At 48.9% G+C, this 461,373-nt stretch carries 408 protein-coding genes, 15 tRNA genes, 3 rRNA genes, 1 other RNA gene and 11 pseudogenes (2 of these 438 cut by a window edge); 159 read left to right on the top strand and 279 right to left on the bottom strand.

The window, feature by feature from the left end:
- Positions 1–459, bottom strand: partial view of a hypothetical protein gene (locus MPB2EB_RS03180; protein WP_185182411.1) — the beginning only. Its footprint begins 1,584 nt before the window's first position; 459 of the gene's 2,043 nt are visible here — the first part of the coding sequence; it begins with the start codon at positions 457–459; the stop codon falls past the left edge of the window.
- An 819-nt stretch (positions 460–1,278) separates the two neighbouring features.
- Here MPB2EB_RS03180 and MPB2EB_RS03175 point away from each other — a divergent pair.
- On the top strand, positions 1,279–1,638 hold the full coding sequence (locus tag MPB2EB_RS03175) for a DUF3800 domain-containing protein (RefSeq protein WP_185182410.1): 360 nt from the start codon (positions 1,279–1,281) through the stop codon (positions 1,636–1,638).
- Between the two features lie 129 nt (positions 1,639–1,767).
- Here MPB2EB_RS03175 and ssrA read toward each other — a convergent pair.
- Positions 1,768–2,125, bottom strand: a transfer-messenger RNA (tmRNA) gene (gene ssrA / locus MPB2EB_RS03170).
- Between the two features lie 151 nt (positions 2,126–2,276).
- On the opposite strand from ssrA, the gene map reads away from it, so the two are divergent.
- Both map and MPB2EB_RS03160 read left to right on the top strand, forming a co-directional pair.
- A complete protein-coding gene (map, locus tag MPB2EB_RS03165) occupies positions 2,277–3,092 on the top strand; it encodes a type I methionyl aminopeptidase (RefSeq protein WP_370576624.1) in 816 nt (271 codons plus the stop codon).
- Positions 3,093–3,148: 56 nt separating this feature from the next.
- Complete coding sequence (locus MPB2EB_RS03160; RefSeq protein WP_185182408.1) at positions 3,149–5,776, top strand: [protein-PII] uridylyltransferase; 2,628 nt, start codon at positions 3,149–3,151, stop codon at positions 5,774–5,776.
- Between the two features lie 18 nt (positions 5,777–5,794).
- Here MPB2EB_RS03160 and ligA read toward each other — a convergent pair whose 3' ends face one another.
- The gene (ligA, locus tag MPB2EB_RS03155; protein ID WP_185182407.1) at positions 5,795–7,852 is read right to left on the bottom strand and encodes an NAD-dependent DNA ligase LigA; all 2,058 of its coding nucleotides are present in this window, start codon (positions 7,850–7,852) and stop codon (positions 5,795–5,797) included.
- Between the two features lie 249 nt (positions 7,853–8,101).
- Between ligA and MPB2EB_RS03150 the strand changes: the two genes are divergently transcribed.
- On the top strand, positions 8,102–10,225 hold the full coding sequence (locus MPB2EB_RS03150; protein WP_185182406.1) for a hypothetical protein: 2,124 nt from the start codon (positions 8,102–8,104) through the stop codon (positions 10,223–10,225).
- 144 nt (positions 10,226–10,369) lie between these two features.
- On the opposite strand, the gene MPB2EB_RS03145 is transcribed toward MPB2EB_RS03150, so the two are convergent.
- On the bottom strand, positions 10,370–11,047 hold the full coding sequence (locus MPB2EB_RS03145) for a response regulator transcription factor (protein ID WP_185182405.1): 678 nt from the start codon (positions 11,045–11,047) through the stop codon (positions 10,370–10,372).
- Between the two features lie 495 nt (positions 11,048–11,542).
- Here MPB2EB_RS03145 and MPB2EB_RS03140 point away from each other — a divergent pair, with 495 nt between their 5' ends.
- A complete protein-coding gene (locus tag MPB2EB_RS03140; protein ID WP_185182404.1) occupies positions 11,543–12,703 on the top strand; it encodes a leucine-rich repeat domain-containing protein in 1,161 nt (386 codons plus the stop codon).
- Between the two features lie 92 nt (positions 12,704–12,795).
- On the opposite strand, the gene MPB2EB_RS03135 is transcribed toward MPB2EB_RS03140, so the two are convergent.
- The 9 genes from MPB2EB_RS03135 to MPB2EB_RS03095 all read right to left on the bottom strand — a co-directional run bounded on the left by MPB2EB_RS03135 (position 12,796) and on the right by MPB2EB_RS03095 (position 26,083).
- Positions 12,796–14,145, bottom strand: coding sequence for a YcaO-like family protein (locus MPB2EB_RS03135; RefSeq protein ID WP_185182403.1), 1,350 nt, complete (start codon positions 14,143–14,145; stop codon positions 12,796–12,798).
- 19 nt (positions 14,146–14,164) lie between these two features.
- Entirely contained in the window at positions 14,165–15,100 is a 936-nt protein-coding gene (locus MPB2EB_RS03130; RefSeq protein ID WP_185182402.1) for a TOMM precursor leader peptide-binding protein, read from the bottom strand.
- Positions 15,101–15,159: 59 nt separating this feature from the next.
- Positions 15,160–15,618: a hypothetical protein gene (locus MPB2EB_RS03125; protein ID WP_185182401.1), complete on the bottom strand. Its 459-nt coding sequence runs from the start codon at positions 15,616–15,618 to the stop codon at positions 15,160–15,162.
- Positions 15,619–15,698: 80 nt separating this feature from the next.
- Complete coding sequence (gene sctC / locus MPB2EB_RS03120) at positions 15,699–17,459, bottom strand: type III secretion system outer membrane ring subunit SctC (protein WP_185182634.1); 1,761 nt, start codon at positions 17,457–17,459, stop codon at positions 15,699–15,701.
- 448 nt (positions 17,460–17,907) lie between these two features.
- A complete protein-coding gene (locus MPB2EB_RS03115; protein WP_370576623.1) occupies positions 17,908–18,831 on the bottom strand; it encodes a Tim44 domain-containing protein in 924 nt (307 codons plus the stop codon).
- A 142-nt stretch (positions 18,832–18,973) separates the two neighbouring features.
- Complete coding sequence (ubiE, locus tag MPB2EB_RS03110) at positions 18,974–19,714, bottom strand: bifunctional demethylmenaquinone methyltransferase/2-methoxy-6-polyprenyl-1,4-benzoquinol methylase UbiE (protein ID WP_185182399.1); 741 nt, start codon at positions 19,712–19,714, stop codon at positions 18,974–18,976.
- 22 nt (positions 19,715–19,736) lie between these two features.
- Positions 19,737–20,183 carry an HIT family protein gene (locus MPB2EB_RS03105; protein WP_185182398.1) on the bottom strand — a complete coding sequence of 149 codons (447 nt, stop codon included), beginning with the start codon at positions 20,181–20,183 and terminating at the stop codon, positions 19,737–19,739.
- Positions 20,180–24,160 carry an FAD/FMN-binding oxidoreductase gene (locus tag MPB2EB_RS03100; protein ID WP_185182397.1) on the bottom strand — a complete coding sequence of 1,327 codons (3,981 nt, stop codon included), beginning with the start codon at positions 24,158–24,160 and terminating at the stop codon, positions 20,180–20,182. The genes MPB2EB_RS03105 and MPB2EB_RS03100 overlap by 4 nt, the downstream gene beginning before the upstream one ends.
- A 138-nt stretch (positions 24,161–24,298) precedes the next feature.
- Positions 24,299–26,083, bottom strand: a complete 1,785-nt coding sequence (locus tag MPB2EB_RS03095; protein ID WP_185182396.1) for a hypothetical protein — start codon at positions 26,081–26,083, stop codon at positions 24,299–24,301.
- A 657-nt stretch (positions 26,084–26,740) separates the two neighbouring features.
- Between MPB2EB_RS03095 and ilvA the strand changes: the two genes are divergently transcribed.
- The 13 genes from ilvA (at position 26,741) to MPB2EB_RS03030 (ending at position 38,586) form a co-directional block, all read left to right on the top strand.
- On the top strand, positions 26,741–28,264 hold the full coding sequence (ilvA, locus tag MPB2EB_RS03090) for a threonine ammonia-lyase, biosynthetic (protein ID WP_185182395.1): 1,524 nt from the start codon (positions 26,741–26,743) through the stop codon (positions 28,262–28,264).
- Between the two features lie 6 nt (positions 28,265–28,270).
- The gene (gene queF, locus MPB2EB_RS03085; protein ID WP_185182394.1) at positions 28,271–29,095 is read left to right on the top strand and encodes an NADPH-dependent 7-cyano-7-deazaguanine reductase QueF; all 825 of its coding nucleotides are present in this window, start codon (positions 28,271–28,273) and stop codon (positions 29,093–29,095) included.
- Positions 29,096–29,266: 171 nt separating this feature from the next.
- On the top strand, positions 29,267–30,337 hold the full coding sequence (gene sctU, locus MPB2EB_RS03080) for a type III secretion system export apparatus subunit SctU (RefSeq protein ID WP_185182393.1): 1,071 nt from the start codon (positions 29,267–29,269) through the stop codon (positions 30,335–30,337).
- Positions 30,338–30,339: 2 nt separating this feature from the next.
- A complete protein-coding gene (gene sctV, locus MPB2EB_RS03075; RefSeq protein WP_185182633.1) occupies positions 30,340–32,397 on the top strand; it encodes a type III secretion system export apparatus subunit SctV in 2,058 nt (685 codons plus the stop codon).
- A 9-nt stretch (positions 32,398–32,406) separates the two neighbouring features.
- The gene (sctP, locus tag MPB2EB_RS03070; RefSeq protein WP_185182392.1) at positions 32,407–33,036 is read left to right on the top strand and encodes a type III secretion system protein SctP; all 630 of its coding nucleotides are present in this window, start codon (positions 32,407–32,409) and stop codon (positions 33,034–33,036) included.
- Positions 33,037–33,100: 64 nt separating this feature from the next.
- Positions 33,101–34,252, top strand: coding sequence for a type III secretion system cytoplasmic ring protein SctQ (gene sctQ / locus MPB2EB_RS03065; protein ID WP_185182391.1), 1,152 nt, complete (start codon positions 33,101–33,103; stop codon positions 34,250–34,252).
- On the top strand, positions 34,236–34,886 hold the full coding sequence (gene sctR, locus MPB2EB_RS03060; protein ID WP_185182390.1) for a type III secretion system export apparatus subunit SctR: 651 nt from the start codon (positions 34,236–34,238) through the stop codon (positions 34,884–34,886). The genes sctQ and sctR overlap by 17 nt, the downstream gene beginning before the upstream one ends.
- Before the next feature lie 11 nt (positions 34,887–34,897).
- Entirely contained in the window at positions 34,898–35,161 is a 264-nt protein-coding gene (gene sctS, locus MPB2EB_RS03055) for a type III secretion system export apparatus subunit SctS (protein ID WP_185182389.1), read from the top strand.
- Complete coding sequence (locus MPB2EB_RS03050) at positions 35,158–35,931, top strand: hypothetical protein (RefSeq protein WP_185182388.1); 774 nt, start codon at positions 35,158–35,160, stop codon at positions 35,929–35,931. Before sctS ends, MPB2EB_RS03050 begins: the two co-directional genes overlap by 4 nt.
- 285 nt (positions 35,932–36,216) lie before the next feature.
- On the top strand, positions 36,217–37,401 hold the full coding sequence (locus MPB2EB_RS03045; RefSeq protein WP_185182387.1) for a hypothetical protein: 1,185 nt from the start codon (positions 36,217–36,219) through the stop codon (positions 37,399–37,401).
- Between the two features lie 14 nt (positions 37,402–37,415).
- Complete coding sequence (locus tag MPB2EB_RS03040) at positions 37,416–37,685, top strand: hypothetical protein (RefSeq protein WP_185182386.1); 270 nt, start codon at positions 37,416–37,418, stop codon at positions 37,683–37,685.
- A 90-nt stretch (positions 37,686–37,775) separates the two neighbouring features.
- The gene (locus tag MPB2EB_RS03035; RefSeq protein ID WP_185182385.1) at positions 37,776–37,988 is read left to right on the top strand and encodes a hypothetical protein; all 213 of its coding nucleotides are present in this window, start codon (positions 37,776–37,778) and stop codon (positions 37,986–37,988) included.
- Between the two features lie 142 nt (positions 37,989–38,130).
- Entirely contained in the window at positions 38,131–38,586 is a 456-nt protein-coding gene (locus MPB2EB_RS03030; RefSeq protein WP_185182384.1) for a CesT family type III secretion system chaperone, read from the top strand.
- Between the two features lie 37 nt (positions 38,587–38,623).
- Here the strand turns inward: MPB2EB_RS03030 and MPB2EB_RS03025 are convergent, their stop codons facing one another.
- Positions 38,624–39,244: a hypothetical protein gene (locus MPB2EB_RS03025; protein WP_185182383.1), complete on the bottom strand. Its 621-nt coding sequence runs from the start codon at positions 39,242–39,244 to the stop codon at positions 38,624–38,626.
- A gap of 118 nt (positions 39,245–39,362) precedes the next feature.
- The gene (locus tag MPB2EB_RS03020) at positions 39,363–40,229 is read right to left on the bottom strand and encodes a hypothetical protein (RefSeq protein WP_185182382.1); all 867 of its coding nucleotides are present in this window, start codon (positions 40,227–40,229) and stop codon (positions 39,363–39,365) included.
- A 320-nt stretch (positions 40,230–40,549) separates the two neighbouring features.
- Between MPB2EB_RS03020 and MPB2EB_RS03010 the strand changes: the two genes are divergently transcribed.
- The 5 genes from MPB2EB_RS03010 to MPB2EB_RS02990 all read left to right on the top strand — a co-directional run bounded on the left by MPB2EB_RS03010 (position 40,550) and on the right by MPB2EB_RS02990 (position 46,250).
- A complete protein-coding gene (locus MPB2EB_RS03010; protein WP_232534477.1) occupies positions 40,550–41,302 on the top strand; it encodes a GNAT family N-acetyltransferase in 753 nt (250 codons plus the stop codon).
- A 127-nt stretch (positions 41,303–41,429) separates the two neighbouring features.
- Positions 41,430–42,161 carry a response regulator transcription factor gene (locus MPB2EB_RS03005; RefSeq protein WP_185182379.1) on the top strand — a complete coding sequence of 244 codons (732 nt, stop codon included), beginning with the start codon at positions 41,430–41,432 and terminating at the stop codon, positions 42,159–42,161.
- 193 nt (positions 42,162–42,354) lie between these two features.
- Positions 42,355–43,209, top strand: a complete 855-nt coding sequence (locus MPB2EB_RS03000) for a hypothetical protein (protein WP_185182378.1) — start codon at positions 42,355–42,357, stop codon at positions 43,207–43,209.
- Positions 43,210–43,823: 614 nt separating this feature from the next.
- Positions 43,824–44,531, top strand: coding sequence for a hypothetical protein (locus MPB2EB_RS02995; protein ID WP_232534476.1), 708 nt, complete (start codon positions 43,824–43,826; stop codon positions 44,529–44,531).
- Between the two features lie 261 nt (positions 44,532–44,792).
- Entirely contained in the window at positions 44,793–46,250 is a 1,458-nt protein-coding gene (locus MPB2EB_RS02990; RefSeq protein ID WP_185182376.1) for an AraC family transcriptional regulator, read from the top strand.
- Between the two features lie 195 nt (positions 46,251–46,445).
- Here MPB2EB_RS02990 and MPB2EB_RS02985 read toward each other — a convergent pair whose 3' ends face one another.
- The 5 genes from MPB2EB_RS02985 to MPB2EB_RS02960 form a co-directional block, all read right to left on the bottom strand.
- Positions 46,446–47,189: a hypothetical protein gene (locus MPB2EB_RS02985; protein WP_185182375.1), complete on the bottom strand. Its 744-nt coding sequence runs from the start codon at positions 47,187–47,189 to the stop codon at positions 46,446–46,448.
- A 248-nt stretch (positions 47,190–47,437) separates the two neighbouring features.
- Entirely contained in the window at positions 47,438–49,444 is a 2,007-nt protein-coding gene (locus MPB2EB_RS02980; RefSeq protein WP_185182632.1) for an ATP-dependent DNA helicase, read from the bottom strand.
- Positions 49,445–49,454: 10 nt separating this feature from the next.
- A complete protein-coding gene (locus MPB2EB_RS02975) occupies positions 49,455–49,967 on the bottom strand; it encodes a hypothetical protein (RefSeq protein ID WP_185182374.1) in 513 nt (170 codons plus the stop codon).
- 423 nt (positions 49,968–50,390) lie between these two features.
- Complete coding sequence (locus tag MPB2EB_RS02965) at positions 50,391–52,865, bottom strand: pentapeptide repeat-containing protein (RefSeq protein WP_185182372.1); 2,475 nt, start codon at positions 52,863–52,865, stop codon at positions 50,391–50,393.
- A 267-nt stretch (positions 52,866–53,132) separates the two neighbouring features.
- A complete protein-coding gene (locus MPB2EB_RS02960) occupies positions 53,133–53,750 on the bottom strand; it encodes a hypothetical protein (protein ID WP_185182371.1) in 618 nt (205 codons plus the stop codon).
- A 118-nt stretch (positions 53,751–53,868) separates the two neighbouring features.
- Between MPB2EB_RS02960 and MPB2EB_RS02955 the strand changes: the two genes are divergently transcribed.
- Both MPB2EB_RS02955 and MPB2EB_RS02950 read left to right on the top strand, forming a co-directional pair.
- Positions 53,869–54,156, top strand: coding sequence for a hypothetical protein (locus MPB2EB_RS02955; protein ID WP_185182370.1), 288 nt, complete (start codon positions 53,869–53,871; stop codon positions 54,154–54,156).
- A 3-nt stretch (positions 54,157–54,159) separates the two neighbouring features.
- Positions 54,160–56,463 carry a Tex family protein gene (locus MPB2EB_RS02950; RefSeq protein WP_185182369.1) on the top strand — a complete coding sequence of 768 codons (2,304 nt, stop codon included), beginning with the start codon at positions 54,160–54,162 and terminating at the stop codon, positions 56,461–56,463.
- Between the two features lie 31 nt (positions 56,464–56,494).
- Here MPB2EB_RS02950 and MPB2EB_RS02945 read toward each other — a convergent pair whose 3' ends face one another.
- The 15 genes from MPB2EB_RS02945 to ndk form a co-directional block, all read right to left on the bottom strand.
- Complete coding sequence (locus tag MPB2EB_RS02945) at positions 56,495–58,348, bottom strand: potassium transporter Kup (RefSeq protein WP_232534503.1); 1,854 nt, start codon at positions 58,346–58,348, stop codon at positions 56,495–56,497.
- A 124-nt stretch (positions 58,349–58,472) separates the two neighbouring features.
- Entirely contained in the window at positions 58,473–59,816 is a 1,344-nt protein-coding gene (locus MPB2EB_RS02940) for an adenylosuccinate synthase (RefSeq protein WP_185182367.1), read from the bottom strand.
- Between the two features lie 33 nt (positions 59,817–59,849).
- Complete coding sequence (locus MPB2EB_RS02935; RefSeq protein WP_185182366.1) at positions 59,850–61,001, bottom strand: ATP phosphoribosyltransferase regulatory subunit; 1,152 nt, start codon at positions 60,999–61,001, stop codon at positions 59,850–59,852.
- 17 nt (positions 61,002–61,018) lie between these two features.
- Positions 61,019–61,945, bottom strand: coding sequence for a protease modulator HflC (gene hflC / locus MPB2EB_RS02930; protein ID WP_232534475.1), 927 nt, complete (start codon positions 61,943–61,945; stop codon positions 61,019–61,021).
- Positions 61,929–63,230 carry an FtsH protease activity modulator HflK gene (hflK, locus tag MPB2EB_RS02925; protein ID WP_185182364.1) on the bottom strand — a complete coding sequence of 434 codons (1,302 nt, stop codon included), beginning with the start codon at positions 63,228–63,230 and terminating at the stop codon, positions 61,929–61,931. The genes hflC and hflK overlap by 17 nt, the downstream gene beginning before the upstream one ends.
- Before the next feature lie 58 nt (positions 63,231–63,288).
- Positions 63,289–63,525: an RNA chaperone Hfq gene (gene hfq, locus MPB2EB_RS02920; protein ID WP_185182363.1), complete on the bottom strand. Its 237-nt coding sequence runs from the start codon at positions 63,523–63,525 to the stop codon at positions 63,289–63,291.
- A 154-nt stretch (positions 63,526–63,679) separates the two neighbouring features.
- Entirely contained in the window at positions 63,680–65,017 is a 1,338-nt protein-coding gene (gene der, locus MPB2EB_RS02915; RefSeq protein ID WP_185182362.1) for a ribosome biogenesis GTPase Der, read from the bottom strand.
- Positions 65,014–66,162, bottom strand: a complete 1,149-nt coding sequence (gene bamB / locus MPB2EB_RS02910; protein WP_185182361.1) for an outer membrane protein assembly factor BamB — start codon at positions 66,160–66,162, stop codon at positions 65,014–65,016. The genes der and bamB overlap by 4 nt, the downstream gene beginning before the upstream one ends.
- Before the next feature lie 6 nt (positions 66,163–66,168).
- Entirely contained in the window at positions 66,169–66,831 is a 663-nt protein-coding gene (locus MPB2EB_RS02905; RefSeq protein ID WP_185182360.1) for a tetratricopeptide repeat protein, read from the bottom strand.
- 34 nt (positions 66,832–66,865) lie between these two features.
- Entirely contained in the window at positions 66,866–68,188 is a 1,323-nt protein-coding gene (gene hisS / locus MPB2EB_RS02900; RefSeq protein WP_185182359.1) for a histidine--tRNA ligase, read from the bottom strand.
- 32 nt (positions 68,189–68,220) lie between these two features.
- Entirely contained in the window at positions 68,221–69,507 is a 1,287-nt protein-coding gene (gene ispG / locus MPB2EB_RS02895) for a flavodoxin-dependent (E)-4-hydroxy-3-methylbut-2-enyl-diphosphate synthase (RefSeq protein WP_232534474.1), read from the bottom strand.
- Between the two features lie 29 nt (positions 69,508–69,536).
- Positions 69,537–70,484: a helix-turn-helix domain-containing protein gene (locus tag MPB2EB_RS02890; protein ID WP_185182357.1), complete on the bottom strand. Its 948-nt coding sequence runs from the start codon at positions 70,482–70,484 to the stop codon at positions 69,537–69,539.
- Positions 70,450–70,842, bottom strand: a complete 393-nt coding sequence (locus tag MPB2EB_RS02885) for a hypothetical protein (protein WP_185182356.1) — start codon at positions 70,840–70,842, stop codon at positions 70,450–70,452. Before MPB2EB_RS02885 ends, MPB2EB_RS02890 begins: the two co-directional genes overlap by 35 nt.
- Complete coding sequence (gene rlmN, locus MPB2EB_RS02880; RefSeq protein ID WP_185182355.1) at positions 70,842–72,026, bottom strand: 23S rRNA (adenine(2503)-C(2))-methyltransferase RlmN; 1,185 nt, start codon at positions 72,024–72,026, stop codon at positions 70,842–70,844. The genes MPB2EB_RS02885 and rlmN overlap by 1 nt, the downstream gene beginning before the upstream one ends.
- 19 nt (positions 72,027–72,045) lie before the next feature.
- Positions 72,046–72,471, bottom strand: a complete 426-nt coding sequence (ndk, locus tag MPB2EB_RS02875) for a nucleoside-diphosphate kinase (RefSeq protein WP_185182354.1) — start codon at positions 72,469–72,471, stop codon at positions 72,046–72,048.
- A gap of 559 nt (positions 72,472–73,030) precedes the next feature.
- On the opposite strand from ndk, the gene MPB2EB_RS02870 reads away from it, so the two are divergent.
- The gene (locus MPB2EB_RS02870) at positions 73,031–73,735 is read left to right on the top strand and encodes a Bax inhibitor-1/YccA family protein (RefSeq protein ID WP_185182353.1); all 705 of its coding nucleotides are present in this window, start codon (positions 73,031–73,033) and stop codon (positions 73,733–73,735) included.
- A gap of 133 nt (positions 73,736–73,868) precedes the next feature.
- Positions 73,869–75,014: a porin gene (locus MPB2EB_RS02865; protein WP_185182352.1), complete on the top strand. Its 1,146-nt coding sequence runs from the start codon at positions 73,869–73,871 to the stop codon at positions 75,012–75,014.
- A gap of 295 nt (positions 75,015–75,309) precedes the next feature.
- Here the strand turns inward: MPB2EB_RS02865 and pth are convergent, their stop codons facing one another.
- The 7 genes from pth to MPB2EB_RS02830 form a co-directional block, all read right to left on the bottom strand.
- Positions 75,310–75,903, bottom strand: a complete 594-nt coding sequence (gene pth, locus MPB2EB_RS02860; protein ID WP_185182351.1) for an aminoacyl-tRNA hydrolase — start codon at positions 75,901–75,903, stop codon at positions 75,310–75,312.
- A 12-nt stretch (positions 75,904–75,915) separates the two neighbouring features.
- Complete coding sequence (locus tag MPB2EB_RS02855) at positions 75,916–76,539, bottom strand: 50S ribosomal protein L25/general stress protein Ctc (RefSeq protein WP_185182350.1); 624 nt, start codon at positions 76,537–76,539, stop codon at positions 75,916–75,918.
- A 164-nt stretch (positions 76,540–76,703) separates the two neighbouring features.
- Positions 76,704–77,657, bottom strand: a complete 954-nt coding sequence (locus tag MPB2EB_RS02850; RefSeq protein ID WP_185182349.1) for a ribose-phosphate pyrophosphokinase — start codon at positions 77,655–77,657, stop codon at positions 76,704–76,706.
- 35 nt (positions 77,658–77,692) lie between these two features.
- A tRNA-Gln gene (locus MPB2EB_RS02845) sits at positions 77,693–77,769 on the bottom strand.
- Positions 77,770–77,814: 45 nt separating this feature from the next.
- Positions 77,815–78,678, bottom strand: a complete 864-nt coding sequence (ispE, locus tag MPB2EB_RS02840; RefSeq protein WP_185182348.1) for a 4-(cytidine 5'-diphospho)-2-C-methyl-D-erythritol kinase — start codon at positions 78,676–78,678, stop codon at positions 77,815–77,817.
- Between the two features lie 88 nt (positions 78,679–78,766).
- On the bottom strand, positions 78,767–79,390 hold the full coding sequence (locus tag MPB2EB_RS02835) for an outer membrane lipoprotein LolB (RefSeq protein ID WP_185182347.1): 624 nt from the start codon (positions 79,388–79,390) through the stop codon (positions 78,767–78,769).
- Between the two features lie 37 nt (positions 79,391–79,427).
- Positions 79,428–81,254 carry a tetratricopeptide repeat protein gene (locus tag MPB2EB_RS02830; RefSeq protein ID WP_185182346.1) on the bottom strand — a complete coding sequence of 609 codons (1,827 nt, stop codon included), beginning with the start codon at positions 81,252–81,254 and terminating at the stop codon, positions 79,428–79,430.
- Positions 81,255–81,346: 92 nt separating this feature from the next.
- On the opposite strand from MPB2EB_RS02830, the gene mutM reads away from it, so the two are divergent.
- Positions 81,347–82,189 carry a bifunctional DNA-formamidopyrimidine glycosylase/DNA-(apurinic or apyrimidinic site) lyase gene (gene mutM, locus MPB2EB_RS02825; protein ID WP_185182345.1) on the top strand — a complete coding sequence of 281 codons (843 nt, stop codon included), beginning with the start codon at positions 81,347–81,349 and terminating at the stop codon, positions 82,187–82,189.
- A 79-nt stretch (positions 82,190–82,268) separates the two neighbouring features.
- On the top strand, positions 82,269–83,348 hold the full coding sequence (gene mutY, locus MPB2EB_RS02820; protein ID WP_185182344.1) for an A/G-specific adenine glycosylase: 1,080 nt from the start codon (positions 82,269–82,271) through the stop codon (positions 83,346–83,348).
- A gap of 51 nt (positions 83,349–83,399) precedes the next feature.
- Here mutY and MPB2EB_RS02815 read toward each other — a convergent pair whose 3' ends face one another.
- The 4 genes from MPB2EB_RS02815 to htpG are packed head-to-tail and all read right to left on the bottom strand — an operon-like array spanning position 83,400 to position 87,175.
- The gene (locus tag MPB2EB_RS02815) at positions 83,400–84,194 is read right to left on the bottom strand and encodes a spermidine synthase (protein ID WP_185182343.1); all 795 of its coding nucleotides are present in this window, start codon (positions 84,192–84,194) and stop codon (positions 83,400–83,402) included.
- Positions 84,178–84,663: a DNA-deoxyinosine glycosylase gene (locus tag MPB2EB_RS02810; protein ID WP_185182342.1), complete on the bottom strand. Its 486-nt coding sequence runs from the start codon at positions 84,661–84,663 to the stop codon at positions 84,178–84,180. The genes MPB2EB_RS02815 and MPB2EB_RS02810 overlap by 17 nt, the downstream gene beginning before the upstream one ends.
- A gap of 9 nt (positions 84,664–84,672) precedes the next feature.
- Positions 84,673–85,269 carry a chorismate lyase gene (locus MPB2EB_RS02805; RefSeq protein WP_185182341.1) on the bottom strand — a complete coding sequence of 199 codons (597 nt, stop codon included), beginning with the start codon at positions 85,267–85,269 and terminating at the stop codon, positions 84,673–84,675.
- A 16-nt stretch (positions 85,270–85,285) separates the two neighbouring features.
- Positions 85,286–87,175 (bottom strand): molecular chaperone HtpG, encoded by a 1,890-nt coding sequence (gene htpG / locus MPB2EB_RS02800; protein WP_185182340.1) that lies wholly within the window; start codon positions 87,173–87,175, stop codon positions 85,286–85,288.
- A gap of 295 nt (positions 87,176–87,470) precedes the next feature.
- Here htpG and MPB2EB_RS02795 point away from each other — a divergent pair, with 295 nt between their 5' ends.
- Positions 87,471–88,385 carry a DMT family transporter gene (locus MPB2EB_RS02795; RefSeq protein ID WP_185182339.1) on the top strand — a complete coding sequence of 305 codons (915 nt, stop codon included), beginning with the start codon at positions 87,471–87,473 and terminating at the stop codon, positions 88,383–88,385.
- An 8-nt stretch (positions 88,386–88,393) separates the two neighbouring features.
- Complete coding sequence (locus MPB2EB_RS02790) at positions 88,394–88,849, top strand: RidA family protein (RefSeq protein WP_370576615.1); 456 nt, start codon at positions 88,394–88,396, stop codon at positions 88,847–88,849.
- Between the two features lie 25 nt (positions 88,850–88,874).
- On the opposite strand, the gene MPB2EB_RS02785 is transcribed toward MPB2EB_RS02790, so the two are convergent.
- Positions 88,875–91,973 (bottom strand): hypothetical protein, encoded by a 3,099-nt coding sequence (locus MPB2EB_RS02785; protein ID WP_185182338.1) that lies wholly within the window; start codon positions 91,971–91,973, stop codon positions 88,875–88,877.
- A gap of 359 nt (positions 91,974–92,332) precedes the next feature.
- Between MPB2EB_RS02785 and MPB2EB_RS02780 the strand changes: the two genes are divergently transcribed.
- The 5 genes from MPB2EB_RS02780 to MPB2EB_RS02760 all read left to right on the top strand — a co-directional run bounded on the left by MPB2EB_RS02780 (position 92,333) and on the right by MPB2EB_RS02760 (position 98,694).
- Positions 92,333–93,058, top strand: a complete 726-nt coding sequence (locus MPB2EB_RS02780; RefSeq protein WP_232534473.1) for a hypothetical protein — start codon at positions 92,333–92,335, stop codon at positions 93,056–93,058.
- Positions 93,045–93,773 (top strand): iron-containing redox enzyme family protein, encoded by a 729-nt coding sequence (locus MPB2EB_RS02775; protein WP_185182336.1) that lies wholly within the window; start codon positions 93,045–93,047, stop codon positions 93,771–93,773. Before MPB2EB_RS02780 ends, MPB2EB_RS02775 begins: the two co-directional genes overlap by 14 nt.
- 868 nt (positions 93,774–94,641) lie before the next feature.
- Complete coding sequence (locus MPB2EB_RS02770; protein WP_185182335.1) at positions 94,642–95,757, top strand: ABC transporter ATP-binding protein; 1,116 nt, start codon at positions 94,642–94,644, stop codon at positions 95,755–95,757.
- A complete protein-coding gene (locus tag MPB2EB_RS02765) occupies positions 95,754–97,616 on the top strand; it encodes an ABC transporter permease subunit (RefSeq protein WP_185182334.1) in 1,863 nt (620 codons plus the stop codon). Before MPB2EB_RS02770 ends, MPB2EB_RS02765 begins: the two co-directional genes overlap by 4 nt.
- 67 nt (positions 97,617–97,683) lie before the next feature.
- The gene (locus MPB2EB_RS02760) at positions 97,684–98,694 is read left to right on the top strand and encodes a class 1 fructose-bisphosphatase (protein WP_185182333.1); all 1,011 of its coding nucleotides are present in this window, start codon (positions 97,684–97,686) and stop codon (positions 98,692–98,694) included.
- Between the two features lies 1 nt (position 98,695).
- Here MPB2EB_RS02760 and sodC read toward each other — a convergent pair whose 3' ends face one another.
- The gene (sodC, locus tag MPB2EB_RS02755; RefSeq protein ID WP_185182332.1) at positions 98,696–99,244 is read right to left on the bottom strand and encodes a superoxide dismutase family protein; all 549 of its coding nucleotides are present in this window, start codon (positions 99,242–99,244) and stop codon (positions 98,696–98,698) included.
- Between the two features lie 855 nt (positions 99,245–100,099).
- On the opposite strand from sodC, the gene MPB2EB_RS02750 reads away from it, so the two are divergent.
- From MPB2EB_RS02750 to MPB2EB_RS02740, 3 genes are all read left to right on the top strand, one after another.
- A complete protein-coding gene (locus MPB2EB_RS02750; protein WP_185182331.1) occupies positions 100,100–101,065 on the top strand; it encodes a LysR family transcriptional regulator in 966 nt (321 codons plus the stop codon).
- Positions 101,058–102,152, top strand: a complete 1,095-nt coding sequence (locus MPB2EB_RS02745; protein WP_185182330.1) for an ABC transporter substrate-binding protein — start codon at positions 101,058–101,060, stop codon at positions 102,150–102,152. The genes MPB2EB_RS02750 and MPB2EB_RS02745 overlap by 8 nt, the downstream gene beginning before the upstream one ends.
- Before the next feature lie 341 nt (positions 102,153–102,493).
- Positions 102,494–104,296: a pentapeptide repeat-containing protein gene (locus MPB2EB_RS02740; protein WP_232534472.1), complete on the top strand. Its 1,803-nt coding sequence runs from the start codon at positions 102,494–102,496 to the stop codon at positions 104,294–104,296.
- 204 nt (positions 104,297–104,500) lie between these two features.
- Here MPB2EB_RS02740 and MPB2EB_RS02735 read toward each other — a convergent pair.
- Positions 104,501–104,591: transfer RNA gene (locus tag MPB2EB_RS02735), tRNA-Ser, on the bottom strand.
- Positions 104,592–104,783: 192 nt separating this feature from the next.
- Between MPB2EB_RS02735 and MPB2EB_RS02730 the strand changes: the two genes are divergently transcribed.
- The 8 genes from MPB2EB_RS02730 (at position 104,784) to MPB2EB_RS02695 (ending at position 109,432) form a co-directional block, all read left to right on the top strand.
- Positions 104,784–105,359, top strand: coding sequence for a TIGR00645 family protein (locus MPB2EB_RS02730; protein WP_185182328.1), 576 nt, complete (start codon positions 104,784–104,786; stop codon positions 105,357–105,359).
- Between the two features lie 12 nt (positions 105,360–105,371).
- On the top strand, positions 105,372–105,860 hold the full coding sequence (bfr, locus tag MPB2EB_RS02725) for a bacterioferritin (protein ID WP_185182327.1): 489 nt from the start codon (positions 105,372–105,374) through the stop codon (positions 105,858–105,860).
- A gap of 76 nt (positions 105,861–105,936) precedes the next feature.
- Positions 105,937–106,773 (top strand): glutamate racemase, encoded by an 837-nt coding sequence (murI, locus tag MPB2EB_RS02720; protein ID WP_185182326.1) that lies wholly within the window; start codon positions 105,937–105,939, stop codon positions 106,771–106,773.
- 146 nt (positions 106,774–106,919) lie between these two features.
- Positions 106,920–107,168: a bacterioferritin-associated ferredoxin gene (locus tag MPB2EB_RS02715; protein WP_370576614.1), complete on the top strand. Its 249-nt coding sequence runs from the start codon at positions 106,920–106,922 to the stop codon at positions 107,166–107,168.
- 255 nt (positions 107,169–107,423) lie between these two features.
- Positions 107,424–107,858 (top strand): energy transducer TonB, encoded by a 435-nt coding sequence (locus MPB2EB_RS02710; RefSeq protein ID WP_185182324.1) that lies wholly within the window; start codon positions 107,424–107,426, stop codon positions 107,856–107,858.
- 68 nt (positions 107,859–107,926) lie between these two features.
- On the top strand, positions 107,927–108,637 hold the full coding sequence (locus tag MPB2EB_RS02705) for a MotA/TolQ/ExbB proton channel family protein (RefSeq protein ID WP_185182630.1): 711 nt from the start codon (positions 107,927–107,929) through the stop codon (positions 108,635–108,637).
- Between the two features lie 80 nt (positions 108,638–108,717).
- Positions 108,718–109,140, top strand: a complete 423-nt coding sequence (locus tag MPB2EB_RS02700; protein WP_185182323.1) for a biopolymer transporter ExbD — start codon at positions 108,718–108,720, stop codon at positions 109,138–109,140.
- Between the two features lie 37 nt (positions 109,141–109,177).
- Entirely contained in the window at positions 109,178–109,432 is a 255-nt protein-coding gene (locus MPB2EB_RS02695; protein WP_185182322.1) for a helix-turn-helix transcriptional regulator, read from the top strand.
- Between the two features lie 65 nt (positions 109,433–109,497).
- On the opposite strand, the gene MPB2EB_RS02690 is transcribed toward MPB2EB_RS02695, so the two are convergent.
- Positions 109,498–109,582, bottom strand: a tRNA-Leu gene (locus MPB2EB_RS02690).
- Between the two features lie 275 nt (positions 109,583–109,857).
- Between MPB2EB_RS02690 and minC the strand changes: the two genes are divergently transcribed.
- The 3 genes from minC to minE all read left to right on the top strand — a co-directional run bounded on the left by minC (position 109,858) and on the right by minE (position 111,751).
- Entirely contained in the window at positions 109,858–110,589 is a 732-nt protein-coding gene (minC, locus tag MPB2EB_RS02685) for a septum site-determining protein MinC (RefSeq protein ID WP_185182321.1), read from the top strand.
- An 85-nt stretch (positions 110,590–110,674) separates the two neighbouring features.
- Positions 110,675–111,490 (top strand): septum site-determining protein MinD, encoded by an 816-nt coding sequence (gene minD / locus MPB2EB_RS02680; RefSeq protein WP_185182320.1) that lies wholly within the window; start codon positions 110,675–110,677, stop codon positions 111,488–111,490.
- A gap of 9 nt (positions 111,491–111,499) precedes the next feature.
- Entirely contained in the window at positions 111,500–111,751 is a 252-nt protein-coding gene (minE, locus tag MPB2EB_RS02675; protein ID WP_185182319.1) for a cell division topological specificity factor MinE, read from the top strand.
- Positions 111,752–111,772: 21 nt separating this feature from the next.
- Here minE and MPB2EB_RS02670 read toward each other — a convergent pair whose 3' ends face one another.
- The 10 genes from MPB2EB_RS02670 to uvrC all read right to left on the bottom strand — a co-directional run bounded on the left by MPB2EB_RS02670 (position 111,773) and on the right by uvrC (position 120,993).
- Complete coding sequence (locus MPB2EB_RS02670; protein ID WP_185182318.1) at positions 111,773–112,783, bottom strand: inorganic phosphate transporter; 1,011 nt, start codon at positions 112,781–112,783, stop codon at positions 111,773–111,775.
- Between the two features lie 30 nt (positions 112,784–112,813).
- On the bottom strand, positions 112,814–113,440 hold the full coding sequence (locus MPB2EB_RS02665) for a DUF47 domain-containing protein (RefSeq protein ID WP_185182317.1): 627 nt from the start codon (positions 113,438–113,440) through the stop codon (positions 112,814–112,816).
- 146 nt (positions 113,441–113,586) lie between these two features.
- Positions 113,587–114,969 carry a replicative DNA helicase gene (locus MPB2EB_RS02660; RefSeq protein WP_185182316.1) on the bottom strand — a complete coding sequence of 461 codons (1,383 nt, stop codon included), beginning with the start codon at positions 114,967–114,969 and terminating at the stop codon, positions 113,587–113,589.
- A 148-nt stretch (positions 114,970–115,117) separates the two neighbouring features.
- A complete protein-coding gene (gene rplI / locus MPB2EB_RS02655) occupies positions 115,118–115,570 on the bottom strand; it encodes a 50S ribosomal protein L9 (protein WP_185182629.1) in 453 nt (150 codons plus the stop codon).
- Between the two features lie 39 nt (positions 115,571–115,609).
- Positions 115,610–115,885 (bottom strand): 30S ribosomal protein S18, encoded by a 276-nt coding sequence (rpsR, locus tag MPB2EB_RS02650; RefSeq protein WP_185182315.1) that lies wholly within the window; start codon positions 115,883–115,885, stop codon positions 115,610–115,612.
- Between the two features lies 1 nt (position 115,886).
- On the bottom strand, positions 115,887–116,186 hold the full coding sequence (gene priB / locus MPB2EB_RS02645) for a primosomal replication protein N (RefSeq protein WP_185182628.1): 300 nt from the start codon (positions 116,184–116,186) through the stop codon (positions 115,887–115,889).
- Between the two features lie 32 nt (positions 116,187–116,218).
- The gene (rpsF, locus tag MPB2EB_RS02640) at positions 116,219–116,614 is read right to left on the bottom strand and encodes a 30S ribosomal protein S6 (RefSeq protein ID WP_185182314.1); all 396 of its coding nucleotides are present in this window, start codon (positions 116,612–116,614) and stop codon (positions 116,219–116,221) included.
- 134 nt (positions 116,615–116,748) lie between these two features.
- Positions 116,749–118,338, bottom strand: coding sequence for an ABC-F family ATPase (locus tag MPB2EB_RS02635; RefSeq protein ID WP_185182313.1), 1,590 nt, complete (start codon positions 118,336–118,338; stop codon positions 116,749–116,751).
- A gap of 64 nt (positions 118,339–118,402) precedes the next feature.
- Entirely contained in the window at positions 118,403–119,017 is a 615-nt protein-coding gene (gene pgsA, locus MPB2EB_RS02630; RefSeq protein WP_185182312.1) for a CDP-diacylglycerol--glycerol-3-phosphate 3-phosphatidyltransferase, read from the bottom strand.
- Between the two features lie 74 nt (positions 119,018–119,091).
- Positions 119,092–120,993 carry an excinuclease ABC subunit UvrC gene (gene uvrC, locus MPB2EB_RS02625; RefSeq protein WP_185182311.1) on the bottom strand — a complete coding sequence of 634 codons (1,902 nt, stop codon included), beginning with the start codon at positions 120,991–120,993 and terminating at the stop codon, positions 119,092–119,094.
- A gap of 271 nt (positions 120,994–121,264) precedes the next feature.
- Here uvrC and MPB2EB_RS02620 point away from each other — a divergent pair, with 271 nt between their 5' ends.
- Both MPB2EB_RS02620 and earP (MPB2EB_RS02615) read left to right on the top strand, forming a co-directional pair.
- Complete coding sequence (locus tag MPB2EB_RS02620; protein WP_185182310.1) at positions 121,265–122,212, top strand: hypothetical protein; 948 nt, start codon at positions 121,265–121,267, stop codon at positions 122,210–122,212.
- A gap of 52 nt (positions 122,213–122,264) precedes the next feature.
- A complete protein-coding gene (gene earP, locus MPB2EB_RS02615) occupies positions 122,265–122,480 on the top strand; it encodes an elongation factor P maturation arginine rhamnosyltransferase EarP (RefSeq protein WP_185182309.1) in 216 nt (71 codons plus the stop codon).
- Positions 122,481–122,550: 70 nt separating this feature from the next.
- Here earP (MPB2EB_RS02615) and MPB2EB_RS02610 read toward each other — a convergent pair.
- Positions 122,551–122,931: pseudogene (locus MPB2EB_RS02610) on the bottom strand (GIY-YIG nuclease family protein); the annotation flags it as partial.
- 268 nt (positions 122,932–123,199) lie between these two features.
- Here MPB2EB_RS02610 and MPB2EB_RS02605 point away from each other — a divergent pair.
- From MPB2EB_RS02605 to efp, 3 genes are all read left to right on the top strand, one after another.
- On the top strand, positions 123,200–124,534 hold the full coding sequence (locus tag MPB2EB_RS02605; RefSeq protein WP_185182308.1) for a hypothetical protein: 1,335 nt from the start codon (positions 123,200–123,202) through the stop codon (positions 124,532–124,534).
- Positions 124,535–124,616: 82 nt separating this feature from the next.
- A complete protein-coding gene (gene earP / locus MPB2EB_RS02600; RefSeq protein ID WP_185182307.1) occupies positions 124,617–125,780 on the top strand; it encodes an elongation factor P maturation arginine rhamnosyltransferase EarP in 1,164 nt (387 codons plus the stop codon).
- Positions 125,781–125,881: 101 nt separating this feature from the next.
- Positions 125,882–126,439 (top strand): elongation factor P, encoded by a 558-nt coding sequence (efp, locus tag MPB2EB_RS02595; protein ID WP_185182306.1) that lies wholly within the window; start codon positions 125,882–125,884, stop codon positions 126,437–126,439.
- Positions 126,440–126,484: 45 nt separating this feature from the next.
- Here efp and nagZ read toward each other — a convergent pair whose 3' ends face one another.
- The 19 genes and pseudogenes from nagZ to MPB2EB_RS02500 all read right to left on the bottom strand — a co-directional run bounded on the left by nagZ (position 126,485) and on the right by MPB2EB_RS02500 (position 143,660).
- Complete coding sequence (gene nagZ, locus MPB2EB_RS02590) at positions 126,485–127,522, bottom strand: beta-N-acetylhexosaminidase (RefSeq protein WP_232534471.1); 1,038 nt, start codon at positions 127,520–127,522, stop codon at positions 126,485–126,487.
- Positions 127,515–127,919: a holo-ACP synthase gene (gene acpS / locus MPB2EB_RS02585; RefSeq protein ID WP_185182305.1), complete on the bottom strand. Its 405-nt coding sequence runs from the start codon at positions 127,917–127,919 to the stop codon at positions 127,515–127,517. Before acpS ends, nagZ begins: the two co-directional genes overlap by 8 nt.
- A complete protein-coding gene (gene pdxJ / locus MPB2EB_RS02580) occupies positions 127,920–128,699 on the bottom strand; it encodes a pyridoxine 5'-phosphate synthase (protein ID WP_185182304.1) in 780 nt (259 codons plus the stop codon). It lies immediately after the preceding gene.
- Complete coding sequence (recO, locus tag MPB2EB_RS02575; RefSeq protein WP_232534470.1) at positions 128,696–129,502, bottom strand: DNA repair protein RecO; 807 nt, start codon at positions 129,500–129,502, stop codon at positions 128,696–128,698. The genes pdxJ and recO overlap by 4 nt, the downstream gene beginning before the upstream one ends.
- Positions 129,495–130,388: a GTPase Era gene (gene era / locus MPB2EB_RS02570; protein WP_185182302.1), complete on the bottom strand. Its 894-nt coding sequence runs from the start codon at positions 130,386–130,388 to the stop codon at positions 129,495–129,497. The genes recO and era overlap by 8 nt, the downstream gene beginning before the upstream one ends.
- A 55-nt stretch (positions 130,389–130,443) precedes the next feature.
- Positions 130,444–131,166, bottom strand: a pseudogene (rnc, locus tag MPB2EB_RS02565) (ribonuclease III); the annotation flags it as partial.
- Between the two features lie 122 nt (positions 131,167–131,288).
- Positions 131,289–132,176 (bottom strand): signal peptidase I, encoded by an 888-nt coding sequence (gene lepB / locus MPB2EB_RS02560; RefSeq protein ID WP_185182300.1) that lies wholly within the window; start codon positions 132,174–132,176, stop codon positions 131,289–131,291.
- A gap of 23 nt (positions 132,177–132,199) precedes the next feature.
- Positions 132,200–133,993: a translation elongation factor 4 gene (gene lepA, locus MPB2EB_RS02555; protein WP_185182299.1), complete on the bottom strand. Its 1,794-nt coding sequence runs from the start codon at positions 133,991–133,993 to the stop codon at positions 132,200–132,202.
- A 331-nt stretch (positions 133,994–134,324) separates the two neighbouring features.
- Complete coding sequence (locus MPB2EB_RS02550) at positions 134,325–135,833, bottom strand: DegQ family serine endoprotease (RefSeq protein ID WP_185182626.1); 1,509 nt, start codon at positions 135,831–135,833, stop codon at positions 134,325–134,327.
- 71 nt (positions 135,834–135,904) lie between these two features.
- Entirely contained in the window at positions 135,905–136,498 is a 594-nt protein-coding gene (gene rpoE / locus MPB2EB_RS02545; protein ID WP_185182298.1) for an RNA polymerase sigma factor RpoE, read from the bottom strand.
- A 121-nt stretch (positions 136,499–136,619) separates the two neighbouring features.
- On the bottom strand, positions 136,620–137,063 hold the full coding sequence (locus tag MPB2EB_RS02540; RefSeq protein ID WP_185182297.1) for a protein YgfX: 444 nt from the start codon (positions 137,061–137,063) through the stop codon (positions 136,620–136,622).
- A 32-nt stretch (positions 137,064–137,095) separates the two neighbouring features.
- Positions 137,096–138,334, bottom strand: coding sequence for a beta-ketoacyl-ACP synthase II (gene fabF, locus MPB2EB_RS02535; RefSeq protein WP_185182296.1), 1,239 nt, complete (start codon positions 138,332–138,334; stop codon positions 137,096–137,098).
- A 95-nt stretch (positions 138,335–138,429) separates the two neighbouring features.
- A complete protein-coding gene (acpP, locus tag MPB2EB_RS02530) occupies positions 138,430–138,669 on the bottom strand; it encodes an acyl carrier protein (RefSeq protein WP_185182295.1) in 240 nt (79 codons plus the stop codon).
- A 133-nt stretch (positions 138,670–138,802) separates the two neighbouring features.
- Positions 138,803–139,549, bottom strand: a complete 747-nt coding sequence (fabG, locus tag MPB2EB_RS02525; RefSeq protein ID WP_185182294.1) for a 3-oxoacyl-ACP reductase FabG — start codon at positions 139,547–139,549, stop codon at positions 138,803–138,805.
- Between the two features lie 31 nt (positions 139,550–139,580).
- Positions 139,581–140,510 carry an ACP S-malonyltransferase gene (fabD, locus tag MPB2EB_RS02520; RefSeq protein WP_185182293.1) on the bottom strand — a complete coding sequence of 310 codons (930 nt, stop codon included), beginning with the start codon at positions 140,508–140,510 and terminating at the stop codon, positions 139,581–139,583.
- A gap of 21 nt (positions 140,511–140,531) precedes the next feature.
- Positions 140,532–141,521, bottom strand: coding sequence for a beta-ketoacyl-ACP synthase III (locus MPB2EB_RS02515; RefSeq protein ID WP_185182292.1), 990 nt, complete (start codon positions 141,519–141,521; stop codon positions 140,532–140,534).
- 169 nt (positions 141,522–141,690) lie between these two features.
- Positions 141,691–142,695: pseudogene (gene plsX / locus MPB2EB_RS02510) on the bottom strand (phosphate acyltransferase PlsX); the annotation flags it as partial.
- A 149-nt stretch (positions 142,696–142,844) separates the two neighbouring features.
- The gene (rpmF, locus tag MPB2EB_RS02505) at positions 142,845–143,024 is read right to left on the bottom strand and encodes a 50S ribosomal protein L32 (RefSeq protein ID WP_185182290.1); all 180 of its coding nucleotides are present in this window, start codon (positions 143,022–143,024) and stop codon (positions 142,845–142,847) included.
- A 105-nt stretch (positions 143,025–143,129) separates the two neighbouring features.
- Positions 143,130–143,660 (bottom strand): DUF177 domain-containing protein, encoded by a 531-nt coding sequence (locus MPB2EB_RS02500; protein ID WP_185182289.1) that lies wholly within the window; start codon positions 143,658–143,660, stop codon positions 143,130–143,132.
- Positions 143,661–143,807: 147 nt separating this feature from the next.
- On the opposite strand from MPB2EB_RS02500, the gene MPB2EB_RS02495 reads away from it, so the two are divergent.
- Together MPB2EB_RS02495 and MPB2EB_RS02490 are read left to right on the top strand one after the other, a co-directional pair.
- Positions 143,808–144,416 carry a Maf-like protein gene (locus MPB2EB_RS02495; protein ID WP_185182288.1) on the top strand — a complete coding sequence of 203 codons (609 nt, stop codon included), beginning with the start codon at positions 143,808–143,810 and terminating at the stop codon, positions 144,414–144,416.
- Positions 144,413–145,135, top strand: a complete 723-nt coding sequence (locus MPB2EB_RS02490; protein ID WP_185182287.1) for an SAM-dependent methyltransferase — start codon at positions 144,413–144,415, stop codon at positions 145,133–145,135. The genes MPB2EB_RS02495 and MPB2EB_RS02490 overlap by 4 nt, the downstream gene beginning before the upstream one ends.
- Positions 145,136–145,140: 5 nt before the next feature.
- On the opposite strand, the gene MPB2EB_RS02485 is transcribed toward MPB2EB_RS02490, so the two are convergent.
- From MPB2EB_RS02485 to MPB2EB_RS02460, 6 genes and pseudogenes are all read right to left on the bottom strand, one after another.
- Positions 145,141–146,133, bottom strand: coding sequence for a S49 family peptidase (locus MPB2EB_RS02485; protein WP_185182286.1), 993 nt, complete (start codon positions 146,131–146,133; stop codon positions 145,141–145,143).
- Positions 146,134–146,417: 284 nt separating this feature from the next.
- Positions 146,418–146,987, bottom strand: coding sequence for a recombinase family protein (locus MPB2EB_RS02480; RefSeq protein ID WP_185182285.1), 570 nt, complete (start codon positions 146,985–146,987; stop codon positions 146,418–146,420).
- Between the two features lie 145 nt (positions 146,988–147,132).
- Positions 147,133–148,212 (bottom strand): YhcG family protein, encoded by a 1,080-nt coding sequence (locus MPB2EB_RS02475; RefSeq protein ID WP_198422344.1) that lies wholly within the window; start codon positions 148,210–148,212, stop codon positions 147,133–147,135.
- An 11-nt stretch (positions 148,213–148,223) separates the two neighbouring features.
- A pseudogene (locus tag MPB2EB_RS02470) lies at positions 148,224–148,751 on the bottom strand (Tn3 family transposase); the annotation flags it as partial.
- Positions 148,736–149,122, bottom strand: a complete 387-nt coding sequence (locus tag MPB2EB_RS02465; protein ID WP_185182283.1) for a DUF4158 domain-containing protein — start codon at positions 149,120–149,122, stop codon at positions 148,736–148,738. The gene MPB2EB_RS02465 and the pseudogene MPB2EB_RS02470, both read right to left, overlap by 16 nt.
- 185 nt (positions 149,123–149,307) lie before the next feature.
- The gene (locus MPB2EB_RS02460; protein ID WP_185182282.1) at positions 149,308–150,318 is read right to left on the bottom strand and encodes an RluA family pseudouridine synthase; all 1,011 of its coding nucleotides are present in this window, start codon (positions 150,316–150,318) and stop codon (positions 149,308–149,310) included.
- A 497-nt stretch (positions 150,319–150,815) separates the two neighbouring features.
- Here MPB2EB_RS02460 and MPB2EB_RS02455 point away from each other — a divergent pair, with 497 nt between their 5' ends.
- The 3 genes from MPB2EB_RS02455 (at position 150,816) to MPB2EB_RS02445 (ending at position 155,924) form a co-directional block, all read left to right on the top strand.
- Positions 150,816–153,512 carry an Rne/Rng family ribonuclease gene (locus tag MPB2EB_RS02455; RefSeq protein WP_185182281.1) on the top strand — a complete coding sequence of 899 codons (2,697 nt, stop codon included), beginning with the start codon at positions 150,816–150,818 and terminating at the stop codon, positions 153,510–153,512.
- A gap of 136 nt (positions 153,513–153,648) precedes the next feature.
- A complete protein-coding gene (locus MPB2EB_RS02450; RefSeq protein WP_185182624.1) occupies positions 153,649–154,860 on the top strand; it encodes a DUF2863 family protein in 1,212 nt (403 codons plus the stop codon).
- 191 nt (positions 154,861–155,051) lie between these two features.
- Positions 155,052–155,924, top strand: coding sequence for a response regulator transcription factor (locus MPB2EB_RS02445; RefSeq protein WP_185182280.1), 873 nt, complete (start codon positions 155,052–155,054; stop codon positions 155,922–155,924).
- Between the two features lie 29 nt (positions 155,925–155,953).
- On the opposite strand, the gene MPB2EB_RS02440 is transcribed toward MPB2EB_RS02445, so the two are convergent.
- On the bottom strand, positions 155,954–157,771 hold the full coding sequence (locus MPB2EB_RS02440) for an aminopeptidase P family protein (RefSeq protein ID WP_185182279.1): 1,818 nt from the start codon (positions 157,769–157,771) through the stop codon (positions 155,954–155,956).
- 128 nt (positions 157,772–157,899) lie between these two features.
- Between MPB2EB_RS02440 and hemA the strand changes: the two genes are divergently transcribed.
- Positions 157,900–159,213 carry a glutamyl-tRNA reductase gene (gene hemA / locus MPB2EB_RS02435; RefSeq protein WP_185182278.1) on the top strand — a complete coding sequence of 438 codons (1,314 nt, stop codon included), beginning with the start codon at positions 157,900–157,902 and terminating at the stop codon, positions 159,211–159,213.
- Between the two features lie 61 nt (positions 159,214–159,274).
- On the opposite strand, the gene MPB2EB_RS02430 is transcribed toward hemA, so the two are convergent.
- On the bottom strand, positions 159,275–159,628 hold the full coding sequence (locus MPB2EB_RS02430; protein ID WP_185182277.1) for a cytochrome c: 354 nt from the start codon (positions 159,626–159,628) through the stop codon (positions 159,275–159,277).
- Positions 159,629–159,662: 34 nt separating this feature from the next.
- Positions 159,663–160,019, bottom strand: coding sequence for a cytochrome c (locus MPB2EB_RS02425; RefSeq protein WP_185182276.1), 357 nt, complete (start codon positions 160,017–160,019; stop codon positions 159,663–159,665).
- Positions 160,020–160,186: 167 nt separating this feature from the next.
- Here MPB2EB_RS02425 and MPB2EB_RS08490 point away from each other — a divergent pair.
- Together MPB2EB_RS08490 and MPB2EB_RS02420 are read left to right on the top strand one after the other, a co-directional pair.
- Positions 160,187–160,308 (top strand): annotated as a pseudogene (locus MPB2EB_RS08490) (transposase family protein); the annotation flags it as partial.
- Positions 160,309–160,650: 342 nt separating this feature from the next.
- Positions 160,651–161,937 carry a CyaA/EF/ExoY family adenylyl cyclase toxin gene (locus MPB2EB_RS02420; protein WP_232534469.1) on the top strand — a complete coding sequence of 429 codons (1,287 nt, stop codon included), beginning with the start codon at positions 160,651–160,653 and terminating at the stop codon, positions 161,935–161,937.
- A 1-nt stretch (position 161,938) separates the two neighbouring features.
- Here MPB2EB_RS02420 and rapZ read toward each other — a convergent pair whose 3' ends face one another.
- From rapZ to MPB2EB_RS02370, 10 genes are all read right to left on the bottom strand, one after another.
- On the bottom strand, positions 161,939–162,811 hold the full coding sequence (gene rapZ / locus MPB2EB_RS02415; protein ID WP_185182275.1) for an RNase adapter RapZ: 873 nt from the start codon (positions 162,809–162,811) through the stop codon (positions 161,939–161,941).
- 182 nt (positions 162,812–162,993) lie between these two features.
- A complete protein-coding gene (gene hprK / locus MPB2EB_RS02410) occupies positions 162,994–163,962 on the bottom strand; it encodes an HPr(Ser) kinase/phosphatase (protein WP_185182274.1) in 969 nt (322 codons plus the stop codon).
- On the bottom strand, positions 163,959–164,435 hold the full coding sequence (locus MPB2EB_RS02405) for a PTS sugar transporter subunit IIA (protein ID WP_185182273.1): 477 nt from the start codon (positions 164,433–164,435) through the stop codon (positions 163,959–163,961). Before MPB2EB_RS02405 ends, hprK begins: the two co-directional genes overlap by 4 nt.
- Positions 164,432–164,764 carry a ribosome hibernation-promoting factor, HPF/YfiA family gene (gene hpf / locus MPB2EB_RS02400; protein ID WP_185182272.1) on the bottom strand — a complete coding sequence of 111 codons (333 nt, stop codon included), beginning with the start codon at positions 164,762–164,764 and terminating at the stop codon, positions 164,432–164,434. The genes MPB2EB_RS02405 and hpf overlap by 4 nt, the downstream gene beginning before the upstream one ends.
- 154 nt (positions 164,765–164,918) lie before the next feature.
- On the bottom strand, positions 164,919–165,701 hold the full coding sequence (gene lptB / locus MPB2EB_RS02395) for an LPS export ABC transporter ATP-binding protein (RefSeq protein WP_370576613.1): 783 nt from the start codon (positions 165,699–165,701) through the stop codon (positions 164,919–164,921).
- On the bottom strand, positions 165,698–166,363 hold the full coding sequence (gene lptA, locus MPB2EB_RS02390; RefSeq protein ID WP_185182271.1) for a lipopolysaccharide transport periplasmic protein LptA: 666 nt from the start codon (positions 166,361–166,363) through the stop codon (positions 165,698–165,700). Before lptA ends, lptB begins: the two co-directional genes overlap by 4 nt.
- An 8-nt stretch (positions 166,364–166,371) precedes the next feature.
- Positions 166,372–166,980 (bottom strand): LPS export ABC transporter periplasmic protein LptC, encoded by a 609-nt coding sequence (gene lptC / locus MPB2EB_RS02385; protein ID WP_185182270.1) that lies wholly within the window; start codon positions 166,978–166,980, stop codon positions 166,372–166,374.
- Entirely contained in the window at positions 166,980–167,528 is a 549-nt protein-coding gene (locus MPB2EB_RS02380) for an HAD family hydrolase (RefSeq protein ID WP_185182269.1), read from the bottom strand. The genes lptC and MPB2EB_RS02380 overlap by 1 nt, the downstream gene beginning before the upstream one ends.
- A complete protein-coding gene (locus tag MPB2EB_RS02375; protein WP_185182268.1) occupies positions 167,528–168,511 on the bottom strand; it encodes an SIS domain-containing protein in 984 nt (327 codons plus the stop codon). The genes MPB2EB_RS02380 and MPB2EB_RS02375 overlap by 1 nt, the downstream gene beginning before the upstream one ends.
- 197 nt (positions 168,512–168,708) lie before the next feature.
- The gene (locus tag MPB2EB_RS02370) at positions 168,709–172,413 is read right to left on the bottom strand and encodes an NACHT domain-containing NTPase (RefSeq protein WP_185182267.1); all 3,705 of its coding nucleotides are present in this window, start codon (positions 172,411–172,413) and stop codon (positions 168,709–168,711) included.
- A gap of 248 nt (positions 172,414–172,661) precedes the next feature.
- Here MPB2EB_RS02370 and MPB2EB_RS02365 point away from each other — a divergent pair, with 248 nt between their 5' ends.
- The 4 genes from MPB2EB_RS02365 to MPB2EB_RS02350 all read left to right on the top strand — a co-directional run bounded on the left by MPB2EB_RS02365 (position 172,662) and on the right by MPB2EB_RS02350 (position 177,827).
- Positions 172,662–174,353 (top strand): glutamine--tRNA ligase/YqeY domain fusion protein, encoded by a 1,692-nt coding sequence (locus tag MPB2EB_RS02365; RefSeq protein ID WP_185182266.1) that lies wholly within the window; start codon positions 172,662–172,664, stop codon positions 174,351–174,353.
- Positions 174,354–174,385: 32 nt separating this feature from the next.
- A complete protein-coding gene (gene pdxH, locus MPB2EB_RS02360) occupies positions 174,386–175,030 on the top strand; it encodes a pyridoxamine 5'-phosphate oxidase (protein ID WP_185182265.1) in 645 nt (214 codons plus the stop codon).
- Positions 175,031–175,502: 472 nt separating this feature from the next.
- Positions 175,503–176,306: an F-box protein gene (locus MPB2EB_RS02355; RefSeq protein ID WP_185182264.1), complete on the top strand. Its 804-nt coding sequence runs from the start codon at positions 175,503–175,505 to the stop codon at positions 176,304–176,306.
- A 285-nt stretch (positions 176,307–176,591) separates the two neighbouring features.
- Positions 176,592–177,827 (top strand): cyclopropane-fatty-acyl-phospholipid synthase family protein, encoded by a 1,236-nt coding sequence (locus MPB2EB_RS02350; protein WP_185182263.1) that lies wholly within the window; start codon positions 176,592–176,594, stop codon positions 177,825–177,827.
- Positions 177,828–177,829: 2 nt separating this feature from the next.
- Here MPB2EB_RS02350 and msrA read toward each other — a convergent pair whose 3' ends face one another.
- Both msrA and MPB2EB_RS02340 read right to left on the bottom strand, forming a co-directional pair.
- On the bottom strand, positions 177,830–178,375 hold the full coding sequence (gene msrA, locus MPB2EB_RS02345; RefSeq protein WP_185182262.1) for a peptide-methionine (S)-S-oxide reductase MsrA: 546 nt from the start codon (positions 178,373–178,375) through the stop codon (positions 177,830–177,832).
- A gap of 9 nt (positions 178,376–178,384) precedes the next feature.
- Positions 178,385–180,154: an ABC transporter ATP-binding protein gene (locus MPB2EB_RS02340; protein WP_185182261.1), complete on the bottom strand. Its 1,770-nt coding sequence runs from the start codon at positions 180,152–180,154 to the stop codon at positions 178,385–178,387.
- A gap of 113 nt (positions 180,155–180,267) precedes the next feature.
- Between MPB2EB_RS02340 and MPB2EB_RS02335 the strand changes: the two genes are divergently transcribed.
- The 3 genes from MPB2EB_RS02335 to MPB2EB_RS02325 are packed head-to-tail and all read left to right on the top strand — an operon-like array spanning position 180,268 to position 181,299.
- Positions 180,268–180,570: a YqjD family protein gene (locus MPB2EB_RS02335; protein ID WP_185182260.1), complete on the top strand. Its 303-nt coding sequence runs from the start codon at positions 180,268–180,270 to the stop codon at positions 180,568–180,570.
- A 17-nt stretch (positions 180,571–180,587) separates the two neighbouring features.
- Positions 180,588–180,965 carry a phage holin family protein gene (locus MPB2EB_RS02330; RefSeq protein WP_185182259.1) on the top strand — a complete coding sequence of 126 codons (378 nt, stop codon included), beginning with the start codon at positions 180,588–180,590 and terminating at the stop codon, positions 180,963–180,965.
- Positions 180,966–180,972: 7 nt separating this feature from the next.
- The gene (locus MPB2EB_RS02325; protein WP_185182258.1) at positions 180,973–181,299 is read left to right on the top strand and encodes a hypothetical protein; all 327 of its coding nucleotides are present in this window, start codon (positions 180,973–180,975) and stop codon (positions 181,297–181,299) included.
- A 35-nt stretch (positions 181,300–181,334) separates the two neighbouring features.
- On the opposite strand, the gene MPB2EB_RS02320 is transcribed toward MPB2EB_RS02325, so the two are convergent.
- The 6 genes from MPB2EB_RS02320 to MPB2EB_RS08565 form a co-directional block, all read right to left on the bottom strand.
- On the bottom strand, positions 181,335–181,814 hold the full coding sequence (locus tag MPB2EB_RS02320) for a type IV pilin protein (protein ID WP_232534468.1): 480 nt from the start codon (positions 181,812–181,814) through the stop codon (positions 181,335–181,337).
- Positions 181,815–181,898: 84 nt separating this feature from the next.
- On the bottom strand, positions 181,899–182,423 hold the full coding sequence (locus MPB2EB_RS02315) for a PilX N-terminal domain-containing pilus assembly protein (protein WP_185182257.1): 525 nt from the start codon (positions 182,421–182,423) through the stop codon (positions 181,899–181,901).
- On the bottom strand, positions 182,417–183,289 hold the full coding sequence (locus tag MPB2EB_RS02310) for a PilW family protein (protein ID WP_232534467.1): 873 nt from the start codon (positions 183,287–183,289) through the stop codon (positions 182,417–182,419). The genes MPB2EB_RS02315 and MPB2EB_RS02310 overlap by 7 nt, the downstream gene beginning before the upstream one ends.
- Positions 183,262–183,666, bottom strand: a complete 405-nt coding sequence (locus MPB2EB_RS02305; RefSeq protein WP_185182255.1) for a hypothetical protein — start codon at positions 183,664–183,666, stop codon at positions 183,262–183,264. Before MPB2EB_RS02305 ends, MPB2EB_RS02310 begins: the two co-directional genes overlap by 28 nt.
- Before the next feature lie 32 nt (positions 183,667–183,698).
- A complete protein-coding gene (locus MPB2EB_RS02300; RefSeq protein WP_185182254.1) occupies positions 183,699–184,277 on the bottom strand; it encodes a GspH/FimT family protein in 579 nt (192 codons plus the stop codon).
- Positions 184,278–184,400 (bottom strand): hypothetical protein, encoded by a 123-nt coding sequence (locus MPB2EB_RS08565; protein WP_255491207.1) that lies wholly within the window; start codon positions 184,398–184,400, stop codon positions 184,278–184,280.
- Here MPB2EB_RS08565 and MPB2EB_RS02295 point away from each other — a divergent pair.
- The 5 genes from MPB2EB_RS02295 to MPB2EB_RS02275 all read left to right on the top strand — a co-directional run bounded on the left by MPB2EB_RS02295 (position 184,399) and on the right by MPB2EB_RS02275 (position 188,903).
- Positions 184,399–185,418 carry a metal ABC transporter solute-binding protein, Zn/Mn family gene (locus tag MPB2EB_RS02295; RefSeq protein ID WP_370576612.1) on the top strand — a complete coding sequence of 340 codons (1,020 nt, stop codon included), beginning with the start codon at positions 184,399–184,401 and terminating at the stop codon, positions 185,416–185,418. The two genes, MPB2EB_RS08565 and MPB2EB_RS02295, sit on opposite strands and share 2 nt — an antisense overlap.
- Complete coding sequence (locus MPB2EB_RS02290; RefSeq protein WP_185182253.1) at positions 185,415–186,242, top strand: metal ABC transporter ATP-binding protein; 828 nt, start codon at positions 185,415–185,417, stop codon at positions 186,240–186,242. The genes MPB2EB_RS02295 and MPB2EB_RS02290 overlap by 4 nt, the downstream gene beginning before the upstream one ends.
- Positions 186,235–187,023, top strand: coding sequence for a metal ABC transporter permease (locus MPB2EB_RS02285; protein WP_185182619.1), 789 nt, complete (start codon positions 186,235–186,237; stop codon positions 187,021–187,023). Before MPB2EB_RS02290 ends, MPB2EB_RS02285 begins: the two co-directional genes overlap by 8 nt.
- 363 nt (positions 187,024–187,386) lie before the next feature.
- Positions 187,387–187,686 (top strand): helix-turn-helix domain-containing protein, encoded by a 300-nt coding sequence (locus MPB2EB_RS02280; RefSeq protein ID WP_198422342.1) that lies wholly within the window; start codon positions 187,387–187,389, stop codon positions 187,684–187,686.
- Positions 187,683–188,903 carry a type II toxin-antitoxin system HipA family toxin gene (locus MPB2EB_RS02275; RefSeq protein WP_185182252.1) on the top strand — a complete coding sequence of 407 codons (1,221 nt, stop codon included), beginning with the start codon at positions 187,683–187,685 and terminating at the stop codon, positions 188,901–188,903. Before MPB2EB_RS02280 ends, MPB2EB_RS02275 begins: the two co-directional genes overlap by 4 nt.
- Positions 188,904–188,998: 95 nt before the next feature.
- Here MPB2EB_RS02275 and MPB2EB_RS02270 read toward each other — a convergent pair whose 3' ends face one another.
- From MPB2EB_RS02270 to MPB2EB_RS02235, 8 genes are all read right to left on the bottom strand, one after another.
- Positions 188,999–190,453, bottom strand: a complete 1,455-nt coding sequence (locus MPB2EB_RS02270; RefSeq protein ID WP_185182251.1) for an efflux transporter outer membrane subunit — start codon at positions 190,451–190,453, stop codon at positions 188,999–189,001.
- Between the two features lie 17 nt (positions 190,454–190,470).
- Complete coding sequence (locus MPB2EB_RS02265) at positions 190,471–193,668, bottom strand: efflux RND transporter permease subunit (protein ID WP_185182250.1); 3,198 nt, start codon at positions 193,666–193,668, stop codon at positions 190,471–190,473.
- A 29-nt stretch (positions 193,669–193,697) separates the two neighbouring features.
- Positions 193,698–194,903, bottom strand: coding sequence for an efflux RND transporter periplasmic adaptor subunit (locus MPB2EB_RS02260; protein WP_185182249.1), 1,206 nt, complete (start codon positions 194,901–194,903; stop codon positions 193,698–193,700).
- Between the two features lie 97 nt (positions 194,904–195,000).
- Positions 195,001–196,398, bottom strand: coding sequence for a 4Fe-4S binding protein (locus tag MPB2EB_RS02255; RefSeq protein WP_185182248.1), 1,398 nt, complete (start codon positions 196,396–196,398; stop codon positions 195,001–195,003).
- A 7-nt stretch (positions 196,399–196,405) separates the two neighbouring features.
- Positions 196,406–197,245: an FTR1 family protein gene (locus MPB2EB_RS02250; RefSeq protein ID WP_185182247.1), complete on the bottom strand. Its 840-nt coding sequence runs from the start codon at positions 197,243–197,245 to the stop codon at positions 196,406–196,408.
- A 69-nt stretch (positions 197,246–197,314) separates the two neighbouring features.
- Positions 197,315–197,680, bottom strand: coding sequence for a cupredoxin domain-containing protein (locus tag MPB2EB_RS02245; RefSeq protein WP_185182246.1), 366 nt, complete (start codon positions 197,678–197,680; stop codon positions 197,315–197,317).
- A 68-nt stretch (positions 197,681–197,748) separates the two neighbouring features.
- Positions 197,749–198,297 carry an iron transporter gene (locus MPB2EB_RS02240; RefSeq protein ID WP_185182245.1) on the bottom strand — a complete coding sequence of 183 codons (549 nt, stop codon included), beginning with the start codon at positions 198,295–198,297 and terminating at the stop codon, positions 197,749–197,751.
- A 183-nt stretch (positions 198,298–198,480) separates the two neighbouring features.
- Positions 198,481–199,545: a glycosyltransferase family 4 protein gene (locus MPB2EB_RS02235; protein WP_185182244.1), complete on the bottom strand. Its 1,065-nt coding sequence runs from the start codon at positions 199,543–199,545 to the stop codon at positions 198,481–198,483.
- A gap of 324 nt (positions 199,546–199,869) precedes the next feature.
- Here MPB2EB_RS02235 and MPB2EB_RS02230 point away from each other — a divergent pair, with 324 nt between their 5' ends.
- The 3 genes from MPB2EB_RS02230 (at position 199,870) to MPB2EB_RS02220 (ending at position 203,250) form a co-directional block, all read left to right on the top strand.
- The gene (locus MPB2EB_RS02230) at positions 199,870–201,759 is read left to right on the top strand and encodes an ABC transporter ATP-binding protein (RefSeq protein WP_185182243.1); all 1,890 of its coding nucleotides are present in this window, start codon (positions 199,870–199,872) and stop codon (positions 201,757–201,759) included.
- Between the two features lie 404 nt (positions 201,760–202,163).
- The gene (locus MPB2EB_RS02225; RefSeq protein ID WP_185182242.1) at positions 202,164–202,784 is read left to right on the top strand and encodes an SCO family protein; all 621 of its coding nucleotides are present in this window, start codon (positions 202,164–202,166) and stop codon (positions 202,782–202,784) included.
- A gap of 16 nt (positions 202,785–202,800) precedes the next feature.
- Positions 202,801–203,250, top strand: a complete 450-nt coding sequence (locus MPB2EB_RS02220; RefSeq protein ID WP_370576611.1) for a copper chaperone PCu(A)C — start codon at positions 202,801–202,803, stop codon at positions 203,248–203,250.
- A 4-nt stretch (positions 203,251–203,254) separates the two neighbouring features.
- On the opposite strand, the gene rfbD is transcribed toward MPB2EB_RS02220, so the two are convergent.
- The 4 genes from rfbD to rfbB form a co-directional block, all read right to left on the bottom strand.
- Positions 203,255–204,130, bottom strand: a complete 876-nt coding sequence (gene rfbD / locus MPB2EB_RS02215) for a dTDP-4-dehydrorhamnose reductase (RefSeq protein ID WP_232534466.1) — start codon at positions 204,128–204,130, stop codon at positions 203,255–203,257.
- Positions 204,131–204,191: 61 nt separating this feature from the next.
- Positions 204,192–204,743 carry a dTDP-4-dehydrorhamnose 3,5-epimerase gene (gene rfbC / locus MPB2EB_RS02210; protein WP_185182240.1) on the bottom strand — a complete coding sequence of 184 codons (552 nt, stop codon included), beginning with the start codon at positions 204,741–204,743 and terminating at the stop codon, positions 204,192–204,194.
- Entirely contained in the window at positions 204,728–205,618 is an 891-nt protein-coding gene (rfbA, locus tag MPB2EB_RS02205) for a glucose-1-phosphate thymidylyltransferase RfbA (RefSeq protein WP_232534465.1), read from the bottom strand. The genes rfbC and rfbA overlap by 16 nt, the downstream gene beginning before the upstream one ends.
- A 13-nt stretch (positions 205,619–205,631) precedes the next feature.
- The gene (gene rfbB, locus MPB2EB_RS02200) at positions 205,632–206,693 is read right to left on the bottom strand and encodes a dTDP-glucose 4,6-dehydratase (RefSeq protein ID WP_185182238.1); all 1,062 of its coding nucleotides are present in this window, start codon (positions 206,691–206,693) and stop codon (positions 205,632–205,634) included.
- Positions 206,694–206,907: 214 nt separating this feature from the next.
- Between rfbB and MPB2EB_RS02195 the strand changes: the two genes are divergently transcribed.
- Positions 206,908–207,804 carry a symmetrical bis(5'-nucleosyl)-tetraphosphatase gene (locus tag MPB2EB_RS02195; RefSeq protein ID WP_185182616.1) on the top strand — a complete coding sequence of 299 codons (897 nt, stop codon included), beginning with the start codon at positions 206,908–206,910 and terminating at the stop codon, positions 207,802–207,804.
- Positions 207,805–207,812: 8 nt separating this feature from the next.
- Here the strand turns inward: MPB2EB_RS02195 and MPB2EB_RS02190 are convergent, their stop codons facing one another.
- The 14 genes from MPB2EB_RS02190 to surE all read right to left on the bottom strand — a co-directional run bounded on the left by MPB2EB_RS02190 (position 207,813) and on the right by surE (position 219,700).
- Positions 207,813–208,610, bottom strand: coding sequence for a 1-acyl-sn-glycerol-3-phosphate acyltransferase (locus MPB2EB_RS02190; protein ID WP_185182237.1), 798 nt, complete (start codon positions 208,608–208,610; stop codon positions 207,813–207,815).
- A 63-nt stretch (positions 208,611–208,673) separates the two neighbouring features.
- Entirely contained in the window at positions 208,674–209,957 is a 1,284-nt protein-coding gene (locus tag MPB2EB_RS02185) for a dihydroorotase (RefSeq protein ID WP_185182236.1), read from the bottom strand.
- 119 nt (positions 209,958–210,076) lie between these two features.
- Positions 210,077–211,075 carry an aspartate carbamoyltransferase catalytic subunit gene (locus MPB2EB_RS02180; RefSeq protein WP_185182235.1) on the bottom strand — a complete coding sequence of 333 codons (999 nt, stop codon included), beginning with the start codon at positions 211,073–211,075 and terminating at the stop codon, positions 210,077–210,079.
- Between the two features lie 79 nt (positions 211,076–211,154).
- Positions 211,155–211,682, bottom strand: a complete 528-nt coding sequence (gene pyrR / locus MPB2EB_RS02175; RefSeq protein ID WP_185182234.1) for a bifunctional pyr operon transcriptional regulator/uracil phosphoribosyltransferase PyrR — start codon at positions 211,680–211,682, stop codon at positions 211,155–211,157.
- The gene (gene ruvX, locus MPB2EB_RS02170; protein ID WP_185182233.1) at positions 211,669–212,073 is read right to left on the bottom strand and encodes a Holliday junction resolvase RuvX; all 405 of its coding nucleotides are present in this window, start codon (positions 212,071–212,073) and stop codon (positions 211,669–211,671) included. Before ruvX ends, pyrR begins: the two co-directional genes overlap by 14 nt.
- A gap of 80 nt (positions 212,074–212,153) precedes the next feature.
- Complete coding sequence (locus MPB2EB_RS02165) at positions 212,154–212,729, bottom strand: YqgE/AlgH family protein (RefSeq protein WP_185182232.1); 576 nt, start codon at positions 212,727–212,729, stop codon at positions 212,154–212,156.
- 90 nt (positions 212,730–212,819) lie between these two features.
- Positions 212,820–212,990: a rubredoxin gene (locus MPB2EB_RS02160; RefSeq protein ID WP_026921060.1), complete on the bottom strand. Its 171-nt coding sequence runs from the start codon at positions 212,988–212,990 to the stop codon at positions 212,820–212,822.
- A gap of 214 nt (positions 212,991–213,204) precedes the next feature.
- Positions 213,205–214,854 (bottom strand): chaperonin GroEL, encoded by a 1,650-nt coding sequence (groL, locus tag MPB2EB_RS02155; RefSeq protein ID WP_185182231.1) that lies wholly within the window; start codon positions 214,852–214,854, stop codon positions 213,205–213,207.
- Between the two features lie 47 nt (positions 214,855–214,901).
- Positions 214,902–215,195 carry a co-chaperone GroES gene (locus MPB2EB_RS02150; RefSeq protein WP_034956440.1) on the bottom strand — a complete coding sequence of 98 codons (294 nt, stop codon included), beginning with the start codon at positions 215,193–215,195 and terminating at the stop codon, positions 214,902–214,904.
- A 229-nt stretch (positions 215,196–215,424) separates the two neighbouring features.
- Entirely contained in the window at positions 215,425–216,201 is a 777-nt protein-coding gene (locus MPB2EB_RS02145) for a 3'-5' exonuclease (RefSeq protein ID WP_185182230.1), read from the bottom strand.
- Positions 216,198–217,274, bottom strand: coding sequence for an RNA polymerase sigma factor RpoS (gene rpoS / locus MPB2EB_RS02140; RefSeq protein ID WP_185182229.1), 1,077 nt, complete (start codon positions 217,272–217,274; stop codon positions 216,198–216,200). Before rpoS ends, MPB2EB_RS02145 begins: the two co-directional genes overlap by 4 nt.
- A 22-nt stretch (positions 217,275–217,296) precedes the next feature.
- Positions 217,297–218,136: a peptidoglycan DD-metalloendopeptidase family protein gene (locus tag MPB2EB_RS02135; RefSeq protein WP_185182228.1), complete on the bottom strand. Its 840-nt coding sequence runs from the start codon at positions 218,134–218,136 to the stop codon at positions 217,297–217,299.
- A gap of 5 nt (positions 218,137–218,141) precedes the next feature.
- Entirely contained in the window at positions 218,142–218,984 is an 843-nt protein-coding gene (locus MPB2EB_RS02130; protein ID WP_370576610.1) for a protein-L-isoaspartate(D-aspartate) O-methyltransferase, read from the bottom strand.
- Entirely contained in the window at positions 218,942–219,700 is a 759-nt protein-coding gene (gene surE / locus MPB2EB_RS02125) for a 5'/3'-nucleotidase SurE (RefSeq protein ID WP_185182226.1), read from the bottom strand. The genes MPB2EB_RS02130 and surE overlap by 43 nt, the downstream gene beginning before the upstream one ends.
- A gap of 32 nt (positions 219,701–219,732) precedes the next feature.
- Here surE and MPB2EB_RS02120 point away from each other — a divergent pair, with 32 nt between their 5' ends.
- From MPB2EB_RS02120 to MPB2EB_RS02100, 6 genes are all read left to right on the top strand, one after another.
- Positions 219,733–220,590, top strand: a complete 858-nt coding sequence (locus MPB2EB_RS02120; RefSeq protein ID WP_185182225.1) for a 23S rRNA (adenine(2030)-N(6))-methyltransferase RlmJ — start codon at positions 219,733–219,735, stop codon at positions 220,588–220,590.
- Positions 220,587–221,543, top strand: a complete 957-nt coding sequence (gene tal, locus MPB2EB_RS02115) for a transaldolase (RefSeq protein WP_185182224.1) — start codon at positions 220,587–220,589, stop codon at positions 221,541–221,543. Before MPB2EB_RS02120 ends, tal begins: the two co-directional genes overlap by 4 nt.
- A 489-nt stretch (positions 221,544–222,032) precedes the next feature.
- Positions 222,033–222,680, top strand: a complete 648-nt coding sequence (locus MPB2EB_RS02110) for a hypothetical protein (RefSeq protein WP_232534464.1) — start codon at positions 222,033–222,035, stop codon at positions 222,678–222,680.
- 209 nt (positions 222,681–222,889) lie between these two features.
- Positions 222,890–223,318 carry a hypothetical protein gene (locus tag MPB2EB_RS08485; RefSeq protein WP_232534463.1) on the top strand — a complete coding sequence of 143 codons (429 nt, stop codon included), beginning with the start codon at positions 222,890–222,892 and terminating at the stop codon, positions 223,316–223,318.
- Between the two features lie 16 nt (positions 223,319–223,334).
- On the top strand, positions 223,335–224,291 hold the full coding sequence (locus tag MPB2EB_RS02105) for a LysR family transcriptional regulator (protein WP_185182222.1): 957 nt from the start codon (positions 223,335–223,337) through the stop codon (positions 224,289–224,291).
- 39 nt (positions 224,292–224,330) lie between these two features.
- Positions 224,331–225,410 (top strand): ABC transporter substrate-binding protein, encoded by a 1,080-nt coding sequence (locus MPB2EB_RS02100; RefSeq protein ID WP_232534462.1) that lies wholly within the window; start codon positions 224,331–224,333, stop codon positions 225,408–225,410.
- Between the two features lie 166 nt (positions 225,411–225,576).
- On the opposite strand, the gene MPB2EB_RS02095 is transcribed toward MPB2EB_RS02100, so the two are convergent.
- The 4 genes from MPB2EB_RS02095 to rph form a co-directional block, all read right to left on the bottom strand.
- Positions 225,577–225,666 (bottom strand) — tRNA-Ser (locus MPB2EB_RS02095).
- Positions 225,667–225,740: 74 nt separating this feature from the next.
- Complete coding sequence (hemW, locus tag MPB2EB_RS02090) at positions 225,741–226,970, bottom strand: radical SAM family heme chaperone HemW (RefSeq protein ID WP_185182220.1); 1,230 nt, start codon at positions 226,968–226,970, stop codon at positions 225,741–225,743.
- A gap of 1 nt (position 226,971) precedes the next feature.
- Complete coding sequence (rdgB, locus tag MPB2EB_RS02085) at positions 226,972–227,595, bottom strand: RdgB/HAM1 family non-canonical purine NTP pyrophosphatase (RefSeq protein WP_232534461.1); 624 nt, start codon at positions 227,593–227,595, stop codon at positions 226,972–226,974.
- 66 nt (positions 227,596–227,661) lie between these two features.
- Positions 227,662–228,402 (bottom strand): ribonuclease PH, encoded by a 741-nt coding sequence (rph, locus tag MPB2EB_RS02080; protein WP_185182218.1) that lies wholly within the window; start codon positions 228,400–228,402, stop codon positions 227,662–227,664.
- 156 nt (positions 228,403–228,558) lie between these two features.
- Between rph and MPB2EB_RS02075 the strand changes: the two genes are divergently transcribed.
- The 4 genes from MPB2EB_RS02075 (at position 228,559) to MPB2EB_RS02060 (ending at position 233,015) form a co-directional block, all read left to right on the top strand.
- A complete protein-coding gene (locus tag MPB2EB_RS02075) occupies positions 228,559–229,497 on the top strand; it encodes a YicC/YloC family endoribonuclease (protein WP_185182217.1) in 939 nt (312 codons plus the stop codon).
- Between the two features lie 201 nt (positions 229,498–229,698).
- Positions 229,699–230,310, top strand: coding sequence for a guanylate kinase (gene gmk / locus MPB2EB_RS02070; RefSeq protein WP_232534500.1), 612 nt, complete (start codon positions 229,699–229,701; stop codon positions 230,308–230,310).
- A gap of 78 nt (positions 230,311–230,388) precedes the next feature.
- Entirely contained in the window at positions 230,389–230,601 is a 213-nt protein-coding gene (gene rpoZ, locus MPB2EB_RS02065; RefSeq protein ID WP_185182215.1) for a DNA-directed RNA polymerase subunit omega, read from the top strand.
- A 44-nt stretch (positions 230,602–230,645) separates the two neighbouring features.
- The gene (locus MPB2EB_RS02060) at positions 230,646–233,015 is read left to right on the top strand and encodes a bifunctional (p)ppGpp synthetase/guanosine-3',5'-bis(diphosphate) 3'-pyrophosphohydrolase (RefSeq protein WP_185182214.1); all 2,370 of its coding nucleotides are present in this window, start codon (positions 230,646–230,648) and stop codon (positions 233,013–233,015) included.
- Positions 233,016–233,081: 66 nt separating this feature from the next.
- Here the strand turns inward: MPB2EB_RS02060 and greB are convergent, their stop codons facing one another.
- Entirely contained in the window at positions 233,082–233,642 is a 561-nt protein-coding gene (greB, locus tag MPB2EB_RS02055; protein WP_185182213.1) for a transcription elongation factor GreB, read from the bottom strand.
- Positions 233,643–233,824: 182 nt separating this feature from the next.
- On the opposite strand from greB, the gene MPB2EB_RS02050 reads away from it, so the two are divergent.
- Positions 233,825–233,900: transfer RNA gene (locus tag MPB2EB_RS02050), tRNA-Gly, on the top strand.
- A 95-nt stretch (positions 233,901–233,995) separates the two neighbouring features.
- Positions 233,996–234,069 (top strand) — tRNA-Cys (locus MPB2EB_RS02045).
- Positions 234,070–234,182: 113 nt separating this feature from the next.
- On the opposite strand, the gene MPB2EB_RS02040 is transcribed toward MPB2EB_RS02045, so the two are convergent.
- Positions 234,183–235,562, bottom strand: coding sequence for a 2-hydroxycarboxylate transporter family protein (locus MPB2EB_RS02040; RefSeq protein ID WP_185182212.1), 1,380 nt, complete (start codon positions 235,560–235,562; stop codon positions 234,183–234,185).
- 658 nt (positions 235,563–236,220) lie between these two features.
- Between MPB2EB_RS02040 and MPB2EB_RS02035 the strand changes: the two genes are divergently transcribed.
- The 5 genes from MPB2EB_RS02035 (at position 236,221) to MPB2EB_RS02015 (ending at position 241,620) form a co-directional block, all read left to right on the top strand.
- The gene (locus MPB2EB_RS02035; RefSeq protein WP_185182211.1) at positions 236,221–237,156 is read left to right on the top strand and encodes a LysR family transcriptional regulator; all 936 of its coding nucleotides are present in this window, start codon (positions 236,221–236,223) and stop codon (positions 237,154–237,156) included.
- Entirely contained in the window at positions 237,153–238,247 is a 1,095-nt protein-coding gene (locus tag MPB2EB_RS02030; protein WP_185182210.1) for an ABC transporter substrate-binding protein, read from the top strand. The genes MPB2EB_RS02035 and MPB2EB_RS02030 overlap by 4 nt, the downstream gene beginning before the upstream one ends.
- Before the next feature lie 122 nt (positions 238,248–238,369).
- Positions 238,370–239,296: a LysR family transcriptional regulator gene (locus MPB2EB_RS02025; protein ID WP_185182209.1), complete on the top strand. Its 927-nt coding sequence runs from the start codon at positions 238,370–238,372 to the stop codon at positions 239,294–239,296.
- A gap of 32 nt (positions 239,297–239,328) precedes the next feature.
- Positions 239,329–240,342, top strand: coding sequence for an ABC transporter substrate-binding protein (locus MPB2EB_RS02020; RefSeq protein ID WP_185182208.1), 1,014 nt, complete (start codon positions 239,329–239,331; stop codon positions 240,340–240,342).
- A gap of 150 nt (positions 240,343–240,492) precedes the next feature.
- Complete coding sequence (locus tag MPB2EB_RS02015; protein WP_185182207.1) at positions 240,493–241,620, top strand: ABC transporter substrate-binding protein; 1,128 nt, start codon at positions 240,493–240,495, stop codon at positions 241,618–241,620.
- Between the two features lie 133 nt (positions 241,621–241,753).
- Here MPB2EB_RS02015 and MPB2EB_RS02010 read toward each other — a convergent pair.
- Positions 241,754–241,830 (bottom strand) — tRNA-Arg (locus MPB2EB_RS02010).
- Between the two features lie 64 nt (positions 241,831–241,894).
- Positions 241,895–243,982, bottom strand: a complete 2,088-nt coding sequence (gene uvrB, locus MPB2EB_RS02005; protein WP_185182206.1) for an excinuclease ABC subunit UvrB — start codon at positions 243,980–243,982, stop codon at positions 241,895–241,897.
- Positions 243,983–244,097: 115 nt separating this feature from the next.
- Between uvrB and MPB2EB_RS02000 the strand changes: the two genes are divergently transcribed.
- A complete protein-coding gene (locus MPB2EB_RS02000; RefSeq protein ID WP_185182205.1) occupies positions 244,098–245,312 on the top strand; it encodes an amino acid aminotransferase in 1,215 nt (404 codons plus the stop codon).
- A gap of 12 nt (positions 245,313–245,324) precedes the next feature.
- On the opposite strand, the gene parC is transcribed toward MPB2EB_RS02000, so the two are convergent.
- The 6 genes from parC to MPB2EB_RS01970 all read right to left on the bottom strand — a co-directional run bounded on the left by parC (position 245,325) and on the right by MPB2EB_RS01970 (position 255,280).
- Positions 245,325–247,634 (bottom strand): DNA topoisomerase IV subunit A, encoded by a 2,310-nt coding sequence (parC, locus tag MPB2EB_RS01995; protein ID WP_185182204.1) that lies wholly within the window; start codon positions 247,632–247,634, stop codon positions 245,325–245,327.
- Positions 247,635–247,725: 91 nt separating this feature from the next.
- The gene (locus MPB2EB_RS01990) at positions 247,726–249,711 is read right to left on the bottom strand and encodes a DNA topoisomerase IV subunit B (RefSeq protein ID WP_185182203.1); all 1,986 of its coding nucleotides are present in this window, start codon (positions 249,709–249,711) and stop codon (positions 247,726–247,728) included.
- Positions 249,712–249,838: 127 nt separating this feature from the next.
- A complete protein-coding gene (locus tag MPB2EB_RS01985) occupies positions 249,839–251,743 on the bottom strand; it encodes an ATP-binding cassette domain-containing protein (RefSeq protein WP_185182202.1) in 1,905 nt (634 codons plus the stop codon).
- Positions 251,744–251,806: 63 nt separating this feature from the next.
- Positions 251,807–253,111, bottom strand: a complete 1,305-nt coding sequence (locus MPB2EB_RS01980) for an MFS transporter (RefSeq protein WP_185182201.1) — start codon at positions 253,109–253,111, stop codon at positions 251,807–251,809.
- 194 nt (positions 253,112–253,305) lie between these two features.
- Positions 253,306–254,235: a LysR substrate-binding domain-containing protein gene (locus MPB2EB_RS01975; RefSeq protein ID WP_185182200.1), complete on the bottom strand. Its 930-nt coding sequence runs from the start codon at positions 254,233–254,235 to the stop codon at positions 253,306–253,308.
- Positions 254,236–254,329: 94 nt separating this feature from the next.
- Positions 254,330–255,280, bottom strand: coding sequence for a LysR family transcriptional regulator (locus tag MPB2EB_RS01970; protein ID WP_185182199.1), 951 nt, complete (start codon positions 255,278–255,280; stop codon positions 254,330–254,332).
- Between the two features lie 167 nt (positions 255,281–255,447).
- On the opposite strand from MPB2EB_RS01970, the gene MPB2EB_RS01965 reads away from it, so the two are divergent.
- The gene (locus tag MPB2EB_RS01965) at positions 255,448–256,785 is read left to right on the top strand and encodes a 2-hydroxycarboxylate transporter family protein (RefSeq protein ID WP_185182198.1); all 1,338 of its coding nucleotides are present in this window, start codon (positions 255,448–255,450) and stop codon (positions 256,783–256,785) included.
- Positions 256,786–257,024: 239 nt separating this feature from the next.
- The gene (gene pyrF / locus MPB2EB_RS01960) at positions 257,025–257,855 is read left to right on the top strand and encodes an orotidine-5'-phosphate decarboxylase (RefSeq protein WP_185182197.1); all 831 of its coding nucleotides are present in this window, start codon (positions 257,025–257,027) and stop codon (positions 257,853–257,855) included.
- Between the two features lie 19 nt (positions 257,856–257,874).
- Here pyrF and MPB2EB_RS01955 read toward each other — a convergent pair whose 3' ends face one another.
- On the bottom strand, positions 257,875–259,116 hold the full coding sequence (locus MPB2EB_RS01955; protein WP_185182196.1) for a pyridoxal phosphate-dependent aminotransferase: 1,242 nt from the start codon (positions 259,114–259,116) through the stop codon (positions 257,875–257,877).
- Positions 259,117–259,191: 75 nt separating this feature from the next.
- Between MPB2EB_RS01955 and MPB2EB_RS01950 the strand changes: the two genes are divergently transcribed.
- From MPB2EB_RS01950 to MPB2EB_RS01875, 16 genes are all read left to right on the top strand, one after another.
- On the top strand, positions 259,192–259,602 hold the full coding sequence (locus tag MPB2EB_RS01950; protein WP_185182195.1) for an Mth938-like domain-containing protein: 411 nt from the start codon (positions 259,192–259,194) through the stop codon (positions 259,600–259,602).
- A 42-nt stretch (positions 259,603–259,644) separates the two neighbouring features.
- A complete protein-coding gene (locus MPB2EB_RS01945) occupies positions 259,645–261,327 on the top strand; it encodes a glycosyltransferase family 39 protein (protein ID WP_185182194.1) in 1,683 nt (560 codons plus the stop codon).
- Positions 261,328–261,469: 142 nt separating this feature from the next.
- Positions 261,470–262,243 carry a hypothetical protein gene (locus tag MPB2EB_RS01940; RefSeq protein ID WP_185182193.1) on the top strand — a complete coding sequence of 258 codons (774 nt, stop codon included), beginning with the start codon at positions 261,470–261,472 and terminating at the stop codon, positions 262,241–262,243.
- Positions 262,244–262,421: 178 nt separating this feature from the next.
- Complete coding sequence (locus MPB2EB_RS01935; RefSeq protein ID WP_185182192.1) at positions 262,422–263,714, top strand: hypothetical protein; 1,293 nt, start codon at positions 262,422–262,424, stop codon at positions 263,712–263,714.
- A 64-nt stretch (positions 263,715–263,778) separates the two neighbouring features.
- A complete protein-coding gene (locus MPB2EB_RS01930; protein ID WP_185182191.1) occupies positions 263,779–264,150 on the top strand; it encodes an SMR family transporter in 372 nt (123 codons plus the stop codon).
- A 63-nt stretch (positions 264,151–264,213) separates the two neighbouring features.
- Entirely contained in the window at positions 264,214–265,362 is a 1,149-nt protein-coding gene (locus tag MPB2EB_RS01925; RefSeq protein ID WP_185182190.1) for a DegT/DnrJ/EryC1/StrS aminotransferase family protein, read from the top strand.
- 4 nt (positions 265,363–265,366) lie between these two features.
- The gene (locus MPB2EB_RS01920; RefSeq protein WP_185182189.1) at positions 265,367–266,332 is read left to right on the top strand and encodes a glycosyltransferase; all 966 of its coding nucleotides are present in this window, start codon (positions 265,367–265,369) and stop codon (positions 266,330–266,332) included.
- Positions 266,329–267,243 carry a formyltransferase gene (locus MPB2EB_RS01915; RefSeq protein WP_185182188.1) on the top strand — a complete coding sequence of 305 codons (915 nt, stop codon included), beginning with the start codon at positions 266,329–266,331 and terminating at the stop codon, positions 267,241–267,243. The genes MPB2EB_RS01920 and MPB2EB_RS01915 overlap by 4 nt, the downstream gene beginning before the upstream one ends.
- 47 nt (positions 267,244–267,290) lie before the next feature.
- Positions 267,291–268,334 (top strand): bifunctional UDP-4-keto-pentose/UDP-xylose synthase, encoded by a 1,044-nt coding sequence (locus tag MPB2EB_RS01910; RefSeq protein ID WP_185182187.1) that lies wholly within the window; start codon positions 267,291–267,293, stop codon positions 268,332–268,334.
- A 14-nt stretch (positions 268,335–268,348) separates the two neighbouring features.
- Complete coding sequence (locus MPB2EB_RS01905) at positions 268,349–269,254, top strand: polysaccharide deacetylase family protein (RefSeq protein ID WP_185182186.1); 906 nt, start codon at positions 268,349–268,351, stop codon at positions 269,252–269,254.
- Positions 269,255–269,298: 44 nt separating this feature from the next.
- Positions 269,299–269,790, top strand: a complete 492-nt coding sequence (locus tag MPB2EB_RS01900; protein ID WP_185182185.1) for a peroxiredoxin — start codon at positions 269,299–269,301, stop codon at positions 269,788–269,790.
- A 30-nt stretch (positions 269,791–269,820) separates the two neighbouring features.
- Positions 269,821–271,443 (top strand): PhoH family protein, encoded by a 1,623-nt coding sequence (locus tag MPB2EB_RS01895; RefSeq protein WP_185182184.1) that lies wholly within the window; start codon positions 269,821–269,823, stop codon positions 271,441–271,443.
- 70 nt (positions 271,444–271,513) lie between these two features.
- Positions 271,514–272,596: a peptide chain release factor 1 gene (gene prfA / locus MPB2EB_RS01890; RefSeq protein ID WP_185182183.1), complete on the top strand. Its 1,083-nt coding sequence runs from the start codon at positions 271,514–271,516 to the stop codon at positions 272,594–272,596.
- Positions 272,574–273,449 (top strand): peptide chain release factor N(5)-glutamine methyltransferase, encoded by an 876-nt coding sequence (prmC, locus tag MPB2EB_RS01885; RefSeq protein ID WP_370576622.1) that lies wholly within the window; start codon positions 272,574–272,576, stop codon positions 273,447–273,449. The genes prfA and prmC overlap by 23 nt, the downstream gene beginning before the upstream one ends.
- A 47-nt stretch (positions 273,450–273,496) precedes the next feature.
- Positions 273,497–274,417, top strand: a complete 921-nt coding sequence (locus MPB2EB_RS01880) for a cation diffusion facilitator family transporter (protein WP_185182182.1) — start codon at positions 273,497–273,499, stop codon at positions 274,415–274,417.
- Between the two features lie 31 nt (positions 274,418–274,448).
- Positions 274,449–274,724: a DUF3566 domain-containing protein gene (locus MPB2EB_RS01875; RefSeq protein ID WP_185182181.1), complete on the top strand. Its 276-nt coding sequence runs from the start codon at positions 274,449–274,451 to the stop codon at positions 274,722–274,724.
- A 43-nt stretch (positions 274,725–274,767) separates the two neighbouring features.
- Here MPB2EB_RS01875 and MPB2EB_RS01870 read toward each other — a convergent pair whose 3' ends face one another.
- From MPB2EB_RS01870 to MPB2EB_RS08480, 4 genes and pseudogenes are all read right to left on the bottom strand, one after another.
- Positions 274,768–276,225, bottom strand: coding sequence for a DNA recombination protein RmuC (locus MPB2EB_RS01870; RefSeq protein WP_232534457.1), 1,458 nt, complete (start codon positions 276,223–276,225; stop codon positions 274,768–274,770).
- Positions 276,226–276,263: 38 nt separating this feature from the next.
- Positions 276,264–277,622, bottom strand: a complete 1,359-nt coding sequence (locus tag MPB2EB_RS01865) for a sodium:proton antiporter (protein WP_185182180.1) — start codon at positions 277,620–277,622, stop codon at positions 276,264–276,266.
- A gap of 21 nt (positions 277,623–277,643) precedes the next feature.
- A pseudogene (locus MPB2EB_RS01860) lies at positions 277,644–277,754 on the bottom strand (IS5/IS1182 family transposase); the annotation flags it as partial.
- A complete protein-coding gene (locus tag MPB2EB_RS08480; RefSeq protein WP_370576609.1) occupies positions 277,744–281,847 on the bottom strand; it encodes an NACHT domain-containing protein in 4,104 nt (1,367 codons plus the stop codon). The pseudogene MPB2EB_RS01860 and the gene MPB2EB_RS08480, both read right to left, overlap by 11 nt.
- 652 nt (positions 281,848–282,499) lie before the next feature.
- On the opposite strand from MPB2EB_RS08480, the gene fdxA reads away from it, so the two are divergent.
- The gene (fdxA, locus tag MPB2EB_RS01820) at positions 282,500–282,823 is read left to right on the top strand and encodes a ferredoxin FdxA (RefSeq protein WP_185182179.1); all 324 of its coding nucleotides are present in this window, start codon (positions 282,500–282,502) and stop codon (positions 282,821–282,823) included.
- A gap of 107 nt (positions 282,824–282,930) precedes the next feature.
- Positions 282,931–283,006: transfer RNA gene (locus MPB2EB_RS01815), tRNA-Asn, on the top strand.
- A gap of 159 nt (positions 283,007–283,165) precedes the next feature.
- Here the strand turns inward: MPB2EB_RS01815 and MPB2EB_RS01810 are convergent.
- A complete protein-coding gene (locus tag MPB2EB_RS01810) occupies positions 283,166–284,674 on the bottom strand; it encodes a hypothetical protein (RefSeq protein ID WP_185182178.1) in 1,509 nt (502 codons plus the stop codon).
- Positions 284,675–285,368: 694 nt separating this feature from the next.
- Between MPB2EB_RS01810 and MPB2EB_RS01805 the strand changes: the two genes are divergently transcribed.
- The 8 genes from MPB2EB_RS01805 to MPB2EB_RS01775 all read left to right on the top strand — a co-directional run bounded on the left by MPB2EB_RS01805 (position 285,369) and on the right by MPB2EB_RS01775 (position 295,341).
- Positions 285,369–286,310, top strand: coding sequence for an NAD(P)-dependent oxidoreductase (locus MPB2EB_RS01805; RefSeq protein WP_185182177.1), 942 nt, complete (start codon positions 285,369–285,371; stop codon positions 286,308–286,310).
- Positions 286,307–287,608, top strand: coding sequence for a glycosyltransferase (locus MPB2EB_RS08465; protein ID WP_198422341.1), 1,302 nt, complete (start codon positions 286,307–286,309; stop codon positions 287,606–287,608). Before MPB2EB_RS01805 ends, MPB2EB_RS08465 begins: the two co-directional genes overlap by 4 nt.
- Before the next feature lie 48 nt (positions 287,609–287,656).
- Positions 287,657–288,748: a radical SAM protein gene (locus MPB2EB_RS08460; protein WP_198422340.1), complete on the top strand. Its 1,092-nt coding sequence runs from the start codon at positions 287,657–287,659 to the stop codon at positions 288,746–288,748.
- Positions 288,745–290,418, top strand: a complete 1,674-nt coding sequence (locus tag MPB2EB_RS01795; protein ID WP_185182176.1) for a WG repeat-containing protein — start codon at positions 288,745–288,747, stop codon at positions 290,416–290,418. Before MPB2EB_RS08460 ends, MPB2EB_RS01795 begins: the two co-directional genes overlap by 4 nt.
- A gap of 8 nt (positions 290,419–290,426) precedes the next feature.
- Complete coding sequence (locus tag MPB2EB_RS01790) at positions 290,427–291,452, top strand: phytanoyl-CoA dioxygenase family protein (RefSeq protein ID WP_185182175.1); 1,026 nt, start codon at positions 290,427–290,429, stop codon at positions 291,450–291,452.
- Positions 291,453–291,495: 43 nt separating this feature from the next.
- Entirely contained in the window at positions 291,496–292,488 is a 993-nt protein-coding gene (locus tag MPB2EB_RS01785) for a low specificity L-threonine aldolase (protein ID WP_232534456.1), read from the top strand.
- A 43-nt stretch (positions 292,489–292,531) separates the two neighbouring features.
- Positions 292,532–293,599, top strand: a complete 1,068-nt coding sequence (locus tag MPB2EB_RS01780; RefSeq protein WP_185182173.1) for a low specificity L-threonine aldolase — start codon at positions 292,532–292,534, stop codon at positions 293,597–293,599.
- Positions 293,600–293,700: 101 nt separating this feature from the next.
- Positions 293,701–295,341: an ABC transporter ATP-binding protein gene (locus tag MPB2EB_RS01775; protein WP_185182172.1), complete on the top strand. Its 1,641-nt coding sequence runs from the start codon at positions 293,701–293,703 to the stop codon at positions 295,339–295,341.
- A 103-nt stretch (positions 295,342–295,444) separates the two neighbouring features.
- Here MPB2EB_RS01775 and MPB2EB_RS01770 read toward each other — a convergent pair whose 3' ends face one another.
- The gene (locus MPB2EB_RS01770) at positions 295,445–301,282 is read right to left on the bottom strand and encodes a pentapeptide repeat-containing protein (protein ID WP_185182171.1); all 5,838 of its coding nucleotides are present in this window, start codon (positions 301,280–301,282) and stop codon (positions 295,445–295,447) included.
- Between the two features lie 432 nt (positions 301,283–301,714).
- Positions 301,715–301,918: a hypothetical protein gene (locus MPB2EB_RS01765; protein ID WP_232534455.1), complete on the bottom strand. Its 204-nt coding sequence runs from the start codon at positions 301,916–301,918 to the stop codon at positions 301,715–301,717.
- A gap of 715 nt (positions 301,919–302,633) precedes the next feature.
- Between MPB2EB_RS01765 and MPB2EB_RS01760 the strand changes: the two genes are divergently transcribed.
- Positions 302,634–304,145, top strand: coding sequence for an amino acid permease (locus tag MPB2EB_RS01760; protein WP_185182169.1), 1,512 nt, complete (start codon positions 302,634–302,636; stop codon positions 304,143–304,145).
- Positions 304,146–304,253: 108 nt separating this feature from the next.
- On the opposite strand, the gene MPB2EB_RS01755 is transcribed toward MPB2EB_RS01760, so the two are convergent.
- Genes MPB2EB_RS01755 through MPB2EB_RS01745 form a run of 3 tightly spaced genes read right to left on the bottom strand, consistent with a single transcriptional unit; the run spans position 304,254 to position 306,206 of the window.
- Positions 304,254–304,865, bottom strand: a complete 612-nt coding sequence (locus tag MPB2EB_RS01755; protein ID WP_185182168.1) for a UbiX family flavin prenyltransferase — start codon at positions 304,863–304,865, stop codon at positions 304,254–304,256.
- Positions 304,866–304,911: 46 nt separating this feature from the next.
- A complete protein-coding gene (gene grxD / locus MPB2EB_RS01750; protein WP_185182167.1) occupies positions 304,912–305,223 on the bottom strand; it encodes a Grx4 family monothiol glutaredoxin in 312 nt (103 codons plus the stop codon).
- Positions 305,224–305,282: 59 nt separating this feature from the next.
- Complete coding sequence (locus tag MPB2EB_RS01745; protein ID WP_185182166.1) at positions 305,283–306,206, bottom strand: NAD-dependent epimerase/dehydratase family protein; 924 nt, start codon at positions 306,204–306,206, stop codon at positions 305,283–305,285.
- Positions 306,207–306,262: 56 nt separating this feature from the next.
- Here MPB2EB_RS01745 and MPB2EB_RS01740 point away from each other — a divergent pair, with 56 nt between their 5' ends.
- Together MPB2EB_RS01740 and MPB2EB_RS01735 are read left to right on the top strand one after the other, a co-directional pair.
- On the top strand, positions 306,263–307,297 hold the full coding sequence (locus MPB2EB_RS01740) for a CDP-6-deoxy-delta-3,4-glucoseen reductase (RefSeq protein ID WP_185182165.1): 1,035 nt from the start codon (positions 306,263–306,265) through the stop codon (positions 307,295–307,297).
- A 24-nt stretch (positions 307,298–307,321) separates the two neighbouring features.
- Entirely contained in the window at positions 307,322–308,509 is a 1,188-nt protein-coding gene (locus MPB2EB_RS01735; protein WP_185182164.1) for an acetylornithine transaminase, read from the top strand.
- 132 nt (positions 308,510–308,641) lie between these two features.
- Here the strand turns inward: MPB2EB_RS01735 and MPB2EB_RS01730 are convergent, their stop codons facing one another.
- The 5 genes from MPB2EB_RS01730 to MPB2EB_RS01710 form a co-directional block, all read right to left on the bottom strand.
- Positions 308,642–309,367, bottom strand: a complete 726-nt coding sequence (locus tag MPB2EB_RS01730) for an amino acid ABC transporter ATP-binding protein (protein WP_185182163.1) — start codon at positions 309,365–309,367, stop codon at positions 308,642–308,644.
- Positions 309,364–310,041, bottom strand: coding sequence for a glutamate/aspartate ABC transporter permease GltK (gene gltK, locus MPB2EB_RS01725; protein WP_185182162.1), 678 nt, complete (start codon positions 310,039–310,041; stop codon positions 309,364–309,366). The genes MPB2EB_RS01730 and gltK overlap by 4 nt, the downstream gene beginning before the upstream one ends.
- Complete coding sequence (locus MPB2EB_RS01720; RefSeq protein WP_185182161.1) at positions 310,041–310,781, bottom strand: amino acid ABC transporter permease; 741 nt, start codon at positions 310,779–310,781, stop codon at positions 310,041–310,043. Before MPB2EB_RS01720 ends, gltK begins: the two co-directional genes overlap by 1 nt.
- A 176-nt stretch (positions 310,782–310,957) precedes the next feature.
- Complete coding sequence (locus tag MPB2EB_RS01715; RefSeq protein ID WP_185182160.1) at positions 310,958–311,863, bottom strand: glutamate/aspartate ABC transporter substrate-binding protein; 906 nt, start codon at positions 311,861–311,863, stop codon at positions 310,958–310,960.
- 73 nt (positions 311,864–311,936) lie between these two features.
- Entirely contained in the window at positions 311,937–313,220 is a 1,284-nt protein-coding gene (locus MPB2EB_RS01710) for a Glu/Leu/Phe/Val dehydrogenase (protein ID WP_185182159.1), read from the bottom strand.
- Between the two features lie 186 nt (positions 313,221–313,406).
- Here MPB2EB_RS01710 and MPB2EB_RS01705 point away from each other — a divergent pair, with 186 nt between their 5' ends.
- Positions 313,407–313,805, top strand: a complete 399-nt coding sequence (locus MPB2EB_RS01705; RefSeq protein ID WP_185182158.1) for an acyl-CoA thioesterase — start codon at positions 313,407–313,409, stop codon at positions 313,803–313,805.
- A 38-nt stretch (positions 313,806–313,843) separates the two neighbouring features.
- Here MPB2EB_RS01705 and MPB2EB_RS01700 read toward each other — a convergent pair whose 3' ends face one another.
- The gene (locus MPB2EB_RS01700) at positions 313,844–315,043 is read right to left on the bottom strand and encodes an acetyl-CoA C-acyltransferase (RefSeq protein ID WP_185182157.1); all 1,200 of its coding nucleotides are present in this window, start codon (positions 315,041–315,043) and stop codon (positions 313,844–313,846) included.
- A gap of 14 nt (positions 315,044–315,057) precedes the next feature.
- Positions 315,058–317,478, bottom strand: a complete 2,421-nt coding sequence (locus MPB2EB_RS01695; protein WP_185182156.1) for a 3-hydroxyacyl-CoA dehydrogenase/enoyl-CoA hydratase family protein — start codon at positions 317,476–317,478, stop codon at positions 315,058–315,060.
- A 384-nt stretch (positions 317,479–317,862) separates the two neighbouring features.
- On the opposite strand from MPB2EB_RS01695, the gene MPB2EB_RS01690 reads away from it, so the two are divergent.
- Positions 317,863–318,831: a hypothetical protein gene (locus MPB2EB_RS01690; protein ID WP_185182155.1), complete on the top strand. Its 969-nt coding sequence runs from the start codon at positions 317,863–317,865 to the stop codon at positions 318,829–318,831.
- 120 nt (positions 318,832–318,951) lie between these two features.
- Here MPB2EB_RS01690 and MPB2EB_RS01685 read toward each other — a convergent pair whose 3' ends face one another.
- The 15 genes from MPB2EB_RS01685 to apaG all read right to left on the bottom strand — a co-directional run bounded on the left by MPB2EB_RS01685 (position 318,952) and on the right by apaG (position 335,945).
- Complete coding sequence (locus tag MPB2EB_RS01685; RefSeq protein WP_185182154.1) at positions 318,952–320,736, bottom strand: acyl-CoA dehydrogenase C-terminal domain-containing protein; 1,785 nt, start codon at positions 320,734–320,736, stop codon at positions 318,952–318,954.
- Between the two features lie 37 nt (positions 320,737–320,773).
- Positions 320,774–321,250 carry a dihydroneopterin triphosphate diphosphatase gene (nudB, locus tag MPB2EB_RS01680; RefSeq protein WP_185182153.1) on the bottom strand — a complete coding sequence of 159 codons (477 nt, stop codon included), beginning with the start codon at positions 321,248–321,250 and terminating at the stop codon, positions 320,774–320,776.
- A gap of 22 nt (positions 321,251–321,272) precedes the next feature.
- A complete protein-coding gene (gene aspS / locus MPB2EB_RS01675) occupies positions 321,273–323,075 on the bottom strand; it encodes an aspartate--tRNA ligase (protein WP_185182152.1) in 1,803 nt (600 codons plus the stop codon).
- 130 nt (positions 323,076–323,205) lie between these two features.
- Positions 323,206–323,841, bottom strand: coding sequence for a DUF502 domain-containing protein (locus MPB2EB_RS01670; RefSeq protein WP_185182151.1), 636 nt, complete (start codon positions 323,839–323,841; stop codon positions 323,206–323,208).
- A complete protein-coding gene (locus MPB2EB_RS01665) occupies positions 323,838–324,176 on the bottom strand; it encodes an FmdB family zinc ribbon protein (protein WP_185182150.1) in 339 nt (112 codons plus the stop codon). Before MPB2EB_RS01665 ends, MPB2EB_RS01670 begins: the two co-directional genes overlap by 4 nt.
- A 28-nt stretch (positions 324,177–324,204) precedes the next feature.
- Positions 324,205–325,755 carry a ubiquinone biosynthesis regulatory protein kinase UbiB gene (gene ubiB / locus MPB2EB_RS01660; protein WP_185182149.1) on the bottom strand — a complete coding sequence of 517 codons (1,551 nt, stop codon included), beginning with the start codon at positions 325,753–325,755 and terminating at the stop codon, positions 324,205–324,207.
- The gene (locus MPB2EB_RS01655) at positions 325,755–326,405 is read right to left on the bottom strand and encodes an SCP2 domain-containing protein (protein ID WP_185182148.1); all 651 of its coding nucleotides are present in this window, start codon (positions 326,403–326,405) and stop codon (positions 325,755–325,757) included. The genes ubiB and MPB2EB_RS01655 overlap by 1 nt, the downstream gene beginning before the upstream one ends.
- 288 nt (positions 326,406–326,693) lie before the next feature.
- Positions 326,694–328,811 carry a hypothetical protein gene (locus MPB2EB_RS01650; protein ID WP_185182147.1) on the bottom strand — a complete coding sequence of 706 codons (2,118 nt, stop codon included), beginning with the start codon at positions 328,809–328,811 and terminating at the stop codon, positions 326,694–326,696.
- A gap of 221 nt (positions 328,812–329,032) precedes the next feature.
- A 5S ribosomal RNA gene (rrf, locus tag MPB2EB_RS01645) occupies positions 329,033–329,145 on the bottom strand.
- Positions 329,146–329,232: 87 nt separating this feature from the next.
- Positions 329,233–332,112: ribosomal RNA gene (locus tag MPB2EB_RS01640) — 23S ribosomal RNA — on the bottom strand.
- Between the two features lie 219 nt (positions 332,113–332,331).
- Positions 332,332–332,407, bottom strand: a tRNA-Ala gene (locus MPB2EB_RS01635).
- Positions 332,408–332,437: 30 nt separating this feature from the next.
- Positions 332,438–332,514, bottom strand: a tRNA-Ile gene (locus MPB2EB_RS01630).
- 46 nt (positions 332,515–332,560) lie between these two features.
- Positions 332,561–334,091, bottom strand: a 16S ribosomal RNA gene (locus MPB2EB_RS01625).
- Together the 16S, 23S and 5S rRNA genes with 2 tRNA genes alongside form the textbook arrangement of a ribosomal RNA operon.
- A 298-nt stretch (positions 334,092–334,389) precedes the next feature.
- Positions 334,390–335,526: a murein transglycosylase A gene (locus MPB2EB_RS01620; protein ID WP_185182146.1), complete on the bottom strand. Its 1,137-nt coding sequence runs from the start codon at positions 335,524–335,526 to the stop codon at positions 334,390–334,392.
- Positions 335,527–335,570: 44 nt separating this feature from the next.
- Positions 335,571–335,945 carry a Co2+/Mg2+ efflux protein ApaG gene (gene apaG, locus MPB2EB_RS01615; RefSeq protein WP_185182145.1) on the bottom strand — a complete coding sequence of 125 codons (375 nt, stop codon included), beginning with the start codon at positions 335,943–335,945 and terminating at the stop codon, positions 335,571–335,573.
- Between the two features lie 222 nt (positions 335,946–336,167).
- Between apaG and rpe the strand changes: the two genes are divergently transcribed.
- The 6 genes from rpe to MPB2EB_RS01585 are packed head-to-tail and all read left to right on the top strand — an operon-like array spanning position 336,168 to position 341,518.
- Complete coding sequence (gene rpe / locus MPB2EB_RS01610; protein ID WP_185182144.1) at positions 336,168–336,842, top strand: ribulose-phosphate 3-epimerase; 675 nt, start codon at positions 336,168–336,170, stop codon at positions 336,840–336,842.
- Entirely contained in the window at positions 336,839–338,332 is a 1,494-nt protein-coding gene (gene trpE / locus MPB2EB_RS01605; protein ID WP_185182143.1) for an anthranilate synthase component I, read from the top strand. The genes rpe and trpE overlap by 4 nt, the downstream gene beginning before the upstream one ends.
- 1 nt (position 338,333) lies before the next feature.
- Entirely contained in the window at positions 338,334–338,909 is a 576-nt protein-coding gene (locus tag MPB2EB_RS01600; RefSeq protein ID WP_185182142.1) for an aminodeoxychorismate/anthranilate synthase component II, read from the top strand.
- Positions 338,910–338,915: 6 nt separating this feature from the next.
- Positions 338,916–339,947, top strand: coding sequence for an anthranilate phosphoribosyltransferase (gene trpD / locus MPB2EB_RS01595; RefSeq protein ID WP_185182141.1), 1,032 nt, complete (start codon positions 338,916–338,918; stop codon positions 339,945–339,947).
- A gap of 5 nt (positions 339,948–339,952) precedes the next feature.
- Positions 339,953–340,741: an indole-3-glycerol phosphate synthase TrpC gene (trpC, locus tag MPB2EB_RS01590; RefSeq protein ID WP_185182140.1), complete on the top strand. Its 789-nt coding sequence runs from the start codon at positions 339,953–339,955 to the stop codon at positions 340,739–340,741.
- Positions 340,742–340,768: 27 nt separating this feature from the next.
- Positions 340,769–341,518 (top strand): uracil-DNA glycosylase, encoded by a 750-nt coding sequence (locus MPB2EB_RS01585; RefSeq protein WP_185182139.1) that lies wholly within the window; start codon positions 340,769–340,771, stop codon positions 341,516–341,518.
- A 188-nt stretch (positions 341,519–341,706) separates the two neighbouring features.
- Here the strand turns inward: MPB2EB_RS01585 and MPB2EB_RS01580 are convergent, their stop codons facing one another.
- Together MPB2EB_RS01580 and MPB2EB_RS01575 are read right to left on the bottom strand one after the other, a co-directional pair.
- Complete coding sequence (locus MPB2EB_RS01580) at positions 341,707–343,497, bottom strand: M61 family metallopeptidase (protein WP_185182138.1); 1,791 nt, start codon at positions 343,495–343,497, stop codon at positions 341,707–341,709.
- On the bottom strand, positions 343,494–344,657 hold the full coding sequence (locus MPB2EB_RS01575; protein ID WP_185182137.1) for a UbiH/UbiF family hydroxylase: 1,164 nt from the start codon (positions 344,655–344,657) through the stop codon (positions 343,494–343,496). The genes MPB2EB_RS01580 and MPB2EB_RS01575 overlap by 4 nt, the downstream gene beginning before the upstream one ends.
- A gap of 76 nt (positions 344,658–344,733) precedes the next feature.
- Here MPB2EB_RS01575 and ychF point away from each other — a divergent pair, with 76 nt between their 5' ends.
- Positions 344,734–345,828, top strand: a complete 1,095-nt coding sequence (gene ychF / locus MPB2EB_RS01570) for a redox-regulated ATPase YchF (protein ID WP_185182136.1) — start codon at positions 344,734–344,736, stop codon at positions 345,826–345,828.
- 106 nt (positions 345,829–345,934) lie between these two features.
- On the opposite strand, the gene MPB2EB_RS01565 is transcribed toward ychF, so the two are convergent.
- The 11 genes and pseudogenes from MPB2EB_RS01565 to MPB2EB_RS01520 all read right to left on the bottom strand — a co-directional run bounded on the left by MPB2EB_RS01565 (position 345,935) and on the right by MPB2EB_RS01520 (position 370,224).
- Entirely contained in the window at positions 345,935–347,458 is a 1,524-nt protein-coding gene (locus tag MPB2EB_RS01565) for a hypothetical protein (protein ID WP_185182135.1), read from the bottom strand.
- 362 nt (positions 347,459–347,820) lie between these two features.
- Complete coding sequence (locus MPB2EB_RS01560) at positions 347,821–349,743, bottom strand: type I polyketide synthase (protein ID WP_185182134.1); 1,923 nt, start codon at positions 349,741–349,743, stop codon at positions 347,821–347,823.
- Between the two features lies 1 nt (position 349,744).
- Positions 349,745–364,360: an SDR family NAD(P)-dependent oxidoreductase gene (locus MPB2EB_RS01555; RefSeq protein ID WP_185182133.1), complete on the bottom strand. Its 14,616-nt coding sequence runs from the start codon at positions 364,358–364,360 to the stop codon at positions 349,745–349,747.
- 169 nt (positions 364,361–364,529) lie between these two features.
- Positions 364,530–364,639: pseudogene (locus MPB2EB_RS08605) on the bottom strand (transposase); the annotation flags it as partial.
- Between the two features lie 288 nt (positions 364,640–364,927).
- A tRNA-Thr gene (locus MPB2EB_RS01550) sits at positions 364,928–365,003 on the bottom strand.
- 162 nt (positions 365,004–365,165) lie between these two features.
- Complete coding sequence (locus MPB2EB_RS01545; protein WP_185182132.1) at positions 365,166–365,642, bottom strand: ClpXP protease specificity-enhancing factor; 477 nt, start codon at positions 365,640–365,642, stop codon at positions 365,166–365,168.
- Positions 365,643–365,721: 79 nt separating this feature from the next.
- Positions 365,722–366,333: a glutathione S-transferase N-terminal domain-containing protein gene (locus MPB2EB_RS01540; protein ID WP_185182131.1), complete on the bottom strand. Its 612-nt coding sequence runs from the start codon at positions 366,331–366,333 to the stop codon at positions 365,722–365,724.
- Between the two features lie 153 nt (positions 366,334–366,486).
- On the bottom strand, positions 366,487–367,224 hold the full coding sequence (locus MPB2EB_RS01535) for a cytochrome c1 (RefSeq protein WP_185182130.1): 738 nt from the start codon (positions 367,222–367,224) through the stop codon (positions 366,487–366,489).
- Positions 367,225–367,250: 26 nt separating this feature from the next.
- Complete coding sequence (locus tag MPB2EB_RS01530; RefSeq protein WP_185182129.1) at positions 367,251–368,669, bottom strand: cytochrome bc complex cytochrome b subunit; 1,419 nt, start codon at positions 368,667–368,669, stop codon at positions 367,251–367,253.
- Positions 368,670–369,290: a ubiquinol-cytochrome c reductase iron-sulfur subunit gene (petA, locus tag MPB2EB_RS01525; RefSeq protein WP_185182128.1), complete on the bottom strand. Its 621-nt coding sequence runs from the start codon at positions 369,288–369,290 to the stop codon at positions 368,670–368,672.
- A gap of 187 nt (positions 369,291–369,477) precedes the next feature.
- Positions 369,478–370,224 carry a Nif3-like dinuclear metal center hexameric protein gene (locus MPB2EB_RS01520; RefSeq protein ID WP_185182127.1) on the bottom strand — a complete coding sequence of 249 codons (747 nt, stop codon included), beginning with the start codon at positions 370,222–370,224 and terminating at the stop codon, positions 369,478–369,480.
- A 20-nt stretch (positions 370,225–370,244) separates the two neighbouring features.
- On the opposite strand from MPB2EB_RS01520, the gene MPB2EB_RS01515 reads away from it, so the two are divergent.
- Complete coding sequence (locus tag MPB2EB_RS01515) at positions 370,245–371,444, top strand: Do family serine endopeptidase (RefSeq protein WP_185182126.1); 1,200 nt, start codon at positions 370,245–370,247, stop codon at positions 371,442–371,444.
- A gap of 9 nt (positions 371,445–371,453) precedes the next feature.
- Here MPB2EB_RS01515 and tatC read toward each other — a convergent pair whose 3' ends face one another.
- From tatC to MPB2EB_RS01400, 23 genes are all read right to left on the bottom strand, one after another.
- Positions 371,454–372,203, bottom strand: a complete 750-nt coding sequence (tatC, locus tag MPB2EB_RS01510) for a twin-arginine translocase subunit TatC (protein ID WP_185182125.1) — start codon at positions 372,201–372,203, stop codon at positions 371,454–371,456.
- 26 nt (positions 372,204–372,229) lie between these two features.
- On the bottom strand, positions 372,230–372,661 hold the full coding sequence (gene tatB, locus MPB2EB_RS01505) for a Sec-independent protein translocase protein TatB (RefSeq protein WP_185182124.1): 432 nt from the start codon (positions 372,659–372,661) through the stop codon (positions 372,230–372,232).
- A gap of 23 nt (positions 372,662–372,684) precedes the next feature.
- Entirely contained in the window at positions 372,685–372,930 is a 246-nt protein-coding gene (tatA, locus tag MPB2EB_RS01500) for a Sec-independent protein translocase subunit TatA (protein ID WP_185182123.1), read from the bottom strand.
- 45 nt (positions 372,931–372,975) lie between these two features.
- Positions 372,976–373,338 carry a histidine triad nucleotide-binding protein gene (locus MPB2EB_RS01495; protein ID WP_185182122.1) on the bottom strand — a complete coding sequence of 121 codons (363 nt, stop codon included), beginning with the start codon at positions 373,336–373,338 and terminating at the stop codon, positions 372,976–372,978.
- A 59-nt stretch (positions 373,339–373,397) separates the two neighbouring features.
- On the bottom strand, positions 373,398–373,772 hold the full coding sequence (locus MPB2EB_RS01490) for a hypothetical protein (protein ID WP_185182121.1): 375 nt from the start codon (positions 373,770–373,772) through the stop codon (positions 373,398–373,400).
- 78 nt (positions 373,773–373,850) lie between these two features.
- Positions 373,851–374,228, bottom strand: coding sequence for a phosphoribosyl-ATP diphosphatase (locus MPB2EB_RS01485; RefSeq protein WP_185182120.1), 378 nt, complete (start codon positions 374,226–374,228; stop codon positions 373,851–373,853).
- Complete coding sequence (gene hisI, locus MPB2EB_RS01480) at positions 374,221–374,622, bottom strand: phosphoribosyl-AMP cyclohydrolase (RefSeq protein WP_185182119.1); 402 nt, start codon at positions 374,620–374,622, stop codon at positions 374,221–374,223. The genes MPB2EB_RS01485 and hisI overlap by 8 nt, the downstream gene beginning before the upstream one ends.
- A gap of 74 nt (positions 374,623–374,696) precedes the next feature.
- Positions 374,697–375,470, bottom strand: a complete 774-nt coding sequence (gene hisF / locus MPB2EB_RS01475; RefSeq protein WP_185182118.1) for an imidazole glycerol phosphate synthase subunit HisF — start codon at positions 375,468–375,470, stop codon at positions 374,697–374,699.
- A 10-nt stretch (positions 375,471–375,480) separates the two neighbouring features.
- On the bottom strand, positions 375,481–376,221 hold the full coding sequence (hisA, locus tag MPB2EB_RS01470) for a 1-(5-phosphoribosyl)-5-[(5-phosphoribosylamino)methylideneamino]imidazole-4-carboxamide isomerase (RefSeq protein ID WP_185182117.1): 741 nt from the start codon (positions 376,219–376,221) through the stop codon (positions 375,481–375,483).
- A gap of 21 nt (positions 376,222–376,242) precedes the next feature.
- Complete coding sequence (gene hisH / locus MPB2EB_RS01465; RefSeq protein ID WP_185182116.1) at positions 376,243–376,884, bottom strand: imidazole glycerol phosphate synthase subunit HisH; 642 nt, start codon at positions 376,882–376,884, stop codon at positions 376,243–376,245.
- 31 nt (positions 376,885–376,915) lie between these two features.
- A complete protein-coding gene (hisB, locus tag MPB2EB_RS01460; RefSeq protein WP_185182115.1) occupies positions 376,916–377,524 on the bottom strand; it encodes an imidazoleglycerol-phosphate dehydratase HisB in 609 nt (202 codons plus the stop codon).
- A gap of 65 nt (positions 377,525–377,589) precedes the next feature.
- On the bottom strand, positions 377,590–378,666 hold the full coding sequence (gene hisC / locus MPB2EB_RS01455; protein ID WP_185182114.1) for a histidinol-phosphate transaminase: 1,077 nt from the start codon (positions 378,664–378,666) through the stop codon (positions 377,590–377,592).
- A gap of 75 nt (positions 378,667–378,741) precedes the next feature.
- Positions 378,742–380,055 carry a histidinol dehydrogenase gene (hisD, locus tag MPB2EB_RS01450; RefSeq protein WP_185182113.1) on the bottom strand — a complete coding sequence of 438 codons (1,314 nt, stop codon included), beginning with the start codon at positions 380,053–380,055 and terminating at the stop codon, positions 378,742–378,744.
- A gap of 23 nt (positions 380,056–380,078) precedes the next feature.
- Positions 380,079–380,723 carry an ATP phosphoribosyltransferase gene (gene hisG, locus MPB2EB_RS01445; RefSeq protein WP_185182613.1) on the bottom strand — a complete coding sequence of 215 codons (645 nt, stop codon included), beginning with the start codon at positions 380,721–380,723 and terminating at the stop codon, positions 380,079–380,081.
- 35 nt (positions 380,724–380,758) lie between these two features.
- Positions 380,759–382,045 (bottom strand): UDP-N-acetylglucosamine 1-carboxyvinyltransferase, encoded by a 1,287-nt coding sequence (gene murA, locus MPB2EB_RS01440; RefSeq protein WP_185182112.1) that lies wholly within the window; start codon positions 382,043–382,045, stop codon positions 380,759–380,761.
- Positions 382,046–382,063: 18 nt separating this feature from the next.
- Positions 382,064–382,819 carry an ABC transporter permease gene (locus tag MPB2EB_RS01435; protein WP_185182612.1) on the bottom strand — a complete coding sequence of 252 codons (756 nt, stop codon included), beginning with the start codon at positions 382,817–382,819 and terminating at the stop codon, positions 382,064–382,066.
- Positions 382,819–383,751 (bottom strand): ABC transporter ATP-binding protein, encoded by a 933-nt coding sequence (locus MPB2EB_RS01430; RefSeq protein ID WP_185182111.1) that lies wholly within the window; start codon positions 383,749–383,751, stop codon positions 382,819–382,821. Before MPB2EB_RS01430 ends, MPB2EB_RS01435 begins: the two co-directional genes overlap by 1 nt.
- 169 nt (positions 383,752–383,920) lie before the next feature.
- Entirely contained in the window at positions 383,921–384,193 is a 273-nt protein-coding gene (locus tag MPB2EB_RS01425; protein ID WP_185182110.1) for a lipid asymmetry maintenance protein MlaB, read from the bottom strand.
- Positions 384,194–384,835, bottom strand: a complete 642-nt coding sequence (locus MPB2EB_RS01420) for a phospholipid-binding protein MlaC (RefSeq protein ID WP_185182109.1) — start codon at positions 384,833–384,835, stop codon at positions 384,194–384,196.
- A 95-nt stretch (positions 384,836–384,930) separates the two neighbouring features.
- The gene (locus MPB2EB_RS01415) at positions 384,931–385,785 is read right to left on the bottom strand and encodes a VacJ family lipoprotein (protein WP_185182108.1); all 855 of its coding nucleotides are present in this window, start codon (positions 385,783–385,785) and stop codon (positions 384,931–384,933) included.
- Positions 385,786–385,808: 23 nt separating this feature from the next.
- Positions 385,809–386,318 carry an outer membrane lipid asymmetry maintenance protein MlaD gene (mlaD, locus tag MPB2EB_RS01410; protein WP_185182611.1) on the bottom strand — a complete coding sequence of 170 codons (510 nt, stop codon included), beginning with the start codon at positions 386,316–386,318 and terminating at the stop codon, positions 385,809–385,811.
- Between the two features lie 13 nt (positions 386,319–386,331).
- Positions 386,332–387,102 (bottom strand): lipid asymmetry maintenance ABC transporter permease subunit MlaE, encoded by a 771-nt coding sequence (gene mlaE / locus MPB2EB_RS01405; protein WP_185182107.1) that lies wholly within the window; start codon positions 387,100–387,102, stop codon positions 386,332–386,334.
- Positions 387,099–387,923, bottom strand: coding sequence for an ABC transporter ATP-binding protein (locus MPB2EB_RS01400; RefSeq protein WP_232534497.1), 825 nt, complete (start codon positions 387,921–387,923; stop codon positions 387,099–387,101). The genes mlaE and MPB2EB_RS01400 overlap by 4 nt, the downstream gene beginning before the upstream one ends.
- 397 nt (positions 387,924–388,320) lie before the next feature.
- On the opposite strand from MPB2EB_RS01400, the gene MPB2EB_RS01395 reads away from it, so the two are divergent.
- Complete coding sequence (locus MPB2EB_RS01395) at positions 388,321–388,908, top strand: hypothetical protein (protein WP_185182105.1); 588 nt, start codon at positions 388,321–388,323, stop codon at positions 388,906–388,908.
- A gap of 190 nt (positions 388,909–389,098) precedes the next feature.
- Entirely contained in the window at positions 389,099–389,812 is a 714-nt protein-coding gene (locus MPB2EB_RS01390) for an OmpW family protein (RefSeq protein ID WP_185182104.1), read from the top strand.
- Positions 389,813–389,924: 112 nt separating this feature from the next.
- Here the strand turns inward: MPB2EB_RS01390 and MPB2EB_RS01385 are convergent.
- The 6 genes and pseudogenes from MPB2EB_RS01385 to pilM all read right to left on the bottom strand — a co-directional run.
- Positions 389,925–391,052: pseudogene (locus MPB2EB_RS01385) on the bottom strand (deoxyguanosinetriphosphate triphosphohydrolase); the annotation flags it as partial.
- A gap of 90 nt (positions 391,053–391,142) precedes the next feature.
- Positions 391,143–392,249: a 3-dehydroquinate synthase gene (gene aroB, locus MPB2EB_RS01380; protein WP_185182102.1), complete on the bottom strand. Its 1,107-nt coding sequence runs from the start codon at positions 392,247–392,249 to the stop codon at positions 391,143–391,145.
- Positions 392,250–392,268: 19 nt separating this feature from the next.
- The gene (locus MPB2EB_RS01375) at positions 392,269–392,802 is read right to left on the bottom strand and encodes a shikimate kinase (protein ID WP_185182101.1); all 534 of its coding nucleotides are present in this window, start codon (positions 392,800–392,802) and stop codon (positions 392,269–392,271) included.
- A gap of 13 nt (positions 392,803–392,815) precedes the next feature.
- On the bottom strand, positions 392,816–394,162 hold the full coding sequence (locus MPB2EB_RS01370) for a type IV pilus secretin PilQ (RefSeq protein ID WP_185182100.1): 1,347 nt from the start codon (positions 394,160–394,162) through the stop codon (positions 392,816–392,818).
- Positions 394,162–394,701 carry a hypothetical protein gene (locus tag MPB2EB_RS01365; RefSeq protein WP_185182099.1) on the bottom strand — a complete coding sequence of 180 codons (540 nt, stop codon included), beginning with the start codon at positions 394,699–394,701 and terminating at the stop codon, positions 394,162–394,164. Before MPB2EB_RS01365 ends, MPB2EB_RS01370 begins: the two co-directional genes overlap by 1 nt.
- Complete coding sequence (gene pilM, locus MPB2EB_RS01360; protein WP_185182098.1) at positions 394,698–395,717, bottom strand: pilus assembly protein PilM; 1,020 nt, start codon at positions 395,715–395,717, stop codon at positions 394,698–394,700. The genes MPB2EB_RS01365 and pilM overlap by 4 nt, the downstream gene beginning before the upstream one ends.
- A 3-nt stretch (positions 395,718–395,720) precedes the next feature.
- Between pilM and MPB2EB_RS01355 the strand changes: the two genes are divergently transcribed.
- Positions 395,721–395,903 (top strand): hypothetical protein, encoded by a 183-nt coding sequence (locus tag MPB2EB_RS01355; RefSeq protein ID WP_185182097.1) that lies wholly within the window; start codon positions 395,721–395,723, stop codon positions 395,901–395,903.
- A gap of 79 nt (positions 395,904–395,982) precedes the next feature.
- Complete coding sequence (locus MPB2EB_RS01350; protein ID WP_185182096.1) at positions 395,983–398,379, top strand: penicillin-binding protein 1A; 2,397 nt, start codon at positions 395,983–395,985, stop codon at positions 398,377–398,379.
- A gap of 39 nt (positions 398,380–398,418) precedes the next feature.
- Here the strand turns inward: MPB2EB_RS01350 and cyaY are convergent, their stop codons facing one another.
- Positions 398,419–398,745 carry an iron donor protein CyaY gene (cyaY, locus tag MPB2EB_RS01345; protein WP_185182095.1) on the bottom strand — a complete coding sequence of 109 codons (327 nt, stop codon included), beginning with the start codon at positions 398,743–398,745 and terminating at the stop codon, positions 398,419–398,421.
- Between the two features lie 36 nt (positions 398,746–398,781).
- Between cyaY and MPB2EB_RS01340 the strand changes: the two genes are divergently transcribed.
- The 3 genes from MPB2EB_RS01340 (at position 398,782) to MPB2EB_RS08600 (ending at position 401,046) form a co-directional block, all read left to right on the top strand.
- Entirely contained in the window at positions 398,782–398,979 is a 198-nt protein-coding gene (locus MPB2EB_RS01340) for a lipoprotein (protein WP_185182094.1), read from the top strand.
- Positions 398,980–400,248, top strand: coding sequence for a diaminopimelate decarboxylase (gene lysA, locus MPB2EB_RS01335; RefSeq protein ID WP_185182093.1), 1,269 nt, complete (start codon positions 398,980–398,982; stop codon positions 400,246–400,248). It abuts the gene before it with no gap.
- A 159-nt stretch (positions 400,249–400,407) separates the two neighbouring features.
- Positions 400,408–401,046 carry an ankyrin repeat domain-containing protein gene (locus MPB2EB_RS08600; RefSeq protein WP_370576608.1) on the top strand — a complete coding sequence of 213 codons (639 nt, stop codon included), beginning with the start codon at positions 400,408–400,410 and terminating at the stop codon, positions 401,044–401,046.
- 111 nt (positions 401,047–401,157) lie between these two features.
- Here MPB2EB_RS08600 and ccsB read toward each other — a convergent pair.
- Positions 401,158–402,264: pseudogene (gene ccsB / locus MPB2EB_RS01325) on the bottom strand (c-type cytochrome biogenesis protein CcsB); the annotation flags it as partial.
- A gap of 93 nt (positions 402,265–402,357) precedes the next feature.
- Positions 402,358–404,496, bottom strand: coding sequence for a cytochrome c biogenesis protein ResB (locus MPB2EB_RS01320; RefSeq protein WP_370576607.1), 2,139 nt, complete (start codon positions 404,494–404,496; stop codon positions 402,358–402,360).
- 285 nt (positions 404,497–404,781) lie between these two features.
- On the opposite strand from MPB2EB_RS01320, the gene MPB2EB_RS01315 reads away from it, so the two are divergent.
- Positions 404,782–406,311, top strand: coding sequence for a Fic family protein (locus tag MPB2EB_RS01315; protein WP_185182090.1), 1,530 nt, complete (start codon positions 404,782–404,784; stop codon positions 406,309–406,311).
- Here the strand turns inward: MPB2EB_RS01315 and MPB2EB_RS01310 are convergent.
- A complete protein-coding gene (locus MPB2EB_RS01310) occupies positions 406,308–406,952 on the bottom strand; it encodes a cytochrome c (RefSeq protein ID WP_185182089.1) in 645 nt (214 codons plus the stop codon). The genes MPB2EB_RS01315 and MPB2EB_RS01310 overlap by 4 nt on opposite strands.
- Positions 406,953–407,141: 189 nt before the next feature.
- Between MPB2EB_RS01310 and yihA the strand changes: the two genes are divergently transcribed.
- From yihA to hemB, 3 genes are all read left to right on the top strand, one after another.
- The gene (gene yihA / locus MPB2EB_RS01305) at positions 407,142–407,780 is read left to right on the top strand and encodes a ribosome biogenesis GTP-binding protein YihA/YsxC (protein ID WP_185182088.1); all 639 of its coding nucleotides are present in this window, start codon (positions 407,142–407,144) and stop codon (positions 407,778–407,780) included.
- A gap of 126 nt (positions 407,781–407,906) precedes the next feature.
- Positions 407,907–408,248, top strand: coding sequence for a hypothetical protein (locus MPB2EB_RS01300; protein WP_185182087.1), 342 nt, complete (start codon positions 407,907–407,909; stop codon positions 408,246–408,248).
- Between the two features lie 199 nt (positions 408,249–408,447).
- A complete protein-coding gene (hemB, locus tag MPB2EB_RS01295; RefSeq protein WP_185182086.1) occupies positions 408,448–409,446 on the top strand; it encodes a porphobilinogen synthase in 999 nt (332 codons plus the stop codon).
- 18 nt (positions 409,447–409,464) lie between these two features.
- On the opposite strand, the gene dsbD is transcribed toward hemB, so the two are convergent.
- From dsbD to recQ, 34 genes are all read right to left on the bottom strand, one after another.
- Complete coding sequence (gene dsbD / locus MPB2EB_RS01290) at positions 409,465–411,195, bottom strand: protein-disulfide reductase DsbD (protein WP_185182085.1); 1,731 nt, start codon at positions 411,193–411,195, stop codon at positions 409,465–409,467.
- Between the two features lie 97 nt (positions 411,196–411,292).
- The gene (gene rplQ / locus MPB2EB_RS01285) at positions 411,293–411,706 is read right to left on the bottom strand and encodes a 50S ribosomal protein L17 (protein ID WP_185182084.1); all 414 of its coding nucleotides are present in this window, start codon (positions 411,704–411,706) and stop codon (positions 411,293–411,295) included.
- Between the two features lie 146 nt (positions 411,707–411,852).
- Positions 411,853–412,830, bottom strand: a complete 978-nt coding sequence (rpoA, locus tag MPB2EB_RS01280) for a DNA-directed RNA polymerase subunit alpha (protein ID WP_185182083.1) — start codon at positions 412,828–412,830, stop codon at positions 411,853–411,855.
- Between the two features lie 111 nt (positions 412,831–412,941).
- The gene (rpsD, locus tag MPB2EB_RS01275) at positions 412,942–413,571 is read right to left on the bottom strand and encodes a 30S ribosomal protein S4 (RefSeq protein WP_185182082.1); all 630 of its coding nucleotides are present in this window, start codon (positions 413,569–413,571) and stop codon (positions 412,942–412,944) included.
- 99 nt (positions 413,572–413,670) lie between these two features.
- A complete protein-coding gene (rpsK, locus tag MPB2EB_RS01270) occupies positions 413,671–414,075 on the bottom strand; it encodes a 30S ribosomal protein S11 (RefSeq protein WP_185182081.1) in 405 nt (134 codons plus the stop codon).
- A 28-nt stretch (positions 414,076–414,103) separates the two neighbouring features.
- A complete protein-coding gene (rpsM, locus tag MPB2EB_RS01265; protein WP_185182080.1) occupies positions 414,104–414,469 on the bottom strand; it encodes a 30S ribosomal protein S13 in 366 nt (121 codons plus the stop codon).
- Positions 414,470–414,481: 12 nt separating this feature from the next.
- Positions 414,482–414,598, bottom strand: coding sequence for a 50S ribosomal protein L36 (gene rpmJ, locus MPB2EB_RS01260; protein WP_185182079.1), 117 nt, complete (start codon positions 414,596–414,598; stop codon positions 414,482–414,484).
- Positions 414,599–414,613: 15 nt separating this feature from the next.
- Complete coding sequence (infA, locus tag MPB2EB_RS01255; protein WP_185182078.1) at positions 414,614–414,832, bottom strand: translation initiation factor IF-1; 219 nt, start codon at positions 414,830–414,832, stop codon at positions 414,614–414,616.
- Between the two features lie 37 nt (positions 414,833–414,869).
- The gene (secY, locus tag MPB2EB_RS01250; RefSeq protein WP_185182077.1) at positions 414,870–416,210 is read right to left on the bottom strand and encodes a preprotein translocase subunit SecY; all 1,341 of its coding nucleotides are present in this window, start codon (positions 416,208–416,210) and stop codon (positions 414,870–414,872) included.
- 45 nt (positions 416,211–416,255) lie between these two features.
- Positions 416,256–416,687, bottom strand: a complete 432-nt coding sequence (gene rplO, locus MPB2EB_RS01245) for a 50S ribosomal protein L15 (protein ID WP_185182076.1) — start codon at positions 416,685–416,687, stop codon at positions 416,256–416,258.
- 21 nt (positions 416,688–416,708) lie between these two features.
- A complete protein-coding gene (gene rpmD / locus MPB2EB_RS01240) occupies positions 416,709–416,891 on the bottom strand; it encodes a 50S ribosomal protein L30 (RefSeq protein WP_185182075.1) in 183 nt (60 codons plus the stop codon).
- A gap of 24 nt (positions 416,892–416,915) precedes the next feature.
- Positions 416,916–417,434 (bottom strand): 30S ribosomal protein S5, encoded by a 519-nt coding sequence (gene rpsE, locus MPB2EB_RS01235; RefSeq protein WP_185182074.1) that lies wholly within the window; start codon positions 417,432–417,434, stop codon positions 416,916–416,918.
- Positions 417,435–417,448: 14 nt separating this feature from the next.
- The gene (rplR, locus tag MPB2EB_RS01230; protein ID WP_185182073.1) at positions 417,449–417,814 is read right to left on the bottom strand and encodes a 50S ribosomal protein L18; all 366 of its coding nucleotides are present in this window, start codon (positions 417,812–417,814) and stop codon (positions 417,449–417,451) included.
- 11 nt (positions 417,815–417,825) lie between these two features.
- Positions 417,826–418,359 (bottom strand): 50S ribosomal protein L6, encoded by a 534-nt coding sequence (gene rplF / locus MPB2EB_RS01225; RefSeq protein ID WP_185182072.1) that lies wholly within the window; start codon positions 418,357–418,359, stop codon positions 417,826–417,828.
- A gap of 31 nt (positions 418,360–418,390) precedes the next feature.
- On the bottom strand, positions 418,391–418,786 hold the full coding sequence (gene rpsH / locus MPB2EB_RS01220; protein ID WP_185182071.1) for a 30S ribosomal protein S8: 396 nt from the start codon (positions 418,784–418,786) through the stop codon (positions 418,391–418,393).
- 12 nt (positions 418,787–418,798) lie between these two features.
- The gene (gene rpsN, locus MPB2EB_RS01215) at positions 418,799–419,104 is read right to left on the bottom strand and encodes a 30S ribosomal protein S14 (RefSeq protein ID WP_185182070.1); all 306 of its coding nucleotides are present in this window, start codon (positions 419,102–419,104) and stop codon (positions 418,799–418,801) included.
- 7 nt (positions 419,105–419,111) lie between these two features.
- Entirely contained in the window at positions 419,112–419,651 is a 540-nt protein-coding gene (gene rplE / locus MPB2EB_RS01210) for a 50S ribosomal protein L5 (RefSeq protein ID WP_185182069.1), read from the bottom strand.
- Positions 419,652–419,667: 16 nt separating this feature from the next.
- Positions 419,668–419,976 (bottom strand): 50S ribosomal protein L24, encoded by a 309-nt coding sequence (gene rplX / locus MPB2EB_RS01205; protein ID WP_185182068.1) that lies wholly within the window; start codon positions 419,974–419,976, stop codon positions 419,668–419,670.
- Between the two features lie 12 nt (positions 419,977–419,988).
- Complete coding sequence (gene rplN, locus MPB2EB_RS01200; protein ID WP_185182067.1) at positions 419,989–420,354, bottom strand: 50S ribosomal protein L14; 366 nt, start codon at positions 420,352–420,354, stop codon at positions 419,989–419,991.
- Positions 420,355–420,555: 201 nt separating this feature from the next.
- Positions 420,556–420,825, bottom strand: coding sequence for a 30S ribosomal protein S17 (gene rpsQ / locus MPB2EB_RS01195; protein WP_185182066.1), 270 nt, complete (start codon positions 420,823–420,825; stop codon positions 420,556–420,558).
- Entirely contained in the window at positions 420,822–421,016 is a 195-nt protein-coding gene (gene rpmC, locus MPB2EB_RS01190; protein ID WP_185182065.1) for a 50S ribosomal protein L29, read from the bottom strand. The genes rpsQ and rpmC overlap by 4 nt, the downstream gene beginning before the upstream one ends.
- Positions 421,017–421,027: 11 nt before the next feature.
- On the bottom strand, positions 421,028–421,444 hold the full coding sequence (rplP, locus tag MPB2EB_RS01185; protein ID WP_185182064.1) for a 50S ribosomal protein L16: 417 nt from the start codon (positions 421,442–421,444) through the stop codon (positions 421,028–421,030).
- A 2-nt stretch (positions 421,445–421,446) separates the two neighbouring features.
- Positions 421,447–422,253, bottom strand: a complete 807-nt coding sequence (gene rpsC / locus MPB2EB_RS01180; RefSeq protein WP_185182063.1) for a 30S ribosomal protein S3 — start codon at positions 422,251–422,253, stop codon at positions 421,447–421,449.
- 13 nt (positions 422,254–422,266) lie between these two features.
- Positions 422,267–422,599 (bottom strand): 50S ribosomal protein L22, encoded by a 333-nt coding sequence (gene rplV / locus MPB2EB_RS01175; protein WP_185182062.1) that lies wholly within the window; start codon positions 422,597–422,599, stop codon positions 422,267–422,269.
- A gap of 11 nt (positions 422,600–422,610) precedes the next feature.
- Complete coding sequence (gene rpsS / locus MPB2EB_RS01170; RefSeq protein ID WP_185182061.1) at positions 422,611–422,886, bottom strand: 30S ribosomal protein S19; 276 nt, start codon at positions 422,884–422,886, stop codon at positions 422,611–422,613.
- 14 nt (positions 422,887–422,900) lie between these two features.
- Positions 422,901–423,728: a 50S ribosomal protein L2 gene (gene rplB, locus MPB2EB_RS01165; protein ID WP_185182060.1), complete on the bottom strand. Its 828-nt coding sequence runs from the start codon at positions 423,726–423,728 to the stop codon at positions 422,901–422,903.
- Between the two features lie 2 nt (positions 423,729–423,730).
- Positions 423,731–424,045 (bottom strand): 50S ribosomal protein L23, encoded by a 315-nt coding sequence (gene rplW, locus MPB2EB_RS01160; protein ID WP_185182059.1) that lies wholly within the window; start codon positions 424,043–424,045, stop codon positions 423,731–423,733.
- Complete coding sequence (rplD, locus tag MPB2EB_RS01155) at positions 424,042–424,662, bottom strand: 50S ribosomal protein L4 (protein WP_185182058.1); 621 nt, start codon at positions 424,660–424,662, stop codon at positions 424,042–424,044. Before rplD ends, rplW begins: the two co-directional genes overlap by 4 nt.
- Complete coding sequence (gene rplC, locus MPB2EB_RS01150) at positions 424,662–425,321, bottom strand: 50S ribosomal protein L3 (protein ID WP_185182057.1); 660 nt, start codon at positions 425,319–425,321, stop codon at positions 424,662–424,664. Before rplC ends, rplD begins: the two co-directional genes overlap by 1 nt.
- 171 nt (positions 425,322–425,492) lie before the next feature.
- Positions 425,493–425,804, bottom strand: a complete 312-nt coding sequence (rpsJ, locus tag MPB2EB_RS01145) for a 30S ribosomal protein S10 (RefSeq protein ID WP_185182056.1) — start codon at positions 425,802–425,804, stop codon at positions 425,493–425,495.
- A gap of 45 nt (positions 425,805–425,849) precedes the next feature.
- On the bottom strand, positions 425,850–427,952 hold the full coding sequence (gene fusA, locus MPB2EB_RS01140; protein ID WP_185182055.1) for an elongation factor G: 2,103 nt from the start codon (positions 427,950–427,952) through the stop codon (positions 425,850–425,852).
- 91 nt (positions 427,953–428,043) lie between these two features.
- On the bottom strand, positions 428,044–428,514 hold the full coding sequence (rpsG, locus tag MPB2EB_RS01135) for a 30S ribosomal protein S7 (protein WP_185182054.1): 471 nt from the start codon (positions 428,512–428,514) through the stop codon (positions 428,044–428,046).
- A gap of 175 nt (positions 428,515–428,689) precedes the next feature.
- Entirely contained in the window at positions 428,690–429,067 is a 378-nt protein-coding gene (gene rpsL / locus MPB2EB_RS01130) for a 30S ribosomal protein S12 (RefSeq protein WP_185182053.1), read from the bottom strand.
- 231 nt (positions 429,068–429,298) lie between these two features.
- Complete coding sequence (gene recQ / locus MPB2EB_RS01125; RefSeq protein ID WP_185182052.1) at positions 429,299–431,164, bottom strand: DNA helicase RecQ; 1,866 nt, start codon at positions 431,162–431,164, stop codon at positions 429,299–429,301.
- A 238-nt stretch (positions 431,165–431,402) separates the two neighbouring features.
- Here recQ and MPB2EB_RS01120 point away from each other — a divergent pair, with 238 nt between their 5' ends.
- A complete protein-coding gene (locus MPB2EB_RS01120) occupies positions 431,403–431,798 on the top strand; it encodes a hypothetical protein (protein WP_232534453.1) in 396 nt (131 codons plus the stop codon).
- A 174-nt stretch (positions 431,799–431,972) separates the two neighbouring features.
- Here the strand turns inward: MPB2EB_RS01120 and MPB2EB_RS01115 are convergent, their stop codons facing one another.
- The 14 genes from MPB2EB_RS01115 to MPB2EB_RS01050 all read right to left on the bottom strand — a co-directional run bounded on the left by MPB2EB_RS01115 (position 431,973) and on the right by MPB2EB_RS01050 (position 447,567).
- Positions 431,973–433,055, bottom strand: a complete 1,083-nt coding sequence (locus MPB2EB_RS01115; protein ID WP_185182051.1) for a group II intron maturase-specific domain-containing protein — start codon at positions 433,053–433,055, stop codon at positions 431,973–431,975.
- A gap of 466 nt (positions 433,056–433,521) precedes the next feature.
- Complete coding sequence (gene rpoC, locus MPB2EB_RS01110) at positions 433,522–437,736, bottom strand: DNA-directed RNA polymerase subunit beta' (protein ID WP_185182050.1); 4,215 nt, start codon at positions 437,734–437,736, stop codon at positions 433,522–433,524.
- 21 nt (positions 437,737–437,757) lie between these two features.
- Positions 437,758–441,966 carry a DNA-directed RNA polymerase subunit beta gene (gene rpoB / locus MPB2EB_RS01105; RefSeq protein ID WP_185182049.1) on the bottom strand — a complete coding sequence of 1,403 codons (4,209 nt, stop codon included), beginning with the start codon at positions 441,964–441,966 and terminating at the stop codon, positions 437,758–437,760.
- A gap of 295 nt (positions 441,967–442,261) precedes the next feature.
- A complete protein-coding gene (gene rplL, locus MPB2EB_RS01100) occupies positions 442,262–442,633 on the bottom strand; it encodes a 50S ribosomal protein L7/L12 (RefSeq protein ID WP_185182048.1) in 372 nt (123 codons plus the stop codon).
- A 51-nt stretch (positions 442,634–442,684) separates the two neighbouring features.
- Positions 442,685–443,194, bottom strand: coding sequence for a 50S ribosomal protein L10 (rplJ, locus tag MPB2EB_RS01095; RefSeq protein ID WP_185182608.1), 510 nt, complete (start codon positions 443,192–443,194; stop codon positions 442,685–442,687).
- Between the two features lie 302 nt (positions 443,195–443,496).
- Positions 443,497–444,192 (bottom strand): 50S ribosomal protein L1, encoded by a 696-nt coding sequence (rplA, locus tag MPB2EB_RS01090; RefSeq protein WP_185182047.1) that lies wholly within the window; start codon positions 444,190–444,192, stop codon positions 443,497–443,499.
- Positions 444,193–444,624 carry a 50S ribosomal protein L11 gene (gene rplK, locus MPB2EB_RS01085; RefSeq protein ID WP_026922081.1) on the bottom strand — a complete coding sequence of 144 codons (432 nt, stop codon included), beginning with the start codon at positions 444,622–444,624 and terminating at the stop codon, positions 444,193–444,195. It lies immediately after the preceding gene.
- Between the two features lie 199 nt (positions 444,625–444,823).
- Entirely contained in the window at positions 444,824–445,384 is a 561-nt protein-coding gene (gene nusG, locus MPB2EB_RS01080; RefSeq protein ID WP_185182046.1) for a transcription termination/antitermination protein NusG, read from the bottom strand.
- Between the two features lie 3 nt (positions 445,385–445,387).
- Positions 445,388–445,768: a preprotein translocase subunit SecE gene (gene secE, locus MPB2EB_RS01075; protein ID WP_185182045.1), complete on the bottom strand. Its 381-nt coding sequence runs from the start codon at positions 445,766–445,768 to the stop codon at positions 445,388–445,390.
- 89 nt (positions 445,769–445,857) lie between these two features.
- Positions 445,858–445,933 (bottom strand) — tRNA-Trp (locus MPB2EB_RS01070).
- Positions 445,934–446,018: 85 nt separating this feature from the next.
- Positions 446,019–447,209, bottom strand: a complete 1,191-nt coding sequence (gene tuf, locus MPB2EB_RS01065; RefSeq protein WP_185182044.1) for an elongation factor Tu — start codon at positions 447,207–447,209, stop codon at positions 446,019–446,021.
- 77 nt (positions 447,210–447,286) lie between these two features.
- Positions 447,287–447,361, bottom strand: a tRNA-Thr gene (locus MPB2EB_RS01060).
- A gap of 19 nt (positions 447,362–447,380) precedes the next feature.
- Positions 447,381–447,454: transfer RNA gene (locus MPB2EB_RS01055), tRNA-Gly, on the bottom strand.
- 27 nt (positions 447,455–447,481) lie between these two features.
- Positions 447,482–447,567 (bottom strand) — tRNA-Tyr (locus MPB2EB_RS01050).
- Positions 447,568–447,668: 101 nt separating this feature from the next.
- On the opposite strand from MPB2EB_RS01050, the gene MPB2EB_RS01045 reads away from it, so the two are divergent.
- The 9 genes from MPB2EB_RS01045 (at position 447,669) to MPB2EB_RS01005 (ending at position 456,633) form a co-directional block, all read left to right on the top strand.
- Positions 447,669–448,478: a cytochrome c oxidase assembly protein gene (locus tag MPB2EB_RS01045; RefSeq protein ID WP_198422338.1), complete on the top strand. Its 810-nt coding sequence runs from the start codon at positions 447,669–447,671 to the stop codon at positions 448,476–448,478.
- Between the two features lie 72 nt (positions 448,479–448,550).
- Positions 448,551–449,540 (top strand): polyprenyl synthetase family protein, encoded by a 990-nt coding sequence (locus MPB2EB_RS01040; protein ID WP_370576621.1) that lies wholly within the window; start codon positions 448,551–448,553, stop codon positions 449,538–449,540.
- A gap of 110 nt (positions 449,541–449,650) precedes the next feature.
- Positions 449,651–450,943 carry an HlyC/CorC family transporter gene (locus MPB2EB_RS01035; protein ID WP_185182043.1) on the top strand — a complete coding sequence of 431 codons (1,293 nt, stop codon included), beginning with the start codon at positions 449,651–449,653 and terminating at the stop codon, positions 450,941–450,943.
- A gap of 194 nt (positions 450,944–451,137) precedes the next feature.
- Complete coding sequence (locus MPB2EB_RS01030) at positions 451,138–452,433, top strand: GspE/PulE family protein (protein WP_185182042.1); 1,296 nt, start codon at positions 451,138–451,140, stop codon at positions 452,431–452,433.
- A gap of 10 nt (positions 452,434–452,443) precedes the next feature.
- Positions 452,444–453,670: a type II secretion system F family protein gene (locus tag MPB2EB_RS01025; protein WP_185182041.1), complete on the top strand. Its 1,227-nt coding sequence runs from the start codon at positions 452,444–452,446 to the stop codon at positions 453,668–453,670.
- Positions 453,671–453,744: 74 nt separating this feature from the next.
- On the top strand, positions 453,745–454,662 hold the full coding sequence (locus MPB2EB_RS01020; protein ID WP_185182040.1) for an A24 family peptidase: 918 nt from the start codon (positions 453,745–453,747) through the stop codon (positions 454,660–454,662).
- A gap of 187 nt (positions 454,663–454,849) precedes the next feature.
- Positions 454,850–455,473, top strand: coding sequence for a dephospho-CoA kinase (gene coaE / locus MPB2EB_RS01015; protein WP_185182039.1), 624 nt, complete (start codon positions 454,850–454,852; stop codon positions 455,471–455,473).
- Between the two features lie 176 nt (positions 455,474–455,649).
- Positions 455,650–456,408 (top strand): cell division protein ZapD, encoded by a 759-nt coding sequence (gene zapD / locus MPB2EB_RS01010; RefSeq protein WP_185182038.1) that lies wholly within the window; start codon positions 455,650–455,652, stop codon positions 456,406–456,408.
- 36 nt (positions 456,409–456,444) lie between these two features.
- Positions 456,445–456,633 carry a DNA gyrase inhibitor YacG gene (locus tag MPB2EB_RS01005; RefSeq protein ID WP_185182037.1) on the top strand — a complete coding sequence of 63 codons (189 nt, stop codon included), beginning with the start codon at positions 456,445–456,447 and terminating at the stop codon, positions 456,631–456,633.
- 19 nt (positions 456,634–456,652) lie between these two features.
- Here MPB2EB_RS01005 and MPB2EB_RS01000 read toward each other — a convergent pair whose 3' ends face one another.
- The 5 genes and pseudogenes from MPB2EB_RS01000 to secA all read right to left on the bottom strand — a co-directional run.
- Entirely contained in the window at positions 456,653–457,105 is a 453-nt protein-coding gene (locus MPB2EB_RS01000) for an NUDIX domain-containing protein (protein ID WP_185182036.1), read from the bottom strand.
- A gap of 10 nt (positions 457,106–457,115) precedes the next feature.
- Positions 457,116–457,994: an ATP-binding protein gene (locus tag MPB2EB_RS00995; protein ID WP_185182035.1), complete on the bottom strand. Its 879-nt coding sequence runs from the start codon at positions 457,992–457,994 to the stop codon at positions 457,116–457,118.
- A gap of 41 nt (positions 457,995–458,035) precedes the next feature.
- Positions 458,036–459,277 (bottom strand): bifunctional glutamate N-acetyltransferase/amino-acid acetyltransferase ArgJ, encoded by a 1,242-nt coding sequence (gene argJ / locus MPB2EB_RS00990; RefSeq protein WP_185182034.1) that lies wholly within the window; start codon positions 459,275–459,277, stop codon positions 458,036–458,038.
- Positions 459,278–459,331: 54 nt separating this feature from the next.
- Positions 459,332–459,412, bottom strand: a pseudogene (locus MPB2EB_RS08595) (SEC-C metal-binding domain-containing protein); the annotation flags it as partial.
- A gap of 116 nt (positions 459,413–459,528) precedes the next feature.
- A pseudogene (gene secA / locus MPB2EB_RS00985) lies at positions 459,529–461,373 on the bottom strand (preprotein translocase subunit SecA); its annotated part runs 730 nt beyond the window's last position; the annotation flags it as partial.

The following is a 461,373-nucleotide window of genomic DNA, read 5'->3' as shown; positions in this document are numbered from 1 at the left end:
AGCGACTGGCATCGCTTTCTTCAACCTCTCTATTTTTTCTTGGAACTCTAATAAATCAATATTTACATCGCCCTTAACTAACTTAAGATACTCCAAGCCCAAATTCAAATCACCTAATAAACCCACCTCTGAAATACATGCTTTCAAAGTAATTAGATTAGCTTTATCTAATATACCCCTTATTAATTCTTTAATCATTCTAGATTCTGAATTAGGGACACTCTGCACAACCTCTGCGCCACCGTCATCTAATTCGCATATACCGTCTTTAGCGCTGAGTATACTGGGGCTATGCAGACCTTCATTAGCATTATGATTACCTTGAGTAAGCTCTTGAACAGGCTTAGGAAAGCTCTCCTCTAGGTTATTGACAGCCTCTATTCCAGCTCTATCACCCCCACCACAACCTATAGCCGTGCAAAGTAATATAAATATAGTTAGAAAAATAAATTTCATCATTATTTCTTGTTCCAAGGCAAGACAATACGATTACTTCAGACGAACTTTTCGTCTTATTTGGAGATTGCAGTACCATATTAGCCGCCCAGATTCTATAGCCATGGCACTATATTGCTTTGTATAGAAAAATTTTTTACCGGTATTTACAAGTATATTTATACTATACCATTACAGACAATTTAGAATATTTGATTTTCTCGGCCCCAAAAAAGTTCCTTGATAAAATGAGCTGCCCACCGGGAATAAAAACCCACCACTATCAAGTAGTTTACCGTCTTTTTCAGCGAGTTTCGCGGTTTTTCATTTAGAGTCTATTTGTAGACAGCAAGTACCACCCTCTCAAAAGGCCTATAGAGATATCTAGCACTTGGGATCGATGTGCTATTTTGAATTGGGCTTGGGGGAGAAATCCAGGTAAAAATCTTATTTTAAAAGGCTTTTTTGTTTATTTTAAGAGGACTGTATTAAAGATAATTTAGATAACAGGTGGAGCCAGAGGAAATTAAATTCATGTCCGACTCTGTATGCATAAGGCTTTAAGAAGAAATGCTGGCAAAAAGCTGGAATTTCTAAAAATTTCGCTGCTGGGTTTTGAGTCTTCTGCTATATTTCAAGGATGGCATACACAACAAAAATGACATCTTTTCTGACTACTCTCTACAGCAAGCTGTCATCTCACGCAACAAAACACTCTCTCATCAAAATTAATACTCAATGGCCCATATTTTTGTTGTGTATGGTCGTGGTTGAAAGAGAAGCTTATGTAAAGCACATCATTCCGGAAATAGCTGCTTTCAAGTTACGTTACTTTGCGCATAAATGCGCTATGAAGATAAAGCGTGTAATCCATATGATGTAGCACTGGAATATAGTTTTGAACGTGTTTTACATTTCCTGGAAACGCATAATGAAACCGCACTGCCCGTTATCGCTGAGGCAAGAGGAAAGCAAGAAGACGATGCATTGCGTGCAAGCTTTTATAACTTGATGACCAAAGGCACGTATTACCACCGCGCAGCACATTTTCGTTTACTAAATTGCCCAATCAGCTTTCGCCCAAAAAATGACAATATCGCAGGCATTCAGTTAGCAGATTTATGCGCTTATCCAATAGCTCGACACGTCCTACGGCCCAATGAAGTGAATCGCGCTTTTGAGGTAGGGCTCCCCCATTTCTAATCTGGGGCCGAAACAGCCCCAAAAAATGGGCTACGGCTGCACACCTATTCAAGCTAGGCATAGATGAAACCCCTAGCATCCAAAACGGGAAATTTTATATTTTTAACCCGTTGATTTTAAACAATTTTATGGTGGAGCCGGCGGGAATCGAACCCGCGTCCGCAAGCACTCTACAAGCAGTTCTACATACTTAGTCAATCATTTAATTTAACTACAGCAACGCGGACGAACACGCTTTACTACAGCGATTCACTAGATTTGATAGTAGACGCCGTGACATCATCTACTACGATCTGACGTAAATGACCTCGCGCGGTCTTGCGACCCTAACCCGTCAGAGAGCGAGTGCGAGGCGAGCCGGGATTAAGCGGCTACAGCGAACGTTTTGTCGTTTGCAGTTACTTTTTTTCCCATTGATTAACGAGGTAACGGGTCCTCGGTATGCCCTGCATTGCTTTGCTACCCACGTCGAAACCAGGTCGGCCCCGTGGTGTCTCGATTATTCCACAAATCAGCGATGAAAGAAATGTTTTTTAATCTCCCCAATCTTCACGCTAGATGCAACTTCGCCGCTCTGTGCTTGCACTTCATACTCTCATGAAGTCATAATACAAACTAAGCGCAGCTTAGCGAATTGGATAAAAAATATGACTATTACGATTAAAAATGAAAATGACATTGCGCAAATGCGCGTTGCCTGCCGGCTAGCGAGTGAAGTTCTGGATTACATCACCCCGTTTATCGCCGCCGGCATCACGACCGGCGAACTGGATCGCTTATGCCACCAATATATGCTGGATGAGCAGAAAACCATTCCAGCCCCATTAAATTATCAACCTCCAGGTTATACCCCGTACCCTAAAGCCACCTGTATTTCAGTGAATGATGTGATTTGCCACGGCATTCCGGGCGATAAGACCCTCAAGAATGGGGATATTTTAAATATTGATATTACGGTGATTAAAAACGGCTACTTTGGAGACACCAGCCGCATGTTCATCGTAGGAGAAGGGTCAATTCTCGCCAAGCGGCTCGTGCAAACAACCTATGAATGCATGTGGCGCGGCATCGATCAAGTACGCCCTGGCGCGCAACTGGGCGATGTTGGCTATGCGATTCAGCTGCATGCGCACGCACAAGGCTATAGTATTGTGCGTGAATACTGTGGGCATGGGATTGGGCAAACTTTTCATGAAGAGCCGCAAGTACTTCACTATGGTCAGCCAGGCACTGGGCTTAAGCTTACACCTGGCATGATTTTTACGATTGAACCCATGATTAACGCGGGACGCCGCGAGATTCGCACCATGCCAGATGGTTGGACCATCAAAACGCGAGATCGCAGCCTCTCCGCTCAGTGGGAACATACCATCCTCGTCACAGAAACCGGGCATGAGGTGCTGACCTTATCCGCTGGGTCCCCGGCGCGCCCTGCAAAAAGCGCTGCCGCGTAAGCCTTGGGCTTGATTTTTGACCATTTTACGCTGGGCTTAAATTGACCAGAAAAACCATGCAAAACCAGCGTTTAGCGAACGTAAATATAACGCAAGAAGCCAGCTTTAAAGCCGTCAAAGCTGCACTGATTGAGAAATTTAAGGTTATCGGTAAAGCTGACCCATTCATGCGCGCCCTGGCGCGCGCTGCCGATCATGCGCTTTTAAACGCCTGGCATCTATGCCAACTCCCCCCCTCTTTTGTGCTAGCGGCAGTGGGGGGGTTTGGCCGAGGCGAGCTCGCGCCTCATTCTGACCTTGATATTCTGATTTTGCTGCCGGCCGAACCTGATGCCAGCCTAACCGCTAAACTTGAATCGTTTATTGGTATGGCATGGGATTTTGGGCTTGAAATTAGCAGTAGCGTACGCACCATCGCACAATGTATAGAAGCGGCAAGCCAAGATATTACGGTGCAAACGGCTTTACTCGAAGCACGTCGTATCGGCGGGGATGCAGCGCTTTTTAAGCAATTTACCAACTGTTTTAATGCAGCACTGGACATCCATGCCTTTTTTCAGGCGAAGCAGCTTGAAATGCAGCAGCGTCATGCAAAATTTCAAGAGTCTCCTTATAGTCTTGAGCCGAACTGTAAAGAAAGTCCGGGCGGCTTACGCGATTTGCAGCTGATTTTATGGCTGACCCGCACCGCTGGCTTTGGCCATACTTGGCAAGAGCTTGAAATGCGCAGCCAGCTCACGGCCAGAGAAGCGCGTGAATTGCGCCGCAACGAACTATTTTTAAAAACCTTGCGGGCCCGGCTCCATATCTTGGCCGGCCGGCGGCAAGATGTGCTGGCTTTTGATTTTCAGACACAACTGGCTGAAAGCTTTGGCTATCGCGCAACCCCCGCTAAACGGGCCAGCGAGCAAATGATGCGCCGCTATTATTGGGCGGCTAAAGCGGTCACTCAGCTCACCGCTATCTTATTGCAAAATATCGAAGCACACCTTTTTCCAAAGACCAGCGGCATTACGCATAGACTGTCTGAGCGCTTCGCAGAAAAGCAGGGCTTAATCGAAATCACACAGGATGATCTTTATCAACGTGAACCCGATGCGATTCTTGAAACCTTTTTGCTGTGCGAGCGCACGCCCGGCGTAACGGGCTTAGCGACGCGTACTTTACGTGCCTTATATAACGCGCGCAATGTGATGAACCAAGAGTGGCGCCGCGCACCACAAAACCGCCAACGCTTTCTTGAGATTTTGCAACTCTCGCAAAACTCGATAGAGCATGCAAGCACCGCCCACGCCTTAGCACTGATGAACCAAACCAGTGTGCTGGGACGTTATTTATTGAGTTTTTGGCGGATCGTTGGGCAAATGCAGCATGATCTTTATCATGTCTATACAGTTGACCAACATATTTTAATGGTCTTACGCAATTTGCACCGCTTTGGCGTAGCAGAACATGCGCATGAATATCCATCTTGCAGCCAATTGATGATGAATTTTGAGCGGCCTTGGGTCCTTATGATTGCCGCGCTTTTTCATGATATAGCTAAAGGACGCGGAGGGGATCACTCAATCCTTGGCATGGCCGAAGCGCAGCGCTTTTGCCGTGAGCACAAGCTAGCAGCGGAAGATGCTAAGCTGATTATTTGGCTGGTCGAGCACCATTTGACCATGAGCCGTGTGGCCCAAAAACAAGATACCAGTGATCCACAAATCGTCCAGCGGTTTGCAGATCAAGTGCAAACTGAGCGCCAGCTTACAGCACTCTATCTACTCACGGTAGCCGATATTCGCGGCACCAGCCCTAAGGTCTGGAATGCCTGGAAAGGCAAGCTCCTTGAAGATTTATACCGCATCACCTTAAACACGCTTGGCGGCGTGCAACCCAATACGCATTCGGCGCTGGCGCTACGCAAAGAGCAAGCGCTCACGCTCTTGCAACAACACCTGATCCCAGAGAATGCCTTCCAAGCGTTTTGGGAGCAGCTAGACATTGCTTATTTCTTACGCCACGATGCCCCTGATATTGCTTGGCAAACACACGCTCTTTACTTATATCTTGAAACCCCTCAGCCGATTGTTCGAGCGCGCCGTTCACCGCTTGGAGAAGGCGTCCAAGTTCTTGTCTACATAAAAGATCAAACTGATTTATTTGCCGGCATTTGTAGTTATTTCGATAGTCATGCTCTTTCCGTGCTAGATGCACGCATCCATACTACCCGCCATGGCTACGCGCTGGATAGTTTTTTTGTAACGCACGCGTATACTGAGTTAGACGACAATACGCACCACGCAACCCAGGGTGAGCTTTATGATTATGATCAAATCACCGCACGCATTGAACAACAACTCACCCGTCATCTGGCGAGCGCCAAACCCCTTCCGCTCCCCTCGCCAGGCCGACTTGCTAGACAATCGCGCACCTTTCCAAGCACTCCGCGGATTCATTTACGCGCCGATGAAAACGGGCAATATTACATTCTGTCGCTCTCAACCAATGACCGGCCAGGATTACTCTACGCCATTGCTCATATCTTAGCCTCTCACCAAATCAATCTGCACGCGGCGCGTATCAATACGTTAGGAGAACGCGTTGAAGACATTTTTTTGCTCGCCAGCGCAAAGCTCGCTGACAGCCGGCAACAGATTCAGCTTGAAACCGAATTACTCCGCGCCATTGCAGTTTGAGCGTGTTACCCACCGGCACTATTGCTCTGGCGACAGCTCTACACTTGCCAACAACTGACGCAAACCGTCTTCATCCAACACTTCAATACCCAGCGCCTCGGCTTTCGCAAGTTTGCCACCCGCCTCTGCCCCAGCAATCACATAATGGGTTTTACTGGAAACTGAAGCCGCTACTTTTGCACCTGCGGCTTCCAGTTGCGCCTTGACTTGCTCACGCGTGAAATTCAGTAGACTTCCCGTCAGGACTACCGTCTTACCGGCCAAGGGCCCAGCGCTAGGCCGCGCAGCAGGCGGCCCCTCAAGCCAGGTCACACCTGCTGCACGCAATGCTTCAATCACCTCAAGATTATGCGCTTGAGCAAAGAATTGAAGGATGGATTCCGCCACCACCGGCCCCACGTCATTGACTTCTAGCAGCACTTCACGCGGTGCCTGTATCAGAGGTTCAAGCGCGCCAAAATAACGAGCTAAATCAAGCGCGGTTGATTCGCCCACGTGACGGATGCCAAGCGCATAGATAAAGCGCGCCAATGTAGTCTGTTTAGCCTGGTGTAATGCAGCCAGTAGATTTTGCGCAGATTTATCAGCAAAACGCTCAAGTTTAACCAGCGTTGCAAAGCTTAGCTTAAACAAATCAGCAGGCGTATGCACCAGGTTTTGCACGACGAGCTGATCAATAATTTTTTCTCCCAAACCATCAATCTCTAGCGCGCGCCGCTGAGCAAAGTGCCAAAGCGCTTGCTTACGCTGTGCCGCACACGCTAAGGCGCCGGTACAACGAGCAATCGCCTCGCCGGGTAAGCGCTCAATCGCAGATCCACATACTGGGCATTCGGTTGGCATTTCAAAACCGTGTGCTGTGGCGGGCCGCCGCTCGGTTAAAACGCTTACCACTTCCGGAATCACATCGCCCGCGCGCCGCACAATAACCGTATCGCCAATCAAAATATCCTTGCGCCGCACCTCATCTTCATTGTGCAAGGTGGCATTGGTCACCATGGCCCCTCCCACAAACACCGGCTCAAGCCGCGCGATTGGGGTGATAGCACCAGTGCGGCCCACATTGACCTCGATTGCAATCAGCTTGGTCAAAGCTTCTTGCGCAGGAAATTTATGGGCTAACGCAAAGCGCGGTGCGCGTGAAACAAAACCAAGCTGCTGTTGCTCTTCCAACCGATTCAATTTATAGACGACGCCATCAATCTCATAAGGCAATGTATTGCGTTGCTCGCTCATCGCTTTAAAAAAGCCGAGTAATTCCGCTGCGCCCTGTACGACCGCACGCTTCTCACAAACCGGAACGCCTAGCTCCAAATACCAATCAAGCAAAGCTTGATGCGTTGGCGGCATGGCCACCCCGGCAAGCTCACCGATCCCATAGGCAAAAAACGACAACGACCGGCTCGCGGTAACTTTGGGATTGAGCTGGCGCAAGCTGCCTGCCGCCGCATTCCGTGGATTAGCAAACTCTTTCTGACCCGCTACCCGCTGGCGTTGATTTAATTTTTCAAAAGCGTTTTTCAGCATAAACACCTCCCCCCTCACCTCAAGCAAGGCAGGGATAGAGATGCCTTTCAAACGTAGTGGAATCGAGTGCACAGTCCGAATATTGGCGGTAATCTCTTCTCCTCGCACCCCATCGCCCCGGGTTGCCGCTTGCACGAGTACGCCATCGACATAACGCAATGCCACCGCAAGACCATCAAACTTAAGTTCACAAGCATACTCTAAGCCTGTTACTGGTTCGGTCTTATACAGCCCTTGAGCGCAACGTTTATCAAATGCTTCAATTTCTTCATCATTAAAACCATTATTTAATGACAACATTGGCACGGTATGCACGACTGGCTGAAAGCCTTCGGCGACCTGGCCGTTTACGCGTTGCGTAGGAGAATCGGGCGTCAGCAAATAAGGGTTCTCTGTTTCAATGGCCGCTAACTCGGCAAACAATCGGTCGTATTCGGCATCAGAGATTTCCGGAGCGTCCTGTACGTAATAAGCGTAATTGTGTTGCTCGATTTGCGCGCGCAACCTGGCCGCGCGCTCAGATTTTTCATTGTCTACAGGGTTATGCATGTCATTGAGTTGGATGGGAAGAAAGTGATGATGCTCATAGGATACCGGTAAATACCGCGGGTGACCATTGTGCCAGAAGGTGAAATATTGTTTTGCAGAGCGCAATCTAGTTTTAGGTTATTGACTTGACCCGTTGATTCGGTGATGCACGCTAATTTTCGCTTTTTTATTTAACCAATTCATTGCAGTCCATAAACTATTAAAAATCCATATTTATTACCTGTGTAATTTAAAAATTCGGATAAATTAATGACATCTATATTTAAATTTAGTCGAAAATCTACATCCTCTAGCTCTAGCGACACATCTGAAAAATCTGCTAAATTAGAACTGGTAGACTCTATAAATAGCGCTCGTAATAATGCCAAACAAAGTCTAACCAATGCTTTATTGTCGGCAAAGCATTCAATTGAAAAATCCGGAAAATCAATCAAGAAATTAATACCGATAGAAATTCATTATCATTACCATGCCAGTATCAAAAAAGATAAAGAACTTAAAGGGCAAGTTGCATCAGAGAGAAAAGATGGGGAATCTCTCCGAGAATTTTTTAAGCGTAAGAAAAATGATAAAATAAAATCACTTGATCAAGCTCAAGAAACTCAAAAAAGACTCACATCGATATCTGATCGAGCATATCAAGCTAGCTTAACAAATTTATCTAAAAAATCTATCTCTTTGCAGGGAGATCAATCTAGCTTAGTGAATGGGTCTCAAATAGAATTTGAACCTGGCTCTGTAGAGGAAGAAAAACAGTTGGATCAGCTTGAAGAAAAGAAAAGGTTTGCACATTTTATCATTCAAAGCTGTGTTGAATGGACCAGTGCTACTTCTTTAGACGATCAAACTCAATCTCGAATCCAAGCAGTAGAAAGAATTATCCAACATTATTGGAGCGATTCTAATATCGTTGATCTAGCTGGACTCGGTATAAATCAATTCCCAAACTCCATTTTTTTGCTACCAGGAAAAGATAAAAAGGAAGTAAATTTACAAAATAATAAAATTACCGTTTTGCCAAAACGTTTAATTGAATGCAAAATATTTAAATCCATCAATTTCAAAGAAAACGATTTAAGATTAAGTAGCGATATGCGAGATATTTTGAATCGACGAGATGAATATCAATATACCCTCGAGATTAATGATTCAATTCAAAAAGAAGTTAATGATGAAAACTTTGAAAGTGATTTTCGCTTATTCACTTTGTCCCACTTTAAAACTGCTGCAGAAGCAATCCTACAGACTGAAATTAAAGGTGAATCACGCCCCTCTCAAGAATCAAAATTCCAGTCACTTCCTGCCGCAGCGCACAAGCTTTTAGTATCAAACTCTGATAGAAACGAAATCCCTATAAAAGAAAGAATCCAACAGGCTTATCACGATCGGAGTGTAACTTTATCCCTCAGAAATGAAGGCCTCGAACGATTCCATAATGTTTTATTACACCTAAACCATTTAGAAAAATTAGATTTAAGTAGCAACCCAATTAGCCTATTGCCTCCGTCCGTATTAAAATTTAAAAACCTAAAATCTATTGATATGACTCATACAAAAATAGATCCAAATAACTATAAAGCATTAGAAACCATTAAAAAACTTCGTGCTAAAGGAACCGAGATTCTAGTTGATCCAGAGATCGATCAAGCCATCAATACTCTAGATATCATCAGCAATTTGCTTGCTGCAGCCCCCCATCAACTCGAAATGATCCGAGGAGAGGGCAAACCGATTACAACATCAGCTATGATGAGCGAGTTTCTTGATCAAGACCTTGAAATTAGGGAAACAGCAGCACGTCTTAAGAGTGGCCATCTAATCATAAATGCCATGCAACGACTTGAGCAAAACGATAAATTTAAGGTAGAGACAAGGCTTCTCATAGGAAGACTGCAACCTAACTATCCATCCTTCAGCCCCCAATTAAATGAAAAAATTCAAGATTTAGCTAAACTCATTATCACTGTAAACAGAACCCGTGAGCTTTTTGATCAGGAGTCAAGAGCTAAAGATCACGTCCTCTTACATTTAATGCTCAAGCTTCATACTATCGTTGGCGATACAGCATCAAAATTAGATCTATCTCATACATTGACAGATACAATCAGTTCTGAGCTCGATAAAAAATATGGGGTCAAAGTTAATCTTGAAAGCTCAAACCTAGATAGGCCGCGCGTATTGATGGATATGATCGTCGAATTTTTCGATAAAGAATATGGGGTAAAAATTGACCTACAATTAGATGGAGAAAAATTAAAATTGGAAATTATCGCCAAACTACTTGGCATAAACAAACAACTTGCGATGAACCATAAAATTACGGTTGATTCAAAACTATATAAGTTCATCAATAACTGGGGGAAATTAAATTGATTTGAATCTCAAAATATTATTAATTTTAATACTTCGGCAGTACCTCACCATCATACAGAACCAAGCACCTGAATTTAGCTAGCAAACCTTTACCTACCCATAAATATCCTAGACCACCATTTTTCCAAATAGGCTAGCTTCAATTTATTCTTGCTTTAAAAATGGGGCTATTTTGAAGAGTTGGTAATCGTTCTGAATACCGAGCTTACGATAAGCAGCTCGCTTTTGAGCGCTAATCGTTTTAATACTCCGTGAAAATTTCTCCGTGATTTGCGTCAAAGTCAAGCCATCAAGACAGCAACGTAAAACTTCACGCTCACGAGGAGACAGATTGTCGTAATCTGTTTTTAACTCGTGCCCCGTTCCTGACGCAGCCACTTCACCCAGCATAAAAGGGGGAACGGATAGCTGCTCGGCTAGCTGAGCGCCTAAATAAGCTTGCCCAGAAGCAACCGTGCGAATCGCATGCGGTAGCTCAACTAAATTTTGGCGTTTACTGAAAAAGCCGCGCGCGCCCGCGCGCATCACTAACATCATAGTCGCCGGATCATGATGTGCTGAGGCTACGAGAATCTTAATCTCGTTATAACGCACACTCAAATAGCGGACCAAATTCACGCCATCGAGATCATGTTCACCCAATGAATAGTCAATCAGCAAAACATCACAAGTACGGTTTCTGAGTGCGGCTAGCAGCGCACGGCTGGTCATAAAAGTACCAACGATCTGAATATCCCGTGCTGCATGTAATTGTGTCTTAAATCCATCCAGGACGACTGGATGGTCGTCAAGCAACATAACGGTTAAAGCGGGAATAGCCATAGCATCTAGCTAAAATAATCGGTATAACCTAAATTAAAGTAGCCAATAAAAGAAAGAAAAAGTAGCACGATTATATACTGACTCGCAGCAGCAACCTAAACTGCTGCTGCGTTAAGTTTGCATACAGTGTGTTACAGATTGACAGCGGCTCCGGTTGCCGATCAAAACCATCTGCCAAAATTGATCAAGAAGTGCTCAGCTCGCACTTGATAGACTCGACTGTTCGGTAAGTTCTATGCTGCACCGCTCACCTGCACAGTTAGGCTGATTCCGTATTGAACATAATTTTTCACCCTCCATCAATAAAAACCCTCAAGCCAAAATTCCGCCGTTTACCACAGATTACATATAAAAAGCTATGGCAGATAGTCGCAAACATAATTCTCTTTTTTATACAAGTCTTCGCTTATTAATTTAAATATAAAACTCTACCTCGTATTATACATATTGACTAATCGCCATTAACAATCAAATTTCTTTGCAAGAGGTTATAGTATGACTTCTACCTTTTTCCCTAAGGTTAACAAAACTCAAGCCTCATGCGATAATTATAAAGATGAAAAATATACCTCCACAAATTATTTTCATAAAATCAGAAAATCATTTAACGAATTATCTGAAAAACTAACAGGATCAAAAACAAGAAAAAACACCAATTCCTCTATCAAAGAAGATTACAAAAACTCAACTATCCATCCTCGAAAGTCCAGAACATCGAATAGATTTTTCGCAATTATTGCACCGAGAAATACAAATGACTATAAAAATGAAATCATCATCAAAAAATCTCAAGAAATCTCCGCTGCAATACCGACGCCCCTAGCAAGCAGCTATTCTTACGAACTGGAATCTCGCAAGGAAAAATTGATTCAGATCGTGAATCAAATTAATGATCTTAAAGGAAGATACAATTCCATGACAAGTTTGCAAAATTTAAATCTGCTAGATTCTAGGATAGGAAAATTAGAGTATTATAAAGAACAAGTTATGCAAGAAATCAAATTCTACGCCACCCAAATGCCAGAATATAACCCTCATTATCGAAAAGTGGAATATATAGATGCTATAGATTTTATAGCTTACTCCAAGTTAGCACCTTTAGAAAAAGAATTAGAAACCATTAGAAATACGTTGATTGGGCGCGGAGAAAATACGGAACACATCAAAGAGAAATTAAATAGAATAAATAATATAAATACGATGAACGAATTTGAGAGTGAAATTTCATTATTTATTAAATCTTACCTATCTGACAAAAACGATGGAAGTGAAAAAGCATCTGATGATGCAAAATTAGAAACGATTAACTCCATCAAATTCGCGCATCACTACAAAACCTCAGAACTATCACTTTCAGATAAGGGGTTAAGCGCGTTTCCAAAAGTACTGCTAAAGCTAAAAAACCTTGAACATCTGGATTTGAGCAACAATCCGATCCAATCTATACCAGCTCAATTACTGCAAATGGATAGGCTTCGATCAATTAATCTAACTCGTACTCATCTAATTTCCCAAAACTCGAGGATTAGTCCCAATCAAGAGACATTAAATCTCATCAGTCAACTGCGTGCGAAGGGTATCCAAATTATTGTCGATCCAGAGATGGAGGTAAGAATCCAGAACTCGCAAAAACAGACCCAAACTCATCTTCTCTAATATCGATTACGCTGCGTTACTTCACTTTAAAATTCGAGCGTATAGGCATTGTCTAGAACGCTATAGACGAATCGGACTCACACGCTCCTATGCTACGGAAATGGATGAGGTGCTTCATTCAAACGCTCTGGCACTTCAACGCCAAGATAAGCACAAACCCGCTGTAAGCGCCGTTTATCGTCGACTCGATGTACCCCGCTAAAAATCGGATGCAAACCCGGCACCACCGCCTTTACTACCTGATAACCTTCCGCCAAGCACTCTTCACTGTTCAAGTTAAACAATAAAATGGGATACCCTGCGCGTTCAATTTTTGTTTTAAGTTCGGATAATTGAGCGGCAACGCCAATTGGACTAGATAACTCATTTAGTACGTGTACAGAATCTGTCGAATCCAGCAAAAAGGCAATATTGTCGTAGTTCTTAGGATCAAAATAAAATGCGGCATGGTCGAAAAAAGATCTAATATCAGCCGCTCTTTTCGGTGGCTGAAACGTCAAACTGGGTTCATGCCAATACGACCAAACATGGGCCGCTTCAGTTACCGCTTTGCGCACAGCTGTTGCCAGATCAAGCCGACAGCTGGCGCCAAAGCAGGCAAAACGTTGGCCACGCGGTCTAATCGCGGCCAACACAACGGGGATACCTAGATCGGTTGGCAGAAGCCGAATTAAAACCTCCAGCTCTCGATTCGCTAATAAGGCTCGCAGGGAGGCAGGTTGAGCCTCAATCCAAGCCTGGGTCGGTTGTAAAGCGATGGGAGGGGTTCTCGTTAACCAGTAGCATATGAAAGCATCGCGCTCAACCAGCTCACATAGTGCAGAAAGCGTGGCCTGGGCAAAATCCAATCCGGCACCTTGTCCATTGCTGTTCGTATGTAACAACGTTTCGTGCTTATGCATAACCTCGTAGCCCATTAAAACTAATTGCGCCGGCACATACGCCGTTTGGTCTAACGTCCAGTTATACCCTTCCAGCCAACGCCGAGGTTGCTTGTCATCGTAAGGCTTGAAAGGAAAGCCTATTTGTTCGTAGCTTGGCCCAGAAAATAAAATCATGCGCTCTATAAGCTCAGAGGCTCCAGCGAGTTCGCATCCCGCTGCAAGCAGCAAATCCTGCTCACGGTATAACGCTGCGCAATAACGCTCAACCGCCTCTCCGAGGCAGCAATGTAGTGCATCCACCAAATTCGTGTCAAAACCCATGCCTCGAAAATCTGTCCCCAGGTACATACGCTGCTCGTATGCCTGCGGACTATTTCGCAGTCGCAGCTGAATCGGGTCAGAGAGCAGAGCGTGAATATGGTAAAAAGCAGGGAAATTAGCCGACATAGGCAACAACTTAAGTTGCCTCAGCACGCCCCAACGCGGATGAACCAAGCGCTCTAACAATCCATTCAAATCATCCGGCAAAGCCGCATATAGCGTTTTATCGATTTGCATACAATCCTTCTTAGATTGCTTACTCAAGCCGTAAACCAGCCCGCAAGGAGGTTAACGAACGCACCGCACGCAGATCGCTACAGAGGGTGCAAGCCGGTGATTTAAGAACCTGCCCGCGACTCAATTGCAGCGTCAGAAAATCAAACTCAATGACTTCGCCGACTAACGCAGGATCCTTGCGCCGCTGCGCAAACCTAGCGACCTGTAAGGCCGCTAAGTGCGCCGCAGTAGGCACGTTCAGCTGACTTGAGCGGGGCACAGTAGGCCAAATAGGAGCAGATGAATGTAATAAGCGCATTTCTTCAGGATGGCTTGCATGCGCAATATAACGGTCTTCCAGGCAGCCATAACATGCGCTTTTTACAGGTATTGTCAACGGGCCAACGCGAAGTAAAGACTGGTCAAGCATGACAAAAGTATGCGGCAATTTTGCCTGGATCGCTAAGCGATTCATCTTTAAGAAAAAGTCCGCCGCGGGGTAATCACTGCAGGTCAATGCAATACAATGCTTATTGCACAACGACTCATTCAAATGATCTGGGTTGGCCCGCGTAGCACGCAAGCCCAATTGATGCAGTGCTTCAACCGCGTGCTCCGCGATCTCGCCAGCGCCATATACATAAACTTCAAATAACCTAGTATCTTGCTCAAACTCAGTGGATGCATCCAAACAGTCGTACAGCAAATCATGACGCTCTAAATCTGCAGTATCGGCATCTAATAAAAAATTTTCTGCTTGCAAACGAGAGAGGGCTTTTTCAATCCGAAATTGCTCCGCTTCAGAAAAATCCTGAAAAATGACATGCCATTCCTGCTGACCATCACACCGATGAATAAATCGGGCAATTTCACCTAAATTGTCCTCCAGTTTAATCGTGCGAGTTGGCCCTCGGACAAGTAGATTACCGCTCTCATCTCGGTAAATTCGCAACGCGGGGTGGATTTTAGGCCGCATAAGAAATCATCTCAAAGAATCTGATTGGGCTAACACACACTCTTTCTCTTTTGGACAATTTAATATGGCGAGTACCCACTCCCAACGCCATGACTTGTCTCTGGACACAATGCATCCGGCGTCTGTGCATACCACTGCTGTCCATCCCAATAGGGTTGATTACGGCATTGAGTATTTTGCTGCCGTTCAGCAGCGCGCTTTCCATTAGAGCGCTGCTCTGCATCACGTTGAGTTTGCTGTCTCCTCTCATCGTAGCGACGCTCAGCGCGCCGTCGCTCATAAAGCTGTTGATCATAAAGTCGTTGTTCATAGCGCCGTTGGTCAGCACGCTGCTGTTCATAGCGGCGATCATCCGCCCTTGAATCCCAGCTAATCATCATCGCTTGGGCCGCATCACTGGGTGACGCGACCGCATCCCAACCCCTTCCTGGCACTACCGCACCGGCCTTATAGCTCAGTAAAGCGAGTCCAACCAAGGCTATATTTATTACGCTTCGGCGGGCAAGAAAACCTTTCATTTTAGAGCTCCCAATTTTACTTGCTTATAAAGAGAGGGCCGCAAAATCGCCACGGCCCTTTTATAATGCGTGGCTATCTTTTATAGTTCAATGATACGGGGGGTAAGTAAGAACAACTGCTCACGCCGCGCATTACTTGTATCTCGATACCGGAATAGACCACCGATCAGCGGAATCTTTGATAACAGCGGAATACCTGAGATATTATCCCCAGACTGTTGGTTCCGATAACCCGCAATCAACAAGCTCTGGCCATGCCCGATAAAGGCTTGTGTGTTGATCCTGGTGGTCGCCACCAGCGGAATCGAATCCACGGTTTCGGTACGAGAAAACTGCCCATCTTCAATGCTAACTTCAAGCTTGATCTGCGTTTTATCGCCGTTTTCTACTACCATTGGCAATACGCGCAACGAGACGCCCGTTGAGATGCTATACAGTTGACCAGACGTATAACCCTGCACTCGCACATGGATTTGTTGCTGACTATCCATCACAGCCTCCACATTATCCAATGTCGTCACTTTAGGGCTGGCTTCGATCTTCGCTTGATTGTTCTGCTCAAGCGCATTAATACGCGCCAGCAGGAAGCGGCCCGAATCGCCTAATAACGTCGTCATCGATAAACCCGCGGGAGAAGCGTTAATAGAGTTTTGCCCATTGCCAATTGCAGTCGTACCAAAATTTGGATTAAGCGCATTATTAAAGGTTGTTTGCTCGTTTTTCCCATTACCGGTTTGAATATCAACGCGACCGCTATGGACGCGCCAATCAATCCCTAATTGTTCCAAGGCATTATCGTCAACCTCAATAATATTGGCCTGGATTTCAATTAATTTGGGTTTCACATCAAGTTTCTCAATCAATTCTGCGTATTGCTCCATCCGCCCCGGTAAATCACGCACAAGCACCGAGTTGGTGCGGGCATCTGCCCGTATAATCGGCAAGCCGGAATTGGTCTCTCCATCCGCACCAATGGTTTGTCCTTTAGATGCATTCGGATTATTTTGCGAGCCTGCGTTTTGGACGCCCAAGAAAGCACTCATTTGTGCTCCAAGTGAACTGGCTTCACCTAAGCCTCCTCCTTTAAAGCCAGGTGGCAAGGGAGGCATCAAAGGCCCCCCCGTAGCGCCGCTCACGTCTGCCATCGGAGCGATTTTAAGAAGATTTTGAGTAATGTTTGTTTGCGAACCTGAGCTGTCTTGATTGTTATTAAACAAACTATTCAGCACATTCGCCACGCCTGTCACAGTAACCTTCTGACCACTGATTTGCACGTCATGGTCAGAGGCCCAAGCATGGCGTAATTTAAAAATCCGAATCTGCGTGCCAATGAGCCGACTCGCATTCACTTCTAAGCCACGCGCCACGTTTGACACCAATTGCAAATAATGTGGCGGCCCGCTGACAATCGCTGTATGTTGCATATCGTCATAGACAATCGGAAAGCGTTTATCAGAAAGCGCCAGTCGATCTAACGTCATGCGCAGATCATCCATGCTTGAATATTTAAAGGAAAGAATGGTGCTTTGCACATCACTGGCCGGTGCAACTTCCAGCAATGAGCCATCGTAGTACCAAACAAAACCAAAGGTTAAAGCAAGCGTCTCTAAAAACGCCTGAGGCGACATACTGAATTTGCCGCTCACTGACCCTTCAACTCCTGGCGCAATCGAGGCCGCAATGCCTTGACTCGCAGTAAAATCACGCAAAACTTCTTTTAAGGGTTTACCTTCAACCGCATATTGGATACGGGGAGTTTTCCAATGGACTTGTGCCGCTTTAGCCGGCAGCCCAGCCGTAGCAAGTACGGCAGCTATTAATATTGTGCCAAAAAATTTCATTTCAAAGCCACCGTAAAAGAAAGCTGCTGTGCGTCCCCTACACAGCACCGCCAAAATACCTGTTACACAGCCAAGAACTGGTACTTGCCCAGCATTGTGCTGCATAAAAATGGGGCTGGCATTTGATTTACTGCTCGTACTGATTAGAGCTTAGGTAAAGCTTTTTTTGGGATTCTCATCAACTTTTTAGCAAGCTTCAAAAATACTCACAAGTACGGATGAATTTGAATAAAGTAGCGCCCCTCTAGAGCGCAGCAAAACGATTTTAGGCAATGAGTAGGCTATTGGGTGAAAGCAGCAGATATGGGGTGCGCTGTAAATTATTGATTGGTGAGTAAGGGGTAAAGTCGCGGAGCAAAGAACGGCTGAAAGCGCATACCGAATGGAGCGCAAAATAAAGGGCGCCTATTATAGGCGCCCAAAAAACGTTTTTAGTTAATCAAACGCACTAAGAAAGTAATGGCGCGCCGCTCAATGCAGTGTCTTGCTCAATGCCCGCTAACAACCAACCTTCGTGACCTTGCATACGTTTAGTGAGATTCCATTTTTCAGAAAACGGCTGAGCACGGGTCCCCTGCTCTTCCCGAATCAGTCCAGAGAATTGCACGCTCGCTACAGTCTCATTTGCTTGTTCTTCAACGCCAATCAGCACGGCTTCAAGCTGCACAACTTCTGTTTGATTCAGCATCGTACCGCGCTCAGCTAGATCAAGTTTGATCTCAGCAAACATGGCCGGCGTGGTGAACTCACGAATATCGGCTGCATCGCCGGCATCCCAAGCGGCCTGTAGGCGGACGAAAAGAACTTTAGCGTTACGCAAGAAAAGCGTCGTATCAAAATGCGCTGGCACAGCGTTTACCGGCTGCACTGCTGTATGAGCAGAAGCCATACCGCCGCTAAATTGCGCTGCCATGCTTCTGGGCTCTTGCGCAAAACCCGCACGCATATCGAAATTCGACCCTGTGTTTGCAGCCATGGCCGACTCATGCGCGCCACGCATAAACGCCGGCGCAGCCGCCACGCCATGACGTACTCGGCGCGCGGCAAACCAACGCACCAACCCGTAGCCCAATAATGCAATTCCGCCAATGATGATGAGATTAGAAAGCATGGCGCCGAATGCTCCGCCTAAACCTAGGTGGGACAAAAGAGCGCCAATCCCGAGTCCAGCCGCAATGCCCGCCAATGGACCCAGCCAGCGATTACGCGTTGGCTGAGCCGCCGCATTGGATTGGCTTGGACGCGGACTAGGAGCAGCTTGCTGACGCTGCTTGAACATCTGCGCTTGGCGGCCACTGCTACGACCGCCGCCCAGACGCTTAGCTTCAGCCTCTTGCAACGTCAGTCCCACCGCCAGCGCACCGGCTAGCATGAGCACAACCCCGCGCTTTAAAGTCAACCTACCGATTAGCAACGCCAGGATATTCCGGCCAGCGCGAGCCAATGAACTTAGAGAAAAATCAGCAAACTGTATAGCTGATAAAGAAAACATCGGAGAGACCTCACTTAGAAAATTAATATTTTATGCCAATATGCAGGGCTACTGCCCCTGCCGCCAAATTATGATAATTGACTTGATCAAAACCCGCTTGTTCCATCATTGCCTGCAAAGCATTTTGATCCGGATGCACGCGAATTGATTCAGCTAGATAGCGGTAACTCTGCGCATCATGCGCAACCTTATGGCCAAGCCATGGTAATACTTTAAATGAATAAAAATCATACAGCTTAGCCAAGGGTGCCCAGATCTTTGAGAATTCAAGCACTAATAATTTTCCGCCCGGTTTAAGCACACGCCGCATTTCGGCAAGAGCCACCTCTTTATGCGTCATATTACGCAAACCAAAAGCCACCGTCACCACATCAAAATAGCGCGCAGGAAACGGAATACGCTCCGCATCACATAATAGTGTAGGCATGATCAAGCCTTGATCGAGCAAGCGGTCGCGGCCCACGCGCAACATGGATTCATTAATATCAGTGAGCCAGACCTCGCCACCTTGATGCAGGTCGCCCACTTGTTTGGCGAAAATTTTAGCCAAATCTCCCGTGCCGCTAGCCAAGTCAAGCACTTTAAATCCTGGCCGTACGCCAGCTTGCGCAACCGTGAATGCTTTCCATGCCCGATGCAGGCCAACCGACATTAAATCATTCATTAAATCGTATTTTGCGGCAACTGAATCGAATACGTTTGCCACTTTGCGCGCCTTCTCGTTTTCAGCAACGGTCTGAAAGCCAAAATGCGTTTTACTCATTAGATCGACCTTTTATAATAAATTATCCGTGAGACGCAACCACCGGCTTATTTGCAAGACCGCTCAGGATGGTTTCTCGCAATCCCAGCGCGCGGCTGCGGCGTAGCTCTAAAACCGCGGCGGCAGTGGCGCGCACGCGCGGCCCCCAGATCGGCGCTGGGAAATGGGCATCATCAGCATAGCGCGGAATCAGGTGCCAATGCAAATGCGGCACCTGATTGCCAAGGCTCGCCAGGTTCATTTTTACGGGCTGCATCACCTGCCGGATAATCCGCTCAACTTGAGCGACAACCTCGATTAAATATTCTCGTGACCCAGCTTCAAGCTCCGAAAATTCAGTTATATGAGCATTCCAGATGACCCGGCAAAAACCTGGATAATCTGCTTCATCGATAGCCACGACTCGTACTTTATCGTCACGCCAAAGTAACTCGCCTCCGGTCGTTTCGCAGAGCGCACAGTGTGTCATACTAGCACCCGCTCAATCCCTCCGGCATTGGCCTGCTTCACATAATCAGGCAACCAATTTTCACCTAGCAAGTGACGCGCCATTTCAACCACAATATAATCTGCCTCGAGGTCAGCATCGTCATGATAGCGTGCTAAGCCTTGCAAGCAAGATGGGCAGCTGGTTAAGACTTTTACTGCGCCAGTAAAACCATCTGCGCGTACGCGCATGGCACCTTTTTTGAGTTCTTCCTCTTTACGAAAACGCACTTGCGTCGATATATCCGGGCGCGTAATCGCAAAGGTACCCGCCTCACCGCAACAACGGTCGCTTTTTTCGATTTGACGTGGACCCGCCTCGGTACCCATTAACTGGTTTACCAGCTGCGTCGGGTTCATGGTTTTAATCGGCGTATGGCACGGATCATGGTACATATAGCGCACTCCCGTTACACCTTCCAGTTTCACCCCTTTCTCGAGCAGAAATTCATGAATATCAATTAACCGGCAACCTGGGAAAATTTTGTCGAAGGCATAGCCAGCGAGTTGGTCGTAGCAGGTTCCACACGAGACCACCACCGTCTTAATATCCAAGTAATTCAGGGTATTCGCCACGCGGTGAAATAGCACGCGGTTATCCGTGACGATTTTTCCCGCTTTGTCTTCTTGCCCGGCACCGCGTTGCGGATAGCCACAGCACAAATAACCCGGGGGCAGTACGGTTTGCACACCCACATGCCATAACATCGCTTGGGTCGCCAGCCCTACTTGCGAGAAAAGCCGCTCCGAGCCACAACCGGGAAAATAAAACACGGCATCTGAATCGACCGTGGTGGTGTGCGGATTACGAATGATCGGCACAATTTTAGGGTCTTCAATATCAAGCAACGCCCGCGCAGTTTTTTTCGGCAGATTACCCGGCATTTTCTTGTTAACAAAGTGAATCACCTGCTCCACAACCTTAGCCCTACCCACGCTTGTAGGGGGCCGCGCGGTTTGCTTTTTAGCGATTTTTTTCAACACGGCGTGACCTAACCGTTGCATTTTATAGCCCCAGCCAATCATGACCTGACGCGCGAGACGAATCGTGCTTGGGGCAGTCGCATTCAGAAAAAATAAACTGGCTGCCGTTCCTACATTAAATTTTTTCTTACCCATTTTGCGCAATAAATTGCGCATATTCATTGAGACATCGCCAAAATCAATCTTGACTGGACAGGGCGACAAACATTTATGGCACACTGTGCAATGGTCAGCCACATCGTTAAACTCATCCCAATGTTTTAGCGATATGCCACGGCGCGTCTGCTCTTCATATAAGAAAGCCTCAACCAATAGCGAAGTCGCCAGAATTTTATTACGCGGGCTATATAATAGATTCGCCCGTGGCACATGGGTAGCGCACACTGGCTTGCATTTACCACAGCGCAAACAGTCTTTAATACTATCGGCAATCGCGCCAATATCAGATTGCTGCATTAAAAGCGATTCATAGCCCATCAGCCCAAAACTAGGCGTATACGCATGGCGCAAATCTGCATTCTCAAGCAATTTGCCTTGATTAAAATGCCCATTAGGGTCAATCCGTCGCTTATACGCCCGAAAGTCAGCCAGCTCCGACTCGCTTAAGAACTCCAGTTTAGTGATGCCAATGCCGTGCTCGCCAGAAATGACGCCATCAAGCGAACGGGCAAGCTGCATAATGCGCGCCACCGCCTGATGCGCGTCTTGCAACATCTCATAATTGTCTGAATTGACCGGAATATTGGTATGTACATTACCATCGCCTGCATGCATATGCAGCGCAATAAAAAGCCGCCCACGCAGTACGCGCTGGTGAATCGCCTGCACCTCATCGAGAATCGGCTTAAATTCGCCGCCCTTCAAGATTTGTTGCAATGGCTTAAGAATTTCATTTTTCCATGAAATTCGGATCGTATGATCTTGCACTATATCGAACAAGCTTGCCTGCGGCTGAGCACTCAGGCATTGCTCAAAAGCAGATTCAAGTGGCGCATAGCCCAGTTGCAGCAGCTGATGATAGAGATTCGCCAATGGCGTAGCAAGTTCTGCGCGCACATATTCCCAGCGCGCGCGTACCTTGGCGAGCACATCAAGAACCTGCTTTAGCTGGCCGTCAAGCCATTCAGCATTTGGAATGTCATTGGCTTCGTCGCGCTCGCCGAGTGGCAGGGCCTGACGCTTAAAAAAAGTGTCCAGTGCAGTAACTAGCTGCAGCTTATTTTTGAGGGACAGCTCGATATTAAGCCGCTCGATATGATCGGTATATTCACCCATGCGATGAAGTGGAATCACGACATCTTCATTGATTTTAAACGCATTGGTGTGCTTCGCAATGGCGGCTGTGCGCGAGCGATCCAACCAAAAACGCTTACGCGCTTCAGCACTCACGGCCACAAAGCCTTCGCCATTTTTGCTATTCGCGATGCGCACCACCTCAGAAGCCGCCGTAGCCACTGCGTCTGCATCGTCGCCAACAATATCGCCAATCAGCACCATTTTAGGCAAGCTCGCATGCGCTCCCTGCTGTTTCGATTTCGCCGCATACCCCACAGCACGTAGATAGCGTTGATCCAAATGCTCAAGACCGGCCAAGGTCGCACGGCCTGCTTGCGAGGCTTCAAATAAATATTGCTTAATCTCAACAATGCCTGGAATCGCATCGCGCGCCGGCCCGAAAAATTCCAGGCAAACGGTGCGGATATGTGCGGGCATTTTATGTAAAAGCCAACGTGCACTTGTAATCAGCCCATCACACCCTTCTTTTTGCACCCCCGGCAAGCCGGCTAGAAATTTATCCGTGACATCTTTACCCAGCCCTGCTTTACGAAAACGCCGGCCTTCTATCGCGAGGGTCTCGGTGCGCAGCAACGCTTCGCCTGGCGCGCGTTTACCATCGAACCATTTCAATTCAAAGCGTGCCAGCGGCACCTCGTGAATTTTACCCAAATGATGCTCAAGGCGCGTCACTTCAAGCCAATTGCCATCTGGATCAACCATCCGCCACCAGATCAGATTATCCAGCGCAGTCCCCCACAAAACCGCTTTTTTGCCCCCGGCATTCATGGCAATATTGCCACCAATGCAAGATGCATCGAGCGAAGTAGGATCAACCGCGAAGACATAACCTGCTTGCTCAGCCGCCTCAGTCACACGCCGCGTCACCACCCCGGCTCCGGTTGTAATCGCAGCGGCCTGACACACTCTTGTATGGCCTGGCAACTCAATCAATTCAACCGCGCCAAGTTGCTCTAACTTTTCTGTATTCAGAACCGCCGACCAGGGCGTTAACGGCACAGCGCCACCCGTATAGCCAGTACCGCCACCACGCGGAATCACCGTCAACCCAAGTTCTATGCAGCCTTTAACTAAACCAGCCGTTTCAGCTTCATGATCTGGGGTAAGCACAACAAACGGAAATTCAATCCGCCAATCGGTTGCGTCAGTCACATGTGAGACCCGCGAGAGGCCATCGAATTTCACATTATCTTTTTGCGTATAACGGCTAAGCACTTTCAGCGTGCGCTGGCGCAGCGCACGAATGCGCTCAAATTCAGCGCTAAATGCAGCCACTGCCCCATGAGCGGCGACCAGTAATTGCTGCACTCGAGCCGTACGTGCCCGGCTCACCTCATCAGCGCCCGCATCTAAATCTAGGCGGCGGCGCTTTTCGATTTCAGCTAAGCGGTGGTTAAGTGCTTTGATCAGTAGGGTCCGGCGCTTTGGATTATCTAGCAAATCGTCTTGTAAATAAGGGTTGCGCCGGACCGCCCAAATGTCACCCAACACTTCATACAGCATTCGCGCGGAGCGACCTGTACGGCGTTGCCCGCGTAATTCGTCAAGCGCCTGCCAGGCTTCTTCGCCCAGCAAGCGGATCACGATTTCTCGATCCGCCAGGGAAGTATAGTTATAAGGGATTTCGCGCAAGCGCGGATCGGAAAGGTTTGCTTCAAAAGCCTGAGTGGGTACGTTCATGTTTGCTCGTAGCGAGCCGGCCGGGCCTAGCCGGCGACATATTGGCGCGAATATTGGATTGTACCGTATCACTCGCCCTGCTTAAAAGAAGGATACATTCCTTTACTGCGCGCCTAATAACTTTTTCTTGCGCTCTGATTACTCATCAAGATTACCGGACTCCGCGCTTTCCTCTTGTATTTGCGTCAAACAAGATCTCTCTCCCTCTGCCCGCGCGGCCTCAAATTCATCCGCAGTAAAGGAAACGAAGCGCGTACCCTGCCCAAGCCAATAATCAAAATGATCAATGTCTATTTTTTTCCATGAGAATTGATTACCGGTCAATACATACTTATACCATGCATTATCTTCAAAACGACGGAATAATATCGGAAAATCAAAATCATAATCTTTTCTTTGCCAAGTATTTCTAACGCCGTCGAATTGACTTTCAAAATCAAAATTAGTCATTACCAAAACCAATCTAGCCGCGCTGGTTTCAGCTCTTGGGAAGTTACTGAGATTAAATTCCGAAAAACCCTTATCAATAAAATTCCACTTATATAAACTTTTAAGATACACGCCTAACTTTACTTGTTGGCTAGGATTGTGAATTGAGAAAAAATAATAATCAAAAAATATGTGGTTATAATCTCTATCTCCTAACTGACTACTATTAATTTCTAGTGCATCAGCGCCCTGATTAAAATAATAAGAAAATTTAGGCAACTCTGCCAAATTTGTAGGCTCCAAATACTGAGCTATACAAGGTCTAAATTCAGAAGTCGGTGAGATCGGGGATGCTTCTGCTAATCTCCTGGATGCAGTAGGAGAAGAAGAATGAACCGTAATCAAGTCTGTCTGTTGCTCTGCACTATTAGTCACAATAGACCATGGTCTCACCCCCCCCTTCGTCCAAAGCGGGGTCATATCGGACCCGGAACTAGAGGAATCAGTAGGTGATCCTATTAATTTTTTGGTCAAGTCTGACGGCCATACGCCAGAGTTCCTCTTTGTCGAAGCAGACACAGCGCTAGGTGATTCTAATGGCGATGCTGCGGAATTCGTCCTCCCCAAAAATGGGGTCCGATCAGATACAGGGCTCACTGAGTCAGAAGGCATTCCTATTAATTTTTTGGTCAAGTCTGATGGCCATGCTCCCGAATACCTCTTCGTCGGAGTAAGCCCAGGGCTAGCTGGAGCAAATCCATTCACAGGGATAGTAAGCGCAGAAGGATGTCTGGCCGCAGGATTTGACGAGCTCTGGGGAGATCCATTCAAATCCTCTATTTTCAGAGGTTGACCTATAGAAATACCAAGCCCGGGCGTGGCTGAGCCACTAGAAAGGTCTGCTCGAGGATTAGGGTTCTCGTCACTCAGCTTTGAGAAATCCCGGTACTTCTCAGCCAGCCTCTCAAGCCCCTCTTCGGAACGCTCACTCTGATTTGGCCGGGGTGTGACAGGAGAGATTGCTGACTCACTGGGAAAGAGTTCAAGATCTGGCGTTGCAGGCGATCCAACAAAATCCGCACGCGCTGCAGATTGATCCCCCAAAGCGCCTGGATTAGGCGAGAGAGGAGGTGTATAAAAACCCACATTCTCAGCAACAGGCTTTAATAAGCTTCGGCGATTTTCATCTGGCATTACAGGTGACCCTACAAAATCCGCACTCGCTGCAGATTGATCCCCCAAAACGCCTGGATTAGGCGAGAGAGGAGGTGTATAAAAACCCACATTCTCAGCAACAGGCTTTAATAAGCTTCGGCGATTTTCATCTGGCATTGCAGGTGACCCTACAAAATCCGCACTCGCTGCAGATTGATCCCCCAAAACGCCTGGATTAGGCGAGAGAGGAGGTGTATAAAAACCCACATTCTCAGCAACAGGCTTTAATAAGCTTCGGCGATTTTCATCTGGCATTGCAGGTGACCCTACAAAATCCATACTCGCTGCAGATTGCCCCCCCAAAGCGCCTGGATTAGGCGAGAGAGGAGGTGTATAAAAACCCACATTCTCAGCAACAGGACTTAATAAGCTCGAGTGGTTTCCATTCAACCCCGCGGAATGCTCAATCGCTGGCGCTAAATCCACAACAATTCTCAGCGGATGCAAGCCAGGAGGTGAATCGCTGGCTCTTTTATCGGAAGAACCGATAAAAGAAGGATTATTCTTGGCAGCAGATGCCAATAAGCTCTTTTCGGCGAAATTCTTGCGCACTAGCGGCGGATCTACAAATATATCCGGCAGCGGCAAGGCTGAAGATATGCTAGCATCCCGCTTAGCTGGGACTGGAACAGACGCGGACTCATCCCCTCCTCCACAAGCAACCGCACTTAAGCATAGAATGATCGCAACCCTAGATGATTTCATCTAATTCCCCCCTCGTTTTTTTGACTACATTTAATAATTATTTAACTCACCTAAGTCTATCAAATCGATAAGGATCAAATTGATAAGGATCAAATTGATAGGCTTACCCCTTAATTTTTTTAGTTCAATTGAACAACTGACTTCGGCCGATTTTACTATAAAGATGGGCTAAGCCAACACTTAAGCAGTTTAGCGCTATGATTGAGGGTTTTCATCAGCCCTCAAACTGATATGTCTGCTCCTGATTACCTAAAAAAGATCCTCACCGCCCGCGTTTATGATGTAGCCCGTGAAAGCGAGCTCGAGTATGCAAGAAACTTATCCGCGCGGCTCGCTCATCGAATTTACCTTAAGCGCGAAGATAAGCAATCCGTGTTTTCCTTCAAGCTGCGCGGTGCTTATAACAAGATGGTGCATTTGTCAGCTCAGGAACGCGCGCGCGGTGTGCTTGCCGCCTCAGCCGGTAATCATGCGCAAGGCGTGGCGCTAGCAGCGGCCCAACTCGGCTGCCCTGCCGTGATTGTGATGCCCGTCACCACTCCCGAGGTCAAAATCAATGCGGTGCGCACTCACGGCGGCTCAGCCGTCGAGGTTATTCTCACCGGAGATTCGTTTAGCGATGCCTACCAATATGCGTTAAGCATTCAAAATGAACGCGGTTTAACCTTGGTCCATCCGTTTGACGATCCCGACGTGATTGCTGGGCAAGGCACCGTGGCAATGGAGATTTTGCGCCAACACCAAGGTCCTCTCGATGCAATTTTTGTGCCAATTGGCGGCGGTGGCTTAATTGCCGGGGTTGCGGCTTACGTCAAGGCATTGCGGCCAGAAATCAAGGTGATTGGTGTGCAAACCGATGATTCACCCGCCATGGCGCAATCCTTAGCTCAAGGCAAGCGAGTTATCCTGAGCGAAGTGGGTTTATTTTCGGAGGGCACCGCAGTCAAACAGGTGGGAACAGAAACTTTTCGCTTATGCCAAGCCTATGTCGATGAAGTGATATTGGTCAATACAGATGCACTATGCGCCGCCATCAAAGATATATTTGAAGACACGCGTAGCTTACTTGAGCCTGCCGGCGCGCTGGCGCTCGCTGGGCTTAAAATGTACGCTCAGCGCACAGGCTGCAAAGACGCAACGTTTGTCGCAATTACTTCAGGCGCCAATATGAATTTCAATCGGATGCGTTTTGTCGCGGAGCGCGCAACCGTAGGGGAAGTGCGCGAAGCGGTTTTTGCGGTGACCATTCCTGAAAAACAAGGCAGTTTTAAGCGTTTTTGTTCCGTCATCGGCCAACGTAGCGTAACTGAATTCAATTATCGCATTGCCGACGCACGTTCTGCGCACATTTTTGTCGGCGTGCAAATCAGTCAGCGCGAGGAACGGGAATCCATTAGCACAGCTTTGGCTCAGCAAGGCTTTACAAGCCTCGATTTAACCGGTGATGAACTATCTAAACAACATATTCGTTATATGGTCGGCGGCCATTCACCGCTCGCTGGCAATGAACGCTTATACCGTTTCGAGTTTCCCGAACGGCCCGGCACGTTAATGAAATTTTTATCTTCAATGGCCCCCAACTGGAACATCAGTCTTTTTCATTATCGTAATCAAGGCGGGACTTACAGTAGTATTTTGGTCGGTTTGCAAATACCCGACTCTGAATCTGACGCATTCCAACAGTTTTTAGTTATGCTTGGGCTACCGCACTGGGATGAAAGCGCAAACCCCGCCTATCAGCTATTTTTAAGTTAAACACGCATGAATCCGCACCAATCCCCACTTGGCCAAGCCACCGAATATAGTACACAGTACGATCCTAAACTGCTGTTTCCGATTGCGCGCCAGCCGATGCGCGAGCAAATGGGCCTCTCCGCAACCTTGCCTTTTGTGGGAGCCGATATTTGGAATGCTTATGAGCTATCATGGTTAAATCAAGGCGGCAAACCTCAGATTGCTCTTGCGCGCATGATCATTCCAGCCGAGTCACCGAATCTCGTCGAATCCAAATCACTTAAGCTATATTTGGGCTCATTTGCCCAAACAAAATTTGCCTCAGCAGATCAGGTTTGCGCTCTGATGGGCGAGGATCTATCCGCGTTATGCGGTATGCCCGTGTCGGTTGCTCTGACCCAACCCGCGGCTTTCGCTACCGTGCCACGGCAAGAATTGGATGGCATATTGCTCGATCGGCTTGAGCTTGAAATTGAACACTATCAAATCGCGCCTGAATTGTTATCCGCGCACTTTAACCAAGCTGCGATAGAAGAAACGCTCGTCTCTAACTTGCTGAGATCAAACTGCCCCGTCACCGGCCAACCTGACTGGGCTAGCATTCAGATTCGCTATGTGGGCCCCCCCATTGAGCATGCCGGATTATTGCGCTATCTAGTGTCTTATCGACAGCATACGGGCTTTCACGAACAATGCGTTGAACGCATTTTTATAGACCTGCTGCAGATTTGCCGCCCAACGCAACTTGCCGTCTATGCACGCTATACACGCCGTGGTGGGCTTGATATTAACCCTTTCAGAGCAAATTTTAGTCTACCCTTGCCAGATAATATGCGCACCGCGCGCCAATAACGCGGCCGCTCTTTAGGCTCCAGCAAGCCTAGCTCCTTCTTTAATTTATGCACGTTTTCGCATCCTTTTCCGGGGGGCGACGCGTGACGGCTATGCTGCTCGCAATACATCAAGACTTTTCGAGGTTGCCACTTTTAGTCCGCGATCTCGAAAATACTCGGCGAGTCAGGTATGAGCGAAGAAAAAAACCAAGAACCGACAGATAAGCGACTGCGTGATGCGCGCGAGCGCGGCGATGTGTATAAAAGTACCGACTTGACCGGCGCCGTCACGATGTGTGTCACCCTCCTTTTATTAATGTCCATGCAGCCGCTACTGAGTAAAGGGGTGCAAGGCATGATCATGGTGGCACTCGATTTTATCGATAGCGATCACAATCTGGTTAATTTGCTCATTGCAGTACAAAAAATTGGCATTTTCTCACTTTACGGGATTCTGCCTTTTTTGTTGTTCCCGCTCCTCACCGCTGTTTTAACCCTATTGCCACAAGTCGGTTTCGGGCTTTCTTTCGAACCCGTCACACCCAATTTTGATGCGCTTAATCCAGGCAATGGATTGCAACGCATGTTTTCTCTTAAAACCTTACTTGAGCTCGTCCGCTCTTTGCTCAAAGCGGTTTTAATTGTTTTTGTGATGTGGAAAGCCACCCTCATGGTGCTGCCTTTGATTGCAGCCTCAATCGGGCAACCTTTAATCACCATCTTGCAAGTGTCATGGCAAGTCCTGCTCAAAGTCTGTGCGATTGCAGCAGGGCTCTTTTTAATCATTGGCTTAGTTGACCTTAAGTTACAAATCTGGCTTTTCATGCGTAAACACCGGATGAGTGAAACCGAAATCAAAAATGAATACAAAGAAATGGAGGGAGATCCACATATAAAAGCGGAACGCAAAGCCATCGCGCGTGAAATTGCTTTCTCCCCAAGCCTTAAGAAAGCGATTAAGTCGTCCAACGCGGTGCTGGTTAATCCAACTCACTATGCGGTGGCCATCTACTATGACCGCAAGGAACACGGATTACCGATCGTGGTCGCTAAAGGGATGGATGCATCAGCTGCGCTGATACGCAAGCTCGCCCGCGATGAAGGTGTACCGATCATCAGTAACCCACCGCTCGCCCGCGCGCTGTATAAAATCCAACTGCAAGGTGCTGTGCCAGAAGAATTATTTGAAGTCGTGGCGGCTATTTTGCGTTGGGTTGAAGGTGTTGCGGCACAGCGTAACGTAACGCCCTCAATTCATTGAAGATTATGTTTAAATCTCTAAAACTCCCAGCATTTGGTGAAGTCGGCATTGCACTCCTCATTATTGCGATTATTTCATTGATGATCCTGCCGCTGCCGCCAATGCTGATTGATGGCCTACTGGCAATTAATATCTCCATCAGCGTCACGCTCTTGATGGTGACCATGTATATCCCCAATATCGTTTCTTTATCCTCGTTTCCCTCTCTCTTATTATTCACCACACTGTATCGACTCGCCCTGAATATTGCCTCAACCAAATCCATTTTGCTGCACGCAGATGCAGGACACATTATTGAAAGCTTCGGCCAACTCGTAGTAGGTGGCAATTTAATGGTGGGCATGGTGGTGTTCATTATTATTACAACCGTACAGTTTATTGTGATTGCCAAAGGTTCTGAACGAGTGGCTGAAGTCAGCGCGCGTTTCACATTAGATGCAATGCCCGGTAAACAGATGAGCATTGATGCCGATTTACGCGCCAATGCAATTGATGCGGATGAGGCACGCAAACGGCGCGCTGCCCTGGCCATGGAAAGTAAACTCCACGGGGGGATGGACGGCGCCATGAAGTTTGTCAAAGGCGATGCCGTAGCCGGCCTGGTCATTACGCTGATCAATATCATCGCAGGCATCATTGTTGGGGTCACCTACCATGAGATGGCGGCTGGCGAAGCAGCCAATCGTTTCTCAGTTTTATCGATTGGCGATGCCATGGTCTCGCAAATCCCCTCTCTGCTCATCTCAGTGGCTGCGGGAGTGATTATTACGCGCGTTGCCGATGATCTGAAACCAGAAGCTGAGTCGCTCGGCGATGAAATCGGCCGGCAATTATCCAGTAGCTCACGCGCCTTATATCTTGCCAGCCTTTTACTATTAGGCTTCGCCCTGGTGCCGGGTTTTCCAGCCGCACTCTTTGTATTAATTGCCATCATCCTCTCGCTCACCGGCTATAAATTAAGCAGACGCCAGTTCAATCGCGTAGAAGGGGTCAATAGCGAACCGGTTCCTTCAATGCAACGCGCCGGTGATCGCGGCGCGGCGCCCTCTATTTTGCCTCATGCGCCCTCCTTTACCAGCCCAGTCGGAGTCCGCCTAGCGTTTGATTTAGCGGCGCGCCTGGCTCCGCAACAGCTTGAAAAAGCGTTTGATACTGAACGCAAGAAATTGCAAGAAGAACTCGGTCTGCCTTTTCCCGGCATCACCATGTGGCGCGCCGAAACTTTATCCTCGCAAACCTATGAAATTTTGCTGCACGATGTGCCGCAAATACAAAGTTCTCTTCCGGTTGGCAAAGTCATGCTGCTTGACGCTGAAAGCAATCCAGAGGTACGTGAACAGTGCGAGGCGCTCTCCGATATTGGTGGCTTTGCGACCAGCCACTGGCTCACCACAGCCGAAGCTGGCTCTCAAACCAAAACTCGAAACATTGAATCTGTGATTGCGCATCATGTGATTGCGCTCATGTACAAACATGCGAATCTTTTCATTGGCATCCAAGAAACCCAATGGATCCTAGATCAGCTACAAACGAGTCATCCAGGCATTGTGGCTGAGGTGCAAAAAGTCTTACCGCCGCAACGTATTGCTGAAGTGCTGCGGCGCTTGCTTGAAGAACACGTGCCAATCCGCAATGTGCGCAATATTATGGAAAGCCTGATCCATTGGGGCCCCAAAGAAAAAGATTTGCTGTTATTAACGGAATATGTGCGCGGCGACCTGTCTAGCTTTATGGCCTATCGCGCAGGCAAGGGCGCGAAGCAACTCTCAGCGATTCTGTTTGAACTTCCCGCTGAGCAACATATCCGACAAGCGATTAAACAAACCCCTACGGGCAATTATTTAGCTCTGCCACCCGAGCATGTACAACACTTTATTAAAAAAATTAAACGCATCGCTGGCACTGAGCCACGCGATGATGTCATCTTAGTCACCTCAATGGATATTCGTCGCTATATCCGCCGCATGATCGAAAATCATCTCAGTTGGCTACCCGTCTATTCGTATCAGGAACTGGGCGAGCATATCCAGTTGCAACCCATCGGGCGCATCTCCGTGTAAAAGAGAGCAATGGTGAGCCGACTCGATATAAAATCCATTCGCATATATAGCGAGACGCCCACCAGCAAAGATCCTCTGCGCCAGCGGCGCAAATTGAACTGGCTTGAGCTGATGCGCCGCGGCACGCAGCAACCTGAGGTTCTGCTAGAACCCGTAGAGTCCGAAACCCGGCTCGCTCAGTTTGACCCAGAAGACCCGCCGCCTACGGATACCCCCGTTGACCAGGAGCCGCCCCTGGATGACATGCCGCCAACGAGCGACGAAGCGACTATCGCCGAGTCCCCCTCGGCTTGGCTCAGCGCGCCACCTACGCCCCCTCTTGCTCCAAAGCGGCTATCGCTGCCAGAGACCGGGCCGATTGCCTATCTTGTATCCCGCCTCACACAACTGTGCAACGACCCGGCGATTCATAGCGCAGGTCATTGGGAAATGCAAATCCCCCTTCTCAAACCCGAATTGTTACCCAATACCGCGCTTTTCTTATCTCTTTCGTATTTCGCGCTTTCTCTTCGCTTTGAAATTGCTGACCTCGCAACGAAAGAACTAATCTGCTTATATTGCGAACCACTTAAGCATCGATTGACTGAATTAATGGCTAAAAGAACGCCAGCGCGTGAGGTTAACATCGTTATTTGGTGACATCCAAAGCGCTGGACCCGATAACCTTCGGCCGTTGCCGTTGTTTACATGGCATTGAAGTCCCATGAAACAGACGTTTACCCACTCAGAGCAAAGCGCCGCCCGCCCGCTGCAAGGACTCTTGCCTAGCATGACGCCACTCAGAGCACGCTTGACGCGGCTCATGGCTGATGCGCGGCTGGCCAGTCGGCTCGCGTACACAGCCGGCGTAAAGCAATTGCGCTTTGCTTCTGACAATCCACCAGGGGGCCACACGCTTAAGAATTTGCCCTATGGTTCACTACGGGTACTGCATGAGACAGGGGCTACTCCGGTTTGGTTTGAACTGACACCTTACCCAGCGCTTGAGATTGTCGCCGCCAGCCAACCACCTGCTACCGATGAGGCCGCGACTGCATTGTACAGCGCAGTCGCGGAAACCCTGCTCACGCCTGCGGTGCAAAAATTACAGGCCTCTGGACTTCAAAACGCTGCTTTTGACAGCTTCGCTCAATACAATGCAAACGAGATCACGCGCGAACGGTTTGTGCGGTTTCGCTGTTATATCGATGCTGCAGAGAGCGCTTTAAACCACGAACTTTTTTTTGGACTTGCCGCTGACCAGCTCGATACCGCTCTCTTGAGCCTATTTGAAGCGCTACTGGCGAGTGAACGCATACCCTTACGTGCTTCATTTGCGGCCCTACGCATCCCGGGCCACGCGCTGCTGGGCCTTCAATCCGTCAAGATCGGCGTTCTGCAGAACTTAAAACCGGGCGATATTTTACTGAATGGCATCACACCGCACTATCAGACACTGCTCACCCCTCATCCAGAAACCGTAGCGCTTGAATTATTTTGGGGCACCTCCGGCATGAAGGCGCTTACCGTCACCGGCTCGCTTACAGATCAAACTCTAACTCTTCAGGAGACGCCAGTTATGCTTCAGCAAATCGCCCCTTCGACTGCCGCTGCTGGCGACTTAGAGACCCCAACCGATCTAAGTCAACTCGAAATGCCGGTGCGGCTAGAGATTGATACGCTTAATCTCTCGCTTGCGCAATTAAACGCCCTCCAACCTGGCTACGTGCTCGAATTGCCCATTCCTCTGGCTGAAGCGACTGTGCGCTTAGTCACGCACGGCCAAACGATCGGTTTGGGAGAAATGGTCGCGGTTGGGGAACATATTGGCATCCGGATTACTCAAATGGCAGAGGTCGATGATGCAACTCACTGATCTGAATGGGTTATTACTCGTTATTCTAGCTATCGGCATTTTACCTTTCGTCGCCATGGTTGTAACTTCATATACAAAAATTGTGGTCGTGCTGGGCCTGGTGCGCAATGCATTGGGGGTTCAACAAGTGCCTCCCACCATGGTCTTAAACGGCATTGCGATGATTGTATCGTGCTACGTCATGGCGCCAATTGGTATGTCTGCCTTACATAATATGCAGGCAGAACCCACCGCCCAACAAAGTACCGCAGCAGTGATACAAATTGCCAGCGCCGCGCGTGAGCCATTTCGGCAATTTTTGCAAAAGCATACGCGCGAACGAGAAAAATTTTTCTTTCTGCGCTCGGCAGCAGCCGTATGGCCTAAAGCGGAGGCTGAGCAGTTGAAAGCCAATGACTTAATCATTTTAGCCCCCGCTTTTGCGCTCACCGAACTCACCGATGCATTCAAAATTGGCTTTTTACTGTATATCGCTTTTGTTCTAGTAGACATCATCATTGCCAATGTACTGATGGCTATGGGTCTGAATCAGGTTAACCCTACGAATATTGCCATTCCCTTCAAGCTTCTGTTATTTGTTGTGATGGATGGCTGGTCAGTATTAATTCACGGACTTGTTCTGACTTATCGCTAAAGGGGTACTGTATGGAAATCCAGAATATTATTCGGCTCACCACAGACGGCATGCTCCTTGGGCTATATCTGTCACTGCCGATTATTTTAGTCTCAGCCGTAGTAGGGTTATTAATCACATTCTTGCAAACCGTGACCTCGTTACAAGACCCCAGCATATCGCATGGCGTCAAGCTCATCGCCGTCACCATTGCACTGATTATTAGCGCGCCGTGGGCAGCTTCATCCCTACTCCGTTTTGCTAACCAAACCATGTTAATGGCCTTTCCACAATGAACCGTATTCATAAACCTTCGACTCCTTCTATTAATAGTGAGGAGCAAGCTGCCCAAGCGCAGCGAACTGAAAGATCCGTCACGAATCATCATGTCCAAGCACGCCGGCGTTTCGGTCAATACAAAGGCGTACTTTTCAGACTGTCTCGTGCACCGATTAGTAAATCATCTAATCTGCGCAATTTGCCTCAGCGCCGCATGCCGGAGCAGGCCAATCACCCGATACTCAATGCCAATCAGCATTTACCGATAAACACGCCGAATTTATCCGTATCGCGCGATGGCGGCGGCCAAGGTCGAGGGCAGTCACACCAAGAGCAACAAGAGCAAAAAAAGCGTAAAAAAGAAAGCGAATCATCAAAAGCTAAACTCAAAGTGGGGTATAGCAAGGCCACTCGATTTAGCTATCATCATGACTCCGAATCGAGCACGTCTAGCACCCCAGTGTCTAGCGTTAGTGCGCTATCCCGGCAGGAAGAAAAGTCTCCTGAAGAGACATCCACGCCGGCAAGAAATTCTGATGCATTCGATACTGTAAAAGCATTGCCCCCTTCCGCAAACCTTGCTAAAGCCCGAGAAATCTTGATGCAAATCTCATCTAAAGAAAAACGCGATCTGAAAGATATATCACCCGCTGAGCAAAATAAAAATCTGTTAGCAGCCCTCCGGTTAATGCCTGCGCCAATGCTGAAACCTGGATTAAGAAAAGCACGCGAAGAAATGTTGGACCGCCGCCGCATGTCTATGCCCAAAGCCGCACCAGCAGCTTAGGCAGACTTCTCAGGCGAGATAAACCCGCCATCTCATGGATCGCAGCCGCATTCTCTGCGCCCTCTCCGCACGCGAAAAAAGAGGCTTTGAAGTTCAAGCAAAAAACGCTTGAGTCCACTTCTATGTTTTCAAACAAAGCCCTCCATCACAAGACTTCGCGTAGCTGTATCTAGCTTCGCAAAATTTTCCACAAGCTCTGACGAACCCGCCATATTTACTTTAATTGCAAGTAAATATGAGTTAGATATTTAGCGCCTTCTTTAACCCTTAAGCCATGCGGCGGCAATGAAAATTCTTCGTATCCTGACCGGACTTCATGCTGGCGCCCAACTTCAGTTGGACGCAGTGTCAATGCGCATTAGCGCAGATGACGAAGCAGATATTCGCCTCAGTGACTGGGATCAACCCAACGCCCAACTCAGCTTTGATGAAGAAGGCAAAATCATTCTAGAGTTTGAGCCACTAACGGGCGCCACCCTACCCCTAGAGCACGCTGAAACAGATGCCGAGCCAGCGGCGCAGATCGTCGTGAGTGCATTAGGTCTGCACTGGCAAGATTTCACACCGCTCCAATTCGGTCGTATCGTACTCTGCTTGGGTGAGCACAATGCGCTTTGGCCAAGCGATGTGGAGTTACTCAGCAAATTATGGGCGCCGGCTCCTGCCGCGCATGAACCCATCCCGCCTGAAGCCCCCGCCATGCCGGTCAAATCACGTTGGCCAGCGGCCCGTTATACGATCGGCGCCACTTTATTAACCGTCTCGCTTTTAGGCGCAGCCGTGCTAAGCGAAGCGCGCTTACGCCCCCCCCCTACACCGACCGCCAGCAGCTTGGCTGAACGCACTAGAAACGCGCTGAAAACCGCGAGCCTGGTAGGTCTGCAAGTGACACCACGAGACGGCATGGTCGTCATCAGCGGCATGGTCGCCAACAACTCCGACGATGTTGCCGTCCGTAAAATTACTGACCGGTTAGGGCGTAATGGCGAGATCGCGCGGCATTATGACGTCGCGAGTAACGTCGCACAAAATATCGCCGAAGCACTCGGCGGGATTGAAGGCATATCTGTACAGTACATCGGCGCTGGCAACTTCAGGATAACCGGCGCGGTACCCAATATTATGCAAGCTCAAAGCGCGCTTAAACGCCTGCGCCCTGATTTATCTAGCAACGTCAAGCAAATCGAGCAATTTTTAACTGAAGCGCCATCGGGAGATGGCGGCGGCCGCTATTCCGGCATCCTCTCGAGCGACCACGTCAAATATCTAGAAACACCTGATGGCGTCAAACATATTTATGCCACGGAGCAAGCCGCAGGCGAAGAAACCAGCGAAGCCCACCCTAGCTCAGCCCCCCCTGTAGCTAGCGCTAACTCAACCCCAACGGTCCCGGCAAAAGCGGTGAAACCTAGCGCAGGATCCGCCATACCAGGTATCCCCCCCATTCCCGCCCTGCCTCTATCCAATTAATAGGAGACGCTCAAATGAACGATAACCTCTATGAAAAACTGCAAAATTTAAAGCAAGACCTGCAAATTTTGCCTAAAAAACTGATCACTGGCGCGGTCGAAGCGCCGCGATTTAAAGAACTGGTGCAGGCTTTTGAAGTGACTGCACAAAAAATCGCTAACGCGATCAACGCCAGCGCGAATTCATTGGATCGAGCTAACCTCAATAAATTGTATCAAGGCATACTGGCAGGCCAGCGCATTATTGAGAAACTTTATGAGCAAGGGTTGCGTAGCGCACGCTAAACCTGACTTAAAGCATCCAAGCACAGAGCAACACCGAAGCAAAGCACTTTGAAATTTTTATCCAACTTTATTTTTATATAGGAGTCAATCATGGGTACAGCAGCAGCATTAATGGGCGGTTTAAATATGGGGCAAATGCTAGGAAAAGCCGGCCAAACATCCAGTAAGATGAGTGGCATGCACAACGCGCAAATGCAACTCGCCGGGCAGTCTATGCAGGAAAACTTCGAGAGCAGTCTGATGCAGACGTTGTCGGGTGTTGTGCAGGCCGGCAGCGAAGCGATGAAGTCAGCCGCTCGTTAAGGCGCGATTAAGGGATCAACCTCCCCATGGCGCTTTTGCCAGCGAGAATTGGGGCCACTTAATTCTCGCTGGTTTTTTATTATTCTTTATACTATCGTTTTTTCTCACAGCTGCATGAAGTCTACTACCGGTTAAGCCGATCATGAGCGTTGAGCGTTACGAATCATTACTCGGCGAATTATGCCAAGCAGTCGGGTTACCCGACCTGCAGCACGTTCTCGAAACCCGCTCAATCGAAGTCGAAGGGTTTGACGTGCAATTAGAGCATATCGAGGAAGACCCTGACGCCGTTTATCTGAATTTTCATTTTGGCACAGTGACCGCTGGGCGCACTCTAACCGTATTCAGGTTGATGCTTGAGGCTAATTTACTGATTTATGCGCAAGACCAAGCGCAACTTGGCCTAGATCCAGATTCTGGCGGGATTATTTTAATTGTGCGCGTCGTCATGACCGATGATGTAACCGGCGATTGGCTCGCTGATTTGCTCACTCACTATGCGGAACATGGGCGCTACTGGCAGAAAAACATCTTTGAATCGACTGATGAAATGTTTGAAGGAATTGCCGCTGGTCAGTTTCAATGGATTAGAGCATAAAAGTGCGCTTCTAACGCGCTCGTTTCTGACCGGCAGGTTACGCTCTTATAAAGGGGACCAATGAGACATGACCCATCTGCAGACCATTCTGCACAAAGTCTCGGCTCACAGCCTCGGTCATTTGTGCCATATAGCCATTTGGCAATGCGAGCATTAACTGCGAAAAAAGCTGCATCATCATCATGCGGCACATTTTTTCTATCTGCGTGACTTCTTCGATTTCGCCAAATTCAGTAGGGTCTATCCCCGCGGCTTTAAGTGCGGCTTCTATTTTAGCTTTATTAAATTGCTCTACGGCTTCCGCATCTTGGACCTGGCCATTGATTCCTTCAAATAAAGAAGGTGACTCATCAGCCGCATAGGCGGCAGATAAGCCATTATTTGATCCAGCATTGCCCCGCATCCCGCGCCTTTGCGCCAGATGAGGAACATGATGCCCTTGAGTCAAGACATTTTGAGCAGGATTCCAAGTAAAACCTGATGAGATTGCCAGTTTTCTGAGTTTCGCACTGGACAACTCAAAAAATGGAATCAGCAACGGAGATAGAGCGTGGGCCTTATCATCAGCCCCAGGAGCTAAACTAGGATCCGAGCGGTATGTCCGCTCTAAAGCAGGCCTTGACAACTCAACCATGCTAGGTGAGATACTCGTATCCATAGCCTACTCCATTCTCAACATGCCACCACCGTCATTGCATGATGCCCTTTGTCTAACACTGCAACCATGGTTTGGATTAAGCTTCTGACAAAGTTCACATACAGGGTTTGCAATGCCATTATTTACTTGCTGCCGCCACCATCGCATGATTCCCTTTATCTAACACTGCAGCCATGGTTTGGATTAAGCTGCTGACAAAGTTCATATACATGGATTGCAATTCCATGACTTGCTGCATCATCTGTTGCATCGCGTGGTGCTGCTGCGCATGGAAATCATGTGGAGCCACCCCCGGAGGTGGGCCAAATGGAGGCGCATACTGCGTTTGACCAGGTTTATGCGTTCCAGCCTCAGGCTTAAGTTCGGCGGCACCGTTTTGTATATGCTTTTCTAAACCTTCACGTAATGCATGCGTAAACGCCGTTGTTTTCTCCTCGTTCGTTTTTGGCGATTTCATGATTTCTTGAAATTTTTCGCCTAAAAGCTCATGGAAATTGACTTTAGAAAGATCCAGGCTTGGATTTGCATTGAACTTACCTTCACTCGATAATTGCTCCATAGCCTGCACAAAAGCCTGTCCCATCATCTTTTCTGCTTCGACTCTCTGTGCCGGCGTGAACGTTACTTCGGCAGATTTTGCAATTTTAAAAGCCTCCGTTTTTTCTTGCTTAAACCTGGCTCTAAAATCCTCGAGAGTCGCGGCATGAGTTCCAATCGACGACAGACTATTACTGCGGCGTGGAGACTTTGCAAATCCCGGCCTAGTCGCGCCAGTTGAACCTGCTCCGAGCGCTGGCATACTATTACGCCGATCCAGAGGCCTACCGGAGGTAACATTCGCACTCAATCCAGCTAATTGTCCTACCTGCTTGCTGGATGAGGTACTCGTTCTATCTTGAGTCGATTCAGTGTGCGCCGTACCAAGCCCATTGTTTATTACCTGCGATGAGGTTGAGTTTGACAACGACGAGATGGGACCAGACATCATATGCTCCATTCATTAATTCAGTGGGTAGACTCACTTAAAAATCTCAATCATGCAGACTACATAAGCGCTGTGGTTTTCATTAGCTTTATAAACCGCTGCGCCATTCCGGCCGACCTCTAATGCGAAGCAATTGCACACAATACGAAAGATCTCCCCTGCGCGCCTAGATTTTCCTCTGTCCACTCACCCCTCGCCTTAAATTTTTCGCCGTTCAATGCTTATATTCGCTTGCCGCCGTGTATCCCCGCAAGAATGTAAAACAATAAATCAAACCTGGTCGTACGGCTTAAGTCATCCCCCATCGATACGGAGCTTCTATGTCCCCATTTTGCCCTCCCGAGCATTTCGAAACTGATCAGATGTCCGCTGACCCATTCCAACCGAGAGATGCACAGCAATTATTCGATAATTTGCTAAGCGATCCACGCGTCACAGAATACTTACCGCTGGTCACCCACACCTCCCTCGAGCAAACCCGACTTTACATACGCCTATGCACTATCGGCTGGAATTATGGGCATGCCTATATGTGGGCGCTTAAGGATCTAGAACTCCAGCAAATTGTAGGGGTGCTCGAGATGCGCGCTACGCTGCCACGGATTGAGTTCGGTCTGATGACCTCGCAAAAAGCGGGCATGAAACGCTTTCGCCCAGCGCTAGAAATATTTCTCAAAGCCCTCAGATGGGCCAGCCGGCAGGATGGCGTATACCGCATACAAGTGACCTGCGATCCCAACGGCAAATCAGCCAGTTGCGTCGAACGCTTAGGCTTTGTATACGAAGCTCACTTAACTCACTGGGAGGCACGCCCAGCGCGCAACCCGCCGCTGGGCGATATGCTGATGTTCTCAATGCTCCACCCTTTCACTCAGCTCACCAAGCTTTTCGAGGATGAATCTAGCCCCACTCAAAGCAGCGGCGCAGAGCTTATCTTGAACAACAATGTATCAAAAAATATTGTCACGCCAACGGCCACAGCCCCTATAGCGAAGAATGTTTTAGAAACCGAACTTTTCCCAAGTTATAGTAAATTGCAGCCCGTAACATCTGGTAACAGCAAGACTTTATAGCCGGGATTAAATTTTCAACAGCGCCACACATTAATGAACCGTTTTACTACGGCGCGAGGAATAGCCCCCAAAAGCTCTGGCTAATGGAGTTCACTGAACCGAACTGGAGAATACTGTGAAGGTAGCTGTGCTAACAAGAAATGAGCGCCTCTTCAGGCTGGTCTGCGATGCATTCGCAGGTGAAAATGTAATCTGTTCATCATTTGCAGAAGATCTTGCGCTAGTACGCGAGCTTCCTCGACAAACCTTCAGCCTGATTCTGATTGATGCCAATCACGGGCAATATGCATCGCACCATCCACTCAGCTCATGGCGCGAATGTTATTCAGATCGCCGTACGCCAGTGATTGTGATCGAACAATTTTTCAATTTGGATAACTTAAAAGATACCTTGGCTTCAGGCGCGGATGATGTCGTATTTGGGCCGGTCAACCCTCGTGAACTCAATGCACGCGCCCACATTTTGCTCAACCGTAACAAAGCACGCGACCAAAGTTCCGCTCAAATTGAAACGAATGGTTACGTGCTAGATAAACGGAATGGTTCAGTCTTTGCCAACGGCCACGCGATTCGGCTGACCTCAAGAGAATTTGCGATTGCCTGGCTTTTGTTCTCAAATTTGGGGAATTTTTTAAGCCGACAACAGATTTCTGAAGCCATCTGGGGCAATTACGAAGATATAGTAGGCCGCACGCTTGAGCAACATATTTACAAGTTACGTAAAAAACTGGACCTGAACGAAACCTCGGGCGTTCAGCTCAAGACAATTTATGCGTTTGGTTACCGACTTGAAGCCATACAAACAGAAAAAAAGTCTGGCGCTAGTGCGAGCGCATCTGTAGCGAGTTTTTGTTACTAAGTAGCACTCACAGCTCACGCACTAGAAAACCCTGCGTGAGCTGCCCTCTCATTTTGATTCGTAAGCTATCTCAATTATTCGCTTCAGTGCTAGTGACATAATCTATACCCTCTACTATAAATAACTAGTACAGAGTATTTTCAATCGCAGATTTTTTGATTCACGCCCTCATTCAATACTAGCGGAGCAATTTATGTTAAACGTCAACGGGAAAACTCATACCTCCGCTCAAATGGAGGATACAAATAACACATCACAAAGCGAAATCAAGAAAAAATCATCTAGTCAAACCAAACCAACTGGACATTCTAGCCTACTCAGTAAGCTGAAATTACCTTTCAAGATAAAAAATCTATCTGAAAATAATAAAATACCAAAAAAAGAAACACAAAAAACACAAAAAACAAAAAATACAGAACCTTTTTTTGACACTCCAATTAATTTTGTGAGAGCAAGCAACAGCACAATTAAATCTAAAAAAGAAACACCTATTAAAGTCGCAACAATGCTTTTTGAGCAAGAACTAAAAGATATCAAGATAGATAATCCCACGGTAAACCCATGGGGAAATCGTATTTATCAAATATACAAAAAACATATAGAAGAAATAAAAATTAATGATTATTTTAAAATTTTGAAAGAAAAAAAAGAAATTGTAATTGATCAAAAATCATGGGATAGCGACGAATACACAATGTACAGAAAAGAAATTGAGGCCAGAGGCATCAACCTATACATTAGCGCTGGCCGACATTTATATAATCCACGTTATTCAGACAAAACCATTATACGCAATTCCCCAAACCGTCTATTTTTCTCAATAAAAAATGATAAAACGCAAACAACGATACCAATAAAAGTTACTATCGCACCAATTGATTTTAGCAAAAAAACCATACCGCCCGCCAAAAATACCTCATCCCAAGAATTAGGAACGCCTTCGAGCAAGAGCAAATACGAAACAGACATAAATACACTTTCAGATGAAGAATTTGAAAAGAAGATGGATAACTATATATCAGACGATATAACTAAAATTTACGAATAAAACCCACTTGACGACACAACGAAAATTGATAAGCCCAAATCTCAGATCGCCGTACGCCAGTGAGTGTAATCGAACAATTTCTCAATTTGGATCACTTGAAAATTACCTTAGCAGCAGACACGGATGATCTCGTATTTAGGACATCAATCCTCATAAGCTGAATGCGCGCGCCTATATTTCCTCAACCGTAACAAAGCGCGCGACCAAAGTTCAGCTCGTATTAAAACCCATGATTACGTCCTGAACAAACGTAATGGCTCTATCTTTGCCAGCGACCACGCTATTCGGATAACCTCGCACTCTTCTAATTTCAAGAGTTAACTTTTAAAGCATGCCTACTTCTTATAATTCCTAAAGATTTTCCAGGATATCGTGAAACAGAAAAATTTAAAATACTTTCAAAAATAAAATACCGAACCTTATTAAAACCCATACAAATCATTATTAATATGAGATTGATTCCCATAGCCACACAAGGATATTTCTAATTTCCCCCTTCGCAAATTACTTTATTTATTCGCATACCTATCATTGACATGATGTAGATTACTTACCATACATGGCTGAAACCGATCAATAAGCTATTCATTTTTACATAAACTCAAATCACATTTATGGAGTTATCTATGTTTAGACCTATAATTAATACGATTAAAGCCCATTTCACAGCCTCACCTAACTCTCAAGGCCCAACCCCGACGGATACCACTGTAGAAAGAAAAAAACAGCGCTCTATGCTCAAAGCATCATCTCCTATAAGTGGAGCACCTAATAACACGATCAATCAGGCCGCAAAGAATAAGGCTCAATCTAAAAACCAACTACAATATGAAGACCCATTTTCTAAAATGATAAGAGTTTCTAATAAATATTATACACGCAAAACGCATCAAGAAAATCAAGAAAATCAAGAAAATCAAATTTTTAACTCACATAAATCAGAAATTTCTAATTTATATAAAGCAGCACTTCATGATTTATACCAGAATGAAGTTAAACCAATGGATAATAACACCCACTCAAAACTCATGAAAAATTTATCAGAAAAAGAGCGCGATTTTTATTTTCAAATTTTAAGTTATCTCGCCCCTATAAAAATAAATCAGCGCTTATTAAATGATCCAAACCATCAAGAATATATACTTGAATTAAAATCAAGAGGCATAGAAATATTCAGAAAACCCCCTCCTGAAGGATTTTATGATGACTTATTGGAATATTCAGATCAGAGTGATACAGAAAGTTCATCAAAATATAGCAAAGAAATACATGATACTCTAGCGCAGCAGTATCAACCAAGTTATCACAAACCACAAAATTAAGAATTTTTATGCGTGACCTCTGAAACTAAAAACCTACCTCCCTCCCTTTACTGATTCTCAGAAATACTCTATCTACCCCTGTCTACCTCCCATAGCGAAGCATCTCATCTGCTACGGGAGCCCGCCTTTCCTCCCTCCAATTCTAAACAAAACAAAACAACAAAGATTTTTTGAAAATCTCCACCTAGCTCAGGTCTAGCATGGTTTATGTCAGGCAGCGTTGCCAGCTGAGATGAATAAAAACCGATTTCATCTTTAATCATGACGCTAGGTTCGATGTTAGGAGATGACATGTTCTGGACAGTGTATTTCCCAATGATTTCGGTGCTCAGCACCAACGAACCCAATAGCACCCTCAAAGAGATGGTGTTTAACGCTAAGGTACGCGAAGCTTTACTGTTTGCCGGTAAGCGTACCGACGGCGAGCGGCACAGCGTATCGGCTGACATTTTGTCCGAAGATTTCAGAATAAGCGGCGATTTTCAACTCACGCTCGGGCGCTTTGAAGAGGCAGAAGAAAGCTTGCGCAAATCAAGCCGCTTAATTCGTCATTCCAAATCCGTGTTGCGTATTCGCTCCTGCCGCAATACCGGATGGCAAGCTTTCTTTTTGCATCGCTTCAGCACTGCTCTGAGTTGCTTTACGCGTCTTTTAAATGAAAGCGAACTCAGTGTGCCACACCGGCTTGAAGCGCTAACCGGCACGGCTCTTATACTGCATACCCTGGGCTACTTGAACGAAGCCTACCGGTATCTGGATGAAATGCGCGCCCTTGCCTTAAGAGAACAACTTGAAGATTGGCAACAGCTCGTCCATACGATCAATTTTGATTTTACGGTTCAGTATGAACTGCGGCAGTCGCCTCAACTGACTGATCATGTGTATTGGCAAGTGGCGGCAGCTAATTTTATGCCACCTGCATTGGAGAGTTTACCGGTCAAAGTCATGACCTCAGATTTATTAACGCGCCGGCTTGATTATCTGCGCCAACTTCATGCCTTCGCCCTCGGCTCGGCTGATGTGGCCAACCAACTGCAAGCACATTTAAATTGGGCTAACGCCGCTGAATTGGATTTGTACCAACGCACGGTCCGGGTTGAAATTGCGCTTGCCGCGCTAGCGACTGATGCCACCCGCCTGGCGCAAAGCTTGCTGAATTTCAATCATTTTGGCCAGGGTTTACGCCATACAGTAGTACACAATAATATTGAGTATTTTTACTGCCTGGCTAAAGCATGTCAGCAAATTGGCCGGATTGAAGAATCCATGCACCATTATGGACGTTATGCGCTCTTGGCAATGCAATCTATGCGCACTGCCAGCTTGCCCGCAGATTTTCATTCTCAGCAACGCGTACGCAATACCGCTCATACGCCGTTAGATGATGTCTGTGCCCGCCTGCCGGGTAAATATCGCCGCGCCTACACCTATTTGTTGGGCAATTTAAGTCGGCCCGATTTGTCAGTACGCGAAGTCGCAGCTCATATTGGCGTTACCGAGCGCGCCTTACAAATGGCATTCAAAACGTATGTTGGATTGTCGCCGACCGAAGTCATCCGGCGTCAACGCATGGAGCGGATTCGTAATGATCTGCTGAATGAGGCAGGGGCATCAATTGCCGATGTGGCGGAGAAATGGGGGGTGCAAAATCGCTCCACGTTGGTGAATGGTTACCGTAAAGAGTTTCAGGAAACGCCTTCTGATACGTTGATGCATTAGCCATAAAAGTCACATTAAACCCGCAGTAGGCATGCGCTGGACTGCGGGTTTTAATGTAAGTAGATATAGGTATGTAATAAACGATGCGCGTAGAGTCAAGGTTTTCTTTATCCTAACGACCGTGTGCATAAGCCAAGCGAGTTACTAGAAAACTCTGGAGTTTCACTACTGTGGTGTGTCAAGCGCCATGGCGCTTTATAAATTTGTTGCCAAGTGCAAAGATACTTTATTATCTTGCGCTCTAGTTTTATCCATTTGTTGACGAAAACCAGATAAAGCCTCATACATTTCGTCGCTCATAGTAGCTTGCCGAGTAGCTGCACAAAGCAAAAAATAATCATGATTAAAAAATAGTTCTCGTATTTCCTCGTTTGATTCACTCTGTCTGAATATCTGCTTGATAAAATCTATATCATCGCTCTCTATAATCATCTTAATTAAATTCGCCTGTTGCGCTTGATTAACCATTTTAACGATATGCTCAGCACGGCTCTTTTCTGCTGGTGATATTTCATTATTATCTCTAGTCCTGAGAACTTTTAACCATGTTTTAGTAAAATCTAGACCAGACTTTTCTCTGATGGGATGAGATGAACTCTCAAACCGCTCTGGATTTTCTGATACCTCATTTCCATCTATATTTCTTAGCGCTTCTAACCCCTTCTCAATGAGATGAGGGTCATCATGCTCTGCACCTATCCTACATAAAAGCTCGAACTGCACTCGCTCACCTTGCTTAAATAGACGATCAGCGAAAGCCATTCTTTCCGGTGATGCCTCATCTTCATCTTCCTTCTTATTGATTAATCCCCCTAAATTTTTAAGTCTTTCGAAAACGCTACTGGAAAGTGATGACTGACTTCCTCTTCGATTTTGAAATGCATGCGCTTCTTTAGCAGAAGGGGGGAAAGAGTGTAAACGTATTGGCTTGGTAAACATGATATTTTCTGAGAAGATCCAGCGCTGATAGAATCAGCCTTTTACAGAGCATGCTGAACATAAAGCACGCTGAGGTTAAGGCTGTATGACATCAGATCGATAGAAACAAAGAGCAGTGCTTTTATCTTTAAAACACCGAAGTAAAAGCAGCAAAAAAGAATTTGCTACTACAATAAAGTTTAACGATGCGAAGCAAACTTCACCGCCCCGGCACGAATTGGGGTTTGAATACGCGAATCATGGATGATTCACATATGCTCTGCTTCGTCAAAAAACGCCTGTACCTCACTCAAGTCACGCGTACGTTTAAACGCTGGCAAGCTCTGCCAAATCCGTCGCCCATACGGTTTATCCACCAAACGCGCATCACAAATCATCAATACGCCTCGATCTGTTTCCGCCCGAATCAAGCGGCCCGCACCTTGTTTTAAGGCAATCACCGCCTGCGGTAATTGATAATCAGAAAATGGACTCAGCCCTTGTTGCTCAAGCAATGCAAGCCGTGCCGCAAGCACCGGATCATCCGGTGGCGCGAACGGCAATTTATCAATGATGACCAAGGACAACGCGCCACCACGGACATCCACACCTTCCCAAAAGCTTTGGCTCCCCACTAAGATGGCATTGCCAGATTGCTGAAAACGCTCCAACAATTCTCCTCGACTGGCTTCCCCTTGCACCAATAATGGAAAATTCCATGCCCGCGTTTGACTGACTGTGCGTAGGCGCTGCGCAATTTGGTTGACGGCGCGCAACGTAGTGCATAACACAAAGGCGCGCCCACCTGCTGCCTCAAGCACAGGTAAAATGGCCTGCCAAAGCGCATCGATAAAATTAGGCGAAGCGGGCTGCGGCAAGCTTTGCGGCACATATAACAAAGCTTGCTGAGCGTAATCGAAAGGGCTGGGTAAACTCATTGAGCGGTCTGCCGCCAGCCCCATTTGCGCGGCATAGTGTTTAAAATCCCCTTTCACCGACAAAGTCGCCGAAGTGAAAATCCACGCGCGTGGTGCGCCCGCGCGCTGCTTCTCAAAAATCGGGGCGATTGATAATGGCGTGATATGCAATTGCACCGTGTATGCAAAAACTTCGACCCAGCAGACTTTATCTGTTTGAGCCGGCGCGATGGTCTGAAAATTTTTCAGCGCAGCATGCAATTCACAGGCGCGCCGCAAACAGGCTGCAAGCGGCTCAGCCCGTTCGGCTTGAGCCGCCAGTGTAACGATTAAGGTGTCAAGTTGAGCCGTTAAAGTAGCCAACGCCTCATGTAAAGGGTGATCAGGTGCGAGTTGGGCCAATGGCAGTTTAATGTTTGACGGCTCAAAGGCGAGCCGTACATCGCGTGCAGCTTGCTTCAACATCGCTCCTAAATCGACCCAATCCGCCGCATCCCGCGCAGATTGAAGGCCCTCTGCCGTCATATCTCTAGCCAATTCTAGAAACTGGTTAGTCGAAGTGACCTCGCCAAAAAAGAGCGTAGCGATGGCAGGTAGTTGATGCGCCTCGTCAAAGATAATGGTATTCGCGCTCGGTAATAGTTCGGCCACCCCACCTTCGCGCAACATAATATCGGCAAAAAAAAGATGATGATTGACCACGACTATATCAGCTTGCTGCGCTTCACGGCGCGCCCGCATCACAAAACATTCTTTATAGTGCGAACATTCCTGACCGAGACAGTTTTCGCGCGTTGAGGTGACGGATTCCCAGATTGGAGCCGACTCAGGTACCTGGGCTATTTCTGCTTTGTCTCCGCTGTGCGTGATTTTGCTAAAGCGGATAATTTCGCGTAAATGGACAGCGTCTTGCGGGGTGGGCAAGCTGCCGCTCTGAGCGGTGCGGTGCAGATAATAATGGCAGATGTAATTAGCCCGACCTTTGAGAATCGCAACCGATACAGGGGCACTCAGCGCGTCTCGCACCAACGGAATATCGCGCGCAAAGAGCTGGTCCTGCAAATGCTTAGTGCCCGTCGATAGAATGACTTTGCCACCCCACAAAAGGGCAGGAATCAGATAAGCGAAGGTTTTACCTGTACCGGTGCCCGCCTCAACCAGCAATGTGCTGTCGTTGTGCGTGCCGCTTTCGATTGTAGCGGCGACGGCTTGCGCCATCGTCAATTGGGCGGCGCGCGGGCGATAGCCGGTTAGCTTGCGCGCTAACGATCCATCAGCCGCAAACATTTGCTCAAGCTGAGCGGTGTGTTGCGTCATCCAGCCACTTGCTGGCTCAGTTTCATTGGGCGGTATCTGCATCCGGCTTATGCTACTGCGGCGCTGAGCGGAGTGCTTTACGCTGGTTTGCCGCTCGTTGCTTTGCGTTATAGCGCGCCACATGCTGCGCGCTGCGTGCAGATTGCAAACGCGCTTGCTCTAGCTTACGCCGCTGCTCAGCCTGTTTATCGTCGTACCGTGCCTGGTTGAAGCGCTCTTGCACTTTACGTTGCGGTAAAGCAGCCGCTTCTTGCGCCTGGCGCTGTGCTAAATGTTCGGCATATTGCTGTGCCCGCAGCGCGCGCACTTCACGCTCAAGCGTTAACTGATCACTCCGTAGCGCGGCGCTATCGGCGCGCATCTTTGCCCGGGCTTTGTTAAGACAATAATTAACAAAAAAGCGTGAGTAGCAATGATGCTGCTCAAATGCGTAGCGGTAATCTAATTCAGCTGCGCGCTGATCAAGCGCTGCTTGGCGTGTGTCAAACGCAGCTTGCCTACTCTCCTCAGCGCGCGCGCCTAAAGACAGTACAAGAAAAATAAGAGCAAAGAATGAATAGAACATATAAGAATTCTAACGCGTTCTGGGTTTGAGGTAGGATTGATTTGGTGGATGCCATTACAGCGGAGCGCCTGGCCAATCTCATCTCCGTATTCTGCATTATAAGCTGGCGTATCTTTTGAATGACCATGCTACATCGAACGGCACCAGATCTATCAGCCGAAATCGCGCTCACGCCTTCTGAAATGCAGCGGCTCGATCAACGGGTTAAAGATACCCCGAAAACCTCAAATGCCAAGCCTCTTACACGATACATTATTAAGCTCGCCCAACTGGGCGGCTATATGGCCCGCGCCAACGATACTCCTCCAGGCAACACCGTTATCTGGAGGAGTATGCGAAGACTCATCGAGATACAGATCGGCTTTGAACTTGCTCAAAGTTGTGGGTCATTGCAAGGGTCGTGGTGTTCTTACCGTGGAGTTCTTACTTTTCTTCTAATGCCTCTCTCTGCTTGAGTAGTCGCTCATTAACCTCGCTTAAGCCTTCCACTCCTTCCATTAACAATCCTCTTACCGTCAAAAAATTATGGCCCGTACTCCAGCTAAAATGCACCTTATAGTCCCCATCCTCTTTTCTTAATTCCCATTGCCGTACTGATTTATCAAGACTACCTATCCCTAAATAGTGAACACCGCAGACCTCTTTCCAGGAAAGGCTTGCCACTGGACCACTATCCTGAATAAGGATTTGGCACTCACCCGTTTGGACATCCCACAGAAGGACCGTATGGTCCTCGCTCCCCGACACAATCTGAGCGCCGCTAGGCAAATACGCCAAACTAGAAACACCACCAATATGGCCTTCTAAGGTGAAGCCAGCAGTTCCATTTTCTGTGTCCCACAGACGCACCGTATTGTCCAAACTCCCCGACGCTAGCTGCGCTCCGCTCGGCGAATACACCACGCTCAAAACAACATCTGTATGGCCTGCTAAGGTGAGGCCCGCAGTTCCATTTGCCGCATCCCACAGACGCACCGTCTTATCCGCACTCCCCGACGCTAGCTGCGCTCCGCTCGGCGAATACACCACGCTCGAAACAGCATCTGTATGGCCTGCTAAGGTGAGGCCCGCGGTCCCACTTGCCACATCCCACAGACGCACCGTCTTATCCGCACTCCCCGACGCCAGCTGCGCTCCGCTAGGCGAATACACCACGCTCGAAACAGCATCTGTATGGCCTGCTAAGGTGAGGCCCGCGGTCCCACTTGCCACATCCCACAGACGCACCGTCTTATCCGCACTCCCCGACGCCAGCTGCGCTCCGCTAGGCGAATACACCACGCCATAAACACCATAAATATGGCCTTCTAAGGTGAGGCCCGCGGTTCCTCTTGTCGCGTCCCACAGACGCACCGTATTGTCATACCCCCCCGACGCTAGCTGCGCTCCGCTCGGCGAATACACCACGCTCAAAACAATATCTGTATGTCCTGCTAAGGTCAAGCTCGCGGTTCCGCTTGCTGCGTCCCACAGACGCACCGTCTTGTCATAACTCCCCGACGCGATCTGTGCTCCGCTCGGCGAGTACACCACGCTATAGACAGCATTAGTATGACCTTCTAAGGTGAGGTCCGCGGTTCCACTTGACGCATCCCACAGACGCACCATATTGTCCTGACTCCCCGACGCTAGCTGCGCTCCGCTCGGCGAATACGCCACGCTCGAAACAGCACCTGTATGGCCTGCTAAGGTGAGGCCCACGGTCCCACTTGCCGCGTCCCACAGACGCACCGTCTTGTCACTACTCCCCGATGCTAGCTGCGCTCCGTTAGGCGAATACACCACGCTCCAAACAGCACCTGTATGGCCTGCTAAGGTGAGGCCCACGGTTCCACTTGCCGTGTCCCACAGACGCACCGTATTGTCCCGACTCCCCGATGCTAGCTGCGCTCCGTTAGGCGAATACACCACGCTCAACACAACATTTGTATGGCCTGCTAAGGTGAGGCCCGCGGCTCCACTTGCCGCGTCCCACAGACGCACCGTATTGTCACTACTCCCCGACGCTAGCTGCGCTCCGCTCGGCGCATACACTACGCTATTAACACAATCCGTATGACCTTCTAAGGTATAGATTTTTTCCCAATTCGAGGTCCTATACACGCTGATCTTACCGTCATAGAGACCTACCGCATACCTTTTCCCATCCGGTGAATACGCACCGGAAAATACTTCGCTCTCTTCTTGCAAATACGCCCATTCGCCAAACTGCACGCCTTCCATCTGCGCTCTGCTTAAATTCGCCTCACGCAGCCAGCTCGTGCAAAACTTCACTCCCCTTAAATCCGCACCTTGCAACTGCGCGGAATCAAACATCCCATAACTTAAGTCTGCCCCAGACACGCGTATCCCTTTGAGGTCTTTACTATTGAACCGCATACCCGCTTTCACTAACAACGTCAGTGCGTTAGCGGCTACAGCTTGCACCTCTTCTGTTTTCGACCTTTCCACCCAGTTCAATAATTTCTCTTTTAACTGTACATCCTGTTGGACTCTTTCTTGTAAAAGTCTAAATATCTCTGCATCGTTAACAAGACTTACCAACTCAAAAAGTGCAGTTTTCTCCATAATCTGTTCGAATTGCCCTGCGTCCGATAACTTTTGCAATTGACTCAACGCAAATTTCTTTAACCCTTCGTCTGAGCTTATGAGAGACCCTTGATATTGGGATTGAATCTTTTCTTTGATTAGATGCAGCTTCAAAGCAGGCGCTTCTATAGGCTCACCATTACAAGTTACTGTAGTTAATACTTTAAACAAAGCCTGCCGACTCGAAAAATCCAACAGCTTTTCTATTTCCTCTCGAATTTCTAACGGCAGTAAGAGGAACGATGGTTTTACGGTCTTTTGTGCCACTGGATAATGCGTTACAGCAGAATTCGAAATGGAAGTGAGCATCAATATTTTCTTATTTAAAAGCTTCGTTCAAATCATCCCAGTCAGCCTGGGTCCCTTTCAACCCACGATATGAGCCATCGAATTTTACAGGTATCCTTCGACACAATTGAACAAAATTTCTGAAATACTTCGTAGTGCTCAAATTCAGACCATGGGCGCTCTAAAAAAAGTTATTCGCCGCCAGAATGGCTTGGATAAGGTTATGTGTTAGTCCAGATCAGATCTGACAGCGCCTCTCGTCAAACCGAGTCAATGTCAGATTACTTCTCAATTACCTTTGAGAAATATAAGAGCTATTTCATAAACTTTCCCATACTGAGTATCAAGCTGGCCCGCCTTATCCGATTGCTCTCTCAATTTCTCTAAAAATAGAATTTGTTCATTTTCTACGCTCTCTCCATTTTCTTTACGGCGACACAGATCGCTGATGAATCTTTTGATTTCTTTAATACTTCCATTTTCCACTACATTACAAATACTCTTCTTATTGTCATCTATTAATTCAAGCTCAGCTATACTATTAATCTGACTAGGTGTACAAGAAATAACTTCAGCTCTCCGCTCAGTTTCCTCGAAATTATCTAGAATAATTTCTTGCCTAAGTTTGGAAGGGTGCTGTTTTTGACTCGTATTGAATTCAGTTTGACCTCCATTCATTTTTTCCATAAGCCTTTTCGCCCCTACGTTTGAGCTTTTACCTTTTGGCTTGCAAATATTCACGCCTGAGTAGGTGCAACGCAATATGCGGGGCCCATTGTTACGTAAGTGCTCTCTGGCCTGCTTTGTATTTTGTAGCTCCTTGACAATCTCTTCTTGTCCCTTAAGCTGACCTTCTCTAATCATTATTTTTATTTCTTCAAAACTATAGTGATTAGTTACTAGCATTCAATAAAACTCCTTAAATTATCTATGGTTTCTGAAGCGAATATTTCCCATAGGATAAAATCATGCCGAGAGCCAAGCTCTTAGCCAAAACTAACCAGCATGATTTATAAAATTGAAGATGAACCCTGCATCAGGGCAAATTAATAAAACACTCGCACAGCACCGCTCGCACCCGAAAAAATCCATCAAAAATGAATTGGCTAGCGCATTAAAGTCTAATTATGCGAACTGGTTTTTGCAGTCCTTGCGCGAATTTATGAATAAATCAACGAACTTACAGCCTTTTTGGCTGGGGCTCATTCATCTTAAAGTTTCGGTTCTCTATGGCAATCCTCTAGGTTGCTTGGCTCTCTATGGCAAAATAGCGGTCTTAGCCTGCTGGCTTTTCTATGAATTAAATCTTTGACTTATGACGGATAACATTACGCTCGCTCTGATCCAACGCATTGCCACTGAACTTGCCGTTGCGCCACAACAAGTTGCAGCAGCGGTGCAATTGTTAGATGGCGGTGCTACAGTCCCTTTTATTGCTCGCTATCGTAAAGAGGCAACCGGTAATCTTGACGATACCCAATTGCGCACCTTGGATACGCGGCTGTTATATTTGCGTGAACTCGAAGCGCGGCGCGCCACCATTTTGCACAGTATTGAAGAGCAAGGCAAACTGACGGATCCTTTGCGCCATGCAATTAACACAGCGGAGAGTAAACAATTATTAGAAGATCTCTATTTACCGTATAAACCCAAACGTAGGACACGCGCGCAAATTGCCCGCGAAGCTGGGCTTGAGCCACTCGCGCAAGCCCTTTTAGCAGATCCAACGCTAGATCCACAACACGAGGCAGAGCGCTTTGTGAACGCCGAGCAGAATATTCCAGATACTAAAACTGCGCTGGATGGTGCGCGCGATATTCTGACGGAACAATTCGCTGAAACCGCAGAACTCCTCAGCCAATTACGGGATTACTTATGGCAGCAGGGTATTGTGTCAGCTACCGTGGTGGAAGGTAATACGCAAGATGAAGGCGAGAAATTCCGGGATTACTACAATTATGCGCAAAGCATTCATAAGATACCGTCGCACCGCGCGCTGGCCCTGTTTCGTGGGCGGAGCGCAGGGGTGTTGCAAATCAAGCTGAGTTTAGATGAAGCGCTTGAGATGCAAAAGCCGCATCCCGGCGAAGCGCTGATTGCAGCGTATTTTGGCATTACGCAACGCCAACGAGCTGCCGATGCCTGGCTGGCCAACGTGTGCCGCTGGTGCTGGCGCGTCAAAGTTCAACCCCAATTAGAAAATGAGCTACTCACGCGCTTGCGCGAGCAGGCTGAGCAAGATGCGATCCAAGTCTTTGCGCGCAATTTAAAAGATCTCCTGTTAGCCGCACCGGCCGGTCCGCAAGCCGTGATCGGTCTTGATCCAGGGTTGCGCACCGGGGTTAAAGTGGCGGTAGTGGACCGTACGGGTAAATTACTCGCAACCGATACGATTTATCCACATGAACCCCGGCGTGATTGGGACGGCGCGCTGGCCAAATTAGCGCGCCTGGCTCAGACAACCCAAGCCAGTTTGGTCAGTATTGGCAATGGCACCGCTTCGCGTGAAACGGATAAGCTGGTGAGCGAACTCATCCAGCGCCATCCTGCATTAAAGCTGCAAAAACTGGTGGTCTCAGAAGCTGGAGCTTCGGTTTATTCTGCATCTGAATTTGCCGCTAACGAATTTCCTGAGCTCGATGTTTCGCTACGCGGCGCAGTCTCGATTGCGCGACGTTTGCAAGACCCGCTCGCTGAGTTAGTCAAAATAGACGCGAAGGCAATTGGCGTTGGCCAATATCAACATGATGTGAATCAACGCGAACTTGCACGCACCTTAGATGCTGTTGTCGAAGACTGCGTGAATGCAGTTGGCGTCGATTTAAATACGGCTTCTACTGCGCTACTGGCGCGAGTCTCTGGGTTAAATAGTACCCTCGCGCGCAATATTGTCGATTATCGCGACTTAAATGGCCCTTTTGCAGCGCGCACGGCTCTGAAGCAAGTGCCTCGTTTAGGCGAAAAGACCTTCGAGCAAGCGGCAGGGTTTTTGCGGATTCATGGCGGCACGAATCCGCTAGATCAATCGGCGGTGCATCCAGAAGCTTACCCTGTGATTGAACGCATTCTTGCAAAGCTGGCGCAACCGATTGCGGCTCTGATTGGCAAACGTGAAATATTGGCAAAGCTTACGCCGAGTGAATTCGTTGACGAGCGCTTTGGGCTGCCCACCGTACGCGATATTCTGGTTGAGCTTGAGAAACCCGGCCGTGATCCACGCCCCGAATTTAAGACCGCGCATTTTCGGGAAGGCATTGAAAAGCTGAGTGATTTAGCGCCAGGCATGGTGCTAGAAGGGGTTGTCACCAATGTTGCTGCGTTCGGCGCCTTTATTGATATTGGCGTTCATCAAGATGGTTTGGTGCATGTTTCTGCTATGTCGAACCGCTTTATTAAAGATCCACATGAGATTCTCCAAGCGGGGCAAATTGTGCGCGTAAAGGTGCTTGAGGTTGATGCCAAGCGGCAGCGTATTGGATTGACGATGAGACTCTCGGATGAAGGCCAGAGTGCTAAAAGCATTCCACCGGCCGCGACGTTCCGCAATCCGCAGCGGCATGAACGTAAACCAGAGCCTAGCAGCGCGATGGCCGCTGCATTCGCTAAACTTAAGCGTTAAATCAAGCGTGCCGTTGCCTTAAAAAGCGTGGTCAGATCTCAATTTTTGTGCCTAACTCCACTACTCGGTTGGCTGGGATGCTAAAGAAATCGCTTGGCTTTGCCGCATTTTGATGCATCCATGCAAAAAGGCGCTCGCGCCAAATTGACATGCCTGGCAACTGAGTAGGAATCACCGTCTCACGAGCCAAAAAGAATGACGTATCCATTAACTCAAATTGCATATTATGTTGCGTTTCAAGCAAGTGGAGTATGGCTTTTACGTCCGGTGTTTCATTAAAGCCATAATCCGCGCGCACCGCAAAGATGCCGCCTCCGAGTTCTTTCAAATCAAGGCGATGCTGCTCATCAATATAAGGAATGTCGTGCGTAACAAAGGTCATCAAAACAGTGCGCTCATGCAGTATTTTGTTATGCTTTAAATTATGCAAAAACGCCACGGGTACGAATGTATCACTGCCGGTCAAATAAATTGCATTACCTGTAACGCGATGGGGAGGCGAGCTCAGCAGACTTGCAATAAAAGGAGATAATGCAATGCCGTCCGCCGCTGTGCGCGCTTTTAAAATATGCCGACCTTTATGCCAGGTGATCAATAGGAAAAACAAAACTCCGCCAATCGATAGTGGCAACCAGCCACCCTCAGCGATTTTAAGCAAATTCGCGCCAAAAAAGCCTAAATCAATGGTCATAAAAATAAGGCTGATGATGGCGACGCATAACTTATTCCACTGCCATAGCTTTAACATGACAAGGCAAGCCAAGAGCGTGGTGATGACCATCGTTGTAGTCACGGCAATGCCATACGCAGCGGCCAAATTCGCCGAGCTTTTGAAACTCAGGACGATGCAAATAATCACGACGAGCAAGAGCCAGTTAATCAGCGGAATATAAATTTGCCCAATGGTTTGGTCTGACGTATGTCTGATTTTCATGCGGGGTACATAACCCAGCTGAATCGCTTGCTTGGTCAATGAGAAGGCACCGGAAATCACCGCCTGCGATGCAATTACAGTAGCCAGCGTGGCAAGCGCCACCAGAAATGGCAGAGCCCAGTGCGGAGCCAATAAGTAGAAAGGGTTAGCGATCGCTTGCGGATTGGCCAGCAGTAATGCGCCTTGCCCAAAGTAATTCAACACCAGCGCTGGCATCACAATACCATACCAGGCGCGCCGGATTGGCCGCGCGCCAAAATGCCCCATATCCATATACAGCGCTTCGGCGCCCGTCAGGACGAGAACGATTGAACCGAGCACAATATACGCTTGCAGCATATGCTCAGAGATAAAACGCAGCGCGTAGATCGGGTTAAGCGCGTTGATTACCATCGGGCTCTGCGCGATTTGCCAAATGCCTAATGCGGCAAGCGTGACAAACCATAGGAGCATAATTGGACCAAAGAGTTTACCAACGACCTCGGTGCCATGGCACTGCAACCAGAATAAGATCACCAGAATCGCTACAGTAATCGGCAGTACAAACTGCGCTAAATGGGGTGCGGCTAAGCGCAATCCTTCAACCGCAGACAGCACTGAAATGGCCGGGGTAATCACTGCATCGCCATAAAACATGCAGGCCCCGAAGATGCCCAACATAGTCAGTAATGCAGCCGCTTTAGAGCCGCGGCGCAGACAGCGTAAACCCAGTGCCATTAAGGCCAGCACGCCTCCTTCGCCATGGTTGTCAGCACGCATGACAAAGAGGACATACTTCACCGCCACCACCATCACAATGGCCCAAAATAGCAGTGAGATCACTCCCAGCACCGAGTGCGCAGTCAGCGGGATGCCATGCGCGGGGTTAAAGGCTTCTTTTAATGCATAAAGTGGGCTAGTCCCAATATCGCCAAAAACCACGCCAAGCGCCGCCGCTATGATGACAGGCATCGATTGCTTGCGCTGCGACGTATCTGCTGGATTGCCTTGAGCCATCAAACCCCTCCTTTATTTTTTACGCTAGCAAGATCACCCCGGTGCAATCAGTCTGCATTTTGTTTAATGCATTTTTATATTAGAGATTAAATGGATGGCGCCGCAAAATCGTCTCATCGCGCTCTGGACCGGTTGAGATCATATCGATCGGCACCCCCGTGATGGCCTCAATGCGCTGTAGATATTGACGCGCAGGCAATGGTAAATCGTCCCAAACCCGAATGCCAGCGGTACTTTGCCGCCAGCCAGCAAAGTTTTCATAAATCGGCTCACACTTGGCTGCGGCCGTCGCGCCTGGCGGCAGTAGCTCAAGCGAGCGGCCATTCATTTTATAGCCGACGCATAGTTTAATTGTCTCGAATTCGTCTAGTACATCAAGTTTAGTCAGGCATAAGCCACTGACGCCATTGATTTGCAGCGAACGCTTTAACGCCGCAGCATCCAGCCAGCCCGTGCGGCGCGGCCGTCCGGTGACCGAACCAAATTCCTTACCCGCCTTAGCCAGCGCCAAACCCTCTGCTACTTGCCGTTCTGGGTTATCCGCATCATAGAGCTCGCTTGGGAAAGGCCCAGCGCCAACGCGCGTACAATAGGCCTTAGTAATGCCTAGGATATAGTGCAATTGTTGCGGCCCAACACCAGCGCCTGAGGTGGCTGCGCCCGCGATGCAGTTACTGCTGGTGACAAATGGGTAAGTACCATGATCAATATCGAGCAAGGTACCTTGCGCACCCTCAAATAATAAATTATTGCCCGCTTGATTTTCCGCATATAGGCGAGCAGAAACATCAGCAACCATCGGTGCGAGTGGGTCAGCAAAAGCCAACATTGTGTCTAACGTTTGCTGATAATCAACCGGCTGTGCTCCTAGGTAACGGCTCAGCACGAAATTATGAAAATCAAGGTTGTCGCGCAGCCGCTCACTAAAGCTAAGCGGATCAAATAGATCCTGCACCCGTAAGGCGCGCCGACCCACTTTGTCTTCATAGGCCGGGCCAATGCCGCGTTTAGTTGTGCCAATCTTGCAAGTGCCGCCGCGCCACGTTTCACGGGCATGATCAAGCGCAATATGGTAGGGCAAAATTAACGTGGCCGCTTCAGAAATAAAGAGCCGGTCTCGCACCGCCAGACCGGCCGTTTCAAGCTCGCCAATTTCTTTCAACAACGCCTCGGGCGAAAGGACCACGCCATTGCCGATATAGCATTTCACGCCAGCGCGCATAATGCCTGATGGAATCAAGCGTAGGATGGTTTTTTGGCCACCAATAATCAGGGTATGGCCAGCATTATGCCCCCCCTGAAAACGCACCACGCCTTGCGCATGGTTAGTCAGCCAGTCAACAATTTTTCCTTTACCTTCATCACCCCATTGGGTGCCCACCACGACGACGTTGCGTCCTTGGTTAACTGCGCTGCCAGACATATTTGGAATCTTGAGTTGGATTAAAAATGAATACTACTCTTTCGCTTCAACCTGCCATTGGTCACCGTGTTGCACGAGAATCCGATCACAGGCAAATTCATCAAGGTCTTCGGCATGGCCTGGCAAAGCTTGGATCACAATCTCACCCCTTTCGCGCAAAGCGGCGATTTTTTCGCGCAGGGCGGTATCTTGCCGCCATGGCGCAAAAATTGCGCTGCTGCGCGCAGTGAGTGGTGAGAGGGTTACAAGCTCACGCAGATCCACAGAAAAACCTGTGGCCGCCCGCTCACGGCCATACACCGCACCTACTTTATCGTAGCGGCCTCCACGCGCAATCGCATTAGACGCCTGATCGACATAAACTGAAAACATCACGCCACTGTGATAGGCATAGCCGCGCAAATCCGCCAAATCAACCGTTACTTCAGCGCCCATTGCCTGCCCGGCAAGAAAACTGAGCTCATCAAGCGCGCGGGTAATGGCTGGCAAAGCCGGCAAGCGCGCACGCGCTACCTCGAGCACCGAGGCTGCTCCATATAACTGTGGCAGAGCAAGCAACGCGTCACGGATGAGTACGGGCAAGGCTGCGGTCAATAGAACCAACTGCGACCGGTTTTTACTCGCCAATGCACTTAATATCTTACCCTCAAGCGGCGCTGGCAACTTAACCTCGGCTAATAACGCCTGCAATACACCCGCATGACATAGGTCAAGCCGCAAGCGCGCTAAGCCGGCGAGCGCCAAACTATCCAGCATAAGCTGCTGAATTTCGGCGTCAGCTTCCAGACCCTCGTGTCCGTATAGTTCAGCGCCAATTTGATAAGGTTCGCGCGTCGCGTGTAGACCCGCTGGCCTAGTATGCAATACACTGCCGGCATAGCACAAGCGCGTGATGCCCGATCGGTTTAGCAAATGGGCATCAATGCGCGAAACTTGGGGTGTCATATCGGCTCGGAGTCCCATCGTCCGGCCAGAAAGCTGATCAACCAGCTTAAAAGTTCGCAAACCAAGGTCCTGCCCGGCGCCCGTTAACAACGACTCCAAATATTCAAGCAACGGGGGCATCACCAATTCATAACCGTATACGCGAAAGCGATCCAGCAAACGGCGGCGCAGCTCTTCAAGCTTGCGCGCCTCAGACGGCAAGAGGTCAGCAATATTTTCTGGGAGCAGCCAAGTAGACATCGATAACGCGCTCAAACTTAGGGCTTGCGACTTGGCATTCCTGCCGGATTGTGCATAAAGCGGAAGAAATCACTGGTTGGGTCAACCACGATTAGATCGCGCTCACGAAAGATCTGTCGGTAGGCATCAAGGCTTTTGTAGAAACGATAAAATTGCGGATCACGTCCGAATGCGCTGGCATAAATCGCCACCGCCTGCGCATCGCCATCGCCCTTAATCATCTGCGCTCGCTTGTAACCCTGCGCTAAGATTGTTTCGCGCTCACGTTCGGCGTAGGAACGTACTTGAGCCGCTTCAATTAAGCCCGCTGAGCGTAATTGCTGAGCCACCTCTGCACGCTCAGCACCCATCTGTTTATAGACTTCATCATTTGATTCTGCCGTAAACCCCAGATGAGTGATGCGTATATCTGCAATCTCAATGCCCCACTCGCGCGCCGCATGTGCGGTTTGCGTTTGCAACACAGAGATAATCTGATGATTGCTGTTAGCGGCTAATTCCGCCGCTGAGTATTGCCCGCGTTTTGCTTCGAGCGCTGTGTATGCCAATCCTAAGAGCTGGTTTTGCGCAGGCGCTAATTCATGACGAAAGCGGTTGAAATATGAGGTTGGGTCAGTAATGCGCCATTTAATATAAAGGCTGACGAATACTTCCTGGCGATCGGCTGTCAAATAGCTTTCTGGCTTTGAGCTGCTCGCAATTTGCGTCCGTTTGTCCAATAACATGACTCTGTTAAATGGCGCTGGCCACTTCCAATAAAGACCTGGAGCGCTAATGACCCGCTTGAAGTTACCTAGCCCGGAAACCATCACAGCAGATTGACGCTGATCCACGACAAACATCGTAGAGGCCACCAATCCTAGCGCAAATAAAAAGGTCATTAATAAGGCGATTCGGTTCATAGCAAGTTTTTGTTTTTTCACCGGCTTAACGTCCATCATCATTACGGTCTCGTGTGCGCGGCAACTCGCGGATAGTACGCATTGGATCTGCGCCCGCCGCAGGCATAGAGCGGGTTGTTTCTGGTGGTCGATCTTTAGCCAGCGCTGGCACCGTCGCCGCTGGCTGCCCAGCCGCATGAGGGGTACTCGCAGGCGGATTTATCGTGGCAGCCCCGTTGCTTTGGCTCGCATCAGGTGCTGTACTTTTAGACAGCGCACTATTTGCCAAAAGTTTATCAAACGGTAGATAAATCAGATTTTGAGCTGCTTTATTCTCTATCAACACTTTAGTTGCATCAGCGTAGATCTGTTGCATCGTATCCAAATACATATGCTCGCGAATCACCTGCGGGGCTTTTGAATATTCGGCAAGCACTTGCTTAAAACGCTCTGCATCGCCTTGCGCCTGAGCAATGACACGGGCTTTATGGCCTTCAGCCTCATTGATCATCTGCGCCACATCCGCGCGTGCACGCGTTAGAATTTCATGGCTATATGCTTCAGCCTGCTTATTTTGACGCTCATTTTCTTGCGTCACTTTCAGCGCATCGTCAAATGCCTCCTGTATCTGTGCTGGCAAGCGTATAGCTTGCATCGTCACGTCTTTAACGTGAATACCGGTGTGGTACAGATCAAGCACCTTTTGCAGACTTTGCTTGACTTCAAACCCCGTCGTTTCCTGGCTGCGAGAAAGCAAATCGTTGAGTTTGAGTTGGCTCAAGACCGTCCGAGCAGCAGCCTCACCAGCCTGCTCAATACTGACCCGCGCATCGATATTATTAAAGAGAAAAGCGTAAGCATCGTCGATCTGATACTGTACGGTAAAACGCGCATCAACAAGCTTACCATCCTGCGTCAGCATGGGCGAATTTTTAGCGCTAGACGCATTCTTGGAGCCGATTTCAACGGGTTGCACAGGCTTTAAATCAACCAATGCTGAGGACTGAAATGGATAGGGAAAATGCCATTGGAGGCCGGTCGAGGTAGTTGTATATTTATATTTCCCAAGCTGGCTAATCACGCCTGCCTGATCTTCGCCTACGATATAAACTCCACTGCCGAGCCAAAGCACGAGCGCAAAAGCCCCCCCCAGCCCAAGCTGATAATAATGGCTGTTTTTGCCACCCCACGGACCGCGTCCGCCGCTGCCCGACTCTTTCAGTCCAAACAAACGGCTTAAACGGCGGTTAAAATCGCGCCAAAGCTCATCCAAATCGGGGGGTTGATGGCGGCTATTCTCTGCCCCATCGAGATTCAGTCGTCGTCCTTGCAAACGTTTGAAGCCCATTTGTGTCCGCTGATACGCAACTGAAAACCACCCGCCGCTCAGAAGTGTTTTAATTCGCCTAATTTGCTTCGTCATCTGTAGAGAAATTGACTGGACGAGCAGGCACAACCGTAGAAATTGCGTGCTTATATACCATTTGAGTTACAGTATTTTTTAACAAGACCACATACTGATCAAAAGACTCAACATTGCCCTGTAATTTAATGCCATTCACTAAATAAATCGATACTGGCACGTGTTCTTTACGCAATGCGTTCAGAAACGGGTCTTGTAATAACTGCCCTTTGTTACTCATAGTAAACTCCATTGTGTTTTTTGCGATTGAATTAATTCAATCAAAATATTGAAAAAATTTAAATTACAACTATCTATTATAACTACAGTTGATTTATGAAGTGAAGTAAATTTCCTTTTTAGATTAATTTAAAAAGTTATTTTAAATTTATGAACTATTTTCTCTCAATGTAAGGATTGCGCGATGATCGAAACTCTACTCTTAATGGCGTGCCTGTCAACATAAAGGTTTCGCGAAATCTCCTTTCAAGGTAACGCCGATAAGAGTCTGTTACCGCGTCAAGCGCATTTCCATGAATAATAATCACCGGCGGATTCTGGCCGCCTTGATGCGCATAGCGCAACTTCGGACGCACCGGTCCCTTGCGACGTGGCTGCTGAAACTCAACCGCCTCAATCAACGTCCGCGTTAACTTTGGCGTTGGCAATTTCGCCATCGCTGCTGCATATGCGGCGTCAACTGACTGTACCAGTGGATCGATGCCGATTTTTTTTGTCGCCGAAATGAAGTGAAATTTAGCGAAATCGAGAAATTGTAATTGTCGGGTGAGCTCAGTTTTAAAACGCTCACGTGCATGAGCCTCAAGCCCGTCCCATTTATTTACGCCTATGACTAATGCTCGCCCTTGCTCTACCACAAAACCCGCAATATGCGCGTCTTGCTCGCTAATATCTTGACATGCATCCAGCAAAAGCACAACCACATTTGCATCCGCAATCGCTTGCAAGGTTTTAACTACAGAAAATTTTTCAACGGCTTCAAACACTTTGCCACGCCGCCGCAGGCCCGCCGTATCAATTAACGTATAAGGCCGCCCCTGCCGCTCAAAAGCGATGTAAATTGAATCGCGGGTGGTGCCAGGCATATCAAATGCAATCACGCGCTCTTCACCCAGTAGAGTATTCACGAGCGTTGATTTACCTACATTGGGGCGCCCGACAATCGCAATTTTGACACCCCGCGCGGCATCTTCCGCCTCAGTGTCATCGCAGCGCCCAGCATAAGCCTGTTCTAAGGCATGGTCCACCATATCGCGCACGCCCTCGCCATGCGCCGATGAAATGGCAAAAGGTTGGCCCAAGCCAAGTTCATAGAAATCGGCAACCACCGCACTATGTTTCATCCCTTCGGCTTTATTCACCACTAAACACAACGGCCGCCCAGTTTTACGCAGATAATTAGCAATCAAACTATCTTGCGGCGTCATCCCTTGCCGCGCATCTACGATAAAAATAACTGCATCGGCTTCATCCACCGCTTGTTGCGTCTGAAGCGCCATGCGCTGCACAATGCCCTCTTTGACAACCGGCTCGAAGCCCCCCGTATCCACGACCAAATAAGGCCGCTCACCTAGGCGGCCAGTGCCATAATGACGGTCCCGCGTTAGGCCGGGGAAATCCGCTACCAGCGCATCTCTTGAGCGGGTCAGGCGATTAAATAAAGTAGATTTCCCAACATTGGGACGCCCTACCAAGGCAATGACTGGTTTCATTTGGAGCGGAATGCATATAAGTTGCCATTGCGCGTTTGCACAATGAGGGTGTGTTTAACTAACACCGGCTGCGCGCTAATTGCGCTGTGATCTGTTTCCATTCGCGCAACCAAAGCGCCTTGTTCACGAGACAGGAAATGCACGAAGCCTCGATAATCGCCAACGACAATTGCCTGACCCGTAAGGATCGGCGTTCCTAGGCTACGGTTTTTAAGCTTGGTGTTTTGCCAAAGTAACTTGCCGTCGGCAGCGTCATAGAGCGAGACAACTGACGCATCGTCGCTGGCCACCAAGGCGGTTTTATCCTGCGCAATCCCACGGTAGCTTGAGAATGGCCGCTCCCATAAAGGTTGTCCATTTTGCACATTAAAGCAGCTCAAACGGCCTTGGAAAGTGACGGCGCAGGTTTGGTAATCGACCAGCGTCGGCGCGCCAGTTACATCGTTTAAGCGTTCGACTTCAGTCACGCCGCTGGCATAAGCGACCGGCGTTTGCCAATAAGCTAGGCCGTTGGCAAGGTTAAGCACCGCCAATGAACCATCAGCGAAACCAGCAAGCAGCGCGCCCGTGCCCGCAAATGTCATCCCGGCACTGGTCCGCAAGCTCAGCAATGGCGCGCGATTATAAAATACCCATTTTTGCGCGCCGGTTGCCAGATCGAAAGCAATAATACGGCTATCTGTCGTGCGCACGAACACCTTGCCCTGCCCTACTAGCGGGGGCGTTAAGATTTCGCCGCGCGCCTGAGCTTGCCATAGCAACTTGCCATGAGCGTCAAGCACATGGACTGTGCCATTTAAGCTAGCGACAGCAACGACTGCGCCATCGCCGCCAACGCCAGCCGATAATTCAGCATCAAGCTTGGTGCTCCAAAGCATCTCACCGCTGTGCGCAGCAAATTTAGCCACCACGCCATTGGCTCCGGCCGCATACACGACATCATCGAATGCCAGCGGCTGAAATAAATAACGGTTCCCCTTACCGACACTTGCTTTCCAAATCTGCGCGACACCCAGCGTCGGAGTTATCTCCGGCAGAGGGCTAGGAACACGCCGTAAATCTTTAGATGAAGAACACGCTGTAAATAACAGCGCCGCCAAGATGCAGGCACACGGGTAAAACAGCAAGCGAAGTAAATACGTCATAAAAAATTATTGATTAGCTGAGCCGCCCAATGCATCGAGCTTGAGCTGGACTAAGCGGTGGATCGGGCTATTGTTCAGATTATCCGCTATAAGCAACTGCAAGGCTTCTTGATATGCTTGTCGCGCGTCATCGCGTTTGCCCTGGGCTGCGAATAAATCACCACGACGATCCGCATAGAGCGCCTTGAATGTATCTTTAGGGGTCTCAGCAAGCAAATTTAAGCCTTGTTCATAGGCTTTTTCACCCAACAAAATTGACGCCAAGCGCAAACGTGCAATTTGCTGATATTCAGCATCGCGCGCATGCTTAATCACCCATTGTAATTGCGTTTTAGCCGCTTCACTATCCTCTGCCTGATAGAACGCTTTGGCTGCCATCAAAGAACTCATCTGCGCATATGGGGTACGCCCAAACTGCTTTTTCATATCGTCGAGGATACGCGCCAGCCGCTCTTTATCGAGTGTCTGAGTAGACGGCTGCGCAACGTGTTGCAACTGTTCATAAAGACGCGCGGCCTGTGCGGTCTGCTGACCTTGCCAGTAATTCCAGCCACTCCAGCCAGCCCCTGCCAGCAATACCACTAGCAATAAGCCAATCAGTGTATTGCCCCACCGCACCCACCAGGTTTTCAGATTGTCGAGGGTTTCCTGTTCTTCGTGATAACTCATACCATTGCTTCCTTTTAAGAAAGGGGTTGTACCGTTAAGCTGAAACCATTACATCAATTAGATAGTCAAGTAGACGCTCGTTAGCAATACTTTGCTGCGGTGCGTGGTTACTCTCTTCAGACAGCTTACGCAAGGCCTTAACGGTGACCAAACCTTGCGCCACTTCGTCCGCGCCAATGATAACTGCATATTGCGCCCCGCTTGCATCGGCACGCTTCATTTGCGTTTTAAAATTCGCTGGCGCGCCGTCAGCGCTACAGTGCAAAATAACATCAAAACTCGCATCGCGCAGCCGCTCAGCAATAATAAAAGCCTGGGTACGCGCAGCGTCGCCCTGATGCACGAGATAAATATCGCAACCTGACGGTTGCGGCGCGAGCTGATCTTCTTTCAATAACTCCAGCACGCGCTCAATCCCGAGCGCCCAACCGCAGGCTGGCGTCAGCTTGCCACCAAGCTGCTCAAACAGCAAATCATAACGCCCACCCCCAGCCACCGTACCCTGCGCACCAAGACGGTCAGTGACCCACTCAAAAACCGTCAAATTGTAATAATCCAGCCCGCGCACCAGGCGCGGATTAAGCGTGAATGGAATATTATTCGCTTTTAGCAACTGGCTTAACGCCTCAAAATGAGCCAGTGACGCGGCGCCCAGAAAATCCATTAACTTAGGTGCTTGTTGCACGAGCTGTTGCAACTCTGGCTGCTTAGTATCCAGTACACGCAATGGATTAGCATATAGACGCCGCTTTGCATCGCCGTCAAGCAGCTCCATATGCTGCTCTAGGTAAGCCACTAACGCTTTACGATGTTCAGCGCGTTCCGCGGGCTGACCTAACGAGTTCAACTCAAGCCGAATATCGGTTAAACCCAGATCATCCCATAACCGCTGACATAACAAAATAATTTCAGCATCTGCATCTGGACCAGCAAAACCTAAGGCTTCCACGCCAAGCTGGTGAAACTGTCGATAGCGACCACGTTGTGGGCGTTCGTGTCTAAACATAGGTCCGGTGTACCACAAACGTTTAGGACCATCATATAAAAGGCTATGTTCGATGGTTGCCCGTACTACCGCAGCCGTGTTTTCTGGACGCAGCGTCAAGCATTCGCCATTCAGCGCATCCACAAAGCTATACATTTCTTTTTCAACAATATCCGTTACTTCGCCAATGCCACGCGTGAAAAGCTGCGTTTGTTCAACGATTGGCGTACGAATATTTTGATAACCGTAAGCGCTGAGCGCCGCTTTAGCCGTGTTTTCAAAGTATTCCCAAAGTGCAGCATCCGACGGCAGGATGTCATTCATTCCTTTGATGCCAGTCAGCTTTTCAATCTTCTTACTTGGTTTTGTCATGAGTTTTAATGGACTCTATTTTCTTGAGTTTTTTAGTCTACTATGAGAGCGCGGCCAAAGCGGCGCTCGATATAGTTGCTGATAATTTGCTGAAACTCTTCAGCAATTCGCTCGCCGCGCAAGGTTACTGATTTTTCGCCGTCAATAAAAACTGGGGCGGCCGGGCTTTCACCAGAACCCGGCAAGCTAATGCCAACATCTGCATGCTTCGATTCGCCAGGCCCATTCACAATACATCCCATGACCGCAACTTTTACTTTTTCAGCGCCTGGATAGCGGGTGCGCCATAGCGGCATTTGCAGATGCAAATACGCTTGAATCTGAGCCGCCAGCGTTTGGAAAGACGTGCTCGTAGTCCGCCCACACCCGGGACAGGCTACCACCACTGGCGCAAACGCGCGTAAATCCAGCGCTTGCAGAATTTCGCGGGCAACCGTCACTTCTTTTGAGCGCGCCGCTCCGGGTTCGGGCGTGAGCGAAATACGAATGGTATCGCCAATCCCCGCTTGCAATAAAATCGCTAGCGCAGCGGTCGATGCGACAATCCCTCTTGAGCCCATGCCGGCCTCAGTCAATCCGAGGTGAAGAGCATATTCACAGCGTTGCCCGAGCTCACGATAAACGGCGATTAAATCCTGCACGCTACTGACTTTGCATGACAGCACAATCTGGTTTGCTGTAAGCCCAAGTTCCAGCGCTCGCTCAGCGCTACTTAAGGCAGACTCAAGCAACGCCTCAACCATTAAACTCTGCGCTGACATCGGCTCAGCGCGCTGCGCATTATCGTCCATCATGCGCATTAATATAGCCTGGTCAAGGCTGCCCCAGTTAACGCCAATCCGCACAGGTTTATTATAACGGCACGCTACCTCAATCATTTGCGCAAATTGAAGATCGCGTTTAGCACCTTGACCGACATTGCCCGGATTAATCCGATACTTTGATAAAGCCTGCGCGCATGCAGGGTAATCGCGCAACAATAAGTGACCGTTATAATGGAAATCACCGATCAGCGGCACCGGCACATTCATCCGATCAAGTTGCTCACGGATCACCGGCACCGCCTGGGCCGCCTGTGGCGTATTGACAGTAATACGGACTAACTCAGAACCTGCTTGCGCGAGCTCTTTGATTTGGATTGCAGTCGCAATCGCATCGACTGTATCCGTATTGGTCATTGACTGCACACACACTGGCGCTGACCCGCCGAGCGTGACTTGATGCTCGCCCCAGCGTACCACAACCGGCTGCGAGTGGCGGCGCGCCGCCCTACTCATCAGCGGCGCATCCGGTAGCGCTGGTGTGTTATTCGCTTGCATCCTACTTATATCCATTCACGTTGAGCGGGTTACGGTAACTCAAAACGAGCAACGTTTTGGCGCCCACCTGCATATTTGTCTGCTTCGACCCGTTTACCATCTAATTCTATTGCCTCTAGCCCAGCCACATTGCCAACGACAATCTTGAATGGCGGCGCCCCTTTCAGAGTCTGCTCACCTCCTGCCTGCACTGTATTTGCATACACTTGCTGACCATCGTGTTGGCTCACGCTAATCCAGTTATTCTGCGAAACTTTAATGCGCAAGGTTGCCATGTTCCCCTGGCCTCTCGCATCCGCCATGGTCGGCACAGCAGCTGCCGGCGGATTGGCGGGTATAGCATTTAAGTGGGGACTTTGGGCGACAACGCCCGCCGTCGCTTGATTCGTTAAAACCAAACGCGCTCGGACAGCCCCTGCAGATGCCTCGCTTACGGATGACTTCGGTTGAACTTTAGATAGCTGCGGCTTAGATTCGTGTCCAATGATGTCATCATAGCGATACACTAACAGCGCCGCCGCCAAAGCCAATATGCCCATGCCCCAAAGCCATAGATAACCTTTGCGCTTAGTTTGCCAAGACCTCAGAGTACTGAGCTTTTGCTGCGGCATCCGCCCACGCCCGCTTAACGTCGTAAGATTGGGAGAATCTTGCGCGCTAGCACGACGCAAGGCATCGACTAAAGGCTGTGGATCAGTACCGAGAATTTTTGCATAACTACGCATAATGCCAATCGCAAAAGTCACTTCTGGCAAATGCTCCAGTTCACCGGCTTCAAGCGCACGCACTTTGGCAACCGACACTTTAAGCCGGGCCGCAACCTCTTCAATCAGCCAACCGTTAGCTTCACGTAATTGAGCCAGCTGCTCACCGGCAACCCGCGCAGAACCATCATCGGCAGCCCATGCCGCACTTTTCGCCGCTACCGGGGTAGCCGGGCTTTCAGTCTTCAAAGTCTGCTCGTCTTGCTTGCTCATCCAAAAATCTCGCATAATTTAATCGTAATGACGTGTCATCTTTAGCGCCCTTGAGCACTAACGCCCGCTGAAAATATTGATCAGCTGCTGGTGCATTGCCAACCACATGCTCAAGCAACGCTAACGCGTGTAGCGCAGCGCGATGATCAGGCATGAGTTGGAGCGCCAAAGCCGCTTCACGGCGCGCCACCTCAAATTGTTCTTTGTCCAGATAAGCCAGCGCAAGTTCCGCGTGTAAGTCCGCTCGGTAATGCAGGGCAGCTTGCTGAGCCGGCTGATTCACTGCCATCGATGATGGTGTCGAACAAGCTCCAGTTAAAAAACCTACCGCGCAGATAAAAAAGAAACCTCTCAGCATTATGTCGGATAAATTTCGATCATGGTCCGCCCGCTCTGCTGAGTTGTAGCCTGCGCCATGTCTTTAGCTTTCTGGCCTTGACTGCGCTCCGCTAGGCGCGTGCGATCAACGACATCGCCCGCGAGCTGACCGCAGGCCGCATCAATATCGTCGCCACGCGTTTTACGGACGGTGGTAACAATGCCTGCCGCCAATAAAACTTGCGCAAAGCGTTTAATCCGCTCAGCACTGGAACGCTTTAACCCGGATTCTGGGAACGGGTTAAAAGGAATTAAGTTGAATTTACAATGCACATCACGCACCAGTGCAACCAGCTCATGCGCATGAGCCACTTCATCATTGACCCCATCCAGCATGCAATATTCAAATGTAATGAAATCGCGTGGGGCGGTTTTCAAATAACGCTGACATGCGCTGATGAGTTCGCGCAACGGATATTTTTTATTCAGCGGCACCAGTTCATCGCGCAATTTATCATTAGGCGCATGTAACGAGACCGCGAGCGCAACCGGCAGTTCCGCCGCCAGCCGATCCATCATCGGCACCACGCCGGAAGTCGACAAAGTCACGCGCCGGCGCGAAAGCCCATAAGCATTGTCGTCAAGCATCAAACGCATGGCGCTGACGACTGGATTAAAATTAAGCAACGGCTCGCCCATACCCATCATCACCACATTCGTAATGACACGGTCGGCACGACCCGCGTTGCGCTGATCTGGCGGCAGAGCATTACGCAATGCAAATTCCGCGAGCCAGAGCTGACCAATAATTTCGCTGGTGCTTAAATTCCGGTTAAAACCCTGCTTACCCGTTGAGCAAAAGCGACAGTTCACCGCACAGCCGGCTTGAGATGAAATGCACAGGGTGCCACGCGCCGTCTCGGGAATGAACACGGTCTCGACCGCATTGCCATTTCCCACATCAATTAACCATTTACGCACACCATCGGTTGATAAATGATCACTGAGAATTTGAGGGGGCTGAATGACCGCATGCGCTTTAAGTTTGTCACGCAATGATTTCGCCAGGTCCGTCATCTGGTCGAAATCCGCGACCCCATATTGGTGAATCCAGCGCTGTAATTGCTTGGCGCGAAATGGCTTCTCGCCTAAGCGGTTAGCGCAATAAGCGCCCAGCTCAGGCCCATCGAAATCAAGCAAGTTGACGGTTTCGGCGGTTGCCATTTCTTAGCGGCCTATCAATTTAACGGGAATGAAGATTGATGCCCGGGAAGAAAAAACCGATTTCTGCGCGCGCGGTATCTGAGCCATCAGAACCATGCACAGCATTTGCATCAATGCTATCGGCAAAATCTGCGCGGATGGTGCCTTTATCTGCTTTTTGCGGATCAGTCGCGCCCATTAAATCACGGTTTTTGGCGATTGCGTTTTCACCTTCAAGCACCTGAATCATAATTGGCCCCGATACCATGAAGTCAACCAGCGCTTTAAAAAATGGACGCTCTTTATGCACGCTATAAAATTGCTCTGCTTGCTCACGTGACAAATGCGCCATCCGAGCTGCGATAATTTTCAGCCCTGCATTTTCAAAACGACTATAAATCTGACCAATCACATCCTTGGCGACGGCATCCGGCTTAATAATTGACAAGGTGCGTTCAAGCGCCATGAAAAACTCCACTCTATATAATAATTCATCGATGTTAATTTAACCGCCCCAGCGAGCTTTTGTTGCGCGGGACGACCCGATAGCGTCCTTTCTTTTTAAGCAAATAAGCAACCCTCACTCTACTTCGCCGTCTAAAAAAGAAAACTTTTATACGCCAACCAATAAAAACCAGCCCCATAAGCAGTATGACTTCGCTAAAATCCCTCATGAGCTAGCTTAAGACTGGCCGGCATTTTTTAAAACCAGCCCAATATTTTAGCATGTAGCTAGGTGCGAAGATACAGGTGATATACCGTGGAAATTGAATCTCCGCTCTCTCGGAAACCCTATTTCATGATTTTTTGCATAAAAGATATTCAACATTATAAATTGGCAAAAATGCCCCTGCCACCTAGCCAAAAGGCCAAACGCAAAACATCTATCAATCTGGAGTCTATGCAGAGCGCTATAAATATGCTATATAAATCTTTGTGCGAGTGCTCTATTTGGACTACATTCGTTTTATATAGAGATAGGCGGGTGTAACTGCCAAGTCCTCGTGTTATCTAGGAGAGAGTGTATGAAGGACGATTTTCAAACTTATAGCTTCGGCCGTAACGGAAGCATCACCCCAGTTGCGACCCGCAACCGGGTATTACGCAATACCTACTGGTTATTAGCGCTATCCATGATTCCCAGCGTACTTGGTGCTTGGCTTGGCGTGAGCACGGGCTTTTCACTGTTAAAAGCAACCAGCCCGGGCTTTAGCTTTATCCTTTTCATAGCGATTGCATTTGGCTTTATGTTTGCAATTGAACGGTTTAAAAATAGTAGCGTCGGCGTTGCTTTGCTGCTTGGCTTTACCTTTTTTATGGGCTTGATGCTTGCGCGCCTATTAAGTTTTGTGTTGGGTTTTTCAAATGGCGCATCGCTCATCATGTTGGCTTTGGGCGGCACAGGCGTTATTTTTACCATGATGGCGTCAATTGCGACGGTTTCAAAACGAGATTTTTCCGGCCTTGGCAAATGGCTATTTATGGGCGTGATTGTGCTAATCCTAGCATCCGTCGCCAATATTTGGCTTCAACTACCCGCTTTGATGCTCACCGTTTCTGTCATGGCGACTGTGATTTTCTCCGCCTATATGCTGTTTGATGTGCAGCGTGTCGTGAACGGCGGCGAAACGAATTACATTAGAGCTGCTTTAGCTATCTATCTAGATATCTACAATGTGTTCGCGAATTTGTTAATGCTGCTCGGCATATTTGGTGGGAATAGAAACTAAGTTCCCATTCAGCAAATACATAAAGTTGCGCGGGGTACAAAACGTAACTGACTAAGCCGCACAAGCCTAATGCTTGTGCGGCTTTTTTATTTTTACTAAAAGATTCGACCAATCTCTATACGGGGGTACAGAAATGAAACGGGTTCTTTTAAGTATAGCGCTCACGGGCACATTCAGCGCTCCGGTTTATGCGCAAAGCAGTTTGACGCTTTATGGCTCATTGGGCGCTGCGCTTATGTATACGAATAACCAAACTGGCCACCCAAACTGGCAAGTCGGCACTGGGGGCGCCGGTAGTAACTACTGGGGTCTGCGCGGCATAGAAGATTTAGGCGCAGGCACACAAGCACTTTTTCTGCTAGAAAGTGGCTTTAAAATTAATACTGGCCGCTTCCCACTAAAAGAAGTGGGTTTTGACCGCCAGGCCTTTATGGGCTTGTCTGATGTCACAATGGGCACCCTCACAGTGGGGCGCCAATATGACGCTATCACGGATTACCTGGCGTCCTTTAGCTTGGCAGGGAGCAGTCTAGGCGGAGGACAATTCTCCCATCCCTTCGATAACGATAATGTGAACGGCTCATTCAGCGTAAACAACTCGATCAAATTCTCAAGTATCAACTACAATGGCTTTACGTTTGGCGGTCTGTATGCTTTTTCGAATGAAGCAGGCCAGTTCGCCAATAACCGTGATTACAGCCTCGGTGCCGCTTATTCCTATGGTCCGTTTAGCGCCGCAGTGGCGTATTTACAGGCTAACAACCCTGGCGCGAATAATACCGGCGCACAGATGAACGAAGAGGTCTCTTTCGAAGCTGACCGCCAACGCATATGGGGGGCTGGGACAAATTATACGCTTGGCCGCACAACCCTAGGTTTCGTATATACGCAGGCGAAATTCAACCGCCCGCAATTGCCAAAACATGTGCCTGAAAAATTACAGATTACAGATGCCGGGCATTCCGTTGACTTGAATAACTATGAACTCAATGCACGTTACCGCCTAACACCGGCCTGGAGCGTAAATGGTGCATATACATTGACCACCGGCGAGTTCTCTTTCGAGCAAGAGTCCAACAATCGCAAAGCAAAGTGGCATCAAGTCAGCTTACTGAGTAGCTATGAGCTATCAAAACGCACAAATGTTTTTATTTCAGCCATTGCTCAGCAATCCCAAGTACGCAATAGTCCAGCCAGCCTGACCAAAATCCATGGTTTTGAATTCTCCACAACCAACCGACAAATGGTAATCACGACCGGCCTACGGATGAAATTCTAAATAATCCGTCCCCCCATCTCTTGGACGAAACAATTTAAGCGCCCCAAGCAGAAGCAGGGGTTCGCCTTGCGCGCTTACGTGTTCTACACGTGAAAGCATAAGGCAAGACAGCACACCGCATTTAACTCAATTTATTTCGGTTTGGCGTAAGAATTTTCTGGAGATGCAGCCTGGTAACGTAAAAGCGCATCTACTTAGCAATAAGCCAACTATGCCACCCTTAACTGCTCTAATCAGCGCACTTCAAGCATAGCGCCAGAGCACGGGATGGATATTTTTTCAGATGTACGCTGTTTTAAAGCGATTGACGGTGCAGCGCCATCATCGCACGCTCCATTTCGCCTTGGATCACCGCTTGCATCACGGCAAGGCTACGGCAGATAGCCGCGTCTACTAATGCTTGTTCTTCTTTGCGCGGTGGCTTAAGGACGTAATTCACTACGTCAGTTTTTTTTTCTTCTAGCGCATAATCCCGCGGATGGCCAATCCCTAAACGCAGCCGCCAGTACTGCGGCGTCGCCAAATGCGCGCTAATATCTTTTAAGCCATTATGGCCACCGCTGCCACCACTCAATTTGAGTTTGGCAACGCCGGGGGGTAAGTCAAGCTCGTCATGCACCACTAAAATTTCTGCTGGAAGGATTTTATGAAAACGCGCAAGTGCAGCCACTGACTGACCTGAGCGATTCATAAAAGTGTGGGGTTGTAATAACCACACATCCCTGCCATGATAATGAGCACGCGCCGCCAAGCCATGAAAACGCGCTTCGTGACGTAACGCAGTTTGCGTAGCGCGGGCGATCGCATCAATCGCCCAAAAGCCGGCATTGTGCCGAGTCGCAGCATATTCTGCGCCCGGATTACCAAGGCCGGCAATCAACTTAATCATCAAAACCGCATCTTAAGAAGCAGCTGGCGCTCCATCTCCTTCAGCAGCGTTAGGCGCTTCTTCAGCCATAGCCGCAGCCGGGATGGTGGCCGAAACAATCACCGGGTTTTCCTGCTCAAGGTACTGCATGAGCTCAACGCCTGCTGGCAATTTTACGTCTTTTGCGTGCAATGATTGGCCCGCGCCTATCTCGGCCAAGTCAACCTCGATAAACTCGGGAAGATTGGCGGGTAAACAAGTTATTTCAAGCTCATTCATGACATGCGTCAAGATTGCGCTATCTAGCTTGACCGCTTTAGAGATCTCTTGATTCAAGTAATGCAGCGGGACTTTTTTGTGCAGCTTCTTGCTAGAATCGACACGTTGGAAATCAACGTGCAGTACTAACGGCTTAAATGGATGGTATTGCACATCGCGCAATAATACTTGCTGTGACACACTCCCGACCTCAAGCTCTAAAATCGAAGAATGAAACGCTTCTTTCTTAAGAGCGTGGAAGATTGCGTTATGATCAAGCTCAATTAATGTGGGCTGGCTATTCGCACCGTAAACAATCGCGGGCGTTCTACCAGCGAGACGCAGGCGGCGGCTCGAACCGGTACCCTGCACACTGCGCTCAAAAGCGACTACTTTCATTTATTTCTCCTAAAAAGCTGCCCACGACCAGGCAGAAAAAAGAAACTCTGCTCCGCGTTAAGCTCAGCAAAGCTTCTCAAAAAACCATGCAAAGCGAATCTGTATTTACTTTACATGGTTTTCTAACGCATTCTATGCGCTAAAAAAGGGGGGGACTTAAAGGGTCAACTTTCCGCAAACAGCGACATCACTGAATCGCCACGACGAATCCGCGAGAAAGTCTCAGCCAGTAAACCAGCACTTGAGAGCTGGCGAACTTTCACACACGCGCGGGCTTCAGCACGTAACGGAATGGTATCCGCCACCACCAGCTCATCTAACTCGGATTCCATCACTCGTTGCACCGCTTGACCCGACAAAACTGGGTGCGTGGTATACGCAAAAACTTGCCGTGCGCCGCGCTCTTTTAACACTTGCGCCGCTTTACATAAGGTGCCGGCAGTATCTACCATATCATCCATGATGACGCAGGTGCGGCCTTCGACCTCGCCAATAATATGCATGACTTCCGCCACATTCGCTTGAGGACGTCGTTTATCAATAATGGCAAGATCGGTATTCAGCTGCTTGGCTAATGCGCGCGCGCGCACCACACCACCGACATCAGGCGAAACAACCAGCAAATTCTCATAGTTTTGCTTGCGCAAATCACCTAGCAGAATCGGCGTTGCATAAATATTGTCAACTGGAATATCGAAAAAACCTTGAATCTGATCCGCATGCAAATCCATTGTAATAATTCGGTCAACGCCAGCAATTTGCAGCATATTGGCGACCAGCTTAGCGGAAATCGCGACCCGCGCTGAACGGGGCCGACGATCTTGACGAGCATAACCGAAATAAGGAATAGCAGCGGTGATCCGGCCGGCGGAGGCGCGTTTGAGCGCATCGACCATGATCATTAATTCCATCAGATTATCGTTGGTTGGCGCGCAGGTGGGCTGAAGCACAAAAACATCTTTGCCACGCACGTTTTCCTGAATTTCGACTTGAATCTCGCCATCGGAGAAACGACTAACCATTGCTTTGCCAAGCGCGATACCCAGCATCTCAACAACACCGCGGGCAAGCTCAGGATTGGCATTGCCGGTAAAGACCATTAGGCCGTCACTACTCATATATACCTATACCAGGACGGCTTTTTACGAAATTTTGGCAGGGGAGGAAGGACTCGAACCCTCGCATGCCGGAATCAAAATCCGGTGCCTTGACCAACTTGGCGACTCCCCTACAAACTATGACTGCTAAATCGTTTAAACCTTATTTTTAACCTTTTTACAACGCAAAAGCAAGCAACGGATGGGATTCAAGGCTTGCCGCGACCTCACTATGCCAGCCATCAGGTAACACCGCCTGTACCGAAAGTGCTTCATCCCGGCTAGCAAATACGGCAAAAACACTCGCCCCAGACCCCGTCATGCGTGCCGGCGCTACAGCTTTAAACCAATCCAGCACCTGCGCTACTTCTGCGTATTTTCCAGCGACTACAGACTGCATATCGTTGCGCCCAAAAGCATCGGCTCCGACTGCGCTGCCCCATTGCCCTAGAAAGTTCGCTATTTTGATGATTTTCGTATCCCGTGTCAATTCCCGCATTGAAAAAATTTCAGTAGTCGCTACTTGCACGGGTGGCGTGACCACTAAAAAATGGCGCAAAGGTAACTCAACCGCCTGCAACTGCTCGCCAATTCCCTGCGCAAAAGCGTTGCAGCCAAACACAAAAAATGGCACGTCTGCACCTAATGATATAGCCAAGTCCTGAAGTTGCGCGCGTGATAAATTCAGTTCCCAGAGCCGATTCAGTGCGAGTAAGGTACTGGCCGCATCCGAACTGCCACCGCCTAGACCGGCACCAAGTGGTATGCGTTTTTCAACTTCGATCTCAACCCCTAGTGGGCAACCTGCATAAGCTTGCAGCGCACGCGCGGCGCGTAACGTTAGATCGGATGCTTCAGACACGCCGGACACAGCCGCTACGCGCTCAATCGTTGGATCCGTGCGCACTTTAAAATGTAACGTATCGCCATAATCCAGGAGTTGGAATACGGTTTGCAGAAGATGATACCCATCGGCCCGACGACCGGTAATATGCAAAAAAAGATTCAGCTTGGCGGGCGCCAAACATGAAAAATCAGACATAGGCCTTCAGATTAATTAAACGATCCTTTTCTACTAGGACGCATTATCTAATGAAATAATGATGACTCATCCCCCCTTAACGCTGAATTTAGCTTCCAGGCTCCAGCGCTAGTTTGACCTCGATCGAGGCATCATCGCGGGTTAAATTCATGCGCTGCACGCGCACCACTGGCGCCTCAGTATAAGAGAGATAGTCAACCGTCCAACCCTCTTGCCGGATCTGCAGCGGGCGCTCGGTAGGGCTATGCCGGATTTGCGCTAGCGTTTTATGCATAGCCTTTTGGAAGGCGCTCTGATTGAGGTTAGGCTCCCAACCTTCCGGCGCGCGCAACCAATGGCGCAAACCACTCACTGGCAAGGGAAAACCGAGCGCAGTGCGCATCAATTCATCCGCATTGTCGGCAATCAGAGTCGGACGATTGGGCAGCTCAAGCGCTGCGCCCAAGGCCGATAATTGGACCACAGCAAGCGTTTGCCCCAGCGGATTAAGGAGGCGCAAGGTCGCTACTTTGCCATCGTCACGCCAAGCAAAACGCCCATAAACGTTACGAATTCGATGATGGACACCTTGCGCTTCTTGATAACGCACTGAAAAACGTCCATTGCAAGCAAATGATGTGGGTGAAGGAGGCGCTGGCGGTGGCAACGCACAACCTGCCAGCCAACCGAGCAAAATGGCCAATACCGTCAATTTTTTAAGTTGAGATTTCATTTGCTGTCACCTACCTTATTTCGGCTCTCGGGCTTTCTCATGGTTCGATTGAAAAGCGTTTTAGCGTTTGCTGCAAAATACCATTATTTGCTTCGAGCTTGGTGGCAGCTCTCCAGATTTGCTTGGCCTCCACTTGCAAACCCTGCACCCACAAGACTTCGCCCAAATGAGCGCCAATTTCGGCATTCGGCTGTAGCTGATAAGCGCGCCGCAATAATTGAGCGGCTTGCTGAGTGTTGCCAAGACGGTATTTGACCCAGCCTAAGCTATCCATAATAAAGGCATCATCGGGTGCTAACGAAGAGGCTTTTTCAATTAATTTATCCGCCTCATTAAGCCGTTGGCCACGCTCTGCCAGTGAATAGCCCAGCGCATTATACGCATTGGGATTATCGGGCTGCAGCATCATCAAACGCCGTAGCAGATTTTCCATCAATGTGTAATGGCGATTTTTTTCCGCCAGCATCGCATAGTCGTAAAGCACGTCCGGTTCATTTGGATATGTTTTGTAAATTCGCGCTAGAGTTGCTTCAGCTTCAACATAACGCTGTGCCTCAGCCAACAAAGCACCATCCGTGCGTGCCGCCAAAATTTTCAGGCGTGGTTCTTGGTTTGGCAAATCGGCAAGTAATTTGCGCGCTTCGTTAACCTTGCCAGCCTTAGCTAAGAGCTGTACGCGGGCAAATAAGGCCGGCATATATTGCGCACTGGCGGGATTAATTTTGCTTAGCCACTGCATAGCCTGCGCATCATTCTTTTTTTCGGTGGCAATTTGCGCTAAGTAGAAATAAGCTTGTCCAACATCCAATTCCGGCTGAGTTTTCCGCTTTTGCAGAACATGTATGTATTGCTGCAAATAATACTGTGCATCGTCATAGCGTTTTTGCTCGATATAAATAAGGGCCAACGCCATCAACGGAGCCGGATCAGCCGAATTTTGCGCGCGCATCAGTTGAAACTCTCTGCGGGCTGCATCGAATTGCTGATCGGCCAGATAGAGCTGTGCCAAGGCAATATGGGCATTGCGCGATTTGGGGTTTTTCTGAGCGAAATCCCGCATTAACTCGATGGCTTGTTGCCGCTGCGTAGGTCCAAGTTGCGCCAGCAATAAAGCCGCCGCTTCATAATCTGGCTTAAGTGCCAAGGCTTGGCGCAATGAGGCCCACGCCTTGGCCGAATCATTGAGTAAAAGCTGCTGCCGCGCCAACGCGAAATGCGCTTCAGGTCGTGTCAGCTCTTTCTTGAGTAGCGCCAGCAATAAATTTAAACCATTCAATTGAGATGGACCACGCGCGATCAATAACTGCAATGCTAAAATCGCCTCCCCTTTATCTTCAGCCGGAATCTTAGCCAGCTCAGCCGCCAAAATCGGCTGCGCTTCATTCAATTTACCGCTTAACACGAGCAATGCCGCTTCAAATTGCGCAGCACGACTAGAATTGGGCTCGTACTGACGCCATAAACGGGCTGCGGCAAGTGCATCGGCTGGGCTTTGCGCGCCCAGTGCAATTTCTGCTGCGCGCTGCGCCATGCGCGGGTCACGCGTAGTACGCGTCAGCTCAAGATAAGTTTGATAAGCCGGTGCAGGCTGGCCGCGCTGTAGCGCAAGTTCGGCCGCCAACACCAAAAACATAATCTGGCTGGTCAGCTGTACTGAGGGCAGCGTTCTTTGCGCGTCAAGTAGCGGTGGCAAGTTCGGGGTGGCGTTTTCTTCGCCGCTCATCACGGTTGAGCGCGCGCTAGCGCTCAAAGAAGCCCCCCATATGGCGCTGCTAAGCAGCATAATGCTCATGGAACGCAGCATACGCGGCGCAACGATACGCTGAAGTCGATGCTTCAATAATTGAGTAAGAAAAATATTCATGGGTCTCCAACAACAGTCTTATTGAAGGATTGTAACGCGATCAATTCACTAGAATCGGATAAAATTTAGCTTAACCCAATCCACCTTGCACTATGCCAGAATTACCGGAAGTAGAAGTGACCCGACGCGGCATCATGCCATATATAACGAATCGACGAATTCAACATGTCGAAGTGCGTAGCGCCATGCTGCGCTGGCCCGTGCCGCCACAACTTGCCACGCTACTTGATGGCCGCCTCATTACGAGGGTTGAACGGCGCGGCAAATACTTATTGCTTGAAATAGAATCAGGATGGCTCTTGATTCATCTCGGCATGACCGGTACTTTGCGTATCTTGCCGCATCCTGCCGCTAGCAAGAGCCCACTCCTGCCAACCGACCGGCACGACCATATCGATTGGATTTTCGACGAATGTGTGTTGCGCTTTCGGGATCCGCGGCGTTTTGGTGCGGTTTTATGGCATTCCGACACGGTTGGGCCTGTCTTGCTCCATCCATTATTAGCAAAATTAGGCATTGAGCCGCTCTCGGCTGAGTTTAATAGCGCGCTGTTACATCGCCGCACGCGCACACGCAGCACCGCGATCAAGCAGATCTTGCTAGCCGGCGAGATTGTGGTGGGAGTCGGCAATATTTATGCCTCAGAAAGTTTATTCCGAGCCGGCATTCATCCAGCAACTGCGGCGGGACGCATTTCAGTGAAACGTTATGAAAAACTCGTCACTGAGATTCGTGCGACCTTAACCGAGGCCATTGAAAAAGGCGGCAGCACCTTGCGCGATTTTGTGGGGAGCGATGGCAAGCGGGGGTATTTTCAGTTGGACTACTTTGTTTATGGCCGTAACGGCGAACCGTGCCGCAACTGCGGCACGTTAATTCGGCAAATCGTGCAAGGCCAGCGCTCCACTTATTATTGCCCGCGTTGTCAGCACTAAAAAATGCTTTATTTGATCTGCCCGCCAACGGCGAGCGCTTACTTCTGATTTTTTAAAATCTACCTACACTTTTATTTCAATGATTGCGATTGCAGAATTCGCCCCGCGCCTAATTACCTGGCAACGTCAATTTGGCCGCCATGATTTGCCCTGGCAACTCACACGCGACCCTTACTCTATTTGGCTGTCTGAAATCATGCTGCAACAGACCCAAGTGTCAACCGTGATTGCATATTATCTGCGTTTTATTGAGCGGTTTCCTAATCTTGCAGCATTAGCAAACGCCCCTCTTGATGAAGTCATGGCTATATGGAGCGGATTAGGCTATTACTCGCGTGCGCGTAATTTACACCGTTGCGCGCAGTTATTGAGCACCGAATATCATGGTCAATTCCCACATCATGTCAATACGCTGATCGAGCTTCCCGGTATTGGCCGCTCAACCGCAGCAGCGATTGCTGTTTTTGCTTTTGGCGCGCGCGAAACTATTCTTGACGGCAATGTGAAACGTGTATTAGCCCGCGTTTTTGGAATAGAAGGTTTTCCTGGCGAAAAGCATACTGAAAACGCCATGTGGAAATTAGCCGAGTCACTTTTGCCGCCCAACTCTGAGCCCACTACAGAACCTAACGATTTAGCCATGCAAGCCTATACGCAAGGCTTGATGGACCTTGGTGCAACTTTATGCGTACGCGGCCGCCCGGCTTGCACGCGCTGCCCTTTTCAAACCGGTTGCGCAGCTCATTTGAGCGGCCGTGAGAAAATCTTGCCAACGGCGCGCCCCAAAAAAAGCAAACCCATGCGCCGCACGTTAATGTTAATCCTGTGCAACGGCTCCACCGTACTGCTTGAGCGCCGTCCGCCCGCTGGCATTTGGGGCGGCTTATGGAGCCTGCCAGAAGTAACCGATGCGGCGGCGCTCGCAGCCTATGCAGCACGCTTTGGCATCACTGACCCGTTAACCGCACTGGCTCCGATGGTGCACACCTTTACGCACTTTCAGCTCACCATAGAGCCTAAATTGGCAACCCTTTCATCCAGCGCCGCACCCTCAGCAGGAGTCGCCGACACCCACCAAACTTGGGTCCGCATAGATGATCTCCAAGCCTATGGCTTGCCAGCGCCAGTCCGACGGATCTTAGAAACATTACAAAAGTAAGTAGAGCTCGCTGCGCTCATTTAAAATACGATGGAATGCAAGCTGATGGCGTTAAATTGAAAATGTATGCTGTACCTCAACCACTTCAGATAACGCAGACAACCAGGCGCGTGCTGGCAAGCGCCATTTCTTTTCAATGCTGCGCGCATGAGCCATCAGCGCGTCCCAATCAAAAACCAGCGGCGGGCCATTAAAAGCAAGCGCGACCCGGTTGCCCTCGTGGACGCTAGGCAGAGCAATAACGCGCCCAGCAAATGCCTCGCGCAAACTACGCATATTGCGCGCAAAACTGGGATGATCGCCAAACAAATTGACCGTTAAAATACCTGGCGCCGTTAAACAAGCACGGCACGCCCGGTAAAATGCGGTATTTCCAAGCACCGGACCGCTTGCCGTGGCGTCATATAAATCGACTTGCATCGCGCCAATGGTGCCGTAATGCGATGCATCACGCACAAAGTCCCAAGCATCTGCTTCGATCACAGACAAACGCGCATCGTTAGCCGGGAGTTCAAACATAGCGCGTGCAGCAAGCACCACCGCCGGATTCAATTCAATTGCCGTAACCTGTGACGCAGGGCAATAGCGATAGCAAAATTTGGTGAGCGCAGCCGCGCCCAGTCCAAGTTGCACAATCTGCGCCGGCGGATCAAGAAACAGCAGCCAAGCCATCATCTGCTGCGCATATTCAAGTTCAATCCGCATTGGGGCGCGCAAGCGCATAGCACCCTGCACCCATTCGCTACCTAAATGTAAATAACGCACCCCCGCTGCTTCAGAAAAATTAACTGGGGCAAAGTGTGGAAGGTGCTGATCACTTAAGCTACGTTTATTCGAGTTTGTCATACAAGATTTCACGCCAGGCGCGCAATTTTTGTTCAAATGAAAGCACAGCATAAGCTGGGCTGGAAGATGGCAAAGCCAATGTTTGGTAGCCCGCAGCCTGCAGCACGGGCGCAAAACGGCCTGCGGTTTTGCCATTAAAGCAAATTTTTTCGAGCCTTGGTGCGCATTGCTGCAAACCAGAAAAATCATTTGACGTAGCTTGGCGGATCGCGGTGTCCAGACTACCTTTGCGCTGACAAGCCGCCAATACGTCCCAGAGTCCAATTCGATACGTGAGTATGCGCTCAAGCCGAACCGCATACGTCAACTCAGCCAGCGGTTCATTCAGCAATGTGCCCAATAAACGCCAGAACTGATTACGCGGATGAGCATAATATTGGGTCGCAAGCAGCGATGCCGTGCCAGGAAAGCTACCCAGAATCAGCACCCGTGTATCGTTCGCCAGCACCGGTGGAAAGCCTTGCAACATGATTCGATTTTATCGATTAGATGCGGCCACACGTAGCCACAATGCTGCCAACATGCACTCGGTGACCAGCAAAGGCTGGCCAGCTTGCAGAAAGATCGAGCGGCGCGCCACCTGCGTTTGCGCCGCGCTCAATGGCGACGTCAAATATTGACGGAGCGCCGCTCGCTCAAAGCAGCGCTGAATAAAATGGTAGAGAGGATCCTCCTTTCCAAATGGCCGACTTGCCAGGGCCGAGCGTTTAATCACGCCACCGTACAATAGCTCAGATAAAGAGCGCGTATGTAACTGGCGGAGATCCGCCCAAACACCACGGCTGGCCGACAACGGCGCAATACTACGCGCGGCAATAAAAGGCTCGCCCTCTACCAATAACAGCACCTCACGCGCCCACACACGCTGACGGGCCCGCGCCTTTAAACAAAGCGCTTCACTCGCCCAGGCGAAATCAACTGTTTCACGCACGACCTGCACCTCGACTCGGCCCAATGTCTGCAAACGTTGCGTCAATGAGCCGCCACGCGTTAACCAATCTTTCTGGTCAGCAGAGAAAAGCGGGCGCGGCAGCACGCGCCAGTGTGCATTCGCTATATTAAAAGACGGGCGCATGAATAGCACCGCCTACTTAGCGCTCCAGCCCTTCTAATAACAACATATTAGCGCGCTTCACATAGTCCGCCGGATCATTCAACACCCCGCCTTCGGCCAATAGAGCTTGATCGAAAAGCAAGTGGCTCCAGTCAGCAAACCCCGCTTGTTCAACCTCTAACCGCTTAATCAATGCATGTTCTGGATTAATTTCTAAAATAGGCTTGGATTCTGGCGCTTTTTGACCGGCTGACTTTAAGATCCGTTGCAAATAGCCGCTCATCTCGTTTTCATCGACAATTAAGCAAGCGGGCGAGTCAGTCAACCTAAATGTAGCCCGCACATCTTTCACCTTGTCTTGCAAGACCTCTTTCATTTTTTCGAGCACCGGCTGCAAGCTTTCACTGGCTTTTGCTTGCTCGGCTTTCTCAGCATCGCTTAAAGCGCCTAGATCCAGATCGCCGCGCGCTACGCTACTGAGTGGTTTACCCTCGAATTCATTTAAGAAAGATAGCATCCATTCATCGACCCGGTCCGTCAACAATAATACCTCCACGCCTTTGTTGCGGAACACTTCGAGGTGGGGGCTATTGCGCGCTGCTTGCCAGCTATCTGCTGTCACATAATAAATCTTGGTTTGGCCCTCTTTCATGCGCGCCACATAGTCTGCCAAAGTAACGGTTTGCGCCGCCGTATCATGCGCCGTGCTCGCAAAACGCAAAAGCGCGGCAAGCCGCTCGCGATTAGCCTGATCTTCGCCCATGCCCTCTTTTAATACCTGACCGAATTGCTGCCAAAACGCAGCATATTTTTCCGTCTCTTTTTCTGCTAACTCTTCCAACATTGAGAGTGCGCGCTTAGTCACTCCGTCTCGTATCGCTTTAACGTCACGGCTTTCTTGCAAAATTTCACGCGAGACATTGAGCGGCAAATCGTTTGAATCAACCACACCTCGAATAAAGCGCAGATATGCCGGCAGTAATTGCTCAGCATCCTCCATAATAAATACGCGTTTGACATACAACTTTAAACCACCTCGCTGATTCCGATCCCATAAATCAAACGGCGCTTGGCTAGGAACGTATAGCAGTTGAATGTATTCATTCCGTCCCTCAACCCGATTATGCGTCCAGCTCAGCGGCTCTTGTTGGTCATGCGCGAGATGCTGGTAAAACGTCTTATACTGACTCTCGTCAATTTCGCTTTTTGCGCGCGCCCATAAAGCACTCGCCTGGTTGATCGTTTCATCTTCGTCACGGCGCACGGTTTCTTGCTTTTCCTGATCCCACTCTTCTTTAAGCATCAAAATGGGCAGCGCGATATGGTCCGAATATTTTCGGATAATCGACTTTAAGCGCCAGGCAGACAGAAAATCGTCCTCGCCTGCGCGCAGATGGAGCGTAATCGACGTACCACGTGCTGGCCGCTCAATCGCTTCTACGCTAAATTCGCCATCTCCCGCACTATGCCAGCGTACTCCTTCGCTCGCCGGCAATCCAGCGCGGCGCGATTCAACCGTGATCTGATCGGCAATGATGAAGCCGGAATAAAACCCCACACCAAATTGGCCAATCAGCGCAGCATCTTTTTGCGCATCGCCAGATAACTTGGCAAAAAACTCTTTGGTCCCCGAACGCGCAATGGTGCCAAGATTAGCAATCACCTCCTCACGGCTCATGCCAATCCCATTGTCCTCAATCGTAATGGTGCGCGCCGTGGCATCATAGGCAATCCGAATGCGTAAATTCGCATCATTTTCATAGAGTGAGGCATCTGCAATCGCCTCAAAACGCAACTTGTCTGCCGCATCTGATGCGTTTGAGATCAATTCGCGCAAAAAGATCTCTTTATTGCTATAAAGAGAGTGGATCATCAACTGCAGAAGCTGTTTGACTTCTGCCTGAAAACTCAGAGTTTCTTGTGTCATTGTCAAAATCCTTAAGGGCTGTTAAATTCACATTAGTGGATCGTGCCAAATAATGGAGGTGTTTTCCTATATTTCAAGAGAAAGCCTAGAGAAGCGCGCATATAAACGGCCTGCGCAGCTAACCTGAAGAACGCAATCCGCAGCTCGTGGCTAGCGCTTTTACGTTCGTAACTCTATTTTAACGCGGCTTGATGGATTCATCGCGCCGCGCTTTAAATTGCGACTCGAGTGCCCTTTTCCTATCATTATTATTTTGGAACCGTTGGCAAAATCTAACGCTACGGAATACCCTACAATGAATTCACGCGAAATTCAGGGCATGTTGCTTGGCTTGCTCAGCGTCATGATCTTTAGTCTAACCCTACCGATGACACGCATCGCAATTCAAGACCTCCATCCCCTACTGAATGGACTTGGACGGTCACTCGCAGCGGCCATACCCGCTGCCCTGCTACTTGCTTGGCGCCGCGAACGCTGGCCAACTAAGCAGCAATTCAAAGGGCTGGCGGTTGTTGCGTTAGGCGCAATTATTGTATTTCCAGCCTGCACCGCTTGGGCTATGCGAACTCTACCTGCCTCGCACGGCGCTATTGTAAATGGCTTACAGCCTTTATGCGTCGCCGTTTATGCGGTTTGCTTCGCGCGTGAAAAACCCTCTCGTATATTTTGGCTATGCTCAATCGCAGGTAGCGTACTCATTCTTACATACGCAATCCGCGCCGGTGGCGGTATGTTAATGGGCGGAGATATTTTTATGCTGATTGCGGTGGCTTTTGGCGGGCTGGGTTATACAGAAGGCGGCCGGCTAGCGAAACAAATCGGAGGCTGGCGCGTGATTTGCTGGGCGCTGGTTATCGCTGCTCCGTTTCTAACCGCACCCGTGCTTTGGCTGGCTTGGCTCCATACAGGTCCAATCACGCTTAAATCTTGGCTGGCATTTGGATATGCTGCGTTTTTCTCGCAGTTTATAGGTCTTTTTATCTGGTATGCAGGTCTCGCTTTAGGGGGTATCGCGCGCGTTAGCCAAGTGCAACAGTTACAGGTATTTTTCACTCTGGCTTTTTCCGCTTGCTTTTTTGGCGAGCACGTCGGACCTGATACTTGGCTTTTTGCCGCTGCTGTCGTTGTCATGCTTACACTGAGTAGCCGCACACGGATTGCGGCGCTGCCTCCAAACAACCTTACACCTCAAAAAATTGCTCACAATTAAAGAAAATAATGTCTATTTATAAAAAATTAGATGAACTTGGTATTACATTACCCACCGCTGCCGCGCCTGTTGCCGCCTATTCAATGAGTATGCAAAGCGGCAAACTCGTCTATCTTTCCGGTCATATTGCTAAAAAAGACGGACAGCCATGGGTTGGCAAACTAGGCGAAAACATGACAACCGATATAGCGCGCTTAGCTGCCCGCTCAATCGCAATTGACCTCATCGCAACTTTGCATGCGCACACTGGAGATCTCAACCAAGTGAGCCGGATTATTAAACTATTTAGTTTAATAAATTCAACCCCTGATTACACCGAGCAACATATCGTCACCAATGGCGCTTCAGAACTTTTTGTCAGCGTGTTTGGCGCTAGCGGCAAACATGCGCGTTCTGCCGCTGGCGTCATCCAGTTGCCGTTGGGCGCTTGCGTTGAAATTGAGTTAATTGCAGAAGTCAGATAAGAAACTTAACGTTTAGATCATCTAGCTAAGCGGATGGCAGCAGCCATTCGACATCGCTTACAGATGTTCGCTCGTGTTCATGGGTTGCCCATCCTATATATTTCCAACCGTCTGAAGAGCCTTGCTTAGCTTCTCGTGCTTTAAACAGGCCATAGGGTTTCCATGAAGCAGGATCTGCAAAGAGTCCATCGACCCTGCTTTGTAACTCTTCAATACGCTCTTTGATTGTGCGCTTTTCTGCTTTATTCGTGATCTGTTGCTCAACCCTGCGCAGTTGCGTTATTTCATGGGTATAGGCATTCATACGATGCATTAAATCCGGCTCATCCTTTAACTGCCAACGCACGCCAAAAAGTAGCTTGGTTTCTTTTTCATTTGGCGTGGAGTCGATAAAATTGTTTAGCTTTGCTGCATATAAATGATTCCAGCGCGAATCCTGATCTAGCATTTTCTTAAAATGGCTGCCGTTTGCAAAGGTTTCGTCAATAAAAGTAAACTTTGGCTCAATTCCTTGAGGGTTATGCATAACGTGCAACATGCCATGGCGTCCCCGTTCCGCTACAATTTTTTTAGTATTCAATTTCGCATGTATCCGCCGCAAGCGGGCCAGCAACCCACTCGGCCCAACTTCCTTAATCGCCTCAGTTTCGACCGGAATACTGACTCCCGGCAAAAGACGTCCCGAGGTATCCACCAAAATAGCGGCAGCCTGGCCCGCGCGCTTTTGGTGGCCTTGCACAACACCGTTCGCCAGAGCTTCACGGCCCGCGCTATAAGGCGTGGCTTTGGCCGTCACTTCCGCAGCTAAGCCAATGCTAGCGGGTGAGTCACTCTGCGGATTGAGTGCAAAATAAACGCCTAAGCTACCCGTAATAAATAGATCAACCTGCATATTACTCTTATTCCGATTCCCCAATAGAATATTAGGATCATCAAAATTCGCTCTGGCCAGTGCATTTAAAAAAGCCTGTTGCTCGTTTTCCGCATGACTCTGCGCGGCATCTATTGCGTTCCAGTAGTTTTTAACCATCTTTTCCGCGGTGTCACGCCATGCTCCATCAGCGCCTTGCGTGCCCGAGGATTTCAAAGCATGCAACGTCGCATGTTCCGCTTCACCAGTTTGATAATTCATACCAACTGTAGCACCACTGCCGAATATAATTTTGGCTACACCCAATTTGCAACGCGCCCCGAAAAACGCGCCGCCCCTGACCGCTATTGTTTTGCGTTGTCTTTTGCCGAATTCAAGTTGCAAGCCAGCGTCACTTAAACTCATCGCATGCGCCACTTCTGCGCCATAAGTCCTTCTCGCAAATAAGCTCACCGACGCTACTCCATGCGTTTTTAACGCTACACTTAAACCTAAGCCGACTCGGCCGCCATCACATTCCTCAAAGCGACTCCCATTATTTTGATTAATGTAGCTCAGTTGAAAGGCTTGTAGCGTCTTCGGATTAATTTCATGCAGCGGCTTAAGATTCAGAACCCCTGCTTGCTGCTCAGCTTGTTTTAATAAAGTAGTAATAACCCCTGCGTGTAATTGCCATCCATCCCTTGCTTCAGATGCCCCTGCAGCTAAGAAAGATTTCGCAATTTCCTTTAATTCATCGAGGCTCAATCGCTCATGTGCCAAAGCATAAACGGCTTCATTCTGGGCTGGCTCAGACCACTCTATCCGTTGTTTAAGCTTAGCTACAATCGACTCTGTCTCAGCCCGCCCCTCCGCATTGCGCTTCCCCTCGAGGAGTTTTTCACCATAAGAGCAAAGCTGACTGTGTAAAGTGCGGATTGTTTCGCCGTAAATACCTTTCAGTACGTCATCAAACCCATGCTCGGTCGGCCGGTAAGGCGTTTTTTTCTGATTAAATGCACGTGGCATATCATCCATAAAGAGTTCGGCTCTAGCTAACAAACGCGCCAAACTCCAGTTTGGTGCTTGATCGATCTTATGTTGCAGCACTGCGCGCACCTGACCACGCGTAACCCAAGCTTTTCCTGCTTTTAATAAACGGGAAACGCTTCTAGCCAGTAATGAATCTGGCTGGTTTTCCTCAAAACCCTGCCCCCAGGTCCAATACGCGGCAATCTCCTCAGTTTTGAGCGCTTTATTTTCTTCCAATGCAGCTAAATTTAATGGCTTCTCAGGAAATGATTTTGCCGTAAGGGCCGCCAAGCGAGCCACCTTCAAGGCTGCCAAAGCTTGCTGAGCTTCAGGCTTTGCTTTAAGTCTAGCTTTAATTCCACCGCGAGCTTCAACTTCAAAATCCAGCGCTTCCGCGCGCGCGCTCAGTGCCGGCTCTAGCGTGCGTAATTTATACGCTGCTTGCAGATAGACAGTAAGTCTAGTTGCTTTACTCAGAGTCGCTTGAGCGGGATCGATTTCCTGTAATTTAAGCAAAGCCTCTAATGCTGGACCTCGCTCATAGGCGAGTTGCTGCGCGCAGCGCCAAGCATACTCGTTAATCTGCGCCTTTCCTGAGGCGGGTCCATGCATACCGATATCGAGCGGCCTCCCAAGCCGCACCAACACTTCTAGAGCTAAATCTAGATCGCCATGAGTAACCTGGGCTAGGGCGCGAAGCAGCGGTACCGTACCCAATTGCTTAGCCGTATTAGGAGCCGACTTATCCTGTAATATTTGCTTGACCATCGCGCCAAATTGTTGCGCCTCATCCAAACTCAAAGGTTTGTGCTTGAATTGACTGCGTACAAACTCACCCAAAGAGGTACCCTGAATCGCGCCATCCAGCTGATTAGCCCAAGTTTTCGCCTCTTCGGTTGCTCTATGCTGCCTGACCAGCTTATGTATTGTGGCCGGATTTAGGCTAGGCAATCCTTGCTCAGGATCGGGTTTATACTGGGGTGAAGCGTCAAGCGGCCTCAATTCCACGCCGGTTTTCTCAACCAGCAAAACATTGCTCGTTTTAGCCACTCTCGCCGCAGGCCGGTTCGCGCTCGAGTTTTGACTCAGCTCCAAATGCGTCAGCGCATCGAACGCTTCTTCTATAGGGTGCGCCACTACCGAGCGCCTCCGAGCCACCACCGGCCCACTCTGAACCGAAGACAAGCGACTCAAGCTCGACACAACCGGTTGAGGTAACTGATCAAAGGTATTTGTTCGCATTTCACAAGCCCGCCACTCGCTGTTACCGCTCGTTCAATTGTCTCTTGTGAAATGAATTGTTGTACGTTGCCGTCAACCACCTGAGGAAATCACGAATAAAAAAATCAATGAGCGAAGATTATTTATCTGTGCTTGAGCGCTCCTTTAATTCCACCACTTGACATGGTCATTCGAAAAATAATTGTTTTAAAAGAAAAGGCCAATTCTCATTTTAAATTACCCATGCCTTTATGAATTAACCCTCTAATATGGCATTTCGGAGAACAAGAGATTGATTCGCTTTTTCATACTTTATTCCCAGCATGCTGGGTATGATTATTTTTTATTTAACTTAACATCACATAATTAAATGGTGGCGCATGGAGCTAGACGTTGGAATTCAAAAATTAATCAATTTCTTGGATTATATTCTTTCTCAAAAGAGCAGCTTTAATATCCATAGCGCTAGCTATGCCCAAGCGCCAATGGATGAAATTCGACAATATCGCAATAATCAATATTTGATTAGAGAGCAATATTATTTATTGAATGAATTACAGATAAAATGTGAAGAGCAATATCAACTTGATCAAAGAAGTCATCATTTTTGGGTAACTAAAGATGGCGTGCTAGTGGGCTGTATTCGAGCCACCCCAGCTCCTTTTGAGCTAGAAATGGTACTGGCGGGCAGCCCCCTCTCATTAAGTCATTTTTCTGATTATATTGAATTAAGCCGCTTAATTACCTCGCATAACCATGAGGTCTCTGCATTTTCCATTCGACTTCTCGCTTGTGTGGCGCTGTTTAGTTTAAAAAATCAATACTCCGGATTTTTAGCCATGTGCAAAGCGCCACAACGTAGGCTTTTTCAGCGCTTTGGCATGAAACCGCTCTCTAGCGAACAATTGACCTTGCTGGAAAGAAATCATGGCAAATATTGGTTTATGGCAGGTAATTGGCATGAAATTGCGATGGGGCCAGGCTGCTCTATACCGGAAGGTTACCTCATACCAGAATTGACTACGCCCTCCCATCCGTTAACCGCGGACCTTTCTTTTTTAGACTTTAAATATAACCAGCAAGGAAATATTCATGCTCAATTTTAATGATTTTTTTAAAAATTTAGATGATCAGCTCGAAGTTATGTGGCAAGCCATATTAACGCAGTCACGCTTTACGCAAGCGATTCTGCATGGCGATATAGATAAAACGCTCTATGCCATTTATATGATCGAGACCTTCCATTACACAGCGCATAATGCGCGTAACCAGGCATTAGTTGGGGTCCGAGAAAATCCTAGTCCAGTCTATACTAAATTCTGTTTCGAACACGCCGCCGAAGAAGTCGGCCATGAAAAAATGGCTTTGCACGACCTCAGAAGTATTGACGTCATTACGCACGATACAGTGATCCCTAAACCTTTGCCAGAAACAGAAACTCTAATTGCGTATCTGTATTGGGTCGCCGCCCATGGCAACCCTTTAAGACGCTTGGGTTATAGTTACTGGGCGGAGAATTGCTATCATTATATTAATCCCCTAATCGAAAAGTTGCGCAGCACTCTTAAGTTGGAAGATTCTCAAATGACATTTTTTATTGCTCATTCGAGTATCGATGCGGAACACTTCGACGAAATTAAAAAGATTATTCAACGCACTTGCAACACGCAAGACGATTTGGCGGATATCACTAACGTGATGGAAACTACGCTTAAACTCACCAGCAAAATGCTCGAGGCGGTTTTTAATGAATACGCCAAATTGCAAGCTGGAACGTCGACTCGTTATAGTTTCTTAAAAAATACGGCTGTCTCAGCCTAAGAGCAAGCGATCTATCTGCTCCCGACACACCGCCCAGTCTGTGAATGCGCGCTGGGCGGTTATGTTTTTTGATATACGCCTCTTGAATATTTTCACCGCTTCCTACTTCTGTATCTTCTAATTTCAGCGCATCTGCAGGGTATTGCCCTGTTAGATACACTAGGTCCATTGCATCGCGCAATGGCTGACCCACCTCACTGCTAGAAGGCACTTCTTCTGCGCCGAATACGAATCTTTGGAAGGGCGATTCCGATGGAAATTTAAGTCTAGGAATCATGGCAGCCTTCTTTTATCAAACAGTTTCTCTGACGAGAGACTAAATCCATCTTTTTTTCTTGAGGGCTGCCACGCGAAATTATTCAACAAAACCCGAATGCATCCTTATCTACGTGCTACGTTAAACGCTCTAATCACTCATTCTATGGCTATTTCGTCGGCAACAGTGATAAATCATTACTTAACCGCTAATGATTTTAAATATGTTACCAAGTAAGAATTTATCATGATTTATTTAAATCATTTATTAAAAATACGAAGCTCAGAACCTAACATAATTAATCTATGGCTTTAAATATGCAATACTGCGCCAATTTAATTACGCACCACTCTTTCTACCTATACCCTTATACACAACTCAAAGCATCTAGTTTTCGCGCGCTCAGCAAGTTATGTGTAAGGGCATACTACCCTATAGATTTACCCAGCGGGATATCGCCTCAGATTGAGAAAATAAACTCAGATCGGTATACTGGCCTGGTAATGCATAATAGCGAGGAAACATGTGGATGAAAAAGAACTGAAGAATTTGACCTTTGGACCAACCTTTATGCAGTAAAAATTAACCCTCGCATTTTGACCAAATTTTCTAATGTCCGAACCATCAAAATTATTACAAACTCATCAGCTTGGGAAGCAATACGGCACTGTCATCGCATTAGCGCCAACAGATCTGGTCGTATCGGAAGGAGAGTTTCTAACCTTGCTGGGTCCTTCCGGTTCAGGTAAAACAACGCTGCTGAGCTTGATTGCAGGACTCTTGCAGCCCGATGAAGGTCGGATTCATATTGGCGGGGTCGATGTCACTCATAATCCGCCATATGAAAGGGATATTGGCGTGGTTTTTCAGAACTATGCATTATTCCCGCATATGACAGTGGCTGAGAATATTGCCTTTCCCCTCAAAATGCGCAAGCTCGGCGCGCGCGAAATTAAGCACTCGGTTGCGCACGTCCTTGAGTTAGTCGAGCTACCTCATGTAGCCCACCGTTTTCCGCGTGAATTGTCCGGCGGACAACAACAACGCATCGCCCTAGCCCGCTGCATGGTATATCGTCCATCGATTATTTTGATGGATGAACCGCTTGGCGCATTGGATAAAAAATTACGCAACCAAATGCAATTGGAGATTAAACGCATCCATCGCGAGCTAGGCACAACAATTCTTTATGTTACGCATGATCAAGAAGAGGCCATGACCATGTCCGATCGCATCTGCTTGATGAATGGAGGCCAGATTGAGCAGTTGGGTACGCCGATCGAGCTTTATTTCTGCCCACAAACTGCTTTTGTGGCGGATTTTATTGGCGAATCCAATTTATTGCCAGCGCGCGTCGAACAAGTAGATGGCACAACCGTGCTTTTCACATTAAACGGGATGCCTGGCATTGGCATTGCAACTTCGAATGGTAAACCCATCGCCCCTGGCAGCCACATCGACGTCATGATTAGACCACAACACTTTCAGGTGAGCACAAATCATGACTTAAACCAAAATAGGATTCAAGCAACGCTCACCGATTTCGTTGTCACTGGCGCCACCAGTAAATCTTACTTATCCGCCCAAGGAGGAACCCAACTCGTGATTGCGGAACTGACCCAAGGACATTGCTCGCCGCGTCAGCACGGCGAACCGCTTACCCTGACCTGGAATGCAGCAGACGCTGTAGCCATTCCACAAGAGTCACAGAGGATTGACATCAAATGAGGCAAACTGAGCTAAACGGGCCAGCCTTAGTCAATCAAAAAGCCCCCCTAACGCGGGCTTGGCGCATCCTCTTAAGAGTGCTGCGCAATTCAAAATTTTATCTCGGCGCCCCTATCATCATTTACTTGTTGGTGACCTTGGCACTTCCCATCACCCAGTTGCTAGGACTCAGTTTTCAACCTGAAGGGAAGTTAGGGCTGGCGCATTACAGTCGACTTTTTTTGTCGCCGGTTTATCTGCAAGTATTGGCCATCACCTTCAAAACGGCAGCCTATACGACTTTATTTGCTGTCGTGGGCGGTTATCCAGTTGCCTATCTAATTACTTTTGCTCCGTCAAAATTCAAAAGCTCCTTACTATTTTGGGTTCTTTTACCATTTTGGACGAGCTTTCTGGTGCGTACTTTTGGTTGGATGGTGCTCTTGGGCCGCAATGGCATGGTCAATCAAATACTGGCTTTAACCGGTATGACAGAAGCTCCGCTCAATTTACTGTACCATTTTCCAGCGGTTCTCACGGGCATGATTCATGCCATGATGCCGTTGGCCATTTTAACCATGCTGTCCGTCATGAAAAATATTGACCGCACCTTGCCTCGCGCCTCATTGACGCTAGGCGCAAAACCGGCGCGGGCATTTTGGACGATTTATTTTCCGCTCTCTTTGCCTGGGGTAGCAGCCGCGGCGCTCATGGTATTTGTGACTTCAATCGGCTTTTTCATCACCCCCGCCTTGTTGGGTGGACGCAAAGAAATCATGATGACGCAAATTATCATGGACCAAATTCAGAGCACCCTGAATTGGGGCTTTGCCGGTGCTGTTTCAATGCTGCTGCTAGTTGCAGTATTAGCCGTTTTTGTTTTATATAGTCGGCTGATAGGGCTCTCGAGCTTTGCTGGAGAAAAACCCTCAACTGCCCAGCATGCGCCTCGCTACACCCATATGAAAATACGACGCGCTGGTTATTGGATACTGGAACGTTTAGCCGATCTTTTCGATGGCCTGGGTAGCCTTTGGCGTCATGCGCGCTCGTGGAGCGACCGCATCCGGATTAAAAAATCAGCGCAAAAACGCCCTCATCCGGAACAGCAAGGATGGGTACTGCGGATTGCCGCAATCGCCATGTTAGCGTTCTTGATTGCCCCGATTCTCGTGATGATTCCTATTTCTTTCACTGAGAGCCGCGCCATCGATTGGCCACCGCGTGGTTTTTCATTGCAATGGTATGAAGCCGTCTTCGATTCCCCTAATTGGAGCCATGCTGCGATACGTTCGATCTTAATTGGCATTAGCACAGGATTTTTATCGATGCTGATTGGCACGCCCGCAGCTTTTTTGCTAGCGCGCTCAAACTTCCGTTGGAAAGTGGCGCTGCTGGGTTTTATTTTGACGCCCATGATTGTGCCCAGAATGATTCTAGCGATTGGGTTCTTTTATCTTTTCGCTAAGCTAGGTCTGGTCGGCTCGATGTTTGGTTTAGTGCTTGGCCACACCACAATCGCTCTGCCTTATGTTGTCATCACCATCATGGCCGTACTTAAAAATTATGATGTTCAGCTCGACACGGCAGCACAAAGCCTCGGCGCTAGCCGGTTAAAGACTTTACGTTATATTACTTTCCCGATTTTATCTGCGGGCCTGGCATCCGCTTTTTTGTTTGCCTTTGCAACTTCATTTGACGAATTAACCATCGCTCTTTTCGTAACAGGCGGGCTGAGTGCCACGCTACCTAAGCAATTCTGGGATGAAATTACATTAAATGTATCACCCACAATTGCCGCAGTTTCAACTTGTTTGTTTTTTTTCGTGGCGATTATTATTGGCTGCGCGGATCGGCTACGCCGCCACAGCGTCAAATAAAGTTAGGGCGCCGATTGCGCAAACTGGTAATATCGCGGCGATTTAGACGCTTTTTGGGAGTCACCCGATGCAGGGCCGAATTACGCTTACTCAATATTTAATTGAACAACAACGCCAACACGATAGCCTCCCGGCTGATTTACGGCTCTTAATTGAAGTCGTGGCGCGCGCTTGCAAAATGATCAGCCATTATGTTGGTAAAGGCGCGCTAGGTAACTTCTTAGGCAGTGCTGGCAGTGAAAATGTGCAAGGCGAGGTGCAAAAAAAGCTCGATGTGGTCTCAAACGACATTCTGCTCGAAGCCAATGAATGGGGGGGCAACCTCGCCGCCATGGCGTCCGAAGAGCTTGAGCACATTCATCTGATTCCACACCACTACCCTAAAGGCGAATACTTACTGCTATTTGATCCACTTGATGGTTCATCCAACATCGATGTGAATGTGTCAATTGGTACAATTTTCTCGGTATTGCGTCACACAGATAAGACTCGACCACCTGATGAGCAGTCGTTCTTGCAAGCAGGTACGCAACAAGTGGCTGCAGGTTATGCGGTTTATGGTCCGCAAACTGTGTTGGTGCTCACCACAGGCCATGGCGTACACTGTTTTACGCTGGATCGAGAACTAGGGTCATGGGTTCTTACGCAGAGTAATATACGGATCCCACACACCACTCATGAATATGCAATCAATGCCTCAAATGCACGGCACTGGCATCCGCCGGTGCAACGTTATATCAACGAACTGCTGATGGGCAAAGACGGGGAGCGCAAACAAGATTTTAATATGCGTTGGGTCGCATCCATGGTCGCCGATGTACATCGTATTTTGAATCGTGGCGGGATTTTTATGTATCCAGCAGACCAACGTGATCCCGCTAAACCAGGTAGGCTACGCCTAATGTATGAGGCGAACCCAATGGCTTTTATCGTGGAACAAGCGCATGGCGCTGCGACCAATGGTCAGCAGCGCATTCTCGAGCTTATCCCAACCCAATTACACGAGCGAGTTGCGGTTTTTCTTGGGTCAAAAGATGAAGTTGACCGCGTGACGCGTTATCATCACGAGATGAGTTGATTTAAGACGCGCCAGGTATCACGCCGCACGCCAGGCGCGCGCCGCCACCGCCTAATGGCGCTGGGTTATCGCTATGATTATCGCCATCCAGGTGGACCGTTAACGCGCGCCCGCGGATTTCTTTGAGCCACTTCAAGCGCGGAGCTAGCACCGGATAAGTAGCGCGCCCATCCGCACCAACATACAGTGCGGGCAAATCGCCTAAATGTCCATCATCGCTATAAGGGCCAGCGTGACGCTTGGTTTTCTGTGGATCCCAATGCCCTCCAGCGGCCAGTCCGGCGGCCGGCCCTTTGGGCCCCATCCCCGGTGCACAAGATGGATTTTCATGAATATGAAAGCCATGAATACCCGGCGGCAAGCCCGCTAATTCAGGTGTAAAAATCAGCCCATGCGGATTTTCGCTGACATAGACCTTGCCTAATGACTTACCGGTACCCGTTGCATCAACCGCGTAAATAGGAATCGATAACTGCTCAGCAAATGCGGTAGATATATTTACCCCGGCTAAAATAGCCAGCATAGTTGTCCAGCGGATGTATTTTTTCATTGCAATTGTCCTCTTCTCTGGTTAAAAAATTTGCTTTCAGCCAGCGCAAGCCGCGGCAGAAATTACGCTATCTAACCCGGTGACAGTTGCAAATCACTCTGAAAATTTGTGTGTCGGCAGACGAGCACCATGGTCATTGTAGCTTGAGCAAAAACTATATAAGGGCTTCAATGAAGCAGCTTGAAAGATTAGCAAGGCTGGATTGTTTCCCGAAGTCGCGCGCTCAATCTTAATCAAATCAATGGCCCTCTCTAACCTCAAAGTGGGCAAGCGGGTATCGCACTGAGTCCAGTTGAGTAGACGCTCACAATGCGGAGCGTTTTTCAGCGCTAGCGCTCAAATTTTGCGCTCGTCATCCATCAGATGGCACTAGAATAGCGCATCGATCCATCTCTTAAAGCTCCGCTGCATTAAAAGAAATGAAGGATCTTTTTAACAAGGTCTATGCCTTAAAGCAGGAAACCACAAAGCCATCGAAAATCAAAAAATACTGATGAGAAGGAAAAAGTAATGCTAGTATCCTAATCCAGAGTACATATTTAAAGGGTAAAGGCTAATTACCTAGTTGATCTCAAAGCAGGATGCTTGAGAGATAATGAATCGTTTATAGCCAATCCTTAAATCGTTGAAATGACGCATCAATTATGCAGCTTTCATATTTTTCCGCGAGGCGATTAGCGATGCGAATTTACGCTCCAAATAATCTGTAAAACAATTCATCTACCCCTAAAATTACCTTGCAGCCCAGTCCCATTCATATAAGACACTGAGCCATATTCGTTGAGTACCTTGCTAAGAGACTGTACGTTGTATTTTTCTCGTCATGTGAATAACGCCTGAAGGAAAGTAAAAAAAATGATCCCAGAAATTAATCAGCGGCGATTACGTTACTTCTACGAAGTTTGTACATGCGGAAAAATTCGAGAGGCAGCGGACAATTTGAATATGGACTCGTCGGTGATTACGCGTCAAATTAGACTCTTGGAAGAAGAGATCGGATTCAAGCTATTCGAACGGCGGCCCCGTGGCGTCGTGCCCACCGAGGCAGCAGAGTTGTTACTCAAATATTATCGCGGCAACTGTGATTTAAAAGAAAATTTGGAAAGAGGCTTACACGAGCTGCGCAACATGCACCAGGGCAACATCCACCTGGCGATACACCCTACCTTTGTTGGCGCTCTCATCAGTGTATTTAACAATTTCCGGGCTCAATACCCCGATATTCACCTTCATATTGAAGAAAATTTCGAAACCAATAAAATCATCAATCAAATTCTCGAGGATATTTCCCATATAGGGATACTCTGTGTTTACCAAGACTCCCCACATATCAATTATTTTGCGCGCGTACCTTTGCCCTTATATATGTTGGTGAATAAAAAACATCCGCTCGCCAACAAACACAAAGTAACCTTTGCCGAAGCAATCCGCTACCCCCTTTCATTACCTGCTACGGGTGCTTTACGCCAGATGGTGCAGTCCGTCGCCAAAACAGAAAAAATTGAACTCCAACCCCCTGTGTTTATTAGCAATTCGACCACGGCTCGCAAAAGATTTGCTTGTACCGATGCAGGTGCAGTATTTATGTCAGCCTTCTCGGCATTTGAAGAAATTAAATCCGGAGAGCTAGTTGCGCTTGAAATCGACCATCCTAGTTTTCAAGCCGCTAGCTTGGCTCTCATCGTCAGGCGCGGCAAACCGCTTTTGCCACCGCTCCATCAATTACTCAGATTAATCAGTGCGCATCTCCCCATCTTTGCGCGCCACCCTTTGGCTGAGAACAGTCATCTAACCACAATATCAGAAGCCCCATATGAATGACAAAAATCCACCACATGGCTCTAGCCGTCGCAAAACCATCAAGAAAATAGCTGCATTAGGCGCAGCAGCAGTCTGCGCGCCACTGATTATCATCAACTCTCAAAAGATCGCACAGGAAAAAGCCGCGCAAAGAATTGTCATCCGCACCTCGGGCGGTGAATGGCACTATGCCGCCACAGAATTACTCTTCAAACCTTTCCAGGAAAAATTCGGTATCGAGATGGTCGGCATCCCATCAAATTCGGAACCCATCGCAGAAATCCGGTCTATGGTCGATACCGGAAATTACAACTGGAACATGGCCTGCCTTGGAAATCGGGCGATTCCGATCCTCAGCCAGCAAAATTATTTAGAAAAGCATGGGCTAGAGCACGATCCTATCGTTTCAACCATTATGCCTCAGTTTATGTCGCCATATGGCGTGGGGATGAATGTCTACTCTACAGTACTGACCTATCGAACTGACGTCTTTCAAAAGCGTCCACCACAAACTTGGAAAGATTTTTGGGATGCAGAGAATTTTCCCGGTCGGCGCGGTCTGCGCAAAGTTCCTTTCGATACCGTAGAACAAGCCTTATTGGCCGATGGCGTAGCGCCAAGCACAGTCTACCCTTGCGATCTAGACCGCGCATTTCATAGCCTCGACAGAATCAAGCCACATATTTCTGTCTGGTGGCAAAGCACCCCAGAAGCGGAACACCTCTTAAAAGTTCGTGAAGTAGACGTCATGCCGGTTTTTCTAACCGCCGCACTATCCGCTATTAAATCTGGCGCGCCCATAGCGTTTTCTTGGGATCAACATATTTACGGATACGATAACTGGACCATCCTGAAAGGCACTCCCAACGCGGATGCATGCCGAGAATTTATCCGCTTTGCAACCGACCCGAAGCGACAAGCGCTGCTAGCTCCGCACGGAATTTCACCGACTCAGCCAAGCGCTTTTGAGTATATCAAGAAAGAACACGCCAAATTCCTCGCAGTTTATCCAGAGAACTTCAACAAAGGCATACCCAGCAGTGCTTTATATTGGCTGGATAATTATAGTTCGATTGTCGAGCGCTATAACCGTTGGTTTCTGAGTTGAGAAAAAGACGCGCAGTCGGGTAGTTGTAGTAGATTGCCGCGCTGAAGCTATCCGGCATCTGTATTTTTATATTAGAGGTATTCGCTCTCGAGATAAAATTGGGACACCTTTCATAGCCATTCAGTAGCACCTCAAGGCATACACGACCTAAATATAATGATAGCTTTCTTGTCGCTTGAAGAGCATGAAAGAGCTATCCAAGTTGGCTATTTTAAGTTTTCTTAGTCTCTGCAAAACATTTTTGAATAAAAATAAAAATGCACTAATCTTTAAAGCAAGAAGTTTTGCTTTATTTATTAACTATTTTTGCATCATCGATTCGAGTTCTAGGGGGTGCATTTATGTTACCTTTATCGAGTAGCGCTACGGTCCCTTCTACGTGCTATACAGCACACTTGCCAAAGCTTTCTGTACGCTCATTGCCAGTCGAAATTCAAGACATAATAAAAAATGATTTTCTGGATTCGCCGGAACAACAAGCCTTCTTTAAAGTGTTAGCTGTGTTAACCAACAACGACGAACCCGTAGAGCAAGTTAAAATCCTAGAGATACTAAGAGCATACCCTCTCGCACCGCCATTCCAGAATATTCTCTTTGAAATACTCACTATGGCAACTCGTAATGGTGAACCACTAGATTCACTAGATCTAAAATTACACTTGTTGCATAAAAGAATTCCACCAGAATATCACCAAGATTTTGTCAAATCGGAGGATCGCTGGCGAGAACTTGCATTGGACCAATTAAAGCTGTTATTAGACTCAGATCAGCCCGATCAAGTCGTAAAGAAAAGCGCGTTCTTTAGGCTGCTGTTTCTTATTTGTGATCCAGAGATATTTGATGTTTTAAAGAACCGTATCCAACAAAATTCCGTATTAAAGCAAAAACTACTGCATTGGGTTCAGCGCTCAAAAACAGAAGAGGTACAACCCGTAGCAGCGCCTGCCTTAACCTTATTAGTCAAAGCAGGCATCAATCTAGAGGGACAGAATTTCAACGGAATTCGAGTACCTGGCGCTGATTTAAGCGGAGGGATATTTAACCATACTCAATTTCAAAGAGCTAATTTAAATGGGGTCAATTTCCGTGGAGCACAGTTGTTTGAGGCAAATTTGGAACAAGCGAATTTGTTTAAAGTTAACTTTGGTGAGCTACCTACGATAGAGGTGGGTAGTATGATTGGCGATTGTTGTTACTCACCGAATGGGCAGTGGTTAGCTGTTGGCACGGAAAATGGAGAAGAGTTGTACCAGGAAAATGACGGAAGATGGCATGCGCCTAGAGGGCATGCCGGGGATATAGCTAGCGTACATTTTTCACCAGATGGCAAGTACTTTGCGTCAGGGGGAATGGATGGCGATGTAACGCTTTGGAGCGTAGAAAGCGGTGAAGGGCTATGTCAAATTGGAAGGCGTGAAGAAGGCGATATGGTAATGAGCATCAGTTTCTCGCCAAACGGTGAATTCCTGGCGGTAGGGCTACTCGAAGAATCGTTGCAAGTATGGCTCATGGAGAGCGAATATAGACAGCACTACTATATAGAGCTTGAAAAGCACACTGATTCGCTCAATAGTGTGCCTCTCTCGCACGAAAGTCAGCCTGTCAATAGCGTAGCTTTCTCGCCCGACAGTCAAATTCTGGCCGCAGGTGGCCAGCATGGAAGAATAAAGCTATGGGACATGGAAAGTGGAAAAGCATTACATACCTTGCAAGGACATAATAGTGATGTAAGGAATGTGAAATTTTCACCAGATGGCAAGCTCCTAGCAGCAGCTACGGAAGATAATTTGACGACATTGTGGCGAGTAGAAGATGGCGTCGCCTCTTATACATTTAGAGGGCATAGCGCCATAATAAATGGGCTTAGTTTCTCGCCAGACGGAAAAATACTTGCTTCTGGAAGCCAAGATAAAACGGTAAGACTATGGAAAATGAGCGATTTAAAAACTGGTTTGCATTGGAATTCATTTCCCACAGAACTAAACGTAACCTATATGTCGATCCAAAGTGCGCAAAATCTAAGTCCCATCGATAAGCATCTGCTTAAGCAAAGAGGTGCGCGCGGTGAGCCAGCCCCAACATTTTCCGAAGAAACTCACGCTGAAAATGTATTAGCGGAGCAACTGTCAACGCTGACTCTCTAAAATTCAATGTGCCATTTTATTCGGCGAGCGCTTTACCGTTTCTCTGGTGTGAAACTGTAATTTCTTAGGGTGACTTCCGAAAACACAAAATTTCTGACAGGCTCGACAGGCTTGCTCAACCTGGGCATTATTTGCAAAAAAAACCGCCAACCCTTTTAAACACTTATATTTTTTGTTAAAGCTTGGCGACATCTGCAGTACAACTGGCGGAGAGAGGGGGATTCGAACCCCCGATAGGCTATTAACCTATACACGCTTTCCAGGCGGGCGACTTAAACCACTCATCCATCTCTCCGGCAAGCTGCGCATTATAGCAAAGATCAAAACTCAGTGCGGTAAGAAACCGACCCACAGCGCTTATCTATGCAAAATAGCCAATAAAATTTAGCGCGCGATGATCAGAGGTACAATATAGCGTTGGCGAGGCTACGCTAGATTGTGGCTCGTACACCGTTGCTTATTGTTATTTTTTCGCAAACTTTTACTCATGTCTACCTCTGAACAATCGCATAAAAGTTCTCATACGCCGTCGCTCAAACCTTTGCCTGCGCTGATTTTCTTTAGCCGCTGGTTGCAGCTGCCTTTGTATCTCGGGCTGATTGTTGCTCAGGGTGTCTATGTATATCTCTTTTTGGTTGAGGTATGGCATCTTGTTCGCCACACGCCCACGCTTAATGAGACGGCGGTTATGCTTGCCGTACTCAGCTTAATCGATGTCGTCATGATCTCCAATTTATTGATCATGGTCATCATTGGCGGCTACGAAACTTTTGTCTCTCGGCTCGGTCTGGAACACCATCCAGATGAACCAGAGTGGCTCGATCACGTTAACGCCGGGGTCTTAAAAGTTAAATTAGCAATGGCGTTGATTAGCATTTCGTCAATTCACCTGCTAAAAACTTTCATTGATGCAGGTCAGCGCGATACGCATACGGTGATATCTCAAATCTTAATCCATCTTTCTTTCTTACTTTCAGCCGGTGTGATGGCTTGGGTCGATAGAAGCATGTCCCGCCCTCATTCGGATGTATCTCCGACGAACGGCGGCCACCCACTCAAATAATGGAGTCTCATAATGCAAGGTGATAAAAAAGTCCTCGACTATCTCAATGCCCAACTCAAAAATGAGTTGACCGCCATCAATCAGTATTTTTTGCATGCCCGGATGTATAAACATTGGGGTTTAGATAAATTGGGGCAGCATGAATATCAAGAATCGATTGGCGAAATGAAACATGCCGATCAACTCATCGAACGTATTTTCATGTTGGATGGATTGCCCAACTTGCAAGATTTACACAAATTATTAGTGGGCGAGGATACGCCAGAGATTTTGCAGTGCGATTTGAAACTCGAATCGATCTCTCAAACAACGTGTAAAGAAGCGATTGCTTACTGCGAATCCGTACAAGATTTCGTGTCGCGTGAGATTTTTGTGTCGATTCTCAATGATACTGAAGAACATATTGATTGGCTCGAAACGCAATTGGAGCTTATCAGTAAGCTTGGCCTACAAAATTATCTGCAAAGTGGCTTCAGCTCAACGGCTCATCACGACGCATAAATTGCTGCGAGGTTATCATGCGCGTAGCGATATCTTGTGGTTTTCTTGTTATAAAAGTTAAACTCTCTGCTTGATCATGGAATCCATCTCTAGCCATGCCTACGCGCCGATTGGGGTATTCGATTCAGGGGTCGGCGGTTTGTCGGTGCTGCGCGCAATTCACGCGGCGCTGCCCGACGAATCTCTGATTTATTGCGCAGATTCATCTCATGCGCCTTATGGCGAGCGTGATAATGCATTTATTATAGAGCGCACGCTTGCAATCAGCACCTGGCTCGTGCAACAAGGGGTCAAAGCGCTGGTGGTCGCCTGTAATACAGCGACCGCGCAAGCTAATTACCTACTCCAAAAAAAATTCAGTATCCCGATCATCGGGATTGAACCTGGTATTAAACCTGCCGCGCAATATTCAAGCTCACGCATAGCCGGCGTGCTAGCTACGGCCAGTACTTTGCGTAGCGAAAAATTTCACCGCCTAATCACGACTTATGCGGCAGACTGTCGCTTTATCTGCCAAGCGGGCTCTGGCTTGGTGGAAGCGATTGAACGTGGCGAGACAGATTCAGACGAAGTATTGGCTCTGCTTAAGGCTTATCTGACGCCGATGCTTGACGCGGGAGCGGATACGCTCGTGCTGGGTTCAACCCATTTCCCTTTTCTTGAGAAGTCAATCCGCCGTATTGCTGGCGATCAGCTTAGGTTGATCGAAACTGGGGAAGCGGTTGCCCGCCAACTCGCTCGACGATTGGCGGCCCAACAGTTGTGCGCACCGCCAGATGCCAAGGTAACGCTGCGCTTGTATTCAACGGCGAATGGGATCCGGCTACAGACGCTGGCCAGCCAATTCCTAAAGACCGATCAAATCGCTGAGCATATTAGCATTCCTTCAAGTTCAGTGAATGCTGTAAGCTAAAAAAACTGAACCGGCGTATTTTCCGATTCCTCTCCTTCGTTTTAGGCAAACTCCCCTAATTTAGCATCATGTAACTATGACCCCCTTGCAAAAGATAAAAACCTGAATGATAATGATTAGCATTACGAATACATAACGTATCCGTAATGCCCATCGAATTTTATTGGGGTGTTATCATGATTATCTGTGTGTGCAAGTCCGTTTCAGACCGCTCGATCCATACCGCCATCCATGCCGGTGCGAATTCCCTAGAAGCATTGCAATTTGAATGTGGGGTCGCATTATGTTGCGGTAAGTGCGAAAATGCTGTTTCTGATCTGCTAGCCGACCACAATAGTGCAAGTCCCCCCTGTAGCATGGCACCGTTAAATTTTGTTGGCCGTGCAGCAGCGTAAATAAGGCCCCCATGGAACTCTGGATTGGCATGGTGACTGCACTCTGTATTTCTTGGTTAATTTTCCGTAAATGATACGTTCCAATTTGTGTCATCAGACAGTCGTGCGTGTAGAATTTGCTTGATCAATTTACGTATCGTCACCCCCCTCTTCTGTCTTGTTTTGGCCCTCCATATAGGGGGCTTTATCTGCTTCCTAAACCCAGCTAGCCCACCTCCTTCAAAACCCGTTTTAGCAAGCGCCATAACCGTCGAGTTGCTGAGTCCCACGCCTCTGCCTATCCCCCCTATTCTTAAATCCTCCACGGCAAAACGCTCAAGCGCCACCTCTACACCTACAGCACCCAGCGCCCCAATTGATGAGGCCCATACGCCAAGCGCCAATGCCACGCATACGCTTGAACTAAGCGCTCCCCAAAACATTGCCCAGCCAAACTGCTTGCTCAACCCGCCCGCCTATCCGCCGTTATCGAGGCGGCGCGAAGAAACCGGCACTGTATTAATTAGCCTTATGATTGACAAACGTGGCACAATTGAACGCGCTACAATCAAGCAAAGCAGTGGTTTTAAACACCTTGACCAGGCTGCTCGTGAAGCGGCGCTCAGCAGTCAATGCCGCCCTTGGCTTGAAAACGGTCGGCCGATACGCACCACCAGCGACATCCCGTTTATATTTAAACTTGAGGGCTAGCCTCTCAATGGATCGATTTAGATCGATTGCTCAGAATTCAGCAAGCCCCCAATCCTAAAAGGCATATGATGGAACACTATGGTTTAGCCCACCTCTGGCAGCAGGGCGATCCGGTTATACGCGCGCTTACCTTAGCGCTGGTTCTCATGTCAGCACTCTCATGGACCGTGATCTTAGCCAAAACCTGGCAATTTATTTGTTTGCGGCAGCTTACAAAAAATGCCGAGCAGGCATTCTGGCATGCAGATGGGATTGAGCATGGGATCGAAAAACTGGGCAAACGAGCCGGCAATCCGTTTCTGGCACTCGTATTAGCGGGCCAAGAAGCGGCCAGCCATCATCAACAAAACCAACCCTCTCTCCATCATCGGATGGATATTAGCGATTGGATCACGCGTTGCTTAAAAAACACACTAGATGAAAATTTGATGCGCATGCAAAGCGGTCTTGCGCTGCTCGCGTCAATTGGCTCAACTGCACCTTTTGTGGGTTTATTTGGCACAGTATGGGGGATTTATCATGCATTATTGGCCATTGGCGAGAACGGGCAAGCCTCAATCAATCATGTTGCAGGGCCAGTGGGCGAAGCGTTGATCATGACCGCTTTCGGCCTTTTTGTCGCGATTCCAGCAACGCTGGCTTACAATGCGTTCACGCGCGGCAATAAAAGGATTGTGAGTAAACTCAATCGCTTCTCTCATGGCCTACATGCCTATTTTGTTACGGGCGCGCGGCTACGCTCAAATCGACGCGGCGAGTTGAAAACCGCGCCCCGCTAAAAGCGGGTTTTAGCCCTCTCATGAGCCCATATAAAATACTTTTTAGCCCAGCTTTACACGCTTAAACAACACCGACAGCCATGGCCAGCACCCCTTTTATCAACGATAATGAAGAGACACTAATGAGCGAAATTAACATGACGCCATTGGTTGACGTCATGCTTGTCTTATTGATTATTTTTCTGGTGACGCTACCGGTTATGCACCACGCCATCAAACTCGATCTGCCACAGGCCAGCAGCTCAAAGACCGTGCTTAAGCCAACTCAGATTAAATTAACTTTACAAGCAGATGGCACCGTGCTTTTGGACCAACAAGCAGTGGATGACGCTACGCTACGGGTACACTTTTTAGCCGCAGCCAAAGTTGAGCCGCAGCCAGAAGTGTATTTATATGCGGATCGTGCCGTACGTTATGAACATATTGCTCATGTTATGTCAGCCGCACAGTCTGGCGGTTTGGCAAAGATTGGCTTTATTACACAACCAGAAGCGAATCACTGATTTTTTTACATATAACCCCATCTATTAAGGTATAGAAATGGAGCTCAGTGCAGTCGGAAGAATGATTAAAGCGCGTCGGAATGCGATCGGCCTAACACAACAGCATCTGGCCAAGCTTGCAAAATTGTCTCGGCAAACCGTCCAGACCCTTGAGGCTGGCACCATTAAGGACTTGGGCTTTGAACGGCTCTCAAGACTGCTCTCGGTGCTCGGTCTTGGCTTTGATAACCTTTCTCTTACGGCTCAACTTAAAAAACAGGACCTGTGGCGGGTGGCAAAAAATTGCCTTTAAGCCAATGATTTTTTAAAAAAATCACAAAATATTGATTTATATTCTAATTCTATCGAAAAGCTGGATGGTGCCCAAGAGAGGACTCGAACCTCCACGGAGTTACCCGCTAGTACCTGAAACTAGTGCGTCTACCAATTCCGCCACCTGGGCCATGCTTATTTTCAGCAAGGGCGCTATTATAGCCAATTATTTTGCATTTCGCCTAGCTTATTGTGTGTGCGAATTGTCTCAAATTAAAGATCGCCGCAGGTAGGGTAAAAAAAAGTCATCCGTTGACGCATATCATAGGTAGCCTAAGCAAGGACGGTAATCGATGATAAAACATAACAAAAAGCCAGCGTATTTCAATTTTATGCCCAAGGGCGGTTAAAATACTGGGTTTCTGGCACAATCCGCTTAAACGGTCTTTTTAGCGTCCGTCCTCTATGTCCAATAAAAGAACTTCGTGCTTTGAACTGCGCAGTAGCTCCTTTGATACGCTACTTTTTACGGTTAAAACAGTTGACCTTGAGGTTTTACACCAAGCCTTAAAAAGCCGCTTTGAAGTCGCGCCAGAGTTTTTTGCGAATGATATTGTCGTGATTGATGTACGCCCTCTGCAGGCTAACGAAACTATAGATCTTCATGCGCTGGCGGCGATGTTGCATGAAGTGCGCATGTATCCAGTGGGAATTGCCGCTCACGAGAGCCAACGCATCTGGGCGCAACGCAATGATCTGCCGTTCGTTGAAGTCGGCGTTAGCCGGATTCCACAACCCGCGGCGCATGCCAAAAACCCCGTAACGCCAACGCCCAAGCTAGAAGCGTCAATTGAAGACTCTAAATCAACGCTGATTATCGACAAACCGCTCCGCTCCGGCCAACAAGTCTACGCCAAAGGGGATTTGATTGTGCTGGGTGTAGTAAGCTATGGGGCTGAAGTCATTGCCGATGGGCATATTCATATTTATGCTCCACTGCGCGGACGAGCGCTCGCTGGCGCACAGGGTAATCTTAATGCGCGCATTTTTTGTACCTGTCTTGAGCCTGAGTTACTTTCCATTGCCGGTATTTATCGTACAACCGAGACGCCGTTACCGGCGCAAGTGCAAGGTAAACCCGTGCAAGTTAGCCTCTTAAATGAAAAATTAGTGATCGAACCACTCAAATTAACTTAATAAATTGATTTAATCCAGGTAACATAATCACCTTTTAAATTACTTTGATTTTTAAATCAATTGACTGCTTCAAGGACTTAGCCAGATGGCGAAAATTATTGTAATTACTTCGGGTAAAGGCGGTGTAGGCAAGACCACCACCAGCGCAAGTTTTGCTGCCGGCCTAGCTTTGCATGGTCACAAAACAGCCGTGATTGATTTTGATGTGGGTTTACGTAATCTTGATTTAATTATGGGCTGCGAGCGACGCGTCGTCTATGATTTAATTAACGTGATTCAAGGCGAAGCCAAACTGAGCCAAGCTTTGATCAAAGATAAAAAATGCAGCAATCTTTTTATTATGCCCGCATCGCAAACCCGGGACAAAGATGCATTAACCCAAGAAGGGGTCGGCAAAGTCATCCAAGAGCTGATAGATATGGGATTTACCTATATTGTTTGCGATTCGCCCGCGGGGATTGAATCAGGCGCGCTGATGGCAATGTATTATGCAGATGAAGCGGTGATTGTGACTAACCCAGAAGTCTCATCGGTGCGGGATTCAGATCGTATCCTAGGCATTTTAGCTTCAAAAACCAAACGCGCGATTGAAGGCACAGAGCCGATTAAAGAACAGCTGTTAATTACCCGCTACAATCCAAAGCGTGTCAATGAAGGTGAAATGCTCTCTATTACAGATATTCAAGAAATTTTACGGATTGATTTGATCGGTGTGATCCCCGAATCAGACGCCGTACTGCATGCTTCAAATCAAGGCGTACCGGCGATCCATCTAGAGACCACCGACGTCGCTGAAGCCTATAAAGATGTGATCTCGCGCTTTCTTGGCGAAACCAAACCCATGCGGTTTACTGATTATCAAAAACCCGGCTTATTACAACGCCTTTTCGGCAATAAATAAGGTAAGGATATGTCAATACTTTCTTTTTTGCTTGGCGAGAATAAAAAAACTGCAACGCTTGCCAAAGAGCGCCTGCAGTTGATTATTGCGCATGAACGCGCAAACCACACTCCAGCCAATTATCTGCCCGCGCTACAGCGTGAACTCCTCGCCGTGATTTCAAAGTATGTGAAAATCGCGCACGAGGATATTAAAGTTAAGCTTGAGCAACAAGATAATTTGGAAGTACTGGAAGTTAAAATCGAAATTCCGCAAGCCTAACCGCGCCAGCATTCCTTTACCTTAAAGGAAATGCTGGCCCAGCCACCAAGCCAGTGCCGCCATTGAGGCAGATGCTGGAATCGTCAAGATCCAAGCCCAAACAATATTACCCGCAACCCCCCAACGTACGGCCGCTAGCTTTTGCGTAGCGCCCACCCCAACAATCGCGCCTGTAATGGTATGCGTAGTCGATACTGGGATACCGAGCCAAGAGGCTAGAAAAAGCGTCAGAGCCCCCCCAAATTCAGCACAAAATCCGCCTACTGGTTTTAATTTGGTAATTTTTTGTCCCATGGTCCGCACAATGCGCCAGCCGCCGAAGAGCGTGCCCAGGCCAATTGCAAAATAGCAGGCGGCAATCACCCACATTGGAGGAGCATCGATCGTCGCAGAAGCATAACCAGTGGCCAGCAAGAGCATCCAGATGATGCCGATGGTCTTCTGCGCATCGTTACCGCCATGCCCCAGGCTATACAGGCCAGCAGAGATTAATTGATAGCGCCGAAAACGTCGATCAACCTTGCTCGGTGTCGTGCGCAAGTAAAGCCAAGACACGCCCAACATCAAGAGCGACCCTAAAAAGAAGCCCAGTAGCGGTGAAACAAAAATAAAAGCGATGGTTTTACATAAACCATCAATATTTAACGAACCAGGGCCTGCTTTAGCTAATGCTGAACCGACCAACCCCCCAATTAGCGCATGGGATGAACTGGACGGAATACCATAATACCAAGTGATCACATTCCAGCCAATGGCGCCCATCAGCGCGCCAAATACGACATAATGATCGATAATCGATGGATCGATCGTGCCACGGCCGACCGTTGATGCCACCTTTAGATGAAAAATAAAATACGCAATGACATTAAATACGGCCGCAAATAGAACGGCTTGATGAGGTTTCAGGACACCCGTAGAAACCACGGTGGCAATCGAATTTGCCGCATCATGAAAGCCGTTCATGAAGTCGAAGATGAGGGCAATTGCCACTAACAAGATGACGGCCCACAATCCCAAATGAATCGATGACATTAAGATTTCCTGATATAAGCCCGTGCCACGCTAAGCGTTTTCTAGCACAATGCCTTCGATAATGTTAGCGACATCTTCGCATTTGTCCGTGACAGCTTCTAGCAGCTCAAGAATCGCTTTATGCTTGATTAATGACTTAACATCGTCCTCTTCTCGAAAGAGTTGAGAAATCGCCGCTCGCAATAAGCCATCTGCCTCCGTTTCCAAACGGTCAATGACGGCGCAAATGATTAAAATTGCGCTCGCGTTTTTCATGTCTTTGAGTAAAGCCACCGCCTGCGCCACCTGTTCACAACTGCTGGCGCAAATATGCGCCAGCTGGCCCGCTTCAGGCGTGAGCGAGCGCACATCGTACAGCCAGACTGCAGTTGCAACATCCTCCATTAAATCAAGAATGTCATCCATCGTCGTGATGAGTTTGTGAATTTCATCCCGATCAAAGGGTGTAATAAAGGTTTTATGCAACAGATCAATGGTTTCGTGCGTCAGTTTATCCGCTTGCTTTTCTTTGAGCTGCACATTTTTTTTATGGACTTCGGCTTCATCCAGTTGATTCACCAAGCGCTCTAAATCATGACTAGCGTCCACCAGGCATTTTGCATGCGCATTGAAGATTTCAAAGAATTTACCCTCTTTGGGCATAAAGCGACTGAACATCTCAATCCTTAAACAAGGGTCTATTAATTACTGAGGCGCGAACCATTCAAAATAGTTCTAACTTATAAAGTGCGCTATTGTACCTGGGCCAGCCCACTTATCGAGCACGGCAACAAATTATTTAGCAAAATGGTCGAAGAATCTCACTAAGTGTTATACATTGGCTGGCCTGCGAAATTATCGAATTTGGTGTATTGCCCCAAAAAAGTCAACCGCACAACGCCAATTGGCCCATTACGCTGCTTGCCAATAATAATCTCGGCCGTGCCTTTATCCTGGCTATCCGGGTTATAGACTTCATCACGGTAGATAAAGAAAATCACATCGGCATCTTGTTCAATGGCTCCAGATTCACGCAGATCAGACATAACAGGGCGTTTATTCGGCCGCTGCTCAAGCCCACGGTTAAGCTGTGAGAGTGCAACCACCGGCACATTGAGTTCTTTTGCCAAACTCTTGAGCGAACGTGAAATTTCCGAGATTTCGGTAGCGCGATTTTCACCCGAAGAGGCGGATGACATCAATTGTAAATAATCAATAATAATTAAACCTAGCTGTCCGCATTGGCGTGACAAGCGCCGCGCACGAGCACGTAATTCAAGCGGATTAAGCGCGCTTTGCTCATCCACAAAAATTTGCGCATCGCTCATTTTTTGCATCGCGTGCGTCAGTTTAGGCCAGTCTTCATCTGTCAGCTTGCCGGTGCGAAGCCGGTGCGCATCCAGCCGCCCGACTGAACCTAACATCCGCATGGCAAGTTGCGTGCCCGGCATTTCCATTGAAAATACGGCTACGGGCAAGCCATATTCAACCGCAACATATTCGCCGATATTCATCGCCAATGAGGTCTTACCCATCGACGGACGCCCCGCAATGATAACCAGCTCCCCCCCATGCAAACCGGAAGTCATGCGGTCAAGATCGACAAAACCCGTGGGTGTACCCGTGACATCGGTTGAATTTTCTTGATGATAGAGCGTATCGATACGCTCCACCACTTGCGACAGCAATGGCTTAATTTCAATAAACCCCTGCCCGCCACGCGTGCCCTCTTCCGCAATCGCAAATACTTTTGACTCAGCCTCATCCAGTAACTGACGCACCTCTTTGCCTTGTGGATTAAAGGCATCACCTGAAATTTCATCCGCCACCGTGACCAGCTTGCGCAACACCGCGCGATCCCGCACGATTTCTGCATAACGGCGGATATTGGCTGCGCTAGGCGTGTTTTGCGCTAAAGCATTCAAATAGGCGAGCCCCCCCACCTCCTCCGCCTTGCCCGATGAGGTCAGTGATTCAAATACGGTGATCACATCGGCTGGCCGCACCGCCGTAATTAATTTACCGATATGCTGGAAAATTAACCGGTGGTCATAGCGATAGAAATTACTTTCTTGTAAAAAGTCGGCAATTCTGTCCCAGGCGCTATTGTCGAGCAAAAGTCCCCCTAATACCGATTGTTCAGCTTCAATCGAATGAGGTGGGACTTTGAGGGCGGTGAGTTGAGGGTCTGGATTAACTATATTCATGGCGCTTAGGATTATCGCTTATTTATCAGCGTTGCACACCCTTTCACCCGGTTTTTAAAGGTTTTATCCTGCACAATAAAAAACGGAGGCCAGTTAAGCTAGCCTCCGTTTTTATCTCTTAGCACTGCTGCGAGAATTGACTGACCGTTTACACGTGCTCGCCAAGAACCGCTACAGTGACGCTCACCAGCACATCCGTATGCAGCGACACCTGTACCAGATGATCGCCGACTACCTTAAGTGGGCCCTCAGGCAAGCGTAGCTGAATTTTCTCGATCTCAAAACCCTGCGCTTTCAGTGCATTGGCAATATCGGAGTTCGTTACGGAACCAAATAAACGCCCATCAACACCCGATTTTTGCGGAATTTGCAAGGTTAAACCGGCTAATTTCTCACCTAGCTCTTGGGCTGCAGCCAACTTCTGCGTGGCAGCTTTTTCAAGCTCGGCGCGGCGTGCTTCAAACTCTTGAATCGCCTCTTCTGTCGCACGACGTGCTTTTTTTTGCGGCAGCAAAAAATTACGCGCATAGCCTTTGGCAACCTTAACGATATCTCCAAGGTTACCTAGTTTGGCGACTTTTTCCAATAAAATAACTTGCATTTTGGCTTGCATGTGTAAGCTCCTTATAACTTTTCGAGATCAGGCGTTATGCAGATCGGTGTAAGGCAGCAGCGCTAGAAAACGCGCGCGCTTAATGGCCCCATCAAGCTGACGCTGATAACGGGCATGAGTGCCGGTTAAGCGAGCAGGCGTAATTTTACCGTTTTCGCCAACAAAATCCTTGAGTACATCAAGGTCTTTGTAATCGATTCGATCCACTCCAGCCACCGTGAAACGGCAGAATTTTTTACGCTTAAAAAGCGGGTTCTGTTGTGGACGGCGTTCAAATTTCTTTTTGCCTGTGAAACGTGCCATGTTAAATCCTCTGAATATTCTGCAATTCTGTAATATGAAATATTAATGTGCGAGCCTGACGACGGCGTGGCGCTAAAAAGCCCGTGAAACGAAACGCTTGCCCCAGTGTGCAAGCAGCCAGCGCACCACTTAACTCACCTATGCCAACCGCTGATAGCGTTAAATCAACCTGGCGTGGAACGCCTGCTTCAGTCACGCGTGAACCATGCTGCAAAAGGCAATTCACAACGGGTATGCCTGCTGGCGTATAACGTATTGCTTCACGCTCAATCACAGACGCTTCAAGCACGAGCTGGTTCACCACCGAGTCCTTGCTTTACCGTCGGCTCACCTTTATTCCGTTTCTTGCGCAACTTCTGCGGGCTGTGTCTGGGCTGGAGAGTGACTGACCTTCTTCGCCTCTTCACGCTGCACTTCTTTCATCATTGGCGAAGGGGTGGTTTCGGCTTTCTTCATTTTGATGGTCAAATGGCGCAACACCGCGTCGTTAAATTTGAACGCATGTTCCAATTCAGCCAAAGTTTCGCCATCACATTCGATATTCATGCAAATGTAATGCGCCTTAGCCAACTTGTTAATCATGTAAGCTAACTGACGCCGCCCCCAATCTTCAAGCCGGTGGATTTGACCACCGCGTGCGGTAATAGTGGCTTTGTAGCGCTCGATCATGGCGGGCACTTGCTCGCTTTGATCGGGGTGTACAATAAAAACGATTTCGTAATGTCGCATGGACACGCTTCCTTATGGTTAATAGCCGCCCAGATAAAAACCGGTGCGGCAAGGTCAAAACCCTGTATTCTAGCGGGAAATTGCAAGTTGAGCAAATCCCGCACGCAAACGCTCACCTGAAGGCGAGCTCAGACTTAATGAATCCCTTGGCTGTTCAAATACTCTTCGTAACTGCCCTGATAATCATGGATCCCATCATTTCGCACCTCAATAATACGGGTCGCTAGGCCACTCACAAACTCACGGTCATGCGAGACAAACACTAGCGTGCCTGCAAACCGCTCAAGGGCAATTTGGAGCGATTCAATGGATTCCATATCCATATGATTGGTCGGCTCATCCATCAACAGCACATTATGCTTGCCAAGCATCAAGCTCCCCCAAATCAGGCGCCCCTTTTCGCCACCGGAAAGAACTTCGACCGTTTTTTTGACATCGTCCCCAGAAAAGAGCAGACGGCCCAGCGTACTGCGGATAACTTGATCGTCATCTCCTTCCTGCGCATAATGCCCAAGCCAGTCCGTAAGAGAAATTGGGGCCGGAAAGGCAGCCGACGCATCCTGCGGCATATAGCCTATATTTGCATGTTCAGCCCATTTAATCGTCCCCGCATCCACCGCTAGATCGCCTAGCAGGGAGCGCAGCAAAGTGGTTTTACCCACGCCGTTTTCCCCAATGATGGCAATTTTCTCGCCCGCTTGCACGGTTAGATTCAAATGCTCAAAAAGTGTCCGATCGTAAGCTTTTTTAATTCCTTCGGCGGTGACGGCAAGGTTATGCAGTTTTTTATCAAATTCAAAACGAATAAACGGATTTTGGCGAGAGGAGGGCCGAATATCTTCAACCTTGATCTTCTCGATTTGTTTCATCCGGCTGGTGGCCTGCCGCGCTTTTGATTTGTTCGCTGCAAAACGGCGCACAAAATCTTGCAATTCGCCCACCCGCTCTTTCGCTTTTGCATTGGCCGCGAGCTGTCGCTCACGCGCTTGGGTAGAGGCCAGCATATAGTCATCATAATTGCCCGGATAGACTTTGAGCGTACCGTAATCCATATCGGCCATATGCGTGCACACGGCATTTAAGAAATGGCGGTCATGCGAGATGATGACCATCGTTGAATTACGTTGATTTAAGGTATCCTCAAGCCAGCGAATCGTATTAATGTCAAGATTATTGGTCGGCTCATCCAGCAACAATACATCGGGATCTGAGAACAGCGCTTGCGCCAGGAGCACGCGCAGCTTCCAGCCGGGCGCAACCGCGCTCATTGGGCCTTCATGCTGATCGACCGGAACCCCTACGCCAAGCAACAATTCACCGGCCCGCGCGCTTGCCGTATAGCCATCATATTCAGCAAACTTAGCTTCGAGCTCAGCCGCGCGCATGTAATCATCATCCGTCGCATCTGGATTTTCATAAATTGCATCACGCTCTGTCAGAGCTTGCCACATTTGCACATGGCCCATCATGACGACATCTAACACGCGCATTGACTCATAGCCGAACTGATCTTGCTTGAGTTTACCAAGACGCGTATTGGCATCTAAAATCACATTGCCGGCCGAGGATTCAAGATCCCCCCCGAGGATTTTCATGAAAGTGGATTTGCCGCAACCATTCGCGCCAATTAAGCCATAACGGTTACCTTCACCGAATTTAACCGAAATGTTTTCAAACAGGGGCTTAGCCCCGAACTGCATTGTAATATTAGCGGTGGATAGCACTATGCATGCCTTTGATTAAAAAAAGGCTTATTTTAACAGCCAAGGGATAGACAGAAAACCGCTTTCACGGCAGATTGTTAGCGTGCCGACCAATTTGCGGCCAGGCACGTTTCAAATAATAAAACATTGACCATAGGGTCAGGGCGGTGGCTAAATAAATTAGCCACTCGCCCCACTCGCGCGTATTGATCACAAATGTATTTGCAGATCCAGCGCCCCACGAGATACTAAGTGGGCCATAAAACAGCAGCAATGGAATGGCGACCATCTGGCATGCCGTTTTAATTTTGCCCAGCGAATTCACTGTAATATGCTTGGCTGCGCCAATCTGCGCCATCCACTCGCGCAGTGCTGAAATCGTAATTTCCCGCCCTACAATCACCAGCGCAATCGCCGCATTCAGGCGCGCAAGCTGGACTAAGATCAAGAGCGCAGCGGTCACCATCAATTTATCCGCCACTGGATCGAGAAACGCGCCAAAAGCGGAAGTTTGGTTCAGCTTACGCGCCAAAAAACCATCAAACCAATCCGTTAAAGCTGCCAAAATGAAAATTGCCGCAGCCGCACAATCTTTATCCCTAGGTTCAAGCACATGATCCGGCAAATAGAAAACCCCAACAATCAACGGAATGAGCACAATCCGCAGCCAGGTTAGACAAAGCGGTAAATTAAATAACATAAGGCGCCTGCAGCAATCGAAAATAAAGTGGAATTGTGCCGGCTTGTCGCCCGCGGGACAAGTATTGTCGCATTTCAATGCAACTGCTGGTAAATCTGCTTAGCCAATTCCAGCGAAATACCCTCAACGCTTGCCAGCTCATCAATACTCGCGGCACTTACGCCACGCATACTACCAAAGCGCGCCAACAAACGCTGCCGACGTTTGGCGCCCACCCCCTCCAGCATTTCAAGCTGCGAACTTTGGCGCGCTTTCGCTCGTTTAGCGCGCATACCCGTGATCGCAAAACGATGCGCCTCATCTCGAATCTGCGCAATCAACATTAATGCAGCGCTATCTCTACCCAGTTCAAGAGGTGCGCGACCATCCGCAAACACCAGGGTTTCCAGCCCAACTTTGCGCCCCTCTCCTTTTGCGACTCCAACTAAAACTCCAAGATCGAGTCCCAGTTCAGCCAATACTTGGCGCGCAACTTCAACTTGCCCTTTGCCGCCATCGACCAATATCAGATCAGGCAACGCACCTGGCGGCGCTAAGGCGATTTTTTCATAGCGGCGCATCAATACTTGGCGCATCGCCGCATAATCATCGCCTGGAGTCACATCAGTAATTGTATAACGTCGATATTGAGCAGTTTGCATCTTATGCTGGCCATATACCACGCACGAAGCCTGCGTCGCTTCACCCATGGTATGGCTAATATCAAAACATTCAATCCGTAACGCCGCAAGGTCCTCGCAGGCGGGCAAAAGGATTTGCGCCAAGGCACGAGTGCGCGCTTGCTGCGAGCCTTGCTCCGCTAACAGCTGAGCCAACGCTAGGCGCGCATTATGTTCCGCCATGGATAGCCAAGCCCGTTTTTGGCCGCGTGGTTGATGCATCACTCTGACCCGATGTCCAGCCTGCTGTGCAAAAAGGTCAATCAACTGACGCTCGACCTGCACCGCTCCGACAATTATCAGTGGCGGCATAACATGACTTAAATAATATTGGCCAATAAAAGCCTCCAGAATTTCCTTAGCCAAAGTCAGTTCAGTCGACTCCGCGCCACTCAACTCGCCAGCCTCCTGCGTAACGCAAGCAGAGTCAATCAACTCTAATGCATGCTCTGCCTGCGTCGGAAAATAGGCCTTATCGCCCAAATGCCGCCCGCCACGCACCATCGCAAGATTAACGCAAACTCGCCCGCCCTGCATGGCAAAAGCGAGAATATCAGCGTTATTGTCGCCATCGGTTTCCACCGCCTGTTGCTGCAAAACCCCTGCCAATGCGCTAATCTGATTACGCACTACAGCTGCTTGCTCAAATTGAAGCTCGGCCGCGAAATCATGCATTTTCTGCTCAAGCTCGCCCATAATCTCGCTTTGCTGCCCTTGTAAGAAACGCACCGCATTTTGCGTATTGCGCCCATACTCCGCTTCGCTAATTGCACCCACGCAAGGCGCTGTGCAACGGCCAATTTGGTGTAATAAACAGGGGCGCGTACGGTGATTAAAAACTGAATCTTCACAGGTGCGCAACTGAAACACGCGTTGCAAGATCTGCATACTTTCGCGCACTGCACCGGCATTCGGAAATGGCCCAAAATATTGATGCTTTTTATCCATTGCGCCACGGTAATACACCATGCGTGGATAGCGGTGTGCGCTTATTTTTAGATAAGGGTAAGACTTATCGTCACGAAATAAAATATTAAAGCGAGGCGCAAGCGCTTTGATTAGATTGTTTTCAAGCAGTAAAGCTTCTGCTTCGGAACGAGTCACCGTAGTTTCAAGCCGCGCAATGCGCGCCACCATTAATTCAATGCGTGGCGACCGGCGCGTCTTATTGAAATAGCTCGATACGCGTTTTTTAAGGTCGCGGGCTTTGCCAACGTAGAGCACTTGGCCTTGTGCATCGTAATAGCGATAGACGCCGGGGAGATGCGGTAATTGGGCGAGTTGCTCTGTGGGATTGAAAACAGGAATATCAGGCATGCGCTAAATGAAGAATATTATTTAAATAATTTCAAATATCAATCTGTAGTTTATTACATATAGCCTCTCACGCTCAGAATTTAGGACTAATTTTTGCCAAGCTTTAATAGATTTAACATATAAATAAATTTAAACAAACCATTAAATAAAATTAAGAAAATATCTTTTCTAACAATGTTATACTTGAAAGTTAAGTCTTCTAACGAACATTATTTCTAATCAATCAACAGATCCCATTCGATCATAGAGTAGGCACCAAAGGATTAACGCCATGAAATTGTTTAAGTTGGCTAGCATCATTGCATTCCAAACACTCACTGCATGTAGCGGTGGGGATGAGAATAACACGGAAAGTCTTGGGATGCCTGCATCCCAAGTCAGTACCCCAAACTCCGTATCGCGCATGGAATCGGCTAGTATCACTGACCCTTTGAGCACCATTTCTGCGATACCAGATTTGACACCGGAAAACACGCCTTCGAATCCTATAGTAGAGCCAATAGACGCTCCTACAAGCTCAGCATCCTCTACTAATTCAGCCACACCAATGCCGACCATTCAGTCACCTAGCAGTAATGGCACTGATTGGGCAGTCATTGCAGGAAATACTAACTCTTCTGAACGTGACCGGAACGGCTCGAATATCGTTGAACCAGATGAATGGCAACGGATTTTGGAAAATCAATTTCTTGCACGCTTCGAACTGAGCATGTCTCAGTCCGAAGCAGAAGAAGAAAAAGAAGAAGAGGAGCCCATCGAAAGCGACCCAGAATCTGAATGGCTACGTAAACAAATCTTCAATATTAATGGAAATAAATTTAAATTATCTGATCTATTTAAACTTGAAAATGAAAATAATATTCATATTTTTGAAGATAAGGTTATTGGGAAGCTGGTGAGCGCTTTAAAAACTTGTGCTTATTATACTGACAACCCCAACCTATCTCCCATAATCCAAAAACACGCCCAAAAACAGGCTCCAATTTTTGGAGAAAAAATAATTAATAGAAAAGAGATTAACAGAAATACATATGTTGTTTTAAGTTCTGTGCTTTATACAATAAGGACACGACACGCATCTCCAAAAACCATAGGAGAAAATGACAATGCTTATCTGAAACTTAGAGCAGAAAGTGCCCGTAATGCTTTCAAGCAAAATCCATTGAATTTAAGTGAGCAAGCCTATAAGGCCCTCCGGCAATCCCCCCAATGCGGTTAGGAAACTCATCATTATAGGACCGATAATAGCTTAGTCTCCTCTTCATCAGCTCATGCCAAGCTGCGATATCTTCTGCACCGTCATCGATAATTTCGGTAACATCGGCATAAGCTGGCGTCTAACCCGCCAGCTTACCGCCGAGCACGACTGGCAAATCCGCTTATGGGTCGATAAGCTGCAAGCCTTTAGTCATTTATGTCCAACCATTAACCCTCAGACAGGTCGGCAATATCATCGTCAAACAATGGGTCAACGGACAGCGGCCTAGCCGCCCATATCCATAACCTCGCTTTGCTGGCTCTGTAAAAAACGTATTGCGTATTGCGTGCATATTCTACTTTGTTGATTGCGCCACAGTAATACGCCATGCGCGGATAGCGGTGTGTGCTTATTTTTAGATAAGGGTAAGACTTATCGTCACGAAACAAAATATTAAAGCGAGGCGCAAACGCTTTGATTAGATTGTTTTCAAGCAGTAAAGCCTCTGCTTCGGAACGAGTCACCGTGGTTTCAAGCCGCGCAATGCGCGCCACCATTCATTCAATGCGTGGCGACCGGTGTGTCTTATTGAAATAGCTCGATACGCGTTTTTTAAGGTCGCGAGCTTTGCCAATGTAGAGCACTTGGCCTTGTGCATCGCCGTAATAGCGATAGACGCCGGGGAGATGCGGTAATTGGGCGAGTTGCTCTGTGGGATTGAAAGCAGGAATATCAGGCATGCGCCAAATTAAAATATTTATTTTTCTAGAAAAATTTTAGCAGTTTATTACATACATTTTTTACTCGATATTTGATACAAAAATTTTCTTACTTATTAATTAACCTAATGAATTAACAAATAAGAATAAAACATTAAAAAATATTATATAAATATTGCTCTCGAACAGTGTTACAATCAAAAGTTAAACCTCCGCAAAGACTTTCCTTCTTGTTCAAATTAGTGAGCTTCATTGAATTTTTTTCATAGCACATCAAATAGTCAAAAAAATGAAATTTTTTAAATGCGCTAGCATCATTGCATTCCAAACACTTGCTGCATGTGGCGGTGGGGATGGGAGTAATACAGAAAATTTTGGAACGCCTGTGCCCAAAGTAGGCGCTAAAAACAACTCGGCACCACCAGCAGACTCCAGTGCCGTTACCCCCCCTCTTACCCCCATAGAATCAGTTTCTCCGGCACTGATAATACACCACGGTCCTGAAGGTAGGGAGCAAATCGTTACTCCCCCTAACAACGCTGCCGAAGAGATTCGCCCTACACTGGACATGCACGTTGATACCGAACAACAAGCAAGTACTGAGGATAACTCAAATAAGCAAATTACTCTTCCAACTCAAGATACTCCACTAGTGCGGGAAAATGCTCCCAATGGAGTAGAAAATATACAGGAAAAGCCTATTAGACTGCTTGACTCTCCGCCCAAAACACCTCCTATCGATAAATTAGAAGATGGATTTACTATCGAGTGGGTAAAAGAATTTTCACGCATGCTTAAAAACGGCGAGTTATTAACTAATCGGCGAATTAACGCTCTAAAAGCACACATTTCTAAGAATGAAAACGAGATTGGAGAGAATACATATACATTTCTTCACGAACTCATCAATGCATTAGAGGATTGCGAGCCAGAGCATTATAGTAATGGGCCTCAGCCAAGCAAGTATTGGGGATCAGTATATTCTCGCCCCCAAAAGATCAAGGAAATTTTGTCCCCCAAAGAAACATCAAGATTGGCCTTAAATATTTATACTGCTTTACGCGAAGATTATTTAATAGATAACCCTAAAAACCTCAATTCCGATCTTAATAAAACTGAGGCCATATGGGCAGCAAAATTCTCAGAGAAAATCAACGAGAGTAAAATTAAGTTAACTAACGAATCAATTAAACTTTTCACTGAAAATCTCGTCGAAGATAAAAAAAATATTTCTGAAAATACGTTTAATTTTCTAATTTCATTACTTGACGAACTCAAAGATGCTGAGCCGCCAATTAACACCGATGAATTCGAAGTAGATGACGATGAATATCTCAAAAATTTAAAAAAATATCATGCCTCTGTAATTTTTAGAACTTACAGACTTTCAATGGCCCTGAATATTCATAAAGTAGGACCTTCCAGTTTAGATGAAGAAGTCTACCGTGCATTATGCCTTGGCAGAGAATATTTAACAGCAGATAAAATAAGGAATTTAGACGAAGCTGCTGCCGATATACTAGCCAGTTCGTATACTGATATAAGAGATGAGGATTTATCTCAATCGTACGATGACATATCTGCAGATGCAACCCATATTGATGATCAATCTCCTCTTCAATAAATTTTAACAAGATCAAGTTCATTCTTCTCAGCAACAAAAATATATGCGTTTATCATTAGCTTTCTTGTCGCAATAACGATCGATGCCAAGCTGCGACATCTTCTGCACCGTCATCGATAATTTCGGTGACATCGGTACAAGCTGGCGTCTAGCCCGCCAGCTTGCGGCCGAGCACGGCTGGCAAATCCGCTTATGGGTCGATAAGCTGCAAACCTTTAGTCATTTATGTCCAAGCATTGACCCTCAGGCCCGGAAACAACAGGTCGACGACATCATTGTTGAACAATGGTCAACTGATAGGGATATAGAAACCCCGATCGAAGTTGCCGATATTGTGATTGAAGCTTTTGCTTGTAATCCGCCACCGGCTTACATAGCCGCTATGGCTGACCGTGCGGCCCATCAGCACGCGCCCGTTTGGATCAATCTTGAATATTTAAGTAGCGAACCTTGGGTCGCGGATTTCCATTTAAAACCCTCGCCGCATCCAGCTTACCCATTACTCAAAACTTTCTTCTTTCCTGGCCTGACTGCAGGCACCGGCGGCGTTTTACAAGAGCGCGCATTATTGGCCTCACAACAGGCTTTTGTGGCAGACCCTAACGCGCGCACCAGATATTGCACTGCACTAGGCATACCGCCGGCGGCCGCCCAAGGCACTTTAGTTTCGCTGTTCTGTTATGCAAACGCCAACCTCGAGACGCTCCTGAGTGCTTGGCGCGAGAGCGCTACTCCGCTGACGTGTATTGCACCGGATGGGTTGATCTCAAGCGCTATTGCACACTTTTTGGGAATACCCGCGCTAACCGTAGGCACCGTTGCAACACGTGGCAATTTAACCGTATGCGCAGTTCCTTTTGTCGAACAAAGTCGCTATGACCCTCTGCTTTGGGCTTGTGATATTAATTTTGTACGGGGCGAAGATTCGTTTGTCCGCGCCCAATGGGCGCAAAAGCCTTTGGTATGGCAACTCTACCCACAACACGATAATGCGCATTACGTTAAACTTGACGCAGCCCTGGCCGCCTATGCATTAGGCTTGCCCGCTGATGCGCGGCTCGCGTTGACGCACTTTTGGCATAACTGGAATACCCCTTCCCCCTCGCCTATAGCGCTTGACTGGGATGATTTTTGGCAGCACCGCAACACGTTGGCGCAGCATGCGATGGTCTGGGCGCAAAGTCTTGCCAAACTGGGCGATCTTGCTAGCAATCTAGCGCAGTTTTGCGAATCTCAGTTAAAATAGACGGATCATTTTTTAAACTTATAAACAATCTATTACGTATCTTGTAAGGCTCGTATTTTTTGCGCGCGACCAAGCACGGGATTTATTGGCACAGGACCTTTATGAAAATCGCTCAAGAACTCCGCACCGGCAACGTCATCATGATCAACTCTGAGCCAATGGTGGTGCAAAAAACTGAATATACTAAATCCGGCCGCAATTCTGCCGTGGTTAAAATGAAAATGAGCAATTTGCTGACTGGCGCTGGCATGGAATCAGTCTATAAGGCAGATGATAAATTTGAAGATATTGTGCTGGAACGCAAAGAAATGACATATTCGTACTTTGCCGATCCGATGTATGTGTTCATGGATGCTGACTATAATCAATATGAGGTCGAGCAAGAAAATTTAGGGGACGCATTGCATTACCTTGAAGCAGACATGAAGTGCGACGTGATTTTCTATAACGGCAAGGCCATTTCAGTTGAATTACCCACAATCTTAGTCCGTGAGATTATCTATACCGAACCCGCGGTGAAAGGCGATACGTCATCGGGCCGGGTCTTAAAAAGCGCAAAAATTTCCACTGGCATGGTGCTTCAAGTACCGCTTTTTTGCAATATTGGGGATAAAATTGAAATCGACACGCGCACGCATGAGTATCGTAGCCGTGCTTAATCAAGTGTAGGCCGGGTAGACCCCAAATGGTCTACCCAGTTTTTTTCAAAGCGCAAGCTCGGCTAATAATGCTTGCGCCGCCAGGTACTGCGGATGTTGCTTAAGCTCATGCCAAGACAATGCCTCACCACGCGCAGCCAGGCGTTGAATCCGGCGGGCTGAAGTGGCGCAAGGCGTGTAGCGTAATTCAGCCAACACACGTTCAGCTGATTCTGGCTGGTTACACACCAGCACCATATCGCACCCCGCCTCCAGCGCGGCTTGCGCGCTCTCAACGTAGTCACCTATCGCCCGCGCGCCTTCCATCGACAAATCATCACTTAAAATAGCACCGGTAAAACCGAGCTGTTCACGCAATATCTGCTGTAGCCAGACTTTTGAGAAACCCGCCGGCCGCGCATCCACGGCTGAGTATATGATATGCGCTGGCATCACGGCGGTGAGCGATAAATCTAGCCAACTGTACGGTTGCGCATCGTGTAAAAGATCCGCCAACGCGCGGTTATCCACCGGCATTTCATAATGTGAGTCCGCCTCAACAAAACCATGACCAGGAAAATGTTTGCCGCAGTTGGCCATCCCCACTAATGCAAGGCCATGGCTTAGACTTTTTGCAAGTAACGCAACCACGCGTGCGTCATGGTGAAAAGCCCGATTGCCAATCGCTCTTGATTGCCCATAATCCAAATCCAATAAAGGCGTGAAGCTCAAATCAATGTGACTAGCGCGCAACTCCGCAGCTAAGATATAGCCAACCGCAGCCGCGGCGCGGGTCGCGAGCAATACATCTTGCTCCCACAGTTCACCTAAACTGCGCATGGCAGGCAACGGCGTAAAGCCATCAGTTTTGAAGCGTTGCACTCGTCCGCCTTCATGGTCCACCGTGATCAACAAATCGCCACGCACGGCGCGAATATGCGCCGTCAGCGCCAGCAGCTGCGCTCGACTCTGAAAATTGCGGGCAAATAAGATCACCCCTCCGGTAAGCGGATGCACCAGCCGACGTATTTCTGCGTCGGTCAATTCAGTACCTGCAACATCCAGCATCACAGGTCCTAGCGTATAAGTAGACGTATTAGACATGGGTCTTATCCTGTTCGGCAATTACGAAGGCCAGCGCATATTCACGCTCATCACTTATAGTTACATGGGTTTGAATGCGCCGTGCAACGATCCAATCTGCAAGTTCCCCAAGCGGCGCCGCCAGCGGGCGGCCGCTGGGCTCATTCAGGGTTTGTAGCGCGCGCCAGGTCATAGGCCAGTGCATACCGAGTCCAATGGCTTTTGAGAAGGCTTCTTTGACCGCAAAGCGCGTAGCCAGAAAAGCCAAGCCCCGCGCTTCGGAACGCGCCGCGCGAGCATGGTACTTGACCAACTCATCTGGACCCAATACTTTTTCTGCAAAACGGCCACCCGTACGCTCAAGCACGCCAGCGACGCGCTCTAGATGGATAATATCCGTCCCAATTCCGTAGATCATTTATCCCCCCTGAGCCTGTGTTTGCGTGGCCAGCCGCGCAGTCACCATGAGCGCTTTCATTTCGCGCACGGCGTTTTCCCAGCCCACAAATAATGCATGAGCGACAATCGCATGGCCGATATTCAGTTCCGCGAGATTGACCAGGGCTGCGATCGGCTGCACATTTGAATAATGCAGCCCATGCCCAGCATTGACTTTGAGTCCAAGTGCTACGCCGAGTTCCGCCCCGCGCGCGATGCGCTCAAGCTCTAGTTCGCACTCCTCTGCGTTACGCGCTGAGGCATAGCGGCCGGTATGCAACTCGATCACCGGCGCCAGCGTTTCACGCGCCGCATGGATCTGGGTTGCCTCGGGATCAATAAAGAGCGACACGCGGATACCTGCCTCTGCAAGCTGGCGGCAAGCCGTTTTGACTTGGTTTAATTGGCCAGCCACTTCAAGGCCCCCTTCAGTCGTTAACTCTTGCCGTTTCTCTGGCACCAAACAGACGTCTTGTGGCTGGATTGCGCATGCAATCGCCAACATTTCTGGCGTCAACGCGCACTCCAGATTCATTCTGGTTTGCAGCAATGGACGCAAGGCGCGTACGTCAGCATCGCGGATATGCCGACGATCTTCACGCAAGTGAAGCGTAATCGCGTCAGCACCGGCGGCTTCTGCCGCTAGCGCCGCCTGCAACGGATCAGGATAGGTGACACCACGCGCATTACGCAGGGTCGCCACATGATCAATATTAACCCCCAGGTCAAGGCTAGCGGTGGAGGGAAATAAAAGGCTCATAACGTGTGTAGATCAAGCAGAATTTGGCGCGTATTAAGCGTCGCGCCCCCAAGGTGGTGATGCAGTAAAAAACGCATCAGTTGCTTACTTTGTGTCAGAGTTAAGGCGCGGGTATATTCGTCGCGCTCCATATCAATTAAGGTTTGCCCCGCGAGCACGGGCCACTGTGAAGGTTCCCTGCCGTTTGCCACACGTACGCCTCGCTCTGGATCAAATACATAGGTCCCCTCTGCGGCTACTGGCTGACGCGTATCGGCCAGCGCATCAAAAGCGCTGGCATAGCCCGTCTCACGCAACAGAATACGCTCAAAGGAACGCAGCGCCTGCACCGGCGACGCGCCAGTGCCTAGCCGCGTCATGGTTAATACGTAATGGTTGAAAAGCCGTTCACATGGATCTTCCCGCGCACAGAATTTAAGCAGGAGTTCGTTCGCATAAAAACCGCACAGCAACGCATGACCCGCTAGGGGTGGCATCCCACCCACCCATTCAGCACGAGTCAGCGTGCGCAGCTCAGATTTGCCGGCCCAGGAGAGCGCTAGCGGTTGAAACGTTTGCAACACCCCGCGCAAAGTTGAATAAGGCCGCTTAGCGCCTTTGGCAATCAATGCAAGCCGGCCGTAATCGCGGCTCAATACATCGATCACTAGGCTGGTTTCACGATGTGGGTAACTGTGCAATACGAAACCGGGCTGCTCCGCTACGCGGCGCTCCTGGCGCTGCGCCGCGCGCTGACCGGGTTGACTTAAAAGGGATTGCGCTAGCGTTTCTGACTGTATCGGGGGTGCCTGTAACTCATTCATAGCCATATGATTTTAGGCTTGCCGCATCCGCCGCCCAGCCACTTTTGACTTTGATCCATACCTCTAGGTAAACCCGAGCATCAAGGCATTTTTCAATATCCACGCGGGCTTCGCTGCTGATCTGTTTGAGCTTTTCGCCTTTAGTTCCAATCAGCATGGCTTTATGGCTATCGCGTTCAACTAAGATCGTAGCGAAAATCCGGCGCAAGCGACCTTCTTGTTCATATTTTTCAATCACCACCGTGCTGGTGTAAGGGAGTTCATCCCCGGTCCAGCGAAAGATTTTTTCGCGTAAAATCTCAGCCGCTAGAAAACGCTCGCTACGGTCCGTTAGATCATCCTCAGCATAAATCGCTTCGCCTGGCGGCAGATAGGGCCGCACTAGGGTGAGTAATTTCTGCATATCGTCAGCGCGCTTAGCGGAGAGCGGCACGACCTCGCCAAAGTTGCGCAACGCACCCATTTTTTTCAGAAACGGGAAGAGTTTAGCTTTGTCCGATATCCGATCGAGCTTATTCATGATCAAGAGCGTCGGCACGTCAAGCGGAATCAAATCCAGCACTTTTTGGTCTTCTACCCCAAATTGCCCTGCTTCAATCACAAACAATACGAGATCAACTGAAGTGACTGCACCGGCCACCGTGCGATTTAACGATCGGTTCAGTATCCCGCTATATTGAGTCTGAAAACCAGGCGTATCGACGAAAATATATTGCGCGTCAGGCAAAGTTCGAATGCCGGTGATTCGATGACGCGTGGTTTGCGCCTTACGCGAAGTGATACTGATTTTATGGCCGACCAGCGCGTTCAGTAGAGTGGACTTGCCCACATTGGGCCGACCGACAATCGCAATCGTGCCACAATGGAAATCAGTAGAAAGATTCATTATTACTTCTCAAATTTGATCACAACTTTACTTTTGTTTTGCCAAGCACGCTGGGTTTTGGCTGGCGTGCATATTTTACGCGTTTAGGGCTAGCGAGCGCCGCGGCCGGCAAAGTTTGGATCGCTTCTAACGCGCGCTTTGCCGCAGCTTGTTCAGCCACGCGACGGCTCGTTCCAACGCCGAACACTTTAATTTCATAAATAGGCACCGCGCATTCAACCTCGAACTGCTGGCTATGGGCGGCCCCACGAGTCGCCACTACAGTATAGTGCGGCAGCGGGATTTTGCGGCCTTGCAAAGACTCTTGCAAGAGGGTTTTTGCGTCTTTACCTAGTGTCTCAGGATCAATATGCTTAAGGAACGGCGCATAGAGATCTTCAATCACAGTGTGCACGGCGGCAAAGCCACCATCTAAATAAATTGCGCCTAAGATGGCCTCAAGCGTATCTGCTAAAATTGACGGCCGCTGGCTACCGCCGTTTTTTAATTCGCCCTCGCCCAAGCGTAATGCTTCGGCAAGATTGAGCGATTGAGCAATTTCATAAAGCGACTGTTGCTTCACTAAATTTGCGCGCACGCGCGACAAATCACCCTCGTTTAATTCAGAAAAGCGTTTAAATAGCAGCGCCGCTACCGTGCAATTCAAGATCGAATCGCCGAGGAATTCCAGCCGTTCGTTATGATTTGCGCTATGGCTGCGGTGGGTCATGGCCTGTTGCAAATATTTCTTATTACGGAATACGTAATGCAACCGGTTTTCTAGCAAAGATAAGGGCATAGCATTAAGTATAACGCAACGCGCACACCCTGCTAAAACATATAACGATAACGAGCCGTTTTTAGAGGGTATATTGCAGGGCGGGAACTCAGCACGCTCCCACCCATAAATCAATCACACCCTTAATTGAAATAGCCAATTCGCTTCAAATGGCTGAAGTTAAGCCAAATAAAGAACGCCCTGCCAACCAGGTTGCGATCCGGCACAAAGCCCCAGAAACGGCTATCTGCGCTATTGTCTCGATTGTCGCCCATCACAAAATAGTGCCCAGACGGCACCTTGCAGACCACGCCATCGTTACTATACGTGCAGTGGTCTCGGAACGGAAAATCATCTGCGCCAATGATAAAAGAGGGGGCACTGGGATTATTTAGAATTGCGTTGGTTTTATTGCCGATGGTTTGCTGGTAATGCTTAGCGTAGCCTATCCGTTCTTCGTCAAAGTAGTCCGGCAATGGAGTTTGCCGCACAGCCTGGCCATTAATGGTCAAACTTTTATTGAAATACGCCACTGTATCACCTGGCACGCCGATCACTCGTTTGATGTAATCAATAGATTCATCTTTGGGGTAACGAAATACCACCACATCGCCCCGCTCTGGACTGCGGTTTTCGATGATCTTTTTATTCAACACCGGCAAACGAATGCCATAATTAAATTTATTCACCAGAATAAAATCGCCCGCGAGCAAGGTAGGCAACATCGAGCTAGACGGAATCTTAAACGGCTCGACGACAAAAGAGCGCAGTAAAAAAACCACCAAAATAACGGGGAAAAAATTAGCTGAATATTCCAGCCACCAAGGCTGCTGCAAGGCTTCTCGATTCAGCTTAGCGCGCGTCGCCGCCATGCTGTCAGTCACGCTATCGAACTGTTCCAATTGGCGATCGTATTCCTCGAGGATCCGTCTGGCAGCTTGCCGGCGGCGCGGTAGCAAGATGAGTTTTTCAACTAGCCAAGCAAGCCCGGTTACGAGCACTAAAATAAAAAGGACCAGCGCAAAATTCATAAAAATTTACTCTTATAGCGAATTTATTTATCTTCTACACGAAGAATAGCAAGAAATGCTTCTTGCGGAATTTCAACACTACCGACTTGTTTCATTCGCTTTTTACCCTCTTTTTGCTTTTCTAGCAATTTCTTTTTACGTGAAATATCACCGCCATAGCATTTCGCTAGCACATTTTTACGTAATGCTTTAATATTTTCACGCGCGATAATATGCGAGCTGATAGCCGCTTGAATCGCCACATCATACATTTGACGTGGAATAATTTCACGCATTTTGGCTGCGACCTGACGCCCGCGAAACTGACTTTGGGAGCGATGCACAATCACGGAGAGCGCATCGACTTTCTCGCCGTTAATCAGCATATCGACTTTCACTACATCGGCGGAGCGATATTCTTTAAACTCATACTCCATTGAAGCATAGCCGCGCGAGACTGATTTGAGTTTATCGAAAAAATCCAGCACAATTTCAGCCATTGGCATTTCATAGATAAGCTGAACTTGACGACCACGGTAAACCATATCGATTTGCACGCCGCGCTTTTGCGTACAGAGCGTAATCACCGAGCCGACATATTCTTGCGGCATATAGAGATTAACCGTAACGATCGGCTCAAGGATTTCTTCAATTTTTGAAGGCTCAGGCAGCTTAGCGGGGTTTTCAACCACGATCAGCTCGCCATTATTTTGCCTCACTTCATATATTACTGTCGGCGCCGTGGTGATCAGATCCATATTGAACTCGCGTTCTAGCCGCTCTTGCACAATTTCCATATGGAGCAGGCCAAGAAAGCCACACCTAAAACCAAAACCTAGCGCCTGCGAAACCTCGGGCTCATACTGCAACGAGGCATCATTGAGCTTAAGTTTTTCAAGTGATTCGCGCAGTGCTTCATATTGATTGGCTTCAACTGGATATAAACCCGCAAACACCTGTGGTTTAACTTCTTTGAAACCCGGTAACGGAGTAAGCGCCGGTTTATTGGCGTGGCTGACCGTATCCCCTACTTTAGCTACCGTCAACTCTTTAATTCCGGCGATAATAAAACCCACTTGCCCAGCCGAGAGCGTTTCTCTAGTTTGAGATTTTGGCGTAAAGACACCGATGTGTTCAACCGGAAACTGAGCTCCGGTCGCCATCAGCACAATCCGATCTTTGGGGCGCAAAGTGCCATTCACAATGCGTACCAAAATCACCACGCCAACATAATTATCAAACCAGGAGTCGATAATCAGCGCTTGCAATGGCGCTTGCGGATCTCCGACTGGCGGCGGTACTTTTGTAATTAACGCTTCTAATACATCAATCACGCCTGCGCCAGTTTTTGCGCTACAGCGCACCGCATCGGTGGCGTCAATCCCAATCACTTCTTCAATTTCTTCAATGGCTTGCTCGCAGTTGGCTGCCGGCAAGTCAATTTTATTCAACACCGGCACGACTTCGACGCCAAGTTCGATCGCTGTATAGCAATTGGCGACCGTTTGCGCTTCAACCCCTTGACTGGCGTCAACCACCAATAAAGCACCCTCGCACGCCGATAGCGAGCGGCTGACTTCATATGAAAAATCAACATGCCCTGGCGTATCGATCAAATTGAGATAATAGATTTCGCCATCGCGCGCGCGATAAATCAGCGCCGCGGTTTGCGCTTTAATCGTAATGCCGCGCTCGCGCTCCAGCGCCATTGAATCCAGTACCTGGGTTTCCATTTCGCGTGCAGAAAGACCTCCGCACAACTGAATGATACGGTCAGCCAGCGTGGATTTGCCGTGATCGATATGGGCGATGATCGAAAAGTTTCTTATGTCCTTCATAAATAATGATTTTTTACTCGCTATCCGATCAGATTTTTTTGGTGAACATGGCAGTGGACATGTTGTGAAAACTATCCACGCATAAGGCTGGCGTGCACATTATACTGTAGTGAGGATCATCCGCATGGGTATTGTCAAAACAGCCTCTTATCCATTTCGCTTATCCTACTACGCCCTCTATTAACGTTTCCTTCAACGTCAGTTCAATATTGAATCTGCTCATCCAAGAAAGTGCGCCCATTTCATCATGAATTCCAGCTTTAAGCTCTTCCCCCATCAATTTGTCATACAGCGCTACGCGGGTTTGCCCTAAGAGAACAGTATCTCAAGTTTATTTCACCCGCGGCCGCACTGGAACAAATTGCGTGTTTTCACCCCGCCGCACTAAGATAGCGACCATCTTTTTAGGATCCAACGTCCTCACTACGGTATCGAATTGCTGCGCACTCTGAATATCCGTATCGCCAATGCGCAACACAATATCGCCTCTGCGTATGCCAACCTGCGCGGCCGGGCCGTGCGCTACTTCAACGCGCACGCCATAACGTAATTTAAGCGCTTTCAATTGGGGTTCGGCAAGGTTGCTGACGGTCAGGCCGATTGAGTTTTCAGTGTTCACACGCGGGTTTGCTTGAGAAAGCAAAGCGCGTGCGGGTCGATCCGGTTGCATTTCTGCAACGCTGACCACTAGATTGTGTTTTTTCCCTTTGCGCCATACCGTCATTGTCACGCGCGCGCCAGGTTTGGTCGCACCGACTAGCCGCGGCAGATCACTTGCCTCTTCAATGGTTTTGCCATTGAAGTTTAAGATAATGTCGCCCGCTTGCACGCCAGCTTTGTCAGCCGGTCCATTGTCCTCAACGCTACTCACAAACGCGCCTTGCGCGCGAGGCAAGCCTAAGGAATTGGCCACTTCTTTGGTCACTTGACCAATCGCTACCGCAATGCGGCCACGCGCCACTTTGCCGGTTGCCTTCAGTTGCTCGACGACCCGCGTTGCCTCATCAATTGGAATCGCGAACGAAATTCCCATAAAGCCGCCAGTCCGGCTATAAATTTGTGAATTAATGCCAACCACTTCGCCACGCAAATTCAGCAGTGGCCCCCCCGAGTTGCCTGGATTGACAGCGACATCCGTTTGAATGAATGGCAAATAGTCGCCGGTATTGCGCCCTTTCGCACTGACGATACCTGCTGTCAATGTACTCTCAAAGCCGAAGGGTGAGCCAATCGCAACCACCCATTCGCCTACGCGTAGTTTGCTTGAATCACCGAGTGTTACGACTGGCAGATTTTTTGCTTCGATTTTGAGTAAGGCAATATCCGTGCGCTTATCCGCACCGATAAGCTGAGCTTTAAATTCGCGTTTATCCGGCAGTGACACATAGATACTATCCGCGTCATACACCACATGCGTATTGGTCATGACATAGCCATCCGCTGAAATCACGAAGCCGGAACCTACGCCATTATTCCGTTCAATGCCTGCATTCGGTGCATCCTCATCTTCCGGCGCTTGCTCAGAGCGCGGCGCAGGGCGCTGCTGCGGTAGCGGAAAACCAAAGAAACGTTGGAGAAAATCCGACATTTCAGAATTGTCCATGCCGGGCGGCAATTCAATTCCGCTATGGTTAAAAGGGATCCGCCCAGTGGTGCGGATATTCACCACAGCGGGCCCTACTTTATCGATGAGTCCAGTGAAATCCGGCAGGCTTACAACCGGCGTAGAAGCCGGCAGCGTATCTGCCAGTGCGCTAGGAAATGGCGCAAAAGCCGCGGCAACCCCGATCCATAATGGACTCAATAAGTGAAATAAATGGCGTGTCGAAAAATGGCGCATGATAGTCAATAAACGGCAAGGTCAAAGTTCAGCGATAAGTTTACCGTATTAGATATCAATAATGCGTGAGCTCACCAGCGTTTATTTTCTGGGGTATCGAGTAAAGGACGTAATTTAGCGGCAATCGCTTCACGCGCTCGAAAAATCCTTGAGCGCACGGTGCCAATCGGGCATTTCATCGCCACTGAAATTTCTTCGTAGCTGAGTCCCTCGAGTTCACGCAAGCTAAATGCCGTGCGTAATGTGGGCGGTAAAATCGCCATTTCCGCATTCACTGTTTGCGCCACTTGTTTGCTCATTAATAAAGATTCAGGTGTGTTGATGTCTCTCAGATATTCCGTACCCTCGAAATTTTCGATTTCAATGATGTCTGCGCTAATTAAGGGGTGCCGGCTTTGGGTCGCTAAGTGATTTTTTGCGGTGTTGATGGCAATTCGGTAGAGCCAAGTATAAAAGGCGCAGTCTCCACGAAACTGCGGCAAAGCCCGATATGCTTTGATAAATGCATCTTGCGCTATATCTTCGACTTCGGCGCTATCGCGCACGAGCCGACCAATTAATCGAATGATGCGGCGTTGGTATTTAGTAACAAGTACCTCAAAAGCAGCCGCATCGCCTTTGTATATACGCTCGACCAAAGCCTGGTCGATGTCTTTCTCACTCACCCTAGCGTATTTCCGTGTAAGAGGCTGACTGCTATTTCGGACAGCCTCTGTGCTTCTAAAGGCGCTATTCTAATAGCCGCCCCACGGTGATTTGGGGATGTTGTTACAAGCGTTACAACGGTTACAATTGACGGTTACAATTTCTGGCCAGTTGCCGGCAGCGCACGACTAATTCGCGCAACCTATGGGCTGGCAGCGCATCGGCAAGAATCAGGAGTTTACGTCTGCGGCCATCGTTTGCGCGCAGCGTGATACTTAACATCAAGCCGCTCCAATAGGCGATGTTCGAGATGTGTAAATAATCAATAGGCGGCGCTGTGCGCGACCAGAGCGTGATGCTCTGCGCGCTTATTTCTAATTGAGCAGGTTGCTCGGCGTGGGCTCGGTAAGTCAGATAACTCAAGGCGAGCGCCACGACAAGTACTGCAGATAGAGCATAAGGAAGGCCAACCCGCGGTGCAGCGGCATACCACACCGCATAAGCACAGCATAAAATAAAGGCTAGGCTGAGCCCCCTTAAAACAGTGGAAGGCTTAAGCTCGATGCACATTGGGGTTTGCAACATGCGCTTTGCCCTTCAATCCTATCGTTTTTTGCCTACTGTTGGCGTCTAAAGACTAACGTTCCATTCGTTCCGCCAAAGCCGAATGAATTGGAGAGCGCGATGTCTATTTTCATCTCACGCGCAACGTTTGCGCAAATATCTAAATCGCATGCTGGATCTTGATTATGAATATTGATCGTCGGCGGTGCGATTTGATGCTGTAGCGCAAGCACTGCAAATACAGCTTCAATGCCACCCGCTGCACCTAACAAATGACCTGTCATTGATTTGGTTGAGCTGACGACCACTTTTTTTGCATGCTCGCCCATGGCGCGCTTGATGGCGATGGTTTCGCTTAAGTCACCGAGCGGCGTTGAGGTGCCATGCGCATTGATGTAATCGACTTGAGCGGCGTTAATCTCAGCATTTTTCAATGCATTGAGCATACAACGATTGGCGCCATCACCGTCCGCGCAAGGCGCAGTCATATGGTAAGCATCTGCGCTGCGGCCATAGCCAATCAGTTCGCAGTAAATTTTTGCGCCACGTGCTTTAGCATGTTCATACTCTTCGAGGACTAATACCCCAGCCCCTTCGCCGAGTACAAAACCATCACGGTCTTGATCCCAAGGGCGGCTTGCGGTAGCTGGATCATCATTGCGTTGCGACAGCGCGCGCGCCGCTGCAAAACCACCCAGCCCAAGCGGCGAAATAGTCGCTTCGCTCCCTCCTGCGATCATCGCATCAACATCACCATATTCGATCATACGCATGGCTTCCCCAATCGAATGCGTACCTGTGGTACAAGCGGTAGAGATCGCAAGATTAGGGCCTTTCAGGCCAAAGCGAATGGATAAGTGCCCGGAGATCATATTGATGATCGAGGCGGGGACAAAAAATGGCGAAATACGGCGCGGACCACGATTCAGCAATTCAGTTTGCGTGTGCTCAATGGATGGCAAACCACCAATGCCTGAACCCACGATTACGCCGATGCGTTCAGCATTGGCGGCGTTGACTTCAAGGCCACTGTCTTGCATGGCTTGAATCCCAGCAGCGAGCCCGTAATGGATAAATGTATCCATATGACGCGCTTCCTTGCTCGGAATATATTCGTCAACGTTGAACCCTTTCACCTCGCCGGCAAAGCGGGTCGATAAATTCGATGCATCGAATTTAGTCACAGCAGCAATGCCAGATTGGCCTGCCACTAAGTTAGCCCAGCCTTCGGCAACCGTATTACCGACTGGCGAAATGTGCCCTAAACCTGTTATAACAACACGGCGACTCACATTACCCTCTTTTATCACATAAAAACAAAAAAGCCACAGCGCTCACAGAGAGAACCTCTGTGAGTTCTGCGGCTCACATGAACGAAGATAAGGAATTAATCCTTAACGTTGGCACGTGCGTAATCAACTGCCTGCTGCACTGTAGTAATCGATTCAGCATCTTTGTCTGGAATTTCCATGCCGAATTCATCTTCAAGCGCCATCACGAGCTCGACTGTATCTAACGAATCAGCCCCGAGGTCATCCACAAAAGCTGATTCATTTTTGATTTCGCCTTCGGCAACGCCAAGTTGCTCGGCAACGATTTTCTTGACACGCTGTTCAATATTGTCCATTCAGACCCCTCCGGGATTAGGTTATAAAGTTTCGAGTGCGCGCATTCTATCAGGTTTAAAAAACAAGTCATCACCTTAATGAGAAGGCTTGCAAAATGCGCGAAATCAGGTTAAGTGAAATAGGAAAAATAAATCAAGCCATAAACATCCCGCCATTTACATGCAAAGTGGTTCCAGTAATATAAGCTGCCTGCGCAGACGCTAGAAAAGCAACCGCATGAGCAATATCCTGTGGGCTGCCAAAACGCCCCAGCGGGATCTGCGATTTGATTGCCGTTTGTTGTTCGGCAGATAGAACTTTGGTCATATCCGTTTCGATAAATCCAGGCGCCACACAATTGACGGTGATACCACGGCTGCCAACCTCGCGCGCCAGTGCCCGCGTCATGCCAGACACGCCGGCTTTGGCTGCAGCGTAGTTCACTTGCCCGGCACTGCCAATCGAGCCAACGACTGACGTGATATTAATAATCCGCCCGCTCCGAGCTTTAATCATGGGCCGCAGCACTGCGCGCGACAAGCGGAAAACCGCTTTTAAATTCGTATCGAGCACCTCGTCCCAATCGTCTTCTTTCATCCGCAAGATGAGTTGATCGCGCGTGATGCCTGCGTTATTGACGAGGATATTGAGTGCGCCAAATTCTTGCGTCAAGTCTTCGATCCGCTGCTCTAGCGCCGCGTCATTCACATTTAAGACGACGCCACGGCCAGCCAACCCCAATTCAGTCAATGCGGCAGTGATCAAAGCAGCCCCTGCCTCGCTGGTGGCGCTCCCTATCACGGTCGCGCCGGCCCGTGCTAATTCAAGTGCCAGCGCGCGGCCAATGCCACGAGAGGCGCCTGTCACTAGCGCGATTTGTCGATCCAGTATCTTTTCCATTAAGCTTCTATTTTTCAGTCAAATCAAATGGCTAACGCAAAAGTGGCAGAGCCTCATCAAGCGCTGCGGAATCGCATAAAGCCATACTTACAAGGGTACTATCAATGCGTTTGGTTAAACCCGCTAAAACTTTGCCAGGACCGCATTCTACGATATGTGTCATACCGGCCTGCGCCAGCGCCTGAATGGACTCAACCCAACGCACTGGCCCCGCCGCCTGACGCGCGAGTGCATGTCTAATCTCGCTGGGCTCAGACGCTGTCGCCACATCAATATTATTGACTACTGGGATCTGCGGCGCGCGCACTTCAACCTCTGACAAATATTCACGCAGGCGATCCGAAGCGGGCTGTAGCAAAGAGGAATGAAACGGTGCCGAGACCGGCAACAGGAGTGCGCGTTTGGCGCCTTGAGCTTTAGCTAATTCGCAAGCCGCTTCAACCGCAGCCTTATGTCCAGCAATGACGATTTGCGCTGGCGCATTAAAATTCACGGCCTCGACCACTCCTGCCGCACTCGCTTCAGCACACACTGCGCGTACCACAGTAGCCTCTAGGCCAAGAATCGCCGCCATCGCGCCAACCCCGACGGGAACCGCTTCTTGCATGGCTTGCGCGCGAAAACGCACCAGCGCTAGAGCATCTTTAAAAGACAAGGCGCCTGCAACCACCAAGGCAGTATATTCGCCCAAACTATGGCCCGCGACCATAGCTGGCGCTGCCCCGCCTATACTCGTCCAGGCACGATACATAGCGTACGCCGCCGTCAACATCGCGGGCTGCGTATGCAGCGTGAGATTCAAGGTCTCGGCAGGGCCCTCGGCAAGCAACTTGCCCATATCCTGCTGCAAAGTATCTGACGCTTCTTGCAGCGTCTCACGCACTACCGGCCAAGTGGCTAGAGTCCCCAGCATACCCACTGACTGCGAGCCTTGCCCGGGAAATACAAATGCAAATTTCATGTAGTTTAAATCCTGATTCAATCAAAAACGAATGACCGAAGCGCCCCAAGTAAAGCCACCCCCAACGCCTTCAATCAAAATATGTTGCTCGGGTTTAATCCGGCCATCTCGCACGGCCTGATCCAAAGCCAGTGGAATTGAAGCGGCTGAAGTATTGCCGTGCTGATCGACCGTCACCACCATACGTTCAAACGGCAAATTCAGCTTACGACACGTTCCTTGCATAATCCGGATATTGGCTTGATGGGGAATCAACCAGTCAATCTGCGCAGGCGCTAGCTGCGCTTTAGCCAGCGCTTCAAGCGCAACTTTTTCCAGCACATTGACCGCCAGCTTAAGCACCGCCCGCCCATCCATATGCAAAAAAGCACTCCCGGCAATCACGCCGGCCTGCGGACGACCTGGCACACAGAGAATCTCTGCCTGACTTCCGTCCGCGTGCAACGCACTAGCCAAAATACCGGGCTCGGCAGAAGCGCCTAGCACCACGGCACCCGCACCATCGCCAAATAGTACGCAGGTGGAGCGATCATTAAAGTCCAGTAAGCGCGAAAAGGTTTCCGCCCCCACCACTAATACTGTGCGATACGCGCCACTCCGGATAAAATTATCCGCCATCGTCAATGCATAAACAAACCCAGAGCAGACTGCCTGCACGTCAAAAGCCGGGCTGCCATTGAAAATACCAAGTTTGCGTTGCAATAAACACGCCGTGCTCGGAAAAATTTGATCCGACGTTGAGGTCGCCACAATAATCAAATCGAGTGACTGCGGATCTAGTCCAGCCGCATCCAGCGCGTTTTGCGCAGCAGCTAAAGCCAGATCGCTGGTGTTTTGCTCAGCGCTCACAAAATGACGCGCACGAATGCCGGTGCGCGTAAAAATCCATTCGTCGCTGGTTTCAACGCCACGCGCTGCGAGCTGGTTTGCTAATTCTTCATTAGTGACACGCCTGGAGGGTAAAAAACTGCCCGTGCCAATGATGCGAGAATAAATATTTGTCTGTGCCATTATGGTTTGGATACGATCATTTCTAACCGATTTTGCGCTCATTACGAGCGATAGCTTGGCGTACTTCTTCATGATCTGCCCCAGCAGATAGAGTATCATCCGCCAATTTAGGGGGCTCACTCGCCTGCTTCGCTTTACTAGACGTTTGGCCTAGATTTTCATCGCGCCCAAGCTGATTTTCTTCGATAGCGCGCTCAAGCCGTGTTTGCAGGTTATTTTTAATCGCATCATAACCGCGTTTAAGCGCCCATTCAAAAGCATAAGCATCGGCTGAACCATGGCTCTTGATCACCAGCCCGCGCAAGCCAAGCAGTGCTGCGCCGTTATAACGCCGATGATCAAGCCGCCGCTTAAGACGCGAGAGTACTGGCCATGCCAGACCTGCCATCAATTTACTCAGGCCTGAGCGCAAGAACTCTTCTTTAATGATGCTATTAAGCATCTGTGCTAGCCCTTCGGAGGTTTTCAGCGCAACGTTGCCGGTAAACCCATCACAAACGATAATATCCGTTGTGCCTTTGTAAATATCATTGCCCTCTACATTGCCATAAAAATTGAGGGTGCTAGCACGCAATAGTTCACCCGCGCGCTTAATCGCCCCATTGCCTTTAATGGCTTCTTCGCCGATATTCAACAAACCGATGGTAGGCCGTTCTTTACCTTCAACTGCTGCGACCAACGCATGGCCCATCTCAGCAAAGCTCAGCAAATGATGCGGCTCGCAATCAACATTCGCGCCTAAGTCCAGCACGGTCGTATGGCCATGTAGATGCGGCATGATTGCAGCAATCGCCGGACGTTCAATGCCTGCCAGCGTTTTAAGCATATAACGCGAAACCGCCATTAAGGCTCCGGTATTGCCAGCCGAGACACAGGCTTGCGCTTGCCCCTCTTTAATCAGACTTAAGGCAACCCGCATCGATGAGTTTTTTTTCCTGCGCAGGGCGACCTCGATCGAATCATCCATCGCCACCACCTCAGTCGCAGCGTGCACAGATAATCTCGCTTCATGCAATGCTTTGCATTTTTTCAGCTGGGCGCGGATTGAATCTTCCAGGCCAACCAAAATCAATGCAACATCGTCATGCGCCCGCAGAAAATTAACTGCGGCAGGAACCGTCACGGATGGACCATAGTCGCCACCCATGCAATCAATAGTGATTTTAATCGTCATACCATTTGACGGCTCTTAATACAAAAGAGCGGCAGATAAATGCCGCTCTTGCATTGAACCGAAAACACTTGTAACTGAAAACCTACGTTCACTATGAACCAGCAACCAATCAATAAAGCTGCTGGCAATGATTATGCAATGAATCGGTCTTAGTCGTTATTAGATTTAACAACCTGCTTGCCGCGATAATACCCATTCGGGCTTACATGGTGCCGTAGATGCACTTCGCCTGATGTAGGTTCAATCCCAAGCGGCACGCCGCTCAAGAAGTCATGTGAACGATGCATCCCGCGTTTTGACGGTGATTTTTTGTTTTGCTGAACTGCCATAAGTCACTCCGTAACTTTGAAAATTTCCGGAATTCTAACATAACTCGCCGAATTAGCTTCACCTAACTAACAGATATTCGCTTTATCTAATTCATCGAGTGAGCTTCAATTAGAGGTTTCCGCCCCATATCCTATGATAGATTCATGGACAAATGGACAGACTGGATGCTTGGGCACAAGCGGCAAAGAAAGCAATAGTTCCTCATCAATCAAATCGATCAAATCGAATTGATGCGAGCCAACGATAACATCCGTGTGCCCATCATTGGCTGGCGCAGCATCAGCCTGCGCACTGTTTTCCACGATACGGTACCATATATCGATCGTGAGTGGCTCCGGGTATGACTCCAGGCAGCGCTGGCATTCAAGCCATAATGCGCCTTGCAGCGTCAACCTCAAGTAGGGCATAGCCACCGTTTTGTCGTCGGCCGCTAGCTCCTGGCGCAGCGCGCCGGTTGCGCTCCAGCGCAACGCTGGATGCTGGACTAGCTTATCGGGCGTAACTTCGTTTAAGATACGCGGCAAATCCTGTACTAAGACTTCGCCGCATGCCTGCTGTTGCTTGCGCACAAACGCAAACACATCAAACATACGCGGATTGTCGAGTACAGCTGAACTGCTAAGAGATTGACTCATGAATGTGACTCACCAACAATCAACAGCTTTATGGCGGGCACTTCCGCTTCAGAAAAGCCAATGAAACAATGAAAAGCCCATCAGCTTATCGATTTTTAATTTTTACGTCAAATCCTAGACCCTTCTCTTTGTTTCAACAAACGAACCATGCCCGCTGCGCTGCCTGATCAACCTCGCTTAATCCTTGCCTCAAGTTCCCCCTATCGCCGCGCGTTGCTAGACAGGCTACGGATTCCATTTGAAATGATTACGCCCGATCTGGATGAAACGCCTTGGCCTAACGAAACGCCTGCCGCGACAGCATTAAGACTGGCGCAAGCCAAAGCACGCAAAGTCGCGATTCAGGCTCCTGACGCGCTGATTATCGGCGCGGACCAAGTCGCTCTGTGTGAGGGTCAGCAGCTTGGCAAAGCCGGCAATCACGCCAAGGCGCTGGCCCAGCTACAATCTATGCGGGGGCGTACGATTGAATTTCATAGCGCGCTGTGCGTTTATGATGCGCCCCGCAACATCATGCAAAGCGCTGACATTCTCACGCAGGTTCGGTTGCGCGATCTGCCAGATGAAGAGCTGGATGCGTATTTGCGCATCGAACAACCCTATGATGTTGCCGGTAGCGCAAAAGCAGAGGGACTGGGCATCGCTTTGCTTGAATCGGTGCAAAGTCATGATCCGACCGCTTTGATCGGCTTACCCTTAATTGAATTAACCCAAATGCTACGCGCAACCGGGCTCAAACTCTTTACCGTACGATGACAGGCAAACTTTATTTAGTGCCCAATACACTGGGCTCGACCGAGAGCGACTTGCTCACTGCGGTTCTGCCTGCAGCCGTTCAAGCGCGCGCGGCTCAACTCACTTATTACATCGGTGAAAATGCAAAAGCAACGCGCGCATTTTTGAAACAGATCGGCACCCAGCACGCGATGCAAGATATTGAAATTCGCGAATTGAATGTGCATACGCCGGCCGCTCAAATTCATTCGTTATTAACACCGATTGTCGCGGGCGCAGATGGGGGGCTGGTCTCGGATGCAGGGTGTCCGGCAGTCGCCGATCCTGGCGCGCTATTGGTACGCTATGCGCATCAATGCGGAGTGCCGGTTGTGCCCTTGGTTGGACCGAGTTCTATTTTGTTGGCTTTAATGGCCTCCGGATTGAATGGACAAAGCTTTGCTTTTCATGGTTATTTGCCAGTCAATCCGAATCAGCGCATGCGCGCTTTACAAACCCTTGAGAAGCAATCGCGCACGCAGCAGCAAACTCAAATTTTTATTGAGACCCCTTATCGGAATCAAGCCTTACTGGATGCGTTGCTTACCCACTGCACCGCGTCAACCCAATTATGCGTTGCGGTAGATTTGACACTCCCTAGCGAATCCATCGTGAGCCGCGCGGTCAATCAGTGGCGCGCGGATTTGCTTGAAGTGCATAAACGGCCCGCGATTTTTCTACTGTTAGCCGCGCCAGCCTAACGCGATCAATTGAATTGCAGAGATTCTTGGCTTGTCAACGCGCGCACAGCAGACGCGCCCGCGGACAACCCAAATCTGCGCGCAAAACGATCGAACATGCCTTCTTTCACTGTGTAATCAACGATTTTTTCAGTTTTTAAGAGTTCGCGGAGCACATAGCGCGTGTCGCCCAAACCATCTGCCAACCCAAGTGCAACGCTGCGTTGTCCGGTCCAAACTAAACCTGAGAAAATATCTGGTGTTTCCTGCAAACGCTTACCCCGCCCTTGGCGAACCGCTTCAATAAATTGCTGGTGCACCTCATCCAGCAAATTTTGCATATATTTCTTTTGCACTTTGTCTTCTGGCAAAAAAGGATCGTTTAACGCTTTATTACGACCCGCAGTCAGCAAACGCCGCTCGATGCCCAATTTACTCATTAAGCTATTAAAACCAAAGCTATCCATGCGCACACCGATTGAACCGATTATGCTGGCCTTATCCACGAAGATTTTGTCAGCGGCCACAGCGATGTAATAGGCGCCCGAGGCACAAATATCATCGACCACAACATAAAGCGGCTTAGTTGGATAGCGCGCGCGCAATCGACGGATTTCATCATTGACCATACCCGCCTGCACAGGACTACCGCCCGGGCTGTTGATTTGCAGAATAACGCCCGCTGCTTGCTCGGCTGAAAAGGCCCGCTCAAGCGCGGCATTCAGGTTAGCCGCATTGCTTTGTTGATCCGACACAATTTCACCTTGCAGCGAAACCAGCGCAGCATGCTTGCCGGTGGCCCCGCCCGTGCTGCTTGAGACAGAAACTGTACGCCAGGCCATGACGACGAAAATCATTAGAAATGCCAAGCGGAAAAATATTTTCCAGCGCCGTGCCGTGCGTTGCTCACACACTGCCGCAAGTACGGTTTTTTCGATTAATGCACGTTCCCAGAGGGGCGCAGCCTCAACTCCGGTCTTGCCAGACCTAGCATTAGCAATTGAATCGTCATCAGACATGATAGAAGTAAACGGTTGCTGTTAAAGACCAAGATACGATAACACACAACCTAACCAACGTCAGCATCTGGTAACGCATGCAAGACTGCACATAAGGAATGGCGACAGCTATAAAATTTTTACGGGGGTTACCGTCGCACTAACGACAATCCCAACCACGCTGGCTAGCGAGTAAGCTCATTTCAAGTTTTTCGAGCTTGGTATCAAAGCGTTGCTCCATGTTGGAGTAGTCTGCACATAGCTGCCAAAAGTGCCATCTTGCGCAGTTCTTCATTTTTTGCTGACTACTTTTGGACTGGTCGGCTTTTCTCGGCAGCTAAAATACGATAAACGGTGGCCTCGCCAATACCGAGTTGGCTGGCAATGTTGGCTTTCGTTGCACCCTCAGTTGCCAAGCTAATAACACTCTGGCGGCGATCTGAGGAAATTGGCTTACGGCCTTTGTATTTGCCAGCAGCTTTGGCTTTCAGCACTCCTTCGCGCTGGCGCTCTAGCATCATTTCTCGTTCGAACTGGGCGACACCCCCTAATACCGTCAGCATGAGCTTTCCCGTTGGAGTCTGTGTGTCCATTCCTAAGTTCAGCACGCGTAATGCAACACATTTGCGATCTATGGTTTGCACGATTGCCATTAAGTCTGCTACTGATCGAGCAAGGCGATCTAGTTTAGTAACCACCAGCACATCGCCTTCTCGCACGAATTCGAGGGCAGCAGCAAGATGCATGCGCTCGCCAACTGATGAAACTTGCTCCTGAAAGACCTTTTTGCACCCAACGGCGTGCAGCTCTTTCAATTGAGCATCAAAGCCTGCCCTTTGATCGACGGTGGAAGTTCTTGCGTAACCAACAATCATTTTTCGATCACAAGGATTCTAAATGTTGAGATAGCTATTCGATCAAAATACAGAATCATGTCTATTGATAGTTAATTTGAGCAATATAAAATTCGCTCACTAGAGCAAGCCCTAATGAGAGAAACTAGGTTTTTATAGGCGACACTCATGTTTCGCTCGCCGTCTCACCATCTGTATGACTCACTCGATTTTTAAGTCGCGCTTTCGACATCGCCACTGCCTCATGCAACTTCTGCTCTAACAGTTGTCGGGGTGGCAGGTCTGTCAGATATTCGGCAACGTGAATGCCCCTTTGATCTAACTCCAGCAATTCAATCTGTTCGCGTTTTTTACCGGTGCACAGAATAATGCCCAGAGGCGGCGCTTCGCCTGGTTCTTGTTCATGCTTTGCCAGCCAACGTAGATAAAGCTCCATTTGGCCTTTATGAGCCGCCTCAAAGTCGCCTAGTTTTAATTCTATAGCGACTAGACGTTTGAGGCGACGGTTGTAAAACAGTAGGTCGATGTAGAAGTCATCATTATCTATTTGCAACCTTTTCTGGCGAGCGACAAAAGAAAATCCAGCCCCTAGTTCTAGCAGAAAGTTTTCCAGCTCACGTAGAATGGCATCTTCTAGGTTTTTCTCTAGATGGCGGTCCTGCAGACCAAGGAAGTCGAGGATGTACGGATCTTTTAGTACTAGCGCAGGTGACAACAAGTCGGATTTCCGCAGTGCAGTCAACTCCTGCTGGATCAACTCATTTGGCTTGTGCGATACCGCTGTGCGCTCAAATAGCATTGAGCCTATACGTTGTCGCAACGTGCGAACACTCCATCGCTCTAGGCGACACATCTCAGCATAGAAATCACGCTTGAGATCATCTTTTAAATAGATAATTTCAAGAAAGTGGCTCCAGGCCAATTGTCTAGACAACGTCGAGACAATTTCTGCGTCAGGAAACGCTTCAGAAAAATGCAACATGTGGCGCAAATTTTTGGCGCTAAAACCACGCCCTTGTTCGGCTTCCAATTGTTGAGCCAGAGTTGCAACGATTTGCTTGCCATATTCAGCCCGCTCACCTTTCAGTACCTCGGTCTGGATACGTCGCCTGATACGCCAATACAGCATGGTCAGAGTCGAATTAACGGTGGCAGCCAGTCCGACTTTGGCCTCACTGATCAAATTGCGGATGTCGCCAACAAGCTCAGTCGCGATATTGCTCATTTGCACAGTTTGTAAATTCATTGAGGGTATCTTCATTTTTGCAAGTGCTTGAGATTTTTATTGATCTCATGAAGATTAAAATGCTGTGGGTCGAATTCATAACCGAGCCATTCGATTAATTCAGATCGTTCCTCACAAGGCGCTCCAGCCAACTTTTCCAGCATATCCCCATAACCCCAGGCACCACCGCAATCTTCTGGCGGACATGCCCGCTCGCCAGCCACACAACGCGGTATCTTTATTCCAGCTTGGAGTGCGACGACTTTCTCCACCTTAATCTCATGCTCCCAACTATCGCCAAAGTCGTACTGATAGACAAAACGCGACCGTGGAGCAACGATTTGATTTAGACGTACGCGTTTTCCATCTATTGCTCCATCCCCCCAATCTTCGATCATCCCAGAATTGCTATAACGCTCGCCGTTGATAATAAAGCTATTGGCGCTGTTCCAATTCTCTACAACATTCAAACCTTCATGAATCTCGCGCCGCAATGCTTCTGAATGCAAGTAACGGCACAGAAAAATTGTTTTCATCACCTTGCCTAATTCTGCAAATGCTCAAGCGATGGATCGTCTGGCAATATCTCTGTCTGTAGCCACATCGCCAACTCATTTTTGTCTTTTTGATCATGTCGGCGGATCCCCAAAAAGGTAAGGACTTCAGCGCGATCACGCTTACCTGTGCGCCCAGCCCAGTCGTAACGATTCAGACCTTCAACGGCCACGCCAATCTGGTTTGCCAAGTAGCAAACCACTGTATCTGGGACAGCGCGGCAATGTTCTGGAAAGTAACCTTGGCTTTGAAAAAACTTCAGAAGAATAGCGAATCCGAGGCGGCCATGTTTAGTTTTTCGGGAAAACAAGTCGAACTCAGCCGGAGACAAGAACCAGTGAGTATGAAGCTCATCCTCGCTCCATTGCCATTTCATCGTTTATTCCCTTCCATATGAGCGCCTTGGCTATCGAAGGTGGAAATTCTATCATTAGATATATCATACGTGATAGTGTGTTGGTGCTTGAAATAAAAATGATTCTTGTTAAGCGGGAGAACCGGCCAGATCTATTGAAACAAAGATGGCACTTTTGGCAGCTATGTGCAAACTACCCCTTGTAGCTAGTGTTTTTTCCCTGCACCCTGCAACGGGCTCAATTGCTCAAGAAACCGCACGCAGTCGTTTGGCAAAGGGGCCTCAAGCGCGAGCCGCACACCACTGACAGGATGCGTCAAACTCACTTTATACGCGTGCAAAAACATCCGTTTAAGTCCTGGCTTTGCCGCCGTGCGAGCTAACTGGCGATTCAAAGCAAAATCGCCGTATTTATCATCGCCCACAATTGGGGCCGCCAAATGGGCCAAATGAACTCGAATCTGATGCGTACGCCCAGTTTTTAACTCAGCCTCTAGCAATGCATACTCTGTAAAGCGCTGAATTAAATTAAACACCGTATGCGCGGTTTGGCCTTGTTCATGGATGCATACGCGCCGCTCACCTTCAGCGGTCACGTATTTATGCAATCTTTCTTTTACAATTTGGCGCGCTGCCTGCCAATCAGCATGCACACAGACTAAATAACGTTTATCAACCTGGTTGTCTCGTAGTTGAGCGTGTAATGCAGTTAAGGCAGAGCGTTTTTTAGCCAATAACAAAATACCCGATGTTTCACGATCGAGCCGATGCACTAATTCGAGAAATTTGAAGTTGGGGTAAGTCCGCCGCAATTGTTCAATCACACCAAAGGCAATCCCGCTACCACCATGTACCGCCACGCCAGCCGGCTTGTTAATCACCAGCAGACAATCATCTTCGTACAGCACCGGAAAATTTGCGCTCGGCGCGGCGCTGTCTAAAGGCGGAGAGAGATTATTCTCCTTAAGCGCAATACGCATCGGCGGCAAGCGTATAATGTCCCCTATCGCTAGTCGATACGCAGTATCTACCCGGCCTTTATTGACGCGCACTTCACCGCTGCGCACGATGCGGTAAATATGGCTTTTGGGTACGCCCTTACAGATGCGTAGTAAAAAATTGTCGATCCGCTGTCCAGCCGCAGCATCGTCAATCGTAAGCAGTTTGACCGAGTTGGGTAGTGGGTGCTGCACAGATATTTTGCCTAACTTATTCATTCTGCATATAATTTGCCTTCGGCAAGTCCGTATAGAAGAGTGCATGCACCTTTTATGCGTAGATTGCACCTGGCATGAGCATTAATAGACAGCCATTTTACTTGGATAACCGGCGGCTGTCGCTCATTGAAGCTAGACGATATGTTGCACGCCCGGATTTTGTTTTAGCCAGAGCCCCAGCTTAGGTTAGGCCAGCTCAGCTAAAAAAAGTCCCGAAAGGCAAAGAAGATTGGGTTGAAAAGAATTTTATTGATTAGTCTGAATTTAACTAGTCAATGGCGAAAATCGGCACGATACTTGGCGCTAAATGGATCAGAAACTCAGCGCCAGTAAATTCGCATACCCTTGGCTCCGCTCAAAATAGAGCCGCCAGAAAGGTAATTCTGTACTCCTCCAAAACTTCAGGCCTAGCGTGTTTTTAGAACACTATAAAATGCAGCGCGCCGTTCTTTACTGCCTTAAGGCAAGAATTGGCCGAGCTGCTCCGGAGCCGTTTCATGAAACGCATACTTTTTAACGCCACGCAACGAGAAGAACTTCGTGTGGCCATCGTGGTTGGGCAAAAGCTCATTGATATTGATATTGAAACCATTGGGCAAGAACAACGCAAAGGCAATATTTATAAAGGAGTCGTCACCCGTATTGAGCCCTCGCTAGAAGCGTGCTTTGTCAATTACGGCGAAGAACGCCATGGTTTTTTACCCTTTAAGGAAGTCGCGCGCCAATATTTCAAAGAAGGGATCGACATGCGCTCGGCGCGGATCCAAGATGTGCTGCGTGAAGGGCAAGAGCTGATCATTCAGGTTGAAAAAGAAGAACGCGGCAATAAAGGCGCGGCGCTGACGACCTTTATCTCGCTCGCTGGACGTTATTTGGTGCTCATGCCGAATAATCCGCGGGGCGGCGGTGTCTCGCGCCGCATCGAAGGCGATGAACGCCAAGAACTGCGTGATACGATGGCGCAACTGCAATTACCAGACGGCATGAGCATGATCGCTCGCACCGCAGGGATTAGCCGCAGCATCGAAGAATTACAGTGGGATCTCAATTATCTGATGCAATTGTGGCGCGCCATTGAAGAAGCGGCCAACGATATGCAAGGCCCACTCCTGATTTATCTAGAATCCAGTTTAGTGATCCGCGCCATCCGCGACTATTTTCAGCCCGATATTGGCGAAATCTTAATTGATACGGCAGAGATTGAAGAGCAGGCACGCGCCTTTATGGGCATCGTCATGCCCGACAGCCTACATAAAGTCAAACGCTACCATGACGATGTACCGCTGTTTTCTCGCTTTCAGATCGAACATCAAATTGAGACCGCTTATGCGCGTACCGTGTCCCTGCCTTCTGGCGGCTCCGTCGTCATCGACCATACCGAAGCATTAGTCTCAGTTGATGTCAATTCCGCCCGCGCAACGAAAGGCGCCGACATTGAAGAAACCGCGCTGCGCACTAATTTGGAAGCCGCTGACGAAGTCGCTCGGCAGCTCAGGTTACGAGATCTAGGCGGTTTGATCGTTATCGATTTTATCGATATGGAATCTGCCAAGAATCAGCGCGAAGTCGAGCAGCGCCTAAAAGACGCGCTCAAACATGACCGAGCGCGCGTGCAGATGAGCAAAATTTCGCGCTTTGGACTGATGGAGCTATCGCGCCAACGACTACGCCCCGCCTTATCCGAAGGCAGCCATGTCACATGCCCACGCTGCAACGGCACGGGCCATATTCGCAATGCCGAATCTTCCGCTTTGCAAATCTTGCGCATTATTCAAGAAGAAGCGATGAAAGAAAACACCGCGTCGATTCATTGCCAAGTGCCAATTGAAGTCGCAACTTTCTTACTGAATGAAAAACGCCAAGAAATTAACAAAATTGAAAGTCGCTTTAAAGTTGGAATTATCTTAATCCCAAACAAATATCTGGAAACTCCGCACTATAAGCTAGAAAGATTGCGGCACGACGACCCTCATATCGATGAGATCCATATCAGTCACCGCATGGCTGAAAAAGCAGTTCGTGAAATGGAACTGGAAATGGCTTATAGCAAGCGTACGGAAGAAATCCGCCCCAAACAGGAAGCTGCGGTTAAGGGAATTTCGCCAGAACAGCCTGCGCCTATCGCTAAGCGCAGCAAACTCAGTCGTACCGCTAGCGCACATCGGCTGGAAACAGAAAACTCCGGTTTATTTAGCTGGTTTAAGCGCTGGTTTAGTTTCTCCCCCGCCGAGCTATCCACCACTCCTGAAAAAACCCCTTCGCAACGCACGCGCCCAGCCCAAGCTACCACTGAGCGAGCAGCGGATAAAAGCGTTGCACAAGAGCGTAATAACAATAACGGCCGTACCCGCCGCGGCAGTAATGCAAGCCGGACCGGTGAGCCTAACAACGAGCGGGCGGCACGTAACGGCGGCAAGCGGCGTGATGCGCGCACTCCAGCCGAAGAGCCGGTGGAGATGCTCGAGCCGGCAACCCCAACGCAGGAGCCTAGCGAACGCCAAGAACGCGGCAGACGCCCAGAGCGGAGCGGACGGCAGGATCATAGACGAGCGCCAACCCCTACCCCGGCACCCAATCAAACGGTCGCGGCAGCCCCAGACGTTCCTAGAACAGACCGCTCTGATGAATTTCTGGTTGCCTCAGCTGGGCACCCAGATCCGGCCTCCACAGCTCAACCCGAAGGCGAAGAACGTCGCCGCCGTCGGCGCGGGCGGCGTGGCGGTCGCCGCGAACGCGATGATGCAAACCAACCTCGCTCCCGATCAGCTGAATTTTCTACTGAGTTCACTCAATCAACCGACAGCGCGCCGCGCTTACCGGAACAGGCTCAGCTACAGCCACCTGCGCCACCTCAGCCAGCAAGTGTCAATGTGTCGCCCGCCGGCACCGCCATTCCGAACCCACCGGCTTTAGCTGCCACTCCAGCAGCACAGCCTGCAAGCTCCCTGGCACCGGCTCCAGCAAACCTGCCCGAGCCTAAAATGACGCCAAGGCCTGCTGCCTTAGATCGGATGCTTGAAACAACCCATCTTGTCCTCGTCAATACAGATAGCGATAAACTGCACCGTGCTCATGAAGCCACCGCTTTAATCACTGAGCCGCCACGCGTTAGACGCGAGCGCAAGCGTTTACCGCAAGCAGAAAGCACTCCAATTCAACAAGTTGAAACCGCAAAAATGGCCGAGACAAAATAAGCATGAAGAAACGCCAATAATGAATGAATTCCAGCCTTTGACAAAAGGCAGCGAGGCTGGATTCTTTTTTTATTATTTTTATAAATCCTTATAAAAAAGGCATAGAATATTTCATCTTGTACTCAAAAAATCTTCGATACGCTTGCACATGACCAAACGCCTGTCTCCGGATGCCGAGAAACTAATCAGCTTATGCCTTGCATCTTATGTATCAGGCAGCCGCACTGAAGATCGTTTTTGGGAAGCTCAAACCGATGCCCTCGTGGCAAAAATCTTTCGTCAGGGCAACCAAGCCACTCTCGATGCCGCATTGGAGCGCCTTCAGCAGAATCACTCAGGCGCATACAGTGTTTTAGCCGAAACTACAGACGCTCACAGTGAATCACTGACTCTCTCTCATGAAAATGGCCAGTGGGATGCCGTACTGATTGCTGCGCCCGTGCTCGCTTGGACCCGCTACACAATCCCTTTGGGCCCGCTCAAACCCGATACCGTCAATGCGCTGCAAGCTCATTTACAAGCGCACATCCTAGCGGATGGTGTACGGCTTGCGATGGCGCCTTATCTATACAGTATTGATCAACTGCCAGAGCAGCAGATTGAAACTTACCGGCTCACCCAACAATTCGCGCAAGCAGCGCTTGAGCGCCGCCCGATTCAACTCCCCTTGCATTCTCGAGAATTACCGGAAATTGCTCCGGTTTTAGCTGACCCGCGTTTTCTATTAGCCGTTGCGGCTGCCCCGGCTGGCCAGGCCCTCTTTCGTTGGCAAGAAAAAGAAAACGGTATGCGCATCGAGCGCAGAGATTGCCTCAAACAATGGGCCGCTCAAGGTGGCGCGAATTTCGCGCAAGCACTACCTGGCTGCGAATTAGAATGCTTATTGCCTGACGCTTACCATGCAGCCTGTCGCACTGCGGATGAAAAAATTCGGCCGCACACTTTGCGCACAGCGATACGTTATCTCAAAGATACCCTAGCCCCTAATACAAGCGGACTGCGCGCCGTTATCGGAGGCTTTGGCGAACATCGCGTGGATGAATATCGGATTGGCTTTACGCAACGAGGCGATAACACCGTGCTCTATGGCATTGTCTGGCCGCTCTACGGCCATGAAGACATTGCCGCGCTTGCCGCTGAACAAGATGAAACGGCCAATAGCCCACTGGATGATATTATCGCCCTCTTAAAAGAAGCCAATATCGTTGATATTCGCCGACACGCTGGCCGCTTTGATCCGGAATACTGCGAAGACTGCAATGGCCCACTCTACGCCAACCCACTTGGCGAAATTGTGCATGCAGAAATGCCTGCTGACATTGAACCCACTCAGCCACATTTCCATTAAATTTGAACTCTTTGCCCCTGGTCGAGCACGAGGCAAAATTATGTCTTTTGGCTAGGGGGTCAATGCCCAGGAAATTTGTCAAGATACACCCTAGGTTGCACTATATTTTGGTTGCAATCTTTTTGCCGCGTAAAAACCAGATTTTTACGCCACGCTCATGGTGAACAATATCCAATTGGAGGGGCATTCCAATGAAATTTTTTGTTTTAAACGACCAACCCGAACGGCGCGAAGGGCTCAAAGCACTCCTACGCCAGATTGATCGCCGCGCTAAATTCGCTGAAGCAAAAGACTGGCGGCAAGCAACTCTTCGCTTAAAACGCGATTTACACGATTTACTTGTGATTGATTGGCAATTGCGCTGGATGCGCATCGCTGATTTATTATGTGTATTGCGTGAGCATCCAACCTTGCCAGTGGCTATCTTAACCGACGACACAACTCGCGCGACCGTCCATGCGTTACTGCACGCGGGAGTGCTCGGCATCATACCCCGCAGTCTAAATCCACATTTGATTTTACGCGTATTTGAACTGGTGCTACTGGGGGGGCACTACGTACCTGTATGCGCGTTAAACCCTACTTTACCCAGCGCACCCCGCCCCCCTGCCATTTGCGTCAAGCCACCGGCTATGCTTGAACTTATTCCGCGTAACGCCCCCATGCGCCTTTCACCGCGCCAGCACCAAATCATGCGTTTATTAAATATGGGCAACACCAATAAACTGATTGCTCGCACGCTCAATATCAGCGAAGGCACGGTTAAAATTCATTTAGCCAGCATCTTCAAAATATTAGGCGCAACCAACCGCGCCGCAGCAGTCGCCATTTATAATGGCTGGCAATTTAATACGCTAGAAGTACTGCACGATACGACCCAGCTGCTTAAGCCTAACCCTACGCCAGTTGCGCTAACGCAACCTAAAGCTGCCCCCGCCGCGGTGAATACCTATCCGCTGTTGATTGCAGCCCAAACACGCCCTCCTTATAATGCAGCAGATACACCATCCATAGCGCTGCAAAACATCTCCGCCCACGCGGACCCCACACAAAATGAATCATGAGGCGCCTACTTTAAGTCGCCGCGCTTCAATTATCGCGATAGCGAACCAGTACGAGCATTCAGCCATTCTCGCGCCGCACCGCTCAGGTGGGGCGCGAGCCGCGCTTGCACCATTTTATGGTAGTCATTTAGCCAAATTATTTCGTCAGCATCTAATAGACTAGGTTCGATACAACGCGTATCGATCGGACATAAGGTGAGCGTTTCGAACTCAAGAAATTCGCCAAACTCATTGGACTGTGCGGAGCGAACTACAACTAGGTTCTCAATCCGTATGCCCCATTGCTCAGGCCGATAGATCCCCGGTTCAATCGAGCTGATCATCCCGGGCTCCATGGCGGTAGTAGGATCCGCCGCGGCATAATGCGAAATGGAATGTGGGCCCTCATGAACATTTAAAAAATACCCCACGCCATGGCCCGTACCATGCCCATAATCCACCCCCGCGGCCCACAGCGGAGCGCGCGCAATCGCATCCAGCATAGGCGCGCGGATTAGGCACGGGAAACGCGCTTTGGAAAGGGCTATCATGCCTTTCAAAACCAACGTGAAATCACGCTTTTGCGCAGCGCTGGGGATACCCACCGGCGCTACCCGCGTAATATCGGTGGTGCCGCCCCAATACTGCCCACCCGAATCAATCAGCAGCAGCCCTTGCCCGGTAATCTCGGCATTTGAAGCCTCTGAGGCGCAATAATGCGGCATTGCTCCATGCGCATTAAATCCCGCAATCGTACTAAAACTCAATGTCACAAAACCTGGCCGGCGCGCGCGCGCAGCGCTCAGTCGCTCATCGATGGTTAACTCAGTGATCGTCTCATGATCTAGCGCTTGCTCAAACCATGCGAAAAATTCACATAAAGCAGCGCCGTCTTGCTCCATGGTTGCGCGAATCTGCGTGATCTCAAGCTCGCTCTTGCGCGCCTTAAGTAAAGTAGATGGATTGATCGCTTCAATGATGCCGACATGAGCCGGCACAGATTGGAGCATCTGATAATTACTGCGCCGCGGATCGATCAGTAATTTCGTGTCCAGCGGCAAGCCCGCTAACGCCTCGGCAGCCTGCTCATACGGCGCAAGCACAATGCCGTCGGCCACTAGAGCCTGCTGCAACGCAAACGGCACTTTACCTGGAGCCATAAATAAAGTTGCGGAACTTGGGCCAATCAGCGCATACGCCACAAACACTGGGTTATAGCTCACATCCGAGCCACGCAGATTAAATAACCACGCAATATCATCAAGCGTTGACAACCAATGCCAATCTGCTCCGCGCGCACGACTTTGTGCCCGCACACAGGTGAGCTTCTCCCCCCGCGTCATTGAAATATACGGTGCCGGATGCTCAAAAACCTCTGCTGCGGGTAAGCTTGGACGCTCTTGCCAAATTTCTTCAATCAGATCAAGATCCGTGCGCAAGGTGATCTGGCGTGCACTCAGCGCAGTTTGCAAGGTTGCTGCAGCAACCATACTTAATACTTGCCCATCGACGCCGACTACCCCCCCCGCAGCGGTCCGGGTGGCCAGCCAATCAAAATGTGCTTGCGCTTGATTCGGGCCGATTTTGATTAATTCGATGCCGCTTCCTGCAAGTTGCGTGCTGGCTTGGCTCCAATAACGACTATCTACCCATAAACCCGCAAAATCCGCGCTGATGACTAAAGTACCAGCCGAACCTGTAAAACCAGATAGCCAAGCACGACTTTGCCAGCGCATTGGCGGATACTCTGAAAGATGCGGGTCAGTCGAAGGCACGAGATAGGCATCCAGCCTTGCACGCCGCATCGCGGCACGCAATTGCGCAATCCGTTCAAGCGCAGGGACGGCGGTTGGCGGGGATAAATTCATGTAAGATCCACTCCTGTTTGGCGCTCAGCTTAGGCAAAGTGCACAGAATACTGCAAACCGCGCAGACAAACATAAAGTAAAAGTTAGAAAAAGTTATAATTAAGCTATTCTTTTTAAAATACTGTCTAATGCAACTGTTCGCTATTGGGGTCAATCATCAGACCGCGCCAATTGCCTTGCGCGAGCGGCTCGCCTTTTCGGTCGAACAGCTTAAACCCGCATTGCAGATGTTGAAATCTGCTTGGCTTAGGCGCGATACGGCTCAAATTAAACCTCACACCGCACCTTCACTGCTCGAGGCGGCCCTTCTCTCTACGTGCAATCGCACTGAAATTTACTGCGTCACCCATACCCAGGCCGCCCGTGAGCACGCCATTTCTTGGCTCGCCGAGTACCACCAATTTCCGGCCGACAAACTTGCCTCACATATTTACACTTTGCCACAATCTGAAGCCGTCCGTCATGCATTTAGAGTCGCTTCCGGACTGGATTCAATGGTACTGGGCGAAACTCAGATCCTTGGCCAACTCAAAGATGCCGTACGTACCGCCTCTGAAGTCGGCGCGCTTGGCACCTATTTGAATCAATTATTTCAACGCACTTTCGCGGTGGCTAAAGAAGTGCGTGGGCAAACCGAAATCGGCGCTCACTCAGTCTCAATGGCCGCCGCTGCGGTCAGACTTGCCCAGCGCATTTTTGAAAACCTCGCGGATCAACGCATACTCTTTATCGGTGCCGGTGAAATGATTGAGCTGTGCGCCACCCATTTCGCTGCGCACCAACCGCGCGCGCTGGTGATTGCTAATCGCACCCTGGCGCGTGGCAGCAAATTAGCCCACCGCTTCAACGGTCAGGCCATCACGCTGTCAGAACTGCCAGCACGACTGCACGAGTTTGACATCGTGATATCTTGCACGGCCAGCACCCTGCCGATTATTGGCCTGGGTGCTGTTGAACGCGCATTACGCGCGCGACGGCGGCGTCCTATCTTTATGGTTGACCTTGCTGTACCACGCGATATTGAGCCCGAAGCTGCACAACTCCAAGATGTTTTTTTATATACGGTGGATGACCTCGGGGCAATCGTGCGCGAAGGCCATACGCTACGACAAGCCGCCATCACACAAGCTGAAGCAATTATTGAAACGCGGGTTCAGCATTTTATGCAATGGTTAGAAACGCGTAGTGTAGTGCCTGTGATTCGCTCGCTGCAAAGCCAGGCGGATACCTTTAAGCGGATTGAGCTCGAACGAGCGCAAAAAATGCTAGCCCGCGGCGACGATCCTGCGACCGTGCTGGCCGCGCTCGCTCAAGCGCTCACGAATAAATTCATGCATGGCCCAATGCGCGCATTAAACCAAGCGCAGGGGAATAAACGCAAACAGATCACCGAGTTGCTCACGGGCTTAATCGAGCAGACTCAGGGGCATGATCTACCTTAAAGCGGCGGCATACGCCCAATTTAGAGACGCTCACCGCTTCCGCTTGAGCGCCTTTTTCAGTTTATTTTTTTAAGACCAAGTCGCCAGGCAACGACTGTAGATAAGCTGCAATATCGCGCAAGTCCTGTTGAGATAAACTTTGCATTTGCGCATTCATAATTGGATTTTTACGGCCGAAAAGCGGATTATTGTCCGCCACTTGATACGCCCGCATGGCAAAGTAACTATAGTCCGCATACTGCCCCGCCAGCTTCGGATATTCAGGGGTGATCGGGTGATTCATATCCAGGCCATGACACGCTGCGCAATTATTGCGCTCTACTAATAGCTTGCCATTTGCGATGTCGGCGGCATTTGCGCGCGCACTCACGTGCATTGCACCGATTACCGCCAGCACCAATAAAAACTTTTTCATCGTTGTTATCCTGCGTATTTTAAAAGCACCCGAATTATTTATCTGGGTTGTTTGGGCTGAATGGCTTTTGCGCGGCATAGTACTCAGCAATATCAGCCATATCCTGCTCGCTCAGTGAGGCGGCAAGTGCGTGCATGGTTGAATATTTGCGATCTCCATGCTTGTACCCCTGCAGCGCAACTTGAATGTATTTCGCATTCTGCCCACCCAGCAGCGGCACCCGATATACTTCAGGGAATGCTGTACGGTATTCAGCGATGCCATGACAGCCGATACACATCGCCACTTTACTCTGGCCAGCCTTTGCACTGCCGGTTACTTCGGTCTCAACGGCGCCGGCTGTAGCAGATAAGAGTACCGCCAAGGCAGCCACAGTCAGGTTTTTTTTCATAAGGCCCTAAGCGCAAGCTAAAAATCCGGCTATTGTAGCTTGCTTAGCACCTTATCGTCCATATCACGGCGCACGTGTGCCAGGGCCGCCTCATTATAAAAAAGCCAAACGGGGCATGAACCTAGTAATCCGAGAGCGAGAAATGTTTTAGTATTCAAGGCCTTATAGTAATAGCGGGCTGCGAGGGATGGAACGATATTGTGAGTTATTCGGGAAGACGAAGCTTGATCAGTTAAGGCGGTACCTACCGTATGAGAGTGGGATACCGAGTGATGATACGTTGCGTCGTTTTTTAAAATGAGATAGCCCTGACTCGCAACGGGTTTTATAGGCGCCCTAAAACTCCAGTTTCGCCAAATCTGTTCAAATTGTACTCTCGGCCTACATCGCTTACTTATAGAGGTCCTCTCATCTCTTCAATGCCTAAATCCTAAGACTCACTATCTTTTCAGATTGAAAAGATAGTGAACCGACTCCTAAGCACGCAGTCCTATAGGTTTATCTATCACTGAAATGCTTGGATTCGATGCTGAAGCCAGCGCTTAGCGCAACAATTTCAATGCGTTATAGATGTCCCTAGGACATTACTGCCGAGGGAATTTCTAATTGATTTAAATTGAAGGAATTAATTATGGGGACAGCATACAGTTATCATCGTCTCTCGCGCTGCGAGACACAGCCTCAGAGTGAGAATACATATGCGCCAAACTCGTCAAAGCCTCCTGACAAAGCATCTGCTATTAGCACCCTGGGCTTTATCAGCGCTTCTAAGAAAACGATGCGCTCAGGCAAGAAACAAAAAGTGCTTCAGCCATCTCCCACGCTTGATGATTTAGTCAAATGGGTGGCGGGGAAAAGTGGCATTGTGCCCAGTCATCTCGCCCCGCTCCAACAAGTCGCGCAAGATTACAACTGCATCATTGGCATACGGCCAGTCGAGAAAATAGCCACCGAACTCATCGAGCATGGCTATCCGACAAAAAATCTTCATATCAAAGGCAAAAGCGCAACTTGGGGGCCACAGGCGGGCTTGATCTGCTTTGATCAACGTTACAGCAAGATCGAAAATCAGCCTGAGCAGATCAAGAAATTGAATCAGCAGACGCAGCAATGTATTACGGATAACTATGCCCGGTCCGTGCCGCTCGCTATTTCTCTAGCGCGGCTGACTAACCTACAGAAGGAGGGTTACATCCACACTCTGTCTAACGCACATGCTCGGGGCAGCATAACCTTTAAAGCGAAAGGGCCAAGCGGCAAAGAATATTCCTTCGAGGCAATCTGCAAACCCAATCATAGTGAGGGCGTCTACCAAATTACTCATCAAGATGAGCCAATCATGGTGCTCGCACCGCCCGCAGATACAAAACCCTTCACGGCTGACTACGATTTGCTCCTGCTTGGTCCGCATCTCAGCGACCTCGGACCGCAGGATAATCTTCAAGTACCGGATGTTGCGCATCGCCAGAAGTACCGAGCACTGCCAAATTCGGACGCGACTAATGACCTTTGGGATATAAATAATTTTTGCAGAAAAACCGATTCAGAAACCGGCAATACGTCGCGCCGAATCAAGGAAATGATACCCATCATCAATCACTATCTCGTCGGTGATGGTAATCCAGTTATGCATCATAGCGCGGATTCGAGCAATCCTGCCGCCGATCCGACTACGAATTATCCCGCTACATTTGCGCTACCGATGAAGCTGGGCCGTTTCGAAAAAATCTGTGTGGTCCAGAATAGCTACGAGCTGGCTGAGCTGATCCAACAGGCAAAAAATCGTGGTTATCACATACCCATGAATCCACGATGGGAAAAGCAGGTGAGAAGCATCAAACGCAGCAGTTTCACTCATTCGAGCCAAGACAATCCCTTAGCCTTACAGATGCGCGCGATGCATCAGCAACAAAGCTGAATCACAACTGCCCATCCAGTACTTCTAGCTCTCGATGTCGCACCAAAACGTCAGCGTCCTGCGCTAGACGCTGACCCAGTACTTGCGCAATATAAACCGAGCGATGCCACCCCCCTGTACATCCAATCGCAACAGTTAGATAACTGCGATGATCGGCGCGAAAACGCGGCAACCATGTCCGTAAAAAGCGCTCAATATCATCCATAAACAGGCGCACTTCAGGCAGCGCGTCCAAAAAATCCGCGACAGCTTGATCCAATCCCGTCAGTGGACGTAGCTGCTCGTCATAGTGTGGATTAGGTAGCGCGCGCGCGTCAAATACGAAATCTGCATCAAGTGGCAAACCCCGTTTGAAGCCGAAGGATTCAAACATTAAAGTCATATCCACGTGTTCATGCTCAACAAATTGCCGTACCCAAGCGCGTAAATTATGCGCCCGCAAATTACTGGTATCAATTTGATGGCCAAATAAAGTCAGGTCTGCAACCAGCTCGCGTTCAGACTCTATCGCATCAGCCAACGACGTTTGCCCATACATGGAATGGCTTGAGCTTAATGAGAGTGGATGACGCCGCCGAGTTTCTGAAAAACGCTGGATCAACGCCTGCGTGCTCGCATTGAGAAATAACCCGCTGACTTCATGGCGGCCCCGCAATACGTTGACAATCTCAGGCAAGTTCGCCAATGAACTGCCAGCCCGCGCATCAATCGCCACCGCCAGTCGCGTATATCCATCACGCGCTAAGAAATCCGTTAATTCGAGTAGAAAACCGGGGGGCAAATTATCCACACAATAATACCCCGCGTCTTCAAGCGCATGCAATGCAACCGACTTGCCCGATCCAGAAATGCCTGTAATTAGAATGATCCGCATTGTAAAAGCCTGTATTTTGATTTAAATAGGCGGAGGTTTTTGCTTAAGGCCAAACCGCAGTCAGCCTTAGATGGATTATGTGCCTGAGTTCCAATTTGCCCTTACCACTGCCGCATTAAATCGGGTAACGGTTAAATCCAATCTCAACGAGTACAGATAGGGTTTGGAGGACCTAAATTTTTTTATCGATAGCTAGAGTCTTGACTGCCCGTCTCATGCATGGCCGCCCGCTGCTGCTCCATAAAATTCTGCAACGTATCGATTCCACGCAATTGCAAAATGGTATTGCGCACCGCAGCTTCGACCAGCACCGCCAAGTTACGCCCAGCCGCCACTTGCAAAGTCGCTTGGCTAACCGGCAAGCCCAGAATTTCTACCGTTTGCTTGTCTAACGGCAAACGTTGAAACTCTCCATCGAGCCGGCGCACTAACCTCACGACAAGCTTTAACTTCATTTTGCGACGCACGGCCGTTTCGCCAAAAATAGTTTTTATATCGAGCAAGCCCAAGCCCCGCACTTCAAGCAAATTTTGCAATAACGGCGGACACCGCCCCTCGATAAAATCTAAGCCTAAACGCCTGAAATCAACCGCATCATCCGCGACTAAACCATGACCACGGCTAATTAACTCTAGGCCAAGCTCGCTCTTGCCTAAGCCCGAGTCACCCGTAAGCAGCACCCCCATGCCCAGAATGTCAAGAAACACGCCATGCATCGTGATAGAAGGTGCAAGAACCCGCGACATGTAAAGGCGCAGGCTATCGATCACAGCCGCTGCCGAGATTGGAGTTGTAAACAGTGGCGTAGATGAACGCGTACAACGTAAAACTAATTCATCTGATGCCTCGATGCCGCCAGCAACCACCAAAAAAGGCGGCACCAAGGCAATTAATTCGGCTATTTGGCGTTGACGCTCTTCATCAGACTGACGCGCGTAATACAATATTTCTGCTTCACCGAGTACTTGAATCCGATTCGGATGAATCAAGTTAAGGTGACCCACTAAATCCGCGCTGGAGGTTGCATTCGCCACGGTTTCGCTTGAAAAACCACGATCCCAGCCTTCGTGGCCAGCCAGCCAACTCAGTTTCAGCGCGGCAGCGTTATCATCGAAAACACTTTGCGCATTAACGTTGCTTGAAGGGTTCATAGATTGGCATGAACACGGTCAGGCGTCCACTTAATAAGAAAACTACGAAGCGCTGCTCTATCTTTCTCGTCAGTCAAATGGGCGCGGGCTTTTTGATCAGAAAGCAATTGTGCAATTTCAGACAAAATATCAAGGTGTTGCTGCGTCGCCTGTGCCGGCACCAGTAAAAAAATTAACAGCGCTACGGGCAGTTCATCAGGCGCTTCAAATGGAATCGGCTCAGCGAGCCGGATAAAAGCGGCCAATGGGCGCTTCAGTTTTTCGATGCGCCCATGTGGAATTGCGACTCCCTGGCCTAAACCAGTCGAGCCGAGCTGCTCGCGGGCAAATAAATTATCCGTGACCACACTACGCGCGATCCCATGATGATTTTCAAAAATTAAGCCGGCTTGCTCAAATACTCGCTTTTTACTGGTCACAGCCAAATCTAAAACAACATTTTCAAGGGGTAGAAATCTACTCAGGCGATTCATTCTATCTGGTGTTTAAGAGCTTCATGATGATGATCTTGGGTCTTCCCTTTATAGCGAATGACTTGACGGTCAAGCTTGTCAATCAACAAGTCAATCGCGGTGTAAAGATCACTCTCTGAGGTTTCCGCAAAAATCTCCTTACCTTTTAGGTGCAGTTTAATTTCCGCTTTTTGACGTTTTTCTTTCTCTTTATGGTTATCAATCACTAACCGCACAGCACCATCAATCACATGATCGAAATGGCGGGTTATTTTTTCCAATTTATTAATTACATAGGCACGCAGTGCAGGCGTAACGTCAAGGTGGTGTCCACTGATCTGTAGGTCCATATAAACCTCCGTATTGAAAATCGAGTGTAATAACAATACTACTGTCTTGCTTAACTCCAGCGTATCAGCAATCTCGGATAAAACCAAGAGCTGCGTCGCAATTTCGCCCTAACCAAAGAAATTTTACCTAAAGACGTCGCAAAGGTAGATTTTTTTACATGCGAAAATGTTCGCCCAAATAGACGCGCCGCACGGATTCATTTTCGATAATCTCTTCCGGCAGACCCGCCGCTAATACACTGCCATCGCTAATAATATAAGCATGGTCACAAATTCCCAGCGTTTCGCGCACATTATGGTCAGTCATTAGAACACCGATCTCACGCTGTTTTAAAAAGCGCACAATTTTCTGTATTTCCAATACAGCAATCGGATCGACGCCAGCAAAAGGCTCATCTAATAAAATAAAAGCTGGATTTGTCGCCAATGCTCGTGCAATTTCGACTCGTCGCCGCTCACCGCCAGACAGCGATAAAGCCGGGTTATCGCTTAAATGGGTAATCTGGAGCTCTTCCATTAAAGCCTGAGTGCGCTCACCGATAATATCCTGCGGCAAGCGCTTGCCGTTCTCGTCAAGCTGCAACTCAAGTACCGCACGAATGTTTTGTTCAACCGATAATTTACGAAAAACTGAGGCTTCTTGCGGCAAATAAGAAAGTCCGAGCCGCGCTCGTTGATGGATCGGCAATATGCTGATGAGTTTGCCATTTAGGGTAATTTCACCGCGATCAAGCGGTACCAACCCAACCATCATATAAAAAGAAGTGGTTTTGCCCGCACCATTCGGACCTAGCAAACCAACGACTTCGCCGCCTTTGACTTCTAGCGAAACATCTTTGACCACTGTGCGTTTGCCGTAACTTTTTTGCAAATTGCAGGCGGCAAGTATATTGTCTCGACCTACTGGATAGCGGCTTGAAAAAGCGCTGACATTCACTGCGAGGGATTCCTTTCGAGAGGGCTTGAGGCGCTTGGTGGAACAGTGGGGTAGCTTTCCAGCGTTAGCGCCTTATCATAGACCGCGCTGCGAGGCGTCAGGATAGCGCGCACGCGAGAAGCTTCTTGACCCGACCCAGCCACACTCTCACCCGCGCTGGCGGTATAAAATTCTTTCCGACCGTCATAACGGATCATGCTACCGCTAATCTCATCTAACAACTGTGCGTTAGGCAACCGCCGCCGCACCGTAGCATAGCCCGTTAAAACGGTCAGATCACTTTGACTATTATAATCGATTTGTTTTCCATAGCCCTCGATATAGCCTCGTGCACCATTCAGCTCTTGCCGAAAATAAGCTCGCTCTTGCCGCTCGGCATAACTGGTTATAGATTGATAACCCTTTGGATCTTGTTTTAGGATGACTCGGTCGCCTTTGATCGTAAGCGCTCCTTTAGTGACGATCACACGTCCCGTTAAGACATTCACTTGTTTTAAATCGTCATAAGTCCAACGGTCTGCCTGTACATAAATCGGCTGCTCACTCTCTGCGCGCGCAGCATAGGCAGACGAGCTCAATAATATGGCTAACCCGAAGCAGAATACAGAAGCACTTTGAGCGATCAAGCGGCGCCAAGTGTAATAAGGAAACCAACGACTCATAAAGTGAACTAACGAGAAGAGCTAGCGCCCCTAGAGATAAACGTATCCGCAGCAATCATGCCGCGCACTTGTCCAACCAATTTGACCACCCGTGTGAGATTGTTATAAGACATGCCGCTCGCAGTCACAACTGATGCGCCTCGCTTCAATTTAACAGGCTTTTCAGTTTGCACAATATCATCGTTAAGCCAAAATCGGAAATGTTGCGACTCCGCTTCTAACATAGGATCCTGATTTCCTGGCGCGCGCCGTACATAAGCGTCATCATAAAGATCAACAATTGAACCATTGCTATTGATTTTGCCACGCTTAGCAAAACTGGTTACGTCTGGTTGGCCCGTTACGAACGCCCGCACCGCGGGTAAAACAACCTCGGTATCGTCATTATCCTCGTAATGCACCATCTTTGCTGCATTAATTCGGTATTGTGTAGCGCCAGTTTGGTCCAGCAACGTAATCGATAAATAATCCGCAAAATAATCGGGACGATGCAGCTTGGCCCGCGGCGCGGAGGAGGTCGCCGTCGGAAGATCTAATTGCAACAGCCAGTAGCTGGCCCCTGCCAAAACCGCTATGATCAGGAGCGGCAACCATTGAGCTCGAGCGCGCGCCGACATCAGGCTTGACCACACGCTGTCAAAAGTAGTTTGGCATAACTATGCTGCGCCTGCAAAATCAAATCGCACACTTCACGCACCGCACCAGCGCCACCCTGAGCCTGTGCAACCCAATGGGCACGCGCCAATACTTCCGCATGTGCATTGGCCGGCGCTGCCGCAAAAGCCACTTTCAGCATGACCGGTAAATCAGGCCAATCGTCTCCCATATAACCGCACTGCTCAGCCGTATAATGCAGCTGCGACAACAATTCAGCAAAAGCCACCGCTTTATCACGCACCCCCTGGTAGACCCAGGCAATCCCAAGCTCTTGCGCGCGCGCAGCCACAATTTGAGAGCATCGTCCAGTGATCAAGGCAAGCTGTACACCGCTTGCCGCTAGCAACTTCAGCCCTTGTCCATCCAGCGTATCGAAAGCTTTTAGCGACTCTCCCTCGGCACTAAAATACAAGCGCCCGTCAGTGAGTACGCCATCCACATCAAAAATCATTAACCGAACCTGTGCGGCTCGTTCATTCACAGCGCTACTCACAGATGCGTGAACCATTAAATTACCTTCGCATTAAAAAGATCATGCATATTGAGCGCGCCAATCAATTTATGTGTTTCATCCACGACCAGAACTTGATTAATGCGGTAGCGCTCCATCCATGCAACCGCTTCCATGGCTAGCTGATCTGGGCTGATTGTATGGGGCTGAGCGGTCATCACCTCAGCCATTTTAAGGGTAGTTAAATCATAGCGTTTAGCCAGCAAGCGCCTTAAATCGCCATCCGTAAATATTCCTTTGACCAAGCCAGCATGATCGACTACGGCCGTCATGCCTAAGCGCTTTTCGGTCATCTCAAAGAGGGCGTCATGCACCGTCGCAGTGAGCTCCACATGCGGCAATTGCGCATCGATACGCATCACATCGCGCACATACGTTAACAGCCGCCGTCCGAGCATGCCACCTGGATGAGAACGCGCAAAATCCTCCGGCCCAAAGCCACGGGCATCTAAGACCGCCATCGCCAGCGCATCACTTAGCGCTAACGCAGCGGTTGTGCTCGCAGTCGGCGCAAGATTGAGTGGACAGGCTTCTTTTTCAACTCGTGCATTTAAGTGCACATCGGCCAGTTTAGCCAAGCTTGAGGCTGGATTACCCGTGATCGCAATCAACCGCGAACCGGTGCGTTTGATAAGCGGAAAAATATCCACCAACTCTTCAGTCTCGCCTGAATTAGACAGCACAATCACGACATCTTCCGCCATGATCATGCCAAGATCTCCGTGGCTCGCCTCAGCCGGGTGCACAAAAAAAGCCGGTGTGCCGGTACTCGCGAGAGTCGCTGCCAGCTTACGCGCGATATGGCCGGATTTGCCAATCCCAGAAACCACGACCCTGCCCGTACCAGCAAGGAGCAACTGAACTGCCATGACGAAATTCTGATCAAGCTGATCCGCCAACGATACAATCGCCGCAGCTTCGGTTTCGAGGACATTACGCGCTAGGGATAAGACCCGGTCATTATGGCTTGCTTTTATCATGCGGGGAGTATAGCAAAAACCCGAACGGGCAGGCCTATATTGTAAGGGCTCGCCCGCTCAATCAAGATACGCCTCGTTGAAAGACAGCCTTTCTCTGATAGATACCCACCCGCACGAGAAATTTAACTGCGTATCGGTTGATTCAATCTTTAATGATCATTTCAATGCTGACGCTATGAGCGTTTAATCCAAATGTATTAGGCGGAAATCTGCAACCTTGGCCATAACTCAGAAACGTTACTTCTGCGTTTCTCGCCTGAATCAAGCGCGTTGCCTCCGAATACTGCACTCATCATGTCTGGGCCGAATGAAAGCCGCCAAGATAGAGATTTCTTGTGTCCCCACGGATGCTGCCTATCGATGCTATCTGATGAATAGCGCCCCCCCATCCACTCAACTCGGTTCACCATATTCCCGACACCTACGTCTAGAGTAAATGAGGGATTTCTACACGCTGGCAATAATAACTTCCCTAAATCCATCCCTTCAAATTGAATAAAAGATAAGCTCTGACTTATATTTTTCCGCGGCGCCTCCTTGATCTCACTGGATTTTTTTCTATCCAGCGGCACCCCCGCGTTAACTAAAAGCGCCGACGCATTTTGCGCGCCAAGCTGATATTCATGATCTAGCTGCGCATTTTTAATCCATGCAAAACATTTCTCCTCGAAGTCACTCTTGTGTTTTTCTGACTCCGTCAGAAAAGCCAACACAGCCGGCTCTCCCGCCAGCGACACCTGATTCAGTGAAGCGCTCTTCCGTATTGGCTGCTGCATATCAGCAGAGAGCGCACGAGCAACTAAATAGGCTTGTAATGATGGATCGATAAATTGATAGCGAGGAATCGGCAAAGCGTCTTGAGCTTGGCAAGCGTATTGGCGGATTAGAGGCGCCGGGTAGCACGACAGATGCTCTTCGATTGCGTCCTCATTACTTAACCTCCAGCGACTTTGATTGTCTTGATTGTCTTGGCACATTTCCAAGGCTATTTTTTGGCTAAACTGAATCCCCTGTTGAATAAATTCTGCCGGCTCCTTTTCATTTTCTAACCGAGCATGGTGGTAAGCAAACCAGTGCGTCATGAATTCTTCGTATATTCTAGCTTGGGTTAATGATGCTGCTTGTTTGTCAAGCATCGTTATGGTTTCTAATAGCGTCTTAAGGATGAAGGGGGTCCGCTTCAGAAATTTTAGATCAAATTTGTCTAAGGCCTCTTCGTAAGCCGCCACATCCCGCTTGGCACCTTTTAAATCCGCTCCATATTTCTTTATATAGAGATTAATTTCTCCATCGGAGAACGGCGCCAATTGGCCTATTTGCAATAATTCTGCTTTGCCTGGGGTATGGAATTGCCCTTCATCGCCCGCCTCTAAATACTCAGGGCGACTCGTAATCACAAATTTGGCATGCCACTCATCCAATCTATTTCTTTCGAAAAAACCCTCATTCCCTCTGCGAACTTTGTCATAACCATCCAAGATAAAAACAAAGTGTCGGGTTTTGCGCAACATTTCAATTTGCTGCAGCGAAAAACCCCGCTCTTGGAAAAAATGAGAGATTAAATTTTCGGCATAAATCTTTTGTGGCGAAAATGGAATCAATACAGGAATAGGCTCGCCACTGAACTCGGTTGATGCATGGTATTGCCGCCATAGCTGGCGTTCCAGGTGCTGACTAAACTCCGTTTTACCCGAACCCGCTGCGCCCAATAAAAGCAAAGTTTTCTGCTCTGAAACAAAAAATTGCTCCACTTTCTGATCCAGATCGAAAGATTCTAACGACTCCGAGGGCTCTGACACACTCGTTAAATTCATTCCTCGCGGCGCGATATACTCTTTTTTTCTAGCGCCTTCAAGATACTCCAAGCGCACGCTTTTGAGCTCCTGAATTTGAGTGCCCAGTGAATTATTGATGACTATTGTCGCCGCAAAATTCGCCAGTTTTTGTTGCCGCCGTGGCAGATGCAGTCGGTTGACAGCGTGCGTCAGTAATTCTTGGCTCAAAGGTTTTGGTTCGATAAAGTCGCTTGCCTCAAACCTAAACCTGTGCCGGCTTCCAACTGGAAACTTCTGCACTCGTTGTATAGCTTCGAGCGCACTTGCTTTCACCTCGCTATGCCCGCCCCACACTTCATTGTCTTGATACAAACTTTGTAAAAACCAGAATGCGCTCTGCCGGGTTTTAAGATCCCGGTGTTTAACAACGAGTTGCTCTAAACGCTGACACAAACCCAATAAAAAATTTTTATTTTGATTATCAGAGCTATTCCGCACAAAATGTTCAAATTCGACTAATTTATTTGTCTGCAAAAACACATCTGCAAACCATAGCGCCTGATACCATGAATCATGGCGGATCACCTGAGTATCTGTCCAAGCACTATAAAAATGTTTACCCGCCTCGATAAGTTTTTCTACTTCGAAGCCCACCACTGCGCCGCTCAAGCAGACCATGCCGCCGCCTACCTCATACAAAGGACTTAATGCATTTTGCCAAATGCTCCGGACACTTAGAATCTGCGCACAGGCCTGATATGCACAGGAAGCTTGGTAAGCTAATGCGGTGTCTTCACGTCCAATCAGCATACTCAGAGTAGCAAGTAACCCCTTATGATCATCGAGACTGAAGTCCGGCGTGCTGGTGCGCCCTATCACATCAAATAATTGCGTAATAGCTTTTAGCAGTTCTTTTAGATTCTCGTTACTTCTCCCTTTACACGCGGCTTCTAAGCACCTTTCTAATACATCTAGGAGCGGCATCAAAGACCCCGGCTCAATACCATTCTTGCTGATTCCCCGATCAAGACCTTTCTCTCTTATTAAGAGCGCGGTTGGGCAATCTTGCAATATCGCTGTCAAACCTTTCACCAAAGGCAAATTAAGCACAGAGAAGTCTCCCGGATTGAGTCCTTGCGCCAGGATATTAATCAGCTGTTTATAAAGTTCTTTATCTGGGATCGTAGCTAAAGGGATAATTTCTTGGATTTGCTCAGGACTTTTAATTTTAGTTCCAAAAACCTCAAGCACTTCAAACGCTAATTGACGCAATAGTACTCGCTGCTCATCAGGCAAATTAGGCTGCTGCAGATAGTGGGCTAGATATCGTGTATTCGCAATATCAGCAAACCCTACCTTGCCGACCGGCCACGGCCCCAATTGCAGCGCGAGCGGATTGCGCTCAAAGAAAGAAATATCGCTCTGCACTATAGATGAAGTCAGGCTGCGAGACATCGCCGGCGTACACACCAACAAAGATTTTAAAATATGTTGATGAGCGATTTTATTTTGCTCTGAGCCTTGAGCTCTCGATACAACCCATTTAGGCACAATCTTCGATAGCAGAGACGGTTTAGGCGGTAAACCATTCAGCCTTTTTTCTGCTTCGTCTTTCGCGTTATGATGTAAATAAGTTAAAGCTTTTTTATAACTTGCACGCGCCCTTTCCGTTAAGTCAAGCTCTTTAAAAACATCCCCTCTTTCGAGATAAGTTTGAGCCAACAAATTTCCCAATACAACTCTTTGTCTCGCCACCAAATAATCATAGGGTTCGGTTTTTTTATAGACTATCTTGAATTTTTCTTTGGCTTGAGTAAAAAATTTCTCCGCCGTAACCAAATATTTTTCTTCTTGTTCTTGTGTTTGAGAATGATGATGCGCCTGTTTTAGGCAAACTCTAGCCTGATCTAAACAAGATTTACCCTCTTCATAACATTTTTCAAGCATAGGTGCCGACCGAGCACCCGTCACACGCAATCCCAAGGAGCTATGCAAACTCCCAGTTTGGACCGAGCCATTCGAATTCCCAGTTAAGAGTGAGCTACTCGAACCTTTAGTTTGGCAGGAGCCGCTTAAACTTTTGGCTTGTTGAACGCCCCCACGCAACGCAAAAATGTCTACCGCCATGATACAGCCCCCCTCTCCGGTTTCAAACGAAATTCTAATTCTTGGAAAACTTCTAAACCCAGATAGAGACTAGCGCCGCTATCCAATCACTGCTTTCTTTTTACGGCTTCTTCGAGCCCACTGAATTGTAATTGTTATTCGATATATGTCAATTATATTTTTCTATTTTCAGCCCCCTCTGCCACGCCGCCTCAATGAGTTAGAATGCTTGTCTTTGATTTGCGCTTCTCAAACGAGCTCGCTTAAACATGAGTACCAGCCCTACCCCTGCTAATTTCATTCGCGCCACGATCGACCATGATCAGCGCTCAAACAAACAACAAGGCCGAGTAGTCACACGTTTTCCGCCTGAGCCTAACGGTTATTTACATATCGGTCATGCCAAAAGCATCTGCTTAAATTTTGGCATCGCGCGCGATTACGGCGGCGTTTGCCATTTGCGCTTTGACGACACAAACCCAGAGAAAGAAAGCCTTGAATACGTTCAATCCATCATTGACGCGGTACGCTGGCTTGGATTTTCTTGGCACCAGGATAACGTTGAGCACCTATATTACGCGAGCGACTATTACGATACGCTATACCGTTGCGCAGAAATTTTGATCGAACGCGGCGACGCTTACGTGGATAGCCAATCTTCCGAAGCCATGCGCGCGCTGCGCGGCACACTCACCGCACCCGGCACGGCATCGCCCTATCGCGAGCGGTCTACGTCGGAAAACCTCGATCTTTTCCGACGCATGCGCGCCGGAGAGTTTGACGAAGGCGCGCACGTGTTACGCGCCAAAATTGATATGGCTTCGCCCAATCTCAATCTACGCGATCCCGTGTTGTATCGGATTCGCTATGCACATCATTACCGGACCGGCGATACATGGTGCATCTATCCAATGTACGACTATACGCATTGCATTTCGGATGCGCTTGAAAACATCACGCATTCGCTCTGCACACTTGAATTTGAAGATCATCGGCCGCTATATGATTGGATCTTGGCGCACCTCGCTGAAGCTAGCGTATTCAAACCGCCGTTACCACACCAAATTGAATTTGCGCGGCTTAACTTAAATTATGTGGTGACCAGCAAACGCAAGCTTTTGCAGCTCGTGAATGAGCGCCATGTGGAAGGCTGGGATGACCCGCGTCTACCGACCCTCGCGGGTTTGCGCCGACGCGGCTTCACACCGAATAGCCTACGCTTGTTTTGCGAGCGCATTGGGGTCGCGAAAGCAGACTCATGGATCGATATGAGCGTACTTGAACAAGCGCTACGTGACGATCTAGAGCCCCTTGCCGCCCGCGCCATTGCCGTACTGGATCCGCTTAAATTGATTATTGATAACTATCCAGCAGATCAATCTGAATTATGCAATGCACCGCTGCATCCCCATCAACCAGAACGCGGCGTACGTTCATTCCCATTTAGCCAAGAATTATGGATTGAGCGTGAAGATTTTGCCGAACAGCCTCCCAAAGGTTATTTCCGACTCTTTCCGGGTAATCGCGTACGGCTGCGCTACGGTTTTGTGGTGGAATGCACCCGTGTAGAAAAAGATGCCGCGGGCAATCTCCTAGCGGTTCATTGCAATTATTTTCCAGACAGTAAATCCGGCACTGAGGGTTCAAACAATTACAAGGTTAAAGGTAATATTCACTGGGTCAGCGCCGCCCATGCCTATGCGGCTGAGGTACGTCTCTATGACCGGCTCTTTACCGCCGAGCAGCCGGATGCAAATGGACGAGATTTTTTAACCGTGCTCAATCCAAATGCCAAACGACGAGTCCACGCTTACCTTGAACCCGGAGTGCAAAGCATGCAGCCTGAAGAGCGTGTACAGTTTGAGCGGCATGGTTATTTTGTCGTCGACTACGCAGATTCGAAACCACAACAACCAGTGTTTAATCGTATTGTCAGCCTGAAAGACAGTTGGGGTAAATAAGCCATTTTGCGCATCGCCTGCTAAAATTGAGTATGAATGAATCTGAACTTGCCCACCTCCGTAAAGAGTATGCGAGCGGCTCATTAAATGAAACTGAGTTCGAACCTGACCCTCTGCGTCAATTTGAGCACTGGTTTAAGCAAGCCCTCGCTGCTCAGGTGCCAGAACCGAATGCGATGACCCTAGCCACCGTGGGCGCTGACCTGCGCCCATCAGCGCGGATTGTGTTATTAAAAGATTTTGATCCGCGCGGCTTTGTTTTTTTCACCAACTATGTCAGCCGCAAAGGTCATGAACTGGCTCAAAACCCGTATGCGAGCCTACTGTTTCATTGGATTGAATTAGAGCGCCAAGTACGGATTGAAGGTAGAGTTGAAAAAACCGATGCCGCACAAAGCGATGCCTACTTTGCCATGCGCCCTTTTGCCTCAAAGATTGGTGCTTGGGCTTCTGAACAAAGTGCAGTCATTCCAAATCGCGCAACGCTTGAAGCCAATCTAGCGCAATTCACTGAGCAATTTAAAAACCATGCGCCACGCCCCCCTCACTGGGGCGGCTATCGGCTGCAGCCCAACCGCATCGAATTCTGGCAAGGCCGCCCTTCGCGCCTGCATGATCGGATTCAATATCAGCGTAATTCTGAGCATGGCTGGCAAGTGGTGCGGCTCGCTCCCTGATCCATCTCATTACACACCAGGAAGCGACTTCAGGGAACCTGCTTATTCATGCAGGATCCCCATTAGTTGTCGAGTCGGCATCGCTATTAAATCGGTGTCTCTCTAGTATCTAGCGCCTATGCTGAATGCGATTATATATAAAATAGACAAGCGATTTTGTAATTTACCAGGGTTTCTGTTAAAATGAAAATGATTAATTTATAGAATTCTGAAAGCTCTCAGAGATTTAAGAGAAATTGATATAGATACTAGTCCTACCTGAAAACGGTACAGCGTTTTCCAAGCTACGACAAGAGTAAGGTGAATGAAGAGAATAGCCAAACTCCCGCTCATCAAAACCTCTAAGCTAGATGTTCTAATATTCGCGATGTTCCAGACTGCTCAAAGTTAGAATTATTTTAATATTTGTTTATTTGACTATGAGCGCAATCATTATAACTGCTGAGTTTTCAGCAAAATTTGAGAAGATAACATGGTTATAACCAGCCCCCTAGCCCCAGTGTTACCAACTGAACTTTGGATAAACATTTTTAATAAACTTGACATAAATAGTTGTTATAAATTTTCTGAAGTATCGAAGGATTTTCGAAAAATTGGAAACGATCTTAACTATTGGAACCGCTTTTTGGAGCCTGAGTATCGTGAAACTAGCGATGGAAATCGAGCAAAAATAACTTTCATCACAAATTTAGCGGCAAGAAATTCAATAGGGTTAGCGCTTGATATGGCTGGTTATCTATACAGTAGAATTGAGTCACTAAAACAATATGACCCAATACAATACCAACAAGACATAAAGGAAGGATTAGAATCGCTAATAGGAATGGGTAGCGTTAGACCAAAATTAGCAATAGACATAGAAAAAAGTGTTTTTAACCATCAAGAAATTAATAGTTCTCTTGACGGCGACCATTTATCGCAAATAGGAAAATTTCGAAAAGAAGCAGCTTTAACTATTTTTAATCGAGAGCATCTTCTTGAAAAAATAAATGGCAGAAATCTATTAGAAATAGCCATACACTATCAAGCAGATAGAGAAATAATTATAAATATTTTGACCCGAGAGGAGCTTTATCAAAAATTTGACGAGAATAATGTGCTTGATATTGCTGAAGCCTACGGGAAGACAGATAAATTAGCCGCAGTTGAGCTTCCGGGGGTTCCTATTACGGTTGAAAGATTAGTTGACATACTTAGAAAGCATCTCATCCCACCAGTAGTGCCAGATGATTATAAATACTCAGTAGATATAGAAGCCATTGTCAATAGGGCTTAATGAAAATTAGGCGTAGGGTAAGGCCAAGCCTTGTGGGAGGAGTATTGCGCGTAATGTGTTGACTATGCCGCCCAGACCATTCCAGTGATCCCCTCCACATATGGATGAAATCCGGCTAGCCCAACTATTCGTAGCAGTATTGGGTGCTTCTAATAACCTGAGTTCGGGTTAAAAGTCGTAGAGCTAAGAGCCAGCTCTTTAGAGGAGCACTTGGCGAGCTCTCTCGACACGCCTAAACTATAGGTTAGCCGAGATCCTTAACTTAAAGGTTAAAGAGGAGTGTCTATGTGGTGGGAGAAAAAGTTAACGCAGTGGGCCGCCAACCTACGGGAACACGCCAACCTCAGCGCACGCCTGATCTTGTGGAATGGACAACAATACGATTTGGGCCACTTCACAACGCCTCGGATTATTTTTCATATTCATGGCATTAGGGCTTTGCCCTATTTTCTTAAACCCAATCTAGCCAAGCTTAGCGCAGCGTATATCCAAGGCAAAATCGATGTAGAAGGGAAATTAAACGATTTAATTGAAATTTCCTATGCCTTTGTCAGGCAGACCTTAGCCACTCCTAGGAGCTCCATACAGGCGCGCATGCGTCGTAGTTTTTCGCATTTACTGGCACACAGCCGCAGCGCGGATAAAAAAGCCATTCAATATCATTACGACGTCTCAAATCAATTCTACCGTTTATGGCTAGACCCCAATCTGGTCTACTCATGTGCGTACTTTGAAAACGGCGATGAAGACCTGACGACCGCCCAATTAAAAAAAATCGATCATATCCTCACTAAAATTGAGCTCAAACCAGGCCAAACTTTGCTCGATATTGGCTGTGGCTGGGGCGCATTGCTGCTGCGTGCGGCCCAGAAATTTGGCGCACAAGGCACTGGCATCACGCTTTCAAAAAACCAGTTTGAACTTGCCACCGAACGCGTCCAAGCCGCCGGACTGAGCCAGCAGATCACGATCAAGCTACAAGATTACCGTGATCTGACCCCTGAGATAAATGGACAATTTGACCGTATCACCAGTGTCGGCATGTTTGAGCATGTCGGCAGAAAGCATCTCCCCGCGTATTTCACAAAGATCCAAACGCTGTTAAAAGATAACGGCATAGCCCTGAACCATGGCATCACTTCAAGCGCGCAGCAGAGGGGAGAAGGCTCGCTTGGCGGTGACCAATTTATCGATCAATATGTGTTTCCCGGTGGAGATTTGCCGCACTTAAGTTTTGTGCTGAGTGCCATGCAACAAGGTGGCCTGACCGCATTTGATGTGGAAAACCTACGCCGCCATTATGCGCGCACGCTGACCATTTGGAGCGAACGATTTGAACAACAGGCACCCGCTGTAAAAGCCTTAGTCGAGGAGAAAAAATTCCGCATCTGGCGTATTTACCTGGCAGGCTGCGCCTACGCTTTTGAGCATGATGACACTTCGATTTATCAAATTATTTGCCGCAAAGCGGGCTGCCCAGCCCAAACACTGCCATGGTCACGACGCTATATCTATCGCTAACGCTATGGTCTTAAATAACGAGTAAAATTTTTACGAAACTGCGCCAGTTTAGGGGCAATCACAAACCGACAATAACTCTGCTCTGGACGCTTTAAAAAATAGGCTTGATGGTCCGCTTCGGCAGGCCAATAATTGCCATTTAATGGGATAACTTCCGTCACTATCGGCTTTGCATAGATTTTGTCCCCACCCAATCGCTTAATCACCGCGCAGGCACTCTCATGTTGCGCTTGCGAATGAGTAAAAATCACCGACCGATACTGAGTTCCAATATCATGGCCTTGCTGATTCAGTTGCGTCGGATCATGCAGCGCAAAAAAAATCTCAAGCAATTCCGCATAGGAGATGTGCAACGGATCAAATTGTATTTGCACCACTTCTGCATGACCGGTGTTCCCGCTGCAAACTTGCGCATAAGTGGGATGCGGCACAATGCCACCCGCATATCCTGCGGCAACTGAGGTGACACCGGTCACTTCACGATACACAGCGTCTAGGCACCAGAAACAACCGCCGCCGATTGTCGCTGTTTCAGATTGCACTTTCATCACGCACAATTACTCGGCGGGAACAAAACCACCCCTTTGTCTACGCCATAATTCAGCGTAACACCCATCATTCATCAATAAACTTTCATGTGAACCGTCTTCCACAATCATGCCTTTTTGAAACACTAAAATGCGATCCATTTCGACCAAGGTGGACAAGCGATGCGCAATTACAATCGTAGTGCGCCCAGGCATGAGCTTGGATAAACCGTCTTGTACATATTTTTCTGTAATTGAATCCAAGGCAGAGGTCGCTTCATCCAAAATGAGAATCGGCGCGCCTTTTAATATAGCGCGGGCAATCGCGATCCGTTGGCGTTGCCCACCTGATAATTTAGTCCCGCGCTCGCCCACCAAGGTTTGATAGCCGTCCGCAAGTTGTTGAATAAATTCATCGCAATGCGCAAGCTGGGCAGCCTCATACACCTCTTCATCGCTGGCTTCGGGCTTACCATAGCGAATATTTTCTAATACATTACGATGAAACATCACCGGCTCTTGCGGAATAAAGCTAATTTGCTCATGCAAAGAGGCCTGCGTTACATAACGTATATCCTGCCCATCAATTAAAATACGGCCGGCATCTAGATCGTAGTAACGTAAAATAAGTTGAACAAACGAGGTTTTGCCACTCCCCGATAGTCCCACTAAACCGACCTTTTGCCCAGCGGGTATGACTAATGATTTATCTTGAAAGAGATTACGTTCGGAGTAATAACTAAAGGTCGCGCGCTCAAAAATAATCTCTCCGCGCGTCACTTTTAAGAGCGCCGCATCTGGCGCGTCTTGCACATCTGGCTCAACCTGAATAAAAGATAAGGCTTGACGGCATACGCCAATTTCTTTGAATAAATTAGGCAGCTGCGCACCCGCCATCCAGGCCATGCCCATAATGCTCAGCGTAGCATTTAGAATCAGCAGAGTCTCGCCGATTGACAGTAAGCCGCGATGCCAAGCAAAAATAATGCCTCCCATCTGCACAATGCCAATACAGACAAACGCCGCCAGGCCCAAGGCGACCTTCATTCTTTCAATATAGAACAAAGAGCTTGTTTGCTTAAATTGCTCCTTCTGTTGATAAGGCAACATATGTTGAGATTCAAACCGTTGCCGGGCAAAAATCCGCACGCTTACGATATTGCTAATGAGATCGACAATTCTGCCTTGCAAAGTGCTGCGCGCTTGCGCATGTTCTTCGGACAGTTGATTGCAACGGTCAGCGAAATACAGGCAAATTCCAATATGAATCGCCATCCAAATTAAAAAAACCATCACAAAAAAGGGCTGGAACAGGGCCAATACGATCAAGACCACAAGCGCTGACATGATAGTTGGGATGAACATCGTCATCACCATCTCAAAAATACGGATTGGGCTTTGCGTAATATCAGTGATCTTATTAGAGAGGCTACCCGCTAAGTTATTGGCGAAAAAGCGGTGCGAGTGCTGCATTAAATAATCCAAGACCGTCATCCGCACTTTGGCTTCGAACCGCGGGAAAAGCCAGGCAAACCAAAACCCTTGCAAACGGTACATCCCTTCAATCAGAAACCACCCCCCTACTAGCATCAAAAAGATGGGCAGAAAAATGCTGCCAAATGACGAGATAGCCGGTTGATAGCTCTCCATCGCATCGACTAGAAGTTTGACTAAATACGGCCATAAAATGGCGTCGCCAGTCCAGGCCAACGCGCATAATTGAGCGCCAACAAATTGCCAGCGATAGGGGCGAATAAAATACCAAAGAAAAGCGGATAGTTTTTTTGGGAGTAATAGCATAAACTAAAATGACTTGGCCTATTTGACTAAAGATTTTTTGTTACTAATGCTCGCAATTTGCGCTTACTTTCGCTAAGATTCAAGATCTTAGGGCCTAATTAAAGGAATTAATCATGTTCAAAGTCGATAAGGAGAAACTCATGTCTGATATAAAAAATATTTTGTTAGATGCCGAAGAACTTCTCAATCAAGCCGCCAGCGCGAGTGGCGAGCGCGCTAACGAGTTGCGTGAAAAAGCACTTTACCAACTTAAGCAAGCTAAAGAAAAAGCGGCTGACACGCAAGCCCTAGTCATTGAAAAAAGCCGCCAGGCCGCGCGCGCTACAGAAGATTACGTGCACAATCATCCGTGGCATGCCACTGGAATTGCAGCGGGTGTTGGTATTCTAGTCGGCTTGTTAATTAACCGCAAATAAGCCAGGCGGCGACTGCTATGCAAAATACGCAACCATCAGGCGGCGCGCTCAATCGTTTAGTCAGCTCGATTTTAGCGCTTGCGCGAACCCGGCTGGAATTAGCTGGAATTGAGCTGGCTGAAGAAAAAGCGCGCTTACTCAGTGTGCTTTTTCTAAGCTTCGCCGCTTTATTATTTGGCACCATCGCGCTGACAACTTTTACCGCTTTAGTTGTAACGGTATTCTGGGATGCCTATCGCTGGCAAACGTTAGCCGCATTGTCTGTTCTGTATTCAATCGCGGCGCTACTTTGTGTCCTTGTCATCTGCGTCAAATCACGCAAAGCAACGCGGCCTTTCAAGGCCACTCTTGAGGAATTCAGAAAAGATCATGAGGCACTCGGGAAAACGTCTTGAGCGTGTAATGCGCAAAGAGCTACTGCTCATTCGCGCTGAACTTGAACGCGCTGAACTGGTCGAGGCAGGAGCCGCACTGCATAAAAAGTTCAGCTATTTTAGTTGGCTAAAAGGACTCTTGCCGTTACCAACCGCCGCTAGTGTCGCTCATGTGCCAGTCAATAATTTTTTGCCGCGCACTTACACTACACTCCGGTCAGCCCTGTCATTGCTGTTGCTGATTCGGCCTGTATTACGCAACGCCAAACCACTCGCAAGATGGGCCACTATCGGCGTTGCGGTCTGGAAAGGCGTACGTCTGTGGCGCCGCCTTATGACTTCCCATCGGCGCTGACCCATGGTGTGTGATGATGCTTCTCTTTAAATTTCTTAACGCCCCTGCCAGCAATACGCTACCATTTTAGGGCTGGCTTGGGCGGCCTCGCCCAGAGCTTGGTTTGCACGCCGCCCATTCGCGTCCAATAAATAACGACCACACCTATCGCCATGCATCGGCCCCGGGTTAATGGGCTCGGCTTCTATCGTATACCCTCCGTTAGTCCCATTGTTGGCGTGCGCACGTAAACGGTATACGGCTTTTGCGTCTTGCGGCGCTTGCTCAAAACCAGCAGGTAGTGACCCTACCTTGCCGCTGGCAATTCGAGTTACAGTCTCGCTGCTGCGCTCAATCATCTGCGCCGCCCGATAGACCGCGGTACAAGCCACCAAACGATGCCCGCGCCGAATAGAGTTTTGGTAGCTAGGAATAATGTAGAAACTCACTGAGGCAATGATCGCCAACGCTACCATTAATTCAAGCAGGCTTAAACCACACCAAGCATGAGAGCGGGATTGTTTCCTCTTTATCACTGGGTACTCTACTGATTCTAAAAGCGCATCACTTACACGGCCCCACAATCTTCGCTATTTAATCGCGCGTAGCGTGCACCGAAATTAATAAGGCCGCGCCACGACGGAACGCCATGTATAGCGGATGGTTTTTTCTTCAAATATAACGATCGATTGGACCCATGCCTGCGTTTCAAGTGTTGCGCCAAAGCCACGCACCGTAATCCAATAGACAATGTGTTTCGGTTTCTGTGGCAATGGTGGCCTTGCCTCAATCAAACACTGCGGCGGTTTCACCGCATAGGGCCATGCGTTGACAAGATTAAACGCCACCGGCGGTAGGCTATTAAATGCCGCCGGTGTACGCCAATACGCAGGCTCCCCTTCCCCTAACCAACTCCGCACAGGCGCATGCCCACTGATTAGCCTGCGTACGCAGATTCTCAAGCCAGCATCTGCTGCGTGTAATGCACGCGCACCGTCCTCTCGATTCGCTGCACTGCGCATCTCTAAAGTCATCAGATTAAGCAGCGCGATGGAAAATAATTGCAAAATGGCAACTAAAGGCATCACCCAGACCAGAGTGGCGCCCTTTTGGCGTACCCGCCAATCGTAGCGACTTCTTACCATGTTAAAACTTGATTACGTAATGCCACCCAAGTTGTAAAAGCATCACGCGGCACACCATCGGCAGCCGTCACGCGCCGTCCATCGCAATCAATATATGACGTTGCTAAACTACGCTGAGGCCCACGCACTAAGACGCACAGCTCAACCGCTGCCACCTGCCGCCACGCCGCGGGCGGCACTGCGCTCGCCTCTACCAAGTGACTGGCACCCGCGAGCCAATAGCGTATGCGTAAACGCTCAATGCCTTCAACCACAGGTTGGGCGATGTTATCGCGCCCGCTTCCCTCACCATATAACTCTGCTGCGCCAGTCGAAGGACTCGTGCGCACAAAAAAGCGGTTAACCGCAAGCGCCGCTCCTTCCGCTTGATGTGCATGAGCCACTATGGCTTGCCCTAAACAATCTGTAGCGTAACCCTCTGCACTGGCCCAGGTATTGACCGCATCAGCCCTGTAACGCACTTCAATTCCGTCTGAAGCATTTGCTGCATTTGGCTCGCATACAGGTGTCTTAAGCCTAGCGTCTAACAGACTTCGTGGACGCCCCAGACCACACCCCCAAATAGCGATGCCAGGCAGAGCATCGCCCGGTCCAGCAAAACCCGCTAAGCGCAGATGCACACTCATTAGATGCAAAGCACTCAGGCCTGCATCAATCCGGCGCGCGCGTTGCACAATATGCTCAAATAGCTCACGTTGCCCACGATAGAGCGTCAAAGTGGACAGCATCAGCATCAGCCCTAAGGCAGACGCAATCATTAACTCTAATAAAGTGCGTCCAGCTTGGCTGCGCAACGCTCTTGAATGGCCTCTGCACATCGAGCTAAGTTGGCCTGTTCTTATGGCGCGATGGCAAGCGTTAAGCATTGCGTCATGGCTCCGGTTACGCTGAATGGGCATGCCTTAGCATCGCTCAGTGCCGTATCATAGCCACCTGACCATTGGGCTGGCCGGCTCCAAGACAGTACGATTAAGCGTATCTCGGGAGTTTGATCAAGCAAGCGCATTTCGCCAGATGGCAGAAATTTAGCGGCGCGCAAGCGCCACTCTGCGGCCACCCGAGCAGCTGGATAACCGCTGCGCAATGCTTCAGCTGCAGCCTCCGCCAAACTTAATGCAGAGGTACGCCAAGTCATCGACTGTTGTACGCGCACCACCCATAGCTGTAGACTGATTGCGCCGAGCGCCGCTAAACCAATCAGCCAAAGCACCAGCATCACTTCTAGTAAAGAGTCACCCCGCATCAAGCGCCGCCAACGCTTTAAAGGCGGTGGTGCTATGCCGCCGCACATCGCCCATTCAATATGCGACTGCGGCCACCCGCGGCAACCCGTACACAGCGATGCGCTCTATCATCGCGCAGGCCAAATGCCGTCGTACGCGCGCCAATCTCAAAACTGCGGAAACCGCCTATTATTTGCCCCGCTGGCGGTGTGAATGAGAGTGGCGCAGACACGCTTTGGATCGTCACTGCTTCGCTCGGGGGGTGCATGCGTAAAATCTGGGCACGGCTAGGCCCTGTTAATTGAGAGGAAAATTCAGCCAGCACTAAATAGCCGTGCGCCCAATGACTACGCTCCGTTGCCAATAATGGTTTATGGTTTATGCAACAATGCCCGTGGCCATCATCACGGCAGAGGGTAACGCGCATCGCACGCCGGATCGCTTCACCACGCGCATAAGCCAATGTCGCTAGCAATGCTTGCGCTTGCATCTCTACCTGATCTCGCACTAACCAAGCGCGCATGGCGGGCGCGGCCGTCACCGCTAGCGCGCCGAGTAAAGCGAGCACACACAAAAGTTCAAGCAGCATAAAACCCGTGTTGGTTAGTTTGCTGACATAGCGAGGTTGCATTTAAATCTCCGTTGCATAAAGCCGCAGCGCTATCAGCGCCAGCCGTTGGCTACGGTCTTTTGCGTCTACTGTACGCAACTCAGTCAACCCGCACAATCCGCCAAAAGATAGAGTTAAAGCCATGATTGAGGCGACAAAGCGTTATCTGTTATATCATCTGGCCTACTCACGCTTTTTCTTTTCCGGTTGCATCATGCCCACTTTGATTCAGTACATGTCTGCTTATATTGCCCGTTTTGTATTGTCACTGAGCTTATTTGCCATGAGTCCGTTTGCCGTAGCGCACAACTCATCTGCATTGGCGACTATGTCAAGCGCCACGTCACGCCTGTTACTGGTCGCGGCTGAGAACTTTTATGGCGATGTGTTGACTCAACTAGGCGGTGAACATGTCACCGTCACAAGCCTCATCAATCATCCTAAGCAAGACCCCCACCTTTTCGAGGCCAGTCCATCCACTGCGCGCCAACTGGCGCATGCGCGCCTCGTGGTATATAACGGCGCCGATTATGACCCGTGGCTAACCAAGCTTCTGGCTGCCTCAAAAGTGCCGCAGCGTGAGCAGATTGTGGCGGCGACATTAGTCGGCAAAAAAAGCGGAGATAACCCTCATCTTTGGTATTTACCAGAAACCATGCCCGCGCTGGGCGCTGCAGTTACCGCCTTTTTAATCCGCGCCGATAGCGCTCATCAAGAGGATTACAATGCGCGTCTTAGCGCATTTCTGGCGTCCTTAAAGCCCATCGAGGCGAAAATTGCTGAGCTGCGAGAAAAGTATCGCGGAACGCCCATCACAGCTACCGAGCCAATTCTTGGCTATCTGATACAAGCGCTTGAGCTTAAAGATAACAATCCGCGCTTTCAACAAGCCATCATGAATGACACTGAGCCAAGCGCAACCGATATCGCGGCGTTTGAAAAAGATCTCCGGCAACAGCGCGTCAAAGTGTTAATTTATAACGCGCAAACCTCGGATGAAATGACGCGGCATCTGCTCAAACTCGCTCATGCTTCTGGGGTTGCCGTGATGGAAGTTAGTGAAGTCAAACCCGCCAATCTGTCATATCAAGCATGGATACTGTCGCAATTAAGCGCGCTTGAACAAGCGCTCGCTCAAACGCCAAAGCAAAACCGCCGATGACCGTCCAACCGAATGCCAGCTCGCGTGGACCTGCGATCGAGTTGACGCAGGTTACGCTTGAATTGGGCAAGCGCACCGTCTTACGCGAGATTACGCTCGCCATCGAACAAGGTGAATTTATCGGTGTATTAGGCCCCAATGGCGCAGGCAAAACAACCTTATTGCGCGCCCTGCTTGGCCTGCTCACACCACGCAGCGGAACCGTACGCGTGCTCGGCGCACCGGTCATGCGCGGCAATCCTGTGATCGGCTATATGCCGCAGGCGCGTAACGCAAGCGCTTATCCGCGCCTGTCCGGCTTTGATTTCATTGCATGCGCCGCCAATGGCCATCGCTGGGGCCTGCCTTGGATGGACCGTGCCGCGCGGCGTTCAGTTGAACACGCGCTAGAACTGGTTGAGGCTAAAGATCTGGCTAAACGAGCCGTCACGGCGATGTCAGGCGGTGAACGGCAACGGCTTTTGCTCGCGCAATGTTTACTGGGCCAACCTCAGTTACTGTTGTTGGATGAACCTTTAATCAGCCTGGACCCCTCTCATCAACATAGCATCGTTGAATTGGTGCGGCGCATCCAGCAACAACTGAATATCACCGTATTATTTAGTGCCCATGAGCTCAATCCCCTGTTGCATGTACTTGACCGCGTGCTTTATCTTGGCCGCGGCAGTGCAGCTTTGGGTGAAATTGATGAAGTGATTACCCGCTCTGTGCTATCTCGGCTATATGGTTCAGCCATCGAGGTATTACGCATAAACGGCCGTATCTTTGTCATGTCCGGCACCAGCGAAATTGAAAAAGACGAGCACCGCCATCACCATGTTTGAATATGATTTTATGCTGAATGCATTTGCCGCCTCCGGAATGGTTGCGGTGGTTGCGGGTATCGTGGGCTTTTTTCTGGTGCTACGACAACAAAGCTTTGCCGGGCATGCGCTCTCGCACGTCGGCTTCACCGGCGCCACGGGCGCAGCGTTACTCGGCATTGCGCCACTCTGGGGGTTACTGGGCTTTACGCTAGCCGCTGGTATGGCAATGGGGGCGCTCGGTGAAAAACTAAGCGGACGCGATGTTGCGATCGGCATGATTTTATCGCTATCGCTTGGCTTCGGTTTGCTCTTCTTGCATTTTTTTACGGCCTACGCCACGCAAGTTAGCGCACTCTTATTTGGCAATGTGCTCAGCGTCAGCAGCCTGATGCTGAAGGTTTTAGCGGTCCTGAGCTTGATCTGCTTAGCCACGCTTGCATTCATTATGCGGCCATTAATCTTCGCTACGCTACAACCCGAACTCGCCCAAGCCAAAGGCATTTCTTTACAGCTTGTCTCCGTATTGTTTCTGACGCTGGTCGCTCTAGCTGTAGTAGCGTGTACTCAAATCGTTGGCGTGCTACTGGTTTTCACTTTAATGGTAGGGCCAGCGGCCACCGCCCAGAACTTAACCACCCGGCTCGGCGCAGGCATTGCCGCCGCGGTATTTTTTGCTTTGACCCAAGCCTGGGCAGGCATTGCTCTGGCTTACTACACTGACTGGCCAACCAGTTTTTGGATCACAGCATTAAGCGCGCTGCTCTATGGTTTCAGCCTCGCCTGTAAGGGGCGTAGCTGATGTATTTTCTGCTTTGCTCAAGCGCCAACCAAAACTAGAAAAAAAAGCAACTGTCTCAGAGTAGTCGTGCGCTGATTCAAAGCAACCGGTGCAACTTTATGGGCTAGCCCATTTAAGGCAGAGTCATATTCCTTGCGAAAGTTCTCTCCAATGGTTTTCCTGCGCACAAAAAAACAACTTGTGCTTGGATAGCAACCTTTTAAGCAGGGTGGGTTCTATGCCAATGCAATCCATCGGCGAATTGCGCAAAATGCTTGCCATATCACCTGGATAAAAAATAAAGTATACTAAAATATACTTATCAATTAATAATGTAAATTAAATAATACTTTATATTATGCTCCAAGTGAGCATAGCCAGAATATGATGAGATCATTTCGCGTTGAACGCGCATTGCAAAAATTAGGTGCCGACATTCGAGATGCGCGCAAGCGCCGCCGCATCACCGTGGCTTTAATGGCTGAACGGATTGGTGTCACCCGTGTTACGTTATCAAAGATTGAAAAAGGTGACCCCAAAGTGAGTATGGGCAGCTATGCGCTCGCTCTATACGTATTGGGAAAAATTGACGAACTAGAAAAGCTGATTGACCGCACCAATGATCCATTAGGCTTAGATCTGATGGATGAGCGCCTGCCTAAGCGCATTAGGATCACTCAATGAGGAAATTACAAGTTTCACTCAGCTGGCTAGATATACACTATGTTATAGGCGAGCTGCATATCTACGAATCGCGTGGCCAAGAAAGGTATCAGTTCACCTACAATCAAACCTGGCTACAAGCCAAAGCAGGTTTTGCGATTGATCCCGCCCTTCCCCTCGTAACGGATGCACGATACGTCAATCACCGGCTATGGGGTGTCTTCCAAGATATCTCTCCTGATCGTTGGGGGCGTCTGGTCCAAACCCGAGCGCATAGTGGGCATCTGGGTGCAAGCGATTTTATGCTGGGTGTCAGTGATTACATGCGGATGGGTGCATTACGTCTCAATCAAATAGAGTCGCCTGAGGTCTTTCTAGCCGACCATCATGAGGTGCCTAAGTTGGTCGATTTACGCGCCCTAGAACAAGCCATTTCACATTTAGAAGCAGGCCAAGAAACTGCTGCAGATCTAGCCTTACTGGTTCAGCCAGGTTCGTCACTAGGTGGCGCACATCCGAAAGCTGCGCTGGAGGATAAGGGTCACATCTGGATTGCTAAATTCCAATCTAGATTTGATACTGAACGCGTAGCGTTATGGGAGGCGACTTTACTGAATATGGCGCAACAAGCAGGGATCCGAACCGCTCACTATAAACTGCTCGAGACAAAAAATGAGCCGCCAATACTACTCGTTAAGCGCTTTGACCGGCAAGGTAAACAACGCATTCCCTTCATGTCTGCAATGACCTTGCTTGAACGCGATGAAAATAGCTCTAGCAGCGCGAGCTATATAGAATTGTCAGATGCTCTGACCCGCTATTCTTCGCAACCTCGGCTAGACAAACTGGAGTTATGGCAACGCATGGTTTTCAATGCGATGGCGGGCAATATTGATGATCACTTGCGTAATCATGGCTTTTTGCGCGACCCACAAGGTTGGAGACTAGCGCCCGCTTATGATATTAATCCAACCAACGAGCCTTTTGAGCGCAGATCTCATCAACTTTCTTTCGATGGCAATACATCTCGTCCATCTTTAGCCACTTGCATTGAGCTCGGAATTTTCTTTGGTCTAACTAAAGAAGAAACCAAAATTGCATTGGCAAAGATAGGCAATGCGCTTAAAAATTGGCAAACCACCGCTCGAAAGCATGGATTACGCGCCCAAGAATTAAAAAGGATGGAAAATTCATTTACCCATCAAGGTATAGAGGAATTGATGCAGTATTTAACCTAGAGCGGTTTAATGCACAAGGCAACGCTCAGATTTCGTTTTTTGGCCCAACGGTGAAGCGAAATCCACTCCACGCTTGGGCCTGATTTTATATTTCTTTATGATGCAATCGGCGCATCGGCTGGCCGCGCCGTGTCACCCGTGCGCTCCAGCCAGCCGCCGCCTAAATATTGATAGAGATTAACCAGATTCGTCAGGCGCGCTAAGCGGACTGAAATGAGCGCCTGTTCGGCCTCGTATAAACTGGTCTGAGCGCTCAATACGCGTAGATAGCTATCAATCCCATTGCGATAACGCAAGCTGGAGAGGTCAAGCCGGCGTTGCTGGGCTGCCGCATAACGCTGCAGCGATATAATTTGCTCATCATACGTACCTCGTGCAGCAAGCCCATCAGCGACTTCTCGAAAGGCCGTTTGAATGGCTTTTTCATATTGCGCAAGCGCCACCCTCTTGCCGGTTTGCGCTGCATCAAGGTTGGCAAGATTTGCGCCACCGCTAAAAATAGGCAGCGAAATCTTTGGCGCAAAACCCCAAGCAGCCGAGTGCGGTTTAAACAACCCGCCCAGATCTTGACTCGCGCTGCCGAACTGCCCAGTGAGTGAAATACTTGGGAAGAACGCAGCCCGTGCTGCGCCGATATTGGCATTGGCGGCGCGCAATTTTTCTTCGGCTGCGGCAATATCAGGACGGCGCGTCAACAGATCCGATGGCAAACCTTCCGGAATATCAGCCAGGATTCCCTGGTGATCGAGCGACAATGGCTGCGGCAAATCGGCCGGCGCAGGTTCGCCTACTAATAGGGTCAGCGCATTTTCAGACTGTGCGCGTAGCCGAAGTTGGTTTTGATGACTGGCGCGAGCTTGCTCAACCGTGCTCTCGGCTTCCTGTAAATCAAGCGCAGAGCCAACCCCGGCATCAAACTGCACTTTGGCGAGCCGGTAAGATTCTTGAGCCGCAGTGAGGGTCGCTTGCGTGACTTGAAGCTGCTCGTCATAAGCGCGCGTTGTCAAATATTGATTCGCCACCTGCGCCACTAACGAAATTTCAACGCCTTTGCGTACCTGAGCTGTTGCCAAATATTGCGCCAGTGCTTGATCTTTTAAGCTACGCAGCTTGCCGAAAAGATCAATTTCCCAGGCTGCTGCTATGCCAGACTCATACTGGCTAGCTACGATTGCGTCCGGAAGCGGAGAGAGATCAGCTGGCGTACGCGTACGACTGCCCTTACCTTGCACCCGCAAATCCGGCACCAAGCCTGCCCGCTGCACTCGATATTGCGCCCGAGCCTGCTGTACATTGAGCGCCGCCACGCGTAAATCGCGGTTATTGCGTAACGCCAGCTCAATCAGCTTTTGTAAGCGCGGATCGGCAAAAAATTGACGCCATCCCAAATCAACCGGCGCTGAAGTGGATTCTGCCAGCACCTTATATGCATCCCCGGTAGGATAGCTCGCCGCAACCGGCGCTGCTGGCCGCTCATAACGCGGCGCAAGCGTACAGGCAGTTGAAACTGCGACGACTGACAATGCCGCTAAAAGAGAAAGTTCACGCATCTGCAAATTCCTAAAGTTCAATTTTTCGGGTGAATGTCTGCATCCGAATTGCTTTCATGGCTCGCGGTGCGCGCTAGCGAATGAGCGTCAGCTGGCTCATGCTGCGGCACTTTAGATTTACCCCATTTATCCCGCACCACGACAAAGAACATTGGGATCATGAAAATTGCAATAAAAGTTGCGCTCAGCATCCCGCCGATAACCCCTGTACCAATTGCATGTTGACCCGCAGAGCCTGCGCCGCGGCTAATGGCAAGAGGTAGCACGCCCAGAATAAAAGCCAGCGAAGTCATCAAGATTGGCCGCAAACGCAAGCGCGCCGCTTCCATCGCCGCCTCCATCGCCGTTCTGCCCTGTGCCTGGAGCTCTTTGGCAAACTCCACAATCAAAATTGCATTTTTGGCAGACAAGCCTACGGTGGTTAGCAAGCCTACTTGGAAATACACATCATTAGATAGGCCCCGGCCCGTCGCGGCCAATAAGGCGCCGATGATCCCTAACGGGACAACCAAAATCACCGAAAATGGAATCGACCAACTTTCATAAAGCGCAGCTAGACTTAAAAATACCACTAAGATTGAAATCGCATAGAGTAACGGCGCTTGTGAGCCAGACAGAATCTCTTGGAACGACATCCCGGTCCATTCATAGCCAATCCCATGCGGCAACTTTGCAGCTAGATTTTGCATTTCTTCAATCGCATCTCCGGTGCTCTTGCCCGGTGCCGTTACCCCTTGGATGGCAACTGACGCTACACCGTTATAACGCTCCAGCTTAGGTGAGCCATACGCCCAACGCGAGCTCAAAAAGGCGGAGAAAGGCACCATCTCGCCCTGCGCATTACGGATATACCAACGTTTAATATCTTCTGGAGTCATGCGAAACGGGGCATCCCCTTGCACCATAACCTTTTTAATCCGGTTATCCGTATCCAGGAAATTATTAACGTAAGCACCGCCCCATGCTGTCGAGAACGCTCGATCGATCGAAGACAACGGAATACCCAATGCGCTAGCCTTTTCACGGTTAATATCCACATGAAATTCTGGCGTGTCATCCAGACCATTCGGACGCACCTGCATCACCACTGAGCTTTGCGCCGCCATTCCAAGCAACTGATTACGCGCTTGCATTAAAGCATCATGGCCAAGACCCGCGCGATCTTGTAACTGCATATCAAAACCCGAAGCAATGCCAAGCTCGAGAATCGGCGGCGGGTTAATCGGAAACACCATGGCGTCTTTAATTTGCGAAAAACGCATAAAAGAGCGTTGCATCAGAGCTTGCACCGATTGATGCGCTTTGGTGCGATGTTTCCAGTCTTTTAAGCGGACAAAAACGATACCCGAGTTTTGGCCGCTACCCGCAAAACTGAAGCCATTCACTTCAAAAGTGGATTCAACCACTTGGCTTTCTTCTTGCAATAAGTACTGGCTGACTTCGCTCAGTACCGCTTGTGTGCGTTGCTGAGTTGAACCCGGCGGAGTTTGCACAAACACGAAGACAATGCCTTGGTCTTCATCTGGCAAGAAAGACGTAGGCATGCGCATAAACAATAGGCCGACGGCAACAATAATCACCCCATAAATGGCAAACCAAAGCCCAGAGCGCCGTATGACTGCGCGCACGCCTGACTGGTATTTATCGCGGCTACGCTCAAAAGTCCGGTTAAACCAACCGAAAAACCCTTTTTTCTCTTCGTGATGCCCTTTAGGAATCGGTTTGAGTAAACTCGCGCACAGGGCCGGTGTCAGAATCAACGCGACCAAGACGGAGAGCACCATCGCCGAAACAATCGTGAGCGAAAATTGACGATAGATCGCCCCGACCGAACCGCTGGAAAACGCCATCGGCACAAATACCGCCGATAAAACCAGAGCCACACCAACCAGCGCGCCGGTGATCTGCCCCATCGCTTTACGCGTCGCCTCGCGTGGCGAAAGTCCTTCTTCGGCCATCACCCGTTCGACATTTTCAACTACAACAATCGCATCATCGACTAATAACCCAATCGCCAATACCAGGCCAAACATGGATAACGTATTAATCGAGAAACCCACCGCCGCCATGATGCCAAACGTACCCAGCAACACAATCGGCACCGCAATGGTTGGAATTAACGTAGCGCGCCAATTTTGCAGGAATAAATACATCACCAAGAAAACCAGCACAATCCCTTCAAACAGCGTCTTGATCACTTCTTCGATCGAGATGCGAACAAAGGGGGTGGTGTCGTATGGATATTCCACCTTCAGGCCCGGTGGGAAGTATTTTGACAACTCACTAACCCGTTTACGCACCAGCCGCGCAGTTTCTAGCGCATTAGCGCCCGTCGCCAGCTTGAGCGCAAAACCTGTCGTAGGCTGTCCGTTATAGCGCGTGTCTATCTGATAGCTCTCACCGCCTAGTTCAATCCGCGCCACATCGCGCAAGCGCACTTGCGAGCCGTCAGCCATCACCTTCAATAAAACATTGCCAAATTGTTCCGGCGTCTTTAATAAAGTGGCTTCGGTAATGACTGCGTTGAGTTGCTGGTTATCTACCGCTGGCAACCCTCCTAACTGACCGCCTGGCACTTGCACATTCTGCTCAGCCAAGGCATTCGTAACATCCACGGGTGTCAAACTATAGCTCGCCAGTTTGTCTGGATTCAGCCAAACCCGCATTGCATACTGCGAGCCAAACAACGTGGTGGTGCCAACCCCATCAATCCGGCTCAGCGGATCTTGAATATTGGAGGCAACGTAATTCGCTAAATCGAATTTATTCATGCTACCGTCGGTAGACACGAAAGCCAGCACCATCAAGAAACTACCCGAGGATTTAGTGACCTTAATCCCCTGTTGTTGCACCGTTTGCGGCAACAGCGGCAGCGCCAATTGGAGTTTGTTTTGCACTTGCACTTGCGCCACATCTGGGTCCGTGCCAGGCGCGAAAGTGAGCGTGATATTTGCGCCGCCTGAGTTCTCGCTAGTGGATGACATATACAGCAAATGGTCAACCCCATTCATCTGCTGCTCAATGATCTGCGTGACCGTATTTTCAACCGTTTGCGCCGAAGCGCCTGGATAAGCGGCCCTAATTTCGACCGAAGGCGGCGCAATCGATGGATACTGTTCAACCGGTAGTGTGCGAATCGATAGCGCGCCGGCCAGCATCAAAATGATGGCCAGCACCCAGGCAAAAATCGGTCGATCGATAAAAAATTTAACCATGGAAATGGTTTCCTATATTCTGAATGCGATTATTCTGCGTTTGTATCAGCAGCATCGCTAGCAGCAGGCTGTGGCGCAACTTCTGCCGCAGGCGAGGTGGGCGATAACTCTGCAGCAACCGGCTTAACCGTCATGCCAAGGCGCACCTTTTGCAACCCTTGCACAATCACTCTATCGCCAGCTTGCAGGCCGCTCGACACGATCCAATTATCATCTGCCGTACGCATGGTGGTCAGGGTACGCAATGCGACCTTGTTATCTTGAGCCACAATCAGCGCTGTCGGCTGACCTTTTGCATCATGCGTAATGCCAATTTGCGGAACCACCAAGGCGCGATTGTTCACACCTTCTTGCACGCGAGCACGGACAAACATGCCGGGTAGCAAAGCCTTTTGAGGGTTCGGGAAAAGTGCACGCAGCGTGATCGTGCCGGTATTGGGATCCACGGCAATGTCGGAAAACTGTAACTTTCCTTGGAAGGGGTAGGATGAGCCGTCTTCTAATACGAGATCAACCTTAACCTCATTACGACCCGCCATCTGCAATTGGCCCTCCGCCATTTCGCGGCGTAAACGCAAAACATCTGCGCTCGATTGTGTGAGGTCAACATACATTGGATCAATTTGCTGAATGGTCGACAACAAAGTCGCTTGGCTTGCCTGAACATAGGCGCCTGGCGTAACCTGCGATTTGCCGGCCCAGCCCGAAATCGGCGAAGTCACCTCGGTATAACCGAGATTGATGCGCGCCGCCTCAAGCGCCGCCTTGGTTACTGCCACTTCTGCCGCCGCCTGACCATGCTCAGCACGCGCATTATCATATTCTTGCTGACTAATCGCATGCGCGGCAATCAGCGGCTTGTAGCGCTCGGCTTTAGCTGCAACGGCATTCAGGTTAGCTTGCGCTTTTGCCAATCCGGCGTTAGCTCGATCAAATTCAGCTTGATAAGGAGCCGGGTCAATTTTATACAGGCGTTGGCCTGCTTTGACTTCGCTGCCTTCTTTAAATTCACGCTTAAGGACAATGCCGTTGACGCGCGCACGCACCTCAGCCATCTGCCAGGCAGAAGTACGACCCGGCACCTCAATGGTGACGGGCACCGTACGCGGCTCAAGCGTGACCACGCCCACTTCTGGGATAGGCGGCGCGGGAGGAGCCTGCTTTTTACCGCAAGCAGTCAGCGCCAGGAGTACAGCAAGACCAATCAAATTGGAAAAGGACCGATTGACATGCATAGGACAACCTCTTTTTATACTCATTATTGAAAGAATTTTGAACAAACCATTATATAGGCGGATTGCAGCCCAAGCTAGCACCTGTATTAGGCGCTGTTTACCAATGCCAAAATAACAACCACCATGCGCTGTCAGCCACGACTAGAGCCGCTATGATAAAGACCATTGCCGCGCTACGCCGTAATCGATTCACGGCATAACCACTCACAACCCGCCATGCCAGCCACACGCTCCATAAATTAACGCCGGCCAGCAGGGCGAAGCGCATCTCATTGACCCACCCAAACGAAATATGCTCGCCTCTTAATAAGGAGAAGGTCAACGCTGATAACCCTAGAAATACCCCACAGCCGGCCAATGGAATCAGGGTTTGCGCTAGATGATGCAAACGCGTAGCACGCCAGCGCCCCAAACAACGCACCGCCAAAGCCAGTAAGGCGTTAAGCGCGGTACCATACACCAGGCTCGTCGCGCCGATATAAAAGACGAGTAAACCACCATCCAACCAACTAAACACGTCATTTTGGTCTGGATAATGAGTTAATACAAACCATGGCGCATTCGTTGCAAACGGCCACCAAATATCCTGTTCCATTAGCCAACCCGCTAGGGCTTGCTTAAGCGCAATAAACCAAGGGCTTGCCGTCCAATGAAACGCCCCGACTGCAATTCCCATTAAGCCGTAGAGAATCAGTAACGTATCCCACCCCTGCGCGGTCGCTTTCCCTAATTGCACAACCTCATGACTCGGTGAGCGCCAGCTTAGCGAGATTGCTTCACGGTGTCCGCTACAACGCGAACACATGTGACAAGCGGCGCTGCCTTGCATCGTGCGCAACGGCACCAAAGGCGCACAATTGATTGGGATCACGCGATGACCATATTCACCCTGCGTATAAGAACGACGCCACGCGGCTTCATTAACTTTATAATGCACCGGCGCAAGCCGCGCCAGTAGGCCAAATACGCCATTCACTGGACACAGATACTTGCACCAAACACGCTTTTCACGCCCATACAGGAAACCCACTACAAGCGCCGCCAGAGTTGAGCCCCCCAACACCAGCAAAACGGCTTTAGGATATTGGTAAACACTGACCATTTGTCCATAGAGAGTGGTCAGGACAAACGCCACAAAAGGCCAACCGGCCCAGCGCAGCCAACGTGGGATGGGCCAATGGCGCCCATGTTTACTGGCAAGTTCAGTCAGCGCGCCTTCTGGACACAAAATCCCGCACCAGAGGCGGCCAAATAACACCATTGAGAGCAACACGAAAGGCCACCAGATACCCCAAAAGATAAACTGTGCAAATAGTGTGAAGTTATCCCAAAGATGTGCGGCGTGACCCGGCAACCGCATGCATGCCGGGGCGATCACCAAAACCGCGTAAATCAGCGCTATCGCCCACTGCACATAACGAATCGCCGCACCGTGCCGAAACATCCAATGCCCACAACGAGCAAGCCACGCGCCATATCGGCTAGAGTCTGCCATGGTCGGCTCATATTGACGGAGTTTGAGTCGACAGGCGCTGGTTTTTATATTTCATGAATCCGAGAATCGTAGCCCAGTAAATCAGATACACCAGCACATTCATTAATGACGGGTATGCGCGGTAACCTGTCAAGGCCGCCAACAGTGAACCCAACCCGCTCGTATCATCTAATAGCGCTGCCGTATTCCACACTGGGTCAATCAAGCTCGGCAAGAGTTCTTTATCGATCAGTTTGTCAACTCCGGCTTGGACTAATCCTGCCGCGAGAAGGAGTAACATCACTTCGGTTACACGGAAAAACACCGGCCACGAAAATAGCTTACCCCCCAATTGCAATAGATAAACGGTTAAAAAAGCCAGACTAAAACCAATCAATACGCCCGCTAGGTGAGAAGGCAAAATATATCCTGCTTTGCCAAAACCTAGCCCGTATAGAAAAATCACGGTCTCGCTCCCTTCACGCGCGACCGCCAATGCGGCAAGCAATGCGACGCCCCACCATTGCGCATTTTGCGTGCTTTTCTGTAACGAAGCTTCCATGCCTTGCTTCAAAGTGCGCCCATGGTATTTCATCCATAGCACCATCTGCACAATCAGCACAGCAGCAATCCACACCATGACAACTTGAAAATAATCTTGCGCTTCACCCGTAAGCGTTTCACTAAAGCTCAACAATGCGAAGCCAAGCGCAAAAGCCGCCAACAGGCCCAGCCCAATGCCTAGCCATAAATAGGACAATCCCTGCCGCGCCTCTTTATCGCCATTACGCAACCATGCATATAAAATGCCAATAATGAGTAACGCTTCAACACTTTCACGCCATACAACAAACAGCACCTGCCCCATTGAGCTCTCCGAACCTATCTGATCCCCGCTTACGATTATCCCTTTTTCTGTTTCTAGATAAACTCAACGTTATCTTGCGACGATCACCCCTTGCGCCGTCGCTTGGTGAAAATCATCGAAAAACTTGTATTCTCCCGGCGCCATCTTTTTAATCACCACAAAGGACTTTGAGCCAGGGGCAAGAACCTTCTCTTTGCGGAGTTGAATACTTTCAAATTCGGCAGCTTTTTTACCTGAATTGGTAATCGAGATTTTAATCGGCTGATTAGCCGGTACTTCAATGCGAGATGGCGTCAACTTCCCGTCAGCCATATCCAGTTCAAAGGTCAGCAATTCTTCTTTCGTCTTCGCTTCATCACGCTTAGCATTCGATAAAGTAAAAACCAGGGCGAGCACAGCCGTCGCGCACAGAGTAATAATAAGACTAATTTTCATTTCGATATTCCTTTACTCGGGGACTTCACTATTTGATTAAATAATTTAATCTAGTGCTTAAATTATTTTTAATAGCCACCCTTTTTACCTATGCCAGCAAAATTAAACGTATATTCAACTGTAAATGGCTTAAACCAAGGCCCAACTCCGGTTTCTTTATCAACATGCCGACCAAATGTCATATGCCCGGTAGCGGGTGGTGGCGCAATGAAATATTTCAGACGATATTCGCCCGGACCAAACAATTTCACGTTATCACCGTAATGTGGCCCATCGCTGGCGACCATCGGCATGAATTCACCTTGAACTTTTTGCCCAGTTTTGATTTTCGTCAGTTCGAATTTCACCTGCAAATAAGGGATCCAATCCCCTTCAGCGAAACCCGTTGGAAAATCTTTGAGGGCATGGATATCCGCTTCCAAGTGAATATCCGATTCGGAGGCTTTGCGCATTCCATGTTCCGGCTCCATCGTAACCGGTTGCAGATAGACGGCGGCAATCTCTAGATTAGCGTGAATCTGGGGTTTGCCGATAGGATACTCAGCAGCGCTTACAGAGTAGGCTGCGCCGGCTAAAAGGCTGACGGTGACAAACTGAAAAATTTTTGATGTAAACATAGAAAGGACCCTTTGCAAGTACCTGATAATATGCGATGGACAGCACGCTTCAGAAAACGCTAGTGCTAATGCGAATCATTCTCAATCAAGGGTGAGTATATCATTCTTTTTTCTAGGCCACCCCTCAATCCGAACAAAAAAATAGCCGCACGTAGTATGTGCAGCTATTTTTTAACCTGCCTTTTAACCTACCGCCACTTCGCGTAGCACGGTGCGGCGTTGTTGATGCAAAAGACGCTCGTAAGCAGCAAGATAACCTTCCGCCATCCGTTGCGCGGTAAAGCGTGCCTCAAATTGTTGGCGTACCGTATCACGTGACAATGTATGCAAGCGGTTCAGCGCAGCGACCGCCTCCGTCTCATCATTGACTAAAAAGCCGGTTACGCCATGCTCAATAACTTCGGGAACTGAACCGCGCTTAAACGCGATGACGGGCGTACCGCACGCCATCGCCTCAATCATGACTAAACCGAATGGTTCAGGCCAGTCAATCGGAAATAGCAACGCATGTGCGCCAGATAAGAATTCAGCCTTCTCCGCTTCAGAAATCTCCCCGATATATTCGACGTGCGGTTGCGACATCAGTGGGGCAATCCGTTCTTCGTAATACGCCTGATCCGCTTTGTCGATCTTCGCGGCAATTTTAATCGGCAAGCCGCATTTAGCCGCAATTGAAATCGCCGTGTCAACCCGCTTTTCAGGTGAAATTCGACCTAGAAACGCCAAATAGCCGGGTTTTATATCAGGGCGAGGCATCAGCATTTTTTCCGGCAAACCATGATAAATGGTTGACAGCCAATTCGCCTGTGGCAGTGGCGCGCGTTGACTATCGGAAATAGACACGACCTGAGCGCGCGGAAACATGTTAAAAACCGGCTGCAGCTCAGGCAAATCCAGGCGCCCATGCAACGTCGTTAGAAATGGCGTGGCCTGGCGGCTAAACAGTGAAAAAGGATAGTAATCAAGATGAAAGTGCAGGATATCAAATTCTTCGGCACACTCTCGCACTTGCTCAAGCATCAACAGATGGGGCGCAAGCGTATCGCGAATGTTTGGGTCTAGACGCAGCGCTTGCGGCCATACTGCCTCGAGTTGCGCGGCAGTGATTGAATCGCCACTCGCAAACAACGTCACTTCTTGGCCCAGCTCAACTAAGGCTTCTGTCAAGTAAGACACGACCCGTTCTGTACCTCCATACAATTTGGGGGGCACCGCCTCGTGTAACGGTGCAATTTGAGCGATTCGCATGACGTAACTCTCCTAATAAAAATTCAGGACAAAAGTAGAAGCGCGTCCAGCAAATAGCCGAGCGCTCTACTACCGATTATCGGTTGCTTAATTTGAATTTAAGCGGTGAATTTCAAAGTATTTATTTTGTTACAGTGTAGAAACACTTTGTCGGCCTTTGTTTTACAACCCTGCTCTAAATTATCAGTTGTGATTTATTAAACGGGTTGCTTGCTTTGCCGCTGATAGATTTTGCCACAAAAAGAATCTGCCGCATGGACTCACCTCCAGGTTCCCCCAAGCAAGGAGCAAGCGACTGATCTAACGTAGCCAGGCCGAGGCCATATGATAAACGTCAAGATTAAAAAAACCTACCCTGTGGGACGCACAAATGAAATCAAGCCGCGCTCGACTCAGGCTCAAAGCGCTGCGTATGATGCCCAACTTGCTGGTTATGCACATCGACCGCTAGCCTTTCTTTATCGCTATATTCGTCGGCATCCAGTGGCTCACAGCGCAGTGCTGATGAGTGTGTTCGCCGCCGTGGGTTGCTCGCTTGCCTCCCAATATGGGATTAAGCATCTAATCGATGTCTTAAGCCAAGGGCGCAGCCACTTTACACAACTCTGGGGAGCATTTTTACTGTTAGCTGGCCTAATCGCTGCTGACAATCTACTCTGGCGCATAGGCGGTTGGGTCAGCACGCACGCGTTTGTCACCGTGACCGGTGATTTACGGAGCGATTTATTTCGCTATTTAAGTGGCCATGCGCAAGCCTGGTTTACGGAAAAGCAACCCGGTCTACTCGCAAGCCGGATTACGGCAACCTCAAATGCAGTTTTCACAGCCGAAAACACCATGGCATGGAATGCTCTGCCACCCTGCATCGCAGTAGGCGGCGCAATTGCCATGATTGCTGCGGTCAATCCATTGATGGCTGGCGGACTTTTATCTGTATCGGCAGTGCTCGCGCTGATTCTTTTCAAATTGGCGGGCCGTGGCGCCAAACACCACCGGGGGTTCGCCAAAGAAGCGGCCTCCGTGGATGGCGAGTTAGTCGATGTCATTAGCAATATAGGGTTGGTACGTGCCTTCGGAGCCATCACTCGTGAGCAAACCCGCTTTGGCGCAAAACTCAAGGAAGAAATGCGCGCGCGCCGCAAAAGCTTGCTCCACCTTGAAAAATTAAGGCTTTTCCATGCGTTTGTAACCGCTTTTTTGTCCGCCGGATTGCTCGGCTGGGCCCTTTGGTTATGGACCCGCGGCCAAGCCAGCACGGGCGATATTGTGCTGGTCAGTTCACTTGGCTTTACGATTTTGCACGGCACGCGCGACCTTGCCGTCGCCCTCGTGGATGTGATTCAACATATTGCGCGGCTGGCTGAAGCCATTGAAACTCTGCTTGAACCGCATCAATTGCCCGACCACCCACAAGCCAAGCAGTTAGTTGCACAAGGCGGACGCGTTGATTTCAATCAAGTCTGTTTTGCCTACCCCAATCGGACCCGTACGCTCGAGGCATTTGACTTGCACCTAGAGCCAGGCCAACGAGTTGGCTTAATCGGTAGTTCTGGAGCAGGAAAAACCACGGTACTTGCCCTGTTGCAACATTTTTATGAACCTCAAGCAGGCCGCATTTTGATCGATGGTCAGGATCTAAGCATGGTTACGCAAGAAAGCTTGCGCCAATCCATCGCCGTCGTGCCGCAAGATATTTCGCTCTTACATCGGACAATTTTTGAAAATATCGCTTATGGTCGGCCCCAAGCTAGCCGCGACGAAGTTCTTGCCGCCGCTCATGAGGCGCGCTGCACTGAATTTATCGAAGCCATGCCGCAAGGCTTCGACACCCTGGTGGGCGACCGCGGCACGAAACTCTCAGGCGGCCAGCGGCAACGCATTGCGATTGCTCGCGCGATTTTGAAAAATGCACCTATCCTGCTCCTTGATGAAGCCACCTCCGCCCTCGATAGCACCTCAGAAGAAGCGATTCAACAGGCACTCGATCGGCTCATGCACGGCCGCACGGTGATTGCCATCGCCCATCGGCTTTCAACCTTGCAAAATTTTGACCGCATTATTGTGATGAGCGACGGCAAGGTCATTGATGATGGCACACCCGATGCTTTGCGCAAACGAACTGGGCTTTATCAGGAATTACTGATGAAGCAATTTGGCAATGGTATCAGCGCAGTCAATTACTATGACACACGCATTGCTGAACATGCGGCTTAATTTTTTATGGTGCATCCTGCCCCGCCAGAAAATTCATATCGGCCAAGTCGAGTAAAGTAAAGGCTAACTCATCTTCTTGCCGTTTATTGCCCACGTTTTTCTAGCCAGCATTGTGTGCGGCTTTTTTATTCTTCTGGGTAATAACCGTTCCATCATGTGCCTCTTCGAGAGCTCGCTTCTTTTCTTTAATGCGAGCTCGCACTCTGTGCAATGGGCGCCCTTCGCTTTTTTAACGGCTTTTTGTGATGGGTATCTTTGTCTGCCAATAGGTGAGATTGAATTTCATCACTCCGATTCACAGGAAAATATTTAGGGGCCTGTTAAAATAGCATAGCTGAAACATATAGCGCGCTTACCAGCGCGACCACCCGCTATTCAAGAAATCGAGTTAGAAGGCTTTTATCATGCAGCGAGTTATGCCGCGCCAGCGAGCGATATTTTACTATGCGCTCTTTACCAGCTTACTATTGACGCTCTTTCTTGGCTGTAGCCGGCAGCGCGATGAAAATTGGCAATTAACCCAAGTGCGTCACCACCTTCCTAAGCTTGAGTTTGCTTTGACTGATGATCAAGGACAAAAGGTCAGCGCTCAAACTTACCAAGGCCTAATCACCCTCGTTTACTTTGGCTATACGCATTGCCCAGATGTTTGCCCTGAAACCATGGCGCGCCTTATGCTGGCGCTCTCGAAGCTAGGTGACGATGCACGCGCGGTACGCATTCTTTTTATCTCGATCGACCCAGCGCGTGATACACCGGCCTCAATGCACCGTTATGTCAATGCCTTTGATGCGGAGCATGTAACCGGCTTGACCGGCACCCTCAGTCAAGTCGAAGCACTCGCTAAACGCTATCGAGTCGCTTATCAATCTGAAAAGCCCGATGCTGATAACCGCTATGAGGTGCTGCACAGCTCAGCCATTTATATCTTCGATCAAAAAGGTCAAGCACAATTGATGGCAACCGCCGCCGATTCAGCAGATAATATTGCGCACGATTTGCGCATTCTGATTCAATCATCATAACGGGGAGTATCAACTCATGAAATGGATGACTTTGCTTTTAGCCAGCCTATGTTTTAGCGTATTTTCCTCAGCCGCAAGTGCCGCTACTCCACCAGAGGTTGTAGCCGAAGCCGGTTGGGTGCGCTGGCTACCTGACGGACGGCCCGCCGCCGGTTATATGACATTGCGCAACCACAGTGCTCAAGCCATCGATGTGGTCGCCGCCTCCAGCCCTGATTACGGCCATGTGATGCTACATCAGTCGGTATCGAACGGCACACAAAGCCGGATGGTTCACCTCAAAAAATTGACCCTTCCTGCCCACGGCGAGGTCAAGCTCGCCCCTGGTGGTTACCATCTTATGCTTGAAAAAGCGCGCACCGAACCGGCGCTCAAACCCGGCGACACCGTGCAGGTTAAACTCACCTTATCAGATGGCACATTCCTCCATCTAACCTTGCCCGTACGCCCACCTGCGACTTTATAACTTGCTAGCTCGATTCAGGGCATAGGCATAAGCGTAGTGCGTCATGCCAGTCAGGTGCAAATAAGTTAAAAGTCCGCGCCAATTTATCGTTAGACAGAAGCGAATTGGCCGGGCGTTTTGCCGGTGTTGGATAATCTGACGCCGCCAGCGGTGTCAATTTTGGTTGCTTAGCAAGCGGCGCAAGCGCAAAGATTGCTTGCGCAAATTCATACCAGGAAGTCGAGCCAGCTGCGCTTAAATGATAGATGCCTGATTTTTCTTGCCACCAATCCCGGTCTTGATGGCCTAGCGCCATGCCTTGCGCGAGTATTTGCGCACTCAGGGCAGCAATCGTAGTCGACCAGGTCGGTGCGCCATATTGGTTAGCTACAATCCGCAACTCAGGCTGCTGTGCAGCCAGCCGCAACATGGTTAACAGAAAGTTCTTGCCGCGTTTGCCGTAGATCCAGCTCGTGCGCAGCACCAAATGCGCCGCGCCAACTTCAGCCAGCGCGCGTTCCCCTGCCAGCTTACTGCGGCCATAGACATTTTGCGGCTGCGGGTGATCCTCTTCGGTATAAGCGCCGTCCTTAGCGCCATCAAATACGTAGTCGGTTGAATAGTGGACTAAAACTGCATTGAGTCGCTTGGCCTCTTCAGCCAGCACGCCCGGCGCTAAAGCATTAATGCGCATCGCTACAGACTCTTCAGTTTCAGCCTGATCGACCGCTGTATAGGCCGCCGGGTTGATAATCAAAGCTGGCCGCAATTCGCGCACCACACGCCGGATTTGATCGAAATCCGCTAAATCCAGCGCTTGCCGATTCAGCGCAAAAATACGACCAAGACCTTGTAAACTACGCGCTAACTCAAAGCCAAGCTGACCTTGAGCGCCAGTCATTAAAATCGTTCGATAGAGCATAATGATCAATCTCCGCTCAGCAAGTGTTTAAACCCAAACTTTAAGCAAAGACTTGCGCCGCCGCTAAACAAACTCCAACCGCATCTTTTGCGCCCAACACCGGCTCTCCGTCAAGCGGCCATGCAATGCCCAACGCGGGGTCATTCCATAATAGAGTACGTTCATACTCTGGATACCAATAATCGGTGGTTTTATAGAGAAATTCAGCCTCTTCCGAGAGCGTTAAAAAACCATGTGCAAAACCCGGCGGCACCCATAACTGGCGCCGATTCTCAGCTGACAAGTGGACCCCCACCCAGCGCCCAAAGTCGGGCGAGCCGCGCCGCAGATCAATCGCTACATCAAAGACTGCCCCCGCCACCACGCGCACCAGTTTGCCCTGAGCATGCTGAATTTGATAATGCAAACCGCGCAGCACATTTTGCGTCGAACGGGAATGATTATCTTGCACAAACTCGAACCCCGCCGCTACTTGCACAGCGAATTCACACGCATTAAAGCTCTCAAAAAAACAACCTCGTGCATCATTAAAAATTTTAGGTTCAATGATTTTAACTTCAGGTAATGCAGTTGGAATTACGTTGATGGCCATCTGAGTTGATCCGATACAATGCGTCTTAAATATTGCCCATAGCCGTTTTTTTCAAGCGGCGCAGCAAGCCGATTCACTTGCTCTGCATCTATCCAGCCACGCTGGTAGGCAATTTCTTCCGGGCATGCCACCATTAAACCCTGGCGCTTTTGCAAGGTGGCAATAAAGCCTGCTGCGTCTATCAGCGAGTCGTGGGTACCGGTATCAAACCAGGCGCAACCGCGGCCCATCATTTCAACTCTGAGCTGGTTCTGACGCAAATAATACTGATTGACATCCGTAATCTCATATTCACCGCGGGCGGATGGTTTAATCTCAGCGGCAATCTCGCAGATTTGTCGATCATAAAAGTAAAGCCCCGTCACGGCATAATTGGAGCGCGGCTTCACCGGTTTTTCTGCAATCGACAGGGCTTGAAAGGCGGCATCAAACTCAACCACGCCATAACGCTCAGGATCGTGCACATGATAAGCAAATATCGTCGCCCCGTGCTCACAGCGGCTGGCGCGTTCAAGCTGTTCGGCTAAATGATGCCCATAAAAAATATTATCACCCAGAATTAAAGCCGATAGATGGTTGCCAATAAATTGCCGGCCAATCATCAATGCTTGTGCTAACCCATCCGGCGAGGGTTGCACTGCATATTGGAGATTTAGCCCCCATTGAGCGCCATCGCCTAACAAGGTTTGGAAGCGCGGCGTGTCGTCCGGCGTAGAAATCAGCAAAATATCGCGTATGCCCGCCATCATCAAAGTCGAGAGCGGGTAGTAAACCATGGGTTTATCGTAAACCGGCAAGAGTTGCTTTGAGATAGCATGGGTAATCGGATACAACCGGGTACCGGAGCCGCCGGCTAAAAGAATTGCTTTGCGCACGCTTATGCTCCTCTTATGCGCGTTGCGCATACTGCGTTTCAAGCCATTTCAGGTAATCGCCTGAAATAATTTGATGCACCCAATCTGAATGATCTAGGTACCAACGCACGGTTTCTTCGAGCCCAGTTTCAAACGTATGCGCGGGTCGCCAGCCTAGTTCTCGCTCGATCTTTGACGCATTGATTGCATAACGGCGGTCGTGGCCTGGTCGATCTTGTACAAAGGTCACTTGGTCACGGTATGAGCCAGATGATTTGGGCCTCAGCCGATCTAACAGCGCACACAGCGTATGCACAACCTCAAGATTGGTCTTTTCATTCCAACCGCCAATATTGTAGGTTTGACCAGAGCAACCACGCGCTAACACTGCGCGTAGCGCGGCACAATGGTCTGCCACATACAGCCAGTCACGCACCTGTTTACCATCTCCATACACCGGCAGCGGTTTACCTGCAAGGGCATGAGAGATAATGAGCGGAATCAACTTTTCTGGAAATTGATAAGGGCCATAATTGTTTGAGCAATGCGTGGTCAATACCGGTAAGCCATAGCTATGATGATAAGCGCGCACTAAATGGTCAGAGCCCGCTTTGGTGGCCGCGTATGGGCTATTCGGCGCATAAGGCGTAGTTTCGCAAAATGGGGGCGCATCTGGCGCTAGCGAACCGTAAACCTCATCCGTAGAAATATGTAAGAAGCGAAAATTCTCTTGCTCGGCACCTTTTAAACGGACCCAATAAGCGCGCGCCGCCTCAAGTAATGCGAAAGTGCCCACTAAATTAGTCTGCACAAAATCAGCGGGGCCATGCAGCGAGCGGTCAACATGACTTTCTGCTGCAAAATGCAGCACCGCGCGGGGCCGATATTTCACCAAAAGATTTTGCAAAATAGCGGCATCAGCAATATCCGCTTTCACAAATTGATGGCGCGGGTCCGCGCGCAACGCATCTAGAGTACCCAGATTGCCGGCATAGGTGAGTTTATCAACATTCACCACAGCCTCATCGTGCTCAGCTAACCAGCCGAGCACAAAATTGGCGCCAATAAAACCCGCGCCGCCGGTGACTAAAATCATCAAAATCCTTGATTAAATTGAAATATGCGCAGTAACGCCAGGACTCCACCTTTTAAACGCGCGTTGCCCCAGTGAACCACTTAAGATTTTATCTCTTCAACGAATTAACACGACCCTGCTTTACCCTATATAATCACAAATCCCTGTGCAGCACACTATTTTCTTGCATTTCTTGCAAGCATAACAGGAATACGCTTAGCGATTTTTTCAAATGATGGCACACACTTCAAGCTATCTTCCATCAGAGAGGTCAGCTATTCTCAATTCTAAGATAAGCATCCATCACGCATCCGCCCCTCCGCCGTTGGCTTTTGGCGACCTGCAAGGCTGTCATGGGGCTTTTCGCGCTTTGCTGGCAAAAGCAGCACCAACACCCAATACACCGCTTTGGTTTGCAGGTGATTTGATTAACCGCGGGCCTCATTCTCTTGCTTGCTTACGCGATGTCATCGAATTCGGTCAACGGGCCGTCATGGTGCTTGGTAACCATGAATTGCACTTGCTGGCCGTGGCCGCAGGCGCGCAACGCATCCGTAAGGGAGACACGCTCAATGAAATCCTCGCGGCGCCTGATGCCGCCGATTTAATCGATTGGCTACGCCACCGACCGCTGACTCATTACCAAAACGGCATGCTGATGGTGCACGCCGGAGTGCTGCCACAGTGGGACCTCACTCTGACCTTGGAGCTCGCGCACGAGCTAGAGCAAGCGCTACGCGGTCCCGCTTGGCGAGACTGCGTGGCACAACTTAGCCAGCCTAGATTAACGCGTTGGCATCCAGGGTTAACGCGTGACGAACGTCTGCGCATCACAGCTCATACGCTCACACATATCCGTTTCTGTAACGCCGCGGGAGAACTAGAATTTAATGCTAAAGGCGGGCCTGACACAGCGCCACCTGGCTATATGCCGTGGTTCGATGCGCCCGATCGACGCACCGCCGAGCTCACCGTTGTATTCGGGCATTGGGCAGCACTCGGCCTCTTGCTACGTGATAAGCTGTGCGCACTGGATAGCGGTTGCATCTGGGGCAAGCAACTCTCAGCTATCACCCTCAATCCTGAGCCAAGTCAGCGGACGCTGATACAGGTCACCTGCCCGGCCGAGTAGCGCGTTGCTTAATTCAGCTCAACCCTGCTCACCTCCGCATTAACAACCGCAGCCTCAGGCGATGGCTCTAATCGTTGTTGCAAAAGCCTCAATGCGCTGTGCACCGCCCCTTGCGCGCAGCGCGCTAACTCACGCCGGTCATCACAGGCTCTAAGCGGAGCCGTAATATACAGATGGGCGGTGAGCGGCGCAGCCCGTAAAATCGATATCAGCGAAGCAAATAATGAAATCTCGCCAATATAGGCGGGCGCAAGCGATTGCTGGCCTTGTGCATCTTCATACATTAAACAGATGGGTTGCACAGCCGCCATCGCAGATACCGGCGCTTGTAGTAAATTCGCATGAAATGGCAATAGCTGAATGCCATCGGATGTCGTCCCTTCCGGAAAAATACAAATTCTTTCGCCGCTTTTTAACGCATCCGCTAACTGACACACAATCCGTAGCGCATCACTACGCTTATCACGCCGAATAAAAACCGTACCGATGGTTTTCGCTAGCCAGCCCAAGATCGGCCATTTCTGAATTTCTGCTTTAGCCACAAAAGAGACTGGCCGCCAAGCACTAATTACATAAATATCTAACCATGACACGTGATTGCCTACTAGCATCACGCTGTGCTCAAGCACTTCGCCCGCTGGATGCACCACGAGCTTAACCCCGCATATCTCAAGTAAGCGCCGCGACCAGTCACGCACCATCGATTGTTGGCGCACGTGCTCGGCTCGCGGAAAAACCACAGCGGCAAGCGCTATGCCGCGCAGAAAATGAAAGATTAAGCGCGCAACGCGCAGGCTTACTTGCATTATTTTTCCCTTGATTTATCGCTCAAGCAGTCTTGGCACAACCGGCTGCTCAGTAGGTTGACTTTATGCCTGGCTGGCTTGATAGACCAGTTGGCCGGAGATGATCGTGAAGCGTACCCGGGCGGGCAATTCATACCCTAAAAATGGCGTATTATGGCCCTGACTTCTAAGCTGGTTCGGCTCAACTCGCCAATGCGCATCCAGCGCAAAGAGCGTCAGATCAGCCGGAGCACCTAACTCTAAACGGCCTTTCTCCAGATTCAAGATAGCGGCTGGCGCACAGGTGATTTTGGCTAATGCGGTGGGTAATGGTACGCGCTTTTCTTGCGCCCATTTCACGGTCAGCGATAACAACAGCTCAAGCCCAGTTGCGCCGGCTGAAGCTTCGCCAAATGGCAAAAGTTTTTCGTCGTCGTCAACTGGCGTATGGGCAGAACAAATGGCGTCGATCGTGCCATCGATTAACCCGGAGCAGATTGCATCCCGATCACGCTGCGCGCGCAAAGGCGGATCGAAGCGGTACTGCGCATTAAAATCCCCAATATCCAAATCAATCAGATGCAAGTGATTAATCGTCACATCGCAGCTTAAGCGCAATCCTTCTTGCTTTGCTGCGCGCACCAGCTCAATCCCCGCAGCGGAAGAAAGATGCGTCACATGGACCCGTGCGCCCGTGACGCGCATCAATTCAAGAATGGTATGCAGTGCAATGGTTTCCGCCGCTGTCGGCACTCCACGCAAGCCAAGCCGCGACGCCCAAGGCCCACTTGCAGCCACCCCACCTTGAGCTAAATACACATCCTGCGCGCGCAACCAAACCGTATAGTCATATGTCGAGGCATATTGCAAAGCATGCAATAATACTTGAGTGTTCGCAATCGGCGCATCCGCCTGAGAAAAACCAATACAGCCCGCATCAGCCAACTGAGCCATTTCAGTAATGGCCTGCCCTTTGAGTCCAACCGTCAAGGCACCGAGTGGGTACACATGTGCTTGATTTAGAGTACGGGCGCGGAATTTCAGCATTTCAACTAGACCGGGTTCATCCAGTGGAGGATCCGTATCCGGTGGACAAACTAAGCTGGTCACCCCACCCGCAAGCGCGGCGGCCATTTCCGAGTCAAGTGTTGCCTTATATTCATGACCAGGCTCACGCAGCCGCGCTAACAAATCAACCAAGCCAGGCAATACAATTAAACCACGCGCGTCAATCTCATGGCACCTCTCAAACGCCGGCGGCGCGCTGCCGATACCAGCAATTTTGCCTGCGGCAACGAATAAATCAGCCTGGGTGTCCATACCTGACGCGGGGTCAATTAAGCGAGCACCTTTGATATGAAGGTTCATTATTTATTTTCGATCAATTGCGATTTGCACAAATACTTTCTAAATCAAATAAAAGAGTCTGCGCGACTTCCAAACCCATCCATAGGCTGCGCAGATTGATCTTTTTTCCAACTTTGGCGTTAACCATTGTTCCCTGCAATAATCCCCATAACCGCCATGCGCACCGCAATTCCAAAGGTGACCTGGTGCAAAATCACGGATTGCGCGCCATCGGCAACCGATGACTCTATTTCAACTCCACGGTTCATCGGCCCTGGGTGCATCACAATCGCATCTGGCGCAGCCAATGCGAGGCGCTCAGGAGTTAAGCCCCAACTTTTGAAATATTCTTGGGCCGAAGGCAAGAGCGTGCTATTCATTCTCTCATTCTGCACACGCAGCATAATGATGACGTCCACGCCCTTTAACCCTTCGCGGATATCATGAAAAACCTGCACCCCAAATCGCTCAAGCCCATCGGGCAGCAAGGTGCGTGGGCCGATCACCCGCACTTCGGGCACGCCCAGCGTGGTTAACGCATGAATATCGGAGCGTGCTACCCGAGAGTGCAGAATATCGCCAACGATCGCCACGCGGAGCTGCGTAAAATCTTTTTTATACTGGCGGATGGTATACATGTCCAACAAACCTTGCGTCGGGTGTGCATGCCAACCATCGCCCGCATTAATCACATGCAAATGAGGCGCGCAATGTTGCGCCAGTAAATAAGGGGCTCCACTTTGCGCATGACGCACGACAAACATATCTGCTTGCATAGCGGATAAATTCGCTGCTGTATCCAGTAACGACTCACCTTTGCTGGTCGATGAAGCATTGATATTTAGATTCAGCACATCCGCTGATAAACGCTTGGCAGCTATTTCAAAAGTTGTGCGGGTGCGCGTTGAGTTCTCAAAAAAAAGATTGAATACTGACTTACCGCGCAAGAGCGGGACTTTTTTGACATCTCGCTCAGCTACGCCGACGAATTGCTGAGCTGTATCGAGGATCTGCGTAATAATATCTTTTGGCAGCCCATCGATTGTCAATAAATGCTTCAGTTCACCATTTTTTGTTAATTGCAGATTGCCTTTAAAACTCGGACGTAAGGTTGGCGCAGGCGGCCAAATGTTTGACATCTACTCTCCAGCGAAGAAAGCTATGCGAAGCGGCACAACTTCATAAGTACGTGTTAGCATGATTCAAAAGACACGTTAGTTACAACCCTATGCCATCGGTGTACGCTTCAGTATGAAACTCAAATGTGCCGTGCTCATTACGTTTCAAGACCAGCGTACGAGCGGCAGGCAGGTCCGCAGTGGCACCCACAAAACGGGCGGCAATCGGCAACTCGCGTCCCTCTCGATCGACCAATACCGCTAGATCAACTGCAGCCGGGCGGCCAAAATCATACAGCTCATTGAGCGCAGCTCGAATCGTGCGGCCAGTATAGAGCACGTCATCTAGCAATACAATCCGACGCCCCTCTACTTGAAACGGCAACAGAGTGGGTTGTGCTGGTCCATGCAAACCTTTTTCAGCGTAATCATCACGATGCAACACAACGTTCACAACGCCGAACCCAGCGAGCTTTAAATCACTGGCCAACCGTTCGGCCAGCCAAGCTCCGCCACTCCAAATACCGACCAGCGCAACACCGTCAGGCCGATGCAAGGCATCGCCATAAGCGGCGCGAATTTGGTCACGCAAAACATGGTACAACGACTCGGCGTCAGGCAATTGCATATTCATCAAAAAATTGTTGCAAAATAATGCGGGCAGCTTCAGCGTCAAGCTGCGTTAAATCGTGGTTCTGTGCAGCCGCGGCGACGGACGAATAACGTTCATCGACCCACACCACGGGCAAGTTGAAGCGGCCATATAGCTGTTGACCGAAGCGCTTAGCCCACTGCGTCATCTGATGCGCGGCCCCATCTGTATGCAAAGGTAAGCCAACCACCAGTTTTGCCGGTTGCCATTCTTTAATCAGTGCGCCAATCGCTGCAAAACGGTGCTCGCGGTTATGATTCATGATCACAGTTAAAGCCTGCGCTTGCCGCATCAACATATTTCCAAGCGCCACCCCGATCCGCTTTGCGCCATAGTCAAACGCAAGTAGCGTTTCTGTAGAGCTCATAGCGCTATCTCTTGCCGTTTCGCACTTTGCGCACGATCAACCTCAGCACGCCAGAGCAACCCGCTGGGAGCCGCCTATTTTTACGCATGGCCCGCTTCGCCAGACAACATCGCCGGCGACACTCCGAGTATCGATAACGCTGCCGTAAAGCGCTGCTCGGCCGACACATTAAAAATAATGTTGGGATCTGCTTCAACGTTCAGCCAACCATTGCGCGAGATTTCTTCTTCGAGCTGGCCAGCGCTCCACCCAGCATGGCCTAGCGTCAGCAAAAATTTCCCTGGCCCTTTGCCAAGCGCAATTTCTTCCAGCACATCTTTCGAGGTCGTCATGGCTAAGCCACCTGGCACCTGCATAGATGAATTATATTGAGTCGAAGTAGGCTCATGTAAAACAAAACCACGCTCCGCTTGAATTGGACCGCCGAAATAAACCGGCAAATGCAGCAAAGGCTCAATTTCCAGCTTGAGATCGATACGGTTAAAAAGCGCTTGCAAAACAATATCTGTCGGCCGATTGATCATTAAACCCAGTGCACCGCGTTCATTATGCTCACAGATATACACCACGGCTCCAGCGAAAACCGCATCAGCCATGCTAGGCATAGCGATCAAAAATTGATTCGTCAGATTAATCCGATCAGAGATTTTGGACATATTGAATTCTAACCCTTGAATTCCTTTAGCAAATGGCCATGCCGCAAAATCAGCCGACTCGTCCCAAGGCTTTATTTTGCTCACAGCGCCTCAAATTTGCACCATTTCAAAATCCTCTTTGCGGGCACCGCACTCCGGACAAGTCCAGTTCAACGGGATATCTTCCCAACGCGTGCCCGGCGCAATGCCTTCTTCTGGAAGACCGGCTTCTTCATCATAAATCCAGCCACAAATGAGGCACATCCAATTTTTATATTCCATACTGTTATACCACTACATCCCACAAGCTATGATTTAGACGTTGCAAAAATATCTCAAAAGGGCGATGGTACCGCGGTTGCGGCTTGATTTGCTCACATTTTGAGATAAATCTCATCAAGAGGGCACAAAAAACCCGCAGTTATGCGGGTTTTTTGTGCAGAAAATTGCGCCATGCTCATAAGAGCGCAGCGCAAATAAAGGCAAGCCTAGGCCATTACATATCCATGCCCATGCCACCCATACCGCCCATCCCACCTGGCATACCGCCAGCCGCAGGCGCATCTTCTTTAGGCAACTCAGCAACAGAACAGTCTGTCGTGAGGATCAGGCCAGCGATTGAGGCCGCATTTTGCAATGCAGTGCGAGTCACTTTGGTTGGATCAACCACACCCGCTTGCACCAAATCACCGTACTCGCCAGAAGCCATGTTGTAGCCAAAGTTACCTTTGCCATCGGCCACTTTTGCCACCACTACGCTGGCTTCTTCACCACCGTTTGCCACGATCTGACGCAGCGGCTCTTCCATCGCGCGCAGCACGATTTTAATGCCCGCTTGTTGATCGTGGTTATCGGCTTTCAAGTTAGCAACCACTTGACGCGCACGGATCAACGCCACGCCACCGCCTGGCACAATGCCTTCTTCAACCGCAGCGCGGGTTGCATGAAGTGCATCTTCAACCCGTGCTTTCTTTTCTTTCATTTCGATTTCAGTCGCAGCGCCGACCTTGATCACCGCTACACCGCCTGCCAATTTAGCAACGCGCTCTTGCAGTTTTTCACGGTCGTAGTCAGAAGTTGCTTCGTCAATCTGCACACGAATTTGTTTGACCCGCGCTTCAATGTTTTTCGCATCGCCTGCGCCATCAATAATCGTGGTGTTTTCTTTAGCAACTTCAATGCGTTTTGCCTGACCTAGCTCAGCCAGTGTCGCTTTTTCAAGCGTATGGCCGGTCTCTTCAGCAATCACTTGGCCACCCGTCAAAATCGCAATATCTTCGAGCATGGCTTTACGACGATCGCCAAAGCCTGGCGCTTTTACCGCGGCAGACTTCAAGAAGCCACGCATATTGTTCAAAATCAACGTAGCCAGTGCTTCGCCTTCAATATCTTCAGCGACAATCAACAATGGACGGCCTGCTTTTGCAACTTGATCAAGCAAAGGCAGCAGATCGCGAATGTTGGTAATTTTTTTGTCATGCAGCAACACATATGGATTATCCAGAGCTGCCACTTGCTTATCTTGGTTGTTGATAAAGTAGCCCGACAGATAGCCACGATCGAATTGCATGCCTTCGACTACATCGAGTTCGTTTTCCAGCGATTTACCATCTTCAACCGTAATCACGCCTTCTTTGCCTACTTTTTCCATGGCTTCGGCAATCAGCTTGCCAACCAGCTCATCGCTGTTCGCTGAGATTGAACCCACTTGAGCAATTTCTTTAGTCGTGGTGCAGGGTTTGCTGATTTTGCGCAATTCTTCAACTGCGGCCAAAACCGCTTTATCAATACCGCGCTTCAAATCCATTGGGTTCATGCCCGAGGCGACGGATTTCATGCCTTCGCGCACAATAGATTGCGCTAGCACGGTTGCGGTTGTCGTGCCATCACCAGCGTTGTCACTGGTTCTTGACGCGACTTCTTTAACCATTTGCGCGCCCATATTTTGCAACTTATCTTTGAGCTCAATTTCTTTCGCAACTGAAACCCCGTCTTTAGTCACAGTTGGGCCGCCGAAGCTACGCTCCAGCACAACATTGCGTCCCTTTGGACCCAATGTAACTTTAACTGCATTGGCTAGAATGTTGACGCCTTCAACCAGTTTAGCGCGGGCCAAATCACCGAATACAACTTCTTTAGCTGCCATCTTTGAAACTCCTTGAATTCTCTAACTTGATGAACTGAAAACTACGCTTAGCTAACGAGCACAGCCATAATGTCTTCTTCACGCATTACCAGCAACTCATTACCGTCAATCTTGACGGACTGACCGGAATATTTGCCGAATAGCACGCGATCGCCCACTTTAACATCTAGCGCAATCGAAGCACCTTTCTCATCTTTCTTGCCTGGCCCAATCGCCAGCACTTCACCTTGATCTGGTTTTTCAGCAGCCGTCTCAGGAATAACCAAGCCTGAGGCGCTTTTGGTCTCTTGGTCCAAACGCTTGATAATGACACGATCGTGCAAAGGACGCAGCTTTTTCATACAGACTCCTCTCAATAAATACTAGAAATACTAGAGAACAACTAAATTTTTAAAGCTCATAGGGAGAAGTATTCCCCGAGCCAAAAAGCGAAGATTTATTAGCACTCCTGGCTAACGAGTGCTAATTATACTGAATATGGAGACACATTGGCACAAATTCAAGAGCACGGCGCAAGCCTTATCATTATCCTGATTCGCCACAGCGCTTAGATACGCTAGGCGGGGGGGGTTATCTCGCAAAAGCCGCCAGATATTCTACCCAATGCGCGCCAGCCTCAACCGCCAACGCCTCTTTAACCCGCATCACTTCCTGCTCATATTCTTGCATCGTAAAGCCTCCCCGCATGTGCTGGAAACGGCAGTACATTAAATAAGTGTTGACGACATCTGTTTCACAATAATCACGAATTTCATCGATGCGCCCTTCGCTAAAAGCTTGCCAGACCTGGCTCCCATCCATTCCCAGCTTGCCCGGAAAACCACATAGTTTAGCCAATGCATCAAGCGGTGCGTTGGCGCGCGGCTGATAGAGCGCGAGTAAATCCATCAAATCCGTATGGCGAGTATGGTAACGGCTGATGTAGTTGTTCCATTTAAAATCTCGATCATCTTCGCCCAGGTCCCAGTATTTTGGGGCAGCGACGCCATTCACCAAAGCACGATAATGTAAGACTGGCAAATCGAATCCTCCGCCATTCCATGACACCAATTGAGGAGAATATTTTTCGATGACGCGGAAAAATAACTGAAGCAACGTAGCTTCCGCATCGTGCTTAGTGCCCAGCGACTTTACCCGAAAGCCTTCGCGGTCTCTGAATACGCAAGCAATCGAGACCACCCGTTGCAAATAATGCGGCAGAAAATCGGAGCCCGTTTTTTCGCGGCGCGCAGCGAACGCGCGTTGCGCAACCTCTTCATCAGACAGAGCACTAGGCCAATCATCCAATTGACGCGCACCTGCAATATCAGGCACGGTTTCAATATCAAAAACTAAAATAGGGGTCACAGCACAGCATCCTTGCGCACGCCGCTGGAGATGAAATAACGCTTTAAACGCGTCATGGCTTCTTGCTGAATTTGACGCACCCGCTCACGCGTCAGCTCCATCTCGTCAGCCACTTCCTCAAGCGTAGCAGGCTCAACATTGCCAAGGCCAAAACGACGCTCAACCACATGCCGATGCTTGTCTGGCAGACGCGCTAACCAAGCCTTCATTAATTCTTCCAGCTCACGCTGCTGAATTTTTGCCTCAGGCAATTGACTCTGCTCGTCAGATAAGAAGTCCAGCAAACTGCTTCCTGGATCGAGCTCTAGCGGCGCATCAAGCGAAGTCGTCCGTTCGCTTAAGCCAAGAATATCAGATACCTCATCAACCGTCTTGCCGGTTAAATGAGCAATATCATCCACGCTCGCATCGCGTCGCTCAAGAGAACCATCGGCATTTACTGTGCTTTTTTCTAAATGACGCTTAGCACGTAATATTTGATTTAACTCACGGATCACATGAACCGGCAAACGCACTGTGCGCGCTTGATTCATAATGGCACGCTCAACACTTTGCCGAATCCACCAAGTCGCATAAGTAGAAAAACGAAACCCCCGCTGTGGCTCGAACTTGCTAATCGCATGCATCAGCCCAAGATTGCCCTCTTCGATTAAATCGAGCAACGGCACGCCACGGTTTAAATATCCTTTAGCAATGCTAACGACAAGCCGCAAATTACGCTCAATCATGACTTGCCGCGCTTCGAAATCCCCTTGCTGCGCGCCCGTTGCATAACGCTGCTCTTCCTCAACCGTTAACAAAGGCTTGGCGCTAATCCGGTTCAGATAATGCTGAATCGTGTCTGCGGTTAGCTCAGATCGTAACAAAGCACCAAAATCACTTGGGTCGGGTTCGTCAATCGCTACCGCATCCGGGGTATTTTCGCTGTCATTTTCGTCCAGCACATCTTCAGCCACTTCACTGCCACGCTCAAATGGCAAGTCAGGCGTCTCTTCCGAGCTTAATCTATCATCAAGCTGACCAAATAGTGGATCGGCTCTATCGTACGGCTGTTGACGCTTTGAATTCGGCATATTGATTGAGAGAGCTAATTTATTAAGGAGTCGATAAATACTTCATTGGATCTACTGGCTTACCCCGCTGACGCACTTCAAAATGCAACATCACGCGATTTGCATCGCTATTTCCCATCTCGGCAATTTTCTGGCCCCTAGTTACGGCCTCGCCTTCCTTAACGAAAAGCGCTCTATTATGCGCATAAGCCGTTAAAAATGTAGCATCATGCTTAATAATAATCAAATTGCCGTACCCTCTTAAGCCGTTGCCAGCGTAGACAATGCGGCCGTCAGCCGCAGCTGAGATTGGCGTTCCTACGACGCCGCCAATATCCAAGCCTTTATTTTTTAATTCATCAAACGTACCCAGTACTGGGCCACGCACTGGCCAGGCAAGCGCAGTAACCGGCGCGGCCGCAGGAGTCTGCGCGCCAGGCTCAGTGCTAGGACCAGAAGGGTCAGCGGCTGGACTACTCTCGAGCGACCGCACCTGAACCGCGCTATCGATTACCGGCGCGGTTGAAACGCCGGGTGTATCGGGAGCGGGTTCTGCTCCTGGCGGCGTCACACGCAGCAATTGGTTAGCTGCGACCTGAGATGCGCTTTGCAGGTTATTCCACGCCACAATATCCTGATAATGTTGGCCGTTTTCAAGCGCGATTCGATATACCGTATCGCCTGGCTTAACTCGGTAATAGCCAGGCGGTGCCGGCGCCGACACTAACTGGCTCGCCAACGCGCTCGCCTCAAAGCGGTCGCTGATTGGAGCGTGGACAAGTCGTGTCGAGCATGCGCCAAAGACGAGCACCGACAACCCACAAAGGACGCGCGGAAAAATTGCTAGGCAGCAGCTTTTATCGAATCTTCGCAACGTAGTCATCAATTTCAAATCACTCCGGATTTTAAGGGAACAAAAAAAACGCGATCAAGTTTTGACTCGCGCCATTGAGTTGCTGATATACGCTCAATCAGCATCAAAATCTGCGTTTCACTACTGCTTTCTGGATGGGCTGGAAGCACCACCGGCGCCACCAAACGCCCGCCAATTGCAAGCTGCTCAAGCAATATTTCGGGAATGCCAATGCCAGCTGCCGCTATGATAATCGCATCGAATGGCGCGGCCGCGGGCAACCCCAAGCATCCATCGCCATACTGTAACCGAAGATTCGCTAGCCGTAGTGGACGCAAGTTTCTTTTAGCCCGCTCAAACAACGGCTGCACCCGCTCAATCGAATACACTTCTTGCGCTATATGACTTAGCACAGCCGCTTGATAACCACAGCCGGTACCAATCTCAAGCACTTTTTTTAACCCTCTATCAGTCGTAGCCAATTCAATCATCCGCGCCACCACTGTAGGTTTAGAAATCGTTTGCTGATAACCGATGGGCAAAGCCATTTCTTGGTAGGCTTGCGCCGCCAAACCCGGATCCACAAACAGATGCCGTGGCACCGCGCTCAGCGCCGCCAGCACCCGCGCATGGCTTACACCATTAGCCCGCACGCGCTCAACCATCCGCTCGCGCACCCGTTCCGAGGCCAAAGCTGGATGCAGCACCGTTACCGGATTAGGCGGACGGGCTTGAAGCATAGTTGCGTGACGCCACGCCACAGCGCTTACGCCGCTCTTTTTAGCCTGGCGCGCCCGCACTTCGGCTAAACTAAGCGGAAAACGCTTAGCGTGCGTCATGATTTTGACTCCGCCGCCAACACCCAGTCTTGCACGCATGGAAGCAATTGCGTATGGGTTAGGTCAAGCTGCAATGGAGTAACGGACACTCGCCCGTGCTCTACCGCATGAAAATCCGTTCCTTCACTTGCATCGCATACATCGCCCGCTGGGCCAATCCAATAAACCGGCTCGCCCTCTGGGCTCATTTGCTGAATCACCGATTGCGATGGATGCCGCTTGCCCAGCCGCGTCACACACCATTCACCCAAATCGTGATAAGCCCGGTTGGGAATATTAATATTTAATAAAAACGGTGCCGCTAATGGGTGCGCCAGATAGTGCGCCACAATATCGCCCGCCACGCGCGCGGCCGCCCCCAAATGCGCCCAGCCCTTATCGGCCAGAGAAAAGGCGAAAGCAGGAACGCCAAACATAAACCCTTCCGTTGCCGCTGCCACCGTACCTGAATACAACGTGTCTTCCCCCATATTCTGCCCATTATTGATGCCCGAAACAACTAGATCCGGTTTGTAATCGAGGATACCCGTGAGCGCAATATGAACGCAATCGGTCGGCGTGCCATTCAGATAGCGAAAACCATTCGCCGCAGTAAACACGGATAATGGTCGCGATAAAGTCAATGAATTAGATGCGCCGCTACAATTACGCTCTGGCGCAAGCACGGTTACTTCGCCCAAGGGCTTTAAAGCTTCATAGAGTGCAGCTAAGCCAGGCGCCAAATAACCATCGTCATTACTGAGTAAAATTCGCATATTTATTGATTGTAACTGAGGAAACACCAAACATGCTGAGCTACCGCCACGCCTTTCATGCGGGCAATCATGCCGATGTGCTCAAACATAGCATTATTGTGCACATCTTGCGCCATCTCGCCCAGAAAGAAAAAGCTTTTTGGTACCTAGACACGCACGCAGGCGCAGGAGTCTATGAGTTATTGGGGGCATATGCAAGCCAAACTGCCGAATACGAAACCGGCATTGCAAGGCTCTGGGCATCCTCCAATTTACCCCCTCTGCTAGCAGATTATATCGCCCAAGTGCGGGCCCTGAATGAGACTGAAGCTTTACGCTTTTACCCCGGCTCGCCATGGCTTGCCTGGCACTTGACCCGCAGCCAAGATAGATTACGGCTGTTTGAACTCCATCCAACCGAAATTAAAATCCTACGCGATAATTTTGCCCAGTTACAACCGAACGGAAAACCACGCGCCCTATTACATGCAGGAGATGGCTTTAGCGGGCTCAAGGGTTTCCTCCCACCCCCACCGCGACGAGCGGTCGTGTTACTGGATCCTTCTTACGAAGACAAACAAGACTATCAGCGCGTATTAGATACGTTACAACAAAGCTTACGCCGCTTTGCGACAGGCACCTATGCAGTGTGGTATCCGCAGGTCCAACGGCCTGAAGCCCAGCGCTTTGCCGAACAGCTCAAACGCATCGCCGAAAAAAACTGGCTGCATGCTTTGCTGCAAACCTGTGCCCCACCGCGAGATGGCTATGGCTTATATGGCAGTGGTATGTTTATACTGAATCCGCCTTACTCATTAGCAGAAAACCTAAGAACCGCTTTACCCTACCTAGTGCAAACACTTGGGCGGGATACAGCAGCCACCTTCATGCTTGAGCAACATAAAATATGATGACAACCCTTGATGCGCTAAGAAAATACACCACCGTGGTTGCCGATACCGGCGATTTTCAACTACTCAAGCAATATCAACCGCATGAAGCGACCACGAATCCCTCGCTTATCTTAAAAGCGGTCCAGCAAAATCAATATCGCCCGCTCCTAGTTAAGATCGTCAATGATGATTGCCACCAAGGCATTGATTCCATCATGAATCAATTACTTATCGCTTTTGGCACGGAAATTCTAGCGCTTATTCCAGGCCGGGTATCTACCGAAGTCGATGCCCGTTTATCGTTTGATACGGCCGCGACGGTCGCCAAAGCGCATCAATTGATGGCGTTATACGAAACCGCAGGGATTGCACGCGAGCGCGTGTTAATCAAGATCGCCGCCACCTGGGAAGGCATACGTGCCGCCGAACAACTCGAGCAAGCAGGCATCCACTGTAATATGACACTGGTTTTTTCGCTAGAACAGGCCATTGCGTGCGCCGCAGCAGGCGCTCGCTTAATCTCGCCATTCGTGGGTCGGATCTATGATTGGCATAAAGCCAATGCAGGTGCTGCATGGGATGAGCAGAAAAATGGGGGCGCTAACGATCCTGGCGTGCGCTCTGTTAAGCAGATTTATCATTATTACAAACAATTCGGCTACGCGACCGAGGTGATGGGCGCGAGCTTTCGTTCAACTGCGCAAATCATCGAGCTTGCCGGCTGCGATCTACTCACCATCAGCCCGCCATTACTCGAGCAACTACAAACCCGCACAACCGCGCTTGAGCGCAAGCTTACGCCACAGAATCCCTCCAGCGAAGCGCTGGAACCCATCACGCTAAACGAATCAGCGTTTCGTTATCAGCTTAATGACAACGCTATGGCAACCGAGAAACTTGCTGAAGGCATTCGTCAATTTGCCGTGGATAGCGCTAAACTTGAAACCATGATTCAATCGTTACAAACCTAGCTGGAGCGCTCCGCAAGGAGATCACACGCAAGCAATTGCTTACTCAAAAAAGACCATAGCGATAAAAGCACACGCAGAAGCACACCACATCACCCGCTTCAGTAGTGTGACCATGATTTTTTTAGATGCTGCGTAGAATTCCAGCATACCATCATAAGTAGTCAGCACACATCACGGTTTTACCTGAACAATTTCAACAGGCTCGCATCATGATACTAAGCTTCGCATTGTAATCACAGACGGAGCTCCTGTCGTCAATACTGGGATTACTGCGTTACTTCAAACACGCTAATCCGATTAATCGCCACAGGAATGGACATGCTGCCGTCTAAATCTAATTTAACCATCGGTGCAGGGAATACCGAGAAATACGATTCTTCCATGGAATCGGCAGATAAGGGGAAGGAAAGATCCCGTACTCCCTCACCCAAAGGCCTACTTTCTGATCTGGTAGGACCTCCCAGACCCGGCAGCAGCCCGAGTGCAAGTATGTCCCGGGTATACAAGGCAGCACAGGCAGACCCGTTCAGTACGGTGAAGTCTAGTCTCGGCCCTAAAAGCGGTAGTCACCCAGATCTTCACTACAAACAAGGAGGAGGATTTCTTGTAGCTACGGAGAAGAAACGGGCCCTTACATCCCAAGAAATTGCTCAAGAGAATGCAAGACGAGAGGCAAAATTCAAAGAAGTGCTAGAGAAAAAACCTAAAGCAAAAGCCCCCAAACAGGTCGATGAAGGTGCTACGGTGACCGAATTCAAAGGCGGAATCGAGTACCATCCACCAGGTGGCGTCCACTCTAATTATCCAGAAACCGTAAATTATGAAGAGGGGGGCTCTTACGTGCGTGTCACGCCTGAAGTTCCTCAGGGTGAAAAGCAACGCATTGGCCGACATGGCCCTTTTAGTCCCACAACGACCTTTGATCACCAACCTCTCAAGGGCCGCCCCGCTCAAGTAACAAACCCCAAGCCCCCAAAAGAGTCCGATTCGCCACCGCCTTCACCTGAGACAGCCCATCAAATTATGCAGGCTATGCACCAAGATCCGGTGGAGACGATGGCTCAACTCCAATCAGGAAAGCCTTATGCAGACATTGCCAAGGCCCAGGAGAAAGGAAAAGCACCGAGTAAAAACTAGCCAGGGGCAAAGAAAATAGACACGCTGGCATAGGCAATTAATCAACCGCACCATATCTACCCTTTCTAATCAAATTACTTATACTCTAATCGCCACTAATACAGTAGTGGTCTGGGTTTGACATCCCGGCAACACAAAGAAAGAAGGCTCGCGCTTATGGCGGGGCCGGGTAGGGGTACCTTCGGGTACGCCGATTCTTGTGTTTCGGTATGTCAACCCTGCTCGGTTCCGCCACCTCTTTTGACATAGGGGTGCGTCGGAGTTTAAAGCCAAACACAAGGAGCAGCGTGATGTATTGCCTTGAATCTTACCCTTCTCCCCCGAAGTATCTCTTTTCATCTCCTCGAGTTTTATCTCTTAAACAATGTCCTAAAAAACACTCTGCTAATTTACAACATTCTCGACGTTCTCCATTTTCCTTCAAAAAACTCGCTCCTTCCCTCTGCGCATTTTATTTTCACTTCACCGATCTTGCTCAAGTTCAATCCTCGATTGAGGTCATGATTAAACCCAAAGCACCTCACCTTCCTCTAATACGGCCAACCCCTCCTTTTTCGACGCCTTACCGGCCAAAACGTCCTGATTCTGAGGAATATTGCGAAGCCGCACTCGCTTCTAAGCAAAGCTTGATCCGCTAAACTCTAGGAGCTGGAAATGAGAGAAATTAACCAGCGCAGGCTGAGGTACTTCTACTCGGTCTACACCCACGGAAAAATTCGTACAGCTTCTGATTATTTGAATACAGACTGCTCGGTGATTACGCGGCAAATCTGTCTGTTAGAAGAAGAGATCGGATTTAAATTATTCGAGCGACGGCCCCGCGGTGTTGCGCCAACCGAGGTGGCCAAATTATTACTTGAATATTATCGCAAGAACTGCGAGGCACAAGCAGAGTTTGAAGCGGGTTTACAGGCACTGAGTGAAATGCGACGAGGACGTATTCATATCGCTACCGCCAGTACATTCGTTGCCCCACTCATGGGCGTATTCAATCAATTTCATCGTCAATTTCCCGATGTCAACCTGAATATCGAAGAAATTTTCGAGCCGCATAAAATTATTCATCAAATCCTCGAAGACATTTTGCATATAGGAATCATCCACCTTTGCCCTGAAAGACCGGATCTTCAACTTTATGCAAGCGTGCCGTTACCCTTATATATGTTAGTGAGCAAAGAACACCCTCTGGCTCACAAACAAAAGGTCACACTTAAAGAAGCGATGAGCTCCTCACTTTCACTACCGGCTTCGGGTGTGTTACGAGAACTGGTCCAGTCCGCTTGCCACACAGAAAAAATTGCCCTTCCCCCCTGCATATTTGAAAGTGATTCAACGGCGGCACGGAAAAAATTTGCCTGCGACAGCTTGGGTACAGTATTTATGTCGGTTTTTTCAGCACGAGAAGAAATTAAAAAGGGTGAGCTTATTGCGCTAGAAATTGTTCATCCCGTTTTTCAGTCAGCCAAACTGGCTTTGGTTGTTAGACGGGGTAGACCCTTGCTGCCCGCTACTCACCAATTGCTTAAATTGCTTCATGGAGGGCTTTCTATTTTTACGCAGGAGTCAACGGCTAACGATAGCTCACTCATCAGGTCTAGGGAGGAAGGCTAAATGAAAGGGCAAAATCAATTTCTCAGGAGTCGACGTAATATGATTAAGACAGTGATAGCCGGTTTGGGTGTAGCATCCGTGGTGAGTGTCCCCCTCATTAAACCGTCTCTTAAACTCACCCAAAAATCAAAGCAAAAAATTATTATCCGCACCTCGGGCGGAAGGGATCATATTGCTTATACCAAAATACTCTTCGAACCCTTCACAAAGGAAACCGGGATAGAGGTCGAGGCCATCATATCCAATGTAGAGCCTATCGCCGAAATTAAAACCATGGTCAATACGGGGACATATCATTGGAATATGGCGTGCCTGGGCAATCGGGCCGTTCCGATCCTAAGCAAGGACGGTTATTTGGAAAAGCATGAGCTTGAGCATGATCCCGTAGTTTCAACCATCATGCCGCACTTTTTGTCAGAATGTAGCGTTGGGATGAATGTCTACTCTACCGTGCTCGCCTATCGTGAAGAGGCATTCAAAGGACGCCAAGCACCGAGAACGTGGAAGGATTTTTGGGATGTGAAAAATTTCCCAGGCCGTCGCGCCCTGCGCAAAATTCCGTTTGATACGATAGAAGAAGCCTTACTGGCCGATGGCGTACCACCCGGAGACGTCTATTCCGGTAATGATCTTGAGCGCGCCTTTCGTAGCCTGGATAAAATCAAGCCGCATATTTCCGTCTGGTGGCAAAATGCGCCCCAGGCTGAACATCTCCTGAAAACGGGCGAAGTCGATTTACTTCCTATCTTTTCACTGGGTGCACTCGCTGCTATTGAAGTGGGTGCGCCCGTTGCGTTTTCCTGGGATCAACATATCTACGGATACGATAATTGGACCATTTTAAAAGATACGCCTAATGCGGATGCTTGCCAGCAATTTATCCAATTTGCCACAGACCCTGATCGACAGGCACGCCTTATCCCCTATGGGATAGCCCCGACCCAACCTAGCGCTTTAACCCAAGAGGTTTTACAAAGAAACCGCATTGATCCCAAATATGTAAGACTACTTGCCACTTATCCAGAGAATTTGGAAAAAGGGATGCCGAGCGATGGGGGATATTGGGCGAGTAGGCACAGTGCTGTGATTGAACGCTATAACCATTGGCTTTTGGGTTGATAAAAAGCGGCAAGTAAAAGTCGGTTGTGGAGATCCATCCGACCTACTCAATTTTTGCACTGGCTGCCCCCTTGCTAAACCTGGGCATTATTTGCAACAAAACCCCCGCCAACCCTTTTAAATACTAATACTTTTTGTTAAAGCTTGGCGACGTCTGTAGTACAGCTGGCGGAGATGGTAGGATTCGAACCCACGGTACGGTCGCCCGTACGGCTGATTTCAAGTCAGCTGCCTTAAACCGCTCGGCCACATCTCCCAAAAAAACGCTATTGTAACTCAGGATTGAGCATAATATAACTCATACATCACTCTTTCGCCTGCCGCTTAAGCTCACAAAAACAAGCTTTGTAAATCATTTAAAAAACGCTGGCCAAGCGGCGTTGGCGCAATCGTTTCATGATTGCACAAAAGTAAGCCACGCGCTTCGGCAGCGCGCAAAGATGCCGCGATCGTCGTCATGGACAAACCCGTGCGCTCCGTAAATTGATACACCGGAAACCCTTCTGGCAAACGCAATACGTTTAACATAAACTCAAACGGCAATTCGCTCGCATTCACTTCATGCTCTTCCTGCACAAAAAGCGCTTGCTTAGCTTGTGCAATGTAAGTCGCTGGATGTTTATAGCGTATTTGCCGAATAATACGCTCGGGAAAGGAAAGCTTGCTATGCGCACCTGCACCAATCCCTAAGTAATCGCCAAAACGCCAATAATTCAGATTATGCTGACAGGCTTGGCGCGGCTGCGCATACGCGGATACTTCATAATGAAGGTAGCCCGCCTCATGCATACGCTGATGGATCCATTCCTGCATATCCGCGCAGATATCATGGTCCGGTAACGTGGGCGGGTATTTTGCAAAGCGCGTGTTAGGTTCAAGCGTCAGTTGATACAGAGAGAGATGAGGCGGACTATACGAAAGTGCCGTTTCCAAATCAGCCTGACACGCACTTAAGGTTTGCCCAGGAAGCGCAAACATTAAATCAAGATTAAAGCGATCAAATAGGCGCTGCGCAACTTCCGTCGCGCGGCGCGCTTGCGACCCATCATGAATGCGGCCCAGCGTAGCCAGCTGAGCATCGTCAAAACTTTGTATCCCAAGCGACAAACGATTGACGCCGCTGCTACGGAATTGGCTGAATTTCTCAGCCTCGAATGTGCCAGGATTCGCCTCTAATGTAATTTCCGCATCCGCGATCAGTGGCACGCGCGCGCGCACATCTGCCAAGAGCCGGTCGAGTCCTTTGGCCGACAATAAGCTAGGCGTTCCACCGCCAATAAATACCGTATGAATGGTACGCCCCCAAATGAGGGGCAGCGCCTGCTCAAGATCAGCGCACAGCGCATCCAGGTAAACCTCTTCTGGAAACTCGCCAACGCCCTTCCATTCATGCGAATTGAAATCGCAATAAGGGCATTTTTTTACACACCATGGAAAATGCAGATAGAGCGAGAGTGGCGGTAACGCACTAAGCCGAATGCGTTTTGTCGAAAAAAGCGGTGCCGCTATAGTGCGCTCTGTTTGCGCAACTGGCTGAGCTGTATTTACATCTGAACCCATATTACAGGTTTTTCATCCTCTCATTTTTAAGCCGCTTAATTAAATGCTCACTCGCAAGTGCACGATGACTTATGGTGTTCTTAACTGCAGGCGCCAGTTCCGCTGCCGTCTGTCCGAGCTCAGGCAGATAAAAAAGCGGATCATAGCCAAAGCCGTACTCGCCGCGCGCTACTTTTGCAATTTCACCATACCAACGCGCCTCAACAATGATAGGTTCAGGATCTTGCGCGTGGGCGACGTAAACCAAGACACAAATATAGTGGGCGCGCCGGTCACGACAAGCTGCAAGCTCGCTGAGTAGCAACGCATTATTAGCGGCATCTGTTTTAGCACCGCCCGCGCGCTGCGCAAAACGCGCTGAATACACTCCGGGCGCTCCATGCAAGGCATGCACGCATAACCCGGAATCATCTGCCAACGCGGCCAAACCGCTGAGGTGCGCGGCATGGCGCGCTTTAGCCAGCGCATTTTCGACAAAGGTTGGATGAGGCTCTGCCGCAGGTGTAATGCCAAGCTCGCTTTGCGAGACTAAGGGCAAACCTACTTGCGCCAGCAAAGCCGTAAATTCGCGCAGCTTATTGGCATTGTTAGAGGCTAACACCACTTGATGCGGGTTTAGCGTCATAGACGAAGCAAGAGTTGTTGTATCCATCGCGGGCCATCACAATAAATAAATCAAGGTTCGATGGTTTTAAGCAACACTTAACTCCAACGCGGCTTTTTGTTTTTTGATTAGATCAGCAATGCCAATTTGCGCCAGGTCAAGTAACTGATTCATTTCTGTGCGAGAAAAAACCGCACCCTCGGCAGTACCCTGAATTTCGACAAAACCCTCTTGGCCTGTCATCACTACATTCATATCTGTGCCGCACGTGGCATCTTCATCATAGTTAAGATCAAGCACAGGAACGCCATCCACCATGCCAACCGATACTGCAGCGACCCAGTCGATAATCGGCAGTTGTGCAATGTGCTGGTCGTGCAACAGTTGCGTGACGGCATCATACGCAGCCACGAAAGCGCCCGTAATACTCGCTGTGCGCGTGCCACCATCCGCCTGCAGCACATCGCAATCGATCTGCAGCGTACGCGCACCGAGCTTTTTAAGATCAAAAGCTGCACGTAGCGCACGCCCAATTAAACGCTGAATTTCCTGAGTGCGGCCAGTCTGTTTGCCGCGCGCCGCTTCGCGCTCGCTGCGCGTGTGCGTCGCCCGTGGCAACATGCCATATTCTGCAGTGAGCCAACCTTGATTTTGGCCCCGTAAAAATTCTGGCACCCGCTCCGCAATACTTGCCGTACAGATCACTTGAGTATCACCAAATTCAATCAACACCGAACCTTCGGCATGTTTTGTGTAATGGCGGGTGATGCGTACTTCACGCATTTGAGCGGGCGCGCGGCCATCTGGCCGGAGTGAGAGTAGATTCATAGACTTCCAAATTATATACTGCTCCGCACCTTGAACGCATCGATACCGGCATCAAAGGGCGTATATCCTTTAAAATACACTCTTCTCCCTTGTTTCTGATTAAGATGAGTTTCCCCCGCCATGATTTGGCGTTGCAACCTCGAGCGAGCGTAATTGATGATTTATAGCATGACTGGCTACGCCAACGTCACCCACGAAGTACCCATTGTAGCGAATAGCGAGGCCCCCGCAACCAGTGTATCGGTCGAGCTGCGCACAGTGAACTCGCGTTTTCTTGATCTGACTTTCCGCATTCCCGACGAGCTCCGCGCCACGGAACCTGCCATGCGCGAAATGCTTACACAAAAGTTAGGCCGTGGCAAAGTCGAGATTCGCATTAACCTGCAACGGAGTGAAGTACTGCCGACCATTGGCGCGCTTAATCATGATGCGCTAACGCAGCTAGCACTGATTGAAGATCAAATCCTGAGCCGCTTTCCCAAAGCTGAGCGGCTCAAAGCCAACGAGATTTTGCATTGGCCTGGCGTACTGAGTAAAAATAACAGCAAAACGCAGACGACAGACAACTTGAGTGCAACCGTCATCCAATGCGCCCAACAAGCGCTCAATGAATTAATCCATATGCGCGCACGCGAAGGCGCGCAGCTCGTTACCCTATTGCTTGATCAAGTGACCGAGATAGAAAAAATTGTCACTGAAATTACGCCTTGGGTGCCGGAGTTAATCAGCAAACACCAACAAAAAATTGTCGAACGCCTGCAAGAAGCCCTTGGCCTCGCCACAGCAGGTAATACGCCAGCGCCCATCTCGCGCGAGGAAACCGCAGAGCGGATCCGGCAGGAAATGACGATGTATGGCATTCGCATCGATATTAGCGAAGAATTAAGCCGACTCTCCACACATTTGCACGAGACAAGACGCATCCTCCAGCAAGGCGGCCGCGTTGGCAAACAACTGGATTTTATGATGCAAGAACTCAACCGAGAAGCCAACACGCTAGGCTCAAAAGCTGCGGCTAAAGAACTGGCCGATAGCGCGATGAAGTTTAAGCTTTTAATCGAGCAAATGCGCGAGCAGATACAAAATCTGGAGTAATCTTGTGGTTGATAATGTGGTCGTGGTTTTTAAGCTATAGGCTTTTTCTCGCGCTCCTCAATCATACGAGGCAGTATTTCTAATTTTTAACCCTAGAGCCTATTATTGTTATTTATGAGCCAGGCAACCCCATCTAATACACCTCTTTGCGTTACGCCACCCAGTTACTCAGCAGAAAATCATCACCCTGGGCATTTATTGATGGTGATCGCACCTTCCGGTGCAGGCAAATCAACGCTGGTTAACGCTTTACTTGAGCAAGATACCGGCATCAGTTTATCGGTCTCTTATACGACACGCGCGCCTCGGCCTGGCGAAGTAGATGGGCGCGCCTATCATTTTGTTAAACAAGACGATTTTTTCGCGCGCCGTGCGCGGGGCGAGTTTATCGAGAGTGCAGAGGTACATGGGCACTATTACGGCACCTCGCGCCTGTGGATTGAACAACAAATCGAAATTGGCCATGATGTGCTGCTTGAAATTGACTGGCAAGGGGCGCGCCAAATACGCCGGCAGTTTCGTCATGCAGTCAGCATTTTCATTTTGCCGCCTTCGCTGGATGCGCTCGAAGAACGGCTTAAAAAACGCGGACAGGATGCGCCTAATGTGATTGTGAGAAGATTACTTGCAGCAGGCAGCGAAATGGCTCACGCCGCCGAGGCTGAGTATGTGGTGATCAATGATCATTTTGCCAATGCACTGACACAATTGCAATCGATTATCGCCACGACACGGTTGCGTTTTGCTTCTCAGTGCGCGCGCCATGCGGCTCTTTTTGCAGAGCTGGGCATTCATGCTGCGACGACGGATTAGAAAAACAAAAATGGCTAAAACCCCCACTCAACCCTGCTGATGTAAAATAGACTCATTCTTATAAAGGAAAAATGAATCATGGCCCGCATTACTGTTGAAGACTGCTTGCAAAACGTCCCGAACACCAACCGTTTTGACCTTACGCTGGCTGCCACTTATCGAGCACGCCAACTCATACTAGGGCACGCCACCAAAGTTGGCAACCGCAATAAGGCACCTGTCGCCGCTTTGCGCGAAATCGCCGACGGCATTATAGATATTAACGAGATGCTGAAAAAAGTTCCGCTATAAACACGCGCCGCGAAGTTCGTTTAAACTCAGCATCTACTTAATATATGGAGGCTAATATGAACGAGAACTCGTCGTCTGCCTCCACCTCAGAAACGCCAAGCACGCGCAAATATATCGACGTAGTGCTTGAGCAGTCGGTTAAGCATTTATTTGGCCCCACCGTCACGCCTGAACATCCGCGTAAGCATAAAGTCGTTTCAATCGCGACCCTAACCGCGGCTTTATCTGAATACCTCGAACAGTCAGAAATCGAGCAAATCAAAGTTGCATTCCATTTCAGCGATCAAGCTCATCTTGGTCAATATCGGCAAAGTGGCGAGCCTTATATCACGCATCCGGTCGCGGTTGCCGAAATCTGCGCCAGCTGGCGACTCGATGCGCAGTCCATCATAGCGGCATTACTGCATGATGTCATCGAAGATCAAGGGGTCACCAAAACTGAACTTACCGAGCATTTTGGGCCCAAAGTTGCTGAATTAGTCGATGGGCTATCCAAGCTCGACCGCATGGAGTTTCGCAGTCGGGAAGATGCGCAAGCGGAAAATTTCCGCAAAATGATGCTAGCCATGGCGCGCGATGTGCGCGTGATCATCATTAAGCTAGCCGATCGTTTGCACAATATGCGTACGCTAAGCGCCGTACCGGCAGAGAAACGCCGCCGCGTCGCGCGCGAAACCATCGATATTTATGCACCCATCGCACACCGCTTAGGTTTAAATAATACTTATCGAGAATTACAAGAAACCAGTTTTGCAAATTTTCATCCACATCGTTATGCGACGATTGAAAAAGCCGTAAAAGCAGCGCGCGGCAATCGCCGCAAAGTAGTCAGCAAAATCCTGGAGTCCGTGCAGTACGCATTTGCTGATGAGCAAATCAACTGCGAAGTAACGGGCCGCGAAAAAACCATCTATAGCATCTACCGCAAAATGCGCGACAAACAATTGTCGTTTTCGCAGGTACTTGACGTATATGGTTTCCGCATCGTGGTCGAAAAACCGATTGAATGTTATTTATGTTTGGGGGTGCTGCACTCTCTTTATAAGCCCGTACCCGGTAAATTTAAAGATTACATTGCAATTCCCAAAATCAATGGTTATCAATCATTGCACACTACATTGGTGGGCCCGTTTGGAACGCCCGTTGAATTCCAAATTCGTACCCGGAAAATGCATGATATAGCCGAGGCCGGCGTCGCCGCGCATTGGCTCTATAAGAATGGCAGCGCAGATCTAAACGACGTGCAACAACGCGCGCATCAATGGCTCAAATCATTGCTTGATATTCAATTGGAAGCCGGCGACGCGAGTGAATTCCTAGAGCACGTTAAAATCGACCTCTTTCCAGACGCAGTCTATGTATTTACGCCGAAATCAACCATCATAACGTTGCCCCGCGGCGCTACCGCACTTGATTTTGCTTATGCAATCCATAGTGAATTGGGCAATCGATGCGCTTCAGTCAAAATTAATAATGAACTGCTACCGTTGCGCACTGAGCTGCAAAGCGGCGATATTGTCGAAGTTATCACGGCCGACTCCTCAAAACCAAACCCAGCATGGCTTGGCTTTGTACGCACCGGGAAAGCACGCTCGGCCATTCGGCATTACCTCAAAACGATGCGCTCCAATGAATCGGTGCAATTGGGCAAGCAGCTTATAGAGCAAGCGTTAAAAGGCTATGGCCTATCGTTAGACAATATGACGCCGCAAGCCTGGGATAAACTCGAACAATGGACTCACCACAGCAGTCAAGAAATCTTCGCTGACGTTGGACTAGGCCGCTGCGTTGCGGCCCTCATGGCAAAGCGCATTGAAGTCTTGCTCGGAGAACATGAAGATGAAGCGAATAAAGACCCCGCCACCAAGTACTCTGGACCCAACCTAGGCACCCATGTTCCAACCCCAGTCGTGATTAGCGGCGCTGAAGGGATGTCAGTCCAGTTATCACCCTGCTGCCGTCCGATTCCAGGAGATGCCATCATGGGCTACATTGGGCTTGGCCTGGGGATGGCAGTTCACACCACAGAGTGCCGCATCGCTCACCGCATTCATAAACGCGACCCTGAACGCTGGATCGATATCGCCTGGGCACCCCAACCAGGACGTTTATTCGATGTCATGATTAAAATCCTGGTGCGTAAAACAAAAGGTGTTTTTGCCCGCATTGCAGCAGACATTACAGCTGCCGACGCCAATATTGCCCATATTTCAATGGACGAAGATTTCGCCCAAGAATTTGTCGTGCTGCGCCTAGTGATTCAAGTCGCCAACCGCGTGCATCTAGCAAATGTCATGCGCCGTACGCGGATCAATCAAGATGTGATGCGCATCACGCGCGAAAAGTCCAATGAAACGCAATCTCATCGCCGCAATGGTGGGATGCAGATTGACCGCGAGCGGCCAGATTATTAAATTTTAAGCGCCTGCCCTAAAAACTGCATGTGAGACGAAAATATATAAAAATTTGATGTGTTTGCATCAGCTTTGCTCAGGGTATTGGATTTTAAGCACTTCAATTTGCACCGTACCCGTTGGTGTCTGAAGTGGCACAAGGTCCCCTAGTTTTGCTTTGAGTAAAGCCCGAGCGATCGGCGAAACCCAGCTCACATAACCGTGCTCCAGATTAATTTCATCCACCCCGACAATCGTGACTGAATGCTCAGCCCCGTCCTCTGTAGCATAGGTCACCATCGCCCCAAAAAACACCTGATCTACATTTTCCTGGCAGCTGCTATCTACTATTTGCGCATTATCAAGCCGCTTCGTCAAGAAGCGAATGTGTTTATCGATTGCGCGCAAGCGCCGCTTGCCATAGAGATAGTCGGCATTTTCTGAACGATCCCCATTTGCCGCGGCCCATGCTACCGTTCGAACCACTTCAGGCCGCACATGATCAAGTAAATCCAACAATTCCGTCTTCAATTTATGATAGCCAGCAGGCGTTATGTAATTCTTGGCCCCCACAGGTATCTGAAATTGCTCGAGCTCGACTTCATTTTGCTCGGTTGGATGTGATTCTCTAAGCCCTGCTGTATTCACCGTAAAACCTTTTCTAATCTAGCTTTGCAACGCCCTGCCAACACTTTCAGCGATTCTACACCGCCTCTTTTTTCACAAAGAGTCGCAACCAATTGTAGCAATCACTTGACACAAAATCATCACTTATTCATAATCTCGTCTTCGCATTCAGTTAGATCTTTTAAAAGCGCGATGCGATGTACGCGGGAATAGCTCAGTTGGTAGAGCGCCACCTTGCCAAGGTGGAGGTCGCGAGTTCGAGCCTCGTTTCCCGCTCCAATTTATCGGTCTGCATTATTGGGGTATATTCCCTCGCTTTGTTGACCGGCCAGCCAAATTGGAAACGTAGATCGTCTTCCAAAAGTCAGATCCTTGGCGGGATAGCAGAGTGGTTATGCAGCGGCCTGCAAAGCCGTCGACGCCGGTTCGATTCCGACTCCCGCCTCCAACGACGTCAGCCTGATACAAATCTTAGTTGGCTTCTTGTCCCTTTCAAAGAAAATCTCAAGAACCTCAGCCCAGAGCCTGCATACAAATGTATGTAAGCAAGCCTCTCAGCATCTATGTAATAGCTCCCAACAAAAGAATTGCAACTGTGATAGTAAGAGCGCCGCCTAGGCGAGTCGCTATTTGCGCGAATGGCATCAGTTCTAGCCGGTGAGCGGAAGTCAAAATCGCAATATCGCCAACACCGCCCATGCCACTGTGACACGTATTAATAAGAGCGCTTTCAATTGGATATAAACCGATCCATTTCCCCACAAAAAAACCCACTGTGGTTAGCGTAAAGACCGTGACGACAATTGTCACGATGTTGGCTAAGTTGAACGCCGCCATTAAATCAGCCCAAGAAGTGGTCGTGATCCCAATGGCAAATAGCAACGGATATGTCACTGCTATAGAGAAAAAGCGATAAACTGTACGAGCACCCTTTTCTAATTTGGGTGAAATCGTATAAATGAGTTTAACCAGCACCACAAGAAACAGCATGGCGACGGGAGCAGGCAAGCCAATCAGCTTATGGACGACAATGCCTACGATATAGAAAGCGATCGCAGCCATCCCCGCGACTGCGATATGCTCAACTTTGACCGATGAGGTATTGATGGGCTTTGCCAGTACGTCATCTTCAACATCGTATAAACGCCCTTCTCCACTATAGCGGCTATAACGCTTGCCCAACTGATTCAGCACGCTCGCGCAGATAATCGCGACCAAATTCCCCAGCACGATAGCCGGTACGACTTGGGCAAATATCTGGTCTTGTGGAGCATTCAAAATCTCGCCATAAGCAAGGGTAAGAGGAATCGCACCTTCGCCAATGCCACCCGCCATAATGGGGATAACGATATAAAAGAAAGTGTAGTGCGCGCTTAGCCCAAAGGCCATGCCAGTCAATGTTCCAACTGTCGCCGCAATGACAGAACCAGCCCCAAGGGGAATAAAAATCTTAACGATGCCAATGATAAGGGCTTGGCGGTCCATGCTCAGGATACTGCCCACGATCACACAGGCACTAAATAAATAGACGAATTTGGTTGAGTGCCAGAAATCGCTAATTGATCCGACTAACTCAGCCGGTAGGAATTTGCAATGAACTAGATAGGCGGGCAGGAAGATGCTCACGATAACAGGTCCGCCGATTTGCTTTAATCCTGGAATACGTGCGCCTATTTCAGCGCAGGTAAAACCACATGCGGCAAGTAACGCGATCATGATTGAAATATCGCCAGAGATTTTTTTTGAAGTTAGAAGAGTTCCTAAGCAAGCAAGGATCATGAAATATGCCGGTAGCGGGATAATTCCAATTCTTCTGTTCGTTAGCCTTTGCCAGTGAACACATTTAAATAAAAAACTCAATTTCCCTATTTGATTGCGCAGCAGAAAGTAGCGCCACTTTTTATGCGTCAAAACACTGCTATCAGCAGATGAGTTATTCATTTTCCTTTATCTCCTTGCTCTGAATCTTCATTTAATCCTCGCTATCAAACACAGCCTTTAGGCGTTTTTCTAAAACGCTATAGATCAGAGCTCATCTAAAAAAAGCAACGATGTGCAAATGCCGCTGCTTAAATGGATAGATACACATGGAATCTTGTTGTATTAAAGGTATGCCTACCTCTAATGAACTAATTCGAGTGCCAGTATGGTTAAAGAAGAGTAGTCATAACAATGGAGTTCATATTTATTATTGCTGCTTATTTAGTAAAGAACGAATGTTTCTTTGGCCCATGAGTAGGAAATTAAAAAAGATCAGATACACGATACAGACTGGCAGAATAAAGATTTATAAGTACAGAAAGTCAAAAAATATCTAAAAAGACTTTTTTAAATATTTTCTATATATCCCGCAACAAATCAAAATAAATATTTTTCTTAATTTAAATTTTTTGATGGAATTCCATAAAAAACATTTCTTCATTTTGTTGCTTTTACACCACTGTATATTTAACCAGTTGTTGGTTGCTGTTTTTTCAAATTAAACTACCTACTGCTGACAAAGCAGCATTAAAGAAATAAATAAACAGCATAGTCTTTTTGGACTAACTCTATAATTTTCTTGGCAATAAGTAGAAGCAATTTTTGAGAGACATGAACGGTGATCATAAATCAAAAGAGGTTGGGTTATTTCTATGCTGTCTATACCCACAGAAAAATCTGCAAAGCCGCAGACCATTTAGATATTGATTCATCCATCATTACACGACAGATTAAGCTGTTGGAAAAAGAAATAGGACACAAACTATTTGAACGCCGCCCCCATATTGTTCTGACTGAGGCAGGAGAATTTTTGCTCAAATACTATCATGTGAATCGTAGCTTACAAGCAGATTTAGAAGTGTGCTTACAAGAATCAATCAATATGTGGCGCGGTACAATCCAGATTGCGACGTCACCTATATTTATCGATACATTGATGGACGATGTAATCAAAGAATTCTATTATCAATATCCTAAACTACAAATTAATATTCAAGAAGTTAAGGCATCTTCTCAGGTAGTGACTCAAATTCTCGAAGACGAAGCGCATATAGGAATGATGACTCATCATTCTCCACAAAATCCAGATGTTCATTATTGTGCGAGAGCGCTTTTACCCATACACTTATTGATAAGCAAATCCCACCCGCTAGCTGAAAAACAAAGTGTGACTTTTGCAGAAGCAACACGCTATCCACTTGCCATGCCACCTACTTCATTTAGTTTATGGGAAATGGTTCGTTTGGCAGAGCAATCAGAAAAGATTCAATTGACTCCAACATTTACGAGCGACTCTGTTTATGCTCGGAAAAAATTCGCTTCTTCTAACGATGGCGGGGCATTAATGTCCGCCTTGGCGGCACACCATGAAATCAATACGGGCCAACTGATTGCTCTAAAAATTGAGCATCCGGCTTTCATGTCTTCAGAATTTTGTTTAATTATTAGGCAGGGTAAACCACTCTCATCAGCAGTGCATCAATTGCTCAGATTACTCAGCTCGAAGCTATCCATTTTTGCACAGTCTTTAGAGAGCAACAAGAAGGATCTATGAATACTAAAAATCAGCGTTACAGCCCTAGCCGTAGAGAGATGATCAAAAAAATGATGAGTTTTAGCTCTGCAGCAGTTTGTGCGCCCTTTGTCATCACGCCCTCCAGAGGAGTCGCTCAAAAGCAACAAAGAATTGTTGTGCGTGATTCAGGTGGGATTATGTCCACGATATATCAAGATGTATTTTACAAGCCGTTTACACAGTCAACTGGTATTCAAGTTATTGGCACCGTAGCAAGTGTTGAACCAGCGGCACAAATTCGAACAATGGTCGATACTGGAGTTTTGCATTGGGATATGGCTGCTATTGGCCATAGATCAATCGCACTATTAACTGCTGACAAGGTTTATCTGGAACCACATGGACTCGAGCATGATCCTATTGTCTCGGCAATTCCCCCAAAATTCATATCGCCTTATGGGATTGGAACAAACGTCTATTCTACTGTGCTGGCATATCGTACTGATATCTTCAAAAAGCGCCCACCTCAAACGTGGGAAAATCTCTGGGATATAAATAAATTCCCTGGCCGCCGGGGGCTACGCAAACTCCCTTTTGACACCGTCGAAGAGGCTCTGATGGCTGATGGTGTATCTACGAAAAATGTCTATCCGTGCGATCTCGACCAAGCATTTCGTAGCCTTGACAGAATCAAGCCGTATACCTCTATCTGGTGGACAAATGCGCCTGAATCCGAACAATTACTCAAGTCTGGCGGGGTAGACCTCATGCCCTCTATTGTTTCTCGCGCACAAGCCGCGATAGATGCTGGTGCGCCGATAGCAATTTCATGGGACCAGCATATTTATGGATGTGACAGTTGGGCCATTTTGAAAGGAACGCCTAACGCTGACGCTTGCCGTGAATTTATCAAATTTACCTCCGATCCGAAGCGGCAAGCACTTCTCGCATCATATGGCGCAATCGGAGTAACCCAACCCGATGCTTTTAAATATATTGATCCAAAGCGCGCCAAACTACTTTCAACTCACCCTGAAAATCTTAAAAAAGGAATATTTATTGATGCGTCTTATTGGCTTAATGTACAAAGCACAGTTATTGAACGTTTTAGCCGATGGATGCTAAGTTAATTAAAAATCTAAGACACTTAGATATTAGCTGCGCTTTTAGATACGAGACCCCTTGATTTTCAAGGGGTCTATTTTATAACCCTTCTACATTAAGTGACAGTATTCTTTTAGGAGTGGAAGGCATGATTATCAATAATTATAGGTTACGCTGTTTCCACGCAGTTTACACCCATGGGAAAATTCGTAAAGCCGCAGATTATTTAAATACCGATTCATCCATCATTACGCGACAGATTAAGCTGTTTGAAAAGGAAATAGGACACAAATTATTTGAGCGTCGCCCCCGCGGAGTAGTCCCGACTGATACCGCTAAATTACTTTTTGAATATTACAAACGAGATCAAGAAGCACAAGCAGATTTAGAGCTTAGTTTACAAGAGTTAGGCGATTTGCAGCGTGGCTGTATTCAGCTTGCTGTACCTTATGCATATATTGATATGTTCATGAAAGACGTCCTTAACAGCTTCTGCGCAACACATCCTAATTTACATATTAGTATCAAAGAAATTAATGCAACCCCTCAGATCATTTCTACAGTACTTGAAGATGCTGCGCATATAGGTGCCATTCATCCCATTATCGATCACCCAGATATATGTTGCTATAAGCGCGCGTCCCTTCCAGTGCATATGTTAGTGGGCAAAGATCATCCGCTTGCTGACAAGCAAAAAATTCAATTCTCAGAAACAGCATGTTACTCGCTTGCACTGCCGCCAACTTCATGGGCTTTACGGCAAATGATCCAATCGGTAGAAATTTCAGAAAAAATTCAGTTAACACCAACCCTGATTAGCGACTCCACCGTCGTTAGAAAACAATTCGCCTGCATCGGCTCTGGCGGAACATTTATGCCAGCCTATATAGCCCGTCAAGAAATTGAGCTAGGTCAATTAACTGCTTTAGAGATCGACCACCCCGCTTTTATGGCCTCAGAATTTGGTTTGGTGGTAAGGAGGGGCAGGCAATTTTCACCCGCAGTTAATCAACTAATTAGGCTGCTTGCAGCAAAATTATCGATTTTTAAACAGTCACATTCATTAATTTATTAAGCTTTCTACAATCATCATGTAGGGAAAATTAGATGAGCGATCTTAGCCAACTACAAAATGCAGGCCGTCGTACTGTGATTAAAGTAGTAACTGCCGGTGCTGCTGCGCTAGTCTCAGCATTCGTTTCGACTCCCTCTCGGGCTAGCTCGAGGCAGAAAATTATTATTCGAGATCCAGGCGGAGTTATTAGTCAGATATATGAAAATGTCCTTTACAAACCTTTCACAAAGGCAACTGGCATTGAAGTTATAGGTGTCGCTGCAGGCCCAGAACCCATTGCGCAAATCCAGACGATGGTTAAATCCAAGACGTACCAATGGGATATGGCGCTCCTTAGCCAAGCTGCTATCCTGCTTTTATCAATAGATGACATGTATCTAGAAAAGCATGGACTTGAACATGATCCTGTCATTTCAGAAATTTCGCCGCAATTTAGATCGCCCTATGGAGTGGGGACCAATGTATGCAGTACCGTATTGGCCTATCGTACTGATGTGTTCAAAGGGCGTCAGGCACCGCAAACCTGGCGGGATATATGGGATGTAAATAATTTCCCTGGACGCCGGAGTTTACGTAAACATCCCTTCGACACTATCGAAATCGCGCTGATAGCCGATGATGTTTCGCTTAACAATGTTTATCCTTGCGACTTTAATAGGGCATTTGATAAGCTCAACAAAATTAAGCCTCATGTCGGAGCCTGGTGGACAAATGGGGCACAGAGCGAACACTTGTTAAAAACCGGAGAAATAGACATGATTCCGGTTTGGATTCCTCGCGTGCAGTCAGCAATCGATGCCGGTATGCCCGTTGCTTTTTCATGGCATCAACACATTTATGTATGTGATAGCTGGGCAATCTTGAAAGGTACGCCTAACGCTGATGCATGCCGCCAATTCATCCAATTTGCTTCCGATTCAAAGCTGGCCAAGCGCCTTCCCTCCCATCCAGATAACATCAAAAAAGGTTTATATAGCGATCCGTTATACTGGTCTAAGACTCAAAGTACAGCCATCGAACATTTTAATCAGTGGATGCTCAGTTAGCTAAACGCTTAACCTATTTGAACTTACTTGTACTAGGGCGTGTTGAGGTTTGTAATTTTCTGTGGTTGACTATGTGAAACATCACCCCCTAGTCTCGAGCAAGCTTGCCAGAGACAGACAATAATTCGTTAATTCCACTCGGGGCGTCAAATGCAGAATAAAAATCCAGATCGCAATAATCGCCGTAATGCAATTAAGGCCATCATTGCCGCAGGCGCAGCGGCAATTTCTATACCCTATATCATCACATCCCGGAAAACCACACCTTCAAAAAAAGTTACCACAAAACCCGCAGATCAGATTGTGATCCGCACTTCGGGCGGTAAAAGTCATTTGGCTTATACAGAAATACTCTTTGAGCCTTTTAGGAAAGAAACCGGTATTAAGGTAATCGGCATTCCGTCAAATGTAGAGCCTATTGCAGAAATTAAAACTATGGTCGATACAGGAGAGTACAAGTGGAATATGGCTTGCCTTGGTAATAGAGCTATTCCTGTGCTCGGGCAACAGGGTTATTTAGAGGCACATGGACTTGGAAACGATGATGCTGTCAAAAGCATTATGCCGCACCTTTTGTCAGACTATAGCGTTGGTATGAACGTCTACTCTATCGTACTCGCGTATCGCACAGATGCTTTTAGAGGACGCCCAACCCCAAAGACATGGATGGATTTTTGGGATATAAAAAATTTTCCTGGCCGCCGTAGTCTACGTAAAATCCCCTTCGATACCCTTGAAGAAGCTTTGCTAGCGGATGGTGTGCTTCCAACCGAAATCTACCCTTGCGACCTTAACCGTGCGTTTCGCAGCCTGGATAGAATCAAACCACATATCTCCAGTTGGTGGCAGAATACACCGCATGCCGAACAGCTATTAAAAACAGGCGAAGTAGATTTAATCCCCGCTTTTATAATTTCTACTATATCCGCTATTGATGCAGGCGCACCCGTTGCATTTTCATGGGACCAGCATATCTATGGATATGATAATTGGACGATTTTGAAGGGAACGCCTAATGCGGATGCTTGCCGTCAATTTATTCGATTTGCCACCGATCCAGAGCGGCAGGCACGCCTTATACCCTATGGAATTAGCCCTACACAGCCTAGCGCATTGGAACAAGACGTTTTGGAAAGAAACCGAATTGATCCAAAATATGTAAAGTTGCTGGCAACGTATCCAGACAATTTAAAAAAAGGGATGCCTAGCAACGGGTTGTATTGGGCAGATAAGCATAGCGCCATTATCGAACGCTTTAATCAGTGGATGCTAAGTTGACGGGACACTTAACTATTTGAGTTTACTTTCTTTCAAATAGTTAAGTTGGCGCCAACGTTGTACGATCAATTCGCAACTAATACACATAAGCAAAAGCCCCGCAGCAAAAAATTGCTGCGGGGCTTATAAACACTGGCGCGGCTGGCAGGATTCGAACCCACGACCCCTTGGTTCGTAGCCAAGTACTCTATCCAACTGAGCTACAGCCGCACACTAAGGCAGAGATTATAGCAGCTTGCTCTAAAGTTGAAAATGCCCTATTTCAAAGATTATTTCAATTTTCGCTATTCAATGGATCATGGGTATTCGCGCCAAATACCCGTTCGTGCAGTAAAGCAAGTTGGTCCCGAGTTTGTGCGGCTTGTTCAAACTCAAGATTTTTTGCGTGTGCCATCATCTGCTTTTCAAGCCGTTTGATTTCTTTAGCCAGCTGCTTCTCGCTCATCCCCTCAAATTTTGCGCGCTCTTGGGCGATCTTCAGTTCAGCACGCGCATCATCTACGTTATAGACACCGTCGATAATATCTTTGATTCGCTTCACGACCCCAGTCGGTGTAATTTGATGTGCTTCATTATGCGCAAGCTGTTTAGCACGCCGCCGCTCCGTTTCGGCGATGGCTCGTTGCATTGAACCGGTTATCGAGTCTGCATAAAGAATGGCTTTGCCATTTACATTTCGGGCCGCGCGGCCAATGGTTTGAATCAACGAGCGTTCCGCCCGCAAAAAACCTTCTTTATCCGCATCAAAAATCGTGACCAGCGAAACCTCTGGAATATCGAGCCCCTCGCGTAATAAATTAATCCCCACTAACACATCAAATACACCGAGCCGTAAATCACGGATAATTTCAACCCGCTCAACCGTCTCAATATCGCTATGCAAATAACGGACCTTAATCTTATGCTCAGATAAAAATTCAGTAAGCTGCTCGGCCATGCGCTTGGTTAATACTGTAATCAATACACGCTCGCCAACCTGCACGCGTTCATGAATTTCCGCTAATACATCATCCACCTGCGTGCGCGCCGGACGCACCTCAATTTCTGGATCAATCAAGCCAGTGGGGCGAACTAACTGCTCAACCACTTGCCCAGATACGCGTTTTTCGTAATCCGCAGGGGTCGCTGAAACAAAAATCACTTGGCGTAATTTGCGCTCGAATTCGGCAAATTTAAGGGGCCGGTTATCTAGCGCCGAAGGCAAGCGAAAACCATAATTCACCAGATTCTCTTTACGCGCTCGATCGCCGTTGTACATGCCATTTAATTGGCCAATCAGGACATGCGACTCGTCCAAAAACATCAAGGCATCCGGTGGTAGGTAGTCAACCAGCGTTGGCGGTGGCTCACCTGGAGCCGCCCCCGATAAATGGCGTGAATAGTTTTCAATGCCTTTGCAAAAACCGAGTTCTTGCAGCATTTCAAGATCAAAACGTGTGCGTTGCTCGATACGCTGCGCTTCCAACAACTTTGCTGAGCTATTAAAAAATTCAAGCCGCTCGCGTAATTCCGTTTTGATGGTTTCAATCGAGCGCAGCACTGTCTCGCGTGGCGTAACATAGTGAGAAGACGGGTATACAGTAAAGCGTAAAAGCTTGCGCCGGATTTGTCCTGTAAGCGGATCAAATAAATATAATGAATCAATCTCATCGTCGAACAAATCGACTCGCACGGCCATTTCCGCGTGTTCAGCGGGGAAAATATCGATCGTATCGCCTCGCACGCGAAAGGTGCCGCGCTGAAAGTCAGTTTCATTGCGCGTGTATTGCATTGAGATTAAGCGCACGATCATTTCTCGTTGACCTAACTTATCGCCCGTTCTCAACGTCAGAATCATTTGGTGATATTCACCTGGATTACCAATCCCGTAGATCGCTGACACCGTCGCTACAATGATCGTATCGCGCCGCTCTAGCAAACTTTTAGTTGCTGAAAGCCGCATTTGCTCAATATGTTCGTTAATTGACGAATCTTTTTCGATAAAAAGATCACGCTGTGGCACATAAGCTTCTGGCTGATAGTAGTCGTAATAAGACACGAAATATTCAACCGCATTACGTGGAAAGAAGTCACGAAATTCTGAATAGAGTTGTGCCGCAAGGGTTTTATTTGGCGCAAATACAATCGCTGGCCGCCCCAGCCTGGCAATCACATTCGCCATGGTATAAGTCTTACCCGAGCCGGTTACACCGAGTAGCGTCTGAAACAATAAGCCATCCTCAACTCCACTGAGTAACTGCTCAATCGCCTTTGGCTGATCGCCAGCAGGGAGATAAGGTTGATACAGTTGATAAGGAGAATCACCGAAAGTAACAAATTTGGATTCATCCAGCGTATCTTGAGTTTCCCGCAGATCAGTCATTTTAGATAAAATAGTGGGGTTAGTTTGGATACCATAGCGCCTAGCCCAGGTGACTACGTTGTTTTTTTAGGCACAACCTCCTTATTCTATCCTGTCCTTTATTCGAGCAGCTTTTATGAATCTCTTTTCCAACGTCGAACTCGCCCCGAATGATCCTATTTTGGGCCTCAATGAAACATTTAACGCTGATACACGGCCCACTAAGGTTAACCTCGGCATTGGTGTTTATACGAATGATGATGGACGCATTCCGCTATTACGCGCCGTACGTGAAGCGGAAAAAGCCCGCCTTGAGGCAGCCGCGCCTCGCGGTTATCTGCCCATCGATGGCATCACCACTTACAACGCTGCGGTGCAGAAATTATTATTTGGCGCAGCCTCTCCTCTGCTGGCGCAGGGCCGCATCGCCACGGTCCAAGCCTTAGGCGGCACAGGCGCCTTAAAAATCGGCGCGGATTTTCTGAAACGTTTAAACCCAAACGCCAAAGTCGCTGTCAGTAACCCCAGTTGGGAAAACCACCGCGCCCTCTTCCAAACCGCAGGCTTTGAAGTCGTCAGCTATCCTTATTACAGCGCTGAGACCCAAGATGTTGATTTTGCGAGCTTAGTTAACGCATTCAAGACCTATGCGCCAGGTACGATTGTGATATTACATGCCTGTTGTCACAACCCAACCGGGGTGGATCTCACCCTTGAGCAATGGCAACAGGTGGTGCAAATCGTCAAAGAACGTCAACTGGTTCCATTCCTTGATATTGCTTATCAAGGTTTTGGTGCAGGCATTGAAGAAGATGCTGCTGCGGTACGGCTGTTTGCTGAAGCGGGCATCAATAGTTTTGTCGCTAACTCATTTTCAAAATCGTTTTCGTTATATGGCGAGCGGGTTGGCGCACTTTCAGTCATCACCTCAAGTCAAGCTGAAACCTTGCGCGTACTGTCGCAACTCAAGCTGGTGATCCGCACCACCTATTCAAACCCGCCGACCCATGGCGGAGCCATTGTCGCCGCTATTTTAAATACACCAGAATTGCGCACGCTATGGGAACAAGAGTTAAGCGAAATGCGCGACCGGATTTTGTCAATGCGTGGCAGTCTCGTCGCCAAACTCAAACAATATGGGGCAAACCGTGACTTTGAATTTGTTAACCGCCAACGCGGCATGTTCTCTTATTCAGGTTTAAGCACTCAACATGTTGAGCGCTTAAAAACTGAATTTGGCATTTATGCGGTAGGTACCGGCCGCATCTGTGTTGCAGCGCTGAACACCAGAAATGTTGAAACTGTCGCACAGGCCATTACGCAGGTGCTCAATACAACTCTACCTAGATAAAAAAACCTCGCCTCACGCAGGCCGCAGACCCACGAGTTTGAATTTAAGCTCTGGTACGCGGCCGCGGCGAGCTCGCTTACCTAAAAAGGGTGCCAGCGCAGCAAGCGACAGAGTGGCTTCGGCCGGCTTGCCCGCACGCCCAACCCCCATCAAAACTAAACCGGCCGCTCCGAAAGCGACGGCTTGCAGCAGAGTCTCTCCGGCATCAAGTCCAATGAGAGTCACACCCCGCCCACCGCCCGCTAAAGTTTTCAGCTCATCTAAGTTAAATACAAGCAAACGGCCAGCGCTTGATAAGCACGCAACATAAGCGGCCTGCAGCAACAATGGCGCCGGCAATAACGGCGTGGCCTGCGCCTCAAGGGTCATAAATGCTTTACCCGCCTTAACCCGGCTCACCATGTCGCCAATCTTGGCGATAAAACCAAAACCGGTGCTCATCGAAAGTAAAAGCCGCTGTTCAAGCGGTGCCGCAAAGTAATGCAAAAGCTGCGTGCCTGCCGCCAACTCAAGCAACGAAGTAAGGGGTACCCCATCGCCACGCCCCCCGGGCAAGGTTGCAACCGGGACCGAATAAACCCGGCCATTGCTACCCCAGGCAATTAAAGTATCTGGCGTGCGGCATTCAAAAGCGCCGTACAACTGATCACTCGCCTTAAACGTAAATTGCGCGGTATCCAGTCCATGGCCCTTGTGCCCACGGACCCAGCCTTTTTGCGAAATAATCACGGTGATAGGTTCATCGACCACACGCGCCTCAATCACTGCGCGCCGTTCTTGTTGCATCAGCGTACGCCGCTCATCACCGTATTGTTTAGCATCCGCCTCTATCTCGCGGATGAGTAAGCGCTTCATTGCCGCCTCACTGCCAAGCAGCTCTTGCAGCTTGGCGCGCGCATCGCGCAATGCGGCTAACTCTTTTTCTAGCTTGATACTTTCGAGCCGCGCTAGCTGCCGCAAACGGATCTCAAGAATATCGTCCGCTTGCCGCTCACTTAAACCAAATGCATTGATCAATGCAGGCTTGGGTTCATCCGCTTCACGAATAATCCGAATCACTTCATCCAAATTCAAAAAGACAATCAACCGCCCTTCAAGAATATGAATGCGATCTTCCATCTTTGCTAGCCGAAAGCGGCTACGCCGCGTGATCGTGACAAAACGAAACGCCACCCATTCACGCAAAATCTCGAGCAATGGCTTTTGGCGCGGCCGGCCATCTGTGCCAATCATCACTAAATTGAGCGCAACATTGGACTCCATACTAGTGTGGGCAAGCAGCGTATTGATAAATTCATCGACCTCGATACGGCTTGATTTTGGCTCAAACACAAGACGCACCGCTGCCTCCCGCCCTGATTCATCACGTACCGTATCCAGCAATGAAAGGAGATGCTGCTTCGTCTGTTGTTGCTCTGGCGTGAGGGCTTTCTTACCGGATTTCAACTTTGGATTAGTCAGCTCCTCAATTTCTTCAAGCACCTTCTGCCCCGAGGCATTCGGCGGCAATTCGGTAATCACTAACTGCCATTGCCCACGCGCAAGCTCCTCAATTTTCCAGCGCGCGCGCACTTTCAGGCTGCCGCGCCCGGTTTGATAAGCGGCGGCTATTTCATCAGTGCTTGAAATAATTTGCCCCCCTCCCGGGAAATCCGGCCCGGGAAGGATTGTCATGAGTTCTGCATGAGAAATCTTTGGATTGCGAATCAGCGCAATCGCCGCTTGCGCCACTTCACGTAGATTGTGAGAGGGAATTTCAGTGGCTAAACCAACCGCAATTCCCGCAGCGCCATTCAGCAAGACAAAAGGCAAACGGGCCGGCAAGCCTCTCGGCTCTTCGTTCGACCCATCATAATTCGGCATGAAGTCGACCGTGCCTTCAGCTAGCTCGGCCAGCAAAAGCTGAGCAATTGGCGTCAAGCGCGCTTCGGTATAACGCATCGCAGCAGCGCCATCGCCATCACGCGAGCCAAAGTTGCCTTGGCCATCAATTAATGGGTAACGCAATGAAAAATCTTGCGCAAGCCGGACTAAAGCATCATAAGCCGATTGATCGCCGTGCGGGTGGTATTTACCCAGCACATCGCCCACTACGCGCGCCGATTTCACAGGTTTAGCGTCAGCGGCGAGTCCCATCTCATTCATGGCGAACAAAATACGGCGCTGTACGGGTTTTTGCCCATCGCCTACTTCGGGTAGCGCACGGCCTTTGACTACGCTGACTGCGTAGTCGAGATAAGCACGTTCTGCGTAGTCGCCAAGGGTTAGGAATTCAGTGTCTGCTCCGTTGGGGGCAATGAAGTTGATGTTTTGTTGTTCCATTCAATGTTTATTCAGTCATCGATCGATTAAGCTTTATAGAAAATGGCAGATTTTCTATTATAGAAATTGATTGCATAACGCTCCATTGCTTTTACACATCCGCCTCAACTTCATTCCCTTTCTCCTCAAGCCACCCACGCCGCGCAGCCGCCTCCCCTTTGCCCATCAGCATAGTCATCAGACCTACCGTTGCCTCAAACCCCAGCGCGCCCAAAGCAACTGGCAGCAAACGCCGAGTATCAGGGTTCATTGTCGTATCCCACAACTGCTCAGCACTCATTTCGCCTAGCCCTTTAAAACGGCTGATGCTCCATTGCTGTTCACGCACCCCATCTTTACTCAACTTATCGAGAATAGAGGCAAGTTCACTATCATCCAAAGCGTATAGTTTCTGTGCAGGCTTTTTGCCACGCGCAGGCACATCAACGCGGAATAATGGGGATTGTGCAATACATAAATGACCGCGCGCGATAAGCTGCGGAAAATGTTTAAAGAACAGCGTAATCAGTAATACTTGGATATGCGAGCCATCCACATCGGCATCGGACAGAATGCAGATCTTGCCATAGCGCAAGCCGGATAAATCGGGTGTATCCCCCGGACCATGCGGGTCGACCCCAATGGCTACTGCAATATCGTGCACTTCATTATTCGCAAAGAGCCGTTCGCGCTCCATTTCCCAAGTATTCAGGACTTTGCCACGCAAGGGCAGAATCGCTTGGAATTCTTTATCACGGCCCATTTTAGCGGAGCCGCCAGCAGAATCTCCTTCAACCAGAAACAACTCGTTGCGCGTGATCTCGGTCGATTCGCAATCGGTGAGTTTGCCCGGTAATACAGCCACCCCAGAGCTTTTACGTTTTTCTACTTTCTGGCTAGCGCGCGTACGGGCCTGCGCTTGTCGAATCACCAATTCGGCCAGTTTACGGCCGTACTCAACGTGTTGGTGCAACCATAATTCAAGTGCCGACCGCACAAAAGATGATACTAGCCTCACAGCATCGCGGCTATTTAAACGCTCTTTAATCTGCCCTTGAAATTGTGGATCAAGGACTTTGGCCGAGAGTAAAAATGAAACGCGCGAAAACACATCTTCCGCTAGCAGTTTAATCCCCTTGGGCAACAGACTATGCAGCTCGATAAAACCTTTAATCGCCTGAAACAGGCCATCGCGCAAGCCAGACTCATGCGTGCCGCCGGCGGAAGTGGGAATCAGATTGACATAGGATTCACGCACCAGCGGGCCTTCCTCACTCCAAGCGACGACCCAGGCCGCGCCCTCTCCTTCAGCGAAATTCTCGTCACCGTTACGGTTTGCGCCAACAAAACGCTCATCTTCAAAAAGCGGGATGAGGAGTTCAGCGCCTGCGAGTCCTTCTTGTAAATAACTGCGGAATCCATCTTCATATTGCCAGCGTTGCTGCTCTCCGGTTTTTTCAATGACAAGACAAACCTCAATGCCGGGTAATAAAACTGCTTTTGAACGGAGTAACCGTTGCAACTCTCCCACTGGCAAATGTGCCGCATCAAAGTATTTTGGATCCGGCCATGCGGTGACTCGCGTGCCGCATTTTTTTTCACCACGGCCCGCTGAGCGTACCACTAACGGCTGAGCGAGTTCACCCTGCACAAAACCAATTTGTGCGACTTTACCTTCGCGCCAAACAGTGACGTCTAGTCGCGTCGATAATGCATTGGTCACTGACACGCCCACACCATGCAAGCCCCCCGAGAAAGTGTAAGCGCCGCCTGCCGCTTTATCGAACTTCCCGCCCGCATGAAGCCGTGTAAAAACCAGTTCAACCACCGGCACGCCTTCTTCAGGATGCAAGCCAAATGGAATACCTCGCCCATCATCCTCAACGCTCACCGCGCCATCGATATGCAAAGTGACAATAATTTGCCGGCCATAACCACCCAGCGCTTCATCGGAGGCGTTATCGATCGCTTCTTGCACAATGTGCAAGGGGTTTTCAGTACGGGTATACATGCCGGGCCGCTGTTTGACCGGCTCCAAGCCCTTCAATACTTTAATCGATGCTTCGCTATATGCAGGTAGATTTCTTTTAATAGCCATGAGGAAAAAGGATAAAAATGTAGCGTATTTTTACAAATGTTTAAGCAAACTTTATCGTTGGATGCGCGGGAGTTTGTCATTCATTAAACAACGCTTGGCTTAGAATTTAAGTGAAATCTTCGCCATTCTATTTTGCTTCCAACGCTTGCCAGCGTTCAAGGGCCGCGAGCAATTCATCTTCTATCGCAGCATAACGCTCGGCCAGCCGCGCGCCTTGCTGTGCATCCTGCATAAAAATCGAGCCTTCTACAAGTTGTTCGTTGATGGCTTTTTGTTCAGCTTCAAGCGCAGCGATCTTAGCAGGTAAGGCACTCAACTCTTGCTGCTGCTTGTAAGACAGTTTCAGCGCGCGCTGTATCGGGCGCTCTTTGGATGCAGGAGTCACCGTATTCTTAGGCGTTCCGGCTGATGCACTTGGTCTTGCACGTGCATGCTGCCTCTGCCAATCTGCAAAACCACCTACATATTCACGCCACGCGCCATCGCCTTCGGCCACAATGACTGAGGTCACCACATTGTCTAAAAAGGTGCGATCGTGACTCACTAATAACACGGTGCCATCATAGTCGCCAAGTAACTCCTCAAGCAACTCAAGCGCGGGAATATCCAGATCATTGGTTGGTTCATCTAATACCAATACATTCGATGGACGGGCAAAGAGTTGCGCCAGCAACAGCCGGTTACGTTCACCACCGGATAGGGATTTTACCGGTGAGCGCGCGCGTTCAGGCGCAAATAGAAAATCCCCCAAATAACTCATTACATGCTTTTTTTTCCCATTGATCTCGACCCAATCACTGCCTGGACTAATGGTCTCAAGCAAGCTTTTCTCAGGATCAAGCTGCGCTCTCATTTGATCAAAATACGCAATATGAAGCTGAGTGCCAGTACGCGCCTGGCCTTGATCGGGTGACACAGTGCCTAGGATAAGCTTCAATAGTGTGGTTTTGCCGGCTCCGTTCGGACCGATTAAACCGATTCTGTCGCCACGCGTCACCGTCACTGAAAAATCTTTAATCAGTACACGAGTGCCATAGCGCTTAGATACCTCTTTGAGCTCAGCCACCAACTTGCCTGATTTGTCTGCTTGGCTGGCATTCAGTTTGAGATTGCCTTGCACTGAGCGCCGCTCAGCGCGGGCGGCGCGCATTTCAACTAAGCGCCCAATCCGGCTTACACTACGCGTGCGGCGCGCTTCAACCCCTTTACGAATCCAGATTTCTTCCTGCGCGAGTAATTTGTCGAATTTTGCATTCTCGATCCGCTCAATTTCTAGCTGCTGTGCTTTTTGGACCTGATAAGCACCAAAATTACCGGGGAAAGAGAGTAAACGGCCACGATCCAACTCAACAATGCGGGTCGCCACTCGATCCAGAAAAGACCGATCATGGGTAATGAATAAGACACTGGCGCGCTGTGCAATCAGTAACTCTTCAAGCCAGCGCATGCCAGCGAAATCAAGATGATTGGTGGGCTCGTCAAGCAATAATAAATCCGGGCGCGCCACCAGCGCGGCACCCAGCGCAACGCGTTTTTGCCCACCTCCCGAGAGAGCCTGCACCAGCGCCTTGCCATCCAACTCCAACTGCGTCAAAAGCGTCTCAACCCGGGCCGACCACTGCCATATATCAGCCGCATCCAGCTGGGCTTGCAGGTTTGTCATTTGCGTTAGCAGTGCATCATGTTGGTCCGCTTCTTGGATTTCAGCCAACTGCGTAGTCACAGCGTTAAATTTGTCAAGCAACGCACGGCCAGCGGCAAGCCCTGAGGCCACGGCCTCAAACACCGTTTCGCCCTCAGCGAAGACCGGTTCTTGCGGCACATACGCCGTGACTAGACCCTGCTGCCGCGCGCTCACCCCATCATCAGGCACAATCAACTGCGCCACGATTTTCAGCAGCGATGATTTGCCGGCCCCATTGCGGCCAATCAGGCCAACCCGCTCATTGGTTTCGATTGAGAAATCGGCGCGATCCAGCAGCGCCACGTGCCCAAACGCGAGTTGGGCACCGGTAATAGAAAAAAGTGGCATAGCGGCAGTCGTTCTAAGAAAACCAAGATTGTACCGCTAGCCCTTTCCTTAAGCTCAAATTGATTAACGATTGACCAGCTTCGCAGGCACCATCAGAGTGAGCACAGCCGCCAAGAAAAGCATTGAGGCCATAATACACAGACCAATATCCATGCTGTGCGTTAAGTCTTTAATGAAGCCAATGACATACGGACTGACAAAGCCGCCCAGGTTACCGAACGAATTGATAAGCCCAATCCCCGTTGCGGCTGCAATGCCACCCAAAAAGGAGGTGGGCAAACTCCAGAAAAGCGGCAACGAGCTCATCACTCCCATAGCAGCAATCGTCATGCCACAGATCGTAATCACTACACTATGACTCCAAACAACGCTGGTGATGAGTCCCAAACCACCCATCATACAAGCCAAGACAAGATGCCAGCGTCTTTCACGATGTTTATCCGCGCTATACCCAAACAATGGTAAGGCAATCATTGCGGCTAGATAGGGAATCGCCGTTAACAGTCCAATATGCAGTGGATTTTTAACTCCGGTAGATTGAATAATGGTGGGCAACCAGAAACCAACCGTGTAAAAACCCATAATCAGGCAAAAATAAATGAACGTGAGAAACCAAACCCGGCCATTCGTGAGCACGGTGCGAAACGAGTATGGCAGTTTGTGTGCGCTATCTTCGTGGATGCGCTGAGCAAGCAGATCTTTTTCCTCTGTAGAGAGCCATTTTGCATGACTAATTCGATCCGTTAATACGAAAAACGCCGCGCAACCAATAAAGATGGCGGGAATACCTTCCAGTAGAAAGAGCCATTGCCAACCCGCCAGGTTATATATGCCATTAAAGCTCTGCATAATCCAGCCCGACACAGGAGCGCCAATCAATCCTGAAAGCGGAGCGCCTAATGTGAAAATCGTTAGGATTTTGCCGCGTCGATAGGATGGATACCAATAAGTGAGGTATAAAATAACGCCTGGATAAAATCCGGCCTCGGCAATACCCAGCAGCAGACGGAGAACATAAAAAGTAAATGGAGTTTTGGCAAACATCATGGCTGCCGAGATAATGCCCCAGGAGATCATGATACGCGCCATCCAAAGGCGCGCCCCAAGCCGGTGCAGCAATACATTACTCGGTATTTCAACCAGAAAATAAGAAATAAAAAATAACCCCGCGCCCAGGCCATAAATGGCCTCGCTAAAACCCAGGTCAGCCGACATTTGCAGCTTAGCAAAACCAACGTTTACGCGATCTAGCCAAGCAATCAAATAGCTGAGCACCAGGAAAGGCACCAGTCGCAACGTCACTTTCTTATACGCTTGCGCCTCTAAATGACTAGGCGCTGCATGCATAGCAATATTTCCATCAGACATATTGGTCTCCATTCCTATTTAGTTTTAGAGCTAAATAAAATCCAGCTTGAAAGAAATATAATCCGAAATCCCCTGAATTTCAGCGTTATGTGAGTATAGCTTATTAAATCAATTGTTTTGTTTCCGCACGGCTCAGGCATGCAGAGCCAGTAACCTGCCGTGTGTGAAGCTCTGCACGCGTCCCAAAAGAAGCGCTATACACTCAGCAACTCTCCTGCACTTACAAGCTGGCCGGTAATTTCTTGCACAACCTCCTTGACCGCATGAGCCGCGGGCATCAATTGCGCGCTTCTTAGCCAACACAAAGACACCGGCCTTTTAATCTCGGGTTGGATCTGGTAGTGCGGAAGATCGGCGTATTCGCCGACCAAAACCGATGTGGGCAAAATCGTACACGCTAAGCCTTCCCGTGCACACTGTAGTAAATATTTCAGAGAATCCAACTCGACGACTACATTAACGCCAATATTTCTCTGCGCTAATATCTCCCCTATCTGATGGCGCAGCCCTTCTTGTGAATTAGCCGGCAGTACTAACGGCAAACTACCCAAGTTTTCTATCGGTAGAATCGGCGCTGCGCCAGGTTGATCGGCGCGCAGTAAACGTTGCTCCGGATAACCAATGAGAGACAATACCTCCTGTGCGAGTGGCAACGCCTCAAGCGTTTGGCTACCGGTATTGCGAAACAGAAATACAAAATCTAAGCGCTGATTAAAGAAGCGCGCTCGCATCTGTTCATTCGAGCCTTCAAATATCTGTAAGCACACCTCAGGGAACCGTTCTCGTACCGTTTTAATCAATGGCATGACAAGTCGAGCAGCAACCGTAGGCGGCAATCCTATTGAGACCTTACCAGAAACTTTTGCTCCGATTGATTTAACCTCGTCACTCGCCAAAGACAATTGCCGCAAAATCGTACATGCATGCCGATAAAGCACCCTACCTGCGTTAGTGAGCGCAATACCTTTAGAACTACGATGGAGTAACTGCACATCGAATTCCGCTTCAAGAGCAGTCAGTTGCTGACTGAGCGCAGGTTGCGCCACCCCCACAACTTCAGCGGCTTTGGTTAAGCTGCCATAATCAACCATCGCTAAGAAGTAGCGTAGCGCCTTAATATCCATATTAATTTTTTATCCAGATTGGGCTGATGCTATTAAGTGCAATATTGCTGCATTTAACGGTCATACGCTTGAAATAAATGGCCCACCAAGTCACCTATTCCACGCATATCTCACGCACGGCTTCGTGCAAAGTAGCAACAAATTCTTGCGCACTTTCAGATAAGGTTTCATCTTTACGGGCTAAAATCCCATAGGGACTCATCCTACGACCAAATTCGATCGGCAAACGCCCAAGTACCCCACGTCGGACATATTCACTCACGGCCGAGCGCGACTGTAAAGCAATCATATTGCTCGACTGCAAAAGCTGCAGCGCCGGAAAAACCGAAGGCATCTCGGTTAAATTCGTTGGCATAGGGATTCCCGCTTGAGAGAAACTTTCTTCAAGAAGCTGTCGCGATGGGCTAGCAGGAGGCTGCAAAATCCACGGCCAATCTCTTAATTCATGTATGTTTATCTTCTTTTTCTTAAGCAAAGGATGCCGACCATCCACTACTACCCACAGCGTTTCGTCGATCAAGCTCTCAAAATTAAAGATATTTCTTTGATGAGCTTCTGTGAAGCGACCCACAATAAAATTAAACTTTTTCTGCTCTAGTCCAACCAATAATTGATCGCTGCTCTGTTCAAAAAGCCTAACGGTTAATAATGGGCGGCGCTGCTTGATGATTTTAATGGCAGTGGTAACCACATTCCCCAGAGAAGCCGAGATAGCGCCAATCGAAAGGTAGCCATACCCTCCATCTTTTTTAACATTCATTTCGCCAACGAAGCGTTCTAAATCATTCAGCACACGCTGTGCATAGCGAATCACTAGCATGCCCAATTCAGTGGGCCGCATTTCGCGCGGTAATCTATCAAATAAAGAAAAACCCAATAATTCTTCGAGATCGTGTAGCGTTTTAGTGGCAGCGGGCTGTGTTACATTTATTCGCTCGGCGGCTATACGCATATTTTTCGTCTGCGCCAATGCGTCGAGTAACACCAAGTGGCGAAATTTGAGTTGCTTGCTAAGCGCTTGAAAAGTACACAACGCAGTATGCATATATTGCTCTCAAAACTTTAATAACCAAATGGAATCAATCCTAAAGAAAAAATGATTAGATTGATAGCACTTATGTCACTACAGTATCAAAATTGAGGTTAAACGAATTCGTAATTTTAATAAATCGTGCGAGAACAAAAATAAGTCGCATTACGAGGATACATACGATGCAACAAACTTCCTTAGCCAGCACTGAGTTATTGCGGCCTCGCAAAAAGTCCTGGTCAAGCTATTGGCACCAACGCATGGATCAACGCATCGGCATTATCCCGTTGCCAGTATATTGCATTATTGTTGTTTGTTTGAGTATTTTGCTTGCTCTACAAAAAATTCCAAACGACATTTCGATCATGATTGCGATGCTCACCGTGCTCGGCTTTACATGTGCCGAACTGGGTGCTCGCATTCCGGTGCTACGCCAAATCGGCGGCCCCGTAATTGTCACCACCTTTCTGCCCTCCTGCCTAGTCTATTATCAACTTCTGCCCAACCAATTAGTCAGCTCAATTAATGACTTCTGGCAAACGACCAATATACTTTATCTATTCATCGCCTCTGTGGTCGTTGGCAGTATCCTCGGCATGCACCGCCTGACAATTCTAAGAGGCTTCGCTAAAATCTTTATTCCGCTGGCGGTTGGCTCTGTCGCCGCGGCGATAGTCGGCACCCTCACGGGCATGGCCTTGGGCTTAGGCGCACATCACACGTTCTTTTATATTGTGATTCCTATCATGGCCGGCGGCATCGGTGAAGGCGCCATTCCTCTCACACTCGGCTATGCTGATATTATGAACCTGCCGCAAAAGCAGCTATTCGCGCAGGTTTTACCCGCAGTTATGCTCGGCAATTTAACCGCGATTATCTTCGCTGGTTTATTGAATCAACTCGGTAAGCGTTATACTCATTTTACCGGCAATGGGCGCTTACATACCGAAGACGATGGAGAATTATTAAAAAATCACAACAATAGTGTGGCTCCGGTGGAAAATATTGCGGCGGCTGGCCTGATCGCAATTATGCTGTATATCTTAGGCATCCTTACCCATAAGTTAACCGGCCTACCCGCTCCAGTCACCATGCTCTTTCTTGCAGTGCTCGCCAAGCTCACTTACGCAGTTTCACCTAAATTAGAAGATGGCGCACGCACCGTTTATCGCTTTTTCTCGACGGCGGTGACCTATCCTCTGCTGTTTGCCATTGGCATCACCATCACCCCTTGGAACGAGCTGCTAGCGGCTTTCAATTTAGCGAACCTTGTCACCATTGTCGCTACCGTGCTGACGCTAACCTCCGTGGGATTTTTTGTAGGACGTTGGGTTGGCTTGTATCCGATTGAAGGTGCGATTATTAATGCCTGCCATAGTGGCATGGGCGGCATTGGCGATGTGGCGATCCTCACTTCCTCTAATCGCTTGCAACTTATGCCATTTGCCCAAATGGCGACCCGCCTAGGCGGCGCGCTTACGATCACTATTGCTCTTTTATTATTAGGAAATTTAACCTAATTCCTATCTCTCCAAGCCGCGCTAAGCGATAGCGCCCCCCCAGAATCACTCGTACTTTATGCGTGCTATGCCGAGGTGATACATTGTCACCTCGGCATTTTTGCATGGCCTTGCCTGAGCTATTGCGGAGCAAACTGGGTAGCCATCTGCGTCAATACACCTCGATGCTGCATACTGGCTCAAACACCGAACAGAAGTTATCATGCTGCCAGTTAACCTAATATAACCCCATTTCTGCTATGTCTTTTATTCAAAGCCTAACAAACGCCTGGCAGCGTAATGATTCATTACTCTGTATTGGTCTTGACCCCGATCCCGCTCGTTTTCCAGCTTCATTTAAGGGAAAGCCTGATAAAATTTTCGAATTCTGCCGTGCCATTGTCGACGCAAGCGCAACCTATGCTTGCGCCTTTAAGCCGCAAATTGCTTATTTTGCCGCGCATCGCGCAGAGACTCAGCTCGAACAACTGATTGCATATATTCACACCGAATATCCTGGATTACCCGTCATCCTCGACGCAAAGCGCGGCGACATTGGAAGTACAGCTCAGCAATATGCCCACGAAGCTTTTACACGCTACCAAGCAGATGCCGTAACCGTAAACCCTTATATGGGTTTTGACTCAATTGAACCCTATCTCGCCTATCAAGATAAAGGCGTCATTGTGCTTTGCCGCACCTCTAATCCAGGTGGCTCCGAATTACAGTTTCTGAACAGCAACGGACGCCCGCTTTATCAAATTGTCGCCGAATATGCGAGTCAGAAATGGAATACAAATGGCCAGATTGGCCTAGTCGTAGGCGCTACGTTTCCGCATGAAATCGCCACGGTACGCAAGATGGTGGGCGATATGCCATTACTCATTCCGGGCATTGGCGCGCAAGGGGGCGATATTGCCGCAACGGTCAAAGCTGGGCGTACCGCGCAAGGTTTGGGCATGTTAATTAACTCCTCACGCGCCATCTTATATGCCAGTAATAGCCATGACTTTGCAGCCGCAGCGGGCCAAGCCGCACGGGAAGCCCGTGCTGCAATCAATCTCTATCGTCGACCCAGTCCATCTAAATAAGCCGTCTGCTGACCCGCAATCAGCGTTTATATTGCTTACGGTATTTATCCAGAAACTGCGCTATACGCTCGATGGCTTCGCGCAAATCGTCAAGGTTGGGCAAAAACACGACACGGAAGTGGTCTGGGGTTGGCCAATTAAATCCGGTACCCTGCACGACTAGCACGCGCGTTTCTAGGAGTAACTCAGAAATAAAGCGCTGATCATCCTGAATCGGATATAGCGCCGGATCCAGCCGCGGAAAAAGATAAAGCGCAGCTTTGGGTTTAACGCATGAAACCCCTGGAATCGCGCTCAGCATTTCATAAGCCAAAGCACGTTGCTTAAAAAGCCGACCACCGGGTGCAGTCAAATCTTGAATACTCTGATGACCGCCTAGGGCGGTCTGAATCGCGTATTGACCTGGCACATTTGGACATAAACGCATCGAGGCTAAAATATTTAAGCCCTCGATATAATCACGCGCGCGCTGACGCAGCAAGGGCTCTGACAGGCCGGATAGAATCATCCAGCCAACGCGATAGCCGCAGGCGCGGTAGTTCTTTGACAGGCCATTGAAAGTAATGGTCAATACGTCTTTAGAAAGCGCCGCGATTGATGTATGTGAAAGATCATCATAAATGACCTTGTCATAAATTTCATCCGCCAAAACAATCAAATCATGTTGGCGCGCCAGCTCAACCACGGCTTTAAGAAAATCTTCCGGGTACAGCGCGCCGGTTGGATTATTGGGATTAATGATGACCAAGGCGCGGGTATTTGCCGTGATCTTAGCGCGCATATCATCAAGATCGGGCAACCAGCCATTTTGCTCATCGCATAAATAATGCACCGGCGTTCCGCCCGCTAAACTCACCGCCGCAGTCCATAATGGATAATCGGGCGCGGGCAGCAAAACTTCATCGTGATTATTCAGGAGCGCTTGCATCGACATGACAATCAATTCGGAGACGCCGTTACCCAAATAAATATCATCAAGCTCTACACCAGCAATACCCTTTTGCTGTGCATAATGCATCACCGCTGTGCGCGCAGAAAATATGCCTTTGGAGTCAGAATAACCTGCTGAAGCGTCCAGGTTACGCATCATATCCCGTACAATCTCGTCAGGCGCAGCAAAACCAAACGGCGCTAAATTACCGATATTCAACTTGATAATCCGATGGCCCTCTTCTTCAAGTCGCCGAGCTTCCTCCAGCACAGGCCCACGAATATCGTAGCAAACGTTGAGTAATTTGTTGGATTTATGAATCGGCCTCACAGCTCACCTCTACAGATATAATTTGGACAAATTGTAGCTTGTATCTATTTTTTCAGATCTTTCGGAAATAACATTTTGAAACTCCACCCGGACCCTGCATCAACATATAACATGATCACCGCTTACGGTGCCGGATATGTTGAAATTAATCAAGCCCGCTACACTCATAGCGTTCTGGTACGGCCGACATCACCGGTTCAGACCTGGCCGGCGCCATCATTTAGCGCTTTAAGCGACGAACATTTCAACCTGCTCGCAAGCGCTGCGTCAACGGAAGCCATTGAGGTTGTCATTTTTGGCAGTGGCGCGCAGCTACGCTTTCCTCCTCCTGCGTTCACTAGCGCGCTGACCGCATGCGCAATTGGAATTGACACCATGGATCTTTACGCTGCTTGCCGCACGTACAACATTTTAGTAGCCGAAGGCCGCCGCGTGATTGCTGCGCTGCTGATTGAACCGACTGAAGCCCGGCTCGACACCCAATAAAAGCTGATGTATTCCCTCTAATTTCCTACGCTGATACTTCTTATGCATGACGCTTTCTCATCTAAGCCTTTTTCCCGCGCTACGTTGCTTGTATTGGGTACCCTCTTCGCCCTGATCTGGTTCATGCAATTAAATATCCGCCATTTGGTCCCGTCGGATGAAGGCCGTTACGCTGAAATAGCACGGGAAATGCTGATGAGCAGCGATTGGATTACGCCACGCTACAACGGCTACCTTTATTTTGAGAAACCGCCGCTACAAACTTGGTTTAATGCCGCGACCTTTGCTTGGTTCGGCATTGGAGATTGGCAAGCGCGTTTGTACACCGCCTTGTGTGGTTTTGGTGGCGTGCTGCTCGCTGGATTGACTGGTGCGCGGGTTTTTGGCGCGCGCGCGGGGTTCTTTGCCGCGCTTGCGCTCGCTTCTGCGCCTTATTGGAATTTGCTGGGCCATTTCAATGTGCTTGATATGGGGCTCGCATTTTGGATGCAAGCTGCTTTATGTTCATTATTACTGGCGCAGCGTCCCGGCCTTACAACCACGGCAAGGCGCTCTTGGATGTGGCTGTGCTGGGCGGCAATTGGGCTTGCCGTATTAAGCAAGGGTTTGGTCGGCGCAATCTTACCGGCTGCGGTACTGGTTTTATATACGTTGATTACCCGCGATTGGGCGCTTTGGAAACGGCTCCATGTGCTCAGTGGCAGCCTCATATTTGGGGCGCTTACCGTACCCTGGTTCGTACTGGTTCAACAACGCAACCCCGCATTTTTCGAGTTTTTCTTTATTGTGCAGCAATTTCGCCGCTACTTAACGCCTGAGCAAAACCGCCCTGGGCCGTTTTATTATTTCATACCCGTGCTCATACTTGGTTTTTTACCCTGGTTATCTCTACTTTGGCAGAGTATCCGGCACGCACTCAAAACTCCGCCCCAGTCGAATGGTTTCTCACCCGTGAAATTACTGCTAGTTTGGTCGGTTTTTATTTTTGTTTTCTTTAGCGCCTCGCACTCAAAGCTCATTTCATATATTTTACCCATCGCGCCCGCACTAGCGCTGTTACTTGGCCGCTATTTACCCTTACTTGAAGCCCCCCAATGGCGCCGACATCTGCTCGGCCAAGCGGCACTGGTTAGCGCTGGCTACGTCGGCGCATTAGTTTTGGCCTATTTAGGCGATACGCCCGCTGAAAATGCACTCTATCGCAGTTATCAAAGCTGGGTTTATCTGGCGCTCACGACCGCATTGATAGGCATTGCGCTATCTGCTTGGATTAACCAACGTAATCATCCCACGGCAACCCTACGAGCATTATGCGTTTACGCCTGTGGCTGGTTTATCGCGATTGCGATTGCAGGCAACGCTCATGAAATATTCGGCAAAGTACGCTCGGGTGCGCCCCTCGCAAGCGCAGTGCAAGCCGAGCTGGCAAAACTGCCTGCGCATACGCCATTTTATTCAGTTATGGCACTTGACCATACGATGCCGTTTTATCTACGACATACGATGATCATGGTTCAGCACCAAGATGAACTGCGTTTTGGCATTGAGCAAGAGCCCGAAAAATGGGTACCAACACTTGAACTCTGGATACAACGCTGGCAACACGATCAGCATGCGCTGGCGCTAGTGCCGGTGTCACTTTACGAAACGCTGGTTGCGCGTGGCGTGCCAATGCGGATCATTGCGCGCGATGTGCATCGCATGATTATTGCTAAGCCAGCGTAAACTTTAGATTCGTTTATTTCTCTTTATCTGGAAATTAATTTTCAGATAAAGAGCCTTTTCTTACCAAAAAACAACACATCTATCGCATCATTCAAATTGATATCTGCCATAATTAAAAACGAAATTTACTTGGGCAAATATTGTGCAACTCTCTAAAGTTCTTGGAATAATTTTACTACAGTTATTTTTTGTTTCCGCTTGCGGCGGCGGTGGAGAAGAAGACCCTAGTATAGGGCACCCCAAAATAACAGAAGAACCTTATTTTGATATAGAAACAACTGGAAATTGTGCCATTCGCTCGGTTAATTGGGCGTTAGGAAATAAGCGCTTTATTTCCCCCCGAGAATACTACGAATATATGGAAAATCAGAGCATAAGCATAGACAATCAGCTGTTTTCTGAAGAGCAAAAAAAGTTGCTGCGCGAGCACTATAAAGATAAAACGAAAAAATATAATCCTGTTGTGCTCAAAAAACTAGAAGAGGCCTTCGATAAGGCCAAAGTCCCTTCTGAATCTGCTTCATTTGATCCAACATTCAATAACCTTGCGACAGAATACGGCCTTTTTGGCCGTAACAAGGCCGTTGAACATGTTATTGATGTAATCAAGTTTAAGTTTGGATTAGAGTTTCAAACTGTTCTGGAGGAATTTAATGATGCTCTTTGCGCTAAACGTGATTTTATAGATGCCAAAGGCTTCATCATTCTTACAAATAACCATTTTGATGGATTTTATAAAGATGAAAGTGACTTTTGGCGCAAAGAGAGCGGTGACCGGCTCATAGCTGATCATATTTCTTACATTGAACAACTGAAGTTGGAATTAGAACTTCATGCACATGGCTTAATTAGAGATTTCCGCGTCCTTTACTTTACCTCAAAAAATATGGAAGATTTTCAAAATGCATTAAATTAATCCCTAGCCTCTTGAAGTATACTTTTACGGCGCCAATCTTCTAGCTTTAGCAAGCCCCTTTAGGCTCCATATTCCTTAAATATTACTAAGGTAGTAATAAGTCACTTCACTACACAAAAATTAATTCAGTAAATTTATTAAAATAAAATTATATCCAAAGAGCTCTCCTCGTCTATTCATGATAAATCTATACTCCTCCTATATCGCTCAGATGAAAATAATCAAATTCATCACTACCACCTCATTGATAGTACTTACTGTCGCTTGTGGTGGTGATGAAAAAAAAGCAGAAGATTTAAAAATGCAAAACCCTGAAGCACTATCATTACCACACTTTGAAAAACAAACAGACGCAAATTGTGCTATTCATGCCATCAATGTGACTTTAGGCAAGCTTCTTATTACCCCAGATGAATATGAGCGTTATATGAATTTGATTGCTATTAAAAGCAATCCTCGAGTTTCAGGCCAACAACGTAGGCTCATGCGCAAATATTATGCTAGCAAAGCACCTAACGAACCTCCTTACACACGAGGAATGTTGGCGGCAGACTGGAATCAAGTTCGTCACAATCACGATATTTCATACGAAAAGTATCTTCACCAAACAGGCATCTTTGGTCGGCAAAAAAATATTGGAAATGTCATACGTGCGGTTAATGAACTTTACAGCCTAAATATCTCAAATGAATTCAATATTGAATCAAATCCTAATTTTGAAAATTCTGAGCTGATCATTATTGATATAGACAAAGCGCTTGTGGTGCTGCGTCGCGATAATTATAATAAACAGCGGTTATTAAACGCTTTGTCTCAAGACCCAAAAGATCATGTAAATTGGCTACACAGTACAATAGCTCGACATTATCCTAATATAGCAATATTCAACTTTACCTTAAAAGATATTTACAATATAGAAAATTCCATCAAGAAAACCCCAAAATCTTTTTCAGATTCTATTTTTGAGAGCGATTTATTTGGAATAGATTTTATAGAGGACTTTTTCTCCACACCCTCTCTAACAAAATCAAAAATAGAAAAAATAATTGAAGATCTTGATTCAGAAAAACCGGCATTTCAAGATGGAACCTATACATTTCTACTTGACTTTATAGCAACGCTATATAGAATAATCGAACAAAGAACAATCAAATACCTGATTGATGAATTCGGAATGGATGCATCTATAATAGAGTTATCTGGCATTAAGATACCAGAAACCATTGAAAAAATGATAGATAAGCAAGTAAAAATAAAAAGAGAGGAAGTTCCAGAAATTTTTGAAGGGGACTTTATTAGATACAACCCTAATTTTATTAGGGCAAAAAATAATAAATTTCTTCTGAAAGAACATTATGATTCGAGGCATAATGATTCGTATGAGGAAAAGGCTAACCCAGAAACCATTCTAGCGTTTAGACAAGCGGCAGCAAAATTTGCGGCCCCTCGAAAAAATTGGCCGTACCCTTAAAACCCTGCCTAGCATCACCCCAGAAAAGGATTAGAATTCAAATTTAATCCTTTTCCTCATCCGCATGAACCCGACTGCTCTCTCCTGCATCTTAAGCGGCGTCCTCCTCAACACCAGCGCCCAACTCCTCCTCAAAGCAGGCGTCAACGCAGTCAGCCCATTTGAATTCAGCCGCGCAAATATTGTGCCTATTGGGCTACAGTTGATAGCGCAGTGGCCGATTATCGGCGGCCTCATCTGTTATGCTTTCAGCTTGGTCGTTTGGATCATTGGCTTATCACGAGTGGATGTGTCCATCGCTTACCCAATGTTATCGCTGGGTTACGTATTAAACGCGCTACTCGCCGCTTATTTTTTTGGCGAAACGCTTACGCTACAACGCTTAATAGGCACCGCCATCATTTTACTTGGCGTTTACGTGTTAGCTCGGGGTTAATCCGTATCGTACGTGACACTCGTCGCTGGCTAGCCGCCCTTATTTAATTTGAAGGATTTCTTGATGGATCAAGAGTTTCTGCCCTTTACCCGCCCGACGATTAATGAGGAAACCATCGCCGGTGTCGCCGATGTTTTGCGTAGTGGCTGGATTACAACGGGCGCCCAAAATCTCGCCTTTGAGGCAGCTTTATCCGAATATGTCGGCGGCCGTCCGGTCCGTACTTTTAGTTCGGGCACCGCCACCCTTGAAATCGGTTTGCGCATCGCTGGCGTTGGCCCAGGCGACGAGGTCATCACATCTCCCCTCTCCTGGGTTGCAACCAGTAATACGATTCTCGAAGTAGGCGCAACACCGGTTTTTGTGGATATTGATCCTCGCACACGCAATCTTGATCTGAATCTACTAGAGCAGGCGATTGCGCCCCGCACTAAAGCGTTGATGCCCGTCTATCTTGCTGGGCTGCCAGTCGATATGGATCGCCTCTACGCGATTGCACGCCAACATGGGCTGCGGGTGATTGAAGATGCCGCCCAAGCGCTCGGCTCAAGCTGGCGCGGCCAACGCATTGGCGCCATAGGCGATTTAGTCTCTTTTAGTTTTCATGCGAATAAAAACCTTACGTCGATAGAGGGCGGCGCCTTAGTGTTAAATGATGAGGCTGAAGCCTGTTTAGCACAGAAATACCGTTTACAAGGCGTAACCCGCAGCGGCTTTGATGGCATGGAAGTCGATGTATTAGGGGGCAAATTCAATCTGAGCGATGTTGCCGCCCGTGTCGGCCTTGGCCAAATGCCGCATTTGGCGCGTTTTAACGAGCAGCGGCGAGAACTGGCTCGGCATTATTTTGAATGTTTTGCTAACAGCGCAGCGGTGGCGCTTGGCGTAGAGTTGCCACCCGATGATTTTGAGCATACCAATTGGCATATGTTTCAGATTGTGCTGCCGCTGCCAACGCTTAAACTTGACCGGGCTGGTTTTATGGCTGAGCTGCATGCGCGAGGTATTGGCAGTGGCGCACACTATCCAGCCATTCATCTTTTCAAATTGTATCGAGAACGCGGTTTCACTCTGAATAAATTTCCGCATGCCGAACGTATCGGCGCTAGCATTTTGACCTTACCGTTGTTTCCAGCTATGCGGCTAGCTGACGTTAAACGAGTCGTGACTGCCGTGAATGAAATTTGCGAACACTCCTCACTCACTCATTAAAAAAATGAAAACACCTGAATTATCCGTTGTAATTCCCGTTTATAACGAAGAAGCAGGACTTAATGCATTATTTGCTCGTTTATACACAGCGCTAGATGCGCTCGCACTGCCCTATGAAGTGATTTTTGTAAACGATGGTAGCCAAGATCAATCGGCAACCTTGCTGGCGGATCAATTTCGTGCGCGGCCTGAGCACACTCGGGTGATTTTACTCAACGGCAACTATGGCCAACATATGGCGATTCTTGCCGGCTTTGAGGCCGCGCGCGGCGAAATTATTGTGACGCTTGACGCCGACTTGCAAAATCCACCCGAAGAAATTGGCAAACTTGTGCAAAAAATGCACGAAGGTCACGATTACGTTGGCACCATCCGCCGCCAACGACAAGACAGTCTGTGGCGTCGTAAAGCCTCACGCGCAATGAACCAACTGCGCGAGCGTATTACGCATATCCGCATGACCGATCAAGGCTGCATGATGCGCGCCTATAGCCGCCACATTATCGATACGATCAATCGCTGCGGCGAGCTGAATACGTTTATCCCAGCGCTTGCTTACACTTTCGCCCAGCGTCCAGTAGAGATCGAAGTCGCTCATGAAGAGCGCTTTGCCGGTACCTCAAAATATTCATTTTATAGCCTGATGCGGCTTAATTTTGATTTAGTCACAGGTTTCTCGGTAGCGCCGTTGCAATGGTTATCCTTTATTGGCCTCTTACTGTCATTGGGCTCCGCCGGGCTCTTTATCTTGCTCATCGTGCGCCGCTTTATCATTGGCGCTGAAGTACAAGGGGTCTTCACGTTATTTGCAATTACGTTTTTCTTATTTGGGGTCATTATCCTTGCACTAGGTCTGCTGGGCGAATATATCGGCCGCATCTATCAGCAAGTACGCGCGCGGCCACGTTATTTAATCCAAACCGTGCTTGAAACTAACGCTAGCCCAGACTCAACCTCTCGCCCATTATGACTCTCCGCGCGGTTGTCTTTGCCTATCATCAAGTTGGGGTGCGTTGCTTGCAAGTCTTACTGGCGCGCGGCGTTGAAGTCGCCTTGGTTGTCACGCACCACGATAATCCGGCAGAAAATATCTGGTTTGACAGTGTTGCTGCGCTTGCCGCCGAGCATCGGCTGCCCACTTTAATGCCCACCGAGGCAAACCCTAGCGAGCTCAACACCGCCGTACGCGCCGCCAACCCTGATTTTATTTTTTCTTTTTATTATCGGCATATGCTCAGCCCTGAATTGCTTGCTTTGGCGCGACATGGGGCATTTAATATGCATGGTTCGCTTTTACCAAAATATCGGGGGCGCGTACCGGTGAACTGGGCGATCTTGCAGGGTGAAACGGAAACCGGCGCAACGCTCCATGAAATGACAGCCAAACCGGATGCGGGTGCTATCGTTGCGCAAACAGCTGTGCCAATTTTACCGGATGACACGGCAACCCAAGTCTTTGATAAGGTCACCGTTGCCGCCGAGCAAACTCTCTGGAATAGTTTGCCTGCGTTACTGGCGGGGACAGCTCCACGGCTGCCGAATATACTCGCCAATGGCAGTTATTTTGGCGGCCGTAAACCGGAAGATGGGTGTATCAACTGGCGCCAGCCCGCTCTAGCTGTCTATAACTTGATCCGCGCTGTCACCCCGCCGTACCCTGGCGCTTTTACTGAAATAAAGGGTAAACGCCTAGTGATTGCACGCGCCCGACTGGCCCCAACCGAGCCGTTAATCTGCGCAAATTTGCCGCCAGGCTTGCAGATAGTGGATAATACGCTATTGGGCATATGCGGCGATGGCCGCGCTATTGCTATTCACGAATTGCAGCACGAAGGATGCCTAATTAGCCTCGCTGAGTTTGCGGAACTGACCAATACTTAGCCCAGGCTCTCTTCAAATGCTGCGCCTTATTTCTTGCTTTCGATCTCATGAAAAAAGTTCTCATTTTGGGTGTTAATGGCTTTATTGGCCATCATTTATCTAAGCGTATTCTCAACACAACCGATTGGGAAGTCTTTGGCATGGATATGCAGACCGATCGCTTGGGGGATCTGGTTCAGCATGAAAGAATGCATTTTTCCGAGGGCGATATCACCATCAATAAAGAATGGGTTGAGTATCATATCCGCAAGTGCGATGTCATTCTGCCACTGGTTGCAATTGCGACTCCTGCCACCTATGTGAAACAGCCACTGCGAGTGTTTGAGCTCGACTTTGAGGCTAATTTACCCATCGTTCGCTCAGCGGTTAAGTACGGCAAACATCTGGTTTTCCCGTCAACCTCTGAAGTTTATGGCATGTGCGAAGATGACGCATTCGATCCGCAAAGCTCATCCCTGGTTTATGGCCCGATTAATAAACCCCGCTGGATCTACGCCTGCTCCAAGCAATTAATGGACCGCGTGATTTGGGCTTATGGCATGCAAGAAGGGCTACGCTTTACTTTGTTTCGGCCTTTTAACTGGATGGGCCCTGGACTCGATTCAATCCATACGCAAAAAGAAGGCAGCTCGCGGGTTGTGACTCAGTTCCTCGGCCATATCGTGCGTGGAGAAAATATCAGCCTAGTGGATGGCGGCCTACAAAAGCGCGCTTTTACCGATATTGACGATGGGATTAGCGCCCTCATGCGCATCATCGAAAACCCAGCCGATGTGGCGCTTGGCAAAATCTATAACATTGGTAATCCAAGCAACAATTTCTCCGTGCAAGAGCTAGCTCAGATGATGCTCAAACTCGCCGCTGAGTTCCCCGAATACGCCACCAACGCACAACAAGTCAAACTGGTTAAGACTTCGTCAGGCGCATACTATGGCGCAGGCTATCAAGATATACAAAATCGCGTGCCAAGCATTGATAATATAAGCGCTGAGCTCAACTGGAAGCCAACCATTGACATGGAGCAAGCGCTACGCAAAGTTTTTGATGCCTATCGCAGCCAGGTTGCCGCAGCACACACTCTAATCGCTTAGCCGGCCATTCACGCGTGGCTCAGATCGCTCTTAAAATCGATGTCGATACGTTGCGCGGCACGCGGGAAGGCGTGCCAGCGCTGGTTCGTTTATTAGAAAGCGCCAAAGCGCGCGCGACCTTCTTATTTAGCTTAGGCCCAGACCATACTGGTTGGGCTTTGCGTCGCGCACTCCGCCCTGGCTTTTTAAAAAAAGTCGCGCGCACTTCAGTGCTTGAACACTATGGCTTGAAAACCCTGCTATATGGCGTGTTGTTGCCCGGACCCGATATTGGCCGCCAAGCCGCGGCTGAAATGCGCGCCGTGCGCGATGCGGGTTTTGAATGTGGCATTCATACGTGGGATCATGTCCGCTGGCAAGATAATGTACGCCAGCGCGGACGTGACTGGACCCTCGCCCAGATGCAAAAAAGCTATACGCGTTTTATTGAAATTTTTGGTGCAGTGCCGACGACACACGGTGCGGCGGGCTGGCAAATGAATGACTACGCTTTTGCGCAACTTGACGCTTGGCAGATGGCCTATGCGTCTGATGGCCGCGGCCATGGCCCATACCGGCCAACGCTTGGCGGCCAGCCGCTAGCCCAGGTCCAACTCCCAACAACCTTGCCCACTTTCGATGAAAAATTAGGCGTAAAGGGTGCCGATGCGACTGAAGTGGTGCGCCAATTGCTAGCGCTCACCGAGCCCGATCAGGCCAATCACGATAGCGCGCACGTCTTCACCTTACATGCAGAACTAGAAGGACAAAAGCTTGCGCCTTTCTTTGCCAAGCTTCTCGCTGGCTGGCGCGCACAAGGCCATGCATTAGTCGCGTTAGCCGATTATTATGCAACGCTTAAGCTTGATGATTTACCTTTATATCCTATAAGCTGGGGCGAAATCCCTGGACGCGCGGGTGAACTGATCATACAGCCCTAGCCCAAGTCGTTGTCTTAACGTAATCGAAAAAATGGAGAATTGTGATGTCCATCGCTCTTAACCAAGCCGTGCCAGAATTCAGCGCAGCCGCTAGCAGCGCTACTTTGACCGGGGGTGAGGAAGAAATCTCGCTCAGCCGCTTACGCGGCAAAAATGTAGTGCTGTATTTTTACCCTAAAGACAACACCCCAGGCTGCACCACTGAGAGCCAAGATTTTCGTGATGCGTATGCGCAATTTAAGCAAGCCAACACGGAGATTATCGGCATTTCTCGTGATAGCTTAAAATCTCATCAGAGTTTCCAGGCACAACACAATTTGCCATTTAGCCTGATTTCAGATCCGCAAGAAAAACTCTGTGCTCTGTTTGAGGTGATTAAACTTAAAAACATGTATGGCAAGGAGGTGCGTGGCATCGAGCGCTCAACCTTTTTGCTGGATGCACAAGGTGTCTTACGCCAAATATGGCGTGGCGTCAAAGTACCCGGGCACGTTACAGAGGTGTTAGATGCTGTACACACGCTAGCAAAAGCGTAAAATTTACGTATCTAAATATCAAGGAAGACCATGCCTTTGCCAACGATGCCGAACAAACTGGGTAGCCAATTACCGCTTGATGATTATCAAGCTAAGGCTCGCCCTGTAAAGCGTGGAAGAAAAGAAAAAGAGACGCCCTCGCCCCAGTCTGGCTCTGTCCCGCTGCCGGCAAATAGCGCGCCAACGCCTGTTCCCGCCAGGCCACCCACCCACCGCACACGCCATCAGCCAGCTCAACCACCTGCTTTAGTTGCTTCGGTGCGTAAACTTTTTGTGCTAGATACCAATGTCTTAATGCACGATCCATCAAGCCTCTTTCGCTTCGAGGAACATGACGTTTATCTGCCCATGATGACGCTCGAAGAGCTTGATAACCATAAGAAGGGCATGTCAGAAGTCGCGCGCAATGCGCGCCAAGTTAGCCGCACACTGGATGCACTGGTAGCCAATGCGAGTGAGTTGCTGACCACCGGCATCTCCTTGTCGCGCCTTGGGCATCGTGAAGCGACCGGCCATCTTTTCTTTCAAACACAGCTCCAACCGTTTGCCCCCATCGATGGCTTGCCACAGGGCAAGGCCGATAATCAAATTCTCAGCGTAGTCCATGCGCTGCAAAGCAAACACCCTGAACAACAAGTCATCTTGGTATCGAAAGATATCAATATGCGCATTAAAGCTCATGCACTTGGGTTACCTGCTGAAGATTATTTCAATGATCAGGTTCTCGAAGACAAAGACTTGCTGTACTCTGGCATGCAGGCGTTAACGCCTGATTTCTGGAGTACCCATAGTCAAAATATGGAAAGCTGGCAAGATACGAAGACCGGCACTACGCTTTACAGAATCACCGGCCCACAATGCGCATCCTTCTTAATTAACCAATTTGTCTATTTTGAGCCCGATAACGGTGAGCTTCCGTTACGTGCCCAGGTTCGTGAAATTAACGGCAAAACCGCTCTTTTACAAACCTTGCGCGACTATGGCCATTATAAAAATAATGTGTGGGGCATCACCGCGCGTAACCGCGAGCAAAACTTTGCGTTAAATTTACTGATGGACCCAGAAGTCGATTTTGTGACATTGCTGGGTCAAGCCGGGACAGGTAAAACCTTAATCGCGCTCGCGGCAGGTTTAGTGCAAGTGCTAGAGGATAAACGTTACAATGAAATTATCGTCACCCGGGCTACTGTGTCAGTAGGAGAAGATATTGGTTTCTTGCCTGGCACTGAAGAAGAAAAAATGCAACCCTGGATGGGAGCCTTTGACGATAACCTTGAGGTTTTGCAAAAAACGGATAACAGCGCAGGAGAATGGGGGCGAGCGGCAACTCAAGATTTGATCCGTTCCAGGCTTAAGTTTAAAAGCATGAGTTTTATGCGCGGGCGCACTTTTGTGAGCAAATATCTGATTATTGACGAGGCGCAAAATCTAACCCCTAAACAGATGAAGACCCTCATTACGCGCGCCGGGCCCGGCACCAAGATTGTTTGCCTCGGCAATATCGCACAAATTGATACCCCTTATCTCACGGAAGGCAGCTCTGGCATCACTTATGTCGTAGATCGGTTCAAAGGCTGGCAACACGGTGGCCATGTTACGCTGGCCCGTGGCGAACGATCCCGTCTAGCCGACTATGCATCGGAAATTCTTTAACCATTCTATTTAAACGCGCAAGCAGATATAAGCAGCGATAAAAATAACTTGCTTGCCCTTAGCTAATTTTATGAAACAAAGCATGCAGCACAAACTTGATCAGCTCTCACAGCGGCTCAAGGAATTAAATCAATTACTCAGTAAAGAGGACGTTACGGCGAACCTTGATCAATACCGCAAGCTGACACGCGAGCACGCCGAATTGGCGCCGTTGGTTGAACATTACAGCCAATGGACGGACACCAAAACCGATGAGCAAACCGCGCAAGAAATGCTCACAGACGCTACCCTGCGCGCCTTTGCTGAAGACGAGCTCCACAGCGCTCGCGCACGCATGGCGCAACTTGAGGCAGAATTGCAAACCATGCTGCTGCCAAAAGATCCCAACGACGAGCGTAATATTTTTCTAGAACTCCGAGCTGGAGCAGGTGGCGATGAAAGCGCGCTTTTCGCGGGTGCGCTGCTCCGTATGTATCTGCGCTATGCCGAACGTAAACGCTGGCAAGTCGAAGTCATTTCTGAAAACCTCTCTGAACTGGGGGGATATAAAGAAGTGATTATTCGCATCATCGGCCAAGGCGCTTATTCACGTTTAAAATTTGAATCCGGCGGCCATCGTGTGCAACGCGTACCGGAAACCGAAACGCAGGGAAGGATCCACACCTCTGCTTGCACCGTGGCTGTGATGCCAGAAGCAGACGAATTAGGCGCCGTTGAAATCAATCCCGCCGACTTACGCATTGATACTTTCCGTGCCTCGGGCGCAGGTGGCCAGCATATTAATAAAACCGATTCGGCCGTGCGTATCACGCATTTGCCAAGCGGTATTGTGGTTGAATGCCAAGATGACCGGTCCCAACATAAAAATAAGGAGCGCGCTTTAAAAGTACTCGCCGCGCGCATTCAAGACCAACGCTACCATGAGCAACAAGCCAAAGAAGCCGCAACCCGCAAGAGCTTGATCGGCTCCGGAGATCGCTCAGAACGCATTCGCACGTATAATTTTCCACAAGGTCGAATGACCGACCACCGGATTAACCTAACGCTTTATAAACTTGAGGCGTTGATGGATGGGGATCTGGATGATTTAATTAACACGTTGGTGAGCGAGCATCAGGCTGATTTGCTCGCTGCACTGGGAGAAACCAATTAACCCCGCCCAACTGGCGACGACAGCTACGGCGGCGCAACTGCTGCGCGCAGCGCCAATTACAGCGATGGAGGCTCGGATCCTGTTGGCGCATGTGCTCGGCTGGCAACGCACTGAATTAATCACACGGGCAGATGAAATACTGCCAGCAAGCCAAATAGCCGCTTTTCAGGCACTTGAAAAACGCCGCCTCGCTGGCGAACCTATGGCGCAGATTATTGAGCAACGCGAATTCTTCGGGCTCACCTTTCGTATCACACCCGCAGTCTTGATTCCTCGTCCGGAGACAGAATTACTGGTCGAGTTAGCCTTGGCCTCAATTGCATCCATCGAGGCGCCACAAGTGCTGGATTTAGGTACGGGGAGTGGCGCGATTGCGATTGCGATTGCGCATCAACGGCCTGACGCTCAGATTACAGCAACGGATCAAGCCCATGCAGCGCTAGCGCTTGCCAAATGGAATGCCCACCATCTATTGCCAGCTGATCGGCCCGGCGGCCCTCTCAATTTTGCGGCAGGCGATTGGTATCACGCACTGGCCACCCCTAAACGCTTTAATCTGATTGTCAGCAATCCACCGTATATCGCCGCTCACGACCCACACCTGACCCAAGGTGACCTGCGCTTTGAGCCACGCCACGCCCTCACTGATCAAGCCGATGGCCTGAGCGCTCTCCATACCATTATTGCGCAAGCCAGTGCTTGGCTACTAGACAGCGGCGCATTATGGCTAGAGCATGGCTATAATCAAGCCGCTGCAACCCGCGCCCAACTGATTGCGCATGGCTTTAGCAAGGTACGCTCAGAGCGCGATCTAGCGCACATCGAGCGAGTAAGCGGGGGCCTCAAGTCCTAAAAATTTCGGTAATATATTAAAAATCTCTCTTTAGCTCAAGGAACCCCATGGTCGGCCATTCGCACGCGCATCATGATCATAGGACAGCCGCCAGTTATGGGCGAGCTTTTGCGTTATCCATCGGGCTCAACCTTGCGATTGTCTTAAGCCAGCTCATTTACGGTTGGTTAGCAAATTCGACCGCGCTCCTCGCGGATGCAGGTCATAACTTCTCCGATGTGTTGGGGCTGATACTGGCCTGGGGTGCTATCTGGCTCGCTAAAAAACAGCCCAACCCACGTTATACCTTCGGGCTACGGGGCGCCTCGATTCTGGCCGCGCTCGCCAACGCAGTGCTTTTACTCTGCGCCTCGGGTTTAATTATTTGGGAAGCCGTACCTCGCTTTATAAATCCCGCCCCAGTTGCAGGAGCAACCGTCTTTATTGTCGCCACGGTAGGCGCCGTGATCAATGGTTTTTCTGCCTGGCTATTAATGTCGGGGAGTCGCCATGATTTGAACATCCGCAGTGCCTTTTTACATATGGTTGGAGATGCAGCCATCTCACTTGCGGTTGCCATCAGTGGGCTGATTATTTTGTGGACAGGCTGGCACTGGGTTGACCCGGCGCTGTCAATCGGCGTCGTGCTACTGATCGTCTACAGCACGTGGGGGCTATTGCGCGCGTCGCTACAACTGGCGCTTAGCGCAGTACCCGCTAACGTAAATCTACAGCACATTGAGCAGTACCTTGCCGGACTTGCGGGCGTTGTCAATGTATGTGATTTGCATGTATGGGCCCTCTCGACAACTGAAAACGCATTAACCGCCCACTTAACCATGCCAGCTGGGCACCCTGGCGATGCTTTTCTGACTACGGTGACGCACACTCTTGCTCATCAATACTCAATACACCACACCACCCTCCAAATTAACTTAGATAATACAAAGCGCGTTTGCGCACTAACCTCGCCTGCAGCGCCCTCATAATGCAAGGTTGAAATTCTCTTGGTGAAAAAACATGAAAAAGCAAATTTCCTATATCGCTCCTGGCCAAGCAGCAAAAGCGCTGATCCTAATTTACTTGACCTTCTCCGTGCCGATTGTCCTATTGGGGGCAATCATGGCTTATGTACGCTATCAGGTCTTCGCCATAAGCGCGTTGCTCAGCGCCCTTTTAATTAATGCTGCGCTTGGTTTTGCACTCTTATGGCTGGCCTGCCAAATTTATAACTGGGTCGCGTCATATGTGGGCGGCATTGAAATCACACTGGATGAGATTAGCCAAGAAGACTAAGGCTCCTAAGCCCCCACCAACAAGGCGCTCTGGTGGATTCAATTTACTCCTCTTCCATCAGCAAATGAGGGCTAGCCTCGCTTGGCAATGCCTCAACATTGCGCAGCTGTTTATGCATAACACGCGTGCGCGTTTCAGCAGCTGTAATTGAACGCGTCACGGTTTCTAATTGCGCTTTGGTCTTTGCCAAAACTTCACCAAACTTCATAAACTCCGTTTTTACGGTTCCTAACAACCGCCATACCTCGCTTGAACGTTTTTCTATAGCCAAGGTACGGAATCCCATTTGCAAGCTATTTAATAATGCAGTTAAAGTCGTGGGCCCAGCAATCGTAATGCGGTAATCACGCTGTATTGCATCGCTGAGTCCAGGACGGCGCAGCACTTCTGCGTAGAGTCCTTCGGTTGGCAGAAAGAGTAAACCAAAATCCGTTGTATGCGGTGGCGCCAGATACTTTTGCGCAATTGTGCGCGCGGCTTGCCGCACGCACGCCTCCAATGCTCGCCACGCTTCTTCTACTGCAATTGGATCGGCGAGTTCTTGAGCCTCTATTAAACGTTCATAATCAGCGCGCGGGAACTTAGCGTCAATTGGCAACCAAACTGGCGCGGCAAGACCACCGGCATCCAGGACATCGGAACGGCCAGGCAAGCGCAGCGCAAATTCCACATGCTCACTACTGCCAGGAACCGTCACCACATTCCGCGCATATTGATCAGGCGTTAATATCTGCTCAAGCAATGCGCCAAGCTGCACTTCCCCCCAAGTCCCGCGCGTTTTAACATTGGTTAAGACTTTTTTCAAATCGCCCACGCCAGTGGCAAGCGTTTGCATTTCACCCAATCCTCGGTGTACCTGTTCCAGTTGTTCACCAACCAGCTTGAACGATTCTCCTAACCGCTGCTCAAGCGTAGCGTGTAATTTCTCATCCACCACATGACGCATTTCATCCAGTTTTAACGCATTGTTGGTTTCTATATCTTTTAATTTTTGCTCAAGCGTAGCGCGCATTTCAGCCATGCGCCGGCTATTCTCTTCAGACAATTGCGAGAGCTGCTGATGCAGCGTATCGCTAAAGCGTTTAAGCGCCATACCTTGTTCTTCGCGTGCCTGCTGCGCCTGTTGCTGCACGCTGTGCCGCATCGCTTCAAGCTGCGTTGTATTCCCGGCCGTCAATTTTGCGAGCTGCTGCGCAAAAGAATCGATTTGGTTGTTTTGTAAAGTAGCGATACTGGTCAGTTGCGCTGACAAACTTTGCTGGAACTGAACTAATCCCGTGCTTAACTCTACGCGCGTCATGCGTGCCGTTTCAGTCACATCACTACGCAATTCACGCTCAAGACCTTCAGATGCATGAGTTTGAGCGTTATGTACTTCATCCAGCCGGGTCCGCAGCGCGGTAAGCTGAGTGCTTAGATTCGCCCGCAGCCAAAGGATTAACCCAATCGTTAGTATAAGAGCGCACCCTATACCGACCATCACAAACATAAATATTGGCATCAAAAAATATCGACCTATACCGAAAAACGCTTATCGTTTCAACAGAAAAAAATTAACGTGGTTAGAGCAAAAACGGGGAGCAATACAGCTCCCGACCAAACCATATAGCCTAAAAAGCTCGGCATCCGCACCCCATTAGATTGAGCAATTGACTTAACCATAAAGTTAGGCGCATTGCCAATATAGGTGCTCGCCCCCATAAAAACGGCGCCCGCGGAAATCGCCACCAAGGTTGTCGCTCCTTCATGCATGAGGTGAGCCGCATTACCACCGGCCGTATTAAATAGCACTAAATAGGTCGGAGCATTGTCAAGAAACGAAGAAAGCAACCCAGTCATCCAAAAATACATTGCATTGATCGGCTGCCCCTGCTCATCGTTGACTAACTGTGTGACAAAACCCAAAGCACCCGCCTGACCCGCACGCAAAATCGCAATCACCGGCGCAATCGTCACAAAGATGCTCGCAAAGAGCTTTGCTACCTCCGCAATCGGCTCCCACGTGAACGCATTGCCTTCGCGAGCTGATTTTGGGGTACAGCGCAAGGAAACAAAAATCACCGCGAGCAAAAATACGTCACGCAGCAGATTTTGTAATGCCAGTGGTGTGTCCAATAGATTAAAAGAAATCCCAGGCTTCCAAACACCGCTCATTAAAACCAGTCCAATCACACATATAAGCAATATAAAATTTATTTTGCCCTCGATCGTGAATTGAGCTGAGTCAGGCGTTGGATCTAGAAAAGGCACACGTTCTTCTTCGCGGTGGTAAAAATAATACCGTTCAAGCAAGTAGAACAACGCTAGCAACACAAGAGTGACAAACAACATGGGTTTAAATAAATGCGCCGTCGTCCAGAAAAACCCCACGCCATTCAGAAAACCAAGGAACAGTGGCGGATCGCCAAGCGGCGTGAGCGCCCCTCCGATATTAGCCACCAAAAATATAAAAAATATCACCACATGCGCGACATGCCGACGATTATCGTTAGCGCGCAGCAAGGGACGAATTAACAACATGGCGGCCCCAGTCGTTCCCATAAAACTAGCCAGTGCCGCGCCCAGGGCAAGCAATGCGGTATTGACCCGTGGTGAACCATGTAAATTACCCCGCACACAAATACCGCCTGCCACCGTATAAAGGGCAGCGAGCAAGATAATAAAAGGCAGATATTCAGCAACAAATGCATGCACTACAATTTCGCTCGCCTCGCCTATGCCAAATAGCGCTGCGTATGGCAAAATAAACGCTAGCGCCCAAAAGCCAGAGACCTTACCGAAATGCTTATGCCAAAAAGCAGCCGTCAAGAGTGGCAACAATGCAATTGACAGCAGCATACCCGCAAACGGTATGCTCCATTTAGCGGACAAGACTGGGACAGCCAATGAAATATCCATCCTATTTTCCTAAGGGCCGGTTCATAATCTTTTAAGCAAAAGAGCAAGAAAGGCAAAGTGTATAAATTGCAAGCTGATGTTGAGCTTGCGTTCACAGTTTTTCCAAAGCCTACGGCATTTCTCAAGCCAGGCTTATATCCTCCTCAGAAGTTATTGCTCCAGCGTTTTCTTCGAAAGATGCTGTGATACTTTCATGATCTCGATACGCTGACACTGCTCCACGCTGCTTCAAGAGTTGCTCATTCACCTTGCTTAAACCTCTCACCCCCTGGATGAAAGTGCCAAACGTGGTAAGCGGATGCCCTGAACTCCAGCATAGACTCGCCTTATATTGATCTTCCTCTTTGATAATCTGCCACTGCCGAACGAATCCCTCGCCATCGCCAGTCGCTAAATAATGGCCGTTAGACGCCTCTTTCCAGGCAACGCTCCTCACCATCCCATTAAAACTTTGAATCGTCATCTGACACCGACCGGTTTCCACGTCCCACAAGCGCACTGTCCTATCGCCACTACTAAAAACGATCTGATCACCTTTTGGTGAATACACAAGGCTAGTAACCCCTTTATTGTTAATGCCAATATAACCTGTTTTAGGGACACGTAAAATACGGAGGCAAGCACCATTCTTCACGTCCCACAAGCGCACAGTATTGTCATTACTGCCTGAAGCGAGCTGATCCCCTTGCGGCGAATACACAACTCTATCAACAAAACCACGATGGCCGCGTAAGATGTGGATGCGCTCACCGGATCGCACGCCCCACAGACACACCGTACCATCCGTACTGCCGGACGCGATCTGCTCACCGTCGGAAGAATACGTTACCTTCAAGGCCGAGTTGGTATGTCCGCACAAGGTGAATCGGAGTTTACGAGATTGCACATCCCACAGACGCACTGCATAATCCGCACCGCCGGAAGCAAGCTGCTGACCGTCGGGAGAATACGCAATATCGCAAACCGTAAGAGTATGCCCGCTTAATGTGTCGATAGACTGACCAGATTGAGCGTCCCACAGATGTATAGTGGAGTCCTCACCGCCAGAGGCAATCTGCTGGCCGTCAGGTGCATACACAATGCAAGAAATCGAATGGGTATGTCCACTTAAGATATGTTCGAGTTGACCAGACCGTGCATCCCATAGACGCACCGTGTTGTCGCCACTGCCCGAAGCGATCTGCTCGCCATTAGGCGAATATATAACACACTCAACTTTACGGGTATGCCCGCTTAGAGTGTAGTTAAGCTGACCGGACTGCACATCCCACAGCTTCACTGTATGGTCATAGCTACAGGAGACAATCTGTTGGCCGTTGGGCGAATATGCAACACAGTAAACTGTCTCGCTATGGCTGCTTGAGGTATGCTGCTTATACTGGCCGATTTGCGCATCCCACAGCCGCACTGTATGGTCGTCACTACCAGAGGCAAGCTGCTGGCCATCAGGCGAATATACAATGCACCGAACTAAGTCAGTATGCCCGCTTAAAGCATAATTAAGCTGACCAGATTGCACGTCCCACAAATGTATTGTATTTCCCGAACTGTAAGAAGCAAGCTGCTGACTGTTGGGCGAATACACTACTCCACGAATCGGACTGTTATTGTTTAAGTTGTGAATAAGTTCACCGGATTGTACGTCCCACAAACTGACTCCTGATTCCCAATCGTAGGAGGCAATCTGCTGATCGTTGGGCGAATATATAAATCCTCTAAACTTGCCTAAACTTAAGGTGCGGCTAAGCTGACCAGATTGCACATTCCACAGCAATATATTACTAGAACTGCGGGCAGCGATCTGCTGGCCGCTGTGTGAATATATAACCTCATAAATAGGTTTGGTATGGTTTAAGGCGTAACGAGCAACCGCAGTTTCTACATCCCAAAGCCATACTCCACCCTCAGTGCAGAAGGCGATTTGCTGACCGCGAGGCAAATATATAACCTTATCAACAGGTTCGGTATGGCATAAGGTGTAAAGAGTAGCCCCAGTTTCTACATTCCAAAGCCGCACTGTTTGATCTTTACTGCCAGAAGCAAGCCGAACACCATCCGGTGAATACATAACGCTATAAATCTTATCGCTATGACCACTTAAGGTGCGACTAAGCTGACCAGATCGCATATCCCACAGCCGCACTTCTGTGTTTCCATGCTTTATATCGTATTTAGTATCAACGTAAGTGGCAATTTGCTGACTATTAGGAGAATATAACATTATCCTATCATGGTCCCAATAACCCTGTTCATGGTCAGATAAGGTGTAGATTTTCTCCCAACTCAAGACATCATACACGTTGATCGCGTATCCAAGATTCACAGCAAAGGTTTTTCCGTCCGGCGAATAAACGCACGACCTCACAGAGCTCTCTTCTTTCAGATAAGGCCATTCTCCAAACTGCACGCCCGCCATCTGCGCGCCGCTTAAATCTGCCTGCCGCAGCCAGCTCGCATAAAGATTGGTACCACTCAAATCCGACCCTTGCAGCTGTGATAAATCAAACACACCATAACTCAGATCTGCTCCAGGTATCCTAATCCCCTTTAAATCCGCTCCGTTAAACTGCACGCCTGCTCTAACCAATATCGTAATTGCATTCGCCGCACCCACAGTCACAGGAAAGCTAGGGTCTTTAGAGGATTCTATCCAGGCATGCAAATGTGCTTTAAAGCTAGGATGCTGCTTAACCCGTTCTGCTAAAAAATCGAGAATCAGCGGTTCATCCACCAGTAAGAATTGATTGAGCGCCGCATTAACGCCCGGCTGAGCGCTGTTAAATTGCGGCCCACAAATCGCTCGCGCCACACAATAATCCTGGATCGATTTATGGATAAAGCGATAGTGTTGCCCTTGGTGAATCAGCGGAGCGTTAAACAGTAATAAACGTTTTTCTGCATCCTTTTCATTAAGGTACGTCCGCCAGGCTTCTGGAATAACGTCTTCCTTTTCAGGGTCATAGAAGGCCTGTACAAGACGTTTTTGAGTTAGAGCCATTGCCATCTCTTGGCTCGCCCTTAACCCTTTTTCAACCAGACTCTGCCCCAACTTACATCGAGCCTTTTCCTCTTCAGAGGTCAATGTAATATGCAGCAACCGCTCTTCTGAGCGGTTCCACCAACGTGATATAAATGCGTCATACAGTGCAATACGAGTGACCGGCCCTGACTTGCTTGCGGTCAAATCGGGCAAAAGATCGAGCGCCATCCGCAGTAAAAATGGACGGCGGATCGCTTCTTTTAAAGTCGGTAAATTATTTAAGGCATCCTGGTATCGTTTTAGATTCCATTCAGTGCGTTCGGTATGCCGAATATACTTTTGAATATATGCGGTGATCCAATCATCTGAAGTTGGCGAAAGCCAATATTCTTGCAAAGCCGAGGTTTGACCACGTTTCTGAAACTGAATGCGATAATTTTTACCAAGATACTCGGGGCGTGAACTAATAATAACTTGCGCATTCTTCCAGTGATCGAGCTTATGCTGCGTATAAAATGCTTGCGTACGATCTTCAATTTCATCAAAGCCGTCTAAAATAAAAACTAGCCTTTTTTCTTTACGAAGCAGAGCAATCTCTTCTGGCGAAAATTCTTGCTCCAGCAAATAGCTCTCTATTAAATCCTTACAAGACGGCGTATGTTCGGCAAGCGCAATAAAAATCGGGATAGGAGCCGTAGAGGATGGTTGATACTCCCCCCAGAGCGTGCGTGTTAACTCTCGATTAAAGGTCGATTTACCTGAACCCGCCTCACCAAGCAGCAAAAGCACTTTTTTGTTGGATGATAAGAAATCGCGTACTTTTTCAATCAGCGTAAAAGAGATTTTGCTATCCGCCGTTTCTTGTCCTTCAGAGGGAATATATAACGTCAGACCGTCTCTGATCTCATCGACTTCTTCGAGCACATTAAGGTAGGCCGCTCTTAGCTCTTCAATGTGGGGGCCTAATTGGGCCAAAGGCTTATAACGCGTAGCCTCTGCAGAGACATTTAATTTTTCAAATATTAACCTGGCATTTGAATCGGAAGCCGTTAAGAAGAAATTCGTTGTGACGGTATGGTTCTCTCCATAGAGTTGATTGCTCACTACACAGTTTTCGCTGGCTTGCACAATGCTCTGCCCCTCTCCCCTCGCCTGCTCATGGATTGCATCGATCTGTGTCAGCAGCTTGGAGGAAGTTGAGGTGTTGGAAGTTTGGGGGATTTTCGAACCTGAAACGGGCAACATGCTCACAGCTCCTCTTTATATTTTATGTTTACTTGTCTCAGAATACACAGTTAACAATCCAGCTTCACCAAATAAAACATCTTGCTCCAAAGCGGGCACATAGGCAACGCCAAAACTTTCGAAAGTATTCGAAGTTTTCTTCGCGTAATTCTATGTCAAATTTGCTTCGGAAAGCCCATGCTTAATTCGCCTTAATACGGCCTAAAAACCCGTAGTTTTTCGATTGTTATTGCCTGACCAAGGTCAAGCGGGGAACCGTAGTAACGGAAGAAAGTTGAGACCACGAGAGTGATTCACTGACGCTCAAGCCAAATGCAGCTAAGATTCTGAATGTTTGTACGCACTTCGACCATGTATTAACCTTGAAGAGCTCGTGCTAACCCCTTCTAAGAGCCTATTCATAATCTTTTAAATTTGAGAAGATAGAATGTGTTGTGATGCCTAAACATTGGGTGGTCGAGAGATCTTTTGCTTGGCTTGAAAAATGTCGTAGGCTTTGGAAAGATCTGCGCATCGTTTAATCAAGTGAAAACAAAGTACACTGGTATGCTTCGCCAATCTGCTAAGATTTAGCGCACTTTAACAAGGTTTGGCTATTATATTGGTTGGATAGCTTTAAAACCATTATGCTCTTTGTAAGGAGATGAGCTGCATGACTCATGTAGTAACTGAAAATTGTATCAAATGCCGTTATACCGATTGTGTAGACGTGTGTCCTGTCGATTGCTTCCGCGAAGGCCCTAATTTTCTTACAATTGATCCTGAAGAATGCATTGATTGTGCCGTATGCGTTGCCGAATGCCCAGCCAACGCAATTTACGCGGAAGAAGATGTACCTGGCGAACAACAACAATTCATTGCGCTGAATGCAGAACTTGCTAAACATTGGCCCAGCATCACCAAAACCAAAGCACCGCTGTCTGATGCCGATGATTGGAAAGATAAACCCAATAAGTTGCCATTGCTTGAACGATAAGGTGTGCTGGCGTAACGCAAAGCACTCGGCTATGGATTACGCTTACGCACAAGCACAGGATTTTTGTTGACAATTTCTGAACCCATCAATAGAATAGCGGGTTCTTTTCCCCGATAGCTCAGTCGGTAGAGCGACGGACTGTTAATCCGCAGGTCCCAGGTTCGAGCCCTGGTCGGGGAGCCAGATTTTAAAAGGCTTGCAGCGATGCGAGCCTTTTTTATTTGCTCCGCAATTTGGAGGTAGGATCAGTTTTTTGGATAACGCTACTCCGTAAGACGGCCCTCTATTTACCTCGGAAGCGCACTCAACGCCCGAGGCATAGAAAACGAAAGAGAAAAGTTTTTAGCTTGGATGTTTTAGCTTGATATAAGCTTGTCCGTTTTTGGGATTAACTGAGAGCTGATTTGCGTCCAGTTTTCCACCCGTGCTGACAAGACCGGCAAGATGGTTAAACTCAAGCCGAATATCCCGCGAGATAGAGCCATCCTCGATACCTTTCCGGTATAGAGATAGAGAGTTGCAAAGGAGAGTTAGGCTTGTTTCTAATGCACTTCGCAAAGCCTCCCCCGTCTTCTGACCAACAGCATTAACGAGCATTGCTGGGACATAGGTTGGCGTGAGGGGTAGGCGATCTGCCGCCGCAATACTCAATTCCTTGCGGACCTGATTTTTTAGCTCATCCGGCAGTAAGTTATAAGCATCCACCAACCGCTTCCCTTTCTCTACATCTAAGGGTGTCACACGCAGCATCGCACTTAAGCGCGCCAGCACTTCACGATCCGGATCATTATCCTTAATTTTCAACCATTTACTGCGAGTATCCACAATATAGTTAATCGCAGCCCGCCCGTTCTGATCCTTTAAAAGCTTGCATGCGTCATAGGTAAGCTGCATATTCTCGAACGTCGCTTGGTTAAGCACCTTTGAACCCAGCGCAAATTTATGGCCGAGTGCGCCTGCCACATCACACAGATGGACAAGCCACGCAAAATCAAACGCTTCTGGTTCATTTTTAAGTCGCTCGTCTTTTATACCAGCAAACATCCGAGCCCCTCCTTCCAGGTGAGTAATATGGCCGAAATGAGCGAGATCCGCTGTCTTTTTAAGCAATTCTTGTGCTGGCTTAGGCAATGCTTGAAAGCTCGGAAGGGTTTTCAGGGCTGAATCTGACTCCATTAACTGCGCATAAAAATCGTCGTGGTCAACAGCTGTAATTTCGTAGCGGCGAAGTTCGTCGCGCAGCTTGGTCGATTTTCCAAGATCGCCCATCACCAGTGCAACTTCTAGAGTGCGCCGTAAGACACCAGGTTCCCACCTATGTTTGCCGTTATAAACGGTTTCAAGGTTTTGATAAAAATCGTGAAGTTTCTGAAAGCTTTCCCGCGACAGTTTCAGTTCATTCTGAGAACCAATAAACTCCTTATAGGCATCGTCATTACCGCGGATAACCCAGTCTAAGACACGTAAACTTTGAATACTACGATTTAATTCTGGATACGAGTGGCCCTCAAGTTGCTGGGATGGCAATACCTGCCCGTCGATACTTAGCGTAGCGTCTTTATTACCTTCATTGGCACCGTCATTGGTTACATGAGCATCGAGATCTGCAAGATAGCTCAATTCCTTCTTATATTCTGTGTAAATTGTCTCAACAAATGTAGCGTCGCTAGCGTTGACGGATGAGGTCTGAGTTTTGTTCGATGCGGAAGGCATCAAAGACGGCAGGCTACCTAATGAGCTATGGTTTGCATGGTAAGCAGAAAGTGAATGCTCAGGCCTATTTTGAGCAGAAAGAGGGACTGTCAATGGAGCTAAACTAGGAGATGCTGGGGGTAGTGCGAATGTAACCATAGTTATTGTCCTTCCAAGGGTTTGGGGAAATTTTTAGGCATGGAGCCAACCATGAACACGGCTCCAACGTAATATTGTTTGCTAACAACATATCACATCTCGACATGTCATTGCACAACAGAATCTACCAGATGCAGCACTCACGCTGTGTCTAACGGTGAAGTTGCCCCTCTCTCTCGCAGACAGTAAATGGATGTGAAATTATTGTGTAAGTCGGCCTAAACCCTAGGCAAAACAGAATCCATTGTGCAAAGCTCCAGACCACCTAAGTCATGTAGAGAGTCATCAGGCTGAATGTGGTTTTTTTGCGAATGTTTCCTTTCAAAATGGATAGGTAAAACCAGCCCCAGTCGGCACAAACGTGGCATCCGCTACCCACCACTGATTCGGCTCATCGGCAACAAATTGACGCTTCACCAGGCGTCTTTCGAGGCTTGCTCAGCATTCACTCGCTAGCTTGCCTCCACGTTTAAATATGAAAACAGTCCTTGACAATTAGTGAAGATGAACTACTTTAATATCACCAGTTAAAAGCAGTGTGCTCACCAGTGGTTTGTGAGAGTTTCGCCGTTAAGAGTGAATACACAAACTCTGTGTATAAGAAATTAAAAGAAAAATTTAGCCGAACAAAAAGCTAAGTGGCAAGTAATAAATTAAGCAGAAAATATTTGAAATATTTTTTGGGTGTGAGGCAATGATCGAAAATCGAGTTTTGATTACTGGGTCCAAGGGACTCATTGGTAACGCTCTCAAGAGCTGTTTAGAAAGACTTGGAATACAGGTCGTTGGAATGGATATTGACTATCCAACTCATCATGAAGCGTATGGAGATATACGTGACTCTAAACGATTTGAAGAGTTAGCTGCTCAATGTATAGGTATCGTACATCTGGCAGCCGTTTCCAGGGTCATTTGGGGTGAAAGAAATCCAAAGCTTTGCTGGGAGATTAATGTAAATAGCACAGATAATATGCTTAAAACCATTAGAAACTTATCTAATCAGCCCTGGATTGTTTATGCGAGTAGTCGTGAGGTCTACGGTCAGCAAACGCGGTTACCTGTTAGTGAGGATGCAGATTTATTGCCGTTAAATATTTATGCACGCTCCAAACTCTTTGCCGAGAATTTAGTATCAAAATACCGGGAACATGGCTTGCAGACCGCGACGGTCCGTTTTTCAAGTGTCTATGGATCGGCCGATGATCATGTTGATCGAGTGATTCCAGCTTTTTGCCGCGTAGCTGCATTAGGTGGCGTGATGCGGATTGAGGGAAAAGATAATATCCTTGATTTTACACATATTGATGATGTGGTGGATGGTTTGATCAAAATCATTAAAAAATTACAAGAGGGTTGCATGGATTTGCCCACCATACATTTTACGAGCGGACGCGCTACAACCTTATGGCAAGTAGCAGAACTGGCAAAGAGAGCCAGTCACTATTCAGTGAAATATATGGAGGCTCCGTCACGTACCTTTGATGTTTCCAGTTTTTTGGGTAACCCTAGGCTTGCGCATCGCTTATTAAATTGGAAAGCAAAAATACCACTTCAGGATGGGATTGCAAGATTGGTTGAGCAATATATGCAGGAAGCGGAATTAGACGAAGTCGATCAGTGCTATTCAGTGCGATGAAGATCTTAAAAGTCATTCATGGATATCCACCTCTCTATAATGCGGGGTCAGAAGTGTATAGCCAGCTGCTATGCCATGGTTTATCAAAAAAAAATGAAGTCTGTGTTTTTACTCGTGAAGAAAATTCTTTTGCTGTAGATTTTAGGTTAAGAGTATCATCCGATACGCTTAACCCATCTATCAAATTAAATATTATTAATATTCCATCTGATAAATTCCGTTATTGCTACCAAATTCCACAGGTAGATCAAATTTTTTATAATTTACTTTTAGAATTTAGACCTGATATTGTTCATATTGGTCATTTAAGCCATCTATCAACCTCTTTGATTTTAGAGATTGTCAAACAGAAGATACCGATTGTTTATACCTTGCACGATTATTGGTTAATGTGTCCACGTGGCCAATTTATTCAGCGCAACCCTGCCCCGCACGATGAATTATGGGCGCTATGTAATGAACAGGTTGATCAGAAATGTGCGCAGCGATGTTATGCCGGTTATTTTTCAGGGGCTGTATCTGAAAAGGAAACTGACGTTGCCTATTGGGCAGACTGGGTCAATCGTCGTATGCGTCATATGCGAGAGATCAGCCAATATGTAGATCGTTTTATTGCCCCCTCTCATTACTTATATGATCGTTTTACCAATGAGTTTAACTTAGAAAAAGACCAGGTCACTTATTTGGATTATGGTTTCTCATGCCATCGTTTAAAGAATCGTTGCCGTATTCCAGATAAAATATTTACCTTTGGGTATATTGGCACACACATTCCAGCTAAGGGAATTCAACATCTAATTCAAGCTTTTGGTTTGTTAGATGGAGAGTGTAAGCTAATTATTTGGGGGCGGCCACGGCCTCAAAATACAAATGGATTATACGCTATTGTTTCTGAATTAAATCAGGCCAAGCAAGACAACATAGAATGGCGTTCTGAATACCGTAATGAACAGATTGTACAAGAGGTATTTAACCACGTTGACTGTATTGTCGTCCCCTCTATCTGGGTAGAAAACTCTCCACTTGTCATTCATGAGGCACTGCAGGTCAGAGTTCCGGTGATTACTGCGGATGCAGGTGGTATGGCTGAATATATACAGCACGAACAAAATGGCTTGTTATTTGAGCATCGTAATCCATATAGTTTGGCTGAACAAATGCAACGGTTAGTGAATGAACCTGATTTTTCAAAAAAATTAGGCGCAAGAGGATATCTGCAATCTAAAGATGGAAATATCCCACCATTAGATAGGCATACAGAAGATATTGAATTCATTTACCGGCAGTTGCTTCATTAATTCAACGATATTTAAGTTTTTTTAACTATTTGGCACAGGAGGGGCGACATGGATAAATTACCTGGACCATGGCGTATTACTTTTGATACCAACCCGGATGATTGCAATTTGTCCTGCATCATGTGTGAAGATCATTCACCATACAGTACGACAAAATATGAAAGAAAGAGTGCAGGTCTTCCGAAACGGCGTATGTCGGTTGACCTAATTAAAAAAATTTTGGCTGAAGCACAAGGTACGCCTTTACGTGAAATTATTCCATCTACAATGGGCGAACCACTGATATATCCATATTTTGAAGATATTATTCATCTGTGTCATGATTATAATCTTAAATTAAACCTTACAACGAATGGCACATTCCCGCGTAAAGGCGTTAATAAATGGGCAAATTTACTGCTTCCGGTCACTTCAGATGTAAAAATTTCTTGGAATGGTGCAAATAAAGAAACTCAAGAAAAAATTATGCTGGGTACAAAATGGGAAAAGGTCGTGGATAATCTTCAGAAATTTATTCAGCTTCGAGATGAATATGCCTCTTCCCATGAAAATTATTGCCGAGTGACCTTACAGTTAACGTTTCTTGAAACTAATTTTCATGAATTAGCGGATATTGTCCAACTAGGGATTAAATTAGGCGTTGATAGAATTAAAGGGCACCATTTATGGGCTCATTTTTCTGAAATTAAAGATTTATCGATGCGACGGAATACACAGGCTATTGTGCGTTGGAATCAAGCCGTTACACAAGCACAAACCGTCGCTGCTTCCCAATTATTACCTAATGGTAAAAATATTCAACTGGATAATATTTATGCACTATCCGAAAACGCTATGGAAGATTTACTGCCTGGCGGAGAATGTCCTTTCTTAGGACAAGAAGCATGGGTTGCAGCCGACGGACGCTTTAGCCCGTGCTGCGCGCCTGATAAGGACCGGCGTAAATTAGGTGATTTTGGTAGTTTGGCGGATCAAAAATTAGATGACGTTTGGAATAGTCAATCATACAAAGCACTTGCCACCAACTATATGCAACATGCAGTGTGTAAAAGCTGCAATATGCGTAAATCCGACGTTGCAAAAACAACGAGTATGCTGACAAGCACGATCGGAATTCCCATTGTCAGGGCGTCCGTATGAATCCGCTACAGTGGCGCGAAACGAGCATTGCACCGTGCGAAACTTTTCATGTATTAGAAGGTAAACCGTTATATTCGCAGCGCTTTTCTCAGGTCCTAAAGTATCATGAACCTGGCCTAGCCCCGGCCCGAAATCAGCACAGTGCTTTTCATATTGATATGCAGGGACATCCTGTTTATCTAAATCGTTTTATTGAAACCTTTGGTTTTTATGATGGATTAGCGGCGGTGAGAGATGCGCAAGGTTGGTTTCACATTACGCCAAACGGTGAAATGCTTTATCCAACGCGATACGAGTGGTGTGGTAATTTCCAGGAGGGTTTATGCCCCGTCAAAGATAAAACGCACGCTTATTTTCATATTGATCGAAACGGCAACGCCGTCTATCCCCAGAAATATGTCTATGCAGGCGATTTTAAGGATGGCATTGCGGTGGTTTGTAATGAAAAAGGATTACATACGCACATTGATGAGCAAGGACGCTTACTGCATGGGAACTGGTTTCTTGATTTAGATATTTTTCATAAGGGATTGGCGCGTGCACAAGATGAGCGCGGATGGTTCCATCTCACCAAACAGGGTAAGGCCCTCTATCCGCAACGTTATACCATGATTGAGCCTTTTTATAACGGAGCCGCTAGAGTTGAGAGCGCTAATGGCGAACGTGCAATCATCCATACCAGCGGTAAAAAAATTACGCAGTTGCGTCCTGCGACCCCACTTTCATGGCAAACACTATCCGCCGATATGGTGGGGTTTTGGCGAACTGAGACCCTTGCCACTGCTGTGCAACTCAAAATATTTAACCTTTTGCCGGGCACCAGTGAAGGGATTGCCAGCATGTCAAATCTGCCAAAGCCTCGAGTTGAGCGTTTATTGCGTGCATTGTGGGAATTAGATCTACTTTATTTTGAAGGCAATCATTGGCATCTAACCGTTAAAGGCCAATGGCTAGTCCCCCAAGAGCACAGTTTTCTGGCCGCGGCAGCGCGTATGTGGTCGGATGTTAACGCTCAGGCATGGAGGCGGTTACCGGATGCGATGCGCTCCAACGATATCCCCCTGCCCTCTTTTAAAGTGACGGCCTCCGATGCTCAGCTGCACAATTATCATCAAGCACTTGACGGCTATGCGCTGGAAGATTTTTCTGCCTGGCAGGCGCCTCAAGATTGGTCACTTCATCAAAAATTGATTGGTGTAGGCCGCGCGGCCAAAATTTGGCTAGAACAGCTTTTGAAAAACCACCCCCACCAGCAGGCCGTCCTCTTTGGCGAGAGTTATATTTTCAAGCATTTAAATCTCCCGCCGGAAACAGCCCAACGCTATAGTTTACAAGAGCATTCAATTCTGCAAGCCTGGCCACAAAAAGCGGACGCGATTCTATTGCCACGGGTATTGCACTATTGGTCTAACCAGGAAGCGGTTCAGATCCTCATTCATGCTCGGCGGGCTTTATTAGAAAAGGGCAAGATCTATATTTTCGAAATGTTATTAGCGGAAGACTGCCCAGATGGCAGCCTGCTGGATTTAAATATGCTGGTAGAAAGCGGGGGGAAATTGCGATTTTTAAGTGAATGGAAGAATCTCTTATCAGACAGCGCGTTGCAATTAATAGAAACCCATTCAATTACCCCCTGGATGCAATGCTTGATCGTACAAGCAGCGGCCTAAACAATCTGATGGAAACCATACAGGAAACTTTTATAAAAAAAGGCGTGAGTGTGGTGCCAAGGCTTTGCCCTCGTCATCAAGCAGAATCGATCTATCAGAAGATTTTTGAGCAGATTGATCACTGTGCGAGAGAAGTGGGGTGCGATATAGAGCGCTATTTAAGTAATGTGAGTCGTTGGGTGGATCCCTCACCGGTCACGCAAAGTATTCATACTTGGGCGAACGTATTTCTAAAAAATAGACTCAATGAAATTATGGGACAAGAAGTCGAGCTAAAAAAAACAAATATCATTAGCAAAACGGCTTATGCCAGTCGAGCGGTCCCTTGTCATCAAGATATTTCGTATTCACCCGATCAGCCTTACGAGTTTTCATTATGGTTTGCACTTCATGATGTGACGCAAAATGATGGCGTGATGGAATTTTTACCTTATAGCCATCATGCCGAAATAGCCTCTGCCGTTGATTTTTGGCAGCCTAATTTTATCGATAAGGTTGCGCGATCCTCAGCGTGGAGAAAAAACTCTATCCATTTACCGGTTCAGGCGGGAGATGCGATTCTATTTGATTCACGTATTTGGCATAGAAGTGCGGATAGTCAGTCTCATCATCTCCGTTTTGCGATTGTCACCCGCTGGTGCCGAGCAGATTATAAGCCGCCGCCCCATATTCCAGAAAAAATCCCTGCTGACTTTGGTATGTGGAATTGTGGCCAACTCACTGAAGCGCTACTGAAACAAGGTTTGGAAACTTGCTTTCAGCAGGCCATAACAGCCGATTTAGCCACCTATATTCGGGCTTGGAACGTTAAGCTTACGCAACGTGAAAAAATTCCTTTCCCCGTGGATTTTATCCACGCCAAGCAATCGCTTGATGATTTATTGATATTACAGCAAGCCTCTGTCTTACATAATGGTGGGGATGCGCAGGGTATTGTTTACCCTAAGCTATGGACTCACTTACTGGAACCGCTCTCAAAATGGCTCAATAAAATTAAAACGGAACAGACAAGTATCTACCATGATAGACCTTAGAAGCGATACGGTGACACGACCTTGTGAGCAGATGCGAAAGGTTATGGCCCAAGCTCCGGTAGGAGACGACGCATATGGCGAAGATGAGAGTGTTAACCGCTTGCAAGATGCTTGCAAACATCTTTTTCGAGTCGAAGATGCACTGTTTGTCACCAGCGGCATGATGGCGAATCGTTTAGCCTTTATGTCGCAAACAGTGCCAGGTAATGAGGTCATTACTGAATCTAGTTATCACGTCAATTTTTTCGATAGCGCGCCGATGGCCGCGATTGCTGGGGTCGTGATGAATCCGTGCCGCACACAAGATGGCATTTTGCGCTCGGCAGATATTGAATCCGCCTTGGACTCAAAACAACGCTATGCTTACTTTGCGCAGCCGAAATTGGTGAGTATTGAAAATACGATTAATAGTTGGGCTGGAAAACTATTTCCCTTTGAGACCTTAAAAAATGTGTATAGCCTTACTCAACAAAGGGGGCTACGGCTGCATTTAGATGGGGCGCGGCTATTCAATGCACATATTGCGACTGGCATTGCGTTGCATGATTATGCCCGCTATACCAATACTTTATCGGTATGTTTTTCAAAGTCGCTTGGCGCCCCCTATGGCTCGATGTTAATGGGAAGCAAAGAAACCATTGATAAAGCGCGGCACTACCGCTTATGGCTCGGGGGAGGTGCGCATCAAATTGGGATGCAAGCGGCTGGCGCACATTATGCCCTCCAACATAACCTTAAGCGTTTGGCGGAAGATCATCAGTTAGCTCGTTACTTTGCTAAACGGCTATTAGTCGTGCCAGGCATCAAACTTAATGATGAAGTGGTAGAGACGAATATGGTGCAATTCACTTTGGATCGTAAGGTGGAGGATGCGAATGCGTTTTTGCAAGGTTGTGCAGCACAAGGGGTGCTACTTTTTCCGTGGTTACCTGGCGTTATTCGGGCGGTAATCCACAGCCCCATTACGCTACAGCAACTTGACCAGGCGGTTTCTGTCATTCAAGAAAATCTGAAAATTGCGCTCATCAATCGATAGCCTACAACTTGGTGGCACGAATTGAGCGGCTGTCAGAGATGCTATGAAAAAATATAGGATAGATCTATTTAGCGATACGAATACCGATCCGGTGCCAGCGATGCGCCGCGCGATGTGTGATGCGGAGGTCGGTAACGAAGTGGCGGGTGAGGATCCGACCGTCAATCAATTACTAGAAAAAGTCTGCGCCTTATTGGGTAAAGAGGCCGCCATGTTTCTACCTTCTGGCACGATGTGTAATGGCATTGCATTCCGCGTGCTATGCCAACGCCCGGGAGATTTGATTATTCTCGATCGGACCGCCCATCCGCTGACTAAATCTGCTGGCCTGATCGCCGGCTTAGTGCAAGCACAACCTTACGTGATCGATGGGGTCCGCGGTATATTTTCCGCTCAACAGATTGAATCTATCATTGCCGCGCCAAGCGGCTACAATCTTGCTCGGCCTCGGATTGTATCCATCGAGCAAACCACGAATCTGGGAGGAGGAGCGATTTGGCCGCTCAAAACCATTGAGGGAGTATGCCAACTGGCTCATTACTACGAGGTCAAAACGCATATGGACGGCGCACGTCTACTCCATGCAGTGGCCGAGACAAAAATTCCAGCCGCTGATTACGCACGGCATTTTGATTCTGTTTGGATCGATTTCTCAAAATGTCTTGGCGCCCCGATGGGCTCTGTTTTGGCGGGAACGCAAGCATTTATCGATGAAGCTTGGTACTACAAATTTCAGCAAGGAGGCGGCTTACATCAAGCCGGGATACTCGCTGCGGGCTGTCTCTATGGCCTTAAGCACCATTTACAAGAGCTGCCTGAGTTACATGCGCACACGAAGCAACTTGCCACATTATTGAGCCAGCTTTCTTTCCTGGACCTAAACCTGGAGGAGGTGCAAACCAATATTATTATTTTCGAAGTTCGACATCGCTATTTATCCGCACTTGATTTTGAGCAACGTTTACATGAGCAAGGGATTCGAGTGCTGGCGCTTGATCAAAGGAGAATTCGCCTCATTACGCATTTAGAAATTTCAATCTCGGAGATTGAAGTCATTTTTACAGCAATCCGCACAATAGGTGAAGAGCCTTTAACGATGGGGGCAGCTTAATGACAATTTCCTGGAGGGAGATCATTAGATTTTTTAGGCCATTTCTTAAACCCTATAAAATCAATTTATCGCTTCTTTTATTGCTCCCTCCGTTATGGTGCTTGGCCGAGACGGCTGCACCTTATGCGATCAAGCTCATTATTGATCAAATCTCATTAAAGAATTTGAACAAAGAAGAAATAAAAAATATTATTGAACAAACAATATTAATTTATGCTGCATTGATATTGATTCTGGAGTGCTCCATTCGCATTTGCAATGGAATCTGGATCAAAATTTTGCCAGATATCAAGGCTGACATTCAAAGCAAGGCGCTTGAGTTTATCCATAATAAATCTTTAGATTTTATCTTTAACCAATTGGCTGGAGACTTGGTTAATAAATACAGAAACTTGACAGATTGTTTTGAAAAAATGGCTAGAATATTTTTATATGGAATCTACCCAACAGTATCAGCATTCTTTTTCTCACTTATTTTTATAGCTTATATTAACATATACTTTTCCAGTATATTTTTGCTGTGGTTTTTGGCAATGAATATTTCAACCTGGATATTTTTTAGAGCAAGTATTGTTGCCTCAAATCAACAATCAAAAATTCAAAGTAATTTGATCGGATATGTTGGAAATTTAATCCAAAACGCAATGACTCTTTTTACTTTTTCACGCACTCGATTAGACGATAAAAAATTCTATGATTTATGCCGACAGAACGCTGAGGCGGCCAGGAAGTACGAATTAATCACCTGGAGAGCGGACAGCCTGCGTAGCCTATTGTCCTGGGTTTTACTGGTGAGCATGATGATTTTTTTGGGCGTGGGTTGGCAAAAATCATGGATTAGCCTTGGTGATTTCTCATTCGTGACGGCTATTTGTTTTTATGTGCGTCGATCAGTATGGATGACTTCATTGCAATTTGCTGAGTTTTGCAAAGAAATGGGCGTGATGCAGGACGCATTAGCATTTGTTTACGGTGTGCAAGCCACGCATCAGATGCCAAATCTAGTGGCAATGCCACCATTGACTGATTTTTCAAAATGCATAATACATTTTGACCGCCTTCAGTTTAGCTTTAATCAAGATCAATCCTTTTTCAAGGACTTAAATCTAACGATCTCAGCGGGTCAAAAAATAGGGATTGCCGGCCAGTCAGGTGCAGGAAAAACTTCACTGGTTCATTTATTGTTGCGCCTGCATATCCCACAAAAAGGAACCATTCTGTTAAACGGACAGGATTATCGGAATTGGCCGACTGAAAAATTGATGTCGCTTTTTTCGTACGTTCCTCAAAATGTTTCATTACTACACCGCTCAGTCTTCGATAATATTGCCTTTGGTAAAGAAAATGTATCTCGGGACGATGTTTACCAAGCCGCTAAAATATGTTTATGCGAAGAATTTATTCCATTTTTAGAAAATGGCTACGATACGATCGTCGGTGAAGGTGGCTATAAACTTTCTGGTGGGCAACGACAGCGTATTGCGTTAGCTAGAGCCTATCTCAAGCAAGCGCCTATTTTCGTATTGGATGAGGCGTTATCAGGACTCGACCCAAAATTGGAACAACAACTGCTAGAGCAACTGTGTCAGCACCTCGAGCATCATACAATTCTAATGATCTCCCACCGGCCGACAGCATTGTTGAAGATGGATCGAGTTCTCACCCTTCATCACGGTGAAATAATTCTTGATAGATCTGCTGATGGCTTAACTGAAAGCAAAATCTGGTCAGCTCAGGGTTGAAAATCCTGCCTGCAAAACATTTTATCTGCCTGGGTAATCCCCCCACAAATTGATAGAGATTGAAAGTAGAATTTTCTCCAAACAAAAGAGCCGACATTCCATGTTAGGCAATTAAATTGCCCGGCAAGCTAGCCACGAGTACCGGCTTGTGCCCTCCGGACACTAGCGCAGGTTCGCCCTGTGCGCCCCTTTGCTTGAGCAAACGGGCATTAAGTGGACTTAAACACTGAGCGTCTTGAATAGACGTATCGGTTAAAATTAACTCGTTTTGAGATGAGGTCCAATATAAACCGAATTTCCAGCTATTTTCTTCCTGTTCCACTTGCCAAATATGAACTGCGTTGCTCTTCCTGCTAACCAATTTAATACCACTTTTAGGAAACTCTTGCCAAGCTATTGAATCGATAGACCCAACAAAACCTGAAAGCGTCGCCTTACATTCGCCTGTGTCTACCAACCATAGCTTCACTATTCCATCCTCATCCCACGACGCCAAGAACTCGCCGTTTGGCGAAAAATTCACACTAACCACCCAATTACTATGCCCCTCAAGCGTATACTCTTCTCCGCTTTCCACCCTCCACAGCTTTACTGTATGGTCCCAACTCCCCGATGCCAGGAATTTACCATCTGGCGGCCGAAAATTCACACTAGCCACCCAGCCATTATGCCCTTTAAGGGTACGCAACTCTTCTCCATTTTCCACTCTCCACAGCTTTACCATATGATCCTCACTCCCTGACGCTAAGACCTTGCCGTTTGGCGAAAAACTCACACTCATCACCCTAGCACTATGCCCTTTAAGCGTATGCAATTTTTCCCCACTTTCCACTTGCCATAGCGTCACTATCCCATCCTGGGTTCCCACTGCTAGGAGCCCACCTTTTTGCGAAAAGTTCATACTAGTCACAAAATGACTATGCTCTTGAAGCGTATGCCACGCTTCTCCGCTTGCTACTTTCCACAGCTTCACAGTGCGACCCCAGCCCCCCGATGCTAAGAACTGGCCGTCTGGCGAGAAACTCACACTCCCCACCCAATAATCATGCCCTTCAAGCGTATACAACGCTTCTCCGCTTTCCACTTTCCATAATTTCACCGGCCCATCTTTACTCCCTGAAACCAAGAGCTGGCCGTCTGGTGAAAAACTCACAACCCGTACTACATCATTATTATGCCCCTTAGGCATTTGCCACTCTTCTTCACGCCCCATTCTCCATAGTTTAACCGTCTGGTCGTAGCTCCCCGATGCTAGAAACTCCCCGTTTGGGGGCGAAAAACTCACACTCATCACCCTACCACTATGCCCTCTAAGCGTATACAATGCTTCTCCACTTTCCACTCTCCACAGCCTTACCATATTATCCTCACCCCCCGACGCCAGGACTTTATTGTTTGGCGAAAAACTCACACTCATCACCCTACTACCATGCCCTTCAAGCGTATGCCACGCTTCTCCGCTTGCCACCTTCCATAATTTCACCCTATGATCCCAGCTGCCCGACGCCAGTAACTTGCCATTTGGCGAAAAATTCACACTCGCTACCACACCATTATGTCCTTTAAGCGTATATAGTGCTTCTTTGCCTCCCACTCTCCACTGCTTCACCGTCATATCTGCACTCCCTGAAGCCAGAAACTGACCGTCTAGAGAAAAACTCACACTCATTACACAATCATTATGCTTTTCGATGATAGGCAATACTTCTCTATTTTCCACTTCCCATAATTTTATCGTCCCATCCTGGTTCCCCGCCGCTAATAGTTTGCCTTTTTGCGAAAAATTCACACTCATTACCTCACCACCATGTCCTTCAAGCGGAGGCAGCTCTTCCCCGCCCTCCACTCTCCACAGTTTTACCGTATTATCTGAATGACCCGACGACGCCAAGACCATACCGTCTGGCGAAAAACTCATACTATTCACCATAGAACTGTACCCATTAAGTACACGCACTAGTTCTAGAGTCCCAGCTTGATACAGCCTAATATTGCCATCCCCCGTACCAACAGCCAACCGACGACCATCTGATGAATAACAACATTCCCTAACTCTGCTACCCACCTTTACTACTCTGCCATCCACCTCTACTCTGCCACCCATCTCTAAACTAGGTAATTCGCCAAAGTTAACTCCATCTAGATTCGCCTTTTCCAAATTCGCCCCACGCAACCACACGCCTCGGAATATTACTTTGCTTAAATCTGCCCCTTCGAATTCGGCATGGTCAAACACCCCATAACTCAAATCCGCCCCACGGACATGAATCCCATTGAAATTTTTCCCATTGAACTGCACACCCGCTTTAACCAAAATTGTCAGCGCATTCGCCGCTGCCGTTTGAACCTTTTCTTTTCTCGTCTTCGAGGTCTCAATCCACACGCATAACAGTTCTTTAAATGCTGGCCTCTGTTTCACGCGCTCTGCTAAAAATTGAAGTACCGCTGGGTCTTTATCAATAAGATTTAACTTGTTGAACTGAATATCTTCCGCGTTATCTGTGTTATTTTTCCCAGTATATCTTTCAATCTCGTCCCCTATCGACCGTGCCACAAAATAGTCCCGTATAGATTTATGCAAAAATCTATACTCCTGGCCACTGCGACGTAAAGATGAGCATTCAAGCAAAAGCCGCACTTCCTTGCGCCTCAAGCCCTTCGCTTTGAAAAATGCTTCCCAAACTCGTTTACTCGATAACGTTGCGTAATCCATCACCCCTTGATGCTGAGGGTTCTCATACAATTCAACGGCAAGGCACTGGCTAAAGTCGATTCCGTACTCTGCGAAGTTATCCCCCAACTCCTGAAAAACAAGTTGCTCAGTCTCAATTAAACGCCTCCGATCTTCCAAGCGCGCTTTAGCATGAGCAAACCATTCGCGTATAAACGCATCGTATAAATCCAACCGAGTGATGGACTGCCCCAGGCGACTCACATCTTCCCGCTCCCAAAGCGGAATGATTTCTAAAGCCAACCTTAAGATAAAAGGGTTACTCAATAATTCACGAAAATTGGGTATTTCCTTAATTGCTTTGTCATAACGATCAAATGACCACCCAAGAAGATGCTCGACATCTATATATTTCTCAATATACTGGTAGATTTTCTTTTCTGAAAATGGAGCAACGATCAATTCTTGAAAAGCCTCAGGCTGAGGGTTGCCACTCTGCCCACGAGGCTGGAATGTGGCTTGATAATCTTTCCCCAAAACCTCGCTACGGCAGCTAATAATGACCTGTGCATGTGGCCACTCTGTTGAGAATTTGTTCGTGACATAAAGGTTTTGTCGCTGCGAAATCTCATCATAGCCATCTAAAATAAATACAAAGGGTTGCTTTTTATTTCCCTGAAGAGCTTGAATCTGATTTTTTGAAAACCCCTGTCTGCTTAGATACTCATGAATCAAGTTATATCCCGGGTCTTTGATCAGTGGAAGTGAAATAAACAAAGCCATGAGTGGAAGATCCGCGTCTTCCGGTTGTTTTGCTTTCTCTACTTTCTCCTCATAAGCATGCCAAAGCCCTTGCGCTAAACAATAATTAAAAGTCGATTTTCCTGCACCGGAATCTCCCAGGAGCAATAACACCTTTTTATCTCGGTTCTGTAAAAACGCATCTACCTTATCCTTTAACTCGCCAAATGGTTCTTCGTCTTCTCTCAGCGTATCTTTACCTTCGGGTGACACGTACGCTAACACTGTTTTTAATTCCTCATCCTCGAGCTGTTTCCTGCGCCACAACGCTAAGCGTTCTTGCGCATCTAGGTTGCCCAAACCAGTTTGCGTAAGCCTTATAGTTAAAGCGGTGAGCTCCTCATTTAATTTATTAAATTGCTCATTAACGCACATTTTTAATTCTTCGATGGGTTTGTTTTGGACGGCATTTAAGAGCTCCGTTGGAAAACCCTCCTCGGCAACTTGAGACTTAGGCAATGCAGATTCGCCCAACGATGAGTTCGTATAGGCTTCATAAATGATCTTCCTAGTAGGATCTTTATCCTGGGCTATGCGGGCTAAGCACATGCGAGCAGCCTTGCTCACCTCAAGTTGAGCATCGCCAGTTAGGCGCACTAAACTGCTTAAAACTCCTCGTTTAACACGCTCGCTTGACCCCCAACGCTCATCGTCAAGATAGATATCTTCCAACCAGGAAAATACTCCCTGCCGAGCAACCTCATCGGACCAAGCCAACTCCCCCTGCTGAGTAGCCTCATTAGGTACGACCAATGCTCCTTGCCTAACGGCCTCACTGGCCAAGGTACGCACCAACTGTTCCAACTGCAAGCTTAATCCAAACAAAAAATTAGGATCCAGACGGGTAGCCACCGGGACCTGGCTGACAAAAACATTTAGACTCTGGAGCTTTTGAGTTTGAATGAGCAACTCAGTGTGCCGGAGCGCGGTATACCATGGTTTCTTAAGCCCAAAATCAACCCCCTCTCGGAAGCTTTCAGCCGCACTTTTACCTCCCTGATACAAGGTCTTCCCGGCTTCGGAAATTTCTTTGGCCGTCTTGATGAATTGCCCCAAGCCAGCAAATGCCTCGTTAAAATGCTCAAACGTATCAACCAATTTTTGGGGGTCGCAGGTGCGCACTGCACTCGCTAATGCCAAGGCTCCACCTGCGACTTTTATGCTGCGCCGAAGAACACTTTGCCAAAGTTTTTCATCATTCGGCACATGCAGCAGAGCTTGGCAAGCATAGGTTGCCTGGTAAGCGCGCCGGATATTGGAGTCTTTACTCAAATCATTCAAATACTCGTATAAGGGTGTATGCAGCTGTTCACGGTTTAAGCCTTTGACATTAGCATCGGCCATCGCATCTAGCAGAGCGACCAAAGCACGCAGCAGATTATCAACGTGGTCGGCTTCTTCTATATGCGGCGTGATAACCATTTCCCCCGCAGGCTTAACGAGATTCTTCCGCCAATTAACAGGAAAGATTCTTTTGAAAGAAGGATTTTTGGCTTTTTCTTTGTAGAAAAGCTTCTTTCGCCAAGTATCTAAGACGCCTAAAATTTGGACGCCGTCGTCAGCGTTTAATATACCCGGCTCAGCTTGCTGCAGAATTTGGGCAAGCCCATCGAGTAATTGGACTTGCAGTAGAGGCTCTTTGTAAATAGCACTAATAAAGTGTCCTAATAAAGCTCGAAAAATATCAGGATCTGACAACTCCGCTAAAGCAACTACCTCGCGAACGTCACCGAGGGTTTTATCTCTCTTTATGGCAAACTCGTTGATGATTCCGCGTGTGAGCAGGCGCAGGCATAGTAATTTATCTTTCACCTCGCCAGACTGGTTGGGCTGTCTTTCTTCGTTAGATTTATTGATCTGCTTCCAAGCCGCGACGAGATAGCGGGCATCATCAAATTGAGCCTCCCCGTCCCACCTCCAACTATCAGAAGGAATGGATGACTCAGCCAATTCACCATGTCGATTCTGAACAAAAAAAGAAAAATTAGCCCTCCGTGTATCCATTACAGCGCAAGTGTCGATACCTGGGGGGTCAGCCGAGGAAGAAATAGACGAGGATGCAGCAAGACTAGACGTGGATCGTGACGTTCGTAACTTTAGCTTGTTGAACAGGTAGCTTACAGAACTACCATGATCAATCTCTGGACAGCGGGACACCAGGTTCTGCAAGTGGCTTTCCGCTTGAGAATGCCCCCAATCCCTAGCCCTGCGATAGCTGGCCGCTGCCTTGTAAAACGAATCCAGGCTTTCTAATACCTCTCCCCGCTCTAAATAAGCATCGGCAATGCAGTTCCGTAGTGTTTCATCCGCCAGCGTCTTGGGGTCCTGTGCCTTTCTTAAGGCATCTTTCGCACGATTGTATAAATCCAGCGCCACTTCAAATTTCTTCTCGTTCTTTTGATCACGAGCCTGGCTTAGATAGAATTCCCCAAGTTTAAATACAACAGCTTCTGGCAAAGCAGGACTCATGATTTTCCCCCATGTATAGACTGCTCGAAGCTGCATAAGCACAACCAGCACCGCGCTTTTCTGCAAGCTATCGCCAGATGAAGGCTAGACAACGATAAAAACAGATTCCGCCCTAACACATTAGACAGGAGACGTAAACAAACTTAATGCACATTACAGATTAGTGGTAATTCTGCCGTAAAACAAGAAAATTTTTTATTTGTGATTCCAGTTGTCGTAGGTTCGAGTCCCATTGGTTACATATTGATTGAAAGTTTAAGCAACCTCATAATTGGCAAATAATATGCCGCCTATTTTTTGTTCCTATATTCCGTAAAAAATAATATAACCCAGGCCCATTAAAGTCTTAAAGACTGGGTAGATTTAATTGAGCTCATTGTAGAATTGACTCAATTTTCCTCGATCCGAGTGCTCGTCCAACGATTTACGATTTTAATTTTCACAATTATAATTAACCACGTCTAAACTAGAAACAATATCTTCAATACTATCCCCTCCGCCACATAGCCCCTGCTCCGACAAACAAAGCTCATCCTTATATATTTGCCCTCCTTCTTCCATTATATTTTTCAAATCTTGCTTTCGTTGACTATTTTTCTCCTCAGGGGGATTTTTCTGATAACTCAAGATTTTCATCTTTACTATCTCAATTATCTCCCACACCGCAGCCTAAAATCAAAATTGGCATTATCACGGGACTCACTAAAATTAGGATATTCATTTTTTTCATTTAATTGATGGTAGTTATATAATTGATTACATTATATTCCACACCCCTAGTCTTATTTATAAATGTCTCTTTATAGAAATTTGAATGGGCAATAATCTTCAGTCTTTTTCAGATAAAAGAGGAAATAACCTCGTCCCTTCCAAGAAACGGTATCTTACTGAAGGTTTAAAATGCACTAAAAGGGAGAAAAGCTGTCAAAAATCAATCGAGTACAGTGCGCGCTGAAATACAAGGCTAAAGCGATCAAGCTTGTAGGTAATGGTCAGAGTATTGCGGCAGCCACCAGGATACTAGACGCGACACAACTGGCTTAGAGCCCATGGGAGAAGAGGCTTAGTTGGTGCAAGCAGCAAGCTGCCCAGTGCCAAGCAAGAGATACGCTAAACGGGGACAAGCTCAAGCCTACCCCGTCGTACAGTCAAGTGTGATTGTGCTGACACAAAAATGAGATGCTCAATATCCAGCATTATAAGTTGGTCCATATCAATCTCTTAACGCGCGCAAAAACTGTGCGAGAGGTAACCTCGGCTCGATTATCAAAAAACAAATAAGATACAATATAGGGCTTTCTAGTCAGAACTTTTTTCTCGCCAAGGAACGCTTTTTAGCTAGCCTAATTTAATGACAACATTATGGAATAAAAAATCGATCGCCATGTTAGAGGCTGAAGCGGCTCTAAGCGACGATGGTAAAAAGGGCGGTGTGCATTCCCCCAAGCGAGCTTTGTCTGGATTCGATTTAACCATGCTTGGGATTGGCTGCATTATTGGCGCTGGCATTTTTGTCCTGACGGGTCATGCCGCGGCCGTGCACGCTGGGCCGGCGGTGATGCTGTCTTTTATTTTAGGTGCAGTCGTTTGCGCTTTTTCTGGTTTATGCTACGCAGAAATGGCCTCAACTGTACCCGTGGCAGGTAGTGCTTATACCTATGCCTATGCAACCATGGGCGAATTTATTGCCTGGCTGATCGGTTGGGATCTCATTCTTGAATATTGCTTAGGCGCAACGACTGTAGCCATTGGCTGGTCGGGATATGTTGTGGGCTTTTTGCATTCATTAGGGATACATATTCCTGATCTGTTAGCAAGAGCTCCGCTCGCCTTCGATGCTGCGACCGGCTGGGCGCGCACGGGCGCACTGATCAATTTACCTGCGGTTCTCATTGTTGCCCTGATCACGTTACTGCTTATTTTTGGCATTCGAGAGTCGGCCCGCCTCAATAGTTTAATGGTGGTGGTGAAGGTCGCCATTATTCTGGCTTTTATCGTGGCAGGTTTTTCTCTGGTCGATACCACCAACTGGATAACGTCCGCGAACCCTAATGGCGATTTCATACCCCCGAATAGTGGCCAGGCCGGAGAGTTCGGTTGGAGTGGCATGATACGCGGCGCGGCCGTTGTGTTTTTTGCTTACATTGGTTTTGATTCAGTATCCTGCGTGGCGCAGGAAACCAAAAATCCACGCCGTAATCTGCCACTTGGATTGTTGACCTCGCTCGTCATCTGCACGACGCTTTATGTACTCGTCGCGTACGTCTTGACTGGGGTGGTCCACTATGACCAATTAAGTGTACCTGATCCAATCGCCGTAGGCATTGATGCATTGGGGATGCCATGGTTGTCGCCACTGGTCAAACTCGGAGCGATTTTTGGCTTAACTTCCGTGCTCTTGGTCCTACTCATGAGCCAACCGCGCATTTTTCAGACGATAGCGAACGATGGCTTATTGCCAGGCTTTGCTAAGAAAATTCATCCGCGCTTTCATACGCCTTATATCACGACACTGATTACAGGCGCAGTAGTCATGACATTAGCGGGTGTGATGCCGATTAATTTGGTCAGCGAATTAGTCAGCATTGGCACGCTATTTGCGTTTCTGATCGTTTGCGTCGGTGTGCTCGTATTGCGCATTACCCAACCGCAGCTTAAACGTGTATTCAAAACGCCAGCCGTTTATCTAGTAGCGCCAGGCGGAGCGTTATCAGCTCTATTTTTAATGTCCGGTTTGCCAGGCGATACTTGGATGCGGCTATTTATTTGGATGGCGTTAGGGCTCGTTATTTATTTTGGTTATGGTATCCGCCACAGCGTGCTGCGCCGTCGTCTGGAAAGCGAACCTAACGCAGTGGATTAAAATTAAAGCGATATAACGCGCGGCGGCTTTTCTAAAGCTGCCGTGAAATGCAGTCTTAAGCTCTTTTATACAAACGCTAAGAGCTGATTTTTGAATCGTTTTAGGCTCTTATACGTTACGTAGGCCAGGCCAGCTGGGGGCTAGTGTTAGCTCAATGCCCAACAAATTTAATACCCGCCCAATCGTATGATCCACCATTTCATCGAGCGTGGTGGGTTTATTGTAAAACGCTGGCAGCGGCGGAAAAATCACCCCGCCCATCTCAGTAACTGCCGTCATATTGCGTAGGTGTGCTAAATTGAACGGTGCTTCACGCACCAGCAATAAGAGACGACGGCGCTCCTTGAGCGTAACATCCGCCGCGCGAGTAATTAAATTATCAGAAAAGCCATGAGCAATGCTGGCTAAGGTTTTCATTGAGCATGGCGCGATGAGCATTCCCTCTGCCGCAAATGAACCGCTGGCGATACTGGCCCCTACATCACGTATATTATGGACGACATCGGCTAGCGCGTTTACTTCAGATTTAGTCAGTTCCAATTCGTGCTGAAGACTCAGCCAACCTGCGCTTGAAACAATCAAATGCGTTTGAATGCCGCCGATACGACGCAATGTTTGCAAAATACGCACGCCATAGAGCGCGCCGGTAGCCCCTGTAATAGCGACGACTAGGCGGCGTGGTGTAGCGCTAGAGACTGTATTTGTCGAGATCGTGTTCATTACCCCTGCCAGTCCGTTTTGCGCGCTGCCATGCAACCCTCTAGCTTTATGCAGCGGCTAATAATTGCTGCAATTCGCCCGATTGATACATCGCCACCAAAATATCCGAACCGCCAATAAATTCACCCTTGATATAGAGCTGCGGAATGGTTGGCCAATCAGAATACACTTTAATGCCTTGCCGAATCGCTTCATCGCGCAAAACATCGACCGTATGTAAACCATTGACGCCACAGGCTTTAAGTATCTGCACGGCACGGCCAGAGAAACCACACATTGGAAATTGTGCGTTGCCCTTCATAAAAAGAACGACCGGGTGTTCGGTGACCAGTTGTTTGATGTGTTGCTGAGTGTCCATAACTAGGGGTACTGATAGATAAGTCTAGTAAACCCGTATGATAGCCGATTCTGCAAAGCTCAGCGTGAATCGGGTTGGCCACCCGCCAAAGAAAGGGGGCTCTGCTCTAGCAGAAAATCTTGCACCGTCGGGTAACGCAGTTGATAAGCCAACTCTATTTTTAGCCTAGTATTGATTAACCGGCGTGACTCGCGCATAAAGGATAGCAGTGACGGTTTTAGTAAATCCTGCGCTTGGGTACGCGCTATGCGCTTAGGCCTTGGCAATCCGTGTGCGTCTGCCATTAGGTCAAAGTAATCCGCCAATTTCATTTGCGTATCATCCACTGCATGCACGATGCGCTGGGGGCGCCCCAGTCGCTTTATGCGCAGCAAAATCAGCGCAAGATCATCTGCCTGAATATGATTTGTATAGATGTCCTCTTCGGCTTTCAAGGTAAACATGCCTGCTTGTAAGCGTGCCAGCGGTAGCCGGTTAGAGGCATAGATACCCGGGATGCGGACAATTCGCAGTGATAATACAGCTCGCGCGCCAGCAGCACGCAATTGACGCTCGGCCGCAAGACGCCTGAGCGAGCGCTCGTGCGCCGGCCGCACCGGGCGGGTCTCGTCCACCAACGCCCCCGCGCAATCGCCATAAACACCGGTCGTACTGGCATAAATCCAAGTCGGTGATGCCCAGGAACGGCTCAACGCCGCAAGCAAAAAGCGCGTACGCTGATCATCACTGCCGTGCGCTGCCGGCGGCGCCAAATGCAACACGGTATCCGCCAAGCCAACCAGGCGCTTTAGACTTGAACGTCGATCTAGGTCGCCCACTAAAGGCACAACACCGAGCGAGCGCAGGCTCGCGCAACGCTCAGCTTGACGGGTAAGTGCCAATACACGATAGCGTGGCAGAAGTAATTGAGCGCAACGCAAACCAATGTCGCCACAGCCGACAATGAGAATTCGCTTACGCCTGAGTTTGCGGGTTGGAATCATTGTGGCATCATTATATCTTCGGGTTTTAGTGGCCTTGGCCGTATTCGGTTTTTTTTATGACATTCAATATTACTCTTCGGCCCAGCGGCCGGCAATTTCAGGTAGAGCCCAATGAATCTGTGCTCGCCGCAGCTCTACGGCAAGGCATTGGCTTGCCGTATGGCTGTAAAAATGGCGCTTGTGGTTCGTGTAAAGGCGCCGTGCTGTCTGGTGCAATCGAACAAGCAGCACATTCAGCTTCGGCGTTGTCTAATGATGAGAAATTACAGGGAATGGCGCTTTTTTGCGGTGCTACGCCCAAGTCCGACCTTGAGCTTAAAGTACGCGAGGTGGCGGGCGCCACCGATATGCCGGCTAGAAAACTCCCCTGCCGCATCCATGCGCTTGAGCGCGTAGCAGAGGATGTAATGGTCATGCACTTGCAATTACCGGCGCAGCAGAAACTACAGTATTTTGCTGGCCAGTATATTGAGTTTATTTTAAAAGATGGTAAGCGCCGCAGCTACTCAATCGCGACCCCCCCGCATCATGATGGACCGCTTGAATTGCATATTCGCCATATGCCAGGTGGTGTATTTACCGATCATGTTTTTAGCGCCATGAAAGAGCGCGATATGCTACGCTTTGAAGGACCGCTAGGGACTTTCTTTTTGCGTGAAGAGAGCACACGTCCCATCGTATTGTTGGCCTCAGGTACGGGCTTTGCGCCGCTCAAAGCCATCGTCGAGCATATGATATTTAAGCAGATTGAGCGCCCTATTTCACTGTATTGGGGGGCGCGCCGCAGCAAAGATCTCTATATGGCGGAACTGGCGCAGCAGTGGGCTCATGCGTTACCGAATTTTTCTTTTGTGCCCGTGCTGTCCGAACCCGCGCCGGAAGATAATTGGCAAGGGCGCACTGGCTTTGTACATCAAGTCGTAGTGGCAGATCTGCCTGATTTATCTGCCCACGAAGTCTATGCGTGCGGCGCGCCCGTCATGGTCGAGGCCGCTTTGCGTGACTTCACCGCGCACCATAATTTACCGCGCGAGAATTTTTATGCCGATGCGTTTACCAGTGAAGTAGATTTAGCCAATTCGCTCACGTAACTCAGTCTTCGACGGAATTTGAAAATGCATTTTAATGACTACCCAATCTCAGCGCTGATGACCATCGCTAAGCGGCCTGAACTTGTCTTTACGCGCGGCCAAGGCGCTTGGTTATATGATAGCGAAAATAAGCGTTATCTTGATTTTATCCAGGGTTGGGCGGTTAACTGCTTAGGCCATTGCCATGCAACCATGATTAACGCGCTGACGACGCAAGCCCAGCGCTTAATCAACCCAGGCCCCGCATTTTATAACGCCCCCATGGCTGAGCTTGCCAGCCTACTGACACGCTTTAGTTGCTTCCAGAAAGTATTTTTTGCAAATAGTGGCGCAGAGGCGAATGAAGGCGCTATCAAACTCGCTCGCAAATGGGGCCGTCAATTCAAAAATGGCGCGCATGAAATTATTACCCTGAATCATAGCTTTCATGGGCGCACGCTCGCTACCATGTCCGCCAGTGGCAAAGCGGGCTGGGATACGATGTACGCGCCTCAAGTACCGGGCTTTCCCAAGGCGGAGCTCAATGATATTGCATCGGTTGAACGTTGTATTCATAGCAAAACTGTCGCGGTGATGCTAGAGCCCGTACAAGGCGAAGCGGGCGTACTCTGCGCCACGCGAGAATTTATGCAGCAATTGCGTGCGCTCACACACAAACACAATCTGCTTTTGATCGTGGATGAGGTACAGACTGGCTGTGCCCGCACCGGCCAATTGTTTGCCTATCAAGGGTCCGAGATTGAGCCCGATATTATGACATTAGGCAAAGGCATTGGCGGTGGCGTGCCGCTTGCCGCGTTGCTCGCACGTGATGAAGTCGCCTGCTTTGAACCTGGCGAACAAGGCGGCACGTATAATGGTAACCCGCTGATGTGTGCCGTAGGCATCGCGGTTTTGGAACATATCTCTAAAGCGGAGTTTCTGGCTAGCGTGCGTGAACGCGCCACTTATTTCAGTGAGGCTTTACTCAAAGTTTCTAATCACTATGGCCTAGCCGGCGAACGTGGCTCAGGTCTATTACGCGCTTTGTTGTTAAATAAAGAGATCGGCCATGAAATCGTTGAAAAAGCACGTGAATTGAGTCCAGAAGGTTTGTTGCTCAATGCAGCGCGGCCTAACCTGATACGCTTTATGCCAGCGCTCAATGTCAGCGAAGACGAAATTGACTTGATGTTGGCGATGCTACGTAAGGTACTGGATAAGCTTGTTTGAGACCTGACGATTGAGTGTCATTTCCCGATCTATTCAGCTTTAAACATAGAAGGCCAATGCAACGATGATAGATGCGGTCTTTTTACGCCTTAGCGAATTAAGCCCGCATTTATACCACCCACAGACCCCAGCTCAATGCAAAATCTTTGCCAAAAACTCTTTCGCGCGCTCTGACTTCGGATTTTCAAAAAATTCATCTTTAGGCACATCTTCAATAATTGCGCCCTTATCCATAAAGATCACGCGATGCGCAACCTTCTTCGCGAACCCCATTTCGTGCGTCACACACATCATGGTCATTCCTTCACGCGCAAGCTCGACCATCACATCCAGCACCTCATTAATCATCTCTGGATCCAGTGCGGAAGTAGGTTCATCAAATAACATCGCGATCGGGTCCATTGACAGCGCACGAGCAATCGCTACGCGCTGCTGCTGACCACCGGATAATTGCCCCGGATATTTATCTGCATGGGCCCGCAAGCCAACGCGTTGTAGCAACTTCATGCCTTTTGCTCTCGCCTCTGCTTCACTACGACCGAGCACTTTAACTTGCGCCAAGGTTAGGTTCTCGGTGATCGACAAATGAGGAAAGAGCTCAAAATGCTGAAACACCATACCGACTTTAGCCCGCAGTTTAGACAAATCAGTGCCTTTAGCTCCGACTGACTGGCCATCCAGTAAGATTTCGCCTTGCTGGAATGCCTCAAGTCCATTGACGGTTTTAATCAACGTCGATTTACCTGAACCCGATGGCCCACATACCACCACGACTTCGCCTTTGTTCACTTCAGTACTACAATCAGCCAGGACCTGAAACGGACCATACCATTTAGAAACGCCTTTAAGAGAAATCATCTTGAATACCTTTTTTGAAAACGTCTGACGAGATTGGAGGCAAACAAGCAAATAACAAAGTAGCATGCCCCAGCAAAAAGCACCATTTCAACTAGCTGCCCGTCGCGTTCGCCAATATTGGTCGCGGTGCGAAAGAAGTCCGCCAAGCCAATCACATAGACTAAGGCCGTATCCTGAAACAGCACAATGCCCTGAGTTAACAGTAACGGCACCATGGCGCGGAAAGCTTGCGGCAAAACCACTAAACGCATCGATTGCATATACGTCATACCCAGTGCATTAGCGGCATAAACCTGCCCACGCGGCACACTTTGAATCCCCGCGCGAATAATTTCCGAATAGTAAGCGGCTTCAAACAAAGAAAATGCGATGATTGCTGAAACGAAACGGATGTCGACATCAGGCGGCAGATCAAGCAAAGATTTGAGCAACTGCGGCACCAATAGGAAGAACCACAAAAGCACCATGACCAGCGGAATCGAACGAAAAATCGTCACATAGCACTTCGCAAACCAGGCCAGCGGCTTGATCGGCGAAAGCCTCAATAACGCAAGCATGGTTCCCCAAATAATGCCAACAATGACCGCAGCAACCGTAATTTGCACGGTGATCAGCATACCCTGCGCTAAGGTTGGCAGAGAAGATGAAATGCCACTCCAATTAAACTGATACATTATTTCCCTCCGATTTGACCGGGTAACCGGGAGGTTCGCTCAACCCAGCGCATGAAAAGCATCACTGCCAGATTAATCAACGCATAAGAGGCGGTGACTATAATAAAAGACTCGTAGGTATGCGCTGTATAGTCGCTGAGTTGGCGTGCTTGGGCGGAAAGCTCAAGTAAACCAATGGTGGAAGCGACTGCCGAGTTCTTAAAAATATTCAAGAACTCAGAGGTTAAAGGCGGCACGATAATGCGATACGCATTGGGCAGTAAAACGTAACGGTAAGTTTGCGGCAACGTAAACCCAAGCGCGAGTGCAGCATTTTTTTGGCCAGGCGGCAACGCAAGAATACCCGTTCTCACTTGTTCGCAAACCCGTGCGCCAGTAAATAAGCCTAGGCAAACCACGGCTGACGAAAAAAACTGAATCAGTGGCGGCAATCCTTTGAACCAATCACCCAACGACGGAGATACGAGCTCAGGAAGCACAAAGTACCAGATAAAAAATTGCACAATCAACGGGATATTGCGAAACACCGCGACGTAAACCGCACCGAGACTGGACAACCATTTATTCGGTAACGTGCGCAATATGCCAAATAAGGAACCGGCGATAAGCGCGATGATCCAAGCCGCTAATGAGAGCGTAACAGTGGCCGTCAGGCCATCAATGAACCAACCCAGGTACGTCGTTGGCTCGCCGGTAGACACCGCGCTTAGCAAAATGTCCCAATTCCATTGATAACTCATAACCCTAAATTGCTATTAAAACAGTGCTTTAAGCACAGTTCTATTCCTGTTCTAATATCAGGCATCACTTTCCCAGCTGCGTCCGAGGCCCTCTCGAACGCAGCGCTACCATTGCTGGTAAATCTTATAACGGGTAGGGCAGTTATGGTTGCCAGCCCCTACAAGAATAAACGGGCTTAACCTTTTGCCTGATCATTCGGACTCTTGAACAATGCTTTGAGCTCTTCGCTTTGCGGGAAGTTCAAATTTAAATTGCGAGGAGGAATAGGCTTCTGAAACCATTTTTGATAAATCTTACTGGCTTCGCCTGAGGTTTGAAGTTTTGCAATGGTGTCGTCAACCAATTTTTTGAATGCCGGGTCATTTTTGCGCAGCATACAACCATAGGCTTCTTCTGATTGCGGCGTACCCACAATGACAAATTTGCTAGGATCTTTGGCTTTAGCACGCTCTCCGGCAAGTAACGCATCATCCATCATAAACGCTACTGAACGGCCTGTTTCTAACATTAGGAACGCCTCGCTATGATCTTTTGCGCTAATGATATTCATGCCGAGCTTCTTTTCTTGGTTCATTGCGCGCAAAATACGCTCAGAGGTAGTCCCCGCCGTGGTCGCTACTGTCTTGCCCTTCAGATCAGCAAAATCCTTGATGCCTGAATCAACACGCGTGAGCAGCCGGGTACTTACAACAAAAATCGTGTTGGAAAATGCAACTTGCTGCTGCCGCTCAAGATTGTTTGTGGTAGAACCGCATTCAAGATCAATCGTGCCATTTTGAATCAATGGAATCCGATTTTGAGATGTGATGGGCATGAGCTTCACATCTAGACGAGGTTTATTCAGCTCGTTCTCAATGGCCTTAACAATCTGCATCGCGTATTCGTGCGAATAGCCTACGACCTGCTGGTTCTCGGCATAATAAGAAAAAGGAATGGACGACTCCCTATGCCCCAATGAAACTGTGCCTGTCTCCTTAATTTTTTGCAGAGTGCTGGTCGTACTAGTACTCTGCGCCTGTGCATAAGAGCAGGTTAGCGTACCCACTGCCATCAATGCCGCCACGATTTTTTTTAGTTTCATTGGAAGTTCTCCTCGTTAAAGAATGAATTATATATCTTAATTGGTTAATTTATTAACTTATAGCCAACAAATATTATGGATACAATCCGCGCATCTCCCTTGCCATTAAAATTCGTGTACATGCAACAATATACGCGGCTGTGCGCACAGAGACCTTATGTTCAAGCGCAACTTGCCATACAGATGCGAATGCTTCGCGCATAACTCGCTCAAGACGGTGGTTAATTTCGTCTTCGCTCCAGAAGAAGCTGGAAAAATCCTGCACCCATTCGAAGTATGAAACAGTCACACCACCTGCATTGGCGATCACATCCGGAATCACGAGAATGCCATGATCATTCAAAATATCGTCGGCCAATGGCGTAGTTGGGCCATTCGCCCCTTCGACAACAATTTTAGTGCGGATCTGCGGTGCATTTTTTTCAGTGATTTGCCCCTCTAGCGCAGCCGGAATCAAGATATCTGATTCAAGTCCCCAAAACTCATCATTCGCCAGCGGCTCAGCGCCGGTGAAACCGACAATCCCTCCGGTTTGAGCGACATGCTCAAGCAATTTTAGCGTGTCAATGCCAGCCGGCCGATAAAGAGTGCCGGTATGATCTTGTACCGCGATGATCTTTGCGCCCGCTTCAGCAAAAAGGCGGCCTGCAATCCCACCCACGTTGCCAAAACCTTGGATTGCAATGCGCGCTCCAGCAATCTCCAAACCGATTTGGCGCGCACCTTCGCAGGCAACAACAAATGCGCCGCGGGCGGTGGCCTCCTTACGCCCAAGACTGCCGCCTAGCGCAATGGGTTTGCCAGTGACCACGCCGGTTGCTGTACGCCCCTGATTCATCGAATACGTATCCATCATCCATGCCATCACCTGTTCGTTAGTGTTGACATCGGGCGCTGGGATATCTGTGTTAGGGCCAATGATAAAATTGATTTCACTGGTGTAACGACGCGTCATGCGTTCTAATTCCCCGCGCGACAGCTTGCGTGGATCAACGCGGATGCCTCCTTTGGCACCACCATAAGGTACATTCACAGCGGCATTTTTGATCGACATCCAAGCCGACAGCGCCATCACTTCCGATAACGTCACATCTTGATGGTAACGTAAACCACCTTTGCCAGGACCACGCGAAGTATTGTGCTGTACTCGATATCCTTCAAAGTGAGCGACCGTGCCATTATCCAGCTCAATCGGTACATCAACAATTAACGCGCGCTTGGGCCGTTTGAGGGTTTCGATCCAACGCGATAACGAGCCTAGATAAGGCATCACGCGGTCAATTTGTTGTAGATAAGTACCCCACGGACCCAGTTCATCTGGCCGAAGGTACGACGGTATTACATGATGTTGCGACATAAATTCCCTCAATCCCCGGAAAAAAGTTGCGCTATGGTTAAAAAAACAGTTATAAACCTTACGCTTTAACTGCGATTTATGCTCAAAGTTTCAATATTGTCTCAGAATGGTTGGCTATTTTTCCGAAGTACGCGAAAACTAAGCCCGAAAACTGAAACATTAGTGTAAATAACAACGGAAATAACTATGCATTCACTCTCTCATCTCCCACATAACAAGACTCTGGCTTTACGCGCAGTGCCTCAACCCTCCAACGCAAATATGCATGGCGACGTATTCGGCGGCTGGATTATGGCGCAAGTGGATATCGCCGGTTCTATTCCAGCCACCCGTCGGGCGCATGGCCGAGTCGTGACGGTGGCCGTTAACGCCTTGGTCTTTAAGCAACCGGTGTTTGTTGGCGATTTGCTTAGCTTTTATGCAGACATCGCCAAAATTGGCAACACCTCGGTTACCGTCTCGGTTGAAGTGTACGCACAGCGGCTCAATTTTACCGAGCAGATTTCCAAAGTAGCGGAGGCAACGTTGACCTATGTAGCCACAGACAACGATCGTCGCCCCCGCGCATTGCCAGCAGAAGATTGAGCGCATCACAGAATAAGTCGAGCCATTTGCGTAATCCGTTAAACCCGCTCAATGATACCCGCGGCTCCCATGCCTGCGCCTATGCACATGGTGACCATACCGTATTTCAATGCATGGCGGCGCAACGCATGCACCACTGTAGCCGCGCGAATGGCGCCCGTTGCGCCAAGTGGGTGGCCCAGGGCAATCGCGCCGCCCAGTGGGTTCACTTTTTTAGGATCAAGTTTAAGCTCCTCGATCACCGCCAACGATTGCGCAGCGAAAGCCTCGTTCAACTCAATCCAATCGAGCTGGTCTTGCTTCAGCCCGGCAGCTTTTAAAGCGGCAGGAATCGCCTCTTTCGGGCCAATCCCCATAATCTCGGGCGGCACTCCGCGCACCGCAAAACTGACAAACCGCGCCAGTGGGGTGAGATTGAATCGCTTCAGCGCTTTTTCCGAAACCACAAGCAGCGCCGCTGCGCCATCAGACATTTGCGAGCTATTGCCAGCCGTCACCGAACCACCCTGTGCAAATACCGGTTTGAGCTTGGTTAACGCCACCAGCGAGGTGTCAGCACGAGGCCCCTCATCCTGCGCTGTGAGTTGCTGGCTTAAATCAAGCTGGCCTCGCTTAAGGTCGGGCAAACGTGTGATCACGTCAAACGGCGCAATTTCATTATTAAATTCGCCTGTAGCTTGCGCTTTCAGCGCTTTTTGATGAGATTCAAAGGAAAAAAGATCCTGCGCTTCTCGCTTTATTGACCAGCGTTGCGCAACTTTTTCTGCGGTTAACCCCATGCCGTAAGCAAGACCAAGATGTTCATCTCGTTCAAAGATATGCGGAGAAACGGATGGCGTATTGCCCATCATCGGCACCATACTCATTGATTCCACACCGCCAGCCAGCATGACATCCGCCTCGCCCACACGAATGCGATCTGCAGCCATAGCCAAAGCCGTCACACCAGAAGCGCAGTAACGGTTCACGGTTACGCCGCCGACCGTGACCGGCAACCCAGCCAACAATGCGCTCACGCGCGCAATATTGAGTCCTTGCTCCGCCTCTGGAAACGCACAGCCAATCACCCCATCTTCAATGGCCTGCGGATCAAGTTCAGGCACGCGCGCCAGCGTCGCTTGAATGGCGTGTATCAATAATTCTTCTGGCCGCGTATTTTTAAATGCCCCGCGTGGTGCTTTGCCAATTGGCGTGCGGTTAGCGGCAACGATATAGGCGTCTTGCACTTGTTTGCTCATCTTTTTTCGCTCCATTAATTACGCACAGGTTTACCCGTTTGCAACATGCCTATAATCCGTTCTTGGGTTTTTTTCATATCAAGTAATTCGACAAAGGCGGTGCGCTCAAGTTTAAGCAACCACGCTTCATCAACCAGGCTCCCCATTTCAACCGCTCCGCCACAGAGTATTTCAGCAATCCGGCTGCCAATTAAAAAATCATGCGCTGAAATAAAACCACCCTCTCGCAGATTGACCAATTGCGCTTTAATTGTGGCAATTCCAGCACGCCCCGCCACGGCAATAGCGCGGGACGGCAAAGGCGCGCGCCAGCCAATCGCCGCCAAACCACGCGCCTCGCTAAGCGCTGTCGCCAGCAGTTCGTGCATATTAAATACAATCGTATCTGACGGCAACAGATAGCCAAACTCAATCGCTTCATGTGCTGAGCTGGAGGCCTTTGCCATCGCAATTCTTTCAAAGGGTTTAGCCAGGAATTCAACTAAATGTCTCTGGCCCAAGCGCTGTGCAGTCGCAGCAGCGCGCAATGCGGTTTCTTTTAAGCCCCCTCCGGCCGGCAACAAACCAACCCCTGCTTCAACTAAACCCATATAGCTCTCAAGATGCGCGACCCGCTTTGCGCCGTGCATAGCGAGTTCACACCCTCCTCCCAGCGCAATGCCTGCCACCGCTGGCACGACCGGCACAGCCGCATATTTCACACGTTGCATAGTTTGCTGGAATTGAGCCACGAAAGGCGCAACCTTTTTTGCGCCTCCAGCCATCAATACGGGCATGACACCCTCTAAATTTGCCCCGGCCGAGAATGGCCCCGCTTGCAGCGAGGAAGGCTGCCAAACCACCAGGCCACGATGGTTTTGTTCAGCGAGTTCGATGGCTTGCACTAAACCATCTAACACCGCCGGGCTGATCGTATTCAGCTTAGTTTTAAATGAAATAATCGCAATATCGTCTTGGCCAGTGCGCGCATCAACCCAGATGCGCACCGCTTCATTTTCACTTAGCGTTTTGCCATCCGTGTGCGGATCCGCTCTACCCTCTCCAATTAAGGACGCGCGAAAGATCTGTTTGTCATATGTCGCAAGTGCGCTACGGGGCACAAAAGTGCCCGTCTTGGGCGACCATGAACCGGCTGCCGTATGCACCCCACCCTGTTCAACCACTGGCCCATCGAATACCCAAGCTGGCAATGATGCTTTCGATAATGCTTCTCCTGCGTCAATATCCGCCTGCACCCACTCCGCTAATTGGCGCCAACCAGCCGCCTGCCAGATCTCAAACGGCCCCTCACTCCAACCAAAACCCCAACGTACGGCAAAATCCAGTTCACGTGCGTTATCCGCAATGTGCTCTAAATGCAGCGCGCTATAATGAAACACGTCGCGGAAAATCGCCCACAGAAAGCGAGCTTGAGGATGCGTGGATTCACGCAACAGTTTAAAACGCTCGGCAGGAGGGCGCTTTAAGATACGCTCAACCAAAGCATCCGCCCGTGCGCCACTTTCAATATAGGCACCGCGCTGAGCGTCCAGCACTTTAATTGTTTTACCCTCTTTTTTATAAAATCCAGCCCCGCTCTTTTGTCCAAGCGCACCTTGTGCAAGCAATGCACTCAGCACTGGGGGTTCGTTATAAATTGGGAAGAATGGGTCATCCTGCAGATTGTCGCGCATCGTTCTAATCACATGCGTCAGCGTATCAAGACCCACTACATCGGCGGTGCGAAAAGTTGCTGACTTGGCGCGCCCAAGCCGGCGGCCGGTCAGATCATCAACCAGATCAAAACCTAACTCGAATTTTTCCGCCTCTTTGATCGTAGCTAACACAGAAAAAACACCGACTCGATTGGCGATAAAATTGGGCGTATCTTTTGCCCGCACAACCCCCTTACCTAAAGTACTGGTGAGGAAACTCTCCAATCCATCGAGAATCTCAGCGCGCGTATACTGAGCTGGGATAAGCTCGACCAAATGCATATAACGAGGTGGATTAAAAAAATGCACGCCACAAAACCGGAGTTTCAAATCAGCGTCTAATGTTTCAGCGAGCGCGTTAATGGATAGCCCCGAAGTATTAGAAGCAAAAATGACATCAGAACGAATTGCAGGCGCGATTTTCTTGTATAAATCATGCTTCCAATCAATGCGTTCAGCAATCGCTTCGATGACTAAGTCACATTCGCTGAGCCGATCAAGATCATCCTCGTAGTTAGCTGCTTCAATATAAGCAGCAGCATCGCTCACCCCAAGCGGGGCTGGATTCAGCTTGCGCAAATGCTCGAGCGCCTTTAGGGCAATCGCATTTTTAGGCCCTGATTGAGCAGGTAAGTCAAAAAGCATTACCGGTACTTTTGCATTGATTAAGTGGGCGGCAATTTGGGCACCCATTACGCCTGCGCCAAGCACAGCAACTTTTCGAATGCTTAAATGACTCACGTTTTTCCTCCGGAAGGGTTATATAGTTTTTGTAACTCTTTATTCATCTGTCAAAAAATGGCTTCGCCGGCCAGTTTAACTCAACCTTGAGTCCTTTCTTTTTCACACTAGCCTATGCTGCACCCGTCAAACAAATGACCCACTACACATTACTGGCGTCTTGGGCGCCTTGAAAAGGCTAGATTTTAACGCTTCACTCGCGCATTCGCAGCTTTTAGCATTCGAGGCTTTAACCTAAATCGATGGTAGGACGCTCACCGGCTACCCACGGCACCTCTGCTTATGCACCTTTATGCATGCTTGGCATCACGCTATAACTTTTGACAGATATTCAAGCAAGCGCGCATTGTGTACAGTGATTTTTTATTTGTCACTGGAAATCTCATGACGGCCCGACTCGCTAACCCACCCTTTCACGCAGATGCTGCGTGGAAAAATGCGCTGAATGCGTATTTCCCAGAATTTATGCAGTTTTTCTATCGAGAACTGGCACAGAAAATTGCCTGGGAAGAGAACTATGAAATGCTGGATAAAGAATTACAACGCTTCACCGCAAAAAGCCAAATCGGCAAACGGCTGGTCGATAAACTGATCAAAGTGCGTTTAAAAAATGGCGTGGAGTGTTACCTGTTGCTGCACGTTGAAGTGCAAGGCAATTATGAAGCAGGCTTTGCGCAAAGATTGTTTGAGTACTTTTACCGTTTGCATGAACGTTATGGTCAATGGGCATTGACGCTTGTGATCTTGGCCGATGATCGCACCGGATGGCATCCGCAGGATTTTTCGATCCAAGCGTGCGGCTATCCAGTAAACCGCTTTCAGTTTCTGACAAACAAGCTACTCGATTATCGCGGTCAAGAAGACGCTTTGTTAGCGCAAGCGAACCCTTTTGGCATGATGGTAGCCGCGCATCTTGCTGCGTTGCAAACGCGTACTGACCCTAATGCGCGTTACCAGCATAAATATAAGTTAACGCGCTTTCTTTACCAAGAAGGCTTAGCGCGAGAGCGCATACTCAACCTTTATCGGTTTATTGATGCGATCTTAACATTACCCAAAGAGTTTGAAATTATCTATAATAGTTCAATTAAACAATTCGAGAAGGAGTCGGAAGTGGAATATATTACGAGTGCTGAACGTATCGGTATGGAGCAAGGGCTTAAAGAAGGACTTAAAGAAGGGATTGAAAAAGGCCGGCAGATGTTGAGTAATTTGTTGCTAGCCCAGCTAAAGTGTAAGTTTAAAAACTTAGCTGAACCTTATCTGCAGAAATTGGATGAAGCGGATGTAGATACTTTGCGTCAATGGGGCGAACGCATCTTTATGGCTAAAACACCTGATGAGGTCTTTTGAGGCTATTACGCGAAATAAAGCGTACTACCCGCGACTCGCCATCCGTCCGCTGCAAATACCAGAATACTCCGATAGGGTTGTAAAGCCTATCGGATGTATCAGTGGTACAAGCCGCCCATATTAGAACAATGCTTCGTCTAACTCCATCAACGACTTTGCCCCTGCGCGCGCCGAACGAATTTGCCAAGCGGTTTCGGGCAATAGTTTGGCAAAATAAAAACGTGCCGTGACAAGTTTAGCCTGATAGAACGGATCGCCAGTCGCTTGCTTATCCAACGCAACCCGAGCGCTACGTGCCCAAAAGTAGGCAAAAATCAAATGGCCTATAACACGTAGATAAGGTGTGGCGGCAGCGCCTACTTCATCGCGGTCACCCATTGCCTTCATGCCAATTTCCATGGTGAGCTTTTGCACTTTATCGCCGAGCTCCGCTAATGGATTGACGAACTCTTGCATTTCAGGCTTAATCCCTTCTTGCTCAATGAAATCCCGCACCAAAGCCCCAAATTTCTTGAGCTTCGCGCCCATATCCCCTAATACTTTTCGGCCCAACAAATCAAGCGATTGAATCGTATTGGTGCCTTCATAAATGGTGCCAATCCGCGCATCGCGCACATATTGCTCGACACCCCACTCGCTGATGTAACCATGCCCACCCAATACCTGCATGCCTAAATTAGTCGCTTCGCAAGCATTATCGGTTAAGAATGCTTTAACAATGGGTATCAGCAATGCGACCCATTCTGCACTCTCAGCGCGCACTTTTTCATCTTGATGTGAACGCTCTTTATCTATTAAAAGCGCAATCCAGTATGCAAAAGCCCGCCCCCCTTCAGCATAAGCTTTTTGCGTCAGGAGCATACGACGCACATCAGGATGAACGATAATCGGATCAGCGGCCTTATCCGGCGCTTTAGCGCCATTTAACGCGCGCATTTGCAAACGCTGCCGCGCATAAGCCAGAGAATTTTGATAAGCAACTTCAGTTAAACCAAGGCCCTGCATACCCACGCCAAGCCGTGCTGCATTCATCATCACAAACATCGCATTCAGCCCTTTGTGCGGCTCCCCAACCAACCAGCCATGCGCGTTATCGAGATTGATGACACAGGTTGCATTGCCATGAATCCCCATTTTATGCTCAATTGAAGCACAACTCACGCCATTACGTTCGCCGATTTCACCTGCGGCGTTGGGCACAAATTTGGGCACGACAAATAGGGAAATGCCTTTAGTACCGGCTGGCGCACCCGGTAAGCGCGCTAACACCAAATGAATAATGTTTTCAGCCAGGTCATGCTCACCGCTCGAAATAAAAATTTTCGTCCCGTTGATCCGATAGGATCCATCGTCTTGAGCTTCTGCTTTGGTGCGCAGCAGGCCAAGATCTGTACCGCAATGCGGCTCCGTCAAACACATCGTACCGGTCCATACGCCGGCAACGAGTTTAGGTAGGTAGATTTTTTTTTGCTCTGGCGTGCCATGCGCATGTAAGCACTCGTAAGCACCATGCGAGAGCCCCGGATACATGGTCCATGCTTGATTAGCCGAGTTCAGCATTTCATAGAGCGCATTATTCACCAATACTGGCAAACCTTGGCCGCCCTGTTCCGGGTCACATGCCAGCGCTGGCCACCCCGCGTTGATGTAAGCTTGATAAGCTGCTTTAAAACCCGCCGGCGTAGTGACAACACCATTGTTATAGCTACATCCTTGTCGATCGCCACTCTGGTTTAGCGGAAATAACACTTCTTCACAAAATTTTCCAGCTTCAGCCAGCACTTGGTCGATGGTCTCAGTATCCAGCCCAGCATGTACCGGCAAATGCGCCAGTTCAGTTTGCACATCAAGCAATTCATGTAAAACAAACTGTATATCACGCAACGGTGCGGTGTACTGTCCCATTTTTTTCTCCTGTATGAAGTACTGAGTTATTCAAATTTTATATAGAAATTCTTGGCCTCATGCGTGCCGGTAGCTGCAAAATAGCCGCTCGATTCGACGGCGAAAAACAGCGCTCGGCCGCCTCAAGATATGGCAGCCAAGTATAAGCGGTGTGCTCGCGCGGCGCGAGCGTGATTTTAATCTCACGCGGCACCAGAAGTCCAAACCAATGCTCGATGTTACGCGTCACTCCTGGCGCGTAACGATGGCGCCAGATCGGGTAAATTTCATAGGCCACTTGCCAATGCCAATCCGTGAGCGCGGCACGCGGCACTTGCGCCCCCCCAACCGCAAGCCCCGTTTCTTCCAGCACCTCGCGTCTAGCCGTTTCATCCAACGCTTCTTGTTGATCATCTTTCGAGCCAGTCACTGATTGCCAGAAACCAGGATGATCCGCGCGCTCAAGCATAAGCACTTCAAGCTCAGTGGTATGAATCACAACCAGTGCAGATTCTGCTAGCTTATAAGCATCCATGCTGAACCTGCATTTTTTTGCTTTAGGCTTTGAGCGCCTCCGTTGCACGCAAGCGGATATGCAGCTCGCGTAATTGACGCTCATCCACTTCACTTGGCGCTTGTGTCAGCAGACATTGAGCGCGTTGCGTTTTGGGAAAAGCAATGACATCTCTGATTGAGTCAGAGCCAGTTAGCATCGTCACAATTCGGTCCAAGCCAAATGCAATACCACCGTGTGGCGGCGCACCATATTGCAATGCCTCAAGCAAGAAACCGAATTTTTGTTGCGCCTCATTCGCATCAATTGCCAACGCCTCAAAAACTTTGCGTTGAACTTCTTCGCGATGAATCCGCACTGAGCCGCCACCAAGCTCCCAGCCATTTAGCACCATATCGTAAGCTTTCGCAAGACAACGACCAGGATCGGTCACCAATAAATCAAGGTGCTCGTCTTTGGGGCTCGTGAAGGGATGGTGGCAAGCCACCCAGCGCGCGGCTTCTTCGTCATAGTCAAACATCGGAAAATCAACCACCCACAGAGGTTGCCAGCCAGATTCAAAGAACCCTTGCTCCATAGCAAACGGTGTGTGACCGATTTTTAACCGCAGCGCACCCAAACTATCATTGACAATTTTTTCGCGATCAGCGCCAAAGAAAATTAAATCGCCGTCTTGCGCGCCAGTGCGTTTAAGAATCTCCGCCAAAGCCGCATCATGTAGATTTTTTACAATCGGGCTTTGCAGACCTTCACGGCCTTTGCCGGCTTCATTGACTTTAATCCAAGCCAGTCCTTTGGCACCATAGATGCGCACAAACTCAGTATAGCTATCAATTTCGCCGCGCGATAATTGCCCCCCTTGCGGCACGCAGAGAGCAGCCACGCGGCCACCTTGCGCGTTGGCGGGGGCACTGAAAACTTTAAAGTCAACGTCTTTCATTACATCCGTCAACTCAGTAAATTCAAGTTTAACCCGCAAGTCAGGTTTATCCGAGCCGAAGCGCCGCATTGCTTCCGCGTAGCTCATCACGGGGAAGGATTGCGCCAGGTCAACCCCAATTGCATTTTGAAAGACCGTGCGGATCATCGCTTCAAATAAATCACGAATTTCTTGCTCGCTTAGAAACGAGGTTTCGCAATCAATTTGGGTAAACTCAGGTTGGCGATCGGCTCTTAAATCTTCATCGCGAAAACATTTAACGATCTGATAGTAACGATCAAACCCAGCCACCATAAGCAACTGCTTAAAAAGTTGTGGTGATTGAGGCAGCGCGAAAAAATGGCTAGGATGCACACGCGAGGGCACTAAATAATCGCGCGCCCCTTCAGGCGTGCTTTTAGTCAACATGGGCGTTTCAATATCGATAAAGCCTTGCTTATCAAGGTAGCGGCGTACCTCCATGGCGACGCGATAGCGCAACGTTAGGTTGTGCTGCATCTGCGGGCGCCGCAAATCTAGCACGCGATGCGTCAGACGAGTGGTCTCCGATAGCGTATCGTCATCAAGCTGGAAAGGGGGGGTGACCGAAGCATTGAGCACCGTCAATTGTTCACAAACCACTTCGATTTTGCCACTGATAAGAGCCTCATTTTCGGCCCCCTCCGGCCGCGCCCGCACTACGCCACGCACCTGCACACAGTATTCATTCCGAATGCCCTCGGCGATTTCAAACATCGCCTGACGATCGGGATCGCAAACGACCTGAACCAGCCCTTCCCGATCACGCAAATCGATAAAGATCACTCCACCATGATCACGACGACGCTGTACCCAGCCACAAAGTGAAACGGTTTTACCCAACCAAGCCTCGGTTATCAAACCGCAATATTCAGTTCTCATCGACAAGAAATATTAAAAATAAAAAACGTAAATAAAAAATCGGATAGGCCAGATAATTTAAACTCGCTCTGGCGCTATAAAAAGGTTTAGATTGATATAATTCGGCATGCTTGCGCACACTCAAAGATGACGAGCTCTATAGTGTTGGCTTAGTCAGCGGGCGCGCTGGAGGCGCCACAACGCCCATTGAGACGATGTATTTCAATGCTGCATCAACTGTCATATCAAGTTCAACCACATCCGCACGCGGTACTATGAGAAAAAAGCCCGAAGTCGGATTAGGCGTAGTCGGCACATAGACGCTAGCGTATTCACCTTTAAGGTGATTGACAATATCGCCACCTGGGATGCCCGTCAGGAAAGCCATGGTGTACATCCCTTTACGCGGATATTCAATCAACAGCGTTTTACGAAATGCGTTGCCGTTGCTGGATAAAAGCGTATCTGAGACCTGCTTAACGCTCGCATAGAGCGGCCCCACCACCGGGATATGGCGCAGCAATCCTTCCCACCAGTGAATTAAAGTCTGGCCAATGAAATTTTGCGTGAATACGCCCACAAGCAAAATAAAGCCGAGTGTCAAAACCGCGCCAACTCCAGGCAGATAAAATCCCAACAAACGCTCAGGCCGCCAGGCCTCGGGCAATAAAGTCAACGTCTGATCTAGAGTGCCAATCACTAAACCCAGCAGCCATAAAGTGATGGCAAGCGGAACTAAAACCAGTAAGCCAGTTAAAAAATAAGTTTTTAGAGCAGTTTTTTTAAGCGTCATGATGGATCTGCCGACGCCGGAGCGCGCTGAGTTGTTTGATCTGCAATTGTAGCGCTTTCACCGGCTGGTTTGGCTACGCTTTCGGCCGCAGCACCCGTGGCCTTAGCCGCTTCATTCGATTCAGTGCCAGGTTTGGCTTTAGCAGGTTGACTGCTATTGCGAAAATCAGTCGCATACCAACCCGACCCTTTTAATTGAAAGCCAGCCGCAGTTAACTGCTTACGTAGTGTAGCTTCGCCACAAACAGGGCATTCAGTTAAAGGTAAATCAGTCAGCTTTTGTAAGGCCTCATGCGGCTGATGACAAGACTCACAACGGTAAGCGTAAATAGGCATAATGTAGATTCCATATTTGAATGAGAGATTATAGCCAAAAGAATCCAGCCAAGCCCAATACTCCTATCAATAGCACCATCCATAAGAGGCGATTCGTGCGCTTTTGCTCAATGAACAGTTGCCGCATAAGCACATGATGATGCGTATCTTGCAGCGCCTGCGTGGCTGAGGTTAAAGCTTGATGCACTAGACGCGGGACTTGTGGCAGGGTTTTACTCCATTGAGGCATTTCATATTGAAGCCGCTCAAGCCAACCCCGCCAGCCGATTTGCTCCGCCATCCAACGCTCCAGATAAGGTTTAGCGGTCTGCCATAAATCAAGCTCTGGGTCGAGCTCACGCCCAAGTCCCTCGACATTTAATAAGGTTTTTTGCAACAATACCAGTTGCGGCTGTATTTCTACATGAAAGCGCCGCGATGTCTGAAACAGGCGCAACAAAACTTGCCCGAGCGAGAGATCTTTTAACGGCCGGTCAAAATAAGGCTCACATACTGCGCGAATCGCCCCTTCGAGTTCCTCTACGCGCGTCGCCGGCGGGACCCAACCGGACTCCAGATGCAGCATGGCTACACGATGATAGTCTCGCTTAAAAAATGCCAGCAGATTCTGCGCAAAGTAATTTTTGTCAAAATCAGATAAAGCCCCCACAATGCCGAAGTCTAACGCAATATAGCGTCCGAAATCTGCTGGATCGAGGCTAACCTGAATATTGCCTGGATGCATATCGGCGTGAAAAAATCCATCACGGAAAACTTGAGTAAAGAAAATCTCAACGCCCTCTCGCGCCAGCTTAGGAATATCGACACCCGCAGCACGCAATGTCTCGACCTGACTAATTGGCACACCGGTCATACGCTCCATCACCAACACATTTGAGCGACAAAAATCCCAATACATTTCAGGGACCAGCAATAAATCACTGCCCGCAAAATTGCGCCGTAACTGGCTTGCATTTGCGGCCTCTCGCATCAAGTCAAGTTCATCATGCAAGTATTTATCGAGTTCTGCAACCACTTCGCGCGGCTTAAGCCGTTTGCCATCAAACCATAAACGCTCGATCCAGCGCGCAAGTTTATTTAATAATGCAAGATCGCTTTCGATGACCGCTAACATGCCGGGCCGTAACACCTTCACAGCAACGTCCTGGCCCGCATGCTTACCGGTTTTCAGTTTGGCAAAATGGACTTGGGCGATAGAAGCGCTCGCCACTGGAACACGCTCAAATTGATCAAAAACAACATCGATTGATTGGCCCAGCGCTTTCTCGATCAGCTCGATTGCAAGCTGTGAATCAAAGGGCGGCACCTGGTCTTGCAGTTTAGCAAGTTCATAAGCAATGTCAGGGGCAAGTAAATCACGCCGAGTCGATAAAATTTGTCCGAATTTAACAAAAATGGGACCCAGAGCTTCAAGTGCAAGCCGCAAGCGCACGCCGCGCGGGAGATTAAATTTACGCCCTAAAGTCAGCACCCGCAGGGTAAATTTGACCCACCGATATTTAAAATGCGACAACGCAACTTGGTCCAAACCAAAGCGCAAGCATGTAAAAATAATTTTCCAAGAACGCAATAGTTGCATTAGCTAGAAACCATATGAGGTGGCTTATCGATTGGCGTCCGTACTTTCATTTCTTTCTCAATTTGGATTACGCGTCTTTCAAGACGGGTCACATCATCATTCAAGTTAACCATATCCATTGCAAAACTACTGAGCAATGTAGTACGCACCAGCTTCGGGTCTTCATCAAGCAGATATTCAGTCACCGTTTCAAATAAGTTACGCCCACTATTCCGTAACTGTCGATGAAACATCTGTGTCGTTCGCATCAGGCGATATGCAGGAGCATCGCCAATCAGTTGCGCTAAGGTCTCTTCGGGTTCCCAACGCAGATGCTCTGCAAGCTTTGCTAAGAGCGCAGCAAATTCAGCGTCGCCTTTGATTTTCACGTGTTTCATCACGGCCGCACGCCCTCCAAACAAAGCCGCAAAAAGCGCAGCAGACGGCACAATAATAGAAACATCACATGGGGGTGCAGCGGGGGCTATTTGCTCGTTGATTTCATCAACGATAATTCTTCCATCTTTTTGTACAGTCAGGAGCATCAGCAGCGGCGGCATAGCCACGCAAGCTTTACGGCCAGCATAAGGAATGAGGTGCGTACGCGCCCACACCTCATGGCTGAGCAAGTAATTTATAGCAGTAGCAACAGAATGTGCAACGATAGACATAAACAAAAAACGATATAACAAACCTTAAAACACGCCTGCGAGGCAGTACTGTAGCCCATGGCTAGGAGACTACTCATGCAGTCCACTGCTTAATTTTAAAGCCTAAATAATTTTCATTGATTAAATCAATCTTTCGTTTAAGTTTAATTGATCACAAGCGGTCCAATAAGGAAAAAATCCGCTTTTAGCCGGGCTTAAGCCCGTTCCTATTGGAGAGCATGAACTGCCCCCGAAAGTTGGACTCTCGTTCAAGACTTTTGGGGGGGGCAGTTCAAACACAAAGCAAAGTCAGTCATTAACTGATCGCCGGATTAATCTGATATCTCTAATGGACATTGCATTTTGGGATAGATTTTGGATTGTAAATTTCTCAAAAACAGGCCGTGCCCTAAGATTTTCAAGATCGAAGCCAGCATAACACCATAATTCTACCGTTTTTAGATTAGGCGCCTTTAGGAGAAACATTACAAATCCCTCTATATCAAGCTCCTCGCTACTTAAACTCAAAGATTCCAATTGTTCAAAATCAGAGAGTGCCTTAATCGCATCAAGAGCGATGTCTGGGCAACCTCTTAAATTTAATGTTTTTAAATGAGGGGTCTGTGAGAGAAATGCGGCAATCGCTTCTCCAGAAAGCTCAGGTTCATCTAAATCTAAGAATTCTAATTGTTTAGAAACAGGGAGCGCCTTAATCGCTTTAAGATCGATACTTGGACAATACCTTACCTTTAACGTTTTTAGATTAGGCGTCTTTAAGAGAAGCGCTGCAAGCGCCTGCCCAGAAAGCTGCGATATATCTAAATCCAAAGATTCCAATTGTTCAAAATCAGAGAGTGCCTTAATCGCTTCAAGAGCGATGTCTGGGCAATCTCTTAAATTTAACGTTTTTAAATGAGGCGTCTTTGAGAGAAGTTCGGTAAGCCCCTCTCCAGAAAGCTCAGATCCATCTAAATCCAAAGATTCCAATTGTTTAAAATCAGAGAGTGCCTTAATCGCTTCAAGAGCGATGTCTGGGCAATTGCTTAACTTTAACGTTTGTAAATGAGGGGTCTTTGAGAGAAGTTCGGCAAGCCCCTCTCCAGAAAGCTCAAATCCCTCTAAATCCAAAGATTCCAATTGTTTAAAATCAGAGAGTGCCTTAATCGCTTCAAGAGCGATGTCTGGGCAATGGCTTAACTTTAACGTTTTTAGATGAGGCGTCTTTGAGAGAAGCGCTGCAATCGACGCTCCAGAAAGCTGAAATCCCTCTAAATCCAAAGATTCCAAGTGTTCAAAAACAGGGAGTGCCTTAATCACTTCAAGAGCAATGTCTGGGCAATGGCTTAACTTTATTAGATAAGGCGTCTTTGAGAGAAGCGCTGCAATCGACGCTCCAGAAAGCTCAGAATCCCTTAAATCTAAAGATTCCAATTGTTCAAAAACAGGGAGTGCCTTAATCGCTTCAAGAGCAATGTCTGGGCAATGGCTTAACTTGAGCGTTTTTAGACGAGACGTCTTTGAGAGAAGCTCTACAATCGACGCTCCAGAAAGCTGAGAAGAGAGCAGAGAAAAACGCTGAGGAATTTGACTTAAATCTAAAGATTCCAATTGTTTAAGATGAGAGAGTGCCTTAATCGCGTCAAGAGCAATGTCTGGGCAATTGCTTAACTTGAGCGTTTTTAGACGAGACGTCTTTGAGAGAAGCGCTACAATCGACGCTCCAGAAAGCGGAGAGTGCGGAGAGTGCGGAGAAGAGCGCTGAGAAGAGCGCTTAGGAGGTTGACTTAAATCCAAAGATTCCAATTGTTCAAAATCAGAGAGTGCCTTAATCGCGTCAAGAGCAATATCTGGGCAATTGCTTAACTTGAGCGTTTTTAGACGAGACGTCTTTGAAAGAAGCACTGCAATCGCTTCTCCAGAAAGCTCAGAGTCACTTAAATCCAAAGATTCCAATTGTTTAAAATCAGGGAGTGCCTCCATCGCTTGAGGATCGATTGCGCCGTCTTCCTGTTTGAGTTTCAAATGCTTTATATCAGGCGATAATGCTTTTAAGATGTCATGTGTGCAGGCAGCCGTTGTTAGCGTGAGCGGAGCTCGCCACTCTGTTTTTGCTAGAAGAACCTTCACCCCTTTAAAATCTTCGGGATCTTTCAACAGGATAGGGCTCAGCATTGGGCTGGCCATGACATCCATCTCTCTGGAAACTTCGCGCATCTTTTTAATACTTTCTTGGAGCTCCGCGTGGGGTATGACGCCCCATATCTTTAGCCAAATTTCAGGTGGAACGCTTAATACGGCTGGAGGCTTAGTTTGAGCGCGAGTTAATGCAGCTGCATCTGGGCTATTCTGAGTTGCAGTCGGTGTGGGTTCTGGGTTATTGATAGATACCCGATGAGCAGAAAAGGGGTGACCAGACAGAGGCAACATATATATTCCTTGCTTATAGATTCGAATTTCGTAACATTCGAGGATAAATCATTCCGCAGAATTTAGGAAGCCTTAATTGAATCGAAGGATTTTCCGATTTTGTTTCAATTGCATGGGAAGGGGATTGGAGGGGTAGGGAGCAGTAAAGCGGGGATAGCGAGGTAAAAGGGGGGCGATAAAAACAAAAAGCCCCCATATAGGGGGCTTTGAGTAATAGAGAAGCCTGACGATGCCCTACTTTCACACGGGAATCCGCACTATCATCGGCGCGGTGTTGTTTCACGGTCCTGTTCGAGATGGGAAGGGGTGGTACCAACACGCTATGGTCATCAGGCGTAAGGGGTAGAGAAACTGAGTTAAGGTCAATTTCTCAAATGGGGTTGGAAGAAGAATAGGTAATAGACTAAGACACACGAGTTATAGGGTCAAGCCACACGGGCAATTAGTACTGGTTAGCTAAGCACATTACTGCGCGTACACACCCAGCCTATCGACGTTCTGGTCTTGAACGACCCTTAAGGGGAATCGAATTCCCGGGAAGTCTCATCTTGAGGCGAGTTTCCCGCTTAGATGCTTTCAGCGGTTATCTCTTCCGAACATAGCTACCCGGCGATGCCACTGGCGTGACAACCGGTACACCAGAGGTTCGTCCACTCCGGTCCTCTCGTACTAGGAGCAGGTCCTCTCAAACTTCCAGCGCCCACGGCAGATAGGGACCAAACTGTCTCACGACGTTTTAAACCCAGCTCACGTACCTCTTTAAATGGCGAACAGCCATACCCTTGGGACCGGCTACAGCCCCAGGATGAGATGAGCCGACATCGAGGTGCCAAACACCGCCGTCGATATGAACTCTTGGGCGGTATCAGCCTGTTATCCCCAGAGTACCTTTTATCCGTTGAGCGATGGCCCTTCCATACAGAACCACCGGATCACTATGACCTGCTTTCGCACCTGTTCGACGTGTCAGTCTCACAGTTAAGCACGCTTATGCCATTGCACTATCGATACGATTTCCGACCGTACCTAGCGTACCTTCGTACTCCTCCGTTACGCTTTGGGAGGAGACCGCCCCAGTCAAACTGCCCACCATGCACTGTTCCCGACCCGGATCACGGGCCAAGGTTAGAACCGCAAACAAACCAGGGTGGTATTTCAAGGTTGGCTCCACGCGAACTAGCGTTCACGCTTCAAAGCCTCCCACCTATCCTACACAGACCGGTTCACAGTTCAATACAAAGCTACAGTAAAGGTTCATGGGGTCTTTCCGTCTAGCCGCGGGTAGATTGCATCATCACAAACATTTCAACTTCGCTGAGTCTCGGGAGGAGACAGTGTGGCCATCGTTACGCCATTCGTGCAGGTCGGAACTTACCCGACAAGGAATTTCGCTACCTTAGGACCGTTATAGTTACGGCCGCCGTTTACCGGGACTTCAATCAAGAGCTTGCACCCCATCATTTAATCTTCCGGCACCGGGCAGGCGTCACACCCTATACGTCCACTTTCGTGTTTGCAGAGTGCTGTGTTTTTATTAAACAGTCGCAGCCACCAATTTTTTGCAACCCTTTCTCCCTCCTGGCGCAGGCCAGTCAAGATACTAGGGCGTACCTTATCCCGAAGTTACGGTACCAATTTGCCGAGTTCCTTCTCCCGAGTTCTCTCAAGCGCCTTAGAATACTCATCTCGCCCACCTGTGTCGGTTTGCGGTACGGTCTCGTTAGACTGAAGCTTAGAGGCTTTTCTTGGAACCACTTCCAATTGCTTCGCAAACTTACGTTTGCTCGCCCCACACCCTTGAATTCCGCGCCCGGATTTGCCTAAGCGCCTTCTCCAATGCAGAGACCGGGATTTCCAACACCCGGACAACCTTCCGCGATCCGTCCCCCCATCGCATCTAACGACGGTGCAGGAATATTAACCTGCTTCCCATCAGCTACGCATTTCTGCCTCGCCTTAGGGGCCGACTCACCCTACGCCGATGAACGTTGCGTAGGAAACCTTGGGCTTACGGCGAGGGGGCTTTTCACCCCCTTTATCGCTACTCATGTCAGCATTCGCACTTCCGATACCTCCAGCATACCTTTCGATACACCTTCACAGGCTTACGGAACGCTCTCCTACCATGCATATTACTATGCATCCGCAGCTTCGGTGACTGGCTTGAGCCCCGTTACATCTTCCGCGCAGGACGACTCGATCAGTGAGCTATTACGCTTTCTTTAAAGGATGGCTGCTTCTAAGCCAACCTCCTGACTGTTTTAGCCTTCCCACTTCGTTTCCCACTTAGCCAATCTTGGGGACCTTAGCTGGCGGTCTGGGTTGTTTCCCTCTTGACGTCGGACGTTAGCACCCGGCGTCTGTCTCCCGTGATTGCACTCTTCGGTATTCGGAGTTTGCTATGGCGAGGTAATCCGCAATGGACCCCTCTACCATGACAGTGCTCTACCCCCGAAGGTGATACACGAGGCACTACCTAAATAGTTTTCGGAGAGAACCAGCTATTTCCGGATTTGTTTAGCCTTTCACCCCTATCCACAGCTCATCCCCTAATTTTTCAACATTAGTGGGTTCGGACCTCCAGTACGTGTTACCGCACCTTCATCCTGGCCATGGATAGATCATCCGGTTTCGGGTCTACACCCAGCAACTATCGCCCTATTCGGACTCGCTTTCGCTACGCCTGCCCTAATCGGTTAAGCTCGCTACTGAATGTAAGTCGCTGACCCATTATACAAAAGGTACGCAGTCACCCCTTACGAGGCTCCTACTGTTTGTATGCATGCGGTTTCAGGATCTATTTCACTCCCCTTCCGGGGTTCTTTTCGCCTTTCCCTCACGGTACTGGTTCACTATCGGTCGATCACGAGTATTTAGCCTTGGAGGATGGTCCCCCCATCTTCAAACAGGATTTCACGTGTCCCGCCCTACTTTTCGTATCCTTAGTTCCACACACGAGCTTTCGCATACAGGGCTATCACCTTCTATGGCCGGACTTTCCATTCCGTTTCGCTAACTCATCTGCTAAAAAATACAGGCTCTTCCCATTTCGCTCGCCACTACTCTGGGAATCTCGGTTGATTTCTTTTCCTGCGGCTACTTAGATGTTTCAGTTCACCGCGTTCGCTTCTCTTGACCTATGTATTCAGTCAAGGATGACCCATACGGGCCGGGTTTCCCCATTCGGAGATCTTCGGATCAATGCTCGTTTGCCAGCTCCCCGAAGCTTTTCGCAGGCTACCACGTCCTTCTTCGCCTGTGATCGCCAAGGCATCCACCACATGCACTTATTCACTTGACCCTATAACTAGGGTGTCTCTAAGTACTTGTTTGTCTTATCTCAACGGCTGACTTCCGTCTCAATAAGTCGATACAATCTATTACCCATGTACATCCTCAACGTTCCATCTCAAGAACGCTTCAATGTACTTCTTCTTCCAATTTGTTAAAGAACGTGATCATCTCGCGACAATCTTTATCCGATAAAATTCCTAACTCAGAAACCCTAACGGATAACGATTGGTGGAGGCAGACGGGATCGAACCGACGACCCCCTGCTTGCAAAGCAGGTGCTCTCCCAGCTGAGCTATGCCCCCTGATCCTTCAATCCCTCAAGTCTGTGCTTTTGGTGGGTCTGGTAGGACTTGAACCTACGACCCCACGCTTATCAAGCGTGTGCTCTAACCACCTGAGCTACAGACCCGATTTACAGTCGATAAGTGTGGACACTTAATTCCAGCTTTCTCTTGAAAGGAGGTGATCCAGCCGCACCTTCCGATACGGCTACCTTGTTACGACTTCACCCCAGTCATGAATCCTACCGTGGTGACCGCCCTCCTTACGGTTAGACTAGCCACTTCTGGTAAAACCCACTCCCATGGTGTGACGGGCGGTGTGTACAAGACCCGGGAACGTATTCACCGCGGCATGCTGATCCGCGATTACTAGCGATTCCAACTTCATGCAGTCGAGTTGCAGACTGCAATCCGGACTACGATCGGCTTTCTGAGATTGGCTCCCCCTCGCAGGTTTGCAGCCCTCTGTACCGACCATTGTATGACGTGTGAAGCCCTACCCATAAGGGCCATGAGGACTTGACATCATCCCCACCTTCCTCCGGTTTGTCACCGGCAGTCTCCTTAAAGTGCTCTTGCGTAGCAACTAAGGACAAGGGTTGCGCTCGTTGCGGGACTTAACCCAACATCTCACGACACGAGCTGACGACAGCCATGCAGCACCTGTGTTACATCTCTCTTTCGAGCACTCTGTCCTCTCAGACAGATTATGTACATGTCAAGGGTAGGTAAGGTTTTTCGCGTTGCATCGAATTAATCCACATCATCCACCGCTTGTGCGGGTCCCCGTCAATTCCTTTGAGTTTTAATCTTGCGATCGTACTCCCCAGGCGGTCAACTTCACGCGTTAGCTTCGTTACTAAGGATAGCTATCCCCAACAACCAGTTGACATCGTTTAGGGCGTGGACTACCAGGGTATCTAATCCTGTTTGCTCCCCACGCTTTCGTGCCTCAGCGTCAGTACTGGCCCAGGAGGCTGCCTTCGCCATCGGTGTTCCTCCACATATCTACGCATTTCACTGCTACACGTGGAATTCCACCTCCCTCTGCCATACTCTAGTCTGCCAGTCACGTATGCAGTTCCCAGGTTGAGCCCAGGGATTTCACATCCGTCTTAACAAACCGCCTACGCACCCTTTACGCCCAATAATTCCGATTAACGCTTGCACCCTACGTATTACCGCGGCTGCTGGCACGTAGTTAGCCGGTGCTTATTCTTTCGGTACCGTCAGCCATTAAGATTATTTACCCTAACGTTTTCTTCCCGAACAAAAGTGCTTTACAACCCGAAGGCCTTCTTCACACACGCGGCATTGCTGGATCAGGGTTGCCCCCATTGTCCAAAATTCCCCACTGCTGCCTCCCGTAGGAGTCTGGGCCGTGTCTCAGTCCCAGTGTGGCTGGTCGTCCTCTCAGACCAGCTACGGATCGTCGCCTTGGTAAGCCTTTACCTCACCAACTAGCTAATCCGACATCGGCCGCCCCTATAGCGCGAGGCCCTAAGGTCCCCCGCTTTCATCCGTAGATCGTATGCGGTATTAATCCGGCTTTCGCCGGGCTATCCCCCTCTACAGGACACGTTCCGATGCATTACTCACCCGTTCGCCACTCGCCGCCAGGCCGAAGCCCGCGCTGCCGTTCGACTTGCATGTGTAAAGCATGCCGCCAGCGTTCAATCTGAGCCAGGATCAAACTCTTCTGTTTAATTCCTGTTGTGCTCTCTCAAAGGTTGACAGGTCGCAGATTTCTCTACTTCCTATCTTGTTTAAGTGAGACTTGATTTCTTCTTCGCCCCACTCAGACTTGCGTCCAAGCAGGGCCGCCTTCATCAAGTGCCCACTCTTATCGACTGTTATTTTTTAAAGATCGCTACACTTCCCTTCCGGTTCGTGTCTCGCTGTCTCAGCAGCGAAGGAACGAGATTATGCAACCCACTAAACATCCTGTCAAGCACTTTCTCTTAAATTTATTTATTAAGCGAAAGCGCCGCCAGATAGACTGCTTAGTCTTCTATTTTATTGGGCAACAGAATCCACATCCTTCCTGAGGCTTTCATGATTCCGGCTAACATTCCCGCCGTTTCTCCCGAGCCCCAGAAATAATCTGCCCTTACCGCTCCTTTAACCGCTGCGCCTACATCTTGCGCAAAAACCAAACGCTTAAGTGGTCCACCTTTTGGCCAACGCGTGGATAAGAAAACTGGCATACCCAACGCAACCCAGCTGGGATCCACCGCAATTGAACGCCCAGGCGTTAAACGTACGCCTAAAGCGCCGATGGGTCCATCTGCACGGTTACGCGCCACACCCTCATCCGCCCGGGCCGGCATTTCTTTAAAAAAAACAAAACGCGGATTTACCGCAAGCACCGCCTCCAAACGCGCCGGATTCGCCCGCGCCCAGGCTTTGATGCCCGGCATCGTCGCCTGAGCGGGAGTCAGCTCACCGTGATCGATTAACCAGCGCCCAATCGATTGATAAGGTTTGCCATTACTACCGCTATAGCCCACCCGCATGACTTGACCATTCTCCATTATGATGCGGCCTGAACCCTGCACTTGCAGAAAAAATGCTTCAATCGGATCATCTACGTAGACCAGTTCTGCGCCTTTTAATACCTCGTTTTTTAACAACTGCGCGCGCTCGGATAATAAGGCATTCTTCGGCACACCTTTGGGCCAGTGGTAGAGTGGATAGTTATAAGGGTCGCGGCGTACGCGCGAACCACGCAATAAGGGTTCGTAATAACCCGTGATAAGGCCCTCAACGCTGCCATCTTGATTCGCTAATTGAAACGGCGTGAAATAGCGCTCAAAAAACGCCCGCGCCCTTTCAGGGTCAAGCTCATCAAGTTGTTCAGCTGCAGCACACACCCCTTTCCAATCCGAGAGCCGTTTGACGCGCAGACAATTTTCTCGTAACGCGGTTGTTGCGCCGACCAGCGAATCTTCTTGCCAGCCATCCACCTCTTCCCAAGCGACTTGATTCAGCCGCTTGGGCACGAGAATGCGGGGCGCAGATAGAAGCTCCGCCGATAGCCGCTTATCTGGCGCATTCACCGGTGGGGCCGACGCGCAGGAGACGAGGCCACTGACAATTAGGGTAAATGTCGCTAACCTAGCAAACGTTAATAAACTCATAGGAATGATATAAAAAAAGATAGAATAAGTGCGATGTCTAATGCTCAATGTAAGGTGCGCGGCATATGCAAAACAAATTCTGGAATCGGCGCATCAAAACGAAAGCCATCTTCCGCCACGCAAAAATATGCGCCCCGCATCGTGCCCACTGGCGTTGCAATGATTGCCCCACTTGTATACTGAAACTGCTCGCCGGGTTGCAAAAGCGGCTGATGACCTACAACACCTAGGCCCTTAATTTCTTGCGTATGATTTTCACTATCGACAATGACCCAATGGCGCGCAATTAACTGCGCCGCAACTTGCCCCGCATTAAGAATGGTGATTGTGTAAGCAAAAGCGAACTGCTGCTGCTCAGGATCTGATTGTTCTGGTAAATAATTAGCCTGCACGGAAATACTAAATTCATATTGGTTCATCGGTTTTGCTCAGAGTGTGGAAGCAAGAAAAATTTTAATTGTGCTTGAAGCGGAGTTTAGCTGCAACCTTTGCTAAGCCCTTCAAGCTTCTATATAAAATTTTACCTCGCAACCCTGATGATCAACGTTATCGGTGCTCTTTTAAAATTGTTATCGGCTAAGGCAGGTAGAATACTGAGTGTTGTTTGTCTGGCTGACCCACTCTTAACTCACACTCATTGTATGAAGCACTACCGAATTGCCCCAAGCATCTTATCCGCTGATTTTGCCCGCCTTGGCGAAGAGGTACGCCAAGTAGTGGACGCTGGCGCTGATTGGATTCATTTCGATGTAATGGATAATCACTATGTGCCTAATTTAACTGTCGGCCCTATGGTCTGCACAGCAATCCGGCCCTACACTGAAGTACCGATTGACGTCCATTTAATGGTGTCGCCAACAGACCGGATTGCGTCTGATTTTGCTAAAGCAGGCGCTAACATTATTAGTTTTCACCCGGAAGCTTCGGAACATATTGATCGCACACTCGCACTGATCCGAGATCACGGTTGCCAAGCTGGGCTTGCCTTTAATCCCGCAACTCCGCTGCATTATCTAGATCACCTAATGGATCGACTCGATTTGATCTTGATTATGTCAGTCAACCCTGGTTTTGGCGGTCAGTCTTTTATTCCTGAAGCCATGAATAAATTAAAGGCCGTGCGTACTCGGATTGACGCTTATACAGCTCAAACTGGACGCGAAATTCGACTCCAAGTAGATGGCGGAGTAAAGCTTGATAACCTTGCGGCGATTGCCGCAGCAGGAGCAGACACCTTTGTCGCCGGCTCAGCGATTTTCGGGCAACCCGATTATCGAGCCACGATCAACGCGATGCGTAATCAGTTATTAAAATGACCGAAATTGAATTTCAATCTCTTGCCGCACAAGGCTACAACCGCATTCCGTTGATTGCCGAGGCACTTGCTGACCTAGAAACGCCGCTTTCTCTTTATTTAAAGCTCGCGCACACTGAGCGCTGCGGCGCGCATTCTTTTTTGCTTGAATCGGTAGTCGGGGGGGAGCGGTTTGGCCGTTATTCGTTTATTGGTTTGCCGGCCCATACGCTGGTGCGCGCTTTCGGCGAGCATTGCGAAATTGTGCAAGACGATGTGGTCAGAGAAAGCCACGAAGGCGATCCACTGGCTTTTATTGCGGCTTTTCAAAAGCGCTTTAAAGTAGCTCAACGGGCTGGGCTACCGCGCTTTTGTGGTGGGCTAGCCGGTTATTTTGGTTACGACGCGGTACGCTATATTGAGAAAAAACTCAAACATACCGCGCCACCAGACGAACTTGGCTTGCCTGATATTCAGCTGCTATTGACCGAAGAGCTCGCGGTTATCGACAATTTGGCGGGCAAACTTTACTTAATCGTCTACGCAAATCCAGCTATGCCGGAAGCGTATACCCAAGCCAAACAACGCTTGCGTGAACTACGCACACGCCTCAACACCGCCGTCCAATTGCCCGTTACATCGTCCAGTGTACGCACCGAAATCTACCGCCAGTTTAAAAAAGAAGAGTATCTTCAGGCCGTGCGTACAGCTAAAGAATACATCGCGGCGGGCGAGCTGATGCAAGTGCAAATTAGCCAGCGTCTGGTCAAACCCTACCGGGATAGCCCACTGTCGCTCTATCGCGCGTTACGCTCGTTGAATCCATCACCTTATATGTATTTTTATAATTTCGGGGCGTTTCAAGTGGTCGGCGCTTCGCCCGAAATTTTAGTGCGGCGTGAAAAACAAGGTGGCGCAGACAAAGTCACGATTCGCCCGCTCGCGGGCACAAGACCTCGCGGCAACACGCCAGAGCAAGACGCTCAGCTTGCGGCTGAATTGCTCAATGATCCCAAAGAAATTGCTGAACATGTCATGCTCATCGACCTTGCGCGCAATGATCTTGGCCGCATCGCGCAAACCGGCTCCGTGAAAGTGACCGAACAAATGGCCATCGAAAAATACTCACATGTGCAACATATCGTCAGTTCAGTCGAAGGCGATTTAAAACCAGGGCTCGATAATTTCGATATTCTGCGCGCGAGTTTTCCTGCCGGCACCTTATCGGGAGCGCCCAAAGTCCGTGCACTTGAGCTCATCGATGAATTAGAGCCAGCGAAGCGTGGCTTATATGGCGGCGCTGTCGGCTATATGTCATTTTCCGGTGAAATGGATCTCGCTATCGCGATTCGAACCGGCTTAATCCATCATGGAAATTTATATATCCAAGCCGCCGCCGGAATTGTTGCCGATTCAGTGCCAGAAACCGAATGGCAGGAAACTGAAAACAAAGCACGCGCGGTACTGCGTGCGGCCGAACAAGTGCAAGATGGATTGGATCTGGGGTTTTAGTATGTTGCTGATGATCGACAATTATGATTCCTTTACCTACAATCTCGTGCAATATTTCAGTGAGTTAGGCGCAGAAGTGCTCACGGTGCGCAATGATGAAATCACGCTTGCCGAAATCGCTGCTTTGCAGCCTAATTATCTCTGTCTTTCGCCCGGCCCAAGCGATCCACAACACGCAGGCATCACGCTTGCCGCACTGCGCGAATTTACAGGCAAACTACCCATTCTTGGCGTTTGCCTCGGGCATCAAGCCATTGGCGCGGCCTTCGGTGGCCAGGTCGTACGCGCCCAAACCATCATGCACGGCAAAATCAGCGAGATTGAAACCGATGGCCAAGGCGTCTTTACGCATTTACCCAGATCCTTTAAGGTGACGCGCTACCATTCTCTTGCCTTAGAGCGGACCACCTTGCCCGCTTGTTTAGAGATCACAGCGACCACAGCAGACGGAGAAATTATGGGTATTCGACATAAAACGCTGCCCCTAGAAGGCGTACAGTTTCATCCTGAATCAATTTTGACGGAACATGGACACGCCCTCTTAAAAAATTTCTTGGAAAGCGCTACAACGCACTAATTGATCATGTGTATTACCCCACAAGAAGCCCTGCAACGCACGATTGAACACCGCGAAATCTTCCACGATGAGATGTTGCATCTAATGCGCTTGATTATGCGTGGCGAAGTTTCGCCTTTGATGACCGCTGCCATTTTAGCCGGCCTGCGCACCAAAAAAGAAACGATTGGCGAAATCACCGCAGCAGCAATGGTCATGCGAGAATTCGCCGCCCATGTTGAAATCGCTGACTCCACCCATTTTGTTGATATTGTAGGAACCGGCGGCGACGGCTTACACACTTTTAATATTTCTACCGCAGCCATGTTTGTGGTCGCCGCTGCTGGCGCGAAAGTCGCCAAACACGGCAATCGCAGCGTTTCAAGCAAATCTGGCAGCGCGGATGTGCTCGAAGCGCTTGGCGTCAATCTCTCGCTGAAGCCAGACCAAGTCGCGGCTTGTATTGCTGAAACCGGCATGGGCTTTATGTACGCACCCAACCACCACCCTGCCATGAGCAAAGTTGCGCAACTGCGCCGTGAAATGAAGGTACGCACAATCTTCAATATTCTAGGCCCACTCACCAATCCAGCCCATGCCCCGAATCAGTTAATGGGCGTCTTTCATCCGGATTTAGTAGGGATCCAAGTTAGAGTCATGCAACGCCTTGGCGCACAACATGTATTGGTGGTTTGCGGACGCGACAATATGGATGAAATCTCATTATGCGCGCCCACTTTAGTAGGCGAGTTATACAACGGGTCTATCCGCGAGTACGAAATCCAGCCCGAGGAATTCGGTTTACAGCTAGCCTCAAGCCAAGCGCTTAAGGTGACTGATATTGAATCATCAAAGGCCATGTTGCTTGCTGCACTCGACAATAAACCCGGCGCGGCTCGCAACATCGTGATCTTGAACGCGGGTGCCGCGCTTTATACCGCGAATATAACGTCCTCAATGAGTGCGGGGATTGACCTTGCGCGCGAAACGCTGGTCAGCGGCGCCGCGCGGACAAAGGTTACCGAACTGGTCCGTTACACTCAGCAATTTAAATCTTAAGAATAATGCATAACATCCTGCAACAAATCGTTGCCACCAAACGCCAAGAAGTCGCACTAGCAAAGAGCCAAACTCCAATTGCCAGTCTACGTGCTAAAGTGCAAATAATGGATGCGCCGCGCGCTTTTATCAAAGCGCTGCAGCAGCGACATACCGCCGGTGAAGCGGCGGTGATTGCCGAAATTAAGCACGCAAGTCCTTCCAAAGGTGTCTTGCGCGAGCCATTTGACCCAGCCGATATCGCTTCCCTTTATGCCCAGCACGGCGCTGCTTGCCTCTCTGTACTCACCGATCCATTATTTTTCCAAGGTAGCGCCGCGGATCTGCAAGCCGCACGCAACGCCTGTGCTTTGCCCGTTTTACGCAAAGATTTCATGATTGATGCTTATCAATTATATGAAACACGCGCATTAGGCGCAGACTGTATTTTGCTGATCGCCGCCATACTTGAGACCCATCAAATGCAAGATCTTGAAGCGTTGGCCGAGGAGTTAGGACTTGCCGTACTAGTTGAAGTACATGATCCTGAAGAGCTCGACTGCGCGCTTACGCTCAACACCCCATTAATTGGGATTAACAACCGTAATCTGCGCACTTTTGAAGTCACGCTCGATACTACGCTCAATATGCGGGCTCATATTCCAGCCGATAAAATCGTGGTCGCGGAGTCAGGCATTACATCCTCTGCTGATGTAGGCCGCCTACGCGCGGCCGATGTGCAGACCTTCCTTACCGGTGAAGTATTCATGCGCGCACCCAATCCCGGGCACGCCCTTAAACAGTTATTTTTTTAAGACGGGCTGACTTCTAAACTTTATTCTATGAACGTCAAACTTGAAACCGGATTAGCGGCCCAATTTGCTGCACTGCCACCTGCCTGGCACGCTTACCTGGCGCCCTTTATCGCCAGCTCAAGCTATCCAGCACTATGTCGTTTTGTGGATGGCGAACGCGCACAAGGCAAGACGATTTATCCAAACGATGTGTTTCATGCATTAAATTTGACCACACCCGCCGAGGTAAAAGTAGTCATCATCGGCCAAGACCCCTATCACGGTGAAGAACACGGCATTCCTCAGGCGCATGGACTCGCATTTTCAGTACTGCCCGGCGTCCGCTCCCCTCCATCATTACGCAATATTTTTAAGGAAATTAAAGCTAACTTTGGCCACCCAATACCCTTACATGGTTGCCTAGAGAGTTGGGCACGCCAAGGCGTACTCTTATTAAATACCGTTTTAACCGTAGAACGTGGCCACGCGGGCAGCCATGCAAAACAAGGATGGGAAGCCTGTACTAATATTCTGATCCAACAGCTCGCTGCTCAGCATGAGAATTTAATTTTCTTACTTTGGGGCGCACACGCACAAACCAAACGCACACTGCTAGATCCAAGCAAACATAAAATCCTCGAGGCCCCTCATCCATCGCCACTCTCTGCTCATCGAGGTTTTCTCGGCTGCCAGCATTTTAAGCTTGCCAACGAATATTTAGTCAATACTCAGCGGCCGGCAATCAATTGGCAGCTGCCCACAACGGCAGATTTGTCCCAAACCGCGGCATCAGCTTGAGCCCTTGGAACGCCCGCTTCTATTAAGCGTTTAGAACATTTTAAATGTATCCAATATTGCCATTACCATCACCCAACTCCTTAGTTCTTCCAAATTGCGCGCCTGCGCCATTTTTTTACCTCTCATAATAATCTGATTGGTTTAATTATTAACCATAATCGGGTGATATGCAAGCAATTTAAGTACGCTTATCCAGATAACCATGCAGCACGCAATTTGCATGCCTCACTGCGTGACTCCGAAGCATGTAACCGGTAACTCGCAACCTCTGGCGGATCCAGCGTGAGCTGCACGCAACGCAATTCATCACGCCGAAAAATATGGACCTCAAATTGATCAGCTGTTTGATAGCGTGCCAGTAGCGCATCGAGATTACGGCCACCTACGCGCAAGCCATCAAGCGCCACTAACTTATCCCCGGCGGATAAGCCAGCTCGTTGCGCCGCCCCCCCCTCATAGACAACCTCAACCCACCCCCCTTCGCGCACGCGCATGCCAATTGAAGGCAAGTTATTGGCCGTATCAGCCTCAAGCGTTACTTCGAATGGCTCGAATAGCTCTGCGAGGGGCAAATCATTGGTGCCATACACCGCTTCCTGATACAACTCTGAGAGATCAACACCCGTGGCTTCATGTAATAAAGCCTCAACTTCATCGTCCGCAATGCCCACCGGTTTGTGCTGATAAAAATCGCTGCCATAGCGCTGCCATAGCAACCGCATCACATCATCCAACGATCGAGTAGATTCAGTCTGGGCTCGGATGGCAAGATCAAAAGCCAATGCAATCAACGCCCCTTTTTGGTAGTAACTTACAATTGCATTGGATGCATTCTCGTCTTGCATATAATATTTAGTCCAAGCATCGAATGAGCTCTCTGCCACGCTTTGCTTAAACCGACCACTACCGCGCAATACTCTTGCCAATGTTTTACCGAGCAGCGCAAAATAATCCTGCAGGGTGATGAGCCCACTGCGCACCAGCATCAGATCATCATAATAAGAAGTGAAGCCTTCAAATAACCAGAGTAATGTCGTGTAATTTTCATGTGCCAGATCATAGGGTGCAAATGTAGCCGGCTTGATCCGTTTAACATTCCAACTATGAAAATATTCGTGACTACACAAACTCAGGTAAGTGCGATACCCCTCTGTTATCTTGCCTAGCACGCACCCGCTAGCGGGCAAATCACTACGCTTACAAATCAAAGCGGATGAGGCGCGATGCTCAAGGCCGCCGAACCCGTCTGTTAGCGCCATGGTCATAAACACATAGCGCTTAAATGGCGCACATTTTGTTTCTGGTTCAAAAAACCCGATCTGGGTTTCGCAGATACGCTTCAAATCTTGCGTTAAACGCGCCAAATCCAGCGCTGGAACTCTTCCTGCAATCACCACTTCATGCGCTACCTGATGCGCGTTAAAACACGCCAGCGCAAACTCACCCAACATGACGGGATGATCGATCAATTCATCGTAGTTAGCTGCGCTATACTCACCAAAACCATGGCGGCGGGTGGCGGCAGCTTCAGTCAATGCAGTCGCCACCCGCCAATTTTGATACATTGCGCCAAATGGCGGTTTTATCTCAACCTGACAAGGCGCAGCTTGCTGGCCAAGCACAGCAAAAAAAACACTGGTGCCATTAAAAAAACCCATTGTGTCGTCAAGATAAGCAGCACGTACCGACATCTCCCACGCATACACCTCATAAGTCAGGATCAACGCCCCTTTCAACGGCGCTGCTTGCCAGTTATGCTTATCTATTTTTTGCAGCGGAACCTGGCGTCCGGTGGCGACCGAATGTGCCTTTACTCTCACGATATGGCGCGCGAATTCACGCACCTTATAACTGCCCGGAATCCACACAGGCAGCATAAAACGTTGCCCGGCTGGGTCAGGGTCAAACACCGTGAGCGTCACTTCAAAAAGATGTGCGGCGGGATGCTTAGGAATAATCGTATAGTGAATTGGTTTCATAAACCCAGTGCAGAAGCAACCAATTTACGCTTAATAAAAGATTGCTGGTTCAGTAACGTCAGGCCTGCATTGCGGATTCCGCGCACAAACCCACCTTGCCATGAAAAAAGCCGATGCAAGCCATCTGTTGCGAGTGACAATTTCTGAATGTCCTCGCGCCGAGAACGCTCATAACGTCGTAGTAGCATCATGTCGCCCAAATCCCGCAATGGCTCTTTGCCCGCGAGAACCTGAGCTAATTCCGCCACATCACGTAAACCAAGATTCATCCCCTGACCCGCCAGAGGATGAATCAAATGCGCAGCATCCCCGACTAACGCAACCCGCGGCGCGATCAAGCGTGCAACCTTTTGCAAACTGAGCGGAAAGCTTTGTCTTTGAGACACACATTTAAGCGCACTAAACCGATTTCCGACAACCGCTTCAAGCTCCGCCGCGAAAGCCATTTCATCCAGTGCCAGCAAGGCTTGCGCATGCTGCTCATGCGCCGACCATACAAGCGATGCATGATTTTCCGGCAAGGGCAATAAAGCCATAATTTCACCTTTATGAAACCATTGATAGGCCGTTTCACGGTGAGGCTGCTCAAGCTTAAAGTTAGCCACGATACCCATTTGCTGATAATCGCGCCGCTCAAGTTTCACCCCCATTTGAGTACGCACCCACGACTGGGCCCCATCCGCGCCAACCACCAGCTGAGTTTTCAGCACTTGGCCATCATCCAATTCAAGCAAAGCTCGTTCAGACAAAACGGATAAGTCATGCGCGCGCCTATCTAGCCAAACCAAATTCGGCTGAAACCGTAGCGCCACATCCAATGCCGACTCAAGCAACGAGGCATCAATAATCCATGCCAACTGCGGCACATGCGCCTGAAAAGCGGAAAAGTGCAATTCGGCCAACGCATCACCATAGATGCGCATATCATAGACCGGAGTTAAGCATGCAGGATCAAGGGCCTGCCAGATCCGTAATTGCTCAAATAAGACTTGAGCACTTGCAGAAAGCGCATACACACGGGAATTCAAAGCCGTCTGCACCCTCACTGTCGGAGCAAGCAAAGCCACCCGCAACCCCAATTGCGCACATGCAAGAGCTGCGGTTTTGCCAACCAGCCCTCCCCCCACTACAACTATCTGAAAACTTTGAGATTCGATCATCCTGCTATTATAGCCATCCATTTTATTTATTCTTATTGCTGGCCCGTAAAACCAGCCTTATCTCTGAAAGGATGTCATGAGTCTCAAATGCGGCATCGTTGGTCTGCCTAACGTTGGCAAATCAACTCTTTTTAACGCCCTGACCAAAGCCGGCATTGCCGCTGAAAACTACCCATTTTGCACAATCGAAGCCAACGTGGGAATCGTCGAAGTACCCGATGAACGCCTGGCTGCTCTCGCCAATATTGTCAAACCAGAGCGTACCGTACCAGCGATTGTTGAATTTGTGGATATTGCAGGCTTAGTTGCAGGTGCCTCAAAGGGTGAAGGACTCGGCAATAAATTTCTCGCTAATATTCGTGAGACCGACGCTATCGCCCATGTTGTGCGCTGCTTTGATGACCCGAATGTGGTGCATGTGGCCGGTCAAATTAATCCCCTAGCGGATATTGAAGTGATTAATACTGAGCTTGCGCTAGCAGACTTAGGCACAGTTGAAAAAGCGTTATCACGTTATTCAAAAGCGGCAAAATCAGGGAGCGATAAGGAAGCCGCAAAATATGTCTCTTTGCTCGAGAAAGTGCAAAAACAGCTAGATGCCGTAAAACCTGTGCGCGCACTTGATTTATCGGACGATGAACACGTCTTACTCAAAACCTTATGCCTAATCACAGCCAAACCAACGATGTATATCGCCAATGTGAAAGAGGATGGCTTTGCTCACAATCCCTTGTTTGACATGGTCAAACACCATGCGGAATCAGAAAAAGCGCCCGTCGTTGCCGTATGTGCGGCAATTGAAGCAGAAATTTCTGAGCTACCTGACGAAGATAAAACCCTCTTCTTAGCCGATATGGGAATGGATGAACCAGGACTCAACCGCGTGATTCGCGCAGGCTTCAAACTACTTGGATTACAAACCTATTTCACAGCAGGCGTTAAAGAGGTACGTGCTTGGACCATTCGTATAGGGGATACCGCACCTCAAGCAGCCGGAGTGATCCACACTGATTTTGAGCGCGGATTCATTCGGGCGCAAACGATCTCGTTTAGCGATTTCATTGCGTATAAGGGCGAGCAAGGCGCAAAAGAAGCGGGCAAAATGCGCGCTGAAGGGAAAGATTACAAGGTGCAGGATGGGGATGTAATGAATTTTTTGTTTAATGTTTAGCAAGCATATTGACTTAAATTGTTAAGATATGCGGCTGCTTTGAAAGCCCCGGCAAAGGGACTCAAAGCAGCCGCATTAGAGTGATATTAAGACTAAAGCCTGATTATCAAAATAATTTAAAAAAGGTTTTCTTTGGAAACTTACTAGAGAGATTCTGCATTAGCCCGGTCAAGACAGACCAATTTTGATAGGCCAATAAATACCTATCATTATAGGCCGGGGAATTTCTCAAACCACAAAATGTATCTCCCGTGCTCTCATCCCACATAAAGTTCCAATAACTCTTCCCAGAGCTTAATATATTTTCCAATTTATCATAAGCCTCGCTCCTAGACACAATTCGTTCGATATATTCATCCAATATCTTTGGATCCATATTATTTCCGCTCTTTTTTAATGACGAGAGGAAATCAGACAATTCATCTATTTCATAATTGCCATCTCCTTTGCTTAAGAAATCTTTACGCTTCAAAATCTTTGTGTCTTTCTTAAGACTAGCAGCAACTTTCTTGAGGCCCGGATTTTCCTTTGAATAACCTTTGAGCAAACGTAAATTACCAGCTAGAATCCTATAATTAGAACTAACCTCATTAATAGCCTTAGATGCATTGCAACGCATCTTTGGAGATGATTTCCTATACCAGTGGCTTACTTTTTGCGAGTCTTTTATAAATCTTTGCATCTCTTGGGGCGGTGCCACCGCGCCATCCAGCTCGCACAAGATACGCAATGGATACTTCCAATTTTTATGTTCCTGCCAAAGACTCGCCACTACATTCTGACGTAAATCATAGTATTTCTTTGATGTGCAAAAAAAAGAGTTGTGCTTTTCTAGATTGCGGAAAAGTTTCTGTACTTTGCTCTTACAGGCGTGCTTTATAGTATATTGCCCTGGATAGCTTATTAATTTCAGGCCTGACCGCCAATCTTTATATTCATTTTTACTCAACATCAAATCACTTACCTTCCCAACAAAATCATCTCGAGGCAACTCACTCTTTTCATTAAAAGCACACATATTAATTCTGGCTATAAAAGAATCAACTCCATCCCTTAGATCTTTTTTTAAAAAATCATTACTAAATGGCCTTCTTGAGCTAAGTTCATTTATCCTCTTACCAAATTCATCAAGCGCATGTTCAATAAAAATTTGGCTACCCCCTTTATTTATCTCATCCTGCAATGAATTTATAGTATCATGGATGAAAAAAATCTCCTCATTCAATTTATTACAACCTTCAAGAGAATTCAATCTATTTCTCAAAAATCCTAGCAAATCTTCAGATTTTACGTATTTATTTGACTGCCTCTCCTGCTCTAATATCCGATATACATTTACCAAAAAATTAATCTCACTGCCATTTGAAAAATCAGTGGAAATCTCATTTTCCTCAGGGTGTAAATTATTAGTCAACACTTGCCTTACATTATGCCTTCCAGTTAGATGCCTTCTCCGCATCGAGTTTAAATCACTCTGGTTTGAGTTATAACTAGCAATAGGTAGTAAGGAATAAGGCTGATTCTGTGTTTGGCCAGAAATATAAGGCACCGAATCATCCGCCGCACCTGAATATGGGGGTAGTTGAGTGAGGTTATCACCCAAGTAAGGTAATCTTGTATTCGGCAGCATCAAGCTCTCCTTCCTAAAAAATCATAACTTAAGTTTTATTTTTATAAAGGCCGAACCGAAATAAGAAATCTTCTACAAAAAAACGAAGCCATCAGATAATAAGTGCGTTCTTTTGTATAGAATTTGCACCTCTGAGACGTAATTTTGGCAAAAACAGCGAAGGAAATATTGAATTTGGAGCGATCATCGGCCCCAAGAAAAAATAGGGCCTACTGATTGGATGATGATAGCCCATCGCTATGGTCGCTGGATGCCCCCAGCAGATGAGGAGGCAGGGGGGAAAAGCCGTCGCACTTTTTGCTAAAAAATGTTGGCTCAAGGGAATCTAGATTCTTTATAGAAACTGTTCAATAGCGATTCCCTTAAAACGGGTAGGTTGGCAGCGGAACGCGTTGCGGAACATACCCATCATGCAGTAAATTCCAGTCGATATCCGCCCCTTCCACCCAATAGGCAGCAATTTGCGAGAGATTTTTTTCCGCCACATTATGCTGCGGGATTTCTATTTTGGGCTGCCCGCCTATCCGTGCCCTGTCTCTTTTGGTTAATTGATCTATTGCGCCTACAAAAATCGCTCTGCCTTGTTCAACTGACGACTTAACCTTTTTTTGCTGCGCTGCAAAGTTTAAGGCATTCAATAAGCTCTCCTGATTCTGGACTACTGCAGCCCAGCGTAAAGGCATAGCTTCTCGACCCAATTGCAGCGTATACGCCATATTTTGTAACGAAAATTGCGCTTGCTTCTGCACAAATTGCTTTAACTGTTCGATCAAAACTTGTAAATTTTCAGTAGACCTAGCTGATAAAACAATCAACTGCTCGCTAGCAGCACAATCAATTCCCTGGACTGCCTGAAAACCTAGGTTTTCTTCAAAACCATGCTCTTCAATAATCACACCGGCATAAAAATCTCCATAACCCATCGAATTAATCATTGCTCTACGAGGTACCTCGTGCCTAGCTCCATTGATGTGAATATGGGGGCTTTGCCATGCTTGCGCTTCTCGCAATAGATAGAATGGAGAGTGCTCCCACGCCAAATCGGAACGCAAAGGGCCAACCTGGAGCATCGGCGCTAATTGTCTATGCTGCATCTGCAGCAGCACTTTAATCACCTGCAAAATACCTGAGGCTGCACCGGCATGGCCAATAGTAGGTTTCAATGATCCTAGTGCACAGAACTGCTTATCTTGAGTAAATTCACGAAAAGCATTTTCCGTTGCAAATACTTCAAGTGCATCTGCAATTGCAAATCCTGGCGCAAATGTTTCGACATAGCTGATGGTTCGAGGGTCAACACCCGCTTTAACAATATTTTCCTTAATTGAATTCGAGATGATGTCAGGAGTCGACATGTTTGATAGGCCAATATTGCCGACATTGTTGACAATCGTTGATTTTATAACGCCTAAAATAGTGTCTTTATCCTGCAGCGCTTTAGACAAACGTTTTAGCAAAACAACTCCAGCGCCATCGCCATATAACGGCCCATCACTGTCAGCTGCAAAACTTCGACTACCCCGGTGGCTGCCTAGAACATCAAGCTGGCAAGAATGCTGATATAACTCTGGACACATCAACAAAATCCCACCAGCAATCGCTGCATCACATTCGCCGCGTGCCAAACCAGTGCAAGCCAGATGAAGCGCTGTCATGGAAGCAGCGCTATAGGTATCTACAACAATACTGGGCCCGCAGAACTCGAATAAGTGGGACAGCATGCCAGCCACCCCACCCATCGTATGAACTGCCGCACTTTTAAGCATATTGGCCTGGGTAAGAAGAGGCATCATACCCACATAAACACCTACTCGAGATTGGCATACTTTGTTCAATTCAATGCTGGTGTAGCCCGCTGATTCAAGCAGCGTCCATACCATCTGCACAAACAACTTCTGCTCATCCGTCCAGTTAGCACAATTAGATTGTGTCTTGAACGCTGCTGAGAAAAACTCCGTATTGAAAAGCGTACTTAACTCCCGAATAAACCCGCCCCATTTGTTGTAGCTACAACCTTGGGACAGAGCTATTTGCTTGTCCTCAATATAAAATCCATCCAGCGACCAGCGATCTACTGGAATCTCAGTAATACAGTCACGCCCTGTGATTAAGTTATCCCAATATTCTTCTAAATTGCTTGCTTGTGGGAAATAACCGCTCAATCCGATCACCGCGATAGGTTCGGTAGCGCTATTTGCTAGCATTGGAGCTGTAAAGTTCCGCTCTTGGTGCTGAGGGATGGGCTGAGGAACCCTGTCGCTAGTCTCATCCGTTGCCGGCGTCACCTCAAACAGGGTGGCTAACGCTGCCTGGTCTGGCTAGCTTGGTGATCGTTGAGTATTTGAGAAAGATGGCTGGATTCAATGACAAATCGTATTTCTGGTTCAATGCACTGCTGAATCTCGTCAGCATAATTGAGTCAAGACCGAAGTCATTAAACGGTATTTCCCTCCCCAGTTCATCATGCGCAATATTCAGTTGCTCCGATATTAAGCCAGTCAATACATCTTCTATCTGGAGCAAGCGCTCGTCAGTCGCGGCTTGGCTTATCTTAGTGGATCCTGTTTCGTTCAGAGTGCCCAGGGGCGTTGTACTGGGGCGCGGCTGACTTAATTCCGGTTCGTGCATAGGTGGATACAGCTGAGTTTCTGGTTCGGTTCGCCGCTCCGTTTGCCGCACCCAATACCGCTCCTTGGCAAAGGGATAGGTCGGAAGTCTGATCCGATTCGGCTTCGTTCCACCATTTAAGTGTGCCCACTCCACCTCTAGCCCCTGCACCCATAGTTCTGCCAATTTGCTGAGCTTGCCGTTTGCCATCCACACTTGGATCATCTTTTGCAAATCTTCGTCAGCTAGAAATGTCACATTTCGGTTGCACTCACCTCGATAAATGTCCTCCGCCACCTCACCACACACATAGTGTGATAATTGCTCCCGCACAGCATCAACAGACTCAGCAACCAGCGCTAAGCGTACCCCCAGCGGCTCGCGTCCCACCTGAAGCGTATACGCCAGATCTACCAGATTGACCTCAGTCTGGCACTTTAGGTATGCCACTAGCTGTCCTGCCTGCTCCTTTAGCTGCTCCTCGCTTCTGGCTGACATGACCACGAGCACTGGTCCAGTGAATATCGTAGGTGCTTTTTGGCCCTTTACATATTCTTCAACGATGACATGTGCATTTGAGCCACCGGCACCGAACGAACTCACCCCAGCTCGACGCGGCAACGGCCGTCCTTGACGATCCCGCAAGGCTTCCCATCGCTGCGTTTGCTGGACCACGTAAAAAGGACTGTGCTCCAAAGCAAGCAGTGGATTCACTTCATCACAATGCAAGCTTTTGACTAGAATCTGGTGTTGCAATTGCAGCAGCACCTTGATCAGGCCCACTACGCCCGAAGCCTGCTCTAAGTGGCCAATATTGCTCTTCACCGTCCCCAAACCGCAATACCCAGCGGGTGAGTCTGGAGCTAACTCTGCAAACGCGCTCTTCAGGCCCTGTATCTCAATCGGATCTCCTAATGGGGTGCCTGTGCCATGCGCCTCGATATAGCCGATTGTCTCCGGTTCCACCTTTGCTTGCTGCAATGCCATTTTAACCAGATCAGCCTGCGCACGTGGATTCGGCGCCGTCAGCGAGTGTGCACGCCCACCGTGATTGGTCGCACTACCTTTAATCAAGCCATAAATATGATCGCCATCGCGTTCAGCTGCCGAGAGGGGTTTGAGAAACACCATACCCATCCCTTCTCCGCGCACATAACCATCCGCTTGCGCGGAAAAAGTCTTGCAGCGTCCACTTTTGCTCAGCATTCCCGCTTGTATATAACTTTCGTGTACCTCTCTCGACAACAGCGTATTGACCCCACCCGCCACCGCTTGCTCACACTGCCCGCTACGGAGCAACTCGAGCGCCCGGTGCACCGCCACCAGTGAGCTGGAGCACGCGGTATCAATCGCTTCACTCGGCCCATGCCAGTTCAGCCAATAGCTCACCCGGTTCGGTCCCATCGCACCAGATAGCCCCCCTGCACTGTACCCAGTCACAGCCTCACCCGCCTGCACCAGCAAATCTCCATACCCACTACCCGTAGTGGCTCCTACCAACAGTGCCGTAGTACTGCCCGACAGACTGCGCACCGAGTAGCCTGCATCCTCAAGTACACGATACACATATAGCATCAGCAGCCGCTGCTGTGGGTCCATCGCTTGTGCTTCACGCGGCGAGATACCAAAAAACAGTGGATCAAATTGATCTATATTCTCAATCACCCCCGCATGGCCAATCGTCGGTGTCCACTTATAGTTCCAACGACTAAGCGGCAGCACGCTGATGCTGTCACGCTCTGCCAATAGATTTGCCCACAAAGCATCGATATCCTCAGCCTGAGGAAAGCATCCACTCATGCCGATGACAGCGATCGGCTCGCCCGTGACCGGCTTACCCTCATTTGCACTATATCTCAGGGTTGCGGCTGCCAAACGCCCTCTCTGATGCCGAGCAGCAGGGGGAAGCGGTGACGCAACGGCACTGCCATTTGGACGAATGGGTTCTGTCATCGTTGCGGCGAACGCAGGTGCTAGCACCGCGTGGTGTTCCCGCGCAAGATAACCCGCTAGCGCTGCAATCGTCGAATACTCAAAAAATAGGGGTGGGCTTAAAGCCAAGCTATATTTTTGGTTCAGCGTGTTGCTAAGCCCAGCTAGCGTGATCGAGTCAAAACCAAATTGGCTAAGCGGTGCATCTCGATCTAGTACTTCACGCGCCACCTTCAGATAAGTAGAGATTATCCCTGCCAAGGCATGCTCTATCTGGGGCTGCAACTCACCTGCCGTACTCAGGTTCTTAGAAACCACTGTCTCTCGTGGTAAATATTGCTCGCTCACCTCTGGCATTGGGACCATCTGGCACACCATACCATCGCTGACTGCCACCACAATCTGCTGGCCTAGCCCATGCGCTATGTAGGCTGGGAAGGCGATGTCTCTAAAGCCCTCAGCTGCCAGCACCTGTCGCCACATCGATGGCGTCAACCCGGGGCTACCCTCCATGCGCAGCGCCTTATCCTTAGCTAACCACCAACCGTCCAATAGCCCGAACGTCAAGTGGATAAACAGGCCGGTGTTGGTTAGTTCGTTGAGCAGCAGCAAACCATTCCCCTTAAGCAGCGTTTTGGCATGATGCACGGTGTGGCAGATATCACGCGTCGCATGTAGGACATTGGCTGCGACCACCACGTCGTAATGCCCTCGCGCAAAATCCTGTGCCATCGGATCACGCTCAATATCGAGTCGCTGTGTGCGCAAATATGGCGCTTGCGACGCATAATGCTGTTGCGCATGGAGCAGAAACGCCACTGACATATCTGTATAGCAATACTCTTCAATCTGCGCTGCATACGGCATCAGTTGTGCAAACAATGCTGTACTGGTGCCGCCTGTGCCCGCACCAATCTCGAGTATGCGCAGTCTAGCTTGTGGCTCTGCTTGCAAACGTGCTTGCACATATGCGATAAGCCGTTCGGCGAGTATCGCGTTGAAGTAGTCCGCTACTGGATGATTGCGATACACACCCTCCACCCGATCTAGCCGTCCTTGTGGAAACAGAACCTCAGTTGCCGCTAACTCACCGCGCAGTACCCCAGGCAAAGCCCGCAATGTGGCATCCACCAACTCCACCCGGATCCGCTGCGCAGGCTTGTCTTGCACGGCTGCGCGATAGGCTTCCCATTTCGCCCATAATTGCGCGGCCTCTTCTGCTGTGGGTGCTTGTGTAAGCAGTCCGTGTATCTCTAGCAAACGTAAACTGTGTGCGTGCCACTGTGCATAATGCTCTAATGGACAGGTCTCTGCTGTGAGCCATCCGATTGCAGCCAACTGCATTCGTAATAACGGTGCGAGCTGTGCTTCAATATCCGCGCTATCTTGCATCGCGTCCACCGGCTGCGTAACCGGCGCTGCTTGCGACAACTTCACAGCGGGTGCCGCGGGCACCGTTGCTACCGTTTCGGACCCACCAACCTTAAAGATATTTTTTTCTTCTATGGCCTCCCGTGCCAGGGCCGGCATTAATTCGCCCGGCTCCAGCACAGCAAATGATGGTGGAGTTGAGTCAAGAGCAGTCACTGTGCCATCCACTGCCTGATGCTGAGACCGTGTGCTCAAACCACTTAAACGTAGCGCTACTCGTCCACTGGCATCAACAATATCGACATCAAATTTACGCAGTGCTGCGCCGTCTCTGACACTTGGACTCGGATGCACCACCGCCCAAGCGGTCGTCGGTATTTCGCCCCACTGCTTTACGCGCGCCACTGAGAACAGTAATGCTACGGTTTCGCCTACTGTGGCCTGAGTCAATCCGACGCTTGCCTGCAGCGCTCCATCTAGCAGATTCGGCGCCCATAGATATCCAACTGGCGCCTCTGCAGCTAAGCGCAAAGTGCCTATCGCGAGGTGATGCCCCATGCTCAATTCGTTTAAAACCTGGAAGCTCGGACCAAAATTTAACCCCTGTTGCGCAAACCGTGCATAACATTCTTCTCCTGCCAGGCTCTGCTCACATTGCCCTTGCAGCGCCTCCAGATCGACCCACGGCGCCTCGCCCACTTCGACTTCGGTTAACTGTAACTCGGCCCAGCCTTGGCTATACACGGCTACCTCGTCCCCATTGTTAGCCGTGTAGATCTCAAAACCAATACGACCATCTTCCTGTGCTTCAAGACCAATATGCACCTCGCGCGCCTGCGCAACGACGAGTGGGCGCAGCCACGTTACCTCTTCTAACATGACGACTTGCCCCGCCGCACTAGGACTGGCTAAAGCCACTGCTGCGCGCGCCCACTCAAGTTGTACCGCTCCAGGCACGACCCGTTCGCCTTGAACCACATGATCGCGCAGAAAGAATTCCTCGCCGGTAAGCGTTGTGCTAAAACGCTGCTCGCTCAAATCAGACGTGTTTCTGTGTACCAGCGGATGCAGCTGGCATTCTGGTCCGCCCTGCGCGACCATTCGCGGTACCCAGTACCGTTCCTTAGCAAAGGGGTATGTTGGAAGGCTAATTCGCTGCGGCTTTATTTGATCAAATAACTGCGTCCATGGCAGATCATAGCCTTGGCAATACAAATCGGCGATAACCGCAAGCGACTCTTGCGCGTCTTCGACTACTGTCGCCTTGTTATATTCCTCCAAGCACTGTTTACCTAGACGCACAAGCACTGATTGTGCGTCTTGTACCGTTTTGATATGGTTAACCGTTACCCCAATCGCTTTGCCTTGTGTTAGCCATTGCTGCAACCGTTCCATCACTTGCGCACTATTTTGCGCTATACACCCCAGCCGATGATCACAGTGGTGCCGCCCCATCCATAAGGTATGGCTCATCGCTTCTATCTCAGGCATTTCTTGCTGACAGTGTGCGACCAGTTGTTCAGCCTGACGGCGTAACTGCTCTGGCGTACGCGCCGATAGCACAATCAAATAGCTTGGTCTGGAAGACTCCTGCGCAATACGAGCCGGCACCTCACCAATCACTGCATGAGCATTGGTGCCGCTAAGGCTAAACGAACTTACCGCCGCTCGTCGTTCTGTACCGGCACCGGTCTCCCATGCTTTAAGCTCGGTATTGATGTAGAACGGACTATGCTCAAAATCAATATGCGGATTACCTTGCACAAAGTGGAGGGAGGGCGGAATCTGTCGATGCTGTAAAGCCAGCAATATCTTGAGTACGCCAGCAATCCCTGCTGCTGCGACTGTGTGTCCGAGATTACTTTTGATCGAACCAAGCCCCAAGGTAGGCGAGCGTGATTCACCCTGATTAAACGCCTGCGTGAGGGCACGGAATTCAATGGGATCACCCAGCACAGTTCCTGTACCATGCGCCTCTACCCATTGAATCGTTTTCGGGTCAATCTGAAAGCTCTGCTGCACGTCACGCTCTAAGCGCTCCTGCGAAATCGCGCTCGGTGCCGTAATGCCATTGGTGGCGCCATCTTGATTGGTCCCTGAACCCAAAATCACGCCATAGATATGGTCTCCATCCGTTTGCGCTTGCGATAAACGTTTGAGCACTACCACGCCCACGCCCTCGCTCGGCACAAAACCATCAGCCCGGGCATCAAAGGTGTAACAATGTCCTGTAGGTGAGAGCATCCCCGCTCGATTAGCGAGCACATAAAAACTCTCGGTGCTCTGGACAAACACACCTCCGGCCAATGCCAATTCAACCTCACCCGTACGCAAACTTTGGCAGGCTTGGTGTAATGCCACCAGCGAACTCGAACATGCCGTATCAATGGCGAGCGCGGGTCCTTGCAAATTTAGATGGTAGGCAATGCGCGCCGGAGTCACCGAATTCGCATTGCCCCAAAGCGCCTGTGGCGGCGCAGCAGCATCGACAAGATTCTGATAATCCCCGGCAGAGCACCCTACATAGACACCGCAACGTTGACCCGCAATACCGGCTCCCGCATAACCCGCATCCTCCAGCGCCCGCCACGCTTCCTCCAAGAACAGACGTTGTTGTGGGTCCATATAAGTCGCTTCTAACCCTGAGATGTTAAAAAATAGGGGGTCGAAGCAATCAATATCACGCAAAAAGCCGCCCCGTTTGCAATAGGGTGGACTCGTAGGTGAGTAGTGACGCGACAAGTCCCAGCGCGACACCTCCTCGGTCAAATCTTCGCCTTTCGCCAGCGCAGCCCATAACGCCTGTAGGTTATTTGCACGGGCAAAACGCCCACTCATCCCGATCACCGCAATCGGTTCCCAAGGCATCGACGCCTTAGAACCCGCTAATGCAGAGGGTTGCCCATCTTGACGGCGGGCCCCATCTAACTTCCGAAATTTAGCTGGCGCAGATGGATTTTGCATGACGGAAGTCAAAGTGAGTTTCAGCCGCTCCCAATGTGCAGAAATAATATGTGAGGACAATTGCTCGATCGTCGCGTAGTCAAATAGCACCGTAGTCGGCAGCGTCAACCCCAACTGCGTATTGATTGCATTGACCAGCGCTACCCCAGTGATAGAGTCCACGCCGTACTCTGCAAAAGCACGGTTTTGTACCAGCTTCTCCGCATCCACTTTGAGCGTCTTGGCGACGCCCTCACAGATACAACGACGTACGTGTAATGCCAGCTGCTGTTCAATGGTTTGGGGTATCTGGATCTCGGAAGGCAATTGACGTGGCGTCTGCAGGGCAGAGACAGTTTGTAGCGCCACCTCATCAGAACTCGCTGGACTGATCTGCGATTCGCCCCGTCGCCGCTGATGCACTATGCCATCGCTAAAAGCTGAAACAACCTGCTGGCTGAACCCATGCGCCGCCTCGGCAGGAAAAGTAATCGCTTTAAACCCTTCGGCTGTCAGTACCTGCTTCCACATAGACGGCTTCAGCCCTGGTGTGCCTGTGTTGCGCAATACACTATCTTCAGCCAGCCACCAGCCATCCAATAGCCCGAATGTCAAATGAAAAAAAAGACCCGTGTCGGTCAATTCGTTGAGTAGCAGTAAACCATTGCCCTTAAGCAAGGCCTTGACATGGCGTAGCGTACAGCGGATATCGTGCGTAGCATGTAACACGTTGGCCGCCACCACTACATCGTAATGCCCCAGTGCAAAATCCTGCTCGATCGGATCGCGCTCAATGTCAAGTCGCTGTGTTTGCAAATACGGTGCCTGTGACGCGTAATGCTGTTGCGCATGCAACAGAAACGCGGGTGACACATCTGTATAACAGTAAGCTTCAATCTGCGACATATAGGGCGACAGTTGAGCAAACAATGCCGCACTGGTGCCCCCTGTACCCGCGCCGATCTCCAAGATACGAAGTCTTGTCTGAGGATCCTCTTGCAAGCGTGCCTGCACATACGTGATAAGCCGCTCTGTGAGTACCGCATTGAAGTAGTCTGCTACTGGATGACCGCAATACACCCCTTCTACCTGATCTAACTGCCCTTGCGGAAACAATACCTCGGTTGCTGCTCGTTCGCCGCGTAGCACCGTGGGCAATGTCCGTAACATGGCATTCACCAATTGGACTTGGGCTCGTAGCGCAGGGTTATCTTGTGCAGCTGCACAATACGCGATCCATTTGGCCCACAACTGAGCGGGTTCTTCCGTGGGTATCTGCGCAAGTAGTCCGTGTGCTTCTAACAAACGTAGGCTGTGCGCATGCCACTGCGCGTAACGCTCTGAGGGATATGCCTCTGCTCCAAGCCAGCCCATTGCTGCTAACTGTGTGTGCAGTAATGGGGCAAGCTGTTTATCAAGATTCGTCAGATCCTGGGCTGCCTCTTGCGGCAATGCGACTGTCTCAACCGGTGGTAACACTACAGCCGGCGTGGCCAATACCACCGTTACCGTCTCTTGCGCAATCTTCAACGCGCCAGCCGCTGCCGCTTGCGTTGTTTTCACGAATATCAATTGCTCTATCGGATGGGCCAGCAGTTGTTCCAATGCCGCCATTGCTTCGGGTGGTTCAATCGAGTCGAGACCCATCTGCGCCATGCGCTCACGGTAGGAGGCCGAGGCCACCGCCCCCACACTGCCCCAATAGCCCCAGTGCATGATCTTTACTGGGTACTTCCATCCCTCGTGCTGATTACGCAATGCTTGCGCAAAAGCGTCGGTATAACAACATCCCGCCACATAATTGCTTTGCCCTGGCGGCTTAATAAAGCTTAACAACGACGAGAAGAACAACAAGAAGTCCAGTTCCTCTTGGCCAAATATCTCTGTCAAATGCAAGGTACTCGCCGCCTTGGCTAACCAGGCCGCTTCAAAGCTTGCCTCATCCATCTGCGCCAGGCTCTGGTCGGCCAACACGATCGCCGCATGCACCACACCATGGATCTCGCCGAAACGTTGGCGAATTGCGGTATGCGCTAGTACCAGAGCCTCCCGCTCGGTTGCATCCGCCTGCAAGTAGAGCGGTGTCGGCCCGAATGCGCCAAGCCGTGCGCGTTGTTGTGCAATCGATGCATCTTCGGTGCGCCGGCCTAACCAAACCACTTGGGCCTGGTAATGCCGAATTAAATATTCGCTTAAGGCTATCCCTAAACCACCTGCTCCGCCCAGTATCACGTACACCCCACCCATACGGTAAGGTGAATCCATAACTGCAGGCAAGGCGCATGGAGCCAGTCTTTGCTGGTACCACTGCCCGTGCCGGTACGCTCGTGCCTCGCCCTGACTATTGGAGGGTAGCCTTAGCAGGCTCGCTAATGCGATGTCCTCGTCAGCCGGCACATCGAGCAGCCGGATCCGCCAATGCGCATACTCTTTGGCCAATGAGCCAATCAATCCATGCACACTGGCTGCCGTGGCATCGACCTCCTCTCCTGACCACACCGTCTGCGCCTGCCGCGTTACCACCGTCAAGCCCAAGGAACGTGAGCCGTAACCCAGCGCCAGCAGTGCTTTAATCAATCTGAATCCCAGTTGCGTTGCCAATGCATTAGCTGACGGCACCCACCACACAAGATGATCAAACTGAGAATCACTGCGTAAGCGATCCGTTAGCGCTTCTAAACTCTCTGCTCCTGTTAGGTCGATCTGTTGCGCCTGTGGGTAATGTAAGAACCAGGCGGATCGCGAGGCATCGGGAGAGCCCATCAGTGCGACTCGCTGTTGAGGAAGCGGCCAGGCTTCTTCTTTTTCCTCTATCACTTCCCATACCGGCGCTAGGATTAACTCGCCTACCCAGTCTGACTCCGGCAGAGTATGTTGTGCTGGGGGAGGTACAGTAGCCACGTCATCAACGGCTTTATGCGCGGGCCGTGCGCCAAAGCCAGTTAAACATAGTACGACCCGTCCAGTGGCATCGACAATGTCGATGTCGAATTTACGCATTGCCGTACTGTCACCCATGCTCGGACGGACTACCGCCCAGGCAGTCGTTGGTATTTCCCCCCACTGCCTTACCTGCGCCACCGTGAATGGCAATACTAGATGTACGCTGTTCTCATACATCAGCCCCAGGCTCGTCTGGAGCGCTCCATCCAGCAAATTCGGTATCCATTCGTATCCAACGAGCGCTTCACCAGTAGCATTCAATGCGCCCACTGCTAGGTTATTGCCTAACCATAATTCATTTAAAACCTGGAAGCTCGGGCCGAAAGTCAACCCCGATTGGGCACAGCGCGCATAAAATGCCTCGCCCGCTAAAGTTTTTTCACACGGCTCTCGCACCGCCTCTAAATCTACCCATCGCGCCTCATCGATCTCAGCCAGCTGAGCCCAACCCTGGCTGTACACAACTGTCTCGCCGCCCCTCTCACTGTAGATTTCGAAACCGATACGGCCGTCCTCCTGTAGTTCCAGCGCGATATGCACTTCTTGCGGTTGCGTGATCACAAGTGGGCATGACCATGTTACCTCTTGCAGCACAACCGATAGCTCTTCCGCCGCGCCATGACCATCACTTGCCAACACTACTGCGGCACGTGCCCACTCCAGCTGTACTACGCCAGGCACGACTCGCTCGCCTCGCACCACATGATCACTCAGGAAAAACTCTTGGCCCGTAAGTATCGTGCTAAAACGCTCCTTACTCAAAGACGACGTGTTGCGGTGGACTAATGGATGCAACTGATGCTCTGAGTTGCCCCGCACCGTCACTGCTGGCACCCAGTACCGTTCCTTCGCGAATGGATAGGTTGGGAGGCTTATCCGCTTAGGCTTCGCTGCGCCATACAATCGCCCCCACTCCACAGCTAATCCTTGCACCCACAACTGGGCCAGTTTGCCAAGTTTGCCCTTGGCAGCCCACATTGCGAACACTTGCTGCAAATCCTCATCGGCCCCGAATATCGTGAGCATCGCTTGAGCGCGTTTGGCTTCACCCTGGTAGATATCCTCAGCCGCCTCGCCTCGCACATAGCGTAGTAACTGTTTTTTCAGTCCATCGACGGTACTCACCGCCAGGGCCAATCTGGCCTCCAGCGCTTCGCGCCCCACCTGAAGCGTATATGCCAAATCAGCCAGGTTCACTTCATCATGACATTCTAAGTACGCCAACAAATGCTGCGCCTGCTCTCGCAGCCGCTCCTCATTTTTGGCCGATAGCACCACTATTTGCGGGCCACTCACTTCTGTCGGCACCCTCTTAGGTGCAAGATATTCCCCAACGATGACATGCGCATTGGTTCCGCTAAAGCCAAATGAGCTGACTCCTGCCCGTTTAAGCCCCGCTGGCCACGCTTGGGTTTGCGCTACCACCTGCACCGGCAAGCGTTCCCAAGGAATATGCGGATTCGGTGTTTCAAAGTGCAACTGCTCTGGAATCACCCCATGCTGTATCGACAATACGGTCTTGATGAGCCCAGCAATGCCAGCCGCAGCTTCTAAATGACCCATCACGCTTTTGAGTGAGCCGAGCAACAGAGGTTGATCGGATGGCCGCCCAGCCCCAAGCACTTGAGCAGCAGCCATCACCTCGATGGGGTCGCCCAGTTTGGTGCCGGTACCATGCGCCTCCAGGTAGCTTATTTCTTTGGACTCCACCTTTGCCTGGGCTAACGCTGCTTCGATCACCGCCTGCTGCGCCAACTGGCTCGGCGCAGTTAAGCCGCTGCTACTGCCATCTTGATTAATCGCACTGCCCAGAATAACTGCGATGATCGGATCCCCGTCAGCCTGCGCATCGGATAAGCGCTTCAAGATCACCGCCGCGCAACCCTCTCCTCGCACATATCCATTCGCTGAGGCATCAAACGTTCTGCACCGACCATCAGGGGAGAGCATGCCTGCTTGTTCGTATGCCAGGAACCGCTTCTCGTCAAGCAACAAATTGACTCCGGCAGCCAAGGCCAAATTGCATTCTCCACCTAATAAACTGCGGCATGCCGTGTGCACCGCGACCAGCGATGAGCTGCACGCAGTATCAATACTGAGTGCGGGACCCTGCCAATCGAAGAAATACGACAGCCGACCTGCTGCCACCGAACATGCGTTACCGGTAGCAAAGTGTGCATTGATATCCGCTTTGCGCCCATTCGACGCAATTACGTCTTCATAGTCACCGCCCATCATGCCTACGAAAACGCCACTGCGCGTCCCGCGCAGCATCGCTGGTGCAATTGCAGCAGATTCCAGCGCTTCCCAAGCGACCTCTAACAAAAAACGTTGCTGTGGATCCAGTAATTCCGCCTCGCGGGGAGAGATACGAAAAAATTCTGCATCAAAGGAATCTACATCTTTTAGAAAACCTCCCTGCCAACGACATGGCTCTGCTCGATTCGTCCACAGTAAGCGCCGGTTGGCCGGCAACGCACCTACGGCATCCTGAGCCTCAAGTAGTTTTTGCCAAAACTGCGCTGGATTGTTCGCACCACCCGGTAAATGGCACGCCATACCGATGATCGCAATGGCTTCCTCCGAGTTTGTCAATTCGTGTGATGGGCAATGATTTGGCAATGCAGGGATAGCAGAGGTTGGGGTTACCTCTAACACGGGTGTTGTGGTTGCCCGTGGCATCGACCGGGAAGTGGCCTGGGTCATAAAATACCCGGTAATTGCCTCGGGCGTTCCGTAGCTAAACAAGAAAGTTGCCGTTAACGACTCACCCATACGAGCACTCAACAGCAGCCGCAACTCCAGCAATTCCAGTGAACTTAGGCCCATCTCCATCAGCGGCACTTGAAGGCCATAGGCTGCAGCCCGTTGACGGCCCAGTACCTGCATAATCGTGTTGCGCACAGCAGGCTCAATTTGATCCGCGACCGGCGCAGAGCACTCAGATACAGGTGGCTGGACTTCGGTTTCAGCAGTCGTTGCTGCCCCAGCGCGCAACGTATACTCAATTAAAATTCCAGCGCCCTGATTGTCTCTATCCTCCGGCCTAAATCCCGGTAATACTTTACGCACTACCGCACCATGCGAAGCATGGAAATGCAGCATGGGATCTTTGAATTGACCAAGCCCATCGCGTAACTGGGTATACTGATCGAAACTGTATATTGCCTTATGCTGGATAAAGTTAGCGCAGCGCGTCACGCCTATCACGGCATCCACCCCCTCCAGCGTGGCTGCATAGACCAGCATCAAATCAATCAGCGCATCGCTAAACCCTCGCCCTTGCATATCGGGGGCGACAAACAATCCCAACAGTTGTACATAACGACCTTCTGGCCGGTGTAATCTCGCTAACTCAGCATGGCAGCTCGTGCACAATGCTTCAGGAGAATCGATGCGCTGGGTATACAGTGCCGCTACAATCTGTCCCTCGAACTCAAGCACCATCTGTCCTTGCGCAAAGTCACGCACACGCCGCTTTATTTCGGCTGCCGGGGTGCGCCGCGCACTGGGCTGGCTTATTCGATCAAGTTGCTTAAGCCGACGAAGATCAGCTAATCGGGGATGGCGGACCGTATATGGCTGGGGCAGCAGGCGATGTAGAGAAATGCGAGTAAAGTCTAGCCTCTTTGGAATTGCTTGCGATGTGCGTAGCTCAGGAAACAGACCGGCCTCAGCCGCTGCCATTAAAAAAACTGAGGCTTCGACCAGTTGCTGCCCAGAGAACGCGTGAAAGGCATCATAATAGGCACTCTCCGTCATGTTTCCCACGCATCTGACCGTCTTTGGCTGCAGGCAATGCACCTCAAGTAGGAGCAGTCCAAAGCGGGAGACTGCCGTACGCCAGCGGCGCAGATGCTCAACCAGGCCCTGCACTGCATAGGCAGGTTTAATTTCACTGCCATCACGAGCCACATAAACACCGCTGTAATTCAATCCTTCGCGTCGCTGCGCCCCAGTCTTGTCTTCAACCGGTAAAAACGGACGATCATGGTCCAAAAAGGAACGCACATGCAGAATGTTTTTTGGATCGGTGATCCCTGCAGTAGCCAAATCAACCATCAGCTGCTTTGGATTTGCAATATCCCCCTGCACCAACAAATGTGGCAAGCCAGTCAGCGTTCTGCCAGTGGCTTCAAGTGACAACGTGTTGTAGTCCACTCCGATCAGTGTGAGTGGATATTCCGCCAGCACCCGCCCCCGTGCTGTACGGGTTTTAACGAGCTCGTAGATCCGCTGCAGCAAACTCCCATCACCGCATCCCATATCCGCGACATAACGTGGTTGCGCTTCTAAAGGAGATTGATCAAAAATACGTAGGATGAGTGTGTCTAGCTCGGCAAAATGGCTTTGATGTTGCACGCCACTGGCCATCACGTTCAAGGTACGATCGATATGTAATTCATGTCCTTGCTCATTCGTACTGAAGATTGTCTGCGCTTCACCGAATAGCAAATCTTCAATATGACTGAACATCGGTCTGTAAGACACTATCGTACCCAAAGCGCCACTACCCGCCAGCAAGGCTCGGCCACTTAACGTTAGCCGAAAGTCAGTCGCCTCAACCTGCGCCCAGCCCCGCTGGATGAATAAGGTTTGTATAGCCTGCAACGCAATCGCTGAGATAGCGCCTGATTGCTTCTGTTCCAGTACATCGCTGCCCAATGTGTATAGCTGTGCCAACAATGGCGCCAATAAAGCGCCGTCTAGCAAACTCACCACCCTTGGCTCAACGCTGGCCCAACCAGCACAACAGCGCTCCAGCCAACGTAGCAGGCACTCAGACGGCTCAGACTTATCGGTTGCTAACGCTTGCGCCACCGATAATTGCACCAACTCATCCAAATCACTCGGCAGCTGTTGCGCCAAACGAGCATCTGCAGCTGCAAGATATCGGTCCTGCTCAATCCATTCCACCCAACCTGTTTCATATAAGAGCCGAAGGGCTGCATGCAGATGCCCCGAGTTACCTTGAAAGCGTGATACAAGCTTCTTAAGCGTAAGCGGTCGCCCTGACATCGCATCGAAAACCCCATATCGCGCAAAGGCACTTACCACAGGTGCCACTACCCATCCATTCGCCAACCCGTTAATGATATCTAACATGATAACTACCTATTAGAATTACAATAGAGTCACGGTATCACACTAATCCTAGGGGCATACTAAAAGCAATGGCCCAAAGGAAATACCCCATAAGCGCTAATATAAAAAGGGATTAAATCGATCTTCTGATAAGAGCGTTTTCGAGGGGGTGCACGCAAAGCCTGAGCACCAAAAGCTTGCCTTGTAGCCAAGCTTTTGCACCCTCACGATCCGTCTTTTTAAGAGGCCCTAAATGGAGCAAAGACTTCAGACGCTTAAAGCCAATTCGATTTGCCAGCGATGGCTGGTATAACTCTAGAATGTCGTGAGCATCGGGCTCAGCCAAGGTTCCTGAAACGCGCTGGCCTTTGTATGAGACCTCTGCACCCCAAGAATTTTTGCTTCTTTTGCGGTAGGTAGGCATAGAAAAGGAGAAGAGAAGAAAATTGTCGTATTTAAGATAGTGGTTACGACAAATCACGTCAAGATTTTTCCTAATTCCTTTGCGGAGCAATCCGCTTACAGGCCTTATTTATATAGATTTCTGCAGATTTCTTTATTTTTTTATAAGTTCTGCAAAATAAGAACTGGTGCCGGCTGCAGGACTCGAACCCGCCACCTGATGATTACAAATCAACTGCTCTACCAGATGAGCTAAGCCGGCAAGGCCCGTATTGTAACGCATCTCAGACAATTTGGTAGATTAATTTGTTCCGCAATTCTGCCTTACCTCGTAGGCGTTACTAGCTTACCTTTACGGTGCCGCACATATCTTTGCGTCATCTTTTCATCAGAATAGAGGCTAGGATCGAGGGCAAACCCCGCCCTACTTTACAACCTTAAGATGCGACCGCCCGCTTTTTTTCTTGCCGCTGCTATCCCTTGGTTTCTCTTGAACTAAGTCTGCACCAGGCGGGAGTTCGTTCGATACAACGGATAAATCAGGATTTCCCGCACTAGGCGCATCTGATGCCTGCTCCGCTGATGATGCCTCTACCGGGAAAGCCATGCCTTGGCCATTTTCTAAGGCATAAATAGCCAACACATTATCAACCGGTATTTCTATCTTATGCGGGCGGCCGGAGAATCGAGCGTTGAATTCAATCCAATCATTGCGCATGTGCAAACCGTCTGTTGCGCTAAAACTGATATTGAGCACAATTTTACCGTCGCGCACAAATTCACGTGGAACCATAACGTGATTGTCCACACTCACGACCACATGTGGCGTGTAATTGTTATCGGTGCACCACTCATACAGGGCACGCAGTAAATAAGGTTTCGTTGATATAGCTTGCTGCATTTGACATCCTTGAAATCGTCAGTGCGTCTGCTTTGGCAAAACGCACTGAGACTATATACATACGCGGTCCAAAGCTGGATTAACGGCGCATCACCTTTTCAGAAGGGGTCAAGGCTTCAATAAAGGCGGGGCGACTAAAAATCCGTTCAGCGTACTTCATCAGCGGCGCTGTGTTCTTTGAAAGATCAATGCCGAAATACTCTAGCCGCCATAGCAATGGCGCAATGGCTACGTCCAACATTGAAAAATCTTCGCCCAACATATATTTATTTTTAACAAAAATCGGCGCTAATTGAGTCAACCGATCACGAATCGCTTGACGCGCTTTTTCATAAATTTTGTCGGTTGAGCGGCCTTTAGCTGTCTCAAGCGTACTCACATGCACGAACAATTCTTTTTCAAAGTTGTATAGGAAAAGACGGGCGCGCGCACGCTGCGCTGGATCCGATGGCATGAGCTGCGGGTGCGGGAACCGCTCATCAATATATTCATTGATGATATTTGATTCATATAAGATCAGGTCACGTTCTACTAGAATCGGGACTTGGCCATATGGATTCATCACTGAAATATCTTCCGGTTTATTGAAAAGATCAACATCACGGATTTCAAAATCCATCCCTTTTTCAAATAAGACCACCCGGCAACGCTGGGAAAACGAACACGTCGCGCCGGAATATAAAATCATCATTTTTTGCTTTCCTTAAAAAACCAGAGGGCGGCACTGCTGCCCATTTACTTCACTTCTCGCCCCTGCGAAAATTTTAAACCATACAGCTGGATTATGACTATTTTAAATCACTACAGATTCACTCTAATCCAGCATAATTCGATTGCGTCATTGCTATTTAACATCTTTCCAATAGTTTACATTCAAGCGCCAAGCGAACAGGCTGAGTACGCTCAAAAACAAGATAACCCATACGCCAAGCCGCCTACGCTGCTGTTGCACAGGCTCAGCCATCCAACTTAAATAGGCGACTAAATCAGCCACGGCTGAATCATAATCGATCGCAGATAAAGTGCCAGAGGTAAGTTGCCGATAACCGGAAAATTCCAAGATAGTATCAGGTGTGCTATTGTCCTCTTGGCTTTGTAGTGTGCGCTGGCCTTGTAGCTGCCATAATACATGGGGCATTGCAACATTCTCAAATAGCCGATTGTTCCAGCCAGTAGGCCGACTATCATCCCGATAAAAGCTTCTTAAATAGGTATATAGCCAATCACGCCCACGCGCCCGAGCGATCAAGGATAAATCAGGCGCATCCGTGCCAAACCATGCTTTAGCATCGTCTACCCGCATGGCAATATGCATCATATTGCCCACTTTATCCATTGTGAACAGTAAATTGTCTTCAACCTCTGGGGCAGAAATACCAATATCGCGCAACCGACTATAGCGCATTTGGTTCGCACTATGGCAATTTAAGCAGTAGTTGACAAAAAGCCGAGCGCCGCGCTGCAAAGCCGCTAGGTCCCGCGTGCGATCTGGGGCTCGATCAAGTGGGATAGTTTGCTCATTTGCCATGGCTGAAGTCATGGCAATCACAGCCAATACCAATATTGAGACCAGTGTTTTCATTTAAATCCGCCTTTTTAACGACCTACTCACGCTTTACGTGAAAAAGTGACCCGCTCCGGCACAGGTTTAAAGACACCACGCTGGCTCCAATAGGGCATGCTGAAGAAAAAGGCGAAATACAGCAGCGTGCAGATTTGCGAAATCACGTTAGCCACTGGCGACGGTGGCTTGGTGCCAAGCACGCCCAGAATTACGAATACAAAAACAAATAGCGCATACAGAATTTTATGGAAAAAAGGCCGGTAGCGGATCGATCTTGCTGGGCTACGGTCTAGCCACGGCAGAAAGAATAAGGTCATGACCGCTCCACCCATGATAACCACGCCCCAAAGCTTGGCTTCCGTTACCCTCATAGCGGCAATCACAAGCGCTGCGACAACTGCTGAGATTGCCCTATATTTAAGCGTGCGGGCCCGCACTACGCCGCCTAATCCAATTAGGCCAAGCACGATCATTAAAATGAATTTGAAATCATCGGTGGTCGCGCGCAGCATTGAATAAAATGCGGTGAAGTACCAAACCGGGGCGATTTCAGTCGGTGTTTTTAATGAATCAGCCGGCACAAAATTATTGGCTTCGAGAAAATACCCCCCCATTTCTGGCGCGAAAAAAACAATCGCGCTAAAAATCATCAAAAAGATCGACACGCTCATTAAATCATGGACTGTGTAGTACGGATGAAATGGCACTCCATCAAGCGGCACACCCCGCGCATCTTTTTTGTCTTTGATCTCAATCCCATCTGGGTTATTCGAGCCCACTTGGCGCAATGCAACCAAATGCAAAACAACTAACAGCAGCAACACGAGTGGGATTGCGATCACATGAAAAGCGAAGAAACGATTCAGCGTTGCATCACTCACCACATAATCGCCCCGAATCCACAATGCCAGATCAGGGCCGATCCAGGGAATCGCCGAAAAAAGGTTCACAATCACCTGCGCGCCCCAATAGGACATCTGTCCCCACGGCAATAGATAACCAAAAAATGCTTCGGCCATCAAACATAAAAAAATCAGGCAACCTAAAATCCAAACGAGTTCGCGTGGCTTGCGGTATGAACCATATAAAAGCCCGCGAAACATATGCAAATACAGCACAACAAAAAACATGGAGGCGCCCGTCGAGTGCATATAGCGAATTAGCCAACCCCATGGCACTTCGCGCATGATATATTCAACCGAAGTAAATGCAAGCTCGGCGGCCGGCTTGTAATTCATCGTCAAAAAGATGCCGGTCACGATCTGGATCACCAAAACCAGCAACGCGAGCGAACCGAAGAAATACCAAAAGTTAAAATTCTTTGGCGCGTAATACTCTGATAAGTGATTTTTCCAAAGAGTTGTCAATGGAAAACGACGATCAATCCAACCTAAGATGCCGTTGCCTTGGTCTGAAACTTCAGAGGTAGGTTGAACCGATTGCTTGAAATCATGCGGGGTCATTTAGGCCTCTCCTTTTTCGTCTTTCCCAATCACCATGCGGGTCTCTGAGAGAAACATGTAAGGAGGCACATCGAGATTTTGCGGGGCAGGTTTATTTTTAAAAACGCGGCCCGCAAGATCAAAAGTCGAGCCATGGCAAGGACAGAGCCAGCCACCGGGCCAGTCGTGAGGCAAGCTAGGCTGCGGCCCGGTCTGAAAGCGCGGCACCGGCGAGCATCCCAAGTGAGTGCAAATACCAATTAAAACCAGGATATTAGGATGCTCAACGCGCGCCCTATATTTGTTTTTACAGTAATCGGGCAGAGGTATTGAGAAAGGATTATGCGTATCGGGATCAGCAATCATCGCGTCAGCTTTGTCTACATCCGCCAACATTTCAGCGCTACGATTGATAATCCATACCGGTTTGCCACGCCAAGCAACGGTCATCACTTCACCCGTTTGCAAGTGACTAATATCCGCCTCGACCGGCGCCCCAGCCGCTTTAGCCCGCTCCGAGGGCGCCAAAGACCCTACCAAAGGCGCTACCGCCGTTATCCCCCCTATGCCGCCTGCGACTGAAGTCGCAATCAACCAACGCCGGCGGCTGCTATCCACCGGTTTTTGTTGTTTGTCTCGCATTATGTACCCCCGTTTTTTACGCCGGATTCTGCTTCTTTTTTGATTATACCAATCAGCTTAAGCAAGGACCATGCCTAAGTCTGTGGGGAAATTTTCGTGGCCCTGAGCTAGCGCCTAGTTCAAGTTGTTTGCTGAGGTGCGTCAGCAAAATTTATGGCATAAGGCATCAGCCTAGATACGGCTTTACTTAAACTGGATTATCAATATCTATAAAGAAATGTTCAATCTTAAAAACGCTCGCCAAATGCGCGCCTAATGCTTGCACGCCATAACGTTCTGTCGCATGATGGCCCGCAGCTAAATAAGCAACGCCGCTTTCGCGTGATAAATGCGTGGTGGACTCAGAGACTTCACCACTCAAATAGAGATCAGCGCCCGCTTCAATCGCATCATGAAACAAACCCTGCGCCGCTCCAGTGCACCATGCCACACGCCGCACCGTCTGCTGGGCCTCACCCAACACCAGTGGCAGCCGACCGAGTCGATGGCCAACCTGGGCCGCGATTTCCGCCACAGTAACGGGGGTTGGCAAGTTCGCCAGCCAGCCTAAATCATTGGCCCCAAAATGCCCATCCGCCACCCAACCTAAGCGGGCCCCTAATTGAGCATTATTGCCTAGCTCACGATGAGCATCAAGCGGTAGATGATAAGCCAATAGATTAATGTCATGGGCCAAGAGCAGACGCAAGCGCCGATATTTCCAACCCGTGATAGGCAACGCCTCGTTTTTCCAGAAAAAACCATGATGCACCAAAACTGCATCTGCGCCCCAGGCAAGTGCAGCTTCAAGTAAAGCCAACGAGGCGGTGACGCCGGTAGCAAGCTTGTTAATCTGTGGGCGGCCTTCAACCTGCAACCCATTCGGGCAGTAATCTTGAAAACCATCGACCGCCAATAGTCGCTTCAAGTACAATCCAAGTTCAATTCGATCCATATTAGCTCTAATTCCTGCCCATGCTTAAACGTTTCTGGCTTCTCTTCGCGCAAGCAGTGACTCTGCTTTTGGCGCTTTTGTTTATTGTCGCCACCTTAAAGCCAGAATGGCTACAAAGGCAAGGGGTATTTAGCTCACCACCCGCCTCGTCGATTGTCGCCTTGCGTGAAGCTGCGCCCACCGCTCATCTGCGTAACCAATCAGAGTGGTCTTATGCAGATGCTGCACAAAAAGCCATGCCAGCCGTGGTCAATATCTTTTCAAGCGCAGACACTCCCCCGACTCGAGATCCCCGCATGGAAGATCCGCTGTTTCGCTATTTCTTCGGCGACAATGGCGGCCGGCGGCCACAAGAGCAACCCGCGTCAACTTTAGGCTCAGGCGTCATTGTCAACTCAGAAGGGTATATTCTAACCAATGATCATGTGGTCGATGGCGCTGATGAAATTGAAATTGCACTGGCGGATGGCCGCAATGCGCCAGCCAAAGTGATTGGCACAGATCCAGAAACCGACCTTGCCGTCTTAAAAGTTAACTTAGCGGATCTTCCGGCCATCACGCTGGGCCGCATGGAAGAAGCACGTGTGGGCGATGTGGTACTCGCTATCGGCAATCCCTTCGCGGTCGGGCAAACTGTCACGATGGGGATTATCAGCGCACTCGGGCGCAACCACCTGGGCATTAATACCTTTGAAAACTTCATTCAAACCGATGCGCCGATTAATCCCGGCAATTCTGGCGGCGCATTAGTCGATGCCAATGGTCATTTAATCGGCATTAACACGGCGATTTATTCAGCTTCGCGGAGTGGTGGCTCATTGGGCATCGGTTTTGCGATTCCCGTCTCGACCGCGCGCAGTGTGCTGGAAAGCATTATTGCCACAGGCTCCGTTACGCGCGGCTGGATCGGCATTGAACCACAAGATATTACGCCAGAAATTGCCGAATCATTTGATCTAGAACGTAAATCCGGCGCCATTGTCGCTGGTGTGTTGCAAAGCGGCCCTGCTCATAAAGCCGGCATCCGCACAGGCGATATTCTGGTGAGCGTCAATGGCACGCCGATAGAGGACACGACTCAACTGCTAGACGTCATTGCACAAATTAAACCCGGCGCTGAGGCAAAACTGCATATTGTGCGTAAAAATAAGCCGCTAGATATTACAGTGGAAATTGGCAAACGACCCCTGCCACCTAAAAATGCACACCCCGCACAATAGCAAGAGGCGCTAAGCAGTGGGCTTTTTTGCAACCAAAACGCGCGCTGCAAGTAAGCCCATTTCATACAGGACAATGAGTGGCACCGCCAATAAAAATTGCGACAGCACATCTGGCGGGGTCACAATAGCCGCAATAATAAAAGCGCCAACCATAATATAAGGCCTAATTTGCTTAAGTTTATTTAAGGTCAGCACCCCCATGCGCACGAGTAGCACCACCACGATGGGTACTTCAAACGCGATACCAAACGCTAAAAACAGGTTAAGCGCAAAGCTTAGGTAATGGTCAATATCGGTTGCCATTTGCACCCCAAGCGGCTCGTTATAATGTGCCATAAGCCGGAAAATGGCAGGAAATACAAAGAAATACGCTAACGCCATCCCGCTTAAAAATAAGGCGTAACTACTCCCTACCAGCGGTATGACCAGTTTTTTCTCATGCTGATATAGCCCTGGCGCGATAAACGCCCATAATTGGTAAAGCACAAACGGCAAAGCGATGACCAATGCAACCAGCAGCGTCACTTTAATCGGCACAAAAAATGAGCCCGTCACATCCAGCACAATCATTTTGCCATCTTTAGGCAAGTTAGCCAGTAACGGACGCACCAGGAGCCGGAAAATATCCGGGGCCCAGTAAATCAGTCCAATAAATACAATGAGTACGGCAGCCCCTGCCCGCATCACCCGACTGCGCAATTCGACCAGATGAGAAATAAAGGTATCTTCGCCTGCTGGCGTCGGTTGAGGATCGTTCACGCAAATGTCAACAAATAGGGGAATCGTTAGAAAGAACGAGGTAAATTTGCGGGTTTGGGTTTGTAACGCACCATACGCGCCGCAGTCGATTGCAGGTATGCTCGCTTACGGGCCGCACGCTTATACCAACTCGGCAAAACGGCTTGTTTAATGCGCCAGTTACTCCGCTTGGGCGAGGTTGCTGGCCGCCTAAAGTTTTGCGGGGAGGATGGCGTCACTGCGTCATAGATAGCCTGCTCTTCCTGACGCACCAGGTGCGCCAAATCAGCCTGCATTTTCTGCAGCTCTTCGACTTCAAGCTCTCGGCTCACTTCAGCTTTGACATCGCTTATATAGCGCTGAGCGCGCCCAAGCAGTGTCCCCACTGTGCGCGCTGCCCGCGGCAGACGTTGCGGCCCAAGCACAATCAGCGCAACCACACCAATCAGGGCTAACTTTGCCAGACCAAGATCGAACATATAAAATAAAGAGCCGATTTACTCTAGCGATATAAATCGCGTTCTAGAGGCTTATTTTTTGCATCAGACGGAGTGGCATCAAGGCCGGGTAAGGTTTGTTGTTGACTCTTAGCCGGAGCTTGCTCGCCGTTACGCATTCCCTCTTTGAAACCCTTAATCGCGCTCCCCAGATCATGGCCGATATTACGCAGCTTTTTAGTGCCAAAAACCAGCACAATAATCAAAAGAACGATAAGCCAATGCAAAGGGCTGCCTAAACCTGTAAACATAATCATTTTCCTCTTACGTCGGTATGCTGCGCGCAATCTGAGGATTTACCCCATATGCGACCACGGCCCAGGTCCACCAAGAATGTGTGCATGTAAATGATATACCTCTTGTCCCCCGCCTGGACCGGTATTAATCACCGTACGAAAACCTGTACTCTCTCCAGTATAGCCAACTCCGAGCTGCGCTGCGAGCCGCGGCAATAATGTCATCATTCTACCCAGCAGCGGCGCCTCTTGCGGACCGCAATCAGAAAGCGTTTCAATATGTTGACGCGGAATCACCAGCACATGCACTGGCGCAGCCGGCCGGATATCATGGAAAGCATAAAACTCATCATCTTCATATACCTTCTTACTGGGTATTTCACCAGCGGCAATCTTGCAAAAAAGACAATCGTTGTGATTCATGGCGTCCTAAAATAAATCATGCGTGTGTGAATCCGATATAAATTCTATCTGATGGAATTTTAGACAGACTTACGGTCATTTAAACGGAGCCAGCCTTTAATCACCCTGTACACCACCCATAGCATACTGCCCCACAATATTAATTTGCCAATGAATATGCCATTGAATAATAGACTCAATATCAACAAACCCAAAGACCACCAAAAAGTGCGGATTTGCCAACTAAAATGACTGGCATAGAAGGTGCCATTTGTCTCGCTACGCTTAATGTAATTAATAATCACCGCAATCACGCCCGTCACGCCGATTAACAAGGAAAGCGCATAAAGCCCGTACAGGACATGCGTCAGCGTCCGTAAACGGCGTTCTTGCTCATGCGAAAGTACGCCACTTCCTGCAAACGTTAACTCATTTCCAAATTGATCTTGACTCATGGTTCAGTTTTCCAAAGTGTGTAGATTTCCGATGCGAAGGCTAATCATTAAGGATTAACCGCCACTCAGTATAGAAATTTATGCGTTATCACCCGCCCGCGCCAGCGCTTTACGCAACGCTTTTTCGTCGAGTCCGGAAATGCCTTCACGGCGCTCTAATTCAGCGAGCACTGCCGCGGGGCTCAGGCCAAAATGGGCAAGCATGACCAAACCATGGAACCATAAATCCGCCACCTCACCGATCAATTTTTCAGGCGCCGCGCCGTGCCGCAGATCTTTTGCCGCCATGACAACTTCCGTGGCCTCTTCGCCAATTTTTTTTAGAATCGCATCATCACCTTGCTGAAAAAGACGGGCGATATAGGAGTGTTCTGCGGAGCTGGTTTTGCGCGTATTGATCAGGGCGGCTAAGCGCAGCAAAATATCATTGGATAGGATAGTGTCGTTTTCAGGCATTTGAACTTTTCTCCGAAGCGTTCAACACAGGCTCAACAATCGACCAATTATAGTCATTTCGCGTCGTCTCTAATTTTTGAAAGAAGCACGAGTGGCGACCTGTATGACAGGCGATACGCGCGACTTGTTCAACCTTAAGCAACAACGCATCTTGATCGCAGTCAAGCCGCAATTCACGTACATATTGTATATGGCCCGACTCCTCTCCTTTCAGCCAGAGTTGTCCGCGCGAGCGCGACCAATAAACAGCACGGCCTGTTTCAGCAGTTTGTAGCAACGCCGTACGGTTCATCCAGGCAAACATCAGGATGTCATTACTGCCAATTTCCTGCACAATGACCGGCGCTAAACCCCGCGCATCCCATTTCACTGCTTCAAGCCAAGCCGCTTCCATTCATCGCCTTAAGGGGTTATACGCAGTCAGCCAAGCGCGCAACTTCAAGTTGGCGCTGATCATTTATCTAATGCTTAGATTCTTACCGAAATACCTTGGTCAGCCATAAAGCGCTTGGCCGCGCCAACGGTGGCTTGACCATAATGAAAAATACTGGCGGCAAGCACCGCGTCAGCATGTCCCTGCGCGATGCCATCCACGAGATGTTGCAAACTCCCTACGCCACCTGAAGCAATCACCGGCACTGACACCGCATCGGAAATAGCCCGCGTGAGTTCAAGGTCAAACCCTGCTTGGGTACCATCACGATCCATGCTGGTTAATAAAAGTTCACCCGCACCCAGTTCGGCCATTTTACATGCCCACGCTAATGCATCGAGTCCAGTTGCACGGCGCCCGCCATGCGTAAAAACTTCCCACCGAGGCGGCGCGCTCTCATCTGATGCGCGTTTTGCATCGATCGCAACAACAATACACTGCGCGCCGTATTTTGTACTCGCTTGCGCCACCAGTTGAGGGTTCGCAATTGCCGCTGAGTTAATGCTGACTTTATCCGCTCCAGCATTTAATAAGCGACGTATATCGGCCACCGTACGCACGCCCCCCCCTACCGTTAACGGAATGAAAATCTGCTCGGCCACCGCTTCAATGACAGGCAAAATTAGATCGCGCTCATCGGAGCTCGCCGTAATGTCTAAAAAAGTCAACTCATCTGCGCCCGCAACGTCATAGCGACGGGCAATTTCAATCGGATCGCCAGCGTCGCGCAAGGTCGTAAAATTCACTCCTTTAACTACGCGGCCTGCGTTTACATCAAGACACGGAATAATGCGCTTAGGCAAGGCCATAGTAGAAGCATCAGCCTGTTAGTTTATCCGCCCGACTTTGCGCCGCAGCGAAATCGAGCTCACCGGTATAGATTGCGCGCCCGCAAATGACGCCTTCAATCCCTTGCTCTTCAACTGTGCACAGAGCTTCAATCTCCGCTAAGTTCGCTAACCCGCCACTGGCGATCACGGGGATCTTAACCTTCTGCGCAATTTGCACCGTAGCCTCGAGATTGATCCCCTGCAACATGCCGTCCCGGCCAATATCTGTGTAAATCAAAGCCTCGCAGCCATAGTCTTCAAACTTGCGCGCCAGATCGATGGCTTCGTGACCGCTGAGTTTACTCCACCCATCGGTTGCCACTTTGCCTGCTTTTGCATCAAGGCCAGCAATGATATGACCGTTAAATGCACTACATGCCTCACGTAAAAAACCCGGATTTTTGACTGCCGCAGTGCCAATAATGACATACGATAACCCATCATCCAGATAACGCTCGATGGTCCCAAGGTCACGAATCCCGCCCCCAAGCTGAAGCGGGATCTCTTCACCTACTTCACGGATAATGGCCCGAATCGCCGCCTCATTCTTTGGCTTGCCCGCAAAAGCACCATTTAAGTCAACCAAATGCAAACGGCGCGCACCTTGATTGACCCAGTGGCGGGCCATCTTTGCCGGTTCGGTAGAAAACACCGTCGTTTGTTTCATATCGCCTTGTTTTAGGCGCACACATTGTCCGTCTTGCAGGTCGATGGCGGGGATCAATAACATAGCAATCTTAAGCAGATAAGGTTATGGGGTCCAGTGGAGAAAATTGTAGTATAGCTGTAGCCCTGCAGCGGCACTTTTTTCCGGATGAAATTGGGTAGCGAAAATATTATCACGTGCAACCGCAGAGGTAAAAGGCGCGCCATAAACCGTTTCGCCAATGGTACAGATTGGATCAGCGGGCGCAACATAATAGCTATGCACAAAATAAAAAAAACTATCATCTGCAATGCCTTTCCACAGCGGATGCGGCGCCGTCTGGCGCACCCGATTCCAGCCCATATGAGGTACTTTAAAGCGCGAGCCATCATCCTGTAAAGCGCCGTCAAGCGCAAAGCGAATGACCTGACCGGGAAATAATCCAAGACCACGCGCATGACCTTCCGCACTCCAATCGAACAACATCTGCTCACCGACGCAAATACCCAGCAGGGGTTTAGAGCAAGCCGCTTCTAACACCGCCTCCGTCAAGCCCGCCGTATGCAGGGCGTGCATGCAATCAGGCATAGCACCTTGGCCCGGCAACACAATCCGCTGCGCTGCGCGCACCCCTTCAGGTCGAGTCACAATCTCGACTTGGGCCTCCGGCGCAGCCTGCCTTAACGCTTGCGCCACTGAGCGCAAATTGCCCATACCATAATCAATAATGGCAACGGAAGTTTTCATGACAAAATGCACACAGCTTGTAAAAAGTAACTCAAATTCTGGCTGCCGTTTCAGTCAGGCAACCTTTGGTAGATGGAATTTGCCCAGCCGCACGCGGATCAAGTTCAGCCGCCATTCTAAGTGCGCGGCCAAACGCTTTAAATACGGTTTCGATCTGATGATGCGCGTTGATACCTCGTAAATTATCAATATGGAGCGTCGCGGCGGCATGATTAACGAAGCCACGAAAAAATTCAATGGTTAAATCAACATCAAAATTTCCTACGCGCGCACGCGTAAATGGCACATGAAACTCAAGCCCGGGACGTCCAGAAAAGTCTATTACGACGCGTGATAAAGCCTCGTCGAGCGGCACATAGGCATGTCCATAGCGACGAATCCCGACTTTATCGCCGATTGCGCGTGCCACGGCTTGGCCCAGTGCAATGCCAATGTCTTCAACCGTGTGATGATCATCGATATGCACATCGCCCTGCGCTTCAACTTCCAAATCAAGCAAGCCGTGACGGGCAATTTGATCTAGCATATGATCAAGAAACGGCACGCCAGTATTGAGTTTCTGCTGACCCGTGCCATCCAAATTAAGCTTCACAAAAATATGTGTTTCGCTAGTATGACGAGTGATTTCTGCGTGACGCATTTTGCTTTCTTGGTTTTCAGTATAGAATCAAATTCAGAGGTGAATTAATCTCAATTTCTGCATGCTTAAATTTCAGCCAGCGCCGTCTTCAGCGCGCCTAAAAGTTGCTCATTCTCAGGCGGTGCGCCAACGGTTAAACGTAAGCAGTGCGAGAGCAGCGGATGCATTTTACTCAGGTTTTTGACTAATATGCGCTGTGCCAATAAGCGATCGAAAACGCGTTGCGCATCTGGCGTACGCACTAATAGAAAATTACCGGCGCTGGGGTATACCGTCAACCCAGGCAGCTGCGCTAATAATGTGGCAAGCCGCGCGCGCTCAGCGCGCAACAGCGCGGCTTGCTGATCGAATAATGTCAAATGATCTAGCAAGAATTCAGCCGCCGCTTGCGTCAATACATTCGTATTGTAAGGTGGGCGGACTTTGTCAATTTGCGCCAGCCAAGCCGGTGCGCCCACTAAGTATCCTAGGCGAATCCCGGCCAGTCCCAACTTAGAAAATGTGCGCATCACCAACACATTCTCAAATTCCGCAACGCGCCTCATCCAAGAGCGCTCAGCGAATGGCTGATACGCTTCATCGATCACCACCAAGCTCGCACGCGCTGCGCCGATGATTTTCTCAAGCGCGTCCGTGTCAAATAAAGTGCCCGTTGGGTTATTGGGATACGCCAAATAGACCAACGCTGGCTGATGTTGTTCTAGCGCTAAAAGCATCGCTTTTGTATCCAGCGTAAAATCATCCTTCAGCGGCACCCCAACAAATTCAAGTTGAGCCAGACGCGCCGTTTGCTCATACATGACAAAACTAGGCACCGGTGTCAGCACTTTCGCCCCAGGCCGGGCGCAGGCAACGGCAAGCATGCTGATAATTTCATCAGAACCATTGCCGAGCAGCACATCACAGCCTAACGGCACGTCCATCATGCGTTTCAATTTCTCAATTAAGGCGCTTGGATGCGGTGCTGGGTAGCGATTTAAGGCGATTTGACTCAATCGTTGCCCCAGCTCATGAGCGAGCGACTCAGGTAGCGGAAACGGATTTTCCATCGCATCGAGCTTAATGAAGCCGACCGCATCCGTCACGGCGTAACGCGCCATCTCGAGTATTTCAGGACGAATCAAACTCTCGGGGTTAAGCATAATGTATAGGGCGTAACACGCCCCCCAAAGCAGTTTTTTTCAGTGCCAGCATAGGATAAACGGAATCTAAAATAATCACCTTATCCGCCAACGCGCACTTTGCGCATGAGCTTGCAACCCTTCGCCTTCGGCCAGTTCGGCAGCAATCTTGCCAAGCGTTTGAGCACCTTGTTCACTCACTTCAATCAGGCTCGAGCGCTTAATAAAGTCATATACGCCTAACGGCGAGGAAAAGCGCGCAGTGCGCGCCGTAGGTAGCACATGATTAGGCCCAGCGCAGTAATCCCCTAGGCTTTCACTGCTATAAGGCCCCAGAAAAATGGCCCCCGCATGACGAATCTGCGGCAGCCAACAGCGCGGCTCGAGCGCAGAGATTTCCAAATGCTCAGGTGCGATCTCGTTAGCCAGCGCGCATGCCTCAGCCATATCACGCACTTTGATCAAAGCACCTCGTTTTTCAAGCGATTGTTTAATCACGGCTTGGCGCGGCAGCCCGGCTAACAAACGCTTCATCGCCTGCGCCACCTGCTCAATAAATTCTGCCTGTGGGCACAACAAAATAGCTTGCGCCAGCTCATCATGCTCAGCTTGAGAAAACAGATCAAGCGCAACCCAATTAGGGTCTGTCGTACCATCGCAAAGGATCAGAATTTCTGATGGCCCAGCAATCATATCAATCCCTACTGTGCCAAACACGCGGCGTTTAGCTGCAGCTACGTACGCATTGCCCGGCCCGACAATTTTATCTACGGCAGGCACCGTTTCCGTCCCATAAGCTAACGCTGCAATCGCTTGCGCCCCGCCTATGGTCCATATGCGCGAGACCCCGCTTAAATGCGCGGCCGCCATCACCAGAGGGTTTTGGACCCCATCCGGGGTAGGCACGACCATCATAATTTCACGCACTCCTGCCACTTGGGCGGCCAGCGCATTCATCAACACTGACGAAGGATATGCCGCTTTGCCGCCCGGCACATAAATGCCCACCCGCTCAAGCGGCAATACTTGCTGGCCTAATACCGTACCGTCCGCTTCGACGTACTGCCAACTGTGGCTGCCTGATTCAATTTTTTGTTTTTCATGATAAGCACGAATGCGCTGCGCAGCCGCTTCAAGCGCTGCGCGCGGTTCAGATTCAAGTCCGGACAGAAAATGTTCAAGCTGCGTTGCGTCAACTTCAAGCGCACTGAGATGAGCCGCCTCAAGCCGATCGAAGCGCTTGGTGTACTCCAACACGGCCACATCTCCACGGCTTTTAACATCCGCTAAAATATCAGCAACCGCTCGTTCAATCGCCTCATCTTCGTCTGCCTGAAAAGCCAGCAATGCACGCAGCGCGACTTTAAAATCACTCGCGCAGGTATCTAGCCGACGCAACTTTAAAGACATTTTCCCTCACTTATCTAAAAAAGTTAATTTGCTACACGTTCAAACGCATCTAATAACGGTTGCAACGCTGCGCGTTTTAATTTGAGCGCCGCCTGATTGACAATCAAGCGGGATGAAATTGACTTAATCTGCTCCACTTCAACTAACCGATTGGCGCGTAAGGTACTGCCTGAGCTGACCAAATCTACAATCGCATCCGCTAGGCCCACCAAAGGCGCAAGCTCCATCGAACCATATAATTTGATTAAATCAACGTGCACGCCTTTGGCGGCAAAATGTTCACGCGCCGTCTGCAGGTATTTGGTGGCTACGCGCAAGCGCGCGCCTTGGCGCACTGCGTTTGCATAATCAAAATCTGCCGGTGCAGCCACGGATATACGGCAATTTGCAATTTTAAGATCGATCGGCTGATACAAGCCTTCGCCACCGTGCTCAAGCAGTACATCCGCACCTGCCACCCCAAAATCAGCCGCACCATATTGCACATAGGTCGGCACATCCGTTGCACGCACCACAATCACGCGCAAATTCGGTTGCGTAGTCGGCAAAATCAAGCGCCGTGAGGTTTCTGGGTCGCCGTCAACGGTAATCCCAACTTCCGCCAAAAAAGGCCTCGTTTCATCAAAGATACGCCCTTTAGATAAAGCTAGCGTGAGCGGCGCGGAGATCAACTGTGAGGGCGGCACTACGGTTTGAGTCTTCATTACGCGGTCGGCGCTACCGCCGCAGTGTCTGTAATCCGGCTGACCCGCGCACCCAGCGCAGACAATTTCTTTTCCATCTGGTCATAGCCCCGGTCAAGATGATAAATCCGCTCAATCAGCGTTTCTCCCTCGGCCGCAAGCCCTGCAATAGCAAGGCTTGCGGAAGCGCGCAGATCGGTCGCCATGACCGCCGCACCCGATAAATGCGTAACCCCAGTAACAAATGCAGTATTGCCATCCACCATGACATTTGCTCCTAACCGGTTAAGCTCTTGCACATGCATAAAACGATTTTCAAAAATCGTTTCGACAATCTGAGCCGAGCCAGCCGCGATGCAATTGAGTGCCATAAATTGCGCTTGCATATCGGTTGGGAAAGCCGGATATTCTGAAGTACGGAAACTCACTGCCGTCGGACGCTGGTGCATGGAAGCGCGAATCCAATTAGACCCAGACTCAATCTGAACACCTGCTGCGCCGAGCTTCTTTAAAACCGCATCCAATAAATTGGGCTCAATCTGCCGCAGCGTAACCTCGCCGCCTACTGCAGCGACAGCGCAAAGAAAAGTGCCCGCTTCAATCCGATCGGGAATGACCTGGTGGCGCGCATCATGGAGCCGCTCTACCCCTTGAATCGTAAGCTGATCAGTGCCAATGCCATCAATTTTTGCGCCCATCGCAACCAGGAGATGCGCCAAATCAGCCACTTCTGGCTCACGCGCGGCGTTCTCCAATACCGTTTCACCTTCGGCCAGAGTCGCTGCCATGAGCAGGTTTTCTGTGCCTGTCACAGTGATCATGTCAAACAGGATACGACTGCCCTTGAGCCGTTTACCCTGCTTGATGCGCGCATTAATATAGCCATGCTCCAGGTCGATCTGCGCGCCCATCGCCTGTAAGCCTTTAACATGCTGATCAACGGGTCGCGCGCCAATGGTGCAGCCGCCTGGCAGCGAGACCCGCGCTTCCCCAAAACGCGCGAGCAGCGGCCCCAAGACTAAAATTGAAGCACGCATTGTTTTGACTAGCTCATAAGGGGCTAGCGGCTTATCGACCCAACGACCATCCAGACTGATTGCATGACCAGAAACCTGCGTGCGTACCCCCATTTGCATAAGCAGAGTAAGCATGGTGCGCACATCCTGTAGATTCGGGACATTCCCTAAATCGAGCTGCCCGGCGCTCAATAAACTGGCACACAAAATCGGCAAAGCCGCATTTTTAGCGCCCGCAACAGTCACTTCGCCGACCAAACGCTGGCCACCTCGAATGAGTAATTTATCCATGTTTCTTTGTCTACTATTTTAATGGCGCAACTTATAACCGCTCACCAACATGCGCATCGCCAAGCCAGCAAGTACAATAAAAAAGCCCAAGGTGATCATCAAACTCTTGAGCGGGGCAATATCCGACACGCCAAAAAAGCCATAGCGAAAGCCATCAATCATATAAAAAAACGGATTCAATCTAGAGATCTGCCTCCAGAACTCCGGCAAGGCTGCTGTCGAATAAAATACACCCGCTAAAAAGGTCAAAGGAACAATTAAAAAACTTTGAAACGCGGCCAACTGATCAAATTTTTCTGAGTAAATACCTGCAATCAACCCCATTGTGCCAAGAGTAGCCGCCCCTAATACGGCAAATGCGAAGATATAGAATGGCGCGGCGAAACTCACTGTAATAAACCAAACCGTCGCCAACCATACCCCCAACCCTACACAGACTCCACGCATAACAGAAGCCAGCACATACGCACTAAATATTTCACGCGCGCCTAACGGCGATAACAGCATAAACACTAGGTTGCCCGTCACCCTCGATTGAATCAACGAGGACGAACTATTGGCAAAAGCATTTTGCAGTATGCTCATCATCATCAAACCAGGGATCAAAAAACTCTTATATTCCACCCCTGGGTACACTTGCACATGATTTTGCAAGGCTTGGCCAAAAATCACCAAATACAGAAAAGCTGTAATTACCGGCGCGGTAATCGTCTGCAAGCTCACTTTCCAAAAACGCAGGACTTCTTTACAAAACAAAGTATAAAAACCAATCATCATGCGTTCCTCTTAATTTTTTCAGCCGCTGATGAGCTCTTCATAACTTGGATAAATACATCTTCAAGATCCGCTTTACGAATTCCAATTTCTTCAATCTCACACCCTGCCATGCGGCATTGCGCAAGAATAGGCTCGACTTCAGCATAAGAGTTAAGCCTTAGCGCATATTGATGCGCATCTATCTGCTGCTCTATGGCAAGTGCTTGCAAGCTAGCCGGTAATCCGCCTTGCGCCAAGCGTAACAATAGCTGAGCACTAGAAAAGCGTTGCAGCATTGCGTGTTTATTATCCAGCGCAACCACTTCGCCCTTTCTAAGCATCGCGATGCGATCACACAGTTGCTCTGCCTCTTCAAGATAATGCGTCGTTAAGACAACGGTATGCCCTTCCCGATTTAAGCGGGCAATAAATCTCCATAAACCCTGACGCAACTCAACATCCACCCCCGCAGTGGGTTCGTCTAATACGATTACGGGCGGCCGGTGCACCAATGCCTGCGCCACCAACAAACGGCGCTTCATGCCGCCGGATAAGGCGCGGGTATTCACATTGGCCTTCTCGGTTAAATCAAGGTTAGCCATCACTTCATCAATCCAATCATCATTACGTCTCAGCCCGTAATAACCCGATTGGATCCGTAACGTTTCACGCACCGTAAAAAAAGGATCGAACACTAACTCTTGCGGCACCACACCTAATACTTGGCGCGCCGCGCGAAAGTCAGTCACTACGTTATGTCCGAGCACGAGTGCATCCCCTTCATCCGCGCGCGCCAGACCGGCAAGAATGCTAATTAGAGTGGTTTTGCCCGCCCCATTAGGGCCAAGCAAGCCAAAAAACTCACCTTCTTCAATCGACAGATCAATGCCTTTGAGAGCTTGTAGAGTTTTATAGCGCTTTTTAATGTTACGGATTTCTATAGCTGGCATTGGAATATGAGGAAAGTCGACAATCTAGAAATTGGACAGTTCAGTTACTGAATACCTGATTATAGGCGAAATGCACATCAACCCGCCGTGAGCGCATGAGCGCGGCGCATAAAAACTCGCCCATGCTTCATTCATTTCAATTCACCGCTCGAGACGCGACAGACTATTTCTACAGCTTCAACAATTCATCCACGCCATAAGCCTGCGCCAAATGCGCCAGCTTGGTTGGCGCATGCAGTACTTCAAGCGCCTTACCTTGGGCACGCGCAGCACGCAACCAAGCCAGCAAAACCGCCAGCGCAGACGAATCAAACTGCACCAGCGAGGCACAGTCAATCCGCACGACTTCAGCTGAATTCTTTGCGATATAGTCTAAACCCGTCTTAAGTTCAGTCATCGCAGTTGTATGCGTTAGCGCTGTTCCTGCCGTAAACGCCATCATTTACTGCTTTCCACCGAGTTTCAGGTTGCGCTGTTTTAAGAATTCAAGCAAACCATTCACGCCACGTTGCGTAATCAACTCGCTAAATTGCTGTTGGTAGGTTTGCACCAGCCACGCGCCGCCTACATTGAGATCATAGACTTTCCAATCATTGCCTTTTTTCTCTAGCCGATAATCGAGTTGAATCACTTGCCCTTGATTGTTCACCTTAGTGCGAACCACCACATCCGTTGCATCCGCCTTCATTCTAAAAGGTAAGTACTCTACCGTCTGATCACGAATCTGCGCCACCGCCCCTGAATAGGTATAAAACAATAAGTCCTTAAATTGTTTAACTAACTCTGCTTGCTGATCCGTTGTAGCGGTGCGCCAATGACGCCCCATCACCAGACGCGTAGTACGCTCAATATCTGCGTGCGGTAGAATTTTTTCATCCACCAACTGAGAAATTTTGCTGATATCGCCCTTGCGGAGATCAGGATCTTGCTTGATGGTATCTAGCACTTCAGATGTGATGGTTTTAACCAAACCGTCAGGCGTACCGGCGCTGGCTGCAACAATTTGCGCCATAGCGCTCCCACAAAATAAGCACAACACCGCGTATGCGAGCGAGAAAATTGGCCGTAAACTTCTTTCTTTCATATGCTCTACCTTTAAAAAGACAATCGTCTAAATTTATTCAACCCATTCCTTGCTTTAACCACTCTATCCGGTCGCTGTTTGCCTTGCTCAATCTCCTAAGGAAAACGCAAGCCTGGGAAAACCCTTAGAGGCGGCAAACCTTTTGAAGCAGGTACGGGTTGGTTGGTTTCTTCTGGCGCCGTAAGTGGCCCTGCCGACCCTGCTTCAGCAGTATATCCGGGTACGTCTTCATCAACATCTTCATATTCTGGCGGTGGCGGATTGCCATCGCAGATTAGATATTGACGACGTTGAAGATAAGCCTGGCGCACAAACGAATATTTATCGAGCGCTGCATCTTCGAGTAAATCATTCGCATCTAATAAGGACGCGCGCACATTCACCACACGCAAACCGTATGCCTGATTGCGCAGCGCCACTGGATCAATATAGGTCATAGGATCCACCTCCCGACCTACCAATAAACCCGCCGTATCCCGTAGCGTGCTTGGGCCAAAAATCGGCAGAACTAGATAAGGGCCGGGCGCCACGCCATAACGACCTAGCGTCAGCCCCAAATCGGCTTGGTGTTTAGGCAGCCCAGCGGCGCTTGCCACATCAAATAACCCACCAATGCCAAACAGGGTATTGATTGAAATGCGCATCAAATCTTCTGTGCCTGCAGTCAATTTACCTTGCAGCAGATTATTTGCCATTACCGAGACATCAGCCAGGTTTGAGAAGAAATTGGCTACGCTCGTGCGCACGCCTTTAGGGAGCGTCTGGTTATAGGCTTTCGCCACCGGTTTAAGCGCAAAACGATCGACCGTATCATTAAACTCAAAGATCGTGCGATTCATACTTTCAAACGGATCGGATTTTGTCGGCACGTGCTGCGCGCTAGCGCAAGCGGTAAGCCCTAAGACGAGCGAGCATAGCGCGATCCGGCGCAACCGCAAACCAGCAGACATAGTTGCCTTTGATCGTGGTTTCATTATTGGCCTTCGGGCATTGTACCAGTAGCATCCGGCGCGGACTTACTTGCCCCCGCATCCGCCGCTTTACCATAAATAAATTGGCCGATGAGCTTTTCCAGCACGACCGCTGATTGCGTCATCGTAATCGTATCGCCCGCTTGTAGCATCTGTTCATCACCGCCTGGCTCAAGGCCAATGTATTGCTCGCCTAACAACCCAGCCGTCAGAATTTGTGCTGAACTGTCTTTGGGAAATTGATATTGTCTTTGCAGATCAAGCGTAACCACTGCCTGGTAAGTCGTGCTATCAAACTCAATCTGGGCCACGCGGCCGACGATTACGCCTGCGCTTTTCACCGCGGCACGCGACTTCAGACCGCCAATATTATCGAAATTCAATTTAATGGGGTATGTCTCTTGAAAAGAGAACGCGCTCATATTGCCCGCTTTGAGGGCTAAAAAAAGTAACGCTAAAGCGCCAAGTACAACAAACAAGCCAACCCAATAATCCAGCGTATTTTTTTTCATCATTTTGATCCGTTTAATTGCTAAACATCAATGCGGTTAACAAGAAGTCAAGCCCCAACACAGCTAGCGACGCAAACACCACCGTGCGGGTGGTAGCCCGCGCTACACCTTCAGGCGTGGGCTTAGCCTCATACCCCTGATATAAGGCAATAAAAGTCACCGCCAAACCGAAGACAAAGCTTTTCACTACACCATTGCCAATATCGCGCCATATATCGACGCCACTTTGCATCTGTGACCAAAAAGCTCCGCTATCGACGCCAATCATTAAGACGCCAACGCTATAGCCACCCAGGATGCCTACTGCGCTAAAAATAGCTGCCAAAATCGGCATGGCAATGACCCCAGCCCAGAAACGCGGCGCAACGACAAACGAGAATGGATCGACCGCCATCATTTGCATTGCAGTTAATTGCTCACCGGCTTTCATTAAACCAATTTCAGCCGTCAATGCAGTTCCCGCGCGCCCAGCAAATAACAGTGCTGTCACCACCGGCCCCAACTCACGCACGAGCGACAATGCGACCAGCAAGCCCAAAGCCTCTGCCGAACCATAGCGGCTTAACGTGTAATAACCTTGCAAACCCAGCACAAACCCGACAAAAAGACCTGAAATTGCAATAATGACCAGCGAATAATTGCCAACAAAATGAATTTGCTGGGTCACTAAACGCGGGCGCTGCAATAAGCGCCAACCCTCGCCCACCAGCCGCAGCCACATCCGCGTGCCATAACCAGTGCGGCTTAACCCCTTTAATACAGCACGTCCGAGTGCACTCATCATAAACGTGCTCCAGCAGTATCCGCCATCAGGCCAAAATCAGCGGCCAGCGGCACACCCGGATAATGAAAGCTAAACGGCCCCTCTGTCTGCCCATCAATAAACTGGCGCACGGTCGGGTCAGTTGAAGACTGCAACTGTTGCGGGCTACCTTCAGCATGGAGGGTGCCGTCCACAATAAAATAAACATAATCGGCAATCGCGAATGATTCGGGAACATCATGCGTCACTAAAATGGAGGTGGCGCCAAGCGCTTGATTTAAAGTGCGGATCAGATTCGCCGTAATGCCAAGTGAAATAGGATCAAGACCTGCAAACGGCTCATCATACATAATGAGTGTGGGGTCAAGCGCGATAGTGCGGGCCAAAGCAACACGCCGCGCCATGCCACCGGAAATCTCAGCCGGCATCAGATCACGCGCACCACGCAAACCCACTGCATTTAATTTCATCAACACTAAATCTTGCAGCACACTTTCTGACAATTGCGTATGCTCGCGCAAGGCGAAGGCGACATTATCAAATACTGACATATCGGTAAAAAGCGCGCCGAATTGAAAAAGCATCCCCATTTTGCGGCGCACGGCATAAAGTTCGGTTGAAGTAAGCGCACCAATATCCGTATTCTCAAACAGCACTTGCCCACGGCGCGCCCGCTCTAACCCGCCAATTAAGCGCAAAACGGTTGTCTTACCGCAACCCGAGCCGCCCATCACAGCCACGACCTGGCCACGCTTAAAACACAGATTTAAATTTTTAAGCACCAGCCGCTCGCCATAGCCAAAATCGATGCCGCGCAGCTCAAGCAAATTGTCTGAATGGATATGAGACACAGAGTCACCCGAATTTTGAGTCCAGATTAAGGAACCGTAGATTATAAAGGAAGGCGATTTGTGCTCACCCTTCGTTTGTAAATTCTTTATTTCGCGCATTGTAACGACTTGTCACAAGCGAGGTTGATATATTTAGAGCCCTTTCTCTATAGGAATATTCTTCAGGATATTTATGTTTTCGCGTTACTCTGTCACTTCCAATCCAGTTTCTGCTACCGCTAGCTCACCGTCACCCAGCAGAAGCTCATCCGGAGAAACACTCGACTTCTCTCAATCTAGCAGAACTTCATCCAACATAACGTCCAATCTCCGCTCTCAGAAAATCGATTCAGACACGCCCGCCCAATCTTTTGAAAAGCTACAACAGTTAACAAAGCGCGCGATTTCCATGACCCACAAGAGCGTCGAAAAAAGAATGACGAACTTAGGACCCTTAAAGAGGCTACAGTTAAACGGGCCTATTTCTCCTCAAAGCCTCAGTTCGGCCGAAACATCGGTAGCCTCCGAACCCTCAAGCTCTTTACAGGAAATAGAAGAAACGCATCAACAACGTTTGAATGCTTTTAAGCAATGTGAAGAGCAAATAAAAACGTACTTAGAAGAGACATATGGCAACCCAGATGATTTAAAAGGGATATTTGGTGAACCAGATCAATGTGCATTGGATACGCTGCACTATACTTCACCAAGAGGCGCAGCAGAAGCTGACATAAAATATGATGCGTTTGTTCAAAGAAATATAGAGGGTTGGCGTAAACTCGAAACGTCACTTCCTTCTAGAAAAATCTCTTTCTCGCCTACTTCATCCAACCAAAGTAGCCCCTATCTATGTGCCAGATCTTTAAAAAGCGCATCTGAAAACGAAACCCAACCAGATGCCGAGCGCCAATCCAGCCCACACAATTCTTGGGTTTCCATCCCAGACTCCAACTCAGCATATTTTACTACAAGCAACAGCATGACCCACTTAACTTAACATGCATAGCTTTAAGCACCCTCAAAATACCGCTATAGCTGAGCCAAAGATAAAAGTATACGCCGTATCGGCCGTCTCAAAAAACGCATTATCCTGGCCAATTTGATATATAAAGACGAATTGGTTACACTCCTGCCACTGCCCATCAGGCAGGGGCAGGCATCGAAAAATTAATGACCCAGGAGGAAAAATGAAATTGATTCGTGTTTTTGTAGCCTGTGCCGCTTTATTGGGCACAGTCGCCGCTCATGCTCAAACAGCCGGTAGCTTTATACTTGGCACGGGCTGGCTTCATTTGAATACGCGCGACAGCAGCGACCCGATGCGCACCACTGCGCCAATATATCAGGTTCATGACAATACCGGTTCCTCAGTTAACAACGCAAATACGCTCGGTTTGTCTGGCAACTACTTTTTTACAGATAACGTCGTAGGTGAATTCGTAGTAGGCATTCCGCCCCGTTTCGATTTGAACGGTGAGGGTGAATATGCAGGATATGGAAAACTCGGCTCAGTGCGGCAATGGAGTCCTGCGCTTCTGCTGAAGTATTATTTCTTCAATGCACAATCCAAATTTCGCCCTTATGCTGGGCTTGGCATCAGCCGGGTCTGGTTTACTGATGCAAAACTCACTAATGACCGCTTTATGAGCGAAGAACTACCAAGCAATTCAGCTGAGGTCTCCGCCGAGAACCGCTGGTCACCTGTGTTCAATGCCGGTTTTTCCTATCAGTTAACTGAGCGCTGGTACGCTGGCTTATCTGTCTCGTATTTACCTTTGCGCACAACTGCCAAGATCAATTCGACCCTCAGAACACCTGCAGGACCTGTAACAGTAACCAATGAAGCAAAAATCAGAATAAACCCAATCATTACTTATCTAAATATTGGCTATCGCTTTTAGTCATTTCATTCTTTAATTGAGTGAGTTTACGCCGCCATACGGTAAAGTTTGGCGGCGTTTCACTGTATATGCCCTCAATCATCATTAAAGCGAAATTTGTGGCAATTTCTCTTCAACTTTCATCCACGACAAAAAGACGGCGATACTCTTTAAGCGCGTACCGATCCGTCATCCCCGCAATATAGTGCGCAATCAGCCGGGGCTGAAGTTCAGGCGCATGACTCTGGTACTGAGGCGGCAACAAGCGACAATCCTGTTTGAAGGCATCAAAAAGTCCTGTAATAACGTGTTGTGCTTTGTTCGTCATCCGCATGACTCGATAATGACGGTATAAATTTTTAAATAAAAACTGTTTGAGCTGGCGCGCTTGCGCGGCCATGCTTGCGCTGTGTCCAACCAGCGCCGGTGCGCGCCGCACAGCATCGGGCGAAGCGAGCGCATGCTCTTGTAATTGGAGGGTGGTAGCGGCGATCAAATCAACAATCAAAGTGTTAATGATACGCCGAATCGTTTCGTGCACCAGACGACGGCCACTTAAATTGGGCCAATGCACTAGGACTTGATGGCGATGTATCTGCCACAGCTCAAGTTCATCTAATTGCTCCACCGTCAGCAAACCGGAGCGCACGCCATCATCAATATCGTGATTGTTATAAGCAATTTCATCGGCAAAATTCGCAATTTGCGCTTCTAGCGTTGGCTGCTCAGCGCGCAGAAAGCGCTCACCGACCTCTCCCAGGCGCTGCGCATTTTCGCGAGAACAATGCTTAAGAATGCCTTCGCGCGTTTCAAACGTTAGATTGAGACCGTTAAATCCCCCGTAGCATTCTTCCAACTCATCGACTACCGCAAGGCTTTGCAGATTGTGTTCAAATCCGCCATAGGCGCGCATGCATTCGTTAAGGGCATCTTGTCCAGCGTGGCCAAATGGCGTATGACCCAAGTCATGTGCCAGCGAGATCGCCTCAACCAGATCTTCATTTACCCGCAAATTACGTGCAATCGAGCGCCCAATTTGGGCAACTTCTAAGCTATGCGTTAAGCGCGTGCGAAAGAGATCGCCCTCATGATTGACAAAGACTTGCGTTTTATATTCAAGCCGCCGAAATGCGGCAGAATGGATAATCCGATCCCGATCGCGCTGAAATGCCGTGCGCGCCTCGGGCGCAGGCTCTGCATAACGACGCCCTCGCGAAGCAGACGAACGCGCCGCATAAGGCGCAAGGTGCGCTTCAAATGCAGTTAAATCAACCCAATTCATGGTGCTCCACATTCATCAAAAAGTCATTGCATAGAAGCTGAGCGAACCTCCGCTCGAGCTTAACTCCGATTACACGCTATGCTTTGCAGCAGCATCAGGCTGGATCGAAGCCGTGAGGGCAGCGCGCAAATTATGGTCTGCTACGCGCTCAACCAACGCGGCGCCCAAATGCTTCAATAAAATACAGTTAATCTGCCCAGCCTCAGCTTTTTTATCAACGCGCATTAAATCTAGATAGCGCTCGTTGCCTAGTGGCGGCGCTTGCGTTGGTAAATGCGCGGCCGCAATCAGTTGCTTAAGACGCGCTTGCGTTACGCTATCGATCAAGCCCAGCTGTTGCGACAAAGTGGCCGCCATCACCATGCCGCACCCTACCGCTTCGCCATGCAGCCATACGCCATAACCTAACCCAGCCTCAATCGCATGCCCAAAGGTATGACCAAAATTAAGGAGTGCGCGCACGCCTTGCTCACGCTCGTCAGCGGCGACCACCTGTGCTTTTATTTCGCAAGCGCGGCGCACAGCTTGCGCGATTGCAGCTTCATTACCACCGTTAAGTGCATCTATGTTGGTTTCAATCCAGTCAAAAAATCCAGCATCAGCAATCGCCCCCGCTTTAATGATCTCCGCTAACCCAGCGGCCAGCTCACGCGACGGCAGCGTACGCAATAATGCGGTATCGGCAATCACCACCTTCGGTTGATAAAAAGCGCCGATCATATTTTTGCCCAGCGGATGATTAATGCCGGTTTTTCCACCCACAGATGAATCAACTTGCGCCAGCAATGTAGTGGGTACTTGGATAAAGGGTACGCCACGCATATAACAAGCGGCAGCAAAACCTGTTATATCGCCGACTACACCGCCACCCAGCGCAATGAGCGTAGTTTTGCGATCAGCATGGGCCTCTAATAGTTTAGTAAAAATAAGATTGAGGGTTTCCCAATTTTTATGCGTTTCACCATCAGGCAATACGATCTGGATCAGCTGTTTTCCAAGCGGCGCGAGAGTGGCCTTAAGCCGCGCCGCATAAAGCGGTTCAAGCGTCGTATTTGTAATCAGTGCAACCGATGAGCCCATTAGGTACGGCGCAAAAAGCTCTGTGCGATCAAGCAAATCAGCACCGATGTGAATTGGATAAGCGTGTGAAACAAAATTGACGTTAACTGTCAGCATGATTAAGGATAAAACAGAATTAAAGCAATTCGAGCTGAGCCAGCACAGTATGCACCAGTCGACTGGCCGCCGGACGGCCCGTCTCAATCACAAAATGCGCGCACTCACGGTACAAAGGGTCGCGTATTGCATATAAATTTTCCAGTTGCGCACGCGGATTATCTGTTTGCAATAATGGCCGGTTCTTGCTGCAGCGCGTGCGTAACCATAAATCATGCGGGTGTGCATGTAAATAGATCACCGTGCCTCGCTCTCGCAAGCACTGCCGACTTTGGGTGTTTAATACAGCGCCACCGCCCGTTGCCAATACAATCCCGGTCTGTTGCGTGAGCTCACCGATAATTTGCGCTTCTCTTTGTCTGAAGCCTATTTCACCTTCATGTTCAAAAATGACTGGGATGCGAACGCCTGTGCGCGCTTCAAGCTCGTGATCAGAATCAAAAAAGGGTTGATGCAGTTTCTTTGCTACCGCTCGCCCAATCGTAGTCTTGCCCGCACCCATCAGACCAATAAAAAAGAGGTTACCGTGGGCTTTGGGGTCTTGCAAAGTCATCTCTCATCTTAGTTTAAATTCCTTCATAGTTTGGCAAAGGTGGCTGCGCCACCACATTTGGCGTAATAAAAACCAGCAATTCGCTCTTGCGTTTATTATGCGTGCTATGACGAAACAATACGCCTAATAGCGGAATCTCGCCTAACCAGGGAACGCGCGCCACATCCGTACGCTCATCCTGAATAAAAATCCCCCCCATGGCTACCGTACCACCGTTTTCAACTTGCACCTGCGTGCGTAAATGTTTTGTATTCACGGCTGGACCCGATTGAGTCTGCATTCCAACACTATCTTTAGAAACATCAACATCCAGTACAACATGACCATCCGGCGTAATATGGGGCGTCACCTCAAGTTTAAGGCTCGCGCGGCGAAACTGTACCCCGGAAATCCCCTTGCCTACTTTGGCCTGATAAGGCAATTCTGTGCCTTGTTCAATTAGAGCACGCACGCGATCCGCCGTCACTATCCGCGGACTAGATAAAATTTTGCCATACCCATCCGCTTCAAGTGCGCTTAATTCTAGAGCAAGCAGCCGGTTAACCCCGGCTCTAAATAGAGTGAAGCCTGCGTTCATCGCGTCAAACCCGGCCAGAGGGCCGGCCGGCAATTCATAAATTGTGCCATTTTTAGCCGCCAATAATTCTCTTGGCTCACTGTCGCGCCCAGTCTCTCCTAAGTGCGCGAGTCGCGCTCCTAGCTCACGTGAAAAACCTTCTTCAGCTTCGACAATACGCACTTCAATTGCAACTTGGCGCAAGGGCCGGTCAATCGCCTTTAGCAAGGCCTGAATTTGCTCGATAGATTCAGCCAGGTCAATCACCAACAGTTGATTAGTTCTGGCATCCACTATGGCTGTTCCGCGTTTTGATAAAACGCGCGGCGCACCTGCTCCATGTAGAAGTTTACCTATTTCATCCGCCCGCTGATAATGCAATTCAAAGGTATGGCTGATTAATGGCTCAAGCTCGGTTGCACGCGCATAGGCCTCAATCCGTTGCCGCTCTCGGTCAGCCCACTCTGCTGCCGTAGCAACCCAAATAATATTGCCACGCTTTTGCGCGACTAAACCATGCACCTCCATCAACATATCAAATGCGCCACGCCACGGTACTCGGTCAAGTCGCATCGATACGGTACCCCGTACCTGCTCGCTCGCAATAATATTCAAACCGGTGAAATCCGCAAAGGCTTTTAGCACGGCGGATAATTCAGCCTGCTGAAATTCGATTGTGAGCGGCGCGCTAACTTCAACTTGATCCTGCTTGATATCAGTTTGTGCATGGCACTTAGCGCTTAATCCCACTAGCAGCCATAGCCAAAGCACCGTCCAGCATAGCACGCGCTGCATGAGAATCATCAATTAGCCTCACGTAGCGAAAGAGTACGCGCCAAACCGGCTCCATTTGACAAAAGTAATGAAGCTACGCCAATCCGCGTCACCACCTCACCATTTAATTCATCGCCGGTACGCAGCAAAACCGAGCCCGCTGGCGAACGCACAAGCGCCGCCCGCGTTTGCCCGCGTTCAAATAAACCAATCAACTGCAACGCCAAATTGGCTGGCAGCGGCTGAGTCTGTGTTAAAACCAGCGGATTGCTTGGCTGATTGACGGCAGCTTCAGTTGGCCGCGCAATGAGAATAGATTCTTGCGCCAGCGAGTTTAATAAATTGGGCACAAGATGCAGCGCTGGCCGAGTTTGTATCACATCATATAAAATAAAAATCGCTAACGCTGCCGACAACAGGCCATACTTACGGTATTGACGTAAACCGCGGATACGCATATATCGATAGGGCAATAAATTAAAACCCCCTAGCGCGAAACGCTCATCTGCGATGCAACACTTAAACCAACGGCAGCCCTCTAGCCAGCTCATACGGCTTAATAATTTCATACCATCCAGCGCAACGCTAGGCCAAAGGCAACCGCAAAAGACATTGCAGCCCCGCCTGCAAAGCTAGTCTCGTTTTGCTTCTCCAACTCGCCTTGCACACCACTGCGCTTGCAATGGTTCCCACGACAACACACGAGTGGATCAAATTCAATCACTGGACAGCATAGCACCGAGCTCAGCTCATCCACCGTTCGGCCTATCAGCCGCAATTTATCGAACTCCCCAGCAAAAAATATAGCGCCGGGTTGAACTGCACCGACTAATTCATGTAACCGGGTCATCAAGTTCGGCGCAGTCAAATCAACCGGTAAAAATTTGAGTTCCCGTTCAACTGAATGTCCGTATATCAACCAAATACGTCCGCCTTCCGCGCTTAACCAAAGTACGCCATAACGCCTATTTTCTTGGCCTGTTTGTTTCACAACAAAACGGCAGGCGCGTAAGGCGGCGGCCTCTGCGCCATCCATTGCATGTAGCATAATCCCCGCTTGAGCGGCCACTTCAAGTCGCGCCTCCACATAGCGCCGCGGAGTAGCAATAATTGTCAATTGATCGGGTGCTCCAGTTGGATCGATACGGAACCAATCCACGGCGAGTGCTGCGGCCTCTATCCCCGCTAAATGCTCTGCCTGCGCCAATACGGCTGACTCAAGCATATCCAGCGCCGTATCAGATTGCATCATCACTCTATGATGTGGCGCGAGCTGCGCGATCGAGACTTGTTGCTCCAATGTTGCCGTAGCCGGCACAGCCATTGCAGCACGAGCGGCAGATAAGGCTTTCTTACACCGACAAGCGAGTAGCGCTTTGTTCAGTGCCGCGCCAATCGGTTCTGTGTCAATAAAATCGGCCCCCACCACTACGCCCGTAGGTAACGCGCAAACGCCCATATGCTCGATTCGAATTGCGGCTGACGCAATCAAGCGACGACTGAGTACAATGACCCGCAATTGATTCAGACTCACATCAATACCCAGGGCAAAACGGCGCGTAACGTTAGCCATAGAAATGCGCATCGAATGTCCTTAAATTTACAAATAAGAATTAGCTCTTTATTGATTGACTGCATTTTGCCAATCAATAAATTAGAAAAATACTCAGCTAAATGGCTAATTGAGCTGCTGCTTGAGACACGCCAGCCACAGGCGCAACGCCTGACCTGGAGTAAATTTGAGAGTAAAGTTACGGAATTATGGTATTAAGCAGATTAAGATCGCTTTAAAAGTACCCGCAACATGATGGTGGGTAGCTATAATTCACAGTCCATCTCTTATCATTCTTATGGCCGCAAACTCTCCTCCCACCCCGCGCCTACGCGCCGCCCCTACCCGTTCGCCTTGGCTCGTTCTGCTACTTTGGCTAGGCGGAGCAGCGGCTACGTTAGCTGCCATCGGCACTCTGCTCATTGCCTATGCGCTGATTGTGATGTTGCCTAAGCTACCGTCACTCGAAGCACTTACGGATTATCAACCGAAGGTCCCGTTGCGCGTCTATACGGCCGATCATGTGCTAATTGGTGAATTCGGCGCCGAACGGCGCCATCCAGTACGCTTCGAAGAAATTCCTGAGGTCATGAAAAAAGCCGTATTAGCCATTGAAGATTTCCGCTTTTACGACCATAGTGGGGTAGATTACATCAGTATTTTGCGCGCGGGTCTCGCTGATCTTATGCATGGCAGCGCGGCCCAAGGCGCGAGTACGATTACGATGCAAGTTGCACGTAATTTCTTCTTATCTAGCGAAAAAACTTATACGCGTAAACTCTACGAGATGCTGCTTGCCTATCGGATTGAGGCAACCCTGACTAAAGCTCAGATCCTTGAAGTGTATATGAATCAGATTTTTCTAGGGCAACGCGCTTACGGATTTGCTGCCGCTGCGCGCATTTATTTCGGCAAAGATCTTAAAAATATCACGCTGGCCGAGGCAGCCATGCTGGCGGGTCTGCCAAAAGCACCTTCCGCTTATAACCCCATTGTTAACCCAAAACGAGCGAAAATCCGGCAGACTTATATTCTAAAACGCATGCATGAGCTACGCTATATCGACGCCATGCAATATAGAGAAGCGCTAGCTGAAACCTTGCGCGTCAAAGGTTCCGGCAAAGAATTTAGCGTCCATGCAGAATATGTCGCAGAAATGGTGCGTCAAATGATGTATGCGCAATACCAGGATGAAATCTACACGCGCGGGCTCAACGTCGTGACCACGATTGATTCAGCCGAGCAAGATGCAGCATACCGGGCGGTCCGCAAAGGCGTGTTAACTTATGAACGGCGGCACGGCTATCGAGGGCCAGAAACATATATTAATTTACCCGCTGAGTCCGAAGCGCGCGATCAAGCCATTGCCAATACCTTGCTCAATGAACCGGATGATGGAGAACTCCGGGCAGCCGTTGTGACCGCTGCCAGCTCCAAAGAAGTACAAGCTGAATTATTAAGCGGAGACATCATCATCATTAAGAATGAAGGTTTGGCGTTTGCCGCTTCGGCGCTGACTGCGCAAGCATCAAATGCTAGGCGCATCAAACCCGGTGCAGTGATTCGGGTTATCCAAGCGGCGCATGGTGCTTGGTCAATTACGCAGCTTCCCCAATTAGAAGGGGCTTTAGTATCGCTTACGCCGCAAAATGGCGCGCTCCGCGCTTTAGTCGGAGGGTTTGATTTTAATAAAAATAAATTTAACCATGTCACTCAAGCTTGGCGCCAGCCCGGCTCTAGCTTTAAACCTTTTATTTATTCCGCAGCGCTCGATAAAGGTTTAGGACCCGCCACGCTCATTAATGATGCGCCACTTTATTTTGCTGCCAAGCAGGCCGGCGACCAACCTTGGGAGCCTAAAAATTACGGCGGCCGCTACGATGGCCCAATTACCTTACGCACGGCTTTAGAAAAGTCAAAAAACCTGGTCTCAATCCGCATCCTAGACTACATTGGCCCTAAGTATGCGCAAGAGTACATCACACGCTTTGGCTTTGAAGCTGACAAACATCCCGCTTACTTACCCATGGCGCTGGGCGCCGGACTCGTTACACCCATGCAAATGGCGACTGGCTATGCTGTATTTGCGAATGGCGGCTATCGCGTTAATCCGTATTTGATCGCCACCGTCACCGACCAGCGTGGGATCGTTATTTCGCAAGCGCAACCGCTGGTTGCCGAGGTTAACGCGCCACGCACCATCAGCGCTCGCAATGCTTATTTGATGACCAATTTATTACATTCTACTGCACAGCGGGGCACCGGTGCGCGTAGCAATGTACTGCGGCGCCCTGACCTGGCAGGCAAGACGGGTACCACTAACGACTCGCACGACGCTTGGTTTGCCGGTTTCCAACATGAGCTAGTCGCCATTTCTTGGCTAGGCTATGATCACCCTAAGAGTTTAGGCGACCGAGAAACCGGCGGCGGCTTAGCTCTGCCCATTTGGATCGATTATATGGGCCGCGCCTTGCCACGTCTTGCCGTATATTCATGGCCCCAGCCCAGTAGGGGTCTTACTGAAATCGATGGTGAGTTTTTTTATGATGATTTTTTGCCTAAGCATGGTTTTGTCGCCCAAATCGATACCGACCAATCTCTTCTCAGCGGTGAAGGAGGGGCAATCTCCGGCGCAAACATTGGCGCGAGCAAAACTGAAAAACAGGATATTTTAGATCTGTTTAAAGGGCAATGAAGTCTGAGCTTGGGGCAACAACCGCTCACCTCTCAATCTTTAGACCGTTTTAGACAATTCAATCGCGCTGCCCGCTTGCTCAGTTGCGCAGCGCGATAAGGCCGCGAATAATTCAGCGCCATCACGCGTATCACGCCAGGCGCCATCCCGATACCGGTAATGAAAACCACCGGATTTTGCAGCCAACCAAATCTCTTGCATAGCCGTTTGCAAATTAACAATGATCTTGCTACCGTCGGCAAACTCTAGCGTTAATACATTGTCATTGCGTTCATATTCAATTTCAGCGCCACTTGCATCTAGCGCGGATTCGATTGCATCTAGCGTTGTTTCAGCCAGCGCAAGATACTCTTTTTGATTGCTCATGCTACACTTCCCCGCTTCAATTTTCCGAGTTTAGCCATGCAAACTATTTGCAAAGCCAGTGCCATTGTAACGCTTCTCGCTGCATTAGCTGCGTGTGGGCAACGTGGTCCGCTCTACCTGCCAACTGTGCCGCCCTTACCCGAGCCTGCCGCCAGACCACAGCTTAGCCCCCCAGAAAATAGGCCAAGCACAGCGCCAGTCAAAACCATGCCCTCCTCTTCCAGTGGCCATTAAATGTTTGATAACCCTTTTCAATATATTAACGACGAATTGCACGCAGAAGATGTGCCACTCACAACGCTTGCCGAACAATTTGGCACGCCGCTTTACGTTTACTCACGCGCAGCGCTGACTCACGCATATCAAGCCTACGCGCGCGCATGCGCTGGGTACCGGGCAAATATTTATTACGCCGTTAAAGCGAATAGCAATCTCGCTGTGCTCGATCTCTTCGCGCGCTTAGGCGCTGGTTTTGACATCGTATCAGGCGGTGAATTAGCGCGCGTACTCAAGATTGGCGCGTGCACCGATAAAATTGTTTTTTCAGGCGTTGGCAAAAGCGCGGTAGAGATGCAAATAGCGTTGAATGCTGGCGTCAAATGTTTCAATATCGAATCGCTTGCTGAACTACACCGTTTGCATGATATTGCAGCTCATGCCAACAAAACCGCACGAGTGTCATTACGCGTTAACCCGGACGTAGATGCAAAAACGCATCCGTATATTTCGACTGGACTTAAATCGAATAAATTTGGCATTGCTTTTGATGAGGCACGAGCAGCTTATCGCGCGGCAGCAAGCATGAAATACCTTGAAATCGTCGGCATTGACTGCCATATCGGCTCACAAATTACAGAAATTGCGCCTTATCTCGATGCGTTAGATAAAATACTTGAGCTGATTGAAACACTTGAAGCGGATGGCATCCAGATTTCTCATCTCGATATGGGGGGAGGACTCGGTATTCGCTATGACGCTGAAACCCCGCCTGCCATCAGTACTTTTGTGCATACTCTGCTCAATCATCTTACTGAGCGAGGCCACGGCAGCCGTGAAATTTTATTTGAGCCAGGCCGTTCATTAGTGGGCAACGCAGGCGTATTGCTGACCACAATCGAATATCTGAAACCGGGCGCAGTCAAGAATTTTGCAATTGTCGATGCCGGCATGAATGATCTCGCCCGGCCAGCAATGTATCAAGCCTATCATGATTTGGTGCCCGTTCTAAAACACCCTAATCCCCCCCCCACTGCACTCTACGACGTAGTCGGTCCGGTTTGCGAAAGTGGCGATTGGCTAGGCCACGATAGAACTTTGGCACTCAAGCCAGGAGATTTGCTTGCCGCCCGCTCAGCCGGTGCGTATAGCTTTACGATGAGTTCTAATTACAATACGCGGCCACGCGCAGCAGAAGTCATGGTAGAAGGGAAACAGGCCTATTTAGTACGCGCGCGCGAAACCGTTGAACAGTTATTCTCGGCTGAAATGAAACTGCCGGATTAATGCGCCCTACTCGGCAGCCGCCCATATGTATTCGTCTAATCCTCACATCTTTCGCATCAATCAACAAAAGAACGAGCGGTGTTTAATATATTGGAAGCGCCTAATCAAGATTAGGCAATGCAACAGCCTAATTTTGATTAATGCACCAGGAGTCACTCCATGCCATCCAGTCCCCGCCTTCAGTTTTCCACTCACAGGCCCACAGCTGCAGGGAGAAGCCAGGCAGATGGAGTTAATACCCCCACCCACTCTCCAGTTCAGCAAACTCGACTAGATTCATCAAACAGTTTACTAACGGGTCTCAAGAAGGGACTCAAAAAAATCTTCCTGCCAAACGAAGAAATACGAAAAAGTCGAGCCTTGCGTAAAGCGGTGAGGCAAAATGATAATGGCCTTGCGACCCGCTTACTAAACGAAGGCGCAAATCCAAACCATCTGAGCCAAAGAAATTTGAATAGCCCTTTACACTCGGCCATTCTGAACCAAAATATAGAGCTTGCAAGTCACTTGGCAAATCATCATACAACGAATGTACTACGCGCTAATGGGAGAGGCCAAACCGCGATAGATCTAGTCAACGCGAGCGGAAATCAAAACATGATTGATATGCTGCTTACAAGCCAGAGCTATCTGGCTGTCAATCCTCCCCCAAGCTATTCTGAAGAAACTCGAATAGAGCCGGGTATCCCAGCCTATAACGCAACCCCATTAGAGGGTGAGACAGCATTATCAAGTGAGCTCCCCTCGCAAGAAACGCCCCCCCATCCCCCCTCAGCAACAGGGACTTCAAGGAATTAACTTACCGCCAAGCTGGCCTCAGAAGCGCCTCTTGGAACGTTGCGAGTTGTCTCGCCCTTTAGCGCAAAGCTCCGTGCAAATGACCCTGGATCACATGATCCGCACTACAAGTCACAACTGCCCATAGCTATGCAAACCTGACAAAAACATATTCACCCCTAAAAAAGCAAACAGCGTAACCAGTAAGCCAATCAACGCCCACCAAGCCGCCAAAGCGCCACGCCAACCTTTAATCAAACGCACGTGCAGCCAGGCCGCATAATTTAACCAAACAATCAATGCCCAAGTTTCTTTAGGATCCCAGCTCCAATATCCCCCCCATGCATCTGCCGCCCATAGTGCACCAAGAATGGTTGCAATGGTAAAAAAAGCAAAACCCACTGCAATCGATTTATACATCAGATCATCTAACACCACTAAAGCTGGCAAGCGATCAGCCCAGATCCCATAATGTTTAAGCAACGCCGCAACAGCAACCATCGCGGCTAATGAAAAACCGGCATAACCGATGAAATTCGCTGGCACATGAATTTTCATCCACCAACTTTGTAACGGAGCCACCAGAGGCTGAATTTGTTGCGCCTCGCGCGCAACCGCGTACCACATTAGAAAACCCACTGCCGAGCTAATCACAAGCAGCACAAAAGCGCCTAATGCACGCGTTTGGTAATGCATTTCATAGTACAAGTAAAAAAGTGCGGTCAATAGGCAAAACAATACAAAAACTTCGTAGAGGTTTGAAATGGGGATATGCCCAATATCTGCACCAATCAAATAAGACTCATACCAACGCACCATCATGCCGACAAAGCCTAATAACACCGCCGCCCAGCACAGCCATGAACCCAGTCTAGCGGCAACGGCTGAGCGCGCAAGCAAGCCCCCCCAGTAGAATATCGTTGCCAGTAGAAAAAGCGTGCTCATCCACAAAATCGCAGATTGACTGGATAAGAAATATTTTAAGAAAAGAACTTGCTCGGCACGCGCAAGCTCACCATGATAGAAAGAAATGGCCGTGCAGGATAAAAGTGCAATCAGTGCAATCAACGCGCGCACAGGCTTCCAATACCACCCCAATACGCCAAAAACTGGCACAGCTCCAATCAAAATAGCTCGATCATAGTAGTCCATATGCTGACCATAATGCATCAACGCAAAAATTGCGCCGGCAAACAAAGATCCCATATACAGCCAATCAACCCATGTGAGCCGATTGAGACGCGTTTGAACCGGCAAAGGGCCCGCCTGAGGTCTGGTCAAGCGAGTGTCGAGGGACGGTTTGGTGGAAGGTAAATGTTCCATAGTTTTACGTCAAAGAGTATCCATTATATGATTAAGAGTGATGCCAACTTGATCACGCAGTTGAGTGAATTCGTTTTCAAAATCGAGCGTTCTACGAGCGGCGGACATAGCCATTAATACATTTGTAGCAGCGCCATTTTCACGCTCTTTTAGCCAAAGCCATAAACGCCGTTCACGCAAATAGAACATTGCGAATACACCTAGCACGAGTAACAAGCTGCCGAAGTAAACAATTTTTTTACCTGGCGCACGCGTCACCTGAAAAACCGACGCTTTCACTTCATCAAATGAATCAAGTTGCAAAAGAAGAGGCGCATGGTAAAAGAAACTATCGGATAGCGCATTGATAGATGATTGCACAAAACGACCGTTAGCCTCACTCTCTACATTAGGGGCCATCCCAGACCGCTCGCGCACGATTTGCCAAAGATCCCAAACAGCCCCTTCCAACGTACGCAATAACAACTCTACAGCTTTAGCTTGCTCTGCTTTAGGCACAGAGGATTCAATAAACCTCGCTAACGCGGCAAACCCTCCTAGCGCATCTGAAGCGCCATTTGGCGCAACCTGAGCAGGGATATGATTTCCAGCGAAAAGCTCTAGTACATGCGTTGCGCTTTGCTCCAGTTGCGCTTGCAACGGCGTACCCGGCTTCGCTAAACGTATTGCAAAACGCTTAGCGGCCGCTGTGCGCAAACGCGGATTTTGTAAGGCTGCACGCAATTGTGTCCAGGTTTTGACCGTATGCTCCGCGTCGGCTGGAATGCGCAGATAGCGAAAAGGCTGTTGTGGACTCTCACGCATCCCAGCTAAAAACATCCACTCGCCCTCGATTTCAACAGGCAGCATGTAATGACTGAACTCACGTGCTTGGCCTGCGGCGTCCCTGATCTTATATTGCACAGAAGGGCCTATATTACGCAGTGTTTGCGGCTTGGAAGTTTTTGCGCCAGACCCGAGCCGCTCAGCAAAAACTTCTTTTAATGAACGACGTGTAACGCCACGTACGTCTGTTTTCCCATTAGCATCAGCGAGATTTTCAACATTAATCGCGCGAAAATCGGTCCACTCAATGGTTGCGCCCTCGCTCGCTAATGGCAATGAGCGATTAATTTGCCCTTTTAATGGAAAAGACCGCGCGTCTGAACCCGTCATCGGATAAGCCGTGAATTGCACATGTGATCCGCCATCTTCAAAACTGGATTGATAAACGGCAATACCACGATGAATAAAGGGTTTGTTTACTTCAATCTGAGTCGAAATACGCTGCTGGCTCAGAGTGTCCAGCACGACAATATCGCTGACAAAGCGTTTAGGCATCCCGGTTGAATAATATTCAACACTAAATTGATTCAGCTGGATGGTAAAGGGTAAATCTTGAATCAGCACACCATCCCCTTGATTCAGAATGGCGCTAGACACATGCTGACCTTCAGCCACCCACGCTTGACCGCGAAAACTTGGATTCGACACGCTTAGCCTATGTTTAGGCGCAATCTCAGCAAGTACTGCATTGCCTTGCAGCGGAGATTTGTCAAATAGCCACATTTGTAACCGCACCGGCAAATTACTATCGAGTAAGCCACCCAAGCAAATCACCACAATCGCCAGATGGGCAAAAATGTAGCCTAATTTGCTCAAGGTACCCCGCTTGGCGGCAATCAACAGCCCCGCGTCTTTGGGTTTTATTTGATAGCGATAGCCTTGCGCTTTAAGCAACACTTGCAGTCGTTCAACGGCTTCAGTCCGCGTATAAGCCGTTTTAAAATCAGCCCGATGTCCAAATGCACGTAAATTATTTTCATGTACGCGATCTTTCCAGTTACGCATCTCAGCGATCATGGACGGACCGTTGCGCCATAGACACAATGAAAGCGAGACGACGAGAAATAGAAGAATGGCGCTAAACCACCAAGAACTGTAGACATTGTAAATGCCTAGCGCATGAAAGATTTCCGCCCAAAACGGACCAAACTGCGCAACATAGTTGGGGTAAGGTTCTTGTTGTTTAAGTACCGTACCTATCACACTCGCCAGCGCGAGTACCACCAACAAGGCAATCGCGAAACGCATTGAACTCAGTAATTCAACTGCACTGCGCGCTAAAGAACGCTTTTTACTTTTTAGGTTATGCAACTCCAACTTCACAGACTGACCTCATTTTCTACGCATAAAGCTTTAACTTGCCTGTGCGCTGAATAAATAACTTCGCTTAATTTAATGTGCTTTTTGTGCATCACAATACAATTCGTTTGATTACCGGCACCATCAATCAGGATGGCTTCCGATGAATAAAGACAAACGAAAACGCGCCCGTTTTTGAGTTAAAATTACTAATCGCGCCCGTTTTCGAGATTTTGCGCCCGTTTTCGCTGGAAAAACACAAAACGCGCCCATTTCTGGGATTTCGCGCTCATTTCCGAGAACAACTCGATGAACTATTACGATAAATCAACCCAGCAACCAGCAGGCTATGCCTGGCTAGTCGAAACATATCAATTGGAAACCCGCCCCCATTGGTGTCAGTCCTTCATCAAAAATAATCTTAAGTCGCGCGAAACCACGCAATATAACAGCCATATACAGCAAAATTTTCGCAAAGACTCCGCGCCGCAGAACACTATTTTAGGCCATCTTGAGTTTGCTTTGCGATACGAAGGGATCAATCTTGAGATCTTGAGCCGCCTTTTTACCCAAGACGGCAAAGTGCAACTAGAAACCGCACTACAAAATTCACCTAAATCTCGCATTCTAAGACGACTCGGTTTTTTATATGAAGGGCTAACCGAGGTACGCTTGAGCGTGCCAGATATAGACAAAAAAAATACCTATATTAAACTAGCCGATGACAAATTTTATGTGACTCATAGCAAATCCACCCGCAGCGGACGATTCCGGATTGAGAATAACTTAATAAGCACTTTTAAGTTTTGTCCTGTTGTGCGACGCACGCCTATTATCCAAGCATTTTTAGAGCAAGATTTAGCTGGGGCCATCAACCATGCATTGGTGCGCTACAATCCGCATCGACTCGAACGGGCCGCCGCTTGGCTCTATTTGAAAGAGACCCAATATTCATTTGACATCGAGCGCGAAAAACCAAGTGGCAACAAAACTGAACGTTTCATGCAAGCATTGCGTGAAGCGAGCGACCCTCAACCTGTGACACAAGAACGTCTGTGCTTATTGCAAAATATTGTAGTTGATGCTCGTTTTCGAGAGATCAGCTATCGTAACCGCCAAAACTACGTCGGACGAGAACTCAATAATGGACTACATCGTGTCGACTTTCTGCCACCGCGTCCTGAAGATATTCATTCTCTCATGCGGGACTGGATCGATTGGACCAATCATTTAGCCGAAGAGGATAGCGTATCAGCACCTATTGCTGCTGCACTAGCCGCTTTCGCTTTTGTTTTTCTGCATCCATTTATGGATGGCAATGGCCGCATTCACCGCTTCCTCGTACATGAGGTACTAACACGCCGCGGCTTTACTCCACGGGGTTTTATTTTACCCGTATCAGCCGTGATGAAAGCTCGGCTTGATGAATATATCCATGCCTTGGAAGCATTCTCAAAACCATTGAAGCGCTTAACGGAATATTATCCAATCACGCCTAATATCCCAGCACGAGGAAACGACGCGCTATTGTATCGATATTTTGATGCAACCCCACAAGTTGAATTCTTATTGTTATGTTTAAAACAAGCTATCGAGAAAGATCTTGCGCAGGAACTGCAATTTTTACTTAAGCGCGATACGCTCTATGAAAAACTCAATGAAGAATTTGACTGGCCTGGAACAGCGCTGGATAAATTTATTATTTTTGTCCACCAAAATGGCGGGAAACTGTCAAAAGCCAAGCGCGATAAGTATTTTTCCTACCTAACAGATGCTGAAATCTCTAGCTTTGAGACAAACTATGAGGAAGTTTTCAAGACCGCGCATCCCAACGCTTAGCGTAGACCCGCAATATAATCCGCTAACGCTTTAATTTCTTTCTCGGATAAACGTTCTGCGATGGCCTGCATAGGGTCATTATTCACGCGCGCTCCCTGCTGAAAAGCCTGCAACTGCGCGATCGTGTAGTCTTGCCATTGGCCAGCTAGACGAGGATATTGCACGGGTATTCCGGCACCTGCTGGGCCATGGCATGCAGCACATGCTGGCACACCTCTTTCGGCGATTCCGCCACGCCAGATCTTTTGACCCAGCTCAGCCATTTCTTTATTGTGCGCAACCGCAAGCCTTTCTGGCAAAGCGGCAAAATAAGCGGAAACATCCCACATGTCTTGCTCAGATAATACTGAGGCAAAACTTGCCATAATCGGATTATTACGTTTGGGCGCTTTGGCGCTAGATTCGGCTTTGTAATCACCCAGCTGTTTATACAGATATTCAATGTGCTGACCCGCAAGGTTAGGCCCAAGGCCGGTTGCTCCGCTCCCCTCTGCGCTATGGCAAGAAATGCAGACTTGGTTTGCAATGGCCTTACCACGAGCAAGATCTGGCTTTACTGAGATACTTTGTGGATAGGCTACTGTAGAATAGATAGCTAGACTCACCCCGATCAGTTGCCAGAATTTATACGCTCGGCTCATAAAACCCCTTGTCTCATCTTGTGGTTGTCTTCCAAAGACTATCCAACAGCCTTTTTACTTAATTTTTGTATTATACAATAGTGCTTTTTCACAAGGTTCATGGACGGCCGCAATGCGTTATGCTGGTTTAATTAAACCGGCTATGCGACAGTGGTGGTCATACTTTGCGATTGCTTTCGAGATACGTTTATGTCCTTTTTGCTGCACCAGGCGCGCTTTCTGACTACGGTCAATCATTTACGCGATTTGCCAGCTTCGCCATTACCTGAGGTCGCTTTTGCGGGTCGTTCTAATGCGGGCAAATCAACTGCGATTAACGTACTTTGTAATCAAAAGCGCCTTGCTTTTGCAAGCAAAACACCAGGACGCACACAACATATTAATTATTTTTCGGTCGGCCCAATCCAACAACCTACTGGCCATTTGATCGATTTACCTGGCTACGGCTACGCTGAAGTCCCGTTTAGCGTACAGGTGCATTGGGAGCAATTGTTAGGCGGCTACCTCCAAACTCGTACTCAGTTATGCGGTTTAATTTTATTGATGGATTCGCGCCGCCCATGCACCGAACTTGATTGCCAGATGATCGAATGGTTTGCCTCAACTGGCAAGCCAATTCATGTGCTACTCACTAAGGCGGATAAGTTGACCCGGCAAGCCAGCCTGAACACGCTACGCACCGTGCAACAAAAACTCGCTCAATATGCAGTGACATTAGACGCGCCCAATCCATGCACCGTACAGCTCTTCTCCGCGTCAAAGCGGACCGGCCTTGAAGATGCGCACCGCGCGATTGAAGCATGGCTAAAGCCCAACGCCCATCCATAAAGAAATAATTTTGCAAATCGCTCACACAATTTATCCAACTTGGTTTATAGTTAACCTAATAAGGATATTTAGTGGGAGAGTGAAATGATAAGTGCCCCAGATTCGAACACACTTCAGAGATTTGCAATGACCAAGGCTTTATTTGATACTTTTAAATTTGTTAAACGCATGCAAGCAGCAGGCGTTCCTAGCGCTCAGGCCGAAGTTTTGTCAGAAGCTTTAGTCTCTAACTTGCAAGGATTGGCGACTAAAGAAGATTTGAACCATGCAATTGGCGATGTGCGTAAAGATATAGGCATTCTGCGCAAAGAGGTCGATTTTAAAATTGAACGCTCAACTTTTTCAGTCCGACAAGAAATGGCCGCTCACAAACTCTCTATTGTTAAATGGATGATTGGCCTGGCCATTGCCCAGATGGGGTTAATCATTGGCATATCCAATTTCTTTGCAATGAAACTAGCGGGTTAAGCGGGTTGCTGCGAATCTATGAATCATAAATGGGAAAAAAAATCCGCCGTCAAAGCGGCGGTGAAAAGCCTGGCTTTTACACAGCAGGCCCCCGCTCAGGGAGGAGAAGCGGGGAGCTTATGCACTAAAATACATAGCTCGATTCTGATCATATACTAACTCTCTGAAAAAGTTCAGAGTTTATCCTCCAATTTATCTTATGAGTACTTACCCTATTTATCGCTCACGCCGGATGCGCGCTAACGAATTTTCTCGCCGCTTATTACGTGAACATGTACTAACCACTAATGATCTGATTTATCCGGTTTTTATTATTGAAGGTCATCAAGTGCGGCAACCGGTATCGTCAATGCCAGGGGTTGAACGGCTATCGCTTGATTTATTGCTACCGGTTGCGCAGCAATGCGTCGAGTTGCGCATACCCGTGCTGGCGCTTTTTCCAATGATTGAGCCGTCTCTGAAAACGCCCGATGGCCTAGCTGCAACGCGGGCTGATGGCTTGATTCCACGAGCCGTGCGCGAGCTAAAACACCGTTTTCCAGAATTAGGCGTGATGACCGATGTTGCACTCGATACTTACACAAGCCATGGGCAGGATGGCACGATCGATGAAACAGGTGCTATTCTCAACGATGAAACCGTTGAAATTTTAGTCAAACAAGCCGCTGCGCACGCTGAAGCTGGCGCCGACATCATTGCGCCGTCGGATATGATGGACGGCCGAATTGGCGCCATTCGCAGCATGCTTGAGAGCAATGGATACCACCACACAAAAATTATGGCTTATGCCGCCAAATATGCTTCCGCCTTTTATGGCCCGTTCCGGGAAGCTGTAGGATCAGCGGTTCAGCTTGGTCAAAGCAACAAAATGACTTATCAAATGGATCCAGCCAATAGTGATGAAGCATTGCGTGAGGTCGCGATGGATATCGCAGAAGGCGCTGATATGGTGATGGTTAAGCCCGGTATGCCTTACCTCGATATTGTGCGGCTCGTAAAAGATGAGTTTCGATTCCCAACTTATGCTTACCAGGTAAGCGGTGAGTATGCGATGCTTAAAGCAGCCGCTCAAAACGGTTGGCTCCAGCATGATCAGGTCATGCTGGAGTCGTTATTAGCTTTTAAACGGGCCGGAGCGGATGGCGTATTGACTTATTTTGCCTTAGATGCGGCAAGGTGTCTGCGCTCCATTGGCTAAAAATAAGCTTCTAGCGCTTTACTGAACCAGATAAATGGGTTCGATTTTTTCCAAAAAAAGGCCGGGTGATTGATATCCAATCATCCGTAATGCATTGATTTCATGCCCGCTTGCATCAAAAAATAGGATTGCAGGAGGTCCGTATAAACCAAACTGCTTAAGCAATGCGCGGTGCTCGCGGTTATTCTCCGTCACATCAACGCGTAACACATTAAAGCGCTTTAGTTGTGCCTGCACCCGGCTATCAGTTAAAGTATTTTCTTCCATTTCACGGCAACTGGCGCACCAGTCAGCATAAAATTCGAGCATACTTGGCCGCCCATTCGCTTTAATTTTATGCTGGAGTTCGCTATCTGATTGAATCAATGTAAAGTCTGCTGACCCAGGCTGTAGCGGGTGGCTGAGTGCTACGGTTGCGGATTGGCCAGCAGTTGGCATGCGAGTTGCACGCCACGTTATGCCTATATTTTGCCAACTCAACGCTGATGTTAACAATGGAAAAACTAGCCAGACCGCAACGGCGACGAGTAATAATCCAAACACCCGCTTAATCCCGTTCATCCAAGCGCCGGCACGAGGCAATATATTCCCCGCGCCAATACCAACCAGCAGCAATGGCACCCCCATACCCAGCGCCATTAAAAAAAGTGCGCTACCCCCTAATATTAGATTACCTGTATGAGCAATAAACGTCAGTACACCAAATAGCGGCGCCGTCATGCACGCACCAATAATCAGTGCTGATAAAGCACCCATCGTAAATACAGCAAGCCATTTACCGCCTTTTAATTTACGCCCTAATAACACATTATTGATGCGATTCTGCCAAAGCTGTGGTAGTTGCAATTCGTAATAACCGAATAAGGAAAGAGCAAAGGCAAATAATAATAGTGCAAAAACACCACGCACCCACGGGTTTTGTAGATCTGGGCCGAGACTATAGCCGGCCAAAGCGGCTAGCATACCCAAAGCCGTATAAACGAGCGCCATCCCAAACACATAGGTTACCGATAGCATCAAACTGCGCAAGCGCGTAAGCTGCGTTCCTTCACCCACAATCAGTGCCGATAGAATAGGAATCATCGGCAAGGAGCACGGAAATAGGCTCAATGCGCCCCCCAATCCAAAGAAAATAATCAACGTGGTGATGAAATCATGCCCGTCAAACACCGCTTCTGCATATTGAGAGCTGTAAAGATGAGCCAGAGAATCGGAGAGGTAGCGCATACTTAAACGCTCTCCAAGCGTACGTAGCCCTGCATTGGCTACTTTCGGATGAGCTTCTGCTTTTATCCTCTGTAATGCAACGCCTTTGATGAATATAAAATGCATCATCGGTGGATAACAGAGTCCCTGGTCTGCACAGCCCTGTGTGCGAACCGCAAGCTCAAAAGGGCCTTCGGCATGCGTCACAGGAAGGTAAATGACGACTTTGCTCCGGTAGGTTTCAATATTTTTTTGCAGCGTGCTATCGAATTTAATTTGGCCCGGCGGCAACACCGGCGCGCCTAGCGTGGCCCCCCCGCGCCCAACGCTAAACTCAAAATGCTCACGATACATGGAATAGCCATGCGCAATCGAGAAATGCAATTCAATGCCACCAGGTCGTTCTAGCACGCTCATTTGAAAAGCTGCTTTGGCATCAAGAAAAGCGCCATTGGCTGATACCAGTGCACTAGAAAACAGCGCCCACATCAGAAAGATGATCTTCCTGATCAACTGCAAACGCTGGATAGAATCACTCAACATAACAAATCTTTTCATGCTTTAGTGCACCACAAATAGAAAACCAGGCACTTGGCCTGGTCTTTATCTTGCTATGTATGACGCTTTTAAGCGCTTCTCTTTAGATGCTGGATTCCTGCTCTTCTACCACGTCAGTTGCCTGCAACGCATTGTTGAGCGGGCGATCAACCAATTCAACAAACGCCATAGGCGCATTATCGCCCTTCCGAAAACCGCATTTGAGAATGCGCAAATAACCGCCGGGTCGATTAGCATAACGAGGACCCAACACCTCAAATAATTTAATCACCGCAGCGCGATCACGCAGACGATTAAATGCCAAACGATGATTGGCAAGGGTTGGCGTTTTACCGGTTGTGAGCAATGGTTCGACCACTTTACGCAATGCTTTTGCTTTAGGCAAAGTGGTTTTAATAATTTCATGCTCAATCAACGAGACAGACATATTTTTCAGCATCGCCAAGCGATGGCTGCTGGTACGGTTCAGTTTGCGTAAACCATGACGATGACGCATATTGACATCCTTAAGTAAAAAGTTTTATTCCAGCTCTTTTTGATATCTAAGCAGATAACAGGCCGGTAGTTAAAGTTTAAATCCCACCATCAGAACTCATTAAAAACACGCCGCAAAGACTGAAATTCTTTACGGCGTGAGGGTGTTTATCTATCAAGATTGACGGGTGGCCAAGTTTCAAGTTTCATACCTAGCGCCAAGCCACGTGTGGCAAGCACCTCTTTGATCTCGTTGAGTGATTTTTTACCGAGGTTCGGTGTTTTCAGTAACTCATTCTCAGTACGCTGAATCAGATCGCCGATATAGTAAATATTTTCAGCTTTCAAACAATTCAAGGAGCGTACGGTCAACTCCAGATCTTCCACTGAACGCAGCAGAATCGGGTCAATTTGCGGTGCTCGTGAAGGAAGCTCGGCACTGACTTCAGAACCTTCTAGTGCAGCGAATACCGATAACTGATCAACTAAAATCCCTGCCGCCTGACGAATGGCCTCTTCCGGTGATAGCGCGCCATTTGTCTCGATGTTCATGACTAATTTATCGAGATCAGTACGCTGCTCAACGCGCGCGCTCTCCACTGTATAGCTCACTCGCCTAACTGGAGAAAATGAAGCGTCTAACACAATCCGACCGACCGATCGGGTCGCTTCTTCACCATAATGGCGAACGTTGCCAGGTACATAGCCGCGGCCTTTCTCAACCTTAATCTGAAGGTCAAGCTTGCCCCCTTTGGAGAGGTGCGCGATCACATATTCTGGATTAATCACCTCGCAGTCATGTGGCAGCTCAATATCGGCAGCGGTGACGATGCCTTCGCCTTCTTTACGCAATGAAACGGTGACTTCATCGCGGTTATGCAAGAGAAAGACAATCCCTTTTAAATTCAACAACAAATTGATTACATCTTCTTGCACGCCATCCATAGTCGAATATTCGTGCACGACCCCGCCAATCGCAACCTCAGTTGGTGCATAGCCAGTCATTGAGGACAACAACACGCGCCTTAGCGCATTGCCTAAAGTATGGCCATAGCCACGCTCAAAAGGTTCCATGACCACTTTTGCATGGTTGCCGCCCACCATCTCAACTGCAATTATCCTGGGCTTCAACAGATTGTTCTGCATAGGTTTTCCTTTTAATGCCCGCAGCTCATTATGTCTGTAGGGCTGACAGGTGATAACCTGAAAAACTCAGCCGCGGCGCTCCATCATCAAAGCGCAACGGCTTTGATTCAATTACCGTGAATACAATTCAACAATCAAACTTTCATTAATATCGCCTGCAATCTCACTACGCTCCGGCGCTTGCTTGAAAGTTCCTTCTAATTTATTCGCGTCGACTGTAACCCAGGCTGGAAAGCCAATTTGCCCAGCTAATCCTACCGCCTCTTGAATGCGAGTTTGCTGTTTTGCTTTTTCACGTACCGCGATGAGATCACCCGCTTTCACCTGCAAAGACGGAATGTTAGCAACCTGTCCATTCACCGTAATTGCGCAATGGCTTACCAACTGTCGTGCTTCGGCACGAGTTGAACCATAGCCCATCCGGTAAACAACGTTGTCCAGTCTAGATTCAAGTAATTGTAAAAGCAATTCGCCCGTATTACCTTTACGACGGTCTGCCTCAGTGAAATAACGGCGGAATTGACGCTCAAGCACCCCGTAAACACGTTTGACTTTTTGCTTTTCACGCAATTGATTACCGTAATCGGACGCACGGTTATTGCCAGAAGAAGCACGACCATGTTGACCGGGCTTGCTGTCGAGCTTGCATTTATCTGCAAGTGCGCGGCGTGTACTTTTTAGGAAAAGGTCAGTCCCTTCCCGGCGAGATAATTTAGCTTTAGGGCCTATATAGCGTGCCACTTTTCATTCCTTTTAAATAGATCACACGAATTGAATTCGCGTTAGTCTTGCCTAATGGCTAGACGGTGGGCTTATGGCGATGAACAAAAACTTCGATTTTTAAATCCGACGGCGCTTTGGTGGACGGCAACCATTATGTGGAATCGGCGTCACATCAGAAATTTCAGTGACTTTAATGCCAAGACCATGTAACGCTCGCACGGCTGATTCCCGCCCAGGACCTGGACCTTTAATTCTAACTTCGACCGTTTTCAAGCCATATTCAAGTGCTGTCCGGCCGGCTGATTCAGCCGCAATCTGAGCCGCATATGGGGTCGATTTACGCGAACCTTTAAACCCCTGACCACCTGCGGTTGCCCAAACAAAAGCATTACCTTGACGATCAGTGAAGACGATAATCGTGTTATTGAATGATGCATGAACATGCACCACGCCTTCTGTAATATTTCTTTTAACTTTTTTGCGAGCACGTTGTGTCGCAGCGTTATTTGAAGCCTTAGCCATTTCCTGTCCTGTACTTAACTATCTAAGCTTATTTCTTGAGAGAAGCCGCAGCGCGCCTTGGACCTTTGCGAGTACGCGCATTTGTCCGAGTCCGCTGGCCTCTGACGGGCAATCCCTTGCGATGCCGCACTCCACGGTAGCAACCAATGTCCGTCAAAAGCTTAATGCTCATTGACACTTCACGGCGCAAATCACCTTCAACTTTAAATCTACCGACTTGCTCACGCAATTTCTCAAGATCTTCATCGTCAAGATCTTTAACTTTTTTTGTAATTGGTACGCCAGACTCCTGACAAATCGTCAGTGCACGTGTACGGCCAATGCCGTAGATAGCGGTCAGTCCAATTACGATATGCTGATGATTCGGGATATTTACCCCAGCAATACGAGCCATTGTTATTCCTTATCAACCTTGACGTTGCTTGTGGCGCTGATCGGAGCTGCAAATCACACGCACAACGCCTTTGCGTCTGACAATTTTACAATTACGACAAATACATTTAACTGATGCCATGACTTTCATATAAGACCTTTTTAATCATTTCGCCCGGAATATAATCCGCGCACGAGACAAATCATAAGGGGTTAATTCCACCGTCACTTTGTCACCTGGCAAAATCCGAATATAATGCATCCGCATTTTGCCAGAAATATGTCCCAATACGATAGGACCATTTTCCAATTTGACCCGGAAAGTAGCATTAGGAAGGTTTTCAAGCACTTCCCCTTGCATTTGAATTACATCATCTTTCGCCATAAACCCCTAACTCAGAAATCTCTTTTAGATCCTTATTTTAACGGATCGGGAGACTGCCGCCCTTAAAATTGGCTTTACGAAGCAAAGACTCGTATTGTTGCGACATCAAATACGATCGAACTTGCTCCATAAAATCCATTGTCACCACAACAATAATGAGTAATGACGTTCCGCCAAAATAAAACGGCACATTCCAGCGCAATACTAAAAACTCAGGTAGTAAGCACACGAATACAATATAAACAGCACCAGCCAATGTCAGACGCGTCAGAATTTTATCAATATAACGCGCGGTTTGATCACCTGGTCGAATACCTGGCACAAAAGCACCGCTTTTCTTTAAGTTATCCGCCGTTTCTTTACTATTAAATACTAACGCAGTATAAAAGAAGCAAAAGAAAACAATCGCCAATGCATAAAGCGTCACATAAACCGGCTGTCCTGGCGCTAACATAGCAGCCACATCGTGTAGCCAACGCAGCGTTGAATCCGCACCAGAACTAAACCAACCTGCAATAGTTGCTGGAAATAAAATGATCGACGACGCAAAAATCGGTGGAATCACGCCAGCCATATTCAACTTGAGAGGCAAGTGTGAAGCTTGTCCGCCATAAAGCTTATTCCCAACTTGGCGTTTAGCGTAATTGACCAAAATTTTGCGCTGGCCTCGCTCAACAAATACTACGAAATACGTTACCGCAGCAATCAGCGCAATCACGATCAAAGCCGAAATAATGCTCATCGCGTTCGTGCGGACTAATTCAAAGAGGCCACCAATTGCATTCGGTAGACCAGCAGCAATCCCAGCGAAAATGATAATTGAAATTCCATTACCCAAACCCCGCTCGGTAATTTGCTCGCCCAGCCACATCAAGAACATCGTACCCGTGACCAACGTCACTACCGTAGTCAGGCGGAACATAAAGCTTGGATCAAGCACAAGGCCGACTTGGCTTTCTAGCGCAAGCGCGATGCTAAAGGCCTGAAATGTAGCGAGGAACACCGTAAAATACCGTGTGTACTGAGTAATTTTACGTTGACCAGCTTGCCCTTCTTTTTTAAGCGCTTCGAGTTGTGGCGAGATAATCGTCAGCAACTGCATGATAATCGAAGCCGAAATATACGGCATAATCCCCAGCGCAAATATGGTAAAGCGCGACAAAGCACCGCCTGAGAACATATTAAACATGCCCAGAATCCCGCCTTGTTGGCTCTGAAAAAGCTTAGCCAACTGATCAGGATCTATGCCAGGCACAGGGATATGCGCGCCAATCCGATAAACTACCAATGCTAACAGCAAAAATAGGGCGCGCTTAAATAAGTCGCCATATTTCGCCGTTGGTTTACCGTTTTTCGCAAGATTTGGGCGCTTAGCCAAAAAACTTCTCCGATGCTACTAATTGATTCATTAATTGCTGTCTATTTAGACCACCGAACCATGCGCTGCTTCTATCGCGCGCCGTGCGCCGACGGTTGCCGCGATTCCCTCTAAAGCCACTTTACGCGTCAATTCACCTGACGCGATGACCTTAACCCGAGACACCAACTCACCGATCAAGCCTGCTTGCTTCAAGACCAATAAATCAATTTCATCGACCGGCAGCTTTTGCAAATCAGAAAGCGTAATTTGACCGCACAGCTTCTTTGTCAGCGACTTAAAACCACGCTTTGGCAACCGCCGCTGCAATGGCATTTGTCCACCTTCAAAGCCAACTTTATGAAAACCGCCAGCACGTGATTTCTGCCCTTTATGACCCCGGCCGGCCGTTTTGCCTATGCCAGAACCCATGCCGCGGCCCACACGCCGCTTCGCGTGCTTGGCGCCAGCAGCAGGTTTAAGTTGATTCAATTCCATTAGAACTCCTTGGACCTTCGCTTAATTCACGACTTTAACAAGGTAAGATACCTTGTTAATCATGCCGCGTACCGCGGGGGTATCTTGTAACTCACTAATTGAGTTAACACGCTTCAGACCTAACCCCCGAATCGTCGCACGGTGTGACTCACGTGTACCGATCAGGCTCTTGATAAGCTGAATTTTGACAGTTTGATTTGACATTTTGGTACGATCTCTGCAGGTCTTTTAATTCAAAATTTGCTCAACCGTCTTACCACGCTTGGCAGCAATATCCGCCGGCGTAGACTGCTTACGCAAACCATCGAGCGCTGCTCGCACAACGTTGTACGAATTGGTTGAGCCGTAAATTTTAGCCATTACATTACGCACGCCAATCACATGAAACACTGCGCGCATTGGACCACCACTTTTAATTCCCGTACCTTCTTTAGCAGGGGCCATCAAAATGGTCGTGGCGCCATGTTTCCCAGGCACTTCATGCTGCAACGTTCCATTATGCAACTGAACTTTAAACATGTTGCGACGAGCTTGCTCCATGGCTTTTTGGACCGCGACCGGCACTTCTTTTGCCTTGCCCTTGCCCATGCCAATGCGCCCATCGCCATCGCCAACCACTGTTAGAACAGCAAAGCCTAAAATACGACCGCCTTTAACGACTTTAGTGACACGTTTGACGGAGACCATCTTTTCGCGAAGGCCATCGTCTCGTTCTTCAAGCTGAGCTTTCGCTTGCATTTTTGCCATGACGAATTTTTTCCTTAAAACTTGAGGCCAGCTTCGCGCGCCGCTTCCGCAAGCGCTTTAACACGGCCGTGGTAGCGAAAACCTGAACGATCAAAGGCAACGGTTTCAATACCAGCCACCTTCGCTTTTTGCGCAATCCGCTGTCCAATAATGGTAGCTGCAGCAATATTCGCGCCTTTCCCGCTTTTATCTGCAAGTTGCTGACGCACTTCTGCTTCAATCGTCGACGCACTCGCTAATATCTTGGCGCCGCACGGTGAAAATACTTGCGCATAAATATGCGTATTAGTACGATGCACAGCTAGCCGATGAACTTTTAATTCAGCGATTTTGCTCCGCGTCTGACAGGCACGGCGGAGACGAGATTGTTTTTTATCCATAACGAGCAACCTTATTTTTTCTTGGTTTCTTTGAGGATCACAACCTCATCGACATAACGCACGCCTTTACCTTTATAAGGCTCAGGTGGACGATAAGCACGCACCTCTGCAGCAACTTGCCCGACTTTTTGTTTATCGATTCCTTTAATCAGAATCTCAGTCTGAACTGGCGTTTCTACTGTAATGCCTGCTGGCATTTGGTGCACAACCGGATGCGAATAACCTACTGACAAATTCAATTTATCGCCTTGAGCTTGCGCACGGTAACCAACGCCGACCAAGGTGAGCTTACGCTCAAATCCCCGTGACACGCCCTGCACCATATTGGCCACAAGTGCACGCATCGTACCCGACATAGCATTCGCTTCACGGCTGTCATCAGCCGGCTCAAAAGTTACCACGCCATTAGCCTGATGAACTTTAACCAACTTATTCTCAGCTACTGACATTGAACCCAAAGGCCCTTTGACCGTGAGCATGCCACTATCTAGCGACAAATCTACGCCCGCTGGCAATTCAACGGGACTCTTACCTACTCGAGACATCCTTGTTTCTCCTTAGCGGCGGTCTCAAAAATTATGCGACGTAACAAAGAACTTCGCCGCCGACTCCAGCCGCACGCGCTTTACGATCCGTCATCACACCTTTAGGGGTGGAAACAATCGCTACGCCAAGGCCATTCATGACTTTGGGAATATCATGCCGCCCTTTATATACAGGACAACCTGGACGCGAAACACGCTCTATACGCTCAATCACAGGGCGACCAGCATAATACTTCAGCCCAAGATTTAGCTCTGCTTTAGCGCCTTCCGATTTAACTGAAAAATCTTCAATATAACCTTCGTCCCGCAATACCTGCGCAATCGCAACTTTGATTTTAGAAGACGGCATCGCAACAGATAATTTGTTGACCATCTGCGCATTGCGAACGCGAGTCAGCATATCGGCGATAGGATCACTCATGCTCATTTAGATTACTCCTCACCAGCTCGCTTTTATCAGACCTGGAATTTCGCCACGAAAGGCAATTTCACGAATCTTGCCACGGGCAAGACCAAATTTCCTAAAAGTGCCACGCGGGCGACCAGTCAAGGCGCAACGATTACGCTTACGAGTTGGATTCGCATTACGCGGCAATTGCTGCAACTGCAAGCGCGCTTCATAACGATCTTCATCTGATCTTTTTGAATCATCGATGATCGCTTTTAAAGCCGCCCGCTTAGGAGCGTATTTTTGCGCTAGATGCGCACGTTTTTTCTCGCGTTCAATTAACGATAACTTAGCCACGGAAACCTCAGTTTTTGAACGGAAATTTAAAGCAAGCAAGCAACGCTTTTGCTTCTTCATCGGTTTTTGCAGTGGTGTTAATACTAATATTTAACCCACGCAATGCATCTACTTTGTCGTATTCAATTTCAGGAAACATAATTTGCTCCTTGACTCCGAGGTTGTAATTGCCACGACCGTCAAACGCACGACCCGATACGCCGCGAAAATCTCGTACACGAGGTAACGCTAGATTCACTAAACGATCTAAAAACTCGAACATCATGCGGCCACGCAACGTAACCATCACACCCACTGGATAACCTTCGCGAATCTTGAAGCCGGCAATTGCCTTACGCGCCAAAGTAATAACCGGTTTCTGGCCAGCAATTTTAGTCAAATCGCCAACCGCGTGTTCGATCACTTTTTTATCAGCCACCGCTTCACCTACACCCATATTCAAGGTGATCTTAGTGAAACGAGGCACTTCCATCACAGACTTGTAACCGAATTGTTTGATTAATTCGGGAACCGCTTCCTGCTTATAAAATTCCTGCAAACGAGCCATTTATTTAATCACTCCGTCAAGCGCTAAGTACCGCACCGGTCGTTTTCAGAACGCGAACTTTCTCGCCATTCTCAACCTTGATACTAACCCGCGATGGTTTTCCATTCGCGTCAAGCAAAGCCAGATTTGATCTGTGGATAGGCATTGTTTTGCTTTCCATGCCGCCAGCCGTTCCTTTCATTGGATTAGGCTTAACGTGCTTAGTTACCAAATTCAAACCTTCAACCGTGATCTTCTCGCCCGCAACCACAAGCACCACGCCACGCTTGCCTTTATCTTTACCAGTGATGGCAATTACTTCATCACCTGTGCGAATCTTCTTCATTTTGCGTACCCCTTACAGCACTTCTGGAGCGAGTGAAACAATCTTCATGAAACGCTCACGCAATTCACGCGTAACCGGCCCAAAAATGCGAGTACCAATTGGCTCATTTTTATTGTTGAGCAATACCACAGCATTGCCATCAAATTTAATCAACGAACCATCCGGACGACGCATACCTTTTGCAGTACGCACGACCACGGCGTTAAAGATCTCGCCTTTTTTCACGCGCCCACGTGGCATTGCTTCTTTGACCGTCACTTTAATGATGTCACCAATATTTGCATAACGACGCTTTGAACCGCCCAGCACCTTAATGCACAAAACTTCCCGCGCGCCTGTGTTATCCGCGCTTTGAAGCCGAGTTTCGTTCTGAATCATAATTTCTCTTTCCCAACTTAATCCGGTTACGCTATTCGTTAGCAAAAACTTTAACGCCTTCCGGTCAGTTTTGGTCCCGCCGACCCTAGGCCACTTGGGTTAAGAATAAGGACAAAATGTCCGTTAAAAAGAAGAACGGAGAATTATAGCAAAAAATCTAAAAATTGCAATCTATTCATCGCTATTTTTAGCTTTATTCACTTAAATAACCCGCACTGCCTCCATTAAGCGTGATACTACCCAAGCTTTTGTCTTTGAAAGCGGACGGGTCTCTTGAATTTCAACCAGATCGCCTTCGTTGTAAGTATTAGCCGCATCATGCGCATGATATTTCTTCGAACGCACAACAAATTTACCATAAAGCGGATGCTTGACGCGGCGTTCGATGCGCACGGTCACGGTTTTATCCATTTTATTGCTAATTACCCTGCCGATCAGAGTTCGCTTGAGCGAAGTTTTAACATCGTTCATTTTTGGCTTGCCTTTTCGGTCAATATGGTACGCACACGTGCAATATCACGCCGCATTTTCTTTAATAAACTGCTGTTGCTTAATTGCTGGGTCGCTAACTGTAAGCGCACACTAAAAGACGCTTTTAGTAACTCAGTCAATTCTTTATGCAAGTCAGTCCGGTCTTTTACTCTCAATTCTGAGGCTTTCATTCATCTCTCCATCAAGCGCCAATCTGACGCGCGACAAATGCTGTTTTCATAGGCAATTTTGCCGCTGCTAGACGAAATGCAGCACGCGCCAACACTTCATCTACGCCATCCATCTCATACAGCATTTTGCCTGGCTGAATTTCAGCTACATAATATTCTGGATTCCCTTTACCATTCCCCATCCGAACTTCGGCTGGTTTTTGAGAAATAGGTTTATCTGGGAAAATACGAATCCAAATTCGGCCACCACGTTTAATATGACGTGTCATCGCGCGGCGCGCAGACTCAATTTGACGAGCGGTCAAACGGCCACGGCCAATCGCTTTTAAGCCAAACTCACCAAACGATACGGCATTACCGCGCGTCGCAACACCAGTATTGCGACCCTTTTGCTCTTTACGGTATTTTCTGCGTTTTGGTTGCAGCATGTCTATTCTCCAGTCTTAGCATCGCCATCAGGTTTGGCGGCTCCCGCACGCCGTGAACGTCCCCAACGCGAGCCCGGCTTATCGCCGCCCCCCTCATTGCGACCACGACGCTCGCCTCCAGGACGCGCACGACGTACGCGTTTTTCCTCAGGCGCTTCCTCAACTGCCGGCGCTTCGTGACGACCTAATATGTCGCCCTTATAAACCCATACCTTAATGCCAATAATGCCGTAAGTCGTTTGCGCTTCAGAGGTTGCGTAATCAATATCGGCGCGCAATGTATGCAATGGCACACGGCCCTCGCGATACCACTCTCTACGCGCAATTTCAATTCCGTTAAGCCGGCCCGAGCTCATGATTTTGATGCCTTGCGCACCAAGACGCATCGCATTTTGCATTGCGCGCTTCATCGCGCGGCGGAACATAATCCGGCGCTCAAGCTGTTGCGAGATCGAATCCGCAATGAGCTGCGCATCAATTTCTGGCTTGCGAATTTCTTCGATATTGACATGCACCGGCACTCCCATGCGGCGTTGCAATTCGGCTTTCAAGAGCTCAATATCCTCACCCTTTTTACCGATCACAATACCTGGACGCGAGCTATGAATGGTAATCCGCGCGTTTTTCGCAGGCCGCTCAATGATCACTTTGCCGACAGACGCATTCTTGAGTTTTTTCTTCAAATACTCGCGAACACTAATGTCTTCTTTCAACATATTTGCAAATTGAGAATTATTCGCGTACCAACGCGAAACCCAATTGCGACGTACGGCCAGCCGAAAGCCGGTCGGATGTATTTTTTGTCCCATCGTGTGTGGCCCTTTAATTTCCAACCGTCACGGTGATGTGACAGGATTGCTTTTCGAGCGGATTACTACGGCCTTTGGCGCGCGCAATAATACGTTTTAACGAAGTCCCTTTATCGACGCAAATACTAACCACCCTAAGTTCGTCAATATCCGCGCCATCATTATGCTCTGCGTTCGCGATTGCGGATTGAACGACTTTTTTAATAATCCCCGCAGGTTTTTGCCGCGGCGAAAAAGTCAATAAATCCAATGCTCTGCTAACTGCTAGGCCACGAATCTGATCCGCAACCAGGCGAGTTTTTTGCGCCGAAATCCGGGCGCCACGGTGAATTGCTTTGGCTACCATTTGCTTGCCCCTTATCTCTTAGCCTTTTTATCGGCTGCATGACCTTTGAATGTGCGAGTCAAGACAAATTCACCGAACTTATGGCCGACCATGTTTTCCGAAATATAAATCGGGACATGTTGGCGGCCGTTATGCACCGCAAAAGTGAAGCCAATAGCCTCTGGCAGAATTGTCGACCGGCGTGACCAAATTTTGATCGGTTTGCGGTCGCGCGTAGCGATAGCCGCCTGAACTTTTCGCCGCACATAGGCCTCACAATACGGGCCTTTTTTGATAGAACGTGCCATTTATCTACACTCTCTTAACGTTTATTGCGACGCTGCACGATCATTTTGGTCGTGCGCTTATTGCGACGAGTCCGATAACCCTTAGTTGGGACACCTGTTGGACTCACTGGATGACGGCCAGCAGCAGTTTTGCCCTCGCCCCCACCATGCGGGTGATCTACCGGGTTCATTGCCACACCACGCACGGTCGGACGAATGCCTAGCCAACGGGCTGCACCTGCCTTACCAATTTTACGCAGACCATGTTCTTCATTGCCCACCTCACCGACTGTCGCACGGCACTCGATATGCACACGGCGAATCTCGCCAGAGCGCAAACGAAGCTGTGCGTAGCTACCTTCACGCGCCAACAACATCGCTGAAGCACCGGCTGAACGAGCCATCTGCGCACCTTTTCCTGGCTGCAGCTCGATACAATGAATCGTCGTCCCGACCGGAATATTACGAATGGGCAACGTATTGCCTGCGCGAATCGGCGCTTGCGCCCCCGATACGAGCTGATGACCTACCGCCAGACCTTTCGGCGCAATAATGTAACAGCGCTCACCATCTGCATAGCACAATAACGCAATATGCGCACTACGATTCGGGTCGTATTCCAAGTGTTCAACTTTCGCTGGCACATCATCTTTATTACGACGGAAATCCACTAACCGATAGTGCTGCTTGTGGCCACCACCGCGATGACGCGTAGTGATATGACCGTTATGATTACGGCCCGCAGTATTACTTTGTTTTTCTAAAAGTGGCGCATGAGGTTTGCCTTTATGCAGATCCTTGCTCACCACCTTAATCATTCCCCGGCGACCCGGGGAAGTCGGTTTGACTTTAACGAGTGCCATGATTATCTGGCCTCCGCTTCAAAATTAATTTCATGCCCTGATTTCAAGCACACATAGGCTTTCTTCACATTCTTACGGCGCCCGCTGATGCGGCCAGAACGTTTAGCCTTGCCCTTTTGATTCAGAATCTGCACAGAATCCACTTCAACCTTAAACATCAATTCAACAGCATCCTTAACTTCTTGCTTAGTCGAATCAGGCATCACGGCAAACACGTTCTGATTGTTCTTGTCAGCAACTTGCGTCGCTTTTTCGGAAACCCAAGGCTCAATCAAGATTTTTAGTAACCGATGGTCATTTTTACGAGCGTCGATCATGACAACAACTCCTCAATCTGGGCGAGCCCGGCTTTTGTAACCAAGATTTTCTTGAAATGGATCAGTGATAATGGATCAGCATAGCGCGGCTCGACAATTGCTACATGAGGCAAATTACGCGATGCGAGATAAAGATTTTCATCCACATTATCTGTAATCACCAACACTGACTCAAGACCCATCGACTGAAATTTACGGGCCAGCAATTTTGTTTTTGGCGCTTCGAGCGTAATCTCTTCGACTAACGAGAGCCGACCTTCACGGACCAACTGAGAAAAAATTGAGCATAACCCAGCACGAAACATCTTTTTATTGACTTTATGCGAGAAGTTTTCTTCTGGCGAATTAGGGAAAATGCGACCACCCCCTCGCCATAACGGACTTGAAGTCATCCCTGCACGAGCCCGGCCGGTGCCTTTTTGGCGCCACGGCTTTCTAGTTGAATGCTTAACTTGCTCGCGATCTTTTTGCGCCCGATTGCCACTGCGCGCATTGGCTTGATACGCTACGACGACCTGATGAATCAAGGCCTCATTGTAAGCGCGACCAAACACTGAATCAGATGCATTGACGCCAGTTGCGTCCTGCCCCGTTTCATTCAGGAGCTTAATTTCCATTATTTTGCTCCTTTTTTGGCCGGCGTTTTAACCGCTGGCGTGATCGATACGAATCCGTCTTTAGGGCCTGGAATCGCTCCATTCACAAACAACAATTGACGCTCCACATCAATCCGCACAATCTCTAGATTCTGCGTGGTGACCCTGCGGTCCCCCATATGTCCCGTCATGCGCTTACCCGGAAAGACGCGCCCTGGATCTTGCGCCATCCCAATTGAACCCGGCACATTATGCGAACGGGAATTACCGTGCGACGCCCGACCCGAGCTAAAATTGTAACGTTTGATCGTACCTGCATAGCCCTTACCAATCGAGCGCCCGCAAACGTCAATCTTTTGTCCGACTTCAAATAACTCAGTACCGAGTACTTTGCCAATAGACAAAGCGCCGACTTGAGTTTCATCCGCACGAAATTCTCTAAGGAACTGACCTGCTTCGACACCTGCTTTCGCAAAATGTCCTTGCAAAGGCTTAGTCACGCGAGTAGCGCGCCGCGCGCCAAAGGCAAGTTGCACGGCGGCATAACCGTCAGACGCGACGGTCTTGATCTGTGTCACACGATTGCTTGATACGTTTACCACTGTAACCGGAATTGAAACGCCTTCCGGTGTAAAGATACGCGTCATTGCAACCTTGCGACCCAAAAGTCCAAGGCTCATTATTTTCTCCATTCCCAGCTACGATTGGCCGGGATTAAATCACTAGATAATTAAACCGATGTTCGCTGTGCCATAAACCCATCACAGCGAACTAAATATTACGCAAAAGCGCGAAAAGCCCTCAATTATAACCGGACCTTTTACTTCCCGCAATAAAGATTGCCTTGTTTACTACACTTCAATCTCGACATTCACCCCTGCCGCTAGATCAAGCCTCTTTAAAGCATCAACTGTTTTATCAGACGGATCAATAATGTCAATCAGGCGCCGATGGGTACGAATTTCTAACTGATCGCGCGCAGTTTTGTTGACATGAGGCGAACTCAAAATATCAAAACTCTCAATCGAAGTCGGCAATGGTACTGGCCCACATACAATCGCGCCCGTTTGTTTCGCGGTATCCACAATCTCAGCCGATGCCACGTCAATTAGCCGGCTATCAACCGCTTTTAGACGAATACGGATCTTCTGTTTTTTTGACATTTACTTTCCTTTAAAGAGCGAGGCAGCTCACGCCGCCGGATTAAATTACTTACCTTTGGCACTTATCACAGCTTCCGCAACATTGCGCGGAGCATCAGCATAGTGCTTAAATTCCATCGTATAGGTTGCACGGCCTTGTGTGAGCGAACGCAGCGAATTGGAATAGGCAAACATTTCCGCAAGCGGAACTTCGGCCCGCACCTGCTTACCCCCACCGACCATATCTTCCATGCCCTGGACAATCCCACGGCGCGACGACAGATCGCCAATCACATTACCCATAAACTCTTCTGGAGTTTCGACTTCAACTGCCATCATTGGTTCAAGCAGAACTGGGCTAGCGCGTCGCATCCCTTCTTTGAAGGCCATTGAACCGGCCATCTTGAAGGCATTTTCGTTCGAATCCACATCATGGTAAGAACCAAAAAACAATGTGACTTTAATATCCACGACTGGATAACCCGCCAACACGCCGGCCTTAAGGGTTTCTTGAATGCCTTTGTCTACCGCAGGAATATACTCGCGCGGCACGACCCCACCTTTAATGGCATCGACAAATTCATAGCCCTTGCCCTGCTCTTGGGGCTCAAGCTTCAGCACCACATGACCGTATTGACCACGGCCACCGGACTGTTTAACAAACTTACCCTCAACTTCGTTACAGGTAGCGCGAATCGTCTCCCGATAAGCCACTTGTGGCTTACCAACGGTCGTCGCTACGTCAAATTCACGGAGCATCCGATCAACCAAAATCTCCAAATGCAACTCGCCCATGCCCGAGATGATCGTTTCCCCATACTCGTCATCGGTCTGCACTCGGAACGATGGATCTTCCTGCGCCAAACGGTTCAGCGCAAACCCCATTTTTTCTTGGTCAGCCTTAAACTTAGGTTCCACCGCCTGCGAAATAACAGGCTCGGGGAATTCCATGCGCTCAAGCAGAATAATCTGGTTCGGGTCACACAATGTATCGCCCGTGGTCGCCTCTTTCAAACCCACCGCTGCCGCAATATCGCCAGCACGTACTTCCTTAATTTCTGCGCGCTGGTTTGCATGCATTTGCAAAATACGGCCAAGGCGCTCTTTCTTGCCTTTTACCGGGTTGTAAATCGTATCGCCCGAATTTACCACCCCAGAATAGACACGGAAGAAAATCAACTGACCGACAAACGGATCCGTCATGATCTTAAAGGCCAGCGCGGAGAATTTTTCATCATCCGCAGCACGACGCTCAGTAACTCCACCGTTTTCAAGTTCACCCTGAACTGGCGGAATATCGACTGGCGATGGCATATAATCAATTACAGCATCCAACATCGCCTGCACGCCCTTATTTTTAAAGGCCGTACCGCACAACATTGGGACAATCTCACCTGCAATCGTGCGCGCGCGCAGCGCATCCATGATTTCTTTTTCGCTTAGCGTCTCGCCATTGAGGTATTTATCCATCAATGCCTCAGATGACTCGGCTACCGCTTCGACCATCTTTTCGCGCCACTCCTGAGCAACGTCAGCGAGCTCCGCAGGAATCTCTTGGTATTCAAATTTAATACCCTGACTCGCCTCATCCCAGACGACTGCCTTCATTTTAACGAGGTCAATCACCCCTTTGAAGTTTTCTTCCGCCCCAATCGGCACCTGGATTGGAATCGGGTTCGCTTTCAGACGCGCACGCATTTGATCGTACACTTTAAAGAAATTAGCGCCGGTACGATCCATCTTATTGACGAACGCAAGTCGCGGCACGCCATATTTATTGGCTTGCCGCCACACCGTCTCAGACTGAGGCTGAACGCCACCCACTGCGCAATACACCATGCATGCGCCATCTAACACGCGCATTGAACGCTCAACTTCAATCGTAAAGTCGACGTGTCCTGGCGTATCGATGATATTAATGCGGTGCTCGGGGTAATTACCCGCCATGCCCTTCCAGAAGGCCGTGGTTGCCGCTGATGTAATCGTGATGCCGCGCTCTTGCTCTTGCTCCATCCAATCCATCGTTGCAGCACCATCGTGCACTTCACCGATTTTATGGTTAACGCCCGTGTAAAACAGAATGCGCTCAGTCGTCGTTGTTTTACCGGCATCAATGTGAGCGCTAATGCCAATATTGCGATAGCGCTCGATAGGTGTCTTGCGAGCCACTTTAAACCTCTGTCTTAATGAGCCACTGGAGAAGCATGCAGCTTGTGAATTGATATTTAGATTAAACCGCGGTTAAACGGTTTAGCTATACTTAAAAACGGAAATGCGAAAATGCTTTATTGGCCTCTGCCATGCGGTGCACTTCATCGCGCTTTTTCATTGCGCCACCACGGCCCTCGAAAGCCTCGAGTAATTCAGCAGCCAAACGTAACGCCATAGATTTTTCGCTGCGCTTTTTCGCCGCTTCGCACAACCAACGCATGGCTAGCGCCGCGCGACGTGCTGGCCGCACCTCAACGGGTACTTGATAGTTTGCACCGCCTACGCGACGCCCTTTAACCTCAACCACTGGTTTAACGTTATTCAACGCACCGTTAAATAACTCCAAAGGCTCTTTGCCGTTTTTGTCTTGAACATGCTTGAAAGCACCATAGACAATGCGCTCGGCAACAGATTTCTTGCCAGATAACATCAGCACATTCATGAATTTTGCGACTTCTACATTACCAAATTTAGGATCTGGCAGTATTTCCCGTTTGGGGACTTCGCGACGACGTGGCATCTCTTTTCCTTTACTGTTTCAGCTGGGGACAAATCCCCTCGGCCACCAACTACGCTAATTAAAAATATTTTTCCTAAATAACGTCGAGTGACCGCTTACTCGATAGTCACCACTTATTTGATGCTACCGCTCTCAAAACCATTCACCACCCCAACAATGCTGGAGCGGCTTTCAATTACGCTTTTTTCGCGCGCTTCGCACCGTATTTCGAGCGTGCTTGCTTACGATCTTTCACGCCTTGCGTATCAAGTGAACCACGCACAATGTGATAGCGCACACCAGGCAAATCCTTAACCCGGCCACCGCGAATCAGCACCACCGAGTGCTCTTGCAGATTATGGCCTTCACCACCGATATAAGGAATCACCTCAAAGCCGTTAGTTAAACGCACTTTGGCTACTTTACGCAGCGCTGAATTTGGTTTCTTAGGCGTTGTAGTGTACACCCGAGTGCACACACCGCGCCGCTGTGGGCTGTCCTCTAAAGCCGGACTCTTGCTCTTCAATTGAGCCGAGACACGCCCTTTACGAACCAGCTGATTAATAGTTGGCATTATTTAATCCTGCAAAAAATGATCCGGGCTCAATGAACAAAGCAGGCAAATGGCCTCCAAAACCGGAACCCCGTATAATAAAGCCTAAGTTTAGGTATAGTCAATAGAGAATATAGCGAAGTTCCGTAGAAATCAGTATCGATGTGCTAGCGCAATCGAGGCAGACTCAATCCGTTGCATCGATATTGCTGATCAGTTCCAACACCGTTGAATACTCCTTTTAGTTCCCATTTAATTTTCACTCGCAACGACTTCCAGTAACTGCGTGCCGAAGCGTTCCAGTTTAAGAGCGCCGACGCCCGATACTGTGCGTAGCTCACTCATTGTCGAAGGAGCAAGTTGGGCGACTTCAGCTAAGGTGCTATCGTGGAAAATAATGTAAGCTGGCACGCCTTCGCTTTTGGCCGTTTTGCTGCGCCAAGTACGCAACCTTTCCCAACATTCACGTGCAGAGACGGATAATTCTTTGACTAAGTTTGCCCGCTGTTTAACCGGAGCATTAAGTGTGCGGGCTGACTTGATTTCACGGCGCAGCGTAACTTTTTGCTCGCCTTTGAGCACGGCGCGGCTAGCTGTGGTTAAAGTAAGTGCGCCGTGCAGGTTATGGTCAACGGTTAACAAGCCATAAGCGATGAGTTGGCGAAAAATGGTGCGCCATTGAGTTTCTGTGAGCGTAGCGCCAATGCCGAAAGTTGAAAGCTGGTCGTGCCCACGTTGTTTAACACGTTCAGTCAGATTACCCCGCAAAATGTCGATCAGATGGCCCGCGCCAAAATAAAAACCGCTCATGCGCTCTACTCGGTAAACACAAGACAGCGCCATTTGCGCTTCGCGCGTGCCATCCCAAGTTGCGGGTGCCTCAAGACAGGTATCGCAATTGCCGCAAGGCTGGCTGGTTTCGCCAAAGTAAGCCAATAATTGTACGCGCCGGCAGCTCGCCGTTTCACATAACCCTAGCAAGGCATCCAGCTTGCTTGTGACCATCCGCTTATGGGCATCATCCGCTTCAGATTCTTCAATCATTTTACGTTGTTGCACTACATCGCCTAAACCATAGGCCATCCATGCATTTGCAGCGAGTCCATCACGCCCAGCCCGGCCGGTTTCCTGATAATACCCTTCGACACTCTTTGGTAAATCTAGATGGGCCACAAAGCGGACATCCGGTTTATCAATGCCCATCCCGAAAGCAATCGTAGCGACCATCACAACACCTTCTTCTTGCTGAAAAATTTGCTGATGCCGACGCCGCATGTCGGCTTCCATGCCAGCGTGGTAAGGCAATGCTCGCAGGCCTTGGCTTTGCAGCCACTGCGCCGTTTCATCGACCTTACGCCGGGATAGACAGTAAATAATGCCGGAGTCACAGCGCTTGCTACTACTTTTGCTACTTGGGTCTGACTCCATATGCTCTGCGCGGATAAAGTCAAGCAACTGGCTGCGGGCATTGTTCTTTTCGACAATTCGGTAATGAATATTAGGCCGGTCAAAACTCGAGATAAAGACACGCGCATTATCTAGCGCTAGGCGATGAATGATCTCGGCACGCGTGAGCTCATCGGCGGTGGCAGTCAGTGCCACCCGCGGCACGTTTGGAAAGCGTTCGTGTAAAACGCTAAGCTGGATGTATTCAGGACGAAAATCATGGCCCCACTGCGAAACACAATGCGCTTCGTCAATTGCAAACAGGCCGACTTGAATACTCTCGAGCAGATCAAGAAAACGGGGCATCATCAACCTTTCTGGCGCAACATAAAGCAGATCGATTTGACCTTTGCGTAGCGCGCGCTCGGTTGCCGCGGCCTCACTGCCCGACAGCGCAGAATTCAGATAGGCGGCGCGCACACCACATTCCGTCAGCGCCGCCACCTGATCTTGCATCAGCGCAATCAACGGCGAAACGACAATGCCTACCCCTAAGCCCGCCTCGCGTCGCACCAGAGATGGGATTTGATAGCATAGAGATTTGCCACCACCCGTTGGCATTAAAACCAAACAATCTCCGCCCGCCGCGATATGCTCAACAATCTCTCCTTGCTGAGCGCGAAAGGTAGAATAGCCGAAAATTTCATTCAGAATAGCAAGGCAACGTGACATAGCATCCCGCACGGGGCAGAGAAAAGACGATAAACATAGATTATAAAAGCAATGGCTGAAATACGCTTTATGACTTTCGTTATATTGAAATATTAAACCAACAGCGGTAACTTCTAGCTTATCAATTGGCGCTCTTCAGGCTTGTTTGTACACTCGATTTCTCACTCAGCAATCTAAGCATACAAACCCTTGCGCATCTTTTAAGATTGGTTTATATTTCATCCAATAAAGATAATTGATGGCGTTAATTTCTACATTCATTGAGAATGACATAACAGCCATGTTAGATTGGAACGGTCTGGAGAAAGTTAAGATGGTAATGGCATTATTCAATACGTTACGCTTTGCTAACGCCTTAAAAAATGCGGGGGTGTCAAACGCTCATGCCGAGGCTGCGGCAGAAGCTTTAGCTGAAATTCTTGCACTCTATGCGCAAGAATTATCAACCAAAGAAGATCTACGTCTAGCCAAAGAAGAACTCCGCCATGAAATAAGCGATTTACGTAAAGACATGGATATCAAATCCGCTAATATGAAATTTGATCTTCTCAAATGGATTATTGGCTTAGCAATTGCACAAACGGGATTGGTGGTAGGCGCATTGACTTTCTTTGCGACCAAATTGCCCGCTTAGATCATCCAATTTACCCTATGCCCTACTCTCTGGTCGGTCGACTATGTGTCGATACCTCGACTTCAAGCTCGCACCTCTGGTAAACATAATCGGCATAGGAGGCAGCACTAAGGCTGCACCCCTGCCACACCACCCGGCATGCGGGTCCGCACCGGGCGGTTCGAGAAGTTGAGGTTATGAGAGTCGAGGCACGCCGAGCTGGTCGGAGTAGGCAATGGTCAGCACCAGTTTGATGGCGCGGTCGCTATTGCGCCACCAGCAGCGGTTATTCGCCGCCACTTGTCGCGCTGTCTCAGCGGACGCGCCCAACGCGCGCAGTTCCCGGTAGATGGTTGGACCACGGCGCCACTGTTTAAGCTGGATGGCGCGCAGCCAGTGACGTACCCACTCGTCCAGTTTCAACCACACACCGGGCGTTTGCGCCAACCGGAAGTACGCCTTCCATCCCAATATATAAGGCCGTAGCCGTTCCACTACGTCTTTCATGCTACGCCCGCCGGAACGACGGGTCAGTGCACGAATGCGGTGCTTGAACGCCTGCAGCGGTTTAGCCGCCACCTTGCGCTTCACTACTCTGCCGGGCGCCACCCACAAGCTGTAGCCCAGGAACTTGCGACCAAACACACTCGCCACTGCACTTTTGGTCTCATTGATCTTCAAGTGCAGTCGACCGTACAAGCGTCGCAGCAGCGCCATTACCCGCTCGCCTGCGCGGCGACTACGAACATACACATTCGCATCGTCAGCATAGCGCGCGAAGCAATGGCCCCGCTTTTCCAATTCCCGATCCACTTCGTCGAGCAGCACGTTGGCCAGCAGCGGCGATAGCGGCCCGCCTTGCGGAGTGCCTTGATGCCTTTGCTGGATCAGCCGATCCGTCACCGTCGGTATGCCAAGCTCGCGCTCACCTCCATCCGGTTTCGGGATCGATACCCGCCGTACCGGACTGGGCCGGTACGTCCCCTTTAACAATTGCTCGCGGATCACCGGCCACGCTGTCGCCAAATGGCGGGCGGTCTGATCTACGTCCCGACCGTCCACACCAGCAGCCCCTTTGTTGGACCGTATCCGCTTAAACGCTTGCTTCAGGTTCTCTCTCGTCAACGCCGCTTCCAGCAGCGCCGACCCTGTGTTCCCGGATTCATGCCGCGGACAGCAAGCTTCGTCGCTCCCGAGTACACACGTAGCTTCACCACGCGCTATTCCCGCTCGCCCCGTTTGCACGGGCATCTGACACATTGCCTGCTGTATCGACATAACGCTGAACACTCCTTCTCGTTTGACCCTTCGTCACTAGCCTCAGCCTCACCGGCATATCTTGTGACTAATACGGCCTCTGCTGACTTCTCGCTCCGGCTCGACACCGTCGCCATTTCAGGCGTGAGGCGAGATCTCCCCAGGTAAGAACGCAATCCTTCGCCGCACAACCGCCGGATTTACGATGCCTGACCCTTGACCACAAGAGCTTCGCGGTTTTAGGCCCGCTTGCCCTGATCGGCACCGCCTTCTATCCGGTTCTTGTCCATCGGCTCACGGCTTCGCTACACGCTTCCTCCCCACGTTTGGTCGCCCTCACGCAGTTGCGCTTTGCTTCGTTCGCTGTGATCAACTTACGGGAGGACTTACACCTCCAAGATTGCGCCCATGCTGGGCGCACCTAAAAAAAACGGCCCCGCATAGATAGTACGGGGCCGTTTATATACACTTTAATGTGTATTAGATATTAAACAACCGGTGGCCCAAACCCAAATGCTTCAGATTCAGCCTCAGCTATTTGGTCGAATCGTTTGCGATCAGAGGCTTCTTTATTTTTACGTGCCTTATGAAAAGCCAGACCTGTACCGGCCGGGATTAAACGGCCGATAATCACGTTTTCTTTCAGACCACTCAGGTCGTCGCGTTTGCCCATGATGGCCGCTTCGGTTAGGACGCGGGTTGTTTCTTGGAACGACGCAGCCGAGATGAAAGAATCCGTCGACAACGATGCTTTCGTAATACCCAGTAAGATATTATCGTAACTCGCAGGGCGCTTATCGTCGGCTTCCATCTGATCATTTTCGTTCAGCATATCGGAGCGCTCAACCTGTTCGCCTGGAATAAAGCGTGTCTCGCCAGCATCCGTAATGTGCACTCGACGCAACATCTGGCGCACGATCACTTCAATATGCTTGTCGTTGATCTTCACGCCCTGTAGACGATACACATCTTGCACTTCATCAACGATGTAGCCTGCTAGCGCTTCAACACCCTGTAAACGCAAAATATCATGAGGGTCAGCTGGACCGTCGACAATCATCTCGCCTTTATTTACAACTTGGCCATCATGCACCAATACCTGTTTATCTTTCGGAATCAGGAATTCGTTTTGATTGCCATCCAGGTCGGTAATCACTAGACGCTGCTTACCTTTAGTGTCTTTACCGAAGGAAACCGTACCCGTCACTTCCGCCAAAACACCGGCATCTTTCGGCGAACGCGCTTCAAACAATTCAGCTACACGCGGCAGACCCCCAGTAATATCTCGAGTTTTCTGCGATTCGGTTGGGATCCGCGCTAACACCTCACCCACTTGCACCGCTTGCCCATCTTTAACCGTAATCAAAGCGCCCACTTGGAAACCAATCATTACCGCATGGTCAGTTCCTGGGATTTTGACTTCGGCGCCTTGTGCATCCAGCAATTTGACTTGCGGACGCACGCTCTTAGAGGCTTGTGAACCACGCCGCTTTGGATCGATTACAACCAGCGTCGATAAACCCGTTACATCATCAATCTGGCGTGCAACCGTCACGCCCTCTTCGACGTTTTCAAATCTCGCCGTACCGCCATATTCAGCGATGATCGGGCGCGTGAGTGGATCCCATAGCGCCAATTGCGCGCCAGCTTTGATCTGCGCCCCATCCGTTTGCAACAACGTAGCGCCGTAAGGCACTTTATGACGCTCACGCTCACGACCATGATCATCCGTAATGATCACTTCGCCTGAACGTGAAATAGCAATCGCCTCACCTTTTGCGTTCATCACGTAGCGCATTGCTGCGGTGAAACGCACGATACCATTCGATTTAGCTTCTATGCTTGAAGCAACTGCCGCACGCGATGCCGCGCCCCCAATATGGAAAGTCCGCATCGTGAGCTGCGTGCCTGGTTCACCAATCGACTGCGCCGCAATCACACCAACGGCCTCACCAACGTTTACCAAGACGCCACGACCCAAGTCGCGGCCATAGCAGCGCGCACATAAACCATAGCGGGTTTCGCAATTAAGCGGGGTACGCACCCGAACTTCATCAATCCCCAAACGCTCAATTTCTTCAACCGCCATTTCATCCAGCAGAGTGCCGTTTTCATAAACGGTTTCTTGGGTTTCTGAATTCACTACATCGGCAATCGTTACACGCCCAAGAATCCGGTCACGTAGCGCCTCTACAACTTCCCCGCCTTCGACCAGCGCCTTCATTGCGACACCGTTGACCGTTCCGCAGTCATCTTCAACCACCACCAGATCTTGCGTCACATCGACCAGGCGACGCGTCAGATACCCTGAATTCGCCGTCTTCAACGCAGTATCCGCTAGACCTTTACGCGCGCCGTGGGTTGAAATGAAGTACTGCAACACATTCAGCCCTTCACGGAAATTCGCCGTAATCGGCGTCTCGATGATCGAGCCATCTGGTTTCGCCATCAAACCGCGCATCCCCGCCAGCTGGCGAATTTGCACAGCCGAACCCCGTGCCCCAGAATCCGCCATCATATAAATCGAATTGAACGACTCTTGCTTGACGGTTTTGCCTTCTCGATCAATCACATCTTCAGTGGAAAGCTGTTCCATCATCGCCTTGCCTACCGCTTCTGAAGTAGCAGACCAGATATCTACAACGTTGTTATAGCGTTCTTGCGCAGTCACTAGACCAGACATATATTGTCGGTCATATTCTTTGACTTTTTGCGCCGAATCGTTAACGATCTTTTCTTTTTGCGGCGGTACCAACATGTCATCGACGCAAATGGAAATCCCCGCCCGCGTCGCAAGTTTGAAACCCTGCTGCATCAATTGATCGGCGAAGATTACAGTTTCCCGTAACCCACAGCGACAAAATGCCATATTGATCAAACGCGAGATTTCTCTCTTTTTGAGAGGCTTATTCATGACTGAAAATGATAAGCCGGCTGGCAGAATTTCCGACAAGATAGCTCGACCCACCGTAGTTCTATAGAGCGTCAACTTGGGCTCGAACTCTCGTGAGCCAACTGGCGTATTGGGTTTAGGTAACTGTTCGGCGATCCGCACCTGAACGCGCGCACTCAATTCGACCTGGTGGTTCTCATAAGCACGAACCGCTTCGCTGACATTAGAGAAGATCATACCTTCGCCTTTGCCATTGATACGCTCACGCGTCGCATAATAAAGGCCGAGCACAATATCTTGCGAAGGCACAATCGAGGGTTCACCGTTGGCCGGGAATAAGATGTTATTTGAGGCCAACATTAACGTCCGCGCTTCAAGCTGCGCTTCGAGCGAAAGCGGCACATGCACCGCCATTTGGTCACCATCGAAGTCAGCATTAAATGCCGCGCATACCAGTGGATGCAGCTGGATCGCTTTACCTTCAATCAAGACCGGCTCGAATGCCTGAATCCCAAGACGATGCAGCGTTGGCGCACGGTTTAACATCACTGGATGTTCACGAATCACTTCTTCGAGAATATCCCAAACCACGGGCGTTTGGCTCTCAACTTCTTTTTTAGCGGCCTTAATTGTGGTCGCAATCCCCATCACTTCAAGTTTATGAAAGATGAAAGGTTTGAATAACTCGAGCGCCATCAATTTTGGCAAACCACATTGATGCAGTTTGAGGGTAGGCCCCACCACAATCACCGAGCGGCCAGAGTAATCGACGCGCTTACCCAATAAGTTCTGACGGAAACGTCCGCCTTTACCCTTGAGCATATCCGCCACCGATTTCAGGGGGCGTTTATTGGCGCCGGTCATCGCTTTACCGCGGCGACCATTGTCAAGCAGTGAATCGACCGCCTCTTGCAACATGCGTTTTTCATTGCGCACGATAATTTCAGGCGCTTTGAGTTCAAGCAAGCGTTTTAACCGATTGTTGCGGTTAATCACGCGACGGTACAAATCATTCAAATCTGAAGTCGCAAAGCGGCCGCCATCGAGCGGCACTAATGGCCGCAACTCGGGAGGTAACACTGGCAAAACTTCGAAGATCATCCATTCAGGCTTAATCCCAGAACGCTGAAAAGCTTCTAATACTTTCAAGCGCTTAGAAAATTTCTTTAATTTCGCCTCTGAGCCAGTGACTTTTAATTCACTCCGCAAGGTTTCAGCTTGGGCATCAATATCGATTGAGCGCAATAACTCGCGCACACCTTCCGCGCCCATTTCAGCACGAAACTCATCGCCGTATTCTTCGACTTTGCTGTAATAGTCTTCCTCAGTCATGATCTGGCCCCGCTTTAACGGGGTCATACCAGCTTCAATCACCACATAGGCTTCAAAATAAAGCACACGCTCAATATCACGTAAGGTCATATCGAGCACCATGCCCAACCGCGACGGTAGTGATTTTAAGAACCAAATATGCGCAACCGGCGAGGCAAGCTCAATATGCGCCATACGCTCACGACGCACTTTGGTCAACGTGACTTCAACCCCGCATTTCTCGCAAATTACGCCGCGGTGTTTAAGACGCTTATATTTACCGCACAAGCACTCATAATCTTTGATCGGCCCAAAAATCTTAGCGCAGAACAAACCATCGCGTTCCGGCTTAAAGGTGCGATAGTTGATCGTTTCAGGTTTTTTGACTTCACCAAACGACCAAGAACGGATTTTGTCTGGCGAGGCTAGACCAATCTTAATTGCATCAAATACTTCATTTTGCTGAACTTGCTTGAATAGATCGAGCAAAGCTTTCATGGCTTTTCTCCGTAAGTCGGCTTAATTCCGGTCAAGGTCAATGTCAATCCCGAGCGAGCGAATTTCTTTCACTAGCACGTTAAAAGATTCAGGCATGCCTGCATCAATCACATGTTCGCCCTTAACCAGGTTTTCATAAATCTTAGTGCGGCCAGTTACATCGTCTGATTTTACGGTCAACATTTCCTGTAACACATAGGCTGCGCCGTAGGCCTCGAGCGCCCACACCTCCATCTCACCAAAACGCTGGCCACCAAACTGGGCTTTACCGCCCAACGGCTGTTGCGTAACAAGTGAGTAAGGACCGGTTGAGCGAGCATGCATCTTGTCATCGACCAGATGATGCAATTTCAGCATATGCATATAGCCTACGGTGACTGGGCGATCAAACGCATCACCTGTGCGCCCGTCATATAACGTGACCTGATTCTTTGACTGAGTCATGCCCAATTGCTCTGCGATAGGATCTGGCCAAGCCAATTCAAGCGCCCGAGCAATTTCGTCTTCACTGGCGCCATCGAAAACAGAAGTGGCAAAGGGCACGCCTTCTTTCAGATTAGAGGCCAGTTCTAACACCTCTTTATCGCTCAGGTCCTCTAACGCTTCCCGCCGACCACTCTCATTGTAGATGGTATGCAAGAACCCGCGCAGCTCAGCTACTTTGGTTTGCGCGCGCAACATATCGCCGATGCGATGCCCTAACCCTTTCGCAGCCCAGCCAAGATGGGTTTCAAGAATCTGCCCAACGTTCATCCGCGATGGCACACCCAATGGATTCAATACAATATCAGCTGGGGTGCCATCGGCCATATATGGCATATCCTCAACCGGTACAATTTTTGAAACCACGCCTTTGTTACCGTGGCGACCCGCCATTTTGTCACCCGACTGCAAGCGACGCTTAACCGCCAGGTAGACTTTAACCATTTTCAGAACGCCTGGCGGCAATTCATCACCCTGGGTTAGCTTTTTGCGCTTTTCTTCAAAGGCCAGATCAAACTGATGGCGTTTTTGCGCAATTGACTCTTTAATCGCCTCAAGCTGTGCCGCCGCGTCTTCGTCCGCTAAACGCAAATCAAACCAGTGGTAGTGGTCCAGATCGGCTAAATAGTCGGCTGTGATTTTCGCGCCTTTGGCGAGCTTTTTAGGCCCCCCATTGACGACCCGACCTACTAGCATTTTTTCTAACCGCTGAAACGCATCCCCTTCAACAATGCGCAATTGGTCATTCAAATCAAGGCGATAGCGTTTAAGCTCATCGTCAATAATTTGTTGCGCGCGCTTGTCGCGCTCAATGCCTTCCCGCGTAAATACTTGTACATCAATCACTGTACCGCTCATCCCTGAGGGTACACGCAGCGACGTATCTTTCACATCAGAAGCTTTTTCACCAAAAATTGCGCGCAGCAATTTTTCTTCTGGCGTTAGCTGAGTTTCACCCTTTGGCGTGACTTTACCGACTAATACATCGCCCGCTTCAACTTCAGCGCCAATATAAATAATCCCTGAATCATCCAATCGACCCAACTGGGTTTCAGCTAAGTTCGAAATGTCACACGTGATTTCTTCTGAACCTAATTTGGTGTCACGCGCCACGACATTCAACTCTTCGATATGAATTGAGGTATAGCGATCATCCACGACAACTTTCTCAGAAATCAAAATCGAATCTTCAAAGTTGTAACCATTCCAGGGCATAAACGCAACCAGCATATTCTGCCCTAGCGCAAGCTCGCCAATATCCGTTGAAGCGCCGTCAGCCAGCACATCCCCGCGCACAATCCGATCTCCAACCTTCACAATCGGGCGCTGATTGATATTCGTATTTTGGTTAGAACGGGTGTATTTAATGAGATTATAAATATCAACCCCGGTATCACCTGAGACAGCTTCGTCATCATTGACCCGAATTACAATCCGAGCGGCATCGACGTAATCCACTACCCCACCACGAAACGCTTGCACAGTTGTGCCAGAATCCACGGCTACCGTACGCTCTACACCCGTGCCCACTAACGCTTTTTCAGGGCGCAAGCAAGGCACCGCCTGCCGTTGCATATTCGATCCCATTAACGCGCGATTCGCATCATCGTGCTCAAGAAATGGAATTAACGAAGCCGCCACAGAGACAATCTGAGAAGGCGCAACATCCATATATTGCACACGCTCCGGGGTAACCATCAAGGTCTCGCCCGCTTCACGCGCAGACACTAGCTCATCGGTCAGCGTGCCATCGTCAGACACCGCGGCATTCGCTTGCGCAATCACATAACGACCTTCTTCAATCGCCGATAGATAGTCGATTTTGTTCGTCACTTTACCTGCATCTACCTTACGATAAGGCGTTTCCAGGAAACCATATTCATTCAGGTGAGCATACAGCGACAGCGAATTAATCAGACCAATGTTCGGGCCTTCCGGCGTTTCGATCGGGCATACACGGCCATAATGCGTTGGATGCACATCGCGCACTTCAAACCCTGCTCGCTCACGCGTCAAACCACCTGGCCCCAACGCTGAGACACGGCGTTTGTGCGTGATTTCAGACAATGGATTCGTTTGATCCATAAACTGCGACAGCTGTGAGGATCCAAAAAACTCTCGAATGGCCGATGAAATAGGCTTCGAGTTAATCAAATCATGCGGCATCAGATTTTCACTTTCTGCCTGTCCCAATCTTTCTTTAACCGCGCGCTCAACTCGTACTAAACCCATACGGAATTGATTCTCTGCAAGTTCACCGACACAACGTACACGGCGATTGCCAAGGTGATCAATATCATCAACCTCACCTTTACCATTACGCAACTCAACAAGAATTTTAATCGTGGCGAGAATATCGTCGTTATCAAGCGTCATAGCGCCAGTGATCTCTTCACTACCCACTCGACGATTAAACTTCATACGACCTACTTTCGATAGATCGTAAGTATCTTCGCTGAAGAAAAGCCGGGTAAATAGCGCTTCAACAGCTTCTTCGGTAGGCGGCTCGCCCGGACGCATCATGCGGTAAATAGCAATGCGCGCTGCCGTTTTATCTGCTGTTTCATCAATGCGAAGCGTCTGAGAAATATACGGACCTTGATCTAAATCATTCGTGTATAACGTTTGAATTTCTTTGATTTCAGCTTCGCGTAATTTCGCTAGCAGCGCATCGGTGATTTCTTCATTAGCTTCGGCCAATACTTCGCCAGTTTGCGTATCCACGACAGCTTTCGCAAGCACCCGACCCAGTAGATAATCTTCCGGCACGGAGATCGTTTCAGTCTTTGCGCTCTCAAGATCACGGATATGCTTTGCATTAACCCGCTTATCTTTTTGCACAATGACCTTGCCATTTTTATCAAGAATGTCAAAGCGTGCGACTTCCCCGCGCAACCGTTCAGGAACAAATTTAATCAGCGCGCCTTCGTTCATCAATTTGAATTGGTCAAACATAAAGAAATGCGCGAGGATTTCCTCGGCATTTAAACCAATCGCTTTGAGAAGAATCGTCACCGGCATTTTGCGGCGGCGGTCTACACGGAAATATAAAGAATCTTTTGGATCAAATTCAAAATCTAGCCATGAGCCGCGATACGGGATAATCCGTGCAGAAAAAAGTAATTTACCGGAGCTATGCGTCTTGCCTTTATCATGCTCGAAGAAAACGCCTGGCGAACGATGCAACTGGGACACAATAACGCGTTCTGTGCCATTGATCACAAAAGAGCCCGTCGGTGTCATCAGCGGCATTTCGCCCATATACACTTCTTGCTCTTTCACCTCTTTGATGACTGGCTTACTTGGCGAATCTTTGTCTAGCAACACCAAACGCACTTTAGCGCGCAATGCTGAGCAGAAAGTCAAGCCACGTTGTTGGCACTCTTTAACATCAAAAGCAGGTGGCGACAAACTATAGTTAACGAATTCAAGACGTGCGAAACCATTATGCGAGACGATTGGAAAAACCGACATAAATGCCGCTTGCAACCCCTCAGGCTTGCGCTTTCCAAGCGCGCTATCCGCCGGCAACTCTTCAAGTTTGCGCTTCTTCCTAGGCGCGCTATCCGCGTCGCTATCCGCTTGCAACGCCTCCAGTTTGCGCGTCTTCCCAGGCACGCTATCCGCTTGCAAAAAGTCGCTAAAAGACTCAAGTTGAGTCGCTAATAAGAATGGGACTTGGTGAACATTTAAGCGCTTCGCAAAACTTTTACGAATGCGCTTTTTTTCCGTGAAAGAATATTGCATACGATACGATCCGCCCTCAAGACAGCTAACAAATGACGAAATAATCGCTTGGTGATTGGCCACTACCAACCGCTAGCTGACGACGGCGGATTCACCCGCTGCCCGACCAAACTTATTTTAAACGCAATTTTTAGCTTTAAAAATTAAAGAAAAATACCGTGTTTAAACTGACCCACGTTACTTTCATTTAATTTCTTAAAAATCCTCACCACGGACAAAAAGGCCGGCGGAATCAACCGCCAGCCTTTATATCACTACTTAACAATCTTTTCCGCTAAAGCTGAAAAGATTATGATTACTTAATTTCAGCTTTAGCACCAGCTTCTTCAAGTTTCTGCTTAATTTTTTCAGCTTCTGCTTTAGGCACGCTTTCTTTCACAGGCTTAGGTGCTGCATCGACCAAGTCTTTAGCTTCTTTCAAGCCTAAACCAGTGATTTCACGCACCGCTTTAATGACGGAAACTTTACTTGCACCCGTTTCAGTCAGCGTGACTGTAAATTCAGTTTGCTCTTCTGCCGCCGCCGCCGCGCCGCCAGCTGGGCCAGCAACCGACAAGGCTGCAGCAGATACGCCAAACTTCTCTTCAAATGCCTTAACCAGCTCATTTAACTCTAAAACAGACATTGCGCCAACGGCTTCAAGAATGTCTTCTTTTACTATTGCCATTTTAAAATACTCCTAAATTGAAATCAGCTTTGGCTGCTTATACAGCCCGACTTAGGCCGGTTCGCCTTGAGCTTCGCTTTGTTTTTTCTCGCTTAATGCAGCCAAGGCGCGTGCAAAGCCGGAAAGCGGCGCTTGCATGACCCCTAACAGCTTAGCAAGTAGCTCTTCGCGGCTTGGGATGTTGGCTAGCGCTTGCACTGCCGCCTGATCCATCACCTTACCTTCATAAACGCCCGAGCGAATCACCAGCTTATCGTTGCTTTTAGCAAAGTTATGCAAAACCTTTGCAGCAGCAATAGCATCCTCAGAAATACCGTAAATTAACGGACCTGTCATCTGCTCAGTTAACAAGGCAAATGGCGTATCTGCAACAGCGCGGCGCACCAACGTATTTTTTAAAACACGCAGATACACCTGTTGCTCACGCGCTTTCGCCCTTAACCGAGTGAGATCACCCACCGTAATTCCACGATATTCAGCTAAGACCATCGTCTGAGCTTGCGCAACTTTCGCCGCGACCTCAGCTACGACTGCTTGCTTATCTTCTCTATTGAGTGGCACGGTTAAACTCCAAATTGAATGCACAATATCTGCAATATTGCGCACCACGTTAAATCGGCGTCCGAGGTTAGGCGTTAACGCCACCGGTTTCAATGCTAAGAAACTTTTTCGGGGTCGCCATCTGCGTTGGCTAAAAATTAAGGATTTGTTTAACTACAACGTACCCACCAACGGTCTTTGATAACCAGCGCGACACGCAATCCTTGCCGTACCGCACTGCCCAAAGTCTGAAAACAGGATAATGCTCTGTACTGAATCATTCCATATACAGTGCATCACCTGAGAAAATTTTGCCCTAACGCTTAAGCAGCTAACGTATTTTGATCGACCCGCACGCCAGCGCCCATCGTGCTTGATACGGCAATCTTACGTAGGTAAACCCCTTTACTCGTGGCTGGCTTAGCTTTTTGCAAGGCTTCAATTAAAGCCAGCAAATTGGTGCGCAAAGCTGACGCTTCAAATGAAGCGCGGCCAATCGTTGCATGAATCAAACCGGCTTTATCAACACGGAATTGGATCTGCCCGGCTTTCGCATTTTTAACTGCGGTTGCAACATCAGGCGTTACGGTGCCAACTTTCGGGTTTGGCATCAAGCCACGCGGACCCAATATGGTTCCTAGCGCGCCAACAATACGCATCGTATCTGGCGAGGCAATCACGACATCGAAATTCAAGTTGCCGGCCTTAATTTGCTCAGCAAGATCTTCCATGCCCACAATATCAGCCCCAGCAGCACGTGCTTGCTCGGCTTTCTCACCTTGAGCGAAAACCGCAACGCGGGTTACTTTACCGGTGCCTGCGGGCAATACCACGGAGCCGCGCACAACTTGATCGGATTTTTTCGCATCGATACCTAATCGAACCGCAATATCGATAGATTCATCAAATTTAGCGGTAGCGCAGGTTTTGACTAGATTAAGCGCTTCATCGACTGGATAGAGTTTTGACCGATCGACTTTGCCCTCTAATGCACGTAAACGTTTTGAAAGCTTTGCCATTTATAGACCCTCCACCGTTATGCCCATTGACCGAGCGCTGCCGGCAATACTTCTCACTGCAGCAGCTAAATCAGCGGCGGTGAGATCTGGCATTTTAGCCTTAGCAATCTCTTCCGCTTGAGCCAACGTAATTTGACCCACTTTATCTGTATGTGGCTTCGGCGAGCCTTTATCCACTTTAGCGGCTTTTTTGATTAATACAGTCGCGGGGGGGGTTTTTAGAACAAACGTGAAGCTTTTGTCAGCAAACGCGGTGATCACCACCGGCACTGGCAAACCTGGCTCCATGCCTTGCGTTTGCGCGTTAAACGCTTTGCAAAACTCCATGATATTTAAGCCGCGTTGACCCAAAGCTGGGCCAACAGGAGGCGAGGGATTCGCTTTCCCGGCAGGAATTTGTAACTTAATAAAGCCGATGATTTTTTTGGCCATTTTAACACCTCAGTTAAACTTAAAAATTGCTACCGTTGCAATACGCTCAGCCACTTCGCTGCCGCATCATCAAGTTTGCAACCTCTTAAGCCGAACGCTAAGCGTTCGATGAGTCATAACGCACTTCAGATAGAGGCTAATTTTGCGCCACTCTTCCATGCTCCTCTTCAGTCATTACGCGGACTGTACGCAAAAACCATTACAGCTTCTCAACCTGTCCAAATTCAAGCTCAACCGGCGTGGCCCGCCCAAAAATGGTGACCGACACCCGCAGACGAGATTTCTCGTAGTTGACCTCGTCAATACTGCCATTGAAATCGGTGAACGGACCCTCTTTGATCCGCACTAGCTCGCCCGCCTCAAAAAGTGTCTTAGGCCGAGGCTTTTCAACACCTTCTTGCATTTGAGACATGATTTTGTCAACTTCAAGCTGTGAAATCGGGCTTGGGCGATTACGCACGCCCCCCACAAAACCCGTCACCTTCGCCGTATTTTTGACGAGATGCCAAGTTTCATCGGTCATGTCCATTTCAACCAACACATAGCCCGGAAAGAAACGCCGTTCCGTGACAGTTTTCTGGCCAGCGCGAATTTCAATGACCTCTTCAGTCGGAACGAGAATCCGGCCGAATTTGTCTTGCATGCCAGCCCGGTCAATACGTTCTTGCAATGCGCGCTGCACGCTCTTTTCCATCCCGGAATAGGCGTGCACGACATACCAACGTTTACTGCCGGCAGAAGATACCGCGGTATCACTCATATATTATTTCCAGCCCAAAATCAGCGAAAAAACCGCCCATTCAATTATTTTGTCGCCAACCCACAGATAGACAGCCATCAGCAATACAAAAACAAACACAATGAGCGTAGTCTGCCCAGCCTCTTTACGTGTTGGCCAGACCACCTTTCTAATTTCACGCCAGGCTTCTTTTGTGAAGCCGATAAAATTTTTGCCAGCTGATGAAAACAGCGCAACCACGCTGCCCATACCTAGGCCACTTAACAACAACGCGCCACGGATATACCATGGCTGATTGCCGTAGAAATAAAAAGCGGCGCCTCCGGCGACCGCCAACAATACTGCTAACGCAAGCATCCATTTGCTCTGCGCCGGATTGACGTTATCAACGGAAGGATTTGCCATCACAGCCAGAAAAGTAAATAAACCATGAGATCATCAAAAAATAATCAAGCAGTAATTTGGATCTGCTTATTTTTTGCATTATCTCAAATTGGCAGGGGCAGAGGGAATCGAACCCCCAACCTTCGGTTTTGGAGACCGACGCTCTGCCAGTTGAGCTATACCCCTAAACAGAAAATCCGAGGCTTGGCTAGTTAAGTAACTCAGCCTAAGCCCCGCAAACCTCGCGGCAAAATACCCGCTTAGTTTATCACTATTTTATGATTGTGCTTACGACACCAGCACCGACAGTACGGCCGCCTTCACGAATCGCAAACCGCAGTCCTTCTTCCATTGCGATTGGATCAATCAATTTCACTGTAATGGTTACATTGTCGCCGGGCATCACCATTTCTTTGCCTTCTGGCAATGAAATTGAACCCGTTACGTCTGTCGTACGGAAATAAAACTGAGGCCGGTAATTGCTGAAGAATGGCGTATGACGCCCACCTTCATCTTTGCTCAGCACATAAATTTCAGCCGTAAATTCCGTATGCGGCGTAATCGTCTTTGGTTTAGCTAATACTTGACCACGTTCGACATCTTCACGTGCTGTACCGCGCAACAAAATTCCGACGTTGTCGCCAGCCTGACCTTGATCCAACAATTTGCGGAACATTTCAACACCCGTGCAAATCGTTTTTGCGGTGTCTCTAATACCAACAATTTCAAGCTCTTCGCCAACCTTAACTACGCCACGCTCAACCCGGCCAGTGACCACGGTACCGCGTCCGGAGATCGAGAACACATCTTCGATTGGCATCAAAAAGGGCTCATCAATCGCACGCTTAGGAGTTGGAATATAAGTATCCAACGCTTCGGCCAATTGCAAAATAGCTTGCTTACCTAATTCGCCTTCATCCCCTTCAAGAGCCAGCTTCGCCGATCCTTTGATAATTGGCGTATCGTCCCCAGGAAATTCATATTTGGTGAGCAAATCACGCACTTCCATTTCGACCAATTCCAGCAACTCTGGATCGTCAACCATATCGCATTTATTTAAAAACACAATGATGTAAGGCACCCCAACTTGACGCGCGAGAAGAATATGCTCGCGTGTCTGTGGCATTGGGCCATCAGCAGCTGAGCATACGAGAATCGCACCATCCATTTGCGCCGCGCCCGTGATCATGTTTTTCACATAATCCGCGTGCCCTGGGCAATCAACGTGCGCATAATGACGCTCTTTCGTCTCATACTCAACGTGTGCTGTATTGATCGTGATACCGCGAGCCTTTTCTTCTGGCGCAGCATCAATCTGATCATAATCTTTTTTCTCACCACCGTAGATGATTGACAATACAGTGGTGATTGCCGCTGTCAAAGTCGTTTTACCATGATCCACGTGACCGATCGTTCCTACGTTAACGTGCGGCTTGCTTCGTTCAAACTTACTTTTGGCCATTCCTTAACTCCTAAATAGGATTTCCATTCATTGCGCCGCGCGCAAATCGTATCAAAAAAACAATTACTAAAATCGACTGGTGCCCATGGGCAGGATCGAACTGCCGACCTCTCCCTTACCAAGGGAGTGCTCTACCACTGAGCCACATGGGCTCGCTGAGCCCAGCTAACTTGGAGCGGGTGAAGGGAATCGAACCCTCGTTTTAAGCTTGGAAGGCTTCTGCTCTACCATTGAGCTACACCCGCCTAATTCAGCAGACTCAATAACTAACCTGGTGGAGGAGATTGGATTCGAACCAATGTAGGCGTAAGCCAACAGATTTACAGTCTGCCCCCTTTAGCCACTCGGGCACCCCTCCACGGAGAATTGGGCATTATCAAGTAGAGCCTTCGCATTGTCAACTGTTGTATACTAAAAAATACTGTAGCCGCACTCGTTTTTACCCTTATATTTATACCCGTGTCATTGCTACATTTTCTGACTCCATGGGAGCCATCTGCATTTCTGGTTGCGATTTTTGTCATCACGAGCGCGCTCTACTTACGCGGCGCGCAGCGCGCACGCGTGAGCATGGTTCGGCAAAGCGCATTTTGGTTCGGTTTAGTTCTATTTTATATCGCCCTGCATACGCGCGTGGATTACTATGCGGAGCATGAATTTTTCGCGCACCGGCTGCAACACCTCGTATTACATCATCTGGCACCATTATTAGTCATGGCGGCTTATCCGGGCGGCGCACTGCGCGCTGGCTTACCCATACTATGGCGTACCCGTTTACGCGCTGTGGCTCAACAACCCTGGGCACGCGCGCTGGCCAATATCTGCTTGCAGCCAACCCTAATTTCATTGCTTTTTGTCGCCTCGGTACTCGTCTGGTTAATTCCATCCGTGCAGTTTATATCGATGATTAACTGGCGCCTGTATTTATTCATGAATTGGTCCGTCGCGGTCACTGGCCTTCTATATTGGTGGCTTTTATTGGACCATCGGCCAGCACCGCCCGCGCGCTTAGGAGCAGGCTTGCGCGTTTTGTCGCCGCTTTTGACGATGACTCCGCAAATTCTCGCCGGGGCCATTATTGCTTTTACTCAACGTGACCTATATCCAATTTTTGATCTGTGCGGCCGCGCCTTTGGCTTGCCGGCCTTAACGGATCAGAGTATTGGAGGGTTAATTATGTGGGTGCCCGCCTCATTTTTAGAAGGTATTGGCGGCCTGCTGGCTTTACGGCACTGGACTCGATTGTCACAAAAAAACCGCCCACATTAAGATTGGCCTTTATAATCCGCAGTTGTTCACATTCGTTTTATAATTCTGCATTCTCTATTTTTTTTGCCTGCGTTGACTACCACCGCCCCCTCTTTAAATAGCTCAAGCATCCTCGCGCCAATCGCCAGCGATATGCAACAGCTCAATCATGTGATTCGACAGCACCTGGCTTCTGAAGTCGTGCTCATCAACCAGATTGCCGAACATTTAATTAACGCTGGCGGCAAACGACTGCGGCCCGCGCTTTTACTGCTTGTAGCGAACGCGCTAGGCGCGCATGGCGAACCCTGTCACAAACTCGCGGCAATCATTGAATTTATCCATACCGCGACTCTTTTACATGATGATGTGGTGGACGAATCCGATTTGCGGCGCGGCAGAAAAACCGCGAACGCGCTGTTTGGCAATGCCGCAAGCGTATTAGTTGGGGATTTCTTATATTCGCGCGCCTTCCAAATGATGGTAGAGGTTGACGACTCACGCGTAATGCAGATTTTGTCACATGCGACAAATGTCATCGCAGAAGGAGAAGTGCTGCAATTATTGAATATGCATGACGCCAAAGTCGACGAGACCCGCTATATGCAAGTGATTTGCTATAAAACCGCAAAACTCTTTGAAGCCTCGGCGCAGCTTGGCGCAATCTTGGCGCAAGCTCCTGCACCGCTTGAAGCCGCCGCCATTGAATTTGGTCAGCGCATCGGGACGGCCTTCCAACTTATGGATGATTGGCTCGATTATGCGGGTTATGTTGGCTCAATGGGCAAAAATGCCGGCTGCGATTTATCTGAAGGCAAACCCACTCTACCCCTCATTTACCTGATTGAGCATGGAACCGCCGAGCAAAAAGCCTTGGCCCGCGCCGCCATTGAGCAAGGCGGCACCGATCACGCGGCGCCGATTCTCGCCGCCATGCAGACCTCAGGCGCACTCGACTACGCTTTAGCTTGCGCTGAACGCGAAGCCAACGCAGCAGCCAAAGCATTACACTCGTTGCCAAGCTCTATCTATAAAGATAGTTTGCTAGCGTTATGCGCCTATTCAACAGTGCGCCGAGCTTAACCCTATTTAGCTAGGTTTCTCTATAATTCGCGCTTGTCTTGCCAATTCTGCTATAGTTAGTCTAATTAAAAATCTAGTAGAATTTTCAACTCTATTTAAACTTATTCCAAGTGGAATCATTTCCTTTATGGGCGCAGCTTAGTTTAATTGCTTTCCTGCTGCTGCTATCTGGCTTTTTTTCGATCTCCGAAGCCTCTATGCTGGCGCTTAATCGCCACCGGCTTAAGCATCTGATTAAGAAAGGTGTGTTCGGCGCGCGCACCACGCATCGGTTATTGAAGCACACGGAAAAATTATTAAGCGTTATTCTAATTGGCAATAACCTGATTAACACCCTCATTCCGGTGCTCACTACCGCGATTGCATTACGCACTTTTGGCACCAACAATTTAGCTTTATCGATTACCACGGGTGGGGTTGCGTTTCTCATCATCGTATTTAGCGAAATTACGCCCAAAATCATTGGCGCCGCTTGGCCCGAAAAAATTGCATTACCCGCGAGCTTGGCGCTGAGCCCCTTAATGCGCATCACCCGCCCGCTGGTCTGGTTTGTTAATTTATTTGTTTCAGCACTACTTCGCATCTTACGTCTCGATACCCGCAAGGCCAAAGAACATCGTCTGTCGATAGACGAATTGCGCACCATCGTACTTGAATCGGCTCATTTTATACCTCATAAACACCGTAGCATATTGCTGAACCTATTTGATCTTGAAAACCTCACAGTCGATGACGTGATGGTGCCACGTACACGCATCGAAGCGCTTGATCTTGAGGCGCCGCTTGAGATGTTGCTCCAGCAGCTCGATACTTGTTATCACAATAAATTACCGGTTTATCAAGGCGATACTGATCGCATCCTCGGGGTGCTGCAAGTACGCAAAGCATTGGCTGCTAGGCATGGCCACACCCTCAAGCATGAAACCCTCCGCGAATTACTCAATGAGCCTTACTTCGTGCCTAGCGGCACGCCAGTCTTTCAGCAACTCCAATATTTCCAAGAAAACCAACAAAGAATGTGCCTCATCGTCAATGAATATGGCGAAATGTTAGGGTTGGTAACGCCGGAAGACATTATTGAGGAGTTAATTGGCGAATTCACCACGACCATGCCACGCACGAGTGGTACCTGCACGGACTGGAATGCGAAAGGCGAATGCATCGTCGCCGGCAGTATGCCATTGCGCGAGCTAAACCGCTTGCTTAATCTACAGTTACCGGTACAAGGGCCCAAAACGCTAAATGGTCTAATCCTTGAAGTACTACGCGAAATCCCCGATGGAGATGTGAGTTTGCAAATCAACGGCTGTCGCATGGAAGTCATGCAAATTGATCATCAAACGGTTAAAACCATCAAATTATTCCGCCCCCCACAAGATAGCGCAAATGAAATGAATCTCTGATTTAAAAAGTGAGAGGCTCATTTCAGGCAAACTAACAAAACCGTCTTGCACACGCCAACTAGCCGCATAACTATAAAAATAATGCTCTAGTAAGAATTAACCAAATGGCTGAATTGCAACTGTGAGCGGCGTGAGCGAAGATGAATTCTTTAATTCAAAACAGCGCCACGACCCAGCGCTGACTTTTTTTCGCCATGACCGCTCATCCAGGCCAAATTCTGCTGCAAACAACAGATATAAATCCACCTTGGAACTCAGCAACTACAGCACCAGGCTCACTTTCATCTGAAGCAGAGAATAATGCTCCGGCCGTGCGCTTATTGCGCGAAATTTTGCGCGCAGCCTCCACCCGGCTCGCCTCTGATATACATATTGAATCAAACGAGCATGATTGGCGCATTCGACTCCGCATCGATGGCGTACTGCATGAAACCATGCGGCCCCCACCCTATCTAAGAGACCCGCTTATCTGTTGCGTGAAAGTACTCGCTCATCTCGATATCGCCGAGCGCCGCATCCCTCAAGACGGGCGCCTCAAACTACACGTCACAGCAGAAAAATTTGAAGAATTCCGGGTGAATACGCTACCCACTTTATGGGGCGAAAAACTCGTCTTGCGGCGACTGGATACACTTCCAGCAGCGCTAACTTTCACTAGCCTTGGCTTTAACCCCGAACAACAGGCTAAACTTGAAGCCGCAATTCACGCCCCGCATGGCATGGTATTGGTGACTGGCCCAACTGGAAGCGGTAAAACTTTATCGCTCTATTGTTTTTTACAACGCTTAAATCGAGAATCACTGAATATCTGCTCCGTCGAAGACCCGGTAGAAATACAATTAGTCGGCATTAATCAGGTCAGCGTGCGCGAAAAAACCGGCCTCACTTTTGCTGTCGCGCTGCGCGCTTTTTTACGACAAGATCCTGATGTCATTATGGTTGGAGAAATTCGCGATGCTGAAACTGCTAGCGTTGCGCTACAAGCCGCACAAACTGGCCACCTTGTCTTTTCTACGCTGCATACGAATAATGCTCCAGCCACACTCGCGCGCTTGCTTGATATTGGCATTGCGCCTTTCAACTTGGCGTGCGCTATACGCTTAATTATCGCGCAAAGGCTCATCAGAAAACTTTGCTTAGCCTGCCGCGCTCCCATTTCCCGCAATACAACTACTGATGCAATGTTATATAGAGCGGGCTTTGACAAGGCAACCCTAACGCAAGCTTGGCAAGCTTATCGAGCCGTTGGCTGCGCGGCATGTCATAACACAGGTTATCGTGGCCGCATCGGCATCTATCAAGTTATGCCGGTTACGGCCGCTATCCGCACACTTATCCTCGCCCAAGGCAGCGCAGATGCGATTGCCCAACAAGCGCAGCGCGACGGCGTTAAAACCTTACGCGAAGCGGGTCTAGAACAGGTTCACGCTGGCACCACCAGTCTTGAAGAAGTTTTAGCCGTAACCGATGCGAGTGCAGCGACTTTCTAAAATAAAATTCATGCCCCAATCAGGTCCGCCGACGACAGATCATAAGACGCAAGAATTCCGCTTTAAATGGCAAGGGATCAACCCGACGGGTTGCCTTAAAAGTGGCGTATTAATCGCCACTGAAATGAGCACTGCGCGCGCAGCGCTCAAGCAACAAAAAATTATCCCAATTAAAATCATACACCAGGGACGTGCTAAACCTGCTGCGCTGCGCCCAACAGATATAACCACTTTCTCACGGCAACTCGCTAGTCTTTTACAAGCAGGCTTGCCGCTTTTAGCCACCTTAGAGGTGATGGCCGCTAGCCATCCACGCGCACCCTTAAGTCGGGTCACACATGCGCTGGCGCGTGCTGTTGCCCAAGGCCAATATTTATCAACAGCACTGGCTGATTACCCGCAATTTGGTCCAATGTATTGTCAATTAGTGGCGATTGGCGAGACCTCAAGCGCCCTCGCCCCCTTGCTTGCACAACTTGCCGAGCACCGCGAGCAAGCCGCTGCGCAACAAGCGAAATTGCGCGCCGCGCTCAGCTACCCAAGCGGTGTCTTGATATTATCTTTACTGATTACAACCGCCTTAATGATTTGGGTCGTGCCAACTTTTCAACAAATCTTCGAGAGTTTTGGCGCCCCACTTCCTACCCCAACCCGGATTGTTTTATCTCTTTCAAGCGCAATTGCGCATGGTATTGCTCCGGTCACTTTTTTGATTGGCAGCGGAATCTTTATAGCCGCCCTCGGCTTACGCCGCTCAACAGTGCTACGCACCGCCTATGACCATTTACGATTAACGTTACCCATCATTGGCCCGCTGCTACGGCAACTCGCCATAGCACGCTGGACCCACGCCCTCGGAACTCTATTAAAAGCTGGAACGCCCCTAGCCGAAGCATTCAATAGTATGACAAGAATCACGAATAATGCAGTCTTCGATCAGGCGACATGCACTATTTTACAGCGCGTGCAACGCGGCGAACGCCTGGCCCAGGCAATGCGCGCCACCGGCTGCTTTCCGCCAACGGTCTTGCAACCGATTGCCATTGCCGAAGAATCCGGCTCCCTTGACACCATGCTTAACGACCTTGCCATGCTTAATGAACAGCAAGTCGATATGCGCATTACCCTCTTAGCAAATAGCGCTGAGCCGCTTATTATCATCGTACTGGGTCTCTTGATTGGCGGCCTGGTGGTCGCCATGTATCTGCCCATTATTCAACTCGGCAATATTATCTAAGGACAATCTAACGTAAACTTCATGGCTTAATATCTTGCGCAGCTTTTTCAAATGTCTTTTACTACCTTTTCCCTATGCCTCCTAGTGCCGCTACATTAAATGCCTGGGCAGCGAACTTTGCTGTCTTGCCAATTGGCTTTCAGTATATTTGCGCCATACTATTGGGTCTCATTATCGGTAGCTTTCTAAGCGTTGTCGTCCATCGCTTACCCAGCATGCTGCAAATGGCCTGGCAAGAGGAATGGAATCACTTTGCGGCAGACTCAAATACGGCGGATGCAACCCATACGCAGGCAATCACACGTAAAAACCCTCTAGGTAAACCTACCTATAATCTTTGCCTACCACGCTCTCATTGCCCGTCATGCCAACATACGCTCACCCCATTTGAGAATTTACCCCTAGTAGGCTATCTTCTATGCCGCGGCCGCTGTTCTGCATGTCACATTTCAATTAGCCTGCGTTATCCAGCCCTTGAGTTATTGAGCGCCGGCTTAGCAGCCGGCGCGCTATGGCACTTTGGCGCAAGTTGGCAAGCTCTCGCCGTCTTCGGGTTCAGCGCTACTTTATTCGCGCTGGCTTTGATTGATATTGATACGCATTTGCTTCCTGATACGCTCACATTACCCCTCATTTGGGCCGGGCTTTTAGTGAACCTTAACGCGAGCTTTACGCCATTGCACAGCGCAGTGATCGGTGCCGTTGCCGGTTATCTTTTGTTGTGGCTAGTATATTGGGGCTTTCGCTTACTGCGCGGCAAGGAAGGAATGGGCTATGGTGATTTCAAGTTACTGGCGGCGCTCGGTGCCTGGCTTGGATGGCTTGCGCTGCCTCAAATCGTGCTCTTGGCGTCCGCTACCGGGGCATTATTTGGCCTAATCGCCCTGATGAGCGGACATCTAAAAAGAGAGCAACCTCTGCCATTTGGCCCATTTCTTGTTGCAGCAGGCATGATTACGCTATTTTGGCGCGCACCATTTTTTGTTGGCTAACCCCATTCTAAAAAAGCAAAGCCTATGTCCAATTGGGGAAACCCCAATATTTTTGTTTGATTCGCGAGATTTAAAGCACCAGGATGATGAAATTTAACCTCAGGCTTAAAAACACTCATGATTCATTAACTCAATTGCTGCTAACATTTAACAGGATGCAAGGCAGTAGCAGGGGTAATCTTCAAAAATGACGCATCAACACACATTTAATTTATTCTCGATTGGCTTAACAGGAGGCATCGGGTGTGGCAAAACGGCCGTTGCCAACCGCTTTGCCGAGCATGGCGTTACCGTTATCGATACAGACCAGATCGCACATAAGCTCACTGCAATGGATGGCATAGCTATGCCATCCATTGCAGAACATTTCGGCCCAGACTTTATTGCCTCAGATGGCTCGCTTCAACGTGCGCAAATGCGCGCAGAAATTTTTAACAACAAGCAGGCTAAATTACGCCTTGAAGCTATTTTGCACCCGCTTATCCGTCTTGAATGTGAGGCCGCTGCGCGTGTTGCTACAGGCCCATATTTAATGTTTGTCGTGCCTTTATTAATTGAATCTGGCAGTTGGAAAGACCGGGTCGACCGGATCTTGGTTGTTGATTGCTCACCTGCTACGCAAATCAAACGTGTGATGCAGCGCAACGGCTTGACCTGCGAACAAGCGCAAGCAATTATGGCCCACCAAGCAACCCGTGCAACACGTCTAGCCTATGCTGATGATGTTATTTCTAATCAAGAGGATACGCCGCTAATTTGTCTATATAATAAGGTTGATGCATTGCATCAATATTATCTCAAGTTAGCCTAGATACAGCACGCTCTGGGTAAAATGTTTATTTCTGAAAGGCAGACAATTTATAGCGTTACAGGCAATTTTGTGCGAGTGAATATCATTAATTCTGACCAAGATTGCAGCGCTTAAATATGCAGATTAGAATAGACGGTATTTATTCGCCATTTTGCTCCTTTTAATAGGCATTAAGTTTGACCCTTCTTTACGAGTATCCGTTTAACGAACGTATCCGAACACTGCTGCGGTTTGAAGATCTTTTTAACCGCTTTACGTTCTTTTTGTCTCGCGAAAACGCCGAGGAGCACCATGTCGCACTGATGACGCTATTTGAAATCGCCGATGTAGCAGGTCGGGCAGATCTCAAATCCGATCTTAGCAAAGAGCTTGAGCGGCAGCGTCAAACACTCATTTCGTATCGGGATAACCCAGGGATTGATCAAACCACGCTGGAATCAGTGTTAGTAGAAATCACACAGACCCTGACACATCTCAATCAAATACATGGCAAAGCCGGGCAGCATCTGGCGGATAATGAATGGCTCAGCAGTATCCGCAGCCGTTCAGCGATTCCCGGCGGTACTTGCCGCTTTGATTTGCCATCTTACTATGCCTGGCAGCAGGGTCCGCTCGAGCAACGTCGGCATGATATTGCGCAGTGGATAATCCCATTACTGCCACTACGCGATGCGATGGCGATTGTATTAAAATTCGCCCGTGAATCTAGCCAGATCACCAAAGTCATCGCGATCGAAGGCCGCTACCAGCAAATGCTATCTGGCCGCACCTGCCAGTTAATGCAAATACACGTTCCTGCCGAATTGAATGTAATTCCTGAAGCCAGTGCCAATAAATATATGCTATGGGTGCGTTTTACCACGCAAGATGGCGATATGCGTCCAAGGCCGGTGGATGCGGATATTCCCTTCCAACTCACATTATGTAATTTATAATCTAGTTTTGTTGGCTCATGATTCTCTCTTGATTATATGAATATTGTCGTCAATTGCCCCATCTGCAACAGTACCGTCGAATGGAAGTCAGAAAATCACTATCGCCCCTTTTGCTCAGAACGTTGCAAAAAAATTGACCTAGGCACCTGGGCGGCCGAGAATTATGTGATTAGCGAATCCCAAGAAACCCCCGCTGAAGCCGATACCGGCGACGACTCAGACTAAAGCCGACCGCTCTTCTGCTTTAACCAAGCAACGCGGTAGAAGACCCGGCATCGGCCTGCAACCAATCTAGCACCGGCACCGTTGCCGGGAGTACAGGAGCAACCTCGACTGGGATTGTCTGCCAAGCCAGCGCTTGCCCTTCGCGTCCAGTCGGCTCGCCACGCCACGCGGTTACTTTGCAAAAGAATAAACGCACATAGGCATGAGGATAATCATGCTCCAGCACCCGCCAACGCTGGCAGGTTTCAAGCGTCACGCCGAGCTCTTCATGCAGCTCGCGCGCAAGTGCGGCCTCTACCGATTCATGCTCTTCCAACTTACCGCCAGGAAATTCCCAATAGCCTTCATAAGGCTTGCCAGCAGGGCGCTGCGCAAGCAAAAAAGAGCCATCATCGCGCATCAGCACCCCAACCGCTACCTGGGTAACCGGCCGCTCTTGCGGCACCTGCTCGGCCTGTGATTGAGTCACCATAAACTATGTACTAACCCGCCCGTTGATTACTTTGCCGGCCCGACCAATCACGCGCAAATTGCCACGCTACGCGTCCAGAGCGCGAACCGCGCTCAAGCGCCCAAGTAAGAGCCTCACTACGCGCTTGCTCGCAATCAGCATCACTGCACCCAAAATGTTTGAGCCAGTGTCGGATTATCGCAAGATAATCATCTTGTTTAAACGGATAGAAACTAACCCATAAACCAAAGCGTTCGGAAAGTGAAATTTTTTCTTCAACCGCTTCGCCTGGATGAATTTCACCCTCACTGGTAGGGCGGTAACTTTCATTATCGCTCATATACTCCGGCAATAAATGACGGCGATTTGAGGTAGCATAAATGAGCAAATTGTCCGACTGTGCGGCAATTGAGCCATCGAGGGCGACTTTCAGAGCCTTATAACCCGGCTCACCCTCTTCAAAAGATAAATCGTCGCAAAACACAATAAAACGCTCAGGACGTTGCGCAACCGATTCAATAATATCGCCTAATTCATGCAAATCGTCTTTATCAACCTCAATCAGCCGCAAACCGTTTGCGGCAAAACGATTTAAACATGCTTTGATTAAAGAAGATTTACCCGTGCCCCGCGCACCTGTTAACAATACATTGTTAGCGGGCAGTCTTTGCACAAACTGACGCGTATTGGCTTCAATTAATTGCTTTTGTCGGTCAACATTTTGTAAATCATCGAGGGTGATTGCCGATATTTGCGGCACAGGCTGTAAATATCCCTGGCCTTGGCGTACTCGCCAGCGAAATGCCACCGATCGCTCCCAATCGACAGCGCCAACCGGCTGTGGCAGCAATCCTTCTAGCCGCTCGAGCAAGCCCTCGGCGCGGCTTAGGAAACGTTCAAGTTTATCCATCTCAATACCATACCCATTCATTTAGCAGCATTCAGCAGGATTTAAGAGCGATAATCTGCATTAATACTCACATATTCATGCGACAAATCACTCGTCCAAATTACCGCATTGGCTTGACCACGCTTTAATACAACGCGTACTGTGATCTCAGGTTTTTGCATCACACGCTGCCCCTCTTCCTCAAGATAATGAGGGTGACGGCCACCTTCTTTCACAACCCAAACATCATCTAGATATAAATCAATTTGATTGACCTCAAGCTTAGCAACCTCCGCATAGCCGATAGCGCATAAAATGCGCCCAAGGTTTGGATCAGAGGCAAAAAAAGCCGTTTTGACGAGTGGCGAATGAGCAATCGCATAGGCAACCTGCCGACATTCCGCGGGCGTCGCCCCCCCTTCAACCTGAATCGTAATAAATTTTGTCGCGCCCTCAGCATCGCGCACAATCAACTGCGCGAGCGTCTGAGCCAATTCGGTGATCGCATCGCGCAGCACAATATAGGCTGGGTCATCCGTCGAAGTAACCAGCGGCAGATCCGCCTGGCCGGTTGCAACGATAACAAACGAATCATTCGTCGAAGTGTCGCCATCCACCGTAATGCAATTAAACGAACGATCCGCCGCATATTGAGTGAGGCTATCCAGCACTGGCTGAGTGAATCCGGCATCCGTTGCAATAAAACTCAGCATCGTCGCCATATTAGGCCGAATCATGCCAGCGCCCTTGCTGATGCCAGTGAGAGTGATTTGCTTAGTGCCAATTGCAACACGCTGCGAAGCAGCCTTGGCGCGAGTATCAGTCGTCATAATCGCTTCAGCAGCGTCAAACCACTGCGCTGGCGCGCGCATTGCCCACGCCGCAGGTAGCGCTGCATTCAAACGCTCGACCGGAAGTGGCTCAAGAATCACGCCCGTTGAGAATGGCAGCACCTGCTGCGCAGTGATTCCGGCCAGTTGCGCCAATCTAGAACACACCTCATAAGCATGAGCCAGCCCCACTTCACCTGTGCCAGCATTCGCATTACCCGTATTAACCACCAGCGCGCGCACGCCCATCCCACCGCTACGCACCCGCGCCAAATGCTCGCGGCTTACAATGACTGGAGCCGCGCAGAAACGATTGGTTGTAAATACAGCCGATACCGTTGCGCCTTCATCCAACGCCATGACCAGCAAATCTTTACGATTAGGCTTGCGGATATTCGCTTGAGCCCAACCCAGGGTAACTCCAGCCACAGGATAGAGCTGCTCAGGACAAATTAAAGGAAAATTGACGGCCATTTAGAACCCGATTACCAAAGCACCAGACAGATATTTACGCTTACAGAGCGTGCATCACGCCAATTTACCGTGACATTGCTTGTATTTTTTGCCACTCCCACAAGGGCATGGACTATTACGCCCGACTTTAGGTGCTATTTCACGTAGCGGCGAGTGGCTGGAAGGCGCATCCTGCTCCAACTCAGAGATGGATTGATTAACAATTGCTCCAGCAAACTCAGCATGTTGAAAATGCATAGTATCGTGCTGAGCGGCTTTTTCCTCAAACTGCTCAGTCGCTTGTTCAAGCTGCTCAACGGATTGAATCCGCACATTCATAACAATCCGTATCGCCTCTAGCTTGATTGCATCAAGTAACTGTGCAAAAAGCTCAAAAGCTTCACGTTTATATTCTTGTTTGGGGTTTTTCTGCGCATAACCTCGCAGATGAATGCCTTGCCGCAAATGGTCTAATGCTGCCAGATGCTCGCGCCAGCGCGCATCAAGCGTTTGCAGCATAATCGAGCGTTCAAATCCGTTAAACGCCTCACGCCCGATCTGCGCCACCTTGTTTTGATAGGATTGATGCGCCACCGTCAATACATACTGCAAAATATCTGCATCAGTCACCACATCAGCGTCCTGAACCGCCTGCTCAAAATTGAGCGCAAGCTGCCAATCATCGTGCAAAACTTGCGCCAGGCCTGGCAAATCCCACTGTTCTTCAATACTACCTGGCGCTACAAAAGTATGAACTAGCACACTAAACACGCTCTCGCTCATGGCCGCGATCGTCTCTGAAATATCGGTCGCTTCGAGCAATTCATTGCGCTGCTGGTAAATCACACGGCGTTGATCGTTGGCAACATCATCGTATTCCAGTAATTGCTTGCGCACATCAAAATTACGTGCCTCAACCCGGCGCTGCGCTGACTCAATCGAGCGTGTGACAATGCTCGCCTCAATCGCCTCGCCATCGGGCATTTTAAGGCGCTCCATAATCGCGCGTACACGATCACCGGCGAAGATACGCAATAATGGATCTTCGAGCGAGAGATAAAAGCGCGAAGAGCCAGGGTCACCCTGCCGCCCGGCTCGACCACGTAATTGATTATCGATGCGGCGCGCTTCATGCCGCTCAGTGCCGATAATATGCAAACCACCCGCCACTTTAACTCCATCATGCAAAGCCTGCCATTCATCATGCAAATGCTGAATCCGGCGCGCTTTTTCATCAGCAGCTAAGGTTTCATTCGCCTCAATAAAACTCGCTTGCTTCTCAACATTCCCCCCCAATACAATGTCCGTCCCCCGGCCAGCCATATTCGTGGCAATCGTCACCATTTTAGGACGACCTGCTTGCGCGATGATTTCCGCCTCGCGCGCATGCTGCTTAGCATTAAGGACTTGGTGCGGCAACTTCGCGTGCGTCAATAGCGACGCCAACAGCTCCGAGCTTTCAATTGAGGTAGTACCCACCAATACGGGTTGCCCGCGCTCATAGCAAGCACGAATATCCGCGATCACCGCTGCATAGCGTTCTCGCGCACTTTTATAAATTTGATCCTGATAGTCAGTCCGCTGGCTAGCTCGGTTGGTCGGGATCACGACGGTTTCAAGCCCATAAATTTGCTGAAATTCGTGCGCTTCCGTATCCGCCGTCCCAGTCATCCCAGCCAGGGTGGAATACATCCGAAAATAATTCTGAAAAGTGATAGACGCAAGCGTTTGATTTTCGTGTTGAATATGTACGCCTTCTTTTGCCTCAACCGCTTGATGCAGACCATCCGACCAACGACGGCCGGCCATTAAGCGCCCCGTGAATTCGTCCACAATCATCACTTCAGCATTTTGCACGACGTAATGCTGATCGCGGTAAAATAACGTATGCGCCCGCAACGCAGCATAAACATGATGCATTAACGTAATGTTTTGCGGCGCATATAAACTTTCCCCAGCACCAATCAACCCCCATTGCGCCAACAAATTTTCGGCTTTCTCATGACCGAGTTCAGTCAAAAAGACTTGACGCGCTTTTTCATCAAGGGTGTAATCACCTGGCTTTTCAACCCCACTCCCGTCTGCCTTTTCCTCACCAATTTGGCGCTCAAGCAGCG

It is taken from the genome of Mycoavidus sp. B2-EB (assembly GCF_014218255.1).
Taxonomy (GTDB): Bacteria; Pseudomonadota; Gammaproteobacteria; order Burkholderiales; family Burkholderiaceae; genus Mycoavidus.
The sequence above is the reverse complement of the archived record's forward strand: the minus strand, read 5'-3'. Positions and strand labels throughout refer to the sequence as shown.

Coding starts and splice junctions, on each gene's coding strand:
- murA (WP_185182112.1), bottom strand. CDS start 382,045: ATGGATAAATTACTCATTCGAGGTGGCCAGCGTTTGGTCGGCGAAGTG.
- hemW (WP_185182220.1), bottom strand. CDS start 226,970: ATGGGTTCAGATGTAAATACAGCTCAGCCAGTTGCGCAAACAGAGCGC.
- rplQ (WP_185182084.1), bottom strand. CDS start 411,706: ATGCGTCATCGTCATGGTTTACGCAAACTGAACCGTACCAGCAGCCAT.
- hemB (WP_185182086.1), top strand. CDS start 408,448: ATGAGTACTTACCCTATTTATCGCTCACGCCGGATGCGCGCTAACGAA.
- tal (WP_185182224.1), top strand. CDS start 220,587: ATGATGACAACCCTTGATGCGCTAAGAAAATACACCACCGTGGTTGCC.
- rpsG (WP_185182054.1), bottom strand. CDS start 428,514: ATGCCACGTCGTCGCGAAGTCCCCAAACGGGAAATACTGCCAGATCCT.
- MPB2EB_RS00995 (WP_185182035.1), bottom strand. CDS start 457,994: ATGGATAAACTTGAACGTTTCCTAAGCCGCGCCGAGGGCTTGCTCGAG.
- rpmJ (WP_185182079.1), bottom strand. CDS start 414,598: ATGAAAGTCATGGCATCAGTTAAATGTATTTGTCGTAATTGTAAAATT.
- MPB2EB_RS01555 (WP_185182133.1), bottom strand. CDS start 364,360: ATGTTAGATATCATTAACGGGTTGGCGAATGGATGGGTAGTGGCACCT.
- fabD (WP_185182293.1), bottom strand. CDS start 140,510: ATGAAATTTGCATTTGTATTTCCCGGGCAAGGCTCGCAGTCAGTGGGT.
- rpmF (WP_185182290.1), bottom strand. CDS start 143,024: ATGGCAGTTCAGCAAAACAAAAAATCACCGTCAAAACGCGGGATGCAT.
- MPB2EB_RS02855 (WP_185182350.1), bottom strand. CDS start 76,539: ATGAAAGTAGTCGCTTTTGAGCGCAGTGTGCAGGGTACCGGTTCGAGC.
- MPB2EB_RS02515 (WP_185182292.1), bottom strand. CDS start 141,521: ATGGCACAGACAAATATTTATTCTCGCATCATTGGCACGGGCAGTTTT.
- rfbB (WP_185182238.1), bottom strand. CDS start 206,693: ATGATTTTAGTCACCGGCGGCGCGGGTTTTATTGGCGCCAATTTTGTG.
- ubiE (WP_185182399.1), bottom strand. CDS start 19,714: ATGAGTAAAACGCATTTTGGCTTTCAGACCGTTGCTGAAAACGAGAAG.
- rlmN (WP_185182355.1), bottom strand. CDS start 72,026: ATGGCAACCGCCGAAACCGTCAACTTGCTTGATTTCGATGGGCCTGAG.
- MPB2EB_RS02955 (WP_185182370.1), top strand. CDS start 53,869: ATGAACCCTGCATCAGGGCAAATTAATAAAACACTCGCACAGCACCGC.
- MPB2EB_RS02280 (WP_198422342.1), top strand. CDS start 187,387: ATGATGAGATCATTTCGCGTTGAACGCGCATTGCAAAAATTAGGTGCC.
- rplV (WP_185182062.1), bottom strand. CDS start 422,599: ATGGTAGCCAAAGCAATTCACCGTGGCGCCCGGATTTCGGCGCAAAAA.
- MPB2EB_RS02355 (WP_185182264.1), top strand. CDS start 175,503: ATGGTTATAACCAGCCCCCTAGCCCCAGTGTTACCAACTGAACTTTGG.
- rpsL (WP_185182053.1), bottom strand. CDS start 429,067: ATGCCAACTATTAATCAGCTGGTTCGTAAAGGGCGTGTCTCGGCTCAA.
- rplF (WP_185182072.1), bottom strand. CDS start 418,359: ATGTCTCGAGTAGGTAAGAGTCCCGTTGAATTGCCAGCGGGCGTAGAT.
- MPB2EB_RS02270 (WP_185182251.1), bottom strand. CDS start 190,453: ATGCGTGAACTTTCTCTTTTAGCGGCATTGTCAGTCGTCGCAGTTTCA.
- MPB2EB_RS03020 (WP_185182382.1), bottom strand. CDS start 40,229: ATGTCTGGTCCCATCTCGTCGTTGTCAAACTCAACCTCATCGCAGGTA.
- pilM (WP_185182098.1), bottom strand. CDS start 395,717: ATGCGCATTTCTATGGCTAACGTTACGCGCCGTTTTGCCCTGGGTATT.
- mutY (WP_185182344.1), top strand. CDS start 82,269: ATGATTGCGATTGCAGAATTCGCCCCGCGCCTAATTACCTGGCAACGT.
- MPB2EB_RS02890 (WP_185182357.1), bottom strand. CDS start 70,484: ATGAGCAAGCAAGACGAGCAGACTTTGAAGACTGAAAGCCCGGCTACC.
- rpsQ (WP_185182066.1), bottom strand. CDS start 420,825: ATGAACGATGTTAAAACTTCGCTCAAGCGAACTCTGATCGGCAGGGTA.
- acpS (WP_185182305.1), bottom strand. CDS start 127,919: ATGATCTACGGAATTGGGACGGATATTATCCATCTAGAGCGCGTCGCT.
- bfr (WP_185182327.1), top strand. CDS start 105,372: ATGCAAGGTGATAAAAAAGTCCTCGACTATCTCAATGCCCAACTCAAA.
- pgsA (WP_185182312.1), bottom strand. CDS start 119,017: ATGTTATTTAATTTACCGCTTTGTCTAACCTGGCTGCGGATTGTGCTC.
- MPB2EB_RS02250 (WP_185182247.1), bottom strand. CDS start 197,245: ATGGGGCAGGTGCTGTTTGTTGTATGGCGTGAAAGTGTTGAAGCGTTA.
- hisB (WP_185182115.1), bottom strand. CDS start 377,524: ATGCGTCACGCAGAAATCACTCGTCATACTAGCGAAACACATATTTTT.
- lysA (WP_185182093.1), top strand. CDS start 398,980: ATGTTTGATAACCCTTTTCAATATATTAACGACGAATTGCACGCAGAA.
- MPB2EB_RS02460 (WP_185182282.1), bottom strand. CDS start 150,318: ATGAATAAGTTAGGCAAAATATCTGTGCAGCACCCACTACCCAACTCG.
- rph (WP_185182218.1), bottom strand. CDS start 228,402: ATGAATCTACTCTCACTCCGGCCAGATGGCCGCGCGCCCGCTCAAATG.
- MPB2EB_RS02975 (WP_185182374.1), bottom strand. CDS start 49,967: ATGTTCTATTCATTCTTTGCTCTTATTTTTCTTGTACTGTCTTTAGGC.
- MPB2EB_RS02255 (WP_185182248.1), bottom strand. CDS start 196,398: ATGGCAGACTCTAGCCGATATGGCGCGTGGCTTGCTCGTTGTGGGCAT.
- MPB2EB_RS01395 (WP_185182105.1), top strand. CDS start 388,321: ATGACCCACAAGAGCGTCGAAAAAAGAATGACGAACTTAGGACCCTTA.
- pth (WP_185182351.1), bottom strand. CDS start 75,903: ATGATTAAGTTGATTGCCGGCCTTGGTAATCCGGGCGCAGAATATGCT.
- rpsJ (WP_185182056.1), bottom strand. CDS start 425,804: ATGTCAAAAAAACAGAAGATCCGTATTCGTCTAAAAGCGGTTGATAGC.
- MPB2EB_RS01965 (WP_185182198.1), top strand. CDS start 255,448: ATGCAACAAACTTCCTTAGCCAGCACTGAGTTATTGCGGCCTCGCAAA.
- rfbD (WP_232534466.1), bottom strand. CDS start 204,130: ATGACTGGCGCTCAAGGTCAGCTTGGCTTTGAGTTAGCGCGTAGTTTA.
- rapZ (WP_185182275.1), bottom strand. CDS start 162,811: ATGCGGATCATTCTAATTACAGGCATTTCTGGATCGGGCAAGTCGGTT.
- MPB2EB_RS01420 (WP_185182109.1), bottom strand. CDS start 384,835: ATGAAAGAAAGAAGTTTACGGCCAATTTTCTCGCTCGCATACGCGGTG.
- MPB2EB_RS02990 (WP_185182376.1), top strand. CDS start 44,793: ATGACGCTAGGTTCGATGTTAGGAGATGACATGTTCTGGACAGTGTAT.
- argJ (WP_185182034.1), bottom strand. CDS start 459,277: ATGGCCGTCAATTTTCCTTTAATTTGTCCTGAGCAGCTCTATCCTGTG.
- rpsS (WP_185182061.1), bottom strand. CDS start 422,886: ATGGCACGTTCTATCAAAAAAGGCCCGTATTGTGAGGCCTATGTGCGG.
- ispE (WP_185182348.1), bottom strand. CDS start 78,678: ATGTCTGATTTTTCATGTTTGGCGCCCGCCAAGCTGAATCTTTTTTTG.
- MPB2EB_RS08600 (WP_370576608.1), top strand. CDS start 400,408: ATGCCATCCAGTCCCCGCCTTCAGTTTTCCACTCACAGGCCCACAGCT.
- hfq (WP_185182363.1), bottom strand. CDS start 63,525: ATGAGTAACAAAGGGCAGTTATTACAAGACCCGTTTCTGAACGCATTG.
- MPB2EB_RS02995 (WP_232534476.1), top strand. CDS start 43,824: ATGGAGTTATCTATGTTTAGACCTATAATTAATACGATTAAAGCCCAT.
- rplW (WP_185182059.1), bottom strand. CDS start 424,045: ATGATCGACGCTCGTAAAAATGACCATCGGTTACTAAAAATCTTGATT.
- MPB2EB_RS01300 (WP_185182087.1), top strand. CDS start 407,907: ATGACCAAGGCTTTATTTGATACTTTTAAATTTGTTAAACGCATGCAA.
- MPB2EB_RS02770 (WP_185182335.1), top strand. CDS start 94,642: ATGTCCGAACCATCAAAATTATTACAAACTCATCAGCTTGGGAAGCAA.
- MPB2EB_RS02030 (WP_185182210.1), top strand. CDS start 237,153: ATGAATACTAAAAATCAGCGTTACAGCCCTAGCCGTAGAGAGATGATC.
- gltK (WP_185182162.1), bottom strand. CDS start 310,041: ATGTATCAGTTTAATTGGAGTGGCATTTCATCTTCTCTGCCAACCTTA.
- MPB2EB_RS02190 (WP_185182237.1), bottom strand. CDS start 208,610: ATGCAAGTAAGCCTGCGCGTTGCGCGCTTAATCTTTCATTTTCTGCGC.
- MPB2EB_RS02810 (WP_185182342.1), bottom strand. CDS start 84,663: ATGTTGCAAGGCTTTCCACCGGTGCTGGCGAACGATACACGGGTGCTG.
- MPB2EB_RS01415 (WP_185182108.1), bottom strand. CDS start 385,785: ATGTCTGCTGGTTTGCGGTTGCGCCGGATCGCGCTATGCTCGCTCGTC.
- MPB2EB_RS02365 (WP_185182266.1), top strand. CDS start 172,662: ATGAGTACCAGCCCTACCCCTGCTAATTTCATTCGCGCCACGATCGAC.
- MPB2EB_RS03175 (WP_185182410.1), top strand. CDS start 1,279: ATGCGCTATGAAGATAAAGCGTGTAATCCATATGATGTAGCACTGGAA.
- MPB2EB_RS02465 (WP_185182283.1), bottom strand. CDS start 149,122: ATGAAATGGCAATGGAGCGAGGATGAGCTTCATACTCACTGGTTCTTG.
- parC (WP_185182204.1), bottom strand. CDS start 247,634: ATGGAACAACAAAACATCAACTTCATTGCCCCCAACGGAGCAGACACT.
- MPB2EB_RS02835 (WP_185182347.1), bottom strand. CDS start 79,390: ATGAAATCTCAACTTAAAAAATTGACGGTATTGGCCATTTTGCTCGGT.
- mlaE (WP_185182107.1), bottom strand. CDS start 387,102: ATGATGAGTGCACTCGGACGTGCTGTATTAAAGGGGTTAAGCCGCACT.
- MPB2EB_RS02240 (WP_185182245.1), bottom strand. CDS start 198,297: ATGTTTACATCAAAAATTTTTCAGTTTGTCACCGTCAGCCTTTTAGCC.
- MPB2EB_RS02260 (WP_185182249.1), bottom strand. CDS start 194,903: ATGCATGTCAATCGGTCCTTTTCCAATTTGATTGGTCTTGCTGTACTC.
- MPB2EB_RS01025 (WP_185182041.1), top strand. CDS start 452,444: ATGCCCCAATCAGGTCCGCCGACGACAGATCATAAGACGCAAGAATTC.
- MPB2EB_RS01875 (WP_185182181.1), top strand. CDS start 274,449: ATGAAAAAGCAAATTTCCTATATCGCTCCTGGCCAAGCAGCAAAAGCG.
- uvrB (WP_185182206.1), bottom strand. CDS start 243,982: ATGACTGATCTGCGGGAAACTCAAGATACGCTGGATGAATCCAAATTT.
- MPB2EB_RS03050 (WP_185182388.1), top strand. CDS start 35,158: ATGAACCGTATTCATAAACCTTCGACTCCTTCTATTAATAGTGAGGAG.
- ligA (WP_185182407.1), bottom strand. CDS start 7,852: ATGCATAACCCTGTAGACAATGAAAAATCTGAGCGCGCGGCCAGGTTG.
- fdxA (WP_185182179.1), top strand. CDS start 282,500: ATGACTCATGTAGTAACTGAAAATTGTATCAAATGCCGTTATACCGAT.
- MPB2EB_RS01990 (WP_185182203.1), bottom strand. CDS start 249,711: ATGGCTATTAAAAGAAATCTACCTGCATATAGCGAAGCATCGATTAAA.
- MPB2EB_RS02985 (WP_185182375.1), bottom strand. CDS start 47,189: ATGTTTACCAAGCCAATACGTTTACACTCTTTCCCCCCTTCTGCTAAA.
- MPB2EB_RS01730 (WP_185182163.1), bottom strand. CDS start 309,367: ATGATTTCTCTTAAAGGCGTTTCTAAATGGTATGGTCCGTTTCAGGTC.
- rpoC (WP_185182050.1), bottom strand. CDS start 437,736: ATGAAAGCTTTGCTCGATCTATTCAAGCAAGTTCAGCAAAATGAAGTA.
- MPB2EB_RS02750 (WP_185182331.1), top strand. CDS start 100,100: ATGATCCCAGAAATTAATCAGCGGCGATTACGTTACTTCTACGAAGTT.
- MPB2EB_RS02695 (WP_185182322.1), top strand. CDS start 109,178: ATGGAGCTCAGTGCAGTCGGAAGAATGATTAAAGCGCGTCGGAATGCG.
- MPB2EB_RS02480 (WP_185182285.1), bottom strand. CDS start 146,987: ATGATTGTTGGTTACGCAAGAACTTCCACCGTCGATCAAAGGGCAGGC.
- ruvX (WP_185182233.1), bottom strand. CDS start 212,073: ATGAGCTCTACAGAAACGCTACTTGCGTTTGACTATGGCGCAAAGCGG.
- MPB2EB_RS01370 (WP_185182100.1), bottom strand. CDS start 394,162: ATGATTCTCATGCAGCGCGTGCTATGCTGGACGGTGCTTTGGCTATGG.
- MPB2EB_RS02850 (WP_185182349.1), bottom strand. CDS start 77,657: ATGAGTAGTGACGGCCTAATGGTCTTTACCGGCAATGCCAATCCTGAG.
- sctP (WP_185182392.1), top strand. CDS start 32,407: ATGGTGAGCCGACTCGATATAAAATCCATTCGCATATATAGCGAGACG.
- MPB2EB_RS01600 (WP_185182142.1), top strand. CDS start 338,334: ATGTTGCTGATGATCGACAATTATGATTCCTTTACCTACAATCTCGTG.
- MPB2EB_RS01365 (WP_185182099.1), bottom strand. CDS start 394,701: ATGAAATTATTAAGCCGTATGAGCTGGCTAGAGGGCTGCCGTTGGTTT.
- MPB2EB_RS02325 (WP_185182258.1), top strand. CDS start 180,973: ATGCGCAAAGAGCTACTGCTCATTCGCGCTGAACTTGAACGCGCTGAA.
- MPB2EB_RS01435 (WP_185182612.1), bottom strand. CDS start 382,819: ATGATTGGTTTTTATACTTTGTTTTGTAAAGAAGTCCTGCGTTTTTGG.
- MPB2EB_RS02830 (WP_185182346.1), bottom strand. CDS start 81,254: ATGAATATTTTTCTTACTCAATTATTGAAGCATCGACTTCAGCGTATC.
- rplE (WP_185182069.1), bottom strand. CDS start 419,651: ATGGCTCGTTTGCAGGAATTTTATAAGCAGGAAGCGGTTCCCGAATTA.
- rplL (WP_185182048.1), bottom strand. CDS start 442,633: ATGGCAATAGTAAAAGAAGACATTCTTGAAGCCGTTGGCGCAATGTCT.
- hisS (WP_185182359.1), bottom strand. CDS start 68,188: ATGACAAAACCAAGTAAGAAGATTGAAAAGCTGACTGGCATCAAAGGA.
- MPB2EB_RS01805 (WP_185182177.1), top strand. CDS start 285,369: ATGATCGAAAATCGAGTTTTGATTACTGGGTCCAAGGGACTCATTGGT.
- MPB2EB_RS01735 (WP_185182164.1), top strand. CDS start 307,322: ATGCATTTTAATGACTACCCAATCTCAGCGCTGATGACCATCGCTAAG.
- rpsC (WP_185182063.1), bottom strand. CDS start 422,253: ATGGGACAAAAAATACATCCGACCGGCTTTCGGCTGGCCGTACGTCGC.
- MPB2EB_RS03130 (WP_185182402.1), bottom strand. CDS start 15,100: ATGCGGCCTAAAATCCACCCCGCGTTGCGAATTTACCGAGATGAGAGC.
- MPB2EB_RS01565 (WP_185182135.1), bottom strand. CDS start 347,458: ATGCTGCCGAATACAAGATTACCTTACTTGGGTGATAACCTCACTCAA.
- MPB2EB_RS03010 (WP_232534477.1), top strand. CDS start 40,550: ATGTCCCCATTTTGCCCTCCCGAGCATTTCGAAACTGATCAGATGTCC.
- sctS (WP_185182389.1), top strand. CDS start 34,898: ATGGAAATCCAGAATATTATTCGGCTCACCACAGACGGCATGCTCCTT.
- MPB2EB_RS02195 (WP_185182616.1), top strand. CDS start 206,908: ATGGCACACACTTCAAGCTATCTTCCATCAGAGAGGTCAGCTATTCTC.
- rplB (WP_185182060.1), bottom strand. CDS start 423,728: ATGGCACTCGTTAAAGTCAAACCGACTTCCCCGGGTCGCCGGGGAATG.
- MPB2EB_RS01760 (WP_185182169.1), top strand. CDS start 302,634: ATGACAACATTATGGAATAAAAAATCGATCGCCATGTTAGAGGCTGAA.
- rplP (WP_185182064.1), bottom strand. CDS start 421,444: ATGCTGCAACCAAAACGCAGAAAATACCGTAAAGAGCAAAAGGGTCGC.
- MPB2EB_RS01915 (WP_185182188.1), top strand. CDS start 266,329: ATGACTCTCCGCGCGGTTGTCTTTGCCTATCATCAAGTTGGGGTGCGT.
- rpmC (WP_185182065.1), bottom strand. CDS start 421,016: ATGAAAGCCTCAGAATTGAGAGTAAAAGACCGGACTGACTTGCATAAA.
- MPB2EB_RS02040 (WP_185182212.1), bottom strand. CDS start 235,562: ATGAATAACTCATCTGCTGATAGCAGTGTTTTGACGCATAAAAAGTGG.
- nudB (WP_185182153.1), bottom strand. CDS start 321,250: ATGGATGCTTATAAGCTAGCAGAATCTGCACTGGTTGTGATTCATACC.
- MPB2EB_RS02485 (WP_185182286.1), bottom strand. CDS start 146,133: ATGTCTGATGACGATTCAATTGCTAATGCTAGGTCTGGCAAGACCGGA.
- MPB2EB_RS01910 (WP_185182187.1), top strand. CDS start 267,291: ATGAAAAAAGTTCTCATTTTGGGTGTTAATGGCTTTATTGGCCATCAT.
- der (WP_185182362.1), bottom strand. CDS start 65,017: ATGAAACCAGTCATTGCCTTGGTAGGGCGTCCCAATGTTGGGAAATCT.
- MPB2EB_RS02740 (WP_232534472.1), top strand. CDS start 102,494: ATGTTACCTTTATCGAGTAGCGCTACGGTCCCTTCTACGTGCTATACA.
- MPB2EB_RS02945 (WP_232534503.1), bottom strand. CDS start 58,348: ATGCCTGTCATCATAGCGGCGGCGCTTGGCGTGGTTTTTGGCGATATT.
- MPB2EB_RS01430 (WP_185182111.1), bottom strand. CDS start 383,751: ATGCCAGCTATAGAAATCCGTAACATTAAAAAGCGCTATAAAACTCTA.
- rplN (WP_185182067.1), bottom strand. CDS start 420,354: ATGATTCAGAACGAAACTCGGCTTCAAAGCGCGGATAACACAGGCGCG.
- MPB2EB_RS01340 (WP_185182094.1), top strand. CDS start 398,782: ATGCAAACTATTTGCAAAGCCAGTGCCATTGTAACGCTTCTCGCTGCA.
- MPB2EB_RS02225 (WP_185182242.1), top strand. CDS start 202,164: ATGCAGCGAGTTATGCCGCGCCAGCGAGCGATATTTTACTATGCGCTC.
- sodC (WP_185182332.1), bottom strand. CDS start 99,244: ATGAAAAAATACATCCGCTGGACAACTATGCTGGCTATTTTAGCCGGG.
- rplR (WP_185182073.1), bottom strand. CDS start 417,814: ATGGATAAAAAACAATCTCGTCTCCGCCGTGCCTGTCAGACGCGGAGC.
- MPB2EB_RS01670 (WP_185182151.1), bottom strand. CDS start 323,841: ATGACGCTTAAAAAAACTGCTCTAAAAACTTATTTTTTAACTGGCTTA.
- MPB2EB_RS02620 (WP_185182310.1), top strand. CDS start 121,265: ATGAAATTGTTTAAGTTGGCTAGCATCATTGCATTCCAAACACTCACT.
- MPB2EB_RS02165 (WP_185182232.1), bottom strand. CDS start 212,729: ATGTCCAAAATCTCTGATCGGATTAATCTGACGAATCAATTTTTGATC.
- ychF (WP_185182136.1), top strand. CDS start 344,734: ATGAGTCTCAAATGCGGCATCGTTGGTCTGCCTAACGTTGGCAAATCA.
- MPB2EB_RS02765 (WP_185182334.1), top strand. CDS start 95,754: ATGAGGCAAACTGAGCTAAACGGGCCAGCCTTAGTCAATCAAAAAGCC.
- MPB2EB_RS02790 (WP_370576615.1), top strand. CDS start 88,394: ATGTCTATTTATAAAAAATTAGATGAACTTGGTATTACATTACCCACC.
- ubiB (WP_185182149.1), bottom strand. CDS start 325,755: ATGCAACTATTGCGTTCTTGGAAAATTATTTTTACATGCTTGCGCTTT.
- MPB2EB_RS02815 (WP_185182343.1), bottom strand. CDS start 84,194: ATGACAAACTCGAATAAACGTAGCTTAAGTGATCAGCACCTTCCACAC.
- prfA (WP_185182183.1), top strand. CDS start 271,514: ATGAAACAAAGCATGCAGCACAAACTTGATCAGCTCTCACAGCGGCTC.
- rplI (WP_185182629.1), bottom strand. CDS start 115,570: ATGCAAGTTATTTTATTGGAAAAAGTCGCCAAACTAGGTAACCTTGGA.
- hemA (WP_185182278.1), top strand. CDS start 157,900: ATGCAACTGTTCGCTATTGGGGTCAATCATCAGACCGCGCCAATTGCC.
- MPB2EB_RS02300 (WP_185182254.1), bottom strand. CDS start 184,277: ATGCAACCTCGCTATGTCAGCAAACTAACCAACACGGGTTTTATGCTG.
- MPB2EB_RS01980 (WP_185182201.1), bottom strand. CDS start 253,111: ATGTCTGATGGAAATATTGCTATGCATGCAGCGCCTAGTCATTTAGAG.
- MPB2EB_RS08465 (WP_198422341.1), top strand. CDS start 286,307: ATGAAGATCTTAAAAGTCATTCATGGATATCCACCTCTCTATAATGCG.
- MPB2EB_RS02940 (WP_185182367.1), bottom strand. CDS start 59,816: ATGTCTGGCAGCGCAGTTAACCAAGGACGCAACGTCGTCGTGGTGGGC.
- rpsM (WP_185182080.1), bottom strand. CDS start 414,469: ATGGCTCGTATTGCTGGGGTAAATATCCCGAATCATCAGCATATCGTA.
- MPB2EB_RS01665 (WP_185182150.1), bottom strand. CDS start 324,176: ATGCCTATTTACGCTTACCGTTGTGAGTCTTGTCATCAGCCGCATGAG.
- hprK (WP_185182274.1), bottom strand. CDS start 163,962: ATGAACCCTTCAAGCAACGTTAATGCGCAAAGTGTTTTCGATGATAAC.
- MPB2EB_RS01925 (WP_185182190.1), top strand. CDS start 264,214: ATGGATCAAGAGTTTCTGCCCTTTACCCGCCCGACGATTAATGAGGAA.
- MPB2EB_RS01120 (WP_232534453.1), top strand. CDS start 431,403: ATGGCGTTAATTTCTACATTCATTGAGAATGACATAACAGCCATGTTA.
- MPB2EB_RS02100 (WP_232534462.1), top strand. CDS start 224,331: ATGATTAAGACAGTGATAGCCGGTTTGGGTGTAGCATCCGTGGTGAGT.
- rpsE (WP_185182074.1), bottom strand. CDS start 417,434: ATGGCAAAAATGCAAGCGAAAGCTCAGCTTGAAGAACGAGACGATGGC.
- hisC (WP_185182114.1), bottom strand. CDS start 378,666: ATGCTTAACCCCGAGAGTTTGATTCGTCCTGAAATACTCGAGATGGCG.
- MPB2EB_RS02805 (WP_185182341.1), bottom strand. CDS start 85,269: ATGCGCCCGTCTTTTAATATAGCGAATGCACACTGGCGCGTGCTGCCG.
- MPB2EB_RS02605 (WP_185182308.1), top strand. CDS start 123,200: ATGAAATTTTTTAAATGCGCTAGCATCATTGCATTCCAAACACTTGCT.
- MPB2EB_RS01650 (WP_185182147.1), bottom strand. CDS start 328,811: ATGTTGCCTCTGTCTGGTCACCCCTTTTCTGCTCATCGGGTATCTATC.
- MPB2EB_RS03135 (WP_185182403.1), bottom strand. CDS start 14,145: ATGCAAATCGATAAAACGCTATATGCGGCTTTGCCGGATGATTTGAAT.
- trpC (WP_185182140.1), top strand. CDS start 339,953: ATGCATAACATCCTGCAACAAATCGTTGCCACCAAACGCCAAGAAGTC.
- trpD (WP_185182141.1), top strand. CDS start 338,916: ATGTGTATTACCCCACAAGAAGCCCTGCAACGCACGATTGAACACCGC.
- recO (WP_232534470.1), bottom strand. CDS start 129,502: ATGAATGAGTTACAGGCACCCCCGATACAGTCAGAAACGCTAGCGCAA.
- MPB2EB_RS08460 (WP_198422340.1), top strand. CDS start 287,657: ATGGATAAATTACCTGGACCATGGCGTATTACTTTTGATACCAACCCG.
- MPB2EB_RS02795 (WP_185182339.1), top strand. CDS start 87,471: ATGAATTCACGCGAAATTCAGGGCATGTTGCTTGGCTTGCTCAGCGTC.
- MPB2EB_RS01495 (WP_185182122.1), bottom strand. CDS start 373,338: ATGAATCACAACGATTGTCTTTTTTGCAAGATTGCCGCTGGTGAAATA.
- MPB2EB_RS02670 (WP_185182318.1), bottom strand. CDS start 112,783: ATGTCATCGATTCATTTGGGATTGTGGGCCGTCATCTTGTTAGTGGCA.
- MPB2EB_RS02980 (WP_185182632.1), bottom strand. CDS start 49,444: ATGCAGATACCGCCCAATGAAACTGAGCCAGCAAGTGGCTGGATGACG.
- earP (WP_185182309.1), top strand. CDS start 122,265: ATGCCAAGCTGCGATATCTTCTGCACCGTCATCGATAATTTCGGTAAC.
- rplO (WP_185182076.1), bottom strand. CDS start 416,687: ATGGAATTGAATCAACTTAAACCTGCTGCTGGCGCCAAGCACGCGAAG.
- ndk (WP_185182354.1), bottom strand. CDS start 72,471: ATGGCGCTTGAACGCACCTTGTCAATTATTAAGCCGGATGCCGTCGCC.
- MPB2EB_RS02730 (WP_185182328.1), top strand. CDS start 104,784: ATGTCTACCTCTGAACAATCGCATAAAAGTTCTCATACGCCGTCGCTC.
- MPB2EB_RS02370 (WP_185182267.1), bottom strand. CDS start 172,413: ATGGCGGTAGACATTTTTGCGTTGCGTGGGGGCGTTCAACAAGCCAAA.
- grxD (WP_185182167.1), bottom strand. CDS start 305,223: ATGGACACTCAGCAACACATCAAACAACTGGTCACCGAACACCCGGTC.
- MPB2EB_RS03150 (WP_185182406.1), top strand. CDS start 8,102: ATGACATCTATATTTAAATTTAGTCGAAAATCTACATCCTCTAGCTCT.
- MPB2EB_RS02960 (WP_185182371.1), bottom strand. CDS start 53,750: ATGCTAGTAACTAATCACTATAGTTTTGAAGAAATAAAAATAATGATT.
- MPB2EB_RS02185 (WP_185182236.1), bottom strand. CDS start 209,957: ATGAACCTTCATATCAAAGGTGCTCGCTTAATTGACCCCGCGTCAGGT.
- MPB2EB_RS01535 (WP_185182130.1), bottom strand. CDS start 367,224: ATGAAAACACTGGTCTCAATATTGGTATTGGCTGTGATTGCCATGACT.
- MPB2EB_RS03140 (WP_185182404.1), top strand. CDS start 11,543: ATGACTTCTACCTTTTTCCCTAAGGTTAACAAAACTCAAGCCTCATGC.
- MPB2EB_RS01935 (WP_185182192.1), top strand. CDS start 262,422: ATGATAAATCTATACTCCTCCTATATCGCTCAGATGAAAATAATCAAA.
- MPB2EB_RS03115 (WP_370576623.1), bottom strand. CDS start 18,831: ATGCTAGCCGGTGCGCTGGCGGTGGGACTGACGTTGCAAGAGGCTGAA.
- rpmD (WP_185182075.1), bottom strand. CDS start 416,891: ATGTCAAATCAAACTGTCAAAATTCAGCTTATCAAGAGCCTGATCGGT.
- MPB2EB_RS01575 (WP_185182137.1), bottom strand. CDS start 344,657: ATGATCGAATCTCAAAGTTTTCAGATAGTTGTAGTGGGGGGAGGGCTG.
- MPB2EB_RS01030 (WP_185182042.1), top strand. CDS start 451,138: ATGACCGCTCATCCAGGCCAAATTCTGCTGCAAACAACAGATATAAAT.
- MPB2EB_RS01745 (WP_185182166.1), bottom strand. CDS start 306,206: ATGATTCCAACCCGCAAACTCAGGCGTAAGCGAATTCTCATTGTCGGC.
- cyaY (WP_185182095.1), bottom strand. CDS start 398,745: ATGAGCAATCAAAAAGAGTATCTTGCGCTGGCTGAAACAACGCTAGAT.
- MPB2EB_RS02780 (WP_232534473.1), top strand. CDS start 92,333: ATGGAGCTAGACGTTGGAATTCAAAAATTAATCAATTTCTTGGATTAT.
- pyrR (WP_185182234.1), bottom strand. CDS start 211,682: ATGCAATTGCCTGACGCCGAGTCGTTGTACCATGTTTTGCGTGACCAA.
- MPB2EB_RS01755 (WP_185182168.1), bottom strand. CDS start 304,865: ATGAACACGATCTCGACAAATACAGTCTCTAGCGCTACACCACGCCGC.
- pdxJ (WP_185182304.1), bottom strand. CDS start 128,699: ATGAGCCTTTTATTTCCCTCCACCGCTAGCCTTGACCTGGGGGTTAAT.
- MPB2EB_RS01790 (WP_185182175.1), top strand. CDS start 290,427: ATGGAAACCATACAGGAAACTTTTATAAAAAAAGGCGTGAGTGTGGTG.
- MPB2EB_RS03095 (WP_185182396.1), bottom strand. CDS start 26,083: ATGGATTTTGTAGGGTCACCTGCAATGCCAGATGAAAATCGCCGAAGC.
- MPB2EB_RS01945 (WP_185182194.1), top strand. CDS start 259,645: ATGCATGACGCTTTCTCATCTAAGCCTTTTTCCCGCGCTACGTTGCTT.
- MPB2EB_RS02105 (WP_185182222.1), top strand. CDS start 223,335: ATGAGAGAAATTAACCAGCGCAGGCTGAGGTACTTCTACTCGGTCTAC.
- MPB2EB_RS03045 (WP_185182387.1), top strand. CDS start 36,217: ATGAAAATTCTTCGTATCCTGACCGGACTTCATGCTGGCGCCCAACTT.
- fabG (WP_185182294.1), bottom strand. CDS start 139,549: ATGGAAAAGATACTGGATCGACAAATCGCGCTAGTGACAGGCGCCTCT.
- MPB2EB_RS02700 (WP_185182323.1), top strand. CDS start 108,718: ATGGCCAGCACCCCTTTTATCAACGATAATGAAGAGACACTAATGAGC.
- MPB2EB_RS02705 (WP_185182630.1), top strand. CDS start 107,927: ATGGAACACTATGGTTTAGCCCACCTCTGGCAGCAGGGCGATCCGGTT.
- ilvA (WP_185182395.1), top strand. CDS start 26,741: ATGTCTGCTCCTGATTACCTAAAAAAGATCCTCACCGCCCGCGTTTAT.
- MPB2EB_RS02230 (WP_185182243.1), top strand. CDS start 199,870: ATGATAAACGTCAAGATTAAAAAAACCTACCCTGTGGGACGCACAAAT.
- apaG (WP_185182145.1), bottom strand. CDS start 335,945: ATGAACCAATATGAATTTAGTATTTCCGTGCAGGCTAATTATTTACCA.
- MPB2EB_RS02015 (WP_185182207.1), top strand. CDS start 240,493: ATGCAGAATAAAAATCCAGATCGCAATAATCGCCGTAATGCAATTAAG.
- rpoB (WP_185182049.1), bottom strand. CDS start 441,966: ATGCAATATTCTTTCACGGAAAAAAAGCGCATTCGTAAAAGTTTTGCG.
- minD (WP_185182320.1), top strand. CDS start 110,675: ATGGCGAAAATTATTGTAATTACTTCGGGTAAAGGCGGTGTAGGCAAG.
- MPB2EB_RS02275 (WP_185182252.1), top strand. CDS start 187,683: ATGAGGAAATTACAAGTTTCACTCAGCTGGCTAGATATACACTATGTT.
- MPB2EB_RS01390 (WP_185182104.1), top strand. CDS start 389,099: ATGAAATTGATTCGTGTTTTTGTAGCCTGTGCCGCTTTATTGGGCACA.
- MPB2EB_RS02340 (WP_185182261.1), bottom strand. CDS start 180,154: ATGCTATTACTCCCAAAAAAACTATCCGCTTTTCTTTGGTATTTTATT.
- MPB2EB_RS02445 (WP_185182280.1), top strand. CDS start 155,052: ATGAAATTTTTTGTTTTAAACGACCAACCCGAACGGCGCGAAGGGCTC.
- MPB2EB_RS01720 (WP_185182161.1), bottom strand. CDS start 310,781: ATGAGTTATCAATGGAATTGGGACATTTTGCTAAGCGCGGTGTCTACC.
- minC (WP_185182321.1), top strand. CDS start 109,858: ATGTCCAATAAAAGAACTTCGTGCTTTGAACTGCGCAGTAGCTCCTTT.
- MPB2EB_RS02330 (WP_185182259.1), top strand. CDS start 180,588: ATGCAAAATACGCAACCATCAGGCGGCGCGCTCAATCGTTTAGTCAGC.
- aroB (WP_185182102.1), bottom strand. CDS start 392,249: ATGCTGACAGTTAACGTCAATTTTGTTTCACACGCTTATCCAATTCAC.
- MPB2EB_RS01975 (WP_185182200.1), bottom strand. CDS start 254,235: ATGGATATTAAGGCGCTACGCTACTTCTTAGCGATGGTTGATTATGGC.
- rdgB (WP_232534461.1), bottom strand. CDS start 227,595: ATGACGCTAAACCCGCATCAAGTGGTGTTAGCCTCTAACAATGCCAAT.
- uvrC (WP_185182311.1), bottom strand. CDS start 120,993: ATGCCTGATATTCCTGTTTTCAATCCCACAGAGCAACTCGCCCAATTA.
- MPB2EB_RS01780 (WP_185182173.1), top strand. CDS start 292,532: ATGAAAAAATATAGGATAGATCTATTTAGCGATACGAATACCGATCCG.
- MPB2EB_RS02550 (WP_185182626.1), bottom strand. CDS start 135,833: ATGCGCCATTTTTCGACACGCCATTTATTTCACTTATTGAGTCCATTA.
- MPB2EB_RS02160 (WP_026921060.1), bottom strand. CDS start 212,990: ATGGAATATAAAAATTGGATGTGCCTCATTTGTGGCTGGATTTATGAT.
- MPB2EB_RS02870 (WP_185182353.1), top strand. CDS start 73,031: ATGAAGGACGATTTTCAAACTTATAGCTTCGGCCGTAACGGAAGCATC.
- MPB2EB_RS01375 (WP_185182101.1), bottom strand. CDS start 392,802: ATGACTTTGCAAGACCCCAAAGCCCACGGTAACCTCTTTTTTATTGGT.
- rplX (WP_185182068.1), bottom strand. CDS start 419,976: ATGAAGAAGATTCGCACAGGTGATGAAGTAATTGCCATCACTGGTAAA.
- minE (WP_185182319.1), top strand. CDS start 111,500: ATGTCAATACTTTCTTTTTTGCTTGGCGAGAATAAAAAAACTGCAACG.
- MPB2EB_RS02290 (WP_185182253.1), top strand. CDS start 185,415: ATGACCGTCCAACCGAATGCCAGCTCGCGTGGACCTGCGATCGAGTTG.
- MPB2EB_RS02120 (WP_185182225.1), top strand. CDS start 219,733: ATGCTGAGCTACCGCCACGCCTTTCATGCGGGCAATCATGCCGATGTG.
- MPB2EB_RS01870 (WP_232534457.1), bottom strand. CDS start 276,225: ATGCCAATATTTATGTTTGTGATGGTCGGTATAGGGTGCGCTCTTATA.
- MPB2EB_RS02135 (WP_185182228.1), bottom strand. CDS start 218,136: ATGACTACGTTGCGAAGATTCGATAAAAGCTGCTGCCTAGCAATTTTT.
- MPB2EB_RS01545 (WP_185182132.1), bottom strand. CDS start 365,642: ATGCAGCAAGCTATATCAACGAAACCTTATTTACTGCGTGCCCTGTAT.
- rplC (WP_185182057.1), bottom strand. CDS start 425,321: ATGAGCCTTGGACTTTTGGGTCGCAAGGTTGCAATGACGCGTATCTTT.
- queF (WP_185182394.1), top strand. CDS start 28,271: ATGAATCCGCACCAATCCCCACTTGGCCAAGCCACCGAATATAGTACA.
- MPB2EB_RS01795 (WP_185182176.1), top strand. CDS start 288,745: ATGAATCCGCTACAGTGGCGCGAAACGAGCATTGCACCGTGCGAAACT.
- MPB2EB_RS01810 (WP_185182178.1), bottom strand. CDS start 284,674: ATGGTTACATTCGCACTACCCCCAGCATCTCCTAGTTTAGCTCCATTG.
- MPB2EB_RS02425 (WP_185182276.1), bottom strand. CDS start 160,019: ATGAAAAAAAACCTGACTGTGGCTGCCTTGGCGGTACTCTTATCTGCT.
- msrA (WP_185182262.1), bottom strand. CDS start 178,375: ATGAAAGTGCAATCTGAAACAGCGACAATCGGCGGCGGTTGTTTCTGG.
- rpoZ (WP_185182215.1), top strand. CDS start 230,389: ATGGCCCGCATTACTGTTGAAGACTGCTTGCAAAACGTCCCGAACACC.
- gmk (WP_232534500.1), top strand. CDS start 229,699: ATGGTGATCGCACCTTCCGGTGCAGGCAAATCAACGCTGGTTAACGCT.
- MPB2EB_RS02965 (WP_185182372.1), bottom strand. CDS start 52,865: ATGCTCACTTCCATTTCGAATTCTGCTGTAACGCATTATCCAGTGGCA.
- MPB2EB_RS02335 (WP_185182260.1), top strand. CDS start 180,268: ATGTTCAAAGTCGATAAGGAGAAACTCATGTCTGATATAAAAAATATT.
- MPB2EB_RS01880 (WP_185182182.1), top strand. CDS start 273,497: ATGGTCGGCCATTCGCACGCGCATCATGATCATAGGACAGCCGCCAGT.
- MPB2EB_RS01785 (WP_232534456.1), top strand. CDS start 291,496: ATGGCCCAAGCTCCGGTAGGAGACGACGCATATGGCGAAGATGAGAGT.
- MPB2EB_RS03000 (WP_185182378.1), top strand. CDS start 42,355: ATGTTAAACGTCAACGGGAAAACTCATACCTCCGCTCAAATGGAGGAT.
- MPB2EB_RS02440 (WP_185182279.1), bottom strand. CDS start 157,771: ATGAATTTATCCCCGCCAACCGCCGTCCCTGCGCTTGAACGGATTGCG.
- MPB2EB_RS01705 (WP_185182158.1), top strand. CDS start 313,407: ATGCATTCACTCTCTCATCTCCCACATAACAAGACTCTGGCTTTACGC.
- MPB2EB_RS02715 (WP_370576614.1), top strand. CDS start 106,920: ATGCCCATCGAATTTTATTGGGGTGTTATCATGATTATCTGTGTGTGC.
- MPB2EB_RS01515 (WP_185182126.1), top strand. CDS start 370,245: ATGCTTAAACGTTTCTGGCTTCTCTTCGCGCAAGCAGTGACTCTGCTT.
- htpG (WP_185182340.1), bottom strand. CDS start 87,175: ATGACACAAGAAACTCTGAGTTTTCAGGCAGAAGTCAAACAGCTTCTG.
- MPB2EB_RS02420 (WP_232534469.1), top strand. CDS start 160,651: ATGGGGACAGCATACAGTTATCATCGTCTCTCGCGCTGCGAGACACAG.
- lptA (WP_185182271.1), bottom strand. CDS start 166,363: ATGAGTCGTTGGTTTCCTTATTACACTTGGCGCCGCTTGATCGCTCAA.
- MPB2EB_RS02245 (WP_185182246.1), bottom strand. CDS start 197,680: ATGAAAATTAGTCTTATTATTACTCTGTGCGCGACGGCTGTGCTCGCC.
- sctC (WP_185182634.1), bottom strand. CDS start 17,459: ATGAAATTTTTTGGCACAATATTAATAGCTGCCGTACTTGCTACGGCT.
- MPB2EB_RS01865 (WP_185182180.1), bottom strand. CDS start 277,622: ATGGATATTTCATTGGCTGTCCCAGTCTTGTCCGCTAAATGGAGCATA.
- efp (WP_185182306.1), top strand. CDS start 125,882: ATGAAAATCGCTCAAGAACTCCGCACCGGCAACGTCATCATGATCAAC.
- hisD (WP_185182113.1), bottom strand. CDS start 380,055: ATGTCTTTAAAGTTGCGTCGGCTAGATACCTGCGCGAGTGATTTTAAA.
- earP (WP_185182307.1), top strand. CDS start 124,617: ATGCCAAGCTGCGACATCTTCTGCACCGTCATCGATAATTTCGGTGAC.
- secE (WP_185182045.1), bottom strand. CDS start 445,768: ATGGCAAATCCTTCCGTTGATAACGTCAATCCGGCGCAGAGCAAATGG.
- MPB2EB_RS02500 (WP_185182289.1), bottom strand. CDS start 143,660: ATGAGTCAATCTCTTAGCAGTTCAGCTGTACTCGACAATCCGCGTATG.
- MPB2EB_RS01685 (WP_185182154.1), bottom strand. CDS start 320,736: ATGGGACAGTACACCGCACCGTTGCGTGATATACAGTTTGTTTTACAT.
- tatA (WP_185182123.1), bottom strand. CDS start 372,930: ATGTTTACAGGTTTAGGCAGCCCTTTGCATTGGCTTATCGTTCTTTTG.
- MPB2EB_RS01740 (WP_185182165.1), top strand. CDS start 306,263: ATGACATTCAATATTACTCTTCGGCCCAGCGGCCGGCAATTTCAGGTA.
- rplD (WP_185182058.1), bottom strand. CDS start 424,662: ATGGAAATTAAGCTCCTGAATGAAACGGGGCAGGACGCAACTGGCGTC.
- MPB2EB_RS01700 (WP_185182157.1), bottom strand. CDS start 315,043: ATGAGCAAACAAGTGCAAGACGCCTATATCGTTGCCGCTAACCGCACG.
- ispG (WP_232534474.1), bottom strand. CDS start 69,507: ATGCAAGCGAATAACACACCAGCGCTACCGGATGCGCCGCTGATGAGT.
- bamB (WP_185182361.1), bottom strand. CDS start 66,162: ATGACGTATTTACTTCGCTTGCTGTTTTACCCGTGTGCCTGCATCTTG.
- MPB2EB_RS02475 (WP_198422344.1), bottom strand. CDS start 148,212: ATGAATTTACAAACTGTGCAAATGAGCAATATCGCGACTGAGCTTGTT.
- MPB2EB_RS02000 (WP_185182205.1), top strand. CDS start 244,098: ATGAATCTCTTTTCCAACGTCGAACTCGCCCCGAATGATCCTATTTTG.
- yihA (WP_185182088.1), top strand. CDS start 407,142: ATGTCCTTTTTGCTGCACCAGGCGCGCTTTCTGACTACGGTCAATCAT.
- MPB2EB_RS01585 (WP_185182139.1), top strand. CDS start 340,769: ATGAACGTCAAACTTGAAACCGGATTAGCGGCCCAATTTGCTGCACTG.
- MPB2EB_RS02665 (WP_185182317.1), bottom strand. CDS start 113,440: ATGTTCAGTCGCTTTATGCCCAAAGAGGGTAAATTCTTTGAAATCTTC.
- MPB2EB_RS01520 (WP_185182127.1), bottom strand. CDS start 370,224: ATGGATCGAATTGAACTTGGATTGTACTTGAAGCGACTATTGGCGGTC.
- MPB2EB_RS08485 (WP_232534463.1), top strand. CDS start 222,890: ATGTCAACCCTGCTCGGTTCCGCCACCTCTTTTGACATAGGGGTGCGT.
- hisH (WP_185182116.1), bottom strand. CDS start 376,884: ATGAAAACTTCCGTTGCCATTATTGATTATGGTATGGGCAATTTGCGC.
- MPB2EB_RS02745 (WP_185182330.1), top strand. CDS start 101,058: ATGAATGACAAAAATCCACCACATGGCTCTAGCCGTCGCAAAACCATC.
- MPB2EB_RS01490 (WP_185182121.1), bottom strand. CDS start 373,772: ATGAGTCAAGATCAATTTGGAAATGAGTTAACGTTTGCAGGAAGTGGC.
- sctQ (WP_185182391.1), top strand. CDS start 33,101: ATGAAACAGACGTTTACCCACTCAGAGCAAAGCGCCGCCCGCCCGCTG.
- hisA (WP_185182117.1), bottom strand. CDS start 376,221: ATGTTATTGATCCCCGCCATCGACCTGCAAGACGGACAATGTGTGCGC.
- rpe (WP_185182144.1), top strand. CDS start 336,168: ATGAAGCACTACCGAATTGCCCCAAGCATCTTATCCGCTGATTTTGCC.
- MPB2EB_RS08565 (WP_255491207.1), bottom strand. CDS start 184,400: ATGGCTTTAACTCTATCTTTTGGCGGATTGTGCGGGTTGACTGAGTTG.
- MPB2EB_RS01115 (WP_185182051.1), bottom strand. CDS start 433,055: ATGTCGATACAGCAGGCAATGTGTCAGATGCCCGTGCAAACGGGGCGA.
- dsbD (WP_185182085.1), bottom strand. CDS start 411,195: ATGTTGAGTGATTCTATCCAGCGTTTGCAGTTGATCAGGAAGATCATC.
- MPB2EB_RS01715 (WP_185182160.1), bottom strand. CDS start 311,863: ATGAAACTAAAAAAAATCGTGGCGGCATTGATGGCAGTGGGTACGCTA.
- MPB2EB_RS02130 (WP_370576610.1), bottom strand. CDS start 218,984: ATGCGTGCAAGACTGGGTGTTGGCGGCGGAGTCAAAATCATGACGCAC.
- MPB2EB_RS03025 (WP_185182383.1), bottom strand. CDS start 39,244: ATGGATACGAGTATCTCACCTAGCATGGTTGAGTTGTCAAGGCCTGCT.
- rpsK (WP_185182081.1), bottom strand. CDS start 414,075: ATGGCTAAGGCTTCAAATAACGCTGCGACACAACGTGCTCGCAAAAAA.
- MPB2EB_RS02150 (WP_034956440.1), bottom strand. CDS start 215,195: ATGAAAAAGCTGCGTCCTTTGCACGATCGTGTCATTATCAAGCGTTTG.
- tatB (WP_185182124.1), bottom strand. CDS start 372,661: ATGTTCGATCTTGGTCTGGCAAAGTTAGCCCTGATTGGTGTGGTTGCG.
- MPB2EB_RS01540 (WP_185182131.1), bottom strand. CDS start 366,333: ATGATGATTTTATATTCCGGCGCGACGTGTTCGTTTTCCCAGCGTTGC.
- MPB2EB_RS01690 (WP_185182155.1), top strand. CDS start 317,863: ATGACGGCCCGACTCGCTAACCCACCCTTTCACGCAGATGCTGCGTGG.
- MPB2EB_RS02785 (WP_185182338.1), bottom strand. CDS start 91,973: ATGCGAACAAATACCTTTGATCAGTTACCTCAACCGGTTGTGTCGAGC.
- MPB2EB_RS02455 (WP_185182281.1), top strand. CDS start 150,816: ATGAAACGCATACTTTTTAACGCCACGCAACGAGAAGAACTTCGTGTG.
- MPB2EB_RS02375 (WP_185182268.1), bottom strand. CDS start 168,511: ATGATAAAAGCAAGCCATAATGACCGGGTCTTATCCCTAGCGCGTAAT.
- MPB2EB_RS01620 (WP_185182146.1), bottom strand. CDS start 335,526: ATGAGTTTATTAACGTTTGCTAGGTTAGCGACATTTACCCTAATTGTC.
- MPB2EB_RS01770 (WP_185182171.1), bottom strand. CDS start 301,282: ATGAGTCCTGCTTTGCCAGAAGCTGTTGTATTTAAACTTGGGGAATTC.
- MPB2EB_RS03160 (WP_185182408.1), top strand. CDS start 3,149: ATGCAAAACCAGCGTTTAGCGAACGTAAATATAACGCAAGAAGCCAGC.
- MPB2EB_RS02380 (WP_185182269.1), bottom strand. CDS start 167,528: ATGGTTCACGCATCTGTGAGTAGCGCTGTGAATGAACGAGCCGCACAG.
- rplK (WP_026922081.1), bottom strand. CDS start 444,624: ATGGCCAAAAAAATCATCGGCTTTATTAAGTTACAAATTCCTGCCGGG.
- rpsR (WP_185182315.1), bottom strand. CDS start 115,885: ATGGCACGTTTCACAGGCAAAAAGAAATTTGAACGCCGTCCACAACAG.
- MPB2EB_RS01580 (WP_185182138.1), bottom strand. CDS start 343,497: ATGAAACCAATTCACTATACGATTATTCCTAAGCATCCCGCCGCACAT.
- MPB2EB_RS03100 (WP_185182397.1), bottom strand. CDS start 24,160: ATGAACGTACCCACTCAGGCTTTTGAAGCAAACCTTTCCGATCCGCGC.
- MPB2EB_RS01765 (WP_232534455.1), bottom strand. CDS start 301,918: ATGAAAATCTTGAGTTATCAGAAAAATCCCCCTGAGGAGAAAAATAGT.
- mlaD (WP_185182611.1), bottom strand. CDS start 386,318: ATGAAAAAAAATACGCTGGATTATTGGGTTGGCTTGTTTGTTGTACTT.
- MPB2EB_RS01985 (WP_185182202.1), bottom strand. CDS start 251,743: ATGCCACTTTTTTCTATTACCGGTGCCCAACTCGCGTTTGGGCACGTG.
- hflC (WP_232534475.1), bottom strand. CDS start 61,945: ATGATGATGGACGTTAAGCCGGTGAAAAAACAAAAACTTGCTATGAAC.
- MPB2EB_RS02760 (WP_185182333.1), top strand. CDS start 97,684: ATGCAGGGCCGAATTACGCTTACTCAATATTTAATTGAACAACAACGC.
- recQ (WP_185182052.1), bottom strand. CDS start 431,164: ATGTCACGTTGCCTTGCTATTCTGAATGAAATTTTCGGCTATTCTACC.
- MPB2EB_RS01530 (WP_185182129.1), bottom strand. CDS start 368,669: ATGACCCCGCATGATTTCAAGCAATCGGTTCAACCTACCTCTGAAGTT.
- MPB2EB_RS02495 (WP_185182288.1), top strand. CDS start 143,808: ATGCCCGCTGCGCTGCCTGATCAACCTCGCTTAATCCTTGCCTCAAGT.
- hisI (WP_185182119.1), bottom strand. CDS start 374,622: ATGGAAGCGGCTTGGCTTGAAGCAGTGAAATGGGATGCGCGGGGTTTA.
- hpf (WP_185182272.1), bottom strand. CDS start 164,764: ATGGACCTACAGATCAGTGGACACCACCTTGACGTTACGCCTGCACTG.
- MPB2EB_RS01920 (WP_185182189.1), top strand. CDS start 265,367: ATGAAAACACCTGAATTATCCGTTGTAATTCCCGTTTATAACGAAGAA.
- MPB2EB_RS02295 (WP_370576612.1), top strand. CDS start 184,399: ATGATTGAGGCGACAAAGCGTTATCTGTTATATCATCTGGCCTACTCA.
- acpP (WP_185182295.1), bottom strand. CDS start 138,669: ATGGACAATATTGAACAGCGTGTCAAGAAAATCGTTGCCGAGCAACTT.
- MPB2EB_RS01655 (WP_185182148.1), bottom strand. CDS start 326,405: ATGTCTATCGTTGCACATTCTGTTGCTACTGCTATAAATTACTTGCTC.
- MPB2EB_RS01970 (WP_185182199.1), bottom strand. CDS start 255,280: ATGCATACTGCGTTGTGTACTTTTCAAGCGCTTAGCAAGCAACTCAAA.
- MPB2EB_RS02350 (WP_185182263.1), top strand. CDS start 176,592: ATGTGGTGGGAGAAAAAGTTAACGCAGTGGGCCGCCAACCTACGGGAA.
- MPB2EB_RS02540 (WP_185182297.1), bottom strand. CDS start 137,063: ATGTTGCAAACCCCAATGTGCATCGAGCTTAAGCCTTCCACTGTTTTA.
- rpoA (WP_185182083.1), bottom strand. CDS start 412,830: ATGCAGAACAATCTGTTGAAGCCCAGGATAATTGCAGTTGAGATGGTG.
- MPB2EB_RS02235 (WP_185182244.1), bottom strand. CDS start 199,545: ATGCGAATCGCTCAAATTGCACCGTTACACGAGGCGGTGCCCCCCAAA.
- MPB2EB_RS02490 (WP_185182287.1), top strand. CDS start 144,413: ATGACAGGCAAACTTTATTTAGTGCCCAATACACTGGGCTCGACCGAG.
- lepA (WP_185182299.1), bottom strand. CDS start 133,993: ATGAAGGACATAAGAAACTTTTCGATCATCGCCCATATCGATCACGGC.
- MPB2EB_RS01425 (WP_185182110.1), bottom strand. CDS start 384,193: ATGATGGCGTTTACGGCAGGAACAGCGCTAACGCATACAACTGCGATG.
- MPB2EB_RS02025 (WP_185182209.1), top strand. CDS start 238,370: ATGATTATCAATAATTATAGGTTACGCTGTTTCCACGCAGTTTACACC.
- sctR (WP_185182390.1), top strand. CDS start 34,236: ATGATGCAACTCACTGATCTGAATGGGTTATTACTCGTTATTCTAGCT.
- MPB2EB_RS03035 (WP_185182385.1), top strand. CDS start 37,776: ATGGGTACAGCAGCAGCATTAATGGGCGGTTTAAATATGGGGCAAATG.
- MPB2EB_RS02110 (WP_232534464.1), top strand. CDS start 222,033: ATGTCCCGGGTATACAAGGCAGCACAGGCAGACCCGTTCAGTACGGTG.
- petA (WP_185182128.1), bottom strand. CDS start 369,290: ATGCGAGACAAACAACAAAAACCGGTGGATAGCAGCCGCCGGCGTTGG.
- MPB2EB_RS01310 (WP_185182089.1), bottom strand. CDS start 406,952: ATGAGCCGAGCGTATAAATTCTGGCAACTGATCGGGGTGAGTCTAGCT.
- MPB2EB_RS01000 (WP_185182036.1), bottom strand. CDS start 457,105: ATGGTGACTCAATCACAGGCCGAGCAGGTGCCGCAAGAGCGGCCGGTT.
- MPB2EB_RS02285 (WP_185182619.1), top strand. CDS start 186,235: ATGTTTGAATATGATTTTATGCTGAATGCATTTGCCGCCTCCGGAATG.
- mutM (WP_185182345.1), top strand. CDS start 81,347: ATGCCAGAATTACCGGAAGTAGAAGTGACCCGACGCGGCATCATGCCA.
- MPB2EB_RS02220 (WP_370576611.1), top strand. CDS start 202,801: ATGAAATGGATGACTTTGCTTTTAGCCAGCCTATGTTTTAGCGTATTT.
- groL (WP_185182231.1), bottom strand. CDS start 214,854: ATGGCAGCTAAAGAAGTTGTATTCGGTGATTTGGCCCGCGCTAAACTG.
- MPB2EB_RS02305 (WP_185182255.1), bottom strand. CDS start 183,666: ATGCGGGGTGACTCTTTACTAGAAGTGATGCTGGTGCTTTGGCTGATT.
- trpE (WP_185182143.1), top strand. CDS start 336,839: ATGACCGAAATTGAATTTCAATCTCTTGCCGCACAAGGCTACAACCGC.
- pyrF (WP_185182197.1), top strand. CDS start 257,025: ATGTCTTTTATTCAAAGCCTAACAAACGCCTGGCAGCGTAATGATTCA.
- sctU (WP_185182393.1), top strand. CDS start 29,267: ATGAGCGAAGAAAAAAACCAAGAACCGACAGATAAGCGACTGCGTGAT.
- infA (WP_185182078.1), bottom strand. CDS start 414,832: ATGGCGAAAGATGATGTAATTCAAATGCAAGGGGAAGTGCTTGAAAAC.
- MPB2EB_RS01355 (WP_185182097.1), top strand. CDS start 395,721: ATGTCCTTAAATTTACAAATAAGAATTAGCTCTTTATTGATTGACTGC.
- pdxH (WP_185182265.1), top strand. CDS start 174,386: ATGAATGAATCTGAACTTGCCCACCTCCGTAAAGAGTATGCGAGCGGC.
- lptC (WP_185182270.1), bottom strand. CDS start 166,980: ATGTCGGCGCGCGCTCGAGCTCAATGGTTGCCGCTCCTGATCATAGCG.
- MPB2EB_RS01485 (WP_185182120.1), bottom strand. CDS start 374,228: ATGCCTGAAAACGACACTATCCTATCCAATGATATTTTGCTGCGCTTA.
- MPB2EB_RS01900 (WP_185182185.1), top strand. CDS start 269,299: ATGTCCATCGCTCTTAACCAAGCCGTGCCAGAATTCAGCGCAGCCGCT.
- MPB2EB_RS02660 (WP_185182316.1), bottom strand. CDS start 114,969: ATGAATATAGTTAATCCAGACCCTCAACTCACCGCCCTCAAAGTCCCA.
- MPB2EB_RS02310 (WP_232534467.1), bottom strand. CDS start 183,289: ATGCTTAACGCTTGCCATCGCGCCATAAGAACAGGCCAACTTAGCTCG.
- MPB2EB_RS02885 (WP_185182356.1), bottom strand. CDS start 70,842: ATGCTGAGAGGTTTCTTTTTTATCTGCGCGGTAGGTTTTTTAACTGGA.
- MPB2EB_RS02075 (WP_185182217.1), top strand. CDS start 228,559: ATGATTTATAGCATGACTGGCTACGCCAACGTCACCCACGAAGTACCC.
- MPB2EB_RS03030 (WP_185182384.1), top strand. CDS start 38,131: ATGAGCGTTGAGCGTTACGAATCATTACTCGGCGAATTATGCCAAGCA.
- MPB2EB_RS03040 (WP_185182386.1), top strand. CDS start 37,416: ATGAACGATAACCTCTATGAAAAACTGCAAAATTTAAAGCAAGACCTG.
- MPB2EB_RS01710 (WP_185182159.1), bottom strand. CDS start 313,220: ATGTCGCAACATCATGTAATACCGTCGTACCTTCGGCCAGATGAACTG.
- MPB2EB_RS01005 (WP_185182037.1), top strand. CDS start 456,445: ATGAATATTGTCGTCAATTGCCCCATCTGCAACAGTACCGTCGAATGG.
- era (WP_185182302.1), bottom strand. CDS start 130,388: ATGAATCTTTCTACTGATTTCCATTGTGGCACGATTGCGATTGTCGGT.
- murI (WP_185182326.1), top strand. CDS start 105,937: ATGGAATCCATCTCTAGCCATGCCTACGCGCCGATTGGGGTATTCGAT.
- nusG (WP_185182046.1), bottom strand. CDS start 445,384: ATGAGTGATACCGCGGTATCTTCTGCCGGCAGTAAACGTTGGTATGTC.
- MPB2EB_RS02315 (WP_185182257.1), bottom strand. CDS start 182,423: ATGGTAAGAAGTCGCTACGATTGGCGGGTACGCCAAAAGGGCGCCACT.
- coaE (WP_185182039.1), top strand. CDS start 454,850: ATGACGCATCAACACACATTTAATTTATTCTCGATTGGCTTAACAGGA.
- hflK (WP_185182364.1), bottom strand. CDS start 63,230: ATGGGCTTCAAACGTTTGCAAGGACGACGACTGAATCTCGATGGGGCA.
- MPB2EB_RS02935 (WP_185182366.1), bottom strand. CDS start 61,001: ATGTCTACTTGGCTGCTCCCAGAAAATATTGCTGACCTCTTGCCGTCT.
- MPB2EB_RS01930 (WP_185182191.1), top strand. CDS start 263,779: ATGAACCCGACTGCTCTCTCCTGCATCTTAAGCGGCGTCCTCCTCAAC.
- rpsF (WP_185182314.1), bottom strand. CDS start 116,614: ATGCGACATTACGAAATCGTTTTTATTGTACACCCCGATCAAAGCGAG.
- MPB2EB_RS03125 (WP_185182401.1), bottom strand. CDS start 15,618: ATGAAAGGTTTTCTTGCCCGCCGAAGCGTAATAAATATAGCCTTGGTT.
- MPB2EB_RS02265 (WP_185182250.1), bottom strand. CDS start 193,668: ATGGTTAAATTTTTTATCGATCGACCGATTTTTGCCTGGGTGCTGGCC.
- MPB2EB_RS02020 (WP_185182208.1), top strand. CDS start 239,329: ATGAGCGATCTTAGCCAACTACAAAATGCAGGCCGTCGTACTGTGATT.
- MPB2EB_RS01315 (WP_185182090.1), top strand. CDS start 404,782: ATGAACTATTACGATAAATCAACCCAGCAACCAGCAGGCTATGCCTGG.
- MPB2EB_RS01350 (WP_185182096.1), top strand. CDS start 395,983: ATGGCCGCAAACTCTCCTCCCACCCCGCGCCTACGCGCCGCCCCTACC.
- MPB2EB_RS02405 (WP_185182273.1), bottom strand. CDS start 164,435: ATGAATCGCCTGAGTAGATTTCTACCCCTTGAAAATGTTGTTTTAGAT.
- MPB2EB_RS03105 (WP_185182398.1), bottom strand. CDS start 20,183: ATGACACACTGTGCGCTCTGCGAAACGACCGGAGGCGAGTTACTTTGG.
- MPB2EB_RS08480 (WP_370576609.1), bottom strand. CDS start 281,847: ATGTTGCCCGTTTCAGGTTCGAAAATCCCCCAAACTTCCAACACCTCA.
- rpsH (WP_185182071.1), bottom strand. CDS start 418,786: ATGAGCATGAGTGATCCTATCGCCGATATGCTGACTCGCGTTCGCAAT.
- hisF (WP_185182118.1), bottom strand. CDS start 375,470: ATGGCCTTGCCTAAGCGCATTATTCCGTGTCTTGATGTAAACGCAGGC.
- MPB2EB_RS02060 (WP_185182214.1), top strand. CDS start 230,646: ATGGAGGCTAATATGAACGAGAACTCGTCGTCTGCCTCCACCTCAGAA.
- surE (WP_185182226.1), bottom strand. CDS start 219,700: ATGCGAATTTTACTCAGTAATGACGATGGTTATTTGGCGCCTGGCTTA.
- rplA (WP_185182047.1), bottom strand. CDS start 444,192: ATGGCAAAGCTTTCAAAACGTTTACGTGCATTAGAGGGCAAAGTCGAT.
- MPB2EB_RS01895 (WP_185182184.1), top strand. CDS start 269,821: ATGCCTTTGCCAACGATGCCGAACAAACTGGGTAGCCAATTACCGCTT.
- MPB2EB_RS02865 (WP_185182352.1), top strand. CDS start 73,869: ATGAAACGGGTTCTTTTAAGTATAGCGCTCACGGGCACATTCAGCGCT.
- MPB2EB_RS02775 (WP_185182336.1), top strand. CDS start 93,045: ATGCTCAATTTTAATGATTTTTTTAAAAATTTAGATGATCAGCTCGAA.
- MPB2EB_RS01020 (WP_185182040.1), top strand. CDS start 453,745: ATGCCTCCTAGTGCCGCTACATTAAATGCCTGGGCAGCGAACTTTGCT.
- MPB2EB_RS02180 (WP_185182235.1), bottom strand. CDS start 211,075: ATGTCAAACATTTGGCCGCCTGCGCCAACCTTACGTCCGAGTTTTAAA.
- rfbC (WP_185182240.1), bottom strand. CDS start 204,743: ATGGCCATCAACGTAATTCCAACTGCATTACCTGAAGTTAAAATCATT.
- nagZ (WP_232534471.1), bottom strand. CDS start 127,522: ATGTCTAATACGTCTACTTATACGCTAGGACCTGTGATGCTGGATGTT.
- tuf (WP_185182044.1), bottom strand. CDS start 447,209: ATGGCCAAAAGTAAGTTTGAACGAAGCAAGCCGCACGTTAACGTAGGA.
- MPB2EB_RS02950 (WP_185182369.1), top strand. CDS start 54,160: ATGACGGATAACATTACGCTCGCTCTGATCCAACGCATTGCCACTGAA.
- MPB2EB_RS03145 (WP_185182405.1), bottom strand. CDS start 11,047: ATGGCTATTCCCGCTTTAACCGTTATGTTGCTTGACGACCATCCAGTC.
- rpoS (WP_185182229.1), bottom strand. CDS start 217,274: ATGCCGAATTCAAAGCGTCAACAGCCGTACGATAGAGCCGATCCACTA.
- lepB (WP_185182300.1), bottom strand. CDS start 132,176: ATGAATTTTGCGCTGGTCCTTTTTATTTTAGTGCTCGTAACCGGGCTT.
- MPB2EB_RS02905 (WP_185182360.1), bottom strand. CDS start 66,831: ATGAGTTATCACGAAGAACAGGAAACCCTCGACAATCTGAAAACCTGG.
- MPB2EB_RS02430 (WP_185182277.1), bottom strand. CDS start 159,628: ATGAAAAAGTTTTTATTGGTGCTGGCGGTAATCGGTGCAATGCACGTG.